The organism is Neorhodopirellula pilleata (assembly GCF_007859915.1).
Lineage (GTDB): Bacteria > Planctomycetota > Planctomycetia > Pirellulales > Pirellulaceae > Rhodopirellula > Rhodopirellula pilleata.
In genome coordinates, this window is record NZ_SJPM01000001.1 from 690,215 (window position 1) to 1,022,985 (window position 332,771).

Below are 332,771 nucleotides of genomic sequence, written 5' to 3' on the forward strand. Positions count from 1 at the left end.
TCGCCGGTCTGATAACGCTGTTGTTCAGGAGACACGCGAATCACGAGCGACGGACGATAGATGTCGATGCGGACCGAGTCGTTGGCCGCCAACCCGCCATCGCCACGTGCTTCAAACCCGATCGCAATCGGTGCCGTTGAACTGAGCTTCAACGTCAGGTCAAGTTGTTGTTGCGGTGGGATCGTTCCGATCTCCCAGATCACTGAATTGGGATAAACCTTCGCGAACGCATCGCTGGAGATCACATTGACCCCTTCGGGAATGGAGGCTCGCACTTCAACGCCGGTGGCATCTTGATCACCGGGGTTAGCGATGTTGGCGAATACATCAAACGGAGTATTGTAGGACGCGATTTCGGGGGCGCCGGCTCGCAACGTAAGCTGGGGACTGGACCACGTGATAAAAGCTTGGCCTCGACCGAGCGTTAAATCCGGCATTTTCTCGGATGTTCCTCCCGGCCGAATGATGCTGATGTTCACGACGGCATTCCCCGACGTTCCCTGAACCGGTTCCAAAGTTGCGACCGCGTTGCCGGAGTCGTCGACGTTGACTTCCACAACTGACGATCCACCGGTTCCGGCGAACGTGGCCAATTCCGGATTCATGATTTCATAACGGACTTTCCAACCGCGAGCCGGCACGGAACCTTCGGCGCTGGTGACCCGCGTGTTCAATTCGGCCGCCGTTCCGGCGATCAATCGCTGCGGTGCAGGGAATTGCCATCGGGCATCGACCCAGTAGACCGTTGCACTCGCTTTGCGCTGATCCCAGCATTCACTATCGGGAGCCAGCACGGTCACGTGCGAAGTTCCTTCGCTGGCACTGCTGAGCGACATCCACGTTTGTCCCTTTTCCAACTTCACGTCGTCGTTGGGATTGGCGTTGCCACGCGTGATCAAAACTTCCTTCGTGCTGGTCACACCGCGAGCGTAAGTGGGGTCTTGCTTCTCCGCCTTGGAGATGCCCGCCAAACGGTGCAGGACACCTGGATCGTCGTCACCGACCTCGATGATATTGCCGACGCTGTCGCGTGAGAGCATCCACTCGAGCGGTTCGCCGACTTGCAAATATCCGTCGGTTCCACAAATCCCACTCAAGAAGATCACTTCACCACCGACGGGAGCGACGATCTTTTGCGGGGTCATCAAGATGCAACCGCGTTTGCCGCGTGGAGGCAATTTGCAAGGTTTCGTTTCGGTGATCTCGGAACCGTATAAAACCGCCGGCGGCCCGGTCAAACAATCGCCACCGCATCCCGGACCGGGAACACAGGGTCCACCGGCAACGCCGCTGCCGATCGCAGTCGGGTCGGCACAGGCCGGCGGATCGACGGGTTCGGGAAACGCGGCGTTGGGAAAATTGAAACCCGGCGCACTTAAACAGCAACCGAGATTGCCGAGGCAACCCAAGCATCGACATGGACCACTCAGTAGCGAGCACCGCCCATCGGTGCATGGCAGCGCGAGCGAGGTCGTCGTCGGCAGCGGGGCGAACAAGCAACTGCCCGTCGAATCGATGGCGGGCAAACGCAAGTTCGTGCAACCGATCGATGAAACGAGTAGGAACCCGACCACACACATCCACATCGACGCCACGCGTGATCGCTCACGAGCGGTAGGTCGGGGATCGTCAGTGATCGCAATTGGGGCCATCGTTCCATCGGTCGATTGAAAAAAGATTTCGTCCGTAGGAACGCTAGCACGCAATCACGCGATGAGACGGCTATGCAAGGTCTAAAACCCAAATTGTCTGAAAAGCCAAATACCGCCGGTCCGATTGTAGGGATTGACCCGATAGTGAAGTCCCATCCGCTTCTCGTCAGGCCGCCCGACGCGATCGGGCTTCAATCGGTTTTTGAAAATAGGCGCGGTACTGGGCGATGACCCGCTCGCCGATCACGTCAAATCGATGAGCATGAGACCAAGACAACACCGAGTGAGTTTGGGCGGCAAGATCGCGGTACGATCCGTCGGTCATTCGAACCAGTGCAGTGATCGCTGGTTTAGTCAAGATCGGCGCCGTGGCACCGGCGTGGTGCAGAGCCAACCTGACGCAGCGGACCATGTCTCGTGGATCCGTTCGGGTCAACCGGAAAGAGGGCAACCGGAACGAGGGCAACCACCGATCTACGTGCGGGCTTCCTGCATGATCTTCGATTCGAAAAAGTACGACGAAAGAACCAACCGATGAAGATTGACGAGTCACCCAGCGCTGAAAGGCTTGCGCTTGCGAAAGGCGAAACGCGTGGACATACACGAACAACAACGCGTCATCGCACTTCAGATCCGTGACCAGCTCGCTGCCGATTTGCTCGACCGTCTCATTACCCCATTTGATCATTCGAGTTTCTAACGCGACGCGATCGATCCCTCGGGTGTCACTGAACTGACGAACCGCCGTCGACGCTCCTGAGCCGATCTGCGAACGCAACAACAGAACTCTCGGTTCGCTCGGCTTCTCGAATGCACGATTCTCAAGTTGAATCAGCTCGGATCGTAACCAGCTCATCAGACGAGCGTGTGGCGGGCTGCGAAAGTAAAAGTCTGCTTGTGTCGATGGCGCACAATCGGACCGGCTCACGCTCATCGGATCGTCGGCGCGAAAAGGCGACGCGATCAATCCCCAATGTTTTAACGCGGCGTGACTGAGTGGCTTGATCGAACTCAATGAAAAGGATCTCCGCAAGAAATGAGTTGCGTCGGTCGAGTCAATGGGCCAAGCAATACCGGAGGCCCGTCCTATCGATCGTCGCAATCATCGAATCCGCTGCGGATCAACAGTCCGGGGCGTTAAACTTGACGCAATCGCTTCCGTCAAACTCACTCAACGGTGATCGAAATCCACCCTTCGGAAAGATCAATCGAAATGATTTCAAGTAGGCGGCCGGCCAACATCGGGGCTTTGATGGTGGGCGGCACCGGTAAATGGCGGTGCAATAGTTCGAGCGGGAACAATTTCTCGAATCCTTCTTCCAGGTTCGCCTTGATTGCGGTTTGGCTCAGACTCAAACGGCGGGAACTCGAGAACGAGAACTGGACGTCTTCATCGCGGATCAACCACATTTGGCCCTCCTCGCCGATGACCGGACGATAGATTGCCGAGACTTCAACGGGAACCTTCAATTCTCGTCCGTCTCGTGATAGCCGAGTCGCACGAAGGCCCAATCGCAACGTTTGATCGCCGGCTTCAAAATAGACGGGCCTGAAGTTGGCAAAATCGATTTCGATTGCTTCTTGTTGCTCCTCACGCTCGGGTAGCTCGATCCCGAGGACTTCGATGATTCGTTCGATCCGTTCGGGCGCGAACGTCTGACCTGCCAACAAGCGACCAAACGTGTTGCCCAAAATCGATTCATGAATTTGAAAGGTGGCGAGATAGTCGTGATGAACACCGTCGTTACGACGTGATATTGAATCACGAATCATCGCCGCCGATGGAGGAGGAGCGGCGGCTGCGAATCCGAGCGGGTGCTGCATCTTGGCGTGGGCATAGACTTCGCTCGACGTCGAACCGATCTCACGCTGCAGCGGCGGGAAATCAAGCCGACTCAGCCAAGGGTTGAGTTCGACGTCAACGTCAGGAATTTTTCGTCTGGCCGCTTCGTTGGTCTGTTCGACAAAATCCTTCTCGACCCGTTCGCGAAGTTTCCTCTCCGAGATGCGTTCGGCGATCGGCTTGGATTCGTTGGCCTGTCGCATCGCAATCTTGCGGACGATCTTGAGCGGGTGATGAATGCGTTGAATTCGCGTCGAGATGTCCGCCGTCGTGACGGGTTCACCCAAAATCATTCGCGTGGGAGTGATCGCTAATTGTCGAGCCGTATATACCGTTCCCGTGCCGGTGGAATCCAACGAAATCGGTTTTCGAAAGCCACGGGTGGAGGTCGCAAAGGTGCCTCGAAGTCGTAAAATCATGCGGACATAACCGTCCTGAGGTAACAGTTCAGCAGTGACGCACCCGGTCACACGAGCCTGACCCCGCAACCTCGTTCCTAGAATGCATTCGTTAACCACATTCGGGTTGTCGACCGGTCGTGATACGGCGTCGGTGACAGGTTCCCCGTTGATCCACACCCATAAGTTCGGATGCATGAATCGCGAACGGATCATCTCCCGCAGGCGACTTGCTTGGCCAGCGTCGGCTAACCCGCCAAGGAATAACTCCATTTGGTCTCGCTGTTGTGCGTCGAGGTCCCGCAACGCATTTTCATCGGAAAGTAAATCGGCTAACCCGTCGAGCTGTTTCGCGACCAAACTAAGGCCACGCTCTGGATCCGCGTATCGTAATGCCGCAATGTATCGGTCCACGGCCTCGCGAAGATGCACGATCGCGGGCAACTCCAAACCTCGCTCGACCCCACGAAGCTGAGGCAACAACCCCAACGCTGCCCGCCCTTTGGTCGCGATGGTTTCGTTGGACTCGATCGCCTCGGCAAGCGGCTGCATTTCCAGATAGTCCATCCAATCATCGAAATTCGATGCCGAAGTCGCTCGCCGAAAGTACTGCCGAGTGGCTTCGATCGCCGCCGACATCGAAGCTTCCGCCGATTCGAGATCCGGTAGGCTCTCCGCGTTGAGGTTGGTTCGAATCGCCGAAATCTCGGCAAGCCAGGCAGGCGAATCGATGTTCACGCGGGAAGATTGCCCGAACGCTGCCGCCTGGATGGTGATCAGTAGAACGACCGCGACCGACCAAACCGCCCAACGTTGAAGACGGTGGGCGCGGGCGGCGACTGGGAAAGAGATTGCGTTTAAAAACAACTGGCAGCTGGGATGCTTGGGGAATCGGGGCGTCTGGGTGGTCTAGGCAGAGTGGTCGCGTATTCTAACCTGGATCGCACCGCTTGTCAGCGATTCACAAGACCGGCAAACCCATCGGCTTTCGGCTGCGAATCGAGTCCTTTTTTCGCCGGCCCGATTGCGGGAATTGGGGACCGAACATCGCTTCGGCATACTCGTCGATCTGCTCGGGGGTCTCGAAATAGCGTTCGTAGCACCAATCGTCCTCGAATTCGCACTCGTTCGTCGTATATTCCCGGCAAATTTGGGGCCGAGTTTCGTAGATTCCGCAACGATTGTCGTCTTGGAGATGCTTGCAAGTCGTGTGGATGAGCAAGTACCAGGTATCCTCGTCCACGAACACCGTCGCCCGATCGTGAAGCAAATACCAACGGATAAAATCAAAATCTTTCCGCGAAACCGGCTCATCGATCGGCAATGCAAAATAACGGCAACATTTTGCCGAGCAGTGATCACAGAGATTTTCCCCCTTAGGAAGATCGGCCCGACGGCGAACGTTCGGCGAAGTCATGGGCAATAACCAATTCAACAGTGAAGATGGGCAAGGATGAGACCGGGGCGGTAGTAATTTAGACAAGACTTCGTTAGCCTCATACACCCCCGCCGAGCCCACCTGATCGGGCCCGCCACCCGTCACTCGCCACTGCTCACCTTCGCATGGAAGTCGTCATCACTGCCTTGGGCCCCGACCATACCGGTTTGGCCGATCCGATCATTCACCACCTGACCGGCCGAGGCGCTCGGATTGCGGAAATTCAGATGTACGATCACGACGAACAGTCTTTGTTCGCGATGATGTGCCGAATTCAGTTCGACGAATCCGGTGCCATCGCTCCAAGCATTGAGTTGTCGCAGATCCAGGATGAAATGCGGCAAATCGGAGAACACACGGGGCTATCGATCCGAGCCTGGAGTCCCGACGCGGCGGCGGTCTCTTCCCATCGTGCGTCCTCCAAAAAACCACGGTTGGCGGTCGCCTGTACCTACGTCGAACACACGCCGCGAGCGGTGTTGCAAGCCGTCGCCGATGGCGTGATCGGTGCCGAGATTCCCGTCGTTCTTTCGAACCGAAAGAAACTGGGTTTTTTGGCGGATGAGTTTGGATGTGAGTTTCGCATGATCGGCGATGGCGAAGGAGGCGCGGACAACGGTGCCCTCGTCGCCACGCTCGATGAACTTGAGATCGACTATTTAATCTTGGCTCGATACATGCGAGTATTGCCCGCCGAGGTCTGTTGGCAATTTGCCGGTGGCCGGATCATCAACCTGCACCACGGTCTGTTGCCTGGGTTTCCCGGTTTCCGGCCCTATCATGATGCCAACAACGCGAGAATGTTGACGTTCGGGGCGACGTGTCATTTCATCATCCCCGAACTTGATGCTGGAAATCAAACCATTAACCAGCGGACTTTTTCGGTCGCCCCCGGCACACCGATCGAAACGATCATCGCCGAAGGCGAACGCGACAACGAACCGAAATGTCTCGTCGAAGGCGTCCGCCGCGTGGTTGACCGCGAGGTGTACCTACATTTTCATCGCGTCGTACCGCGAAAAACATAGCGGCTCAATCAACATCGCGGATCACTTCATTGATCGCTATCGGCGGGGTCACGTCCGTCGATCCAAGGCCCGCCGTACTTCATGTACTCAGGCGAGTTCAAGGTGCTGCCGTAGTCGCCGGCTTGCCATCCTGGGATATGCACTGCCGGGCCGCCAGCTAACGAGCGGGCTTCCCACTTCGCCGCCCAACCCGGATCTTGATCGGTGATCTGGTGACCGTCGACAAAGAAGACTTTGCCTTCGCGGTAACTTTGGGCACCCAGGTTCACGACCGACATCGCCGCCGCGCCCAAGTCGGGTTGGTTGTTACACATCGACGGGTCGTTGGCCTCGCATGCGTTGAGCCAATTTTCAAAGTGAGCCAACGTCGTGTTCTTTACTGGTACCGTGGCGATTCGTTCGGATTCTTGTCGGACGTGAGTAACCGGACCACGCTCGGGGATGAAATCGAATCCGTCAAAGCTTTCACCGTTGCCAAACGCGAACGTACCGAAGTGACCTCGGATCAATTGGTTGACCCGAGACTCTTCGTTGCACATCGTCGCCGTAATCAAACCTTGAACGCCTTCGTTGAAGTCCGCGACCACGGTCGCGACGTCCGGCACGCCCCGACCGTCGTATTCCAAATAGATACCGCCCGCGCCGATTACCCGCCCGGGCACTCGCAGTCCGGTCGCCTTGAGCATCGATGTCGTGCGGTGAACAAATAGATCCGTGAACATCCCACTGCCGAACGGCCAGAACCGACGCCACTGCTTGTAAACCTCGCGATTAAACGGCATTGCTTCGGCGAGATCATGTTCGCGACCAAGCCAGCGGTCCCAATCGACGGTTTTGGGCGTCATGTCCGGTGTCAGTTTGTAGTACCGCCATTGGCCGACGTCCGAGTTGCGAAAATACTCCGTTTGAAAACCAAGCACTTTGCCGAGTTTTCCATCGACGAGTAGTTTGTTGACCTCATCCCAAACAGGCAGGCTGGTCGATTGGACGCCAACCTGCATCACTTTCCCGCTCGCACGCCATTTATCTTCCACGTCGAAGGCTTCTTGCACCGTTTTGGTCATTGGTTTTTCACAATAGACGTTCAAGCCGGCCGCTAAAGCATCAATGGTTTGTTTGTGGTGCCAGTGATCGGGAGTGCCGATGCACACCGCATCGAGGTTTTCTTTCTCGATCATCTCGCGGTAATCCACGTAGCGTCCCGGTTCGGTGCCGGTTTTGTTCTTGATGTGATCGGCGACCTTGTCTCGTTGAACCTGAAACACCTCGGCCACGCCGACCAGATCGATCGCCCGGCCGGCCGCGTGCAATTCGCATAGCGATTTCACATGAGCCCCGAATCCCCGCCCGCCTGGGCCGATGAAGCCGATTCGCATTCGTTCATTACTGCCCGCCGCAGCGGCAGCGGATTTCGCGGACAGGGTTGCGGTACCAACAGCAGCGATGGTCGCGGAAGTTTGCAAAAATTTGCGACGGTCGGTCATAGGTCGACTCTTCAGGTGGGAGAAAAAGGTGGGGGCGTCGAAACCGCGCCGAATTGGCGGGGCATCGGACAACACAACATAACTCGCGAGTCGTCGTAAAACAAACTTCATGCGAGATCGCCCGATGCGCTGCCAAACGGAAGCCGACATCACCATGAGAACTTTTGGCCCGGCGTTTGCTCCCATCTGGACTGGTAACACGACGCCCGAAGTTTCGGGCCTCCCTTCCCACTCAAAATGAGAGACAAAGATGACCTTTACGAAACTTAGCCTTGGCTTCTTGATGACTGTTTGCATGGCCGCCGTTGGTTGCGATGAAGCCCAATATGACAATGCAGTGGAAAACTATAACGAGGAGCTCACCGAGCGAAACGAGGATATCTCCTCGATGAACGCGGATGGTGCAGTGACTTCCGATGAGATGGAAGACCTCGAGGACCAAAACGAGGACGTCGTCGAAGCCGCCGGCGAAGTCGCCGAACAACAAGGCGACCTTATCGAATCAAAGACCGACTGATCGCTGGCGGAACGACTTCTCGCCCGGCGCATTCTGAATCTGCCGCCACATTTAGCCTGCTACCGTTAATCGGTTGCGGGCTTTATTTTTGTCGTTTTCAGTTGCTCTCATTGATAGGATCTTTCATGGCTGTCCGGATGAACGTTCTGGTGCTTCGCCCACCCGGTAACGGCTCCAAAGCTCACCACCAATTCGACGACGTGATCGGTCAATTGCTTGGTCGCCCCGGGCTGGACGTGACGTTGCTGGAACGACTGCCCGGACCCGACGAATCCACCACCGAGCGACTCGCACTCGAATCACTTGGCGGGCATATCGCATGCTTGGCGTGGGCTGGTGCGAGCGAGACTGTCGATGAGCTCGCCGCTGCCGGAAAGTTGATGTCCCGACGTCCGCATCGCGGTGATCCCGATGCCGCAAGCGTCAACGGAACACCAGTCGGTGTTGGGGTCGGGCGAATGTTCTTTTTTGACATGCGTCTTCCGGGAGCCAATGTCTCGATTTTCGGCGACTTGCAAGCATTGTTGAAGACGCTGCAGACACCCACGTTTCAAATCGGGCCGGCCGCCGCTGAACCGAAAACCGCTGAACCGAAAAGCTTTGAGCCTAAAACCGGCGCTCGCACCCCGGTGGTCACCCTCGCCGCATCCTCCCCCATCAACCCAAACGCGGCGTTCAATGACAACCATCGCGTCGACCCGAGGCCTGTACCTTTATCTGCACCAAAGCAACCAGCCCTTGAACCGCTGGCCGGAACTCCGGAAGCTTCAAAGCAATTGACCGAGGACGGCGACGATCTCGATCGACTCGTTGATAAACTTGACGAACTCGATCTTTAGTGCTTCGTCAATATTTGAAAAAAGGGTTGGCTTAAAACGTGGCACGGTGGTCCCCACCTTGATTCTCGACGGAGGACCGTCGAGCCACCTTGCTGACGCCCTAATGTCAAATGTGGATGAAGTACTAGGCTGTCGCAGCCGTTGTCTGCCGCGTTGTCGCGACGGCTTTGGGCTACTTCGGCTGGACCCGGTATTGGCAACAGCCGGTCCGGAAAACTCTGCGATCGGTGTCAACGGATAATAAATGGATCTACCGAGTGGTTACTTTGGAGTCGTTATCGGATTGTCGAGCCATCTTCAATTGATCGAGCAACTCGGCGACGCGATGGGGGAATTTAGACGCCAAGTTAGTCGTCTCTGACGGATCGTTCGCTAGATCGAACAGTTCCAACTTGTCGGCTTGTTTGTTCGCCGAGACAACCAATTTCCAATCGCCCTGTCGTAACGAACTTTCTCGAAAACCTGGGCCGGCACAATAAAGTGCACGAACGGAGGGCGGTTGATGTTGGAGCAATAATTTCGTCAGGTCGACACCGTCCCAACGCGGGTCGTCGGCAGGTTTGAAACCAGCTAGGGAGCAAAAGGTCGGCATCCAATCAATGATCTGCACCGGAGCGGACACGCGTCCTGGCTTGACGTGACCGGGCCAATCGACGAGTGTCGGCACGCGCGTCCCGCCTTCATAAACGGAACCCTTCTGACCCCGAAACGAAGAATTGTTACCCGGCAAACGTCCTTTGGGTGCATCGTTGTCGGGGTACTTCATATCGCGATTCTCGGCCGTGCTGCCTCCGTTGTCGCTGGTGAAGACCACGATGGTGTGATCTCGTTTGCCGATCGAGTCCAAGGTCGCCAAGATGCGGCCGACCGAATCGTCTAGATGCATGATCGATGCGGCGTAATGACGTGCGACCTCTCCTTCAATCGTATCGGGGACGCGCGTGAGCCACAGTTCAGGTTCATCCACTGGTAAATGCACAGCCGTGAATGGCACATACAAGAAAAACGGTGTTTTACTTCGGTCCTTCAACCAAGCGACCGCTTCATCAGTAATCAGGTCGGTCACATGGCCATCGACGTCAATCAACGTTTCATTTCGGTGCCACGTTTGGGAATAGGGGCCGCTCTTGTAGCGGTGCGTCCAAGATGTCACACCACCTGCCAGCGATCCATAAGAGTGATCGAATCCGAAATGATTAGGGCCTTCGTGCGGTAGTGATCCGAGATGCCACTTCCCGGTCAAACAGGTTTCGTAACCCGCCTGTTTCAAGGCACCGGCCAAAGTTAATGTGCCAAACGGTAACGCTTGATTGTTCTGCGGATTGACGACACCGAAACGGCTCCAACAACGCCCCGTCATCAACCCGGTTCGGGTGGGACTGCAAACGGGCGCGACGTAGTGGGACTCCAGTTCCAATCCACTCCGAGCGAGGCGATCCAGATGAGGCGTGGGTGCGCTGCCGCCGTGAAATGCGACGTCCGCCCACCCCAGGTCATCGGCGATGATGAACACGATGTTGGGCTGCGCTGATGGCGTCTGTGCTTGCGTCGGCGTGGATTGTCCGCTGACTGCGATTGCCAAAAAAATTGAAAACAGAAGTGGTTTCATGGGGGGCTCGACGAAGGACGTTTCTGGGGACTCACTCAGTTCGCCGCATTCTAGCATATTGACATGCGCCGTCTCGCTCTTGATCGAGACGGCGGAGTCGAGTCCCTTTGGCGACCGCGCCGGCCTACGACGAAAGCGGCAGCGAAATCTGCCGCATCGAGATCGGCGAGCGTTTTTGTTTGACGGCGTGGATACGATGGATCAACTGGTCATACCCGTTGACCATCGAAGTGAGCGATCCAGTATCCATCACCAGTTGCCGACCTCGCTCTCCCATCGCCCGACGAAGTTGTGGATCGGCCAACAAGTCCGCGATGGCACCGGCGAACGCGTCCACATCCTGACTCGGAACGAGCCGACCGGTCTGCCCGTCGATCACGGTTTCGCCGATCGATCCGACATCCGTAGCGACAACCGGCGTCTGACAAGCAAGGGCCTCCAGGATCGAAACCGGAGACGCTTCGTTGAGGGAACACAGCGTGAAAATGTCACATGCGGACAGCAGACGCGGAGTGTCAGATCGGTTGCCGAGCAAATGAATCCGATCGTTCAAACCAAGTTCCGCTCGCAACGCTTCGATGGTGCCGCGTTCAGGGCCTTCACCAATAATCAGCGCGTGCAGGTTCGGGTATTTGTCGCGGAGGCGATCCATCGCAGCAACGAGCATCGAATGATTCTTTTCCGGCCGAAGCGCGGCGACGATGCCGATCAACGAATCCGTTGACGCGAGTCCGAGTTCTTGGCGAACTTGCGAGCGAGCTTCCGCGACCGGGTGAAAACGATCGCAATCGACTCCGTTTCGAATGACGTTGACTTTATGACTAGGAAACCCTTCGAACGTTTTCAGAAACTCACCGTGGGAGTCAGCAACACCGATGAACGCGTCAGTGATGGGCGTCAAGAGACGGTTCAGTCTTCCAACGCCATCGGGCCATCCGGTTGAATGCAGCGCCGAGGCGATCACACGAACCCCAGCGAGCTTTGCGGCCAGCCGGCCCCAAAACATCTTGTCACCGGCACCGACCGTAACAACGGCGTCGATGTGACGCTCGCGAAACAGTCTCGCTAGTCTGGCGACGACCATGACGTCGTACTTGCCGCCGACGAGGTTCGCGTGCAATGGATACTCTTTGGCGATCTCATCCCCGAGCGGTCCGGCTTCTTTCAAACAGACGATCTCTGGACGGACGCGATTCGGATCGAGTCCGCGCATCAGGCTGACCAAGAGCATTTCCGCCCCGCCGACCGGCATGGATGTAATCACAAAACAACAACGAATTGGTGGATTGCCAAGGGTCATGCGAGTGAGCTGTCGAGTTGGTTGGCAGCATTGGGTTCGATGAGCGAAGTCTGCATCGAATGATTCATAGCCGACGGAGGATTGACGATGATGTCGTTGAAGGGAAGCGCCGGTTCAAACTTTAACTTTCTTTCGTCAAAGGTCAGCCAATTCTTCAAGCGAATGAACTCGCGATCGCCATGAATACGTCGAATGTGAAACGAATCGTTGCCGACTAAATTGTAAGCACCAAAAGCACTGCAGACACCCGCAAGTCCGCATTGGCGTGCCGTCTCAAACACCGCCGGACGCATTTGCAACGGCATTCCAAAGGGAACCGCCATGTAGCGGACGGGGCCGCCGATCATTGCTTCGAGATCAGCCTTGGCATCGATGATTTCATGTTCGAGCTGCTCTTGTTTCGTGACCCGGTTGAAATCGACGTGGTTGGCCGTATGCAATCCGATCTCAATCCCGCCACAAGCGGCCGCACGCAATAATTCGGGTGTATCAACGGCGAGCGGCTGCCCTTGGGCTAGGTCGTGTTCGAACGGACGACCGTGCCGAATGTTCTCGGTCGTGACAAAGTAGGTGCATGGGATTCGGTGACGAATCAAGTATGGCAACGCGAACTGGGAATTCTCGGCATAGCCATCATCGAACGTAATGGCGACGGCGGGACGGGGCGAATTCCTCGTTTCGATCCGTCGTTGAACTTCGGCAAGCGAAATGATCTCGAAATTCTCGCGACAGTAGTCCATACTGCGTTGAAACCCTGCCTTGGAGATCGTCCATGAATTCGGGTGAGTATCCGCGACACGGTGATAGAACAGAACCGAAATGGGGGCCTCTTTGCGTGCACAAAGCTGATCGATTCGCGTCTTGCGCAGTGATCGTTGGCTGTGGTATCGCAAATACAGTGCGGTGGTTCGGACTGGGTTCATGGCGGTCGGGAAGATGTTCGCGGAATGTTTGTGTGGTCTTGGCGATTTTCCTACCCAAGGTTTAAGTTACATCCGCCATCGCGAGAGGGAATGAACGTCACTAGCTGTTGATTTCATCCATCGTCAAAGTGGAGCTTTCTGAATTTGACTGCTGGTACGATTGTGCCGATTGGTAGAGACATTCCATGGAAACAACCCAACGTCGACGAATCGTCATCATCGGTGCCGGCGCTGCGGGCATGATGGCGGCCGCCGTCGCGGCCCGTCGCGGCGCCGAAGTGATCTTGTTGGAAAAGAATCGCAAGACCGGTGTCAAAATCTTGATGTCCGGCGGAACAAGATGCAATTTGACTCAGGATACCGACGCGAAAGGGATCACCGAGGCTTTCGCTCATGCCAAACGTTTTCTACAACCGAGCGTGGGTCGGTTCTGTCCGGCCGATGTGATTGCCCATTTCGAGTCGCTGGGCGTCGCGACGAAACGAGAGGTGACCGGCAAGATCTTTCCCCAGAGTGACCGCGCGGTCGACGTTCGCGATGCATTGCATCGAGACATGATCAACGCAGGAGTCCGCTTGGAAATGGACTCGCCGGTACAAAATCTCAATCGGCTTGACGACGGCACTTGGGCGGTCACGACGAAGTCTTCCGAGGGAATGCATGAGGTGCTGGCCGACCGAGTCATCGTCACCAGTGGCGGTCAGAGTTGGCCGGGATGTGGCACGACCGGCGACGCATACGCTTGGTTGCGAAATCTCGGACACGAGATTGTTCGACCTCGTCCTGCATTGGTGCCACTGGTGGGCGGCACCGAGGCGACGCGTAGTTTATCCGGATTGACGCTTGATGATGTGATCGCGGAAGTGTTTACCGATCAGTTCAAATCAGGCAAGAAGCCGAAAGTGCAACGTCGATCGTCTTGGCTTTTCACTCACTTCGGATTTTCGGGGCCGGCGGCGATGGACGTCAGCGGCGCGATGACGGAGATGGACGAAATTCGGCAGGCGAGGTTGCGAGTTGATCTGATCCCTCAAGTCACCGAGGATGAATTGCAGCAGGTCTTCCGCCAACAAAGCGGACAGAACGGCAAACAACACGTCTCGACGGCGTTGGCGCGTTGGTTGCCTTCACGGCTGGCGGAGGTTCTTTCGACCGAGTGCGGGGCACGGACCGACGCGGGCGAGAAAACGATGGCGGAAGTTTCCGCCGAAACTCGACGTTGTCTTGCCGATCGGTTGAAACGATGGTCGTTGCCCGTCTATGACACTCGCGGGTTTGCCAAAGCGGAGGTGACCGCCGGTGGCGTTTCGTTGAAAGATGTCGACCCGAAGACGATGCAAAGTCGACGGTGCAACGGTTTGTTTCTCGCTGGCGAGGTACTCGATGTCGACGGTTGGATCGGCGGATACAATTTCCAAGCCGCCTTCAGTACCGGTCGCGCCGCGGCGATCGCGGCTTGCGAATAAGCTTCGACGCTTCGTTATCAGTCTTTCACCGTCGAAATCCGATGCCTTGATAGACGAAGCCATATTCATCGAGCGGTAGAGATTTCAACACGTTGCGTCCGTCGAAGACGAATGCAGGCTTTTGCATGGACCGATAGATCGCTGGAAAATCCACCTTGCCGAACTCATCCCATTCGGTCAACACCGCGATCGCATGAGCGTTGCAACAAGCCGCTTCGACGGAGTCAACGACCTCAACGTTCTCCGCGATCAGTCGGGCAGACGCTTCGGATAGTTCGGCGTCGCCGTTGCGAAGAACGTCCTGGAGATCCTTTTTGATCTGATCGGCGGTGACCTGAGGATCGTAGATGCTCAGCTTCGCCTTTTCACGTAAGAGGTCGCGACAGACATAGATCGCCGCCGATTCTCGCGTGTCGTTGGTGTCTTTTTTGAACGCAAACCCCCATATCGCGATCTTCTTGTCCGATACGGTGTTGAAAAGCGTGCGAACGATTCGATTGACGAATCGTCGTTTTTGATAGTCGTTCATTTTGACGACTTGTTCCCAGTACTCGGCCACCTCAGGCAAGCCGAAGTATTCACATAGATAGACCAAATTGAGAATGTCTTTCTGAAAACACGAACCACCAAACCCCACCGACGACTTCAGGAACTTGGGGCCGATGCGCGAGTCGGTACCGATCGCCATGGCGACTTCATCCACGTCCGCTTCGGTCGCTTCGCAGAGTGCCGAGATAGAATTGATCGACGAAACTCGCTGGGCCAAGAACGCGTTGGCGGTCAGTTTCGATAATTCACTACTCCAAAGATTCGTCGTCAACAGTCGCTCGCGAGGCACCCAATGGGCGTAAACATCGACGAGTGCTCCGATGGCCGCTTCGGACTCGCCGCCGATCAGGACGCGATCGGGCGAAAGCAAGTCTTCCACTGCGGTGCCTTCGGCCAAGAACTCAGGGTTGCTCAGAACATCAAACGTAGCGCCCGAAGATGATCCACTCAAGATCGCCTTGACGGCTTCAGCGGTTCGGACAGGCAAGGTCGACTTTTCAACGACGATCTTGTGACCGGTTGAAACGTCGGCGATCTTGCGAGCACACTTCTCGATGAACTCCAAGTTGGCGGCCCTACCCGCACCGACGCCGAAGTCCTTGGTCGGCGTATTGACGGAAATGAAGATCATGTCCGCTTCAGCGATCGCGGAATCGACCTCACACGTGAAGTGCAAATTACGACCACGGCTTTCCATCACGATTTCGTGCAAGCCCGGCTCATAGATTGGTAACGTGTCGCTGTTCCACTGTGCGATTCGGGTCGCGTTAATATCGACGACACGTACTTCGATGTCGGGGCATTGCTTGGCGATCATCGCCATCGTCGGTCCGCCGACGTAGCCGGCACCTATGCAGCAAATTTTGCGAATCGGGGTAATCGTCGGGGACGCGTGTGCGGGCGAAACGGTCGTCATGGCTGAAAAATCGAAGAGATCAGAAAAGGATTCAGACGGGAAGTCGATCTTAATTCAACTGCATTCCATCCGTCTGAACACGAAGCCAGAATTCAAGACTTTACGATTGTAACGGTTGATTCGGCTGGGCAACGGGTGTGGGTCAGCTGATCGCTTCGAGCTGGCAATCTTCGAGTTTGACACTGACGCCTTGTTCCATGAACTGGACCGAGACGAGCAAGCGACGCTCATTCTCGCGGCGAATGATCGTCCCTTCGTATCCCGAAAACACGCCGTTTCGAACACGTACCCGCTCGCCGGGCTTCAAGCGACTCTCCAAGGTTAACGGCACGCCCATTTCGATCAAATCGCGAATTTGGCGGAGGTCTTTGATCAACTGGGGGACATCTCGAATCGGATCCGCTTTGAGCACGACGCCGGTGCAGACCGCCTCGTAACGGGTTTCGTTGTCACCCCTCAAGAAGACATAGGTCGAGAACAATGGCACGAACGACGTGCGAAACCGTCCGCTGGGGGAGCGAACTCGTTGCTCGATCAGGGGAGCGTAGTGCGGAATGCCAGAGACTCGAAAGAGTCGCATAATTCGCTTTTCTTGCCGTGTTCGTACGTAGAGCAACCACCAAGGCAAATCCAACGACTCGTCTTGGTCGAGGAGGTCGACGGGATGGCAGTCCGGTTCGTGAGGAAGAATCGGCATGGGGACTAATCGAGGGGGATTGGCACAGCGAACTCGTTGATCGATCCACTGCGTTCTGAGCGGACACGATCGTTCATCGATTATCTTTTATCGTCTCGATCGAGTGGATAGTCCAGCAGGCTTATCGGTTCGGCCGAATCACTGATCTGCCACAGCCTTCGATAGCCGCTTGAGACGACGTCCGTTTTTCTCGCGACGAATTCATCGTCGAGATTCTCAGATGCAAACGGCCCTATCATTATCATCGGTTCGAACCGTTCGTCGACAATATATTGCGAGAGGGTTGGATTGCAACGCAGATGACGTTCGGGCGAAAGGTGCAGTCGCTCGGCATCGAGTTCGCCAATGACGTAGCGCAGGTAAAGATCGCTTTCGACGATCGACGTGACTTCCAAGCCACAGACTTCGCACAGATAGCCTTGATCGCATTTAGCCACGAGAAAACGTACTCCTTCGACTGGAAAAAAAGGCGGCTACGCCGCAAACCTACAAGCGCGACGCGCGAGCGAGTGAATTCATTGGGATTGGGAGTTTTGGAGCGGATTCCCTCGCTCGCGATTTTTGAAGTTGCGCTTTTGCGTGTGGCATTGGTTTTTCGTAACCCGACGCGTAACGGGCTGTTGATTTAATCGTAACCCGATGCGTCAGCGAGGGATTCGGCGCCATTAAGTCCTCTGTATTTATCCCTCGCTCACGCTTCGGGTTTCGATGAGGACAAAATCAACACGCCCGTAAGCGAGGGATGAGTCGATATCAAATATCCCTCGCTTACGCAGCGGATTACGAAAAAAGTGCAACTTCAAATCTCGCGCTTTAGGCTTGTATCGATTACCTTCAAACAACACCGAACGCGGCGATAGCTGATGTAAAAAAGCAGCCGCGATCGGGAGAATCGATACGACCGGGCCTTTTCACTGATCATTAAGGTCGCCGTGACCCAACTTTTTTGACTAGCAGGTTTCGTAGCGTAGGTTTCGGTAGTGAGAGAGACGAGATCCTTGTGGTCTTATCGCCCGCGCCGAGATTCTCATGGTGTGTCGCTATGAAGTCTAGGTTCGGGTCAGCCGAAGTTCCCTGACAAAGGCAAACCGTTCGAGAGGGCGGGGCGCAAAACCACGGGTCCGTGAGTCGGTTTGATGTAATCAGTTTTGCATCAGGCTTGGCTTCAGGAAAGCCGGGTTGCCTGGAAAAGTGGCGATGGTTTCGATTCGAACGAGTCGGAACCAACGTGTGCTGAACCGCGGCGTGTCAGACGAATTATCGTTCGACGGAGGCTGCTTACAACGAGTTGATCCACTTCGGATCAACTGATTTAACTGTCGCCGGGTCGCCTTCCATGCGGTGGTGCCCACGAATCGTCTGGAGATAGACATGAAGAAATTTGCTGAAAGTGTTGTTGAATTCCTGAAGGAAGAAGACGGACCGACTGCGGTTGAGTATGCCGTTATGTTGGCGTTGATCATCGTGACCTGCTTGGTTGCTGTTCGTTTGGTCGGTACCAACGCCAGCGCCAAGTTCAACGAAACCGCTGCCATCCTCGCCGCTCCTTGATATTGCGGCTAGAGCTTAGCGCTACGGTCGAGATGACTGTCGCGACGCTCGTATGACTCCGGCGAACAAACCCGGGGACGCGTTGGGAATTCTTCCCGACGCGCCCCGGTTTTGCAACGCTGGTAACTGATGGATTGTTTCGCATGATCCTGTGTCGTTTCTACTTTGAACTCGCGTTGTCGCTTTTTGAATTCGTCGTTCCATGAACTATCCACTGCTGCCCGCCGATACCGCTGCTTATGCATGGCAACTCGCCTGCTGCGGATTCACACTGTTTTTTGCACTGATTAGTTTCGTGATCGGACCTCGATAAGCGAGTTTTCGCTTAGTCGAGCACTTTACCAAACACACTATTCGCCGAGCACACCGGCGAACGCACCCGGGGAAATAACATGGCCACCTTGCTTCAAGCCATCGCTGAAAATTGGACGATCTGGTTTGTTACCGTCGTCTTGATCGTCGCCGCCGTCATCGACGGCATGATCCTGAAAGTTCCCAATTGGTTGACGTTTCCGTTCATCATTTGCGGATGGATCCACTGTACCATTCAAGCCGGATTACCCGGTTTAGGGTGGAGCTTGTTGGCGACCTTTGGCGGAATGATGATGTTGCTACCGCTGCGAAACGTTGGCGGCATGGGTGCCGGAGACGTGAAACTACTCGCCGGGATTGGTGCCTGGTGCGGCTTGTGGGTAACCCTGCAAGCCTTCGCCGCCACCGCCATCGTCGGCGGAATCATGGCCGCCTTCATGATCTGGAAGAGCGGTGACTGGATCAAACATTACGCCATGGGACTGAGAATCCTTCACGAGTGGAAAACCGTTAAGAATCCCGAACAACTAGCCGCGATCGCTCGTGAGCGAAAACCAACCATGTACCTGTTGCCCTACGGTATTCCGATGGCCATCGGAACGATTCTCCTATTCGCATCAACCGGAATGTTGATCTAGGGGGGTTAGGGGTTTTTTCGGGAATGGTCGGTTCACGTTTGAGTCGCACGTTCCGGCCCGCCGATGAGAGGAAGACGACTGATTCAATGGATCCGCACGGACGCCGACAAAGAATCCAACCTTTTGTCACTTTGAGCCTTGTTCTCAATTCAAGTTTGTCCTGCGGCTCAATAAGAGCCCATTCATTTAGTCCTACCTTTAATACTTCGTCATGAAAAATAAATCCGTTCCCCTGCTAATGGCCATCGTTTGCGGCACCATCGCCGCAATCGGATTAAGTCAATGGATGCAGGCACAATCGTCGACCGAAGCTGGTGTTGCGACGGTTGAAATTTTCGTGACCGCCAAAACGATCGACATTGCTGAGGAAATCACGCCGGATAAAATCCGTTTGGAGCAATGGCCCGCCGACCGCGTTCCCAAGGGAACCAGTGGACAGCTCAAGGACATCGAAGGCAAATTCGCGCGTCAACGTTTTTACGAAGGCGAACCGATCATGCCGGTCAAGTTGATGGACGACTCAAACGGTTCTTCGCAAACGATCCCCCGTGGTTACAGTGTTGTATCGATGCGAGCAGATCCTGAAAGCAGTGTGGCGACTTTGGTACGACCGGGCGACCGGGTTGACGTCGTTGCTTACTTCACCAAGAGTGAATTGATTCCCGAGACGATGGCGAAAACCGTTCTGACTGGTGTTCGCGTGTTCGCAGTGGATGGTCGCACTGACCGCGAAACCGAAGAGGACAAGACCAAAGCGGCTCGATCGATTTCGTTGCTGATTCACAAAAACGATACACCTGCATGGACCTACGCCAGCGAGTTGGGAAAAATCCGCTTAACGCTGGGGAATCCAACCGACATCATCGACGCTGTTAGTGAGAATGACGGAAACGGTGCCGGTCAGGAGTTTTTGCAATGGCTCGCCGACCATCAAGCGGCTCAGGCAATCCGCCAAGCTGAATCGAAAACCCCGATTACAACCGTCGTCAAGCAAGAACCCGTTGCCGTGAAGGAAAAAAAGAACGGGTTCAAAATGTTGAAGCTGTCCGGCGGCGTGCTAACCGAGTATTGGATCGAGGAAGGCAAGCAAGTTCCCGTTATTCTTAACGAATCGGGCAAGGGCGGCGTCCAAGAACAAGACGCAGACAGTCGCGTCGACAGCAATAATGCCGGCGGCCCAAAGGCACCACACGATTACAGCTACCTCAACGGTTCTGAGAGTCCTTTCTACCAGCCACCACGTTCGGCCGAAGGCGAACCAAGGCGTGTTGGAGAAGAGTCACCACCCCAAGAGTAATTTACGTCCCAACCGTTCCACTCCGGAATACCGTCATTTCGCATTTCGCAATGTGCGACAAGACTGTTCAAACGTACCATTGCGAGATCCGTTCAACGATGAACCCCGTGTTTGCCGATGGACTTATTATTAACTCACCGCTAGCAAGGATGTTACGGTGAGGTCTCAAACCAATCGACCCGACCGGCAAGGATGCCAACGATGCGAGCTAGTATCTCGACTAACAACTTCCCTTTTCTGATAGTAGCCGTTGCCGCGATCAGTCTTGGTTCGTTGAGTTTCATCGGTTCGGCGTCCGCGCAATCTGCGGATTCCGCTTCAATGCTTGCATCGATCGCCGGCGACCACAAGATTGCCAGTCCGGTCGAACGAATGGAATTGATCGTCAAGACGAGCCGCATCTTGTCGTTGGGAGATCGAATCCCACGGTTCCAAGTCCATAACGAAGAGGTCCTCGGCGCGACGCCGGTCAGTGAAAATCAAATTCAGATCTTCGCGAAGAATCCAGGAACGACGCAAGTCAACTTGTGGGATACCGAAGACAAACTCTACACCATCGACGTCACCATCGTCGCCGACGCACGCGAGGTCGAAGGGATTCTGAATTCGCAGTTGCCACTGGCGTCGTTGAAGGTCATGCCGATCAACGAAAGTGCGATCGTCTCCGGTTACGTTACCAGTGTGGACGATGTCGATCGGGCCGTCGCGATCATCGAGCAGTTTTATAAAGTTGTTATCAACAATATCGAAGTCGTCGGTGTGCAACAGGTATTGCTGCACACGAAGATCATGGAGGTCAGCCGCACGAAGCTGCGACAACTCGGTATCGACTGGTCATTGAACGAAACAAATTTCGCGCTCCTGAACGGTCCGAGTGAACTGCTCAACGTGCCGGCCGGTTTACAAGAAGGCGCTAACAATGCGTTGGGTTTCACTCCCTTCGGTGGCGCAACGAACTTGAGAGTCGCAATCGGAGGTGAGTTTGAGGCCTTTGTCGAAGCACTCGACGAGCAAAAATTGGTGAAGCTGCTGGCAGAGCCCACTGTCGTGGCCACACATGGTCGTCCCGCCCGGTTCACGGTCGGTGGACGTGTCCCGAACGTCATTCCAGGGGCAAACGGCCAGCTTCAAGTTACCTACGAAGACTACGGAACGAGCATCGATTTCTTGCCGTTCGTCGTGGGCCCGGGACGTATCCGACTCGAGGTTCGCCCTGAAGTCAGCGAGCCAGACCCGAGTCGTTCTGTAACGATCAACAATACGAACGTCAGCGCGTTCACCGCGAGGTATGTTGAAACCGCAGTGGAGATGCAAGCGGGACAGACGTTCGCTCTCGCCGGTTTGTTGCAAACCCGCGTCGACAGCATCGTCAAGCGAACGCCGTTCTTTGGTCATCTACCGTACATCGGAGCGTTCTTTCGTAACGTTCAGGATCAACACAACGAAATCGAATTGCTGATTATGGTTACCCCAGAACTGGTCGATGCGATGGATCCTTACGAGGTACCACGGGGTGGGCCGGGAACGAACTCAGATATACCTGACGAGCATGAGTTCTACTTCAACGGACATATCGAGGTACCCAACTTGAAGGGCGATGATTGTCACCAATCGGGCGGCGAATGTTACCCGGCTGATGTGGCACCTCATGGTGAATCGATGATCTATGAAGATGCAACGATCCTTCCTGGCGGTTTGGGAAAGAACGTTTCCAAACCCTCTGCTACGACACCGATATCCAACCGTCAAGCTTCTAGAGTCGCCTCGGTGCCCCAAGAGAACCAACCACAGCAACGTTCGATCAAGCCGACGTACCCGCGATCTCGCGTTGAATCTGGCACCCTATTGCCCGCTTCGGCCGTCATGCCCGGTGCGATGCCCGCTGTTGTTGGCGAGGGTGTCACCGTGATGCAACCAAAGTACTGAATCAAATTCCACACCGCCAACGCTCAACTTCCAGTTCTCCGAGTGATTGATTATGAGTAATGTCTTACGATTGGCCTTGGTCGATCCCAACGACGCTTCCCGCGAGTCGCTTAAAGCGATGTTGCTCGGGATGGATACGATTTGGTTGGAGGCGGATTGCTCGCGGTACGAGTTCTTTCCCGATATCATCGAGCAGACGACACCGGATGTCGGTGTCGTATCGCTGGACAATAACCCCACCACGGCGATCAACCTGATCGCCCGCATTACCGCTGAGTGCCCCGATACCGCGTTGTTGGCAGCGAGTGAAAGCAGTGACGGGCAACAGATTCTCAAGGCCATCCGTGCCGGAGCCCGTGAGTTCTTGACCCTTCCACTGGTCGATCAAGAGCTCTCCGAGGCGCTCGACCGCATCAGTATGGCAAAGTTCGGCGGCAACGACTCCCGCGGACGTGCGTGCCAGGTGATCGCGATCGCCGGCGCGACCGGCGGCGTCGGGTCGACGAGTACCGCAGTGAACTTAGGATGCGTGCTAGCTGAAGATCCGCGAAATAGCGTTGCCTTAGTCGACCTGGATCTGGCGTTGGGTGATGCGGACGTATTCTTAGACGCCATTCCTGACTATACGATCGCCGATGTTGTTCAGAACATCAGCCGTTTGGACATTCAGTTGCTTAAGCGTTCATTAACGAAACATAGCAGTGGATTGTATCTGTTGCCGCGTCCGGTCGAGTTGCATGACGTTGCTGGGATCCAACCAGACAGTCTGCGCAAGGTAATCGGTCTATTAAAAGCTTCGTTCAGCCATTTGATCGTCGATCTATCAAAGACTTACAGCGACTTAGACATGGTGGCGATCGAGACCGCGTCTAAGGTGCTCTTGATCACCCAACTGGATTTGCCGTGCCTTCGCAACGTTGTTCGCTTGATGATGAGTTTCGATGAGACCGAAGGATTGCAAGACAAGGTCGAGATCATCGTCAATCGTGCTGGACTCGATGCCGGTCAAATCAGCTTGAAGAAGGCCAAAGAAACATTGGGCCGTGAGATCTTCGCGTTGTTACCCAACGACTATCGTACGATGGTGGAAGTTCGCAACAATGGCGTGCCGTTGATTACCCAGGCACCCAAGGCGGCACTCACTCAAGCGTTCCGCGATATGGCGGCTCGGTTGGGTGGCGGAATCGATGCGGATGATCACGACGATCACCACGATTCTGAACACGCCTCCAGCAACGAAAGTCGTTGGAAACGCTTTTGGCCCGGCCAGACCAAAGCGAAGGGCTAATGATTCTTTAGTCAGCGTTTATTGGTCGGTCGGTTTCTCAAGGACTGCTTCCGCTTGGTCGCTACGTGCTACCAAGCTTTTATAGACGCTCGGGTCAATCGATTCGCTTAGGAACTTGACCGACGCGTCCCCCATCGCGACGGAAGCGCCTCCGGCATGGTGGCTAGCCAAGCCCCCGACAAAAAGCGGGTCGCGATAGGTCTCGATCGGTATGTCCGAATTGATCGGCGTGCCCGCATTCCGCAGACTGCTCCGCGTTCCGCTGAGCCATCCCAGGTCATACTCCGGTGGCGAGAGTTTCTCGCCAATGATGATCGTGTATGCCGAACCATCGGCGATATCGGATTCATCGATCCATCGATCGAGCATGAACACCCCGGTATCGAGCGGGCTGATCGGATTCGACTCCGCCGCGTGCAAGCCCACGTAGCTCGACGTGTTGGGCAGCTGAGTCTCAGCCGCAGCTGGACATCGCAGGAACGCCAAGTCGACTTCACGCGGCAATCGATTCGCCTCGGAATAGACTCCGTATTCGTATTGGATCGATTGGTAGAGACCCTGGCGATCCAGGTACGGCAACAGGCTGGAAATCCAGTTATGATGGTAACCCTCCGGCAGTGAACGGACAACTTCGTCGCGATCGAGTGCTTCGGGCGACAGGTCTTGTTCAGCCGAGCTAGGCCGGTTCAAGTTGGCATTGAACGAGAACGTACCGCCGGGAAGGTGTCCGAAGTCGTCGGCATAGGATTGCGTCGCGATTGCTAAACGGATCAAGTTTTGATCGCAATTACTTCGCCGCGTCAAGGACCGCACGTCACGGACAAAAGGAATCGAAATCGCGAGCAGGATGAACAAAATCGCCGCCACCACAAGGGCTTCGACCAACGAAAATCCGGCGGAAGACTTCATACACCCACTCTTGAATCAAAATTGCACCGTTACAAAAAAGCATCGGTTGTTATAGTAGCACGATCTCAACCCCGCCTCCATTTGCAATCACTCGCGAATCATTACGTGAAATTTCCTACCCTGATTGTCGTGATCACCTCATCGATTTTGACAAGCGTGTCGATCACGCCTGGGATCGCGGACGGCCAAGAATCCACCGCATCGGATGTTCCGCGAGCGGCGTTTTCGGTCATGACTTGGAATCTGGAATGGTTCTTTGATGATTCGAAACAAGAAAATTACAGCCCCTTGTCCCAAGAAAAATCTGCTCCTTCGCGGGGCGATTGGAATTGGCGACGCGATGCCGCCGCTAACGTGATTGCTCAAACCCAACCCTCGGTCGTCGCAGTCCAGGAGGTCGAAGGTCAACGAGTGTTGTGGTACCTGTCACAAGCCCTCGATCGGCAGCATCAACTCAAGTATGACGAATACCTAATACAGGGAAACGATCATTTCACCGAGCAGGATGTCGGTTTTTTGGTCGAGTCGAATACCGAAATGGTTTCGTCCATCCGCGGCAATGTGACCCCCCGGATGAAAAAAGCGGGACGTTTTGGGAGTGTCTCCAAACACGTTGCGGCCGTTATCGATGTTCCGGTCGGAGATCAAACAGAATCTATCTTGATCGTCAACGTGCATTTGCGTTCGGGCGAGAGTGGTGCCGCGATCCGAGCGAAACAGGCGGCCAGCTTGAACGAATGGATCCGTCGCTGGTCAGCGAACCATCAAATTGATCACTTGATCGTGCTGGGTGATTTCAATACCGAAGAATCCGCCGGTCAAATCAATCTCGGAAGTGAGTTGGCAGTCTTTCAATCTCGTTCGACCGAATCGTCCGATGATGACTTAGTCGACTTGCACGATCACATTCGCCTTGGGGATCGTCAAACGCACCTGTTGACGGGCAAACAGTTCGATCGAATCCTGGTGAGTCCGTCTTTGATTATCGACGAACCCGGTGTTCTCGACCTGACACTCGGCAACGTTTCAGTCCGACGCGATTTGGTCGTTCAAGGCGATGTCGACACGCCGGTCGAACACTGGGAGCAGTTCTGGCAAATGCCCGAATCGGAGCGAGACCTGAGTGATCATTATCCGGTAATGGCGGAGTTCGTCATCCAATGAATCTACCTGCCGATCGCCCTGAATCCGAATCGAGTCGGTCTGAATCGACACCTCCGAATCCGGAACCGATGATCCGTTTGGATGATTTCATGAAAGCCGCCGGGATGGTGGGTACCGGCGGCGAAGCCAAAATCCGCATCCAGGCGGGCGAAGTGATTGTCAACGACGAAGTAGAAACTCGCCGCCGCCGACAATTGCATACCGGCGACGAAGTCAACTGGAACGATCAGATCTGGTTGGTCGAGTTAACCGACGACGATCCGAGCTCTTGAGCGATGAGTTGCAACCGGACGGCGTTCATTCGTCCATCCGCACGCCGATCGTCAACAATAAGTTGGCGTAGCGTTGTTGGTCGCCGGTTTGGATGGTGAGAACATGGTCAGGAGTGATCACGTGGTCATAAAACGCCCACTTCTCCAGTGGTGTCAGCTCAAGGTTCAACCCAGCCTCCTTGATCGATTGACGGTAGTCGTCCCAAACCGGCGGATCACCGCCGAGCGCGTAGGGCCCGTCGACTTCGGTTTGCATGGTAGCGGCAGCCTCGATCGGCACAGCCGATAAAATCGCTCGCAAGGCTTGATCGACCGTAATCAGTCCGGGCGAAAGATTCATGCTAACCAACTTGGCATGAGGTCCGCGTTTGTTCAGTGCGGGATAATTGCCATCGGCGATCAAGATCGTGCTGTGGTGACCGGCAGCGGCCAAGACCGCCGAAATCTCAGGATGGATTAATTGGCTGCGAAGCATCGAGAAGTCTCAAAGAAAGGAAGGGTCAATTGATCTGAACGGGGTTAGTCGCCTGTTTGATTTTTTGTCGCATCAAGTCGGTCGGCGCGTCTTTGCCCGTGAATAAGCGGTACTGATAGGCGGCTTGACGAACGAACATGTCGACGCCGGTGATGACTCGGGCTTGTTTCTGCCGGGCCTGCTTGATGAGCAACGTATTCTCCGGATTGTAAACCGTATCGAAGACAACCATGAACTGATTGATCGCAGCCTGTTCGTAGGGACTGTCGTCAACATTGGGGTGCATTCCGACTGGAGTACCGTTTACCAAAAGGTGCGCTTTGACGTCGTGGCGGAGTTCCCAATCGATGGCCGTGCAGCCGATTTCGCTAGCGAGCATCTTCGCCCTTTCTTCGGTACGCGATGCGATCACGACGTCGCACTTGCGTTGACGCAGTCCCCAAGCGATCGCCCGCGAAACGCCGCCGGCGCCGAGAATCAAGGCGGTTTTTCCCTGCATCGAATTTTCGGTTCCGCGCTCGATCTTGAAGGTCTCCTCGATGCAATCCATTGCGGCCCGGTAATCGGTGTTGTATCCGATTCGGTCCTCGCCGTTGAAGATCATCGTGTTGATCGCACCGATACCCGTCACGCTAGCTTCGGCTTGGGTGCAATAATCGACCGCCGCCTCCTTGTGCGGGATCGTGATGCTGATCCCTTCGACTCCGATGTCGTGACAAGTGTTCATGAACGTTTGCAAGTCGTCCTTGGGGACACGGAACGGAAGGTATCTCGCGTTGATTCCCGCATCGACAAATGCGGAATTGTGAATCAGTGGACTGTGACTGTGGGCGACCGGGTCGGCAATCACACCGAACAATGCGGTATCCGCGTTGATCGATTCGTAGTGATAAAGACTGTTCATCTCTTTCCAGTTCAATTGCCCCGGCGCGAGTTTTTTATCGGTGCTGAACGTTGCATAGGTGAACGGCGAACCCACCCGATTGGCGAGGATGCGAGTCATCATGCCGGTCTCACCCATGCAAATGCCGATCGTGGGGATCTTCGCCTTTTGAGTGAGTTGGATCATTCGAATGTTATCGGCAAAGGTGTTCGCCATCGTGGCGATCTTGACGATGTCGGCGTCTTCGGCGGCCATCGCCGCGTGCAATTCATCCAACTCGTCGGGTGTACCGCTGAAGTCGTGATAACTAATGATGCGTTTGGTCGATCCATAGCGAGGGATCTGGGAGGCGACGTCGGCTTCGATGTCGATGTATTCAACGCCAGCGGCGATCGCGCTGCGTAACAGCATCAGCCGATCCGCTTCGGACCGTTCCCACCGGCCGCCGTCTTCCTTGCGACGAACCGCCACCACGACTGGCCCAGGCCGGTCGTCGAGAAGCCGTTTCAAATTGACCGCTCGAGAAATGAAGTCGAGCCGCAACTCGACCAGTTGGGCACCCTGTTCGACGAGATACTGGTGCTCGGCGATCATTCGTTTGTGGCGGGCGCGACCCAGGCTAACGCAAATCATGTAGTCAACTCAAAAACGCTTCGGGGTGGTAAACCGTCGGGGATGGACATTGAAATGAGGGATCCAATCGCCTTGAAATCGCTCGGGTATGCCCCAGGGAAGGCAAACACTGGCCGAATTTCGTCGGTGATCGACACGTCCCCGGTCGGGAGGGCGGTGGTCAGAGGGTATAATAAACCATCCCTTTCCTACCAGACGCCATTGTCGAGAGATCAGAGTGTTGCTTGCCCCCCGAAGTTCGCTAGACAGTTTGGGCCTATTATTGCCCTTGATGTTCTTGCTGGTATTGGCGATGGACGCAAGTCCATCTCGAGCCGAATCGACCCCAACCTGGACGACCGCCCGCGGCAACGCGGGCGCGACCGGCGCGGTCGACGGGCGACTACCCGATGACCTCGTCGTGATCTGGGAACGCCAGCTTGCCGAGGCGATCGAAACGACGCCCGTCAGCGACGGTCAGCGGGTCTATGTCACCGATGTGATGGGCGGGATCGAGGCATTGAATCTGACCGACGGCGGCTCCGTGTGGCGCAAAGATTTGGACACCGGATTCGTGGCTGCCCCGGCGATCTTTATGCCCGCCGATTACGCCACCGCACAAAACCTTCGATCCGAGCCATTGCCGACGATCCAAGCCGAAACGGCCCAAGCCGAAACCGGCCAAGCCGCACCTAACGACCAACCAAGTTTTGATCAGCCGATCCTGGTCGTCGGTGACGTCGAAGGCAACGTCTATGCATTTCGAGCCGTCGACGGTGAATTGCTGTGGAAGCAAACGACCGACGGCGAGATCAATGGGTCTCCGTCGTTCTTCCGTCTCGAGTCGAAAACAGATGATTCGGACGCCGACGGCAACTCGAAACGAATCGAGATCCGCGTTTTGCAAACCAGCCAAGACGGAAGCCTGTATTGTTTCGACCTCGCGACCGGCACCCTGGCATGGAAATACGAGACCGGCGACCAAATCCGCTGTGCCGTTTCGATCGGCGACGGTAAAACTTACCTGGGCGGTTGTGACGCGGGCTTGCACGTCGTTAATCTTGCCACCGGGAAGGCTGCCCGCGAGCCTCTTCCGCTCGAAGGGCCGACCGGCAGCACACCCGCCATCTCGGGCAACGAAGTGTTTGTGCCGATCATGGATGGTATTTTGTACTCGTTCGATCCCGAATCGGGCAGCGTCCGTTGGCAGTACGAAGACCCCGATCGCCCCCAGGATTACCGGGGCAGCGTTGCGATCGGACCCGACCGCGTTGTCATCGCCAGTCGCAACAAACACGTCGAAGCGATTGAGCGATCGACCGGGAAAATGCTGTGGCGAACGACCTTGCGCCGCCGCGCCGATGCCTCTCCCTTGATCGTCGGCGACGATGTTTGGATCGCATCGACCGACGGACAACTGTTACGATTAGGACTCAGCGATGGATCGCAGCGCTGGTCGTACGAAATCAAAGGCGGCTTTTACGCCGCGCCGGCGATTTTAGGCGACCGTCTCGTCATCGCCGACGACGAAGGCGTTGTGCGATGCTTCGGGCCGAAGCCTTGATCAAACGCCGCACAGCGTATCGTTCCGATCGACATTGTTTCCCTCCTACACCCAACCACATCTCACCCACCCCAAAAATAGATCATGAGTAGCACGTCCAAAGATGAAAAAACGGAAGTGGGCAGTGTCTTCATTTCCAACTACCCGCCGTACAGTCAATGGAACGCCGAGGCGCTCGATCAGGTCCGAGAGCGGCTCAATTCGCCGCCTCAAAACGACAGCCCCTTGGGTCTTTACTTGCATATTCCGTTTTGCCGAAAACGTTGCAAGTTTTGTTACTTCAAGGTCTTTACCGACGTCAATGCGGCCGACGTCCAGCGTTACGTTGACGCGCTGTGCAATGAAATTTCGATGGTCAGTAAGTTGCCCGTGATGGGCGATCGTCCCTTCCGTTTCGTCTACTTCGGTGGTGGTACGCCGAGTTTTCTATCGCCAAAGCAATTGACCAAACTCGCCGATCGATTGCGTGAACACATCACGTGGGACGGTGCCGAAGAAGTCACGTTCGAATGTGAGCCCGGTACGCTAAGCGAAACCAAAGTCAAAACGCTTCGAGAAGAACTCGGGGTGACACGTTTGAGCCTTGGCGTTGAAAACTTCAACGACGCGCTGCTTGAGGAAAACGGTCGCGCTCACCTTTCCAAGCAAGTCTTTGCCGCGTGGGAGTGGATCGAAAAAGCGGGTTTCGCAAACGTCAACATCGATTTGATCGCGGGAATGGTCGGGGAGACCTGGGACAACTGGAAAGACAACATCCGCCGAACGATCGAGATGTCACCCGAAAGCGTCACGATCTACCAAATGGAACTGCCCTTCAACACGATCTACAGCAAAGACATGCTGGGCAATCATACCGAAAGCCCCGTGGCGACTTGGCAAACCAAACGGGACTGGGTCGACTATGCGTTTGATGAACTGATCGCAGCGGGGTACAAGGTCAGTAGCGGATACACGCTGGTCAAAGACACCGGCAAAGTGAATTTTTCTTACCGGGATAACCTGTGGCAAGGAGCGGATTTGATCGCGACGGGCATCGCCAGTTTCGGGCACGCCGGTGGGGTCCACTATCAAAACCTGCCGCACATGCCCCAGTACCTCGAAACGATCGAGTCGGGCGAATTGCCCTTGGGGCGGGGATACGTTCCCACGCCGCATCAATCGCTCGTCCGCGAGATGATTTTATTGCTCAAACGTGGCCACTTGGAATTGGATTATTTCCGCGACAAGTTCGACACGGACATTGTGGAGCAATGGCGTGAGGTTTGGGAAAGCTATGTTGAACAAGGTTATGTCGAATTGCATGACGACGAGGTTCGCTTGACCCGCGAGGGTTTGTTGCGGGTGGACTCGTTGTTGTCGGCGTTTTTTGAACCTGAACATCAGAACGTCCGCTACACATAATGAGCCCGATTTGGCAAACGTCGCGTCGCACACTGACGCCGAACTCGCGGCCTTTAGTGATGGGAATATTGAACGTCACGCCGGATAGTTTTTCCGACGGAGGACGTTTTTTCGATTCTCCCGCGACGGACAATGAAACGCTTCGTATCCATGACGCGGTCGAAGCGGCGATGCAAATGCAGGCTGACGGCGCGGACATCATCGACATTGGTGGCGAGAGCACGCGACCGTACAGCGTCCCGGTCTCCGACGAAGAGGAACGACGCCGTGTTGTCCCTGTAATCGAAAAGCTCGCCGGTCGGTTAAGGATTCCGATCAGCATCGATACGAGCAAAGCGTCCGTAGCGCAAGCGGCGATCAAGGCCGGAGCCGAGATCATCAACGACGTAACCGGATTGGAAGGTGATCCCAAGATGATCGGGACGGCGGTTCAATCTGGTGTCGGCGTGTGCGTGATGCACATGCGAGGCACCCCGCAAACAATGCAAGATGCACCGACCTACGAAAACGTTGTCGAAGAAATCCGCGACTATTTGATCGCGCGACGCGACGCATGCCGGGAGGCCGGGATCGAACTTCAGCGGATCTGTTTGGATCCCGGAATCGGATTCGGTAAAACGCACGAACACAACTTCCAATTGATGCGAGGTGTAGCGAGGTTCGTTGATTTAGGGTGCGTGTGCCTGATCGGCCATTCCCGAAAAGGCTTCATCAAGAAGTGCTTAACCGAAATGGTGGAGCGATCCGGACAAGCCTACGATCCTCTGGCCGGCACGCTGGGTGTCTCATTAGCCGCCGCCGCCGCCGGTGCTCATGTCTTGCGTGTCCACGACGTCGGGCAAACCGTGCAAGCATTGGAGCTGTTTCGCCGTTGCTATAACGCACCGGTCTAAGACGCAGGCGAACGAATCAGGTTGAGTAAATCGCCGATTTGACGATGTGATTCGATCGGGTGACGCAGTGATTTCTCCGGCATCACGTCATACCGGTTTTGGCGACCGACCCGCTTGCGATGAATGAATCCACCCTCTTCGAGGTCCTGAATGATTCGCTGAACGGCCCGTTCGGTGATCCCCACACGCATCGCCACTTCACGCAAAACGATCTCCGGATTTTCGTCCAGCACGATCAGAACGTGCGCGTGGTTGGTTAAAAAAGTCCAGTTCCGAGGCGAATCACTCGCAGTTCGGCTCGAATGGCTATCTTCGGCAGAGGTCGAAGCGGTCATGGGGATGAATGGCTCAGAGGGGACGCTATCGTGTTTTCAAGGGTGCCTAACCGGCCATACAGACTTAGCCGGTCATCACGTTCACTCTTAGTTTTCGCCGAAACAGCCGCGAGGACAACCCAAAAAATGAAACTAAACTCACGAAACCCAATTGACGACATTGATGTCGTGCTTTATTGTTCGCGTATTCCGTTTCGTTTCTTGGAGACTTTCGATGTTTGGACTCACTTCCGACTGGTTGCCGTCCCTGACGTTTCTGCTGGCCGTCCCGATGATCGGTTTGTTCGGTTTGTCGTTCGCTAGTTCCGGCTGGGCGGATCGTCACGCCGGTTGGTACCGGGCCTCGGTGACTCATTTGTTGCTGGTCCAGTTTTTGGTTTCTGCTGTGATGACGATCGGTCTCGGAGTGGGATGGGTGCCGATCGGGTCGGTATTGTACTGGTCGCCGACGACCTTCTTGCCGGAGGGGCTTTTTTCGTTGTCGCTGCGAATCGATGGAACATCACTCCTGATGTTGACGCTGGTCAGTTTCGTCGGCTGGGTGACGGGACGATTTGCGTTTCGATACCTCGATGGCGAGCCGCACCAGGGTCGTTACTTTCGTTTCGTGTCTTGGACGATCGGCGCGGTCTGTGTGATGGCAACGTCGGGCAACTTGCTGATGCTGTCGATCGCGTGGGTGGCGACCAGTCTGGGGCTGCATCAATTATTGGTTCATTATCAAGACCGCGCCCCGGCACGTCGCGCGGCGCGATTGAAGTTTGTGATCAGCCGGATCGGGGACGTCGCTTTATTCGCCGGTTGCGGTCTGTTGTATCGCCTTTTCGGAACGTTGGAACTGAATGAACTTTTTGTTTTAGCGATGACACCCTCCGGTCCATCCCAAATCGCAATCGCCTCGGTGGAATCGGGCGAGATGGGGTGGGTGGGGTTCCTGTTTGTGCTGACGGCGATGACGAAATCGGCGCAGTTGCCATTTCATTCTTGGTTACCACAGACGATGGAAACACCGACCCCGGTATCCGCATTGATGCACGCCGGCGTGGTCAATGCGGGCGGATACCTTTTAATTCGCACCTCACCGTTGATGATGCTTGCGCCGGAAGCATTGCAGTTGCTCGCAATTGTCGGTGCGGCGACGGCGGTGTTCGCGTCGTTGGTCATGTTGACCCAAACCAACGTAAAGAAATCACTGGCTTACTCGACCGTCGCGCAGATGGGCTTCATGATGTTGCAATGCGGCTTAGGCGCGTTCGCGGCGGCGATGTTGCACCTATTGGCCCACTCGCTTTACAAAGCGAATGCGTTCTTGCGGACGGGCAGTGTTTTGAACGACCGCCGCTCGATGGTGGGTGCGACCTGGAAGAGTTTGTTTGATCCGGACCGTTCACTGGTTACCGGCTGGGCGACCTTGTCGCTCGGTATTTTGATCGCTGCTAGCGGATATGCGTTATCGATCACGGTATTGGGGTTGAACGTGAGCGAAAAACCGGGCGGATTCGTGCTCGGATATGTGCTGTGTTTGGCACTGTCGTACTGGGTCGCGAATGTCATCGTCAACATCGGCACCTGGGCTGCGTTCGGTATGGCATCACTTTCGGCGGTGACGTTGAGTTTTGTTTATGTGGCCAGCTTCGTCGTCGTCGACGCGATGATCGCGGATCCCCTTGTGAAAACACCCTTGTTGATCACCAACACCTGGGCGATCACGTTGATCGCGTTCGGTTTCGCCTTTCTGTTTGTGATCCCGGTATTGATCGGCAGACCGCCGCGATGGGCGGCGGCTTTTTACGTTCACGCCACGCATGGGTTTTATGTCGACGCGATCGAAGCTCGGATGTTGCGCCGGGTTTTTAACCTGAATTCTTGAACCGCTTGACCACCTTTCGAACTTTCCATCAACCCTTTCATCAAGAACTATCACACATGAACGCTCTTGCCACCGAACCGATGATCGCCGAAATACCCGATTCCCACCATTGCAGTGCAGCGGCGAGATTCGCTCAAACGCTTGCCGGCGTGTGCGGGAAAATAACGCCGGTGTGGCCGCTGGATGACTACGTCGCGATGAATCCTTATGCGGGTTTTGCCGACCAAACGTTGATCCAATGCCATCAGTCATTCCGCCGATTCTGTGACGGCACGTTGTTGATGCCGATGCACTACTACGCGGCCCAGTTCAGCGAGGGCAAGGTGACCCGATCGGACATCGCCGAAGCGATCCGGCAGACCGAAGAATCACTTGTTGACTCGAGTGAGCTGCCATCGTTGGCGGAGATCGTGTTCACGCTCAATCAATCGCTTCGGCGTCAAGCCAGCGTGATCGAATTCGGAACCAAAAACGAGCCTCCTGAAGGACGATGGGGTACGGCGATCATTGAAGAGATCTCGCGGCATTGTTCAGCCCACTATGACCAGGGCCAAGCCACATGGGCGAGCCCCTTTCGAAGTCGATCGCTTTACGACGCATGGCGAGAGATGATGAAACTGGATCGAAAGTTTGAATGGATGGGCGTGAGTCAATTCCGTCAGTTCGTCAGCGAACTGCCCGACGATCCTGCTGACGCCATTCTGGCACTGTTGATTCGACTCAATGTCCCTGAATCGCAGTGGGAATCGTTCTTGCTATCGCGTGCTTTTACCGTGCCCGGTTGGTCGGCATGGGCCAAATATCAAGGCGTCATGGCGGAGCGATCCGGCGGAATCGCCGACGAAGACTTGATCGGCTTATTAGCCATTCGATTGGCATACGACACCGCGCTCGGACATCCTATTTCGTACTGCGATCATTTGCGTTCCGAACCGGCTTCGGCGGACGTTTGGGTGCGAACGATTCTATTGCGGGCAACGGAGATCGCCATTCAGAATCGAATTCTCGAATCCATCAAGCAAGCCCGGCTCGAAAGGCCGCTCTCGACGGTTTCGAATGCAGCGTCCATTGACCCGGCGACGTCGGATACGGCGAAGGCAACGAATCCGTTGGCTCAAATGGTGTTTTGCATCGATGTGCGGTCTGAGCGAATTCGTCGCCATATCGAGGCGGTCACATCCGGCATCGAAACGTTCGGGTTTGCCGGGTTCTTCGGTTTGCCGATTGAGTTTGTGCCACTGGGTCGCCAGAGCGGTTCGGGTCAGGTGCCCGTGCTGTTGACACCGCAATTCCAGGTTCATGAAACCATTGCGGGTGTCAGCGACGACGAAGTCGAAACCGCCGCTCAGCAACGCGCCGTCATTCGCTCGTGGCGAAAGTCGTGGAAACAGTTCGCCACCTCCGCGGTCGGATGTTTTTCATTCGTCGAAACAACCGGCTTGTTGTCTGCGGGCTCATTGCTTTCCCGCACGTTACGGATCGACCGATCGGGGTGGCGAGGCCCCAGTAATCCGAGTCGCGACGCAATCGGTCCGAACCATCAACTTCGGTTGACGCTCGCCAACTTGGAAGAGCAAGGGATCACGTTACCCAAACGAATCGAAATGGCGACCGCCGTCTTAACGAATTTAGGAATCACCCGCGATTTTGCCCGATTGGTCGTGTTCTGTGGTCACGCGAGTCAAACGGAGAACAACCCCTTGCAGGCCGGCTTGGATTGTGGGGCTTGTGGCGGTCACTCGGGTGAATCCAACGCAAGGTTTGCGGCGATGTTGATCAACCAACCTGCTGTGCGAGCTGGCCTGGCTGAGACGGGGATCGTGATTCCCGAGTCGACCCATTTTTTGCCCGCCGTTCACAACACAACCACCGACGAGATCGTTTTCTATGACTTGCAAGACGTTCCCGCTTCCCATCAAAACGATTTGAAGGAGTTGCAAGAAGGTACGGCCGCCGCCACTCGATTGACCCAAGCCGAACGCATGCCGTTGGTGGCGAGCGATTCGATCACGGACTTGCTCAGGCGAAGCCTGGATTGGTCCGAGGTCCGACCCGAATGGGGATTAGCGGGCAATGCGGCGTTCATTGCCGCGCCCCGAACATTCACCGAGTCGATTGACTTGAACGGACGCGCGTTTCTGCATAGCTACGACGAATCGGCCGACCCGCATTCGCAGGTGCTCGAAACCATCATGACGGCCCCACTTGTGGTTGCGCATTTAATCAACATGCAGTATTACGCATCGACGGTCGACAACGAACACTTCGGTAGCGGTTCCAAAACGGTTCACAACATCGTCGGCGGATTTGGCGTTTTGTCGGGCAATGGCGGCGATTTGCAAACCGGTTTACCGATTCAATCGCTTCACGACGGGAAAAAGTGGATTCACGAACCAGTTCGATTGCTGGGTATTCTGGCGGCCCATCGATCGGCGATCGACGGAGTGTTGGCCAAGCATGCGGGATTACGCCAATCGATTCTCAATGGTTGGTTGAATCTGATCGCGATCGAAGACGGACAACCCTACCGATGCACCCATACAGGACAATGGGAAGCCGTCTAGTGCTTCGTCAATATTTAAAAATGGGTTGGCTTAAAACGTGGCACGGTGGTCCCCACCGTGATTCTCGAAACGTGGCACGGTGGTCCCCACCGTGATTCTCGAAACGTGGCACGGTGGTCCCCACCGTGATTCTCGAAACGTGGCACGGTGGTCCCCACCGTGATTCTCGACGGAGGACCGTCGAGCCACGTTGTTGACACCCTAACGTCAAATGTGGTTGAAGCACTAGAAGAATTCATCGCGTGGCGGACTTGATTGAACTGAGTCCTCCGTCGACGGCGATGTCTTGGCCGGTGATCCAGCTCTGTTCAGGTGAGAGTAACCAGGCGATCAGGGAAGCGATGTCGCCCGGCTCGCCGAGACGCCCCAGCGGGTGCATCGCGCGGCTGGCTTCGGCTGAACGTTCATTTTTCCAGACACGAGCGGTTAACTCCGTTTGCACAAGCCCCGGAGCGACCGTGTTGATCCGGACACCTCCGGCACCATAGGTGGCTGCGGCCGCTCGCGCCATTGCGACCACGCCCGCTTTGGCGGCGGCGATCGCTTCGTGGCTGGTCAGTCCGATCGCGGCTCCGCCGCTGGACATCAACACCAACGAACCACCGCCGTTCTTTTTCAAGCGGGGAGCGATCGTTCGAACCACACCGAACGCGGTCACCAGGTTTTGATTGATGACGTCAAGAAGCTCTTCCTTGCTCGTCAGGTGAGCGGGCTTAAGCAATATCGAACCGGCCAAGTTCGCCGCGCCGTCGAGGTTGCCGAACTGTTCGATGGCTTGATCGGCGATCTCGGCGAGACGATCCCAGTCGGTGGCATCACCGGCTGCGTAGGGTTGTCCCAACTCTTCGGCCAACGCGGAAAGTTTTTCTTCGTTGCGACCGACCATCATCACGCGGTTGCCCGCAGCGGTTAGACGTCGGCACAAATCGGAACCAATCCCTCCGGCGGCTCCGACGATGATGTAAGCAGATTGATGATCGGACATGTCATTCACAAATAGAGTAAGAGCCTATCCGAAAAGGGGTCTGACCCTCTCCGGCTATACCAGAAAAGCAACGATTATCGAATCGCGTCAAAGGGTCAGCCCCCTTTTCGAATAGGCTGTCGAAGTAATCGATGTAAGTCAGGGTATCGCGTCGGCAACTACCCATCGTCCGCATTGATCGGGTTGTTCGGTTTCTTATGTCTGTTTCCTTTCCGACACTCCGACGCGGTTGTGCGACGTCACTGATGAACGATTATTTTCATCGTCCACCGTGTCGATAAGAATCTTTATCACCGGCTCATTCAACCGAGATGGCTGCGGCTCCAAGCTGACGCGGCGATCTCAAACGCGGCTGATCTCGCGAAAATCAAACCCTCCCCTAAGCCGATTTTCGCACGGCATGTTCTGGCACCCACACCAGTCAGACATGCCGGATCAGTACCGCGGCCTCTCAAAGGCGCAAACGAATCACCACGACCTTTTCAAAGAGAACACCCATGGCAAAGAAAGACACCTTTCGGGTCGTCGCACGTGGCAGCGACGGTTCGTTGCAAATCCGTGACTATCTAACGATCGATCCCTTGACCGAAAGTCACGAACAAATCGGCATTGACGATTGCAGCACCGATTTAGCCTTGCGCGGGTTGCCTGTTTTTCGCGGATTAATCGGTCCGATGCCCGAGGGCAAGAACATCGTGCGATACGAAACGCCTGAAGTGTTTGAGATGCTCACCAAGGAGTGGGGCGTGACCAAACCGAAGAAGCGTCGTCGACGAACGACCGCCGCCGCCGATGCTGAAAATCAAGACAGCGAAAACTCGGAGCAGCAGGTCGCCTAGCGATATTGTTCGTGGCAGTCGCTACAGCTTTGTGTGATCGCGCCCACGGCGGTGCGAACGGCCTCGAAGTCTTGCCGTTCGATCGCCGCAACGACCGAGCGGGAAGCTTTGGTCATCGCTCCACTAAGCATCGCGTAATCTTCGTCTTCGGCGTCGTCCATGCCTTCTTGGACAAGGATGACGCCGAGGACCGATAATAACTCGGCCAAACGCTTGACCGAATCGACGTTCTCTTGAGCCGTTGCTGCGTCTCGTGATTGGTCACTGATCCGATTGAGTAGCTCTTCGGCGTATTGCATCAGTGGTCCGCGGTCGGCGATCATTTCCCAATCGTTGGGTTCTTCACTCGCTTTGGCGGCCGTTAATCCGGAACCCGAAACGAGGTCTTGCAAATCCGCCTTGCGAAGTTGTGCTTCGTTGTACACCGGAGTCGAACCTGCGGCGCACGCCAGTGCTGTTTTGGCCGTTAAATCTCGCGCCGTTTTCGCTTCCGATTTCCACCGCACATCGCCGGAATATTCACTGATCACGGCAAACAAGGACGCCAGGACGCTCAAATGTAGGCGAGCATCCTGATATCCACCGCCGTTGAACGCGCCTGGGGTGGTGATCGACGAGTCGTATTTCAACTTGACGCGTTTGATTTCGTCCTCCAGCGAGATCGGCGAAATCAACTTATTCCATCCGCCACCGCTGTCACCGGACTCATCTTCGTTCGCCGTCGACGCATTGGCGGACACCGTTGCGGCATCCGCTTGGCGAAGTTTCGACAGTGTCGGTCGTTCGCCGCGGAACGCACTCGACAAATCGGAAAAAAAGATCCGAGAGGTGACCGCGTTATTGAACTCGGGCGGCTGGGCTCGCTGAGATTGAGCAATCGCGTCGGTTTGGGAACCCAGCATAGTCAGCAGGAACATCGACGCGACCAGCTGCGACGTTGGTATTGTATGGTTACGGCGTAGCCGCCTCGCAAGTGAATTCAAAATCATGGCCACATTCTCTGTTTTCATCATCAGCCCGGTCGACACGTCATCCCGAAGACGCATTGATTATATCCGCACCCGACACCGGTGTTGATGGCGGTTGGCCAATTAAACTGAAATTGAGACTGCTGCTACGCCCCATCCCCCAAATCAAGCCGTTCGCCATAGCGGCGTAGGACTTGTTCTTTGAGCATGGCCAATTCGGGAGCGTCCATTATCGGGTCCTCGTCGATCAGTTCCTGGGCCATTTCACGAGCGACCTTCAACACTTCCACATCACGGCTCAAGTCAGCGATGCGTAGAGGCGGCAATCCGCTTTGTTTTTGTCCTAACAAATCACCCGGCCCGCGCAATCGGAAGTCCGCTTCGGCGAGTTCGAAACCGTCCGACGTTTGTTCAAACACTTTCAATCGTTCGCTATCTTCCGGTGATCGCTCGCCATCGGTGAACACGCACACGTGGCCGGCGTGCACGCCGCGAGAAACTCGGCCGCGTAATTGGTGCAACTGGGCTAATCCGAACCGGTTCCCGCCCAATATGGTCATCACGGTCGCGTTGGCCACGTCCACTCCGACTTCGATCACCGTCGTCGTGACGAGAATATCGATCTCGCCTTCGGCAAATCGGTCCATGACCGCCTGCTTTGCTTCCGGTTTCATCCGGCCGTGCAGAAGCTCGACCCGCAGTTCTGGGAATACTTCATGGCTCAATTGCTCGTATACGCGGTTGACCGACGTCACGTCTTCGACATCCTCCGGTGCAGTTTCAGGTGTTTCGGATTCGTCACCGACCCGCGGCGCTACGACGTAGACTTGTCGGCCTTCGGCCACCCGTTGTCGAATGAACTCCCACCAACGGTTTTTCCAGCCGTCGCTAGCCAGGTACGTGTGAACCTCACCGCGACCGGAAGGTTTTTCACGCAGCGTGCTCAAGTCCACATCGCCGAACTGCGTCATCGCGACGCTTCGTGGGATCGGTGTCGCCGACATCACGAGATAGTGTGGGTCGATGCCGCCGAGTCGCAATCGCACTCGTTGCTTGACGCCGAACTTGTGTTGTTCGTCGATCACGCACAGCCCTAGCGAATGAAATTCGATATCGAATATCAATGCTTGAGTGCCGACGATCAGATTAATTTCGCCCGAGGCGATCGAGCGAAGTGTTTCACGTCGCTGCGACGCCGAAAGCGAACCGCATAACAATCCGACCTTCACTTGGCTGTCCGCGAGAATCGTCGTCAAGGTTCGAAAATGCTGTCGCGCCAGCACTTCAGTGGGCACCATGATGGTCGCTTGGTGACCGCAGGCGACCGCCATCATCATTGCGAAGATCGCCACGACGGTCTTGCCACTTCCTACGTCCCCTTGAAGCAATCGATTCATGGGAAATTGTCGCTGCATTTCCGAAGCGACCGTTTCAATGACTCGCAACTGATCGCCGGTCAACTCGAACGGGAAACGCCGCAGAATGCGTTGCTTGATTTGAGGACTGCATGTCATCGGCGGTGCCCGCAATCGCCCCGTCAGCGTTTGACGGCGCATGGCCAATGCCAATTGCATGACAAACAATTCTTGAAAGACCAACCGCATCTTCGCGGCATTCAAAGTCTGCTCGGATGCCGGGCAATGAATGCTTCGCAGTGTTTGTGAAATCGACGGAAGTATGTCCCCGATATCCATCCCCGCATTCTTCAAGGCGTCAGCGATTGCGATGCGCAGGGGTTCGGGCATCACCTCTTTGACCTGGTCGGCCACTTCGTTACAGACCGTTCGCGTCAGTTGGCGTAGTTCGTATTCCTTGACGCCTTCGGTCAGTGGGTAGACCGGTAAAATCTCACCTTGGTGTTCATGAGCCGAGGCGAACTCTTCGTCGTCGAGTATTTCGTACTTGGGGTGGGTGAATTCCCAACGCAGCCCCGCCAATTTGGGAGCGCCGCTGAGCCGCACCGCCACACCGAATTTCAGCTGATCGGCGCGAAACGGCTGATTGAAAAACAGAAGCCTCACGGCCCCAGACTCATTCTCGACGATCGCCCCGAAAACCGATTTCCCGGGCGAGCGAGAGGCCAATTCACATTCGGTGATGCGGCCGATCAAGGTCGCCGGTTGCCCTTCGCGAAGCTCGTCGACGCGGGTCGGCGGCGGAGGGAATTGATGGTCCCGAGGGAAAAAAAACAGTACATCTTGCGTTTTTCGCAGCCCTAAACGGGCGAACCGGTCTGCGCGAGACCATCCGATCCCCGGCATCGCTTTGAGTGTCGTCGACAACGTCACCCGCGGTTCATCGGCTGCGGAATCCGCCGCCAAAGGGAGCTCAGATGATTGGGGACTTGGGTCGGACAAGGCTACATTCAACGATAAGAGGCCGGGAATCAAACTCAATATAGCGTTTCGAGGCCCAGATCATCAGAAGGCATCGGGAACGTCTTGTGGGCGTTCGGGTCAGCGGATATTCTTGTGCCTTGCCTCGCGGATGTGGCGGAATTGGCAGACGCGCTAGACTCAGGATCTAGTGCCCGTTTTAGGGCGTGGAGGTTCGAATCCTCTCATCCGTATTTCTTTAACGCGGAATCGTGCTCACCCGCGATTGCAAATCCAGTTCTTGATGGAGCGACCTTCCCAACGGTAAAAAAAGCAATCTTGGGTCGCGTTCGCTGTCCGTTCGACGCAAGTAGTCAAAGCATTCGGGAATTGGGTGCGGCAACGACGTGCATCCAACCATGGCAGCTCAGATTCTGCGGTGAACCGTATATCCGGCAATAAATGCTAAATATCCGGCAATAAATGCTTATTGTCGCTGAGCAAATCAACGACGACGGAGTCCAGATGAGCGAACATCTCACCGAAACGAATGATTCATTTGATTCGTACCACAGGTTGCTTGGGATTTCTCCGCAAGAACAGCCCCCATCGTCTTATCGGTTGCTCGGCATCGATCTGTTCGAGAGTGATCGCGAGGTGATTGACGCCGCCGCCAACAGGCAGTCGGTATATCTGAAGGGATGTTGTTGCGGCGAACACGCGGCATTTGCTGAGCAATTGCTAAATGAAGTCGCGGTGGCGCGACTTCGGTTATTGAACCCCGCTTCCAAACAAAGATACGACAGTGAACTTCGCGCCGCCCTTTCACAGTCGGGACGGGAGTCCTTAGAACTCGTTCCGAACCAATCCCTGCCTGCCCTGCCAGTTAAGCCGACAGCACCCGCCGTCCGCGTCCGCTCTCGAAGCCAGAAGAATCATTCGGGTGTCCTGAAACTGATGCTCGGGATCTTTGTTCCCAGTATTTTAAGCCTATTGGGGGCATGGAAGTTTGGATTAACCGACACAGGGGGTGTGCAGAGAGGCGTGTCGCAAGCCAATCTGCCGACGCCTAACAGATCGGAATTGTCTTCCGCTTCCGAACAACCTGAAATCACGCCCCAAGCCGCGCCGAACCCGCCGTTCATTACCAAGCTCAAACCAGATTCGCGGCCTACCGGTTCCATTTCAGAGCCTGGTTCCCAGACGATGCCCGCCTCCGTGAACGCCCCAGTCCAGGATACAGGCGGTTCTCGGTTTTTCGATATCAAGTCCGAGCCGGAGCCTCGCACAGCCTCCGATTCCGATCCCGGTACTAAGACGTCTTCGGAAGTGAAAGAGCGTCTCGAGTCGTTTCGGGCAATGGCCCAGGATGCATATGAATCCGGCCAACGTCACGGTAATTTGCCGACAAGCGACCACTATCGCGGCGCACGCATAGCGGTGCCAGAGAACGAACTCGAAGACGCTCGTGTAAAGGTCCAGAAAACATTGGCAACTGAGATTCGCGAGGCACAATCACCGCACGACAAACAACACTTCGCAACCCGTTGCTACGAGCTCGCCCTCGAATCGGAACCACCGGCAGACAAGTACGTGCTATTGCAACTTGCGAAAGATTCGTTTGTTGATGCTGGCGACTTCAACGGAGCCATGCTCACCATGGATACCATGGAATCGAGATTTGAGACGGATCCATTCGATGACCGCGTGGCCACGCTGATAAAACTCGTCCCGAAGATGTACCGACCATCGGATCAGGTCTCCGCCGCAGACCGTGCTGACGCGTTGATCGCAACAGCGATCCAACAAGATCGCTACAAAGCCGCGATCGAGCTGGCAGCCAGCGGTAAGAAGATTGCAATGGAATTTCGCAATATCTCCATGTCCAATAAATTTCAAATGTTATCGGACAGAGCGACCTTATTGCAAAATGCACAACCGACCGTACAGGCCGCTCGTGATCGTTTACAAAGCGAACCCGACAACGCCAAGGCAATCGAATATCTCGGTCGGTACCTGTGCTTCGGCAAGTCGGATTGGACCGCAGGTCTTCCGCTCCTGCAGCGAGCTGAAAATGCTATCCTCGCGGGGCTGGCGAGATCGGAATTGCAAAATCCTCAATCGACACTCGCCTTCAATGAACTCGGGAACCTATGGTGGGAGCTAGCTTCGATATCGAAGAGCGACGAGGTGCTGGCTCGAGAGAGTCAGCGGCGAGCTGTGCATTGGTATCGGCAAGCTACCGCGAGCGGACTGAAGGGTTTACCTAAGGCCGCCGCAGAATCCCGCCTCGCTCGATTCGAATCGGAACACGCCGGTGAGATCGCCGCGCAGAACTCGCCCAACGTCGACAACCGCGAGCCCACGCCGCCCCGTGGTGTGCCTCGCGAAGCCATCTATTTCAACGGCAACTGGTATCTCTTTTCTCAAAAAATGGTCAAATTTGCCGAGGCTGTTGCGTTCGCGACGCAGGCGGGTGGCCGATTGGTCGTTGTCCGCAGCCAAGCCGAAAATGATTTTCTAGTTGAACACATCAAAGGCCGGCTTTGGCTAGGCATGATGCTCAAAGACGGCACTTGGTACGACTCATTAGGCGAAAAACAATACTTCTTTCTTTGGGATAAACAGAATCAGCAACCTGACGGCCGCACGAACGAAGTATTCGCTGCGATTTTCTGGCGTACTAATTTCTGGCACGATTATGCAGAGGACTCGCTATATTTCGCGGTCGAATGGGGAAAAGAATGACGCGTCAATCACGAAGTCGATCATGTTAAAGATTCGACCCACAACCTTCAGACGATGTAATTACTGATCGCAAAATCATTTCGTCCAATGGCCATCAGCCCCTTTGGTTCGCGAGCCTCTATTCCATCCACCTTCCCATGCCCACAGAAAGTGATCAGGCAACAATTGATGAATCACATTGTTTTTTGCGTCCGCCCGGATGGTAACTGAGTAACTGTTCCGGTCGATCTCTTGCAGTGTGTAATCGACCTCGCCATTGGGATTAAGCTTGACCCAGCTTCCATCGGGTAGTTTCTTGAAAACGATCCCGTTTTCGGACTCGAATTGCAACCTGCGCATTGCGCTGGCCTCTTCGGCTTTGCCCGCGTCCATGCTCATGGCCTCGCTGTTCACTTTAACTATCATTTCAGCCGGTTTTGATGGTTCTTGTTTCTTGATCTGTTGCTCAAGTTGTTTTTCAATCGCTTCAAGCTGATTGTTAGTGCGGAAAAAGTCTCGCGCCTCTTCGTCAGCGGAGTCGATTTTCAGAATTTGAAGATACGCGTCACTGGCGTATTTCAAGTCCTTGCTTGCGACTGCGTTTTTAGCGAGCGGATGGATTTCAAGGATTGCTTTTTGTCGGGCCAGTTTGATAGCGGTGTCGACTGCGGTTTGCCAAAAGGCGAGCGTTTCATTTTTCTCTTTGATCACATTCTCCATTCGTTGAAGTGCCTCTTCAATCGCAGTTGCGGGCTGTTGAGCGATTGTTGACACCGGGCAAAAGATCACGATTAGAAATAATAGCATGCGGGTCATGATTTCTATTCTGCATAAAAAATGGAACGTGCCTGTATGATGATTGCCAGGAGTTTAACGTCCGTCATTCGCTCGCGAAACGTGTTTCTTCCGCTAATACTGCCGCGTGATATCGCCCAAAAAAGGTGTCCGGGTGTGCCGGGTTAAACCGGTTTTGGATGGAGAATGAAAGGCCTTACGTGCGGAATCTTCGGGGATAGGGAATCTTCGGGGACAGAGTCTTCCGCCGAACAGGTTGACTTGTCAACCTGTTCGGCGAAACCTGAGGTGGCCTGGGTTACGGGGGCAACGCGAATGTTGAAGTTGAAGTGGTGAATGGTGTCACCCGACGCTGCTCTCGTTTTCTTGCAGTAGGAAAACGCTTGCTCCCCCGGGGCAAGCTCGGCGGTGGCAGATCCTCCGAGACAATGATTAGGTAGCTATCAATTGCGATCCCACCGGGACAGGCCCGGCGGAAATACGAAGAACGATGACCGACTCGCAACCCTGCTTCCACCGGGCTCGTCCCGGTGGAGCTAACAGTTGACGGCTACTCACCCGCTGCCGATATTCCCCTGGATCTCCGCTCCGGACTTGCGGGCTGTTATTTAGTCCTCATCGAAACCCGAAGCGTTAGGGCTTGGTGACTTAATCGTAACCCGAAGCGTGAGCGATGGATTCAGCGCTGTTAAGGCCTCTGTATGTATCCCTCGCTGACGCAGCGGGTTACGATTCGTTCTGGATCAGTGGATCAGTGGATCAGGGAACCAGTGGATCAGGGGACAGAGCATTTTTTCGCTGACCGATTCCGAGGATGACGTCACCAGCGACATTTAAGGTGGGGTTTCGCCGTGGTCAGATACGGGATTCAAGGGGTAGCCACGCTGCCGTTTCTTTTTTCGCGAGCGGTACAGCCGCTCGTTCCCTTGTCGGACGAAACGGTGAATGGCACCATCCTTAATTTAGGGAGCCCGAAGGACAACTCGGGCGACGCACACTACGTGCGACGCGGCTGTTTCGGCTGGAGGCCGCCACGCTCAAATTTTTCGGGCTTGACACCCGGCTGATGTCCAACTAATTCTGGATTTCAGGTCTTTTGATTCAGCGCGATTTTTTTCGGTTGTCGTGCAGCCGGTCGTGTTGATTCCCCCTTCGGCCTTGCGATAGTTTCGACTATCGGTTCACCCAGTGACTCCGTTCACCCAGTGACGAAGGATGATTGAACATGCCTGATCCCAACGAAAAACGATCCGCTCTGGATCGCTTCCTAAGCGGACTGTCCGAGTACATCTTCCAAACCAAGCTTGGCATCGTCGATGTCCAACTCGTGAACTACGTCAGCGAGTTGTTGCTGCGTTTCAATCGAGTCGATGCGATCCAGCGCGTCCGCCGACCGGACGGGCAACCGGCCACGGAAGTTTTTCAAATGCTCTGCGAAGCCGAGCGTCGGATCGGCACGGCGCGGCGCGAGGTCCATCGCCACATCGGCGACGTCACATTGTTCTGGTCAGGTATGTTTCCCGAGAGCGTCCGTGGCAATCGTCCCGGATCGCCGGATCGCTTGCTTGATTATTTCCAGCACGGAAAACGTTCCTACAAAATTGCTTCGACGATCGAAGGCGAAGACGATCGGCCACCATGCGAACTTCTCGATCGGTTGAGCGAACAGTTTGAACTGTGTGCCTATGGCCTCCGCGAGATTCGCCGCGAATGGGAAGAATCCGAACCCGGCGAGCATCTGCTGATTTCTTAAGGCATGACGTCCACGTAGCCTGGGTCAATGTAGGCTGGGTCGTAGCCGCTTCGGCGAAGACCCGGCACGTAGCTGTATCTTAAATTGAAATCGGTAACATGCTTGTTTCAAACCAATAGTCGCAAATGCTGTTGACGGTTTTCTGGAAATCGTCGAAGTCGACCGGTTTGACGATGAAGGAGTTGCAACCCATGGCGTAGGAGTACAGCACATCGGTTTGTGCCCGTGAAGTCGTCAACACCACGACCGGCAAATGCTTGAGCTGTTCACGTTGGCTTATTTCCATCAAGACGGCCCGCCCGTCCATGATCGGCATGTTCAGGTCCAGCAAGATTAGGTCAGGTGTGATCGCGTTCGCGAATGAACCGACCTTCATCAGATAGTCCAGGCAAAGCTGCCCGTTGGGAACGTGATGAATTTCGACGTCGTGATGAGAACGAATGAAACCCTGGCGAGCAAGTTCGACGTCATCCATGTCGTCTTCGACGAGAAGAATATGTGAGGTTCGTTTCATCGAAAATCCTCTTCGGAAGGGTTGCGTCGCGAATGCCGACTCAGTGTGACAAAGATAATGCGTTCGAGCAGGTGAGGTGTGAGATCATTCTTGCAGGCGAAATCATCCGCGCCGGCGGCGATGCAGGCTTTTCCTACCGTCGCGTCTTCTTGACCGGTCAATACGATCACGGGGACCTTCGGGAAACGTTTGCGGATACTCGTAACGGTCTGGACTCCTTGACTATCGGGCAGTTGCAGGTCCAGCAACACCAAATCAAGCTTGTGCACATCCCGATCAGCGGCAATCGCGTCACAGAGTTTATTGAATGCAACTACGTTCACGGCTTTGTTGCCACGCTGCAGCATTTCAACGGTCAGCACCAGATCATCTTGGTCGTCTTCCACGATCATCACATCGATACAGCTTTTCGGCGCGGTGCCGGGGCGATCGGATATAAGTGCCTGTAGGGCCTCTTTCACTTCCGTCATCGACATGTAACGGTCTTCGGGACGATAGGCGAACATCTTTTCACACACCGATCGAACTTTTGCCGGTGCAACCGACTCGGGCAATGGCTTCAATCCAACACCTCGAATCAAGTTGACAACTTTGTCGCGCATCTTCCGACCGGTCACTCGGCTTGTCCCGGTCAGCAAGTAAAACCAAGTCGCTCCGAGCCCGTAGATGTCTGATTGAATGCTCGCCGACTCCAGCGATCTCGCTTGCTCGGGCGCCATGAAATCCGCCGTTCCGCAGAGCATCTCGTATTGGGTTCGAAACCGAGGGTGCGATTGGGTCGAGTCGTCGATTTCGGTGAACCCGTCTTCGGTTTCTTCGGTGAGAACGGCTAGTCCCAAATCGGTAATCTTAATTCGCCCCGCGTCGAGCATCAGGTTGCCTGGTTTGACATCGCGATGGATCAGGCCTCGTTGATGTGCATGTTCCAATCCTGACGCCGCGTCGACCATATACGAGATCGTTTCCTGCCAATCCAAGGGTCCCTGCCGGGTGACTCGTTGATGTAAGTCAGGACCGGAAAGTTCCTCCATGACAATGAAGAGAGTGTCGCCTTGCTCACCGACTTCATAGGCGATCACGACATTCGGATGTGCTAAACGTTGTACCAACTCCATCTCGCGACGGAATCGTGACGACGACCGAACGTGTTTGATGATCTTCAACGCGACGTAAGCCGAGGGATCGATCAACGAACGAGCACGAAAAATCTGCCCCGCCCCGCCTTCACCTAAAAGTGACTCGAGTTGGAAGTTACCAACCCTCAAGCCGATCATGTCAATTCCGCCGCTCGATCCGTCTAACGAGAAATCTTCGTTCTCAAAGAAATGCGATAACTCTTGGTGAATCCGTTCGAGCTGCCGGGCCGTGAACTCGTTGGTCTGTCGGAGTCGTTCGACGATCGAAGTGAAACCCGGAAGCGTTCTTGCACTTTGATTGGAGGTTTTCGATGAAGAATCAATCAACTCCGACACGACTAACTCGCTCCAATAATTGTTAGTGGGTGCGTTCGCACCGTTCCGCTCTGCCGCCTAATTTACCACTTCGGAGGGGGCTGGTGTGAAATTTGGTTTGAAAAGTATTGGCATACAGATCCAAAATCGTGAACCTCCTTGTGGATTGGGCTCCACGTGGATCGTCCACCCGTGGCGTTTGACGATCCGCCGACAGACGGCCAATCCGATTCCGGTTCCTTCGAATTCCTCGCGGGAATGCAGACGACGAAATATTTCGAATATCTGCTGGTGGTACTTTTCATCGATCCCGATTCCATTGTCTTCGATGCACACCCGCCGTTCATTCGCCGTCGAATCCGACCAAATGCGGATGACCGGCTTCCCGTGATTATATTTCAGCGCGTTGCCGATCAGATTGGTTAACAACTGCGAAACCTGAAACGCGTCTCCGTAGACGTCGGGCAAACTCGCGATCGACAATTCGGCTTGACGTTCTTGAATCACAGCGTCAAGCAACTCGACCGCATCCATGACCGCCGCATCGAGGGACACGGTCTCAAATTCACTCGCGCGAGATTCAACTCTTGAGTAGGCGAGCAAATCGTTGATCATCGCTTGCATCCGCTTGACGCCCGAAACGATTCGCCGAATGTAATCGTTAGCTCGATCGTCAAGATTCACTGCGTAATCTTTTTGCAGAAACTGCGCAAAACCGGCGATCGCTCTCAGCGGAGTTTGCAAATCGTGCGAAGCGACGTAGGCGAACTGCTGTAGTTCGACGTTGCTCTCTTTCAACGCTTCGTTAACTCGCTTCAACTCACGATCGGCGTTGACTTGATCGGTGATGTCAACATGCACGCCGGTCATACGGATCGGTGGTCCATCATGGCTAAAAACGCCTTTGCCTTGGGCCAAGATCCAGCGATAACTCTCGTCCCGGCATCGCAGCCGAAAAATCGATTTGTAATCTTGCATGCGACGTGCAAAGTAATCGGCCACCGTCGCGAGCGCTTGGTCATGGTCGTCCGGGTGCAATCGCGACTCCCATTCCTCGAACGTGCACCAAGGCACTTCCGGCGGATAACCCAACTGGGCTTTAAAAGAATCAGAATAGAAGACTTCGGAGGTCGCCGGATTCCAATCCCACATTCCGATATTGCCGCCCGTCAGGGCGAGTTCCAGGCGATCACGAGCGATCTCCAATTCGGACCGAAGATGGCGATGTTCGTCCATCGAGTTTGTGTCGTGGTCGGCCAATTCGAAGTCTCGGCGATTCAGGTCAGGGACGGGTGCCGGAGCGAACGCGATGCCGTTGCTCAATGCAATTCAACATAACGCATCGGCGAGCCGGGTTCTTGCAACAGACGGTGATGATTGGCTCGAACTTGATGTCGGGCGAGCGGCAGCCAATCGCCGACGGCGTCGGGAAGCGGTGCCAAGCCGACTCGTTTCATGACTTGGTTCAGCCGAAACAGCAAGGTTGAGTCGCACGCGTAGTCGTATAAAAATCGAGTTTCAGCGAAGCGGCCGAGCGTCGAGGAGATTTGGCTCGATGGTTTGCCACTGATTTGGTTGACGACTCGCTCGATTTCGGTCGTCGGAACTTCAGCAAACAGATCGTAGTAACGAGCAACCAATTTTGGCGTTTCCGCCAAATAGTTCGCGTCGAGCAACATCTCGATCAAGATGTGCCCGACGAAGGTCGGGCGAAAACCGGCGTCGCCGGGCAAAAGGTCTCGCAACGCAACAGCGAACTCGAGGTTCATCCGCACGAACGTCTCGCCGCCATGAAACCATCGGTCGTCTCGGATGTGTGCCAAGATGCCTGCCGCTACGTCGCGGGTGATCGAATCTTCCGATTGTAGAAACGGAGTCGCCACTCGGCCACGAACGCGAATCTTGCGGTCAATCACCGATAAGAAATCCGGCACGCCGGTGCAGACGGCAACGACGGGTTGATCGAGATACGGTAGTGCATGGCAAAAAAAATTCATGGGGCCAAACGACCAGCGTTCGGTTCCATCGGAGTTCCGTCGGCACCAAGCGTCAATCCGGTGATCCAGTCGGACATGGACCATCTTAAGTCATCGTGGTTCTTCGAGATCGCGTGATTCAAGCGCGAAGCCAATCGCTCGTTCTCTTTTCGCATCCAAACTTTGCCGATCGTATGCTCGGCCAGGTCGCCGATTTCCTCCGCCACATCACCACCGATCTTGCTGATTCGTTCGACCTCAAATCGCTCGATCTTCAACGCGGCTTGCTCGATGTCGGCGTTCAATTGCATAGCCGGAGGGACTTCGGACCAATCTGGTTGGACGGCTAGGGTCAGTATGGTAGTGAGCGATAGAGTCATCTTGCCGCTTATCTCAATACTGTAGAGCTGAAAGCCCAGGTTCCATCGTTCCACGCGGACTGAAAAATCAGCCGGCGTGCGAGCAGCGGCTTCGATCCGCCACCTGTGAAGGTCTGGCGTGACGGAACGAATCTCGACGGATTCGTCGATCGTTTCGTTTGCCATGGTCGGCTTCGCGAGGTGAGGGAGATTGATCCGGTACTGGACCCATCGACCGTGCCGAAGTTCCTTCTTTCGTCGGTTCGTTTTCAGCTTCCAGCCGTCGCGGCGGACTCGCACCCCCGCCCAGACTTCTTTGGTGTTGCCCCAGTCATCGTCACCGGTAATCGTAGGTGGTATATGGCGGATCATCTGGTTTGCCAGCCACTGAAACGATTGCCGGGCTTGGACGGGCGAGATCGAGGCCGTTTGAAGGGGAGTTTCCTGGGCCTTTGTTTCGTTAATCGTCACAACGGATAACAACACCGACAGGACGGCCCACGTCAGCAGAGTCGAAAATCGTTTGGTCGGGGAGTCAAGTTTCATGCCGGGATCATAGGCGAACGGGCGGGGGGGATGTCGAGGTCGTTTCGGTACAGCCGCTGGCGTCCTGGTCGTTTCGGCTCGGTCAGGTACATTAGACGCGAGTCCGTTTTGTGCTCCGGCACACCTTTGCGATTGAAATTGCGGATAAAAACTTCGATTTGATTCCCATTCCTCTTCAAAGCATGGCATGAGCGATTCCCAGGCTGAACCCCCATCCCAGGCGGAAAAATCGCCGCGAGTCGGAACGGAACTTCGGTCGGAAACCCGATCACTGGCCGAGACTTGGTTCGGGCGTGAAGTCGCTCCAGGCGAATCAATCAATGCGGAACTCCAAATCACCGAAAGTTATAGCGGTCGGAATATCTCCATCCCGATCCGTGTGATTCGAGGCGGCGAGCCGGGACCGTCGGTGTTCGTGGCCGGTGCATTGCACGGCGATGAACTCAATGGAACGGGGGCGATCCGGTCCTTGTTGTCCGATCGCGAATTCGTCGTGCGGCGGGGGACGACGGTCATGATTCCGGTCCTCAATGTACTGGGTTTCGAACGTCATTCGCGTTATTTGCCCGATCGTCGTGACCTCAACCGATGTTTTCCCGGCAACGCGTCGGGAAGCATGGCGATGCGGATGGCGCGAGTGATCTTTGATGCGATCGTCTTGCGTTGCGACTACGGGATCGATTTGCATACCGCCGCGGTGCGCCGCACCAACTATCCCAGCGCAAGGGTGGACTTCAATAACGAACAGTGCATGAGAATCGCCAAAGCGTTCGGGGCCGGCGTGATCTTGGACGGAAAAGGTCCCAAAGGTTCCTTCCGCCGCGAGGCGACCGCTGCCGGATGCCCGACCATCGTGGTCGAGGGTGGCGAGGTGTGGAAAGTCGAACCATCGGTCGTCGAGACCATGACGCGGGGCATCATCAACGTGCTCAAGGAACTCGGCATGGTCGACGGCCAACCCGATGTGCCGGTAAACCAAGTACGTATTCGAACAACCAAATGGATCCGCGCCGAACGCGGTGGTTTCTTGGACCTTCACGTTGCCCCCGGTTCGACCGTGGTCAGCGGTCAACCCTTGGCGACCAACAGTAGTCTTGTCCACGAGGATCAGAATCGACTCGAGGCACCCTTCGACGGGATCGTTATTGGAATGTCAACGCTGCCCGCCGTTCAACCCGGCGAACCGGTCATTCACTTGGGAAAACTCGCCAGCCCCAATTCGGCAGCCCGCGTCGAACGCAATACTCAGGCCGACGAGCTGCAACGGACGACCCAAGCTCATCTTTCCACCAACGTCCAGGTGACCGAACCGGGCAAGCTGAGCCGGCCATCGTCGTTGTAGCTCAGCGGGTCGGTAGTGGCATCGGCGGAGGCCTTTTGATGGCCTCGTCCTAAGCGAAGTCCTGCGTGTTAGGAACCAATTCAAAATCGACATCGCCGATCACCATGTTGCCCTCGTAGAACCATACGTCGTCAAAGCCGGTGCCCGTCGACACGTAAGTTCCATCGAGTTGCAAGAGCACACGGTAAGCACCCGTGCGTGTGATTTGATTGAATCGATAACGTCCTTCGGCATCCGAGATCGTTTGCGCGATTCGTTCACCTGCGCCGTTGTAAAGTTCAATCGTAACGTTGCCCACAGCTTGGTTCGAAGTCGTCGCAACGCGGCCTTCGACCACGCCCCAAACTCGGAATACATCATCTTGGACGGTGTGGACGGTTGAGTTGCGAGAAATGATTTGGCTAAGCGTTGTTTGGCGAATCGCCTCAACGGCATCGGATGAGAACACGTTTTCGTACCACAATCGATCGGCGTCGCGTGTTCGTGTGAATTGTTCCGCGATGATCGTCCGGAAAGTTTCTCCCATCGAACGCCCAGGTGCGGCATCTTCGGCCAGACCGCCGACCCACAAATCGATCGAATCGACATCGCCGTAAAGATCTCGCAACTTGTTTTGCAGATCCACGTCCGACGTGATGTCACTGAAGTCATCGACCGGATTCAAACCATAAGCTTGTCGGGTTGAATTGTAATCAGCTAGCCCGTGGTCTCGTCCACGCTGAATGTTCAACGACGCCAAATCAAAGCCGCCGTTGCCTGGAGCTCCGAACAAGAAATTACGCAAACTATCGACGATTTGATTATCAATCGACTGCGCCTGAACGGATGCGGCAAACTTCAATGACGAGTCGATACCACGTTCTTGCAAAATAGCGGGGGCGAAGAACGCCTCAGCCAGGGACATCGGGTCATGGAGCGGATCGCTGTACGTGCCCATGAATTCGACTTGGTCGTTCAACATCGTGTGCCCGACCCGATACGCAGCGGTGGAGAACTCCGTTGCGATTCCCGGATTGATGTTCGAATCGTATCCACGATAGGCCGCAATCGCGTCTTCGCCAAGCAAGGCGGGAAGGAACTCGTTGTATGTAATCGCCTGTATTTCGGCGATGACGATCTTGCGTGCTTCCTGGAAGATTTGTTCATCAGACCATTGCGGTGAGTCGGCTTGGATCAACTCTGCCCATCGATTGTGCTCGCGGATGAACAGGGTGTGCAGCGTGGTCAAATTTACGTTTTCCATCGCTCGAATGTCGCCGGCCATGAAGTTACCGTTTGCATCAATCGGCAACAGATTGCCGTTGCTGATTTTCATTCGGCCGCCTGTCAACTCTCGCAGTCGATTGGCGGTCTCGGCATCCGATCCGTATACCATCGAACCGTCGATAAAGGCCGTGATACTATTGTCGTGCTGGCGAGGGTTGGCCGGACTCGTGCCGGTTCCTTGACTCGCTTGGGATCGCGTGAGGTTGATCACGACAGCACCGGTTCCCTGGGGATCAAAGAATCGATCACCCGTCGGAACTAAGATCGCCAGCGATTCGCCATTCTCTGCAGGCGTTTCGGTCAGATCCATGTCATGATCGATGAACTGCCCCCATACATGAACCATCACCGAAAGTGCTTCCGGATTGCCGACCGACCCGGGCGTTTGGGCGACGATTAGGTTACTGACCTCCCGGGCACTGGGCAGGCTTTCGCCGACGGCCTCGGATGTCCCATCGGCGTAGCGTGCCGGGGCGATTCGCAATAATTGCTGTCCAGCACTCCCCCAATCATCGAACTGCAGATGATTGCCGATGCCGTTGTACGACCGGGTGTCAGCATCAAATTGCAAAAATCCCGTTGCGTGTAACCACTCGCTGCCCCGAAACCCGGTGACGATCCCGTCATCGGCACGCCAAGTTCCCGTCGAAATCACGTCCGGGCTTTCAGCTTCAAAGGCAACACCGTCGATCATGATTTTGTCGACGACGAGGTTCTTGTCGAAGTTCGGTCCCATTGACCCGTCGATCAATTGAACACGAATCCGATTCGCGTCGATGGGCTGGTCAAAGACACCGTCGGTCGCGAATACGAACGTACCGAAGATTCGGTCCTGGACATCGCCGCCGACACGATCCCATCGCTGGACGACTTGGCCATCGATTGCCAATTCCATCGACTCGGTTCCCGTTTGACCGGCCGCATAGATCGTGATGAAATGCTCGGCGCTGCGCGCCGATTCGGCATATTGGAAGTAGCCTCCCGCGTGCAGGAACTCGGATTCAGCGTTGCCCGGTGTGACGCCGATGCCCGGTCGCCAAGTCCCCGTGGAAAACACGCCTGACGATTCGGTTTGGTATTCAATTCCATCGATCACGACGCGATCGATCCGAACGTTTCGGTCGACGACGCCTGGTTCGTGGAGATCGTTGGTAAAGACAACTCGAACGCGGTCGGCCGAAACGGCGTTTTCATTGTTGAAAACGAATGCGTTGAACTTGCCTTCGGCATCGTTGCCACCAATGTTGGACCATTGGGCGACCGTCGTCCCATCGATTTGAAGCGAGAGGTTTTCTTCGCCCGTTGACCCGGCCGCGAAAACGGTAATGGGCAACACGGAAGCGTATTGGTATCTCGCGGATTCCGAAACCACGATCGATGATTCGATCGAGCCGAACCGTTGCTCCAAAGTCCAATCGCCTCCACGCCGGCCGTTGCCCGTCGCGTCAATCGAGGCGGCGACATCGGCCGAGGTGAGATCCGCGAGCGTACGCAGTAATGAACGCCCCTGTTGCCCACGCCCCACGTCGCAACCGTAGATCAAGATATCGGCCTGATCCGTTAGTGCCGCCCTCCACGAGTGCACCCATTCGGCCCGGGACGTCAACGATTGAGCGTCAATGAGATCCCGGCCAAGCTGAATCCGTCCATCGCTTCCATGGCTGATCCAATGCAGGCTTTCGATTCCTGATCGGCCACGCAGGATCTCGGTGATTTGCTCGATCGCGTCGACTTCCGATGAAATCAAGACGACCTCCGCGTTAGCGGGAAGATCGGCAAGCAGCACTGCCTGATCGTCGACCCGCGAATCCACCAAAACGATCGTAGTTCGGTTTGCGACGTCTTCCGAACTTGATAGGAAAGTTGCTTGGGCTTCGCCACTGCCGTGCCCGCCATGGATCGCGGAACTCTCACCCGAAAGGGGAACCGCCGACGAAGAAACGGCTGCGGCGACAACATCACCAGCATCGCCGGCGAGCATCATCCGGGCCTCGAGCTGCGAAATGGACGTGAATCGGTTTGATGCGTTGGCACGACCAGAGTGACGAGAACGCGAAGTCGATCGCCGAAAGAATATCATGTTGGCAGGTAAGAAATCGGGGAAGGTGGTCCGCCCCTCCTGTGGCGTCCGAGTCGCTTCAGATGTCGACCCGGTCGAGGAGCAGGGGAGATCCCCCCGCATCGTTCGAGAGCAGTTTAATTGCTACAAACGGAATAACCCGAATCTCTCAACTCGATTTTGCCTGAATACCGCCACTCCGCCCTTCTGCCCAATGAAAGCCTTCTGCCCCAATGAAAGCCGTCTGCCCAATTACCCGCTTTTTACCAATTAACCCCTTCTCGTCAATTAAAACTATCTGCCAATAAAAAACTGTCTGCCAATAAAAAACGAGACTCAAAAGATTGAGTCCCGCTTTTTCGTTCGGTTCGATACGTTGTTGCAATGCTTAGTTGCAGCAAGGATCGCATGGGTCGCAGCAAGCCTTGGCTGCTCGCTTGGCAGCGAAGTGAGCCTTGAGCTTAGCGAACAAGCCTTGGCGAGGTGGCTCGCAGCAAGGATCGCATGGGTCACAGCAAACGGGCTCAGGAGCTGGGCAGCAAACCGGGGCTGGTGCTGGGCAGCAAACAGGCTCAGGAGCTGGGCAGCAAACGGGCTCGGGTGCTGGGCAGCACACGGGCTCAGGAGCTGGGCAGCAAACTGGCTCGCAGCAGTCAGCCTTCTTCTTGAAGCAACCGAACAGACCAGCTTCGGCTTGAGGGGCAACAACGGTGCTGACAACAGCCAACAGGGCAACGGCCAAAATCGTACGGATCATCTAACTCTCCAGTTGGGGGGAATTTTAGCCTGCGCCACACGACGAGGCAATTTGCGCAGAGTTTACGGACTGTCGGCCAGCCGTCAACTGGGAGGACGATGTCTAACTGGGAATTCTTCCTAATTCGGGGGGAATACAGCAATTGGGGCGATTGGCAGCGAAAATAGCCGCCGTCAGCGGCCTGCGGCTTGTTGATTTAATCGTAACCCGATGCGTCACGGCGTGTCGATTTAATCGTAACCCGAAGCGTGAGCGAGGGATACTTTTAAAGAGAATGAATGGCGCTCAATCCCTCGCTGACGCATCGGGTTACGATTCAATCAACAGCCCGCTGGCCAAGAGTTTCGGAAACGCTCGAAAATCACCGGAAGTCTTGGCGACTTTCGCTACGGCCTCTCGGTTTCCAAGCCCTCAGAGGCTCCATTTCGCCCAATCCAAAAAAAAGTTAAGATTCGGGTGATTTTGCGGGTCGGATTGCTCGATACAATCCGTAAAGTCCCTGCATTCGGTCTGGTTGGGCTACCGTAGCCGTCCCATCCCACCTCTCTCGCCATGCTCTCCATCAGTCACCGACTCCGGGTGACGTTAACCTCATGATTGAAACGACCGCCAAAAAGATCCAATCCGTTACCGGGATCACCGTTCGCCTGTGTGGCGACTCGGGCGACGGAATGCAGTTGCTGGGAACCCAGTTGACCAATACCTCGGCATTGGCTGGCAACGATGTCGCCACATTCCCCGACTTTCCCGCTGAGATCCGTGCTCCTCGAGGGACCCGGGCGGGCGTATCGGGATTCCAGGTGCAATTCGCGAGCGAAGAAATTTTCACGCCCGGCGATGTGCTTGATGCGCTCGTGGTGATGAACGCCGCCGCTTTCGTGACCAACATCGGCGACCTCCGTAAAGGCGGCATCCTGATCGTCAATGAAGACGGGTTCAACGACAAAGAGTTCAAGCTCGCCAAGATGGAAAGCAACCCGCTTGATGCGGAAGTGCTGATGCAGCAGTACCGAGTCGTGAAGGTCAACATGACCAAGATGACCCGAGACGCCGTTGCCGAACACGGTCTGTCGACGAAGATCGCGGACCGTTGCAAGAATTTTTTCGCGATGGGTTTGGTGTACTGGCTCTTCGGCCGTTCGCTCGAACCGACGCTGCGTTTCATCGACGCTAAGTTCGGCAAGAAACCCGACGTAGCCGCCGCCAACATCGCTGCCTTGCGAGCCGGTTGGGCATTCGGTGAAACGACCGAAGAGTTCGGTGAAAGTTACCAAGTCGAAGCCGCGCAGTTGGTGCCGGGAACTTACCGCAACATCATGGGCAACCAAGCACTCGCTTGGGGTTTGATCGCCGCGTCAAAACTCAGCAACAAAGATTTGTTCTACGGGACGTATCCGATTACGCCCGCTTCGGACATCCTTCATGAGTTGACCAAGTACAAGAACTACGGAGTTCGCACCTTTCAAGCCGAAGACGAAATCGCGGCAATCTGCGCCACCATCGGAGCAGCTTTCGGCGGCACGATGGGGGTCACCGCAAGCAGCGGCCCAGGTATCGCACTCAAAGGCGAAGCGATGGGACTCGCGGTGATGTTGGAGTTGCCGATGATCATCATCAACGTCCAACGCGGCGGACCAAGCACCGGGTTGCCGACCAAGACCGAACAGAGCGATTTGCTGCAAGTCATGTTCGGCCGTAACGGCGAAGCACCGATGCCCGTTCTGGCACCGCGTTCGCCTGGTGACTGTTTCGATATGGCCGTCGAAGCGTGGCGGATCGCGACGGAGTGCATGTGCCCGGTGATGTTGTTGTCCGACGGATACATTGCCAACGGCAGCGAACCGTGGAAGATACCGACGGTCAGTGAAATGCCTAAAATCCAGTGCTCGCATCCCGAAGGTCGCAACGGTGACGAACCATTCCTTCCGTACGCCCGTGACGAAAATCTCGCCCGCCCGTGGGCGATCCCGGGGACGCCGGATTTGATGCACCGCGTCGGTGGATTGGAAAAGGAAGACGGAACGGGCAACGTTTCCTACGATCCCGATAACCACCAACACATGTGCGAAACGCGTGCGGCCAAGGTCGCACGAATCGCAGATCGAATCCCCGAACAAGACGTCTTCGGTGACACCAAAGGCGACGTACTCGTTGTGTCTTGGGGCGGTACCTACGGGTCGTGTCACACCGCCGTGGATCGTTGCCGCAAGGCTGGACACAGCGTTTCGCACGCACACATTCGGTATCTCAATCCGTTGCCACGAAACATCGGCGACTTGTTGCGATCCTTCCGCACTGTATTGGTTCCCGAGCTGAACTCAGGCCAATTGCGGATGTTGTTGCGAGCCGAATACTTGGTCGATTGCATCGGCATCAACAAGATCAAAGGCAAACCCTTCACCGTTACGGAACTGGTTGAAGAAATCTCGCACCACGCCACCGTGCTGCGTCAAAGCAAAGCCGGCTAGCGAGATCCTCGTAGGCTGGGTCGCAGCCGCTTCGGCGAAGACCCGGCATTCCCACTGAAACAGCATCCGCCGCCAATCACGCCACAATAATCCACCTGAACTTTCCAATCCAAAATGAATTTACCCGTCCTTAAAGCAGCCGATTTCGCGTCCGATCAAGACGTCCGCTGGTGTCCTGGTTGTGGCGACTATTCGATTCTCGCCCAGATGAAGAAGGTGCTGCCGGATCTCGGCGTGCCGCGCGAAAAGATCGTTTTCATCAGCGGGATCGGCTGCAGCAGTCGATTCCCCTACTACATGAACACCTACGGGATGCACTCCATCCACGGACGTGCCCCGACCTTCGCGACCGGACTGAAATCCACCCGACCCGACTTGATGGTTTGGGTAATCACGGGAGACGGCGATGCGTTGTCGATCGGCGGCAACCACTTTATCCATTGCCTGCGCCGAAACCTCGACATCAACATCATTTTGTTCAACAACCGGATCTACGGTTTGACCAAAGGCCAGTACAGCCCCACCAGCGTCGAAGGCCAGATCACCAAGAGCACGCCCATGGGCGCGATCGATCACCCGCTCTCGCCACTGTCGGTTGCCTTGGCCGCCGAAGCGACGTTCGTTGCCCGCAGCATCGACGCTCACGTCAAGCACCTCGGCGATACCTTGCAAGCGGCCGCCGCTCACAAGGGTACTTCTCTGGTCGAAGTCTATCAAAACTGCAACGTGTTCAACGACGGCGCGATGGCTTACGCCCAAGAAAAGAAGCAGCGTGTTGAGAATGTGGTCGAATTAGAACACGGCAAGCCGCTGATTTTTGGTGAAAACAGCGACAAGGCCATTCGATTGATGGGCAACCACTTGGAAGTCGTCAACACGGCCGACGTTCCCGCCGATGATCTGTTGATCCACGACGCTCATGATCCCAATCCGGCGATCCAGATGATGCTCGCCCGAATGCGATATCCCGAGATGCCCGAGCCGATCGGCGTCTTGCGACAAGTCGAAGGCGTGGCAACCTACAACGACCAAATCAACGAGCAAGTCACCGCCGCGAAAGCAGCCAGAGGCGAAGGCGACCTTGATAAATTATTCCGCTCCGGCGACACCTGGGACGTCGCTTGAGCGAGATGTCGTCAGACATCCCAAACCAACCACCTAGAATCGGAACATCCCCATGCCACGTGATAAAACTTTTGACAACATTACTCGAGCGATCGGCGACACGCCGATGGTGCGAATCAATCGTTTGGTTCCCGCTGGCGGTGCGACCGTGTTCGCGAAATGCGAATTCTTCCAGCCGCTCAACAGCGTGAAAGACCGCATCGGCGTGGCGATGATCGAAGCGGGCGAGCGTGACGGACGGATCAACTCGCAAACTCACATCATCGAACCGACCAGTGGTAACACGGGAATCGCACTGGCATTCGTGTGCGCCGCCAAAGGCTACAAGCTGACCCTCACAATGCCCGAGTCCATGTCCGTCGAACGCCGGGCGCTGCTGCGGGCGATGGGCGCGAACTTGGTCCTCACCCCCGCCGGCGACGGGATGAAAGGTGCCATCGATACGGCGCAGGAGTTGGTCAATAAGACCGACAACGCATTCATGCCGCAACAGTTCGAGAACCCCGCCAACCCGGCGATCCACGAAGCCACCACCGGCCCGGAAATTTGGGCCGATAGCGGACATCAAATCGACGCGATTGTCGCGGGCGTAGGCACCGGCGGAACGATTACTGGTGTCTCGCGGTTCCTCAAAAAGATGAACCCCGATTTCAAAGCGTTCGCCGTCGAACCCAAACATTCGCCCGTGATCAGCGGCGGATCGCCTGGCAAGCACCGCATACAAGGCATCGGCGCGGGCTTCATCCCCGGAAACTTGGACACGTCGATCATCGACGACGTGGTTCAGATCGACGACGAAGACGCGTTTGCATGGGGACGCAGACTGGCCAAAGAAGAAGGCATCGTCGGCGGAATCAGCAGCGGAGCGAACATGTGCGCCGCCGCCCTCGTCGCCGCCCGCCCGGAAATGAAGGGCAAACGAATCGTCACAATCATGTGCAGCCTCGGCGAACGATACCTCAGCACACCACTCTTCGGTGACCTCGCTCTTTAACTCTCGAGCCGAAAACCATCAGCAGCTGTGGCGAGCGGCTGCTGTTTTCTTAGGTTTTTAGAAACGCTCTCGACGCCTGATAGCTTCATTGACATAGAATTCGTCGTGGTCAGTTTCGGCAGGGCTGGGGGATGGTCATTCCCCAGCCCGCCCGTCGACGCAACGAATTCGTAGTTCGCGCGGTTAGGTTGAATCGTTTTCAATCAGTCGTCTATCAACGCAAGCAACGCGTCGTCAACGGCTTGGTGAAGTCGTGTCTTCGCATCGCGTCGGTCACGAGTGTCGATTCGTCCGTCACCGTTGATATCTTCATTGATGTTGAGTTGATCTGAGGCCTCGACACGACCATTTCCGTTGGTATCGCCGAACAATCGGAAGAATTCGAAATGTCCGTCATCGAACTGGCCATCACCGTCCAAATCCATCAGAACTCAATAGAAGCCATCGCCCGCAGCCTTCGCGCCACCGAGCCCGTTAGTACCAAAGTCCAAACGAATTGAATTGCCATTCGCAACGGCATTCACTCCGCTAACGATCGTTCCGCTCCCAGCTTCAGCGTCTGCGGCATTCACCGCAAATCGTTCCACACGCAGTCGATTGTTTGCCGCGAGATCCGCAACGCCGGCAACATCGTTGAAGAGCACATCCAAATGGGTGATGTAGGTAGCTTCAGAAACGTTGTGGCGTCGATGTCCCCAGGTCCAGTGAATACCGCGAGGCGAACACGAACACTGCCTCAGCACAACGCTGGGCTGTTCAAAATTTGGTATTGCGACATTTTCGTTCTCCGCAACTTCCTGTCACCTCTCCCAGCGAAGCTGGGGGAGGTCGGATCGAGCGAAGCAAGATCCGGGAGGGGGCATCCCCAGGGCAAACCAAGCCGATTCAATCAAATAACGCCCGTGCCCCCTCCCTCGCGGACTCCTGAACGTCGTCGCTCGACCTCCCCCAAACTGCGTTCGGGAGAGGTGACAGCCGGACAAGAAACTGCTGAGAGATAAAGGAAAAACAACGAGTCAACACCGAATTTTGAACAGCCCAGCACAACGCCATTCGCCGACCTCGATCTCTAGGCTTTTCGTCGGGCCGGATCAAGGATTCGAATTGGGTGCAGCGGATCAAAAACGAATGTTGAAATGATCGTGTCAATCACGAAGTATTGACAGTCCAGGCCTAAGTTCCTTCTCGGCTTGGAACCCTTCTGGCAATGTTGGGTTCAACGATGTCAGCGGGGTCGCTAGGGTGACCTAACATGCGACGTTCTAAATCGGTCGTGAAGATCACCGATCCGTCGGTTGAGAATTTGACGCACTGGATGGACGCACCTCGATGTCCGGGAAGTGTGAAAAGCTCTCGCGGCGTTTCATCGAGTGATGGGGAAGCGAACCAAACAATCAATGTTCCGCTTTCATCCCCTGTTACAAACACGTTCTCGGTTGGCGACGAGGCGATCGTGCGGATCCGCGTCTTGGAGTCCAGCACGCCAAACGAAAGCGGAGGCTGATCTCCATCCTGGTCAATACGATGGATGGAGACTCGGCTTCCGGTACCATGATCTCGCAAAACGCTTGCATACCAGCGGTCATTGCCATCGGCGACTGTGTCACGGAAGTAACCAACGTCCTGAATTCGGTCACCCGCGAGGTCTACCGATGCGACGGACACTGGAGATTGATAGTCGTTCGCGCGACTGGTTTCACTGAGTCGCCCCGAGGTACTGGCAATTAATAGTCGATCTTCGAGGGGATGCCAAGAGGCGTTGGCAACGTCGTCCCATTGCCGCAGAATCGTTTCTTGTTCGATGTCAAAGAGAATGGCGTTGGACGATTTGTCGTCGTTGGAAAGACCGACGGCATCACGGCCCGATGTACTGAGACGAATGTGTTGCAGTCCATCGCCGAAACCAGCCAGTAATCTCCATTCAGGTTTCCCATCGGTTCGATCGATCTTCCACAAACAGCCGTTATCTTGAAGCACCACCCAGCGATCGCCGCCCCGATCAACGGAAGCCGCGATACAGGGAGTTCTACCGGTACGGTGTACCCATTGATGGGGTTTCTCATTTCCAAATTGAATATCTCCGTTGACTCCCACGGCGACCCAAGTACTTGAGTTGATTTGTCGAAGCCCGCGGAGCGAATGGGTCGTTAATGCCAAACCGATCGATTGCAGCGGGATTGATGCGATTGTCTCATCGGTCAGGTTGGATGTGAGCCTGAGGTCGCGATTCATTGAATCGACTTGGCCGACCGTTGGCTGGTCCGACCGATGGGGCCATCGAATGCGAGTCAGTCGCGAAATGACTTCGCCATCGGTACTACGGACGATACTGACCAACTCGTCTTCTGCTTCGGAAAGGCTTTGAATGCGGACGTCCAATGATTGCCAAGCACGCACCCGCTGCAAAATTCGAAGCGATTCGATCGGGTCGGAGAGAACCGGCTTTTCAATGGAATCAGCGTTGACGGCGAACCTAGCAATTCGTCCATTCTCATAAATAATATAGAAGTGTTTTCCTGTCGGCGACCAAACACCATCGACAGGACGGGCTTCGGAGTACGCGGCCAATTGAAACTGGCTGAGTGTCGGTTTGGCTGCGTCGATGACGTCAATGAGTTGCACCGCACCGGTTGCCCGAACCAACATGACCTGAGATTCCGAGGCCGGGTTAGTGACTGCAAAGATGCTGCCGAAAGGATGCGAAGATACCGAGGAACGTTGGAGATCGATTAGATAAGTTTCTGATTCTCCGCCGACGCATGCGATCGATCCCGTCGCTGCGATCGTCACCCGGGATTCGGATTCGCTGTCCAGGTCCAGTCGTGCAACCATATTACCGGAACTCATGTCCCACTGACACAATTCGGTTTGGGTCATCGGAGAATTGGTCACGTAGACGTTGTCGGGCAAGCGACGGGCCAGGGTAACGAGTTGCCCGTTATGCGGTGCAAAGGCCATATCAGAAATCTCGGTTCCTGGAGTATGTCCGATGTAATCGATGGCATAGGAATGAATCGCACCACGACGCCTCATCGAGGAGAGACTCGACGTATAACGAGACAGAACACCATTGGCATCGATCGCTTCGAATGTGTTGGCATGTTCGCTTGCAAAAACCCCCATCACGACGGCTGAAAGTCCGTCGACGCCGTCTTTTGTTCCCAACGAGGGTACCACGTTCCGCCGGGACGCTTGGCTGGCAAGGTCCCATCGGATGGACATTCCGGATTGATCAACTGCAAAGACCGATTGGTCGTCATTGGAAAAGTCGCACCACTGGAGATTATTGGAAAGTCCTGAAAGTGTTTGTTGATAGTCGACAGATTGGACGTCACCACCATCGGGCAATGACCAAACATGAGCGACCGGCTCGCTTCCGTAGGTGAGTGCGTGACCATCGACGCCGATCTCGATCCGTGTCACTCGTGTTGCGTGCTTACGGGGCAATACTTCCGCTACCAAGACGTACTGATTTCTTTCTGCGCTGAGGTGGTGAAGTTGTCCCGTCTCCGTTCCGACGAGCAAGTCACCTTGGGTTCCGAACGTCGCAGTGGCTGACAATCCATCGAGCAAGAATGGAGGCAATTCAAACGCGGTCGTTTGGGCATCCTCGAGATCCACCTGCACAATGGCATGTGCGACCTCCCCTTCCGATCCAATGGCAATAAGACAGTTAGCGACGGAGCGGCCTCGAGCCATTGCGAATTGAATCGATCGCAGGCTTCCTTTCGCCACCGCCCGCCGCGGTGCTGTCGAGAATTGACCGTTGCTTCGCTTCCATATCCAAAGACCACCGTTCACTCCGCCAACGAGCCATTGTCCGTCGGGACTGTAGCTCATGTTCTGCATTGGTCGCGCGGCGATACCGGGTAGGGATGTGATCAAGTTGGTTGACTCATTCCAGACATACGCTGCGGAGCGTTTACTCGCATCGATGGTCATGAAAGCCAACTCACTCCCATCGGGAGAAATGGCAACGTGAACCACTTGTGCATCCACCTCAGGCATTTCGAGCGGATCGACTCCACCATCGTTGCCGAACCGAAATCGATGAAATCGACCGTCAGTCTCGCTCGTGGCAATGATGGGTGCATTCGAAGCCAAACTGATTGAACTGATCCGCTCGCCCACTTGTACGCGTGGCAGGTCTTCGTTGGTCAACAGTCCCACGCGGCGAAAGGCCCAGTTACTCAGAAGGGGTGGCGTTTGTTGGAAGTTGGTCTGAAACTGGTTCTCGATCGTCTTGATTTCCGAGAGCAATTGACTGCTTCGAACGACGTCATGCTGTTCCGCTTGGGCGAGCGCCAAGTTGAGCCGCGATTGGTAGCTACCTAAGGTCGTTACCATCGCGCTGCGTAGCGATTTCGCGAGCGCGGCGGATTCGGCATCCCGTGCGGCGACAGCAGTTGCGAGAGCGGCCTTTTCACTCTTCAACGCATCTTCGGCAACCATCCGTGCCTTGGCTTCGTCTTCACGCGCCTTCGTTTCGGCAATCGCTGCCTTCCGTGCTTCTTCGGCCGCTTGCTCGGCGAGCAGTTTTGCTTTCATCTCAGCTTCGGCGGCACGAATCGCCTTTTCCTTGGCCAGTTTCTCCTGCGATGCGGCTCGTTCAGCATCTTCGCGAGCCTTACGCTCGGAATCATTCGCGGCGACAAGCTGAGTATTGGTTTGGGCGAGCTGACCTCGCTGCTTATCGATCTCCAGTCGGGCCGAGTTCAAAAAGACAGAGAGGGCGGACAAACCTACGACGGCACATAGAATGACGGTGGCAAGCACTTTTCGCAATCGCTTGAACTTTTGCTCTCGCGAAGCGGCCAGATCTCGTGCCTGTTTCGCTTTGGCAATCAAATCGTCTTCGGCCGGAACTCCCGGAACCAACGTTTGCATGCACAGGTCGTAGTCGCCTTGTTCAAATGCACAGTGTCCGTATGCGAGTCGAGCGACAGCGATTTGCTTTTTGGCGGATTGATTATCGGGCCAAAGTTCAAGTGCTTCATCAAGACTAAATAAAACTCGCGAAAACTGCTGGTAGTCACGTTTGTCTTGGGCGGAGGCCAATAGGCTGGTCGCCCGTTGTGTAATCGCAATACTTTCGGAATGGCGACGGTACTCCCTTATTGCGTCTTGGAATGCAGCGACGGATTCGTACCGATCCGTAACTTCGCTTGCCATTGCAATTTTCGCGATCGCAACGAGTGCATCGTTTTCATCGTGCGGAACAAACTCATTGCGAACCGCTGAGAGCAAGCATTCGGTTACCTTCTTTCCTGGATGAGGTGCCCGCCCGGTGACGACCTGAAACAACATCGCCCCGAGCAAGTAGATATCACTCCGAGGACCGATCCGCTTGACATCATGTTTTGCCATCTCGGGTGACATGTAGGCTGGTGTGCCGCCCAGACCAAAGGGTTGATGCCGTAGAACGCTGATCGCCAAACCCCAGTCCATCACGAGAACCTCACCGAAGGGGCCCAACATAATATTGTCGGGTTTGAGATCGCGATGGATTATCCCTTTTGAATGTGCGAACCCGATTGCATCGCTGACCTTCATCAAGATGTCGATATTCTCTTCGCGTGACCTATCTTTGATTGCTTTCTGCCACGGGGTACCACTGACCAATTTCATAGCGTAGAACAAAGTCCCGTCTGAATTGGAACCTAGTTCATGGATGGGAACGATATTGGGATGGTCGAGATCACCGGTAATCTGTGCTTCGTAGAGAAACTTACGCTTACTATCGTCATTGTTGTGCTTGCCCGGCTTGATTGCCTTAATTGCGACGGTGCGATCCATGGCTTTCTGCCTCGCCGCGAAAACAACTCCCATCGCACCTTCGCCAAGTTGCTCTAATAACTGGTAGTCAGAATCATCGCTATCAGGGGCATCCAGGTCAGCCAAGGAGCGTGTACATAGTCTGCCGAACAAGGTGGCGCTGGCAATCTGCTCATCGCCGCCCATCGAGCTCATCGGATTGCTACTATCGCCGCCGATTTGTCCCCACATGCGTGCTAGGTTGGATGCGTTCCCGGTGGCGCCGAGTTGCGAGTTAAAGCCGGATCCCGATGCGGCTCTTCCGCTTCCTTTTCGGACGTCTTGAACAGACGATGAATCCGCATCCGAGTCCATCGTTAAGTCGCCTTCGGCTTCACTGCCGAGGGAAGGCGAGTGAGAGTCCAAGGTGACGTCACTCTCGGAAGAGTGATCGGGAATCGACTCAATCGTTGCCGCGACGGATTCATCAATGGTTTTCTCAGGCTCATGCCAATTCAAATCCAGAGTCACGTCGACCGCATCTTGCACGGTTGCGTGTCCGCCCACTGAATCGCTTTCTTGAAAAGTCTCTGGTACCGAGGATTCAGTACCCGGTGACACGGTAGGTTCATCGATGGTTTCATTAACCGTTTCGGCGACGATTTCCCTTCCACATTTTGGGCAGACTTGCTCGTCGAATCGATCTTGGTGATTCATCTTGCAATGCGGGCAATAGCTCATTGGACGTCTCCCTCATGACGCGTTGTATTGTTCTGATGGCGGGCATCTAACCGACGCCAACGGCGCTGACGCCGATCAAAATTTCTTCCCGCCTGTGTTTCCTCTGCCGCATGTGATGAACCGCGTTGGCTGGTTTGTTGATGGATGCGTTTGCGACGCCGAACAGAAGTCGCTAGCAGAACCGTTCCGACACCCGATTCAACGACGGCCGAATCGTCATCGGATTTAGCTTCTTCTTTTGTGTCTGAGTCACCGGCACCTTCACCGCCAGGCGGCAAATTGCGTTCCTCCGTTTCGCTGTCAACATTGCTCGATGGATTCGGCTGAGCAAAAGACACATCGCCTACGTCGCGTGATTCGAAATCGCGAACCGTGAACACTCGCAGTATGCTCTCGCCAGTTTGAGGATCCGACTCAACAATCACATAAACACCGGCGGAACGCATCGGGTCGCTGCGATACTCTCTCATCAATGCCTCAACATCACTCGGGGACGGGGTTTCGGTCCCGAGCACATCTCGACTGCTCAATACGCGCTGTCCGGCTCGCAGCTCGGGTACGTTGCGTAGCTCTAAACCCTTGTCGGTTGAATCAGCTAACGGTTCAGTTTCGAGAATCAGCCGCCGTGTTGGGATCTCAGAATCTTCAGGCTGACCGTTTTCGTTCTTGTCGTCGAATCCGACCGCAAACACGGCTACCTCTTTGGACTTCTCAAATGAAACGGGGATCTCGTCGTCGGTTGACAGAAGCGTCGTCGGGTTCATCGAGATGTCCGATACCGATCTTGTTTGAACGAAAAACGCGTCACCGATCACAATCTCCGTCGGCATCGAGAATGTGGGTGGGACGGCGTTGGATAGCACTCCGAAGATCTCGTCGGTCGCGCTATTTAAATCGACTGAAACGCTATTCAAGTCCGCCCGACCGCCGGCTTCAAACAAAAAGAAGTCAGTGGACCGACGAGCAACAAGCGTAGTCGGGAGCTCGACAAATGTATTCAGGAAAGTTGAGGTGAACGGGATAGCACGCTCAAAGACCACCGCGTCGGACGAGCCCACGGCGTGAGCTGGGATGGCTCCCTCAAATACCGCGTTGGGTCCCTTCACACCGACACCGTTGAGTGTCGAAGCGTCGGCTTCGGAAAAGGTTTCGAACAATTGGCTCAAGCCATCAGCATATCGGACAATCGTCAAGAACCCCGCTTCATCGGCGATGCCGATCTGGGTCGAGACTCGTTGTAAAACATTCTGTGCGCCCGAATTGATTGCGAGATCTTTGGTATCAACCGATGTGGCGATCGAAAGGAGAACCGATTCCGTCGACTCGAACCCTGCCGGGCCTTCGTTAGCATCGAACGCATCGATGATCAAACTTGTTTGCAACACGCGTTGAGCGTCCGCTGGGCTCAAGCTTGCATCGTACGTTTCGAAACTCCCGACAAGAACAAGTTCATCGCCCGCGATGAGCGTCATGGAACCATGTTCAGGGGTATGGTTCTGAATTGAGACGCGATTCGATATAGTGAGATTATGCCCGTCAGCGGTCTCAATGTAGAGGTTGACTGCATCGCCAGCACCGACGTACTCATCGACATCAAGCGAGGTTTGATTGGTAAGATATAGGCCGTATCGGCCACCCTGGAACTCGATGAAGGAAAAATCGTCGGTGATTTGTCCGAGTGTTTCGCCACTAATGAAATTTGGTGAAACATTGACGCTCGGTTCAATATTCTGATTCAAAGCTCCCAACACTTGGGTACCAGTTTCGTCGGCAGTCCGGTTCAGGGTGAGTCGAGAATCGGCTTCGATGGAAGCATTCGCTTTCACGCCCCCGGACAGTCGATCGAATCGAGTTTCGGCTAGGTGAATGAACCCGTCCGATGTGAGATTGGCGGATTGTGCGATCAATCCAGATGCCGAGGAAACACTGGCTGGAACAAGATTTTCAACACTGGTTTCACTAAACAAGTTCAATGTCTCGTCGGCGATCACGGTATGCAGCAGCATGGCGGTATTCTCATTGATGCTCACGTTCACGCCGGTCACTTCAACGACAACTCCAAGTTCGACAAATCCTGGGCGTGCGATGCTCACGTCGTCTGTCGTGGCGATCATTCGGACGTCGCCCAGCATTCGCAGCACATCGTTGGCTTGATCGGCTAGCGAGATATTTGTTCCTATCATTTCCGTTTGACCACGGACTTCAATGGTGGCCCCGAGCGGGTTTACGTCGGAGATGCTGCCACCGCTGGTCAGATGCAGGGACGCCGCTTGGACGTGGGTAAGCTGAGTACTGCTGTCTTCGACGATGATCACATCAGAACCACTAACATCAAGTCGCCCAAAGTCAACGCGATCGCCGACTTGGTTACCAAGACTGATCGCATGGCTTTCCGAATTGATGATCGCTTGGTCGGCAATGCTGATGCGGATATCCGCCGCATTGGTAACCGTACCGTCGACGACTAGGTTCAATGTGTTCGCGGTCAGTCCGTTGGTCGTGTCAAAAGTGGTTTCGCTATTCGACTGCGAAGGGACTTCGACAATCATCAGATCGCGTGTGGTTCGGAACGAGATGGCTCCACCTGGATCGGCGGTAAATGCGGTCAACTTATCGACGTTATTTGCGAAACCCAACTGTATATCACCAGACGCCGTCTCCTGTCGCACTCCAAATTCGTTCGCTGTGATCACACCTTCGGAGCTCTGGGTCACGTTTCCATCGGCAATCAACCGAACATCCGCGACGCCAGCATGGATTGCTTGGCTGATCGATAGGCTACCTTGGGAATCAACCAGAATGTCTCCGGCATTGGTGGTTACTAACCCGGCGAGAGTCGAGCCAGCTACGCCCACCGAAGGAGCACTGTCAAAATTGGCACGTGCGACGCCCGCGAAGTCGATACGCGATACAGTCAGCGAATTCATTTCCCAAACAAAGATCCCGGTCGCACTACTGGCCGCAACCGAATCAACATCCGCATCGATGGACCTTGCGTCGGCAACCGACACGTTGTTGCCAGACGTCACATTCCCGATTTGGCCAACGGAATCACCATCGGAATCCGCAACTGCAACAAGGTTTCGAGAAGTCACATTGGTTATCGAAGCATTGTTATCAAGGATGTCTCGCTGAGCGTCCAAACGCACATCGGCGGATCCGGCGTTGATCCAACCAAGCAGAATATCGCTCTCGTTGGTGGCACGTATGAAAACGTTTCCACCATCTGTGTCCGTGTCAGCGACTGGCGACATGATCACACCATCGTTTCCGACCCCTTCGACAGTCTGATTGAATGCCGAAATGAAAATAGTGCCATCGCCCGACGTCGACACATCTGCGTTCTGAAAAATATCGTCGTTAGCGAACAGAGTGACATGACCAGAGCCGGTTTGAACATTTGCATTGGTGATGACATCACTGGAAAAACCTCGCGCCTCGAAAAGCAAATCGCCAGCGCCAACTACGTTGACGCCGATTCCATCGGTTCCACCGTTGATCGTGATCCTGCCGTTCTCGGTGACCAGCTTGATCGGACCATTGACGCTTGTCGTCAAATCTTCCAGTACAGCCAGACTGCGTGCTTCGCTCACATCCGTTGTTCCGCTATCGAAGTCGCTGCGACGCACACCTTCAATGTCAATGCTCACCGCCGACGCTGTATCGACCATAATGGATCCTCCAGCAGCTAGTTCTCGCAAATAGATGCCGCTGGCGGATAAGGCTGCCACCGTGTCGACATTCAAGTCCATCGCGAGGTTGTTCGTGGACGATGTCGTTCCACTTGCGCCACCGATGATGGTTCCGGCTCGCAAGGACAACGATGTTGAGGCTGCCCCGATTGTTTCTTGAATATTGATTGACCCGGCGTTGGCATCCGTGATGCTCCCGCCGGCTTGCAGTGCGATCCGGTTAGCGGTCGCATTGGTGACACTGATCACACCGAGCGTGATACTGTTGCCCGCCAGGCCGAGTACATCTTGTCCCCCAGAGGTGATCGTGGTGTCCCCGTTCATCGTCCAATTGCCTGCGCTCGCTTGGACTAACACGTCGCCGGTGGTTGTGGTGATGTCTCCGCTGTTCGACTGGGTAACGTTCTGGGCCGCGATCAGGCCAACTTCGCCTGCGGTGCTACTGATGAGTGCCGTTTGGCGAATGTCCTCACCGGCTTCGATCAGGATATCCCCGTTGAGGCTCGTGACGGACGAATCGAGATCGATGTCGGTTCCCGCAACCATGTAGATCGTGCCGCTGCCCGAAGTGGTCACTCTCTCGCTGACTTCAACGCTTCGGTCGGCATCGAGCGTGATGTGCCCCGTGCCGCTGGTGATGCTGGCATTGACGATCACGTCACTGCTGGTGCCCCGTGCTTCCAACAACACATCGCCGGTTCCGTTAGCACGGACACCTGCAGTGTCCGCACCACCGTTGATCGTGATCCTGCCGTTCTCGGTGACCAGCTTGATCGGACCGTTGACGCTTGTCGTCAAATCCTCCAGTACAGCCAGACTGCGTGCTTCGCTCACATCCGTTGTTCCGCTATCGAAGTCGCTGCGACGCACACCTTCAATGTCAATGCTCACCGCCGACGCTGCATCGACCATAATGGATCCTCCAGCAGCTAGTTCTCGCAAATAGATGCCGCTGGCGGATAAGGCTGCCACCGTGTCGACATTCAAGTCGATCGCGAAGTTGTTCGTGGACGATGTCGTGCCACTTGCGCCACCGATGATGGTTCCGGCTCGCAAGGACAACGATGTTGAGGCTGCCCCGATTGTTTCTTGAATATTGATCGACCCGGCGTTGGCATCCGTGATGCTCCCGCCGGCTTGCAGTGCGATCCGGTTAGCGGTCGCATTGGTGACACTGATCACACCGAGCGTCATACTGTTGCCCGCCAGGCCGAGTACATCTTGTCCCCCAGAGGTGATCGTGGTGTCCCCGTTCATCGTCCAATTGCCTGCGCTCGCTTGGACTAACACGTCGCCGGTGGTTGTAGTGATGTCTCCGCTGTTCGACTGGGTGACGTTCTGGGCCGCGATCAGGCCGATGTCGCCTGCCGTGCTACTGATAAGTGCCGTTTGGCGAATGTCATCACCGGCTTCGATCAGGATATCCCCGTTGAGGCTCGTGACGGACGAATCGAGATCGATGTCGGTTCCCGCAAGCATGTAGATCGTGCCGCTGCCCGAAGTGGTCACTCTCTCGCTGACTTCAACGCTTCGGTCGGCATCGAGCGTGATGTGCCCCGTGCCGCTGGTGATGCTGGCATTGACGATCACGTCACTGCTGGTGCCCCGTGCTTCCAACAACACATCGCCGGTTCCGTTAGCACGGACACCTGCAATGTCCGCACCACCGTTGATCGTGATCCTGCCGTTCTCGGTGACCAGCTTGATCGGACCATTGACGCTCGTCGTGTGTAGGTCTTCCAGTTCGTTGACCGAATGATCGAAGTTGACGTTGGCAGATGTCGCATCGTTGAAGATGCGATTTGCATCGATTTCGACCGTCACTGAGGCCACGCTGTCGACCGTAATCGAATCCCCGTCGGCCAGTTCTTGTAGGTAGATTCCGCTGGCGGATGAAGCGGCGAGGTTGGTGACTTCCGTGTCGATCGCATTTGCGTTGGTCGCAAGTCCCAGGTTGCCAGCGTTGTCGCCGATGGAGTCTCCCGCAAAGATGATAAGATTGGTCGCTCGAACATTGGTGGTCGGTCCTCCAGCATCGTTGTTGTCGAGTACGCTATCGGAACTAGCAACCAACGATACATTCGTCGCATCAATCAGCCCGAGCCGAAGTTTACCGCTTGCGGCGGTCGCGATGACGTCGGTTCCTGCGTCAATGGATGTACCAGCCGCCATGGTGATGTTATCGCCGGCTTTCATTGAAACGCTACCACCCGTCGTGATGTCCGCTGTGATGGTGGCGGACGTTTGGCTAATATCGATACCAGAATCGATACCAATATCCCCGGATGTACTCGTTAGGTCAGCGTTCAAAGTCACATCGTTAGCCGCCACGATCAAGATATCGCCATTATCCGTCGAAATGCCGGTTTCATTGGCATCGGTGGTGTCGTTGAGCAAGACGGAGCCATGGACCGCTTCGACGAGAACGGAGCCGGTTTCAGTGGTGAACAGATCGTCGTTGATCGTGATATCGTTTCCGGCGGAAAGATGAACACTACCGGTACCGCCGTTGATGTCCGCGTTGGTGATAATATCTGTCGTCGCTTCATCGGCTGCGATACGGATGTTTGCCGCTCCGGTAGCGACAACGCTGTTGCCGTCGGTGGAACCTACGCCGGTGGCACCGTCGTTCAAGGTAATGTTGCCACTAGCCGTCGTCAGGACGATTGAACCGTTGGTGGCGACGAGATCGCTTTGCGCTGCATCGTCGATCGTCGTCAGGCTGCTATCGGAGTTGACTTTCTGCGTGGTCGCAGCAACGTCAGTCACCGTGATCGCGTCGGTTTCGCGAAGAAAGAGGCCACCAATGGAGGTTCGCCCCGAGACAGAATTTATCGTCGTTTCCAAATGGTTGCCCGCCTCACCGGCTCCGATCGCGGCGTTCAGCCGCAAACTGTTGGCGATGATATCCGGTGCGGAATCACCGGCAGTATCCGCATCGAGGATCGATGCGAGATCGCTAGTAAGGGCAACATTGGCGTTGGTGGTGATTCGTCCCAATGTCACGTTGCCCCCCGCATCGGCGTGGATATCTCCGTCGGTTGCCCTCAGCACGGCATCGGCGGCCATGGTAAATGCACCGGTACCCGCATCAACGTGAATGGTGCCGGTGCCGGTCGTGTCGACTGAAACGGTTGCCGTGAGTTCAATCGCGTCAGCGGACATTAAAGTGACGTGGCCCCCGGCGCTGCGGACGTCGGCGTTGGCTGTGATGTCGGAACCAACGTTCTCGGCGCTCAACAGAACATTGCCCGCGTCAAGATTGATGACGTCTTCGTTGACGACGAGGGCGCCTGCCGATCGCAGTGTGATGTGGTCACCACCGGTGACATCATCATTCGCATCAGTGATGGCGATGCCCGACAGCAAGTCAAACGTGCCGACGGTGACGCCGCTGCCGTCGACGTCGTGCAATCGGATGCTGCCGGATTTAGTGACGGTCGCGAGGGTGTTGACGTTCAAGTCAATGTCATCGACGGAGCCAATGCCGCTCCCCGCCCTCAACGCAAGTTCGTCGACGGTGATGTTCGCTACCTCCTCGCCCGCAACGAACATCGTGAGGTTGTCCGTGATGGATCCCGAATCATTACCGTTCGAATCGGCGGTCAGGCGGGCGTCGCCCGACGTGCTGCTGACGATGCTAACGGCGATACTATCGGTCGCTACGAGCGTGATTAAGCCGGAGCCACTGCCGGTGGTGGTTCCGTCGGCCATCGAGATGCTGCCGTTGTCGGCCGTTATGACGATGGTACCAGCTCCGTCGGAATCTCCCGTGACGATGTCTGCGTTCTGGTGGACCACGTCTGCTGTAAGGTCGATATTGCCGCTGGTGGAACTGACGACACCGTTCGTTTCAAGTGTTCCGCTGTCAACATCAACGACAATGTCGCCGCTGGTCGTCCGAATGATCTCGTTCGTTGTGACGTTTCCTGAGAACGCATGCAGGTTTACATCGCCAGTAGTGGCGGTAACTCCGGTCGTTTCCGCGAAACAACTTCCCGCCGTGATGGCGTCAACTGTGAAGCCTCCGTCGTTGATGAAATGAATCGCCCCGATTGAGTGCGCAGCGAAGATATTGATATCATTGGTGGTCGATGAGAGTGCAATTCCGCCCGAGCCCGATCGGACACCAAGGGCATTTGCGTGGATCGCACCCGAGGTTTCTTTTTGAAAGATCTCGCCGTCGGTACTTTCTGCCTGAAGACGAACGCTTGCGGCTCCTGCAGAGATGCTTGCTCGCAGATCGAGATCGTCATTGAGGACGCATAACGTCACGTCATCGTCCGTCGTTATGATGCCGTTGGATGCGTTGACGGTTCCTACCGTCAGTGTATCAGCGTCACGATAAGCAATCGCTCCATCGGTGAACGCAGCGATCACGTCGACATCGTTGCTGACGCTCTGGTCCAGCATGAATGATCCTGCTGCCGCTTCGCTAATCAACTCCAGCGAATTGCCAACGATGTTTCCGGTGGCCGCTTGGGTTGCCGCGCCTTCACCATTGAGATCGAGTCGTATGATGCCAAAAGTCGTGTTGGCGGTGATAGCGCCATCGAGCGTCATTTCTCCGATGTCGTCATCATCGTTGAATCCTGAATCAAGTATCAAGTTGCCCGCGACGGCCTCGATGATCGAACCGCTCTGTAACCTGAGACTGTCGCCTGCTTCAAGCGTGATATCACCAGCAGTTGCTCGGACCGTTACCGCCGCGTCGACAGTTAAATTGTCATCGGCTGCCGCTGCTTCATTTGCTCGAAGGACAATTGAATCAGAAGTCGTCACGTTGTGACTGATTGTGAGCGACCCATTTACGATACCCAAGACTTCGTTCGTAACCGAGGAGGCACTCAACCCGACGCCACCGCCACGGCTTGACGTGTCTCCGATGACGAGCCCACTAGTGTTTTCGAATCTCGCGACTCCTCCGACTTCCAACGCAAGCACATTGGCGTCGATCTCGAACGGCACGACACCAAAATCCGCATCCGCTCCGTTGGCTCGGATGGTCAGTTCATTGGCGATGAACTTGGCGTCGCCGGGGACTCCGAGTTGGCGGATATCCGAATCGGTCACCGTAACGAACAGACTCCCTGACGTTTCGATTCGGCTATTCCTTGAGACCAGCACACCGTCAACCGACATTCCACTGCCTTCGCCTTGACCAACGATCACGATGGTTCCGTCGCCAGTGTCGCTAATCATGCCACCCGCGGCACCGGTGAGAAGGACCCCAGTATTCGAATCACCGGAACCGCGACCTACTCCCGCGATGGTGATGCCACCACCATGGGAACGAACCGCCGTGTCACCAAGTGCTGTCGACGCGACCACAACGCCGCTGTTACCGGAACCGCCGTCTCCGCCAGTGCCCGTGATAACGACTGCTCCGCTCGCGAAGACCTCCGCGCCGTCGGACAAGAGCACTCCCTGATTATTGTCACTCGAGTTGATAGACGAAGCATCCTGGCCGTTGGAGCCTCCCGTGCCAACAAGGTTCAAACCACCTGTTCCAGCTGTAATCCGGGCGGACTCACCGACAACGAAAATTCCGCGGTTGAAGTTATCTCCTTCTCCGCCGGTCCCGGCGATCGAGACATTTCCCGACCCACTGGCCTGAACCGTGCTCCTGTTTACCAGTACGCCAAAATTACCCGATGTCGTTGCGTCGCTGGTACCGATTCCCACAACGGAGATATCACCGCTGCCTGTGGTTGACAACATTGCGTTAAAGAACCGGATCGCCCCAAAATTGTCGTTGGCCAGTGGTGAATTTCCGGCGTCGAATTGGATCTCGCCGTCCTGAGTTGTGATCGAACTCCCAGGATTGAGAATGATGGTACGGCCAGCGTTGAAGGTAACGTTACCGGTTTGGCCGCTCGTCGTCGCAGCGGTCGTATCGATCGCGATGCCTTCGACAACGATCGATTCTGCGGTGACCAAGAGATCACCTGAATTTCCGAGCACGTGGTCCCCCAGCGTTAGATCAGTGTTCAGGTTCACTGAATCGTTACCGGTGTCTCCGTCAATAAAGATCGCCGATCGAAATTCCGCGTCGATCGAATTGATGTTGACGACATCATCTCCAACGCCGGCGTTAATCGCTAGCCGCGTATTGGAGTTAGCAAAACTGATATCCGGTCCGAGCGAAGATTGGATCAGGTTATCAACCGCGCCGAACGCGACGTCCGGCTTGATCTCATTGCCCATGAAGTCGGTGGAAATCATTCCAACGAAGTCACCGGGAGCGGTCACCTCAATCGTTTCGTCCCCGCCGTTTTCGGTCGAGGAGTACAAGAACGATCGCTGATCAACACTCAGTTCATCGCGAATCGGCTCGACGCCCGAGAATGTGATCACTGTCGATAGAAGACCATCGACAAGCGTGATCGTTCCATTGTGCCCCTTGATCGGATCGGCTACGCCCAACGCATAAACGACCGAATCCACAACAGGTTGGTCGGCCTCTGATTTCAGCAAGACCAACGTGTCCCCGCCGTTGATTCCATCGCTTTCGAGCGCATTGCCATTCCCGTTCTGAATGCCACCATTGAAGGTGATGCCATTGATAAGACTGAAGTGCCCTCCTTGAGTCTCGGTCGGCTGCACGATAATGAAGACGTCGTCGCCGCCGTACCCTTCGAACGTGAATGAATCGACGTCGGTAAAATGAAACGTTCCAACAAAGTCCGGAGCGACGCCGGTGACGTTTCGCGTTAGCGTGAAATAACCATCGTTGTCACTGGTAAATGTAACCATCAACAGGTCATCTTCATCGGTTCCGGTCACCAAAACGTCTTCGGTTCCGAACGAATTGAGTTCTTCCTGATTGGCGCCGATATGCGGAATGCTCGTCGTGATGTCGCCTTGATACTCGGTGGACTGATAACCAGCCGACGAGCCGAATCGCAATTGATAGAACTCCTCCAGTGAATCGCCAACGAATGGGATGTTCGGGTCATCTCCGGCGAAGAATGGATTGGCGGTAGAACCGGTGATGTTGCTGGGGTCGAGCGTTTGATTGGAATCGGCGTAAGTGCCAGCTGCACCGTTGAAGAAGGCGTTGTTTAAGACAGCGGCGTTGCTTGGTGTAACGACGCTGTATCCTGTTACGGGAGGCAAAGGTGGAAGTTGTTGCAAGAACAGTTCTATGCTGGTGCCGCTATCGCCGAGATACGTGTTCTCTATCGTTGGGGCTAAATCAAATCCCCAGTGGGCGACGAGGTCCGTGTGAGCGCTGACACCATTGTTGCGGATATCGAGCAGTTCTGTAGTAGAGAGTGCTGAATCGTACCAAGCAATGTCATCCATTAACCCGTCAAAAAAGCGGCCGCTTCCCGGATCACGTCCGACATTCATCAGTCCATTGACCGTGTCCGTTATGGAAGTCCAATTAAGATCGCCGGGGCTAAAATTGTTGAGGTACGTCGACTCGATGCCGTTCAGATAGACCCGCATCTCGGAGGATGAAAAGTCCCATGTGTACTGAATGTTATGCCAACCAGAATTCAACGTTGTTCCATCACCTCCACTGCGAATGACAAAATCGCCGTTGCCGGTAGTCCGTCCATAAAGCTGCCCGCCACCGTTGGTGCGATATTGCATCTCAAAGCCTGAATTCTCAGGGCCTTCGAAAAACTGGTTGCGCGTCCCCGTATTGTCCATCTGCACCCAGAAGTTCAACGTTCCGCCTTCGCCGACATCGAAAGTGGGATCCTGGAAGGTCGCGAAGTCATCCGCTCCGTCAAACGATAATGCCCCGCCAAAGACGCCCTGGGAGGCTTGGTACTCGGGACCGAACGGGACAATGCCCTCGGTCGTCAGGTGCAGTGGAATGCCATTTTGGTTATCGACGGCAACGTTTCCGGATATCTGATCAAAGTCCCAGTGAGCGAGCAGGTTGGCACCGGTATAGGCACTCACTCCGCTTTCCTTGATCGACATGATTTCCGACGCGGTGAGCGCCTCGTTGAAGATGCCGATGTCATCCATCTTGCCCGGATAAATCCGGTCAGGGTTAGCCGGATCCGATCCCACACGAATCAGTTGATCGGCGGTGTTTGCTGCGGTTGACCAAGACGAATTCGCCGGTGTGAAGGCCCCCAAATACGACGCTTCAACGCCGTTAAGATAGATGGCGGTGGACTGGGTGGCAAAGTCCCAGCTAACGGCAACGTGTGTCCATGTGTCGGCCGTAAAAGAGCCCGTCGAGGAATAGGTGAGCGAGCTACCTTCACTGCTATCCGGATAGAAGTAGATTGCCCCGTTTCGGAGAGTGACTTCGACACCGCCGCCATTGAAGAGTGAATGTCGTTGACCGCCGACATCTTCCGGGTTGATCCAAAACGCGATCGTGCCGGCAGAACCGATGTCAATCAATGGGTCTTGCAACACTCCGAAGTCGTCCACTCCGTCGAAATCGAGTGCTCCATCAAAGACGCCACCGGTCGGTATCCAAGCTGGATCTGTTGCTCCCGGTTGAGGACCTCCATAAGAATAACCGTTGAAGATATTATCCTGAATCAGGATTTGATCGGTGTTGGCGGTGTAGGACGGCGTGATGTAAATGGCGGCTGGTTGAGCGAAGACTCCGTTTTGGTTTTGGACATTCGTGTCGTCCCAGTCGAACGTGTTGTGATCGATGACCAGTCCGTCGAGGGTAAGCCCCGCGTTCGTAATCGTGATCGTGTAGTTTTGGTCGCCGCCGGACTGGAAATCGATCGGGTCTAAACCATTGGCGAAATAATTGAACGAGATTTCACCACTGAACGCGAAGTTGTTGGGCGCCCCCGAATCGCCTTGAGGACCGATCGCGATGGGTCCCCAACGGAAGTGGTCTTCGCGGAACTCGTTGCGAGTGATCAGGAAGTTCTCGCCGCTTCCGTGTTCACCGTCACGAATGGCCGCACGTCCCCAACGGCCTTCGAAAATAGAATCGGAGACTTCCAATCCGTCTGCATTCTGTTCAAAGACGATCGCGCTGCGATAGCCTTCATCGAGCGACGGATCGTGCCCGAAGGTCTCACCGAACTGCACGCGATTGATCGTCGTGTTAGCGGTGGTCGTGATAACAACGTACCCCGAATAGTCGTTGCTGGTGAAATTCTCCCAACCCAATTGGGCGTCGCTGATCGTGACGTCGGCAGCAGTGATTCTGATCGCTTCGGCAAACCGATTGCCCGGCGCTCCGGCGCTTCTGATTTGGGTTTGATCCAATCCCTGCCCGTCAATGGTCACGGACCGATCGATCAGCAGAGTCCCCGAATGAACGAAAGTCCCAGAATCGACATGCACCGTTCCACCGGAATCGACCGATTCGATTCCTTCGGCTATCGTCAAAAAACCGTCCACGCCGGCGATACCAGCTTGGTTGCCTGGCGTTGTGAAATCGACATCCGCGATCAGAGAACCGGGCGTTTGAGTGAAGCTGTTGGATACATAAACATCAGGCTGTGCTGCGGCAAGTCCGATCAGCACGACATCATTGCCGTCACCGCCGTTGTAATGAATTTGATATTGGATTCCGCCCGCCGCGGCGACGACAGCCCCGTCTTCCAATCCGTGGAACCTACCCGTCACCAGGTCGGTCGATCCATCGTTGTCAATGATGGTGTAGACATCGCGTGGATTGTTCTCGGTCGAGCCGATATCTTGCAGGTCGAGCGTCACGTCGGAGGCGATGACGACCGTTCCGTTCACTTGGACTTGGTCGTAGTCCGTGCCCGCAACGCCTCCCCGGGATGCGTCCGTCAATACTGCGTTATTGTTATCGTCAACTTCTACCGTGAACGTCGAACCACTATTGAGCACGAGGTTACCGGTAGTGACTACTCCGGGACCGTCCCCAGGTGAGAAATGGCTGCCCGATTGAATCGTCACCGTTCCCGTGATCGTGCCGTTGGTTCCCTGCAGTACTCCACCGCTAACGACCACATCGCCATGAAAATCCAGGTCCATGATGTCGACAACAAGATCCGCACCTGAGTCAGCATCATCGATCGAGATGGACTGAAGACTCGGTGACAACACCGACAGCAAATTGGTACCGCTGCCGGAAACCGAAACTCCGTCGGTTCCCGACCAGATTCCGCTATCGAGCGTGAACCGATACTCGTTGCCGTCAGCGGTTTCGGCAATTTCGAGATTCGCGTTATCAAAATCGGCCAGCAGCAAGTCTGCCACACCGGCCAGTTCAAAACTGGCATTCAGCACTCGACGAGGCTCGAGCACCCGAAAAGCGAGTGGGGATAGCGACTGCCGACGAGAAGGCGTTCGGCAAGCATGAGCGATGCGATTACGCCGCTCGATCCGTTTCCGCAGTTTTTTCAGCAGTGCACGCATTCTAAGCTCAATCAGTACTGTGAACAGAATAAGACCGAACTAACGGCATTCACGCAAAAAATCGCTGATTCAGCTTATTCCAACTTGCCGAAGGCGAAAGTATGAAATTGGAATACGGCCTAAATTGGCCGATCAATAACCTCCCCTACAGAGGAAGCCCGGTTGGGGGTGACAATCATGACAATTGTATCAATCAGATGCTCGGTGAAGCATTTCGTTCCCTGGTGCTTGCTTTGGATCACCGTCGCGACGGTCAATGGCGTCTTCGCGGCCAATACATGGAGCGACGAGGCGGGTAATCGCCACACGAACGAACCCTCGCTGCTGAGTTCCGACGAAATCTTGAGTGGTCTCGCTGAGCCAACGGACTTGTTCGCTCGACTCTCAATCCACTCGGCATACCGTGACGCGGTCAGTTTGACGGACGTCCAAGCACGTGGGGACCTAGCGACAACTCCGACCCTGGGAAGTGCTTTCCCGGCAAGCTACACCTGGATGACGCCGGGAACTTATCACCACCCGTTGTATTTTGAACAAGTCAACCTAGAGCGATATGGGACAGGCGTTCATCCTTGTCTCCAGCCGGCGTTATCGGCAGCGCATTTCTTCACGACCATCCCACTATTGCCCTATAAGATGGGCGATCAGTGCCCAGGTTCCACTGAGTATTCGTTGGGACATTATCGTCCGGGCGACTGCACACCGCATTATCTGCATCGCCGGCCATGGTCGTGGCGTGGTGCGGGGGCCCAAGCTTTGTTCACGACCGGACTGGTATTGGCGGTCCCCTGATCGACCAATCGCTAGTCCCCATGCAATAGCCTCAGCATGAAATCTCGCACGCGTTGTGCGAGAATTCGGGGTGGTGAATCGATCGAAGCCGATACGATCGCATTGTGGCTGGGACAAACCGCTGTCGGCTCCACCACAACATTGACCGAATAATGAGGGGTCGCGGGCCGAATTCGACCTCTGGGATCGATCAACGAACGCAACACGGTATCGCTTTGAAGCGGTTCGGGAGTTTGTTCTAAGGGTCGGGCGGAAATGGCTTCCACTCGTCCGGTGAAGATTGAATTCAAGTCGCGATCGAGTCGCAACCTTGTCGTCGCCCCAACTCGGACCCAGGGTAACTCCGCTTCGCTGACCAAAATTGCGGCGTTCCAAGTGGTATCCGACGCGACCACAGCTAATTGCGTTCCTCGCGGAAAGACCGCCCCGCGATTGTGGAGGTCAAGGCTGCGTTGGATGGCACGTCGACTAATGGGCGTCGCATCCGGGCGAGCCGAGAGTGGCGTCATCCGTTCGCGTGCCCCCGTCATCACGATGCCGGAAAGCGGAGCATGAACGCTCAGCTCGTCGACACGTTCGTTGACCTGTTCGAGTTGCGGTAAAGTCTTCTTCAGCGACTGCCTCGCCGTCGCGAGCTGACTCGCAGCTTCCAAGTCATCGACTTGTCTCGCGGCGAGGTCCTCGATTCGCTGACGAAGTGCCGCGACTTCGCCGGAAAGCTGAATCTGTTGTAGTCGCAACTCAATCGATTCAAGCTGAACCAAAAATGCTCCCGCGCTAACGGTGCCGGTCGCAGCAGTCGCGTCGAGCGGCTTGAGCAAGGCAGCATCGGCGGGTGCGTAAACCGACTCGCGTGGCGATCGCTGTACCAGCCCCCGGCAGACAACGCGAGAGGGCAATGGAACGAAAAAGAAGAAGTAAATAACCAATCCCAAACCGACCAAACCGGTCAAAGTCATCCAAGGACGCAGCTCGCTTCTTTCCCGGCGGATGAATCGAATGATCTGATGAACGCGTCCGTAGGCGGCGAGCAGCACGCCGAACGACAATGGCAATAGTACCCACTGCAAACCGAGCGGATTCAACCACTGATAGAGACCAACGAAAATCAAACCCAACAACAAAAGCCGATAGGCCCACGCCGCAACACCATAGATTCGCAACCATCTAGCGTCGGCGTCCCAATGCGTTGTTTCAGTTTGATATCGAAAGAACACACGACGAACGAGTGAATGCACCGCCTCCTGGCTCTGTTGAGCGAGGTTGGGGATGCCGACCCAATCACTGAGGATATAATAACCGTCATAACGCAGCAGCGGGTTCCCATTAATCAGAACCGTTCCCAACGAGCCGACCAGCATAATCGAGAACGCCACACTTTGAATCGGTGATGGTTCCGTAATCATCCAAACAATGGCGGCCAACGCGGCACAGATCAACTCGACGATCATTCCCGCACTCGAAATCATGATCCGAGCGAAGCGGCTTTCGAGTTTCCATGCGTCGGACACATCACAGTACAAGCAAGGAACCAAGACCAACAACATGACGCCGACTTCATGGCACTCACCGCCGAAATGACGACATGCCAACGCATGTCCCAGTTCATGGAGCGATTTCAATAGGACAAATGCCATCGCAAAATAGAATACCCCCTCACCAGCCAATAGTTGCTCGAGCAAGCGACGGTCAAACCATTGAGTCGACATCACCGCAGTTGTGAAGGCACCTACCAAAGCCACTAAGACCAACGACACGATTAGCAGGGCGGGTCGAAACAGGATGCGTCGCAAACCATCGAATCGATCGAGCAGTGGAGTCGGATCCAACAATGGAAGCCGCATTGCCAAAGGGCTGCCGACGAGGGAAAGCCAGCGACTGCGATGCTTCCGCCGCAATTGATCCTCGGTTCGTTGAGCCGAAACCACACCGGGAATCTGAACAATGCCTTGCGATTCCAGACGTCTGACAAATTGGGCCAGCTCACGCTCATCCAAAGGATCCAGAGCATTTCTTTCCCGCCAAACAGCCTGAATTTCAGGAAGCGTTTTTTGTCCCTTAAACAGGCTCAGTAGACGATACTCGCGATCACCGAACCAAAAAAACTTGAGCGTAATCGGGTCTCGTGCCATCCATCGCGTGCGTTGTTTGCGCGTGCGGCGAGACCATTGCAAGTCCGAACGCAACCAAGGGCGAATCATTGGTCGACGTCGATCGTCCAAATGACTCCCGCTGATCACGTTCCGCTGCCTTGAATCGAGACGGTCGTTCGCAACCCCGGCCTCAAGCGCCCGCCGGCATTGTCCACATCAACGAACACCCGAACAAGATCGCTAACCGGGTTAATGTCGGGACTAACGAAGATGACGGTTCCTTTCGCTCTTACGGCCGTCTCCGACTGCTGAACGAACACTTCAGCCGTGTCACCAATAGCGATCCGACCAGCATCGGCTTCTTTCACGAAGCCTTCCACTCGCAATCGTTCGAGATTGACGATCGTAGCAATCGGCGTCCCTGGTTCAACCCATTCACCCGCCCGGTGTTCGACCGAGACGATAACGCCTTGGGTGGGTGCGGCCATTACGTGTTGGCGAAGCGTCGTTCTTATCTCGTCGACATGATTCTTCGCCAATTGAGTTTGCACGGTCAACTGTTCACGCTGTTCGTGAGCCCGCCGAACTTCCAATTGCGCACGTTCGAACACAAGTTTGAGTCGATCAATCTCATTGGGAGGATAAGTGTTGGGCACGGAGCGATTGGCATCGATTGCCCGGCGGTATTCGTTCTCCGCAACGGCGGCTGACTTGGTGGTAACGAGTACATCGATCTCGCTATTGTTCTTTTGTTGTGCCAAGACGAGTTCAAGTTCAGCGCGGGCGAGTTGAACACGAACATCATCATCGCGGATCGAGGCGATTTGGTCGCCGTTCACTACCGAGCTTCCGATATCAACCGGCACCTTCTCGAGGACACCTTGGGCTTCGGCCGCAACAGTGACCGTCACGATCGTCTTGAGGATAGCATTCTGCAGTGAAATCATGATGCGACCGGACAACTCCGATTCCTCACCAAAAACATACGGCGTGGTAGAGCCAATAGTGACCATCACAACGGACAACCAAGCGACGCATTTAATTCGGCGCGAACCGACGTGCCGAGACAACACCGCCGGATGAGCGAAGCGGTGAACTCGTTTCATATCATGATCGCTCATCTTGAATTCCTTTTATGTTAAAACCAGATCCGACGCTGAATCGCTTCCCAGATCGGACGTCCCCAGACAAACCACCGCGGTTTCGTTCCGCAAATCAAGCGACCATCTACGGTCGCACCAAGCGACGACCGAGGCAGGGCCCCTTGTTCGACGCCAAGATGCACTTCCACCACCGCACCTTGCGATGGGTCATGGACGACTTCGGGTGACACCCATGTCACTTCACTCGAATGCTTCGTTTGTGGATCCGATCTGAGTGCGTACTCAGCAACAACCATCCTGGGCGACACTTGATCGGCATAGCGTTCCAAATAGCCCGCATCGCGATCGGGAATCAATAACTCGATTCTCCATGGAGCATTCGTGTTAGCGACTCGCATTAAAACGTCGCCACGACTCACCGGGCGATCCAACAGGTTTCGCTCGATCTCCCATCCGATAATCTTACCGTCGATTGGACTGACAATTTGCAATAGCTCGCGCTGAGCCTCGAGCAATCCGGCTTGCTCATTCAAGCTGTCCAATCGAATGGCGAGTTCCTTCAACTCCGACTGCAGCCGATTTTCAAGTGCGGGATCCGGAATCGCCGAACGGACGAGTTGATTGATTGTAATCTCGATACCCTGTCGCTGCGTTTGGACCTCTCGAATGCGGCCGGCGACTTCGGAAATTTGGATCTCCAGCTCGGACGACTCCAGAATTGCGATTACGTCGCCTGTTTGAACCTGATCCCCGTCGGCAACTTTCAGCTCACGTACGAAACCTTCTTGAGACGCAAAGATCCAACGTTGATCGATCGGCTCGAGCGTCCCCTCGCCGATGATTGAAAACGTGATCGGATACATGGCGACGATCGCCATGACACCGAGCACTGAGATTCCTGTGGCCCATCTCACCATCGGTTTGGATGATGATCGATGGCTGGAGCGTTTCAAATAACTACGCAACCACTTCGGAACCCGATGCCAAGCTTTCGTTTGATGCCAAGTGGATTGAAGCGAATGGCAGGTCGCTTGCAACCAAACTGCGGCGGTAGCAAGCCGGGCCTCGGATGCCCACTGGAGTAGTAAGACGTGGTGCCCGTCCCAAGGGATCGAAAGACTAAGTTGTTGGTGGGATTCGTCTCCTGCCGGTCCAAGGGCGTTCGCGTCGTCGAAGTGATCGCGAGACTGGACTGAAAAATTCGGTTGACGGGTTTTCGTTGTCTCAACCGCCGCCGCTTCGATTCGTTTGACCGCCTCGGTACGTCGGTCAAGATCATCGACACCGCCAACGGCGAGCAACCGAGGTTCCCCCGTCGCATTCATTGAGAGTAGACAGACCCGATCCGCCGGTAGCAGCGAACTGAGCGAACCAACCAGTAACGAAGTCGCTTGTTCATCGTCGTCTGTATCCAAGAGTTGGTCCTGAGCGACCGCAAGCTCACGTGATCGGGATGCTTGCGATTCGACAAACGTTTCCAGATAGTGTGCGAATGCGATTTCGGCGAACGCTTCGATAATGCCACGCATCGCCCCCTCGATCGCGGTGTCACGGTGTGAGGGCCACGTGATGACAATCCCACCGTATCGCCAAGTCGAAGGAGATAGCGAACAGCCGGTGCGAGATAGTCCATCTGCGGGATCGACATTCTGACGTTTCGTCAAGCCGATCCAGCGACGTGTCGACGCGTTGGAATCGGGGCTCGAGCTTCGCTCGCGATGCGTTCCAAGTTGGGAGGCAACCCATCGGGAATCGGCGATCGGTGCAGGGTGTCGTGCCGCGGCAACGGATACGAAATAGTCGTCGTTAATCGGATGAACTGCGACGACATTGTGAGCCCCGAGTACATCGCAAAGTGAGCCGATCACCGCATTGAGAAACGCCTCCGGTGCCATCTGACAGCGGAGTCGCTCAAGTTCATCTAGGCGTTCATCGATATGCGTAACAGAAACCGACATCGGGACCGCGACGATTGGAATGATTAATTGTTCGGTTTGAAATGATTGCCCCCGATTGAACCACACCACGGCGGGGAAATTGTCGGAACTCCGCCGAACTGGCCTAAAATCGACCGATTCCAAGTGAGAGTTGTAACGGTCCTATCGATTTTGGCGTTCGTGATCGCAGTCTGACTCCTGTGGTATGAATATTCCCGAGTGTAGCGGGGGGATCGAGACCGATGACCTAGGTGGAGAAAGGATTCTCGCAAATAAAGTCATTTTATGGATAATAGGACTCACCACCTGCTGGTCATCGCGTTAACGATCCAAATGATCGGCGGCTGCGGTTTTCATTCGCAAAAGGTGAATTTCCGGGAAGCTTGCTCGCCAGGTGTGCCACTACACCCGAGTTGCGGCCCGCAAGAACTGCGGCCCGCCGACGCGGACGTCGAATGCTGCGTCGGGCTGCCGATGATGGAAACGATATCGCCACTCGATATCGACGAAGAATCTCTGTCCCCGCAGAACACGATTCCGCTCACTGTGGACGACTGCCTCCGCTACGCGCTGGAAAATTCTCGAGTTGTTCGCGACCTCGGGGGCGCGTTGTTGCGTTCGCCTGACTCGGTTGTCACGCGATTTGACCCGGCTCTGCAATATTCCAACGCCCAAACGGGCGAACAGGCCGCACTCAGTGCGTTCGATGCCAATCTGTTCGCCTCTGCATTGTTCGAGAAAAATGATCGCGAACTGAACAATCGATTTTTTGGCAACCAAGGTGTCTTTCTACAAGACCTGCATAATTACGAACTGGGCGTTCGAAAGCGTTCCGCAACGGGCGGGCTGATGACCTTACGTCAGCAAATCGTCTATGACAACAACAACCAGCTATCCAACGGTTTTGGCCCGAACACGTACGACAACATCGTCGACGCCGAAATCCGCCACCCGTTGATGCAGGGGGCAGGTACTCAATTCAACCGAATCGCCGGGCCTGGGGCGAGTGTGGGACAACTCAACGGCGTATTGATCTCGCGGGTCCGCACCGACATCAGCCTCTCGGAGTTCGAAAAAGCAGTCATCGACTTGTTGGCCGATGTAGAGAACGCCTATTGGGATTTGTATTACGCCTATCGCGATTTGGAAGCCAAGATCGACGCTCGCGATATCGCCAAAGACACCCTGAAGCGATTGCCGAAGAACGCAACATCGAGCGGGGACGTCGCTCAGGCGGAAGAACAAGTCTTTCGTTTTGAAGCCGAGATCATTGACGCCTTGAATGGCCGTGCCATCGACGGGACTCGAACCAACAACGGCAGCAGTGGTGGAACCTTCCGGGCTATCGGCGGCTTAAGGTTTCAAGAGCGAAAGTTGCGGCTAATCATGGGCATGCCCATCAACGACGGGCAACTAATTCGCCCAGCTGAAGCACCGACCGATGCACCTGTGACATACGACTGGAACGCTTCGATTGCCGAGGCGCTGCACAATCGCCCCGAACTCAAACGCCAGGAATGGATCATCAAACAGCGACAGCTAGAGTTGACGGCCAATCGAAACTTTTTGAAGCCACAACTCGACCTGATCGGCCGCTATCGCTTTCGCGGCTTTGGTGACCGACTCCTCGACGACGACAGCGTCAGCAACGCAACCGCGTCCCTCTTATCCGGTGATATGCAAGAGTGGCAAGTCGGGGTGGAGTATCAATCGCCGGTTGGTTTTCGCAGGGCTCACGCCGCCGTGCGAAATTCGCAAATAGCATTGAAACGCGAAGTGAATGTTCTCCAAGAACAGCAACGCTCCGTCCACTTCGGACTGAGCAACACGTTCAATGAACTCAAGCGTGCCTTCGATAACATGACTCTCCAAAAGCAACGGGTCGACGCGATCATCCGTCAACTCAATGCTTTGGAAACGAAAGCGGCTAGTGGAGACAACCCGGCTCTGGACGTTCGTTTGGAGACCCACCGTCGACTACTCGACGCGCGACTGAGATTTCATCAAGCTCAGATTGAGTATGCAATGGCGATTCGCAATGTTCACTTTGAGAAGGGCACGCTGTTAACTTATTGCAATGTGTCACTTTCGGAATCCGCACCCACTGTGGAAGCTTACCGCGACGCCGCCGTGGTGGAAGAGAGTCGTCGCGTTCAATACGCCCCCGCCCACCGCGACCCAGTCGTCGGCAAAAACCGATAGTTGATCCCCCAAATGGCTCTTTCGCCGAATCGGGAATCACTCTCAAGACGAGGCCTAGCGTTATGTCAAAATAAAAAATCAGGGTTAGTGAAGTGAGCCGACGACGCTAGCGGGCTGTCGATTTAATTAGCCGTACCGCGTTAGCGGCGGTTCCCGCGACCGTTAACCGGGGCTAACGCCCGTCGGCTAATTGTTGTCACTCGGTATACGATTAAATCAACAGCCCGCTAGGTTCGGCTCACCCTAAAACTAAATTTTGACGAAGCACTAGGATCGATTGTTGCCAAGACCTCAGCGAATCGTGAAAAACAGCTTGGTGAAGGAAAACCAACCCGATGATTTCTTCCGCAAAGCCAATGACTTCAGCGGAGCGATGTTGGCACTGGATCAATGGGGCAAAAGAATTCCCAGCCGATCCCGCTCCTCCGCTGCCAATTTCTCCGATTTTCATGAATTGAAGACGCCCGAATTCGATAGCGGGCAATACAACGACATCTTCGATCTCGAGACCGACATAGAAAATTTGATGGGCGTTGAGGGACTCGAACCCCCGACCCTCTCGGTGTAAACGAGATGCTCTAGCCAACTGAGCTAAACGCCCTTGGGTAGAGCTAATAGCGGATCACTATTAGCTCTCGGATTTGGGATTTGCACTGGATTGATTTGCTAGCGAATGGCCAATCGTTAGCAACGGATCGCGTTTCTCAGCGAACCAGCAGTTGGGTGCGTTTGTTGCGACGTTCGGCTCGCAGGCGGGCGCGGCGGTTGGTTTCGCTGGGCTTTTCGTAGAACTCACGACGACGCATTTCTTTTTTAATGCCGCTGCGTTCTACCAATTTTCGGAATCGTCGAACTGCTTCTTGAATCGTTTCCCGATCTCGCACCAATAGCTTTACCATATCCGCTTCGTAAACCCTTCGAATTGAATTCGTTGCATGTGAAAACTCCTCCGATTTTGAGGAACTAAAGGAGAGCAATCGTCACGTCCAACCCATCCGTAGCGGTTAACGTGGTAATTCCCCTCGTGAGAGGGCGAGATGATAACGATCCGAGGACGCACCAGGCAACCTGGGAACGCCCAAAAAATTGAAAAATCCGTTGAAAAACGGCGTTTTATCGGACAACCTCGCTGAAAATCTGTTTTGCTCGCTGGCCGATGGGGGTTCACCTCGGTCTAGAAACGTTAACCAAAGGCGAAGGCACGCGGCTGGCGGGGTGTTATTTAGTCCTCATCGAAACTTGATGCGTGAGCGAGGGATACTTAAAAGAGAATGAATGGCGTTCAATCCCTCGCTGACGCTTCGGGTTACGATTAAATCAACACGCCGTGACGCATCGGGTTACGATTAAATTAACAGCCAGCTAATGGCATTTTGAAAGGTCCTAATGGGACAGAATCTCATCCCACAAAAGCGTCTCGCGTCGGACTCCGTCGCTGCCGTAAAAAACGAGGGATTGGGTGTTCAGGTCGGCAATTGCGGTCAGTTTCACACTTCGTGGGCCATGCAAGCAAAAGAAGAATCCGCAGGTTTTTCCACGTCGAATGACCTCTCGCTGCGTTAACGGGAACTGGGCCGGTTCCAACGCCCCAAGTTCGCATAGCTTGTTTTCCACGAACTGCCGCATGTGCGACATGTCCCAAGCGGGCAGACTGAGTCCGATCATCGACTTCCTTTTCTTCTGGAGGCGGCCGGTCGTCGAGTGGAGGTGACCGGCGAGTCAGGGATGAAGACGGTATCGTCTGATCATGCCGGGTTCCTTAGCTGGGGCACGTGTAACGCAGTGTCGTGACGATCGCTCACATTGGGCATAGTGGGTTCAACTCAAAGACGCTGGAAAGCCCGAAAATCGCTCAAGCGGTGAACGCCGGTCGGCGGCGCGTTCGGGTGTCGCTATCATATTCGCCGGGAAGCAGCCGATCAGTGCACCGAAATGTCGATCACCGGCCAACTCGATGCCGAAATCGCAGCGTGCAGAACTTCAAGGAGACGACGTAGCACCCTCATGTCATTGAATCGTCAAAAGAACGCTTACTGGTTTCAACTCGTGATCGGTGCGTTGGTCCTCGCGGTGCTCGCGCCGATCAGCATCCTCGGTTCCCAGGCAGCGTTGTCGACGATGTTCAACGCGCCTGGACTTTGGTTGCCCGAAACGTTGCCGGTTCGAGCGGAGTATGAGGAGTTCACGCGGCGGTTTCAGGGCCAAGAGATCGTGATGATCAGTTGGGAGGATTGTGAACTGGGATCGCCGGAAATCCCGTTGGCGATCGCTGCATTGCAAAAGTACTGTGTTCCCTCGGCTCCGGTACCTGATGAGTTGCGCTATCTCGGCGAAGAGAAGGGATTGCCTCGTCATGGCGATCCGATCGACGAATCCAGATGGCTCGCGGCGCGGCGTGATGCCCCCGACTACCTCGAACTGCTCACATCGGGCCAAGCGATCTATGACATTTTGAATCGGCCCCCAGCGAGTTTCAGTGATCAAGGAATTCGCGCAAGACTCGCCGGAGCGCTCGTCGGGCCGGACGGGAAACAAACGTGTTTGTTGGCGACGTTCTCCGAAGCCGGACACTATCTTCGTAACGAGTCCTTACCCCGAATGGCTGCGGATGTGGCCAAGGCGTTGGGCATTGAACCGGCGGACGTTCGGATGGCGGGGCCGCCGATCGACGGAGCGCTATTGGACCACGAAGCGACTGCGTCGATCGAGAAATTCACGTTGCCTTCCTGCGTTCTCGGCGCGGTGATTTGTTGGTTGTGTCTGCGTTCGGTGCTGTTGACATTCGTCGTGTTGTCCGTCGCGATGATCGGCCAAGGAATGTCGTTGGCTGTGGTTCACCTGGTCGGATTGGAAATGAATGCCATCCTGATCGTGTTGCCGCCGTTGGTGTTTGTTTTGACCGCTAGCGCGGGGATTCATTTGAGCAATTACTACCTCGACGTGATTGAGAGTGACCCTACGATTGATCCAACGGCTGCGGCCCGCCGTGCGATCCAAGCAGGCTATGTTCCCTGCTGGTTAGCTGCGATCACGACGATGATCGGATTGGGCTCGTTGGGCTTGGTGCGATTGTGGCCGGTCAGTGCATTCGGGGTGATCGCCGCAGGTTCCGTGCTTGGAACGCTTTTAATGTTGCTGACCATGTTGCCCGGGGCGATGCAATGGCACGCGATAACGATGCAACGTCGAGGTTTGATCAAGGGCAGGGTTCAGCCACGTGCGGCGATTGACCAACGTTTGCGAGTGTGGCTGGATCGTCACTGGCAATCACTGACCGGACGAATCCTCCGCTATCCGATCGCCACGGTCGTTTTGTTTACGTTATTAACCGTTGGCACATCAACGGGGATGCCGTTGTTGACCACATCGGTCAACGTACCGCGAATGTTCCCGCCGGACAGCTTGATTCACCGTGACTATCAGTGGTTCGAAGACCACTTGGGCCCAACGATCAACGCGGAGCTCTTGGTTCGAATGAATCGTGTTATGATGCCCGACATCATGGAGCAGTTCCGGTTAATCCGCGACCTCGATGACGCGATCCGCCGCATCGAAGGGGTCGGCGGCGTGATGTCAGCCCGGACGTTCTTACCAACGCCGCCGGCGACCGAGAATCGTTCGGTGGGCGCTATCGTCCGAGAAACGAACATTCGCAAGCAAATCGAAGGTGACGACGCGTCGCTGAACCGTTCCGGTTTCTTCACCGTTGACGAGCAGGGCAATCCGATTTGGCGAGTTAGTTTTCGCTTTCCATTCGACAACGAACTCGATTACCGCAGCGAGCTGAAGCGTGTGCAGGACATCGTCGACGAGCTCATCGAGGAACTGGCTCCTTCCGACGCAGTTTCGTTGACTTATACCGGCGGGATTCCGATGTCGACCGGATCGCAAGACGTCCTGTTGGATGATCTGTTTCGTAGTTTCTTGGCTGCTTTTGGCGTCGTCGCGGTGGTCATGATCCTGTTGCTGCGCAGCGTGATCGGCGGGGTGCTGGCGATGTTCCCGAACTTGTTTCCTACGATCACCCTGTTCGGTGTGATGGGATTGATCGACATGCCGTTGGACATCGGCAGCGTGATGACGGCCAGCGTCGCCTTGGGAATCGCCGTCGACGCAACGATTCACTTGTTATCTCGTTACTCCGTTGAAATGAAAAACGGGCAAACTCGGCACGAAGCCGCCACCGAAGCACTACGAATTTGTGGACCGGCAATGTGGCAAACAACTGCCGTGTGCGCGATTTCTTTGTCGGTCTACGGCTTATCCCCGTTCGTGCCGACGCAGCGTTTTGCGTTGATGATGTTTGGATTGCTATCGGCTGCGCTGATCGGCGACGTGTTCCTGATGCCCGCGATCTTGGCTTCACCGTTGGGCAAGTGGTTGTCCCGAGTATCGGTCGAGTAGCTTCAGGCTTTCATCAAGGTTGTGCTCCGCGATATGTTTGCTGGCGGGGCGGTCAACGTCTCGTCGATCGCGGTCGAAGATTGGACGTTGATTAAAGGCTCTTTTCGCTAACGAGCACCGTTTCACTGAGCACGAGCACGAGCACGAGCACGATTGGCAATTCGTGCTGGAACGAGGTGATTATCTCAAATCAGCCAGCAGACTGCGGACTAGTGCTTTGCCTAGATTCAACTTTAGGGTTGGCAACATTAGCCGTTTGGGCGCTAGCGGCGTGTTGATTTAATCGTAACCCGAAGCGTGAGCGAGGGATTCATCACCATTAAGTCCTTTGTATGCATCCCTCGCTCACGCTTCGGGTTTCGATGAGGACTAAATCAACAGCCCGCTAGCGGGTTGTTGATTTAATTAGCCGTACCGCGTTAGCGGCGGTTTACACGGCTGTTAACCGGGGCTAACGCCCATCGGCTAATGGTTGTCGTTCGGTATACGACTAAATCAACAGCCCGCTAGCGCCAAAACGACTAATCCTAAAATAAAGTTGGGCAAAGCACTAGGTTGTCGGCAATTCGACGAGCTGTTTGCTTTTGGCCATCTCGCGGATGTCTTCGGTGATCTTCATCGAGCAGTACTTCGGGCCGCACATGCTGCAGAAGTGGGCGCTCTTGAAGGTATCCTGGGGCAATGTTTCGTCGTGATATTTCTGGGCGGTTTCCGGATCGAGGGACAAACGAAATTGCTCTTTCCAATCGAACGCGAATCGGGCTCGTGACAACGCATCATCACGGTCTTGAGCCCCGATGCGTTTGCGGGCGACGTCGGCGGCGTGGGCGGCGATCTTATACGCGATCACGCCTTGCTTGACGTCTTCCTCGTTGGGCAGGCCGAGGTGTTCCTTGGGCGTGACATAGCACAACATCGCCGCGCCGTGCATCCCAGCATTGGCCGCACCAATGCAGCTGGTGATGTGGTCATAACCGGGAGCGATGTCGGTGACCAAGGGGCCGAGCACGTAGAACGGCGCACCGTGGCAGACCTCGATTTGTCGCTCGATGTTCATTTGGATTTGGTCCAACGGAATGTGGCCGGGGCCTTCGACCATGACCTGCGTTCCCTTTTCCCAGCCCCGTTTTGTGCATTCACCGAGAACGTCCAGTTCAGCGAACTGGGCCGCATCGGAAGCGTCGGCGATCGAACCCGGTCGCAAACCGTCGCCGAGCGACCAAGTCACGTCATACTCACGCATGATATCGCAAAGGTCGTCGAAGGCTTCCAGTAGCGGGTTTTGTTTATTGTGTGCCATCATCCATTTGGCGATGAGCGAACCGCCGCGGCTGACGATGCCGGTGATGCGATTGACGGTCAAATGCAGATGCTCCAACTTCACGCCGACGTGAATCGTCATGTAGTCGACGCCTTGTTTCGCTTGATGCTCGACCATATCGAGGAAGTGCTGGGCGTTCATGTCCTCGATGTTGCCACCGAGTTCTTCGAGCATTTGATAGATCGGGACGGTGCCGATCGGCACGGGGCTCTTTTCGATGATTTGGCGGCGGATGTTGTCGATGTCTTTGCCGGTCGACAAGTCCATCACCGTATCGGCCCCGAAGTGAACGGCCGTGTGAAGCTTGTCGAGTTCTTCACCGACGTTGCTTGTCACGGCGCTATTGCCGATGTTCGCGTTGATCTTGCACTTCGCCGCGATCCCGATGCACATCGGCTCGAGCGATCCGGCGGCGTGGATTTTGTTCGCGGGGATGACCATTCGGCCCACCGCCACTTCATCGCGAATCAGCTCCGGCGAGAGGTTCTCTCGCTGCGCGACGAATTCCATTTCAGGGGTAATCTCACCCGCGCGGGCGGCCAGCAGTTGTGTCATTCTTGTCGAACTCGGGTTCAAGGTATCAAACGGGACGCCCCTTTATACGGTGGTGGCGTCACATCGAGTAGTCCGCTCAGTTTTCTTCCAAGGCAATAATTTTCCGCAAACGGCGGGCGTGTCGCTCTTGCGGCGTGTAGCGTGCCTTTAGGAATGCGGTAATGATTTCAAACGCCAGCTCACTGCCGATGATCCGACCGCCGATACACAGCACGTTCATGTCGTCGTGCTCGACCCCTTGCCGGGCTGAATACGTGTCGTGGCAGATCGCCGCACGGATGCCCGTGATTTTATTGGCCGCGACGCTAACGCCCACTCCACTGCCGCAGATCAGCAATCCCCGATCAGCTTGGCCGGAGTTAATGCGTTCGGCGACCTCGACGGCAAAGTCGGGGTAATCACAGGCTTCTTCGTCGTGAGTTCCGCAGTCGAGCAGCTCGATGACATGGTCGCTGAATCGCTCGATGACCAGGGTTTTGAGCTGGAATCCCGCGTGATCGCCGCCAACAGCCAAACGCAAGGAAATGGGCGAATCGTGATCAGACATGTTGCCGCCGGAAAGTCGCGAAGAAAAGGTTTGAAAGGAAAAAGCCGGAAAGAGTCGGGCAGAGGATACACGCGAGGGCCAAGAACGGCTAGTTGGTGGCCGAAGGTGGCCGGGTCGCTATCATCATGAGGACACTCCTATGACGAGATCCCAAATCGTTCACCCCTCCAACAACCGGAACGCTCCGTGGCACGACTACTCTATATCGAATCGTCTCCTCGCAAGGCTCGCTCGAAATCGATCGAGGTCTCCAATGCTTTCTTGGATGCCTACAAGGCGGCCAATCCAGACGATGAAATTGTGATCTTGGACCTTTGGAACATGACACTTCCCGAGTTCGACGGATACACGATCGACGCGAAGTATCAGGTATTGCACGGCCAAGGTTTTGACGACGATCAGGCCAAGGCTTGGGAGGCCGTCGTGGCGTGTTGCGACGCGTTCAAGTCCGCCGACAAGTACGTGATCAGTCTTCCGATGTGGAATTTTGGCGTTCCCTACAAGTTGAAGCACTACATCGACGTGATCGCACAGCCCGGTCAGACGTTTTCATTTGATCCTGAAAGCGGATACAGCGGCTTGGTGACGGGCCGGCCGGCGGTGGTCATCTACGCACGCGGCGGGTCATACGGCGGCGAAGGATCGGGGATGGATCATCAGAAACCGTACGTCGAACAGATGCTGGGGTTTTTTGGGTTCACGGATATACAAAGTGTCGTCATCGAACCCACCTTGGCCGCCCCACAAGATGTAGCTTCGACGGTGCTTGCGGCGGTCGAAAAGAGCAGGTCGATCGCGGCGAAGTTTTAACGAGCCTTCGATCGCGAACCCGCAGGGCATGGGAACGTCTATACTGGTCCTATGCCCACGTCGCTGACCTTGGATCTGCCGATTTTGCTTCGATGCCACGGCGGCCTTCATTTGGCCGAGCCGGTGGGGTTTCCGGAATATGCGTTCTTGGCGGCCACTCCCGAGGACGCCGTGGCGGTGACATTGCGTCGGCTCCAATCGGTGATCAAACGGTTCATGCCCGGCGAGTTGGTCATGAGCTTGGTCCGCGGTGAAGTCACGCTTTCGACATTGGACGTTGAATTCAAACCTGAGCCCGGCCAATCACACTGGCAGCAAGCATGGACGATTCCGCTGGACGTGTTGCGATATCGGGTTGAGTCGGCGGTGGAGATCGCCGTCGTTCCGGCGCTGCAAATTCGCATCGCTGCGTCGGTGAAGACGGACGTGGACCGACTCGTTGCTCAACAAGTTCGCGCGACGATCCGTCGTTCGCGTGAATCGCTCCTCGCGACGTTGACGACTCTCCACGAATCGGCAGGCTCGACGTTGGTATCGCGACAGCTAACGGTGAAATTGCCGACGCCATCGGAGCGGGCACGGTGGGACGCAAAAGACTCTTCGAGCGGCCGGCCGACGCTCAGCAAAGTCGCCGTTCGGATCGATCCCAACTCGATCCGTCCGGCCTCGCACCGGGACGGCGAAGTCAAGCAGCTCGGTGACATCCTTTCCATGGGCGCCGCCAACGGTCGTCGTGGCGGATCGGCATTGCTAGTCGGTCCAACCGGCGTGGGCAAAACCGCCATCTTTCAGACCTGGATGCGGTCGGTTACGCCGCCCCCGATCGTGTACGCCACCGACGGTTCACGACTGATTTCGGGCGAATCGGGCTTTGGCGGTTGGCAACAACAGTGTTTGCGTTTGATCGACGAAGCCCGCCGCGATCAAGTGTTGTTGCACCTCGGTAACGCGGTTGAATTGTGTCAGTCCGGTCGCGCATGGGGCAGCGGCGGAGTGGGATCCTTGTTGGCCCCTCGAATTGCCGACGGGACGATCCAAGTTGTCATCGAATGCTTACCAGCGGAGCTTGCAACATTGCAGCGAACCGAACCGCATTTGGTCGAGGCACTGACGCCGTTGCACGTGACGCCGCCGGATCCCGCGACGACCCGCGACATCTTGCTCGACGCGGCTGCGAACTGGTGTCCTGTCGATATCACCGAGACACTGCGACAGAAAAACCGCAAACGAAAGCGAAAGGCAAACCGCCGGGCCGGGTTCACGCTTCCAAGCCGCGCCCCAAAGGTCGTTTCGCGTTCGGTAACGCCTTCCGTTGAGCCTGACGCTCTTTTGTTGCTTGATCGTTTGCATCGGCGATTTCCGACCGTCGGGGCGTCGCCCGGTCGGGCGTTGCATTCTCTCGACGCGATGCTCAGTGAACTCGTCGGTGAATCCACCAATCGCTCAGTGGGCGAATCGGCGAGCCAATCACCAATCGAGCGGACCGAATTCCCGGAAACAATTCCGCATCCCGGCAAGGGCCCGGTTCTTGATGTCGCAAGGGTGATCGAGGGGTTCAGTCGACAAACAGGTTTGCCCCGATTTCTTATCGATACGGGGTCGCCGCCGGATTTGGATGCGATCGGCAAGGAATTGTCGTCACAGGTTCTCGGCCAGGAGGCAGCGATTGATCGTTTGGTCGATTTGATCGCGGTGTTGAGTACTGATTTGTCACGCGGCGACCGACCTTTGGCGTCGTTGCTGTTGATCGGTCCGACCGGAGTCGGAAAGACGGAAACGGCCAAGGCACTCGCTCGATTGTTTTACGGCGACGTCTCGCGGTTGGTCCGAATCGACATGGCCGAGTATGCCGACCCGATCGCAGCGATGCGTTTGATCGGAACGGTGTCCCAACCCGACGGTGTCTTGACTTCGGCAGTGCAGGCTCAACCGTTCTCGTTGATCTTGCTAGACGAGTTTGAAAAGGCCGATCATTCGGTTTTTGATTTGTTATTGCAGGTCATGGGCGAAGGGCGATTAACCGATCGCGCCGGTCGCGTGGCCGACTTTCGCAATTCGATTTTGTTAATGACCAGCAACCTCGGCGTCGAAGACTACCGCGCCAATGCCATGGGCTTGGCCGCCATGGCTTCGGCAACCGCCGACACCATAGCCAACGCGTCACGATTGGAAAGCCACTTTCGACGGCGCGTCAGTGAGTTCTTGCGGCCCGAGATGCTTAATCGTATCGACCGCATCATCGCCTATCAGCCACTCTCGCCGGAGACGATCCATCAACTCACTCGCAGTCAAATCGACGACCTGCGCCGACGCGACGGGCTGCGTGAACATTCCGGCGAGTTGACCGTCGATGCGGCCGTGGTCGCGTCGATTTCCGAGTCCGCTTACCAACCCCAATTTGGCGCTCGCCCGTTGCAACGTGAGATTCAAGACCGATTGTTGGTACCACTCTCTGCCGTTGTGCAAAAGGCCGTTGTGCAAAAGGCAGTCGTGCAAAAGTCGCGGCGAAACGGACAGGACATCCACATTGAATTTGTTGCCGATCAAGTTCACGTTCATCGCAAGGCATTGTCGAAAACTCCCAAACACAAACGCGACCTGGATAATTCGGTGCAGGAATTGGTATCCCGAGCGTCGCTGTTGCGTCGTCGCAGCCAATCGCTCCAACAGTGCGATCCGTTTATGGAGGTTCGCAACCGACACGAGTGGTTGACGCGAACGATCAAGCATCAGCTCGCCGCGACGACCAAGCCTGAAAAACGTCGCCGGATTCGGTTCGGCGAAAACGCGTTAGAACGTCAGACCTTGGCCACGACCATCGCACGATGTCGTCGCGTCGTTCGCGACGTGGAAAAGTTCGAAGCTCTATTACTCGAACGTACTCACAATCTCCAACCGATCGACGTCGAGCGTGCTACCCGTCGGGCCGACGTGTTGGAGGACCGGCTGTTCACGACGCTGACACAGTTGTCGCATTCAAAGTCCAACAATCACGACCGCATTACACTCGTCGTTTCGGGCCCGAATTTGGCGATCGCCACGCCGTTGTTGCTCGCTTATCAGAAATGGGCGTCGTCGTCGGACCGATCGATGGAAGCGCACGTTTTGATCCGACGTGGCCGGAATGGGGAATCCGACCCGGTTGTTGAAAGCGAAGGCTGGCAGGACAAGCCGGCGTTTCGATTGGCCAGCCAATCTTCAAGTTCACAGTTGCCCGAAAACAAGGATTTCCGATCTCACGGTTTAGCCGCTTTCGCGATGCGCAGCGGTCATTTCGGCAAGCGGCAAGACGCGCTGAAGAATTTACCCGATGGGACGCTCGCGGTGATGTTGACGTTCCGTGGCCCCGGTGTCTCTGGACTGATCGCGGGAGAGGCGGGTGTTCACAGTTTCAACCTTAACGGATTTCGTCCGTCCCGGGCGAACCACGATGCCACCTCATCGGTCATGGTGGAGTTGCACGCCACATTGCCGATCGACTACGTGGCCCCAGACTGGTTGATCCAGGCGGATTTTCAATACAACGGTTATCCCCGCCGAAATTATGACCTTTCCAATGACATGGTTCAGGAGTTGAAAATGGTCGATGTCGGGTTCACGTATTCGTCGATGCCGGCTCAAACCTCGAAATTGGACCGTAGCGGCCGGTGGCTCGAAGATGTCCTCGAGTCGCATCATCGGGCCACCATGTGGGCGATACTCGATCAGGGTTGGCCGAGCGACGAATTTGGCGCGCCGTTTTAAACGGACGGACCTTCAATCATGCAATTCATCATCCCGGTCTACATTACCTCACGCCGAGAAACCGGAAAACAATGGTCCGAGCGGGGCGAGTTGTATTCCGTTCGTCCGCTCTTGATCGATGGCCCCGAAGGATCGGGAACGAGTTTAGCCCGCGTCTTATCGCGTTTCCAAGATCGGCTGCGGGTCGTATTGCAAGATTTGGGACGTCAAACCGACCATCGACCGCTGCTTCGATTTCATTATGCCGATCCTATTTCGAGCGAAGTGGTGAAGTTGAGCCTAAACCTGCGCGACCGAACGGCGGATTGGAAGGTCATGCTGGTCCGCATGGGTACGAAGTCGCATCGCACCGTGTTTTCGCCATCGTTGCCGACGTTGTGGTTTGATGTCTTGCCTCATCAGACGATCCAAGAACGAGCGACGGAAGTTTACCAGGATCACTTCCGCAAAACGGCCCGCCACCAAGGCGATACGGATTCCGTCGTGGACATGATTCGGGAGCTAAGCATTCAAGGCAAAGCTTGGGTGGATACGGTCTGTCTGGAGATTCCGCTGGGCGTTGCCACGCCGAAAACCGTTGATCCGCTACGTGCGTTGTTGGGCGGCGACGATGTTTCCGACGGTGCATCGGAATTGCGAAAGGTGGGGCGTTGCCTGAGCGAACTGCCGCCCGAGCAACTCAGTCGTCCGATCGGTGTGGCCGGCGATCTGCGGCGGTTGCGGACGCTGTTAAGTTTGGGCGACCGTCGCTGTGTGGTCGTGGTCGGTCCACGCGGGAGCGGCAAGACGGCACGGATCGAAGGTGCCATCGGTGGAATGCCTTCAAAGAAGGGACGGCGTCAATTCTGGCATCTGTCGCCACCTCGCTTGATCAGCGGTATGTCGTACTTAGGTCAATGGCAAGAACGGGTATTGGCCATCCTGCGGCACGCCCACCGCAAAGATCATACGTTGGTGTTTGACGACTTATTGGGGTTGTTTCACGCGGGCAAAACACGTGACAGCAGCATGTGTGTTGCCGACATGCTGCGCAATCAACTCGACGCACTGCCCGTTCGAATCTTGGCCGAGATGACGCCCGAGGCTTGGTCCGTGTTTCAGAATCGCGATCCCAAGTTCGCGTCGCGTTTCGTGGTCGTGCCGGCCCGTGAAATGAATCGCGACCGAACGACCCGCCTGCTGATCAAGACGGCTCAACGACTGGAATCCATCCATCGATGCCTGTTTGATTTCGCAATCGTTCCCGAGATCGTTTCGCTGCAAGACCGTTTCGAGAAGGCATCGGTTTTGCCCGGAAAAGCGGTCGCCGCGCTCAACTCATTGGCGACCAAACATGCCCGCGGCAAGATCGATCGCCATGACGTGCTCAGCGATTTCGCCAGCCAAACGGGACTACAACGTTCGATCTTGGATCGACAGATCCACGTCAAGCGGTCGGAGATGATCGACCAGGTACGTCGCCAAGTTATCGGTCAAGACGAAGCGATCGACGTGTTGGTCGATCGTGTGATGGTCGCGATCGCGCGGATGAACGACACGTCGCGGCCTCTGGGCACGTACCTATTGGTGGGACCGACCGGTGTGGGCAAGACGGAAACGGCCAAAGCGATCGCGTCTTGTTTATTCGACGAAGGCGGTATGATTCGGATCGACATGAACGAGTTATCAAGTCCGGATGCCGCGTCGCGTTTGATCGGAACGTTTGACGCGCCCGACGGTCTGCTGACCGCTGCGGTTCGTCGCCGACCTCACGCGGTTCTGTTACTTGACGAAATCGAGAAGGCCCACCCGTCGGTGTTGAATGTGCTGTTGCCAGCCCTCGGCGAAGCCCGACTCAGCGACGCGCGAGGACGTGTGGTCGATTTGAGTGGCCTGTTGATCTTGATGACCAGCAACCTCGGTTCGCGGCAATCGCTGTCGACGACGGGTTTCGTCGGAGGCGACGATTCGGCGATGCGGCAAAAAACACTCGTGCGTCAAAAACACGATCGGGCGGTGCGAGAATACTTTCGTCCCGAGTTCTTCAATCGCATCGACGGCGTTTTACACTTCGATCGGTTATCCGACGAAACGATTCGGCAGATCGCGTGGTTGCAGGTCCAGCGATTGTTGAAACGCGACGGCTTGCGGCGGCGGAACGTGTTGATCGATATCGATCATTCTGCCATCGACGCCACCGCTCGCCGGGGCGTCAACGCGGCTATGGGCGCCCGGTCTCTGAAACGGCAAATCGAACGTGACCTGATCCGACCTGCCGCCGAGATCATAGCCGCAGAGACATCCGATGCCCCCACGTTGCTGCGGATTGAAATCGATCCGAGTGGCCGTTTGGTTGTTCGTCGTAAGTCGATTCGTTACCTCGAGCATGGCGAACCGATCGATCGAACAACGGCCCAGTGGTGCGATTTGGTCGAAAAAAAACTTGACGAGCTTCGGTCGCCGTTGGACGAGCAGCCGGTTCGTTGGGAGCTCGGATCATCGGGTGAGGGCACGACATCGGGTCACGCGGGCGGGGTGAGCCCGTCCACCTTGGAGCACATCAACATCCGGGAATTGTGGCGAGATTGTCGTTCCCGTTTGAATGATCTTCGCGAACAATTGTCGCAAGAGCCGAGCGTGCCGCCGGTAACTCCGGTGCATCAAGTTGGTTCCCCGCCGAACCGTGATAAACTGCAAGCAAGCGACAAACCCAAATCACACCGACTCGACTTTCAGGCCCACGAAGCGATCCAAGACTATTTTGAGAATCGGTCGATGCCGGCGGGACCTGCAGACCTGTGCCAGTTACGTGACGAGTTGCTAATCCATGTGGGAAGATTGCAATCGCAATTTCAACATCGTGGACAATCGATGCAGTGGCGGGTCGTTGTGCGAGCGTTCGGCAACGGGGATTCGGCCGTCGTGCCGAGTCGTCGGCGGGTTTTAACCGGTGATTCAGTAGGCAATTCAAAGCTGAAAGCCATGATGGAAGACTTCGACGACATGACTCGGCTTGACGCAGTATTCATGCGGCGGGTGCTGACCCATTGGCTTTCTGAGATTGAGGGATTGGACGTGCAAGCCGAAGCCGTCGGTCCGGAATCTTCCGGCGATGCGACATCCATCCTCGTGTCGGGGGCTCTGGCGTTCGCTTCGATCTCGCAGGCTGTAGGCGGTTGGCAGTTTGTGACCGCGCAGGGTGCGGTTTGCATCATGGATGTTCGCGCCGAGCCGGTTGATCTTCACGGTTCGCTTGAAGGTTCGCCTGAAGATTCGCTTAGCGGGTCGCTTAATAGCGACCGAACGTTCGAACACGCCGATGACTTGCCGCCGATCTCTCGGATTTTTGACGAACGCAAACACCACTTGGACCTTCGTAGCGGTCGCCGGATCGAGTCGAAGAGTCTGTTCAACGCCGCCATCGATTTGCTTTGCCAATCCACCTATTGGACCGGCTCATGACCGCACAGCAAGTGTCTGTTCTGGTTTCGCAGTATGCCGACGACTTGTTCACGGCTTGGGTGATCGACGGCCCGCAAGTGTCCGCGGGAGGTTCCACCGCCGCGGAAGCGTTCGCCGCCGTGCGGCAGCGAATTCGCAAACTGGAAAAGACCGAACTGGATGAACCATGGCCTGACGCGCACGCCATGACGCTCGAACGAACGACGGTTTCGGTGCGGTTGTTTCAACACGATCGCAATCGCCGAACGCCTGTCGGTGGCGAGATTCGGTTGCCGGTTCGTTACGCGGTGAAGCAATTCGCCGACAACTCCATCGAATGTTTCCTTGTTGATTTTGATAGCGAGTTCTATTGTTCGTCGACGACGGAAATGAAACGACTGATCGATGAACACGTTCGCGGCTACGCGTCCCAAGTTTCCGCACACACGATCGCCGCCCTCACACCGCCGTTGCGTGACGAAATTCGTCCGATTCGCGTCCGCCCTCGCGAGCGACGAAGTGGGGCGGCGATCGAGCTACCCAGTGAATTGTCGGCCGTCGCGACGCCGGTTTTGAATCAACGTCGCGGCCCCGGCTCGCGGGATCCCCTGGTCGTTTACAACGGCCCGTGCGAGGCCACCACGAAGCTATCCGGAGGCAGCGTTCTGCTGGTCGGTCCGACGGGATGTGGCAAATCCACCGTAGTCAGTCGGGTCGCGTGGGAGCTTCAGGACGAACTTGCCAACGCGGCACAGGCAAATGATGATTTTGATCCAGAATCCGATTCCACTCCGCGTGCCAAACGGAAGTTCCCACCGGTTTTGTGGCAGACATCCGCCGAAAACTTGATTGCCGGCATGGCGTACTTGGGACAATGGGAAGAACGCGTCGAGCGGATCATCGCCGACGCCGATTCGATATCGGCAATCTTGGCGTTTGAGTCGTTGATCGATTTCGTGCGGCTCGGCGGTCAAGGGCCGACGGATTCGTTGGCTGCGTTCTTGATTCCCTATCTGCGGCGTGGCGAATTGAGTGTGATCGCCGAAGCTACCGAGGATGAAGTTGAAGCGATTCGGCGATTGTTGCCCGAGTTGCTCGGATGTTTTGAGATCGTTCGATTGGAAGCGGTTTCAGATCACCGCACTCGAGCGATCTTGACGACGATGTTCGGGCAAGCCGAACGCGATCATCGCTTGACGATCGATCGTGATGCGTCGTTCTTGATCGCCCAATTGATGAAACGGTTCTGTCCGGCCCAGGCGCCGCCCAAACCTGCAATCGATTTGTCTCGGCGGCTGATCCAGTCGGCGATCTCCGACAAGCGATCAACGATCTCGCGTGCCGACATCATTGATGCCGTGACTCAGCGGACGGGCGTCCCGGAAATGGTCCTGCGAGACGATCGCCCGTTGTCGGTTGATGAGGTTCGACGCGAATTGTCGGAATCGGTAATCGATCAGTCCGCTGCCGTGGATGTCGCTGCGGGCGTCGTGATTCGCGTCAAAGCAGGCTTGTGTGATCCTGATCGTCCGATCGCCACGTTGATGTTTAGCGGACCGACCGGTGTCGGGAAAACCCAGCTCGCGCAGTGTTTGGCCAAGTATCTGTTCGGTTCCAAGTCGCAACGATCTTCCAGCGATCTCGGTCGACCGTTGGGCGATCAACCGATCGATGACCGATTAATACGATTGGATATGAGCGAGTACGGCGGCTATGACGGGGTCCATCGTTTGACGGTCAACGACGACGGCGACGTGGCGGGTTGGATCGGTCGCGTTCGAAATCAACCGCTCAACGTGCTTCTGCTCGACGAGTTCGAAAAGGCATCTCCGGAAGTTCACGACGTATGGTTGTCGGCATTCGATGAGGGACGCATCACCGACCGCTTCGGACGTGTCACGTCGTTATGCGGGACGATCATCGTGTTGACCACCAACGTCGGCGCGTCTCGCACGTCGGCCGTCGGGTTCAGCGGCCTCGACCCGCAACAAGGAGTCTCGCGAATCGACAAAGCAATTCGAAACGCGTTCCGTCCCGAATTCCTCAATCGTCTCGATGAGATCGTTTCCTTCAATCCCATCAACCCCGAGACCGCTCGGCGGATTGTGATCAAGGAGTTGGAATCACTGCGTCGGCGTGAAACGATCGTGAACCAACGCCTGCACCTTGAGTGGACGACGGCGTGCGTCGATCAACTCGTCGAAACCGGCTTTGACGCGAAACATGGTGCCCGCCCGCTGCAGCGAGCGATTGAACAAAGTATTGTTCCGCAAATCGCCCGCGCCATCTTGGCGAGATCGCCTGACAATCAACCCTGGACGTTAGAATTAAATGAGCAGGAGTCGTAGCCTTATCGTCTAGCGGGATCGGGTAGACGAAGACACAACAAATCTCCATCTCCGCGAATGAGGACTTGCTCGCCCACCACCACCGGAGCGGCCCAACACGGGTACGTGATCGCTGGCCGGTCACCGTCGGATTGATCCAGATTCCAGACGGCGAGTTCGTCGTACTCATCAGGTGTACAACGAACAATGTGCAGCGGGCCGGTTTCCTTTAGTACCAACAAGATTTCTCCGACCCGGGTTGCGGTGCTGCGACGACGATCGAGTGCCGTCCACTTCACTTTCCCCGTAGCAAACTCCACGCACCGAAAGTCGCTGTCGGGTGCGTTGCGGCCGCTGCATGCGTAGAGATGGCCGTCGCAGAGCACGGGGGTGGATAGATGAGAACGCAGAGATTGGTTGCGCCGATTGTTTTCCGGATCACGCCAAACTTCATTGAAATCCGCTTGACCATCCTCGATCTTCACATCAAACACGACGGAGCCTAAGTCGTAACAATCACCGATCAAGACCCGTGTTCCTTCGACGACGGGCGTCATGGCGTTGACACTTTCGAGGATGTCCGCTCGAAAGCGAGTTTGGCCGATCGACTTGCCTTGGCGGGGATCGATCAAGTGCAGATGTTCACGGGCGAGCATCAAGACATAATCCTGGCCATCGATCTGCATCGTTCGCGGGCTGCTGTAGCTCGCCAGATCGTTTCCGCATCGCCAGAGTTCTTTACCCGTCGATCGATCAAAAGCCACCGCAAGGGAACCGTTGGGCGAGACGCGGTCGAGCCGTCCCGGAGCGATCGCTTGATCCGCTACAGGACTGCCTCCGACCATCACGATGACAAGATCGCCAAGTACCAACGGTGCCGAACCAACGCCGAAGAAGTTCTGAACGACGGAGTATTTTTCGTTCGTATCGACTTGCCACAACTTCGTTCCGTCGTCGATCGCCCAAGCCGTCAACATCCCCGCCGCGCCGAACGAAAACACCAAGTCGCCGTCGCACGTCGGACTGCACCTTGGTCCGGTTTCGTACCCATAAAGGTCGCGATAGTTTAATTCATAGGTTCGCTCCCAGATCGTCTTGCCCGAGTCCATCGCGATCATGCGAATCCGTTCGGTACGTTCGGATGCGTCGAAATGGAAATAGGCCCCTTCTTGCACGACGCCGAGCCCATAGCCGTCACCAACCGGAATCGTCCAATCCAGCTTCGGTTCGACGTTCCATTGTCTCGCAGCCATTCCAACGGCGTTGACCGAGCCGCTGAAGTCCGAGTTCAAAAAACGCGGCCATTGCAACGCGGGGCTCGCGGTAGTCGGAGGCTGGGCGAGGACCGAAGCGCCGAAAAACGCGTAAGTGAATACGCTCAACCACAACGTTTTTAGCGAAACGCCGGGTCGACAATGGGGGGGAATCGACATCAATCTCTCGCAATCAAGCGGGGCAAGGGGAATGAAAAGGACCATCATATCCCAACATTCGGAATCGAGCAGGACGACGTCGAAATTGGATTGTCGCCCGCTTAGCGAGCCTGTAACGTGGGCGGTGCAAGAGACCACTTTTCGTAAGTCAACGACCGGCAGGAGGCCGACAGTGCGGACGATCCGATTTTTACGTTTTGCGATTCTGTTTTGGGCGACGATCGGATCGATCGTCTCGTCGTCGGAGGTTCCCGCGACACCTCCGGTCGTCCCACCTTCGGAATCCAAAGCGTTTGCGGGAGCGTTGTCGCTCGAGTCACTCGAAAGATCGCTTGCCGAAGTGGAGCAGACCGATCTTCCGGTTGAAGCCAAGCTTCAAGTCGCCGACAACTACCGTGCTGCGATCGCCAACGTTAAGTCTGCGGCCGCCAACGACGCAAGACACCAAGCGTTGATCGCGGAAACGGAAACCGTTGCGCAGCGGGCCACCCAACTACGCAAAGAACGCGAGTCGCTTAAAGACAAGAAGCCGGCCGTCGATGCGAACCAAAAACTGCAGGAACTCGAACAGCTCCTCGTGAGCGTCGACCTGCAGATATCCACGTTTAAAAAGGCCCGCGCCGACGCCGATGCGGAACTCCAATCTCGCGCCCCGCGACGCAAGGAGATTCGCGAGAAGATGGAGGAAATCCGCAAAAAGATATCTGACTCGGAATCTCAGCTTCGTTCGTTGGCAACCGCTGAACCGACGCCCTCAAGTCTGTCTCTTGCGGCGCGACTATCATCGCGGCGTTTAACGTTAGAGAAGGAGATTCCGGCGCTCGAAGCGGAACTGACCAAGTTCGATGCCGAGGAGTCGGCTGATTTGGTTCGATCCAAGATCGAGCTGGCAACGCTCAACTCGGCCCATGCTGAAAAATTGGCAGCACTTTTGCAAGAAAAGATTAACGCCGCTCGTGAGCATGCGGCGCTCGAATCCGTTCGTGTGGCGAGGCAAGAAGCGGTGGCCGCCGATCCGGCGTTGAAGATTTACGCCGAGCAAAACCAGATGCTCGCCGAACAGCTCAAGTCCACCGCCGATGCGATCGCCAAAGTCGAAGGCGAGCTAACCGCATCGACTACCATTCATCAAGATCTGATTCGCGAGTTCACTCAAACCCGGCGGAAAATCGAATCGGTCGGATTGACCAGTTCGGTCGGTGCGCTCCTGCGAAAGCAATTAACTACGTTGCCAGACGTGGAGACACGCCGTAAGGCAGTTGCCGAACGGCAGGGCAGGATCAATGAAACTCAGTTTCAGCTCTTTGAGTATGAGGAACAACACGAAGACCTAAGCGATCTGGACCGAGCCATCGGTGACGCACTCGAATCCGCCTCGCAAGAGGACTCCACCGACGATGTGTTGCTCGAATCGGCGGCACGCGAACTGATGGAGCGTAAACGAGAAATGCTGGATGAACTCGTCCGCAACACCGGGAAATATTTTGACACGCTGATCGAACTCGACATGGTCGACCGCCAGGTTGTGGAATTAGAAAATGAATACAGTCGATACATCAACCAACGCGTACTGTGGATCCGCAGCGCCCGTCCATTGACCGAAGGCGTCCTGGTGGATGCCTCTCATTTGTGGTGGTTGCAGGCGAAGCCTTGGACACAATCGATCGAGCCATTTGTCAAGGATGCTAAATCTCACCCGATCGCTTACGGTTTGATCGTCTTGGTCTGCGGAATGTTGTTGATCAACCGCCGCAAGTTTCGATCACGGATGGACGAGCTCGGGGTCGTTGCCAAGAAGGTCAACTGTCGATCGATCATTCCCACGCTACGAGTGCTGATCCTGACGACGGTGGTATCGCTCGCATTGCCGCTGTTGTGCATCCTGCTCGGATGGCGGTTGGGTCGGGTCGAAAGCGACACCGAATTGACAAGCGCGATCGGCCGCGGCCTGTGGACGTTTGGACTTTTGTGGGCTTCGGTCGATTGGATTCGCGTCGCCTGTCGACCTCAAGGATTAGCCGAATCGCACTTCGGTTGGCCCCAAGAGGCGATTCAACTGTTTCGCAGCGAATTTCAAGTGGGAGCTTACTTGGCGTTGCCGATCGCATTCGTTACGTCAGCGATGGCGGCGAGCGATGGCATTCACGAACGCAACGACGCGCAGCGGATCGGCTTTGTGATCGGAATGTCGATCGCGAGCGTCATCTTTTATCGCCTGCTAAGAGTTGGCGGACCGCTTCGAGATTACTTTCATTCGACGAACTATCGGGTGGTGAAGAAGCTGAAACATGGCTATGCGTTTGCCGCCGCAGTAGTTCCTGGAACGCTCGCGGCACTCGCCGTGGCTGGGTATCTCTACACTGCCAAGACACTATTTTGGCATTTGTTTGCGACCTGTGTTTTTGTGGTCGGCTTGGTCGTCATTCGAGCCCTCCTTTTTCGCATGCTGATGTTGAGGCGACGACATTTGAGCATGGAACAGGCTCGGCAACGCGCCGTGGCAGCCCAATCGGCGGCAGCGCTGTCCGCCAACTCGCATCCGAATGCGGCCGTACATTTAGTTGGAACAGGCAATGACTCGCCGATGGTCGCCGGGATTGTCACCGAAGACAAGCAAGCCGATATTTCGGCGCATAGCCTGCAATCACGACGGTTGATCGGCAGCGGAACACTTGCCCTGGGAATTGTCGGCATGTGGATGATCTGGATCCAAGTGTTGCCTGCATTGAGCATGATCGGTAATTACAAGGTTTGGGGGACTTCCACGGCCGCCACCACGACCAGTTCGCCGGCCGTGCCGCTCGTATCGATGCCGTCGTCGCAATCGGCTGACCCGGCGACGAGTTCGTCGACGTCCAGCACTGGGGACGAAATCCAGGACGAATCGATCACGCTTTCGGACCTTGCCTTAGCGGTACTGATTGTCGTCGTGACGTTTGTCTTGTTTCGCAACGGGCCTGGGTTGCTCGAAATTTCGGTGTTGCAGCAGCTGCCGCTCGACACATCGGTTCGCTACGCGATCACGACGTTGGTCAGCTACGCGATCGTGATGATCGGCACGGTCTCGGCCTGTTCCACCATCGGATTGCAATGGTCGCAAATTCAGTGGCTGGCGACGGCGCTGACGTTTGGGTTGGCGTTCGGGCTTCAGGAAATGTTTGCAAACTTCGTAGCCGGCTTGATCATTCTGCTAGAGCGGCCGATTCGTGTGGGCGATATCGTAACCGTCGATGATGTAACCGGCGTTGTTTCCCGGATTCGCATCCGCGCCACCTCCATCACCAACTGGGACCGGAAAGAATACGTCGTTCCGAACAAAGAATTCATCACCGGCCGTCTGCTCAATTGGACGTTGTCCGATCAAGTCAATCGAATCGTGATCGACGTCGGTTTGGCGTACGGTTCGGACACCCAACTCGCTCGAGAATTGCTTCTGGAGGCTGCCAACAATCATCCGTTGGTATTGAAGGATCCTGCCTCGATTGCGTCATTCGAAGGCTTCGGTGACAACGCATTGAACTTGCGATTGCGAACGTTCCTTCCCTCGCTTGAGAACCGGCTGCAAGTCATTACTGAGCTACATACCACAATCGATTTGTCGTTCCGCGAAGCTGGTTTAGAGATCGCATTCCCGCAACGTGATTTACATATCCGTACGGTGGGCAAAGAGGCCAAAGCGATCGTCCAAGCGGCAGTCGAAGATGACGTGCAAGAGCGACGGGAAGCAGCTTAGGGTGTGTTCTCGAAGCACACATTCCAACTATCAGGGGGCGGACACGTGAACGTCATCGACTCGTGGCGAGTCGGGTGCTGAATCGTTAACCGATGGCTATGCAGTGCGATGCCTTCGGCCCATGTCGCGGAACTGCCGTATTTGCGATCGCCGAGTATGGGATACCCCCTCGAGGCGAACTGGACCCGGATTTGGTGCTTACGACCGGTCAGTGGGACGACCGTCATCAGAAGGTCTTCCCCGCGATGTTCGATGATCTCGAACTGCAGTTCGCTTGCCTTGGCGTCCGGTCGGGGATGTTCGCAGGCGCGCATTCGATGCGCGGCGTCGTCTTTATAAAGATAGTCCTGTAAATGACCGCTGACCGATAGCGAAGGGCGACCGACCATGAGGTTCGGCTCCGGCCGGACGATGCACAGGTAGCTCTTTCGCAACGTGTCGGTGGTGGCCTGTGAAACGTTCGCGTGTGGGTCACCAGCGATCTTCGCTTTCGTGGCGAACTGTATATTCAGTCGGGCGGCGGCTTTGCTCGTCCGGGCTAGCACGATCACGCCGGAGGTCATGGCATCCAGGCGACTGACGATTCCAACGTACACACCGTGAGGCTTACTGTATTTTCGTTTGAGATAATCCGCAGCCAAGCCGTGTAGAGTTGGACGGCCGGCATCGCCCATCGTAGACAGCCCAGACGGCTTGTTGACAACGAGCAAATGGTTGTCTTCGTAAAGCACATCAAGCTTCATGCGATCAATATTCATCTACGCGGTGGCGTGACCGTCGACCCCTCGCTTGGGTTCGCGGCTCCCGGCGTATCTTGCTCTGGCTCAAGTTGGCGATGTCCGTGTGGGCCATCGGCACCCGGTTTTAAGGATTCACGATTGCGAGTGTCGCCAAGGTCATTTCCTTCGAACCGATCGCGATACAACCAGCGTTCCCAGACTCTAGCCTTGCGAAGATGCGGATCATCGGGGGACACGACGTGTCGTTTTCCGCGGCGGGTTCGAAGTTGCAACATGCCATCCTTGTCGACATTTTCGACGACCCAAAACTTATCGACCGTGTACCGGTACAGATTTCCCTTGCTTGCGGCTCGGACATTCTCGGCCCTTGGACCTGGGATTTCGCTGCTTTTTTGTTTGCGATAGATCACCCAGTTGCCCGGCTGATAGTGAATTTTCGAAAAAATGGAAACGTCCTCCTTGGTATCAACAACGCAATCCGGGCCGCTGGACCCCTTATCCGACCGACGACCGAATTACGGAAAACGATTGTATCAGTCAGGGTGGCGTCGCACCATCGTCGATGCGACTTCACATCGCGGCCGTCATTTTGGTGCCAATTTCAGCAGAGACTCACGATGATTTTGAGTTAAACTGGTTCCTGGACGCTGACGCCGTCTTGTCCCAAACGTTCCGCACGTTGCCAACCTGAATAAACCTGCATATCGCATACCCACCCGAACACTGATGATTTATTTTATTTGCTGGGCCGTTTTCCTCACCGTGCTGATCCTGGCGACCATCGTGACTGCAGTCATGGGCAATCGAGGCACGGGACGCAAGGCATCGTCTGCACAGGACGAGATAGACGCGGAAGAAGAGTTCGGCGATGAACCGATGGGCGAGCCGGAGATGGAGGCAGAGTCGTTCGCCGAATCGGAACCGGCAGAGTTCGCCGAAGCCCCCGCAGACGATTTCGCCGAGTTCGAGAACGAATTCAAATAGGCCTTGAAGCGACGCTCGAACGAAAAAAGCCGCAGCATGGTGTATGCTGCGGCTTCGTGTCGAGATCTTTGAGTGGCAATGATGCCCTCGGCGATTAGTTACTTCGCAAGAGTTCTTGAATTCCGAAGGTGAAGAACGTTCCGAGACCGAAGTTCAGGATTTCTTCCTCGCACTTGTATTGCAAGATCAAGGTGTCACCTGGTTGAACCAACGGTCGGCTACGCGGATCGTTGATGGCTTTTGCTAGGTCGACTTCGATGGCGATCTGTCCGTTGCATGGAGTTTTACGAAGGATGTAAAGCATCCCCGGCGGGACGCCACCCACCGCCGAAGCTCCGCCGAAGCCGCCCCCGCCTCCTTGTCGGATCGTTCCACCGATACCTTGCCCGGCGAGAGCCATCGCACCGAGGACGTCCAAGTCGTAGTCACGAGGAAGCAAAAACTCTCCGCCTGGCAACAATCCGCCGGTGTAGAACACTTCCGTTTCACGGTTCTCGATGTAGACGATGTCGCCATCTTGCAGGGTGATATCGGCTTCGGCAATGTTCGGAATCACCCCTGGGCGAACTCGCAAAGGAATCCGCAAAATCGATGGATCCTCGGGAAGTGGTGGTGGGCAATAGCATGGATCCGCGGCAGCCGCACGCTGGCTGGCATAGAAGTCGCGAAGGAAATCGGCTCGCTTACGTTTATCAGCTTCGCTAGCACGAAGAACGTAAACTTCGTTCTTGGCGTTCAATCCCGGCAAGCCGCCAGTTTCCACCAAGGCGTGAAGCACGTCATTCTTGTATGCAGGTAGCTTTACCAATCCACCCGAGGCAGAACGGTCCGATCCGCGGATCACGCCGCCCGAATTTGCCAAGTTGGCGCTGCCCGCTAAGGCGGCAGTATCCTCTCGCACGACGATCACGTCGTAGGTTCGCTCTTTAATCAGTGTTACGATCGGGCGAGCCTTCTCTTCACGAAGAATGTCCTCTTCAATGTACGCTTCGCGAATTTTGTTTCGCACTTGCTCAAGCGTCAGACCGGCAACCTTCAAAGGAGCGATCAGCGGCAAGGACAGCGTGCCGTCGTTTTGCACCGCGATCGGATAGCCGATCGACGGTGGTAACGTGCTGTTCTCTTCCGGAAAGTTCACCGGTGGCGGTTGAGGCGGTTCGTTTGGCGGGTTGAAGGGCAACACGCCCTCGATGTAGATACCGAGGATATCGTCCGGGCCAAGTTGATAGTCTCGTGGCGGTTCGAGCGACAACAGAGCGATGTCGACCGGAACGAGATCGTTCTTGGGCGGCGGGAAAAAATCGGGCGACAATCGATTGGCCGGAATGCCGTTAATCGGTTGGGTCAGGCTGGAGCAACCCGTCAGCGAAGTCGCAACTGCCACAAGCAGGGTGCCACCGATCGCGTCTCGGAGTCGACGCCCCCAACGGTTGGCTAGCAAATTGGTGTTCATCCTTGAACTCTCCAGAAAACGATCGGGTGACTGTTCGCCCGTGATGATGGTTTGGTGTGTGGCTCGGGTAACGGGCCGTAAGGAATGGTTCAAACAGTGGTCGCTTCAAGCAGTTCGCTTGGTCATCCGACACGATCGATCACGGTTTTGACTTACCGAAGATCTCTTCGATAACGGAGTCGATCTCGGCTTGGGACGGTTCCGCGACTTCATCTGGCAGAGCAAATGAATTGCTCGGCAATACCGGAGTCAGTTCAACCTGGGATAGTTCGTTGCTTTCCTGACCAGACTTCGAAACCAGCTGATTGATGTCTCTATTTTGAGGCTGATAACGGCTCAGGTCGTTGGCAAACGGGTCCTCTTTGATCGGTTCGGCGTTCGTGTTCGGTTTGAGGTTTTGAGGCGATACATCCTTCGGCATTGCCGGAGGAGTTGCGCCGGGGACGCCATCAATGTCGGCATCAGGCTGGTCACTCGAGGACTGCAGGTCGGCTTCCGCTTCACTGACGTCCTGCATGAAGACCTTTCCAGGAACAAGTGTTTCTCCTTCGCCCAAGACCACTCCCGGCGGCAGGCCGGTTGCATGGATCGGCGCGGTCATTGGTACCGCCATCGGCACAGTCATCATGTCGATTTCACACGGTTCGACTGCTGGCGTCGGCATGGCCGTTCCGGTCATGGACGGCATCGTGTACTGCACCGTGTTCAAACGGATTTGATTATAAGCACCGATGCCGTCTTGTTCGGCGGCTTTGGCTCCCAAGGGAAAGCCTTCGAACCAAGCATTGATCGCGGCTTGGCCGTTGCCGCACTGGTGCCGCCAGCCCCAATACTGAGGCGAGACGACCGTCGGTGTGCAACCCGACCCTCCTGTCGCGACTTCCAAGTAGCCCGCGATAAAACCGGCTTGCAAGTCTTTGGGATAGCAATGGTTCCGGTAACAATGCCGGACCTTCATCCATGCTCGAGCGGCCATCACTTTGTTGCGGTGGCTGACCATAAATTCGTCTAGGCAATCACTATTGGATACCTTGGACTGGAGTCCACCCAACATGGTGCAACCGGTCATCCCGGTGGCTACCAAACCAAGTGACAACCCGAGCAGAATCCGCTGCAGACGTATCCGTTTGCGGCACCGAGTTCCATGGTCTGAAAGGCAATCAGCGGCGGGCTTCTCGTGAAACCCGAAAATGTATTTGTTCAACACGGTCATTATGGCCGGCTCCCCTCGCGGCGGATCGTTCACTTCACACGTCAATCGCGTGAAAGGTTTCCTGCCACCATCTCGCCCCCCATAGGCTACAACGGCGTTCAGAATTCAGGTCATGACTGTTGGAGCGGTTATTACGCTTCGGATCACTTCCCAGAGCTACTTATCGCCCGTTCCATGCGATCGGTTTAGCCAAATGTTTCTGAAATCCGGATCGCAAGCGTCGAATCAGTCTTGACGGACGTGGGGATCATGCCGAGCGTACCGGTCGCGGTGACCTTAACGATTTAGCCTCGCCGAAAAGGGCTGATCCTTCTCGGCGAGGCTACTGGGTGAACTCTCGGCGTGTTGGTGAAGCAGCGATTGCGACCTACAGGTCAAAACGATCCGCGTTCATGACCTTGTTCCATGCGGCAACGAAATCAACCACAAACTTTTCCTTCGCATCGTCCGACGCATAGACCTCCGCGATCGCTCGTAGTTGTGAATTCGAGCCGAATACTAGGTCCACCGACGAAGCACGCCATTTGACTTCTCCCGTGCTGCGATCACTTCCCTCGAAGAAATGGTCGCATACCGCCGACTTTTTCCACTTCGTACTCATGTCCAAAAGATTGACAAAGAAATCGTTGGTGAGTGTGCCCGGTTCATCCGTCAGAACGCCGAGTTTCATGTTGTCCGCATTCGCATCAAGAACCCGTAACCCTCCGATCAAGACGGTCATCTCAGGCGCGGTAAGCGTCAACAGATTGGCACGATCGATCAATAGCTCCGGCGCCGGTCGGTCCATTTTCGAGTGCCCGAAGAAGTTGCGAAAGCCGTCCGCTTTGGGTTCCAAAACTTCAAACGCCTCGACGTCGGTTTGCTCGTCGGTCGCGTCGGTGCGTCCCGGTGCGAACGAAACCTCAACGTCAAATCCGGCGTCTTTGGCGGCTTGCTCGATGGCGGCGTTGCCACCCAAGACAATCAAATCAGCCAACGAAACCCGAGTCCCGTCGGTTTGCGACTGGTTAAAGGTCTGTTGAATCTTTTCGAATCGTCCGAGGACAACGGCCAATTCAGCCGGATTGTTGACCGCCCAATCCTTTTGCGGAGCCAGACGAATCCGGGCACCGTTGGCGCCACCGCGTTTGTCGCTGCCTCGAAACGTTGACGCCGAAGCCCAGGCGGTCTTAACCAATTGCGACACCGATAGCTCGGAATCCAATAGCATCCCTTTGAGTTGCTCGATGTCGTCGGCACCGATCAGCGGATGATCGACCGCCGGTACGAGGTCTTGCCACAACTGAGGCTCCGCAACCTCCGGTCCGAGGCAACGCGAGTATGGACCCATATCGCGATGAGTCAACTTGTACCACGCCTTCGCGAATGCGGCTTCGAACTCTTCGGGGTGGTTGTGAAACCGTTCCGAAATCTTCTTGTAAGCCGGGTCAGTGATCAACGCGATATCCGTCGTGAACATCATCGGTGCGTGCGATTGACTCGCATCGTGAGCGTCGGGAACCGTTCCTCGAGCCGATTCTTCCTTCGGCGTCCATTGATGGGCACCGGCTGGACTTTTGGTGAGCACCCACTCGTATTGAAATAGGTTCTCGAAATAGCCATGCGAAAATTGCGCGGGGGTCGACGTCCACGCGCCTTCGAGTCCACTGGTGATCGTGTCACCGGCGTTTCCGGTTCCCATCGTGTTGGTCCAACCGAGCCCCTGCTCTTCAAGGCTTGCCCCTTCCGGCGCAGGACCAACGAATTTGCTCGGGTCGCCCGCACCGTGTGCTTTGCCGAACGTGTGGCCGCCGGCGATCAAGGCAACTGTTTCTTCGTCGTTCATCGCCATCCGCCCGAACGTGTCGCGAATATCTTTGGCAGCCGCCAGCGGATCAGGCTTGCCGTTCGGGCCTTCCGGATTGACGTAAATCAATCCCATCTGAACGGCCGCGAGCGGATTGTCGAGTTCACGATCACCGCTGTAACGTTCGTCGGCGAGCCATTTGGTTTCCGGCCCCCAATTGACGTCCAGTTGCGGTTCCCAAACGTCGGCACGTCCGCCGGCGAAACCCATCGTCTTGAAGCCCATGTTTTCGAGCGCTACGTTCCCGGTCAATACCATCAGGTCGGCCCAAGAAATGTTGCGGCCGTACTTCTGTTTGATCGGCCATAACAGTCGTCTGGCCTTGTCGAGGTTGGCGTTGTCGGGCCAGCTATTCAAAGGAGCGAATCGCTGGGTTCCATAACCAGCTCCGCCACGTCCGTCGGCAACTCGGTACGTGCCTGCACTATGCCAAGCCATGCGAATGAAGAACGGACCGTAGTTGCCGTAGTCGGCCGGCCACCAGTCCTGAGATGTTGTCAACAGTTCATCGATGTCCGCTTTGACCGCCTTAAGATCCAACTCGTTGAACGCTTTGGCGTAATCAAACGCCTCGCCCATCGGATTGCTCTTGGATGAGTTCTGGTGCAGGATTTGAAGATTGAGTTGATCCGGCCACCAATCGCCGTTGTTGAAGCTGCCGGCCGACGTGTGTCGCTCGCCCGCCGGTGGAACCTGCCCCATGACAGGACACTGGGCGGCCGGGGCACCGGCCTTTGCAGTCGTGGTTGCGGTCGAACCGGACGTCTCCGCCGCCGATACCGCGCCCAGCATCGTCATGCTCATCAGCACGGAAGTGAGTTTGCGTTTCATGGATTCTTTACACTTTGGGGATGATGGAAGTCGTTGCGGCCGGTCAACATGACCGTCTCGCGTGTTCCAAGATACTTTACGCCACTGAGAACCCTGCGTAAAATGCAACGTCAGGATATCGGCCATGCAAAAAACGCATGGCGAATTCCCGCCTTGGCTCGCGTTCGATGACTGATCGCCGCGTTTGTTGTCATCGTAACCCGAAGCGTGAGCGAGGGAGACATATCGAGGATTGAATGGCGCTTTATCCCTCGCTCACGCTTCGGGTTACGATTAAATCAACACGCCGTTGCGCGTCGGGCTTGTATGCTTGCGGCATAGCCGCTTTAAGAGGTTAGAACATGGACACCGACCAGCTTTCCCACTTCCAATGCGTCGCCGAAACACGCAATTTCACACGGGCCGCAGAGCGTTTGAATGTCTCGCAACCCGCCCTAAGCCGTTCGATCCAGCGGCTCGAGGAAGAAATCGGCCAGCCTCTGTTCGACCGTAAGCCTCGCTCGGTCGACCTCACCGACGCGGGGCAACTTTTTCTAAAAAGAGCCCAACAGATCCTGTTGAGTCTCGAGGATTGCAAAGCAGAAATTTGCGACGACGGCCAAAGCGGCCGGATACGCGTGGCGGCGATTCCCACCATCGCTCCATACTTCTTACCCGGATTGTTGAGAGATTTTTCCAAGTCCCACCCGAAGGCGCAGATTTTGGTTCAGGAAGACACGACCGACGAGATCATGCGGTTGTGCAAGCAAGGGGAACTGGATGTTGCGATCGTCGCGTTGCCTGTGTCGGCCCGCTACGTCGAGATCAAACCACTCTTTGACGAAGAACTCAGCTTAGTGATGCCGAGCGATCATCCGTTGGCAAAGAAGAAACGCATTCGCATCGGCGATATCGATCGCTACGCGTTCATTTTGCTCAACGAAGCTCACTGCTTGTCGGACAATATCGTCTCGCTTTGTCGACAAAAGTCAGTTCAACCGGTCGCGATCGAGCGTGCAAGTCAATTGGCGATGGTGCAAGAACTCGTTTCGCTCGGTCATGGGATCTCGATGATCCCCGCCATGGCGATGAACCTCGATCGAACCAGAAGCCGCGTGTATCGATCGATCGAGGGTACACGAATGACGAGAACCATTGCGGCGGTTTGGAATCCGTATCGGTTTGATTCGCAGTTACTAAAAAGCTTCCGAGATTCACTGTCAGAATACTCGCATCGCTTCTCAGACCGCTTGTGATTCCGTCCGACTCATCAACTGAACGAGTTTTTCACAAAACGCATCCAAATCATCGGGATTGCGACTGGTAGTTAACACGCTGACGGAATCCCGTCAGCGTTTTCTAGCTGGCACGTTGGGTGAGCGATTCTCGCCACGATTGCGACAATGCCGGGCAGTCGGCCAATGCTCGGTCGCGGGCGGGATCACGCGGTTTGGCAAACATGACATCGTTGGCCGCCGTGATCGACCATTGCGGGTATTGACGGTCGGTCAACCGCATCACGTTACCAGCTTCAATGATTCCAGATTGCAGCACTCGAAAATACCAACCGGTGAACCTGGTTTGTTGAACAAGCACAGCAAGTTTGGGAAGATACCAGCGACGCGATAACTTCCAACAAGGTTGCCGCGGTTGTGAGATTTGTAGTACACAATCACCAACCTTGAACGTATCTCCGATGCAAACATCCGGTTCCACCAGCCCGGAGAGCGTCAAGTTTTCACCGAAACATCCGGGCCGCCAATCGATCTCGGGATACGTTTGCGACCAGAATCCGAAACGCTCCGAAGCGTACGCGCAGACCGCTTTGTCGGGTCCGCCGTGATGCACCAAGTCGGCTTGGTGATCGCCGTCGATGTTTTCCGTAAAAACCGACACCGGGCCGCTTACCGGTCGCTTGATGATCGCGGATTCCCAAGGTTTCCCGGTGCCGACATCGGCATCCTCAGTGGAATCAAATTGACGAGGCCGGCCGACTTGGATCGAGACCACATGAGGCGACGAGGGCATGGCGTTCTTTCAGTCAGGGTAGCGAAATTCGCCAGGAGTTCGGAAGCACACAACACTTAATGCGGCTACGCCGCAAACATAGAAGCCCGACGCGCAACGGGCTGTTGATTTAGTGATATCAAGACCTCTTTTCGTTTAACGGCAAGCCGTAGGCGTCGACTGATGGCATCTCTTGCGCCTTCGGCTTGCCGTTAAACGATTAAATCATCACGCCGGCAAGCGAGTGGAGTCGCTGGTATTGCGAAGTTTGGAGTGGATCCCCTCGCTCGCGCGTCGGGCTTGTATCAATCGCCTGAAAAAACACCGAATGCGGCGATAACTGGTGTAGGCGAGTCTCTGAGACTCGTAATATTCAACGTCTCGGAGAGACGCTGCTACGTGCGTTTTCCAAAAACGTTTATCGGGTGCTCAGTTTTCGATCATCCGAATGACCAGGTTGTTTCGATGGATGACGTTTTCGTACGGGCGGTGTCCCAGAATGGCTTCGATTTCCAGATTCGAACGCCGAGCGATGAGTGACAATTCGCTGCTTCGATAATTGGACAAACCGCGGGCTATCTCTTCGCCTTCGGGCGTTAGCAGACTCACCACGTCGCCGTGCGAGAACGTGCCGTCGACGCGAACGATCCCCACGGCCAAGAGGCTGCGTCCCTTATCGCGGATCGCTTCGACGGCTCCGGCGTCCAAGTGTAAGACGCCCTGCACGTTGGCGGCGCTAGCGATCCATCGACGACGACCTTTTAACGTTCGTTTCGGCGGAATGAACAACGTGCCCACCGACTCGGACGCAAAGATCCGATCGAGCACGTCGTCTTGGCGACCAGGACCGATGATCGTGGGATGGCCGTGCGAATTTGCCAACCGGGAAGCTCGCAGCTTGCCTTCCATGCCGCCTTTGCTGACTGCAGAGAGCGTGTCTTTGGCCATCGACATCACGGTGCCGTCAAGATCGCGAACCATCTCGATCCGTTGGCTGCCGTCGTCGTCGGGGTGACCGTCGTAGAGCCCATGAACGTCGGTTAATAAAATCAACAAGGCATCGTTGAACAATCCGGCGACGTGAGCGGCCAATCGATCGTTATCGCCGAACGTGGTTTTCAGCTCGGCCACGGCAACGGAATCGTTTTCGTTGACAACGGCGATCGCACCATATTCGTGAACACCCATGAGCGCATTGCGGACGTGAAGGTATCCCGATCGACGTCGCAGGTCGCTCTTGGTCAACAACACCTGAGCGGCGTGATAACCGTGGCGAAGTAATGAGTCTTCATAAGCCCGAATCAAATCCGCTTGTCCGATCGCCGCGACAGCTTGCAGTTTGGCAATGCCGATCGGCCGCGCGGGTAGTTTCAATTTCGCAACGCCCGCGCCGACGGCACCACTGCTGACCATGATCACATGCCGGCCGGTGTCGGCGATCCGTGCCAATTGGGCCGCCAAGATATCGACACGGTTCAGATCGAGTTTTCCATCATCGGTCGTTAGAACACGCGTGCCGACTTTGACAACGACGCAACGCGTTTGTTCGATGATCTGTTTTCGGATCGCGGCAAGTCCGTCGCTGGAATCGATCGCGTCGGAAGCGGCCACAGAATCGGCGGAAGAAGTGGGGTCTATCACAATAAAAATTACAGTTGTTTGGCGCCGAAAGTGTCGCCTTGGGTCAGGTCACCGGTATTGAAGCCTTTGGAGAACCATCGCACGCGTTGTTCGCTCGTGCCATGATTGAACGTTTCCGGTTGAACGTAGCCTTTGCTGCGCCGTTGCAGCGTATCATCGCCGATGGCCTGGGCCGCATTCAAGGCTTCTTCAACGTCGCCCGGTTCAAGGAAGTCGTACATCTGGTTGGCATGATGCAACATCACTCCGGCAAAGAAGTCGGCTTGAAGTTCCAACCTGACCGAATACTTGTTGTATTCAACCTCGGGAACTTTCTGTCGAATCGCGTCAACCTGATCGGTATAGCCGAGCAGTTTCTGAACGTGATGGCCGACCTCGTGAGCGACTACGTACGATTGAGCGAAGTCACCGGGGGCATTGAGTTGCCGGGCCAGTTGCCCGAAGAACGCCGTGTCCAAATAAACCTTCTGGTCGGCCGGGCAATAGAACGGCCCCGTCCCGCTGCTGGCCCTCCCGCAACCGCTGTCGACTTCGTCTTTGAACAGGACCAGGACCGGTTTTTGGTACGTCAGCTCATTGGCGGCGAATAACCTTGTCCAGACGTCTTCGGTATCGGCAAAGATGGTGCTGACGAACTCGCCCGCTTCTTGTTCGGCCGCCGTCAGTTCGCCACCCGGCCCTTGGACGGCGGCAGGCTGATTTTGCTGTGCCTGTTGAGCCTGCTGCAAAAATTGCTGGGGATTACCACCAAGCAACGCAATGATGACCGCAATCACTAACACGCCCAAACCGCCTCCGACGGCGGCAACGGGACGCCCCATGGTCCGCCGGTCTTCCACGTTTTCGCTTTGTCTTCTACCTCGCCAACGCATCACTGCGCTCCATCGGTGTCTTGGATGATTTCCGAATAATCGTGCATTTGATCGCCACCTTGGCGAGTCACGATTGTGGCAAACTGGTGTGACAACGGGAAGGAGTCGCGCCGAACGCCCAGGCGACCAAATCCGAATTTCAAATTGTCAACCGGCCGGATTCTGCTTTAATGCACGGACTGAAACGTCCGAATGGCCAATCGAGCCTCCTCCCAACAGCCCTTTTTAGTGGTTTGATGCAGCTTCCGATCTACCAAAAGCCTGAACTGAACATCGCCGTCCCACCTCAAATCGAGGCGGCAACCGACGTCCAAACCAGCCGTCCACGGGGCCAATACGCCGTCGTCTCCTTGGGATGTCCCAAGAATCTCGTCGACACCGAACAAATGCTCGGTCGTCTGGACGCGGACGGTTACCGGATGGTCGATTCGGTCGAAGGGGCCGATTTTGTGGTCGTCAATACATGTGCGTTCATCGATTCGGCTCGCGAGGAATCGATGGCGGCGATCGACGAAATGTTGGCTCTCAAACGCGAGGGCAAACTTCGCAATGTCGTTGTGACGGGATGTTTAGCCGAACGTCAGCAGGGCAAACTGCTCGCAGACCGTCCAGAAATCGATGCATTGGTCGGCGTATTCGGACGCAACGACATCGTTTCGGTTGTCGATGATTTGTACTCCGGTTTGGAAGAACAACGGACGGTATTCAAACCCGCCGCCGTCAATCCGTTGTCCGACGCGATGCGATCGGCCGTCACTCCGCGACACTTTGCTTACTTGAAAATCAGCGAAGGTTGCGACCGACTGTGCACGTTTTGCGCGATCCCCAAAATGCGAGGAAAGCACTTCAGCAAGCCGATCGAACAGGTCATCGACGAAGCCAAACGGTTGGGCGATAGCGGTGTTCGCGAAATCGTGGTCGTTGCTCAAGACACCACCTACTACGGAATGGACCGATACGGCGAGCCACGCTTGAAGGAACTGTTGACCGAACTCGATCGAATCGAATCGGTTGATTGGATTCGATTGATGTACTTTTATCCGATGTACATCGACGACGCGTTGATCGATACGATCGCGGGGGCGCAGCGGATTGTTCCTTACATCGACATGCCGCTGCAACACGCCAGCGATTCGATGCTCAAGCGGATGGCCCGCAAGACGACTCGCAAACTGCAAACCGAGATTGTCCACAAACTTCGTGATCGGATCGAAAACCTCGTCATGCGAACGACGATGATCACGGGTTTTCCCGGCGAGACCGAAGATGATTTCAAAGAGCTGCTCGATTTCGTTGACGAATCGCAATTTGAAAACTTGGGCGTGTTCACGTACTCGATCGAAGAAGACACTCCGGCCGCACGCCTCCCCGATCGGGTCGATCCGGAAGTGGCAATTCGTCGTCGCGATGAGTTGATGGCGTTGCAACAGAGCATCGCATTCGATTGGAATAACAGCCGAGTTGGTGGCGTCGAAGACGTCCTCATCGACGCCGCGTTGCCGGGCCAACAGGGTGTATTCATCGGACGGACCAAAAGCGAAGCTCCGGACGTCGACGGTTTGATTTACGTTTCGCAAACCGACGAGGAATCTCCCGTCGAGATCGGCCAAATCCGAGCTTGCGAGATCGTCGCGTCGCAAGGCTATGACCTAGCGGCTGCAGCCATCTAGGCACGAAAACCGCTTGCTCGGTGTCTTGTTGATGCGGTTATCTTCACTCGTTCGCAGGCTCCTGCGCTCGTTATCCTACTCATCTTTCTGACCCCCACGAGCTTGTCTCGTGGGTGAATAAGGTTGGCAAGCTAGGCACCGACGCCCTCCCCAACCTTCCGAGTTCAACTTGTGCTCGCCGCTTGAGGCGGCGAGCACAAGTTGAACTCGGAAGGTTGGGATAACTGCGGATTGTGTCTAGCTAGCCAACCTCGGCTTCCTGCCAGACGAGCTGGCAGGGGAGCAACACATGAGGACTTGTGGCCTATCAAGAAGGCTCCCGCCTCCCGATATCAATGGATCACGAACTGATCCGACTCACCCATTGTTTCGCTCGTTCCTGCAATTGTTGCAATTGTCTGACTTCCGGTGCATCGGATCGTTTGACCAGCCCATCTTTCAAGCGGTTGATCCACTCGGGATCGTTGCTGTTCTTTTCGACTTCGCTGGCCAATTGGGTATCGTCGGTTTCGGCCACATAACGCAAACAGGATTTCAAGGTATGAGCGGCGGTGGTGAAGGCACGTTGATTGCCCGAGCGGCCGGCTGTGTCGAGGCGGCCGATTAGCTCCGGGATCTCGATTGTGATCGCTTGGCAAACCGAACGCATCGTGGATTCATCGTTGCCACAGTGTTTCGCTAATCTTGATTTCCAAGCGTCATCGCCGGTTACCGGCGACACCGATTCATCACCCGCTTGGGTACCGACCACGGGCGACGAGGCATCAATGACCCGGCGCATTTCATCAAGCAGTGGTTCCAAATGGATCGGCTTGGTGATGTAGCCAACCATTCCGGCGTCGCGGCACATTTGACGATGTTGGTCGGTGACGTGAGCGGTCAACGCGATGATCGGCGGCGCGACTTGCCCGGCCTGCTTTGATTGCCGAATGATCTCGGCCGTTACCTCCGTGCCGTCCATCTTGGGCATTTGCAGATCCATCAAGACACAATCGAAGTGCAGCTCACCTTCCAAGTGCCGTTGATAAACCCTCAGTGCATCCGGCCCATCGTGGGCCGTTTGAACGACGTGCCCGGCGGCGAGGAGTTGGTCATGTATCACCAAGCGATTCGTCGGGCTGTCATCGACCACTAGCACCTCAATTGCGTTCGGTCGCGCTGAAGCATTGGCGGTATCGCGTTCATCGGCGAACATCGCGGCGGTCGCCTCCTCCGGTGGCCCCATTGAGGTCGCGATCGCGTTTGCCGTTTCACGTGTTGATACTTTCGGACTTCGTCGAGATTCTCGTCGCTGCGATGCCTTGAGTCCCCGACCGGATTGTTTCAGCGGCATACCGGCGAGCCAACGTCGGAGTTCATCCGGATGGACCGGTTCGATCATCACGGCGTCTTCTTTCTTGGCACGTCGAGGGGCCGGTTCACCCGCGCGAGTTAGCCACAAGACGTGGTCCTCCGATTTCCTCGCTCGCACTCGGAACGCCGTGTCGGCGGTCGCGCTGGTTAGAATCCAACGCACCGGCGACTTCCCTTGTTGACTTGAAACGGATGTCGGTTTGAACGCCCGGAAACCGGTGTCACTGATGGTTTCGACGAGCGCTTTCTCGATCGTTTCATTGTCAACGGAAAGAACCACGGCTTCGAGACGGTGGGCTGCGGTAATTGAGTTGCGAAGGTCGGCATTCGGATCGACACCGTCGGCGAGAGGAAGATTCAGATCCACGATAAAGCGGCTGCCTTGGCCGATCTCGCTTTCGACCAAGATGCCACCGCCCATTCGTTGCGCCAGACCGCGGGCGATAGCGAGTCCCAATCCGGTCCCGCCGAATTGCTTGTTCGTTCCCAAGTCGGCTTGTTCGAACGCGTCAAAGATGCGCGCTTGGTTCTCCGGCGCGATGCCGATGCCGGTGTCTTCGACAATCAATCGGAACCACTTGCGGATCTCGGCCGGTTCACCGGACGACCCGCGTCGTTTCCTCTTATCCGGTTGGTCCGTTTGTGCGTCATTGACATCAGGATGAGACTCGGCGGAAATCAATCGCAAGCTGACTTGGCCTGCGGCGGTGAACTTGATGGCGTTGCCGACCAAGTTGACGATGATCTGGCGAATTCGTTTGGCGTCGGCGACCACATGACGAGGGACGTCCGGGTCGATCGAGAGGCTCAGCCGTACCGGCTTGTCGGCCACCCGAATTGCCAAACATCCGAACGCGTCACCGACGATCGAATGCAAGTCGATCGTCGCTGGTGCGATCGCGACCCGCCCGGCCTCAATGGCGGAAAAGTCCAAGATGTCTTCGATCGCATCATGCAGCAGTTCGGTATTCTGACTAATCAAATTCACGTACCGCCTAGCAGGGGCCGGGAGCGTTTGCTGCGCGAGCAGTTCGGTCAATCCGCGAATGCCTCCCAAGGGCGTGCGCAGTTCGTGTGAGATGCCCGCCATGAACTGGGTCTTGGTTCGGTTGGCTTGCTCGGCGGCGGCTTTGGCATCCCGCATCGCTTCGAACGCTTGTTGTTGCAAGGTCACGTCACGAATGATCACGGCACGGCCTTCGCGTTCACGACCGCTTGACGAAGCCGAAACCAACTGGCCGGTCGAGGAAGCTTGGTTTCCCAAGGGAATGATGTGCATCGATACTTCGCTATCAAAGGCGACACCGTCACCGCGCCGCAGTCGCAGATGATGCCGTCGCGAAAGCGGCAAACTCGACCACGTGGGAAACGCTCTAATCCCAGGTAACGGTTGATCGATTAAAGATGGTTCGGCATGGTCCTGTTCACCATCGATGGGGATCGATGAATTGTCGTCGATCGGCATGATCAAGTGTTCGAGCGGACGACCGATCAGCCGGCCACCGCCGGCGTGCAGCATATCCGTGGCCGACGGGTTGGCCTCCATGATGATTCCGAGTTCGTCGATTAACAGTACCGCGTCCCCCGCCGCATCGAACAAGGCGCGTTTACGAGCTTCGCTGTGACGCAGTGCGATTTCACTACGATGTTTTTCGGTGATATCCCAAAAGATCACTTGGACGCCGATACAACGCCCGTGTTGATCGTACTCGGGCGCTTTAAAAACCTGAACAAAACCCGGTTGCCCATCCACTCCGGGGTGTTCCTCGACTTTGTCGATATTCTGGCCCGTCGTCATCACCTTCATGTCGTCGGCGCGGTATCGGGCCGCCACGACCGGCTTATACAAATCCGCGTCGGTGCTGCCGATGACGTCAATCGCGGCCCGGCCGAGTTCTCGACAGAAAGGCTCATTGGCATACGTGAACACTCCTTCGGCGTTCTTGCGAGCGACCTGCAAGTGCATCCGTTCCATGATCGATTGGAACGTTGTTTCACTTTGGTCAAGCCGGTGCTGCGTGGCTTGTCGGCGTGCCACTTCATCTCGCAAAGCATGGTTGACGCGTTCGATTTCGCGAGATCGCCGACGAACGTTCTGTTGTAAGAAATGCTGGTGCTCGAGTCGCTGCCGCAAACGCCGCCGAAGGTAGACATGAAAATAGCCGGCGGCCAAGATGGCCAAGAGCGTCCACAGGCGGACGAAATCGAACGAGAAGTTGGCCGACGAATTCGCGGCCATCGTGGAGACATACTCGCCGAACTCACGGATCGAATGACCAAACAAACTACGATCGGCGATTCGATCAAGCCCCATCGGCCATCCGTTTCCGTGTGACCCGAAAAAGACATGCCAAGTCCCGGCGATCGCGACGGCGGCGGCTTGCGACGCGGTCACTTTGGTGATGAACCGGCGGTGCAAGAATCGCCAAGCGATCGGCAGTACCAGCAAGTGCAAAACACAAAGCCCCCACCACGGCGGCGCCGCCATGTCAACAACCATCAATACTGCGATTCCCGCAAACCACCAATGAGGCGGTCGCATTCCGGGGATCGCATGGGCTCGCAGATCGAACATTCGAATCACTCAGGCTGGTTGGTGGGTTTCATCGTTTCTGGCATCCATCACAAAAGAACGTCGACCGTTGGGCTTGGACGATGCGGCGGACTCGACCGGTAGGGCACCTGACACATGGTTCGTCTTTTCGATCATAGACTCGGTGCAGATTCTGGTAACCTCCCGGATCGTTCAGCGCGTTGCGATACGTCCCGTCGCTCAAAGTGCTTCCCTCGTTGGCGATCGCTTCATCCAAGACTTCCGTGATGGCCGCTCCAATTCGTTGCCATTTCGGCCGGCTCAGGCGATCGCATCGAGTTCGCGGATCAATCCCGGCGGCAAACAGAATCTCGACCGCGTACAAATTACCAATTCCCGCGACGACGGTTTGGTCGAGCAACGCGACTTTGATCGGACGGGTGGTCGTCTTTAGACGGCTCCTCAGGTCGTCGGCCTCGATCGCGAGGGCGTCGGGGCCGAGGCGTTGATCGACCTGTGTCGTGTACTGTTGGGGAGTTAGCAATCGAATCGTTCCGAGCCCCCGGCGATCCCAAACGAGCAGGTCGGTGGACGGTCGGGAATCAGACGACAATCGGACCCGCAATCGCAGATGCTCGACCGAAGGAGGATCCGCGAGCAGTACCAAACCACTCATCCGCGGTTCGATCACCAATCGCGTTTCATTCTGCAAACGCAACATCACGCGTTTGCCTCGGCGTTCGATCGCCGCGACTGTTTGGCCGCGAAGGCGTTGATCGAGCGTGGCAATGTCCGGTTCAATCACGCAGGGTCGACAATCGCAGGGTGGTTGATCGATCCCATCGATCTGCATTCCTACGATCGATGCGATCCCACGACACATCGTTTCCACTTCGGGAAGCTCAGGCATGATTCATGGTGTTGTTTGGACCCGTAACAATCCGAGCGTCTTGGCCGTCGGATTGACTTCGAACTTATAGCGATCGAGATAGCTCAATCCCAACAACGGTTGAGCATTTCCGGCGATCGGTTCGAGCACCACGGCGTCGACCTGCTTGGCTTCGAACTCGCCAACGCGGACGGAATCCAACTCAATACGCCGACCCGTGATCCGCTGTCCGTTGGCAAGCGATAAGTTCACCACGGGGGCATCATTCGGAATGGACAAATTTAGTTTGATAGCCGTATCGGCGGGGAGCGTGATGACAGTCGCGCCGCTGTCGACGACCATCTCGATCGGTTGGCTGTTGACACTCACCATCGCGAACAATGATCCGCTGCTTCCGACTTGCAGGTCGATCGAATCTTGAAAAACTTCTTTCTCAAATGATGCTAAACGTGCATGGAGCGAACGCAAAACCTGAGACGAATCAATGTCGATCGGCACTTCAAAATTGCGATGCATGACCGTCAACGCGATCTTAACCTGTGGGTCCGATAAAGATTGCTTCAACTTTTCATTAAGCCCATCGAGTGTTCTGCGAGTTTGAAAGACTTTTTCGGAATAGGCCTCTTCCGCTTCGTTGAGTTGTCCTCGAAGCGTTCGGATCGTTTCTTGCTGAGATTGCTGAAGCCGTCGCGTTTCGACGCTTTGGCTGCGTGTGGCGTTGATCAAGGCGACGATCCGATTATTACTCGCGACGTCCGTCCCGGCGATTTGAGCCAATTGCAGATTTAAGTCACGGTCGGTTCGATTGAGCGCAGAGAGGTTTTGTGAAAGTGTTTCGAGCTGTTTTTCGGCCGATTCGAACTCCGTTTGTTTCAATCGCAAATCTCGACGTTCACGTGTCAATGCACTCAGTTGCCGAGATAAGTCCGCCGACTCGGCCGCTTGGAGGCCCTTGCCGCTACGTCGCAATCCCGCCTCTTCTAGCACCGAAACCGCTTTCTCAACGACTGAATCGGCGTATTGACCGGGCTGTTCCGCCCTGCATCGTGCGTCGAGAGACAAACCGCTGAAGACTGACAGAATGATCAGTAGTAGGGTTGCGTTTGCCAGTCCAAACCGTTGCGAATCGCGGTGGGACGGATCGCGGTGTCGAGAAGGCATGGTGTCGCTCGCTTGAGAAAACTACAATCGGAATGAGTTTTCATTGTAACGCAACGAGATGCCGAACCAATGGACCCGCCCATGGACCAGCACGATTTCTCAAACACGGACCCTTCCTTGAGCCGCCCGACCCCGATGACGTGTCCCACTTGCCAACGCAAATTTCTCTCGGACGAGTCTCCGACGCCGCCGTTTTGCTCAACGCGTTGTCAGATGATTGATCTGGGGCGATGGTTCAACGAGGACATCAGTGTCCCTTACGAGGGCTCCCCGGGTGAATCACCGGTCGAATACCGAGATGAAGACGATTGATTCTCGCCTATCGTGACCCGCTACTTCCACTTCTCACTTACCTCTATGAGTACCCATGTCGCATTTGACACGACTTCGATCCCGTCTCTTGTTCGCCGTCGCCCTGGTGCTTCCGACGCTCGGATTGGCACTACCAGCTGGTGCGGCCGATAAACCGAATATCATCTTCATTCTCTGTGACGATCTTGGTTGGGGCGACTTGGGTGTTTTGCATCAAAACGATTCCACGCATTCACGAAAATTCACCACGCCGAAACTCGATGCGATGGCTCGCGAAGGAGCCCAACTACGAAACCACTATTGTCCCGCGCCGGTATGTGCGCCGAGTCGTGCGTCGTTGCTATTGGGCGTCCATCAGGGAAACTGCGAAGTTCGTGACAACCAATTCGACAAAGAGTTGCCAAACAATCACACACTCGCGACCGTGATGAAAGCCGCCGGTTACTCGACGGCGATCATCGGAAAGTATGGATTACAAGGATCGCCGCCTTCGAAGAACAAGCGTGAGGGTGGATCGGCATCGCTGTGGCCGGCTTATCCGACCAAACGCGGGTTTGACGAATTCTTCGGTTACGTTCGACACGTCGACGGACATGTTCACTATCCGGCTCACAACTGGGAATTCGGTAATTCCGAGACTCACCAAACGCCAAAGGAGTTTTGGCACAACGACGAAGAAATCTCCGCCAAGTTGGACAAGTGCTACACGACCGATTTGTTCACCGCCTACGCAAAGCACTGGATTCAAAAGCAAACGACCGAAAACAAGAAACCATTCTTTGTCTATCTCGCCTACGACACTCCGCACGCGGCACTGCAAGTTCCCTCAACCGCCTATCCGCAGGGGCAAGGTGTCAAGGGTGGCTTGAAGTGGATCGGTGAAGACGGACGCATGATCAACACCGCCAAAGGGAAAATCGATTCCTACCGGTACGATGAACACACCGGCCAAGGGTGGTCCGATGTCGAAGAACGATTCGCAACGATGGTTCGGCGAATCGATGATTGTGTTGGGGACCTTTTGCAAACGTTGAAGGATCTCGATATCGATGAGGACACGATGGTGGTATTAAGCAGCGACAACGGGCCCCACCACGAGTCATACCTCAAGAACGCCAATTACGATCCGACGTCGTTTCAATCCTACGGCCCGTTTGATGGAACCAAACGCGATACTTGGGAAGGCGGCATTCGTGTGCCCACGTTGGCCTGGTGGCCGTCGAAAATACCGGCCGGCACCATCGATCCCTCGCCCAGCCAGTTTCATGATTGGATGGCGACGATGGCCGCTGTTGCAGGCACGAATCCGCCTGCAATCTGCGACGGTGTGTCGCTGTTGCCGACGTTAACACGAACCGGACATCGTGACAGCAGTACCGTGTACGTCGAATACGCCCAAAACGGCAAGACGCAACCCTACGAGGATTTCGAAAAACGCAAACGCCAACAAACTCGCAAGCAAATGCAGGTCATCATGTCGGGACGCTACAAAGGCATCCGTTTGGACATCAAGAACCCGAAAGACCCGTTTCAAATTTATGATTTGCAAACCGACCCGAGCGAATTGAACAACTTGGCGGGGACGTCCGACGCAATGAAAAAACTGCAAGACGAAATGCAGTCTCGCGTCCTGCGTCTGCGTCGGATAAATGAATCAGCGAAACGCCCCTACGACGAAGTTCCCATGCCCGCGCTAGCCGGGTCAGCTCAAGGCGAATCGTCCAAGGGTATGCTGATTAAGAGTGTGGACACGACGTTCGATTATGTGCCCAAGTTCGACAGCATCGCGACCAAGGACCAAACGATCCTCATCGCCCAAGACCCGGCAAAGTTTCTCAGCGAGTTGAAGCCTGATGAGATCGCCGGTGCCTATCAATTTCGCGGATTGTTGGAGGTTCCCAAAACGGGTGAATTTACGTTCGAATTCCAATCCAATCATCCATCATTGGTTCGTGCTCACGAAGCGGTCTTAATCGACAACGATTTCAATCATCATCCCGGCCAAACGGTGAAGTCCACGATCGCTCTCGAAGCGGGTTGGCATCCGTTCGAGATCACCATCCTAGGCGGCGAAACCAAGCCGCAGTGGCAACTCACAAGCGATGGTATCGAAACCAACTGGTTCGTTCGCTAACATCGCGTGACGCCGCGAACACGAATCAGGGGAACGTCGACAAACGGATCGATTCATCGGCCGTTTGTTCCTTCCAATCCTTGAGTGCCTCGATCAATCGGCTTCGTTCGTTAGCGTACTTAGGTGAACCGGACAGATCTCGCATTTCGTCGGGATCGTTGTGCAGGTCATAAAGTTCCAAGCGGCGAACCGTTCCTTGCAAGTTTTGTGGGTCCATCTCGGCCAAAATCTCGTATTGCCGGGGGAACTTGTCTTTTACCCTCAACGTTTCGCCATAAGTTCGATTGCCCCACGGTTTCTTTTCGCGGGTGTCGGCGTTGACCTGCCGCCACGCTTGCTCGACGTTTTCGCGATAAATCAGCTTCCAGCGTCCGTCAAACACGCTGCGTTCTTGGATTCCATCGTTGGGCAAAGGTCCCCGATTGGAAATCTCGTTGACAATGTACTCGTGCCCGCCCTCGGCATCGGGATTCGCTAACAACTCGGCAAACGATTTTCCGTCGAGCGACTGAAGATACTCGTCAAGCGAACGACCACTTTTGGCGGCAATCGAATCGGCGGGAAGTTTCATCTCGCAATCGCAGCGGCTTTCGATCCAATCTTCGAGCGTCGGCATGATGTCCATTCCACTAATCAACTCGTCGCAGCGTTGACCGGCCGGAATCCCTGGGCCCGCAACGACGAAGGGCGTCCGCAGTCCAAGGTCGTACAACGTCATCTTGCCGTGCTGGAACGTCGGGCCGTGATCGCTCATGTAGATCACGATCGTGTCGTCGGCGTGACCGGAGGCTTTGAGCTTTTGCAAAGCGGTGCCGGCGACCGCGTCCATCTTTTCGATTCCGGCGAGGTACTCGGCCCAGTCCTTGCGAACCTCCGGAGTGTCGGGCAAGAATTCAGGAATCTCAACCTTGCTGGGTTGGACCCGAATCGGTTCCTTGTCGCTATTGGGATATGGGCGATGGGAATAAGGGATGTTCACCATCAAGAAAAACGGACGCTGCAGCTCGCTTGCTCGCCGGAGAAAATCGTCCATCTGCGCCGTGTCGGTCCGATGAAACTCGTCGTACGGAAACTTCTCGTTGGGAAGCACGTGTAACTTATGCGTGACCCCCTGATAGTAGCCGTTCGCGTCGAGCAGTTCGGTCAATGTGACGAATCGGTCATTGATTCGATTTGTTTGTGCCAGTCTCAAGCCACGTTCGGCGTTGGTGACTGCCGACGCAGGTTTGTGAAAATTATGCGTGTTGTTGAGGATGCCGTTGGTATGGTTGTGCAAACCGGTGTAAATCGCCGCCTTGGACGCTGAGCACACCGGGTAGCCGACAAACGCATTCTCGAAATAGATGCCCGAACGAGCCAACCGGTCCAGATTCGGCGTTTGCAATCCAGGCGTGCCCAAATAACTCAGATGCGCGCCCTGGTCTTCCGCGAGGATGAACAAGATGTTGGGCATTCCGGTCGGAGTTTCCAGCTTGGATTTACCAACCGGTGCTCGACTCAGTTCATTCTTTTTTTTTTGCCGCCGCTGAGATCATAGATCGCGATCGACTTGATCAGCATCTTAGGCTGCTTGGCATAAGGATCAAAGCTTCGAAACGGATCGATCCGTAATTGACCGACCGGGGCCTTTTCGTTGAGCTTAAACAAATAGGTACTGAAAGTTTTGGATGCCTTGATATCCCGGCCGTCCATTTGGGTCGCGTTGAAACCGCCTTGGGGTGATGCCCAGAAAAACTGAAGCGTTTCATCGGTAACCGGATGGGCTTCGATCGCAAGCACTAAGTCCCCTTGGACCGCCTGATTCATCGTGATTGCCAGTTGCGAATCGTCACCGGTCGGCGACAACACGGCGTGATCATCGATAACTTGCACGTCCAAATGGTTGCGTGACTTCCATCGCTCGACGGAGGAGGGGTTGGAGAAATCCCAAGCGATCAATTGTTTGGCACGGGTCATGTCGATTTCATCGGGATTGATCGACGTGTCTTGCGGTTCGGACGTTTCCAACGCCTTCGACGCCCGACCGATGCCGTTGTCGGCGACAAAGGAGTAGCTTCCCGAACCGACCTTCAATTTGGCTTTACCGTCTGCCGCACTGAGGAGTTGCACATATTCGTTGGCGGAAATCGGTTGGCCGCCTTCGGTGATCGAATCGGCGTCATCGGTCGGCAGGTAAACGGTCGCCGTCGTGTTGGCGGGAACCGTGACGTTCAAACGAAATTGACCGTCTTCAATCTTCCAGTCGCTGAGGATCATTCCGCGGATAGAATCATAGCTCGCAGTGACTTGGTCGATCGGGTCTCGCATCGCATTGCTGTTTGCGCGTGGGGGACGCGGATCGATGATCACGTTCGCGTAACCGGGGCCGTCGCTGCGGATGCCCGCAAGCGTTCCGAACATCCATTCGCACACCGCTCCGAAGGCATAGTGCGAGAATGAGTTCATGGCCGCGTTGTGTCGGCCGAATGCGTCTTCTTTCGTGTAGCTGTCCCAACGTTCCCAAATCGTTGTCGCGCCGTTGGCGATCTCATATCCCCACGAGGGAAAATCGCGTGATTGCAACAGGAACGTCGCCAGGTCATGTTGTCCCGATTCGGACAGGACCGGCAACAAAGGACGTGTTCCCAAGAAACCCGTCGACATGCGATTGCCGTTCTTGGCAATCATTTCTGCCAAGTACGCACCGGTCGCCTCGCGTTGGTCGGCGGGGATCAAGTCGGCAAATAACGCGAGGGCTTGTGCCGATTGCGTCCGAACGTTCACCCGTCCGTCGGAATCGACATACTTTTTGTTGAACGCTTGCTTGGTTCGATCGAATTGATTGCGGTACTGTTTGGCTTGATCGTCTTCGCCGATTGCCTCAGCCATCTCCGCCATCATTTTTGATGAAATCGCAAGATAAATCGTGTCGACGAAATCTAGCGGCGTCGACGCTCCTTGGGCCAACCAATCGCCCCAAGCGTTGCCGTGGGCAATCCCCAAATCGTTTTGGCTGGTCCGTGTGCGCCACTCCATGAACCGGGTCATCGGTTCCCAGCATGTCCGGATCACGCGTTGGTCACCGTAGGCTTGCCAGATCGTCCAGGGGCAAATCACTCCGGCGTCGGCCCATGCGGTACCGAAGTCCCAACCGTGCTGAAATGTGAACGGTGCGTATCCAGGAAACGCGCCGCTGGGTCGTTGGGATTCCATCAATTCGCGCAACCACTTGGTATAGAACGCACCGATGTCGGCATTGTACGCGGCGGTACCGACGTAGGCCTGTGCGTCGCCCGTCCATCCCATCCGCTCGTCTCGTTGGGGACAATCGGTCGGCAGATCCAAGAAGTTCGAACGCTGAGTCCAAACCACGTTTTGGAATAAACGGTTGACCATCGGATCGTTGCATGTGAACTCGCTCGTCATTGGCGTGTCGCTGTGCATGACCAACCCAGTGACCGCATCGGTGGACGGTGTTTCGCCCTCGTCGGTCGGGAAATTGCTCACCTCGACGAATTGGAAACCGTGAAAGGTGAATCGTGGTACGTAGATCTCACCGTCCGGATCGCCCTTGCAAATGTAGTAGTCGGTCGCGCGGGCTTTGCGAAGATTCTCGGTCATCAACCGACCGTCGGGATGCAACATCTCGCCATAACGGATCTGAATCTTGTGTCCGGCCGGGCCTTTCACCTTCATACGAATCACGCCCGCAAAGTTCTGTCCGAGATCAAAGGTGTAAACGCCCTCGTCCCGCTTGGTGACCGACTTGGACGGGATCTCTTCGGTGATCCTGACGGGAACACCCGGAAAAGCTTCGAGCTTGGGGCGTTTGAAACCGAGGTTGCGAGGTTCGCCGGTGATCTGCGGCCCGCGACCAGCAGCATCGGGATTGCGGGCTTCATAAAACATCGCCACCGTATCGCCGTTGGCCTCCGCCGGAATCGCCGAATCCCACGCCGAGTCGTCGAACCCGGCGGTCGCCCACCCGGTCATCTCGCGGCGAGCGTCGTAGGCTTCACCCATCAACAAATCGGCTTCTTGGATCGGTCCCGCTCCGGTGACTTTCCAAGTCGAGTCGGTTGTGACGATCTCCGTCGTGCCGTCGCTGTAATGAATCTCCAACTGAGCCATCACGGCGGGAATTTTTCCGTAATTGGAACGGCCATTTTTCTCCGTACCCATTCCGGTCAACAAACCGAACGCGACGTAACCGCTGTACCAACCCTCGGCGACCCAAGCTCCCAAGGCGTTATCGCCATTTTGAACCAAGTCGGTGACGTCGTAGGTGTTGTAATAGGCCCGCTGTAAGTAGTCGGTCCAACCGGGAGCGAAATAGGCGTCACCGACTCGCTTTCCATTGAGGTGCAGTTCATAAATGCCAAGGGCGGTCGCATAGACGGTCGCACGCTCGATCGTTTTCTCGCCAGCATCAAACTTCTTGCGATATTGCCTCGCTGCGGGAAGGTACAACGTTGACGTATCGGTATGAATCGCAGAGTCGTCGTCGTAACTGATGTAGTTCGCCCGCCAATCGTTGTCGTTCAACAAACCCATTGACCAGGTCGCCGTGTCGCTCCAGTTCGACGGATTCCCTTGGGCGTCCCAAGTCTTGACTTTCCAAAAGCAAACTTGCCTCGATTTGAGCTCCTCGCCTGCGTAGGGAATGTGAAGCGTCTCGCTGGAGGCGATTTTGCCGGTATCCCATAAGTCGCCTTGGTCCATTGCCAATTTTTCAGAGTCGGAAGCAACGAGGATTTGATAGGCCGTTTGTACTTGACCACGACGATCGGACTGTACTCGCCAAGTCAAACGAGGTTCGGTTTCGTCGATGCCCAGAGGATCAACCAAATATTCACAGCGCAAGTGAACCGGCGTCAAAGCGCCATCCAACGAATCAGCCGAAGCGGAAGCAGCGACAAATGTCAACACAAAAAGTATCAATAGCGAGCGGATCATGGCGTCGAGTGATGTCATTGAGAGCGAGTATGTGGGGAATAACACGAGGGATCAGATTTCGACTTGATCGGCATCGATGCCGACTTCGCGTCCCATCCACCACGGGGTGGTCAAGAACCAAACGACGGTTCCGATGAGCCCCATCGTCAAGACCATGTCATGGCTGAGGGATCCGGCGAAGTACAAGACACTCGGAAGCGTGACCAACCCGAGTGCGACCAGGGAGACGAGTTTGCAGAGCGTATTCATGATTCGATTTCTGTAGGAAGTTGAATTAGATCGTGGTCGTGGACGTACCTAGCCAACGGTGGCCTAGCCAACGGTGGCTGGCTTCTGGGTTATTTTGCTCAACAGCAGATAAATCACACCACAAGCGATCCAGCAAGGAACGACCGCGTAGGCGGCGAACAGCCCCTGCCAAAAGATCAGGTACAAGCCGACCGCGACGGGTAACAACCACGCAATCAAGACGGCCACATTGATTGAAGATCCGTTTCGCATGGCATATTCGTCGTTCAACCCAAATCGTTGCATCAGGTAGTAGTCAACGAACACGATCGCCCCCATCGGGCCGAGCACGGTGCCGTAGGTACCGACGAAACCGAGCAATTGAGCGGAAAGGTTGGGGAACGCACCGGCTAGCGTGGCGACGCCGCCGGCAACTAGCGTCATGACGACCCGAGGGCTTTTGGGGAAAACGCCTTGGAAGGCCAATCCGGCCCGATAAATTGTCGGGTTCGCGGTCGTCCAGCCGGCGATGACGACGCAAATGATCCCGGTCCAACCGAGAGCGCCCCAGGCTAACGCACCGGGGTTGGCGGTGGCGTCTTGGGAAAGTTTGATCTGTGCCGCGAGCAGCAATGCGGCGGCGATCCACGCCATGTAATGCCCGAGAAACATTCCGATCGCAGGTGCCCAGCCCGATGATGGGCTCTTGGCGAAACGAAAGATCGATAGATCCGCCATGCCGAAATGCATCGCGCCGTTACACAACCAGGCGAATACGACGATTTGCCAAAAACCAAATTGCTGTACGCCGTTTTCGGCTTGAACGAACGCAATCGCGTCGGACCAGTATTGGCCTTGGCGGAGTGCCTCGACGTTGTTGGCGTCCATTTGCACCAACGAAATCACACCACAGGCGGCAAAAATCGCAATCATCCAAGGCGCGGCGATGTTGGCGACTCGGGCCACCATTTGGTAACCGGCCGCCGCGATCGCAGCCATCACCACGCCGACGATCACGACAAGAACCGTGAACGACGGCGCACCCAATCCGAACGTCGATGCCGGTGTCTCATAAAGGATGCCGAATGGAACGCCGACGGCACTGGCCGATACGGTGACCATCGCACCAGCGAGGAAACAAAACAAAACACCATTGATGACGTTATAGAACTTAACCAACCCGCCCCCGGCGATTCGTTCGAGTTGATAATACAACGTCATCCTTTTAGCGATCGCGATCGGAGTCACGAGATAACGCCACGTCAGCACGGCCAATAAATTGCCCAGCAACAGGCCGACAATCAGATCCTGCAGGCTCGCTCCGGCGGCGAGGAACAGCGGTCCGATCATGAACTCCGTTCCGGCGGCATGTTCGCCCGCGTACATGCCCCAAAATTTACTGGCACCTAACAGAGCTCTGTCAGGAACTCGTTCGCGTTCGAATTCACCGGATCCACCTTGTGATTCGTCGGAATCATGGACGGGGGCGCCGGCATCATAAAGGTTGGATTGGTCGGACAAGGAATCGTTCCTAGAATGGGGATGAATGACTAAACCGATGCTTCGACTTGAGTTCGATGCGACAAAACGGACGACTCGTAACGGCGAACCTCGTCGAGCCAAGCCCGGCCGACGGGGACGCTTTTGGTTTCGCAGTAGTAATCCCAGACGGCACCAAAAGGCATACTCTTTTGTTCTTCCATGAATGCCAATCTCGCCGTGAAGTCTCCTTCGGCTTCGAGACGCTGCAACTCCGCGGTCGGTTCTAACAGAGCCATCAACAATGCCTTGATCGTGTTGCGAGTTCCGATCGTCCAAGCCGCAATACGGTTAATGCTTGCGTCAAAGAAGTCCAATCCGATATGGACGCGGTTCAAATGATTTCCGCGAACAATTTCTTGCATGATGGCTTGTAGCTCGTCGGTCATCGTCACCACGTGATCGCTGTCCCATCGAACCCCGCGACTGACGTGCAGTAACAGCTCAGGCACGTACATCAATGTCGACGAAATCTTGTCTGAGATTTGTTCGGTCGGGTGAAAGTGTCCTGCGTCCAAGCACAATACCTTTTCACGGGAGATCGCATAGCCAAGATAGAATTCGTGCGAGCCGACGACATAGCTTTCCGATCCGATGCCGAACAATTTGCATTCAACCGCATCGAGCGTGTGCGTGGGATCGAGTTGATCGGCAAAGATTTTGTCGAGTGAGTCGGCCAGGCGCCGACGCGGCAACCCGCGATCAGCCGGGCTGTCTTTGTAACCATCCGGTACCCAGAAATTATTGATGCAAGGATTGCCTTGTGATTTGCCCATCGCTGAGGCGATGTGCCGACAAGCCGAACCGTGATCGATCCAGAACTCGCGAATGCCCGAATCAGGGTGAGCGAGGGTCAAGCCATCGTTCGCTTTGGGATGCGAGAAATAGCTCGGATTGAAATCAAGTGACAACGACTGGCTGGCGGCCCAATCGATCCAGCCTTGAAAATGCTCGACGCCGATCTGGTCCCGATCAACGTAGCCGTCGAACTCGCCGTAGAGTGCGTGCAGGTTCAAACGGTGCTTGCCGGGAATTAGAGAATACGCCTGTTCAAGATCCTCGCGGAGTTCATCGGCGGTCCGGGCGCGCCCCGGATAATTGCCCGTCACGGCTAAGCCGCTGCCGAGGGTTTCACCCGTGTTTTCGAAACCGGCGACGTCATCGCCCTGCCAGCAATGCACCGAAATCGCGACGGATGCAAGGGTTTCTAACGCCGACTGCACGTCAACGCCGATCGATTGATACCGTTCGATGGCGAGACGAAAGGCGGCTTCGATAGCAGATGAATGGCCCATGGGACTGCCTCAATGGGAAAACGGTGGGAAGCGTGACGGAAATGATTCTTCCGCTAAGTCCGCATAATTACAAGTTGCCGACCGGTCACCCGATCAATTTACTCGATTCCAACATCGCTCACCTTCACGATCGTGCCGTCGTTTAGCACAATAGTGCCAAGCTGTGATTGGACGTATTGATCGTCTAAGCCATTGATCGCTATGCACACCGGAAAATCGACGAACGTTCAGGAGTCCGATGATTCATTCCCCCGATCCGATTCCCGTGCTGCGTCGTGCCGATTGGTTTTCCGACCCGACTTGCCCGATCGCCGTCGAACGCCAAGAACCTCAAGATCCGATCGGTCTGCACGCTCATGACTTCTGTGAGATCGTCGTGATCACCGGCGGGCATGGACAACACGTTACCGGCGAAAACCGGTACGACCTGAAAACCGGTGACACATTCGTCATCGGAGGCGCACGGCCTCACGACTACGTCAATCTGAACGAACTATGCCTGATCAACATTCTGTTCGATTCCAATGAGATCCCATGGACAATGGGTGACCTGATGTCGGTGCCGGGGTATCACGTGCTGTTTACGCTTGAGCCTGCGTTTCGCGAACGGCATCGATTTGATAGCCGACTGCGCCTCTCACCGATGGATTTGGCACACACGATCGACATGATCGGCAGACTGCAAGACGAGCTACGCGCAAAACGACCAGGTTATCAGCTGATGGCGACGACGATGTTCCTGCAACTGGCGACTTCGTTGTCGCGTCTGTACGACCGCTCGCGAGACGACCAAAGCCGCTCGCTCTTGCAGATTGCCGACGCGATCAGCCACATCGAACGAAACTATACGGAGAACGTAACGTTGGACGAGTTGGTGGAAATTTCTCAAATGTCACGTCGCAATTTCCTGCGAACGTTCGAGCAAACGATGGGATACAGTCCCATTCAATACCTGATTCGGTTGCGAATCCGTAAGGCTTGCGAACGTTTGAGAACGGACCGTTCGAACATCACCGAAATCGCCATGTCGGTGGGCTTCACCGACAGCAATTACTTCAGCCGCAAATTCCGAGATGTGATCGGTGTCTCGCCGCGAGATTACAAAAGCCAATACTAGTACTTCAACCACATTTGACTTTAGGGTGTCAGCAACGTGGCTCGACGGTCCTCCGTCGAGAATCACGGTGGGGACCACCGTGCCACGTTAAATCAACAGGCCGCTAACGGCTTAACCGTAGTAACAAAGATACGAGGTCGGCTCTTCGATCTTGACTTGGAACTTTTGGTTCGCGTCGACTTCGAACTGTTGGCCCGCTTTGAACGTTTCGAACGAATCGCTACCGGGCAGCTTGGCGAGGATCGCGCCACTGGTCACCTTCATCAGTTCGTGTTCGCTCGTTCCGAACTCATAATCACCCACCGCCATCACGCCGGATGTGATGCGGCCTTCGGAGTTTTCGAAACCGATCGATTTGACTTTGCCGTCGAAGTATTCGTTCACGTTCATGGAGTTAGTTGATCCGTCGGGAATGTGTGGTTGCGTATTGGGTAAGTCAGCCTGGTGTGCTTTAAATCGCCAAACGACGTTGGTCCTCGGCGAGCACTTCGAGCCAATCGGCGTGTAGCATATCGTCTTCGTCGTCGTCAGCTAGCTGCCAAGACGCGGGAATCGGTTCGGACTCGATGGGTCCCGCCGAATCGACGTTGGAGTTAAGGAAATTGATGACCTGCAAGGCGTCAATCGCGGAGATGAATCCGTCTCCGTTGACGTCCACGCTCGAGTCGAAATCCGTGTTGCCGAATTCGCCCGATGCGGACGAGATCGCGTTCAGCCGATTGAGCTCGTTGATGACGATCAGGGCATCCAAAGCCGTGACCCGATTGTCCAAGTTGACGTCCTCGGCGGCAGACGATACAGCGGTCAACCCGGACAAGGACGCGACCCCGGCCAACAAAGGCTGATTGATTCGCAATCGCGTCTCACCCAGACGGATTTGCGAGACGCCGAGTGGCAAACGTCCGGAATCGATTACACCATCGAGAAGTGTTACCGAAGCGAATGCTTGGCCCGGAACCGTTCCATCAGCCGGATCAGCTTGAAAGATCGCCGTTCCAGGACGGATCGCCCGCATCGTGATCGTGAATAAATCCGCCGGACCTTCATGCGATAATGATTCTAAATCCAGTTCGTTCAAAAGGAGAGTTGGATCCGGAATCGCCCCACCGAACTCGTCCAGCACCCCAGCGAGTGCCGACAAAGATTCGAGTTGGTTTTGAGCAACCGCGAATCGTTCGCCGAACTGAATCGAAAGGGGAACGGAGTCGGTACGATCGAAATCGACCGGATTGACCAAATCGCCGGGGTACAGCAAATCAAGAAACGCGGATGCGACCCCTTGGACTTGATCGCTGTTCAGGTTGCGCAAGTCGTCGACCGAAACGCGAACGCGGAAAACATCCCCGACGTTCACGCTTGTGATCACATTCTCGGTCGTTGCCGAAATGGCTCGAACATCAATCGACGCCATCGAGTTCATCGACGACGGAGAACCGACAACCATCGTAACGGTTCCCGACGCATAGGCGTTTTGGGTCGGATCACTTGACTCGTCGGGCTGGCTCTCGGCAGTGTAGGTGAACTGTTCCACTCCGACAAATCCATCGACGGGTTGATAAACCAGTGTGTGCTCAGGAGTCAGTACCAGCCTTCCACCGGCCGAGCCATCTCCCACCGAACGAATCCGCAAAGGACGCGAACCGTCGAACGAGTCGTTCGCCAAGACATCAATCTCGCAACGGAATCGCGACGGATCACATTGATCGGGAAGGGGAATCAACATGGTGTCGTCGACGGTTGTGACCGTGCCGATCCGGTCGGCGACTTCGACGTGCACCTCGGCGTAATCCAATCGACCCGATCGATCCGTGACTCCATAACGCAGCGTCACTGGACCGATGTAACCAGGAGGTGGTGTGTAAAGCAACACCTGAGTTCCCGCCGGGGTCGCGGTGGTCGTCAAGTTCCCCAACGTTGCCGATAAGTTTTCCGGATCAATGTTCAACGGATTGGCGATCGAAGTCTGGTCGTTGTCCAGAACGCTGAGCGGCGAGTCGATGGCATTTCGTGAAACCACATATCGATCATTGAAGGCAAGTCGAGCGGCGTCCTCGCTAGCGAAGATCCTAAACGCGTAGTCCTCGACCTCGCCCTTGGATTTGTGACCTCCGATTTCCGCACCCGGCGTGTCGGAGTATCGAAAACGAGCAAACGTTTCGAGGATTCCGTTTCTTGGAAACGAAAGATTGTTTGGGACCGCGACGACGATCGAGGTGCTCCCTTGCCCAGGCGTGTCGCTTTGCCCATCGGCATCGCCTCGGATGACTCGATCGCCCACGATTAACTCGCCGGGATCGAGGAAGTCTCCGTCGGCATTGAAATCGATCCAGCCACGTAGGTAACCGTTGCGACCGGTCATGTTGGTGACGTCGACGATGATCTCGCCGTCGAGACCCGCGATCAACGCGGTTGTGATCCGCACGCCGTCGTCGTCATTCTGACCCAACCGATCGTCGCCGGTTGCCGTCGCGCTCACTCGTGGCGATGGTTCGCTGTCCACGGTGCTACCGAGAAACAGGTCGTCGCTAACACCATGGCTGGGGCCTCCCGATGCGATCAGTGTCAGATACGAATTGGGCGCGTCGCCATAGTCTCGAAGGTCGTTTTGGGCTTCGGTCAAGCCAAAGTCCGGCCCGTTCATGCCCGGTTGGATTTGAAACACCTGGGTCAACGGTGTGGTGCCCCGGAAACCGTTGGGCCGGATGACCGTCACGGTGACCGATTCCGGATTGGTGGTGGATAACTCCGCGATGGGGATCTGATACACGCCGTCTTCAGCGACCACCTGTTCATAACGCTGACCGGTGCGATTGTTGACCGCCGAAACGGTCACGCCGGACAAACCACGTTCGCCGACGTTCGCGCCGTCGGCATTGAGGTCATTGAAGACACGTCCGCTGACCAACCGAATCGGTTCGGTGAACGTTAACCCGAAATCACCGCCATGAATGTCGGGGATACCCAACGTTGGCACGAGCGAGAAAGAACCAGGCAGGCTGCTCAGTACGAAAAATCCACCCGGATGCTCACGGTCTTCTCTCGTGTCATCCGCCATCTCGTCAACCACTCCGTCAAGATCTTTGTCAGGCAGATCGCGGTCTTCACCGTCTGCATTCTGAGTTGATTCGGCTGCCCCACGGACGGAAATCAACTCTGGTAACAAGTCGCCGTTGAGGTCCAACAGTTGAATCTCGTGATCACGAAACGGCGGCGGCAAAGTAATCCGTGATTCCTCATCGTTGGGAATGGGATTGTTCGATTCGGAATCGTCCGGCTCCGGTTGAGTCAATGCAGGTCTCGTCGAAACGGCTAGGTTCTCGACATATCCTTCATCAGTGACAGAAAAGACTTGCACGCGATCAGTCGTCCGATCCGCCACCACGAGACTTTGAACGACACCACTGGAAGCATTCCAAACTTCCAGACTCGATGGCACAAGGGAAGTACGCAGACCACCGGTTCGCACGAAACTTTCGTCTTCGACGGAATACAACTGTAGGTTCTCTTGGTTGGTGCCAAATCGCTCGGCTACCGTCGCGATCACGACCGTCGGCGTGTCGCCGGACTCATGGTCGACGACGACCATGTCGACCACGTTACCGCCCACGTTTCGATCCGACCGGATGTAATCCACCACCAGTTCGTCGGTCGGTGTTGCCGGATCATCTGTTTGCAAGACGTTGGATTGGTAGACCCGCACGTTACCGTTAAAGGAACCGACGACGATGTCATCGAAGCCATCTAGGTTCAGATCGTCGACAATCAGGGCCCGCACGTCCGTGCCACCGGCGGGAAGATGCCATTCGGCTCCGGCGTATATCGGGTGCATCAAGGAAATGTTATTGCTGCCCTGACTAATGCTGACGACATAGGGCGTCGATTGGCGACCGAGTGTACCGATTGCGAGCTCGATAGGTGATATGGTTCGCGATGCCGATAGGTTGGGCAGGAACAGATCATCAGCAAACGCTTGACGTATGTTCGGGAACGACTCAATGTCCAGAAGATTGCCGGTTGCGTTGGCCAATACGATCGGATCACCAAACCGGTCAAATTCCCGTTCAGGATCGAAACGACCGGGCAGAATTGCGACATAATCGTCCTCGCCACGAATCGTCGCACCGATCGACGCAATGACCAAGTCCATCAGTCCGTCGTTATCAAAATCGCGGGCGAGAATCGACGTCATGTCGGGAGCGATCCCCGGCACAGCGACGCTGGGGCCCTCCACGAACTTCACGTTGAGAGTCCCTTGGTTTTGAAAGGAATTGCCATCGTCTGCGCCGGAGAGTTCACTCATCGGAAAGTTGTAGAAAATTTGAATCCGGTCGATGCGTTCGGACGAGCTTGTCGTTCCGACGGCTAAGTCCAATCGTCCGTCGCCGTTGAAGTCCGCCGAGGTGAACGGTCCGGCGTCGCGTAGTTCGCTATCAAACAGTTCGGTTGCGATTCCGGCAGGTTCACCGAATTGGTCGCGGATCGGAAAGGTTTGCAGACCTGTGTCGGCTTGGACGCTGACGATGTAACGTTCCGGGCCTGTGATCTCGCCGTCGGGCGTTCGCAAGGTCACGCCGGCGGGCAATAAGTTATTGAACTCGTATCGCCCCGATACGGTGATGGAAGGCTCAACGATTTCACCGTACGCATTGACGACCGTACCAACGACTGGATTGGACTCGGTTTGAGAGTCATCGGGTTGCCCCAACACGACGACCGCGCCCGTCCACAAACGATCGAGCCGATCCGGCGTCGCACCGGACTTGCCACCGTTGCGGTTTTCATCGTGGTAGACGGTTCCCGAGATCGAGGTAAGCGGTGCGGCGGTCAAGTTCACGTCGGGCTGGTCGCGACCGTCGGCTTGAACAATCACTGTCGCACCAAAACCGGTCGCCACATAACCATCGAGCCGCTGCTGGCGCAATTCAAAACGCCCCACCGGCGGTGATTCGATGCGGTACGTCCCATCGGATTGAGTTTGGGCGAACGCTTCGTTGTCGTCCAAGCGTCCGTCGCGATCTCCGTCCAAGTAAACCACGACGCCGGCCAAGCCCGGTTCGCCGGGCTCCGCAGCACCGTTCCCGTTGAAGTCGACGGTGACCGTTCCCGCGACCGCCAAAAGTCGACGCCCCTCGAGCGGTTCAACGAGCATGCGACGGCGATGGTTCGTCGATGGTTTCGCGTGGCGAGACGTTCTTAACCAACGGGAAGCTTGACGGCAAAATCAAAGGGTCATCAAACACCAGAATGCAAAGGAATGTAGGCCGCGAAACGCAGGGCTCGTGGTGAGGCCTGCACAGTTTAGGGGGTTTGTGACGGCTTGCAACCAATGTAGGCCTACCCCTGGCCCGTCGAAAAAAGCTTTTGAAACGCGTTCTGCTACGAGATAAGAACTTTCAAGAGACTCGCAGACCGCTGGTCGAGCCCGGCAATTTTCAGGCATTGAAAGACCACGAGAAAATACAGACGGCTACAATGACGGCTTATTGATCCGCCCTCTATAACCGAATATCGACCTATGCGAATTCATCCGTACTTCGGTGTCTTTCTTGCTTTCAATCTAGTTTTTCAATCGGCTACAGGGCTACTAGCGGCCGATCCGACTTCGCAAGCGAAGACGTTCATTGAAACGTCCGGTGTAAAAGGCGGGTTTGTTGTCCATCTGGGAGCGGGCGATGGAACTCTAACCGAAGCGCTTCGGCAGAACGACGCGACTCAGGTACACGGATTGATTCGAGATGCGGCCTTGGTCGACGAGGTTCGATCTCGCGTGCGGGCCTCGGGCGGATACGGCGACGTGGCGTTCGATCATTTTTCCGGTGCCGAACTGCCGTACGTCGACAACCTTGTCAATTTGCTAGTTGCCGAAGAACTGGACGCTGTCTCGATGCAAGAAGTCCTTCGCGTTTTGGTGCCCAACGGCGTGGCCATGATCAAGCAAGACGGAATCTGGACGAAGACCGTCAAACCGCGGCCTGAGAACATTGATCAATGGACCCATTATCTACACGACGCGACCGGCAACTCAGTCGCCCATGACGACGTCGTCGCGCCACCACGGCACTTGCAATGGGTGGGCAGTCCGAGATGGTCCCGACACCACGATCGCATGGCGAGCATGAGTGCACTCGTTTCGACCGGCGGGCGAATGTTTTACATCATGGACGAAGGCAGCCGGATCTCGATTCAGTTGCCACCCAAATGGAAACTGATTGCGCGAGACGCGTTCAACGGAACGATCCTTTGGAAAAAAGACATCGCGAAATGGCAGCCACACCTTTGGCCGCTCAAGAGCGGACCGACCCAGTTGTCGCGTCGACTCGTTGCGATCGACGAAACGGTTTACGTGACCTTGGGTTACAACGCACCATTGACAGCGCTCGATGCCGCAACGGGTGAGGTGTTGCAAACGTACGAAGGAAGCGACGCAACCGAAGAAGTCATTTCGACGGGCGATTTGTTGTTCCTCGTCGTGCGAAAAGGCCAAGCGGAATTGGAAGATTACGCGCCGCTTCATCCCGTCGTGGGCGATCAAGCTCGGTCGCGTGAATTCTTTTGGAATGAAGAGCCTCGCGTACTGATGGCGTTTGAAGCCAAGTCCGGCAAACCGTTATGGGCCAAAAAGACGAAGATCTCGCCCCTATCTTTGGCGGCCCAAACGCTTCAGGGCGATCAAACCCAAATCTATTTCCACGACGGCGAGAAAGTGGTCAGCTTGGACGGACGATCGGGAGAGTTGGCATGGGAAAGCGAACCGGTCACACGGCGTCAATCATTCACGTTCAATTTCGGACCTCGACTGGTCGTGTACGAGGATGTCGTCCTGTACGCCGGTGGCGACGGCAAGATGATCAGTTCCGACGCCAAGACCGGCAAAAAACTCTGGGACGCTCAATTTCCAAGTAGCGGTTACCAGTCGCCTCAAGACTTAATGGTCGTCGATGGATTGATTTGGCTGGCACCACTTACTTCGGGTAAGGACTCCGGCGTTTACACCGGACGCGATCCGCGAACCGGTGTCGTCATGAAACAGTTTGCCCCCGACGTCGACACGTATTGGTTTCATCACCGCTGTTATATTGCCAAGGCGACCGACAATTACTTGATCCCTTCGCGGACCGGGACCGAGTTTGTCGATCCCGACAGCGAGCACTGGGACATTAACCACTGGGTTCGTGGCGGATGTTTGTATGGGGTGATGCCGTGCAATGGTCTGACTTATGCGCCACCACATAATTGTGCGTGTTACCCCGAGGCTAAATTGTTCGGATTCAACGCGCTCGCACCGATGGCTCCAACGCGTCCGATCCCCAAACAAGTCCCCGAGTCGGGACGGCACGAACAGGGGCCCGCCTTTGGGCGAGAACTCACCGAATCGGATACCTTGACGGAAGCCAATGATTGGCCGACGTATCGGCATGATTCCAACCGCAGCGGAACGACCGGCATGCCGATCGACGAGCCGGTCAAGCAAAAGTGGCAAGCCAAATTAGGAGGTCGTTTGACGTCACCGGTGATCGCCGATGGCCTTGTCTATGTCGCACAAGTTGACCGGCACACGTTGCACGCGTTGAACGAATCCACGGGGTCGATCGAGTGGTCCTTCACCGCCGGTGCCCGCATCGATTCCCCGCCGACCGTTCACCGTGGTCGCGTTGTTTTTGGTGGCGCCGACGGTTGGGTTTATTGTTTGACACCTCAGGGTGAACTCGTTTGGCGTTATCGCGCCGCGCCGTTGGATCGACGCACGATGGCGTATGAACAACTTGAATCGCTTTGGCCGGTCCATGGTAGCGTACTGATTCATAATGATACGGTTTACTGTGTTGCGGGTCGCTCAAACTTCCTCGACGGTGGATTGCGGTTGATACGATTGGACTTAAAAACCGGCCGTAAGTTATCCGAGACCATCATGGATGAAACGAATCCGGAAACCGGCAACAACATGCAAGAGAAGGTGGCCATCTTGCAAATGCCCGTCGGTTTACCAGACATCCTGACCTGCGACGGACAACACGTTTTCATGAAGTCACAGAAGTTCGACCTGGAAGGCAATCGATTGGAGATCGGTCCCAATTCAGGAGATTTTGTTGGCCAGGTCAGCAAGCAACGCGGGCCCGACGCCCACATTTTTGCACCGATGGGTTTCCTCGATGACACGTGGTTCCATCGCTCGTACTGGGTTCTCGGACAAAGCTTCGCGGGCGGCCATGGCGGCTACTACCAAGCAGGCCGGTTTGCCCCATCGGGTCGCATCCTCGTCAACGGGAATGGCTATGTCTACGGTTATGGTCGTAAACCGCAGTACTTGCGATGGACGACCGTGCTGGAGCATCAGCTGTTTGCCGCCGATCCGAATCCTCCCGAAATCCCGGAAGTACAAGGTGGCCAAGGCAAGGGAAATGGCCAAGGCAAGGGACAGCAACCAAGCGGTTCCGGCATCTCATTTTCTAAGTCTCAAAGTTTGAATCCCCTGGGCAAACCGATCACGGTGGAAGCGTGGATCACGTCGACTCAACCGCAAGGCGTGATTTTGGCGCGGGGTGGACCAACCGCCGGGTTTGCCCTTTCGCTCAAAGACGGCAAACCCGAGTTCCATGTTCGTGCTCGCCGGGAGCTGAGCACCGTATCGGGTCCCAAACGGATTATCGGCGGATGGCATCACATCGTCGGCGTACTCGACGAATCGAAACAGATGCACTTGTATGTCGACGGTGAACTTGCCGCCACCGGCATTGCTAATGAACTATTGGATACCGATCCGGTTCAAGGACTTGATATCGGCGAAGACGGACAGTCGGCCGTTGGCGACTACCAATCCCCGATGCCGTTCGTCGGAGTGATCGATGAAGTTCGTTTGTATTTTGAAGCCATCGACGGCGATCGCATCACCAAGCGATATCGTGAAGGCACCGAGTTGTCCTCCGATGCGGTTTTGGCGGTTAGCTTTGACGACGGAACTGCCCGCGACCACAGCGTGCATCGCAACAACGGAACCATGGACGGCGTCCGCTCGATCGAAGGCAAGTTCGGTCAGGCCGTTCAATTCGTGGCAACCAAGCGACAGGTCGGCAACAAAAAAGCGGGCGGGAACAGCACCTTGAAACCGGGCGAAAGCCTCGTCAAACCAAAGTGGACCAGTGACGTGCCGATCTACGTGCGTGGGATGGTACTCGCGGGTTCGAACCTGTTCATCGTGGGACCGCCCGATACGATCAACGAAGAAGAAACGTTTGCCAAGCTTTCCGATGACGATGATGAAGTTCAACAAGAACTCGCGTTGCAGGATGCCGCGTTGGAAGGCGAAGACGGCTCGTCGTTGTTGTCGGTAAGTATCGACACCGGCACGATCTCCAACGAACTGAAATTGCCTTCGCTGCCCACCTGGGACGGTCTCGCCGGCGCCAACGGAAGCCTTTTCTTATCGACGCTCGACGGTACGGTAATGTGTTTCGGACAATAGTTCGTGGTTGACGGTTAGCGGTTGGTTTCGATTTCTAAGTAACGAGCATGTTGATATCTCTACTCATGGCGACGATGATCGTCATGCTTCACACCGCCGTTGACGCGCCGGCCGCCGAGGTCGACTTTGTTCGCGATGTTCGTCCGATCTTTCAGAAGCATTGTTATTCGTGCCATGGTGAAACGAAGCAAAAAAGCGGCTTGAGATTGGATGTCAAATCAGAAGCCTTCAAAGGAGGCGATGCCTATGGTCCGAGTTTGGTAGCCGGACAGGCTGACGAGAGTCCCGTGATCGAGTTAGTCAGCAGCGATGATGACAATTCGCGGATGCCCCCCGAGGGCCATCCGTTGTCGACCGAGGAAATCCTCACGCTGAGAACATGGGTCGATGCGGGGGCGGTTTGGCCTGACGGGGTTGATTTGGCGCAGTTGGAAGATCGTCTTAATCACTGGTCACTGAAGCCGATTCGGTCGCCCAATGTTCCACGGCTCAGCGACGACGATTGGTCTCGCGGCGCGCTCGATTGTTTCATCTTCGCGAGTTTGCAAAGTCACGGTTTGGCACCCGCACCAACGGCGGATGTGGTTAGCTGGCTTCGTCGCGTTACGCTCGATCTTACCGGGCTCCCGCCGAATCCGCAGGAGACGACGGATTTCGTAAAAGAGAGCCGGAAAGGAGAGTCGGCGTATGTCGAGGTCGTTGACCGACTGTTGGAGTCGCCTCGTTACGGCGAACGTTGGGGACAACATTGGCTTGATGTCGTCCGATATGCCGATACGCATGGTTTCGAAGTCAACACCGAACGGCCCAATGCATGGCCTTACCGCGACTACGTGATTGATGCGTTTAATCACGACACGGCTTACAATCAGTTCATCAAACAACAGATTGTCGGCGATGCGATGGGCGCAGACGCGGCGACCGGCTTTTTAGTAACGGCATCGGTTTTGTTGCCCGGACAAATCGGCAAAGACGCGCCGTCGATGCGGCTGGCGCGGCAAGATTCGCTCGACGAGATCGTCAACAACATCAGTCAAACGTTTCTGGGTCTGAGTGTCGGATGTGCGCGCTGTCACGATCACAAGTTTGACCCGATCAGCGCGAAGGATTATTACGCGATGCAGGCCTTCGTCGCGGGGGTCGAGTACGCCGATCGTGAAATCCAATCGCCCGAGGCGGAAGCGGCGAAAGCCGAGGCCGAGCGATTGCAAGAACGCGTCTCGCAAATCGATCAGCGGCTCGCCAGCTTCGTGCCGTTGGCTCGTCCGGTTTCAACCGACGATGCGGATGCAGAAGTGACTAGTGTCAAACAGAATGTGCCTGTCGCTTCGAAACGTTCCTCTATACTCGCGACCATCAACACCGATCGATTTACTCCCGTAAGGACGACGCGGCTTCGCTTCACGGTTTTGGCGACGAATCGTTTGGAACCTTGCATCGACGAACTGGAGGTTTTCAACAAGGCGGGGCAAAACATCGCGTTGGCGAGTTTGGGAACCGTCGCGACGACATCGGGCGACAAGATCGTTGCCAATCGACACGAACCGCGTTTCATTCATGACGGCAAGTATGGGAATTCTCGCAGTTGGATGTCCAGCGGCGTAGGCGAAGGCTGGGTTGAATTGGAATTCGAGACCGAGCAAGAGATTGACCGTGTCGTGTGGGGACGCGATCGGCAAGGCAAATTCAATGATCGACTGGCAACGGAATATCGCATCGAAGCGTTCGTCGGCGATGCCTGGAAATTGCTTGCCGATTCGACCGATCGCGAACCGAGAACCGATGAATCATCGAAAGCGCCGTCGATTTGGATCGCGGGACTGACCCCCGAAGAGGCTGGCCAAGCAAGTGGCTTGTTGAAAGAGAAAGCGGAACTGGAAGCAAAAATCAAAGCGGCCGGCAATGGTCAGAAAGTATTCGCCGGAAGGTTTCGCAAGCCGGACGAGATTCACCTGCTCAGACGCGGCGATCCGGAACAGCCTGCCGAACCTGTCGTGCCGGCGGTGCTCAGTGCGATCGGGGAATTGTCGTTGCCCGAGGCGACGGTCGAACAAACACGTCGCCAGACGTTGGCCGATTGGATTGCGTGCCCCGACAATCCGCTTACCGCTCGAGTGATGGCGAACCGAATTTGGCAATGGCATTTTGGCGTCGGACTAGTCGAAACGGCGAACGACTTTGGACGAAACGGAGTCGAGCCGTCGCATCCCGAATTGCTCGATTGGCTTGCGCAAGAACTCATTCGATCGGATTGGTCGATCAAGCGGATGCATCGCTTGATCGTCTTGTCATCGACGTATCGCCAATCCACACAGCACAACGCGGACGCGGAAATGATCGATGCGGATGTCAAACTGTTGTGGCGATTCCCATCGCGCAGGTTGGAAGCGGAAGTGATTCGCGACGGGATGCTTGTCGCGAGCGGACAACTGAACATGAGGATGGGAGGCCCCGGGTTTGACCTTTTCAACAAGCGAGGCGGGCTATCGGGATTCACCCCCGTGGAGTCGTTTGCCGGGGATGGCTTGCGAAGGATGGTTTACGCTCACAAAGTGCGTCGCGAACGGGATGCGGTCTTCGGCGCGTTTGATTGCCCCGATGCGGGCCAGAGCACTCCGCGTCGTGTGGAATCGACAACACCGATTCAAGCACTCAACCTGTTCAACAGTCGTTTCACAATCGAGCAGTCCGAAGCGTTCGCATCGCGAGTGAAGGACGAAGTCGGCGAAGATGTGATCGCTCAGATTCAACAAGCGTATGAAATCGCTTTGAACCGAAAGCCATCCGCCGAGGAATCATCCGACGCCGAACCGGTCGTCCGCACCCACGGCTTGCCAACCCTATGTCGTGTCTTGTTCAACAGCAACGAGTTCCTATTCCTCCCCTAAACTTAAACTTAAACCTAAACCTAAACCTAAACCTAAACCGACCCGGCCACTTCCAAACGCCAACGACAACGCCACCCCCAACCATGAACCATCCGACCCATCGCCGGAGCTTCCTATCCGACTCCGCCACCGCACTCGGTTCGATCGCATTACTGGATCTGTTGGCCGGGGACCGTCTCTTGGCATCGGAACCGTCGTTCGATTCGAACGGCACGCCGGTCGTCGATCCGGCGCGTCCGTTCGTCCCGCGACCCAGCCATTTCCCGGCGAAAGCCAACAAGGTCGTTGTGATCTTCTGCGCCGGTGCGGTCAGTCAGCTTGAGACATGGGACTATAAACCGGAACTGATCAAACGCGACGGCAAGCCGCTCGAAGGTGGCCTGGCCGTGACGTTTCAAGGCCCGGCCGGTGACCTCGCTCGTCCGCAGTACACCTTTCGGCAGCGCGGCGAAACGGGGAAATGGGTCAGCGACATGCTTCCGCATTTGGCGGAACTAACCGACGACATCGCGTTCGTTCATTCATTGACTAGCAAGAGCAACACCCACGGCCCGGCGGAAAACTTTCTATCGACGGGAACACCGCTGGACGGCTTTCCGAGCCTCGGCTCATGGGTCAGTTACGCGTTGGGAAGCGAGAACCAGAATCTGCCCGCTTATGTCGCGATGCCCGATCCGCGAGGCGTTCCGCAAAACGGTTCCAACAACTGGGGTCCTGGTTTCTTACCGGCCGCTTTCCAGGGAACGCCGATGAGTTCGAAAGAACCGATTCGGCATCTAACGGCTTCCGGCGTGAGTGTTGAATCCGATCTCGCCGCCCGAACGCTATTGCAACGCGTCAACGAACGACATCTTCAACAACATCCCGATGACGGAAAACTCGCCGCTCGCATCGCCAGCTATCAACTCGCCGCCCGCATGCAGCTCAGCGTTCCCGAGATCACGGACTTGAGTTCTGAACCGGCCCATGTCTTGAAAAGTTACGGTGCCGATGACGAGTCGAATCCCAATCGGGCGGCGTTCGCCCGCAACTGCATCTTGGCCAGGCGAATGATCGAAAGTGGTGTTCGGTTCGTGCAATTGTTTAACGGGGCATACGCCAGCGGTGGCGAACTGAATTGGGACGGGCACAGCAAGTTGAAGGAACAGTACGACAAGCACGCCGCCATTCTCGATCAACCCGCAGCGGCGTTGATCAAAGACATGAAAGCGAGAGGCTTGTTAGAAGACACGTTGGTCGTTTGGTGTACCGAATTCGGCCGGATGCCGTTCTTTCAAAAAGGGGCCAAAGGTCGTGATCACAATCCCGACGGCTTCACCTGCTGGATGACCGGGGCGGGCGTGAAGCCGGGCGTCAGTCACGGGTCGACGGATGAACTCGGACAGAAAGCGGTCGAGAACATTCGCCCGTTGTACGATTTCAACGCAACGATACTGCATCTGCTGGGCCTGGATCATGAGCGGTTGACGTTCGTGCACAACGGAATCGAACGCCGCCTGACGAACGTCGAAGGGCATGTGATTAAAGAGATTCTGACTTAGTGATCCCACTTTTGAGATTCTTATGAAATTCGTTCTCGCATGTCTCGCATGTTTCGCATGTTTCGCTTTAAAGCTTCTTCAAGCCGATGTTGCGGTCGATGCGGCTGAATCGTTCATTGCGAGAGAAGGGCAGCCACAAGCCGAGATCATCATTGATGAGAACCCGACGCGGATGCAACGTGTCGCCGCACATGAGTTCCGGATGCAAATCGAAAAGATCAGTGGTGCGAGATTGCCGATCGTAACCGCACCGAGCGGTCAGCGGGTAAAGATTTTTATCGGTACGAGTGAACACAATCCGATTACGGCCGATGGACTCAAAAACGGTGCTTACCGCATCACCACGGGATCGGACTGGATGGCGCTCATCGGTGACGACAGCGAGTTCACGCCCGGCGAACCGTTTGCCAAGAACAACGGCGACATCCCTCGAGCGCAAGCCGAATGGGAAAAGATCATCGGTGCCCCGTACGGCATGCCGGCTCGCGGTTTGTACAAGAACCGTCTGCGACTTCCCGGCGACATCGGCAAACCCGATGGCGCGATCACGCAGCCGAAAGAAACCCTCGACATCTGGGGACTCGACGAACGTGGCAGCTTCAACGCCGTCTGCGGCTACCTGCGCAAGCTCGGCGCTCGATGGTATCTGCCGGGCGAACTGGGCGAAGTGCTGCCGACGATGGCGACGATCCCGTTGTCGCAAATCGACGAAACCGTGCAGCCTGATTTCCCGCTGCGTCAATTCAACTTTCGTTTCAGCACCGCTGGTCCCGAAACATCGATGTGGGTCATGCGTCTCGGTCTGCGAAATGACGAACGACTACAGATCGCTCACGGCATATCGACGATGACCAACCACCAAGCCGTGTTCGACGCGCATCCGGACTGGTTCGCGATCTACGGCGGCAAGACGGACTTCAAGCCAGGCGATTCAAAGTGCCAGGTCTGTTACTCTAACGAAGAACTTTTCGACGAAACGGTACGGTGGGCAAGAGCGTTGCTCGATACTTACAATTTTGAAACCGTTTCGATCATGCCGCCCGACGGCTACACCGCGATCTGCCAATGTGAAAAATGCAAAGGCAAGGATTCACCCGAGCGGAATGAGCGAGGTCTACTAAGCGATCATGTTTGGGACTTTGTCAACCGAGTCGCGAAGGAGATCGCTAAGTCGCATCCGAAAGCCAAAGTACTCAATTGCGCCTATGGCGTTTACACGTTGCCGCCGCTGAACATCGACAAGCTCGAACCGAACGTGCAAGTCTGCATCGTCGGCGGCCGGCGACCGATCAATAAGTCGGGCGCCAAAGGCCAGGGCGAATCGTCACCGGAAGCTTTGCGTGCGGCATGGTTGAAGAAAACTGACAATCCTCTGTTGAACTTTGAAAACTATCCTTTCACTGATCGCGGTTGGTACCTGCCCAGCTTCGCGGCCGGTTCGATCGCCGACAGCATCCACGCCACGAAAGGAATCTCCGCCGGTGAAGATATCTGGCTCAGTGTGTCGCGCGACTTCGGCAATAAAGACATCGGGCTAAACCACTTTCTGGTTTACTTCACCGCTCGCATGTATTGGGGCGGACGCGACGCGCACGTCGACGCGATGATGCGTGAATATTGCACTCTGTTTTATGGTCCTGCTGAATATGAGATGCTCGCCTTCTTTGCTTATTGCGAAGCGAACTGGATTGAGATGGATCAGAACAAGGCGAAAGCTGACGAAGCGCTCACGTTGTTCGACAAAGCAAAGAAGCAAGTCGACTCGGCGAGCGTTTACGGGAAACGGCTCGCCCTGATCGACGATTATCTCAAGGGCCTACGTATGAAAACGCAGCAACTCGGACAGAAAAGAGGCCCGGTTCCGAAGGTGCGGCTTGTCGGCGACGCATACGACATTGTGATCGATGGAAAACTCGATGACGAATACTGGCAGAACTGTCCCGCCGCGGCCACAGGCCGATTCCGGGAACTGCAAACCGGACGAACGCCGACGTTCGAAACCTCATTCAAAGCCGGATGGCAAGGCGGCAATCTGTACTTTGCGATTCGATGTGACGAACATCCCGGCGAGAAACCAGTCTCTTCTTCGACTCACGACGACGATCAAGCGATTTGGCACGGCGACGCTATCGAGATCCACCTCGCCACGGAAACTCATTCTTACTATCAGATTGCCATCAGCCCCACCGGTCATATCGTCGATCTCGATCGGGCCGCTTCCAAGGGACAGTCGTTGAGTTGGGATTCCAAGGCCGAAGTGGGCACGCACATCGCCGATGATCACTGGACGGTCGAGATTCGGTTGCCGGTGACCGCAGACGAGAACGATCCGCTGAACCAGGTCATCGGTCGGCATCCGACGCAGAGTCTTCCGTGGCACATCAATCTATGTCGCCAACGAATCCGCGACGACGGCCTGGAACTCAGCGCGCTGTCACCGACCGGCACAACGGGCTTCCATGTCCCGATGAAGTTCGCACACTTCTACGACGGACGCTCTCACCAGTTCGATTCCAATTCGGATGCGACTGATTTTGCCATCGGCTTTTCCCGAGCCACTCAGCAACGCAAGGCAGTTGCTTTCCTAGAGCTTTCCGAAATGGAAAAGATCAGTGATCTGCAAAAGTCCGTCGCATTGGAACAGGCGGCTCTGTTGGACAAAGCAAACGCCGAGTCGATCATCGACCGCATGCCGATCGCATCGGTGAAAAAAGCGGCACAGATGCAGCACCTACTTGCCACGGGAAAAGCGTCCGAAGTGATCGCTCAATTCGCCGATGAGGATTTGAAATCGTGGCCTTTCTGGAAGCGCGGTGACGGGTTCTACTTGCGAGGGCGAGCTTATTACATCCTCAAAGAGGGGACGAAGGCGGAGGCGGATCTTACCCAGGCTTTGCCTTGGACCAGCGAACGACGCAGTCGCGAGTCATTGCTTTTGACGCTCGCTTTGAACCGCGAAACCAACATGGCCGATGACGACGGAGCGTTGGAGGGATTCATGGGCATCGTCGCCGGTCGCGAACGCATTGGAGGTGCTGGAGAATATGCCGCACTACAAGGGATTGCTCGTATCCAAAGTCGCCGCGGCCAATACGCCGAGGCGTTAAACACTCTCAATCGAGCCGATCCGGATCGTTTGCAAGGAACTTGGCGGGTCAATATTTTGCGATCGATCGAAGAGGTCAGATCGGCGCAACGCGACTCAATGAAGAATCGCGAGATCGACTAGTAGCGAGTTATGCTAGTGGCGGCGACTCTCCGTCGCCGTTTCTTCTATACTATGCTCCCCTTCGTTCCTCACCACTCGCCCCGCTGCATTCGGAGATTACTGTGCCCCAACCTGCTTGTCCGCTCTGGCTCAAGATTGTTTTGATCGCCGTCGGCTTGATACCGATTTTGATTTCTCACCAAGCTTATGCGGTCGCGACGGAGTCTGAACTACGTGGCTCGCGACCAAATGTCATTTTGGTGATCACGGACGATCAAGGTTACGCGCCTCTCGGTCGAGTCGGACATCCATGGATCCAAACGCCGAACCTGGATCAACTATACGATCAAAGCACCCGGTTCGATCGATTCTTGGTCAGCCCGACGTGCGCACCGACGCGATCCGCTTTGATGACCGGTCGACATCCGATGAAGAACGGCGTTACTCATACCATCTTGGAACGGGAACGGATGACGCTCGACGCTGTCACGTTGCCCGAAACGCTTAAGAAGGTCGGTTACACGTCGGCGATCTTTGGCAAGTGGCACCTAGGCGACGAAGACGCCTACCAACCGAACGCACGCGGGTTCGACGAATCATTCATTCATGGGGCCGGAGGGATCGGGCAAGCGTACAACTGTAGTTGTGCGGACGCGCCGGGAAACAAGTACTTTGATCCGGTGATTCGCCACAACGGCACGTTCGTCCAAACGAAAGGCTTTTGCACCGACGTGTTTTTTGATGCGGCGATTGATTGGATCGAAACGACGAGCCGGAAAGATTCACCGTTCTTTGCGTACATCGCCACCAACGCCCCGCACTCTCCCTACATCGCTCCAGAAAAGAATGCCAAGCGGTTCTTGGATCTCGGCCTGAGCGAAGGTGAGTCCGGATTCTATGGAATGATCGAAAACATCGACGAGAACATGGGTCGGCTCGCGAAAGCAATGGCTCGCTTGAATTTAGAAAAAAATACGATCCTCATTTTCATGTCCGACAACGGCTCAGCCGGTAACGGTTTGGGACGAATCGGGAAAGCAATCGGAACCACGCCCGACGGCAAGAAACTGGTTGCGTACAACGCGGGCATGAAAGGAACCAAGGGTTCACCCGACGAGGGAGGTGTGCGGGTGCCATTTCTCGTTCGTTGGGACGACAAGATCCAAGCCGGCAATCAAGTCGATCAGATCGCCGCACACATCGATCTGTTTCCAACGCTCGCGGATTTCGCCGGAGCCGAACTGCCGACCGGTCAAGTCGAGGGCAGGTCCCTATTGTCATTGATCGCCGACCCTGATGCTACTTGGGACGATCGATACCTTGTCACCCACTGCGGTCGTTGGCCGACCGGGGCCGAACCGAACGACTTTCAATACAAGAAGTTTGCCATCCGCAATCAACGGTATCGATTCGTCGACAATAGCCAACTGTTTGACATGCAGTCCGATCCCGGTCAAACACAAAACGTGATCGAATCTCACCCTGAGGTCGTTGCCGCGATGCGCAAGGCGTAAGCGTTCTATCTGCCCAGGCGGGTGAACCGGGGCAGTGGGCCGCGTACTAGAAGTCCGAGTCACCGTCGCCGGTTCGTTGGGCGCACTCCAGGTGCTCGCACAGTTCCACGACCGCATCGAGGTGGGGAGGGGGGCGTTGTGCGCGGTCGGTCAAAATCAGACTCGCAATCCGCTTCGCTGCGTTTCGCAATGGCCAAACCTCAAAACGCAGAACCGATTTCGTCCTTGGTGAATAATGCGGGTTCAATCACCACGGATCGTTCGGCTTACATTCGCGGAGTTCTGGAAGAGTAAAGCTGAGGTATCGAGTGCAATCGACGACAGAACGTCTTCGGATCTGATTAGAATGTTGCCATCTCATCCGTGGTAGCGTTCGATTGAAGGAATGAAATGGCTTTTCGACCATCCCTATACTGCCGAGCTATTTGGTTATGCATTGCGATGGGATCGGCTGTCGCGGCGGAGACTCGTCCACCAAACATTCTGTTTCTTTTTGCCGATGATGTCGGACAAGAGGTGTTGGAGTGTTACGGCGGCCAGTCTTATCCCACGCCGCACTTGAACGAATTGGCACGGACGGGGATGAAGTTCCGTCATGCCTACAGTATGCCGGTTTGCCATCCGTCGCGATTGACGTTGATGTCAGGAAAGTATCCGTTTCGCCATGGCAAGGTGGCCTGGGGCGATTATCCGCAAGCCGCTGAGGAATTGACTTTTAGCCGACGCTTGCAGCGGGCAGGTTACACGACCTACATCGCGGGAAAATGGCAGTTGTGTCTGTTGAAAGATGATCCGCTGCATCCGAAGCGCATGGGCTTTGACCAATGGGATTTGTTCGGATGGCACGAGGGCCCTCGCTACTACGAACCGATGATTTATCGCAATGGGACGGTCCGCGAGGATACGATCGGCCATTACGGTCCAGACCTCTATCAAGACGGTCTGATCGAATTCATGAAAGCGAATCGTGATCGACCTTTCTTGGCATATTATTCGATGGCGGTTGCGCACGAGGTTACCGACGATTTGAATCCGCCAGTGCCGCACGGCCCGTTTGACCGCTATGACAGTTACCCGGAAATGGTTGCCGAGATGGACCGCGCCGTTGGACGAATGGTTGCCGCCTTGGAGGCGCTCAAGCTACGGGAGAATACATTGATCTTGTTTCTTGCCGACAACGGTACGCCACCGGAGATCATCATCCGCGCCGACGGATCGGATTTAATCCGAACGCCCGTGGTCTCTCGGCGCAACGGGCTCGATGTGCCCGGTGGAAAGAAGCAGCTCACCAACGCAGGCACCAACGTGCCGATGATCGCCAATTGGCGTGGAACGATCCGCCCCGGTCAAGAAGTCGATGACCTGGTCGATTTCAGCGACATCATGCCGACGTTTCTCGAACTCGCCGGTGCTTCGCCTCCTTCTGATCAGGTCCTAGACGGAGTGAGTTTTGCTGATCGGCTTTTTGGCACCGGAGTTTCTCCACGCGCGTTCGCTTATTGCGAAGAAGCCGTGCTTCCCAAACCGGGAGGTGTCGAGCCCGACGGAGTCAGTTCAGGGATGCGATGGGTGCGAACACAAGATTGGAAACTCTATCGCGACGGACGCTTGTTTCACATGTCCGAAGATCCTACCGAAGCGTACCCCTTCCACGCGGAACAAGATGACTCAGCCCGTCATGCCGTTCGTCAAAAACTCGTAGATGCCTTCGAGAACCTAGGGCTTTGATCATACATATCCAAAGGTAAGGTCATTCAATGACGCGTCGTACCTGAAACTGCACGTGCGGTTCTTCGGATGGTTGTATCTTAAATGGTTGGCGATGGCTAAAGGCATTGAACACCTCAGTCGCATCATGCGGTTCGTCGCTGGCATGGGCGTGGATCAAATAACGCAGCACCAACGGTTGTTCTTGGGACAGCCGATATTCGGCTTCAAAACAACACGCGGCGCCCATCCAACCGTCGTCTCGAACGTGCCAGTGTGTCGGATGACATGGGTTGTCTGGATGATCGAAAAAGGTCAGCCCTGCCGTGACCATCTGACGCGATTCGCCCTGGCCGATGGCAACCGGGCCACTGTAGTCCATCCATCGGGCGGGTTGACCAAAGACAGCCTTCTCTCCCTGCAATCCTTCACTGCTCGTTAGGCGCCCCTGGCCAAAGTGCGCGGAGATGGATTTGGCAACACGAACGGCCAGCATTCCAAAGTTCGTCTTATCCAACTGCGTCTGTTGGCGACCTTGTCCCGGTCGAAAGGTTGTTTGAATTTCTAACGCGTATTCCTCCTTGGGAAGCGGCAACAACGCAACGATCAGCTCTTGCTCGATCAATTCATCGCCTTCGATGCCATACCAGCCGCATTGGGATGCCATGACGGCTTCTTCATCACCGTCTTGATAGGCTATCCACCGTTTCTGACGAATTTGGGTGCCGCGATCGTCTGCCCAGAAGTCCTGTCCGTCGACCTTGTGATGCGCAAACCAGATGCTGCGATGGTGATCATGGTTCGGTGCGCCGGGATGACCGATTCGAGTGAGGTCACCGCCCTGAGGACCACGAACGGGATAGAAAAACGGTCGAGGCGAACCGTCGTCGAAATTCCAACAGGTCTTTTCGACTCCGTCGATTCGAAGCGAGACTCTTTGCCCAGGCAAAGGCACCACTTCACAACGCACCGGCATTTCCGGCGGCTCGGCATTGCAGGTCTGGCCGCTAACGCTCATGACGACTACGAGTATCCAAAGAAGGACTCGAGCGACCAACCGTGCAGTTCGTTTTCTCATTTGGGGGTTCCGGGTGCTTTCTTCCAATTCGAATTTAGGGTTGGCCGCTAGAGCGTTTTCTCGCGGTTACCAGCTGAAACCGGACGCTAGCGGGCTGCTGATTCAATCGTAACCCGAAGCGTGAGCGAGGGATCGAACGCCATCAATTCTCTTTTAAGTATCGCTCTTTCACGCATTTTGAAGTTGCACTTTTTTCGTAACCCGAAGCGTGAGCGAGGGATAATTGATATTGGCTCATCCCTCGCTCACGCTTCGGGTTACTACAAACCAATGCCACAGGCAAAAGCGCAACGTCAAAACTCACGCAGCGGGTTTCGATGAGGACGAAATCAACAGACTGCTAGGCGTGATGTGATTAGGCGATGATCTCGTTGACCACCCGACCGTACACGTCGGTGAGTCGAAAATCACGTCCGGCGTAGCGATAGGTAAGCTGCTCATGATCGAGTCCTAACTGGTGTAGCAGCGTGGCATGCAGGTCGTGCACGTGAACCTTCCCTTGGACGCCTGTGAAGCCAAATGGATCGGTTTCGCCGAATGCGAAACCTGGTTTGAATCCGCCACCCGCCAACCAGACCGTAAAGCCTCCGGGGTTATGATCGCGTCCGGTTCCGTTGCTTTGCGAGTACGGCGTACGTCCGAATTCACCGCCCCACCACACGATCGTGTCTTCGAGCAAGCCTCGTTGCTTGAGATCGGACAACAATGCCGAGATAGGTTGGTCGACCGCTTTGGCGTGTTCGGCGTGCTTGGGCAAATTGCTGTGTTGATCCCAGGCCGGATTGGCGGAGTTATCACCGTAGTTGACCTGCACGAACCGAACACCGGCCTCGCATAAACGGCGTGCTAACAAACACTTCTTACCATAGGCTCGTGTCTCGGGTTGATCGAGTCCATAGCTCGATCGGGTCGCCTGCGACTCGGTGCTCAGGTCCATGACTTCGGGAGCGACTTGTTGCATCCGCCACGCCATTTCATAGGATTCGATCATCGCATCAAACTCGCCGTTGGCAATGTCGCGTCGATCCGCCTGCACACGATTGAGTTGTTGAATGAATTTCAGTTGATCGGCTTGCCGTTTCGGATCCGTTAATCCCGGTCGCGTTAAACTATCGATCACAAGCTCGTCGGTTTCGGCCCCACCGATCGGCGTCCCTTGAAACCGAGCGGGCAAGAAAGCATTGCCATAATTTCGAGGTCCTCCGTTACCGATCGACGGCGAGATCGAAACGAAACCGGGAAGATTGGCATTCTCCGAACCGAGCGCGTAATGAATCCATGATCCCATCGAGGGACGTACAAAATTAGTTGCACCACAGTGCAAGAACAACGTCGCTGGCCCGTGAGCGACGCCGTCGGTATGCATTCCATGCAAGAAGCAAAGGTCGTCCACATGCCGCGCCGTTTCGGGAAACAAATCCGAAACATGTCGGCCGGTATCGCCATAGGGACGAAACTTCCAAGGCGAACGCATCAATCGATGTTCGCTTGCGCGTTTGCCGGTTTTGGCGATCGTGCGCGCGTCATCGAACGACATCGACTGACCGTCACGTTTGGCCAACTCCACCTTGTAGTCAAAAGAATCGACTTGGCTGACTCCTCCTTGCATGAACAGAAAAATGATTCGCTTGGCTCGCGGTGGGTGATGGGGCGCGACCATCCCCGTGATTGATCCGGTTTGGTTTGCGGCGACCTTATTCGCGGCCCCCGCAGTCGAAGACTCGGCCGCCAATGCTCCCGCAGCGAGCGCACCAAACCCGCACGCGGTTTGTTGTAAAACTTCGCGGCGGCCCAATGGTAGAGAAGTGACGGGGTTCATCCGAGGTTATTCCAAATAGCGAAAATCGACCGATGCGAACATGGATTGAACTAGATCGGGAAGACGGTCATCGGGTTGCAAGAACGTCTCGCACATCTCACGTTCGGCCGAACTGGGATACCGCCCGTACGCCGATAAGAAGAGACGATCGAGCAGGGAAACGATTCTAGTTTCATCGGATTCACCAAAAGATGCACTGCCAAAACGTTTGGCGGCGTGTCGTGCCCGCTCGATCACCCAGGGATGATTCAACATCACTAGTGACTGGGTCGCGACCGTGCTTCGCGGTCGTTGACCGATCGAGACACTGCTGTCGGCGAAATCAAATACTTGATACAGCGGCGGCAAGGAATTCCGCAGCACCGGATGGTAGACGCTTCGCCGCGACGACTCATGACGATAGTTGAAATCGGCTTTCGTTCCCGTCCGAATCGTCGGTCCGAAACGCGTGTGATCCAACTCGCCGCTGACCTGCAACATCGCATCCCGAAGACTCTCAACGGGAATGCGTTTTAAGTGAGCCGACCACAGCAAACGATTATCCGGATCGACGCTCGCAGCAAGTCCATTTTGGGAACCGACTCGTCGTCGATAAGCATCGCTGCGGACGATCATTCGCACCAAGTGCTTCGTCGACCAGCCGCTTTCAATCAATTCGTTTGCCAGATAATCGAGCAACTCGGGATGAGAGGGCTGATCGCCCGTCGTACCAAAGTTGTTTTCCGTCGCAACCAGTCCCTCACCCATCAACCAACTCCACACACGGTTGGCGTAAACCCGCGCGGTCAAAGGGTTTGACGGATCGGCCAGCCAATGGGCGAGCTGTCGACGTCCACTGCCCTCGATTTGGGACGACCAGTGCTCCGAACGTCCGATCGCCGATAGGAACCCGCGAGAAACGCGTTCACCTTCATGATGGACGATGCCGCGAACCCGGATGGCAATCTGATCGACCGGCTCGCCTTCGAGGATCGTTAAATACTTCGGTCGCTTCGCGAGTTGTTGCTCGACGTTCGTCAATGACTTTTTGAGATTGTCGAGTTTCGCCAACTCGTCGGCATCGTTGGTTTCGTCGACGATGTCGTTCCGGGTGGCGACCTCACCGACGGGCAGAAACTGCACCGCGTCGACGATCACATGACCATCGGCGCTGTTGTTGGACACCAACACGAACGCTTGTCCGTTTTGCTCAAACGGATACGTCCCGAGGGAAGTCCAGATGCCGTCGATCGGTGGTGTCTTGCGCTGATTGACGCGAACGGTTTTGGCTTCGTTCGCACTAAAAACCTGCACCTGAACCGCTCTCGCCCGATTCGTTCCGGGGGTATAGGCGAGACGAACTTCGTAGTCGCCCGCCGGCAGTTCGGAAGGTTCAAACGTAGCCGTCTTCTCTCCCAATCCGCTGTGGCTATCGTGCAGGTAACCGCTTTCGACATAGCCCGGGACCGATTGCGACTGTGTCCATTCGCCGACCAAAGTGGCATCGGAGTCGTCGATGACGATGCCTGGTAACTCGCGCAGACGAATGCTTTGTTTCGTCTTGGATTTTCCGACTCGTTTCTGCAAAATCGTGACTTCCGATCGAAGTTGGTTGGCTTGGTCCTCCAATTGCTCGAAATGTGAGACGGAATCGTCGTCGAGTGGCAAAGGCTGTTCGATCCATTTCGAAAGGTTGGCATGCTCGAGTGAAATCGTCGATCGGAAGATTCCCGCGAGTGAGTAATAATCCGCCGTCGGGATCGGATCAAATTTATGATCGTGGCAGCGGGCACAGCCGATCGTTTGGGCCAAGAACGCACGACCAATTGTTTCGAGTTGTTCGTCGATATAATCGAACTCCAACTTGGTTTTGTCTTGATCTTCCAAGTTGTTATTGCCCATCGCCAAGAACGCGGTAGCCGTTGCTGCTTTCTGGCGTTCTTGAAGGGTATTCCCACCGAACAGATCACCGGCAATTTGGTCGCGGATCATCTGGTCGAATCCGCGATCTTCGGCGTAAGCGTGAATCAAATAGTCACGATAACGCCAAGCCTCCGACAAGACAAAACCACGCAATGTGATCGACTCGGCATAACGAGCCACGTCCATCCATCGTCTCGCGAACGTTTCGGCATAACCCGGCGAAGCCAACAAAGACTTCAACAGCACATCCCATTTCTCAGGTGAACGATCTTGCACAAATGCGTCAATCTGTTCAGGAGTAGGCGGCAAACCGGTCAGATCGAATGACATGCGCCGTAGCAACGCTAAATCATCGGCAATCGGTTCGGGTTGTAAGTCGTGGGATTGCAACCCCGCCAACACAAACCGATCGATTGGAGACTGAGCGGGGGGCAAGTCCTCGACCGATGGACGTTTGATCGGCGCGTACGCCCAATGTTCGGTTGCCCGCTCGACCGGCAACGCGGTCGATTGGATCCGCCCGGCAGTGTTCCCCTCACGTGGATCATAGGCGCCGTCTTGGATCCAATCGCGGAACTGTTCGATCGTCTCGGCATCGAGTTTTCCATCGGGCGGCATCTGCAGATCGGAATCCTGATATTCGATTGCCCGCATGAGTAAGCTTGATGCAGGATCGCCAGGAATCACTGCGGGACCGAGGTCCCCTCCTGTTTCCCAACCACTGCGGGAATCGAGCAGCAACTGACCGCTCGCTTCGGTGTCCGTGGAGTGACATTCCAAGCAATGCTCGATCAACACCGGTCGAATGTGCGTTTCAAAGAATACTTGTCCACGTGGACTCGGCGTATCGTCGCAATGGCACCGCTTACCAGCGATCAACATCGACGCGGCATAAAACGCGAGCAGCCCGAACACGGGCCAGTGGCGGGATAATCGCATCTGAAAGATCCGGCGGGAAAAGGGAAGGCAGGACCCCCAGTTTAGTCACTCGAACGACCGGCTCGCAACATGCTCGAGCGAATCGTTCGAAGATGCGAAATGGATACAGAACGTCAATCGACGCATCGCCGCATGTTCAAACTACGAACAAGCTCGACGAAACTAGCTGCACAACAACAGGTTCTCAAAAAACATTAAGATTACTAGCACGACGTGAAAGCCATGAAATTGCAACGAACAAAAGGACATTCGCCGCCAACCCCCACGCGGAGGCGTGGAGCGGTGCGATGGCTTTGGCCTCGTTGACCCACCGCAGTAGCGGCGAAGACGGATCCGAAAAAAGTGGCGGAAAAAGCGAAGTAAAACAGAACGCCACTATCAGACCGCAGGCTAGACCGGCAATCGCCGCCTGTTTCGTTCCACGTTGGATAAATAGAACGTCAATGGTCATGGGCAGTAATTGAACGCTGAAGGCGACCGCAAACAGAGCAAGGCCGACGATCATTTGCATGAAACCGGACAAACTGCTTCCGGGACGACTACCTATCAACACGAATGCGAGTGAAACCGCAGTGGCCACCACAATGACCACTTGACCCGCCAACACTCGCTCACGCTCGTTCGAACTTCGGTGCACGAAACGACCATAAATGTCTCGAGTGAATAATGCGCTGAGTGCGTGCAGATTGCTGTCGGCGGTGCTCATGGCTGCGGCCATGATTGCCACCACTATCAATGACGAAAAAACGGAACCGATGGGACCGCCCATTAGCTTTGGCAATAGGTCGTCCAGCATGACAACGAGGATTTGGTCGTAGCTGGCGATCTGTGCATTCGGCAAAACGCCCGAATCATCGATTTGAAGCGGATATAGAATCTGCCCGCCCAGCCCGATCGGCATGATGGCGAACAAAAACGATGCCGTCAGAACGATAGTAAAAATCAGCGCACTGCGCCGCAGCGTCAGCGAGTCGCGAGCGGAGTAGAATCGCATCCACTGGGCGGGTTGAATGATGCCGCCAATCGGCATCAACAGACACACCGTGAAGAGCATCGGAAGCTGCCAGAAATTGGTATTACCCGGAACGGTTAGAGAGGATTTTGGCAGCTCGCCAATGCGATGGAGGAACTCGACCGGACCTCCCAGACTCACCAGCAGGGCGACGCCGCCAAATGCCATCCCTGAAATCAACAATAGACACTGCAACGCATCCGTCCATGCGACGCTCCGCATTCCTCCAATCATGATGTACAGCGCCGTGATCACTGATAAGACAATCGCTCCAACTTCGAATGCGTGTTCGGACCGATCAAACAAAACCGCCGCGAGTTCCCCGCCGGCTTTGAGTTGCATCATCACGTAAGGAATCGCGAAAAGGAAACCGACTAAAGCGATTAATAATCGAAGTACCACCTCACTCCCGTAGTGGTCGCACAACATATCAGCTTGTGTGATGTAATTCCCTCGACGCCCCGCTTTGCGGATGCGGTCACCGAGTAGATAAATACACACACCCGCGACCGGTACGTTGAGACTAACCAGCGCGAAAACGACGCCCTCGCGATACACCATTCCCGGCGCACCGAGCAATGCAAACGAACTAAAGAAGGTGGCCATGATCGTCATCGCTGAGATCAACCAGCCCTGGCCTCGGCCCGCCAAATAGTAATCGTCTTCGCTATTCTCGCTACACCGATGTCCGAGCCAGCCGAACACCAACAAGATGACCAGGTACAGCAGCACTACCAGGACGGGAATGGATATCACGCGTGCACTCCCTCTTCGTCGTCGGTACTCGACGGCGTCATTGGCGGTTCATTCTCTTCGTCAGACGACCGGCTCCACAGACAAAAATAGGCAATGAGCACAACGCCAACTTGTACGAAGTACCAAAGGATGCCCCACGCATAAACCAGTGGAATGCCTTGGATGGTATCTGGCCGATTGACAAGAAGCACACCGGGGCCGGTGCCCATCACCAGGCTTAAAACGAACGCCAACGTCAAACTGTGTTTCAACCAACGATTCGTCGGAGGCGTGGATTTGGAAGTGGGGTGCATGGCGAAGCCTGTTACGAGGGTCTCTCGACGCCCGATCGTTCAAACGCGGTCGACAGATTTCGGTAGCAAGTGCGTGCCGCAGCAACGGCATCGTATCCGGCTCGTTTGGAAACCATTGAACTGACTTCACAATTGATGTCGCCTCGATACCCGCCACCATGAAGACGGCTAATAAGATCCGCGAAATCAATATTTCGCGTTTCGCCCGGCAGTTCAAAAACGACCCGATCATCGACTCTTTTCACATCCTTCACAGCAACATGAGCCACATAGGGAAGAGATGTTTCAATGGTCTCAATGAGAGGCAAGTCCCGAAACGCATAGTGACTATAGTCAAAAACCATTCGCAATCGATCAGGTGCGCCGAGTTGCTCAAACAGCCAAACGGCTTCGGCGGGTTGCGAAACGACGCCTCCTCGATGAGGTTTGATCGCGATCGCCGTTTGCGTTTCGTCTGCCAAACGGACCCACCGCCCGAGGCGATCGCGGAGGAGATTCTTGGACGACTCAAAATCGCCGCCACCGAGCACGGTTTGCACGAGCGGTGGTGTCGAAGGTGCAAGTTCGTGAGCGAGTTCGGTTGCCAGTTTGAGTCTTTCCAACGCAAACGCTTGTTGCTTGTCGCTGAGGGGAGAAACATGCTCCATCAACGAGGTAAGTCGCAACGAGTGTTCTTCCAAACGCACACGTATCGCTTTCTTTCGTGCCTCCGAAAGCTCGGCGGAATCGGCGTCCCATCCTTCGCGGACCGCTAGCTCGACGGAATCAAATCCAATCTTCGCCAGAACGTCGATCGCGGTTTCCGACCTCAGCGATGGCATACCATAAGTGCTGAACCCGAGTGTACACGTTCGGATCGAGGGGCTGAGGCGTTCTTGACCTGAGGCCTTGTTTGCCCGCAACATGGCGTTCATACCACCGGTCATCAAGGCGCACGTGCAACCGCCAATTACGTTGCGTCGAGACAAAGGTCGGTCCCACGAACTCGACACCGACACTGGTCTCGATTGATTTCCCAAGAAATTGGCCTCTACAAAAAGATGGTTTGCTCGACACGTCCAAGGTTCAGGATTCTATCGGACCGAAAGTCAGACGACAAATCTTCGAATACCGGCCCCAAAACGTTGCATGATTTGGCTTTCGGATTCAGCTAACATAAGTCTGAGGTCATCCTTTGCCACGAACCCGTTCAGAAACGCTGACATGACTGAACCATCCAAACGCACTCCCGTTGTTCATCATGCTGCGTGCATTTTAATGGTTGCGTTGGGCGGCATGAACTCGTCTTTCATCCGAGCAAATGATTTCTTCGGCGAAGTTCCCAGCTTCGGTGAAGTTCCCAGCGAAGCCGAGCGGCAAGATTTGGTGAAACTACCGGACGTGATCTTCATCATGATCGACGACCTTCGGCCGATGCTGGGCTGCTATGGCAATCCGCATCTTCAGACCTCGAATATCGATCGCTTGGCGCGTCGCGGAATGGTTTTCGATCGTGCCTATTGCCAGTACGCCAAATGCGGGCCGTCGAGACTGTCGATGATGACGGGCCTACGTCCCGATTCGATCGGTGTCTACGACCATCGGGAACGAGAGGTCGCCGACTTTCGCAATCGTCATCGGCAAGCCGTTTCAATGGCAAAGTGGTTTGGTGAACAGGGATACCTTACTCGCAGTTTTGGAAAAATTGATCACGACGGATGGGATGTCGATGAGGATTGGTCGGAACCACCGTCGCCGGGACGCGAACAAGAAATGCTCGAAATCGTAGACCCGAATAACCCTACCGGCACGACGATCATCGCGGATCGGTTCAATTGCCCGGCCTGGCAAGATCCCAACGTTGACGACGATCATTTGTTTGCCGGTCGAATGACTAATCAAGTTCTCAAACTGGTGAAGACCCGTGACCCCAATCAGCCGTTGTTTCTTGCTGTTGGATATCGCCGGCCACACCTTCCGCTCGTTGCGCCACGACGTTTCTTTGATTTGTATCAACCAGATGAATCTTGGTTGGCGACCAACCCAAATCCGGCCAAGGATTCGCCTGTTTTGGCTTGGTTCAATTCCGACGGCTATACCGGCGCGATCAAGAAACAAGGATTTACAATTTCGAAAGACATCAGTAATCGCGAAGCGAGACGATTGAACGGTTACGAACTTCGAAGCTATGTCGGTGTTCCGAACGAGGGTGAGATTCCGCTGCAAACCCAACTGAAGATCGTTCAAGCTTACGCCGCGTGCATCAGCTATGTCGATTCGCAAGTTGGCCGCCTCCTTGATGCAATTGATCGATCGCCACGCGGTGAGAAAACCATTGTTGTCCTGTGCTCCGATCACGGTTGGCATCTCGGTGAACAGGGTGCGTGGTCAAAGATGACGAACTTTGAGGTGGCGACTCGTGTTCCCCTGATCATTTCCGCTCCGCAGGTGACGCCAGGACGATCATCAATGTTGGCGGAATTAGTGGACCTTTACCCCACACTTTGCGAACTGTCGGGCATCCCACTTCCCTCACATCTCGAGGGCGAAAGTCTAACGAACGAGGTGCGGAACCCCGGTCGCGCAGAACAGCAGAGATTTGCCTTGAGCCAATTCGCTAGGCAGCGAGAAACGTACATGGGGCGAGCCGTGCGGAGCGATCAATTTCGATACGTACAATGGACTGAATCGAAAACCGGTAAGCTCGTCGAGTTGGAACTATATGACCACCGGATCGATCCGCACGAGACCGTCAATGTCGCAAAACGTCCGGAGTACGCAAGTGAACTGAAGAAATTGGAACAGTGGGTACCGCAATTCCAGAGCAGGTTGACATCCCGATGATTGACAATTCGAAATGCTCGACAGTGATGTTACACAGGATCTTGGCCGGAGCAACGGCTGTTCTCTTGATTGTTATGCCGATCGGAAAGGTGCCCTGTGCGTGTTCGGACGACTTCGTTCCTGTCAACACGCAACCCCATGACGAATCGCCGCTTTCCCCGAACGAGGCGATCCAACAGTTGACCGTTCCGCCGGGATTTGAAATCACCCTGGCGGCGGCCGAGCCCGAAGTTCAGCAACCGATCGCGATCACATATGACGACCGCGGTCGATTATGGGTGGCGGAAAGCTATTCGTACAACGGCAGCAAATTCACGGACGAACCGCACGACCGAATATTGATCTTCGAAGACACGACGGGGAATGGCGTTCTCGATCGGCGGACTGTGTTTTGCGACGGGTTAACTCATTTAACCGGATTGGAAATTGGGTTCGGCGGCGTCTGGATCACCGCCCCGCCTCATCTGAGCTTCATTCCCGATAAAAACCTTGACGACGTCCCTGATGGCGATCCGATCGTTCATTTGGACGGTTGGTCTCTCAAAGCGGAACACAACAGCGTCAATGGATTGGACTGGGGCCCCGATGGTTGGCTGTACGGTCGCCATGGGATCAAACAGCCTTCCCGGGTGGGGCGTCCGGGAACTCCCGCCGAACAACGTGTTGAACTCAGTTGTTGCATCTGGCGTTACCATCCGATCGAGCATCAATTCGAAGTGGTTGCCGACGGTACCATTAATCCCTGGGGACTCGATTTTGATGAACACGGCGAAGGCTTCTTGACGACGAGTGTGGTCGACCATTTGTGGCATTTGATTCCGGGCGCTCACTACGAGCGATGGAAAGATCGCGGCACACATCCGGATCCCTATGCCTATGAGTTGATGTCCGCAACTTGCGATCATTTGCACTGGGCATCAGGGCAATTTGACAAGCAAAGCCGAGTAGCCGCGGGCAACCTGGACCATGGTGGCGGGCACTCGCATTGTGACGCAATGATTTATCTGGGAGGTCGTTGGCCCTCGCAATATCACGGTGCTCTGATGATGAGCAACATTCATGGTCGCCGTATCAATTGCGATCGATTGTTATTGGACGAGATCGGGTACCGTGGAATCCATGAGAAAGATTTTCTGGTTGCGAATGATCCTTGGTTTCGGGCTGTCTCGATGGAGTACGGTCCTGACGGCGATGTCCATCTGACGGACTGGTCCGACAACGGTGAATGCCATGATCGAGACGGCGTGCATCGTACGAGTGGAAGGATTTACAAGATCTCGTGGGGCTCACCCCGCCGTGTCTCGGTGGATTTGCAGAACGCCTCGGACGAGCGTCTCGTCGAATATCAAACGCATCACAATGAATGGTTTGTCCGCCATGCTCGACGAATCTTGCAGGAACGCGCAGCCGCGGGAAACGACATGTCCCATGCTGACGAAATGTTGCGGCAAATGTTTCAAGAGAGTGATCATTCGGTGGTTCAGCTTCGTGCGATATGGGCGTTACATGCAATCAACCGTTTCGATGAGTCGTGGCTGAACGAGCTACTGATCAATCCAAACGAACATGTGCGCTGCTGGGCGTTGCGGCTTATTCTCGAAAAGGACACTGTTAGCCAATCAACACTGCACGAGATTGAATCTTTGGCAAAGCGAGATCGTTCCGGATTGGTGCAGTTGACCTTGGCTTCGAGCATGCAACGGATTCCGGTCGGAAAACGTTGGCCGACGCTACTTCCCGTTGCTGAACGGTCTGATCGATGGCAATCCGACAATCTTCAACGAATGATTTGGTATGCGTTGGAACCAGAAGTCGCCTCCGATCCCGCTGCGGCTCTGAATCGGCTGGACCACGTCTCATCGGTCATTCGACGATGGATCGCCAGACGCATCACCGAGATGCCTGGTGATGAATTCGAGTTAATTTTTGACAAACTTGATCGAACGCATCGATCGGAAATCATGGCTGACCTGTTGGAGGGATTCAATCAATCTTCCGCCGAACTAAAGACGTTGTCTTCCGAATCAATCGCGACGATCGAACGTCTGATACGCCATCCCAATGCCGACGTTCGTTTGGTGGCAGTGACGACTGGAGCGAGTGTCGGTGGCGAGAGAACAATACAAGAATTTCGGACGCTGTTACATGACAGTGCGACCGGGCTCGAAACGGCTCAAGGAATCTTATCCGGTATGGTCCGTCGTGACGTAAACGGTTTGCAAGACGACTTAAAACGATTGTTCACCTCCGGGCGATTGGTGGTTCCCGCACTACAGGCCGCTGCGACACTCAAAGCATCATCGCTGGTTCAATCGGTATTGGACCGATATCCGCATTTCGATGACGCAGAAAAATCTGCTGCCATCGACTTCTTGACTTCTCGAAAACCAAACGCAAAGCGTCTGCTCGATGCAATCGAACAGAAAACAATTCCGCCATCTGCTCTCTCTGCGGAACAGGCGCGTCAAGTCCGCGCGTTCAATGACGTTGATCTGACAAAACGATTGGAGAAACTGTGGGGAAGCATTCGGCCTTCACCCGAAGACCGATTAACGCAGATTCACCAATGGGAGCAAAAACTAACTACCGTAGCACTCGAGCAGACCGATCTGACTCGAGGCCGCTACCTCTTCAAGCAACACTGCGGCAATTGTCATCGACTTTTTGGTGAAGGCGAAACGATCGGTCCAGATCTTACCGGTTCCAATCGTGGCAGCCTTCACTACTTGCTTTCGAATGTGATTGACCCAAGCGCTTCGGTCCCCATTGATTTTCGCTTGGCGGTCGTGTTGACCCTCGATGGCCGGGTCGTAACGGGAATTCTCGCAGGCCGTTCAGCGAGCGGGTTGACGATCAAGACCGCCCGCGAGACGGTCAATCTTCCCGACGATGAGATCGAATCGTTCGATCTTTTGCCCCAATCGATGATGCCCGACGGACTGCTCGATCCACTCAGTGACCGAGAGGTTCGTGACCTGTTTGCGTGGCTAATGCAAGATGCCAAGATCGAAAAACCGTCTTCAAAATAGGCGGCTTATCGTGACGAGAGTTCCATCGGTGTCTATTTTTTTGAAATCTTGGCGTGTGATTTTGCCTTCGACACGGACTAAAACCACTAGAGCGTTGCTCCTATTCGATCTTATGGTTCACGTTGTTCGCTGTTTTGACGCTAGTCCGACTGTTCTCACTAGAATCCCCCATGCAGACACCTGAGACACGACCGAGTTTAATCGTTCGGCTAGCCAACGCCGACGATCAGTCGGCGTGGTGGGCATTTGTCGATCGGTACGAGCCGTTTTTAAAACACCTGATCGCTCGGCAGGGTGTTCCGGCACAGCATGTCGCCGATGTCAGTCAGCAGGTTCTCGTTGCGATCGCGGGCTCGGTCGGCCGTTGGACCGATGATGGACGCAACGCTTCTTTTCGTCGTTGGGTCTCTCGCGTTGCTCGCAACGTAGTCATCAAGTTCATGACCCGCCAGCGCCGTGAGATCGGCGGACAAGGCGGAACCGATCACCTGATTCAGTTGGCCGAACAAACAGCCGATTCGGATCCCAATTTGGAACGACAATATCGCCACGAACTGATCGTTTGGGCCGCAGGAAAGGTTCGCGGCGAGTTCGCCGAAGCAAGTTGGCAGGCGTTTTGGGCGACGATGATCGACGGCCGCGATGTCGCTGAGGTCGCCACCGAACTGAACCGATCAGCGGGTAGCATCTACATGTCACGATCACGCATCCTTCGACGCATCCGCGAAACGATCGATGAGGTGATGCAATGAATCGCAACCCCAAGGTCGATCGATCGTTTCCGTGGGCCCAATCCGGTCACCCGACCGATGCGATGCTGCTCGCTGCGATCACGCAACAAGCCGACCAGCCGACCGATGAAGCCATCGCGGAGCATTTGGAAAGGTGTCCGTCGTGCTGCCATCGGATGGAATCGATGGCCACTGGTGATAGCGGCGTTTCGGACCAAATGGCCCCGGAACACGCAAGTGACGGTGACATCGCTGCAGAAATTTGTAACGCACTGCGGCGGGAAACCGAATCCGATCGGTCATCTGCAGAGATCGGTACGTCGGCCGAGTTTCGTCACGAGTCGATTGTCGACTTTGCCGTTGCCTTTTTGGAACCGACCGATCGTGTCGGTGCGATCGGTCGGTTGGGCGGGTTTGAGATTCTTTCGGTGATCGGCCACGGAGGAATGGGCATTGTACTGAAAGGGTTCCAGGAAGAACTCAATCGTCCGGTGGCGGTCAAGATCATGTCCCCGCACTTGGCCACGATCGCATTGGCGCGAAAGCGGTTCTTGCGTGAGGCACAAGCGACCGCCGCAGTGGTGCATCCCAACGTGATGCCGATTTTGTCCGTTAGTGAATCGTCATCACTACCTTTCCTCGTGATGCCATTCGTCGCGTGCCATTCGTTGCAGCAAAGACTCGATGTCGACGGTCCATTGCCGTTGGTTGATTCACTACGGATCGCTTTGCAAGTCGCGCAGGGCCTCGCCGCGGCTCACGCGCAGGGATTGGTGCATCGCGACGTCAAGCCAGCCAACATCTTGCTCGAACGTGGCATCGACCGAGCGATGTTGACGGACTTCGGGCTCGCCCGAGCAGCCGACGACGCGACCGTCACCCGCAGCGGCGTGATCGCCGGAACTCCACAGTACATGTCGCCCGAACAAGCTCGCGGCGGGGCGATCGACGCACGCAGCGATCTGTTTTCACTCGGCAGCGTCATTCACGCGATGATCATCGGTCGGCCGCCGTTTCGGGCGGAAACCAGTTACGGCATTCTTCGCAAGATTACCGATGCGACGCATCAACCGTTAAGAGACCAGAATCCCATGATTCCGGTTTGGTTAGAACGCTTGGTTGATCGTTTGCTGTCGAAAGATCCAGCGGACCGACCGGCAACGGCGGCGGAACTTGCGGACACATTGGAAGCGTGTTTGGCGCACGTGCAACAACCCACGACCTTCCCATTGCCCAACTCGCTGATTGCTCGCTCCTGGAGTCCATTGATGAGCCGAACGTTGAAGATCTTGCTCGTAATTTTGGCTGGCCTGCTAATTCTTCCAGCAGTCATGTGGATCACGTGGGGATTGTCACATCCGGATGGCAATGCAAAAGCTCTCAATCCCGGCGCAGCGAAACGTGTAACGCCGTTTCCGCTGGCCATCGTGAACTCACCAGAATTGGTCGAGCCCATCGATTCGGACGAGACATTGGAAGAAGAACTGGCAATCCTCACCAATCAAATCAACGAACTACTCGAAGAAACCTCGCCGTGAAATTTGTAAGAACCTTGAACTCGGTTGTTTCTCTCACTTCAATTGGAAGGTCAGCAAGATGCGTTGCCCACTCATCGTAACCGTAATCCTGTTTTCGCTTTTGTTGCCCTCCAAAACTTTGCTGGCGCAAGGGATGGGAGCCATGATGGACCCGTTTGGAGGCGGAATGGGCGGTGGTCCGTTCGGAATGGGCGTTCGTCCGCTCAAAGTCGTCATCCTGCTGGGGCCCGATTACGATTTTCAAAAACCGCCTTTCATCAATGCTCAGGAAATCGTTCGTGCCTTCGGGCCGGACGAGAATGGAGTGTTGCAACTTGGTAGGCCGACACTCGACACGGTTCGCGTCGACGTATCGAGTCCGATTCCGCAGTCGAAAACCCGTTCGGTGGCGGTGTCTCATCCGAATGATTTAGAGGGCCCAAACCTTGATGCATTCAAGAAGAGGATGCGACTGAGCGCGCTTCGGTTCGGAATCAATGAAGTTGAATTCGTTCCCCTCGAACCGAACGATCGCGAAGACACTGCCCGAGTTTGGCTGCGGGAGCCGTACCAATCTGAAATGGGGTTGGCGGAGCAGTCTCAGACGCTATGGAGCATTGCCAATTCTCTCTCTATGGCGGTGGAGCCTGAGAACCCGTCCCCCGCTGTCCGTCTGGATTTGTTCGCCGCCCCCGAATCAAGCGGCATGTCACAGGACATCGATAGCATGGAGATGGGCGGCGATTATGGAATGGGCATGGACTCGGGAATGGGTATGGGCATGACCACGCTCGAGTCGCTCGGTCAGCAGATCAACACCAATTCAAAAAAACGCGAAGCTTTGGCGACACGAATGAAGGCTTTGGTGGCGGAGATCCAAGCGTCGCCCGAAGATAATCGAGAGGCAATGAAGGACCAGCTCGCAGAAGTGGTTCGGGCGGATGTCATGTTGGAACGCTCCAATCGTGAACTGAGAGTGGAACAACTCGAGTGGAAACTGCAAGAGCTCAAGCGTCGTCTCGTGCGTCAGGCGAATCAAACCGAACAGACCGTTCAAGAACGCTGGGAATCACTTTTAACCACATCGATTCCCAACGGGTGAGAGCCTATCGACTAGAATGGGATCCCGCGCCGTTCACCGGGACGATTCATCGCTTGCTGGTAATGACTCGGGACGACCGCCTCGAACTCATGCCCTCAACTTTTTATTCCATGTTCAAACCAATAACGATACCTGTTCTCTTCACTGTTTTTGCATTGGCGACGGTTGCGGGGATCGTCGCTGCCGATCCAAAACGCCCCAATGTGCTCGTGATCTACACCGACGATCAGGGAACTCTTGATGCCAATTGTTATGGTTCCGACGATCTAATTACGCCTCACTTTGATCGGCTCGCGAAGACTGGCATTCGTTTTACGCAGATGTATTCCCCCTCGGCGATTTGCTCGGCATCGCGGGCAGGTCTGTTGACGGGAAGGTTTCCTGCTCGCGCCGGCGTGCCCAGCAATGTGTCGTCTCAGGAAGGCGTGGCGGGCATGCCGACCGGAGAAGTCACGATCGCCGAAGTGATGCGATCGGCCGGCTATCGGACCGGACACATCGGAAAATGGCATCTTGGATTCACGCCCGAGACGATGCCCAACGCGCAAGGGTTCGAATCTTCATTCGGGCACATGGGCGGATGCATCGATAACTACTCGCACTTTTTCTACTGGAACGGACCGAACCGTCATGACTTGTGGCGCGACGGCAAAGAAGTTTGGCAAGACGGACGTTACTTTGGCGATGCGATGGTCGACGAATGTCAGAATCTGATTTCACAATGGAAGGACGAGCCGTTCTTTATTTATTGGGCGATCAATTGGCCGCATTACCCGCTGCAAGGCACGGCGAAGTGGCGTCAAAAATACTCACATCTCCCCAACCCGCGAGATAAGTACGCCGCCTTCGTTAGTTCGCTCGACGAGCGAATCGGATTGGTGATCGATCACCTCGAGAAAGAGGGTTTGCGCGACAACACGATCGTCGTCTTGCAGTCCGACCATGGGCATTCGGTCGAAGAACGAACCTTTGGTGGTGGCGGCAATTGCGGGTCCTACCGCGGTGCCAAAGGCTGTTTGTTTGAAGGCGGGATCCGGGTTCCATCGATCATTTCGTGGCCCGCAGGCATCCCCCAAGATCAAGTTCGTGATCAAATGGCCGTCGGATGCGATTGGTTCCCGACGCTGATCGAACTGACCGGCATTGAGATGCCGGACCACCATCTCGACGGTGCGAGTTTGGCAGCTGTCTTGAAAGATCCCAACGCCACGACGCCGCACGAAACGTTTTATTGGCAACTCGGAAACGGCAAGAACGCCCAATGGGTCGTTCGAAAAGGTGACTGGAAACTATTGGGTAACCCGACCGACCGAACCGACCCGGGATCCTTGGGGAAAGACGACAAATTGTTCTTGGCCAACTTAAGCCAAGACCCGACTGAGGCGACAAACCTCGCGACACAATACCCTGACGTGGTTGAATCCCTTTCGCAAATGCAGCAGCGTTACGCCGCCAGCATTACCGAGACGATTCAAGCGAAAGCGGAGCCTTCGCTTAATTGATGACCACATTCGGCGTTCGATATCACGGTTCGCCGGGATGCGAGCACCGAGCGAGGTTCTGACTCGGAAATGATCGGGCTTTCAAGGGAAAGACCAAAAAAAGCCCCCATAACCCTGGGGATTATGGAGGCGATAGGCCAGGCAGGACTTGAACCCGCGACCAAGGCATTATGAGTGCCCTGCTCTAACCGACTGAGCTACTGGCCCGTTCTGTTGTTCCGTCTAGTCTAGTCGACTGAGACGGCGGCATCGAGACGTCTTGGTGCTGGTGGTGGCTCGTTCCCTTGTTTCCACGCATGAATGATCTACCATGTCGGGTCCGCTCGACTCCGCGCCCAACGTTTCAAAGTCCCCTCATGCCCCGCCCGCCGTCATCCCGCTCCTCGCAATCGAGTCGGTCGAAACCTCGTCAGCCGAAATCGTCTTCGCCGCCGTCTGTCACTTCGTCATCCAAGAAACGATTGAATCAATTGCTTGCGTCGGCGGGGTTCGGTAGCCGTCGTCAATGCGAAGAGCTGATCCGAGAGGGCCGCGTCTTGGTCGACGGCGAGATCGTCACTGAACTCGGGACGATGTTGGATTTGAGCGAACACAAGATTCAAGTCGATGGCGTGCCTCTGAAGCCGCAAAAGCTAGTTTATTACGCGGTTCACAAGCCCAAAGGGGTGGTTTCGACGAACTACGATCCACAAGGTCGGCCGCGGGTCATCGATCTGGTTCCGCCGACCGAGCGGGTCTTTCCGGTCGGACGCTTGGACCGAAACAGCGACGGTTTGATCCTGTTGACCAACGACGGCGACTTGGCTCAACAACTTGCCCACCCGAAGTTCGGCGTGACAAAGATTTACCGCGTGACCGTCGCCGGTGAAGTCCGCTCCGAGACGATGCGGAAGATGCGCGAAGGGATTTATATCGCCGAGGGTCTGGTCCAAGTCGACGGTGCCAAGATCTTGAAGGCTCGCAAGACCGCGACCGATATGGAAATTCGTTTGCGAGAAGGCAAGAACCGCGAAATCAGGCGAATCTTGGCCAAGTTCGGACACAAAGTCCAAACGTTGCGCCGGATCGCGATCGGTCCGCTGAAGCTGGGTGAAGTGCCGGCCGGCGCGTATCGCAAATTGACCCACGTCGAAATCGATAAGCTTCGCAATATCGCGAATCAAGCGGCCAATGCGCCGGAAGAATCGCTAGAGGAGCGTGCCAATCCACGGCGAACGAACAAGACAGGTGTCAAGACGGCCAAGCGGCCCGGACAATCATCGCGGCCTCGCGGTAGCGGTTCGCGTCCGCCAGCCGGAGCGATCGCCGAAGCTTCCTCGCGTCAAGCAAGCAAGAAACGATCCACCGGGAAGACTCGTCCGCCGGCGGGTGACCGGCCGCTGACGAAGAACCGTCGGCCGGTCAAGCAAAAGCGGACCGACGCACCGGCCCCGGACCGAGATTCGCTGCGGGTCGGATCGGTGATCATGGGTGACGAGTTCAAGGCGGTCGATCCGAAACCCAAAACGAAAAAACGGACCACCAAGAAAGCTGGTAAGAAGCCGACCCGGGCCTCGGTTTCGGCGTCTCGCAAACGCAAAGGCAAACGCTAATTCATGACGACGACCCATTACGCCGACGCGATCGCCCAAGTCCAAACGCCGTTGGTAGTCAACCAAGCGATCGCCGAGAACACGTACTTGATGCGGGTCTCTGCCCCGCATATCGCCAAGACGTTTCGTCCTGGACAGTTCGTCATGATCCGGATCGCTGGGATGGACGCACCGCTGATCGGTCGCGCCTTCGCGATCTACGATGTTCACAACGGTGAAGACGGAACGCCCGAATTCATTGACTTGATCTACTTGCGCAAGGGAGCCTTGACGTTACCGCTTTCGGCGGCTCCCGTTGGTACGCAAGTCTCCTTGTGGGGGCCGCTGGGCAACTCGTTCATCGATGACTCTTTCTTGGGCGAGCCGCATTCCCGTCAACCTTGTGATCGTTTGATCATGGCCGTTGGCGGTATCGGTCAAACGCCTATGTTGGTAACCGGACGTCACGCATTGACCAACGGTTGGGCCGGCCGAGTCGAGATGATCTATGGCGCCCGGCGAGCATCGCTTTTGGCCGGTGTTGATGATTTTCGAGCCGCCGGTTTCGCGTTGACGTTGTGTACCGACGACGGCTCCGAAGGGCAACAAGCGCGAGTGCCGGATGTGTTGGCGGATCGATTGACGCAGTTGCGTTCCTCGTCGCCCGAAGAGCGGATTCGGATCTTGACGTGCGGGCCGGAGATCATGATGGAAAAGGTCGCCGAAGTCGGGGCCCGGTTCGGTGCCGAGGTCCTCGTGTCGATGGAAACGCCGATGGCGTGCGGCATCGGCATTTGCTTCTCGTGCGTCGCCAAGATCCGGCTTGAAGATGTTGCTTCGGAACATGTGGCCCCGGGACAGTGTGAGTGGGATTACAAACGCACCTGCGTCGAGGGGCCGATTTTTAACGCGTGCGAAGTTTGCTGGTGAGCATCGCGTGAACATTACGAACTGTTGATTTTCGTCTCCATCGTAACCCGAAGCGTAAGCGAGGGATGAGTCAATATCAATGATCCCTCGCTTACGCAGCGGGTTACGAAAAAAGTGCGACTTCAAAACTCACGCGTCGGGTTAAGATGAAATCAACAGCCCGCGAGTGGGTTACCGGCAAGGTAATGACCCGTCAACGCGACGGCCATCGCGTCGGCGACGTCGGCGGGTTCGGGAACGGTCGCAAGCGAAAGTTGCAACTTGACCGCTAATTGCATTTGCGATTTTGAGGCATGTCCGTTGCCCGTCATGACTTTCTTCACGCGTGTCGGTTCGTAGTGCGTGATCGGCAAACCGGCTTCGGCGGCGGCCAAGCAAATCACGCCCCGGGCGTGTCCCATCAAGATCGCCGTGCGGGGACGCTCATAATGCGAAAAGAGCTGCTCGATCACGACCGAGTCGATCGGGTGTGCCGCGATCACTTCGCGAACGCCGTCGGAAATTTCTTTAAGCCGTTGTGGCAACGTGTCCCGGGCTCGGCTGCGGACGACACCGGCTTCGCACAATTTCAGGTTGCCACCGTCACGCGAGATGACGGCGTACCCGGTGATGTTCAATCCCGGATCGATCCCCAGAATGCACTGGGCGACGTCCGGGCGGTCGACTACGAGCTGCGTTCCCAAGACGTTCCTTCTTTTTTATCGAGCAAGGCGATGCCGAGTGCCGAAAGCCGATCGCGGATCGCGTCGCCGGTGGCATAGTCTTTCCGCTCGCGGGCTTCCTTGCGAAGATCGATCAACAAACGAACGACCCCATCGAGCAATTCCGCAGAGGCTTCGTCACCGCCGGAAGCGACCGGTGGTTTGGCGAACAGCCCGAGCACGCGACTGAGTTCGGCGATCACGATCGTGGCGGCAACCAAACTTTGCACCGGGGCGGACTGCACATCCGCGCCGGCGGCGAGTTTTTCCGAATCGATGAAACGATTGAGCGTTCGCAACGAATCGAATAGGACACTGATCGCGGCCCCTGAGTTGAAATCGTCGTCCATCGCGGTGAGGAACTTTTCACGGATGCCGTGGATCTCCGTCAACAAGGCGTCCTGCCCAGGATCGAAACTGCCGGCGATTCGGGTGCGAGGCGTTTCGAGTTGGTAGAACGATTGACCGGAGATTTCGGCGAACCGATCAAAGAAACGATAGAACGCTTCGAGCGACGTGCCGGCTTCGGCCAAGGTCTCTTCGTTGTAAATGATCGTGCTGCGGTAATGGGTTCGCAACAGGAAGAAACGGATACGTTCGCCGGTTTGCGAGCGGATCAAATCGGCCAAGCCTCCGGCACCTTTGGAGCGGCTGATCTTTCCCGAGGCGGCTTCTTCGACGGATTCACTGGCGGCGTCTTCGCGGTCATTGCGACCACCGACTTTGCCTTTCTCGCCCGCCCGCATCAGACCGTTGTGCATCCAATATTTGACCATCGGCGCGTCGTGGCGGCAGGCACTTTGGGCGCGTTCGTTTTCGTGGTGCGGGAACATCAGGTCCAAGCCGCCGCCGTGGATGTCGAACGTTTCGCCTAGGATTTCATGGCTCATCGCCGAACACTCGATATGCCATCCGGGACGCCCGTGCCCCCAAGGGCTCTCCCAACTGACTTCGCCCGGGCGAGCGGATTTCCACAGCGCGAAATCGCCGGGGTTGCGTTTCTTGGCCGCCGCGCCGCCGCCTTCGCCTTGTTGGGCGTCGACGCTGCGGTTGGACAATTGGCCGTAGCCGGGGTCTTTGGTCACGTCAAAGAACACGTCGCCGTCGATCGCGTAAGCGAATCCTTTTTCCTCGAGTGACTCGATGAACCGGATGATCTGATCAATGTGGTCGGTCGCTCGGGGCAGATGATCGATCTGGTTGACGCCGAGTTCCTTGAGGTTGGAGAGATAGTCCGCCGTCATTTCGACGGCAATTTGCGACATCGGAATGCCGCGTTCTTGGCTCTTGTTGATCAATTTGTCGTCGACGTCAGTGATGTTGACGACCCAGGTGACCTCGTAACCGCTGTAGGTCAGGAAGCGTTTGATCGTATCGAAGATCACCGGACCGACCATGTGACCGATGTGCGATTCGGCATAGACAGTCGGGCCGCACAAATACATGCCGACGCGGGGCGGACGTAGCGGGGCGAACGGCTCTTTCGTCTTACTGAGGGTATTGTAGACCCGAATGGCCGGTCGCGACTGATCGGAGCCATCGACGACGGCGGGGGCGGTAGCGGTCAAACTCATCGCTTCACAATATGCGGAAGAAAGGGGTTAGGGGGGAGACGATTGGGGCAGTATAGGAGCAATCGGTGGTTCGAAGCGAGTGCAGGTTTGGGGAAGAGGTTGTCAGGTGTCAGGTGACAGGTGACAGGTGACAGGTGACAGGTTGCAGGGTCGGGGAAATTGGAATAATTCGGATAATCCTCAAAGTTGGCCGAGGCGGTCGCCGATACCTACTCTCGGACGATGTTCTCGCGCCGCTCGGTGGAGCGTTTGGCGTGAGAATGTTGTAGGGGGGCTTTCCAAATAACGGCCCGTTTTGGGGATTCACTACGCCGCTGCGTTGCGGTTTGTCGGTGGGTTTCACGAGCGGTCGCTACGCAAGGGAAGTCCAGGGCATGAATCGCTCGCTGTTTCGCTATACCGCATATCTACAACTCGCTCTCGCGATTTTGTTCGCTTGCGGTTGCGCACCGACTCAACCATTCTTTCTCAACGAATCGCCTGACCTTGAGTATTATCTCAATTCAGCGACAGGGATCGAATACCCCGATGTCGACGTTGAGAGTCTGCCCGACACGACTCAGACGCTGCGCCCGTTAGCGATCGGCAATCACGACTATCAGTTCTGGAACCTTCCTCTCGAGGAAGCCGTTTCGATCGCGCTAGCGAATGCCAAGTTCTTTGTCACTACCAGCGGCATCGCTGAGGCCCGACAAAACGTTTCCGATCAATTCATCAGCGGAACGGCCGACCAATTCGGCAGCATCTATGACGTGGCGATTCAACAGTCGACCACTCAATCGGTCCCGCTGACCGTCGACGGCAACGGCAACCGAGTTTTGCCTCGGGGTGTTTTGCGAGCCAACCAAGTCGGTGGCGTTGAAGACGCGTTATCCGAGTTCGACGCTCAAGCGAGCGGATTTTTGAACTACTCCAATACCGACCGACCGAACAACAGTCCTGTTGCGGCCACTCAAAGCGACGACTTCAATATTCAACAAGCGATCAGTAAGCGAACGGCCACCGGTGGCGTGGCGACATTGCGGAACCAATTGATTTACGGTCGCAACAACTTGGGAGAGATCGCGCCGAACCTGCGTCAAGTTCCCAGCGACTACACCGTCACGATCGAAGCGCAAGTCCAGCAACCGTTGCTGCGTAACCGCGGCACGTTGGTCAACCGCATTCCGGTTGTCTTGGCGAGTTTGAACGAAGACATCTCGATCGCCGAATACGAAATTCAAATCCGCAACTTGGTTCGTGATGTTGAGGTCGCTTACTGGGATTTGTATGTTTCCTATCGCAACGTGGCCACGTCGATCATCGGTCGCAACAGTGCGATCGCGACGGCTCAGTTCGCTCGCTTGGCTTTGGAAAACGGTACCGGAACACGTCAAGAACTCGCCCAAGCGGTTGAACAGTACTATCAATTTCGCGGCTTGCTCGAATCGGCCATCGCCGGATCGAACCTGCCCGGTCAAGACCGCCAAGGTGTTTACGGTGCCGAGCGTCGTTTGCGTGAGTTACTTGGTATTTCTCCGACCGATGGACGCTTGATCCGTCCGATCGACGAACCGACGATCGCTCGTGTCGAACATGATTGGAACGAATCGGTTGCCCAAGCGTTGTACTTGTCGCCGGAACTGCGTCAAACCAAAACCCGTATCAAGCAACAAGACTTGGAATTGATCTCGGCCAAGAATCAAATCCTTCCCGAAGTCAATCTGTCGTTGCTCTATCGTTGGGTCGGTGTCGGCGACACGCTGGGTCCTCCTAGCGGTGGCAGTGCTCCGCCGGTCCAACCGGGTAGTAGTGCGTTGGATGCACTCACCAGCGGCAACTTCCAAGAAGGTGCGATCCGTTTGGAAGTCACTCCCGCACCCTTCGGTGCCCGACGTGAACTTGCCCGGATTCGTGGTGCGAAACTACGTTTGACCCGCGAACGGGCGAACCTGCAAGAGAAAGAACGATTGCTCGTCAGCCGTTTGTCCGATGCGGTCGCCAAGGTTGCCACCCACTACCAACTCGTTCAAACCAACGCCCAACGTTGGCAAGCGGCCGAGCAAGAAGTCGAGGCCCGCTTGGCGGAATTCAAGAACGGTCGTAGTCCTGTCAACGTGGTGCTGCAAAGTCAACAACGCCGTGCTCAAGCTCAAATCGATTACTACCGAGCCTTGGCCGAATACAACAAATCATTGAACTTCGTCGATTACCTCAAAGGCACGATGCTTGCCAATAACAACATCGTCTTGCGAGAAGGTCCATGGAACAAGAAGGCGTACTGGGACGCGTTAGAACGAGCACGTGAACGCAGTGCCGGACACAAACTGCAATATGGCGTAACCCGACCGGGTGTCGTCCGCACCGGACCGCTGCGTGACGCAGCGTCGGCCGCCGATATCATCGGCAGTGGCACGATGACTCACGGTGAAACCATGATTCCCGATAACACGTTCCTGAATGATCCCAACGATCCGCTGGGGTTGAACTTGGAACCGTACCGCAGTCCGGTCGAAGTCGACGATCAATCGCTGCTCGAACTCGGTGACCAGCCTGCTGACTTGCTCAGTCCCATGAACGCTCCGAGTTTGGAATCGGTGCCCACACCGGCACCACCATTGCCTACACCCGACGCGATGCCTAACCAAACATCAACGGGCGGTCCATCAAGATGGCAATCGGCGGAAAAAATCCGACCGTCCGAAGTACGATCCAGTACGGCACGATCCAGTACGGCACGATCCAACATGATCGCACCCGCCGGGTACGAAACACGATCTGGCGAACCCTCGTCATACGAATATGCACCAGAACCGGTCCGCCGGATTCCGATCAGCCAATGAGAAGGCGTCGACCAAGAAACACTTGACTTTCCGTGTAGGGGCGGAGGCTTGAGTGGTTGTCGCCGGAACACGCGCTCTGGATCACGACACCACTCCCACGACTAGCTCGATCGGTTCATTTCGGTGAACCCTTCGGGCTTTTCGTCGTTGAACGTGAGGTATCCTTGGATCGATCTCTTCTGCAGAATCAGATTGATTTCGTGAGGTGGAATGTGAACACCGCCTTCCATGAGGCTCCCACTTCGACAAGGCTTGGCTACATTTCAAAACAAACGATTTCAAAACAAACGTTAGACGCGATGAGTATCAACCACCAACCAAGAATCATTTCCGCTTCGATCCGGGACGTTCAATTCGGAACGAGTGTCACGGTGATCGAGCCGGTCAACCTGTACGAATGCGAGATCGGCGACGGGGCATTCGTCGGCCCGTTTGTGGAAATCCAACGGGGGGTGAAGATCGGGGCGCGGACTCGCGTGCAATCCCACTGCTTTGTCTGTGAATTGGTGAGTGTCGGCGAAGATTGTTTTATCGGGCACGGAGTCATGTTTGTGAACGACTTGTTTCGCGGCGGTGGGGCTTCTTCCGATCCGGCTGACTGGAAGCCGACGAAGATCGGAAATCGCGTTTCGATCGGTTCCAATGCAACCCTGCTGCCTGTCTCTGTTTGCGACAATGTCGTGATCGGGGCAGGCGCGGTCGTGACCAAGGATATCGTCCAACCGGGGGTCTATTGCGGCAACCCTGCGAAATACCTGCGAAGCCTGCGTGCCGAGGAATCCTAGCGTCTGATCCCGATTTGACTTCAAGGTTTGGACGTAGCGGAAACTCGTGACGACGAAAGGCTATACATCGGGCGAACAGGAAGTATTTTGGAGCACGTCCTCTTTCTTCGAGTTTTTCTTCGCCGGCCGACCGTGTCTGAATCTTCGCCCCCTTTGTTGAGCCGACGTTGGAAGGTGATTCTGAGCGTTGCGATTTTGGCTCATTTAACGGCGGTGTTCGCGCCTCCGATGGCATTCCAAAGCCGCGGCCCACGGGGGCTCTCTCCGTCGGTGGCGACCTTGCTCGATCCGTTGGCAAGTTATGGCCAGATGCTTTATTTGGATCGCGGCTATGCGTTTTTTGCACCTGATCCTGGTCCCAGCCATCTGATTACCGTTGAGATCGATGATCCCGCCAGCACAGACGCGGATGCGAACCGTTCGCCGGCCGAAGTTCGGCGTTTTCCGTCGCTGAACGATCAGTGGCCGCGTCTGTTGTACCACCGTCATTTCATGTTGGCAGAGTTTCTCAACGATTCATACCAACCGGCCCTGCCGATCGAAGCGGCTTCTCTGGTCGGCCCAGACTTACCGGCCGAGGAGCTTCGTCAGTGGCGGTTGGGACGCAAACGATATGAAGCGATCGTCGGATCGATGACCAAACATGCGGTTTCGCGGATCGCAGGAGGCCCGGGCAAGGTCGTCAAAATCAATCGGGTGGAGCATCTGATTCCGGACTTCGTCGGATTCACAACCCGCAATGTGCCGCTGAACGAGGCGGATTCCTACATCACACTGGAAGACTTCCCGATCACGCTCGAAACGCTTTTGGGCAGCCGTCCGGAATCACTTCCCCAGCCGGGATTCACCGAACCGGTTCCCGCTCCGACCGGCGAACCTGCCAAAACCGGGGAACCAATATCGAACGAAAAAGCGGCGAACGATTCGAGAGATTCCAAAGAAAACTTGACGAATGAGTCGGAGACGACCGAGGCCAAAACCGAATCGACTGTCGATGGCGAGGCGGCACCGTGATCGTCATGTTCAAGAAAATGATCGGGAACTGGTTTGCCGATGCCGTCCAAACGTGGGACCGCTTTTGGTTCACTCCTCGGCACGTCGAAACATTGGCAGTGCTCCGCATCCTCACCGGGGCCATGTTGTTGTATTCGCATGTCGTACTGGCGACGGATTTGGAATCCTTCATCGGCCCCGACGCTTGGATCAATAACGAAACCGCTGCGGCACTCCACGACGGCAGCTTCGGCGAAGGCACGTCCGCTTGGTCGTACTTATGGAACATCGATAGCAATGCGGTCGTATGGGTTCACCACTGTATCGCGATCGCCGTCTCGGCCGCATTCATGGTGGGATTCTTGACGCGAATCACCGGCCCGCTGGCTTGGTTCTTGCAGCTGATGGTGATCCATCGATTGATCGGCAGCCTCTTCGGACTCGATCAAATCGTCACCTACTGTGCCATGTATTTGGCGTGGACGCCTTGCGGAGCCGTCTTTTCAATCGACGCGTGGATAAGAGAACGCCGAGTCGATGATGGGGCGGAATCATCGGGCCGATGGAAGAACTGGCTGTTCCCGAACGATCAACCGAGCGTTTCGGCGAACGTGGCAACCCGATTGTTACAGTTGCATCTGTGTGTGATTTATTTGTTTGGTGGCTTGGCCAAAGCCCGCGGACAACTTTGGTGGGACGGGACGGCGCTTTGGTTTGCGGTCGGAAATTATGAATATCAGTCCTGGGATGTGACGTTCTTGTCGGACTATCCGTCGGTGTTCACCGCATTGACACACCTGACGTTGATGTGGGAGGTATTTTATTGCGCCTTGATTTGGCCGAAATTGACTCGGCCGATCACGCTCGGTTTGGCCGTCGCGGTTCACGGTGGCATTGCACTATTCTTGGGAATGATGACCTTTGGCACGATGATGATCGCCGCCAACGGAATTTTCTTGAGCCCTTGGTTGTTTCGCCGACTGCGTGGCTTTTCTCCGCCGCATGATGCCGAAATCGCGATGCCAACGTCACCAAAGTCGACGGCCAATCATTCGGATCTGCACAAACGCTTGGACGAATTAGAAAAGGCAGAAACCGCGTTCAAGAAACGTTACGTCAAGTTGAAGAAACGCGAAGCGAAGGTCCAAGAACGCGACGAGCGATTGAAGGCAACCAAAGCCAAGCTACGCCAAAAGCTCCAAGACGGGACACTGAGTATCAACGACAGTCATCTCGACCAACTCGGTTCCGAGTCCGGCTTGCACTTGGACCATGATCCGGATGAAGAGGGTTCGGCCATCGACATGAACCTCTCCGACCGGGATTTATTGGAGTAAGGTCTGCCTACCTTGTCAGCGGCCGTCCTCGGTCGATATAGTTTCCCCAAACGTCCCCCACACGTGGGTGCTTTTTTTGCGACACGTGGAAGGTTTCCGACACGCGGGAGATTGCTCGATGGGAGATTCGCGATGATTTGGTTTCTGATTGGAATAATGGTCTATGCGGCCATCAAGATTCTGCCAGGGTGTTTGTACACCGTTTCGCCGGATCAACGGGCCGTGAAAACACGTTTCGGCGCGGCCGAACGGTTACCGATGATGGCTGAGTCACCGGATATCGCATTGCCGATCGATCCGTCCTTGTCCGAAGACGAACGCAAGCGATATCAATACCCGCAAGTACGCGTGATCGGTCCGGGTGGACCTTACTTCAAGTTGCCTTGGGAAGACGTTTACAAGGTCAGCGTCGCGACTCAGTCCGTCGACATTTCTTGGGATCCTTCCAAGCATCAGGACACGATCGAAGCGGTCACGAAAGACAACTTGACCACTGGCGTGAACGGACAAATCCGCTACCGGATCAGCGAGAATAATCTTTACCCTTACCTGTTCGGTGTCAGCCGACCGCTCGAACACGTGATGGGCTACTTCGTTTCGGTCCTCCGAGAACGGATCGCAAACTTCGTTGATCCCAAAGGCCAAAGTCTGTTAAGCGAAGACGACTTACCTCGTGACGGAGAAACCGACAGTGCGTCCGGTGGTAACCACATGGGCAAAGGCAGTGCCGTCGAACTATCCGAAGGCGTCTCGATCAACGATCTTCGCAAGAATTTGCCGTTGCTGAACCAATACATGGAAGAGCAATGCCGTTCAACGACGGGGCGCTACGGGATCGAACTCGATGCTGCATTGATCACCGAAATCGATCCTCCGCCGGAAGTCGATCGAGCGTTGTCGGCAATCAATAGCACACGCAACCAGGTCGCCGCTGACATCAGCACGGCGCGAGCCGATGCCGAACAGCAGATCACGATGAGCGCCCGCGCGGTCGAGATCGCCACTAACAATGCGCAAGCCGAAGTCGCGCCGCTTCAAGAACTAGCGGGCACGTTGTCGTCGATCAAAAAAGAAGGTGGTTCGGAATGTCTCAAAGCCTACCTCCGCAATGCTCGGGTGCCTTTGTACGGTAAAGCCGCTCGAGTCGTCATGATGGAAGCGAAAAAGACGTAGTGGCAATTGGCCGTAGGCTCGGTGGAAGAGGACTTTGACGACCAACACCCGGCAGCGGTCTCAGCAAAAAACATGGTTACTATGCTCGTGCCGGGTCTCCGCTTTCGCTGCGACCCAGCTTACTTGATCTAAAAAACACCTTATCTCATTCATCGACGAGTTCATCATGTCCATCGCTTTGTTCATCGCCGGTTTCATGTCGATTCCGTTGCTGCTGGCCGTTTGTCGTGCCTTCGGCATTTACACTTGCGTCCAAGAGTGCGAGGCGCAAGTCTTCACCTTGTTCGGCAAAGTCATCGGAACTCTCGAGCGGCCCGGTTTGCATTTGCCGATCTCGTCCTTCGGGCCGCGTGCGATGTTGATCCCGTTTTTTGGCAAACGTTACGTCGTCAACACCGCCTTGCGACAACATTATCTTCGTGGCCAGATGGTCAATTCCGAAGAAGGCACGCCGATGGGGGTTGGGATTTGGTACGAAATGCAAGTCCAAGAACCGATCGCTTACCTGTTCACTAACGCCAACCCAGACGGATCTTTACAAGCCAACGTGACCAGTTCGACGATCTCGACGCTCAGCAATCTCGAGATGGAAAAGATGCTCGAGGACCGTCACAGTCTTTCTCGGACGGTTCGCAAAGCGGTCTCGCCATTGTCCGAAAAGTGGGGCTACCGGCTTGGTTCGGTCTACATCCGCAAGGTTGAGTTCACCGATCAGCAGATGGTCGACAACATCACCGAGAAGGTCGTCAAACGACTTGTCCAAGTGACCAGCGCGATGAAGCAAGACGGTGAGAACCGCGTCGGTTTGATCAAAAGTGAAACGGCGTTCAAGGTTTCCCAAAAAATGGCCGAAGCCGCCGCAGCCCGCCCCCAGATCGTCGGCCGTAAACTCAACGAGATCGGCAAGCAGGACCCGGAGGTGCTCAGCACAGTCTTGGAGGTAATGGAAATCAACAGCCTGTTGGAGTCGGGAGCGTCGATCGATGTGCTGCCCGATAGCGGCAATATGCTTTATCAGATCGGTTAGAGCCTATCCGAAAAGGGGTCTGACCCTTTGGAGGCGAGTCGATTTTGGTTGCATTTTTGGTATCGCCGGAGAGGGTCAGACCCCTTTTCGGATAGGCTCTAATATCAGCTAATGCCGTGTTGATCCAAGGAACTCGTCATTCGGCTCGTGTCGGATCGTGTCCCCAATTTTTCAATGAGTAGGACCATGGCCGCTCATCAATATCGCCGTCAGGACGCTGGGCGGTATGTCTCTTGATGTAGCCCACCACTTTTTTCATGTGCGAGAAATCGTCGTCGGACAGATCCGCTTTCTTGGTGCGTTTGATCTCGACGATTCGTCGTCCCGAATGATGACCGGTCGATTCGCTTGACGCCGCGTCCTTCGCACCGACCGATTTAGACTGCTCTGTATCGAGCCATTCCTCGAGTTCTTTCGGCTGCATGTTCACGAGATCATAAAAGGCTTCATAAGTGGATTGCTGTTCTTCGGTCACGGTTTCGCTCACGGTGGCACCTCGGCATTGAAACGAGACAACACAAGGGAATGGATTGTTCAATGAAGAGCGTTGTCGGCAAAAGCCATGCCGACCGATCGACCCCACGGCACAAGATTCGCTCTCGCAACTTTGATATTCATCGATTTCGATCCATCTCATCCATGGTTCGCATTCGACGATCTTATGACGCCAATCCCGCCTACATTGACTGGATACCTCTTAATGTGCCGATCCATTTTTCAAATCTGTTCCATCTCAATCGCCCTATTGCACGTGGGTTTGTTCGGCAGTGACTCTTCAGCCGATACTCCGGAGAAGACCCGAACGACTCCGAGTGTTGACGCTCCAATTTCAAACAGTGACGAGATGCGACGTCTGAAAGCGGTCTCGAGCGAGATCATTGCTCGAACGAACGACTTTCGTGCCAAGAATGATTTGGAGTCGCTTTCGGAGGCTCCTGATCTGACCAAGGCGGCGGCTAAATTTGCTAAGTACATGGCGGAGACCGACCGCTATGGCCACAACGCTGATGGCAGCACACCTGCGGCGCGAGCCGAAGCGGCCGGGTATGACTATTGTGTCGTCCGCGAAAACATCGCCTACCGAACCAACACAGGCGAACCGACACGAGCATCGTTGACTGAACTATTCGTGAAGGGTTGGATCGATTCGCCGGGACATCGCGAGAACATGCTCGCCCAGTATGTGACCGAAACAGGCGTCGCAGTTGCGACCGACGACGGTGACACTTTCTATGCAGTGCAATTGTTTGGGCGTCCTGAAACACGCTCGATCGAGATTGAGATCGCAAACCTTTCCGATCAGACCGTCACACTCGTCACCGAATCGAATGGCAACCGTGACGAATTCGCCTTGCAACCTCGCATGACGTTCAAAATGCGACGTTGCTTCCCAACAACGATCGAATTAGCCGGGTCCGAGAAAACCGTGAACGTCAATGAAAGTGAATCCTATACGATTGAAAACGGTCCCGTGCTGGCGAAGCAAACGTCCGATCGACCGAGCGAATGATGCCTTCCGAACAAGATGCACCGTTGAATCACGTGAAATGCCCTCAATGCGGCAACGAGGTCGACGACCGGGCCGTGGCATGTCCTCGCTGCGGTGAGAAAATTTATGTCGAACATCCAGGAGGAATCACCCCGACTCGAAATCCTCCGGTTCAATATCCGGGGGAAACTGAACGGAAAGGTGAGAATCCTCCCTCAATTTGACGTCTGAAAAGGCGATGAGTTCGAAGAGACCCTCAATGACTCTTCGAAGGTCTCCACTGATGAACCTTCGGTATAGTTGAAACAGACTCGCACCGTCTGCCCTGATGCCACTTCAAGGGGTGTCTGGAGCGGTAGAACGAGATGTTGGTTTGCCCATGTGATCGCTTCTTCATTAACCTCGTCGATCGCCAGAACGTTCTGCGTTAACAGGCGAACCGCGTTGAGATAACCATCCTGTCGCGTGGTCAACTCCTCATCAAACTTGAAACATTGGGGGATGGTATGCGCGTAGCCGAAGTTGGCGTAGGGGATTAATTCAGAAAGTTCGATCGTTCGTGGCTGAATCGAACGCGGAGCTTGGAACATCGGCACCGGAGCCTCGTAGCCCGCAAAGTTGAATGACTGCTCGACCAACTGGATCATCAGAACCGTTGCTTCGGGAATGAAAATCGGTAGGGGAGATTTCGGAAACCGTCGTCGGTGATTTCGTTTGAATGCCGCAATCACGCTGGCTTGTCGCTCACGGAGCAATCCGACGTGCAGCATCTCGCAAATGACGGCGCCAACAGGTTTTTCGGGGACAAACCGCGTCGCGTCTGCATGGACCACGGTCACCGAATCTTGCAAACCGTTGCGTCGGATTAATTGATCGGCAATGTTGAAAAGCTGAGGATTCCGCTCAACGCAGATCACCTGAGCACCTCGACGGGCGGCAAGTGACGACAAGATTCCCGTCCCACCCCCAAGTTCGACGACATTCATCGCCGGACGGACGATTCGTTCGATGGCCCGCGCGAAAGCGTTTACGCGATCTTCATCCTGGAGCATGTTGTAGTGATACAACAGCGGGATGTATTGGCCGAGCATTTGCTCGTCCGATTGGGAACAGGCATTTCGATCGGGTGGGGCGGTTCTGGCCGCGGTGATGGAAGTGTTCATTCGATGGACGTTAAGAAATCTGCCGTCGCGACAGCAAGCCCAAGGACGTTTCATTGAATCCGTTTCAAACAACGCCTCACGTGAAGAGTCCGATCTGACTAAAATAGTCGGCTCCGTTTATTTACTTTCCGCTTACCGAGAACCCTCACCATGACACGACTTAGGCCACTGACGATCACTGCCACCCTCGCGGGACTTGCACTCTTGTCATTTTCGTCCTATCTCATCGCCTCCGCCGAGGAGTATATCACTGGCATCCAGTGGGAGACGCCACCGATCGTGGATCCGGGCGAGACCGACGACGCACCACCCTCGGACGCGGTCGTTCTGTTCGGCAAGTCCAGTGATACCGCCAATTGGAAAAATGGCGAGCGTTGGACGACCGACGGCGACATTCTGATCGCCGGTAAAGGCCCAATCACGAGCAAGCAGGAATTCGGCGATTGCCAAATCCACGTCGAGTGGTCCGCCCCAGTGCCCGCCGTTGGCGAAGGCCAAGGCCGGGGCAACAGTGGTATCTTCATGATGGGGATCTACGAGTTGCAAGTCCTCGATTCGTACGAAAACACAACGTATGTCGATGGCCAGGCAGGTGCGATCTACAAACAACACCCGCCCATGGTGAATGCCATGCGAAAGCCCGGCCAGTGGAATACTTACGATATCATCTGGACTGCACCGAAGTTTGACGATCAAGGGGAACTGACCTCACCGGCCTATATCACCGCGATCCACAATGGCGTCGTGATTCAAAACCACTTCGAATTAAAAGGTGACACGCCCTTCAACCGTCCTCCGCAGTACAAAGCACACAAGCCGACCGGTCCAATCTCGATCCAAGACCACAACAACCCTGTCCGGTTTCGAAATATTTGGGTCCGTCCGATCCGAGAGTTGACCGGTGAACAATCACAGCCCGCCACCACTTTGACTCGGCCCGAACAAAAGAAGCCGGCCAAGTCAGAAAAGAAGTCGCCTAAGAAATCCGAATCGGATAGCCCGAATCCGTAACCGGAGTCGCACCACTTCGGTAAAGGCAAAGGAAAATCGCGGCTGGTTGCTTAGCCAGCGACGGTGACGCGATTGATCACACGGCGGCCTTCGGCGATCGGCCGCACCGCTTCTTGAGCGAGTTGTTTGTGGTAGAAGCTGCGAACATGACCGGACAAATGAATTTCATCGTCATTCTCATCGACTCGCAAGAACCGCAACTCGGCAACTGAATTGGTCGCCAGAACCGCCAGGGCGGATTCCTGTTTCATCGTCTCGACGGAATGAATGGCGGAATCAACGCGGAGAAGTTGCTCGCTTAGTTCATTCTGCGGCTGACGGAGCAAAATGGTTTCGCAATGACCAAGATCGGTCTGATCGTGCGACAGCGAATGGGGAGACGACGTAAGGGAAGACATAAATACCCAATCCTTGCGGGAGCGATAACCGAGAAGCCTTGTTCGCTTAAATGTTTCCGATAAAGCGAGGCTGAGCCAGATCAAAATTCGCATTTTTTGAAATACCGCTCAGCTCGCCCCTTAAATTAGGAAAGACAGCGACTTTAGGAGGAACCGATCGGCGTTTACATGCAAATTCGGGACCCTTATCTGCCGTTGCTGGTCAAACTGTTTGACTTCGCGCCCCCGTGGCGTAGATGTTTCCGTGCGTGCAATGCCGGAGCATTGCGCCGAACAAGAATAGGGAATCGAGGCTGAGGGCATCGTGCTATTTGATTTTGTCATTGCCGTGAGTTTCGTGTCGACCGGTTTATGCTTGGGCTGGGTCGCTCACGCACTTTATCGTGCTGGCGTTTTGTCCAGTCCCGCTGTTTCGGCACCGGCCCCGGAATCATCGAACGTTGAAGCGACGTCAGTGGTTGACTCGGTTGCCACCGCTCTGGCACCGGAACAGGTCACGGCGGTTGCCGATCGCATACGAAGTTTTGCCGCCACGATTGCGGCCTCGATCGACACGCACCAGACCAAATTGGAAGCGGTCAGTTCTACGCTCAGCGGTACCGACTTAACTCAGGCACCGCCCGGAATTCTTGAGGCGGTCGAACAACTTTTGTCGGCCAATGCGTCGATGCGCCAACAGCTCCAAGAGTCGCAAGAACGATTGCGAGAGCAGTCCAAGCAGTTACAGTCCGCTGAGCAGCGAGCCCAAACGGACGCATTGACGGGGGTCACCAACCGCGGCGAGTTCGATCAACGCATCGGTAAACGGTTCGCCTTAGGCCCATCGCAAGCCGGTGTCTTGGTTCTGGCGGATATCGATCATTTCAAGCGGTTTAATGACGAACACGGGCACCGCGCCGGCGATGAAGTGCTTCGGCAAGTCGCCCGAGGACTTGAAGCGAGGTTGGAACCGTATGGCACCGTCGCACGATTCGGAGGCGAAGAATTCGCCATGTTGATCGAGCCAGAAAGCTTGAACACGCCCGGTGACTTCGATGAAATTCTGCAACTCGTCGAGCAAACGCGAATCTCCGTCAGTACCCGGGAAATTCAGTTCGAAGAAAAGCGATTGAAGGTCAGTTTGAGCGTCGGCATCGGCGAGCTGCAGCCTGATCAAACGCTGGGCGAATGGGTACAGAAAGTCGATGATGCGTTGTACCGCTCCAAAGAATGCGGACGCAACTGCAGCCATTACGTATCAGCAGATCGAATCATTCGAGTTGCATCGCCATCACCGGCGCTCGCGGGAACAATGCCAGAACATTCGCTTCAGGCAAACGGGGCGTCCGGTTCCGGCGTCGCGACGGCGAACCGGTCGGTCGTCGACGGATCGGTCGCGACCCTCGCAACCAAATGGCAACCGGCCAATGTCGATGAATCGGTGGATCATCACGATCCGTTAAGATCCTTGATGCTTACACTGGATTCAACCGAGTCAACCGAACGCCCGAAAACGCTGGGATACTTGCCCGATCAAGAAACGCTTATCGAAGGCGTGTTGAGCACGCTTCAAACCCGGCGTTTGACGAATCGGCCGCATTATTTTGTGGCGATTCAGTTATCGGGAAATCCATCGGGCGCATTGATGCGATCATTGTTGCAACTCGTTCGTGCCGCGATGCGAAGTCAAGATAGAATCGGTTGCATCAACCACAATACCCTGTTGATTCATTTACCCGAATGCGACGAAGCTGACGTGAATCAACGAGCCGAACAGATTTGTCTGTCCGCCGGTTCGATCGGGGTTCAATTGGCATCGATCGATCGCGAGCAACAGTCCGAGCGTCTGTCGATTGGGATCAATCGTTTGGATTTTCTGGACGAATTGTCGGTTTCTGCGCGGAAGCACTCAGGTTCGTCAGGGCTACCCGATGCCAACCAAATCCGGGAAGCGATCGTTCAATCAAGAGCGGTCGCGTTGTTGGCTGCTCGTCAACCGGCCGGCGCGATGCCGATTTATGTACGCGAAGCCATGCTGGAATCCATGGCCTGATCGATGACCGCCTTGGATTTCTGATAACCTTCGGCGGCGACATCGGCGGCGGGTCGTTCCCAGTAAATCGGATTGAATAGCTCGAGCGAGAACGTGCCGACGAAGCCATGTTTGAGTAGCATCGCGATCGTTTCGACGAGCGGACACACGCCGTCGCCGGGGAACACCCGGTCTTTGTCGCCGATCTCGGCGATCGAAGGTTGGGCGGGGTAGTCGTTGATATGAAACAGCGGCATCCGGGACGCTTCGATCATCGCCAACCCGGTCATGTCGTTGCCGCCTTTATAAATGTGATAGAAATCCGGCAATAAGGCGGCAGCGGGATGGGCGGCTTCGGTGGAAACGTAAACCAGTTCGCTGAGCCGGCTGAGCGTCGGCGAGAATCCCCAAAGTTCGAGCAACGGCGTGACACCGATCTGTTCGCCGATGACCAGCAGATCGCGGTACCGACCGGCGATCGTCTTGAGGTCCAAATCGCCTTGCTTGGCCAACGCGTCGGCGTTGTGGGCACCGATCGGCGGAGCGGCCATTTGATGCCCGCCGAGTTCACGGACCATCTCCATATCGCGACGCGCTTCGTCCAATCCGGCTTGACGTTGTCCAGGATCGCTGACGATCCACTGAGCGAATCCGATCGCCCCGGACAAGGCCAGACCGGAATCGTCGAGCTGTTTTTTCAAATCGCTCAATCGGCCGCCGCCGTCAACAAATTGACGCAGGTCACGGATCCAGGGTTCGATTCCGTCATATCCGGCCTCGGCGGCGACCCTAATTTGATCGGGTACAGATAGTTTCTGGCCACGGATCGTGCTCGTGTTGAGCGAGATCGGAGGACGCGAGACGACATCGGCTCGCCGAGGTTCGGATGCGGTTACCATTGTTTGCACTGAAGTCGGCATGAGCCAAGGAGTGGAAGCGAGGAAACCAAAAAGGTGACGACGATCAAGGGTGAAGGACATGATAGGCTCATCAGAAGGAATAGGCTTCAAAGCGATTTAAAAACTCAGGATGGGCCCCCTTAAGATGAACGAAATGTTCATCGATCATGACAGGGGTAACCAGTCGGGTGCGAAATATGGCGTAGAACAAACCAAAAAGAAGAATCAATCCACCCGCCATAAGGCAAAAGCTTCCAGCGAGTTCGGCGTCAGGACCTTGTCCCATCATCATGATTCCGGCAACAAACAGGATCGGCCCACCTAAACATAGTACCCAAGCGTTGCGAATCCGTTTGCGACGAAGGACTCGCCAATGATCGCTCAACGGAATCATCACGGTAGCGCGTTTGGATACAATGATCGCGATCAACAGGTAGATCAAGACGTTAAGCAGAATTGCCAACGCAATCCACTGATTGTGCCAACTGAGTTTCCGCCGCAAACGATAACCCGCAGTCGGTTCGTTGCTTTTAAAGCAAATGTCGGGCAACGTGGCATCACGGTGCATGATCAAGATCCTCCCCTTGCGATAAATCTGGCCTTGCGGGCCGATGAAAGCCGAGTTGGAGGTGGGAGTGTAGGGGTTGATGGGAGTTTGATATGGATTGTCGATGGCCATGCGTGTGCTTTCACAAGAGTCGAACTGCGCAACTCGACTCATCATATCAAAACCAAACCCGCGAGCATTCAACGGGCGAACGAAAAGGTTCCTCGACGGAACGTTATCGCTGAACGGCTTGGATGAAGGGCGGCTGCCAGCTCGGGGCCAACGAAGCATCATCGATCGTCATTCCCGCTTCGATCTGTCCGGCATGATTGACCAGGGGATGATCGGGGGTTTGTCCCAAGGCTTCCGCGGGGAGGAATCCGACCCGGCCGTCTTCGTAGAGCACGTTGATGCCGCGACCTCCATGGCTGATCAAGGTCGGTGCCGTGGTCGATTGGTCGGATTGTCCAGGACCGTTTCGGACGATCGCGGCATCGCTCATCACGGCAAACGACGATCGACCCTGGAAACGAGGTGATGCAAAATAGTCGCCGTCGCGGACGCCGAGATTGTAGGCGTAATGACCACCTGCGGTCGTTTGCATCCAACGAAGTTTCTCGATCGCGACCAACAATCGCTCGTTCATTTCAGCATCGGCAGGACCGTGGCGGTTGATCGCCATCAATTCTCGACCGACTTCATCGAGTAACGATAACGTCACCAGATCGGGCGAGCCATTGGCATCGGCCGACATAGCATTGGCATCGGCCAACATAGATGGTCCCGCATCGGTATTCCAACGTGTCGGCCAAAAATGGTCACGTTTGAGCGACGGACAGAGCGTCCGTTCGATCCCGTGCAACAATCCCGCTTCGCGGAGGCGCGGGCCGTACATACCGGCGAACGCTTGATAACCTTCGGGTGCAATCGATGGTAAACGCTGTTCGGCGTTGCGATTGACGAACTGAGTCATCGCCACGCCCAATTCACGCAAGTTGTCCTGGCAAGCTTGCTTTCGCGCGACGAACCGGCCTTCGATCATCGAAGGCAATGCGATCGCGATGACGACGCAAGCGGCCGTCACCGAGGCCAACCAATCTCGCCAATTCCAACCGTGACCACCGCCCAACTCGGCCACTGGGGAGAGTTGAGAAGACGAGCGGATCGTCACAGCGTCCTCCATCGCCCCGTCGTCGAAATCGCCGAGTTGCTCGTGATCGTTATCCTGCGGAAGCATCGGGGGCAGCGACGCGAGGGTCCGAGCGACCAAATCGACCGGCGGCGGCTCGATCTCAGCGTTTTGGTCGGCGGCATCGAGGCCGTTGAGGGCGGCCTCCAACTTGGCCAATTGGCGGCGTGCCTCTTCGCTGTCGCGCAGCCAAGCTTCGACACGACGCATTTCGTCTGGTTCGAGCGCTCCGAGCAGGTAGCCGATCAAATCTTCTTGCATCAGCAAGGCAGCCGAGACGGGAGGGAAGGGGTGGGAAGGAAACAGGTCATGTTGAACTGATTTGCTCTTCTACGGTCATTCCCCCATCGTGGTTCGGATCGGCTGTCAAGGGTAATCGGGTCGCTCAGGAGACCGAACCGACAAAAGTAACCCGCACCGTGAGCGAGTGACTCCAGCTCATCCCTCGCTTGTGCTCCGGGTTGCCATTGAGCCCGTATTCAGCTCCTCTGCCGCGCTGGGACGAAAATAATTGGGAACCGCGTCCAGGGGAGTCATCAGTCTACCCCAGGACTCGGCCCCGGTCATCCAAATTTCGGCACCAATTCGTCCTACCCCCGCGGCCCGTGAGCGGAGCGGATCGGAGTCATCTGCGATGAAAGCCACCCCGGAGGGTTCTAAAGTCGAGCGGTCGCCGGCGAAAATCCAGGGTGCCGATGACTCGGTCGACGACGCGATTTCCTCCAACTGAACTTTCCACTGGGCCTTGGAAACCAATTCAACGGACTCGATTTCGGCGAGTTTTGGATGGGCGGTCTCGGATTGCGATCCCACAAAGCGTCCCCGGAAAACTTGGCCCCGGTAGGCCGCCAGCCCCACCAGGACGTTGAACGGGCCGCGAAATGACGACCAATCCGGTGATCCGGATCGGGCAACGACGGCGGAATGGGCGATCGCGGCGAGAGAATCGACCGCTACGAGAGGCACATCCCAGGCGAACGCGAGGGTTTTGGCGGCCGTGACGGCAATCCGCAATCCGGTGAACGAGCCCGGTCCGATCGCCACGGCTATGTAATCGGGTGCCCGGATCGTCTTGCCAGATGCCGAAAGGATCTCGTGGATCATCGGAATTAATGTCGAGGCCGCCCGGGCTTGCGTGTCCAAATGCCGGGCCGCGACGACCAAGTCGCCTTCCATCAAAGCTACCGATCCGTCGCGTCCGATCACCTCGATCGCGAGTCCAACGGGTCGTTTCGGAGTCATTACGGAGAAATCTTGTCGATAGGTTGTCGTGGAAAATTCATAAAGGCTACAATCCTCGCCTGCCGAATGTACTTATTTCGATTCTTGTTTGTTGAGGGATTCCGTGAAGCGAGCGTTAATCAGCGACATCCACGGCAATCTCGAAGCGTTGCAGGCCGTGCTCGCGGACATCGACGCGATTGGTGTGGATGAAATTTACTGTCTGGGCGATATCATCGGCTACGGGCCCAATCCATGTGAATGCTTGGATTTGGTGATGAAGCGATGCAAAAGCACGATTTTAGGCAACCACGATCAGGCCGCTCTGTTTGATCCCGACGGGTTCAACCCGATGGCGCTGCGGGCGATCTACTGGACTCGCGACCAACTCGACGGCGGCCATGGTAGCCAGGCACAAATTAACGCCCGCTGGGATTTCTTAGGCGAATTGCCGCGATTCCTCAACGAAGGGACCTTCAAATTCGTCCACGGTTCGCCTCGCGACCCGACCAACGAATATGTTTTCCCAGAGTACGTGTACGATACCCGCAAGATGGAAATCCTGTTCGGCAAGGTAGAACAGTACTGCTTCATGGGGCACACCCACTTGCCGGGCGTCTTCACGACTCATTGCGAATTCATTTCTCCCGAGGAATCAGACCATACCTTTTCGCTCGGGCCGAATAAACTATTGATCAACGTGGGCAGCGTCGGCCAACCACGGGACGAGAACAACCAATCGTGCTACGTGATCCTGGATACCGACGCGATGACGGTCACCTACCGCCGCGTGACCTACGATTTCGAAGCCACGGCCGCCAAAATTTACAACGAACCCGATCTCGACGACGCGCTCGGCGATCGACTGAAACGAGGACATTGACTCTTTGACTCGCACCGCCATCCTCAGTGACATCCACGGAAATCTTGCTGCGCTAACGGCGGTTTTGGCGGATGTCGAATCGCAAAAAGTCGATCGAATCGTTTGTTTGGGCGACGTCGTCGGTTACGGGCCGGAACCTTGCGCCTGTTTGGACACCGTCATGCAATTCGATTTTTGCGTGTTGGGAAACCACGACAGTAGCTCGTTGTTCGACCCCGAAGGTTTCAACGTGGCCGCCGAACAGGCCATTTTCTGGACGCGAACCCAGCTCGAACGGGTCGGCAGCGATCCCGAAGCGAGCCGACGCCGGATCGAGTATTTGTGTCATTTGCCGCGAACGGTGCGTGAGAACGACTGGTTGTTCGTTCACGGATCGCCACGCGGACCGACCAACGAGTACGTCTTTCCCGAAGACACGCAAAACATCAAAAAGATGGAAAAGCTGTTCTCGCTCGTACCGCGTTTGTGTTTCCAAGGCCACACGCACGTGCCCGGCATTTTCACGTCCGACCATCGTTTCGTCCGCCCGGTCGATACCGGAACGGGTTATTCGCTGCGAGATCCGCAAGCCAAAATGATGATCAACGTCGGCAGCGTCGGCCAACCCCGTGACGGCGACCCGCGAAGCTGTTACGTGATCGTCGAGCCCGATTTTGCCGAGTTCCGCCGAGTCGAATACGATATCGAAGCGACCGTCAAAGCGATCGAAGCGGAATCCGATTTAGACAACTTCTTGGGTTATCGACTCCGCGAAGGTCGTTGAGGATTTTTCCAATGCATCGCTGGAGAGCCAATTGAGCGATTTTTCCTCATCCCAGTCGAATGCGGAACCGTCCGGCGAGGACGAATTAATCGCGAAGTTACTCGCCGGCGACGAGTCCGCCCTCGAGGCGTTCTTGCTGACGCATTACCAATGGCTCGACCAATATATCCAGCGTCGAATCCCCGCCAATCAAAAGGGGCGGATCAACAGCGAAGATATCATTCAAGAAGTCTACCTTCGTGTCTTTCGAAATTTGCCGTCGTTTCGGGCAGAGGGAAGGGAGCAGTTATTTGCGTGGCTGCAAACAATCGCGAGAAACACTTTATTTGATGCCTTTCGCAAGCATCGCCGCGACGGCAAAGTCACCAATGAAGCGGATGCTCCCGCTCAAAACGAAGACAACATTAACCATCTGATCGAGGAGTTCGCGGTCTCCTCGGACCCTCGAAGCTCACAATGCTTGCGGGTCAAAGAACTCCGCCAAGCGTTCTACGTGGCTCTCGGTGGGTTACCCGAAGAGTACCGCCAAGTGATCGAAATGCTGTACTTGCAACAACTCGAGCTTCCCGACGTGGCTGAGCGGCTCGGTAAATCAGAAGGATCGATTCGCGGCATCCGTACACGGGCTCGTCAACAACTACGCGAAGCCTTGATTCGATTGTCGCTGTACGTGTAGCGGCACTAGGAGCCTATCCGAAAAGGGGTCTGACCCTTTGGAGGCGAGTCAATTTTCGTTGCTTTTCTGGTTTCGCCGGAGAGGGTCAGACCCCTTTTCGGATAGGCTCTATGGCTGTTGGATTAGCTCTTCGATGCCCTCGATTCCTTCCGCCGCCGGTTCTCGCTCGGGAGGCTGCGGTCGTTCGCTGACTTCCGTCTTGGCAACCTCAGCCAAAGGTTCACCATAAAGGGCGTACAATTCCATCATCATGGTGTAAAGCGAGTGATAGGCGTTTTCACTTCCCGAAGATGGCTTGGAAAACTTCAGTCCGTTCCGTGACATGAAGGCAATCAGCGTCCCCGCATCCCGGCCATCTTTATCGGGATCGAAGATGGTGGACGCCGAGACGAGCCGTTCCGGGTTGCGGCGATACGCCTCGAGCTCGACCGTTTTCTGGGACAAGAAATCTTCGCCTCGCATGATCGCTCGCCACTGTGCGGTCGTTAAGCCTTGTCGTCCATAGTCCGGATAGAGTTCAAAAAACTTCTGCGACATGGAAGCAAACACACGTTGCATCCGTTCGGCCGCCCGTTGGTGCATCGCGTTACGTTCGTTGGTCGGATGCTCGTCCAGTTTGGCGACGATCGAATTGAGTCGTTCGATTTCACTGCGGTGCATTGAGAACGCCTCTTCTCTGAAAACATCCGGCCAATCGAACGCGATCGGAGTGGGTTGGTTCAGAAGAAACTCGATCGAATCGATACCATTGTCTTGTTTGATCTTGAGTTGACTATGCATCGTTTCGTCGAGCTTCCAGCGCTCATGTCGGGTATTGGATGAAAATGTTTCTTCGAGTGGAATCCCATAGCCGATCGGTGTTCCGACGAATTGGTCCAACATGAAGTTCAAGTTCGTGTGGGAGCCTCGTCCGGAGAGTCGCGGATGACGTTTCATGTATTCATAACGTCGTCTCGCTGCGGTGTCTTTCAGACGCAGGGTTTGATCGGCGGCAACGTCATACAGATCTTTCCGCCGCATCTTGCTGCGCATGTTTTCTTCGTGCCGCTCGAAATAAATCAAGACCTTCTTTTTCCATAGGTCCAGTTCAAGATCGACCGCCTCGGCCACTTTTATGCGCGCGTCGGCGAGAAGATTAAGATACTCACCTTCGGCCAACATGAATTCGCTTTGTGCTTTTAGTAACTCCGACGCCGCTTGAATCCGCTCCGCCAACGGGTCACGGTTGCCGCCATTGACACTCCCCTGACCACCCCCGATCACCACACCGGGCGCGTTCCCGATGGGGAGATTTCCGTTGCCGTTACCGTTGGCATTGCCGTTTCCATCTCCATCTGCGGCATTCTCTTGTTCGCCGTCTGCATTGGCGACATCGTCATCGTCGGCCGATACGCCCCGATAACCAGTGCAGAAGGGTGGAATCGTGAGCACGCACAGGAGCGTCAGCACGGCGTGCAGATGATTTCGCGACATGATGATTTGCCTTTGCGGTGGTTGGGCTGGAGTTTGGGCTAGGGTTTGGATGATTCGGCCTGTTCGATTGCTTGCTGGATCGCTGCTCGCGTTATCAAATGAAGTTTCGCAGGTTTGCCTTCGGTGGCGTTGTCCGACGGGGCACGTTCGGGCCCGCGATACATTCCTGCAACTCCGCCTCGAAGATCAACGATCGGGCAACCATCGAAAAGAAAGTACCTCCAATCATCTGACTGGCTATCAAACGTAGCCAGCCAGCTCAGAGGCGCGCTCGAATCGTCCGTAATCAGCATTTCGTTGACTTCGATCCCGTATTGACCGATCTCCCGCGATTCCCCGGCTTCGTAATAGGCGGCATCGGATTCGATGGACGGATGGCGAAGTTGCAACCGTTTCTTAGCTTGAATCGGCGATTTGCCTTGCTGAGGTAGATAAATCGATTTCTCTGTCGTCGCCGAATTGACTCGAATCCATCCGACGTCATAGCTGTCCGCTTTCAGACGGAGCCAATACTCGCTGCGACGGAGTTCCCGCAAACGATTGATCAACGGTTCGACTTCGGATTTTGCCGCACCGTCATTGGAAAGCTGCTGAATTTCTTTACGAACGGTTTCAGATTGGCCGGCAAACTCGGCGAGTTCTGCGACGCACGTTCGATAAGTGTCATGAACGCCAGTGGATTCAACGACGCGTTCCCACTGGTCAAAGACACGTACGACAAAAAACTGGTATCGATTATTTTCCAATGACTCGATCACGTGAGCATTCGTAAGAAGCAAATGGGGGGCTGCTTCCCAGGCGACGGCGAAATCAAACAGGTGCGTTTCGGTTTCGATCACGATCAAGTACATCGACTGATCGATATTGGCACGGGCGGAAACGTTCGGTCCTTGAGCGGCGGTCGTTTTGGTTTCGTTTTGGTTCGGCCTCGCGCGATCGGAGTCTTGAGGCGGATTGGCGGGAGATTCTTCGGTGTCATCGGGATCGGATTGAGCGACAACGATCGTCGAGGGTCCCGTGGTATCACCGGCACGGGTATCACCGGAAGGGACAATGCTAGCAGGGACAATGCTAGCAGGGACAATGCTAGAAGGGCCATTGCCGGACGCGACCTCAGGCTTCGCGTCAAACGTCGAGTTTGAGCCTGTCTTGAGCAGCGACCAAGCCGACAACCCAGCCACGAGCAATGTCGCCACCAAGATGCCGGCATACCACCAATCGGATCGATGGTTTGGTGCGATGTCCGTGATTTCGGAGGCGGGCGGTTCGGCGATCAGATGTCCGTGTCCGGTCTGGCCGAACACGGATCTCGCGGTCAATTGCGTGACGCCCACTTGGAACGGTTCGTCGGCCGATATCACAACGGACTTAACCCGATGATTATCGACCCATGTTCCATTGGTGCTACCGCAGTCGATCAACAGGATCTGTTGGTTTGGGTCAAGGATCAACATCGCGTGACGCCCCGATACGGCCTCGTCATGAGCAATCAGGTAGTCGTTTTCGGACGCATACCCGATCCGGATCGCCAGTTTGGCGAGGCTAGGATCGGGCCACGGCATCTCAATCACGCCTGCCAAGCGGATATGATCCGAGGGCCTACAAGGCGTCGGCTGCGAGACGACGTTTTGGTTGACGGTCGTCCCCGTCGAGGAACCTAGGTCTTCGAGCTGAAATCCAGACGGATGCCGATTCAATCGACAGTGAACGGGCGCAACAGCGGAGGAGCGAATCCAAACGTCGCAAGACGAATCACCGCCGAGAGTCCACGTCGAAGTCATCATGAAAAACGTCAACCTCGAAACACAAAGCGTTGTTCACCGAGTTGGAACGCCGCATGGGGTCTCAATCGGACTTGAGTGATACGGTACCAGATCCCGTTAAGCGAACCCGCATTCTTGATCGACCAGCGGTTTTTTCGATCCAATGAAATGAGCGCATGCTTGAGGTCCAGCAGCCCGTCGGCGAATGCTTCGAGATCATCGCAACGATCCCGTCCGATCCAGGTCCCGTCTGGGTCGAGTGTCAAACCGTCGACGGGTTCGCCGCCAACGATATGCTCCCAACACACTTCGGTACCGATCTGCGTGAATCGATAATTGTTCGATCCGATCAACAGTTCATCACCATTCTTGAGCACCGCCCGTTCGATCATGACATAGGTGCCATTTTTGCTCTCCAGATCGCGCAACCACCACCGCCAACCGTCGTTCTCTTTCTCTCGCGTGATTTCGGCGTGCCGAGAGGAAATTTGTTTGTCGTGTTCGATCAGGACTTCGCCGCTCATCCGTCCGATAACGTTTCTATCTTTCCGCAAGGCGACGGTCGTGAAGGTGTTTTGGTAATCATGGCAAACGTCGAGGTGAGCCATCGGCGGACGTTTTGACGGCCGGAACGGGATCGTCGGTCCGTCATGACGTTCGGCAGTCGCTCCGCCGCCCGAACCGCCGCCGTGAGCTGGTGCTGGCTCACCGATCGTTCGGGACACCTGTCCCGTCAAATGGGAATCGATCAAACAGGTCGCGCGAGCATCACCGCCAGCGGGAAGCACCGTGGTAAATCGCGGGTCAAACTCGCTTTCGTCAGGTTCCGCCTGCTCGCGCATCGCGTTGATCACGCGAACTTTGTCAAGTTCTCGTCGCAAAGAGTCGGCGATCTCCGGATGCCTTGAGATCACGTCGGCATCGAGAATCGTTTCCCCGTTGCCTCGTCGTTTGAGAACATCCAATGCGATGGTTGCGGCTCTCTCCTGATCGCTTTGCATGATTTTGAAAAATCTTGATTTTTTGTGTGCGCCGACTCTGCTATCGGGCGTTTGCTAGATGTACACTGAACGGGTCTCAACGGGCGAGACCGGCACCCCCCAGACTTCACTATTTTACCTGGAACTTAACGATGAAGACACTCCAAAACATTCGATCGGCCGCCAAACGATTTCACAACAACGAAGACGGATTGGAAGCGTTGCAGGTCGTGATGATCATCGCCGTGGCCGCCGTGGCTCTGATTTTCGTCAAGAGCCAGTGGGACGGTGACGACGGCATCAAGAAATGGGCAACCGACTTGATCAAGAGCGTCGTCAGCTTCAAAGAGTAAGCCGTTCTTCAGTCGTCGGCTTCGTTGTTTCGCTCGCCGGCATTTGCCGGCTGGAGCTTTAAAATCACAAGAACGATTTTTCCGTTTTCGCTGTGCTGCGTCACCGAGTAGAGCTCATTGGTGGGACTTTTCAACCGCCAATGAGACCAAGCCTTGGTGTCTCGCTCGACCTCCCAGCCCTCGTCACGCCATAGCTGAAACAGCTTATCACGACCGAAGGACAGTTCGAGGACGGTCGCGGCCGGCTGGCCGGTTTCTGAATACCGGGTCGCTGTCACGCGGGCGTGGTCTGTAAGCGGCAAATTCCAATCCGACGCGGTTAGACGTGGTTCGCCCTGATGGATCATCCCATGGTCTTTCGACTTCCTTGGCGATGCAAACGTCAGTAGCCTCAGTGGCGGTTCGGAGCCGATCAGGATTTGCAACACCAATACCTGATCGTTCGGGCCCACATACAGCTTGGCTTTCACTCCGTTGGAATCGATACGATGAACCGCACACTCGTTTTGGTGTGTTACGTCGGTACCGAGCGATTCGAATGCATCAATTAGCGGTCGCGACTCTTCGGTTGAAATCCCAGCGAACGTTTCGATCTCGGGCTCAGCTCGATAGCGTCTTTCCGCTTCCTCAGCATCTTGTATCTCCTCAGCACCGACGCGAAACTTCGCGTCGGGCAGTTCCCACAGACCGCCTTGCAGGAACTCTAGCGGGGACGGCACTTCAGATCTTTCGTCAAAGAGCTCGCTGATGTCATTCCCGCCGGAGCCCGAATTCAAACCAGATCCCGAATTTACATTCTCGGTGGCTCGTTTTGCCTTTTCTGAGTCATCAACGTAAAACAGCGAACTCGGTGAAAAGATCAGCCAACCGGACACCGCAATGACAAACATCGACGCAACCACTTTGGACATCCATGGTTGTTTTCTGGTCTCATGTTCGTCAATCATAAGTATCACTGAGGCAGCTTGTCGATTTCGGCTTGTGACTGCTGCTTGGCATCCTCAATGACTCGGATTTCTTCTCGCTTCTCGGCGATTTCACCATTCTTCATTCCGATCTGCGTACTTAAGTCAGACATGTCATCGGTAAGCGTCTGAATGTCACTTTGCAATAAATTCGCCTGCGCCAGCAAATCCGACCGCTCTGGGGAGCCTGCGGGAAACGTCGCAGCCTGCTCACGCAATTCCGTCTGCTTGTCGATCAACTCCTGACGTTCGGCATTCTTTTCATCATACTGCGACTGCAGCTCCTTTCGTTCGGCAATCAACTCGTTGAGTTCATCTTTGAGTTTGTCGATCTGATCCTGCATCTCTTGTTGCTTCTTTTCGAGCTCGTCTTTCTTTTCATTCTTGTCCTTCTCGGCTTGATCGATCTCGCCCTGATTCGGAAGCGATCCCATCGACAACAAGGTATGAATCAGGTCACGGGCGAAATCAGCCACTGCTCCGTTGCCGCCCAGCATCTTCTCAAGAATTTTGAAATGTGGTTCTTTTTCATTGAAGGTTTGGACCTGATCGGAGTCCCAGGTCCCTGACAAAACCACGTTGGTCGAATTGGTATCGATGGTTCCACCGAGCCAAGAATAAACCTTGACCGAACGTTTTCCGTCGCCCATTGCACGACCTGTGTCAGCGGTCATCGTCGCGACAACGCTCAACTCGTCGTCGGCCCAGGTCGATTGATCGCTGCGATCTTTCCAGCCTTCATACCGAGCCACGATCGCCGAGTCGGATTGTTCGAGCGTCACGCGTCCGAGCATAAAAATGAACCCGAAGAGCAGCATCAAGAAGGGCAGTCCCATTACAAATTCGAGCGGTGCCATACCGCGACGATCTTTGACCGCATTGAAGGATGATCGGGTTCTCATTTCAGTGTCCGCATTCTTTCAATGGTTGTTCAAAATCAGGATACTTTCGCGACCGCCCCAAAACGACCGTCGAAGGCTAGCGTCGGTGAGCAACACTTGCGCTTTACTCAAGAGTTTCTCGGGTGTGATTGGCGTCAGCTTAGCTTGCCAATTCAGTTTGATTTGCGGTCGCGCAGACGATTTGCCTGGATATTCGATCGCTCCAGCGGTCCATCCCAAAGTGTCATAACCGACGGTCGGCTGTGCCGATCCGCCGCCGCCGGATCGTTGCGGCCGTTGTTGAGGATTCGCGTTGTAGACCATCGATTGGGCGTAACAGACAAAGCCATCTGGGTTCTCTTGGCGGAAGAATCGCCGGACTCCAACCTTCGGTTGATTCTCACTTCGGACGAAACCGACGTGGCAAAACAATTGATCAATTTTGGTTGATGCCTTTCGCCGGTTATCCCAGTCGTTGAAATCTTCCATGCTTTTGTGCCATCCGGCTCCGTTGTCCGTTTCGTTGAGGCCCTGCATAACGTAGAGCTTGATACCCATTCCTTTTTCTCCCGACCCGCTACTATTGGCTTTGTTATGATTGACACGAGTCAATTCATTTTGAAAGTTGCGACTCGTATCACCGCGAAACAGTTCGACCGATTGATAAGCGTACTTTTCGCTCCATTTTTCGAAGGAACCACCGGCTCCGGAAATAGGTGCACCAAGGATATGAAACGGTTTCTTGAGCGTTCCCGCGATATTGTTTGTCCAATACGCGACCCAGGGAAAAGCGGCTCTCATTAACTGGGAACGATCAATTTTGGTTGTTTTCTCTTGCTCAACGGGAAAGGGCGGAATGAGATTGGTAGCGGTCGCCAACAGAGTACTGCTGGGGATCGCGACCGCGTCGTTTCGCTCGGCGATCTTGATGGCGGATTTCGCCGCAAGGGTCGAAAACAAACTGGGTGTGTTGTTGGTGCCGCCTACTAATTTTTGATAGTTGTAAAGCAGCTTGATTGTCCCCGGTATGCCTTTCTTAAAAGGCGACAAAGATCGGGCAAGTATCTCAAGACCCTCGAGCACCAAATACTCCTTCATGATCGCGAGTTCCGTCACGGTAGCGGCAACCTGTGTGATCACACCAGCTGCCATCAAGGCGACCCCGGCGGGCGTCGTGGGAAATGGCAAGAGTGCTTTACCTGCCTCGTACATTACCCAACCGGCTGTATGAACTCCGTAGGCAATTGCCAATGCCGTCTTGAGCTTTAGCTTACCTTCATAAATCGTTGAATTGGCATCCGCTTTCGGATTCTTCTTCACTCGATCGTAAGGTGGTTGGAGGCCCGGGATGGGCTGCGAGTTTTTCGCGATGTTGTAGGCAATCTCTAACCCAGTATTTGCTGCTTGAATCTCAGGCGAATTATTTTCTTGCCCACCTTTGTCGTCGAGCCATGTTCCGCCCAACGAGTGATGGATCACATAAAGGGCATTGAGTTCACCGATCAAATGATTGCTCGCGGTCATGGCATTGAGCCCACGGGCAATGGAAACACTGGCGGAGTAAACCGATGCGTCCGCCGCGTTTTGAGTTTCGATCTTCCCGTTGATCGTCGCTCCGGTATTGAACAGCAACCCGGCGAATACCATAAAGAAAAACAGACCGACCGGGATCGAGAACGCGACCGTTCCGCTTTCGTTTCGATGCCATGAAATGGTCAAATCGAACAATCGATGAGCAATCGGTGGAGTTTGGTTGCGTCTGATCATTTCCTTCTCATCAATTAAAGTTGAAGTATCGGCTCATGAAGGCAGGATCGTACGGTACACCGAGTCGCGGGGTATCTTTGCAGGCTTCCGACGGTAGCGTGACGGTTGTTTGGATGTCTCGGGCGAAATAGAGCGGACTGAGGAATCCGCCCGGCGCGTCGTTGTTGAGCACCCGGGCCGCGACAGGAATATGTAGGTGCATTTTGTGCTTGACGGTGACCCTTACGTCTTCGTTCCAAACGGGAGCCTGCTGCTTAAAACTGTCTTCAAACTCAACCGACGTCGCTAAGCCCGCGTAGATCAGTTTGTTCTTGACATAGCCTTCCCGGGCCAACGCGTTGGGTTGCTTGATGATGGCGGAGGCTTTGCCGGTTTCATTGTGTTGTTGTGCCAAACGAACATACATGTCCGAATACAGGTCGAAGAACTGATCCAGTGCGATCGTATGAATTTGCGGATCGGAAAACGGGAACTCACCCGATGAGACCGTCTCGGCAAGCAGAAGCGGGAAGACCCGCTTAGCGTGGCTTTCGTATCCCGACGAAAACGGCGTCATGCCCAACATCGCCGCTCGATTGGCGTAATACTTGGCGTTTTGCAGCCCTTTGGCGTCGGATTCGGGATCGGAAGAACGCCACACGATCGCCGAACGAGCCGCGGCGTAAGAGGCGTACACGCTGCCGCACTTGACCAGCAAAATCAACGTGCACTGGATCATCACGCACACGAGGATCAATATGAACGGAAACGTTAAGACATACGGCAATGCGTAGGAGGCTCCTTTTTCCTCGCGGAAGAACCGTCGAAAGTGATGGAGTCGCAGTTTGCGGACGCTGCCGGCGATCATCGCGACGAGGATAAACAGGCTGACCGCCCAAACAACCCAAACGTCCTCTACCGATTCCACATAAGGGTTCTGGTTGATGGCGGCGAACGGATTGAAAGCCAAAACAACGTTCATAATAGTGGGCTCCCGATCATGGTGCCGATCAGTGTGAACAGGACACGCAGTGCCCGAACACCGAGGAATGCAAAGAAGACGATCGACGGAAACATCAGCGCCGTCGTCATCACCAATTCGATCGCCGACATGCCACCACGTGGCTTTCGATGCGCGGTCGGTCGGCGCCGACGACGGACGGTGAAAACAGGAATCGGATTCATTGGATTGACCTCGTTGACGCGTTCACAGTAGAGCGGCGATCAACACGCCCGATGTAAAGAATGGAGCGAGTGGAAATTGTTTTTTGAGCAAGACGCGATGTTGCGATGGCGGCGGTGCGATCATTCCGGGAGCCAATCGGCAGCCGATCGATCGAAAACAGGCGATGAAAAGTTCGAGCGGCCCGATCGTCCAAATTGCGTAACATGCCAAAGCCGCGCCGGCGACGATGAACGAATACAACATCGCCTGCAAAATCATGTCCCAGCCCAACAAAGTCCCCAGACTCGCGGCGAGTTTGACATCGCCCGCCCCGCCACCGGACAAACTGAAAATCACAAACATGATCGCGAGCATGCCCAGTCCGCCGCCGAGCGAGCTGCCCAAGCCGACGGCTCCCAACCAAGCGGACCAGTTTTCCGCGAAATGGGCGATCACATTCAAGCCGATTCCGATCACAAACGCCGAATAGGTCGCCCAATTTGGAATCCGCCGGAACTGCAAATCCAAAACCGTAGTGGTCGCGAGCAACGCCAGCACCACGAAACCGGCAACACCGCCGAGCGTCCAGTTCACCGGCAGGACGCTTGCCCAAATGCACCCGCCCACAACGCAGCCGATCGCAAACGTTCGGTAGGGATGGCTTTCAAAATCCGGCATCGAAAACGGTAAAACGGTGTTTTTTGCGAGGGTGGACATGCGTTTGTTGGGGCTCATGAACAAGGGAACGCATTGTGGTGACGACTTTACGAACGAGACCGCGACGCAAGCCGCACGGAAAAAAGATCCAAACAATGAAGTTTTATGATCCGTTTTGGCTGCCAGGCTTTGAGTCGGCGGTCAGATTAGGTGGGGTCGAATCGGGTGGCGGAAGGGCATCTCGTGACAAATCGATCATGTCACCCAAACCGAGGGCGTAGGCTTCATGGGCGAATGTGGCGACTTCGCCGGTCCAATGCATTTCGCCCGTCAATCTGCCGGCGGCATCCCGCCCGGTGCTGCGAAATTCGTAGAGCGTTTTGGCGACGTACATTCCTGACTCGTCGAGTTCCAACATTTCGTCGATCGAGTGGACACGCCGTGATCCGTCGTCGTAGCGGCGGAGTTGAATCACTAGATTGACCGCCGAGGCGACCTGCCGCCGGGCGACTTGGACCGGCATTTCCACACCCGACATCAGGCACATCGTCTCTAGGCGAATCATCGCGTCGAGCGGCGTGTTGGCGTGGGTCGTCGTCATCGCGCCGGCGTGACCGGACAACATCGACTGGATCATGTCGAGCGCCTCGCCGCGTCGGACTTCGCCGACGATGATTCGGTCCGGCCTCATTCGCAGCGAATCAACGAACAAGTCTTGGATGGAAACCCGTCCGCGTCCGTCCGGCGACGCCGGTTGCGCTTCGAGATACACCGTGTGAGGTTGGTTGAGCTGTAGTTCGGAACTGTCTTCGATCACGATGATGCGTTCGTGTTCCGGGATTGACGTCGACAACGCATTGAGCATCGACGTTTTTCCGGTACCGGTACCGCCGGAGATGATCGTATTCTTGTGAACGACGATCACGACCTTCAAGAATTCCGCCGCTGCGGCGCTCAGGCTCCCCCACTGGACGAGCGAATCGAGATCGAAAGTCGATCGTTTGAACTTTCGAATCGAAATGTGTGGTCCGCCCCGTGAACTCGGGGGAATGATCACATGCACCCGCGAACCGTCGGGCAGCCTGGCGTCCATGCTGTGGTGATCTCGGTCGACAACCCGATTGACGTATTCGGCGATGTTGCGAACGGCCGCCATCAGCGCCGGCTCATCCGGGAACGCCAAGTCGGACAATTGCAAACGGCCCGCTTTTTCAAAGAAAATGGTCTCGTGACCGTTGATCAAGATTTCCGAAACATCGTCGTCGTTGAGCAACGGGGCGATCGGCGAGAGGAAATGCCGCACCGTTTGACGATAGATTTCGGACGGTTTCATGAACGCCGCTGAGGTGCCGAGTGAAAATGCGACCGAGTCAAAAGGCCTTGTCGCGGGTGATGCTCGCGTGCCATCGGTGGTTCGGTTATACTCGCCCAAAACGGCGGAGAGGGAACCCCCAACCCCCAAGGATTCAAATCATTACAGATACGAACCACCAATGCAATGACCGACATCGTTCGCCTTCATCACGAATCCAAATTCGCAAAGTTATATGAGGGTGTCACGTCGCTGGGCAAACAGGTTGCGATCAAGGCGTACCGCTCATCGATCCGCGACAATACCCGTTTGCGAGATCGTTTATACGCCTCGGTGAGGGATGCGGCGGCGCATCCCCATGACCACCTGCTCGACTACATTGATATCGACCGTGAACAGGGTTGGATCGTTTCGGAGTGGATGCACTCGACGATCCATTGTTTGTGCCCAAGTGATCGGGGAACGTTTCCCGCTGGAACTCTCACACCGGACGTCGCGTTGACGTGCCTGCAACAAGCCTTGTCCGCACTGAAGTTTTTGAACGATCTTGGTCGCTTTCACGGAAACTTGAAACCGAACAATATGCTTACCGACGTTACCGGTAACATTCGTCTGAGCGATCCCTTCATGCTCGCCGTCGATGCCCCAGGAGTCATACCGAGCGTCGGAACACCGAAGTACTTGGCTCCGGAAATGACCGGGACGCTGGCTTCAATACCCGGTCCGGGAATGGACTTGTACGCTTTGGGCATCTCGTTGATCGAGTTGATGTCGGGAGAGCGGTTCACGGAGTCGATGACGGGGATCAACAGCCGGACCCCGGATGACGATATGGTATGGCTTCGTTGGCACGGCGATCTCGACGCACGCTTGCCTCCGGTGAACGAGCTGGTACCAGGGTGCCGCGAAGACCTGTCCCAGGTTCTCGACCGAATGGTCATCAAGGATCCGCATCAACGCTATCGCTTTGCCAGTCAGGTGCTGCAAGACTTGGCGGTGTTCTCGGCTTCGGTGTCGCCTGCGAATCGCCCACACCAAGGCAACTTTGTTGGCGACCGCTCAGGCCCTTCGCCTTCGCCCGTTTCTCGCGAATCGATTGGTTCGGAACAGGTTTCCTCTACTCCAGTGCGTTCGGCCGGCGGACATGGAGGTGCCCCGCGTCCCACGGCTAAATCCCCTACTACCAAATCTTCATCCACCAATACTGCGGCCACGCCAACCGGGGCCCGTGATGATCGTCGGGTGGCGACGGCTTCCGATGTGATGGATCGCCCAGACGAAAACTTAGTGATCGCGATTGCATCGGGGATCCGCGCCGGGGAAATGATTGGACTGGATTGCTATCGGTTCGATGTGGGGTTTGAAAACGATTGCACGATCGTGGTTGACCCTGAACATCCAGATGGCTCGCCGGAAACTCGCGTGCGAGTCTCTCAATCGAGTAGCGGTTGGACGGCCCAATTGGTTTCGGGCACGGGCGCGTTCATCAATCGATCTTTGCTCCGCTCGAGTTCCCCGCTTCGCTCGGGTGATTTGATTCGAATGAGCTACGACGGCCCGGACGTTCAATTCTTTTTACAAAGCGGCAAGCCGAGCATCAAACGATTGGCGGCGGACTATCTGGCAACAAAACCAAACCCGACCAAGGCTCCGACGAACGCCCCGGCGACATCAGACGCAAAGAAACCGATTGCCAACCGAGTTCATCAGGCCAGCGGAAATAGCGCCGGAAGATCACCGAACGCGTTGGCTCCGCTGCCGCCCCGGCCAACGTCGTCGGCACCCCTACCGCCCGGATCAAAACCGACTTTGGGTAGTCAATCCGCGCCACTGCCCCCGACGGCGAAACCTGTGAGTGCCTCGCACGACCCGAGTTCTGACGAGGACGATGGGAGTCGAAAAACGATGGTGCTCGACCGCTATCTATCCGATATCCAGTCGGCACAAGGTGCAGCACAAGAAACGCCCCAGCGTTCGGCGGCAAGACCGTTCGGCGATGCTCGATCGAATGCTCCCGCACCGCCATCGGCACCAGCAGCTCAGAGTGTGAATTCAGCGGCTCCTCGTCCTCCCGCCGCCCACCCCTCCGCACCCCAACCCACTCGTTTGCAACCTACGCCGACTCAGACGACGAACGCTTCGGCACCCCAAGGCGTTGTTTGGACTCAGCCAAAGACGTGGGACAAAACGACGAAAGATCGAGTCTTGATCGGATCCGCCATTGTCGTGGCGATCCTTGCGGTACTGTTCTTTCCGACCGGCGATGATTCCGATCGTGATGGCTCGTCGGAACCCGACAACATCTCCTTGTCTACCGAGAACAACACCGAATCGGAGGCACCGGAGTAATGCAGAAATTCCCTGTCGGTTTTGATATCGGGACGACCATCTCAGTCGCTGCGTATGTCGATCAATCCGGCACGCCGCAGGTTGTCAAACAAACCGCGTCGACCGGTTTGGTCCCGAGTGCCATTTTCTTCGACCGCGAACCGATCGTTGGTAAACAAGCGGTCGAGCTGAGCGTTCAGTCATTGGACAACTATGCGGAGGGTTTCAAACGCGATGTCGGCAAGCCGCACTATCGAAAACGAATCAACGGCTTAGACATCCCTCCGGAAATCCTTACGGCATTCCTGGTCGAACACCTCACCAATCAAACCCGACACCTTGTCGGCGAATTGTCCGAGGTCGTTGTCACGGTGCCCGCGTATTTCGATCAACGACAACGATCGGCGACGCAACGTGCGGTTTCGATCACCGGCCTGAACGTACTCGATGTCATCAACGAACCGACGGCGGCCGCGATCGCGGCAGGTTACGAGCTCATTCGCGCAGGCGAAACCGACACGAAGCGAAGGATCCTGGTATACGATCTTGGCGGTGGGACATTTGACGCGACACTGCTCGAAATCGACGGAAGGATCTTTCGAACACTCGGAACCGATGGCGACATTTACCTCGGCGGACGCGATTTTGACGAACGGATCGCGACCAACATTGCCGAAACATTCATCGACCGACATGGGATCGATCCAAGATGCGATCCCAGTGATCTGCTCCGGCTTGATCAGTTGGCAACCCAAATCAAACACGCCCTTTCCCAGAGCGAGTCGTTTGATGTTTCCTTCCAACATGCCGGATTGCTTTGCGGCTTTTCCTTTGGCCGTCGACTCTTCGAATCGTTAGTCGGTCCGCTAGTCGAGCGGACGATCATGACCGCCCAGTCCGTCATCAGCGAAGCTGGTTTCGATTGGCCCGACGTCGACGAAATCCTCTTGGTCGGAGGCTCGAGCCGCATTCCGTTGGTTCGAAAGCGGCTTGAAAGTGAAACGCAAACGCCGGTCCGCATGGTCAGTGATCCGGACACTTCGATCGCCAAAGGAGCGGCGCTGTTTGCCGCCCTGCGTAGCGAAACGGATTACTTGGACGAAGCCTCCAAATTCGATGTGGTCAATGTCAACGCGCACAGTTTGGGGATTCAAGGTTTCGACCCTGACACCCAACAACGCGTTAACAAAATTATCCTTCCGCGAAACACACCTTTACCGGCGACAGCAACACAAGTCTTCACGACGATGGCAGATGGTCAACCGAACGTTCGCGTGCGGTTGCTCGAAGGCGAAAGCGAGAACCCCCTGTTTTGTACGGCACTTGGGCAGTGCGTGGTGCATTTGGATCCTTCGCTTGCCAAAGGAACCGAGGTTCGCGTGAGTTGTTCATACGATGCCAGCGGAAACATCACCGTCGCATCGAATGTTCCCGCCACCAAAGCATCAGCGTTTGTCGAACTTCGCCGTGAAGGATTCGCCGAATTGGATTCGCTGGATTCTTGGCGTCGGCGGATCGCGGGAGATGAGGCGGGCGAAGGGAGCCTTGATGCGTCGGCGACCCCGCTTCCCAAAATCGTCATGCTCAACGAAGACTCTAGTTTGGAAGAGCTGCTCGAACGATTGGATCAGATCTACGCGTATGTCGGGCGATCGGTCAGTGACCAAGCGGTGCCGACCGAAGCGATCGCTACCCAACGACTCGCCAAAACGCTGCAAGCTGAAACAAATACTCTGAAACGATTGATCGCCTTACTGGGACTCAAACAGCAATCGAAAAAAACACCGCTTGAAAAAATGCAGCTACAAGGCGATGTCGCACGCGTTCGCATGGCATGGGATCAATCCAACAAACTACTTCAACACTCGTGCATCTCACTCGGACGCACTTATCTGCGTTTTTCGAACGCCGACACGATCGAGAACGTTTCGTTTCAAGAAGTCGAACGACTTCAACAATGGATACAACGGCAACTTGATGCACAGCAATGAATCGGGCAAGTGAACTTGCAATGAGTATCCAATAGCAATGGCACCCTACAACTACTATCACCAATGGCTCGGCATCAAGCCGAACGATCAACCACCGACGTTGTACCAATTGCTGGGCATCAGCCAGTTCGAAAATGACCGCGATGTGATTCGAAATGCGACCGAAAGGCAATCGCTGCACGTGCGCCGTTTGGCGAGGGGACCATTTACCGAAATCGGCCAGGCGTTGCTCAACGAACTTGCTGAAGCCAAACTAACCCTGCTCGATGACGAAAAACGCAACGCCTACGACGCTCGACTTCGCCAAGAAAGCCTCCATGAATCCGAGTCCAAGCCCGTTCCCGCCGGTGAACAATCCTCTGGCAAACTGGCCCCCGGTGAACTGGCCGCCGGTGAACTGGCTCCCGGTGAACTGGCCCCCGGTGAACTGGCCCCCGGTGAGAAAGTCGACGATCAGCAAGCCGATGACTCCGTCCAGACAACCGGTGACGAGGAGCTGGCCCGACAGATCGATCGAATCAGCGGGAATCAGCCAACCGGAAACACGATCGAAGAACCGCCGAACGTTACCTCCGAGGGTCGGCTCAACGATCGCCAGACACAATCGACGCACATCCAACTGACACGAGAGCAAGCCAAGCAAAGTGGACGAGAGGGTTGGGTCATCGGATACAACACCGGCTGTCATTTTCACGTCGATTGTCCCGTGGTATCGAATGTTCATTGCAAATTCACTTGGATCGCCGAAGTGCTATCCCTGCGTGACTTGAATTCGACCAACGGAACTTTTGTCAATCGACGTAAGATAAGATCGGTCACTCGGATCCGTCTGACCGACTTGGTCACCTTAGGAAGAGACCACCGGATCATTTTCCCGAGAGAGTTGTTCGATTCCGTCTCGATCGCGCGCGTCGGAGCGTTCATCTTCGTTGGACAGGGCAGTGGCAACGAACTTCGTCTCGAGTCACCCGCCGTGTCGACCTACCACGCGAGACTCGATTGGATACAAGACAGGATCGTCGTCGTCGATTTGAATTCGACCAATGGGACCTTTGTGATCAATTCAAGCGGCAAGAAACGATTGAGCGAGCCGTATCTCCTGTCCAAGAACGATCGAGTGTGTTTCGGGGATCTCACACTTGAGTATCAAGACATGTTTGAAAAGCTTATTCACCATCAACTGGCAATGACCAACGGGACCCTATGAGCCATACCATCAAACTACTCGCCGCTGTCGGACTGGGGTTGCTCGCGGCGATATTGAACTTTGTCGTGATTTCGAGCCGAACAAACCCCGTCAAGTTCGCTACGCTCAAAGAGGCCGTGCGTGCAGGGACGACGATTACCACGGATATGATCACTTCGATTGACGTGCCGGCCCAGTTTGCCGAATCCTTGTCAAAAAGTGCCGTCCCGATGGAAGACATGGCCGTGCTCAGCGGCAAAGCGGCGAGCCAAGACATCGAGGCCGGTATCTTGCTGTTGTGGGATTTCGTTCCAATTCGGGGCCCCCAATACGATCTGCGAGACGGGGAAACGGCGGTTTTTATCGACGTATCTCGCAGTCCGGTAGCTTCCATTTCTGTCGGCGAGCAAATTAGTTTCCGCCTTCCCATCGATGATCAAGAAAGTGGGTTCGAATGGATCGGGCCGTTTCGTGTTGTCACCGTCGGCGACAATCGAGTTCGCGGGGATCGAAATGATCGCGTCAACGAGATCAGCATCGCGATGCCGGAAACGACGACGGATCCGCGGTTCGTGAAACTTCAAAGCTACCTCGATCGTGTTACCGATGGTGAAGACCTGCCACTGCAGATTCGAGCACACCGCGAATCGTGAAAGAACCGAAACACGACCATGAGAATCGCCTTCAACCGACTCGGTGATGCGTCACCCACCTACTTCAACTCGACCGAATCGATCATACGCATCGGCTCGAATCCGTCGTTAAACGACATCGTTTTGAGCAATCCCTACGTTTCGCCGACCCATGCGATTCTTAATCGCAACGGCGATACATGGGAATTGACCCCACTGGGCGATAATGAAATCATCGTCGGCCAAAGCGCGGTGCGAATGGGCGAACGGGCGATCATCGGGCATAGCGAATCGATCGAGATTTTTCCCTTCACGCTCAAGATCGAAAACGCGGTCGACTTCGCTGGTGATGACGCATCGCTCGACGATCAGATCTCAAGATTGGTGCTCACGATTCACCGTGACTTGCTTGCTCGTTTGGACGTCGAAGACGCCGATGATTCGAGGAAACAATCCGATGCCTTCTTGTTGCAGCTCGAGCATGACATCGAGGAACTCGCTAGGACGCACGGATTTGAATCACCCGAAAGCGAATCCGTCGTCATGCATTCCGCCGCCATGCAAACGCAGGGTGCCTTGCTACGTCGACTGATCGAAGGACGTCACGATGAGGTCAAAAGCAACGAACTATGGACAAGGATGTTAACGTCGATGCCCGACATGGAACGGACACTTGACGAGTGGATCGCCGAGATCGAGTCCGAATTATCCGTGCAAAAGTCCGCCGATCTGAGTGAACGCATTGCTCAGATCGAGCGACGTTTCCACGACCGCTGGAACCTACTGTGCGGCAAACGCAAGATCACCGGCCGCAGTGACTTCTTGCGATACCTCGCTCATGCGTACGTGAAGAAGCAAGTCAAAGACATCCTGTTCGGCTACGGACCGCTCGAAGACCTCATCCGGATGCCGAACATCTCCGAGATCATGGTCGTCAGCCGCGACAAGATCTATGTCGAGAAAAACGGCGTGCTTGAAAAATCCGGTCGGCGGTTTGTATCCGATGACGTCACCGTCGCGATCATCGAACGGATCGTCAACCGCGTCGGACGACGCATCAATACGGCCGAACCGCTCGTCGATGCGAGATTGCTCGACGGTAGCCGTGTCAATGCGGTGATCGCACCGCTGGCCATTAGCGGTCCCTGTTTGACGATCCGGAAGTTCCCCTCCAAAAAGATGCTGATCGACGACTTAGTTCGTAAAGGTGCCTTATCGCGAGTGGCGAGAAATTTCCTGCAAGCGTGTGTTCTCAAAGGTTGCAACATTCTGATCTCCGGCGGGACGGGAACCGGGAAAACGACCATGCTCAACTGTTTGAGCGACTTCATTCCTGACAAAGAGCGGATCATTACGATCGAAGACACCGCCGAACTGCAACTTCAAAAACAACATGTCGTTCGGATGGAGACGAAGTCGGCAAACTTGGAAGGAACCGGCGAGTACACGATTCGCGATCTGGTCAAGAACTCATTGCGAATGCGTCCGGATCGCATCGTTGTCGGCGAGTGTCGCGGCCCCGAAGCGCTCGACATGCTCCAGGCGATGAACACCGGCCACGATGGCTCGATGACGACGATTCACGCGAACACCGCCGAAGACGTAATCCAGCGACTCGAAGTCTTGGTCCAAACGGCGGCGGACCTGCCGATCTCGTCCATCCACAGCCAAATCGGATCGGCGATCGATATCGTGGTGCAGCTCTCCAGATTAAACAACGGTCGACGTTGTGTTTCGCAGATTACCGAATTCGTCGGCTACGATAAGAGTGAGCAGGTACTCCGAACGAAGGATCTTTTCTTGCTCGATGATGAAACCGATGACGCGGAATTGATGCCCACTGGTGCGTTGCCTTCGTTCATGAGCGAACTGCTTGCTCGTGAATTGATCGACCTTGATGCTTTTTACCGTTGAGACGAACATGCTTTTGTTTCTTGCTTGCCTCTCGATTGCTGCGGCGACGTTTCTGACGATCTTCTCGCTCGGACCAACCTGGGATTTGGTGACCGGACGTTATCTGGCCGACATCAAGCCCAAATTACGGCGGCTGAATATCGATGACTCGGCCCTCGATCGATACATGCGATGGTGGGGCGTGACGCTTGTCGGCAGCTTCGTTGTTTTGGGCATCATCATGCAAATGATACCGATCGCGTTGTTTGTTGGTTTTGTTATCTTTGTCTCACCCCGCTATTTCCTTGATTACATGCTCGATCGGCGGCGTTCGATGTTGCGGGACCAGTTGGTGCGGGCGAGTGTCGGCGTTGCCAATGGATGCCGTGCCGGTCTCGGATTGCCGCAAGCGATTGAAAAGGTCGCGTTCGATACGCCCGAACCACTCTCGCTCGAACTCAAGCGAATCTCCCGAGATTACCGGGCCGGCCGACCGTTACAAGATGCGATTCGTGAAGTTCAGAAACGACTCGATATCGAGTCGTTTACCACGTTCTCCTCCGCGATCATCGTGACGTTGCAAAAAGGCGGCAACATCTCGACTTCGTTGGAACGCATCAGCCGCGGGCTCGAAGAAATCCAGCGGCTCGAACGAAAAGTCGAAGCCGACACGGCGGCGGGCAAACGAATGGCCGTCATCCTGAGTTTGTTTCCGATCGGGTTCTTAGGAATGTTTTATGTTCTCGACCCGGTTTCGACCGGCGTGTTGTTCGAAACGTTCGTCGGCCAATTGGTGGTCTTCACCGTTTTGGCGATCGTGTATGTCGCTTGGAAGTGGTGCTTAAGCATCCTGGATTTGGATTTGTAACTCGATGAGACCCTGGAATCAAATATTGGTGAACCCATCATGATTGCGATCAGCAGTGCGTTGTACGCCGCCAGCATCGGACTGCTGACGTGGGCGTTGTTCGAAATCGTTACCCGTGAGCGAGTCTCGTTGCGTGACGTGGGACGTTTCGAGATCGAGCGTCGCGAATTGTTGCGTCAACGCAATCCGACCTATCGACGTTTTGAACCTTTGATCGACGAATGGAACCGCTCGCGCAAGATCAAACCAAAAACAATCGAGGAAACCGATTTCCAACTCGCCGCTGCCGGTGTCCGTGAGCCCTGGACAGCGACGGAGTATCTGAATCTGAAATTCTGCGAAAGCTGCTTCATCGCGGCGTGCAGCTTTTTGGTGGGACGATTCATCCTTGGTTCGTCGTTCTTTGGATCGGTCTGTTTGGGCGTCCTCGTGTTTTACGTCATGCAGTGGTCGGTCGCGCAGACGCTTCGAAAGAATGCCGCCAAACGGCAATTGATCATGAAGCGACGATTCGCGGCGGCGATCGATTTAATGGCTTTGATGATGGGGGTCGGAGCCGGATTCGGCGAGTGCCTCGATGTGGCAGTCATTGAGAATCGCAACAACCCGCTCGGTGAGGAACTGGCCCTCGTGAAGAAGGAAATTCAAATGGGCGCCGTCCGTGGGAAGGCATTAATGGGGATTGCCAATCGAGTTCGCGATCCCGACATCACCGAGGTCATCAAGTCGATCAACGAAGGTGAAGAACTCGGCACTCCACTGAGCGGTATTCTTCAAAATCAAGCAGAACAAATGCGGATGAAACGGTCGCATTGGGCGGAAAAGGCAGCCGAGGAATCCCAAGTGGCCATCGTTTTCCCCGCCATGCTGATCATGCTGGCCTGTTTACTTATTGTCGTTGCCCCTTTCGTGCTAACCGCATTCGCCGATGGAGAGTCATTCTAATGATGCGTTTGAGTGTTTTTTCAGATCAATCATCACTCGGTCAGTACGACTTGATACGTGGTAAACAATCCGTCGGCAGTGCGGCGACCTGTGACATCGTGATCGCGCATCCCGAAGTCAATGCGTTGGCGACGATGGTCGAAGTCAGCGGTTCGGCGGTGTTTGTTGAGAACAAGAACCAGTACCCGATCTACGTGGGACAGCAACTCGTCGACGTGGGCGGGATGGCCGAATGGCCGGTCGGAGCGACGATCGGCTTAACCCGTAGTGTCACTCTGGAACTCGCGGACACGACGAGTGTATCCGTCGATGCCATTGAAAAAGGTTCCGCCCAAGACAAAACGATCCAAAACGCCGTCCAGGTTGTGGTCATCGCCGTCTGTGCCATCCTCTGCTTTTACATGCTCGCCAACGACAAGGGATCCTCAGTCTCGACAACCGGATCGGAAGTTCGGTTTGATGAATTAGTTCAACGATACGAAGCCGCCGGCGGTAGTGAACTGAAGAACCTAAGCCATGGGCATCGTGTCCTGTTGGGATACTTGACGGAAGCCCGCAACATCGAACGACGGTGGGGCCGATCCAAGTCCGACGAAGCGAGAGAAGCCTATGAGATCATATTGCGTTATCATTTAGTTGGGGCCAACAACGCGTCCGATTCACTCGTCGATGAAACGCGGCAGTTTGCTTCGAGCCGAATTGCCGGTTTGCGTTGATTCCTCATGATCGTTGCGTCACCGACCGTCCGGTTTGATTTTGGCCCGGTCGTGGTAATCTGTTGAATAAAACTAGGCTTTGAATCAATGCGTTTGGCGAGGCGGATCAGTGAGCAGTGACGAGGCCGACGAAGAACTCCCTCAAAAACCGCTGCCGAGATTCTCGATCCGCTGGATGATCGGTTTGGTAACGGTGGCTGCCGTCTTCTTTGCGATATGCCAAATCGCCGTTGGCGGGAATCGATGGGCTCAGGTATTCGTTTTGCTCGTCGGCATCGCCTTCGCCACCGTGATGTCTTACGCCGCCTTGTTCTTGTTCGGGATGGCTTGGGATTCGTTTTTCACCAATCGAGGTGTTGCCCGTCGTCCGACTGGCCGACGCGGACAGCCGACGCATCTTGTTGGCGAGACGACACCTCCAGAGAAGCGTTTGAACTCAGAAAAGATCGTCGTTTGGCTCGCGGCAATGCTTCTTGCCCTGTCTGGCTCGAAGTCCTTCGCGGATGTGAACTGGGTGGGAACCTATCCGACCGGCGGCAAAATGCTGGACTACACCATGCTAGTTGGCACGGAGAAACAGCCGGGCCAGGGCGGCTACCTCAACTTGCATCTGCAGTTCACGCCAACACGGCGTGTGTTCACGGCCGAGCACAATGTGACCGTGTTCGTTTCCAGCCACCATCACTACATGGCTCGGTTGGCGGCGACAACGTCGCAGTCTTTCAAGCTGGATCAATCGGGTGAGATTGTGACTCATCAAATGTTGATCCCGCATTTTACCGCGACGAACCAATTGCAAATCTGGGTCACCGAGGATGGACAAGAAGTCTCGGATCGGAAACTGACGGCTTACCTTAACGGCAACCAATTCACTTACGTCGCACAGCGATGGACGATCGGAATCGTCCATCGCGGGCTCAACGATCCACACTATCCGGACGTGCGCTCGTTAACGACAATCTTCGGAAAGAACGAAAATACACTGGCACCGATTCCGGAGGAAGACGACAAGTCGGTTCTGACGTGGAAGGAGAAAGCCGCCTTGGTTTCTCAAACGCAAGCGGCTTTTGTCCAATATCGCTCGCTCGAACAACCTCACTTGGCTGAGCATTGGTTAGCCTATAGCGACTTGGACTTGGTGATCGTCGAGGCATCACTTTGGTCTGAACTGAAGGAAAGCAATCCGTCGGTCGTCGATTCGTTGTCTCAGTTCGTAGCCGCCGGTGGCGTGCTGCTTCTCTTCGGAACCGATGCGGCCATTCTCGAAACGAAGGCTTCGTTTGGATCGCAAATCTTCGAGAAGCCATCGGGCCGCATCGTTCCCAAACCCGCCGACGTGATCGCAAGGTTGGACTTGAGCGGTCCGAATGACACTTCCCCACTTTCCGATCTGCAATGGAACGGATCGATTACTAAACAATCGCAGTACGGAAATAACCAATTTCGTACTCGAAAAGCGGTCTACGATGACTTGGTCAAGACGAACAGCGAAATGGTCGCAATCGTTCCTCCGGAGGAACTGGCTGACACGATCGAAACGGCGGTTTACGGCTTGGGAAAGATCTTACTGATTCATCAAGAGAACCCGTTCCCAGGATCGTTTCAGTTTTGGATGACGTTGGAAGCGGTATTATTGGAGAAGCCCCTCGCGACGCCATGGGTCCAACGACACGGTTTGCGATATGATCATGGCAATACCAACTATTGGCGGTGGTTGATTGATTCAGTGGGTGGACCGCCGGTGAAGGCGTTTCTGACGCTCAACACTCTGTTTGTCTTGATTGTCGGACCGATCGCTTACCTCGTCTTGCGAAAGTTCGATCGGATGTACTTTCTGTATTTTGGCGCGCCGGCCTTGGCTGTGTTCTTTACGAGTGGTCTGTTTGTTTACGCGTTCTTCTCCGATGGCCTGGGGACGAAATTGCGAACCCATCAATGGACTTGGGTGGACGCGGACAACCAAGTCGTCGTTTCTCAGGATCGTTCCAGCATCTACTCATCGTTCGGAACCGATGCGCTGCGGTTTGATCGACAATCGCTAGTTTTGCCCGTCTTGCCCCTTTGCGTGCAGGATTTTAGTCGCAATGGCAACATCGGGTTTCCGCCCAATGGTCGCGTACGATGGACCGATGAGGCTCAGTATTGGTCAGGCGATTTTTTGCCGACTCGGTCGCAAGTTCAATACCAAGTCATTCGCCCGGAAACGGGTACCCCATCACCGTTGAGTTTCGAACGGAAGTCCGACGCAGACCAAGTGCTCGTTCACAATCGTTCCCACTTGGCAATCGGACCACTTGTTTATCGGGATTCGAAATCCCGTTACCATTTCGTGGACCGCGTCGCCGCCGGCGCATCGATGGTCATGCAGCCGTCTTCGCAACAGGCCGTTGGCGATCTGATTAGCGACGACGAACTTCCGCCGGTAGGATTGGTACCCAACGTCCGCAGCAATTGGTCGCGGGCTTACAACCCGAATAATCCCGCCGACGATCGTCCGATGCTGGAGCGGCGTTTGGAGCGATGGATGAGGAGTTTGCCATCGAACGGCTTTGTTGGTCTTTCGGAAGTCGATCCTGCTCGGTTCCCCACCGAGTCATCCGAAGTATCGATCGCCACCCACATCATCATGGGGCTCGCCAAATGAGCGAAGACGCGGTCATCGAACTTCAAAACGTTTCACGATCGTTTGGGTCGACTCAGGCGGTGGATGATGTCTCCTTTAGCGTTCCGCGAGGTAGCGTGTTCGGATACATCGGCCCCAACGGCGCCGGCAAAACCACGAGCATGCGGATCTTGGCCACGTTGGAGATTCCGAGCGCGGGCGATGCCCGAATCGAAGGGCTTTCATCTGTAAACGATCCCGATCGTGTTCGGACGCGGCTCGGTTTCATGCCGGACGCGTTCGGAACCTACCGGAATACCAACTGCGCCGAGTACCTGGACTTTTACGCACGATCCCACGGACTCGTCGGCCGACAACGAACCGCCCGTATGAGATGGGTGATGGACTTTACGGGACTCCGACCGCTAGCGGACAAACCGATCCGAGGGCTGAGCAAAGGGATGCGACAGCGGCTGTGTTTGGGCCGCGCACTGATTCACGATCCGTCGGTTTTGATCTTAGACGAACCGGCAGCGGGACTCGATCCTCGCGCCCGAATCGAACTCCGCAAGATCATCCGCACGCTCGCGGCGGACGGCAAGACGATCTTGGTGAGCAGCCATATCCTGACCGAGTTGGCCGAGATGTGTGACCGCGTCGGCATCATCGAACAAGGCCGACTCCTGGCCACCGGATCGGTCGAAGAAATTCGCGGTGACGCGGCGACTCATCGCCATGTTTGCATCGAAGTCATTGGTTCAACGGAGGCTGCCGTTGACTGTTTGGAATCGAAAGACTTTGTCACGAAACTTCGTATCGAGGGTTGCCGGATACATGTCTCCATGACGGGTGACCGTGACACCCAAGCGGATGTGCTCAAGGAGTTGCTCGATGCCGGCGTCCGTATCTTGCAATACCGAAGCGATGATCAAACGTTGGAAGACGTCTTTTTGGCGGTGACGAAGGGACAGGTTCAATGAGACAAGAAGGCGAATCGATTCCAACACCATCGGGACCGATGCTCGGACCGACCGTAGAAATCCCGCATCACGCCTTGGCCCTCGATCCGGAGGGGGACGGCTTTCTCGATTGGATCGATCGCATCACATTTCGTGTGACCGATCGGCTCAATCCGATCTTAATCAAGGAAGCACGCGAGTCGCTCAAGAGCCTACAGTTCTTGGTGACGTTCTTTTTATTGTTGATTGCCACGATCCTGTGGACCATTTTGGGAATCGTTTTCAATGCGCCAGAGGTTTACTACTTGCCGACCGGTGGTGCGATGTTGGTCGGTTTCTATTTTGTGATGGCGGTACCGATCTTCGGTCTCGTCCCGCTAGCCGCGTATCGGTCGTTGTCCGGCGAGATCGACAATGACACCTTCGAACTGCTTTCGATCACCCAGCTCGCCAGCCGACAGATCATCCGTGGGAAGTTCGCCAGCGCCGTGCTGCAGATGTTGCTTTATTTCGCCGCCGTCGTTCCGAGTCTAGCGTTCACGTACCTGCTGCGCGGTATCGGACTAGCGGAAATCAGCATGGTGCTAGTCGCGGTACTGATGGCGGGTTTTTTCTTAAGTGCGTTCGCACTGATGATTGCTCCGCTGATGACAGGGTTTGTTGGGCAATCGTTCGCCATGGTGGGTTTGGTGGCGGTAATCGTATTCGTTCAGTTTATCGTCGCAATGATTTGTTTGGCGGGCATCATCGGCGAGAATCTCGCGGCGACCCGGGAAGCCTGGATGTTCACCGGATTGACGTCCTTGATGACGCTTACTTTTGTGGTGCTGTTTCTAAAAGCAGCGGCGGCGCAGATCGCACCGGTGACCGAGAACCGTAGTACCTCGATTCGATACTGGATGTTGTGTCAGCAAACGATGTGGATTGTCACCATCATCAGTGTCTCGATCTATTACGATGATTTCGAACCGATCAATTTCGGCAGTCTTGTCCTGGCCGCTTACTGGCTAGTAGCGGGAACGATTTTCTTGGTCGAACCCCGAGAACTGAGTCCTCGGGTTCGTCGTGATCTTCCCTCAACGTTTGCGACACGGGCGTTTTTGACTGCGTTTTCCCCGGGGCCGTCGAGCGGGTATTTGTTTGCCGTCTGCACGGGCAGCGTCGCGATCGTTGGGCTGAGCCTCTTTGGGACGTTCGCCAGGTCAACGAACGTCACGACCGAACCGATCTTGTTCGGATTGACCATGGTCGGTTATTTGGCTGGCTACCTTGGCATCGTGCGGTTGCTGACGCTGCCGTTCGCGATCCGATCGAAGTTGTCGCTGCCGCTTGCGTTGATTGTTCTGTTCTTCGTGTTGATCGGGACCGCATTTGCGCCCTCGGTCATTCACGTCGCGATCAACGGCGATTTGCCATCGCAGTACAACGATCTCGAGATCATCGACTGGGCTTGGACGGCCACCGCCGGTTTCGAGCGAAGCGGCATTCCCTTTCACTTATCGCTCATCGCAGCGATTGCGGGTGGGGTGATCACGATCGCCAACACCCTCGCGATGCGGGATCTGTACCAGTATCGAAAAGTCGCCGTTCCATCGCGAGTGATTTTGGACCGCAGTGGAAGTTAGCATCGCGTGAACATTAACTGCCGCATTATAAAAATGGCATAGGCTTCCAGCCTTTTATACCCACATCTTTTTTGACCCCCACGAGCTCGTCTCGTGGGTGAATAAGGTTGGCAAGCTAGACAACGACGCCCTCCCAACTTCGGCTTCCTGCCAGACGAGCTGGCAGGGGAGCAATCCATGAGGACTTGCGGGGTATAAAAAGGCTGGAAGCCCATGCCACTTATTGTTCCCGCGATGCTTAGTGGTTCGAATGCCTTCTGGTGTGGATGAAGCGAGGGCTATTTCCACCACCTACCATGTTGCGGAGACACGCTGTTTCGAAAGCGGCTACGAACACTGTTTAGATATCAGGGGCATCAATGGGGCAAAAAACAAGCACGATCGATCGGCAGATGGGCTCTTGCGTCGACTTGCGGCTAGTCGGTTGGGGCTCAATGTCGAGGAGTTAGCATCTGGATTCGAAGTCAGTTCCAAAACGATTCGTCGCGATCTGGAACGATTCCGTTCAGCCGGCTTTCCGCTCGGCGGTGTGCTCTGTTTCGACGAAGCGTTCGCCCTGGCCCTCTCAGTTACCGAAGGCATCGGCTGTGCGTTGAGTGATCGTTAGTTTCAATCCTTGTTGTTCTGGATTGGCTTCGAAGACCGCTCTGGAGCCGTAGAAGCAAGAAAAGGGGAAGGTGGTAGATATCCGAAACGACCCCGCTCCCCTTTTCTTCTCCCTGAACTCAAACGGTTCTTTGCCTTGCACGATTAACCAGGTCGTGTCAACGGCCAGGTCTTGGAATTCACTGGTCGAACCGTTCGGCCACGTGACCGTCACTTGATCGATCTGGTCGGAGCGTCCCAACCCCAAATGCAACACCCGCTCGTTGCTGCACATGTAGCCGTCGCCGGCAGTCAACGGGACCGTCCAGCTAGTTTCCTTACATCGCACACGCAGGCTGGAACCGATGGCATCCCGCGAGGCGATCGTCCCTTTCAGTTGAAACTTGACCCAATGATTGTCGTTTTCGGTTTGGTTCACCAGGATTGCCAGCGGCTCGGTCTGATGAGTCACGGCGACGTCGACGTGTCCATCACGGTTGACATCGCACAACCAGAGGGATCTGCCGACATGCGGGGTGTCGAAGTAACTGCCTGGCGACTGAATCTGCTCCGAAAAAGTGCCTGATTCATTCATGCAAAAAAGTTGCGGTGGCTGGGCATATTGCAGACTTGGATCGTCCGATGGTTTGTTGCCGTCCTTGACCGGCATCGCAATGTGTCCATTGCTGAGAACCAACTCGGGAAGCCCGTCACAATCAAAATCGACGGCCTGACTTCCGAAGCCGACCCAAGGAAGCGTTGGCTTGGCGAGTCCGCGCCGGCTGGATTGATCCTGCCACAATCCGGGAAGAATCTGTTGGTAGATTGTGCTCTGCTCATCCATGTAATTTGTCACAAACAAATCGGGTCGGTGGTCAAAATCGAAATCGGCTACCGCGATCCCCATCGATCCTTGAGGCTGCGACTGGCCGTCAATCGCAAGCCCGCTGACGATACCGAGGTCGGTGAACCCGGTTTCGGCCTCGGAGGATTTCGACCAAAAATGATTGTTGCTCATGTCATTGGCAACGTAGATGTCATTTCCCGGCATCTGATCGAGCGAACCCACCACAACGCCCAGACCACGGCCAAAGGTCCCGGGCGAAATATTCCATCGCTCGTTGTAAGGTTCCAACTTGCCTTCCGCGGATCCTCGCAAGACGATGTCCGCTGCTGCCGCAAAAACGAGGGGTGAGCAAACGGCGTTGACGTCACCACTGCGGCAACGACGTGTCAGGACGCTGGGGTCATCCGAATATTGCAGCGACACCACGTCGGCGAGAGAATCACCATCAATGTCGGCAATCGCCCCGCTGGTCGACCAGCCTGATGAAATCGTGTCGTCGACTTCGTGCCGTGCAAAGGTGCCGTCGCCATTGTTGATCAGAATGCAATTCGGCCCGAAGTTGAGTTGCAGGATATCGGGAAACCCGTCTTCGTTGAGGTCGCCGACCGCGATCCCTTGGCCGAAACTTTGATCGCCCACTTGAGCCTGATCCGTGACGTCCAAGAAGTGACCGTCGAGATTGCGAAACATTCGATTGGGCCGAGAGTCTTGTCGCGGCGGTGTGCCCCCGGCATCCGTGACATGCAGATCGATCCAACCGTCGAGATCAAAATCAATCGCGCCACCGCCGCATCCGAAGATCGTGTAGAACAATGCGTCCGGCGCATCCATCACCTCCGACGTTTTCCCGTGAAAGTTGACTCCGCGTGACGTCGCTTCGTCGCGTAGCAAAATCGAGGTTGATCTACCCGGCGACGGAATCGCCGCCTGCTTTTCTCGATCCGGTGAGTCCTTGCGTGCGATCACGTCGATCGATGGCGGAATGTCCAGTCGCATCGAGAATTCTTGCCGCCCGAGCGTGACTTGCCAGGGTGTCGACTTGGTCAGCTGCTTGACGATCGTGTTGCGCATTTGGCCGACACTTCCAGTCTCAGCCGGAAGCAGCGTGCCTGCTGCGGCCCAGGCCTCGGCCTCCCAGAGACGTCCCAATGTATCCAGCGTTTGCGCAACCGATTCGCAGGTTGCAGGCGACGTTTGCCCCTGCACGACAAACCGCCAGATTTCTTCCTCCAGCCGTGCCAGGTCTTCGGTTCGCTCGCGTACGGCAGAGCGAAACGCGCCGGTACCCCACTGCGGCGTCGCCTGTAGCGAGGTGGCTAGCTTCGCCCATGCCAAGTTGCTGTTGGGATCACGCCTCGCGGCTTCGGCATAGCATCGCAAAGCGTCTGGTTCGTTCCCCACATCGCGAGACCAATCACCAAGAGTCAACCAGTATTCACTCTGTGAGTCGATATTCGCTGGCAAGTGGGAGTGCCATGCCGCCAGCTGCTCGGTCGATCCGCTCACGGCGAGCACTCGCCCCAGCAGCAGCTGGGCCACGACAAAGTCTGGGTGTTTGGCGATGATGTTCCGAAGTTCTTGTTCGGAAAGCTCGTGTTGACCTGACTCAAAATTGGCTTTCGCAATCCCGAATCGGAGTCGCAAATCCTCTGGGCGACGCTTGGCCATCGCTTCGATCGTTTCCGGAACCAACGCTTGGCCAACCCAGCCCGACAGGTAAGTCAGCAACTGGAAATCGAACTTACGCTGTCGAATCAAATGCCGACCGTGCGGCACCGCCAAGTCGTGGCGGCCCATTTCGACGAGCACATTGAACAGCGTGCGACGTTGCTCATCGCGGTCTGGATACTGCGCTAATGCGGACTCGCTAAGTTCGACGGCATCGTAGAAGCGTCCAGATGAAACCAAGGCGATGAAAGCCTGGCTGACCAAGGCCGAGTCGGCAAATCCATCCTTACGCACCGCATCGAACATCAAGTCAGCGGATTGGTCCACACGGTCGTTGTGATACGCAACCTTGGCCAACAATGCCAACACGTCAGGCTGATCGTGATATTTTAACGCGATGGATTGCGAAGACTTGTCCGCTTGCTGCCAATCTTGGCGTTGGACTGCCGTGCGGAACGCCTGTAGTTCATCCGAGTTGCCGTCCGGCCTGATGTCACGTGAATCGTTCGATCCATGGCAACCCGCCAGCAGCATCCACAATGCGGCAATCAAACAGCTCACTCGTGAAGCAGAAACGCTTCGCGTGGGATCAGACTCGGGTTTCGGGTTTTGATAGCAGGGTTTTCTCAATTCGCTTGGCACGTTTCCGAACTACACTATTGGACTCAATCAGTTCCGTTGCCCATTTTACCATATCCGACGAACTGTCAGGATGCCCCAAGCCAAAACGCTCTGATAGTCCGGCAAGTGTTGCGGATGTGAAACGGCGACAGAGGTACGCCGCCACGTCGCCTCCACCCGCACCGCTTCGAAAACCAGAATACTCAGCAGGCGACACACCATACTTCTTCGCGGTGTTCTCGATGACATCATCAACAGTAATCACTGACGACCGGCGAGTTTGCCATTCAAATTTTTCGGCATCTTCATTTGCTGCTAATTGCATTACCCTACATAAGTTATCGCCGCGTTTCACGCGAGCCTGCGGCGATTTCGTCGTAGTGGAACTCGTCAAGAGTTTCGTTCGGTAAAAGCGGCGCGGTCTGAAAGTCTTGACGACTTCCGCTACATTTTGCGGCAAAACCGCCTTAAGAAGAAAGTCTTCACTGCCGTAAACCCAGTCTTTCAGGCGATTAACACTTGCGTCGGTTGGGCTGACTAAGCCAGCCTTCACATACTTTCGGTAAGCCGCATTAGGATCTTTTCCGCCATTGAGTCCTGACCCCACGCGAAGCGTTCACTATCCTGTTCGAGAAACATATTCCCTGCCCGAAGACATTGCACCCATTCCCCAGCGAACGATTTCGCGTTCGACTGGCGGCAAGAGCCGTATGAGTCAAGGTTCATGTACGGATCTGTGCGGAGGTGACTGGCGACGGTCGTCCCTACCGCGATCCTAACAAATCTCGGGGACTGGCCCCCGACCGCACACCAACGCCACGGAAAGGAATTCCAAATTTTTTTGGAATCTGTTATTGTCCAAAGTTAAGGGCTCATCCGACGCTCTAGAACGCGATACAATTCATTCCGGAGATCGGAGTGAGTTCGCACGAAGCCTCGCGGATAAGTTCTACAACCCGGCCTCTTTCATCTCTTTCTCGTACTGTGCCGGATCGACCCCTTCAGGAATACCGCTGGACGGTTCGACGGGCGGTTCCGTGACAGTCAATTCGGTCGAACCTCCACATCCAGTGTGCAACAAGCTAAACATTACCAAACCACAGACCAACAAAACGTTTCTAACTGACCACATAAGGGAAACTCCTGCGACGTTGAAGAATAAGAACTCCTTAAGAATGAGCGACGGCCAAACCGGTTGCAAGTAGCCTATCGCGGTACTAAGCTGAATTTAGTCTTGTTGTTTGTTTTTTTGTCCGTCCGAGTTCGATACTGATGATTGTGCGACGGTCGCTTATCGCGTTTTCGACACTGCTTCTGGCGGTTTTCATCTTTGCCGTGGCATGGCCTCGAGCTCGGATCGAACGCGTAAGACCCGATGTTCAACAACCAAGTGAAAGGCTCGCGCCGGGGTCAGGCTAGGTTTTCGGTTTTCAGCGGAGAACGATAACGAGGTCCGATACCGAATCGGGCAGGTGCCACTTACTGCACTGGAGTGAAACGTCGCTTCAACAGTCCACCGAAAGATGGCCTTTCTTATTGGCCGACAGGGAAGTCCGCCATCGCTTGCGGCACGAAGCCGCACGGGCGTTGGATCCAAGGGAAGACGCAGGCGACGCACGCGAAGTGGGTCGCTGCTGTTGTCGGCTGGAGGCCGCCAGTGGGGAGTAGATCACTGGACGACGGCGACAGGGCATCGCCGCATGACGTAGCCCGGCGACACGATGCCGCCCGGCTAACACGACTGGGAAGGCCAGCGGGCACACAGCAAGATAAGGGGAAGGGGGTAGATATCAGAAACGACTCCGCTCCGCTTTTCTTTTCCGCTCCCCCTTTTCTTCTTCCGACGGAGGACCGTCGAGCCACGTTGCTGACACCCTAAAGTGAAATGTGGATGAAACGATAGCGCCATCGGCTCACAAAAACTGACGAACGCACTTAATCAACACGCCGCCAGCCTGATCGGGCTCGTCTTGCGGCCGAGTTGGTGATTTGGGTAGCCTGCGAACGGTCTGAATCTGAATTTCTCGCACGTTTTGCACGGATGCCATCGTGTTGCCACAATCTTCTTCGCCTCGCGTTTCCGCGCCATCGCCTGAATTTTCGGCGAAAACGCGACGGTCGGCGATGCCGATGCTCGAGTGCGTCCGCGTCATTCGCGACACGATGATCGCCGAATCTGACGCGATCCGCTCGGCCTGCGATGAGGCGTCCACCGCTGCGGTCGAAGCCGCTCAGCGGATCGCGGACTGCCGGGGCAGCGTCGTGTTGACCGGCGTCGGCAAGGCGGGATGGATCGCACAAAAACTCGTCGCGACGTTAGCCAGCACCGGTTCGCCGGCCCATTTCCTGCACCCCAGCGAAGCGATTCACGGCGATTTGGGGCGGGTTCGCGGGGATGACTTGGTGATCGCGTTTTCCAATTCCGGACGCAGCGAAGAAGTCGTCCGCGTGTGCGGTTATCTTCAAAAACAAGCGGCCGGATTGATCGCCGTGACCGCCACGACCGACAATCCACTAGCCGATCTCGCCGATCACGTCGTGCCGATCGGACGGCATGTCGAAGCCTGCCCCAACGGGCTAGCTCCGACGACCAGTACCACGGTGATGCTCGCTCTGGGCGATGCGATCGCCATGCTCGCCTCGAAACTGAGAGGCTTTGCCGCCGATGATTTCGCCAAGTTTCACCCCGGTGGCGCGCTCGGTCGCAAGCTCGCCAGCGTCGACGATGTGATGCGACCGCACAGCCAATGCCGGCTGGCAAACGACACCGTATCGATTCGTGAGGCGATCGCCAGCCGATCCCTCGAACGCCGCAGCGGCGCGGTCATGTTAATCAACGATCGAGGGCAACTTTCGGGGATATTCACCGATAGCGACTTGGTCAAACTGTTGCAACGACGCGAAGAGTTCAGCCTCGATCGACCGATCGGCGAAGCGATGACCCGCAGCCCGGTGTGCGTTCGCAGCGGCCAGACCCTCGGCCAAGCCGTCGCGATCCTATCCCAACGACGCATCAGCGAACTGCCCGTCATCGACGATCAAGCATGCCCGATCGGGATGATCGACATTACCGACCTGATCGCGGCCGGAGACGTTCGTCCGGACCTGATGACCAAGTCGAATCAAACCGATTCATCTGCGGTCGTGAGACTGTTTCCCGAATCGACACGATCGACTCCCAACACGCATTCGAAAGATCCATCGTGAGTTCGCCAACGCCGGAAGTCCCCCGCATGCCGACCGCCGACCGTTTGCGATCGGACTTGGATTGGGCGTCGCAAATCCGCTGCATCTTGACCGATGTCGATGGCGTCTTGACCGACGGACGCATTCAATACGCCGCCGATGCGGGACGAGTCTGTCATGAATTGAAATCGTTTCACGTCCGCGACGGCTTGGGGATCAAACTTTGGATGATGGGCGGATTTCACTTCGGCATCATCACTGCGAGGCAAAGCAAGCTGGTCGCCCATCGCGCGAAAGAACTTGGCATCCAACATCTTGTCCAAGCGGCCGGTAACAAATGGATGGCCGCCCAAACCATGATGAAAGCCATGGGAGTCTCCGCCGAACAGGTCGCTTACATCGGCGACGACTTACCGGACTTGTGCGTGATGCGAAAAGTCGGCTTGGCGATCGCGCCAGATGACGCCGCGACCGATGCCCGCGAGGCCGCCCACTGGACGACCTCTTCCCTCGGCGGACAAGGCGTCGTTCGCGAAGTCATCGAGCGATTAATGCGGGGCGGCCAAACATGGCATCAACGCGTCGCCGAATTGGAAGCTGATCCAGTAACGCCGCAATCGTCTTCGGAAGGAGACTAATGGGCGGATCGTTTCGCGATTATTTGATGGGGCTGAGTGTCCTCGTTCTGATCATGGGCGGATACCAAATGACCGTGGCTCGATGGCTCGAGCCGCCTACGGTCGATCGCGCCCCGATCCCTAAACGTGTGCTTCAAGACAACGATGAAACGTTAGTCGATCTATACCCAGACGACGCTTGGCAGCGTGGTCGTTCGATTCGATTGAAGACCCAAGACGGAATGCTGCTGTTTCAGAATTGGGAGCAAGACACCGAGGATCGCGCCGGCGGAAAGAAATGGCGACTGTGGCCGATCACGATGGTCATCGGTCGCGGCTTGCAGGCCGACGGATCTGAACAGCCGATCGTGATCGAAGCCGCCCAAGGTGCCGTCATCGAGTTTAGTGACTCGCTCGATGTGATGAGCGGCGTCGCACCCACGATTCAACGCGGCCAATTGATGGGCGAAGTTCATATCCGACGGATCAATGCCCGGGTTAAAGAAAACATTCAAGATGGTTCCGCTTATCAAGTCGACCCGTCCGCCGCAGGTGATCAAGACCAAACGCTTGATATTCGAACGGCGAACGTCGGGATCGATCGTCGCAAAATTTGGACGACCGAGGCGATTCACATGCAAGTCGGCCGGGCGACGATGGTCGGACGCGACTTGACGTTGCACTTGGCAAGTTCAGCGGGCGGCACCTCTAGCCAATCAAACATCTCCCGATCGCTCGACCGCATGGAGCTGATCTATTTGCGTGACCTGACGCTGCCGCTGGGCGACGCGAATGACCCTGCCGGGACGGATCAAGGGCTCGTTCAAATTCGTTGCGATGGTCGGATCGAGTATGACTTTGCGATGGACCAGTTGTTGCTCGATCGGAAGGTTCGCTTGGTACGAACAACCAACGAAGCGCTCGCCATGTCCGCGTCGATGCATCCCGGTTCCACCCCGATCGATCCGACGGAATCCGATCCGACACAAGACCGGTTTGAATGTGAACTGTTGCGTTTGACCCTGCGAGATCCGCTGAATTCCCATCGAACTCGAGAAACCGCGATGGACTGGATCGATCGGATCGAAGCGACCGGAAACCCGGTGCGTCTTTCGATGCCGACGCAAGGTTTCCAATTATCGGCCAGTCAGGTTCAATTCGATCCGATGGAAGGTTGGTTGATTGCCGAACCGATGCGAACGCCGGGGCAAACATTAGGTCAATCGCCGACTCAACGTTCCGACTCCGGCGATGCGATCCGTATTCAACACGGTGATTTGATCGCGATGTTGTCGCGGATCGTTTATCGTTTCAACCCGAAAACGCCCAAACAACTCGGTACCGTCGAAGTCGTCGGCCGCGGTGACCTGCAATACCAGTCGGAAGCATCGGTCTTGAAATCATTTCGATGGCGAGACAGCTTGCGAATCTCCCCCTTGGACGTCGCCACGCCCGATGCGATGGACGTGCGGTTCGGCGTTTGGTGTGACGGCGCGATCGAAGCGACGTTGTCCGACGGAGGCACGTTCACAACAGATCGGATCGAAGGTGTTCTCAAGCCCGTCACCGACGACCAAAAAACTGCGTTGGGTCAAAACAATCAACCGGGCTCGAGTATCAACCACCAATGGTTCCCCGATCGGTTCGCGGCGATCGGCCACGTTCAAGTTACCTCGCCGACGCTGGTAGCCAGTACCGAGCAAATGAATTTGTTCTTCGAACAGAAGGTGCTGCATCCAGGCACTGCGGTCGCGACCGAATCGGATTCGTCGATCCGTCAATGGGTCAGCCAACCCGGTACCTCCGGTTCACCCAGTACCTTTGGTTCCAACCCATCGGGCGAAACGATATCGTCGGACGTTCGACCGCCCGCGACAATACGAGGCGATGAGGTCACGGCAAAATTAACCTTCGGCGATCGAGCCCTCACGGCAACCGACCTCAGTGTGATCGGACGCGTCGAAGTCACTCATCCGCTCGAATTGAAACAGTCGGCGTCATCGCAGAAAGACGGACGTCCATCAAGCCTGCTGGCGGTGTTGACCGGCGATCACTTGCGAGTCCGCGACGGTGGCGGAAGTGACGTATTGCAATTAGGCAGCAGCTCAGGTGTGCCCGCAAGACTACAAATGGGCGATGGCTACTTCATCGGACCCGAGATCCAGGTACGTCCCGACGACAACTATGTTTGGATTCCGTCGGCCGGTGAGTTCGTCTTGCCGAGTCAATTCCTGCCGCCGCTGAACCGTCTGTCGGGTAGCTCCGACGCAATGGCTGGTCCAGGCGATATCGACTCGGCCCGATGGACTCGCAGTCCGCGATGTCGTTTCGGCGGTTCGATGACGTTCGATGGTCAAGTCGCAACGCTCGATGGCGGAGTCGATTTGGAAGCCGCCATTGTGACGAACGATCAACCTGCCGAAATCCTCGCTCGTGGTGACGAGCTGAAATTCATCTTGGAAACACCCGTTGAACTGAGAACGCCCGCCACGTTCCAAACCACTCGGCTGAAACAGATTTCGCTGCTGCAAACCGGGGCTCAACCCGTCCAAGTCCGCGTCGATCAGTTCACCGCCGACGGGATTCGAGAATCGCGTCACGAACTCGCCGTCGCCAGCCTGAACTGGATCCCGGCTCAAACCCCAACAACCTCGCCGGTCGATCAAGAAAAACTCGCCGGCCAACTCGTTGCGCCCGGCCCGGGGTCGTACCGAGGCTGGATCCGCGGCGTCAAGAAAGACGACCAAGCATCATCGACTCGCGATACCGCCAACAGTGAGATGGCATCGATCGACGTTCCCGGAATGATCGAAGACGCGACCAACAAGCCACAGACCAACCCCGAGGAGATCATCATCAATGGCGTGCATCTCGTTTTCCAAGAGGCGATGCGAGGTGACTTGCTCGCCAAATCACTCACGTTCACCAGAGGCGTGCGGATCGCCCGACGAATCGTTGCTGATTTTAGTGAGACTTTCGAAGCGTCCGACTTGGATCAACTCGGACTGGATGATCTGACGCTCGATTGCGATCAAGTTCGGTTGTCGATCGATCCAGCGGTAACCTCGCCAACCCCAAAGTTTGCGATCCCCGGTCGTCGAGCCTCCCGTCAACCGCCCTCGCTCGAACTCGAAGCCTCCAGCGGCGTTGTCTTCCGCAGCCGAACCGACCGTGGACTTTCCGAAGCCACCGCCGATCGGTGCAGTTACGCGGTCGCCAAAGACTTAGTCACCATCCAAGGCATCCCAGGACGCCCGGCACGTTTTCAGCAAACCGATCCGTTCGGAAAACCCGTCATCAACGTAGCCATTCGCACAATGACGTTGCGGCTGAAACCGTTCGAGCTGCTCTCGTCGCAAATCGAAAGCATCAATGCCGACTTCGCATCCGGAGCCGACGATCGCAATCGCAAATGACACGAAGGTTGATTCGCAACATGACGCGTGAGTTTTAAAGTTGCGATTTTTTCGTAACCCACTGCGTAAGCGAGGGATCATTGGTATCGACTCATCCCTCGCTTACGCAGCGGGTTACGATTTAATCAACTGCCCGCTAGCACCGGGACTAACGCCCATCGGCCAATTGTTGTTATTTGGTATACGACCAAATCAAGACGCCGGCGAGTTCTGATTTTGCAGAGAGTGCCACCCACAAGCGATTTCTTCAAACATACAGCACGCTGAGACGCAGAGGACCAGAGAACTAAATGAGGCAAGTCGAACACAAGGTTCTGCGGCCCTCTGCGTCTCGGCGAACTCTGCGTTCAATCTTCAGCACGGATAATTGAACGCCCCACTGACTTGCTATCGCGTCGCCATGATTTGGATCATGCTATCGTGACTCGCAAACGATCTGAAACACACGGATTTCTACTGAAGGTTCACCGAATTGTCTTCCAATCCACCCCCGTATTACTCAGTCTTTGACCTCTTCAAGATCGGCATCGGGCCGTCGAGTTCCCATTCGGTCGGGCCGATGCGGGCTGCGGAAATGTTCCTCAAGGAACTTAAGCAACGCGGCCAGTCCGAAACCGTCTCGCGCGTTCGCGTTGATCTGTATGGATCGCTGGCCTTGACCGGGATTGGGCACGCGACCGACGTGGCCGTGATCATGGGATTGTGCGGTGAAGTGCCCGATCAAATCGATCCTGATTCGATCGCCGAGAAGCTATCAACGATCCGCGAGACCGAGCAACTCCCGTTGGCGGGCAACCGCCCGATCGTATTCAACGAAGATCACGATTTGATTTTCAATCGCAGAATCGTACTGGACGCACATCCCAATGGCATCCGTTTCCAAGCGTTCGTTGACCGTGAGACCGAGACGCCGGTTCACGAATCGACGTATGCGTCGATCGGTGGCGGGTTTGTGGTTCGGGTCGAGGCCGCGAACGACCAGGAGTCGGTCACGCCACCTGCCACCGCTATCAACGTCGAAGTTCCGTATCCATTCTCGTCAGCACGCGAACTGCTGGAACTCACCCAACTTCATCAAATCTCAATCTGGGAACTCGCTTTCGAGAACGAAAAATCGTTCCGTTGCGAACAAGAGATTCAGACCGGTCTTCGGAAGATTTGGGAAACGATGCAGGCGTGCGTGACTCGCGGATGCCAGAACGAAGGCATCCTTCCGGGCGGATTGAACGTCCAACGACGGGCTCCGGCACTGTTTCGAACGCTCAGCAAGAATGCCGAGTCGATTGTTCGCGATCCGATGTCCATCCTCGACTGGGTCGACCTATACGCCTTGGCAGTCAACGAAGAGAACGCAGCGGGCGGTCGAGTCGTAACGGCACCGACCAACGGTGCGGCGGGAATCATCCCTGCTGTGTTGCACTACCTTGATCGTTTTTGCCATGCCGTTACGCCGACAACCATTGATCATTTCTTGTTAACCGCATCGGCGATCGGATCACTGTATAAACGAAACGCGTCGATCTCCGGTGCAGAGGTCGGTTGCCAGGGAGAAGTCGGCGTGGCATGCTCGATGGCGGCAGGAGCCTTGACGGAGGCCTTGGGTGGCACGCCCTACCAGGTCGAAGAGGCCGCAGAAATTGGCATGGAACACAACCTCGGATTGACTTGCGATCCGATAAAGGGCTTGGTACAGATCCCCTGCATCGAACGCAACGCGATGGGAGCGGTCAAGGCGATCAATGCCAGTCGCCTCGCCCTGCGGGGAACGGGCCAGCATCACGTCTCGCTCGACCGGGTGATTCGCGTGATGAAACGAACCGGTGCCGACATGTCCACGCGATACAAAGAAACGTCGCGAGGCGGCTTGGCGGTGAACCTGAGCGAATGTTAGGCTCTCGTTAAAACCCTATCCGAAAAGGGGTCTGACCCTCTCCGGCTACACCTGAAAAGTGACGACTATCGACTCGCCTCCAAAGGGTCAGACCCCTTTTCGGATAGGCTTGAAAAAAGGAAACCATGTTCTTTGCGAGTGACAATTGGTCCGGCGCGGCCGACGAAGTGATGCAATCGCTGACGCGTCATGCGAGCGGTTTTGCACCGGCGTACGGGACCAGCGACTTGGACTTGAGTTTGGAACGGCGATTCAACGAACTATTCGAACGAGAAGTCGCTGTTTTCTTCGTCGGCACCGGAACGGCGGCCAATTCGCTAGCACTGTCAGCGGTCAACCGGCCCGGCGGTTTTGTGTTGTGTCATCGCGAATCGCATCTGATCCAAGACGAGGCGGGAGCACCCGAGTTCTTCACCAGCGGTGCCCGCTTGTCGCCGCTCGACGGCCCGTTGGGAAAGATCAATCCGGCGGAACTGGCCAGAGTGCTTGATCGTTTCGATCCGACGTTCGTTCACCGTGGACAACCGATGGCGGTGTCTTTGACTCAATCGACCGAGGTCGGTTCGTTGTACTCGCTCGACGAGATCGCCGAGCTTGCTTCGCTGGCCAAGAACGCAGGACTGCCCGTTCACATGGACGGTGCCCGGTTCGCCAACGCGTTGGTCAGTTTGGGCGTTTCACCAGCCGACATGACATGGAAAGCGGGCGTGGATGTGTTGTCGTTCGGTGGCACCAAGAACGGTTGTTGGTGCGCCGAAGCGGTTGTGTTCTTTGATCCCGCGCGGGCGAAGCAACTACCATACATCCGCAAGCGAGCGGCACAGTTGTTCTCCAAAACAAGATTCATTGCTGCGCAGTTCCATGCTTATTTGGATGATGACCTGTGGCTGCGATTGGCGACCCATGCGAACACGATGGCAGCTCACCTGGAGGCTGGTATTGTCGATCGTCCGAACATGCAATTGGCTTGGCCACGCCAAGCTAATGAGTTGTTCGTTCAAATGGCAAAGAGTGAAGCAAAACGTTTGAGCGACGCGGGTGTGAAGTTCTACGCATGGCCGATCCCGGCGGATTATGAAGGTCGTCTGCCGGACGGGTACGGTCTGTATCGCTTCGTCACGTCGTTTGCAACGACCCAAGCGGAGATCGACCAATTGGTCGGACTGATTGAATCGTAACCCGAAGCGTGAGCGAGGGATAATTGATATTGAATCATCCCTCGCTTACGCAGCTCTTTATCCTACACATCTTTTTGACCCCCACGAGCTCGTCTCGTGGGTGAATAAGGTTTGCAAGCTACACACCGACGCCCTCCCAATCTTACGAGTTTAACTTGTGCTCGCCGCTTCCAGCGGCGAGCACAAGTTAAACTCGGAAGATTGGGAAAACTGCTGCTTGTGTCTAGCTTGCCAACCTCGGCTTCCTGCCAGGCGAGCTGGCAGGGGAGCAATATATGAGGACTTGTGGGGCATAAAAAGCTTACGCAGCGGGTTACGATGCAGACAACAAGAACACGTCAATAGACGTCGCGATGGTATCGCCCGTCCTTGGTCAGTTCCTTGAGGTACGCGGCGGCTTCCTCGTCGCTTAATCCGCCCTGCTCGGCGATCACGTCCTGCAGCGCGCGATCAACGTCTTTGGCCATTCGTGTTGCGTCCCCGCAAACGTAGAACACACCTCCTTCGCACAGCCATTGCCAAAGTTCGGCGGCGTTCTCTCTCATGCGATCTTGCACGTATACTTTCACATCACCGTCGCGGCTGAACGCGGTATCGAATCGTGTCAACAAGCCTTCGGATTGATAGTGTTTCAGTTCCTCTTCATAAAGAAAATCGAACGCTTCGTGCTGGTCGCCGAAAAACAACCAATTCTTCCCGTGAGCTTGGGTCGCGGCGCGTTCTTGTAGGAAAGCGATGAAGGGCGCGATTCCGGTTCCGGGGCCGACCATGATCATGGGCGTCTGCGGGTCGGCCGGAACGGTAAAACCGGCATGGTTGGGTTGAATGAACACGCGGATCGTTTCGCCACACGCGATACGATCGGCGAGCATCGTGCTGGCGACGCCTTTGCGGACACGTCCCTCGCGTTCATAGACGACTTTCCCGACGGTTAGATGCACTTGATTGCCGACTTGTTTCATACTGCTGGCGATCGAATAGAGCCGTGGGTTAAGTGGCTCAAGGGTCTCGATCACTTCGGTCGCTGTAACGGTCGCACCACGAGCGACTTCGAAAACATCGAGCACGTCGAAACCATCTGGGACTCCTTCGTCGAGCATCGTTTGCAGTGTGGCCTTGGCGACGTCGTCGGAGATGCGTTGCATCAGTAGTTCGATCAACTCATCGGAGGGATCCTTCAAACAGCAGTCTTCGCACAACGCCTGCAGTAGTGGCTTGTCGTTGCCGGCCGGCGTTGTCACCTTGACTTGTGAATCGGCGGCCATCGCATCGATCAGCTTCGCGGCCAGATCACCACAATTGGACGGATAGATGCCCAGTGCATCGCCGACTTGGTAGTTCAATCCGGAACCAGATAGATCGATCACGACGTGACGAGTGTCTTTGGCGGATCCCTCCTGATTGAGCTTACGTGATTCGATGAGTTTGGCGGTGAACGGGTTTTGCCGAGACCACTGGGCCGCTTTTCCGTTGGTGGCCGCCCCACTTGTTGGCATGCCGTTGGTTGCCTTGCCGTTGGCTGATCCGTTGGAAGCCGTGCCGTCCTCGGATGCCTCCGCAAGAATCTTCTTGATCATCTGCTTGGTTTCTTTGCCACCAGGGCTGCACAGAGTCAAGTTCTTTTCATCGCCGTTGGCGATCGCTTCGCTGTAACTTTCGCAGAGGTAGCCGCATGATCCACAATCAAGCTGGGCCATCGCCGCCATCAGCTTGCGTTTGATGGGTCGACCCTCGGCGAGTTCCATGCGATCGACGATAGGTAACGACGCATCATGCCACGGAAAGTCTTCCTCTTCTTGCTTCTCTTGCTGAGCGGTATCGACCTCGCCTACGGCAGTCATCCCGATCGCCAATGCGGTGGAAGGATCTCCGGATTGCATTCCGGTCAGGCCGGCAAAGAATCCGTTCAGCCAGGCGCGTTGTTCGTCATTGAATGGGGCCGTTTCGGGCAGGAAGCTCGTCATGGGACTATTGCAATTGTTTAGAAAGGGTCAATTCACGGAGTTGTTCGTCGCTCTGTCGTCGCGCGAATTCGACGAACGCTTCGCCATCGTGGCGATGTTCGAGATATCCGCCGACAAGGCCGACAATCAGCGGCGAGAGTTGTTCAAACGGCACGGATTGCAGCAACGGTCGGGCGATTCCTTGACGTTCGCCCCATCCACCACCAACGACGACGTGGTAGCCGTCGACCATGTCATCGCCCTGTTCGACTTGGCAGGCGATCAGTCCGATGTCACCGATGTAATGTTGAGCGCAACTGTGGTGACAACCGGTTAAGTGAATGTTGATCGGAACGTCAATCTCGAGTTGGGATTCCAAATCGGCGGCCAAGGCGATCGCGTTGGCCTTCGTATCGGCTCCGGCGAATTTGCATCCGGCGCTGCCGGTGCAGGCAACCAAACCTGCTCGAAACGAGCTGGCCTCGTATTCGAGTCCGCACGCTAGGATCGCTTGTTGTACATCAGGAATGTCGGCCTCTCGGATTCCAGGAAGAATCAGATTCTGCCACACGGTCCATCGAATCTCGCCGCTGCCGAACTCGTCGGCGATCCGAGCAAGCGAGCGAGCCTGATCGCTCGTCATGCGACCGACCGGTAAGACAACGCCGACGTACCAACGGTCGGACTGTTTTTGACGATGGAACCCGACGTGAGCGAATCGATCTTCGTTGTCGACGATCGTGACGCGTTCTGCGTCGACGCGTCGCAGCGTTTGGCCGTGTTCCACTTCCACCGCGTCGATGAACTTTTCAAATCCCCATGCGTCGAGTACGTACTTTAATCGGGCTTTTTTGCGGTCCGTGCGATCGCCGTTCTTGACGAACACACGCACGATCGCCCCGGCGACTTCGACGCATTCGTCGGAACGCAACAGCACGCCGGTATCTCGGGCGAAGTCTTGGTGCCCGGTGATCCCGCCGAGCGTTAATTGGAAGTAGACACCTTCAGGTAAACTTTCATCCGCATTGGTAGATTCAATGCGAACGGCCTTGAATCCGATATCGTTGGTGTCTTCTAACGATGCGATCCGTCCCCCACCGTCGAAAGCGATGTTGAACTTGCGAGGCAAGCCGTACATCTCGCGATGGTTGAGAATGTAATGGTGCATCCGCTTGGCTAGCGGGATCGTTTCGATTAACTCGTCTGGATCGATGCCGGACAAACAACTTGCCGTGCAATTGCGAATGTTGTCGCCGCCTGAACCGAGCGAGATCAAATCGAGTTCGCGGATACCGTAGAGCATGTTGGCGGCTTGATCGGCGGGGATCTCGCGGAACTGCAGGTTGGCTCGCGTGGTCACGTCAATGTATCCGCCGGCGCTTTGATCGGCCAAATCGGCCAAACCGTTAAGTTGCCACGCCTGTGAGATGCCTCCGGGGATTCGCAGTCGCATCATGAACGAATCTTGCGCCGGCGCGACGTGAAAGAGTCCATGAAATTTCGTCAAGAACACATCGGTGCCCTTGGGAAATTCGCTCGCTCGCGAACGTGCGATGATTTCGTCCCACATGTCCAGTGGGTTCTTGTCCTGTTTGGCGATTTCTTCTTTGCAAAGTTTCTTGCCCTGAGCAATCGTGTCGGCTTGAGCCAGCAAAGCGATTCGTTCGGGTCCCACAGGCAGGGCATTCCCATCGACGGTGGTCAAGCCCTTGCCGAGTTGAATTTGGGTTCCGCTCGCGTCGTTCCGTGCGCTATTGGCCAAGACCGGCAATCCCGCGACCGCGCGAGCCACGTCGGCACCGAACGTGAATCCGCTGAGGTATTGCTTCTGTTCTTCGGTGAAAGCTTGTTGGTCAGACATGAGATCGTATGGGTTGAGATCGTTTCGCGGATCGTGTGATCCGTACGGCGCAGTCCTTGTAACTTGGCTGGCCACTGTGGGGATCGAAGTGCGACAGCGTGATTTGGTTGGTAATCTCGTAGTGCATCGGCATGAACGCTTGACCGCGTCGGACGGTCGCCGTCACGTTCGCGTTTGCTTGAATTCGTCCTCGTCGAGATTCGATGATGACGAGGTCTCCGTGATCGATTTCCCACTGGTCGGCATCGACCGGGTTGATCTCGATGTAGGCTTCTTGTGGGTACAACATTTTCAACACGGGGCTTTGTCGCGTTCGTGTTTGCGTGTGCCACTGGCTGACCGTCCCGCGACCGGTGAGCAACATGACCGGATACTCGGAGGAAGTCGGCTCGGGCATCGGCGTAATGTCATCAACGATCAAGCGAGCCTTCCCGTCGTCATGAAAGAACCGCCCGTCCGCGAAAAGACGACGTTGCTGGGGTGGCCGGGACGTTGCTTGTGCATCGTGTTCGGTCCAGGGCCATTGGATGCCACCGCATTGATCGATCTCCGCGTAACCATCAATGCCAGTGATGTCACAAGGTTGGTCTCGGCTAGCTCGTTGCATGATGCGAAAGACCGCCTCGGGATCCGTCCACTCTGCGAACTGTTCGGCGGCGCCCCAGTAGTGTGCGATGCCTTTGAGGATCTGGAAATCAGCGAGAGCTTGACCGGGCGCACGACGAACTTTTTTGAGCAAACCATAGCGTCGCTCGCTATTGATGAAAGTGCCTTCTTTTTCACCCCACCCAGCCGAAGGGAGCACGAGATCGGCCAGTCGTGCCGTCTCGGTCGTGTGATACATATCCTGGACAGCGAGAAAGTCGAGTTTCCCCAACAAGCTGCAAACATCCGATTGATCGATCCAGCTATGGGCCGGGTTGGTCGCGATTACCCACAAGGCTTTGATCTCGCCTCGACGCACGCCCTCGATGATTCGATCGTACTTCCAACTGCCCTGGGACGGGATGCAATCGACGTCCATGTTGAGGGCTTCGGCGACTTTGATCCGGTCGGCTTCGCTTTCAAAACGGTGATGTCCGAATAGGTTGGTCGTGCTGCTCCACAACCTCGATCCCATCGCGTTGCACTGGCCCGTGATGCTGTTGGCACCCGTGCCGGGTTTTCCAATGTTGCCGGTGATCAAAGCGATATTGATGATCGCTTGTGCGGTCCGAGTTCCTTCGTAGCTTTGGTTGACGCCCATCGTCCACCATAACGAAACCGCCTTGCCCGTCCCGATCGATCGTGCGGCCCGAACAATCGACTCTTCACTGACTCCGCACGACTTTGACACGGTGCCCAGATCGAACTTGGCAACATGTTCTCGCAGTTCGTCAAATCCCCTCGTGTGGCTGTGAACAAACTCGTGGTCGACGTGATCATTTTCGATCAACCAATTTGTGATCGCATAAAGTAGGGCGAGGTCACTTTTGGGACGAAGCTGCAGATGCTGAGTCGATGCCATCGCCGTTTCGGTACGACGCGGATCAATGACGATAATCTCAGGGTTATTTCGGTTCCGCAGAACACGTTCCCACATGATCGGATGACCGATGCAAGGATTCGCACCGATGAACACGAGGCAATCGCTCTGTTCAAAGTCATCGTAGGTAAACGGCGGGGCGTCGAAACCGAATGATTCTTTGTAGGCAGACACCGCCGTCGCCATGCACTGGCGAGTGTTGCCGTCCCCGTGACGAATGCCCATGGCAAAGCGGGCGAGAGCGCCCAAGAACGCCATCTCTTCACATGGGATCTGTCCGGTTGAAAGGAAAGCGACCGAATCCGGGCCGTGCTTGGCTTGCACGTCTCGCACTTTTTGGACGAATGTTTCGAAGGCGAGTTCCCATGAGATCGGCTGTAGTTTTCCACCCGAATCTCGCAACAAAGGTGTGGTGGCCCGTTCGTCGGAATCTAAGACACGAAGGGCTTCCCATCCTTTCGGACACGCCATTCCCAAGTTCACCGGATAGTTTGTTTCCGGCGTCAACCCGATCGCTTCGCCGTCCTTGATATGCAATCGCAAACCACAACCGGTCGAACAGTATCCACACGTTGCCGTGGTGGTGGTGTCCGCAGCGAGTGAATCATGCGTCATGCCGAGACCGTGTTGGCCCGGCTTCAACAAGAGCTCCCGCGTCATCGTGCCATCACGACGTTGCAAGATTGGTGGCAATGGAAGGATCGATACGGGTTTTGTCCCGGTTGATTGGCCAATGCTCATCGAAGTGTCCCCGGCATGCGATCGTACACCACGCTCATGAAGTACAGCAGACGTTCGAGCGACTCGGCCGCCGTCATCGCGACGATAGCGAGGATCAAGGAAGTCCAACTGATCAGTTCGCTTTGAATCGTGATGCCTCCCATCGCCACGAGGCACAACACGATCCCCGCCCAGCCGCTTGCCAGTCGCATCTTTCGCAGATGGTTCAAGTGCGTGGTGGCAAGTCGATGACTGCGGACGTCCAATGGGTTGCTTAAGCCGTGGCCCTCGCTGCGAAGGTGAAAACTCATTTCCCACATCAACTTGGTCGCCCCGGCTAGGGCTGCCGATAAGATCATCAACATGATGACGCTAGTCGGTCCACCGCCAAATCGGATCGTTGCCGCCACCAACACCGCACCGACAACGACGCCGGTGCCAAAAAATCGCGGCAACGTTCGCGTCGCCCGCCAAAGTTTTCGCTTCGTCGCAATATAAATCATGGCACTGCTGTAGAGTCCGGCAACACCGAGCAGGACGGCGACGCCGAGCGAGGCTTTAGCGGCCCAGCCCGGAACGGTGATCCAAGTTGGAATTCGATCGAGGACCGCGTCGGGTGTATACGAGGCGATCACCGGCAACCACATCAACACGACCGCGACGCTCAACGCCCCGACATATTTCCCCAAGATGACTGCTTCACGGCTGAGCCAAGAAGTCCTTAGTCCCAAAAACACCCGCCAAGCTCGTAGTGGCTGGCCAAGGTGCAAGGGAGCGATGTTCAATCCGACCAAGGCAATGATCAGCGATGCGGCGGCGGTGATGCGGACCGCATCGAGGGGCAACGACTCACCGGCGATCCACAAAACGGACGACGCAACACGTTCCAACAAAATCATGCTGACTGAGATCTGCGTCGCAACGAGCATCGCGGCCAACGGCCAATGACTTTCCGCCACCGGATCGATCGACGCATCCTGAGGGATCGCCTCCGCAATCGCCGAGCCGCGTTTGGTCTGATACCGAGTGGTTGGTCGAGTGATCGACGAAACCGGCGCGCCGGCCACCAAGCGATCGCTGATTGCAAACGATTGGCCCGTCACGACCGTGCGGATCGAGATCGCTTCATTGGGACACGATTGAACACATGCCGGGGCTTCGCCAACACTGAGCCGTTGATGGCACATATCGCATTTACGAACGATTCCCAATCGCTTGCTGTACTTGGGAACTTCATAGGGACACATCATCGTGCAGTACTTGCAACCGATGCACTGGTCATCGAGATGCCGAACGATGCCGGTGACGGGATCTTTGTCGTACGCCTTGACCGGGCATCCGTTCAAACAACCTGGATCTTCGCAGTGATGGCAGGCCGTGGTGACATGCTGAACGCCCGGTGCGATCGCGATCGGCAAGCCGTCTGTGACGTCTTCGCCGATCGTCAGCGTTCCGACTTTCCGCCACGATTCGGTTTCTTCGAGTCCATTAAGTGTGTGACAAGCCACAACGCAGGCTTTGCAACCGCTGCACGCATCGAGGTCGACTTCGAACGCGTATTGCTCGCCTTCGCGCGGCGGCGTCGCAGGCATCAATCGCCGATAATAAACCGCTTGATCGGGTTCTTGGCTGGCTTCATGGATTGACCGCTCGCCGAATGACTGATTCGCATCGTGAACACGTGAGAACGCTTCGACGGCCGTCAGTGAATGCTGCTCTTGCAACAACATTCCCACCAAATCAAAGCCTCGGTCATCGGAATCATCCAGCGGCAAACGTGGGCTTACACGCTGCGTTGAAGTTCGTTCGATGGGAAGGACGCTGGACAAGGGACGACAGACCGTAAAGGTTCTCTAAAACAACAACACCGCGAGGCTGGTCAACGTCACCCCGTCGAAAAATGGAATAACGAGTCCAGAGGTGGGGCCGGGCAACGCCAGACGCGGATCACGCCCGGCGAGTAGCTCGTTCGGATCGTCGGTGACCATGGCGCGTTTTTCGGTGCGCATGCGAACGAAGGGTGCCGCATCGCAGTGGCAGACCGTTCCGATCGGCAAGGCGTAATCGTCACCGAGTTGATAGTAGGCCGACGAGGTCAATTCAAAGTCGTTCGAATCGGGAAGCACCGACCAAACTTCCATGCCGCGCGCGATCGGCGTGCTGACCGAACTGATCAAAACCGCCGCCGCATGAAACCGATCACCGGCGATCGGGATTCCGATCGCCGTTCGCAGCAAGTCCGCCGATGCTCCGGCGGCCCGTAAGAATCCGGTGTGATTGGCGAGGTCGTCGTGAATCACGGCGCAACGTCGGTCCCAAACTTGGCCCGGTAAACCGTTGCCCTTTTCGAAACGCACGAACGAACTGACGTTATGGAACCGTTCCATCGCGCCGTAGTAACCGTCTTTCAGGGCCACTTCTTCGTAGGGACCGATCGGCTCCCAAACCTCGAACACTCCGATCGGATCTTGAATCGTTTCGTCGCTCTTGCGTGACAACAACACGACGATCGAGACGATACGATTGTCACGATAAACGGGAATGGCGATTGCCGAGGCGGCATCCAACGGCAATTGCGACGTGGTGACTTCGGCCGTGCCGCTGGCGAGAGCTCGGTGGACGACAGGCAATACCTCACCGAAACGATTGTGCGCGAAATGACCATCCGCTTCGACGTCAAAGACGGCAACGTCACTGAGGTAACAATTCGTAGGGATGGAGGAAGTCGTCAAGGAACTGGACCAGGAATCAATACGGTGAAGAGGTAAAATCATCAGACGGATGCCGCAGTAGGTTCGGTTTCAGCCGGGGTACTTTGTTTGACTCGCTGCCGAGCGTTGGCCTCCGCCTGTAGCTTCTTATGATCCTGTTCTTCGAGGAACTGAATCATCTTGCCGCGGTACTCGTAGTACTCCGGATGATCGAGCACGTCAGCACGTTGCCGCGGTCGTTCGAACGGCAAACTGAAAATCGCACCGACACGAGCCCGCGGTCCGTTGGTCATCATCACGACCCGGTCGCTCATGAACAGCGCTTCATCGACGTCGTGGGTGACCATCACGGTCGTGACCTTGTCACGCATCAAAATCTCAAGCAGGATCTCCTGCAGTTCCATCCGTGTCAGCGAATCAAGCATGCCGAACGGCTCATCGAGCAGCAGCATCTTCGGTCGCAAAGCGAACGCACGCGCGATACCCACACGTTGCTGCATTCCTTGGCTAAGATCCTTGGCCCGCTTATTCAGGCTCCCGCCCAGCCCGACGAGATTGAGGTAATAACTCGCCAAGTCGATCCGGTCTCGTTTGCTCGAGCGACTGTAGACTTGGTTAACACCCAACATCACATTGTCGAGCGCCGTCATCCACGGCATCAGGCAGGGCGATTGAAACACCACCCCGCGATCCGGACCGGGACCGTCGATTTCGCGACCATCGATCACAACCCCACCGGTCGTGATCGGGTTCAATCCGGCAACCATCGTCAAGACAGTACTTTTGCCGCAACCGGAATGCCCCAGCAGCGCCACGTACTCGCCTTTGGCGAGATTTAGATCGAACTCTTCGACAATCACGACGGGCCCTCTATGGGTGTCGTAGGTCTTGCCGAGACGAAACATTTCTACATAGCCACGCATGGCATTGAACTCATTATCGGGGACTTACCGTGGATTGGACTCAACGCGGAGGCGTGTTGTGAATCGCACGGAAGGGACGACTAAGATCCTGTGGCTCGATCTCGGGCAATCGAAACTTCAAGTGCTGCGTCGACGCTTGTTCTTCCTTGCGGGCTCGTTGACGCACGGCAACGAGGTAGTTCGTCACCGCATTGCGAAGACCTTTGAAGTGTTCGTTATCGTTCAGTTCCGTCTTGTTTCGCGGCCGATCCAAACCCACGGTGAAGACCGGACCGAGCGAGGCGTTCGGCCCAGGATTAAGCGGTACGATCCGGTCGGCGACCATGATCGCTTCGTCGACATCGTTGGTGATCATCAAGCAGGTTTGTCGCTCCTCACCCCAAATTTTCAGGATCTCGTCACCGAGCTGCGAACGGGTCAATGCGTCGAGGGCAGAAAGCGGTTCGTCGAGCAACAGGACTTTGGGCTTGAGGGCCAACGTACGAGCGAGCGAAGTTCGTTGTCGCATCCCGCCGGAAAGTTCGTGCGGCCGACGATGGGCCGCGTGACTCAAACCGACCATTTCGATGAAGCGATCAACGTGGTCACGACGCGCTTGTTTGGACCAATTCTTGAAAACCGCATTGACTGACAACGCGATATTGCCACGAACGGTTAACCAAGGAAGCAACGAATAGTTCTGAAACACCATGCCACGTTCGGGCGACGGCCCCGTGACCCGTTTGCCGTCCATGGTGATGGTGCCCTGGTCGGGCTTGATCAATCCGGCAAGCAACTGAGTGAAAGTCGTTTTTCCGCTACCGCTGAATCCGACCACGGCGAGGAACTCACCTTCGCGAATCTTTAGGTTGATATTGCTGAGAACTTCCGTTCGCGTCACGCCACTGCCGTAGCCTTTGTAGACGCCTTTCATCTCGATGATCGGCGCGGGCGCGTGGAGGACCGGATCGGGCGAATCCGATCGTGTGATCTTGATCGTTTCGGGGCGAAGCAACACACTCATGAGATTCAATTCGAGCTATAGCGTTCACGGATAAAAGATCGCTCCGCGGCCGGTGAGCGTCCCCACACACATTCCGACCGCGGAGCGAAAGAGTTTCGATGATTAGGCCGGAGCCGGATTACCGAAGCTGACAAGATTCCTTAAGAAGATCATCACGCGATCGAGCAACAAGCCGATCAAGCCGATCACAATCACACTGAACGCGATTCGGGCGTAAGTCATCTCACTGCCGTTTTGAAACTCGTCCCAAACGAATTTCCCCAGGCCGGGGTTTTGTGCGAGCATGTCGGCGGCGATCAACACCATCCAACCAACCCCAAGACTGATCCGCATTCCCGCGAACATCAGGGGCAAACTGGCCGGCAAAATGATCTTGAACAGTCGCTGTGTCCACGACAGTCTCAAGACGTCGGCGACGTTAATGAAATCCTTGTCCACACTCGCAACACCCAGCGTCGTGTTCACGAGCGTCGGCCACAATGAACACAAACAAACCGTCGCAGCCGAGATCAGGAAAGCTTTGTCGAACATCGTCTCACCGGACGAGTAGCCGGCGCAGTACCACATGATGACGATGAACGCCAACGGTAGCCAAGCCAGCGGACTGACCGGTTTGAAGATCTGGATGAACGGCGTCAACGCCGCGTTGAACCAGGAACTCATTCCACAGAGCACGCCCAAGGGAACCGCGACGAGGGTGGCCAACATGAAACCGAAGAACACGGTCTTGATGCTGGTCCAAATTTGATCGATGAAAGTCGGCGCACTGGATGCCTCGAAATTGGCTGCCGCGACGGCTCGTTTCTTCAGTGACATTGCCTTGGACGCGAGCGCCTCGCTTTTGGCTCCCTCGGCTCGCTGAGCTGCTTGATCGTAGGCGGTTGCTTGTGCATAAAACTGAACCGCCTCACCCAGCTTCTCGCGTTTGGCGGCGCGGTCGGCTTCTTTTTGCGCGAAATGCATCGCGATCAATTCACGTCCGGCCTCGTAAGTCGCTATCGGGCTGGGCAGTTTCGCACTGTCGGTAACGACCGTCCTCGCCGCCGCACTCCAAAGTCCCACGAAAATCGTTACCGCCACGATCGGAAGCAGGATGAACTTCGCGATCCCAACGAACTGCTCCTTCTTGTCTTCACCGGCAGCCAGTCTTACGAACGGCTCCAGAATTGGCAGACCTGCGATTTCGCAGAAACGTAATAGGTTTCCTCGCCAGTTCATTTTTCAGGTTTCAAAGAGTGTGGGGATTGAAAGGTAATGGGCTCGCGAGCCCGTTCGCTACTGAGCCGCGAGGGCTCCATCGTCCTTGTAACCGATCTCGAACGAATTGATGTATCCGATCGGATCCTTGGCGTCGTACGGATTGCCGTCGATGAACTCCGAAGTCACTTCGCGATAGCCGTCATAGTCGGGTGCCGGAATCTCATTGGGATCAAGCTTGCCTTCGCTGATCAACATCTCGGCCGCTTGGCGATAAATCTCGGGCTTGTAAATCTCTTTGGCCGTTTCCGCATACCAACTCGCTGGCTTAGATTCGGTGATTTGCCCCCAACGACGCATTTGCGTTAGGAACCAAATGCAGTCGCTGTAGTGCGGGTAACTCGCGTTGTATTTGAAGAAGACATTGAAATCCGGCATCTCGCGAACGTCGGTTTTCTGAAACACGAATGTGCCGGTCATTGAGTTGTCGATCACATCCTCTTCCGCGCCGACATAGTCTTTACGGCTGAGGATCTTCGCGGCCTCTTGGCGGTTGACGAGCTTGCCCGATTCATCGGTGGCGTCGAGCCATTTACCGGCACGGATTAATGCTTTGACGACCGCCAAATGTGTGTTCGGATTGGTTTCCGCCCAAGTCTTGGAAACACCGAAGACCTTTTCAGGATTGTTTTTCCAGATGTCGTAGTTTGTCGTGACGGGAACACCGATGCCGGCCATAACGGCCTTTTGATTCCACGGTTCGCCGACGCAGTAACCCTTGATGATGCCCGCTTCAAGCGTTTGTGGCATTTGAGGTGGCGGCGTGACGCTCAACTGCACGTCGGCGTCCTTAACGCCCGTGACGTCTGTCTCGGTATACAGGCCGGGGTGAATCCCTGCCGCGGCGAGCCAGTAACGAATCTCGTAATTGTGCGTGCTGACCGGAAAGACCATCCCCATCGGGAACGGTTCATTTTGTTTTTGTTTGTATTCCGCGACGATCGGCTTGAGACTATCTGCCGTGATCGGATGCTTGGGCGTTTCCGACTTCAATGCCGGATCGTTTTCTTGCATTTGCGCCCAGACTTCGTTGCTGACGGTGATGCCGTTGCCGTTGTAATCGAGACTGTAAGCGGTGATGATCGGTGATTTGGTGCCGAACCCAATGGTGGCACCGATCGGTTGACCGGCGAGCATGTGAGCACCGTCAAGTTGCCCGTCGATCACGCGATCTAAAAGCACCTTCCAGTTGGACTGAGCTTCAACTTCGACGCTCAGACCTTCATCGTCGAAGTAACCCTTTTCCTTTGCGATGACGATCGGTGCGCAGTCGGTCAACTTAATGAATCCGAACTTCAGCTTGGTCTTCTCAAGACTCAGCATCTCGGCGGGAGCCTCCGCAGTTTCGTCGATCTTCATCGAAGAGACGTCTACCTTAGCCGCCGCATCGGCGAGGTCATCCAAAGTGATGTTGTCCGAGGAACACCCAGCCAACAGCATCAAACCCATCACCGACGGGGCAAAAACGGCTCGCATGATCCCGATCGATCTACGACGCGGCAACGGATCCGAATCGGGCCTGCATAACGTCATGGAGCCGAGGGCAAAATCATGAAGGTGAAATCTGGACACGCGGTTTCCTGCTGTGCTTTCGGTTGGAAGTAAGCCTCGAGGTGCTCGCCCATTTTTCGAGCGACACCTCAGACGAACCAACACGAAAGCAACACGTGGACCATGTCTGTGAAACTCGTCCGACCAAACCGCCTAATGTTGGTTTCGACGCCGCTAATCGCTGTCCCAGATGAAGAAGCCTCCTTAACGAGATTGGTTTTCACCTGTTTTCACATACGTGTTCAGACCGTCCTCACATCGGGAGCAGCCGAGTTCTGCACAAAGAAGTGGCACAACAGATGGACCCCTTGCCTGTTGGCTGCGCAAAAAAAACGGCCGGCCGAAGTGATTCGGCCGGCCGTCGTTAATTGGCCCAGTGATTAACCGGGGCTCGGTTCTCAAGAAGTGGATCTTGTTAAAGATCCTCTCGTTCCCTAGTACTGAGTTTGGAACTGTGCGTAGAAGAAGTCAGCATCGTTGTCCTCGTCGGCCGGCCCGATCGTCGCGGGGTCGTAATAGTCTCCCGCTGCGAAGTGCGAGTAACCGAGCAGAATGTTGTTACGAGCATTCAGGTTGATATTAAACAGAATGTCGATTTCGTGGCCGAGGTCTTTCGAAAGTGCTTGCGTTCCACCTGCATTGGGGTTCTCGTAGGGAGTCATGACCACGCTGTAAGGCGTGGTGTCTTCGACCAAGCGGAAGTAGTGGTACCACACGATCATCGAAACCTTCTCGTTAAGCGGAGTTAACGAGAAGATGTTGAAGTCGTGGAGGTTCTTGCGTCCGAACAAGTCCATGAAGCCGTTGTACTTGTGAGCCAGCGGGAACAGGTGATCGTAGCCGCCGTCGCCGCGAGCTGCATCGGCAAAGTCTTCTTCGCCCGACGCATAGTCGTAGTAGAACCATACGGTCGGGCTCAGGAAATTGGTTTCGACTTTGCGACCCAAACCGGCGGTAAAGAAACCGGCCGAGTGGTCTTCCGCCGTCACATCTTCGCCGAACTGATAGGCACCTTCGAAGTCATAAAGTATCTTGTTCTTGGTGGCACCGCTGACCCGGCTACCGATCGTGTGCAGGCTAAACCCGGCACGGGTATCGTCGTACCCGAGGTAGTAGGTCTCCAGGTCGCCCAAGCCAGTATTCTTCTGAGTCGCATAGATGCCGTAGAAGTCTTGAGCTGAATCAGCTTCGTCCGCATCGTCCGGGTCAACGGCAACGAACTCGGTCCAGAACATATCCAGTGACGTGTCACCATTCTGGTACAAGCCACGAACCCCTTCAAAGGTGCGGCGAGTATTGGCCCAATCTAGTGGCGAGACCGTTCGCTGGGCACCGTAAAGAAGTTCCTGGCGGCCGACACGCAGCGTAAACTTGCCGAAGTCGTTGTCGAACAGTTTGACATCGGCGAACAAGTTTTGGATGTCCAGTTCGTTGACTTCGATCGGACGAGGATTGAAGTTTTCACCATAAGAATCGGCGTCCAAGACTTCCCCGTACAAGCGGACGGCATCACACAATTTCCAGTCGGCGTACAATCGCTGACGGGTTAACCAAAAATTGTCGTCATTGCCGGTGACTCCGACTCCACGATGGTTGCGTTCGTTGTGGTAGCGATATCGACTCTCTCCGCCGAAACTCATTGTTCCAAATGGCGTATCGAGGTTCTTGAAGTTATCCGAGAAAAACGTCGGACCCTTGAAGTGAGGATCATTGAGGTAGCTGAAGTTGTTGCCGTAGAAGACACCGCCGTAGGCTTTCTTGAAGGCAGCCATCGCGGCGGCCTCTTTATCTTTGTTCGCAGCGCAGTTGCAAGGCACTGCTGAAGCATACGAAGGATAGGATGGCACCGGTTCAGCTAGCGGCGTGGAAACACTTTCTTCAACCGGTTCGACTTGGAGATAGGCATCAGCCGTGATGGATTCGTCGTTCACAACTGGCTCTTGCATCGCCGTTTGAACGATGACGTTTTCAAGGCCGCTTTGATCGATCGTCTGAGCGGCGATATCGCCGACACTGAACCCGGCAAGCACGATGGACAACGCGGACGCGAACGCCCGTCGCCGCCGAAATATTTTACGCGACATGGGTGGATTTCCTTCCCTGGATTGGGTGCAATTGAAATGGACCGATCTCGCCGCGCCGATGAGTCACTCCCCTATTTTTGAGGGGGCCGAGCGGAGTGTCCGCATCATCCGAGACCCGAAGGTTTGCTTCTTTGAATCGAATCGGATCGAAACATTGGAAATGACAAACCTTTCAGCTTTCGTATCGGGCGAAATCGCACACTTTTAAAGGGCAAGTAGCCAAAGACGTCTTATCCAACAAACGAACACTGACTGATCGTTGCATTGGAAACGACCGAAACAATCGGCACAAATTAAGGCGGCGGGCAGATTCAACACCGCCATCAGCGACAGCGGCACTGGAACCACCAAAACAGCCTCATAGCGGGCCGAATGATCGCTCAACCAATCGTTGACGCAATCGCTCCGCTCGCCTGATCGCTTCGCCATACGTCTCCTGATCATCCGCCGCGATCGGCTCGACCGACTCGATCACCTCATCGAAAACAAGACGGAGAGAAGCCGGATCGGTCTGCCCATCGACGCTCAGCCGACCGATCAGCGTGACGGCCCAGTACAATTGATCGGCCAAACGTGTATGAATTTCGTGGGACGGGTTTGTTCGACTCCGCTTGATCACTCGGCGGACGAACTCGATCAGTCCAAGCGTCTCTTGGTCGAGCGGATGCACCGAACCGCTCAGACATTCCGCTGACCAACTTCGAATTTCTTCGTCCTCGTCGTCGAGCAACTCCAAACACCGAACCCCAACTCCCGAGACGCTTTCATGCGACGCGATCTCTTGCAGAGTCGATAAGATAGTCGTGCTATCCTGGTCGTCCCTGAGCGCATGGATGTAGTCTCGAGGTGGTGATGTCATGATCGGGGCGTCTCGGGCTAAGGTGTTGTGCTTTCTTTTTACTCGGTTTTTGAACTTCTTAAAACGGCTCGACTTTCATGATTCCACTTCGCGATGATATTCCCAGCCTCACGACACCTTTTGTCAATTACGCGGTGATCGCGATTTGTTCGCTCGCTTTCCTGGCTCAGCAAACATCTACGGATCAAAGCGAGGGCATCATTGCCTCTTACGCGATGGTACCGGTGCGACTGAGTGACCCCGATATCGTCCCGGTAATCGAAACCCAAGCCGCCGTTCGCACGGCTCAAGGCATCGAGGTCGTCAATGTCCGACAAGAACTCGGACCGTCCGCCGTTCCGCCATGGATGACCTTGGTAACGTGCATGTTTTTGCACGGCGGATGGATGCACTTCTTGGGGAACATGTGGTTTTTGTATATCTTCGGCGACAACGTCGAAGACCGCCTCGGCCACTTCGGTTATGTCTTGCTGTATTTAGGGACGGGGGTGATGGCGGGTTTAGCGCATTACATTAGCCAAACCGACAGCCCGGTACCGACGCTCGGGGCCAGCGGCGCGATCGCCGGAGTGATGGGAGCCTACGCGTTCTTGTATCCTCACGCTCGGGTGTTGGCGGTTTTGCCGTTGTTCGTCATCTTCACCACGTTCGTCGTTCCGGCTCCCGTGTTCTTGGGACTGTGGTTCGTGATACAAGTATTCAGTGGAATCGGTTCGCTCGGTGTGGGCGTTGGTGGCGGTGTGGCTTGGTGGGCACACGCCGGTGGCTTCGCCGCCGGCATCATTGCGGCCGTGATCATCGGACGATTGCCGATGGGGCATGGCCCGGTGACCGCTCGTCGTTTCTAGTACTTCCTTGACGGTACAGCTGAACCGCATGGTCACGATACCAATTCGATGCTTCCTTCAGTTCGTCGTGTCTCGGATCTTCCAAGACAAGCTTGGGGACATGACACTTTGCCAGCTCATCCGCATGTAGCTAAACGGAGCTACATCCTTGATTCAGCAAAAGTCGCCTGCACCGAAGCCTCGACGGCTTTGGTTTTGCCAGCTCTTGCGGCGTTTGTGCAAGAAGCTTGGGGACATGACACTTTGCCAGCTCATCCGCATGTAGCTTGACGGAGCTACATCCCTGATTCAACAAGAGTCGCCTGCACCGAAGCCTCGAAGGCTTTAGTTTTGCTAGATCTGGCGGCGTTTGCGATGAGAAAAGTGCATGCCTCATCCACGATCGGCCTGTTGGGCCGATGAGCTGAAGCAAATAAGAAGCTGATCCCGGACGTTAGTCCGTGACCGCGAATAGCTCGCGTGCCCGGCGACGCAAATGATAACGTCGATGAGTGCCGTGACTCCGCATGGAGTCGACACTGTCGGGACTACCGGCAACGGTGCAGAACAGCTTGCCGAAGTCGCTGACCAACTCACACCAAGAGGCTTGATCCAAACCGAGTCGCTGGAGAAGCGGCGGGACACTTGCGGGTGTCTTGCCACGTTTGCCTGGGGCCGCCTGACGGGCCGTCCAGTCCAATAGTTCCAAGTAGTCCGCCTGCGACATCGCTAAGAATCCCTTGTCACTGCAACGCTCCGGCGTGTCACTGCAACACGGGCCGATCGGATCAAGCAGCTCGTCGATCGAAACAGGCGACAGAAACGAATCGCGACGATGCCGCAATTTCGCGATCGGTTCGGATCGCTCGCTCATGGCTTCCTCGGGTGGCGTTTCGTGACTTGTCGCTTCGTCGGGTGGTGTTTCGTGAACTTCTTCATGCTCGGCTTGGATTCGCCGCTGAGCCGAGGTGAAATCGCTGTCTTCGATCCGCTCGCACATCGCCGCCCGAATCGGATTGAGATCCACATAAGCCGCACACGCCAACACAGATGCCTCATCGGTGAGCCGCGTCGCCTTGTATCGATCTTGGAAAAAGCGACCGTGTTCTTCGTCCTCACGGTTGGCTCGCATTGCCACACGCTGGCACAGCAACCGCATCCACCAACTCAGATCACTCAAACGACGGCGAATCTCTTCACGCTTAACCGGACAACCGGCGATGGAGTTGATCTCCGGTTGGGTCGGTTCCATCGGCGACCCGTCCGCCTTGCGATGGTTGGGGCACAGCAACATCCACCTACGAGCGACTTCTTCATCGCTCCACGTCGCAACAACGTCCGGTCGAGACCTAAGAATCAAATGGAAATGATTTGAAAGCAAACTATAGCAAAGCAGATCGATTCCGAAAGTAGCAGCGAATTGCTGCAAGTATTCCTCGATCCAGCGTTTGCGATGGTCGAAGTTCTTCCCAGAGACAGGATCATCGCCCATGAGAAAGCACCGTCTGACGGTACGGCTAAACACGTGTCCGACCGCGACTTCGCCCGGATCAAAGACTTCCGCTCGACTCATCCGTGCCATCACGCACCTCAGTGGCTACCAACTCAGCAAACTCGACCCCGTCATGATTACCTCTGCAGGGCGCCAAGTCAATAGCCTCTGCGGTGCTATGTCCCCAAGGTTCTGCCCAAGGTTCTGTCTGCGGTGCTATGTCCCCAAGGTTCTCTGAATTGACACACGAATTTGCCGCACGGATCGGACAAGAGTACTGTGAACACGTTCGTCGTTCGATTATCGACGTTGATGAGATCGGGAAGAATGAGATGTTTCGTTTTACGGACAAGATGCCGACGAACTTTTGGCACATGGGATTGATCGCTCGAGTATTGCCCAACGCCAAGATCATTCATGTCCGTCGTGATCCGATGGACGTTTTCGTCTCATGCTTCAAGCAAAACTTGACGTGGCCGTTTTGTGATCTGCAGGCGATTGTCCGGTATCACGCCGCTTATTTGAAAATCATGGAGTATTGGAATCTCGTCCGTCGGAGCTTGGCGGAAGTATGAGAAGGTACTGCTGGCAACATTGGGTAAAAAACAGATCGGAACGCAGGTCAGTTCGCCGTAGCCGTTGTGATATAAACGAAGGCAGACTTTTTCGAGGCGAGTCGATATTCGTTGCTGTTTTGGTATCGCCATAGAGGATCAGACACCTTTTCGAAAGAAACTATGGCTTCGTTCCCACCATCAAGCCGAGCCCCAAACGGCTTGCCGCGATGAAGGTAAACTGCACGCCGGTGAATCCGGCACGCTCGATCCGCGATTGCGCGGCGGCCAAGTCAGGAACGTTCCCGTGATGGGTTTGAACTTGCATGCGGAGTGCTTCGAGCGATTCCGCGAGCGACGGACGGTGGGGGCCTCGGAATGAATCGATGACGATCAGTTTGCCACCCTCCTTGAGCGTGTCGTGACATCGCCGTAGTACCGTTTCGATTTGATTGTCGGCCAAACTGTGAAGCCGCTGCGCGACGACAACCAAGTCGAACGTGTCTGCCTTCAAGGAACACGTCAACAAATCACCGACCTGGGTTGAAAACCGCTCGCCTAGGCCGATGGAAGTAGCCGTTGATTTTGCCGCCACGAGTGCCGGTTCGGTATCGATCGCGGTGATTTGCAATAATGGGTCGCGAAAACCCATCGCGCAGCTCCAAACCGCCGATCCACATCCGAGGTCGAGCAATTCCAATGCGGCTACCTCGGCTTCGGGAGAATCTTCCTCCGGCGGTCCCAAGTTCAAGATCTCGGCGACCTGCATCGCGGCCGGCGTATGAACCCACTGGGTCGCCGCGATCGAATCAAAACGCTGCTGAGGAACCTCGTCATCGGCGACCCGATCGACTGTCGGGCGGTCTGTTTTCAATGTATCGGCCAATTGCTCCCACGTCGCATCGTCTAAGTCAGCGTCGTATTGGCACAACAGTCTGGCCGTCGACGACAACGCGTAGTCTTCCTGGTACTGTTCGATGATCCCGATCGCGATCAACGATTCGATCAACAGCAACAACCGGTCCGGCGCGATCTGCAGGTTTTCGGCGAGCGCCGGTAATGTCTTTTGGCCTTCGGCGAGTTGGTCAAAAACACCCAATCGGCGACCGGCACGCAGCACGTGCGACGTCGCATTGATCGTCATCAATTCTTGATAATGGTCTAACGTGCGATCTTGCGCAGACATGGATTCTTCCTTGAGGATCGAAGAAGGCGTCAGGTGAAAGGGACGCGGGCGAAAAAAAGCGGACTACCAATCTTCGCCACGAAGTCGGGCGATTTCCATCGCGTCTTTGTCACCACGACCGGACAAACAGATCACCAAGTGTTGCTTTTCGGACATCGTCGCGGCCACTTCGATCGCTTTGGCGACCGCGTGGGCGGTTTCCAATGCACATAAAATGCCTTCGGTCGTGGCGAGTCGTTCGAACGCCTTCATGGCTTCGTCGTCGCGGCAGTCGATGTAATCGACCCGATGGGTGTCTTTCCAATAACTGTGCTCCGGTCCAACGCCTGGATAATCCAAGCCGGCGCTCATCGAATGAACATCGCATGTCTGGCCGTCTTCATCCTGCATCACGTAGCTGTAGCTGCCGTGCAGCACTCCGGGACTGCCGTAGGAGAGCGGCGAGGCGTGATCGCCATCCGCGTTGGACCGCCCGCCCGCTTCGACGCCGACCATCCGCACGCCTTCGTCTTCGACGAACGGATAAAACATCCCGGCCGCGTTGGAGCCGCCGCCCACGCACGCGACGACGCAATCGGGCAATCGGTCGAACGAGTCTCGGCACTGTTCGCGTGTCTCACGACCGATGATCGCTTGAAAATCACGCACCATCATCGGAAAAGGGTGCGGACCGATCACGCTGCCGATGATGTAATGCGTGTTCTCGACCGACGCCATCCAATCTCGCATCGCCTCGTTGACCGCATCACGAAGGGTTCGCGATCCGCTTTCGACGGGGCTGATGGTTGCTCCCATCAACTTCATGCTGAAGACGTTCGGTTTTTGTCGGCGAATGTCTTCGGCCCCCATGTAGACCGTGCAAGGCAATCCGAAGTGAGCGCACGCGGTGGCGCTGGCGACGCCGTGTTGTCCGGCACCCGTCTCGGCGATCACGCGGGTCTTGCCCATTCGCAAGGTCAGCAGGGCTTGGCCGAGCGTGTTGTTGATCTTGTGCGCGCCGGTGTGATTGAGGTCTTCGCGTTTGAGCCAAATCTGGGCCCCGCCGACCGAATCGGACAATCGTTTGGCATGATACAGCGGGCTGGGGCGACCCACGAAGGTTTTCAACAAACCATCGAGTTCGCGTTGAAATTCAGGGTCACGCTTGGCGTTGTCGTACTCTTGAGACAGTTCATCGAGGGCTCGCGTGAGCGTCTCCGGAACGAATCGCCCCCCGAAGTCACCGAACCGACCTTGCGGGTCAGGGACTTGTGCGGACGCGTGGGCGGTGGCGGAATCGGCGATACTCATGAAGGGGGTTTCGCAGTGGGTAAAGAATGGGGAGTCGCAACAGGGATGTGGATGACTTACAAGCCGATACGGGGCGTTTTCATGTTTGTTTAACCGATTGTCACTGGAGAAGAAAACTTGGTCAACGCGAACGAGCGTCCGTTTAGTACTTTTCGACCGCGAAACGTCTTCGGCGTCGACTTCAGCGGCGCCCGACTGGCCGGCAAGAACGCGTGGATCGCCGAGTTGAACGTGATCGGAGATCCCGGCCAGACGACCTCGCCTCCGCTGAAATTAAACGACCTCCGCCCCCTCGGCCGGGCCGCCGGGGACGACGAACGGGACGTCGTATGCCGATTCCTGGCCGATTCGATCCTCGCCAGCCATGACGCCCTGTGGGGGATGGACTTTCCGTTCGGATTGCCGATCGAATTGGGATTGGATGATTGGCCGTCCCAACTGGAGCACGTTCGCTCGCACGACGGTGATGCCAAGTCGTATGGTCGCGATCTCGTTAAAACCGCCCAGCTTGTTGGCAATGCCATGCACATCCGCCGGTTAACCGATTCGGAAACCAAGACGCCGTTTGATTGTTATCACTACCGGATCATCTACCAAACGTTTCATGGGATGCGTGATGTGCTGGCCCGGGTCGCCGGCCAAGACGCGACCGCCGTGATGCCGTTTGAGGCTCATGCGTGGCGAGCCAAGTCCCCGGTCCGCCGGGTCGTGGTCGAAGCGTGCCCGTCCTCGACGCTCAAACGATGGTCACTGCCGCATCAAAATTACAAACAACCCGGCGATCAACCTCCCGACGCGGTCCGCCGTCGAACGCGGCGGGCGATCTTAAAAGTCTTGAGTTCATCGGTCGAAATCTCGGATCACCGCTGGCGGGTGATGATGAACAATCCCGGCGGCGATGCGATTGACGCCGTGTTGGCTGGCGTCGGCGCGTGGCAGTCGTGGTACCGCGATGACCACTCCGCGATCGCCAACCACGAACGATACCCGATCGAAGGTCGGGTCTATTGTTGAGTTCTACTCTGTCAGACGCTCGGTGATTTGGTCGGCGGTGCGGCGGAGCGTGGCGTCTTCGTCGAACGCGGATTCGATTTTGCGAATCGAGTGCAAGACGGTCGAGTGGTCTCGACCACCGAACGCATCGCCGATTTGCGTCAAACTGGATTCGGTCATCTGCCGCGACAGGTACATCGCTAATGACCGGGCTCGCACGATGTTTTGACGACGTGAACCGCTTCGCATGTCCGACGACTTGACGCCCAAGTGGCGGGCCACGGCGGAAGTGATCGACTTGATCGAAATCTCTTCCTTGGCACCCACCTTGCCGATCGCCGATTCGATCGCTTCGACGCAAACCGGCGACTCGTTCATGCGGCACCACATCGCGACCTGCTTGACGGCCGCATCCAATTCACGCACCGTGACGGCCGCATCCAATCCTCCATCGAGCAACCGCCACGAATCCGGATCACTATCGGGCAAGTGAGCCATCATCAATTCACGCAAAATCGCGTGACGCGTTTCGCCTTCGGGCGGATGCAAGGTGACGGTCAATCCGGGCAACGTGCGACTGACCAACGGTGAACGCAAACCACGGATCTCCGACGGTAAACGCCGGCAGGTGACGATCGTGATGCGTCCGGCCGCGTCGCGAGCTTCCAAGCGTGCGGCGAGTTCTTCTTGCGCGGGGGCTTTGTCGGCGATCGCGTGCAAATCATCGATCACCCACACGACCGCTTCGTCAAGCCGACGGCGCATCCGAGGCATGTCTTTGGAATCGATCGACGAAGCGAACTCGCGGGCGAAGTCGATCGCCGGTTGATACAAGACTCGCGACGAGAGCACTTTGCTGGTGACGCCCGGGTTCCCGTCGCTCGCCGTTTCGGCGTCCGCGTTGATCGAATCCCAAATCGAATTGATCCCGATGCGTTGGGCGATGTGAAGCGCCAGGGTCGTCTTGCCGACGCCCGAAGGGCCGACCAACAACAACGGCCGAGCGACTTCGATTAACGGTTCGACCGAGTGATCGCAAACATATCCAGCCAAGCGGTTTTCGCGGCCGTAATAAAACAACGGAGTGACCGGTTGCACCACCGGCGTCTCGCGTCGTCGACGCCGGAGCGACGGACGCTCCAACGCGAACGAGGAAACGGTGGTGGGAGTCGGTGCGACCATTGATTGACGAATGAAGATTGAAGATTGACGATTGAGCGAGGCCTTAGCGGATGTCGCCGAGCCTCCTTCACCGGGCCTGCATTAGTTTACGCAAAACTCGCCAAACTAGCCATCTTTTCCACTTAGTTTTCCACAATTCGAACGGCTGTTCGGGTACTGAATTTTCGGGAAACCAGCTCGATCGCTCTAGCAATCTCTTCCTCGGTGGAAAACTTTGACATCCCGAACCTTAAGGCCGAGTCGATCGCCGGTTTACCGGCCCGCATCGCCGTCAACACGTGGCTCGGCGGGCTGCTGCCGCTGCTGCACGCCGAGCCGCTGCTGCAGGCGACGCCGGCCATGTCCAAACTCATCAGCATTTCTTGGCGATCGGCGCCGATGAACGACATACACGAGGTCGACGGCAATCGTTCGCTGGCATGCGAACCGTGGATTTCGATCTCGGGATGGCGTTTTTGAAGTTCTTGTTCAAATTGGTCACGTAGACGGGACATTTTGGCGGCGGCGGCCGGCTGCTCGGCCACGGCGAGCTCCGTCGCGGTCGCGGCGGCGATCACCAACGGCACCGGCTCGGTCCCCGGCCGCGTGCCTAGTTGCTGTTCGCCACCGAAAAGCGAGGGTCGCAATTCGATGCCGCTGCGGAGCCACAAAAACCCGACGCCGACCGGGCCGTGGAACTTGTGCGGCGTGAACGTCGCCGCATCGATGCCCAACTCCTGGAAATTGACGGGGACTTTACCGATCGATTGGGTGGCATCGACGTGGATCGGAATCCCAGCGGCCCGGCAGATCGCGGCGGCTTCGACGATCGGCTCAATCACGCCGGTTTCGTTGTTGGCGGACATGATGGAAACCAAGCCGACGTCATGCCCGGCGCTGCGATGTTGTTCGATTAGGGCCTGCAAATGTTCCAGTTTCACGACGCCGTGGCGATCGACGTCGATCAAGCCGACCGGTCGCGACGAGGGGCCGTCACTCAATCGCTTCACAGCCGCCAAGACGCTCGGATGCTCGATCGCGCTGACCAGAACCGCCGTCCGGACGAGGTTGCCCGGATCGGGGTCGCCGATGCCAAAGATCGCCGCATTGTTGGCTTCCGTTCCTCCACTGGTCACGATCAACCGGTCGGCCCCCACGCGGGTCAAATCGCTGCCCAGGGCGCGAGCGATTCGGTCCAAGGCCGCATCGAGTTTCGCCCGCGCCCGTTGACCGACCTGATGTTGGCTCGATGCGTTAAGCGGCCCAGCGGCGAGGGCGTCGGCGAGTACGTCGGCGACGCGTGGATCGATGGCGGTGGTGGCGTTGTTGTCGAGATAAATCACAGGAATCAATCAAGTCGGCGGCAAAGGTGTTAAGTCCGATGCCGCTTCGGCTGCCAATGCGTCGGCCAGGTCATCTTGTCCGGCGTCGCGCATGTCCCGAATCAGGCTTTTGTATTCCTCCTGCAAATAACCACGAACCAGCGATCGCAGCGTCGCCGGATTCTCGCTTTGACGGACGATCTCAAACAGACGCGGCAACAAGATGTAAAGTTCTCTCTCGGCCAGTTTCCCGATCGTCGGCCAGAGTTCCTTGGCCATCTCGGGATGATCGTTGGTCCACGTTTTCCAGTACGAGTCCCCGCCGGCGTGGTATCGCAATTGTTTCATCAACAACGCCGCGTCGTCATGGACCGGCTCGCCTCCGCCGTTTTTCAGCGAAACCAAATGCCAGAGTGTTGGTTCACCCGGCGGTGGCGTGATCAGATTCTTTTGGGTCAGTGTCAGCGCCGTCATCGGCGTCGAAGTGTCGCGGCGAATCGGGGTGATCTGCCAGTGAATCAGCGGAATCTCGTAAAAAGTGAACGTTCGTGACCGAAAATGGGTGGGCGAAAACTCTTCGCCTTCGACATAGCCGCCCAAACGAACGATCAAAAACAGCACGCCGGCCAACACGACCGTAGAAATCAACAACACCCAGAACCGGGCCAATCCAGCGGCGCGGTGGGGCGGTTCGGGTTTGGCGGCGGCGTTCATGTCGGCGAGTGGTAAGTCGGTTCGAGGAAACGTTCGGAATGGTCTGGTGACGTCGGGATCACTCGGGCATGATGATCGAATGACTCCTTATTCTGCACCCTGGCGACGCTCGATGCGATGGCACCGATCCAATTCGTTGCCGGGGCCCCTTTCTGCGACGAATGGCGGCTCTTGGCTCGCTGCCGATTCGATCCTTCGAACCGCCGTAAGACTCCGCGTCTCGACTCGGACGGCTGGGACAAAGAGTCTATCGGATCGACCGGAAAATCATGACGGTGATGTCGCTCAGGCACGCGATTCGCGGGAGCCGCTCGATCGCGGGTTGGCCCGATGCCGGGTAGAAGCATTGTTGCTGATCGCCAAATCGCCGCTAAACTACCGGCGACTGGCGTCTTTGGCGGATTTAGAGGATGCCACCCAGGCGAGGACCCTGGTGGCGGAGTTAAACGATTTATACGATTCCAACGGTCGAGGAATTCGAATCGAGCAAATTGCCGGAGGCAGCCGAATGATGACCCGAGCGGTGGTCAGTCCTTGGTTGAGGAAACTAGGGGTTTTGCCGCCGGCGATTCGATTGAGTTGGCCGATGATGGAGACGCTCGCCATCGTTGCGTATCGCCAAGATGTCACGCGTGCGGACGTCGAAGCGGTACGAGGCGTTGCCTGTGGCGAGATCCTGCGTCAATTAATGTCGCTCGATTTAGTCAGGATCAGTGGACGTAGCGAAGACCTTGGCCGACCCTACCTTTACGGAACCACGAAACGTTTTTTACAAATTTGCGGATTGGCGTCGATAAACGCTCTTCCTGCGATTGACTCGCGAGGATTCTGTGATGATGTTTCTGGTTCTCCAGACGTCGCAGATTCAAGCGACGATTCCCCATTTCCCCCAAGCCAAGAATCGGACACCCGTTCCGGTTCGCCTGTTTCTAAGGAGTCTGACGTGAGTATCGCTTTGACCGACGCTCTCGCCACCGATTCGGTGTTGTCGACCTTCGCCACCACCACGGTCGGCGAATCCCTCGCCGCCCCCGTGGCAAGCCCGCTTGATCCTTCGGCCGTTACGGACCTCAGCGATGCGGTAGCCGTCATCGAAGACGAAGAAGACGACCTGTTCGAAAAAGGCCTCGAAGACGACGAAGAGGAATTCGTCGACGACGACGAGGACTGGGATGACGACGACGAAGAGGACGACGAGGAAGAAGACGACCTCGAAGATGAGGATGAAAGCGAAGAGGACGAAGTCGAAGACGAAGCCGACGCGAGTTGGGAAGAAGTCGACGACGATGAAGCCGACGAAGATTGGGAAGATGAAGAAGAAGACGACGACGATTGGGAAGAGGACGACGACGAGGAAGAAGAAGAAGAGGACGAGGAATGGGACGGCTAGTCCTCACTCGTTTACGAAAAACATCCATCCCAAATCTTGTTTCGCCATTTCGATTGGTTCGTGTAACGCGATAGCAATTCGAAGTGGCGTCGTTGATCCCATCGAAAAATTTTCGTCAAAGACTCGGTTTGCATTGGCGTCCTGGAATCAAACCTGAATCGCAATTGTTCGATCGCTGAAAAAAAGTTTTTTCAGTTTGATCGTCAATTGTGCATCGCTGAATTCCAGGACCAAAGCCCGTCAACCTTGGGTTAGAACAGGTATTGTTCGTCGCCTTCTCGTCGGCGTACTAAGAGGTAGTCGTCGGATTCGCTGAAGAATGCATCGACTCCTCGTCCTCCGTCGAGTCGGTCTTTGGCCCCGTCGCCTTGGATCGATGCGGACAAGTCGGCGATCAAGTCGGCGAGACGATCGGCGACACTGTCGGTCGATCCGGACCAACGGGTCAACAGCGAGTCCACGTCGGTCTTGCCGGGATCGGGGGTGAGTTCGTCACCGATGAGCAAGTCGTCGTCGTCACCGCCGGTCAAGCGGTCGGTTCCGAGTCCGCCGATCAGGATGTCGTTGCCGTTGTTACCTAATAGACGGTCCGCACCGGCGTCGCCTTGCAAGTAATCATTGGCACCGCCGCCGGTCAACTTGTCGTCGCCGTTTCCGCCGTACAGACGAACGGGAATCATCAGTTGGCGGTCGGTAGAGATATCGTCGTCGCCGTCGCCGCCGTAGACTTCGATACGACTGATGTTGTCGTACGTCGTTCGGGTCCACTGGTTGAAATCGTTTCGGACGTGGACTTCGACTCGATTCGGTGCCCCTCGCAGCGCGACCAAACGGATGTCGTCGGCTTGGTCGGTTCCGCCGATGATCAAGATCCGCATACCGACGTTGGCCGGATCGTCGACCAAGGACGCGGAGCCAAATGTGAGCGGCAGGGTCGCATTGGCGAAACCGTGTTCGTTGTCCGTCATGGCGACGGAAACGTTGAACGTGCCGGCCGAGGGCGGCGTGAAGCGGAACGTGTCTCCCGAACCGCCGGCGATGACTTTGCCGTCCGCATCGGTGACTTCCCAAACGAACGTGGCCGTGGCACTGATCGGCAAATCAGTAACGGAGACAAACAACTCGGTCACTTGTCCGACGACGCCGATCGTGGTGGGAGGATCCAGTACGATTGTGCGGGCGACCGGCGTGGGCGGGTCGACGTTGCCGGTGTCTTCGGGTGTGGTACCCGCGTTGTCACCGATGGACCAAGCCGAAGCATCGACCGAACCGACCGCGGCGTCGAGGAACAGACGTTGTTCGACGGCGGAACTGCCGGTGAAGCGGCGGTCGCCCAGTTCGTCGTCAAGATACCCACGAGGTTCGTCGGCTCCGTCGTCGTAGGCGCGGTCTTCGGCGGTGACCGATCGAATGTCATCGTCGCCGTTACCACCACGCAGGATGTCGGCACCATCGCGTCCATTGAGTTGATCGTCGCCGGTTTGTCCGAGGAGCTCATCGGCACCGTCGCCGCCGTCGAGTTCGTCTTCGTTGGTGATCACGGTGACCTTGGCGAAGACAGGCTGGTCGAGCAAGCGTCGCAGCGAATCGTCACGGAAGCCGGTTTCGAATTCGACTCCGTCGAGGGTTTGGTAAACGGTCGGCGCGTCAGCGAACAACGGACTGACGATCGAGCCATGATCGCCCAACATCACGTCGTTTCCTTCGTCACCATCGAGTTCATCGTTGTTCAAGTCGAAAACGCTATCGATTTCGCCGTGACGTTTGGCGGGCAACATGGTGTCGCCGATTTCAGAACGTAAACGAGCGGTGGTCGCGTCGGCCTCATAGCGTGCGGTCGTGGCCAAGCGTTCTTCGACGGAAAGTTCCGTCAAGAGGGCACGCAGGTGTCGTTCCAGTTCGCGTGTTTCCAGCGGCGTCGTCGGCGTGGTGCTGACCAGTGGCGTGACGAGGTAACCGTCGTCGCCGATCATGCTGTCGTTCCCGTCGCCGCCATGGAGTTCATCCAAATCCCATTGACGGTTGACACGCGGAACAAAGGCGATCCGATCAAGCGTGGGACGCAGCGACAGTTGTCGAACGACGTCGATCACGCGAGCGTCTCGGCGGGCGGCGAGGGCGGCTTCATTGGCGATTCCAGCCGTTCGCAAGGCGTCGTTGAGTAGGTCGGTTTCGGCTACGGTTAACCCCAGATCGACGGGCGTGCTGGGCAGATCGCTGGCGTTTCCGTTGACGATCGGCGCGATCATCGTGGCGTTGCCGCCGACGATTGTGTCGTTGCCTTCGTCGCCGAACAGGTCGTCTTCGTTGAGATTGAGAAGATGCAAGTAGACATGCTCGATCGAATTGCCGCTGAGCACGGGTAGGCTCGGTCGCGTCGTCCTGGCATCATCGATCAGGACATCGATCACGCCCAAGTGAGCGACGCCCATCAAACCGATCGCGTCGACGGCGAGTGTTTCCAGATCGGCGAAATAACGCTGCAAAGCGAGGGCGTCGTCACTCGGGGATGTGATTCGTGGCAGGCGATAAACTCCATCGTCACCGGCGATCAAGTCGTTGCCGTCACCACCGGAAATCGTGTCCGCTCCGATTCGGATCTCGTTGGCTCCGATGTCGTCGCCGTTGATTTGTTTGCGAACCAGTTGATGGTCCATCGCCATCGCGTCGAGGGCCGTCATGATGGTGGCCATGGCGTTTTCGACCGAGTCGATCGTGGCATCGAGTGTCGGCAAGCCGGTGCGCAGTTCATTGCTGATCAACAGGTTATCGCCGAAGAGCAAGTCGTCGTCGTCACCGCCGTTGAGGGAGTCGTTGCCTTGCAATTCACCGGCGTGGCCGAAGAAGTGCGGCAGGGCCAACAGCGAGGGCGCCAATCGGAAACCGTCTTCGGTCAAGATCGCGTCTTCGTTGGCCAGCGACTCGAGCACGGGATTGAGCGACGAGACGCGATCCCAACGAGGCGGTTCGGAGACGAATCCGCCGACGCGTGCGACCATTTCCGCCGCGACGACGTGACCGTCGGGATGCAAGTCGAGTCGCAGCCCGGTCCAGTCGTCGGCGAGGGCGTCGACGCCGATCAATCGAATCGTGTCGAGCATCTGCGGCAGGTCGGTCCAGGCACTCGGCAAGTTGACACCTTGATCGCCGATCACGACGTCGTCGCCAGCGTCACCGCCGAGTGTGTCGTTGCCACGGTCGCCGATGATGACGTCGTTTCCGTCGCCGCCATTGACGATGTCATCGTTGGCATCGAGCAAGTCGACAAGGATCGCGACGGTTTGCCATAACCCGGTTTGCGGGTCGTTGCTCTTTTGTCCGAGTCCCGTCGCCGCTGGCAGATGAACGCCGGCGAACAGAATGCGGTCGGCGGCCAATAGTTGTGCCGCCAAGTCGGCCGGCGGGTTGTTCAAGTTGACCGGGTCGATCGGAATGATGTTGGTGACCGTTCCGATTTGCTCGGTGACCATGTCGCGGTGCCAAACGCCGTCGGCGTTGAGGCGTGGAGTACCTTCGGGCTGCGCCGAATCGGGACCGTGGAAGGCTCGCAGGATCTGACCGGCATCACCAAGAATAAAGTCTTGCCCGGCTTCGCCATGCAGGGTGTCGTTACCGATGCCGCCGATGATTTCGTCGGACTCATCGCCACCGTGAATGGTGTCATTGCCGCGTTGACCGATGAGAATGTCTTGTGCGCCATCGCCGTACAGTTCGTCGTCGCCGCCGATCCCATCGCGATCGTCGTAAGCATTGATTTCGCGAATGACGATCGTTTCGAACGGTGCCATGTAGGTTTCCCAAGTGCCCAGTTGAACACTCAGCAGCGTTCGTTCGATCAAACCGTTGTCACCCAAGATGACGTCTTCGTCGTCGTCACCGTGGATCAAGTCGTTCGTATCGTCACCGAAGGGAACGTTGTGTCCGCCGACCAAGTCGTCTTGTCCGATGCCGCCGTTGATGATGTCGTAACCTTGGCCACCGAAGACAAAATCGTCGCCTTCGTCGCCGTTGATCACGTCATCACCGCCGCCGTCGGCACTGGTGATGAATCGGCTAATCACCCGTCGATCGACGGGGCGTCGGAAGTCGACTTCGGCGTGATCGCCCAGAATGATGTCGTGGCCTTCGTTGCCATGGAGCGTGTCGTTGAAGCTGCCGCCGATGATCGTATCGTTGTCTTCGCCGCCGTAGATAATGTCGGCACCGCCGATGGTCGGATCGATCGTGATGATCTGATCAAGCGTCGATAAATCACCGTCGAGACGATAGTCGATCGATCCGTTATCACCGAGCAGCACGTCCAAGCCGGCGTTGCCGTTGATCGTATCGTCGGCGGCCCCACCGAGGACCACGTCATCACCACCGCCGGCGACGATCATGTCGTTACCACCGATCGCCGTGGCGGTCGTTTCGATGAAGATCAAATCGCCGGTCGCGTTGAAATTAGCGATGCCGTTATCACCCAAGATCACGTCACGGGCGTCGCCGCCGGTGATGTTGTCGGCTCCGAAACCGCCCAAGAGAATGTTGGTCGAGTTGCCGGCGGTGATCGTGTCGTCGCCGCCTTGGTCGTGTACCGTCGTTTGCACGTCGGTGATGATGCCGGTCGTCGTGTCGAAGTTGGCAACACCTTCATCGCCGAGGATCAAGTCGGCGACGGTGTCACTGCCGGCGAGCAGGCGGTCGCCGCCCGCACCGCCGAGGATAATCTTGCGTCCGACGCCTGCGGTGATGAAGTCTTGGCCGCCGTTTTGCCAATCAATTGTTTCGGCGAGTTCGAGAATCCCGAGCCCCAAACCGACGGCGAGTCCGTCGGCGTGGAAGAATCTCAAGCGTCCGTTGTCACCGACGAGGATGTCCGATCCCGATTCTGGGTTCAATACTTGTTCGTCGCGACTGTGGTTGATGTAGTCGGTTCCGAAACCTCCGAAGATACGGTCGTCGCCATCGTCGCCGGTGATTTGATCGTCGCCGCCGACGTCGGTCGATTCGCTTTGCGCGGTCACGACGGCGCGGTTGGTCAACAACAACATCGCGAGCACTTCGGGTGCGTCGTCGTCGGTTTCGGGCGTGTCGGTCCCGGTCGCCGCGATCACGGCTTCTTTGGTGATACTGCCGTGGTCACCGAAGATCAGATCGTTTCCGTCGTTGCCGAACAGATTGTCATCACCGCCGGTGATCGAATCGTAGTTCACCGCATAAGACAGGCCACCGACTTCGATCGAACGGAATGCGTCTTCTTGTTCGGTCGTCAATACGACGGGCGCGACAACGATGTCGAGTACCTTGAGGGCCCGATCGAATCGCGTGGTCAGGTCGGCATTGAGTCCTGAGTCGCCCATGATTTGGTCGTCACCGCCACGGCCGAATATGGTGTCATTGCCGCCACCGCCGAGCAACAAATCGTCGCCGTCGCCGCCGTCGATCGTGTCATCGCCCAAGCCACCGTAAACGGTCACGCCGAACGTCGACGTGATGTTGAACACGTCGTCACCATAGTGGTCGTAAGCGATCGAATTGCCGCTGCCGATGCCGGCGATGCCGGTGTAACGGAAGCCGTCCTGGAACGTATCGCCGAGCAGAATCAACGGCGCGTCGACGTCATTTTCGATCAACAGATCACCATCCACACCGAGTGGTTGTAGCACATCGTCGATGGTCGCTTGGGTAACGTTGAAAATGTCTCCACCACGAACGCCGTCGTTGGTGTTGCCGCCACCGTGAACGACGGTCATCGTGCCTGGTGTGGTCGAGGTGATGTTGATCGTATCGTCACCGCTGCCCAACATGACTTCGACAACTTCCAAATCGACGTAACTGATCCCGGCCGGCACGATCGTGTCGGGATCGCCGCCTTCGCCTTCGACGACGACGACCTGGGTACCCATACCCAGTCCACTGATCCGTCCGGCGGACATGTCGACGGTGTCGTCGGTGACGCTGCCATCGTTGAAGACCAGCAACGTATCGGTTTGGACGTTCTCATTGGTCGGATCTTCTTGGTCGGGCAAAACGCCTGCAGTCTCGCCGGGCAGCATGATTGCGACAGTAATGACTTGGTTCCCCGAGGATCCTTGGCCGCCACGGATCGTGATCGGTCCCTGCATCGCGGACAGCAGGTGCCCGGCATAAGCGAATTGTTTGGTCGGTTGACCGACCGGTTGGAAAGTCGGATCGGCGGCGACATCCACGGTCACCGGCAACCACCAATTCGTCGCGTCGAACTCGATGTAGTCGGGCCCGCCGTCGACACCAGCGATGATCCGTGAGGGTACGGCGTTGGAGGTCAAGATGGTTTGTCCGTCTTGCAGCAACGGGATGCGAACGATCGCATCGGTCGCGACGCCACCGGCCGGGATCTCGGGAGCTTTGGTCAAGCGGATCGTGTAGCTGTCGGTGACGTCGCCGTTCTTGGAGACGATCGTTTCTCCGTCGCTTTGTTCGATGAACGCGCCCGCGGTTTCGTCGTCGTGAATGTCGACATTGACGGTCGGGCCGGTCGTGTTGAGTAGGTACTCCGCCGGGCCGCTCTGAATCGTGTGCGTGACGACCCGAGTCATGAAGTTCTCTTTCACGCCATCGTTGTTGGCTCGCACCGTGACAACCTGAGGCGTGTTCCAATTGCTCGCGTCGAACGTCAACGTCGTGATCGGATTGCCGAGCGAATCAAAGAACTCCAATTCGGAACCGTCTTGGCCGAGTTCGATCGTCACTTCGGACGAGTTGCCTGGACCCTCCGGTGCCAACAGATCGGGACGTTGAGGCTCGGTGGTCAACTGGACCGTGTAGGTGTCGTCGATCCGTGTGGTTGCGTCGCCTTCCAAGACCGTCGTGTCGACGGTTTCTTGGATGATCAAACCGCCGATGTCGTTATCAAACACCTTCACCTGAACGTCTTGCAACGGCATGCGGAAGAAGTCCGGATGGGTCGACAGCACCGAGTGGCTGATTTGACTCAGCCGTTCGCCTTCGATCGCCAGGTCCGACTTGCCACGGACGAGGACTTCGTGAGTCGCCTTCCAGGTACCGTCGCTACTTCCATCAAAGACCACGACGGCCGAGGGAACCCAGGTGGTTCCGCCATCGGTCGAGATCTCGAGCGATTCGCCTTGGCGTCCTTGTTCGTCACGGTTGCCCGTTGAGGCGACGGCGGCCGAGATCGTCACATAGACGAACTGGTTTCGATAGTCGTATGCCCCGACACCGGTTTTTTGCCGATCGATGACCATTTGAATCGTGTAGGAATCGATCGCGTCGGCGGGCGTCAAGGAATCCTCGATCACGACCGTGGAGCCGCCCGATTGAGTGATCGTGATCGCACCGGCGACGGTACTAGCGGTGACGCCGCTGCCTCCGCCGCTACCGGCGACGGTCACGTTGACGCCCGGAACGATCGCCCCGTCATATTCCTCGTCGACGTCGCTCTCGCTGCTGTGATTGATCACGGCACTGTTGCCACGATTGTCGGTCGAGACAATGTCCGTCACGACGTCGCCGCCGATAGTGATCGTGTCGCTACCGAGCCCGCCGATGATCGTGTACGAAACACCCGCCCGGGTGCCGAGGACATAGAACGTGTCGTCGCCTTCGAGGCCATCGACTTCGATGGCTTCTTCGACACCGTCGACCGTGACGTTCAACCCGGCTCCGAAGACGCCGTCTTCGGTCAACACGAACGAGTCGGGGCCTTCGGTTCCCACGGCCGTGACCGTGTCGGTGCCGTCGCCGCCGTTGATGCTGACCGGGGCGTTGATGTTGTATTCGATCTCGTCATCGCCTTCGCCGCCTTCGACCGTCGTTTTGCCTTCGATCAAGAATGCGCGGATCAAGAACTTGTCGTTGCCGCCTTCGCCTTCGAGCCGAATCGCCGCCTTGTTGCTGAAGACGGTGAACAGGTCAGCCCCGTTTCCGCCATAGATCACCATCGGCATCGAGATGCCGTAGCTCAAGAAGCTTCCGTTGGCGAGTTGTTGGGTTCCGATCGAATCGTCTGGTCCGAGATCGCCGCTGACGTCGGGATCGAACCCGAACACTTGCCCGATTTGGAACGAGTCGTCTCCTTCGCCGCCGTCGAGCGTCGTGATGACGGAATTGTCATCGCTAACAAAACTGTCGTTGCCCCCGAGAGAGTTGACTCGCAGACGCCCGTTGATCGCGTCGGTGTAGTCGATGCGTTCATAGGTCGACTTCAATCCGTCTTGGTCGTCCGGTTCGGTGGGGTCTTCTTGCAAGAGAGCCAGGAAGTTGGTTCGCAACAGGAAGAGATCTCGTTCGGCGGTACCAAGAACCAAGATGCGATCGGCTCCGTCATCGGCGTCGCCGGTGTCGTCGACGGAGATACGTTCATCGCCTTCGCCGTCGAGTGTAATGTTGATGACGTCAGTGCGTCCGCGACCGTCGATGTAGTAGCGATTGGTCGCCAAGTGTTCGATGAACATCGTGTCTTCGTCTTTGCCGCCAAAGATCCGCGTGATCGGTGCGGCGATGTTGGACAACACGTACACCAACGCGCCGGTGTTGTCGTCAATGTCGCGAACATCCACATCAGCGTGATCGATGTCGTTGTAATCGGCTCGGATTTCGACTTCACGATGAACATCAATCGTCGGATGATCGTTCGGTCCGCCGCTGGTCCGAATCATCACATCATCGCCGACATGCAAGATCAAGTTGCCTTCCGTATCGGGCGCTCCGTCGGCGACATCAACCGTGATGCTCGATTGGGTATCGATCAATAAATCCTGCCCGGTCGACGCCAAATCAGGCAGCGTGATGCGAACGTCGCCACCATCGGTGTTGACGATCGTGCCGATGACCAGCGAACCGGCGATGTCACTGACATAGATCCCGTCGGTCGCGGACGCATTGAGTCGTTCGGTTGGATCGGCGGGAACGGGGTCGGTATCGGGCCGGGTCACGTCCACCACCACGTTGTAGGTGGCTCGTGAATTGATTTCCAAATCGTTGGAGCTCGTTCCAATGCTTCCCGAGTTTCCGTCTCCATCGCCAGCAGTCAAGTTGACCGTGTTGCCGGTCACGTTGATGAGTGAATCATCGTTGACATCAAGCAAACCGCCAACGCCGACCAAGGTCACGTTCGCGTTCAAACTGGTGATCGTATCGATCAGCATATCGCCGGTCGTCTCGGTCAACCAAATCGACGATTCCGCTTCGGCGTTCACGCTTCCTGGGACAGGCGTATTGATGTCGGCCGTGTACGAGGTGTCGATCAAGATCGGCTTGATCGCCGTTCCGATCGTGGAATTGGCGACGCCGCGGGTGTCGATGACGAGATGACGGGTTTGGACGTGCGGATCGCCGGCCAAGTCGTCGTCGGTGTTGAGCAATCGCCCGTCAATCACGGAGCCTTGCGTGAGCAGGGTCGTGGTCGCCGAATTGGCCAGCAATTCGACCAACTTCAGTTCACCCAGGATATCGAACTGGGCGATCGTGCCGTCGATGTTCAGACGACCGATTTGGGTGGCGATGTCATTGCGAACATACACATTGCCCTGAACATCACCGAAGATGTTATCGCTGACGCGGAAGTCAACCGGCGCGAGAGCGGTGCCCACATTCCCACCAATGAGTAGTTCGATCGTGTCGGACTTGACGTTCCAATCGGTCGGTTGTCCGTTGCCGAATTGTTCGAACAACGATCCCGTGGCGACCAGTCGCACGGCGTCGTTGGATTCCAGTTTGCCGATCGTCAAATCGCCGTCGGTGACCGTGATGTCGATCAGGCTATTGGAGAACGCTCGCGAAACGGTGAGGTCATTGAAATTGAATAGCGTGCCGTTGATCGTTTCCGAACCGGAACCTTGAATGACGCGGAACGCACCGTCGACGCTTCCCGAAAGTTCACCAAGGGTGCTGACCAAGACGCGGAACGGATCGTTTTCGCCGGCCGTGGTTCGCAGGTTGACGGCGCTAATGCTGACGTCGCCGCCGGCGATGACGGCGGCGTCACCGTGCAGGTTATCGATCAAGCCGTCGTCGGACGAGACGCGGACGTTTCCGCCGGTGTGAATTTGTTGCACGTACAGGTCGTTGGTCCCGTAGAGGGCCACGTCGCCTTCGGCCAAGACCAAGATGTTCCCGGTCGTGGCATCGGAGTCCACCGTCACGGTGATGGTTTCCACGTTCACGTCGTCGACGATTTGCGCCGTCATTCGCTCGGGCGTTCGGTTGTCGGCGACCCACGCTCCGGCGCTCATGTCTTGGGCGAACGGTGTCGTGATCACGCTGCTGATCGCTTCCCAACGATCGGTGTCGGAGAAATCTTCGGTGGCGAATTCGATCCGTTCGGAATAGTTCTCGCGAGTTTCTTGGGCTTCCCCTGGGGTCATACCCGTCGTATCGGTTTCCGTATCGAGGACGAGGAAACGATAAAACTGAACGGTCCCGTCGTCGTCCAAGTCGGTCTGCATTCGAACGATCTGTGAATGCCGAACGATGGACGCGGTATCGAGCCGATTGTCAAAGTTTGGCGTGACCGGCGTGGTGGTGAAGTTCTTGGTTTCGACGTCAGGGGTTCGCAACGTCCATCGCGACGTGTCGTTGAAGTCTTCGCTCGACAGTTCAACCACGACGGCGGGATCCCCGTCGGCGACACCGATGAACTCGAAGACGCCATAGTTGTCCGGGTCGTCTTCGTTGAGGACGTGGTCGCCATGAGCGAGCGTGACGCTGGAGATGTTCTCAGTGACACCGTCGTCGTTCGTGTCGACGATGTTCCTCAGAACGATGCGACGCCACTTACCGGCATCGCTAAAGTCGTCGTTGTCGAAGTCGTAGGTCGAGACCGTATCGCCGAGGTATTCGTAGGTGACATAGTGAACCCCGATGATGTCGTCGACTTGCGTTCGCGATAGGAACGAACGGTTTTCGGTCCACAGGTCGACGGCGTCTTGGTATTCGGCCGCGAGCAGTTGCGGCGGGTCTTGCGTGTCCATGAAGTCGAGTTCACTGGGCAGCGCCAAACCGTTCTCCAGATCGAACGAGCGGACTTCGGAAAGTTGTCCCAAACGACCGGTCGGCGGATTGACCGCGTCGTCGGTATCGCAGATGTGCAGTTCGATGACATTGGCTTGAATGTTCAAGGTCTCGCCGGTCGCGGCAGCCGAACCGTTGTTGATCTGATCGACCAACGGGAATAAGGCCCGCGTCAAGGTTCCCGACAGAGGGCTGGCGAATCGATCTTGAGGGATCACTCGATCTTCACGTCGGGTTTGACGATCATCGGGCAACCCGCCGACACCTTCAGGATTGACTTCGGGGATCAAGATGACCTTGTTCGGGTCGTAGGTGACACCGATTTCAGCGGCCGTCAAATCGAAATCTTCGTTCGGGTCGTGCCCGTCGGGGGCGGGACCGGCGTCGGTCGTGTAGTCGAACGTGACGAACGACAACGGCGACAAATCGCCGGGAGAGTTGTAGAAATCAACCAACGCCCCACGTCGATAGATCGGCGGGTCGGGGTTATCCGGGTCCATGAAGTCGTAGTCGGCGTCGAAGTGCGTCGGGATAATCGCGGCATCGGCACGCGAAGTCGCCAGACGGAACGAAGTATCGCTGTCCTTGACGACGTAGAAGATTTGTCCGTCACTGACGCCGAGTTGCATCGGACGTTCACCGAGATACTGACGCAGTTCGCCGCCGTCGTTGGTGACGAAGTCGCCCGGCAGGATTTGCAAACTCTCGCCGAACCGCATCTCGGACGTGTTCGTTTGCACGCGGATTTCGACATAGTTGTCTTCGTCGGTGAAGTCGATCTCGTGAACGTTCACGTTGATCGCATTCTCGCCGATGTATTGATACTGTTCACCGGCTTGGTTGGTGATCACGTTGCCGGTCTGCAAGAGAACGTTCTGGGGTGATGCCGGATCGTTGTCTTCGACGATGACGGATTGAAGGGTCCAGTCGATCGGATCGAGCGTCACGGAATCGGCAATACCGGCATTGGGGCCGACGTCACCGACAAAGCCCGAGGCGAAACTGAGCGAGATCTCGTCGCCTGTTTCGAGACCGTGAGGCGTACCGGTTGTGATCGTGCTCGTCGCCAGATCGATGCCGGCGAGGCCGTTGATCGTCGACGCCACCCCATCGACGATTTGTCGTTGGGTTTCTCGCCAATAGCGATGGTAATTGTTGGTCAGACGCGATTGATCGTTGATCATCGACTGTTCAACGGTATCACGCGCGTTGCGTCCGGTGATGGCGAGTTGTTCGTCGAGTTCGGCGATCTCTTCGGGGGTCGGGCCGGCGAAGGTTTCGACGATGCCGTCGCGGATATCGCCGTTGTTAGTAGCCAGGAACACGCCGCCGGTGAGTGAGCGGACGGCGATGCCGACCAACTCTTCGATCGGTTGGCCCGGTTCGATTTGGCTGTTGTAGTATTCCGGCGAACTGAGGATTAAATCACCGGCGGTTTCTTGGATGTAGATGTCCGTTTCGGCGAACGCGGCGAGTCCTCCGGTATCGGCGACGCCCGCTTGATCGCCGAAGCGATTGCTATCGATGCGGACCGGATCGGTGGCGCTGCCGATGCCGCCGATGCGAGTGCGGATCTCGACTTTGTCACCCCGGACGTGCCAACTGTCGGCACCAAAGACGCTCGGTTCCCGTTCGGCGTCGGGCTTAACGACGACTCCGTTGGCGGCGGTGATGAAGACGTCGCCGTCGGCGTCGATGCGATCGATCGTGATCACACCGGGGTCTTCTTCGACGACGACGCTCGAACCGGACATCGGATCAAAGAACGCGGAGAAACCCATCATCGGCAACGGTTCGCCCGAGGGTCCGCCGACGGCGTTCGGGTCGGTCGGCGGATTGGGACCGATGGTGTTGTCGCCGGGTGATGCGAGTGATTGATCGTTGTAGCTGAAGCTGGTTTGCTTTTGCGCCGTCGTGGTGTTGGTGATCCCGTCGATGCGGACGGTTCCTCCAGCGCTAACGGTGATCGGGCCGTTATTGGTTTCGACGTTGACATTGATGTCGCCACCGGAATGCAGTTCCGGAGTGACGCCAAAGAAACCGATCGTGTCGGCACCGACGATATCTCCGTCGGAATGCAATACAACCGTGTTTCCCGCGTTGGGTAACGGGTTTCCGTTGGAATCGAGATTCCGTGGCAGACTGATGTCGCCCTGCAGAATGATGTCGCCGACGCTATCGATCGAAACGTTGGAATGGGTCGCGCCACCGATGAACGAGATGGAGATCGCGTGATCCGCTTTGAGCGTTTGTGTGTAGTAGTCCGTCAAACCGGTGATCGTGGTGACTTCGGTGTGGATGGTTTTCTTACGCAACCAGCCACCACCGGTGGTCCAGCGACGACGACGTTCACTTTGGTTGGCGAAGTCACTGCCGACGACGTTGGTCGGGAACAAACCTGCTGCGTTGCGTGAAGGCGGTGTCGAGGAAACGTCGTCCCATAGTCCGGCGTCGCCAAAGTTTTGGTTGGCGAGAACAAGTTCGGTCGCGGCACCTTTGTAACGGTAAAACCGAGTCGGCTGACCGTTGACGAGGCCATTGACAGCGTCATAAACGATATTGGTCGCGTCGATATCCACGGTGGTGTCGAACTCTTGCGTGTAAGTTACCGTGTAGGCTCGGTTCAACGCCGCGTTGACGTAGCCTGGGTCTCCGGGACGCAAGACGCTTTCGGATTTCAGTACCGGTTGTGAGTCACGGAAGTTATAGACTTCCCATTTGTAACTGGAGTCCTTGACGAGCATGTCGCCGAAGGAATTATCGCCGAACAGGTTGAACGATTTCTTTTCGAATTTGCGAACCGAAACCTTGGTTTTGTCTTGGCCTTCGATCCAAACGTATTGCAGGTTGGGGACTTCACCAATGTTGAATTGGTCAAATCGTCCAGGCACGTACCACATTTGCGTTGCCGTGTTCACGTCGCCGGCTGACGTGCTGGGATCATCCGGGGTTCGCGTACTGGCGCTGGTGTAGTTGATCCGCGCCAACGCATCGACACCCGCCGCACCGGCGGTTCCGCTTTCGAGGACGCCGGTAAAGTGTTCGGCATGCATTGCACCATCGATCATCGAGTAGATCGTTTTCCGTAGCGTCGACGAATCGACCAGGATGATCTCGCCGGTTCGGTCGGTGGTCGTGTCGATCTCATTGACGATGATCGAGTAGGGACTGTCGTTGTCGATCTGCACGCTGGCGTGACCGTGAGCGGCGACGAGTCGACCGTTGCCCGTGGACATCAATTGCCCGGCCAAAGTGATCCGTCCGCCGGTCGGCGCGATGCGATTGACGACGATCGCGTTCTTGGTCGCGTCAAAATAACCATCGACCGGGACTGACACTTCGCTATCGTTGTCGGTGAAGCGAATGCCGGGCAACGGACGTCCTTCCGAATCGGTAAGCGAATCGGTGGTCACGTTGCTGCGGAAGTTTTCGTCGATGTTCAGCTTGATCGTATCGACACCACTTTGGATCAAACCGTTGACGTTGAGATAACGGGCGGTGATGGTGATCGCGCCCTGAGCGGTGATGGCCGCTTCGTCGCGTGCGATGTTGCTGGCGAGACTTTGTCCCGCACCGGCGACGGGCCGAATCACAAACCGCGTTTGGTAGAGTCTCTGCGGGCTCCAAAAAATTTGGAAGAATCGATTGTTGCGGATGTGTTCGGGATACACGAATACGCGTGCGAACTCGAACGGCGGAATGACCGCGTCGGCACCGTCGGTGAACACACGCGATCGAGTATTCCCGGCGTCGTTGTACACCGACGAACGGAAGTATTGGTAATTCATGTACTGGCGAGGATCGCGATTGGTATGCAACCAATCCTGCGAGTTCAAATTGAAGTCGTTGCCCGCGTTGACCGTCACGGACGAACCGCGAATCTCGCCGCTGACATGGATGCTACCGTCGGCGTTGGAAACCAAGACGGTTCCGTTCTCGTTGATGATGCTGCCGTTGATATACAGGTCGTCGGGTGCGCTGAATGAGATCGCTTCGTTGGTTGCGACGTTGACGTCGTTGGTCGGCGATAGAAGATCCGCATCTTCGGGCGAGATGACCTTGTTGACGACGCTGATCGTGCCGGTGCCGAATCCGTCGCCGTCTTCACTTCCTGATGCGAGCACGTTGTTGAAGTACACGTTGCCGGGCGTGAATTGTTTGAGTTCATCGTCGACAACCATCACGCGGCGGTTGTCACGAACGACGACGTCCCCGACGACAGGAATGAAAGGCGTGTTGTTGACAATGCGAATGCCGCTGTCTTTGCGGGGTTCGTAGTCGGCTGTTGCGGTGTACGCGTCCGCTTCGATGAAGATGCTACCCGGGGCCGCAAACACATCGGGCAGATCGAGGAACATCGCATCGAGTTCGTCGCGAACCGATGTGACTTCACCGACGCCTACGATCGTGTACGTTTCGAGCAATCCGAGGTCCGCGAGCGTGCGATTAATTTGTTCGAGTTGAACTTGATAACGGGCAATGGCTTCGGCGTTGTTGGAGTGCGATGCCATCCATTCCATCACCTGGTTGCGTTGTTCGACCAACAGCGTCCCGACGTTGCGGTAGGACAGTTTCGGCAACGGCACGTCGGGATTCTTGATGACGTAGAACTTACCGTTGAGGTCGCTTTCGAATCGCAACGTTTGATCGGAATCGAAAGACGAGGCGTTGAGTGCTTTCGTGTTGTATTCGGCTTCACTGATCGGTGTCCAACGCAGCGTATTAGAGAAGTCTTCGTCTTGCAGAACGACCTGTTCACTTTCGAGCAGCGGTAGCGGGTTGCCTTCGTTGTCCTTGAGGATGAACTCGTAGTGCCCACCGAGGGTTCCGCCGGCGAACGCGTTCTCGCCGTTGAATTGAACCAGCTTGACGACGGTTCCCAGACTCACGTCGACGGCGATTTGATCCACGTTCAGCGGTGCGAAGTGGTAGTTGACTTGAGGATCGAGCGGCAATGTGATCGCGGCCGCGAAATCATAGTCGGCTTGGGAGCTGATTAGCCCCGGGTCTTGATCGGTGCCCGCGAGTTGCGGATCGGCCAAGCCCAATCGGCCGCTGACGTCGAAGCCGTGATCGGCGAGGTCCTTGGCGACGCTACGAATCGCCAACACGGACTTGTTGAAAATGCCGGCGGTGATTTTGGAAGCGTCGTTTCCGGGGACCGAACCGTCCGAAACGATGACTTGATTGTGATGGTTGATCCGCACGTTGCTGGGGACTTCGTAACCGTACGGTACGGCCGATAGCGACAAGACCATTCCGTCGGTTTCGGCCCTCAGGGGAATGCCGTCGCTGCGTTCGGCGATCAGGACGACGTCTTTGAAGCCTTCGATCCGCGAGTCACGGTTGATGTCCACGACGGTGGTCATGTTGATGTTCGCGTCCGGCGTTCCGACCGCGATGCTGGGACCTAGCGACGCGGTGGTGACCTCGACGTTACTGAACAGCGAAACCAAATTGGGCACTTGGAAGTTGCTGCGTCCGGCTTGCAAACGGATCTCAGCTCCCCGGACTAACGAATCGGTGACATTGACCGACGTATCGACGTTGGCGTTCGCGTTGGCGTCGGCACCGGCGGCGACGTGGACGCCGGCGGCGAACAGGTTCGCGCTCGGGAACAATCCGATGTCGCTGACCGTGGCAACGTGGACGTCACCGCGGCGGTTGATGATTTCGGCGGTGTCAAAGTTCACGTTCGCGTTTGTGTGAGACGTGATGTTGCTGATCGCGGTGGTCAGCCCGAATCCAGAGACCGCTTCGATGCGAACGCTATCGAAGGCTTCGCCGTTGGTCGTCGCTTCGATCTCGAGCTTGCCCGGGTTGTCGAGGGTTCCGCCGTTGACTTCGATCGTCGCGCCGCTGGAGACATCTATGTTGGCGTCGAGCGGATTGCTCGATGTTCCGATCTCGGTGTTGCTGACCAAGACGGTGGCGCTGGCCAAACCGACGCTGCCGCTGCGGAGGTTCGGCGTGTTGTTTTCGCCGTCGCTCTTTTGGACGGTGTTGTTGGCCCCGATCGACAAACTCGCGGCGCGGACGTTGGCGTTGGTGCCGATGTTCACGTTGGCGTCACCGGTCATCCGGGTCAACGTTCCCGCTCCGGCACCGGTTCCCAATGCGATCGAGTAGGCATCGGCGAACGAGTTGCCGAGCTGTGTGTTGGACGAAACGATTTGCATCGGCCCGGCGGTGATGTTCGCGTTCTCGCCGATTTGGACGAGTGTTTCCTGGTCGCTGATGACTTTTGATTCCGACGCCGACGCGGCGATCACGCCGCCTCCGGCCGCCACGGTGCTGGCGATGAGGTTGTCGGCCGACAGTGCGGACAACGACAAGCTTCCCGCCGTGATGACGGCACCGCCGGCAATGTCGACGAGGACTTCAGGAACGGCGACGTTGCTTTCGGTGCGATGTCCGCGTTGGATGTCCGCGAGCATCGTGCCCACCGCGATCGCACCGAACGCGCCACCGTCAGCGTCGGCTCGTGCTCGGCCGTCCGATCGGGCGACGACTTCCATCGAATCAGATACGTTGATCAAGCCGCCGTCGACAGTCGCGTCGACTTTGGTATTGAGAACGACATGGGAATCGTTGCCTTGGGCACCAACCAAGGATGCCGAGACGCCGACCGCGCGGGTTCGACGCACGTTGGTATCAGAGGTCGCAAGTACCGACAAATCGGCCGAATGGATCGAGATCGGATCGATCGAGGCGTTGATGGTGCTGGTGTTGGTGTTGCTGATCAGGGCGACGCCGATCGCCGCACCGAGTCCGACGGCGACGGTAACACCGACCGCGTCGGCTTCCAAGTCGGCGGTTTCATTCGCGTTGACTTCGATTTTGTCTTCGACGGACACGACGACGTCGCCGCCAAGGTGCGCGGCAACATAGTTGTTGATCGTGTTGTCAAGGTTCAAGCCGCCACCGCTGAACGCGACCAGACCGCCTGAAACCGACGCGGTCACGCCGTGAACGTTCAGGATCGACATCTCGGCGGCGTCGGCTTGGATGATCAAGTCGCCAAACGCCATCACGCTATACGGTGTCACGGGATTGGTTCCCGAATCGCCATCGACCCATGCTTGGACGTCGGCTTCGATCGTATTTTCGACCAGCGTGACGGCGATCGAAACCGCACCCAATGACGCCGCCAGGGAGGCTCCGACGGCTTCGGTTTTGTCGATCTTGCTCTTGGCGGTCGCATCGACGATCACGTCGTCGGTTGCCAATAAGTTGGTACGAGAAACACCCGCGTGCGTGTCGCCGGACAATACGGTGATCGATTCGGCTCCGGCGGCACTGGCGGCCCCTCCGATCCCGATGGCGGCGGCGACGCTGCCGGCGGCGGTCACGGTGCGGACGGTCTCGTCACTGGTTGCGAGGATTTCGATGTTCGTTCCGGCGGTCAAGTTCGAGTCGGTAACCAAGGCCATCGTTTGATGGGAGTTGGAGCCACCGGGAGCCGACGAATCGCCGATCGTATTCTTGGCGAGCGCCACGCCGATGCTGCCCGCGGCCGCGCCGGTACCACCGCTGATCGCGGCGGAGATCGCGAGCACGAACGAATCGATATTGGAGGTGTTCGTCGCGGTGGCGAACACGTTCGATGGGGTAACACCGAGAAAAGCCAATTCGGGCGGATCGTTGGGGTCGGCGCCGACGGGCGTCTCGTCACCGTAGATCATTTGCCCGAACGCGGTGACGACGGAGTTATCGATCGTCGAGAGGACTTGGTTGTTAATGCGATTGGTTGCCGTCGCTCCGGCACCGGAGAATGCGCCGCCGAAGGAACCACCGATGGCGATCGACATGGCCGCTGCCGCGCTGACGGCGTCGATCGTGGCGTCTTCGGTCGCCGACACGCGGACGTCGCCGGGGAACTGCGTTGCGGGGCCTTCGAGGCTCGGCTCGGTCCGGTAGGAGTGAGTGTACTCGGTCAGTGGATCGCCGTTGCCGTCGACGTTGCTGGTGTCGACGGTCGAGGTCACGTCGGTGCGTCCGCTGGTGAAGATCCCTCGTGAAAGGTTTTCGATGTTCGCGTTGATGTCGTTCTCGATTACATTCGTCGCAAGCGATACCCCGATCGTGAGTCCGATGCCCGCGCTGCCGCCAAACGCAAAACTGATCGACGCGGCGGTTGCGAACGCGTCGATGACGGTGCGATCGCTCGCGTCCAAGTCAACCGACAAGGTGTGGATCGAAGGCAGCTCCGTGCCGCCGAATCCCAGCATCGAGTCATCGGTCACCCCGGCAACGATCTTGCCGCTGGGCGTTCGGTAACCGGGCACGGCGGAAGCGGCTTGTTCGCCAAAGATCCCCGAGCGGATCGCCAGAGCGACTTCGTTGTAGACCCCGACGCCGGTTCCCGACAAACCGACGCCCGCGCTGCCGCCGCCGGTGGCAGCCACGGCGATGGCGAGTGTTGTCGAATGAATCGTCGCGGTCGAATGAGCGTCGGCGCTCAAGGTACCCGAAGCGATGATCGCCGAACGGGTAACGCTCGCTTCGATGCCCGCTCCGGCGTCGACTTTGTTGGTCAACTCCCAAAGGTCTTGATCGTTGAAGTCGATCCGTGCGACCCAGCTTTCGTCGCTCGTGTCGCCGCCCGGTCGAGGCGGCGCAGCCATCGGAGTGGCGCCGAGATACTTGTAAACATCACCGGCACCTGGACCGGCGTGAATCTTGACGGTGTCGTTTTGATTGATCGTGATCGTGGGTGAACTGGCGGTCGTGTACGTCGACGCAGCCGTTCCATCGATCGTGTAGCCGATCAGGTTGCGGGCCAGCGACACGCCCATGGCGGCCCCGACACCGGTACTGCCACCACTCGAAGCGGCGATGGCGAGCGACAATACCAAGGCGTCGATGTCGGCCGATGCGTTAGCATCGAGATCGACTTTGCCGTCGGCCGAGATTCGGCTGTCGACGATCAAGGCTTGAGTTTGCGTGGTGATTTGATTGAGAGCGTCGGCACCAGCTCCGGCCAGCGCCACGCCGGTGCTGCCTCCGATGGCGACGGCCATCGCGGCGGCAAACGCGACCGCGTCAATCGAACCGGTCGAGGTCGCCGAAACGGTAACGTCTTGGACGGCATAGTCGCGGTAGTCGTAAGTTCGGTCGGGGCGGTTACCAAATTCATCGGCCGGTCCCTGATCGGTGTAATCCTCGACGATGGTTTCCATCGTGACGTCATCGATCGTAGCGATCGTTTGCGAGCCGATCGTGTTCTTGGCCAAACCGACGCTGATCGATAACGCAACGGCGGTACTGCCACCAACGGCAGCGGACAATGAGGCGGCTCCGGCGATGGCGTTGATCGCCGATTGATCCTGCGCGGCGACGGTCACGTCACGAGCGGCGAAAGCATGATCGGGCGCGTTGCCCGGGTTGATTTGCGTGTCGACGTCGCGAATCGTGGCGGTCGTGTCGGCATAGATCTCGTTGACGACGGACGCACCGGCACCGGCTAAGCCGATGGAGGTCGAACCGGCTGAACTGATCGCGGCTGCGGCGGCGATAACGGTCGTCGAGATATCTTGCGAACCGGTCGCTCGGACGTTGACGTCGCCTTCGGCTTGAACCTGCGACAGATTGATTTCGGCCCGGGTCGAGCCTTTGTGGTCGTTGGAGTTTTCGGTTCCGATGACGTTCTCGGCAACTGCGGCACCGATGGCGAGGGAACCGCCCGAGCTGGCGCTTTTGGACAACGACGCGGCGGCCGCCACGATCGTCGAAACGATGCCGTGATCATTGGTGGCGATGACGTCCACATTTCCGGTGGTCGTGTCGTCATCAGCGAGATCACCGTCGACTTCGACCCCGACGACGCTTTCGGAGATGCCCGCGTAAACTTCCGTCATGATCTCGTTTTTGGTCGACGCACCGGCACCGCTCAGTGCGATCCCCGCTTTACCACCGGCGGCCGACAGAGAAGCGGCGACGGCCAACGCGGAGATCGACGAACCGCGAACGGTGAATCCGGTATCGCCGCGGCTGATGATGTAGCTTTTGCCTGCTGTTTCATCGACAAGCAACCAGGACAACCCTCGCTGCTTTTTATCGCTTTCGCCTTCCTCGGCGACGACCTTGATCGTTTCGGTTTCGAGTTGGCTGAGCGTCAAGGTGTGATCGTTCGCGGCGGACGAACCGATGATTTCAGCGATCAAGGTTTGCTTGAAGGACAAGTCGTCGTTGACGTCGATCAAGTTCTCGTCGACGAGCGGTGTTTCCTCAAGGTTATCGTCGTCGGATGAAGCGTCGTCGAGTTTGGCGGCGGCTTCGTCGGTTGAACCGGGTAACGTGATCGCCGTTCCATCTCCGCCCGACGCGGTGGCTTTGACGTTGACTTGGTCGTCGGCGTCGATTTGGCTTTGATCGATCCTTGCGATCGTGGAGCCGTCGATGCGGTTTTCGGCGATCGAAACGCCGACGGTGAACGCGACGCTGTTGCCCACCGACGCCCCTGCGATCGACAACGCCGCGCCTACGGCGTAGGCCCGGATAAAGGATTGTTCGTTGATGAGCACGTCAACACGGCCGGTCGTATCGATGTCGGAGTTAGCTCGAATTTCCGCGAGGGTTTGTTTATCGACGTCGTTGATCATGCCGACACCGGACGCGGCGACGGCGACCGAGGTGCCCTTCGTTGTCTTCGCGATCGTGGCGGCGACCGAGGTGGAGATAGCCAGGATTTCCGCCGCGTCGTTGACGTCAACCATCACGTCGCCGGTGGCGTTCAAATCCACGTCACTGATCACGGCCGATGTGGTGCCGGTGATGTCGTTCCAAGAGAACGAACCGGCGATCGCAACGCCGACGCCACTTCCCGGTTTCGTGCTGCCGGTCTTGGTGCCGCTGATGCCGGCCGTCAGTGCTAAGATGCTCGCGTCGCCGTTGGCGGTCACAGTGACGTCGTCGGCGGTGTTGACGTGAGCGTTTTGCAAGTCCGCGACGACGTTGAGGTCGAGGTCGTTATTGGCGAAAGATCCAGCCAAGGCGACGCCGACGGCATCGGTTTTGGCACCAGCGACTGCACCGGAGATGGCGGAGATGCTGGTCGTGTCATCGGCGAGGACGGTGATGTCGCCGGTCGTGTCGATTTGCCCCCGGGTTCGGATCGCGGCCAACACGTTGCTATCGATTTCATTGATCGTCACGTCGCCGGCGATCGCGATGCCGCTGCTGCGTGAGGTCGCGTTCTTGGCGCTACCGCCTCCGGCGGACTTGGTGGTACCTTGGCGGGCCTGTGTCTTGGCAACCTTGGTCCCGGCCATGCCGACCGTCCACAGCGAACCGTCGGCGGTGGCCTGCACGTCGATGTCACCGGTCAGATCGAGATCCAGCGTGCTCGGGTCGGTATTGCTTTCGTCGGATTGTCCGATGATTGCGGAGACATTCCGGGTGATGTCTTGAACGCCAACACTGACGCCGACGGCCGCGACTCCTGCAGTTTGCACGGCACCGACGACGGAGATGTGCGAGGTATCGTCGTTGGCGAGGACTTCAATGCCACCGCCATCGACGTCGACATTGTCGGAAAGTTGAGCGAGCGTTGTGTTGGTTTGATCGAGCGTCGAGACGCTGCCGCTGATTCCGACCTTGCCGGATTCGCCGCCGGTTTGGACGAAGTCAAAGCTGAACATTTTTTCGTCGGCGGTGATGCTCAACGTGCCACCGGCCCCGGTCCGCACGGCGACGTTTTCTCCGATCAGGGCAACGGTTTCATTGCTGATCGATTGGATCAGGGCCGAGCCGCCCAGACCCAAGGTGCCGGCGCGGTTGCCGACCGGCGAAATGGCGTCCTTGAAACTGCCCTTCTTGGCCGCGTTCTTGAGGTATTCCGGGTCGGCGTAGAGGGTCATCACACCGGCGACATTGATCAGTGTCATCTCCGTTTCAGCGGTGACCGCGACTGATTGGGAGGTCGTGTTGTAGTCTGCGTCTTGGTTAATTCTCACGTCGTCGTGAACGATCGCCTTGGCGATGTTCTCATAGTCCGTCTTCGCAACCGAGGCGGTCACGGACAACTTGGCCGCGCCCTCGACGCCGTTGTTATTGTCGGCGACGGTACCGGCACCGGTCGCCTGAGTCGATGCCCAAACATTGATGATCTCGGTCAAGCCGAGATCCGTGCCGAGGTTATTGCGAATCGCTTCGAGGAAATTGATGTTGAAGAAGTCTTCCGCGTTTTGGATCTTGGTGATCGCCTGGAATTCTTCGCTGAAGGGAATCAAACCGATCGGATCGATCAACAGCGGGTAGGACACCGCTGCGTTGACACGGACGTCGCCACGGGAGTTGATTTCGGCGTGGTTGGCACCTTGGCTTTGGACGAGAGCTTGTGCGTCGTTGGTAACATAACCCAGCGCGATCGCCACGCCGGCGGCGAACGTTTTGTCTTTGTCTCGCTTGCTTGTTCGAGCCTTGGTTTTGGACTTGGGTTTCGTGTCGGCTTCGTCGTCACCTTTTGAGCCCCCATCGTCGGAGATGATCGTGCCTTGGGCTTTGAGTTTGTAGGCTTGTTCGATCGTCGCGTTAACGACCACATCAGCTACGGCGAGATCGCCGGCGTCGTCGGGATTGATTCCCGCGTTCAGTACCGCGTTCTCACCAACGATCGCGCGGACGATATGATCGACCTCGGCATAACTGAACGCCCCGGCGACACTGAACAAGTTGTTGATCTTGCCACCGGTTCCACGCAGGGCGTCTTCCCGCGAGTTACTGTCATTGCCACTAGATTTGGCTTTGCTGTCTTTGAAATTGGCTCCTCGGTTGAGTCGCCCCTTGGTTGCGGCGTTGTTGAACTTCGGCGCGTCGCCGATTCCGGTTCCGGTTTCCACCGTATTGGTCGCGTCCAGTTTCGCGTCGACCCCGATACCGCTGGCGTAGTCCAATTTGAATTGATGAACGGCTCCCGTCGCGGTGGCGAAGTTCAGCGGGATCGCGCCGGCGGACAAGGCCTGTAATCTTGTTTCGTGCAGCGTGATCGTGTTGGCGTCGATTTGGTTAACGAAATACGAACGACCGCTAGACAAGCCTCGTATCGGACGATCCGCTCGCGTCACTTCGCTGGCCGACTCGAATCCGTGCGAAGCGCCGACGCCCGGACCGGTTAGGTCCAACGCATCACCGTCAGCGACCAAACGCAGGCCGAACTCGTTTTCGTCGATGTACTCGACGTAGTAAGTCGTGCCGTTGGTCAATCGAAACGGATCAACACCGTCGATGTAGGCGATGCCGTTACCCGCCGGGGCCAGATAGATGATCTCTTGGTTGTCAACGAAACCATGGCCGGGCAGGCGAATGGCGTCGGTAGCCGCGTCGACGATCGGCTTGACCGTCGGATCGAATCGAACCAAATGCAAGTCACCCGCCGGGGCGACGACGTTCGGGGTAAACGTGAGCGCGGGCAGGATGCTTGAGCCATCCTCGCCGTCGAGTTTTTCAAGTGTGTGCAGTTGGTCGATCGCACCGCCGATCGACAGGCTGATCGGTTCGGTTTGTCCGACTTCACGAAGTTGCAGCTCGTCACCGTTGACCGCGATCGCTTCGTAGGTGCGACCGTTCACCAAACCACCGATGACCGAGTCGCCACCCGACCCGCTGGTGCGATAGATGAGTTGGTCCCCGGTCAAGAACCCGTGATCGCTTAAGAAGATGATATCGTCATCGTAGTCAACATCGCCGCGCACGATTTCGAAAGCGTGGAAATCGATTCCCAACTCCGTCGGCGCGGTGATTGAAACGACACCTCCACCGACTTCTTTGACTCGGATGATGTCGTCGCTGATGGTCTCGATCGTGTACGTTTCGTTTGCGGTCAGGCCACCGATGGCCGGGCCGCCACCGGTGCGATAGACGACGGTGGTGCCGTCGATCAATCCATGATCCGGGATCCGGAGTTGGTTGGGCAGCGTATGAGTGCCGTCGGTGTAGTTGACCAGCGGTGTCGAAAGCGACGCGTCGAAGGTCGTCACGATCCGTTCAGTTTGGAACCCCTCGCGATCATTCGGTGTGAACGCCGAACCGGTCAGGTTCAAGGCGATCCCGGCAGTCGCGTTGTTTCGAGCGGTCGCCTCATCGGCACCGGTGGCCAATCGGAAGCGGCCTCGATCCAAACGAATGACGAAATAGTCTTCCGCATCATCCAGCCCAGCGTGAGGACTGCCGTCGCCGGCGAGATAGCTGACCTTTTGCCCGGTTTCAAAGCCGTGGTTTTCGATGAAGAACGTATCCGTTGTGACGTCGACGATCGCGGGCGTCAGGGTATGACGAGTCCCCGTTCCCACTGCGTCCAAATCGATCGCGTTTCCGGCGAGCGCGTCGCTCGGATCGGCCGCCAATCGCACCAGCCCGACCTCATCAACGATCGCGTAGTAAGTCGTGTTGTGCGTCAATCCACCGATCGCCGACCCGGGGTCGACGGACGAATAAAGAACCGGTTGTCCGGTCGCCAAACCGCTGGCGTTTTCCAAGACGATCGTATCATCGGCTAGATCGACGACTGCGGTATCGGAAGCGTCAAAGACCAACCCGCCGATCACTTCGGCGTGCAATTCCGTTCCCTCGTCATCGAGCACCGCAGGGGTTCTGAATTGATTCAGAAATGTGTAGCGAACAAAGGTTTCTTGGAATACCTCGTCATCGACCGCATAAACGATTTCGTCTCCGTCGACGAAACCGTGTGAGGGCAACGTGATCTCACCGGTCGCCGAATCGACGTTGGACGTCGTCGGTTGGAACTCGACTTCGGCGTGATCAAACGCAAACACATGAGCGTCGCCATGGCCACTCACGCCGACGCCGTCACCGCCGTCGATATCACGAAGGTCGATCGCCACGGTTGGCGTTGCTTTTTCGGCCAAGGTGACGGTGGTATCACCGCCGACCGTCGTGGCGGTCAAGACGATGTAGTCGGTGTCGTCTTGCAGACCGCCGATCGGTTGGAGCGAATCGATCGGAAAGGTGACTTCGTCGCTGCCACCAACTCGGTAACGAATCGTGGATCCGGGTTGAACGTTTGATGATGGGATCTTGATCGTGTTGAGCGCGGCGTCGACGACGCCAGGCGTGGAAGGATTGAAAGCGACGGCGTCTTTCTTTTGAAAACTGTGATCGGCATTATCACGAACGAGTGTCGCGTCGACTTCGATCGGTTGGGCGGATTCGCGAACGAGTTGGAACTCGTTCGCGTTCAAAACGATGACGCGATACGTCGCGTCACCGAGCAGACCACCGATCGAATTGACCGGCTGACCTTCGATCGGTTCGGGCGCGAGATAGACGACCTCGTCGCCGGTATTCAGGCCGTGATTCGGAATAACAATGCGGTCGCTGGTTCCGGTATTGGCCGCCGATACATCGATCGCGAGCGTGTTGCTGGAACCGCGTGCGGTAATTTGACCATCGACGACGGTTCGGATTTCGGTGTCGTCCAACCCGATCGCGATCCCCAAACCACCACGTCCGTCAACGTAAATTTGCACTCCGGCGGTGGCTTGCGTATTGACTTCGCCAACCGAATTGACATTCACATTGCCGCCCGACTGGATCGCGACGGTCGAGTCCAAACTGGTGATGGCTTTTGTCGTTGAATTGGCGACGGCCAACGACATCCCCATCGCACTCGTGTTGGCGGGCGACTTGCCGTCGGTGTTGTCTTCGTCGGCGGTGTTGATGTCCGTCGTTGATGTGATCTCCGCGTTCGTGGTCGCGGACGAGACGATCCGGACATCGCCGCCGGCGTCGATGAGCGTGTTGTTGTGCAGGGTCGTCGTCGATCGGCTGGTCGCTTGGCTGTACCCGGCCGACAAGTTGTTAGCGACATCCGTGATTTGGGTGAACTTGCTCGAGTTCGATTCGTCATCGGTATCTTGAACCGCCACGGCTTGTGTTGCCGCGTCGGTGACCGTAGTGGATTCGATCGTGACACTTCCGGTGGCATTGATGACGGTCGAATTCAAATCAACGTCCGTGGTGCCGCTGCGCATCATCATCGCGAGGGGAACGTTGGGCAGATACTTTTCGGCGAGTTCTTGCATCGCGCCGCCGATGTAATTGTTACCCCATGCCGGAAGTTCATCGAGTAGGTTCTCGTCTTCGGCGGTCGCGGTGATGGTGACATTACCGGGAACGTCATTGACGGTCGTGGCGGTGATCGTCGCATCGCCGATCTTGATGTCGACGTTCTTGTTGTCCAAGCCGAACGGTCGCTTGGGGCTGATCAGGGAGGCTTTGCGGGTCGCGGTCATCGTGATGTCATGACCCACGATCGTCACGTTGTCGCCGATGTCGATCAAACGTGGCGATTCGATGAAGCCGGAGAAATCGATCGGCGAGTTGCTGATCACGGACAAGCCTTCTTCGAACCCTCGCGATTCGAACGTGATGTCGTCGGCCGTTAGACTTGCGTTGTCGCCGACATAGATGCTCTCGGCAATGAGTTTCAACGATGCCCCCGGCATGTTGATCGTGCCATTGATCTGAATACTGTCGTTACCGAACCCCGCATCGATTTCCAGTTCCCCACTGGTGGGAATTGCGAAGGTCTTGGTTTCCTTGCTGAACGTGAGCGAGTTGTACGCCTCGGTCAGTTGCAGTTGGCCTCCGACTTGAGTCAGCACCATCGTGTCGTTGCCGGGGGAACCGATGTAGTCGGCGGCGAGCAGTTGCCGTTGTTCGAGCGACTCGAAGGTGGAAACCCGTGATCGAATCGTGTTCTTGCGACCTTGTTTTTTGGTCGAGCGGGACCTTCGCGTTTTGCCCGTCTCGGATTGAGCGGAGCGTCGGCGCAATTGTCGAAGCACGAATTCGATATTCATCGGCGATTCCCAATTCCATTCGGGGTCTTTCGGGTCTCAACGCCTTCCTGGCGTTGCCGCTTCGGTCGAAGCGGTCTCCAACTTGAGTCAAAAGCGGGATTTTGAGACAAGTCAGTGGGTGGGTGTTAATTAGTCAATTGCGCCACACGCCGCCAGATGTTTCACGGGGCGTTTCAGGTACGTTTTCGAAATAGTTTCACATCGGTATTTCATTCCGACGCGGCGTTTTGCTACTTCCGCAACATGACACCTCCAATCCCCCCCGAAACGCATGTTTTTTTCGATCGCGCCGGCGACTGCCACATCGGCATCGTGGGTGGCGGGACGGCGGGATGGATGAGTGCCGCGACGCTCAAACGGCGGCTCGGGTGCCGCGTTACCGTCGTCGAATCGAGTCAAATTCCCAGCATCGGCGTCGGCGAAGCCACGATCCCGGCGATGATCGACTGGCTGCACAACATGGGCATCGACGAAGACGAATTTATGCGTCGAACCGGTGCCACCTTCAAGCTAGGGATCCGTTTCGACGATTGGGTCGAGCCGCAACATCGTTACTGGCATCCGTTTGGAAACTGCGGCGGGACGATCGACGGACTTGATTTGGTTCATCATTGGAACCACGCCAAACAGGCCGGTTGGATCGCGCCGTCGGTCGCCTACACGGATTTCAGTCTGCAGACGAGAATGTGCGAGCAAGCACGCGGGCCGCGCGATCAAACCGGCCGCTGTGTGCTCGACAACTACGCCTATCATTTGGATGCCGGTCGGCTTGCGGTGTTCTTGCGTGAGATCGCCTTGGCCGAAGGCGTCGAGCATCGAGTCGGTGACGTCGTCGGGGCACGTTGTGATCGAGACGGAAACTTGAACGAAGTCTTCGTTGAGAATCAAGCGTCCTTGGTGGCCGATCTGTACATCGATTGCAGCGGGTTCGCGAGCGTCCTGATCGATCGAGCGATGCACTCGGGTTGGACGGATTGGTCGTCGCAATTGCTCTGCGACCGAGCGGTCGTGTGTCGCAAGCGACCTGATTTCGATTCGACATCACCGCTTCGTCCGTACACGATCAGCACTGGCATGAACGCCGGTTGGTCGTGGCAAATTCCGCTACAAGAAAACACAGGTTGCGGTTACGTTTACTCGTCGGCGCACATCGGCGACGACGATGCACGTCAAGAACTCAGTCGACTGATCGGCGTTGACGAAGACGATACGGACTTCCGCACGTTGGGCATGCGAGTCGGGATGCGGCCGAATGGTTGGGTTGGCAACTGCGTCGCGATCGGGCTTTCCTCGGGCTTCATCGAACCACTCGAATCGACCGGCATTTTCTTAGTTCAACGCGCCTTGGACGAACTCGTCGAGTGCGGCCGTGCGGAATTATTCAATGCCCGCATGAACGAGGTCTATTGCCAAACACGAGACTTTGTCTTGATGCACTACGTCGTCTCAAGGCGCCGCGATACCGCGTTCTGGCGAGACGCCGCGACCGTCGAGTTGCCCTCATCACTGGCTCGTTTGCTGGAAGTTTACCAGCGTGAGGGCCATGTCTTGCTACCCGATCACGCCCCCACGTTTGCCGAAGCGAACCATCACTTCATCTTAACGCCGGCGGGGATCACGCCGGGACGTCGTTTCGCGAACTGCGACATGTCGCAACCCGAGATGCGTGAGGTAACGACCGAGATACTGGAATCGGTCGTCCAACAACACCATCAACTGGTCGCCAAGTTTGCCTCGCACCGGCGTTGCCTGGAATTGATCACCGAACCACCACCTCCGCTCCCACCTCAGGGGCTTTCGCCCTTTCTCGCCGTAGAGATCCTATGCTCATGAACGTTGACCATCACTTTGATCCTGTGATCGCATCGGGGCGCGCCCGAGGCATCGTATCCATGTGGATGCTCACTCTCGCCATCACGTTGGCCGTCGCGCCGTCGGTTTGGGGCCAAGCGAGTCGAAAGAATTCTCAATCGAACGAAACCTCAGGTTCACAAAGCATTGCACCGGAGGACTTCGAACGACTGATCGGCGGTTACAGCCCCTTCGGAACGCCGCCTGCCGCGTCCGCGTCATCGCAGTCGATCAATCAGGTTTCTCACGAGAACTATGGCGTCGTCGACCCGGTCTCGATCCAGCTCGCCGAACTGCAGTCACAAATCACATCCCAAGAGGCCGCCCTGTCTCAACTTCGCAGCCAACTGAACTCGCCACTGCGAAATCAAGGTCGTCAATCGCCACGCTATTTCGCAACTTACGAATCGGTGATCGTTCAACCGGTCCAAAGCAACACGTCCGCGTTCATCGTCTCGACCGCAGAGGGTTTCTCGCAAGTCATGTTCCCCTGGAAATTGGAACATAGCCCGCGGGTGGAGTTCGGAGTCATGCCGGCCGAGGGCAAACTCGGGTTTCGGATGCGTTACTGGCAATTTGACCACAGCAATTCGTTCGCAGCCAACGACGCCAACGGTTTGATTCCCGTCGGTTTTGAAGGCATCGTGGGCTATTTGACCGAGGACGGCGACGTCACCAGTGGTGCCGAATTCATCCAAGAAGGCACCTTCACCAGTGAAGTGCGGACGGACGTGCTTGATTGGGAGGTTCAGCGCACGCTGAGCGTTCCGATCGATCTGTTCGCCGGCATTCGGTACGCCCGAGTCAAACAAGGTTACACCGCTATCACCGACGAAGGCAACGTGTTTGCCGACACGGAGTTTCGCGGGATCGGCCCCTCGGCAGCGATGCGATTCACCCATGTATTGCCGCTAGACAAGCTATCGATCTTCGCCGAAGCCCGCGGGTCGTTGTTGTTCGGCAACCAAGATTACACGATGATCGACTCCGTCAATAACATTCGACAATCGCTCAACCGAATCAACGTGGATGATTGGAGCGATCTATCCAACGCGATGGTCACCAACGCGGAGATCAAATTTGGGATTCAATACTTGCCCGTCAATTGGTTGGCCATGCGAGTCGCATTGGAAGGACAACACTTCGGCGACATCGGCGGACCCAACCCGCCCGCCGTTTTCGCGGGCCCGGATCGAGGCTTGAGCACAGACGGTCCGCTCGATGACGACCTCGGCTTTTATGGATTGAGCGTCGCGATCGAAGCCGGCTACTAATACCATCGAGGTCTGCTGAGGCCCAGAAATTCATCCTGCACGGGACGTTTCGCTATCTGTCCCGTTCAAACCTAAACTTAAACTTAAACTTAAACTTAAACTTAAACTTAAACTTAAACTTAAACCTAAACCTAAACCTAAACCTAAAAGCCCCCCCAACTCACCGTTCGAGAAAACACCGCCCATGCCCGAACTCGCCCTCAGACGCCGTGAAAGATCGGCTTGTACGAGTGTGAACACGTTACCGCAGGAGCCGGGTTTAAGTTTAAGTTTAAGTTTAAGTTTAAGTTTAAGTTTTGGTTTTGGTTTTGGTTTTGGTTTTGGTTGGTAATTGCGGTGGTGCGAAAGGGACCCTGCGTAAAAACCGGACTCGGGTCGAATGCTAGGGAACCGACGGGTCGACCCGTTCGACGTCCAATACGACATCGGCGATCAGCCGATTGGGGTACTGGGTTAGTTTCGCGTCAATGCCGCGAAACCATTGCAGGATGGGCGCTCGGAAGTCCGGCGGCGGTGTCGAGCCGGGAGTCACTTGATCTTGCCCCCATGCGGTGCTGGTCCAGTGCGTTGCGTCGATCGGTTCGTATTGACCACCCAACGGGCATTGGACGGTTCCGCCGAGGATCCGGCGGGCCTCGTCCAACGCGGCAGCCGGTGGTACGTCCAATTGCGTTGTGAGGGATTCCAAAAACTCCGCCCCACCGACACTCATTTGCGACGCTCGCTCGTACAGCAACGTATTGACGTAGCCTTCGAGCTGACTGCCGCGAAGGTCTCCGATGTGGCCTCGGACTTGAGCCGTATCGTCGACTTCTTCGGCCGCCAACACCGGCAGAGTCGCCGTCAGCAAATCAGGTTGAAACGACAGAACGCTGAACCCGCCTCCGGTGAACCGGTACACGCCACCAAGCAAACGGTTCATCCCCGGACCGACCGGGGTTCCCCGGCCGAGGCCCAGCGGCAATCGATCCAGCGCGCCGGGGTACGGATAAGCGCCCAGATAACCGGGCAGAGTCTTCAGCGCCTGGTAACCGCTCAAGATCCCGTCAATGTCGTCGATTTTCGGCGGCATGGAATCTTTGATCGCGGCGAACAAGTGGGTCGGCGGTCCGAGTTGGTCCGACGCGACGTGAGCTTGCAAGGCGACGATGTCATCTGGACTGAAGCGGATCGAGACCGGAGTCGGCGGTCCGAGTTGTTCCGCCCACCAGCCGTAATTGGAAGGTTGCCAAGGGGCGATTTCGGCGTGAATGGTCAACCGCTCGAGCCTCCCTGTCGATACGCCGTCTCCATCCGGTTCCGCTTCCACAGCTTGTCGCTGGATTCCGACGAAGATCGGATCAAGGCTTGGGAATTGGTCTCGATACGCACGGGTCATCTCGGCATACCAGTTCGCCTCGGCTGCCGTGATCGTCTCGATCGGATTGTCGGGTATCGGTAAAAAGGTGCCCCGTCCTCCGCGTCGTGTGTCCATCACCCGCTGTCCGACGCTGACCACGCCGCTGCCGTCGGGACGTTGGCCGAAGCCGTTAGGCAAGAACGAGGCCGCCACCAGTTCCTCGATTTCGGTCGGAACCGGCTGCCCATCGGGCGTCATCGAAGCGGCCGCCAAGCGGGCCAAATGCACCAACGCGATGTCGGCTTCGGATTGCATGCGACGTCGCAACTCGATCAAGTATTGAGGTGACAATAACCCCTGCAACATCCGCGGTGAAAAGTACGCGAAGATCGTATCATTGCGTTCGAGCGGCATGTAATGGCGGGCGGCCCGGAACCCTTCGGTCTTGGCCAAAGATTCCCCGGTTTGGCCGATCTCGAGAAAACGGTCCGCGATCGCTTCGGAGTTGGCAAGGCAGATGAATCCGTCTCGCTCGACCATGAATGATCGCACGGCATTGTCGGTCGAGCGTAGTAGCGTGCCTTTCCCGTGCGGCAACGTCACCTCCTTCAACGTGATCGCATCGGAACTGTTGGCGAGCGTTTGCCGTTCGGTGTTCAGATTGGTGCGCAACAAAAACGTGTTGACCGGTTCGAAGACGGCGCCCATCGCCGCACCGTCTTGCATGAACAAATCACTCCCGATGAGGGCTTGGTCGGCGATCACGGTCGGACCGAGCATCCGGCCCAACGCGGTCATCTGGACGCCGAGTTGTTTTTGCAGTCGCGACGCGCCGTCGTTGGCTAGGCCACTGAGCGTGATCATGCGGGAAATATCGCCGCCATACTCCGACGTCAAATCTTGAAACCACAAATAGTTTTCGAACTTGCCGTAGCGAATGTAGAAGTACTCCGGCGGAACTTGAGCGGCGAGAGGCTCGATCGCCGGCTCCGGCGTACCGTCTGGTAAACCAGAGTTTTCATGACGCCATGCGATCTCGTCGGGCAACGGCATCGCGGCGACCGAGGCATCGAGCGTCTCGGAAGGATTTCCGATCGCGGCGGAGGCGAACACCTCGTCAGAAATGTCGGCCGCACCGCCGATCCAACGCAACGTCATCATCAGCGGGTCGTCGGATTCCTGTTCGTCACGTTGGCCGTACCAATTTGGCAGCGGCAGGTTCAAACGGTCCGACAACATCGCGATCAGGTAATGTTCGATCCAGGGTGGCGTGTCGGTGGCGTCAATTTGTCGTTTTGTTTGGGCAGTGAATTCCGACCACCACTGCGCAAGCCACTGTGCGTGCCGCTGCGGATCCTCGACCGGCACAACGGTATAGCTTCCCACCGAGATGCCGCGATCTTGGATTTCGATTTCAAATGGTTCCGCACCTTCGAACAGGAACGTGATTCGACGAGCATAAGTTTGTCGCCGGTCGTCCGCGCCGGTGATCTCGCGGATCAAATTACCAACGCGCCCGAGCAACCGACCTTGACCGAGCGGCGGCAGCGGTTGCTCCGACGGAGGGCGGGAGACTCGCGATTGCAGGTTCTCCGAGACGGCGAACCGAGCCCGGTCATTGGTGGCCAATTCCAGCGGCGACAAATCGCCGAGGACGGGCGTTTGCAGCGGAATTTCGATCGTCGCGATGTGAAACGGTTGACCGGCGGCCGTCACCGCTCCGGCCTGCGCCACCGGAACCCTCGCCGGGACCTGGATCCCACGCGGAGAATTGCCGGGAGTGGCATTTCCGGGGAGCTGAACGCCTCCGGGCGGTTGGGCCGATGCGTGGGGGACGTTCGCCGCCATCAGGGCGATCCCGATCAGCAGTACCATCGAACGAGAGTCTTGAAAACGCATGGTTGATTGCAGAAATGGGATGGGGGGAAGTGAGTCGCGATGACCGGTTTCGCTCAAACGCGGTTTGAGCCATCTTAGTTAGCATTCATTTCGACGCACCTCCCTCCGAAAGTCAACCGTGGCCAGCCCTTCTCGCAGCGGCGTTTTTGCCGAAGCAACCGACCAGCGACTCGAAGCTTACGCCGAAAGCATTTCTTTTGATTCTCGTCTGTACGAGCAAGACATTCGTGGTTCGATCGCCCACGCAGACATGTTGCAGTCGGTCGGGCTGATCAGCGAAACCGAGTTCACGCAAATCCGAGAACAGCTCGAAGTCATCCGTGGCCGGCTCGATCGCGGCGAACTGCCCCTGCGTTTCGAGCTCGAAGACATTCACATGCACGTCGAACAGGCGCTCATCGATGCGACCGGCGACGTCGGGCGAAAACTGCACACCGCCCGCAGCCGCAACGACCAGGTCAGCACGGACGTGCGGATGTGGGTCCGCGAATCGCTCGACCAAATCGACGCGTTGTTGCTGGATCTGCAGCGAGCGTTCCTGAGTCGTTGTGACGCCGATTTCGATGTCATCTTGCCCGCTTACACGCACTTGCAACGCGCCCAGCCGGTGCTCGCGCCACACTATTGGCTTGCGTACATTGAAAAGTTTCAACGCGATCGCGAACGGGTCGCCGATTGTCGCAAACGGGTCAACCAATGTCCGCTCGGCATCGCTGCGGTAGCCGGAACGACGCTTCCGATCGACCGTCGCCATACGGCCCAATCTCTCGGTTTCGAAGGCATCACGGCGAACAGTTTGGACACCAGCAGCGACCGCGATTTCGTCTTGGAATCCACCTTCGTGTTGTCGATGATCGCCTCGCACCTGAGTGGATGGGCCGAGGAATGGATTTTGTGGAGCACGGTCGAATTCGACTTCATCCAAATCCCACAACAATTTTGCACCGGCAGCAGCATCATGCCGCAGAAGGTCAATCCCGACACGTTGGAGTTGACCCGTGGCAAGTCCGCTCGCGTGATGGGCAGCCTGCAGACGTTGATGTTGTTGGTGAAGAACTTGCCTCTGGCGTACAACCGCGACCTGCAAGAAGACAAACCGCCGATGTTCGATGCGTTCGACACGACACGAGCGATGTTGGAGTTGGCAACGCCGATCGTGGCCGGCGCGACATTGAAACGCAAGTCGATCGCCGCTCGGATCGAGAAGGGCTATCTCGATGCGACGACGCTGATGGAATGGATGATTCAAAAAGGCATGCCCCAACGCACCGCCCATCACCTCGTCGGCGCGATCGTGGGCGAGGCGATGAAACGGGAGGTGCCGTTGGCCGAGTTGCCGATCGACGAACTCAGCCGACTCAGCGACGGGCAAATTGACGCATCAGTAATGGACGTCTTGGGCACCCAAAATGCCGTCGCCGCTTTCCGTAGCGAAGGCTCCACGGCCCCGGACCGGGTCCGCGAGCAAATCAAGGTTTGGACCGAGCGTTTGTTCAACTGACACTGTGCAAAACCGGCGAATCTTCTACAGTGCGATCCTAGTTTGATGAACAAAACGGATCGGGTTTAGCGGAAATTCAGCGGAATACGGATGAACAAGAAAAAAGTCGTCATCGTCGGCGCCGGACCGGGCGGTTTGGCCAGCGCGATGCAGTTGGCCAAAGCGGGATGTGAGGTAACGATCCTGGAACGTCGCGATCGTGTCGGCGGGCGTACCTCGGCGATCGAGATGGACGGGTTCCGTTTCGACTGCGGACCCACGTTTTTCCTGTACCCCCGCGTCCTGAGCGAGATTTTTCACTCGGCCGGCTACGACCTGATGGACGAGGTGCCGATGGAGCGACTCGATCCGCAATACCGGCTGACCTTCGGCGGCGGCGGTCAGTTGGACTGTTCGGCTGACATGGAAAAAATGGATCGGCAGATCGCCCAGTTCGCTCCGGCCGATGTCGGGCAACTCCAAAAATACATGGACGACAATCGTGTCAAACTGGAGAAGTTTCGTCCGATCCTCGAACAACCCTTCAGCTCCCCGCTGGACCTGTTGCGGCCTTCGGTCTTGGCGGCGGCGAGCAAGGTTCATCCGCTGCGAAGTTTGGGCCAGGAACTCGAGCGTTACTTCAGCGACCCGCGGTTGGTGATCGCGTTCGCGTTCCAAGCCAAGTACTTGGGCATGTCCCCGTTTAACTGCCCGAGTCTGTTCAGCATCCTGTCGTTCCTCGAATACGAATACGGCGTCTTTCACCCGATCGGCGGATGCAGCCGGGTAAGCGAGCGGATGGCCGAGATCGCTCAGGAAATGGGCGTGATCATTCGCTTGAACGAACCGGTCGAATCGATCGAATTGCAAGGCAAACGATTGACGGCGTTGCGGACCTCGGAAGGTCGCTACGACGCGGATGCGTTCGTCATCAACGCGGATTTCGCCGATTGGATCACCAAAACCGTCCCCAACGAAATGCGGCGACGCTGGAAGAACGAACAGGTCGCCAAAAAGAAGTTCTCGTGCAGCACTTACATGCTCTACTTGGGCATCGAAGGACTGTACGAAGACCTCCCGCATCACAACATTCACATTAGCGAAACGTACGACCAGAATCTGCGCGACATTGAATCCGATCACGTCATTAGCCAAGACCCATCGGTGTACGTTCAAAACGCCTGCGTGACCGATCCGACGCTCGCCCCGGCGGGTTGCTCGACGTTGTATGTGCTAGTTCCCGTTACGCACCAACACGCCAACGTGGACTGGTCACGCGAATCGGATCCGTTGCGAGAAAAAACACTGGATCAACTCGCCGCGATCGGTTTGGACGACGTCCGAGACCGGATCCGCGTCGAGCACCGCATCACGCCGGACGATTGGAACTCGGACTACGCGATCTACAAAGGTGCCACGTTCAACTTGGCGCACAACCTCGGCCAGATGCTGCACCTGCGACCCCGCAACCGTTTCGAGGAACTCGACGGCGTGTATTTGGTCGGCGGCGGAACGCATCCGGGCAGTGGTTTGCCGGTGATCTATGAATCGAGCCGAATCAGTTCGCGGTTGTTGTTGCAAGACCTGGACATCTCGACCGATTTCATCGAAGAGTCCGCCAAAGGCATCCCGCCCGCGCCGCACCAACCTCCGACGGGGCTCAAGCCGGCAATGGTGTAGACACGTGGTCAACACGGTCATCTACTTCATCGTCAATTGATGAAGCTCTGGTCCAGACATGCGGAATGCAGCGTTATGAGGACAAGCGTAAACGCAGCTAGGCTTGCCGTCGATGCTGCGGCATAGGTCACACGTGGTGGCCCGTTGCTGCACTACCGGTTTGCGTTTGCCGCTGCTGCGAATTTGATAGACCGTTCTCAATCGGCCTTTCTCGTCCACTTCTTGTTTGGGGAACCCGTGCATGTTGATGTTACCGTAAGGACAATTATTCGCGCACAAACCGCAACCGATGCAATAGTCCTCGATCTCGATCTCCAACGATTCGCCGTTGCGATGGATGGCGTCGACCGGGCATCCGACCAAACAGTACGGGTCCATGCACGAACGACAACTGCTGGCAACGAGGTACTTGTCAAATCGCAACCCGTCACGGACCAATCGGGTCACACCGTCGTGTGTGTCGGCGCACGCTTTGGTACATTCGTCACATCGGGTGCATCGTTCCAAATCCAAAACGAGCAGACTCTGCGCAAGGTATAAACCTTGTTCGAGGAAGTCTTCCGTCTCGACTTGCTGCATTTGTTCTTTGGCGTCTTCGTCACGCTGCAGCAATTCTCGCATCCGATCGCCCATACTTTTTCGGATCTCGGGGAATCGTTGCACCAGCTTGCGGAAGTGCTTGCCTTGGATGCGAATGAGTTCAACGTGATCGAGGGCCGAACAGGTCGCGGTTCTGGTCCCCGGCGGCGTATCGGGCTCGAACTCCGCCGCGTAGATGCGGCGAAAGTCGTCCAACAAACCGATTTCACCAAACGCCGATCCGGGAGCGAGATAGTTCAGAACACGTTCGGTTCCCTGAAAGGTTTGACTGACTTTCACGAATCCCAATCGGATGATGTAATAGTGATCGGCCGGATCGCCTTGTTCGAAAATCGTTTGGCCAGGCTCGACGGATATTAGGTCGACGCGATCACGAAGCGCCTCGGCGGCTTTCCGACGCACGTTTTCTTCGAGTGGTTCCAAGATTGGCAACGATTGCAAACGATTCGATAGCGAACGGCTGCGGTATTTCTGATCAAGGATTTCGCGACTGGCGGAATTTCGTTGCAACATGTAGAGGATGTTGCGTTTGATCTCGAGGACTTCGGACGGTTTTGTGGCCACCACGGTGGCGCTGCGAGGGTAACGGTTCAAACACGTCATCTCGCCGATGATCACGTCGTCGGCATCCACCAAGATCCGCTGTTGGTCATCAAGGGACGCGCCGGCAAAGTCCGACAAGCGGGCTTTGCCGCCGACGGCTTCGATAACGGTCTTGATTCCACCGAGAAGTCCCCAAATACCATCGGCGACTCGATTTCGGACCGCCCCGCGTTGGCTGGAGATGAAGACTTCGAACTCGCCGCTCAGGATCACAAACGCGGTCGAGCCGTATTCGCCTTCGGTACACAGCGTTTGTCCTGGCTGAAGTGTCCGGCGGACGACGGCGGCACCGTTGAACTGCAAGAATTTTTTAGGAATGCCGGCGAACAACGAATAACGACTGAGTTCTTCGGCGGTCACGATCGTCCCGTCGCTGTTGTTTTCTTTCAACTCGTCTTCGAGACGTTTGATTTGCGTTTCGATGAAGGATGGCTGAAACTCGAGCGCGCCCGTCGGGCAACTGATCGCGCACTCGCCACACGAGACACAACTGCTCTTGCCCATCGGATCATCAAGGTCGAATGCGATGTGGCTGTCGTATCCTTTGCCCGCGATGCCGATCACGTCATTGCGTTTCAAGTCATTGCAACCACGTCGACAACGACCGCACATGATGCATTCGTCACGATTGACCTGGATCGTTTTGCTGGACAGGTCTTGCGTCCGCTTGATCGTAGCGGGGGCAAACCGGGATCCGACGATGCCGAGCCGATCGGCGATGGCGACGAGCTCGTTGCTCGATGTCTTGGGATTGGAATCACGCACGTCGGCGGGCGCGTGATCGGCCATCAATAGCTCAACGATCGTTGAGGTCGCCTGACGCACCCGAGCCGCGGCCGCCGGGTCGGCTTGGCTGGCGACGGTGTTGACGATCATCCCGTCGGTGACGCGTTGGATACACGATGGCACCAACTTACTGCGCGGGCCACGGCGACTCATTTCCGTCGCTTCGACCATGCACACGCGGCAAACCCCGATCGGCGGCAGATGTTCTTTGTGACATAGCGTCGGGATCGGGTGCTCATTGTGTGAGCCTTGGTGGTGCGTTCGATCTTGACCGGATCGTTCGGGACCGGGACGATTCGCAAAAGCCTTGGTCGTCGCGTCATAGATCGTGGTCGGACGGGGAATCGGTTGTCCTTGGGCGTCGCGAATGACTTTTCCCTGGGAGTCCGTCGTCGGAACGGCCAACTGCACCGTGACTTCGATCCCGTCGATCGTCAACGTCACGGTTTGGTCGAGTTCCGACGCGGTGGCCTCTTCCATCCGCAACAGGTTGCCGTTGAAATCCCGAGCGAACAGCGCTTCGTCGTCGATTTGAACCTCCGTCGGCACGGGGCTACCCAGCAGCATCGAAAGATCCAGCCGCGATGAATCGGGATTTTTGGAATCATTCATGATCGATCACACGCGCGGCGGGCAAGTTCGGGAAAGAAGCGGAGGAAGGATTGCAGCGGGTTGCTGGCGACTTGGCCGAGACCGCAGATACTGGTCGCTTGCATCACGCCGGAAAGCTCCATCGTCAAATCACTCAGGACCGGGAGTTCACCGATCGAAACTTTTCCGGCCAGCATTCGTTCGCCCATCTCGGTAATCTTTTGTGAACCGATGCGGCAGGGAACGCACTTGCCACACGATTCGTTTCGATAGAAGCGACTGTTGGCGACCGCTTCGGCTAGCACGTCGCAACCTTCTCCGTAAACGACGATGCCGGCACCGAGCATGTAGCCGATCGCCCGAGAGACTTGGATGTCCAGTGGTAGGTCTCGCACGTCGATTTCGCGAACACCCGCAGGCAGACGTTCTTTCAGATTTCGTTCGTTCAAGTACTCGATCGGAATTTTGGGCGGCAACAGCCCGCCCGACGGACCGCTCAGCGCGACCGCAGCGATCCCGATGCCGTCTCGCATCCCGCCGCAGTGATCGTCGATCAGTTCGCCCAGCGTGATCCCGGTCGGGACTTCATAGACGCCTGGAAGACGAACGTCGCCGCTGATCGAGAACAGTCGCTTGCCCTTCATGTCTGTTCCCGAGCCTTTGGCCAAAACGGTGTCGCGGCGTCCTTGGCTCGCGAACCAATCACCACGGTCTTTCAAAATTGCGGGCACCCAAGCGAACGTTTCAACGTTGGACAACAAAGTCGGTTGATCGTGCAAACCGTTGGTCATCAATTCCGGAGGCCGGTTGCGTGGTTCGGCGCGTTTGTCTTCCATCGCTTCGATCAATGCGGTTTGTTCACCACAGATATAACCGCCTGGACTAGGAAAGACCTCCAATTCCATCTGGTAACGACTACCAAAAATGCTGCGCCCGAGCGCGCCGATCGACTTGGCACGTTCGATTTCTTTTCGACATTTTTCGATCTGTTCGGGGTATTCATGGCGGATGTAGAGATAACCTTCGCGTGCACCGACGACCATCCCGGCCAAGATCATGCCTTCGATCGTCAGGTGCGGCGTGAGCAGCAAGATCTCACGATCTTTGAACGTGCCCGGCTCGCTCTCGTCGGCGTTGCATACGATGTATTTCTTAGCCTCGGAGCCTTCCGCTTCTCGCACGTCGCTCCATTTCAAATAGGCCCGCCCGCCGGCACCGCCCATACCGAGCAGCCCGGCATGCTCGAGGGCCGCGAGAACACCTTTGGGCGTACCGCCGTCGTTGACATAGGCGCGAATGATATCGTAGGTCGGCTCCTTATCATAAATGTCCATATCCCATTGGCCGCGTTTTTGGGTCAACGTGTCCCAGTCGCTGTCGTAACGGAACGATTGTTCGTTCGCCTCAGCCTCGATCGCCGCCCGCAGACGTTCAGGGGTGGCGCTGGCAACTAAATTCTCACCCACCATCGCCGCCGGAGCCCGGTCACAACGTCCTAAACAGGATACGCCGCAAACTTCCACGTCGGTGCCATACTTTCGCCCCGCCCATTCGGCCAAACGATCTGTCATCGCGGTCGACGAACGCAAGTGACAACTCATGTCACGACAAACATGCACGACGACCTTGGGTGGCGGCTCGGTTCGAAAGTGGGGAAAGAACGACACGACCGCGCCGACGCGGTGCAGCGGGACGTCGCACTCTTGAGCGATTTCGACCATGTCCGTTCGACTCAGGTATCCACGTCGATGTTGGCGGTCATGCAAGGCGGGAATGATCATGGTGTTTCAGCGGGAATGGGGTGACCAAGGGAATCCAATGCTTCGGCTCGAAAACGATCCGCTCGGAACCCCTTAGGACTCATCAGAAAGTTTGTCGAATTGAAACTGGTATCACTCGCGTCGAAACGCAGGAGTTGTTCGAGTCGAGGAAGTTTGGCGTTGAGTCGATTGGCGATCACGGCGTTTTTTCCGGAGCGAGTCAAATCCTCGGCAACCGCTTCGATGCGCAAGAACTGAATCGCCGCGGCGTGCCAATCGACCGGCGGGTTGGCATGAAGATCATCGATGGTTTCGCCCAATACCGCCATCGGGCTGGGGAATCGCTCCGCCGCTTGTCGAGCCATGTCACTAAAATGCTCCGCTATCTGCGGACCGATTTCGGCCATTTGTTTCGGATCGTAATTTTGTGGCGAGAGCGCGGACAACCATTGCTGCTTTTGTCGCAGGTTCAATAACAAGATCGAATGCCACGCATTCCATACGGGCAACCCATCACTGATATGCAAATCGGACTTCTGAACCTTCCCCGCCGGCAAATGATACGAGTCGCTCGAGAGCGATTGATGACAGGCAAAACAATCGAAGTCGGCCAGTTCAGGCCAAACGACGTCGGAACGTCGACCAGTCTTGAGGTAGTCGCTCGCTCGTTCGGCCGACAATCTTGCCGCAGCCGCCAAACCGATCGCTTGCCCGACTTCACGCACGCGGATGCTGGAACTAAATAACGCTTGCTCTTGATCCGATGTGGTGTCCCAGTGCGCAGGTAGGTTCACGTGATAGGTCAACAAATCGAATCGCAGTGCCGGGTGCCCGGCGGCGATCATGTCATGATTGACATCCCGCACCAAACCATCTTCGGTGCGTGATCCGACATGACATCGTAGGCAGGTCTCTGCACGACCAATCAAACTTCCGTTGTTTCGAAAACCGACGCTTGGTTCATCTTGCAACCGCCGCCAATCCGGACCCACATGTTCTTCCACCCAACCACCGGCGTGACCGTGGCATGATTCACACGAGACGCCACGACCAAGGATTTCGTCAGAAAGTTCGCCCGCCGGTTGGCAAGCGGCCGCGTCGACGGTGACATGGCAAGAAATGCAGCGGGTTCGCAACACGTTATCGTAAACGACCGGTGATTGAGTCGACTCGGGGGCCAAACTCGCCACGATCCTTTGCGACAACGGCCCACGCAATACAACCCCCGCGTGGGCGTGCGGATCAAGGGCCAAATGCAGCGGCAGCGAACGCGCCCAAACCGGCGATTCCGGCGATTGGTTGCCGTGGCATGTCGTCGTCGCGCACGAAGCATTGGTCAATAGTTTGCCAGGCTGTGCCGCGACCTCTGACGACGCCCCAGCGATCACCGACAACGAAACAATGGTGAGAATCACAAAGTGACGTTTCACCGCGATCCCTCCGCTAACGGATCGGTGTGATAGCGATGACACAGGGTACATTGGTCGCTTGCCCAAGTCGGCATTCCGCCGAGCAAACTCGGATCCCATTGAGCCAGTTCAGCCGGAGCCTTCGTCCCGGCCGGTCGATGACATGCCTGACAGATTTCGATTCCACTAATCATGACACGATTGGAATCATCGAAGTCCAACTTTAAATTCTCCGTCGGCATCCCGGACGGGTCCGCTTCGGCATGGCATAACTGACATGCTAACTGGCGATGAGCCGCGTGATCGTAATAGCCGTGATTGAGCCAACGACCGGGGATCAAAGGATCGGCCGACGGGTCTCTCATCGCCAAGATCGCTTCGTCGGTGATCGACTCTTGGTCGTGACACTCCAAACATTGTTCGGCGACTCGTTGCCGCGCGGCCGCGAGTTCGCCGGGAGTGACCTTTCCGTCGCCCTGCGGCAACCGTTGCGGGCCGACACCGAGAGTCGCTTTCGAGCGAATCTCTTGCGATGAGCCGGTCGCCGTGCCCATCGCGCGGTCACCCTGGATCGTCGCCGCCAACATTTGATCGAGCCTTGACCAAACGGCCGCGTGCGGAAGTTCGATCGCCGACGGCGAAGCCGAGCCGGACGAGATCGAATGACACGCCGAACAATGTTGGTCAAACTGGATGGGGGCGATGTTGCCGCTCAACATCACCTGATCGATCGAACTGGAGTCGCCTCCGGATCTTTGGAATTCTTGACCGGCCAAGGCGTGGCAGCTTGAACAATCCAATTGCACCACGTCTTGGTCGGATTGCCCAGAACGTCGATATCGGGATCGGTCCTCGCTTCGCAAACGATCGATCGTCATGCCACCCACCTCGCCCGGGGCGACCTGCCCGGGCAATAAATGTTGATGATGGCTGAAACGGATGCGGCCGGGATCCTCTTGTCCGAGCGATCGAAAATCGCCGTGCGTCGACTGATCGAATCCGACAACGGATACTTTATGTTTTGGCTCTCCGATGACGACGGCATTCAAGTCTGCGTGACACTGCGAGCAATCTCGCTGCTCCATGGCGGTAAGGTCGTGATCGCGACCCTGGTGATCGGCGTGACAGCCCGCGCAGTTTTGATCGATGCTTGCGAAGGAAGCGTGCATGGACGATCGATAGTGTGGACCGACCTCGTGACACTTCTGACAAGCCGCCTCCAAATGCTCACGAGACTGGGCCTCATCGATGCCCAAGATCGGCAACCATTGCGACGGGGCGTGCGGGTCCAACGGAGTGAAGTCCTGATGACATTGGCTGCATTCTTGTTCGAATGAAGCGTGAACGGTCGCAATCGGTCCGGTGCTCAACTGATTCCCTGTACGATCACCCGGTAGGGTCGCCAGCACATAACAACCGTAGATCGCACCGAACAATACGCCCGAAACGATCCCGATCGTCCGCCACGAATCGATCACCGTTCGACGTTTGTAATAGTCGATCTGAATCCGTTGAGATCGGTCCTTGCCGGTCGGCGATTTGGGAAGCTCAGCCATGTTACCAGTACTTTAATGCCGTCCAGATGTGTACAAGCAACAAGATTGTTGTCGCGATCGATACGCCAATATGAATCGGCAGCCAGCCATGTAACCAACGATGCACGTTGGCTTGAACATCAAATTGCCGGCGTTGTTCGCACGCTTGTTCCAATAGGTCGACGACGCCGTGGCTGGTGGTTTCACAGTCTTTGCGAATGCTCTGAAAATAGAGTTCCGCACTTCGGCGATTGGTGACCGGACTTTCGACACGACCACCCTGTTCGAGGAAGGGTTGGATGTTATCGAACGCCGTCCAAAGTACGTCTCGGTCGTCTCGGCCGTCGGTCGCCTGCCGCGTTTGCAAGGTTCGTCCGGATGTCTTGCCGACTTGGCGGATCGCTCCGATGACGATCGTTTGCGTGACCGAGATGTCAAGTTCCTCCTCGACTTCGATCGGCTCTTGACTCTTCGAGCGACGTTGGCCGCAGGATGAAATCAGCATCCGCCGAATGTCATCGATCGCCAATCCCGACACATGGTCGATCTGGCTGTAGATCGTTTCGCCAGGAACATTACGAAGCAGCCACCTCGGCAAGACGTTTTGAATCGCCCATCCGTAGATACCGCTGAAGTAAGCGACCGCAAATACGACCATCAAGGTCGCCGGAAGATAGCCGCCCAAGTGAAAGCCACAATGAAGTACCGCCAGCGGGAAACAAATCATTCCGAGCCACAGGTGGGCCGCCATCCAGTACTTCGTCGGAAACAACCGCCAACGACGCAGAGCCTTGCGAGGCCACAGAAACATCTCCGCGAAGATGATCAAACCGCTCGCGATCCCGCAAACCAATCCCGGAGTGCTGCCGCCGCCGAGCCATCGCCCGGCCGCGTTAGATTCGGTGACGTACCAAACCGCACCGCCAACGATTAGCAACAACGCCAGTAACCCGAACGGGAAATGCAGCTTCCATTGAGAACGGTCGAGTAACAAATTCGCTCCTAGTTCAGTTCAGCATTTTGAAAGACGACCACACCACAAATACACGCCCGACGCGCAACGGCGTGTTGAATCAGTGCGCGTTTGGGCAGCTTCGTTTAACGGCAAGCCGCAGGCGTCTGCGCTTTCAAACTCAGTCGCCTGCGGCTTGCCGTTAAACGATTCAATCAACAGACCGGCAAGCGAGCGGCCGGCTTTGTTCATTCATCCCGCCACGCACGTTCAAAACCGTCTCGACTTAAACGATTAGCACGATTGTACGTGAATCCAGTCAGCAGTGTACTCCATATGGGCTGTTCGTGAACAAGCCTTGCCGGTGGAAAGTCGATCAACAACGAAGTACGTAGACCAAAACCTTCCGCGGCCATGGATGGCCGCCAAACGGGAAGTTTCCATGGACGGAAATCATTTCATTTATCTTCGTCGCTCCACCGGGGTTCTCAGCTTCCTTCTTCTATTGGGCTGGGTTGTCCTTGAAGGCGGTCCGATTGCTCACGCCGACGAGCCGACCTGGTCGCCCCATTCGCCGTCGTCGCTCGATTATCTGCACCAAGGCATCTTGCGTAGCGATCTCAAAATCCTCGGGGCCCAATCCTGTGCGGCGGCAAGTTGCCACGGCGGACCGCGTCCGGGTTCGGTACACGCGTCGGTGGTCCGCAGCAATGAATACCAAATGTGGTTCGAGAACGATCCCCACGCTCAAAGTTGGAACACGTTCTGTTCCCCCGAATCGGTCGCCATGATGCAGCGTTTGGACATCCTCGATGCCGACGGAGAAATCACCGACCCGGCGGGCTACGACAACTGTTTAGCCTGTCACAACTCAACACCACGATGCGAAGTCGGCACGTCCCGGGCGATCACGTTTCGTCGCGAAGGCGTCGGCTGTTCAGGTTGCCACGGTCCATCCGAACAATGGATCGGCACCCATTCCCAAGACGAATGGCACGAACCCGCCGTCAGCCAAGAGGGTTACGTGCCGATGAATGACTTCCTGGCACGAGCACGAGTTTGTGCGTCGTGTCACATCGGCGACCAAGACCGCGACATGAACCACGACATCATCGCCGCCGGTCACCCGCCGCTGCGATACGATTTCGCGACCTATCACCATCGCCAACCCAAACATTGGCGTGATGCCCGATCGAACGACGCATGGACCTACGAAGCTCAACTCTGGTTGGCCGGGCAAATCGCCGCAACCGACGCGTCTTTGTCGCTGTTGGTTCGCCGCACCGATCCGGTTGCCGGGCATGCTTGGCCCGCGCTATCGAGTTATGATTGCTCGTCGTGCCACCACTCGCTCGGATTCGCCAACGAACGTTCCCCCTTGAAAAGTCTGAACCAAGGCGGAGTTCAACAAGCCGTTGCCGTCGCCTCCCGATGGAACGACAGCGGTCTGCGATTCATCCTGCACAGCCGACTGCAAAACGGAATCGCTCAGGAGATCGACTACCGATTGCTCGATCAACTCGATCAATTGCGCAACACGATGGAAGCATCCGCGACTCCCGATGTGGCGGTCGTTCATGAGCAAGTCGTCGAACTGCGTCGTTCGATCTCCCATTGGGTCAATGTCGTTTATCGCTCCATTTCGCCTTCGTTCACGTCGGCGGATTTGGCCGGTCTGGTCGTCGATGCGGCGTCGCGTCGCGAGTCGTACGCGACGTGGGAATCGACCGTGCAGCTCTACCTCGCCGCCGTCGCATCGCGAACCGTGTGGCCCGGTGACGAGACCACCTTCGTCGCCGAGCGACTGCGAACCGGCCTGGGCTACCCCGACCATCTCGATACGCCCGAATTCGAAAAAGCGGACTCTGGTGCCACCCTGCAACGCCACGAAGCAGCTAAACTATCGATCGAATTGGCCGCTTGGCTTGGCAACGTCCGAACGCCAGACTTGAACTTCTGGGAAGGCGAACAAGCCGCCGCCGAGAAGAATCGCGAAAAATGGCAAGCTACCATCGACCGGATCAACGAAACGCTTCGTCAAAAACAAACCAAGCGTCAGGAAACACAACCAAACGCGCAACCAAACGCACTGCCAAACGCAATGCCAAACGGTTTGCAAAAAAATGCGCCGGAGATGCCTGTTCCCGATAAGGCGGCACCTTTGATCAAACCCGACACACCCGAACCGAAAGTCAAGTCACGCCAAGAACTGCTTGATGAACTTCGCAAGCGTCAATCCGACGCTCTCAATAATCCGTTTGGAAACGATTGACGTTGGCATGTTCAAATTGACCACTCACTTATCGAAGTCGTCCGCCGCGTTGGCTTGCATCGCTGCCGCTATCGGACTCCTCGCCAGTTCATCGGTACTCGCCCAAGATTCGGCCAAGCCCGAACCGACGCCGGAAGATCGTCTCAGCGATCCGGTCTACATGGCCTGGATTAGTGAGCCCGCGATCACCGAGTGCATCAATTGCCACTACGAAGGCCCCGGCTTCAGTGCCGTCGTGGCCGCGGGCTCGGGCAGCTTGACGCCGTTCAGTCGCCGCGAGGAAATGGAAGCTTGGATCAGCCAAGACAAACACACGATCGCCCGCCGACGGGTCGAGCCGTTCTCGCTCGAACAAATGGACGAGGAGCTGATCAAGCTTATCGACGAACTCGATCGCCGTGCCGACCAAATCGTCGCCCAAAATCCAAGACTTCGGCTCGATCGTTCCAAGATCGGACTCAAAGGTGTCCCCCAAGATTGGATCGGGACCAGCAACCAGCTCAGCCGACGAATTTGTGAAAAACTCTGGGGCGAAGGCACCGTCGATACTCCCGAAGGATACCAACAGTTTCACGACGCCTGTTTGACCTGCCACGGAGGCGTCACGCCGGGACAAACCAAAGAACGTCCCGAAGGCACGTTCACCTCCGCGCCGATCGGCATCGATTGCCTGTATTGTCATCAAGACGGAACCGAATCCGCTTGGGAGAAAGAGCACTTCGACAGCGACTCGTGGCGATTGGCAGCGCCCGAATACAAGTCGGGGCGGGGTATGAAGGATCTCGTCAACACCGCGTCCCAAGCGTCAATGTGTTTGGATTGCCATGTCGGTAACCAAAGCAAAGGCATGTTCGTTACTCACCAAATGTACGCCGCCGGACATCCACCATTGCCTTCGGTTGAAATCGAAACGTTCAGCCAAGAAATGCCCCAGCATTGGCAAACGCCCGCTCAGCTCTACAAGAACTTGGCTGGCACCACCGACAAAGCTGACGCGGATCGCAAAACATACTTCGCCGTCAATTATCCTGGCGTGACGGGACAGATCGATGCCGACCAAGTTTATTGGAACACTCGCAAGATGATCCTGTCGACGTTGGTTGCACGCAAGAAAACGGTTCAGTTGTATGTCGATAGCGTTCGCAGCAAGCAATGGGGTGACTATTCACTCTACGACTGCGCCGCTTGTCATCATGAGCTGCAAAGCGACAGTCAACGGCAAGCTCGCTACCTCGCTTCGACGTCGTCGGTCGTCGCCATGCCGCGTACTCCCGGTCGTCCCCGTCAACACGAGTGGCAATCTCCGGTATTGAACATCGCCTATCGATTCGGCGGCCAACCGTTGTACGAACGAGTCGTCGACCTCGAGAAAAAATTGGCGGAGAGTTTCGACGCTCAACCCTTCGGTCGCCCCGAACAGGTCGCTGCGGTTTGCCGAGACCTTCTGCCGGTAATCGACCAAATCATCCAGGCCGCTGAACGCCGCCCGGTGACGTCATCACTCTCGCAATCGATACTGATCGGATTAACACAGACCGGTGCCGCCGAAATCACCAGCTACGACGCCGCCCGCCAACTCGTTTGGGCGATCGACGTGATCGGCAAGGAACTCGCCGATCAACCCGGCGTATTGCCCGATGAAGCCCGTCAACACATCGAGCAACTCCATCAAGTCGACCAGTTCGGATTGGAATTGGACCTGCCGTCGGGCCGAGAGCAATCCATCTACCCCGATTCCCTGGGCCAAGACCTCAAGCGCCGAGCCGCGTTCACCCCCGAAGCCCTCGCAAGCCACCTTAAAAACCTTGCAGGACTCATCCGCTAGAGTCATGTTGGTTTCGTGGATTAGTTTTCTCTGCTCGCGGTTTCGCGAATTCAAAGCTGCGTCAAGGTAGCGACGTAGCGTGGCAATGCCATCAGAAGTTGTTGACGCTCTTTCGCGTACTGTGGAACATTCCCGTACAGTTCCAACGCGTGCAGACGCACCGAAGCGGCTTCGCGTGGGGGCAAGCGGACGGCGATCTTGGACCATCGTTCAGCAATCTGGGCCATCGCTTCGGGTGTGGCAGATTGGGTTTGTAGCAATTCCCATTCGGCTTTGGCGCACGACGCGAGTGCCGGTTCCGCGGTCTTGGTCAACGAAGACAATCCTTTTTGCCATTGCCGTTGTTTCAGACAACGAACGCGTCCGAGGAAGCCTGACACGTCGTCAGTTTCTTCCAAACGGGAGAATTCCGAAGCATCGGGAAATGAACTCATCGCGTCGGTGATCTCTTGGAACTCGGCAAGGAGCGTTTCGTCCTTTGCCAAAGCCGCCAGTCGCGTCACATCGATCAACAGCGGTTCGATCAACTCGGCCCGTTGGATCGGTTGCAAGCGGTCGCTTACTAGGATGCGATCGATCAGGACCGTTCCCTGGTGCAGCATTTGGTTCAAGTCGTCGGTGATAACGACTCGCTTTCGGGCTGCGCGCCACGACTCGATCAAGATCGTGAGATCTTGAAGTGGTAGATGACAACAGGTCAGACCGTCAGGGTCGTCCGCGGCCGGATCGGTTGGGATCACTTCAACATCCAAGACCGGTCCATGATCGCGCAGCCGAGCAATAATCATTGACAACGGCTCGACCAACCAAGCGGCTTGAAGCGATAACCGAGAAGCCGCAGCGTGTTCAAGCGTTCCGAAACCGGATAACTCGGCTTCGAAGTCCCATTGATCGATGAGTGTTTTCGCCGTCACGCCGGTGAATTGGCGAGCAGCCGAGGGCGTGTTTCGCCAAAGGTTGTCGGCGGCGGTAATCACCTCGTCGGAATTAAAAGCGGGTTGCTTAATCGGTACCACATCTTTGGCGATCATAGGCATCACGTCGTCTGAGTTCGACGACAGTTCGTCTAATTGTGAACTCAGCTCTGCCTCACTTCCGTCAATCGCCTTTGCCAAGGCGGCAAGCAATTCGTCCGTCTGACTTGCATCCGGTTGGGTTGCCGGCATGGGATTCTGCGCAAGCGGAGGCTCAGTCGATGCCGGATCGACCGGTAGCAAATCGATCGCTGGCATTGGAACGGGTGCGACTGGGATAACGGGTACTGGGATGACGGGTGTCAGATCGTTCGAACTCAAGACCGGTGCGGGTAAGACTTCGGAATCGAGCAACTCAGATGAACCGGGAGTCGCCGAAGGCTCGAGGGTGTCGGAATGTTTGATCGTATCGGGCAGCTTGGCAGGTTCGGTGGGCAACTGATGGGACGCAGTCTGAGCGATCACTTCCGGCGTCGGCATCGAAAAGCGAATTGCATAAATCAGTAGGAACACAGCAGTGGCGGATGTTGTTGCGATCAATCCGACTAAAAATCGCTTGTCATGAACGATCGTTTGCCACATCGAGGTGGCCGAGAAAGATCGCAGCTCGGCATACGTCTGCATCGCCTCGTTTCCGTCACGACTCGAGTTTGCGTCAGCACGTTTTGGCCGAATCGATAGTGTCGTCCGACGCGTGTCCGATGCTGGTTCTCGTGATCGGATAAAGGGAGGTGCTACAACAGCCATTCGGTGACCAAACAAACTCGGTGTTTGGTCATCCGAAATAGGTTCATTGGAACATTCTAAGTCCATGCAAGCGGCATACGACAACACCAATGGCAAGATGCGGCCGACGCGGATCTGTTGAAACGAACTGTTGCGAAACCGCGGGTCAATCAGTCGGTACGTCGTCCAGAGCACGTTGGCGACTTGGTCAGCGACGTCCTGCGTTTGATCCGGCGGTGCCGAACCCCAAATCGCGGCCGTTCGGCGACGGGCGGCGCTGCGGATGACCATGATACGGGTTTCGTGTTCCTCCACTCCGATCCGTTGAAAATCGAGGCTTCGAACCGCTTCGAAACCGCTGCCAACAACGAATGACGGCAACTCGAATTGAGGCTCAATCGATTGATCGGGGCCCTCGTCCGCGTCGATCTCATGGCCGAGGATCTCGAATTTGGTATTTTCAACCACTCCGTCACCCTCGACCGTATCGCCATTATCCAGAATCCGCGAAGGCGGATCCGGTGATGGCATCTCGTTGGTCGTGGGCAGGGTGGACATCGCGAGACACGATTCCAGGGTAGGCGGGGGAGGGACTCGGTGGGCCAGGACCCTATCATACGCAACCACCTGAATAGGGGCACGAGAATTTCTCGCATTGGCACCGATTCGCGCATTGGACTCGGTTTTGCGGACCGGATCCTCCAAAAACTTTTTCTCTATACGTTGCAAACTTGGAAAGCCTGGGCCAGGGAAGCGGCGGGGTCGTCGCTCGTCGGGATGAATTCCTGAGCGACGTAGCCGGAATATCCGGTTTCCTGAATCGCTCGCATGATAGGTGGATAGTTGATTTCCTGGGTCAAATCTAGTTCTCCCCGGCCAGGATTCCCGGCGGTGTGATAGTGCCCCACAAACTTCGCGTAGCGGCGGAGATGACGGATCACGTCGCCGTGCATGATCTGCACGTGATAGATGTCGAAGAGCAATTGAAAGTTCGGTGAGTCGATCGCCCGAATCAAATCCACACATCGCTCAATATCGTCCCCCCAATACCCCGGATGGCCCTTCATGGGGTGCGTGTCATCGACACTGTTGAGATGTTCGAGCACGATTCGAACGTTATTCTGCTCGGCGTACGGAACCACCCGTTTCCAACATCGAATGCAATTCTCGAATGCTGCCGTATCGGAAATGCCTGGCGTTTTCATCCCGGTGAAGGTGATCACCGCAGGGGCTTGATGCTCGACCGCTAAATCGATGCTTTCACGAAGTTTGGATTCGACCTCGGCATGGTTATCCGGATCGAGCGGGCCCTTGGCGAAGCCGTGACTACCGACGAGCGAGATTTTCAGACCGAGTTTTCGGACAGCCTCATAGTCCGTTGCCGGGATGCCTTCGATCGCTTCGAGTCCGATGCGTTTGGCGTGTGCGGCTAAAGTTAAGGTTGGCATCGGTTTGAAACACCAACCCATCACACTTTGTCGAATGGGCGAGGAAGCGTTCTGCATAGAATCACCTTTAGGGTGGGAAAGAGCGGGATGAGAGCGTCAGGATTCATTGAAATCGCCATTCTAACGACGTGAAACCGAACCGGTGACCACAATCGAAAAATTCGCTTCAAGCTCCCTAGTCGTTAAAGTCGATAGTTCCTTTACCGGACGCTCTGGCGTCGAGTCGTGATGGGGTGCTACATCCACCCACATCGCCGCTCGTAACTTTGCTCGTAACTCCGCTCGACGGCTCACCGGTGCCTATGCCATCCGTTTGTTCTTACCGCGATGATTGAATCCAACGTGACCACGCATTCAGCTCGAAACCAACGACACCGCTTCGCTTGTGACCGGGAAATTGACCGGATGGCCGGACTCGGAAACCCCAAAACAGTGAACGTGTCCTTGGCTCAAATGACTCGCTTGTTGATCCATGCGAGCGAATCCAATCGCACTTGGCTGCGAGATTTTAAGGACGACGTGGTTCGAATTGATTCGGACTTATACGAAGTCCTTCTCGCCTACCAATCGATCACCGGTTCAGGTGAATTGACGCGTCCTGCCGCCTGAGTTTCAACGACTCAAAAACTCCGCTCTTGCATTCCTCTTTTTAGGAGACTCCCGTCATGCGTTCGATCGCCGTTATCAATCAGAAAGGTGGCGTTGGTAAAACAACCAGCAGCGTCAACTTGGCCGCCGCGCTCGCACGTGCCGGACGAAAAGTCTGCGTGATGGACTTGGACCCTCAAGCTCATGCTTCGTTGCATCTGGGGATCACTGCCATCGACGGCGAGGCGACGATGTACGAGTTACTTTGCGGTGACGCGACGATCGAGCAAGCCCGTCAAAAAATCAACGACAATCTGTTTGTCGTGCCATCGAACCTCGATCTCGCGGCAGCCGAGATGGAACTGGCCAGTGAAGTAGGGCGTGAAATGATTCTCAGCGACAAACTCGCCGAGGACCCTGAGGATTTTGACTACCTGATCCTGGACTGTCCGCCGAGCCTAGGTGTCTTGACACTCAATGCTCTCGTGGCGGTGAACGAAGTGTTCTTGCCGCTGCAGCCCCACTTCTTGGCCCTGCACGGGCTCAGCAAACTGTTGCGAACGATCGAAGTGGTTTCGCGGCGGATGAACAGCCGTTTGCAATTGTCCGGCGTCGTCTTGTGCATGTACGATTCGAACACCCGTTTGGCCGCCGAGGTCAGCACCGACATCGATCAATTCTTCAACGTTTCCAAAGACGCCGGTAAGTTCTTTCGCAATGCGAAGTTCTTTGATACCCGCATCCGACGCAACATTCGTTTGGCCGAAGCACCCAGTTTCGGTCAATCGATCTTCGACTATTCGCCCGATTCAAACGGTGCGTTCGATTATCAGTCACTAGCCGAAGAAGTCCTGTCGCAAGAGTTGGCCGACAGCCAAATGGAAGAATCGGACCGATCGGCGATCTTCGACAACAGCAACCCTGCCCGCATGGCGGCGTAGGCGTTCTCGTCGTCAATCATTCGGGCGGTGGATCTGGTTACGGGCCGCTCGATGGCGTTCGACGATCGAGCCACCACAACATCACTCCGCCGATCAACGTGGACGTTCCCTCGCCGAGCGTCCACCAAGTGGGCAGCCCCGACATTGCGTCGACAATCAGTTGCAATACGCCGAACGAAATGGTGCCCTTGGCCATCCAACTCACCAACGGTCGGTAACGCGCCAGATCCGACGCGACGAGCAACATCACGGCCCCGACATACCCGTACAGCAACGAGAGATTTCGAGCCAGATAAAACGTCAGCGGGTGTTCGGGGAACGACTTGATTCCTAACTCTTCGGCGATTTCGATCATCCATCGCTCGGGCATCAAGGCGGCACCGAAGGCGAGCAAAGCGGTCAAGCCGACGAGCCTCAAGAAGATGAGAAGATACCTTTCGTTCATCGTGCGCGGTCTTCAGGTCCGTGGTCGGACGGGCTCTTATTCAAATCTCAGTTCTCCGTCCGCATCAGTGTCCGGGTTCGGCTCAACGCCGAGCGTACTCGGTCCGTTGCCCGAATTTAAGTAGTCGCCCAACCCGGGCTCATTCACCGCATCATTGCCCACGGTTCCCTCTTCGACCAGGTCATTGGCTTTGAGCGGATCACTGGCGTATCGCAACCACCCCATGCTTCCCGGCGCGATCATCGGATCTGCAACCGACAACATCGGGCGGGCCGTCACGATCGCCGGGTTGCGACAGGGACGATTGCAACCGGAGCATCGCGAACACGGTCGGTCCGCACGCCAAAACATCAGTTCATCCAAACACGATCGCGACGAAACAAACACACGGTCACCCGGTTGCAATTGATAATTCGACGAGGTGTTGCCCATCTGCACGATCTCGCGATAACAAACCGGCAATGTCACTCGGCAATCGCAAGGTTCAGTCGGACGAGCCAACAAAATCTTGCAAGGATTGGCCGATGTCGTCAATCCGCCGGCGGTCACGATCGCGTCCAAGACCGTTTCAAATCCCGACAGCGGATATGCACCTGGGGCGTTGACTTCACCTAAGACGTAAAACCGATGAACGGGTTCGAGCATGCGGACATTGACGGCGATCGAGTCGCAATCTTCGGGCAATTCGGGCAGGTCAATATCCTGACGGTCTTGCTTTGGAAAGAATTTCTGGCACGACTCACGCTGTTGCCGGATTTGATAGGCGATCTGTTGCTCGATCAGCGCTTCGGCCTGCTCCAGGTTTTGTCCGGCAACGACGACCCGGCCGTACGGTCCTAGATCCACCGTGCCATCGGCTAACACAATTTGGTCGGCCGGCAACCGCAGGTCTCTTTCCAGGTTGACCGGTTCGATTAACAACGAGTCGCCCGGCTCGAGTGCGTGGGGCGGCAACACGGTTTTGGCGTTTTCCCTCGGCATACTGGCGGGGATGCGGGACGCGTCGAGCACCTCTTTCGCCTCACGCGTCAAGGTCGAATTCGATGGATAGAGCGACATCCCTAGGCTGCTGCACCCTGCCGCCGCGAGACAGGGGATTAGGCATAACAAGCCTAACAAGGCATGGGGCTGCAGGCCGTTGTAACGCATCGTTTCCTCCTTCGCGGCGAATTCCATCCAAGAAGTGGAATCGGCTTAGCAAGCACAATACGTACGGCAGAAACATCCCGCACCGTGCGACCGGTCCATCCCGCACAGTTTCTCAAACATGCAGTCCTAAGCATCGCGGGATCAATAAGTGAAACATTTGTAGTGGATCTTGTTAAAGATCCTCCTGCAAAAGGATCTTTAACAAGATCCACTACGTCACTTTAACAAGATCCACTACGTCAGTTGATGATCCCGCGTTGCTAACGGCGTGTTGATTTAATCGTAAACCGCTGCGTAAGCGAGGGATGAGTCAATATTAATTATCCCTCGCTTACGCAGCTCACTGTACCACACAAGTGTGGTCGGATTGGTTGTCTGATTTTTTTCGAGAATCGGGGCCGAAAGCGTCCCATGCGTGGGACAGGTCGTTGACTCGTTGCAGTCCAAGCCAAAGAGTCTGGGCTCCCGGTTGAGTACTTTTGCGGATCACATAGCCGCCCAAAGTAGCGATCAAACGGATCATTTCGTTGAGCGTCGGTGGCTTCGATGGCAACGCCTTCTTCGTCACCACCATGTACACCGCTTTCCACTCGCTCGGCGTGAACACGATCTCGCAGTCCATGTCCGGGCAACTGCGGCCTAAGTGACACAGGTACAGAACCTTCCAAGCCACTACCAAAAAAACCGCCAGGCAGTTATCGAACCGACTGAAACGCTCGAACAATCGCTCCTCCACCTGGCAACCCGATTTCAAGGTTCGGAAATAAATTTCAATCGTCCAGTCATACTGCCTCCATAGAAGTCGGGGTTATTCTTCCGTCGGTATTTGCTAGCATTATTCCCCAGCTGAATCCGAATTCGGGTTCGGTTTGGGTGTGATCAGGGCGCGAGGATAGG

General features: G+C 56.0%; 207 protein-coding genes, 3 tRNA genes and 1 riboswitch (1 of these 211 cut by a window edge). Of the genes, 95 read left to right on the forward strand and 115 right to left on the reverse strand.

The genetic code is table 11. The features are described from left to right. The 4 genes from Pla100_RS02320 to Pla100_RS02335 form a co-directional block, all read right to left on the reverse strand. A protein-coding gene (locus tag Pla100_RS02320) for a DUF11 domain-containing protein (protein ID WP_231602588.1) crosses the window boundary here: on the reverse strand, window positions 1-1,652 show its 5' portion. It extends 1,174 nt beyond the left edge of the window; the window shows 1,652 of its 2,826 coding nt (coding positions 1-1,652); the start codon lies at window positions 1,650-1,652; its stop codon lies off the left edge, out of view. 166 nt (window positions 1,653-1,818) lie between these two features. Continuing rightward, window positions 1,819-2,667, reverse strand: coding sequence for a hypothetical protein (locus Pla100_RS02325; protein WP_146576042.1), 849 nt, complete (start codon window positions 2,665-2,667; stop codon window positions 1,819-1,821). Between the two features lie 152 nt (window positions 2,668-2,819). Then, on the reverse strand, window positions 2,820-4,760 hold the full coding sequence (locus Pla100_RS02330) for a hypothetical protein (RefSeq protein ID WP_146576043.1): 1,941 nt from the start codon (window positions 4,758-4,760) through the stop codon (window positions 2,820-2,822). A 94-nt stretch (window positions 4,761-4,854) separates the two neighbouring features. Then, window positions 4,855-5,310 carry a YkgJ family cysteine cluster protein gene (locus tag Pla100_RS02335; RefSeq protein ID WP_146576044.1) on the reverse strand — a complete coding sequence of 152 codons (456 nt, stop codon included), beginning with the start codon at window positions 5,308-5,310 and terminating at the stop codon, window positions 4,855-4,857. 146 nt (window positions 5,311-5,456) lie between these two features. Between Pla100_RS02335 and Pla100_RS02340 the strand changes: the two genes are divergently transcribed. Next, a complete protein-coding gene (locus Pla100_RS02340) occupies window positions 5,457-6,359 on the forward strand; it encodes a formyltransferase family protein (RefSeq protein ID WP_146576045.1) in 903 nt (300 codons plus the stop codon). A 26-nt stretch (window positions 6,360-6,385) separates the two neighbouring features. Here the strand turns inward: Pla100_RS02340 and Pla100_RS02345 are convergent, their stop codons facing one another. Beyond that, window positions 6,386-7,843, reverse strand: a complete 1,458-nt coding sequence (locus Pla100_RS02345; protein ID WP_146576046.1) for a Gfo/Idh/MocA family protein — start codon at window positions 7,841-7,843, stop codon at window positions 6,386-6,388. Between the two features lie 250 nt (window positions 7,844-8,093). Between Pla100_RS02345 and Pla100_RS02350 the strand changes: the two genes are divergently transcribed. Together Pla100_RS02350 and Pla100_RS02355 are read left to right on the forward strand one after the other, a co-directional pair. Continuing rightward, the gene (locus tag Pla100_RS02350; RefSeq protein WP_146576047.1) at window positions 8,094-8,360 is read left to right on the forward strand and encodes a hypothetical protein; all 267 of its coding nucleotides are present in this window, start codon (window positions 8,094-8,096) and stop codon (window positions 8,358-8,360) included. 125 nt (window positions 8,361-8,485) lie between these two features. Next, window positions 8,486-9,199: a hypothetical protein gene (locus tag Pla100_RS02355; protein ID WP_146576048.1), complete on the forward strand. Its 714-nt coding sequence runs from the start codon at window positions 8,486-8,488 to the stop codon at window positions 9,197-9,199. Window positions 9,200-9,449: 250 nt separating this feature from the next. On the opposite strand, the gene Pla100_RS02360 is transcribed toward Pla100_RS02355, so the two are convergent. The 3 genes from Pla100_RS02360 to Pla100_RS02370 form a co-directional block, all read right to left on the reverse strand. Next, on the reverse strand, window positions 9,450-10,808 hold the full coding sequence (locus Pla100_RS02360) for a sulfatase-like hydrolase/transferase (protein ID WP_197167651.1): 1,359 nt from the start codon (window positions 10,806-10,808) through the stop codon (window positions 9,450-9,452). A gap of 124 nt (window positions 10,809-10,932) precedes the next feature. Further along, window positions 10,933-12,108 (reverse strand): glycosyltransferase family 4 protein, encoded by a 1,176-nt coding sequence (locus tag Pla100_RS02365; RefSeq protein ID WP_146576050.1) that lies wholly within the window; start codon window positions 12,106-12,108, stop codon window positions 10,933-10,935. After that, window positions 12,105-13,031, reverse strand: a complete 927-nt coding sequence (locus Pla100_RS02370; protein WP_146576051.1) for a polysaccharide deacetylase family protein — start codon at window positions 13,029-13,031, stop codon at window positions 12,105-12,107. The genes Pla100_RS02365 and Pla100_RS02370 overlap by 4 nt, the downstream gene beginning before the upstream one ends. Before the next feature lie 185 nt (window positions 13,032-13,216). On the opposite strand from Pla100_RS02370, the gene Pla100_RS02375 reads away from it, so the two are divergent. Beyond that, entirely contained in the window at window positions 13,217-14,497 is a 1,281-nt protein-coding gene (locus Pla100_RS02375; RefSeq protein WP_146576052.1) for a BaiN/RdsA family NAD(P)/FAD-dependent oxidoreductase, read from the forward strand. Between the two features lie 25 nt (window positions 14,498-14,522). On the opposite strand, the gene Pla100_RS02380 is transcribed toward Pla100_RS02375, so the two are convergent. From Pla100_RS02380 to Pla100_RS02390, 3 genes are all read right to left on the reverse strand, one after another. After that, window positions 14,523-15,962: a UDP-glucose 6-dehydrogenase gene (locus tag Pla100_RS02380; protein WP_146576053.1), complete on the reverse strand. Its 1,440-nt coding sequence runs from the start codon at window positions 15,960-15,962 to the stop codon at window positions 14,523-14,525. A 142-nt stretch (window positions 15,963-16,104) separates the two neighbouring features. Beyond that, on the reverse strand, window positions 16,105-16,659 hold the full coding sequence (locus Pla100_RS02385) for a transcription termination/antitermination NusG family protein (RefSeq protein WP_146576054.1): 555 nt from the start codon (window positions 16,657-16,659) through the stop codon (window positions 16,105-16,107). Between the two features lie 80 nt (window positions 16,660-16,739). Then, window positions 16,740-17,096 (reverse strand): hypothetical protein, encoded by a 357-nt coding sequence (locus tag Pla100_RS02390; RefSeq protein WP_146576055.1) that lies wholly within the window; start codon window positions 17,094-17,096, stop codon window positions 16,740-16,742. 635 nt (window positions 17,097-17,731) lie between these two features. Next, window positions 17,732-17,846, forward strand: a riboswitch (cyclic di-GMP riboswitch). Window positions 17,847-18,030: 184 nt separating this feature from the next. Here Pla100_RS02390 and Pla100_RS02395 point away from each other — a divergent pair. From Pla100_RS02395 to Pla100_RS02415, 5 genes are all read left to right on the forward strand, one after another. Continuing rightward, window positions 18,031-18,210 (forward strand): Flp family type IVb pilin, encoded by a 180-nt coding sequence (locus Pla100_RS02395; RefSeq protein ID WP_146576056.1) that lies wholly within the window; start codon window positions 18,031-18,033, stop codon window positions 18,208-18,210. A 392-nt stretch (window positions 18,211-18,602) separates the two neighbouring features. Further along, complete coding sequence (locus Pla100_RS02400; RefSeq protein WP_146576057.1) at window positions 18,603-19,160, forward strand: A24 family peptidase; 558 nt, start codon at window positions 18,603-18,605, stop codon at window positions 19,158-19,160. 211 nt (window positions 19,161-19,371) lie between these two features. Continuing rightward, window positions 19,372-20,457, forward strand: a complete 1,086-nt coding sequence (gene cpaB, locus Pla100_RS02405; RefSeq protein WP_146576058.1) for a Flp pilus assembly protein CpaB — start codon at window positions 19,372-19,374, stop codon at window positions 20,455-20,457. A gap of 201 nt (window positions 20,458-20,658) precedes the next feature. Further along, window positions 20,659-22,383 carry a type II and III secretion system protein family protein gene (locus tag Pla100_RS02410; RefSeq protein WP_231602589.1) on the forward strand — a complete coding sequence of 575 codons (1,725 nt, stop codon included), beginning with the start codon at window positions 20,659-20,661 and terminating at the stop codon, window positions 22,381-22,383. A 52-nt stretch (window positions 22,384-22,435) separates the two neighbouring features. Next, window positions 22,436-23,671, forward strand: coding sequence for an AAA family ATPase (locus Pla100_RS02415; RefSeq protein WP_146576060.1), 1,236 nt, complete (start codon window positions 22,436-22,438; stop codon window positions 23,669-23,671). A gap of 18 nt (window positions 23,672-23,689) precedes the next feature. Here the strand turns inward: Pla100_RS02415 and Pla100_RS02420 are convergent, their stop codons facing one another. Further along, the gene (locus Pla100_RS02420) at window positions 23,690-24,580 is read right to left on the reverse strand and encodes a DUF1559 family PulG-like putative transporter (protein WP_146576061.1); all 891 of its coding nucleotides are present in this window, start codon (window positions 24,578-24,580) and stop codon (window positions 23,690-23,692) included. A gap of 105 nt (window positions 24,581-24,685) precedes the next feature. On the opposite strand from Pla100_RS02420, the gene Pla100_RS02425 reads away from it, so the two are divergent. Further along, on the forward strand, window positions 24,686-25,744 hold the full coding sequence (locus Pla100_RS02425; RefSeq protein ID WP_231602590.1) for an endonuclease/exonuclease/phosphatase family protein: 1,059 nt from the start codon (window positions 24,686-24,688) through the stop codon (window positions 25,742-25,744). Further along, the gene (locus Pla100_RS02430; protein WP_231602591.1) at window positions 25,741-26,016 is read left to right on the forward strand and encodes an RNA-binding S4 domain-containing protein; all 276 of its coding nucleotides are present in this window, start codon (window positions 25,741-25,743) and stop codon (window positions 26,014-26,016) included. The genes Pla100_RS02425 and Pla100_RS02430 overlap by 4 nt, the downstream gene beginning before the upstream one ends. A 25-nt stretch (window positions 26,017-26,041) precedes the next feature. Here Pla100_RS02430 and Pla100_RS02435 read toward each other — a convergent pair whose 3' ends face one another. Both Pla100_RS02435 and aroE read right to left on the reverse strand, forming a co-directional pair. Further along, the gene (locus Pla100_RS02435) at window positions 26,042-26,491 is read right to left on the reverse strand and encodes an RbsD/FucU family protein (protein WP_146576062.1); all 450 of its coding nucleotides are present in this window, start codon (window positions 26,489-26,491) and stop codon (window positions 26,042-26,044) included. A gap of 25 nt (window positions 26,492-26,516) precedes the next feature. Beyond that, complete coding sequence (gene aroE, locus Pla100_RS02440; protein ID WP_146576063.1) at window positions 26,517-28,007, reverse strand: shikimate dehydrogenase; 1,491 nt, start codon at window positions 28,005-28,007, stop codon at window positions 26,517-26,519. A 217-nt stretch (window positions 28,008-28,224) separates the two neighbouring features. On the opposite strand from aroE, the gene Pla100_RS02445 reads away from it, so the two are divergent. The 3 genes from Pla100_RS02445 (at window position 28,225) to folP (ending at window position 31,844) form a co-directional block, all read left to right on the forward strand. Then, window positions 28,225-29,550 (forward strand): outer membrane protein assembly factor BamB family protein, encoded by a 1,326-nt coding sequence (locus tag Pla100_RS02445; RefSeq protein ID WP_231602592.1) that lies wholly within the window; start codon window positions 28,225-28,227, stop codon window positions 29,548-29,550. 84 nt (window positions 29,551-29,634) lie between these two features. Next, entirely contained in the window at window positions 29,635-30,951 is a 1,317-nt protein-coding gene (locus tag Pla100_RS02450) for a coproporphyrinogen-III oxidase family protein (protein WP_146576064.1), read from the forward strand. Further along, window positions 30,951-31,844 (forward strand): dihydropteroate synthase, encoded by an 894-nt coding sequence (gene folP / locus Pla100_RS02455; protein ID WP_146576065.1) that lies wholly within the window; start codon window positions 30,951-30,953, stop codon window positions 31,842-31,844. Before Pla100_RS02450 ends, folP begins: the two co-directional genes overlap by 1 nt. On the opposite strand, the gene Pla100_RS02460 is transcribed toward folP, so the two are convergent. After that, window positions 31,841-32,179 carry a helix-turn-helix transcriptional regulator gene (locus Pla100_RS02460; protein WP_146576066.1) on the reverse strand — a complete coding sequence of 113 codons (339 nt, stop codon included), beginning with the start codon at window positions 32,177-32,179 and terminating at the stop codon, window positions 31,841-31,843. The two genes, folP and Pla100_RS02460, sit on opposite strands and share 4 nt — an antisense overlap. A 214-nt stretch (window positions 32,180-32,393) precedes the next feature. Between Pla100_RS02460 and Pla100_RS02465 the strand changes: the two genes are divergently transcribed. Together Pla100_RS02465 and Pla100_RS02470 are read left to right on the forward strand one after the other, a co-directional pair. Continuing rightward, window positions 32,394-34,049, forward strand: a complete 1,656-nt coding sequence (locus Pla100_RS02465) for a proton-conducting transporter transmembrane domain-containing protein (protein WP_197167652.1) — start codon at window positions 32,394-32,396, stop codon at window positions 34,047-34,049. Window positions 34,050-34,105: 56 nt separating this feature from the next. Beyond that, window positions 34,106-36,613 (forward strand): YbcC family protein, encoded by a 2,508-nt coding sequence (locus Pla100_RS02470; protein ID WP_146576068.1) that lies wholly within the window; start codon window positions 34,106-34,108, stop codon window positions 36,611-36,613. 235 nt (window positions 36,614-36,848) lie between these two features. Here Pla100_RS02470 and Pla100_RS02475 read toward each other — a convergent pair whose 3' ends face one another. Then, window positions 36,849-37,598 carry an SDR family NAD(P)-dependent oxidoreductase gene (locus Pla100_RS02475; protein ID WP_146576069.1) on the reverse strand — a complete coding sequence of 250 codons (750 nt, stop codon included), beginning with the start codon at window positions 37,596-37,598 and terminating at the stop codon, window positions 36,849-36,851. A gap of 497 nt (window positions 37,599-38,095) precedes the next feature. Between Pla100_RS02475 and Pla100_RS02480 the strand changes: the two genes are divergently transcribed. After that, complete coding sequence (locus Pla100_RS02480) at window positions 38,096-38,437, forward strand: hypothetical protein (RefSeq protein WP_146576070.1); 342 nt, start codon at window positions 38,096-38,098, stop codon at window positions 38,435-38,437. Here the strand turns inward: Pla100_RS02480 and Pla100_RS02485 are convergent. Together Pla100_RS02485 and recG are read right to left on the reverse strand one after the other, a co-directional pair. Then, window positions 38,434-39,354, reverse strand: coding sequence for a cytochrome c (locus Pla100_RS02485; protein ID WP_231602593.1), 921 nt, complete (start codon window positions 39,352-39,354; stop codon window positions 38,434-38,436). The two genes, Pla100_RS02480 and Pla100_RS02485, sit on opposite strands and share 4 nt — an antisense overlap. Before the next feature lie 197 nt (window positions 39,355-39,551). Further along, window positions 39,552-41,762 (reverse strand): ATP-dependent DNA helicase RecG, encoded by a 2,211-nt coding sequence (gene recG, locus Pla100_RS02490; RefSeq protein WP_231602594.1) that lies wholly within the window; start codon window positions 41,760-41,762, stop codon window positions 39,552-39,554. 126 nt (window positions 41,763-41,888) lie between these two features. Here recG and Pla100_RS02495 point away from each other — a divergent pair. After that, a tRNA-Leu gene (locus tag Pla100_RS02495) sits at window positions 41,889-41,974 on the forward strand. A gap of 229 nt (window positions 41,975-42,203) precedes the next feature. After that, window positions 42,204-44,468 (forward strand): lectin-like protein, encoded by a 2,265-nt coding sequence (locus Pla100_RS02500; protein WP_146576071.1) that lies wholly within the window; start codon window positions 42,204-42,206, stop codon window positions 44,466-44,468. 75 nt (window positions 44,469-44,543) lie between these two features. Here Pla100_RS02500 and Pla100_RS02505 read toward each other — a convergent pair whose 3' ends face one another. Continuing rightward, entirely contained in the window at window positions 44,544-45,263 is a 720-nt protein-coding gene (locus Pla100_RS02505; protein WP_146576072.1) for a S8/S53 family peptidase, read from the reverse strand. A gap of 1,204 nt (window positions 45,264-46,467) precedes the next feature. On the opposite strand from Pla100_RS02505, the gene Pla100_RS02510 reads away from it, so the two are divergent. Next, window positions 46,468-46,995, forward strand: coding sequence for a hypothetical protein (locus tag Pla100_RS02510; RefSeq protein ID WP_146576073.1), 528 nt, complete (start codon window positions 46,468-46,470; stop codon window positions 46,993-46,995). Between the two features lie 79 nt (window positions 46,996-47,074). On the opposite strand, the gene Pla100_RS02515 is transcribed toward Pla100_RS02510, so the two are convergent. From Pla100_RS02515 to Pla100_RS02535, 5 genes are read right to left on the reverse strand one after another with little or no spacing between them, the layout of a single operon-like run. After that, window positions 47,075-47,509: a response regulator gene (locus Pla100_RS02515; protein ID WP_146576074.1), complete on the reverse strand. Its 435-nt coding sequence runs from the start codon at window positions 47,507-47,509 to the stop codon at window positions 47,075-47,077. After that, a complete protein-coding gene (locus Pla100_RS02520) occupies window positions 47,506-48,981 on the reverse strand; it encodes a protein kinase domain-containing protein (protein ID WP_146576075.1) in 1,476 nt (491 codons plus the stop codon). The genes Pla100_RS02515 and Pla100_RS02520 overlap by 4 nt, the downstream gene beginning before the upstream one ends. Before the next feature lie 57 nt (window positions 48,982-49,038). After that, window positions 49,039-50,283: a sensor histidine kinase gene (locus Pla100_RS02525; RefSeq protein WP_146576076.1), complete on the reverse strand. Its 1,245-nt coding sequence runs from the start codon at window positions 50,281-50,283 to the stop codon at window positions 49,039-49,041. Continuing rightward, window positions 50,280-50,957, reverse strand: coding sequence for a hypothetical protein (locus Pla100_RS02530; RefSeq protein ID WP_146576077.1), 678 nt, complete (start codon window positions 50,955-50,957; stop codon window positions 50,280-50,282). Before Pla100_RS02530 ends, Pla100_RS02525 begins: the two co-directional genes overlap by 4 nt. Beyond that, entirely contained in the window at window positions 50,954-51,841 is an 888-nt protein-coding gene (locus tag Pla100_RS02535; RefSeq protein WP_146576078.1) for a hypothetical protein, read from the reverse strand. The genes Pla100_RS02530 and Pla100_RS02535 overlap by 4 nt, the downstream gene beginning before the upstream one ends. A gap of 187 nt (window positions 51,842-52,028) precedes the next feature. Here Pla100_RS02535 and Pla100_RS02540 point away from each other — a divergent pair, with 187 nt between their 5' ends. Then, complete coding sequence (locus Pla100_RS02540; protein ID WP_146576079.1) at window positions 52,029-53,183, forward strand: succinylglutamate desuccinylase/aspartoacylase family protein; 1,155 nt, start codon at window positions 52,029-52,031, stop codon at window positions 53,181-53,183. Window positions 53,184-53,232: 49 nt separating this feature from the next. Here Pla100_RS02540 and Pla100_RS02545 read toward each other — a convergent pair whose 3' ends face one another. Continuing rightward, window positions 53,233-56,433 (reverse strand): peroxidase family protein, encoded by a 3,201-nt coding sequence (locus Pla100_RS02545; RefSeq protein ID WP_197167653.1) that lies wholly within the window; start codon window positions 56,431-56,433, stop codon window positions 53,233-53,235. A gap of 244 nt (window positions 56,434-56,677) precedes the next feature. Then, window positions 56,678-56,893, reverse strand: coding sequence for a hypothetical protein (locus tag Pla100_RS02550; RefSeq protein ID WP_146576081.1), 216 nt, complete (start codon window positions 56,891-56,893; stop codon window positions 56,678-56,680). 965 nt (window positions 56,894-57,858) lie between these two features. Between Pla100_RS02550 and Pla100_RS02555 the strand changes: the two genes are divergently transcribed. The 3 genes from Pla100_RS02555 (at window position 57,859) to cysK (ending at window position 61,852) form a co-directional block, all read left to right on the forward strand. Next, on the forward strand, window positions 57,859-59,733 hold the full coding sequence (locus Pla100_RS02555) for a 2-oxoacid:acceptor oxidoreductase subunit alpha (RefSeq protein WP_146576082.1): 1,875 nt from the start codon (window positions 57,859-57,861) through the stop codon (window positions 59,731-59,733). Window positions 59,734-59,847: 114 nt separating this feature from the next. Further along, window positions 59,848-60,858: a 2-oxoacid:ferredoxin oxidoreductase subunit beta gene (locus Pla100_RS02560; protein WP_146576083.1), complete on the forward strand. Its 1,011-nt coding sequence runs from the start codon at window positions 59,848-59,850 to the stop codon at window positions 60,856-60,858. Between the two features lie 52 nt (window positions 60,859-60,910). Next, a complete protein-coding gene (gene cysK, locus Pla100_RS02565) occupies window positions 60,911-61,852 on the forward strand; it encodes a cysteine synthase A (protein WP_146576084.1) in 942 nt (313 codons plus the stop codon). A gap of 203 nt (window positions 61,853-62,055) precedes the next feature. Here cysK and Pla100_RS02570 read toward each other — a convergent pair whose 3' ends face one another. The 4 genes from Pla100_RS02570 to Pla100_RS02590 all read right to left on the reverse strand — a co-directional run bounded on the left by Pla100_RS02570 (window position 62,056) and on the right by Pla100_RS02590 (window position 82,377). Then, window positions 62,056-62,277 (reverse strand): hypothetical protein, encoded by a 222-nt coding sequence (locus tag Pla100_RS02570; protein ID WP_146576085.1) that lies wholly within the window; start codon window positions 62,275-62,277, stop codon window positions 62,056-62,058. Window positions 62,278-62,283: 6 nt separating this feature from the next. Continuing rightward, entirely contained in the window at window positions 62,284-62,496 is a 213-nt protein-coding gene (locus tag Pla100_RS02575; protein WP_146576086.1) for a hypothetical protein, read from the reverse strand. 529 nt (window positions 62,497-63,025) lie between these two features. Next, window positions 63,026-68,323, reverse strand: a complete 5,298-nt coding sequence (locus tag Pla100_RS02585; RefSeq protein WP_231602595.1) for a protein kinase domain-containing protein — start codon at window positions 68,321-68,323, stop codon at window positions 63,026-63,028. Between the two features lie 20 nt (window positions 68,324-68,343). Next, window positions 68,344-82,377 (reverse strand): LamG-like jellyroll fold domain-containing protein, encoded by a 14,034-nt coding sequence (locus Pla100_RS02590; protein ID WP_146576089.1) that lies wholly within the window; start codon window positions 82,375-82,377, stop codon window positions 68,344-68,346. Window positions 82,378-82,581: 204 nt separating this feature from the next. Here Pla100_RS02590 and Pla100_RS02595 point away from each other — a divergent pair, with 204 nt between their 5' ends. Continuing rightward, complete coding sequence (locus Pla100_RS02595) at window positions 82,582-83,169, forward strand: hypothetical protein (RefSeq protein ID WP_146576090.1); 588 nt, start codon at window positions 82,582-82,584, stop codon at window positions 83,167-83,169. A gap of 11 nt (window positions 83,170-83,180) precedes the next feature. Here the strand turns inward: Pla100_RS02595 and Pla100_RS02600 are convergent, their stop codons facing one another. The 3 genes from Pla100_RS02600 to Pla100_RS02610 are packed head-to-tail and all read right to left on the reverse strand — an operon-like array spanning window position 83,181 to window position 88,323. Next, complete coding sequence (locus tag Pla100_RS02600; RefSeq protein WP_146576091.1) at window positions 83,181-85,370, reverse strand: site-2 protease family protein; 2,190 nt, start codon at window positions 85,368-85,370, stop codon at window positions 83,181-83,183. A gap of 35 nt (window positions 85,371-85,405) precedes the next feature. Then, window positions 85,406-86,383: an efflux RND transporter periplasmic adaptor subunit gene (locus tag Pla100_RS02605; protein ID WP_146576092.1), complete on the reverse strand. Its 978-nt coding sequence runs from the start codon at window positions 86,381-86,383 to the stop codon at window positions 85,406-85,408. Window positions 86,384-86,400: 17 nt separating this feature from the next. Further along, window positions 86,401-88,323, reverse strand: a complete 1,923-nt coding sequence (locus tag Pla100_RS02610) for an efflux RND transporter periplasmic adaptor subunit (protein WP_146576093.1) — start codon at window positions 88,321-88,323, stop codon at window positions 86,401-86,403. 264 nt (window positions 88,324-88,587) lie between these two features. On the opposite strand from Pla100_RS02610, the gene Pla100_RS02615 reads away from it, so the two are divergent. Next, window positions 88,588-90,504, forward strand: a complete 1,917-nt coding sequence (locus tag Pla100_RS02615) for a TolC family protein (protein WP_146576094.1) — start codon at window positions 88,588-88,590, stop codon at window positions 90,502-90,504. A gap of 527 nt (window positions 90,505-91,031) precedes the next feature. Here Pla100_RS02615 and Pla100_RS02625 read toward each other — a convergent pair. The 3 genes from Pla100_RS02625 to Pla100_RS02635 all read right to left on the reverse strand — a co-directional run bounded on the left by Pla100_RS02625 (window position 91,032) and on the right by Pla100_RS02635 (window position 92,169). Beyond that, window positions 91,032-91,105, reverse strand: a tRNA-Val gene (locus Pla100_RS02625). A gap of 103 nt (window positions 91,106-91,208) precedes the next feature. Beyond that, a complete protein-coding gene (rpsU, locus tag Pla100_RS02630) occupies window positions 91,209-91,403 on the reverse strand; it encodes a 30S ribosomal protein S21 (protein WP_146576095.1) in 195 nt (64 codons plus the stop codon). Between the two features lie 484 nt (window positions 91,404-91,887). Then, window positions 91,888-92,169, reverse strand: a complete 282-nt coding sequence (locus tag Pla100_RS02635) for a hypothetical protein (RefSeq protein ID WP_146576096.1) — start codon at window positions 92,167-92,169, stop codon at window positions 91,888-91,890. Window positions 92,170-92,508: 339 nt separating this feature from the next. Between Pla100_RS02635 and Pla100_RS02640 the strand changes: the two genes are divergently transcribed. Further along, the gene (locus Pla100_RS02640) at window positions 92,509-94,908 is read left to right on the forward strand and encodes an efflux RND transporter permease subunit (RefSeq protein ID WP_146576097.1); all 2,400 of its coding nucleotides are present in this window, start codon (window positions 92,509-92,511) and stop codon (window positions 94,906-94,908) included. A 550-nt stretch (window positions 94,909-95,458) separates the two neighbouring features. On the opposite strand, the gene thiC is transcribed toward Pla100_RS02640, so the two are convergent. Together thiC and rpiB are read right to left on the reverse strand one after the other, a co-directional pair. Then, entirely contained in the window at window positions 95,459-96,784 is a 1,326-nt protein-coding gene (gene thiC, locus Pla100_RS02650) for a phosphomethylpyrimidine synthase ThiC (RefSeq protein ID WP_146576098.1), read from the reverse strand. Window positions 96,785-96,860: 76 nt separating this feature from the next. Next, window positions 96,861-97,331 carry a ribose 5-phosphate isomerase B gene (rpiB, locus tag Pla100_RS02655; protein ID WP_146576099.1) on the reverse strand — a complete coding sequence of 157 codons (471 nt, stop codon included), beginning with the start codon at window positions 97,329-97,331 and terminating at the stop codon, window positions 96,861-96,863. 186 nt (window positions 97,332-97,517) lie between these two features. Here rpiB and Pla100_RS02660 point away from each other — a divergent pair, with 186 nt between their 5' ends. Genes Pla100_RS02660 through Pla100_RS02675 form a run of 4 tightly spaced genes read left to right on the forward strand, consistent with a single transcriptional unit; the run spans window position 97,518 to window position 107,653 of the window. Further along, window positions 97,518-98,141, forward strand: a complete 624-nt coding sequence (locus tag Pla100_RS02660) for an FMN-dependent NADH-azoreductase (protein WP_146576100.1) — start codon at window positions 97,518-97,520, stop codon at window positions 98,139-98,141. Window positions 98,142-98,192: 51 nt separating this feature from the next. Beyond that, window positions 98,193-101,885, forward strand: coding sequence for an AAA family ATPase (locus Pla100_RS02665; protein ID WP_146576101.1), 3,693 nt, complete (start codon window positions 98,193-98,195; stop codon window positions 101,883-101,885). Window positions 101,886-101,903: 18 nt separating this feature from the next. Further along, window positions 101,904-105,326: an AAA family ATPase gene (locus Pla100_RS02670; RefSeq protein WP_146576102.1), complete on the forward strand. Its 3,423-nt coding sequence runs from the start codon at window positions 101,904-101,906 to the stop codon at window positions 105,324-105,326. Continuing rightward, window positions 105,323-107,653 (forward strand): AAA family ATPase, encoded by a 2,331-nt coding sequence (locus Pla100_RS02675; RefSeq protein ID WP_146576103.1) that lies wholly within the window; start codon window positions 105,323-105,325, stop codon window positions 107,651-107,653. Before Pla100_RS02670 ends, Pla100_RS02675 begins: the two co-directional genes overlap by 4 nt. A gap of 2 nt (window positions 107,654-107,655) precedes the next feature. On the opposite strand, the gene Pla100_RS02680 is transcribed toward Pla100_RS02675, so the two are convergent. Next, window positions 107,656-109,065, reverse strand: coding sequence for an outer membrane protein assembly factor BamB family protein (locus Pla100_RS02680; RefSeq protein WP_146576104.1), 1,410 nt, complete (start codon window positions 109,063-109,065; stop codon window positions 107,656-107,658). A 172-nt stretch (window positions 109,066-109,237) separates the two neighbouring features. Between Pla100_RS02680 and Pla100_RS02685 the strand changes: the two genes are divergently transcribed. Beyond that, window positions 109,238-112,798, forward strand: coding sequence for a mechanosensitive ion channel domain-containing protein (locus Pla100_RS02685; protein WP_197167655.1), 3,561 nt, complete (start codon window positions 109,238-109,240; stop codon window positions 112,796-112,798). Here the strand turns inward: Pla100_RS02685 and Pla100_RS02690 are convergent. Then, complete coding sequence (locus Pla100_RS02690; RefSeq protein WP_197167656.1) at window positions 112,795-113,556, reverse strand: RluA family pseudouridine synthase; 762 nt, start codon at window positions 113,554-113,556, stop codon at window positions 112,795-112,797. The two genes, Pla100_RS02685 and Pla100_RS02690, sit on opposite strands and share 4 nt — an antisense overlap. Beyond that, window positions 113,553-113,948 (reverse strand): hypothetical protein, encoded by a 396-nt coding sequence (locus tag Pla100_RS02695; RefSeq protein ID WP_231602597.1) that lies wholly within the window; start codon window positions 113,946-113,948, stop codon window positions 113,553-113,555. The genes Pla100_RS02690 and Pla100_RS02695 overlap by 4 nt, the downstream gene beginning before the upstream one ends. Before the next feature lie 316 nt (window positions 113,949-114,264). On the opposite strand from Pla100_RS02695, the gene Pla100_RS02700 reads away from it, so the two are divergent. Beyond that, window positions 114,265-114,522, forward strand: a complete 258-nt coding sequence (locus tag Pla100_RS02700) for a hypothetical protein (protein WP_146576106.1) — start codon at window positions 114,265-114,267, stop codon at window positions 114,520-114,522. A gap of 94 nt (window positions 114,523-114,616) precedes the next feature. On the opposite strand, the gene Pla100_RS02705 is transcribed toward Pla100_RS02700, so the two are convergent. The 3 genes from Pla100_RS02705 to katG form a co-directional block, all read right to left on the reverse strand. Further along, on the reverse strand, window positions 114,617-115,975 hold the full coding sequence (locus Pla100_RS02705) for a polysaccharide biosynthesis/export family protein (protein ID WP_146576107.1): 1,359 nt from the start codon (window positions 115,973-115,975) through the stop codon (window positions 114,617-114,619). A 139-nt stretch (window positions 115,976-116,114) separates the two neighbouring features. Continuing rightward, window positions 116,115-117,188: a hypothetical protein gene (locus tag Pla100_RS02710; protein WP_390620544.1), complete on the reverse strand. Its 1,074-nt coding sequence runs from the start codon at window positions 117,186-117,188 to the stop codon at window positions 116,115-116,117. Window positions 117,189-117,555: 367 nt separating this feature from the next. Next, on the reverse strand, window positions 117,556-119,865 hold the full coding sequence (gene katG / locus Pla100_RS02715) for a catalase/peroxidase HPI (protein ID WP_390620545.1): 2,310 nt from the start codon (window positions 119,863-119,865) through the stop codon (window positions 117,556-117,558). 341 nt (window positions 119,866-120,206) lie between these two features. Between katG and Pla100_RS02720 the strand changes: the two genes are divergently transcribed. Beyond that, window positions 120,207-121,100, forward strand: coding sequence for a LysR family transcriptional regulator (locus Pla100_RS02720; protein ID WP_146576108.1), 894 nt, complete (start codon window positions 120,207-120,209; stop codon window positions 121,098-121,100). A gap of 103 nt (window positions 121,101-121,203) precedes the next feature. Here Pla100_RS02720 and Pla100_RS02725 read toward each other — a convergent pair whose 3' ends face one another. The 3 genes from Pla100_RS02725 to ypfJ all read right to left on the reverse strand — a co-directional run bounded on the left by Pla100_RS02725 (window position 121,204) and on the right by ypfJ (window position 124,364). Beyond that, window positions 121,204-121,872 carry an MOSC domain-containing protein gene (locus Pla100_RS02725; RefSeq protein ID WP_146576109.1) on the reverse strand — a complete coding sequence of 223 codons (669 nt, stop codon included), beginning with the start codon at window positions 121,870-121,872 and terminating at the stop codon, window positions 121,204-121,206. 408 nt (window positions 121,873-122,280) lie between these two features. Beyond that, the gene (gene proB / locus Pla100_RS02730; RefSeq protein ID WP_231602599.1) at window positions 122,281-123,492 is read right to left on the reverse strand and encodes a glutamate 5-kinase; all 1,212 of its coding nucleotides are present in this window, start codon (window positions 123,490-123,492) and stop codon (window positions 122,281-122,283) included. An 8-nt stretch (window positions 123,493-123,500) separates the two neighbouring features. After that, entirely contained in the window at window positions 123,501-124,364 is an 864-nt protein-coding gene (gene ypfJ / locus Pla100_RS02735) for a KPN_02809 family neutral zinc metallopeptidase (RefSeq protein WP_146576110.1), read from the reverse strand. Window positions 124,365-124,600: 236 nt separating this feature from the next. On the opposite strand from ypfJ, the gene rimO reads away from it, so the two are divergent. Continuing rightward, window positions 124,601-126,034: a 30S ribosomal protein S12 methylthiotransferase RimO gene (gene rimO, locus Pla100_RS02740; protein WP_146576111.1), complete on the forward strand. Its 1,434-nt coding sequence runs from the start codon at window positions 124,601-124,603 to the stop codon at window positions 126,032-126,034. Between the two features lie 340 nt (window positions 126,035-126,374). Here the strand turns inward: rimO and Pla100_RS02745 are convergent, their stop codons facing one another. From Pla100_RS02745 to Pla100_RS02755, 3 genes are read right to left on the reverse strand one after another with little or no spacing between them, the layout of a single operon-like run. Beyond that, entirely contained in the window at window positions 126,375-129,962 is a 3,588-nt protein-coding gene (locus Pla100_RS02745) for a response regulator (protein WP_231602601.1), read from the reverse strand. Between the two features lie 28 nt (window positions 129,963-129,990). Then, complete coding sequence (mutM, locus tag Pla100_RS02750; protein WP_146576112.1) at window positions 129,991-130,830, reverse strand: bifunctional DNA-formamidopyrimidine glycosylase/DNA-(apurinic or apyrimidinic site) lyase; 840 nt, start codon at window positions 130,828-130,830, stop codon at window positions 129,991-129,993. 3 nt (window positions 130,831-130,833) lie between these two features. Next, complete coding sequence (locus Pla100_RS02755) at window positions 130,834-131,970, reverse strand: retropepsin-like aspartic protease family protein (RefSeq protein WP_146576113.1); 1,137 nt, start codon at window positions 131,968-131,970, stop codon at window positions 130,834-130,836. Window positions 131,971-132,051: 81 nt separating this feature from the next. On the opposite strand from Pla100_RS02755, the gene yacG reads away from it, so the two are divergent. Next, on the forward strand, window positions 132,052-132,282 hold the full coding sequence (gene yacG, locus Pla100_RS02760; protein ID WP_390620546.1) for a DNA gyrase inhibitor YacG: 231 nt from the start codon (window positions 132,052-132,054) through the stop codon (window positions 132,280-132,282). A 55-nt stretch (window positions 132,283-132,337) separates the two neighbouring features. After that, the gene (locus tag Pla100_RS02765) at window positions 132,338-134,416 is read left to right on the forward strand and encodes a sulfatase-like hydrolase/transferase (RefSeq protein WP_146576114.1); all 2,079 of its coding nucleotides are present in this window, start codon (window positions 132,338-132,340) and stop codon (window positions 134,414-134,416) included. A gap of 25 nt (window positions 134,417-134,441) precedes the next feature. Here Pla100_RS02765 and Pla100_RS02770 read toward each other — a convergent pair whose 3' ends face one another. From Pla100_RS02770 to Pla100_RS02790, 5 genes are all read right to left on the reverse strand, one after another. Continuing rightward, on the reverse strand, window positions 134,442-135,869 hold the full coding sequence (locus tag Pla100_RS02770; RefSeq protein ID WP_146576115.1) for a sulfatase family protein: 1,428 nt from the start codon (window positions 135,867-135,869) through the stop codon (window positions 134,442-134,444). Between the two features lie 44 nt (window positions 135,870-135,913). After that, window positions 135,914-139,396, reverse strand: coding sequence for a family 78 glycoside hydrolase catalytic domain (locus Pla100_RS02775; protein WP_456238267.1), 3,483 nt, complete (start codon window positions 139,394-139,396; stop codon window positions 135,914-135,916). 6 nt (window positions 139,397-139,402) lie between these two features. After that, window positions 139,403-139,600, reverse strand: a complete 198-nt coding sequence (locus Pla100_RS02780) for a hypothetical protein (protein WP_146576116.1) — start codon at window positions 139,598-139,600, stop codon at window positions 139,403-139,405. A 63-nt stretch (window positions 139,601-139,663) separates the two neighbouring features. After that, the gene (locus Pla100_RS02785) at window positions 139,664-141,100 is read right to left on the reverse strand and encodes a purine-cytosine permease family protein (RefSeq protein ID WP_146576117.1); all 1,437 of its coding nucleotides are present in this window, start codon (window positions 141,098-141,100) and stop codon (window positions 139,664-139,666) included. 29 nt (window positions 141,101-141,129) lie between these two features. After that, complete coding sequence (locus Pla100_RS02790) at window positions 141,130-142,413, reverse strand: L-rhamnose isomerase (RefSeq protein ID WP_146576118.1); 1,284 nt, start codon at window positions 142,411-142,413, stop codon at window positions 141,130-141,132. Between the two features lie 238 nt (window positions 142,414-142,651). On the opposite strand from Pla100_RS02790, the gene Pla100_RS02795 reads away from it, so the two are divergent. Then, complete coding sequence (locus Pla100_RS02795; RefSeq protein ID WP_146576119.1) at window positions 142,652-143,530, forward strand: helix-turn-helix domain-containing protein; 879 nt, start codon at window positions 142,652-142,654, stop codon at window positions 143,528-143,530. 111 nt (window positions 143,531-143,641) lie between these two features. Here Pla100_RS02795 and ppnP read toward each other — a convergent pair whose 3' ends face one another. After that, window positions 143,642-143,920 carry a pyrimidine/purine nucleoside phosphorylase gene (gene ppnP, locus Pla100_RS02800; protein ID WP_146576120.1) on the reverse strand — a complete coding sequence of 93 codons (279 nt, stop codon included), beginning with the start codon at window positions 143,918-143,920 and terminating at the stop codon, window positions 143,642-143,644. Window positions 143,921-143,981: 61 nt separating this feature from the next. After that, window positions 143,982-148,679: a dockerin type I domain-containing protein gene (locus tag Pla100_RS02805; RefSeq protein WP_146576121.1), complete on the reverse strand. Its 4,698-nt coding sequence runs from the start codon at window positions 148,677-148,679 to the stop codon at window positions 143,982-143,984. A gap of 366 nt (window positions 148,680-149,045) precedes the next feature. Between Pla100_RS02805 and Pla100_RS02810 the strand changes: the two genes are divergently transcribed. The 6 genes from Pla100_RS02810 to Pla100_RS02835 all read left to right on the forward strand — a co-directional run bounded on the left by Pla100_RS02810 (window position 149,046) and on the right by Pla100_RS02835 (window position 163,869). After that, window positions 149,046-152,990, forward strand: coding sequence for an outer membrane protein assembly factor BamB family protein (locus Pla100_RS02810; RefSeq protein WP_146576122.1), 3,945 nt, complete (start codon window positions 149,046-149,048; stop codon window positions 152,988-152,990). Window positions 152,991-153,073: 83 nt separating this feature from the next. After that, the gene (locus Pla100_RS02815; RefSeq protein WP_146576592.1) at window positions 153,074-155,878 is read left to right on the forward strand and encodes a PSD1 and planctomycete cytochrome C domain-containing protein; all 2,805 of its coding nucleotides are present in this window, start codon (window positions 153,074-153,076) and stop codon (window positions 155,876-155,878) included. Between the two features lie 83 nt (window positions 155,879-155,961). Continuing rightward, window positions 155,962-157,419: a DUF1501 domain-containing protein gene (locus tag Pla100_RS02820; protein WP_146576123.1), complete on the forward strand. Its 1,458-nt coding sequence runs from the start codon at window positions 155,962-155,964 to the stop codon at window positions 157,417-157,419. Window positions 157,420-157,441: 22 nt separating this feature from the next. Beyond that, complete coding sequence (locus Pla100_RS02825) at window positions 157,442-160,648, forward strand: DUF4838 domain-containing protein (RefSeq protein WP_146576124.1); 3,207 nt, start codon at window positions 157,442-157,444, stop codon at window positions 160,646-160,648. 101 nt (window positions 160,649-160,749) lie between these two features. Beyond that, a complete protein-coding gene (locus Pla100_RS02830; protein WP_231602604.1) occupies window positions 160,750-162,141 on the forward strand; it encodes an arylsulfatase in 1,392 nt (463 codons plus the stop codon). 390 nt (window positions 162,142-162,531) lie between these two features. After that, on the forward strand, window positions 162,532-163,869 hold the full coding sequence (locus Pla100_RS02835; protein ID WP_146576125.1) for a sulfatase-like hydrolase/transferase: 1,338 nt from the start codon (window positions 162,532-162,534) through the stop codon (window positions 163,867-163,869). A gap of 22 nt (window positions 163,870-163,891) precedes the next feature. On the opposite strand, the gene Pla100_RS02840 is transcribed toward Pla100_RS02835, so the two are convergent. The 6 genes from Pla100_RS02840 to Pla100_RS02865 all read right to left on the reverse strand — a co-directional run bounded on the left by Pla100_RS02840 (window position 163,892) and on the right by Pla100_RS02865 (window position 172,615). Then, entirely contained in the window at window positions 163,892-164,926 is a 1,035-nt protein-coding gene (locus Pla100_RS02840) for a DUF6807 domain-containing protein (RefSeq protein ID WP_146576126.1), read from the reverse strand. A 355-nt stretch (window positions 164,927-165,281) separates the two neighbouring features. Further along, window positions 165,282-166,745, reverse strand: a complete 1,464-nt coding sequence (locus tag Pla100_RS02845) for a DUF1501 domain-containing protein (RefSeq protein ID WP_146576127.1) — start codon at window positions 166,743-166,745, stop codon at window positions 165,282-165,284. A 6-nt stretch (window positions 166,746-166,751) separates the two neighbouring features. After that, window positions 166,752-169,586 (reverse strand): DUF1553 domain-containing protein, encoded by a 2,835-nt coding sequence (locus tag Pla100_RS02850; protein ID WP_146576128.1) that lies wholly within the window; start codon window positions 169,584-169,586, stop codon window positions 166,752-166,754. Window positions 169,587-169,770: 184 nt separating this feature from the next. Then, the gene (locus Pla100_RS02855; protein ID WP_146576129.1) at window positions 169,771-171,354 is read right to left on the reverse strand and encodes a sodium:solute symporter family protein; all 1,584 of its coding nucleotides are present in this window, start codon (window positions 171,352-171,354) and stop codon (window positions 169,771-169,773) included. Beyond that, on the reverse strand, window positions 171,351-171,647 hold the full coding sequence (locus tag Pla100_RS02860) for a hypothetical protein (protein ID WP_146576130.1): 297 nt from the start codon (window positions 171,645-171,647) through the stop codon (window positions 171,351-171,353). The genes Pla100_RS02855 and Pla100_RS02860 overlap by 4 nt, the downstream gene beginning before the upstream one ends. A gap of 11 nt (window positions 171,648-171,658) precedes the next feature. Next, window positions 171,659-172,615, reverse strand: a complete 957-nt coding sequence (locus Pla100_RS02865; RefSeq protein ID WP_146576131.1) for a sugar phosphate isomerase/epimerase family protein — start codon at window positions 172,613-172,615, stop codon at window positions 171,659-171,661. A 235-nt stretch (window positions 172,616-172,850) separates the two neighbouring features. Between Pla100_RS02865 and Pla100_RS02870 the strand changes: the two genes are divergently transcribed. The 6 genes from Pla100_RS02870 to Pla100_RS02895 all read left to right on the forward strand — a co-directional run bounded on the left by Pla100_RS02870 (window position 172,851) and on the right by Pla100_RS02895 (window position 182,351). Further along, window positions 172,851-174,470, forward strand: coding sequence for a sulfatase (locus Pla100_RS02870; protein ID WP_197167657.1), 1,620 nt, complete (start codon window positions 172,851-172,853; stop codon window positions 174,468-174,470). 26 nt (window positions 174,471-174,496) lie between these two features. Next, complete coding sequence (locus Pla100_RS02875; protein ID WP_197167658.1) at window positions 174,497-177,499, forward strand: PVC-type heme-binding CxxCH protein; 3,003 nt, start codon at window positions 174,497-174,499, stop codon at window positions 177,497-177,499. Window positions 177,500-177,669: 170 nt separating this feature from the next. After that, a complete protein-coding gene (locus tag Pla100_RS02880) occupies window positions 177,670-178,251 on the forward strand; it encodes an RNA polymerase sigma factor (RefSeq protein ID WP_146576134.1) in 582 nt (193 codons plus the stop codon). After that, window positions 178,248-179,768 carry a serine/threonine-protein kinase gene (locus tag Pla100_RS02885; RefSeq protein WP_146576135.1) on the forward strand — a complete coding sequence of 507 codons (1,521 nt, stop codon included), beginning with the start codon at window positions 178,248-178,250 and terminating at the stop codon, window positions 179,766-179,768. The genes Pla100_RS02880 and Pla100_RS02885 overlap by 4 nt, the downstream gene beginning before the upstream one ends. A 142-nt stretch (window positions 179,769-179,910) precedes the next feature. Next, complete coding sequence (locus tag Pla100_RS02890; RefSeq protein WP_146576136.1) at window positions 179,911-180,849, forward strand: hypothetical protein; 939 nt, start codon at window positions 179,911-179,913, stop codon at window positions 180,847-180,849. Window positions 180,850-180,959: 110 nt separating this feature from the next. Beyond that, window positions 180,960-182,351: a sulfatase-like hydrolase/transferase gene (locus Pla100_RS02895; RefSeq protein ID WP_146576137.1), complete on the forward strand. Its 1,392-nt coding sequence runs from the start codon at window positions 180,960-180,962 to the stop codon at window positions 182,349-182,351. 133 nt (window positions 182,352-182,484) lie between these two features. On the opposite strand, the gene Pla100_RS02900 is transcribed toward Pla100_RS02895, so the two are convergent. Further along, window positions 182,485-182,558: transfer RNA gene (locus Pla100_RS02900), tRNA-Ile, on the reverse strand. 254 nt (window positions 182,559-182,812) lie between these two features. Here Pla100_RS02900 and Pla100_RS02905 point away from each other — a divergent pair. Both Pla100_RS02905 and Pla100_RS02910 read left to right on the forward strand, forming a co-directional pair. Beyond that, entirely contained in the window at window positions 182,813-183,943 is a 1,131-nt protein-coding gene (locus Pla100_RS02905; RefSeq protein WP_231602606.1) for a pseudouridine synthase, read from the forward strand. Window positions 183,944-183,946: 3 nt separating this feature from the next. Continuing rightward, window positions 183,947-184,852 carry a dihydroorotate dehydrogenase electron transfer subunit gene (locus tag Pla100_RS02910; protein ID WP_146576139.1) on the forward strand — a complete coding sequence of 302 codons (906 nt, stop codon included), beginning with the start codon at window positions 183,947-183,949 and terminating at the stop codon, window positions 184,850-184,852. A gap of 152 nt (window positions 184,853-185,004) precedes the next feature. On the opposite strand, the gene ruvC is transcribed toward Pla100_RS02910, so the two are convergent. Next, a complete protein-coding gene (gene ruvC, locus Pla100_RS02915) occupies window positions 185,005-185,535 on the reverse strand; it encodes a crossover junction endodeoxyribonuclease RuvC (RefSeq protein ID WP_390620547.1) in 531 nt (176 codons plus the stop codon). Further along, complete coding sequence (cysS, locus tag Pla100_RS02920; protein WP_146576140.1) at window positions 185,517-187,127, reverse strand: cysteine--tRNA ligase; 1,611 nt, start codon at window positions 187,125-187,127, stop codon at window positions 185,517-185,519. Before cysS ends, ruvC begins: the two co-directional genes overlap by 19 nt. A 374-nt stretch (window positions 187,128-187,501) precedes the next feature. On the opposite strand from cysS, the gene Pla100_RS02925 reads away from it, so the two are divergent. The 6 genes from Pla100_RS02925 (at window position 187,502) to Pla100_RS02950 (ending at window position 195,264) form a co-directional block, all read left to right on the forward strand. After that, the gene (locus tag Pla100_RS02925) at window positions 187,502-189,949 is read left to right on the forward strand and encodes a TolC family protein (protein ID WP_146576141.1); all 2,448 of its coding nucleotides are present in this window, start codon (window positions 187,502-187,504) and stop codon (window positions 189,947-189,949) included. 299 nt (window positions 189,950-190,248) lie between these two features. Further along, window positions 190,249-190,734 carry an acyltransferase gene (locus Pla100_RS02930; RefSeq protein ID WP_146576142.1) on the forward strand — a complete coding sequence of 162 codons (486 nt, stop codon included), beginning with the start codon at window positions 190,249-190,251 and terminating at the stop codon, window positions 190,732-190,734. A 132-nt stretch (window positions 190,735-190,866) separates the two neighbouring features. Continuing rightward, window positions 190,867-191,748: a hypothetical protein gene (locus Pla100_RS02935; protein ID WP_231602608.1), complete on the forward strand. Its 882-nt coding sequence runs from the start codon at window positions 190,867-190,869 to the stop codon at window positions 191,746-191,748. A 5-nt stretch (window positions 191,749-191,753) separates the two neighbouring features. Next, window positions 191,754-193,064 (forward strand): HTTM domain-containing protein, encoded by a 1,311-nt coding sequence (locus Pla100_RS02940; protein WP_146576143.1) that lies wholly within the window; start codon window positions 191,754-191,756, stop codon window positions 193,062-193,064. 132 nt (window positions 193,065-193,196) lie between these two features. After that, window positions 193,197-194,237: an SPFH domain-containing protein gene (locus Pla100_RS02945; RefSeq protein WP_231602609.1), complete on the forward strand. Its 1,041-nt coding sequence runs from the start codon at window positions 193,197-193,199 to the stop codon at window positions 194,235-194,237. Window positions 194,238-194,403: 166 nt separating this feature from the next. Next, entirely contained in the window at window positions 194,404-195,264 is an 861-nt protein-coding gene (locus Pla100_RS02950; RefSeq protein ID WP_146576144.1) for an SPFH domain-containing protein, read from the forward strand. 136 nt (window positions 195,265-195,400) lie between these two features. Here Pla100_RS02950 and Pla100_RS02955 read toward each other — a convergent pair whose 3' ends face one another. Continuing rightward, window positions 195,401-195,901 (reverse strand): DUF3140 domain-containing protein, encoded by a 501-nt coding sequence (locus tag Pla100_RS02955; RefSeq protein WP_146576145.1) that lies wholly within the window; start codon window positions 195,899-195,901, stop codon window positions 195,401-195,403. 207 nt (window positions 195,902-196,108) lie between these two features. On the opposite strand from Pla100_RS02955, the gene Pla100_RS02960 reads away from it, so the two are divergent. Continuing rightward, a complete protein-coding gene (locus Pla100_RS02960) occupies window positions 196,109-196,774 on the forward strand; it encodes a CAP domain-containing protein (protein WP_231602611.1) in 666 nt (221 codons plus the stop codon). Then, the gene (locus tag Pla100_RS02965; RefSeq protein WP_231602732.1) at window positions 196,774-196,977 is read left to right on the forward strand and encodes a zinc ribbon domain-containing protein; all 204 of its coding nucleotides are present in this window, start codon (window positions 196,774-196,776) and stop codon (window positions 196,975-196,977) included. Before Pla100_RS02960 ends, Pla100_RS02965 begins: the two co-directional genes overlap by 1 nt. On the opposite strand, the gene Pla100_RS02970 is transcribed toward Pla100_RS02965, so the two are convergent. After that, the gene (locus Pla100_RS02970; protein WP_146576148.1) at window positions 196,969-197,916 is read right to left on the reverse strand and encodes a methyltransferase domain-containing protein; all 948 of its coding nucleotides are present in this window, start codon (window positions 197,914-197,916) and stop codon (window positions 196,969-196,971) included. The genes Pla100_RS02965 and Pla100_RS02970 overlap by 9 nt on opposite strands. 150 nt (window positions 197,917-198,066) lie before the next feature. On the opposite strand from Pla100_RS02970, the gene Pla100_RS02975 reads away from it, so the two are divergent. After that, window positions 198,067-198,927 (forward strand): 3-keto-disaccharide hydrolase, encoded by an 861-nt coding sequence (locus Pla100_RS02975; protein ID WP_146576149.1) that lies wholly within the window; start codon window positions 198,067-198,069, stop codon window positions 198,925-198,927. Between the two features lie 50 nt (window positions 198,928-198,977). Here the strand turns inward: Pla100_RS02975 and Pla100_RS31465 are convergent, their stop codons facing one another. Further along, on the reverse strand, window positions 198,978-199,325 hold the full coding sequence (locus Pla100_RS31465; RefSeq protein ID WP_231602612.1) for a BON domain-containing protein: 348 nt from the start codon (window positions 199,323-199,325) through the stop codon (window positions 198,978-198,980). A 304-nt stretch (window positions 199,326-199,629) separates the two neighbouring features. Between Pla100_RS31465 and Pla100_RS02985 the strand changes: the two genes are divergently transcribed. Beyond that, on the forward strand, window positions 199,630-201,357 hold the full coding sequence (locus Pla100_RS02985; protein ID WP_146576150.1) for a GGDEF domain-containing protein: 1,728 nt from the start codon (window positions 199,630-199,632) through the stop codon (window positions 201,355-201,357). Here Pla100_RS02985 and Pla100_RS02990 read toward each other — a convergent pair. The 4 genes from Pla100_RS02990 to tsaB form a co-directional block, all read right to left on the reverse strand. Then, window positions 201,321-202,316, reverse strand: coding sequence for a sugar phosphate isomerase/epimerase family protein (locus Pla100_RS02990; RefSeq protein ID WP_146576151.1), 996 nt, complete (start codon window positions 202,314-202,316; stop codon window positions 201,321-201,323). The genes Pla100_RS02985 and Pla100_RS02990 overlap by 37 nt on opposite strands. A 10-nt stretch (window positions 202,317-202,326) precedes the next feature. Further along, window positions 202,327-202,914, reverse strand: coding sequence for a hypothetical protein (locus tag Pla100_RS02995; RefSeq protein ID WP_146576152.1), 588 nt, complete (start codon window positions 202,912-202,914; stop codon window positions 202,327-202,329). Between the two features lie 103 nt (window positions 202,915-203,017). Further along, window positions 203,018-204,232, reverse strand: a complete 1,215-nt coding sequence (locus Pla100_RS03000; protein WP_146576153.1) for an anti-sigma factor family protein — start codon at window positions 204,230-204,232, stop codon at window positions 203,018-203,020. A 177-nt stretch (window positions 204,233-204,409) separates the two neighbouring features. After that, the gene (tsaB, locus tag Pla100_RS03005; RefSeq protein WP_146576154.1) at window positions 204,410-205,213 is read right to left on the reverse strand and encodes a tRNA (adenosine(37)-N6)-threonylcarbamoyltransferase complex dimerization subunit type 1 TsaB; all 804 of its coding nucleotides are present in this window, start codon (window positions 205,211-205,213) and stop codon (window positions 204,410-204,412) included. Window positions 205,214-205,316: 103 nt separating this feature from the next. On the opposite strand from tsaB, the gene Pla100_RS03010 reads away from it, so the two are divergent. The 3 genes from Pla100_RS03010 to Pla100_RS03020 are packed head-to-tail and all read left to right on the forward strand — an operon-like array spanning window position 205,317 to window position 207,514. Further along, the gene (locus tag Pla100_RS03010) at window positions 205,317-206,075 is read left to right on the forward strand and encodes a metallophosphoesterase family protein (protein ID WP_146576155.1); all 759 of its coding nucleotides are present in this window, start codon (window positions 205,317-205,319) and stop codon (window positions 206,073-206,075) included. A gap of 4 nt (window positions 206,076-206,079) precedes the next feature. Beyond that, complete coding sequence (locus tag Pla100_RS03015; RefSeq protein WP_146576156.1) at window positions 206,080-206,838, forward strand: metallophosphoesterase family protein; 759 nt, start codon at window positions 206,080-206,082, stop codon at window positions 206,836-206,838. 31 nt (window positions 206,839-206,869) lie between these two features. Continuing rightward, window positions 206,870-207,514, forward strand: coding sequence for an RNA polymerase sigma factor (locus Pla100_RS03020; RefSeq protein ID WP_197167660.1), 645 nt, complete (start codon window positions 206,870-206,872; stop codon window positions 207,512-207,514). Window positions 207,515-207,622: 108 nt separating this feature from the next. Here the strand turns inward: Pla100_RS03020 and Pla100_RS03025 are convergent, their stop codons facing one another. From Pla100_RS03025 to Pla100_RS03035, 3 genes are read right to left on the reverse strand one after another with little or no spacing between them, the layout of a single operon-like run. After that, window positions 207,623-208,987 (reverse strand): hypothetical protein, encoded by a 1,365-nt coding sequence (locus Pla100_RS03025; RefSeq protein ID WP_146576158.1) that lies wholly within the window; start codon window positions 208,985-208,987, stop codon window positions 207,623-207,625. Window positions 208,988-209,025: 38 nt separating this feature from the next. Beyond that, the gene (locus tag Pla100_RS03030) at window positions 209,026-210,771 is read right to left on the reverse strand and encodes an FHA domain-containing protein (protein ID WP_146576159.1); all 1,746 of its coding nucleotides are present in this window, start codon (window positions 210,769-210,771) and stop codon (window positions 209,026-209,028) included. Window positions 210,772-210,779: 8 nt separating this feature from the next. Further along, complete coding sequence (locus Pla100_RS03035; RefSeq protein WP_146576160.1) at window positions 210,780-211,751, reverse strand: FHA domain-containing protein; 972 nt, start codon at window positions 211,749-211,751, stop codon at window positions 210,780-210,782. A gap of 131 nt (window positions 211,752-211,882) precedes the next feature. On the opposite strand from Pla100_RS03035, the gene Pla100_RS03040 reads away from it, so the two are divergent. Beyond that, window positions 211,883-212,083 carry a hypothetical protein gene (locus Pla100_RS03040; protein ID WP_146576161.1) on the forward strand — a complete coding sequence of 67 codons (201 nt, stop codon included), beginning with the start codon at window positions 211,883-211,885 and terminating at the stop codon, window positions 212,081-212,083. Between the two features lie 8 nt (window positions 212,084-212,091). Here Pla100_RS03040 and Pla100_RS03045 read toward each other — a convergent pair whose 3' ends face one another. From Pla100_RS03045 to Pla100_RS03075, 7 genes are all read right to left on the reverse strand, one after another. Beyond that, entirely contained in the window at window positions 212,092-212,994 is a 903-nt protein-coding gene (locus Pla100_RS03045; RefSeq protein ID WP_146576162.1) for a hypothetical protein, read from the reverse strand. A 41-nt stretch (window positions 212,995-213,035) separates the two neighbouring features. Continuing rightward, window positions 213,036-213,950: a coiled-coil domain-containing protein gene (locus tag Pla100_RS03050; protein ID WP_146576163.1), complete on the reverse strand. Its 915-nt coding sequence runs from the start codon at window positions 213,948-213,950 to the stop codon at window positions 213,036-213,038. A gap of 18 nt (window positions 213,951-213,968) precedes the next feature. Next, window positions 213,969-215,696: a Tad domain-containing protein gene (locus tag Pla100_RS03055; RefSeq protein ID WP_146576164.1), complete on the reverse strand. Its 1,728-nt coding sequence runs from the start codon at window positions 215,694-215,696 to the stop codon at window positions 213,969-213,971. Between the two features lie 10 nt (window positions 215,697-215,706). Further along, window positions 215,707-216,657: a hypothetical protein gene (locus Pla100_RS03060; RefSeq protein ID WP_146576165.1), complete on the reverse strand. Its 951-nt coding sequence runs from the start codon at window positions 216,655-216,657 to the stop codon at window positions 215,707-215,709. After that, window positions 216,654-216,860, reverse strand: a complete 207-nt coding sequence (locus Pla100_RS03065; RefSeq protein ID WP_146576166.1) for a hypothetical protein — start codon at window positions 216,858-216,860, stop codon at window positions 216,654-216,656. Before Pla100_RS03065 ends, Pla100_RS03060 begins: the two co-directional genes overlap by 4 nt. A 22-nt stretch (window positions 216,861-216,882) precedes the next feature. After that, window positions 216,883-217,557 carry a prepilin peptidase gene (locus tag Pla100_RS03070; RefSeq protein ID WP_197167661.1) on the reverse strand — a complete coding sequence of 225 codons (675 nt, stop codon included), beginning with the start codon at window positions 217,555-217,557 and terminating at the stop codon, window positions 216,883-216,885. Window positions 217,558-217,660: 103 nt separating this feature from the next. Further along, entirely contained in the window at window positions 217,661-218,830 is a 1,170-nt protein-coding gene (locus Pla100_RS03075; RefSeq protein ID WP_146576168.1) for a CpaF family protein, read from the reverse strand. A 165-nt stretch (window positions 218,831-218,995) separates the two neighbouring features. Here Pla100_RS03075 and Pla100_RS03080 point away from each other — a divergent pair, with 165 nt between their 5' ends. The 12 genes from Pla100_RS03080 to Pla100_RS32365 all read left to right on the forward strand — a co-directional run bounded on the left by Pla100_RS03080 (window position 218,996) and on the right by Pla100_RS32365 (window position 235,161). Beyond that, a complete protein-coding gene (locus tag Pla100_RS03080; RefSeq protein ID WP_146576169.1) occupies window positions 218,996-221,158 on the forward strand; it encodes a serine/threonine protein kinase in 2,163 nt (720 codons plus the stop codon). Beyond that, window positions 221,158-223,128: an Hsp70 family protein gene (locus Pla100_RS03085; protein WP_146576170.1), complete on the forward strand. Its 1,971-nt coding sequence runs from the start codon at window positions 221,158-221,160 to the stop codon at window positions 223,126-223,128. Before Pla100_RS03080 ends, Pla100_RS03085 begins: the two co-directional genes overlap by 1 nt. A gap of 37 nt (window positions 223,129-223,165) precedes the next feature. Beyond that, window positions 223,166-224,335, forward strand: coding sequence for an FHA domain-containing protein (locus tag Pla100_RS03090; protein WP_146576171.1), 1,170 nt, complete (start codon window positions 223,166-223,168; stop codon window positions 224,333-224,335). Further along, window positions 224,332-224,967 carry a CpaB family protein gene (locus Pla100_RS03095; protein ID WP_146576172.1) on the forward strand — a complete coding sequence of 212 codons (636 nt, stop codon included), beginning with the start codon at window positions 224,332-224,334 and terminating at the stop codon, window positions 224,965-224,967. Before Pla100_RS03090 ends, Pla100_RS03095 begins: the two co-directional genes overlap by 4 nt. A gap of 18 nt (window positions 224,968-224,985) precedes the next feature. Next, complete coding sequence (locus Pla100_RS03100; protein ID WP_146576173.1) at window positions 224,986-226,860, forward strand: ATPase, T2SS/T4P/T4SS family; 1,875 nt, start codon at window positions 224,986-224,988, stop codon at window positions 226,858-226,860. Beyond that, a complete protein-coding gene (locus Pla100_RS03105) occupies window positions 226,844-227,707 on the forward strand; it encodes a type II secretion system F family protein (RefSeq protein ID WP_146576174.1) in 864 nt (287 codons plus the stop codon). Before Pla100_RS03100 ends, Pla100_RS03105 begins: the two co-directional genes overlap by 17 nt. Before the next feature lie 39 nt (window positions 227,708-227,746). Next, entirely contained in the window at window positions 227,747-228,652 is a 906-nt protein-coding gene (locus tag Pla100_RS03110; RefSeq protein WP_146576175.1) for a type II secretion system F family protein, read from the forward strand. Beyond that, window positions 228,652-229,368, forward strand: coding sequence for an FHA domain-containing protein (locus Pla100_RS03115; RefSeq protein ID WP_146576176.1), 717 nt, complete (start codon window positions 228,652-228,654; stop codon window positions 229,366-229,368). Before Pla100_RS03110 ends, Pla100_RS03115 begins: the two co-directional genes overlap by 1 nt. Before the next feature lie 79 nt (window positions 229,369-229,447). Then, window positions 229,448-232,012 carry a hypothetical protein gene (locus tag Pla100_RS03120; protein ID WP_146576177.1) on the forward strand — a complete coding sequence of 855 codons (2,565 nt, stop codon included), beginning with the start codon at window positions 229,448-229,450 and terminating at the stop codon, window positions 232,010-232,012. Beyond that, on the forward strand, window positions 232,009-232,950 hold the full coding sequence (locus Pla100_RS03125) for an ABC transporter ATP-binding protein (RefSeq protein ID WP_146576178.1): 942 nt from the start codon (window positions 232,009-232,011) through the stop codon (window positions 232,948-232,950). Before Pla100_RS03120 ends, Pla100_RS03125 begins: the two co-directional genes overlap by 4 nt. Further along, complete coding sequence (locus Pla100_RS03130) at window positions 232,947-234,554, forward strand: ABC transporter permease (RefSeq protein ID WP_146576179.1); 1,608 nt, start codon at window positions 232,947-232,949, stop codon at window positions 234,552-234,554. The genes Pla100_RS03125 and Pla100_RS03130 overlap by 4 nt, the downstream gene beginning before the upstream one ends. 250 nt (window positions 234,555-234,804) lie before the next feature. Then, window positions 234,805-235,161 (forward strand): DeoR family transcriptional regulator, encoded by a 357-nt coding sequence (locus tag Pla100_RS32365; RefSeq protein ID WP_146576180.1) that lies wholly within the window; start codon window positions 234,805-234,807, stop codon window positions 235,159-235,161. On the opposite strand, the gene Pla100_RS03140 is transcribed toward Pla100_RS32365, so the two are convergent. The 3 genes from Pla100_RS03140 to Pla100_RS03150 all read right to left on the reverse strand — a co-directional run bounded on the left by Pla100_RS03140 (window position 235,120) and on the right by Pla100_RS03150 (window position 239,407). Beyond that, window positions 235,120-238,206 (reverse strand): FG-GAP-like repeat-containing protein, encoded by a 3,087-nt coding sequence (locus Pla100_RS03140; RefSeq protein ID WP_146576181.1) that lies wholly within the window; start codon window positions 238,204-238,206, stop codon window positions 235,120-235,122. The two genes, Pla100_RS32365 and Pla100_RS03140, sit on opposite strands and share 42 nt — an antisense overlap. A 37-nt stretch (window positions 238,207-238,243) precedes the next feature. Continuing rightward, complete coding sequence (locus Pla100_RS03145; RefSeq protein WP_146576182.1) at window positions 238,244-238,882, reverse strand: hypothetical protein; 639 nt, start codon at window positions 238,880-238,882, stop codon at window positions 238,244-238,246. 342 nt (window positions 238,883-239,224) lie between these two features. Further along, the gene (locus tag Pla100_RS03150; RefSeq protein ID WP_146576183.1) at window positions 239,225-239,407 is read right to left on the reverse strand and encodes a hypothetical protein; all 183 of its coding nucleotides are present in this window, start codon (window positions 239,405-239,407) and stop codon (window positions 239,225-239,227) included. A 917-nt stretch (window positions 239,408-240,324) separates the two neighbouring features. Here Pla100_RS03150 and Pla100_RS03155 point away from each other — a divergent pair. The 5 genes from Pla100_RS03155 (at window position 240,325) to Pla100_RS03175 (ending at window position 248,563) form a co-directional block, all read left to right on the forward strand. Then, a complete protein-coding gene (locus tag Pla100_RS03155) occupies window positions 240,325-241,482 on the forward strand; it encodes a KpsF/GutQ family sugar-phosphate isomerase (protein ID WP_231602613.1) in 1,158 nt (385 codons plus the stop codon). Further along, entirely contained in the window at window positions 241,479-242,099 is a 621-nt protein-coding gene (locus Pla100_RS03160; protein WP_231602614.1) for a KdsC family phosphatase, read from the forward strand. Before Pla100_RS03155 ends, Pla100_RS03160 begins: the two co-directional genes overlap by 4 nt. After that, window positions 242,099-245,494: a hypothetical protein gene (locus tag Pla100_RS03165; RefSeq protein WP_146576184.1), complete on the forward strand. Its 3,396-nt coding sequence runs from the start codon at window positions 242,099-242,101 to the stop codon at window positions 245,492-245,494. Before Pla100_RS03160 ends, Pla100_RS03165 begins: the two co-directional genes overlap by 1 nt. Window positions 245,495-245,966: 472 nt before the next feature. Continuing rightward, window positions 245,967-247,385 carry an L-serine ammonia-lyase gene (locus Pla100_RS03170; protein ID WP_146576185.1) on the forward strand — a complete coding sequence of 473 codons (1,419 nt, stop codon included), beginning with the start codon at window positions 245,967-245,969 and terminating at the stop codon, window positions 247,383-247,385. A 125-nt stretch (window positions 247,386-247,510) separates the two neighbouring features. Continuing rightward, complete coding sequence (locus Pla100_RS03175) at window positions 247,511-248,563, forward strand: threonine aldolase family protein (RefSeq protein WP_146576186.1); 1,053 nt, start codon at window positions 247,511-247,513, stop codon at window positions 248,561-248,563. 338 nt (window positions 248,564-248,901) lie between these two features. Here the strand turns inward: Pla100_RS03175 and Pla100_RS03180 are convergent, their stop codons facing one another. The 11 genes from Pla100_RS03180 to Pla100_RS03230 form a co-directional block, all read right to left on the reverse strand. After that, a complete protein-coding gene (locus tag Pla100_RS03180; protein WP_146576187.1) occupies window positions 248,902-250,527 on the reverse strand; it encodes a sulfite reductase subunit alpha in 1,626 nt (541 codons plus the stop codon). Window positions 250,528-250,531: 4 nt separating this feature from the next. Continuing rightward, window positions 250,532-252,367: a NirA family protein gene (locus Pla100_RS03185; RefSeq protein WP_146576188.1), complete on the reverse strand. Its 1,836-nt coding sequence runs from the start codon at window positions 252,365-252,367 to the stop codon at window positions 250,532-250,534. Then, window positions 252,360-254,633 carry a molybdopterin oxidoreductase family protein gene (locus Pla100_RS03190; RefSeq protein WP_146576189.1) on the reverse strand — a complete coding sequence of 758 codons (2,274 nt, stop codon included), beginning with the start codon at window positions 254,631-254,633 and terminating at the stop codon, window positions 252,360-252,362. Before Pla100_RS03190 ends, Pla100_RS03185 begins: the two co-directional genes overlap by 8 nt. After that, window positions 254,630-256,441: a DmsC/YnfH family molybdoenzyme membrane anchor subunit gene (locus tag Pla100_RS03195; RefSeq protein WP_146576190.1), complete on the reverse strand. Its 1,812-nt coding sequence runs from the start codon at window positions 256,439-256,441 to the stop codon at window positions 254,630-254,632. Before Pla100_RS03195 ends, Pla100_RS03190 begins: the two co-directional genes overlap by 4 nt. 24 nt (window positions 256,442-256,465) lie before the next feature. After that, window positions 256,466-257,344, reverse strand: a complete 879-nt coding sequence (locus Pla100_RS03200) for a GAF domain-containing protein (protein ID WP_231602615.1) — start codon at window positions 257,342-257,344, stop codon at window positions 256,466-256,468. Between the two features lie 41 nt (window positions 257,345-257,385). Further along, window positions 257,386-258,246 carry an ABC transporter ATP-binding protein gene (locus Pla100_RS03205; RefSeq protein ID WP_146576191.1) on the reverse strand — a complete coding sequence of 287 codons (861 nt, stop codon included), beginning with the start codon at window positions 258,244-258,246 and terminating at the stop codon, window positions 257,386-257,388. Window positions 258,247-258,286: 40 nt separating this feature from the next. Continuing rightward, entirely contained in the window at window positions 258,287-259,249 is a 963-nt protein-coding gene (locus Pla100_RS03210) for an ABC transporter ATP-binding protein (protein WP_146576192.1), read from the reverse strand. Between the two features lie 102 nt (window positions 259,250-259,351). Then, complete coding sequence (locus tag Pla100_RS03215) at window positions 259,352-260,467, reverse strand: ABC transporter permease (protein ID WP_146576193.1); 1,116 nt, start codon at window positions 260,465-260,467, stop codon at window positions 259,352-259,354. A gap of 57 nt (window positions 260,468-260,524) precedes the next feature. Beyond that, window positions 260,525-261,955 carry a CmpA/NrtA family ABC transporter substrate-binding protein gene (locus Pla100_RS03220; RefSeq protein ID WP_146576601.1) on the reverse strand — a complete coding sequence of 477 codons (1,431 nt, stop codon included), beginning with the start codon at window positions 261,953-261,955 and terminating at the stop codon, window positions 260,525-260,527. A 536-nt stretch (window positions 261,956-262,491) separates the two neighbouring features. Beyond that, window positions 262,492-264,141, reverse strand: coding sequence for an alginate export family protein (locus Pla100_RS03225; protein WP_146576194.1), 1,650 nt, complete (start codon window positions 264,139-264,141; stop codon window positions 262,492-262,494). Window positions 264,142-264,499: 358 nt separating this feature from the next. Continuing rightward, a complete protein-coding gene (locus Pla100_RS03230; protein WP_146576195.1) occupies window positions 264,500-265,000 on the reverse strand; it encodes a hypothetical protein in 501 nt (166 codons plus the stop codon). 77 nt (window positions 265,001-265,077) lie between these two features. On the opposite strand from Pla100_RS03230, the gene Pla100_RS03235 reads away from it, so the two are divergent. Beyond that, window positions 265,078-265,848 carry a rhomboid family intramembrane serine protease gene (locus Pla100_RS03235; RefSeq protein ID WP_146576196.1) on the forward strand — a complete coding sequence of 257 codons (771 nt, stop codon included), beginning with the start codon at window positions 265,078-265,080 and terminating at the stop codon, window positions 265,846-265,848. A gap of 433 nt (window positions 265,849-266,281) precedes the next feature. Here the strand turns inward: Pla100_RS03235 and Pla100_RS03240 are convergent, their stop codons facing one another. Next, window positions 266,282-267,409 carry a hypothetical protein gene (locus tag Pla100_RS03240; RefSeq protein ID WP_146576197.1) on the reverse strand — a complete coding sequence of 376 codons (1,128 nt, stop codon included), beginning with the start codon at window positions 267,407-267,409 and terminating at the stop codon, window positions 266,282-266,284. A gap of 149 nt (window positions 267,410-267,558) precedes the next feature. Between Pla100_RS03240 and Pla100_RS03245 the strand changes: the two genes are divergently transcribed. After that, on the forward strand, window positions 267,559-267,894 hold the full coding sequence (locus Pla100_RS03245) for a sulfotransferase family protein (protein ID WP_231602616.1): 336 nt from the start codon (window positions 267,559-267,561) through the stop codon (window positions 267,892-267,894). 160 nt (window positions 267,895-268,054) lie between these two features. On the opposite strand, the gene Pla100_RS03250 is transcribed toward Pla100_RS03245, so the two are convergent. Together Pla100_RS03250 and trpB are read right to left on the reverse strand one after the other, a co-directional pair. Continuing rightward, window positions 268,055-269,059 carry a class I SAM-dependent methyltransferase gene (locus Pla100_RS03250; RefSeq protein WP_146576199.1) on the reverse strand — a complete coding sequence of 335 codons (1,005 nt, stop codon included), beginning with the start codon at window positions 269,057-269,059 and terminating at the stop codon, window positions 268,055-268,057. Between the two features lie 63 nt (window positions 269,060-269,122). Next, window positions 269,123-270,349, reverse strand: coding sequence for a tryptophan synthase subunit beta (gene trpB / locus Pla100_RS03255; RefSeq protein WP_146576200.1), 1,227 nt, complete (start codon window positions 270,347-270,349; stop codon window positions 269,123-269,125). 117 nt (window positions 270,350-270,466) lie between these two features. Between trpB and Pla100_RS03260 the strand changes: the two genes are divergently transcribed. Then, entirely contained in the window at window positions 270,467-271,363 is an 897-nt protein-coding gene (locus Pla100_RS03260; RefSeq protein WP_231602617.1) for a DUF429 domain-containing protein, read from the forward strand. A 3-nt stretch (window positions 271,364-271,366) separates the two neighbouring features. Here Pla100_RS03260 and Pla100_RS03265 read toward each other — a convergent pair whose 3' ends face one another. The 3 genes from Pla100_RS03265 to Pla100_RS03275 form a co-directional block, all read right to left on the reverse strand. Further along, window positions 271,367-272,524, reverse strand: coding sequence for a helix-turn-helix domain-containing protein (locus Pla100_RS03265; protein WP_146576202.1), 1,158 nt, complete (start codon window positions 272,522-272,524; stop codon window positions 271,367-271,369). A gap of 122 nt (window positions 272,525-272,646) precedes the next feature. Further along, complete coding sequence (locus Pla100_RS03270; protein WP_146576602.1) at window positions 272,647-273,846, reverse strand: cysteine desulfurase family protein; 1,200 nt, start codon at window positions 273,844-273,846, stop codon at window positions 272,647-272,649. Window positions 273,847-273,855: 9 nt separating this feature from the next. Next, window positions 273,856-274,539 carry a hypothetical protein gene (locus Pla100_RS03275; RefSeq protein ID WP_231602618.1) on the reverse strand — a complete coding sequence of 228 codons (684 nt, stop codon included), beginning with the start codon at window positions 274,537-274,539 and terminating at the stop codon, window positions 273,856-273,858. 79 nt (window positions 274,540-274,618) lie between these two features. On the opposite strand from Pla100_RS03275, the gene scpB reads away from it, so the two are divergent. Beyond that, window positions 274,619-275,929, forward strand: coding sequence for an SMC-Scp complex subunit ScpB (gene scpB / locus Pla100_RS03280; protein ID WP_146576203.1), 1,311 nt, complete (start codon window positions 274,619-274,621; stop codon window positions 275,927-275,929). 251 nt (window positions 275,930-276,180) lie between these two features. Here scpB and Pla100_RS03285 read toward each other — a convergent pair whose 3' ends face one another. Next, a complete protein-coding gene (locus Pla100_RS03285; RefSeq protein ID WP_146576204.1) occupies window positions 276,181-303,747 on the reverse strand; it encodes a hypothetical protein in 27,567 nt (9,188 codons plus the stop codon). A 243-nt stretch (window positions 303,748-303,990) separates the two neighbouring features. Here Pla100_RS03285 and Pla100_RS03290 point away from each other — a divergent pair, with 243 nt between their 5' ends. Continuing rightward, window positions 303,991-305,580 (forward strand): tryptophan halogenase family protein, encoded by a 1,590-nt coding sequence (locus Pla100_RS03290; protein WP_146576205.1) that lies wholly within the window; start codon window positions 303,991-303,993, stop codon window positions 305,578-305,580. Continuing rightward, window positions 305,577-306,872, forward strand: coding sequence for an Lpg1974 family pore-forming outer membrane protein (locus Pla100_RS03295; protein WP_146576206.1), 1,296 nt, complete (start codon window positions 305,577-305,579; stop codon window positions 306,870-306,872). The genes Pla100_RS03290 and Pla100_RS03295 overlap by 4 nt, the downstream gene beginning before the upstream one ends. 382 nt (window positions 306,873-307,254) lie before the next feature. On the opposite strand, the gene Pla100_RS03300 is transcribed toward Pla100_RS03295, so the two are convergent. After that, complete coding sequence (locus tag Pla100_RS03300) at window positions 307,255-310,110, reverse strand: hypothetical protein (protein ID WP_146576207.1); 2,856 nt, start codon at window positions 310,108-310,110, stop codon at window positions 307,255-307,257. 118 nt (window positions 310,111-310,228) lie between these two features. Between Pla100_RS03300 and argH the strand changes: the two genes are divergently transcribed. Next, complete coding sequence (gene argH, locus Pla100_RS03305) at window positions 310,229-311,611, forward strand: argininosuccinate lyase (RefSeq protein ID WP_146576208.1); 1,383 nt, start codon at window positions 310,229-310,231, stop codon at window positions 311,609-311,611. Window positions 311,612-311,701: 90 nt separating this feature from the next. Further along, window positions 311,702-313,270: a phytoene desaturase gene (locus Pla100_RS03310; RefSeq protein WP_146576209.1), complete on the forward strand. Its 1,569-nt coding sequence runs from the start codon at window positions 311,702-311,704 to the stop codon at window positions 313,268-313,270. A 21-nt stretch (window positions 313,271-313,291) separates the two neighbouring features. On the opposite strand, the gene Pla100_RS03315 is transcribed toward Pla100_RS03310, so the two are convergent. Genes Pla100_RS03315 through Pla100_RS03335 form a run of 5 tightly spaced genes read right to left on the reverse strand, consistent with a single transcriptional unit; the run spans window position 313,292 to window position 321,548 of the window. Then, a complete protein-coding gene (locus Pla100_RS03315) occupies window positions 313,292-315,871 on the reverse strand; it encodes a cyclic nucleotide-binding domain-containing protein (protein WP_146576210.1) in 2,580 nt (859 codons plus the stop codon). Further along, window positions 315,868-317,631, reverse strand: coding sequence for an NAD(P)H-dependent oxidoreductase subunit E (locus Pla100_RS03320; protein WP_146576211.1), 1,764 nt, complete (start codon window positions 317,629-317,631; stop codon window positions 315,868-315,870). The genes Pla100_RS03315 and Pla100_RS03320 overlap by 4 nt, the downstream gene beginning before the upstream one ends. After that, window positions 317,628-319,040 (reverse strand): multiheme c-type cytochrome, encoded by a 1,413-nt coding sequence (locus Pla100_RS03325; RefSeq protein ID WP_197167666.1) that lies wholly within the window; start codon window positions 319,038-319,040, stop codon window positions 317,628-317,630. Before Pla100_RS03325 ends, Pla100_RS03320 begins: the two co-directional genes overlap by 4 nt. Beyond that, window positions 319,037-320,575, reverse strand: a complete 1,539-nt coding sequence (locus Pla100_RS03330; protein ID WP_146576213.1) for a multiheme c-type cytochrome — start codon at window positions 320,573-320,575, stop codon at window positions 319,037-319,039. Before Pla100_RS03330 ends, Pla100_RS03325 begins: the two co-directional genes overlap by 4 nt. A gap of 1 nt (window position 320,576) precedes the next feature. After that, entirely contained in the window at window positions 320,577-321,548 is a 972-nt protein-coding gene (locus Pla100_RS03335) for a hypothetical protein (RefSeq protein WP_197167667.1), read from the reverse strand. A gap of 400 nt (window positions 321,549-321,948) precedes the next feature. Between Pla100_RS03335 and Pla100_RS03340 the strand changes: the two genes are divergently transcribed. Together Pla100_RS03340 and Pla100_RS03345 are read left to right on the forward strand one after the other, a co-directional pair. Continuing rightward, the gene (locus tag Pla100_RS03340) at window positions 321,949-323,778 is read left to right on the forward strand and encodes a cytochrome c family protein (RefSeq protein WP_231602619.1); all 1,830 of its coding nucleotides are present in this window, start codon (window positions 321,949-321,951) and stop codon (window positions 323,776-323,778) included. Window positions 323,779-323,785: 7 nt separating this feature from the next. Further along, window positions 323,786-325,603, forward strand: coding sequence for a multiheme c-type cytochrome (locus Pla100_RS03345; RefSeq protein ID WP_146576214.1), 1,818 nt, complete (start codon window positions 323,786-323,788; stop codon window positions 325,601-325,603). Between the two features lie 50 nt (window positions 325,604-325,653). Here Pla100_RS03345 and Pla100_RS03350 read toward each other — a convergent pair whose 3' ends face one another. Further along, window positions 325,654-327,861: a hypothetical protein gene (locus tag Pla100_RS03350; protein WP_146576215.1), complete on the reverse strand. Its 2,208-nt coding sequence runs from the start codon at window positions 327,859-327,861 to the stop codon at window positions 325,654-325,656. A gap of 158 nt (window positions 327,862-328,019) precedes the next feature. Continuing rightward, window positions 328,020-328,751: a TIM barrel protein gene (locus Pla100_RS03355; protein WP_231602621.1), complete on the reverse strand. Its 732-nt coding sequence runs from the start codon at window positions 328,749-328,751 to the stop codon at window positions 328,020-328,022. Window positions 328,752-329,093: 342 nt separating this feature from the next. On the opposite strand from Pla100_RS03355, the gene Pla100_RS03360 reads away from it, so the two are divergent. Next, window positions 329,094-329,360, forward strand: a complete 267-nt coding sequence (locus Pla100_RS03360) for a hypothetical protein (RefSeq protein WP_146576216.1) — start codon at window positions 329,094-329,096, stop codon at window positions 329,358-329,360. A gap of 56 nt (window positions 329,361-329,416) precedes the next feature. Continuing rightward, on the forward strand, window positions 329,417-330,280 hold the full coding sequence (locus Pla100_RS03365) for a ParA family protein (RefSeq protein WP_146576217.1): 864 nt from the start codon (window positions 329,417-329,419) through the stop codon (window positions 330,278-330,280). A gap of 37 nt (window positions 330,281-330,317) precedes the next feature. Here the strand turns inward: Pla100_RS03365 and Pla100_RS03370 are convergent, their stop codons facing one another. From Pla100_RS03370 to Pla100_RS03380, 3 genes are all read right to left on the reverse strand, one after another. Beyond that, window positions 330,318-330,725 (reverse strand): hypothetical protein, encoded by a 408-nt coding sequence (locus Pla100_RS03370; protein WP_146576218.1) that lies wholly within the window; start codon window positions 330,723-330,725, stop codon window positions 330,318-330,320. Window positions 330,726-330,761: 36 nt separating this feature from the next. Next, entirely contained in the window at window positions 330,762-331,901 is a 1,140-nt protein-coding gene (locus tag Pla100_RS03375) for a polysaccharide biosynthesis/export family protein (RefSeq protein WP_231602623.1), read from the reverse strand. 313 nt (window positions 331,902-332,214) lie between these two features. Further along, window positions 332,215-332,598 (reverse strand): IS4 family transposase, encoded by a 384-nt coding sequence (locus Pla100_RS03380; RefSeq protein ID WP_231602625.1) that lies wholly within the window; start codon window positions 332,596-332,598, stop codon window positions 332,215-332,217. Between the last annotated feature and the right edge of the window lie 173 nt (window positions 332,599-332,771).

Excerpts from the sequence above, each read along its gene's own strand:
- Pla100_RS02670 (WP_146576102.1), top strand. The coding sequence starts at position 101,904 with ATGCAATTCATCATCCCGGTCTACATTACCTCACGCCGAGAAACCGGA.
- Pla100_RS03295 (WP_146576206.1), top strand. The coding sequence starts at position 305,577 with ATGAACGTTGACCATCACTTTGATCCTGTGATCGCATCGGGGCGCGCC.
- Pla100_RS03185 (WP_146576188.1), bottom strand. The coding sequence starts at position 252,367 with ATGTCTGACCAACAAGCTTTCACCGAAGAACAGAAGCAATACCTCAGC.
- Pla100_RS02845 (WP_146576127.1), bottom strand. The coding sequence starts at position 166,745 with ATGAACCCCGTCACTTCTCTACCATTGGGCCGCCGCGAAGTTTTACAA.
- Pla100_RS02970 (WP_146576148.1), bottom strand. The coding sequence starts at position 197,916 with ATGAACACTTCCATCACCGCGGCCAGAACCGCCCCACCCGATCGAAAT.
- Pla100_RS03265 (WP_146576202.1), bottom strand. The coding sequence starts at position 272,524 with ATGGTCGCACCGACTCCCACCACCGTTTCCTCGTTCGCGTTGGAGCGT.
- Pla100_RS03230 (WP_146576195.1), bottom strand. The coding sequence starts at position 265,000 with ATGACATCACCACCTCGAGACTACATCCATGCGCTCAGGGACGACCAG.
- Pla100_RS02420 (WP_146576061.1), bottom strand. The coding sequence starts at position 24,580 with ATGAAGTCTTCCGCCGGATTTTCGTTGGTCGAAGCCCTTGTGGTGGCG.
- Pla100_RS03250 (WP_146576199.1), bottom strand. The coding sequence starts at position 269,059 with ATGTCTGCGCAAGATCGCACGTTAGACCATTATCAAGAATTGATGACG.
- Pla100_RS02745 (WP_231602601.1), bottom strand. The coding sequence starts at position 129,962 with ATGTTCGATCTGCGAGCCCATGCGATCCCCGGAATGCGACCGCCTCAT.
- Pla100_RS03075 (WP_146576168.1), bottom strand. The coding sequence starts at position 218,830 with ATGAAACCGTCCGAAATCTATCGTCAAACGGTGCGGCATTTCCTCTCG.
- katG (WP_390620545.1), bottom strand. The coding sequence starts at position 119,865 with ATGAAACGCAAACTCACTTCCGTGCTGATGAGCATGACGATGCTGGGC.
- cpaB (WP_146576058.1), top strand. The coding sequence starts at position 19,372 with ATGAAAAATAAATCCGTTCCCCTGCTAATGGCCATCGTTTGCGGCACC.
- cysS (WP_146576140.1), bottom strand. The coding sequence starts at position 187,127 with ATGAGTTTGACCGCTACCGCCCCCGCCGTCGTCGATGGCTCCGATCAG.
- Pla100_RS02780 (WP_146576116.1), bottom strand. The coding sequence starts at position 139,600 with ATGAATACGCTCTGCAAACTCGTCTCCCTGGTCGCACTCGGGTTGGTC.
- rimO (WP_146576111.1), top strand. The coding sequence starts at position 124,601 with ATGCAGCTTCCGATCTACCAAAAGCCTGAACTGAACATCGCCGTCCCA.
- rpiB (WP_146576099.1), bottom strand. The coding sequence starts at position 97,331 with ATGTCTGATCACGATTCGCCCATTTCCTTGCGTTTGGCTGTTGGCGGC.
- Pla100_RS03080 (WP_146576169.1), top strand. The coding sequence starts at position 218,996 with ATGACCGACATCGTTCGCCTTCATCACGAATCCAAATTCGCAAAGTTA.
- Pla100_RS02925 (WP_146576141.1), top strand. The coding sequence starts at position 187,502 with ATGAATCGCTCGCTGTTTCGCTATACCGCATATCTACAACTCGCTCTC.
- Pla100_RS02375 (WP_146576052.1), top strand. The coding sequence starts at position 13,217 with ATGGAAACAACCCAACGTCGACGAATCGTCATCATCGGTGCCGGCGCT.
- Pla100_RS02570 (WP_146576085.1), bottom strand. The coding sequence starts at position 62,277 with ATGGATTTGGACGGTGATGGCCAGTTCGATGACGGACATTTCGAATTC.
- Pla100_RS03000 (WP_146576153.1), bottom strand. The coding sequence starts at position 204,232 with ATGCAAGAAGATTTGATCGGCTACCTGCTCGGAGCGCTCGAACCAGAC.
- trpB (WP_146576200.1), bottom strand. The coding sequence starts at position 270,349 with ATGAGTATCGCCGATTCCGCCACCGCCCACGCGTCCGCACAAGTCCCT.
- Pla100_RS03125 (WP_146576178.1), top strand. The coding sequence starts at position 232,009 with ATGAGCGAAGACGCGGTCATCGAACTTCAAAACGTTTCACGATCGTTT.
- Pla100_RS03365 (WP_146576217.1), top strand. The coding sequence starts at position 329,417 with ATGCGTTCGATCGCCGTTATCAATCAGAAAGGTGGCGTTGGTAAAACA.
- Pla100_RS02600 (WP_146576091.1), bottom strand. The coding sequence starts at position 85,370 with ATGATTCGCCCTTGGTTGCGTTCGGACTTGCAATGGTCTCGCCGCACG.
- folP (WP_146576065.1), top strand. The coding sequence starts at position 30,951 with ATGAGCCCGATTTGGCAAACGTCGCGTCGCACACTGACGCCGAACTCG.
- Pla100_RS02860 (WP_146576130.1), bottom strand. The coding sequence starts at position 171,647 with ATGCACCCCACTTCCAAATCCACGCCTCCGACGAATCGTTGGTTGAAA.
- tsaB (WP_146576154.1), bottom strand. The coding sequence starts at position 205,213 with ATGACTCCGAAACGACCCGTTGGACTCGCGATCGAGGTGATCGGACGC.
- Pla100_RS02990 (WP_146576151.1), bottom strand. The coding sequence starts at position 202,316 with ATGTCCTTCACCCTTGATCGTCGTCACCTTTTTGGTTTCCTCGCTTCC.
- Pla100_RS02815 (WP_146576592.1), top strand. The coding sequence starts at position 153,074 with ATGCTTCACACCGCCGTTGACGCGCCGGCCGCCGAGGTCGACTTTGTT.
- Pla100_RS03025 (WP_146576158.1), bottom strand. The coding sequence starts at position 208,987 with ATGTCGCGAAATCATCTGCACGCCGTGCTGACGCTCCTGTGCGTGCTC.
- Pla100_RS02945 (WP_231602609.1), top strand. The coding sequence starts at position 193,197 with ATGATTTGGTTTCTGATTGGAATAATGGTCTATGCGGCCATCAAGATT.
- Pla100_RS02790 (WP_146576118.1), bottom strand. The coding sequence starts at position 142,413 with ATGGGCCATTCATCTGCTATCGAAGCCGCCTTTCGTCTCGCCATCGAA.
- rpsU (WP_146576095.1), bottom strand. The coding sequence starts at position 91,403 with ATGGTAAAGCTATTGGTGCGAGATCGGGAAACGATTCAAGAAGCAGTT.
- Pla100_RS02770 (WP_146576115.1), bottom strand. The coding sequence starts at position 135,869 with ATGCCCAACATCTTGTTCATCCTCGCGGAAGACCAGGGCGCGCATCTG.
- Pla100_RS03150 (WP_146576183.1), bottom strand. The coding sequence starts at position 239,407 with ATGTGGTCAGTTAGAAACGTTTTGTTGGTCTGTGGTTTGGTAATGTTT.
- Pla100_RS03300 (WP_146576207.1), bottom strand. The coding sequence starts at position 310,110 with ATGCGTTTTCAAGACTCTCGTTCGATGGTACTGCTGATCGGGATCGCC.
- cysK (WP_146576084.1), top strand. The coding sequence starts at position 60,911 with ATGCCACGTGATAAAACTTTTGACAACATTACTCGAGCGATCGGCGAC.
- Pla100_RS03095 (WP_146576172.1), top strand. The coding sequence starts at position 224,332 with ATGAGCCATACCATCAAACTACTCGCCGCTGTCGGACTGGGGTTGCTC.
- Pla100_RS03220 (WP_146576601.1), bottom strand. The coding sequence starts at position 261,955 with ATGGGTTTGATGCTGTTGGCTGGGTGTTCCTCGGACAACATCACTTTG.
- Pla100_RS03210 (WP_146576192.1), bottom strand. The coding sequence starts at position 259,249 with ATGAGTGTGTTGCTTCGCCCCGAAACGATCAAGATCACACGATCGGAT.
- Pla100_RS02610 (WP_146576093.1), bottom strand. The coding sequence starts at position 88,323 with ATGTCGGTTTCTGTTACGCATATCGATGAACGCCTAGATGAACTTGAG.
- Pla100_RS02975 (WP_146576149.1), top strand. The coding sequence starts at position 198,067 with ATGACACGACTTAGGCCACTGACGATCACTGCCACCCTCGCGGGACTT.
- ypfJ (WP_146576110.1), bottom strand. The coding sequence starts at position 124,364 with ATGCGTTGGCGAGGTAGAAGACAAAGCGAAAACGTGGAAGACCGGCGG.
- Pla100_RS02500 (WP_146576071.1), top strand. The coding sequence starts at position 42,204 with ATGCTTATTGTCGCTGAGCAAATCAACGACGACGGAGTCCAGATGAGC.
- Pla100_RS03190 (WP_146576189.1), bottom strand. The coding sequence starts at position 254,633 with ATGAGCATTGGCCAATCAACCGGGACAAAACCCGTATCGATCCTTCCA.
- Pla100_RS02850 (WP_146576128.1), bottom strand. The coding sequence starts at position 169,586 with ATGCGATTATCCCGCCACTGGCCCGTGTTCGGGCTGCTCGCGTTTTAT.
- Pla100_RS02720 (WP_146576108.1), top strand. The coding sequence starts at position 120,207 with ATGGACACCGACCAGCTTTCCCACTTCCAATGCGTCGCCGAAACACGC.
- Pla100_RS02430 (WP_231602591.1), top strand. The coding sequence starts at position 25,741 with ATGAATCTACCTGCCGATCGCCCTGAATCCGAATCGAGTCGGTCTGAA.
- Pla100_RS02530 (WP_146576077.1), bottom strand. The coding sequence starts at position 50,957 with ATGAATTTTTTTTGCCATGCACTACCGTATCTCGATCAACCCGTCGTT.
- Pla100_RS03070 (WP_197167661.1), bottom strand. The coding sequence starts at position 217,557 with ATGTCCACCCTCGCAAAAAACACCGTTTTACCGTTTTCGATGCCGGAT.
- Pla100_RS02765 (WP_146576114.1), top strand. The coding sequence starts at position 132,338 with ATGTCGCATTTGACACGACTTCGATCCCGTCTCTTGTTCGCCGTCGCC.
- Pla100_RS02450 (WP_146576064.1), top strand. The coding sequence starts at position 29,635 with ATGAGTAGCACGTCCAAAGATGAAAAAACGGAAGTGGGCAGTGTCTTC.
- Pla100_RS02955 (WP_146576145.1), bottom strand. The coding sequence starts at position 195,901 with ATGAGATGGATCGAAATCGATGAATATCAAAGTTGCGAGAGCGAATCT.
- Pla100_RS03240 (WP_146576197.1), bottom strand. The coding sequence starts at position 267,409 with ATGGCACGGATGAGTCGAGCGGAAGTCTTTGATCCGGGCGAAGTCGCG.
- Pla100_RS02710 (WP_390620544.1), bottom strand. The coding sequence starts at position 117,188 with ATGACCGTGTTGAACAAATACATTTTCGGGTTTCACGAGAAGCCCGCC.
- Pla100_RS02810 (WP_146576122.1), top strand. The coding sequence starts at position 149,046 with ATGCGAATTCATCCGTACTTCGGTGTCTTTCTTGCTTTCAATCTAGTT.
- Pla100_RS02395 (WP_146576056.1), top strand. The coding sequence starts at position 18,031 with ATGAAGAAATTTGCTGAAAGTGTTGTTGAATTCCTGAAGGAAGAAGAC.
- Pla100_RS02535 (WP_146576078.1), bottom strand. The coding sequence starts at position 51,841 with ATGAAACTTGACTCCCCGACCAAACGATTTTCGACTCTGCTGACGTGG.
- Pla100_RS02880 (WP_146576134.1), top strand. The coding sequence starts at position 177,670 with ATGCAGACACCTGAGACACGACCGAGTTTAATCGTTCGGCTAGCCAAC.
- Pla100_RS03115 (WP_146576176.1), top strand. The coding sequence starts at position 228,652 with ATGATGCGTTTGAGTGTTTTTTCAGATCAATCATCACTCGGTCAGTAC.
- Pla100_RS02510 (WP_146576073.1), top strand. The coding sequence starts at position 46,468 with ATGCCTGATCCCAACGAAAAACGATCCGCTCTGGATCGCTTCCTAAGC.
- Pla100_RS03165 (WP_146576184.1), top strand. The coding sequence starts at position 242,099 with ATGGGCGGATCGTTTCGCGATTATTTGATGGGGCTGAGTGTCCTCGTT.
- ppnP (WP_146576120.1), bottom strand. The coding sequence starts at position 143,920 with ATGAACGTGAACGAATACTTCGACGGCAAAGTCAAATCGATCGGTTTC.
- Pla100_RS03055 (WP_146576164.1), bottom strand. The coding sequence starts at position 215,696 with ATGATCAGACGCAACCAAACTCCACCGATTGCTCATCGATTGTTCGAT.
- Pla100_RS02475 (WP_146576069.1), bottom strand. The coding sequence starts at position 37,598 with ATGTCCGATCATCAATCTGCTTACATCATCGTCGGAGCCGCCGGAGGG.
- Pla100_RS03110 (WP_146576175.1), top strand. The coding sequence starts at position 227,747 with ATGATTGCGATCAGCAGTGCGTTGTACGCCGCCAGCATCGGACTGCTG.
- mutM (WP_146576112.1), bottom strand. The coding sequence starts at position 130,830 with ATGCCTGAGCTTCCCGAAGTGGAAACGATGTGTCGTGGGATCGCATCG.
- Pla100_RS03060 (WP_146576165.1), bottom strand. The coding sequence starts at position 216,657 with ATGAACGTTGTTTTGGCTTTCAATCCGTTCGCCGCCATCAACCAGAAC.
- Pla100_RS02350 (WP_146576047.1), top strand. The coding sequence starts at position 8,094 with ATGACCTTTACGAAACTTAGCCTTGGCTTCTTGATGACTGTTTGCATG.
- Pla100_RS02345 (WP_146576046.1), bottom strand. The coding sequence starts at position 7,843 with ATGACCGACCGTCGCAAATTTTTGCAAACTTCCGCGACCATCGCTGCT.
- Pla100_RS02680 (WP_146576104.1), bottom strand. The coding sequence starts at position 109,065 with ATGTCGATTCCCCCCCATTGTCGACCCGGCGTTTCGCTAAAAACGTTG.
- Pla100_RS02480 (WP_146576070.1), top strand. The coding sequence starts at position 38,096 with ATGGCAAAGAAAGACACCTTTCGGGTCGTCGCACGTGGCAGCGACGGT.
- Pla100_RS03090 (WP_146576171.1), top strand. The coding sequence starts at position 223,166 with ATGGCACCCTACAACTACTATCACCAATGGCTCGGCATCAAGCCGAAC.
- Pla100_RS02940 (WP_146576143.1), top strand. The coding sequence starts at position 191,754 with ATGTTCAAGAAAATGATCGGGAACTGGTTTGCCGATGCCGTCCAAACG.
- Pla100_RS03310 (WP_146576209.1), top strand. The coding sequence starts at position 311,702 with ATGAACAAGAAAAAAGTCGTCATCGTCGGCGCCGGACCGGGCGGTTTG.
- Pla100_RS02360 (WP_197167651.1), bottom strand. The coding sequence starts at position 10,808 with ATGAAACCACTTCTGTTTTCAATTTTTTTGGCAATCGCAGTCAGCGGA.
- Pla100_RS03290 (WP_146576205.1), top strand. The coding sequence starts at position 303,991 with ATGACACCTCCAATCCCCCCCGAAACGCATGTTTTTTTCGATCGCGCC.
- Pla100_RS02705 (WP_146576107.1), bottom strand. The coding sequence starts at position 115,975 with ATGAACACCAATTTGCTAGCCAACCGTTGGGGGCGTCGACTCCGAGAC.
- Pla100_RS02365 (WP_146576050.1), bottom strand. The coding sequence starts at position 12,108 with ATGACCCTTGGCAATCCACCAATTCGTTGTTGTTTTGTGATTACATCC.
- Pla100_RS02470 (WP_146576068.1), top strand. The coding sequence starts at position 34,106 with ATGAACGCTCTTGCCACCGAACCGATGATCGCCGAAATACCCGATTCC.
- Pla100_RS02370 (WP_146576051.1), bottom strand. The coding sequence starts at position 13,031 with ATGAACCCAGTCCGAACCACCGCACTGTATTTGCGATACCACAGCCAA.
- Pla100_RS03105 (WP_146576174.1), top strand. The coding sequence starts at position 226,844 with ATGCTTTTTACCGTTGAGACGAACATGCTTTTGTTTCTTGCTTGCCTC.
- Pla100_RS03225 (WP_146576194.1), bottom strand. The coding sequence starts at position 264,141 with ATGTCGCGTAAAATATTTCGGCGGCGACGGGCGTTCGCGTCCGCGTTG.
- Pla100_RS02700 (WP_146576106.1), top strand. The coding sequence starts at position 114,265 with ATGATTTATTTTATTTGCTGGGCCGTTTTCCTCACCGTGCTGATCCTG.
- Pla100_RS02335 (WP_146576044.1), bottom strand. The coding sequence starts at position 5,310 with ATGACTTCGCCGAACGTTCGCCGTCGGGCCGATCTTCCTAAGGGGGAA.
- Pla100_RS31465 (WP_231602612.1), bottom strand. The coding sequence starts at position 199,325 with ATGTCTTCCCTTACGTCGTCTCCCCATTCGCTGTCGCACGATCAGACC.
- Pla100_RS03085 (WP_146576170.1), top strand. The coding sequence starts at position 221,158 with ATGCAGAAATTCCCTGTCGGTTTTGATATCGGGACGACCATCTCAGTC.
- aroE (WP_146576063.1), bottom strand. The coding sequence starts at position 28,007 with ATGATTTGCGTTAGCCTGGGTCGCGCCCGCCACAAACGAATGATCGCC.
- Pla100_RS03065 (WP_146576166.1), bottom strand. The coding sequence starts at position 216,860 with ATGAATCCGATTCCTGTTTTCACCGTCCGTCGTCGGCGCCGACCGACC.
- Pla100_RS02965 (WP_231602732.1), top strand. The coding sequence starts at position 196,774 with ATGCCTTCCGAACAAGATGCACCGTTGAATCACGTGAAATGCCCTCAA.
- Pla100_RS03100 (WP_146576173.1), top strand. The coding sequence starts at position 224,986 with ATGAGAATCGCCTTCAACCGACTCGGTGATGCGTCACCCACCTACTTC.
- Pla100_RS03180 (WP_146576187.1), bottom strand. The coding sequence starts at position 250,527 with ATGACGAGCTTCCTGCCCGAAACGGCCCCATTCAATGACGAACAACGC.
- Pla100_RS02910 (WP_146576139.1), top strand. The coding sequence starts at position 183,947 with ATGACGACGACCCATTACGCCGACGCGATCGCCCAAGTCCAAACGCCG.
- Pla100_RS02870 (WP_197167657.1), top strand. The coding sequence starts at position 172,851 with ATGACTGAACCATCCAAACGCACTCCCGTTGTTCATCATGCTGCGTGC.
- Pla100_RS02385 (WP_146576054.1), bottom strand. The coding sequence starts at position 16,659 with ATGCCGATTCTTCCTCACGAACCGGACTGCCATCCCGTCGACCTCCTC.
- Pla100_RS02950 (WP_146576144.1), top strand. The coding sequence starts at position 194,404 with ATGTCCATCGCTTTGTTCATCGCCGGTTTCATGTCGATTCCGTTGCTG.
- Pla100_RS02795 (WP_146576119.1), top strand. The coding sequence starts at position 142,652 with ATGATTCATTCCCCCGATCCGATTCCCGTGCTGCGTCGTGCCGATTGG.
- Pla100_RS02840 (WP_146576126.1), bottom strand. The coding sequence starts at position 164,926 with ATGAGAAAACGAACTGCACGGTTGGTCGCTCGAGTCCTTCTTTGGATA.
- Pla100_RS03285 (WP_146576204.1), bottom strand. The coding sequence starts at position 303,747 with ATGAATATCGAATTCGTGCTTCGACAATTGCGCCGACGCTCCGCTCAA.
- Pla100_RS02505 (WP_146576072.1), bottom strand. The coding sequence starts at position 45,263 with ATGACCCGCATGCTATTATTTCTAATCGTGATCTTTTGCCCGGTGTCA.
- Pla100_RS02665 (WP_146576101.1), top strand. The coding sequence starts at position 98,193 with ATGCCCACGTCGCTGACCTTGGATCTGCCGATTTTGCTTCGATGCCAC.
- Pla100_RS02690 (WP_197167656.1), bottom strand. The coding sequence starts at position 113,556 with ATGAATATTGATCGCATGAAGCTTGATGTGCTTTACGAAGACAACCAT.
- thiC (WP_146576098.1), bottom strand. The coding sequence starts at position 96,784 with ATGACACAACTGCTGGCCGCCCGCGCGGGTGAGATTACCCCTGAAATG.
- Pla100_RS02825 (WP_146576124.1), top strand. The coding sequence starts at position 157,442 with ATGAAATTCGTTCTCGCATGTCTCGCATGTTTCGCATGTTTCGCTTTA.
- Pla100_RS02355 (WP_146576048.1), top strand. The coding sequence starts at position 8,486 with ATGGCTGTCCGGATGAACGTTCTGGTGCTTCGCCCACCCGGTAACGGC.
- Pla100_RS03205 (WP_146576191.1), bottom strand. The coding sequence starts at position 258,246 with ATGCGTGGCTATGTAGAAATGTTTCGTCTCGGCAAGACCTACGACACC.
- Pla100_RS02585 (WP_231602595.1), bottom strand. The coding sequence starts at position 68,323 with ATGAATCACCAAGATCGATTCGACGAGCAAGTCTGCCCAAAATGTGGA.
- Pla100_RS03030 (WP_146576159.1), bottom strand. The coding sequence starts at position 210,771 with ATGATGACTTCGACGTGGACTCTCGGCGGTGATTCGTCTTGCGACGTT.
- Pla100_RS02515 (WP_146576074.1), bottom strand. The coding sequence starts at position 47,509 with ATGAAACGAACCTCACATATTCTTCTCGTCGAAGACGACATGGATGAC.
- Pla100_RS03355 (WP_231602621.1), bottom strand. The coding sequence starts at position 328,751 with ATGCCAACCTTAACTTTAGCCGCACACGCCAAACGCATCGGACTCGAA.
- Pla100_RS02410 (WP_231602589.1), top strand. The coding sequence starts at position 20,659 with ATGCGAGCTAGTATCTCGACTAACAACTTCCCTTTTCTGATAGTAGCC.
- Pla100_RS03215 (WP_146576193.1), bottom strand. The coding sequence starts at position 260,467 with ATGAACTGGCGAGGAAACCTATTACGTTTCTGCGAAATCGCAGGTCTG.
- Pla100_RS02540 (WP_146576079.1), top strand. The coding sequence starts at position 52,029 with ATGAGCGATTCCCAGGCTGAACCCCCATCCCAGGCGGAAAAATCGCCG.
- Pla100_RS02835 (WP_146576125.1), top strand. The coding sequence starts at position 162,532 with ATGGCTTTTCGACCATCCCTATACTGCCGAGCTATTTGGTTATGCATT.
- yacG (WP_390620546.1), top strand. The coding sequence starts at position 132,052 with ATGGACCAGCACGATTTCTCAAACACGGACCCTTCCTTGAGCCGCCCG.
- Pla100_RS02635 (WP_146576096.1), bottom strand. The coding sequence starts at position 92,169 with ATGATCGGACTCAGTCTGCCCGCTTGGGACATGTCGCACATGCGGCAG.
- Pla100_RS02560 (WP_146576083.1), top strand. The coding sequence starts at position 59,848 with ATGAATTTACCCGTCCTTAAAGCAGCCGATTTCGCGTCCGATCAAGAC.
- Pla100_RS03040 (WP_146576161.1), top strand. The coding sequence starts at position 211,883 with ATGAAGACACTCCAAAACATTCGATCGGCCGCCAAACGATTTCACAAC.
- Pla100_RS02435 (WP_146576062.1), bottom strand. The coding sequence starts at position 26,491 with ATGCTTCGCAGCCAATTAATCCATCCTGAGATTTCGGCGGTCTTGGCC.
- Pla100_RS03175 (WP_146576186.1), top strand. The coding sequence starts at position 247,511 with ATGTTCTTTGCGAGTGACAATTGGTCCGGCGCGGCCGACGAAGTGATG.
- Pla100_RS02590 (WP_146576089.1), bottom strand. The coding sequence starts at position 82,377 with ATGCGTGCACTGCTGAAAAAACTGCGGAAACGGATCGAGCGGCGTAAT.
- Pla100_RS02725 (WP_146576109.1), bottom strand. The coding sequence starts at position 121,872 with ATGCCCTCGTCGCCTCATGTGGTCTCGATCCAAGTCGGCCGGCCTCGT.
- Pla100_RS02995 (WP_146576152.1), bottom strand. The coding sequence starts at position 202,914 with ATGGCCATCGACAATCCATATCAAACTCCCATCAACCCCTACACTCCC.
- Pla100_RS02930 (WP_146576142.1), top strand. The coding sequence starts at position 190,249 with ATGAGTATCAACCACCAACCAAGAATCATTTCCGCTTCGATCCGGGAC.
- Pla100_RS03340 (WP_231602619.1), top strand. The coding sequence starts at position 321,949 with ATGGACGGAAATCATTTCATTTATCTTCGTCGCTCCACCGGGGTTCTC.
- Pla100_RS03045 (WP_146576162.1), bottom strand. The coding sequence starts at position 212,994 with ATGTCCAAAGTGGTTGCGTCGATGTTTGTCATTGCGGTGTCCGGTTGG.
- Pla100_RS03315 (WP_146576210.1), bottom strand. The coding sequence starts at position 315,871 with ATGAATGATTCCAAAAATCCCGATTCATCGCGGCTGGATCTTTCGATG.
- Pla100_RS03130 (WP_146576179.1), top strand. The coding sequence starts at position 232,947 with ATGAGACAAGAAGGCGAATCGATTCCAACACCATCGGGACCGATGCTC.
- Pla100_RS02615 (WP_146576094.1), top strand. The coding sequence starts at position 88,588 with ATGGATAATAGGACTCACCACCTGCTGGTCATCGCGTTAACGATCCAA.
- Pla100_RS03320 (WP_146576211.1), bottom strand. The coding sequence starts at position 317,631 with ATGATCATTCCCGCCTTGCATGACCGCCAACATCGACGTGGATACCTG.
- Pla100_RS02545 (WP_197167653.1), bottom strand. The coding sequence starts at position 56,433 with ATGATGCTCGCCGGCGATGCTGGTGATGTTGTCGCCGCAGCCGTTTCT.
- Pla100_RS02485 (WP_231602593.1), bottom strand. The coding sequence starts at position 39,354 with ATGTTCCTGCTGACTATGCTGGGTTCCCAAACCGACGCGATTGCTCAA.
- Pla100_RS02640 (WP_146576097.1), top strand. The coding sequence starts at position 92,509 with ATGTCATTGAATCGTCAAAAGAACGCTTACTGGTTTCAACTCGTGATC.
- Pla100_RS02960 (WP_231602611.1), top strand. The coding sequence starts at position 196,109 with ATGCGACGTCTGAAAGCGGTCTCGAGCGAGATCATTGCTCGAACGAAC.
- Pla100_RS02555 (WP_146576082.1), top strand. The coding sequence starts at position 57,859 with ATGATTGAAACGACCGCCAAAAAGATCCAATCCGTTACCGGGATCACC.
- Pla100_RS02805 (WP_146576121.1), bottom strand. The coding sequence starts at position 148,679 with ATGCTCGTTGAACCGCTCGAGGGGCGTCGACTTTTGGCGGTCGCGGGA.
- Pla100_RS02755 (WP_146576113.1), bottom strand. The coding sequence starts at position 131,970 with ATGCCTTCTCGACACCGCGATCCGTCCCACCGCGATTCGCAACGGTTT.
- Pla100_RS03370 (WP_146576218.1), bottom strand. The coding sequence starts at position 330,725 with ATGAACGAAAGGTATCTTCTCATCTTCTTGAGGCTCGTCGGCTTGACC.
- Pla100_RS02460 (WP_146576066.1), bottom strand. The coding sequence starts at position 32,179 with ATGACCGCTTCGACCTCTGCCGAAGATAGCCATTCGAGCCGAACTGCG.
- Pla100_RS03235 (WP_146576196.1), top strand. The coding sequence starts at position 265,078 with ATGATTCCACTTCGCGATGATATTCCCAGCCTCACGACACCTTTTGTC.
- Pla100_RS03330 (WP_146576213.1), bottom strand. The coding sequence starts at position 320,575 with ATGGCTGAGCTTCCCAAATCGCCGACCGGCAAGGACCGATCTCAACGG.
- Pla100_RS02400 (WP_146576057.1), top strand. The coding sequence starts at position 18,603 with ATGGCCACCTTGCTTCAAGCCATCGCTGAAAATTGGACGATCTGGTTT.
- Pla100_RS02820 (WP_146576123.1), top strand. The coding sequence starts at position 155,962 with ATGAACCATCCGACCCATCGCCGGAGCTTCCTATCCGACTCCGCCACC.
- Pla100_RS03035 (WP_146576160.1), bottom strand. The coding sequence starts at position 211,751 with ATGCAAAGCGATCAGGAGAGAGCCGCAACCATCGCATTGGATGTTCTC.
- Pla100_RS02415 (WP_146576060.1), top strand. The coding sequence starts at position 22,436 with ATGAGTAATGTCTTACGATTGGCCTTGGTCGATCCCAACGACGCTTCC.
- Pla100_RS03050 (WP_146576163.1), bottom strand. The coding sequence starts at position 213,950 with ATGAGAACCCGATCATCCTTCAATGCGGTCAAAGATCGTCGCGGTATG.
- Pla100_RS02340 (WP_146576045.1), top strand. The coding sequence starts at position 5,457 with ATGGAAGTCGTCATCACTGCCTTGGGCCCCGACCATACCGGTTTGGCC.
- Pla100_RS02465 (WP_197167652.1), top strand. The coding sequence starts at position 32,394 with ATGTTTGGACTCACTTCCGACTGGTTGCCGTCCCTGACGTTTCTGCTG.
- Pla100_RS02885 (WP_146576135.1), top strand. The coding sequence starts at position 178,248 with ATGAATCGCAACCCCAAGGTCGATCGATCGTTTCCGTGGGCCCAATCC.
- Pla100_RS03345 (WP_146576214.1), top strand. The coding sequence starts at position 323,786 with ATGTTCAAATTGACCACTCACTTATCGAAGTCGTCCGCCGCGTTGGCT.
- Pla100_RS02895 (WP_146576137.1), top strand. The coding sequence starts at position 180,960 with ATGTTCAAACCAATAACGATACCTGTTCTCTTCACTGTTTTTGCATTG.
- Pla100_RS02380 (WP_146576053.1), bottom strand. The coding sequence starts at position 15,962 with ATGACGACCGTTTCGCCCGCACACGCGTCCCCGACGATTACCCCGATT.
- Pla100_RS02675 (WP_146576103.1), top strand. The coding sequence starts at position 105,323 with ATGACCGCACAGCAAGTGTCTGTTCTGGTTTCGCAGTATGCCGACGAC.
- Pla100_RS03375 (WP_231602623.1), bottom strand. The coding sequence starts at position 331,901 with ATGGAATTCGCCGCGAAGGAGGAAACGATGCGTTACAACGGCCTGCAG.
- Pla100_RS03350 (WP_146576215.1), bottom strand. The coding sequence starts at position 327,861 with ATGTCCACCCTGCCCACGACCAACGAGATGCCATCACCGGATCCGCCT.
- Pla100_RS03275 (WP_231602618.1), bottom strand. The coding sequence starts at position 274,539 with ATGAACGCCGCCGCCAAACCCGAACCGCCCCACCGCGCCGCTGGATTG.
- Pla100_RS02605 (WP_146576092.1), bottom strand. The coding sequence starts at position 86,383 with ATGAGCGATCATGATATGAAACGAGTTCACCGCTTCGCTCATCCGGCG.
- Pla100_RS32365 (WP_146576180.1), top strand. The coding sequence starts at position 234,805 with ATGCCTTCTGGTGTGGATGAAGCGAGGGCTATTTCCACCACCTACCAT.
- Pla100_RS02890 (WP_146576136.1), top strand. The coding sequence starts at position 179,911 with ATGATGGACCCGTTTGGAGGCGGAATGGGCGGTGGTCCGTTCGGAATG.
- Pla100_RS02875 (WP_197167658.1), top strand. The coding sequence starts at position 174,497 with ATGTTACACAGGATCTTGGCCGGAGCAACGGCTGTTCTCTTGATTGTT.
- scpB (WP_146576203.1), top strand. The coding sequence starts at position 274,619 with ATGACTCCTTATTCTGCACCCTGGCGACGCTCGATGCGATGGCACCGA.